The sequence below is a fragment of the Brevibacillus fluminis genome (assembly GCF_052072235.1).
In the GTDB taxonomy this organism is placed as follows: domain Bacteria; phylum Bacillota; class Bacilli; order Brevibacillales; family Brevibacillaceae; genus Brevibacillus_D; species Brevibacillus_D fluminis_A.
The window spans coordinates 2769044-3230416 of the sequence record NZ_CM125436.1 but is presented as its reverse complement, the minus strand read 5'-3'; the positions used below and the strand labels follow the sequence as shown (position 1 = coordinate 3230416).

At 52.2% G+C, this 461373-nt stretch carries 449 protein-coding genes, 3 tRNA genes, 7 pseudogenes and 4 riboswitches (2 of these 463 only partly in view); of the genes and pseudogenes, 292 read left to right on the top strand and 167 right to left on the bottom strand.

The features are described 5' to 3' along the window. Both ACTID9_RS16050 and ACTID9_RS16045 read right to left on the bottom strand, forming a co-directional pair. Positions 1-268, bottom strand: partial view of a hypothetical protein gene (locus tag ACTID9_RS16050; protein ID WP_441065512.1) — the 5' portion only. Its footprint begins 50 nt before the window's first position; only the first 268 of its 318 coding nucleotides appear in the window; it begins with the start codon at positions 266-268; the stop codon falls past the left edge of the window. 144 nt (positions 269-412) lie between these two features. After that, positions 413-1456, bottom strand: coding sequence for a hypothetical protein (locus ACTID9_RS16045; RefSeq protein WP_441065510.1), 1044 nt, complete (start codon positions 1454-1456; stop codon positions 413-415). A 31-nt stretch (positions 1457-1487) separates the two neighbouring features. On the opposite strand from ACTID9_RS16045, the gene ACTID9_RS16040 reads away from it, so the two are divergent. From ACTID9_RS16040 to ACTID9_RS16010, 7 genes are all read left to right on the top strand, one after another. Continuing rightward, positions 1488-2186: a helix-turn-helix domain-containing protein gene (locus ACTID9_RS16040; protein ID WP_441065371.1), complete on the top strand. Its 699-nt coding sequence runs from the start codon at positions 1488-1490 to the stop codon at positions 2184-2186. Positions 2187-2200: 14 nt separating this feature from the next. Further along, positions 2201-3058 carry an IS3 family transposase gene (locus ACTID9_RS16035; protein ID WP_441065373.1) on the top strand — a complete coding sequence of 286 codons (858 nt, stop codon included), beginning with the start codon at positions 2201-2203 and terminating at the stop codon, positions 3056-3058. Positions 3059-3613: 555 nt separating this feature from the next. Beyond that, entirely contained in the window at positions 3614-5443 is a 1830-nt protein-coding gene (locus ACTID9_RS16030; protein ID WP_441065508.1) for a UbiD family decarboxylase, read from the top strand. Between the two features lie 321 nt (positions 5444-5764). Beyond that, positions 5765-6112 carry a hypothetical protein gene (locus ACTID9_RS16025; RefSeq protein ID WP_441065506.1) on the top strand — a complete coding sequence of 116 codons (348 nt, stop codon included), beginning with the start codon at positions 5765-5767 and terminating at the stop codon, positions 6110-6112. Positions 6113-6338: 226 nt separating this feature from the next. Further along, positions 6339-7250: a hypothetical protein gene (locus ACTID9_RS16020; protein ID WP_441065504.1), complete on the top strand. Its 912-nt coding sequence runs from the start codon at positions 6339-6341 to the stop codon at positions 7248-7250. A 199-nt stretch (positions 7251-7449) separates the two neighbouring features. Continuing rightward, positions 7450-8160 (top strand): cytochrome c biogenesis CcdA family protein, encoded by a 711-nt coding sequence (locus ACTID9_RS16015; protein ID WP_122916323.1) that lies wholly within the window; start codon positions 7450-7452, stop codon positions 8158-8160. Between the two features lie 27 nt (positions 8161-8187). Continuing rightward, positions 8188-8706 (top strand): TlpA family protein disulfide reductase, encoded by a 519-nt coding sequence (locus ACTID9_RS16010; protein ID WP_441065502.1) that lies wholly within the window; start codon positions 8188-8190, stop codon positions 8704-8706. A 123-nt stretch (positions 8707-8829) separates the two neighbouring features. Here ACTID9_RS16010 and ACTID9_RS16005 read toward each other — a convergent pair whose 3' ends face one another. After that, positions 8830-10737: a GNAT family N-acetyltransferase gene (locus ACTID9_RS16005; protein ID WP_441065500.1), complete on the bottom strand. Its 1908-nt coding sequence runs from the start codon at positions 10735-10737 to the stop codon at positions 8830-8832. Positions 10738-11207: 470 nt separating this feature from the next. Between ACTID9_RS16005 and ACTID9_RS16000 the strand changes: the two genes are divergently transcribed. The 8 genes from ACTID9_RS16000 (at position 11208) to ACTID9_RS15965 (ending at position 14524) form a co-directional block, all read left to right on the top strand. Then, complete coding sequence (locus ACTID9_RS16000) at positions 11208-11399, top strand: hypothetical protein (RefSeq protein WP_441065498.1); 192 nt, start codon at positions 11208-11210, stop codon at positions 11397-11399. An 80-nt stretch (positions 11400-11479) separates the two neighbouring features. Further along, positions 11480-11680 (top strand): hypothetical protein, encoded by a 201-nt coding sequence (locus ACTID9_RS15995; RefSeq protein WP_441065497.1) that lies wholly within the window; start codon positions 11480-11482, stop codon positions 11678-11680. 153 nt (positions 11681-11833) lie between these two features. After that, positions 11834-12004, top strand: coding sequence for a YycC family protein (locus ACTID9_RS15990; RefSeq protein ID WP_441065496.1), 171 nt, complete (start codon positions 11834-11836; stop codon positions 12002-12004). Continuing rightward, entirely contained in the window at positions 12001-12567 is a 567-nt protein-coding gene (locus ACTID9_RS15985) for a thioredoxin family protein (RefSeq protein ID WP_441065494.1), read from the top strand. Before ACTID9_RS15990 ends, ACTID9_RS15985 begins: the two co-directional genes overlap by 4 nt. Before the next feature lie 12 nt (positions 12568-12579). Next, positions 12580-12903, top strand: a complete 324-nt coding sequence (locus tag ACTID9_RS15980; protein ID WP_441065492.1) for a hypothetical protein — start codon at positions 12580-12582, stop codon at positions 12901-12903. Between the two features lie 101 nt (positions 12904-13004). Then, positions 13005-13077: transfer RNA gene (locus ACTID9_RS15975), tRNA-Thr, on the top strand. A 26-nt stretch (positions 13078-13103) separates the two neighbouring features. Beyond that, positions 13104-13182 (top strand) — tRNA-Leu (locus ACTID9_RS15970). A 193-nt stretch (positions 13183-13375) separates the two neighbouring features. Beyond that, positions 13376-14524 (top strand): stalk domain-containing protein, encoded by a 1149-nt coding sequence (locus ACTID9_RS15965; RefSeq protein WP_441065490.1) that lies wholly within the window; start codon positions 13376-13378, stop codon positions 14522-14524. A gap of 47 nt (positions 14525-14571) precedes the next feature. Here ACTID9_RS15965 and ACTID9_RS15960 read toward each other — a convergent pair whose 3' ends face one another. After that, a complete protein-coding gene (locus ACTID9_RS15960; protein ID WP_441065488.1) occupies positions 14572-16245 on the bottom strand; it encodes a COG4705 family protein in 1674 nt (557 codons plus the stop codon). A 258-nt stretch (positions 16246-16503) separates the two neighbouring features. On the opposite strand from ACTID9_RS15960, the gene ACTID9_RS15955 reads away from it, so the two are divergent. Further along, positions 16504-17241, top strand: coding sequence for a peptidoglycan DD-metalloendopeptidase family protein (locus ACTID9_RS15955; protein ID WP_441065486.1), 738 nt, complete (start codon positions 16504-16506; stop codon positions 17239-17241). A 73-nt stretch (positions 17242-17314) separates the two neighbouring features. Then, complete coding sequence (locus ACTID9_RS15950; RefSeq protein WP_441065484.1) at positions 17315-18892, top strand: N-acyl-D-amino-acid deacylase family protein; 1578 nt, start codon at positions 17315-17317, stop codon at positions 18890-18892. Positions 18893-19076: 184 nt separating this feature from the next. Here ACTID9_RS15950 and ACTID9_RS15945 read toward each other — a convergent pair. Further along, a pseudogene (locus ACTID9_RS15945) lies at positions 19077-19415 on the bottom strand (cell wall hydrolase); the annotation flags it as partial. A gap of 109 nt (positions 19416-19524) precedes the next feature. On the opposite strand from ACTID9_RS15945, the gene ACTID9_RS15940 reads away from it, so the two are divergent. The 3 genes from ACTID9_RS15940 to dapA all read left to right on the top strand — a co-directional run bounded on the left by ACTID9_RS15940 (position 19525) and on the right by dapA (position 22583). Next, positions 19525-20043, top strand: a complete 519-nt coding sequence (locus ACTID9_RS15940) for a GNAT family N-acetyltransferase (RefSeq protein ID WP_441065482.1) — start codon at positions 19525-19527, stop codon at positions 20041-20043. Positions 20044-20123: 80 nt separating this feature from the next. Further along, positions 20124-21311, top strand: coding sequence for a PLP-dependent aminotransferase family protein (locus ACTID9_RS15935; protein ID WP_441065480.1), 1188 nt, complete (start codon positions 20124-20126; stop codon positions 21309-21311). Between the two features lie 88 nt (positions 21312-21399). Then, positions 21400-21579, top strand: a riboswitch (Lysine riboswitch). A 125-nt stretch (positions 21580-21704) separates the two neighbouring features. Then, complete coding sequence (dapA, locus tag ACTID9_RS15930; RefSeq protein WP_441065478.1) at positions 21705-22583, top strand: 4-hydroxy-tetrahydrodipicolinate synthase; 879 nt, start codon at positions 21705-21707, stop codon at positions 22581-22583. A gap of 162 nt (positions 22584-22745) precedes the next feature. Here the strand turns inward: dapA and ACTID9_RS15925 are convergent, their stop codons facing one another. From ACTID9_RS15925 to ACTID9_RS15910, 4 genes are all read right to left on the bottom strand, one after another. Continuing rightward, positions 22746-23102 carry a VOC family protein gene (locus ACTID9_RS15925; RefSeq protein ID WP_441065477.1) on the bottom strand — a complete coding sequence of 119 codons (357 nt, stop codon included), beginning with the start codon at positions 23100-23102 and terminating at the stop codon, positions 22746-22748. Positions 23103-23295: 193 nt separating this feature from the next. After that, positions 23296-23946 carry a YHYH domain-containing protein gene (locus tag ACTID9_RS15920; RefSeq protein ID WP_441065476.1) on the bottom strand — a complete coding sequence of 217 codons (651 nt, stop codon included), beginning with the start codon at positions 23944-23946 and terminating at the stop codon, positions 23296-23298. A gap of 198 nt (positions 23947-24144) precedes the next feature. Continuing rightward, positions 24145-24218 (bottom strand) — tRNA-Gly (locus tag ACTID9_RS15915). A gap of 348 nt (positions 24219-24566) precedes the next feature. Beyond that, positions 24567-24812, bottom strand: coding sequence for a DUF1871 family protein (locus ACTID9_RS15910; RefSeq protein ID WP_441065474.1), 246 nt, complete (start codon positions 24810-24812; stop codon positions 24567-24569). 282 nt (positions 24813-25094) lie between these two features. Here ACTID9_RS15910 and ACTID9_RS15905 point away from each other — a divergent pair, with 282 nt between their 5' ends. From ACTID9_RS15905 to ACTID9_RS15870, 8 genes are all read left to right on the top strand, one after another. After that, positions 25095-25259 carry a hypothetical protein gene (locus tag ACTID9_RS15905; RefSeq protein WP_441065472.1) on the top strand — a complete coding sequence of 55 codons (165 nt, stop codon included), beginning with the start codon at positions 25095-25097 and terminating at the stop codon, positions 25257-25259. Positions 25260-25430: 171 nt separating this feature from the next. Further along, entirely contained in the window at positions 25431-26906 is a 1476-nt protein-coding gene (locus tag ACTID9_RS15900; RefSeq protein WP_441065470.1) for a protein adenylyltransferase SelO, read from the top strand. A gap of 147 nt (positions 26907-27053) precedes the next feature. Next, entirely contained in the window at positions 27054-28676 is a 1623-nt protein-coding gene (locus tag ACTID9_RS15895; protein WP_441065468.1) for an amidohydrolase, read from the top strand. A gap of 201 nt (positions 28677-28877) precedes the next feature. Continuing rightward, complete coding sequence (locus ACTID9_RS15890) at positions 28878-29741, top strand: MerR family transcriptional regulator (protein WP_441065466.1); 864 nt, start codon at positions 28878-28880, stop codon at positions 29739-29741. Between the two features lie 276 nt (positions 29742-30017). After that, the gene (locus ACTID9_RS15885; protein WP_441065464.1) at positions 30018-31361 is read left to right on the top strand and encodes an APC family permease; all 1344 of its coding nucleotides are present in this window, start codon (positions 30018-30020) and stop codon (positions 31359-31361) included. Between the two features lie 34 nt (positions 31362-31395). After that, the gene (locus ACTID9_RS15880; protein WP_441065462.1) at positions 31396-33015 is read left to right on the top strand and encodes an amidohydrolase; all 1620 of its coding nucleotides are present in this window, start codon (positions 31396-31398) and stop codon (positions 33013-33015) included. Between the two features lie 120 nt (positions 33016-33135). Next, entirely contained in the window at positions 33136-34482 is a 1347-nt protein-coding gene (locus tag ACTID9_RS15875) for an APC family permease (RefSeq protein ID WP_441065460.1), read from the top strand. 237 nt (positions 34483-34719) lie between these two features. Next, positions 34720-35679 carry a DMT family transporter gene (locus tag ACTID9_RS15870; protein WP_441065458.1) on the top strand — a complete coding sequence of 320 codons (960 nt, stop codon included), beginning with the start codon at positions 34720-34722 and terminating at the stop codon, positions 35677-35679. Positions 35680-35757: 78 nt separating this feature from the next. Here ACTID9_RS15870 and ACTID9_RS15865 read toward each other — a convergent pair whose 3' ends face one another. Next, positions 35758-35991, bottom strand: coding sequence for a hypothetical protein (locus ACTID9_RS15865; RefSeq protein WP_441065456.1), 234 nt, complete (start codon positions 35989-35991; stop codon positions 35758-35760). Between the two features lie 95 nt (positions 35992-36086). Further along, positions 36087-37109 carry a DUF3231 family protein gene (locus ACTID9_RS15860; protein WP_441065455.1) on the bottom strand — a complete coding sequence of 341 codons (1023 nt, stop codon included), beginning with the start codon at positions 37107-37109 and terminating at the stop codon, positions 36087-36089. Positions 37110-37312: 203 nt separating this feature from the next. Here ACTID9_RS15860 and ACTID9_RS15855 point away from each other — a divergent pair, with 203 nt between their 5' ends. The 6 genes from ACTID9_RS15855 to ACTID9_RS15830 all read left to right on the top strand — a co-directional run bounded on the left by ACTID9_RS15855 (position 37313) and on the right by ACTID9_RS15830 (position 41359). Further along, positions 37313-38095 (top strand): hypothetical protein, encoded by a 783-nt coding sequence (locus tag ACTID9_RS15855; protein WP_441065453.1) that lies wholly within the window; start codon positions 37313-37315, stop codon positions 38093-38095. 2 nt (positions 38096-38097) lie between these two features. Further along, complete coding sequence (locus ACTID9_RS15850; protein ID WP_441065451.1) at positions 38098-38556, top strand: hypothetical protein; 459 nt, start codon at positions 38098-38100, stop codon at positions 38554-38556. Between the two features lie 330 nt (positions 38557-38886). Beyond that, positions 38887-39318 carry a MerR family transcriptional regulator gene (locus ACTID9_RS15845; protein ID WP_441065449.1) on the top strand — a complete coding sequence of 144 codons (432 nt, stop codon included), beginning with the start codon at positions 38887-38889 and terminating at the stop codon, positions 39316-39318. Next, complete coding sequence (locus ACTID9_RS15840; protein ID WP_441065448.1) at positions 39293-39697, top strand: carboxymuconolactone decarboxylase family protein; 405 nt, start codon at positions 39293-39295, stop codon at positions 39695-39697. The genes ACTID9_RS15845 and ACTID9_RS15840 overlap by 26 nt, the downstream gene beginning before the upstream one ends. Next, positions 39691-40413 carry a metal-dependent hydrolase gene (locus tag ACTID9_RS15835; RefSeq protein WP_441065446.1) on the top strand — a complete coding sequence of 241 codons (723 nt, stop codon included), beginning with the start codon at positions 39691-39693 and terminating at the stop codon, positions 40411-40413. The genes ACTID9_RS15840 and ACTID9_RS15835 overlap by 7 nt, the downstream gene beginning before the upstream one ends. Before the next feature lie 202 nt (positions 40414-40615). Continuing rightward, entirely contained in the window at positions 40616-41359 is a 744-nt protein-coding gene (locus tag ACTID9_RS15830; RefSeq protein WP_441065444.1) for a hypothetical protein, read from the top strand. A 53-nt stretch (positions 41360-41412) separates the two neighbouring features. On the opposite strand, the gene ACTID9_RS15825 is transcribed toward ACTID9_RS15830, so the two are convergent. Then, positions 41413-42291, bottom strand: a complete 879-nt coding sequence (locus ACTID9_RS15825; RefSeq protein WP_441065442.1) for a succinylglutamate desuccinylase/aspartoacylase family protein — start codon at positions 42289-42291, stop codon at positions 41413-41415. A 260-nt stretch (positions 42292-42551) separates the two neighbouring features. On the opposite strand from ACTID9_RS15825, the gene ACTID9_RS15820 reads away from it, so the two are divergent. Beyond that, complete coding sequence (locus ACTID9_RS15820; protein ID WP_441065440.1) at positions 42552-43415, top strand: MurR/RpiR family transcriptional regulator; 864 nt, start codon at positions 42552-42554, stop codon at positions 43413-43415. A gap of 94 nt (positions 43416-43509) precedes the next feature. Here the strand turns inward: ACTID9_RS15820 and ACTID9_RS15815 are convergent, their stop codons facing one another. From ACTID9_RS15815 to ACTID9_RS15805, 3 genes are all read right to left on the bottom strand, one after another. Next, a complete protein-coding gene (locus ACTID9_RS15815; protein ID WP_441065438.1) occupies positions 43510-44493 on the bottom strand; it encodes a quinone oxidoreductase family protein in 984 nt (327 codons plus the stop codon). Positions 44494-44838: 345 nt separating this feature from the next. Continuing rightward, the gene (locus ACTID9_RS15810) at positions 44839-45027 is read right to left on the bottom strand and encodes a CDGSH iron-sulfur domain-containing protein (protein WP_441065436.1); all 189 of its coding nucleotides are present in this window, start codon (positions 45025-45027) and stop codon (positions 44839-44841) included. A 111-nt stretch (positions 45028-45138) separates the two neighbouring features. Further along, on the bottom strand, positions 45139-45642 hold the full coding sequence (locus ACTID9_RS15805; RefSeq protein WP_441065434.1) for a Gmad2 immunoglobulin-like domain-containing protein: 504 nt from the start codon (positions 45640-45642) through the stop codon (positions 45139-45141). 113 nt (positions 45643-45755) lie between these two features. On the opposite strand from ACTID9_RS15805, the gene ACTID9_RS15800 reads away from it, so the two are divergent. Next, positions 45756-46649 carry a sugar phosphate isomerase/epimerase gene (locus ACTID9_RS15800; RefSeq protein WP_441065432.1) on the top strand — a complete coding sequence of 298 codons (894 nt, stop codon included), beginning with the start codon at positions 45756-45758 and terminating at the stop codon, positions 46647-46649. Between the two features lie 18 nt (positions 46650-46667). On the opposite strand, the gene ACTID9_RS15795 is transcribed toward ACTID9_RS15800, so the two are convergent. Next, positions 46668-47015 carry a YkgJ family cysteine cluster protein gene (locus ACTID9_RS15795; protein WP_441065431.1) on the bottom strand — a complete coding sequence of 116 codons (348 nt, stop codon included), beginning with the start codon at positions 47013-47015 and terminating at the stop codon, positions 46668-46670. A 319-nt stretch (positions 47016-47334) separates the two neighbouring features. Between ACTID9_RS15795 and ACTID9_RS15790 the strand changes: the two genes are divergently transcribed. The 10 genes from ACTID9_RS15790 to tlp all read left to right on the top strand — a co-directional run bounded on the left by ACTID9_RS15790 (position 47335) and on the right by tlp (position 58496). Then, the gene (locus ACTID9_RS15790; RefSeq protein ID WP_441065429.1) at positions 47335-48150 is read left to right on the top strand and encodes a thermonuclease family protein; all 816 of its coding nucleotides are present in this window, start codon (positions 47335-47337) and stop codon (positions 48148-48150) included. A 29-nt stretch (positions 48151-48179) separates the two neighbouring features. Next, positions 48180-48521 carry a DUF952 domain-containing protein gene (locus ACTID9_RS15785; RefSeq protein WP_441065427.1) on the top strand — a complete coding sequence of 114 codons (342 nt, stop codon included), beginning with the start codon at positions 48180-48182 and terminating at the stop codon, positions 48519-48521. A gap of 50 nt (positions 48522-48571) precedes the next feature. Continuing rightward, a riboswitch (cobalamin riboswitch) is annotated at positions 48572-48763 on the top strand. Between the two features lie 166 nt (positions 48764-48929). Next, positions 48930-50282: a hypothetical protein gene (locus ACTID9_RS15780; RefSeq protein WP_441065425.1), complete on the top strand. Its 1353-nt coding sequence runs from the start codon at positions 48930-48932 to the stop codon at positions 50280-50282. Further along, a complete protein-coding gene (locus ACTID9_RS15775; RefSeq protein ID WP_441065423.1) occupies positions 50283-52334 on the top strand; it encodes an S-layer homology domain-containing protein in 2052 nt (683 codons plus the stop codon). It begins immediately after the preceding gene. 118 nt (positions 52335-52452) lie between these two features. Continuing rightward, positions 52453-53979, top strand: a complete 1527-nt coding sequence (locus tag ACTID9_RS15770; RefSeq protein ID WP_441065421.1) for an S-layer homology domain-containing protein — start codon at positions 52453-52455, stop codon at positions 53977-53979. Between the two features lie 12 nt (positions 53980-53991). Beyond that, on the top strand, positions 53992-55038 hold the full coding sequence (locus ACTID9_RS15765; protein WP_441065419.1) for a DUF4430 domain-containing protein: 1047 nt from the start codon (positions 53992-53994) through the stop codon (positions 55036-55038). Beyond that, positions 55035-55697, top strand: coding sequence for an ECF transporter S component (locus tag ACTID9_RS15760; RefSeq protein WP_441065417.1), 663 nt, complete (start codon positions 55035-55037; stop codon positions 55695-55697). The genes ACTID9_RS15765 and ACTID9_RS15760 overlap by 4 nt, the downstream gene beginning before the upstream one ends. Continuing rightward, entirely contained in the window at positions 55694-56587 is an 894-nt protein-coding gene (locus tag ACTID9_RS15755; RefSeq protein WP_441065415.1) for an energy-coupling factor transporter transmembrane component T, read from the top strand. The genes ACTID9_RS15760 and ACTID9_RS15755 overlap by 4 nt, the downstream gene beginning before the upstream one ends. Further along, the gene (locus ACTID9_RS15750) at positions 56584-58206 is read left to right on the top strand and encodes an ABC transporter ATP-binding protein (RefSeq protein WP_441065413.1); all 1623 of its coding nucleotides are present in this window, start codon (positions 56584-56586) and stop codon (positions 58204-58206) included. The genes ACTID9_RS15755 and ACTID9_RS15750 overlap by 4 nt, the downstream gene beginning before the upstream one ends. Before the next feature lie 62 nt (positions 58207-58268). After that, positions 58269-58496: a small acid-soluble spore protein Tlp gene (gene tlp / locus ACTID9_RS15745; RefSeq protein ID WP_441065411.1), complete on the top strand. Its 228-nt coding sequence runs from the start codon at positions 58269-58271 to the stop codon at positions 58494-58496. A gap of 63 nt (positions 58497-58559) precedes the next feature. Here the strand turns inward: tlp and ACTID9_RS15740 are convergent, their stop codons facing one another. Then, entirely contained in the window at positions 58560-59429 is an 870-nt protein-coding gene (locus ACTID9_RS15740; RefSeq protein ID WP_441065409.1) for an AraC family transcriptional regulator, read from the bottom strand. A 230-nt stretch (positions 59430-59659) separates the two neighbouring features. Here ACTID9_RS15740 and mnmA point away from each other — a divergent pair, with 230 nt between their 5' ends. The 8 genes from mnmA (at position 59660) to ACTID9_RS15700 (ending at position 65274) form a co-directional block, all read left to right on the top strand. Continuing rightward, positions 59660-60763 carry a tRNA 2-thiouridine(34) synthase MnmA gene (gene mnmA / locus ACTID9_RS15735; protein ID WP_441065407.1) on the top strand — a complete coding sequence of 368 codons (1104 nt, stop codon included), beginning with the start codon at positions 59660-59662 and terminating at the stop codon, positions 60761-60763. Position 60764: 1 nt separating this feature from the next. Further along, positions 60765-61091, top strand: coding sequence for a hypothetical protein (locus ACTID9_RS15730; RefSeq protein ID WP_441065405.1), 327 nt, complete (start codon positions 60765-60767; stop codon positions 61089-61091). A 31-nt stretch (positions 61092-61122) separates the two neighbouring features. After that, positions 61123-61635 carry an ACT domain-containing protein gene (locus ACTID9_RS15725; RefSeq protein WP_441065403.1) on the top strand — a complete coding sequence of 171 codons (513 nt, stop codon included), beginning with the start codon at positions 61123-61125 and terminating at the stop codon, positions 61633-61635. A gap of 166 nt (positions 61636-61801) precedes the next feature. Continuing rightward, positions 61802-62272 (top strand): IS200/IS605 family transposase, encoded by a 471-nt coding sequence (gene tnpA / locus ACTID9_RS15720; RefSeq protein WP_441065058.1) that lies wholly within the window; start codon positions 61802-61804, stop codon positions 62270-62272. A 270-nt stretch (positions 62273-62542) separates the two neighbouring features. After that, on the top strand, positions 62543-63238 hold the full coding sequence (locus ACTID9_RS15715) for a hypothetical protein (protein WP_441065401.1): 696 nt from the start codon (positions 62543-62545) through the stop codon (positions 63236-63238). A gap of 19 nt (positions 63239-63257) precedes the next feature. Continuing rightward, positions 63258-63563 carry a thioredoxin family protein gene (locus ACTID9_RS15710; RefSeq protein ID WP_441065399.1) on the top strand — a complete coding sequence of 102 codons (306 nt, stop codon included), beginning with the start codon at positions 63258-63260 and terminating at the stop codon, positions 63561-63563. 62 nt (positions 63564-63625) lie between these two features. Beyond that, on the top strand, positions 63626-64912 hold the full coding sequence (locus ACTID9_RS15705) for a LysM peptidoglycan-binding domain-containing protein (RefSeq protein ID WP_441065398.1): 1287 nt from the start codon (positions 63626-63628) through the stop codon (positions 64910-64912). A 122-nt stretch (positions 64913-65034) separates the two neighbouring features. Next, on the top strand, positions 65035-65274 hold the full coding sequence (locus ACTID9_RS15700) for a hypothetical protein (RefSeq protein ID WP_441065396.1): 240 nt from the start codon (positions 65035-65037) through the stop codon (positions 65272-65274). On the opposite strand, the gene ACTID9_RS15695 is transcribed toward ACTID9_RS15700, so the two are convergent. Continuing rightward, entirely contained in the window at positions 65254-65649 is a 396-nt protein-coding gene (locus ACTID9_RS15695; protein WP_441065395.1) for a DUF2203 domain-containing protein, read from the bottom strand. The two genes, ACTID9_RS15700 and ACTID9_RS15695, sit on opposite strands and share 21 nt — an antisense overlap. 83 nt (positions 65650-65732) lie before the next feature. Here ACTID9_RS15695 and ACTID9_RS15690 point away from each other — a divergent pair, with 83 nt between their 5' ends. The 6 genes from ACTID9_RS15690 (at position 65733) to ACTID9_RS15665 (ending at position 70327) form a co-directional block, all read left to right on the top strand. Beyond that, a complete protein-coding gene (locus ACTID9_RS15690; RefSeq protein ID WP_441065393.1) occupies positions 65733-66941 on the top strand; it encodes an alanyl-tRNA editing protein in 1209 nt (402 codons plus the stop codon). Positions 66942-66947: 6 nt separating this feature from the next. Further along, positions 66948-67337, top strand: coding sequence for a kinase-associated lipoprotein B (locus tag ACTID9_RS15685; protein WP_441065391.1), 390 nt, complete (start codon positions 66948-66950; stop codon positions 67335-67337). Positions 67338-67347: 10 nt separating this feature from the next. Continuing rightward, the gene (locus ACTID9_RS15680) at positions 67348-67596 is read left to right on the top strand and encodes a CDGSH iron-sulfur domain-containing protein (protein WP_441065389.1); all 249 of its coding nucleotides are present in this window, start codon (positions 67348-67350) and stop codon (positions 67594-67596) included. Then, complete coding sequence (locus ACTID9_RS15675) at positions 67593-67715, top strand: hypothetical protein (protein WP_441065388.1); 123 nt, start codon at positions 67593-67595, stop codon at positions 67713-67715. Before ACTID9_RS15680 ends, ACTID9_RS15675 begins: the two co-directional genes overlap by 4 nt. Positions 67716-68133: 418 nt before the next feature. Then, positions 68134-69504 (top strand): putrescine aminotransferase, encoded by a 1371-nt coding sequence (locus tag ACTID9_RS15670; RefSeq protein WP_441065386.1) that lies wholly within the window; start codon positions 68134-68136, stop codon positions 69502-69504. A gap of 250 nt (positions 69505-69754) precedes the next feature. Continuing rightward, a complete protein-coding gene (locus ACTID9_RS15665) occupies positions 69755-70327 on the top strand; it encodes a nitroreductase family protein (RefSeq protein ID WP_441065384.1) in 573 nt (190 codons plus the stop codon). Positions 70328-70401: 74 nt separating this feature from the next. Here the strand turns inward: ACTID9_RS15665 and ACTID9_RS15660 are convergent, their stop codons facing one another. From ACTID9_RS15660 to trhO, 8 genes are all read right to left on the bottom strand, one after another. Then, positions 70402-71484, bottom strand: coding sequence for an ABC transporter substrate-binding protein (locus ACTID9_RS15660; RefSeq protein WP_441065382.1), 1083 nt, complete (start codon positions 71482-71484; stop codon positions 70402-70404). Positions 71485-71512: 28 nt separating this feature from the next. Further along, positions 71513-72292, bottom strand: coding sequence for an ABC transporter permease subunit (locus tag ACTID9_RS15655; protein WP_354091623.1), 780 nt, complete (start codon positions 72290-72292; stop codon positions 71513-71515). 3 nt (positions 72293-72295) lie between these two features. After that, positions 72296-73153, bottom strand: a complete 858-nt coding sequence (potB, locus tag ACTID9_RS15650; RefSeq protein WP_441065379.1) for a spermidine/putrescine ABC transporter permease PotB — start codon at positions 73151-73153, stop codon at positions 72296-72298. After that, a complete protein-coding gene (locus ACTID9_RS15645) occupies positions 73150-74226 on the bottom strand; it encodes an ABC transporter ATP-binding protein (protein WP_441065377.1) in 1077 nt (358 codons plus the stop codon). Before ACTID9_RS15645 ends, potB begins: the two co-directional genes overlap by 4 nt. 149 nt (positions 74227-74375) lie before the next feature. Then, the gene (locus ACTID9_RS15640; RefSeq protein ID WP_441065375.1) at positions 74376-76190 is read right to left on the bottom strand and encodes a sigma 54-interacting transcriptional regulator; all 1815 of its coding nucleotides are present in this window, start codon (positions 76188-76190) and stop codon (positions 74376-74378) included. 524 nt (positions 76191-76714) lie between these two features. After that, the gene (locus tag ACTID9_RS15635) at positions 76715-77572 is read right to left on the bottom strand and encodes an IS3 family transposase (RefSeq protein WP_441065373.1); all 858 of its coding nucleotides are present in this window, start codon (positions 77570-77572) and stop codon (positions 76715-76717) included. 14 nt (positions 77573-77586) lie between these two features. After that, positions 77587-78285 (bottom strand): helix-turn-helix domain-containing protein, encoded by a 699-nt coding sequence (locus ACTID9_RS15630; RefSeq protein WP_441065371.1) that lies wholly within the window; start codon positions 78283-78285, stop codon positions 77587-77589. Positions 78286-78400: 115 nt separating this feature from the next. Continuing rightward, on the bottom strand, positions 78401-79324 hold the full coding sequence (gene trhO, locus ACTID9_RS15625; RefSeq protein ID WP_441065369.1) for an oxygen-dependent tRNA uridine(34) hydroxylase TrhO: 924 nt from the start codon (positions 79322-79324) through the stop codon (positions 78401-78403). A gap of 278 nt (positions 79325-79602) precedes the next feature. On the opposite strand from trhO, the gene ACTID9_RS15620 reads away from it, so the two are divergent. From ACTID9_RS15620 to ACTID9_RS15585, 8 genes are all read left to right on the top strand, one after another. Beyond that, positions 79603-80127 carry a dUTP diphosphatase gene (locus tag ACTID9_RS15620; RefSeq protein ID WP_441072618.1) on the top strand — a complete coding sequence of 175 codons (525 nt, stop codon included), beginning with the start codon at positions 79603-79605 and terminating at the stop codon, positions 80125-80127. A gap of 183 nt (positions 80128-80310) precedes the next feature. Continuing rightward, entirely contained in the window at positions 80311-82107 is a 1797-nt protein-coding gene (locus ACTID9_RS15615; protein WP_441065367.1) for a putative bifunctional diguanylate cyclase/phosphodiesterase, read from the top strand. A gap of 20 nt (positions 82108-82127) precedes the next feature. Further along, entirely contained in the window at positions 82128-83828 is a 1701-nt protein-coding gene (locus ACTID9_RS15610; protein ID WP_441065365.1) for a putative bifunctional diguanylate cyclase/phosphodiesterase, read from the top strand. 80 nt (positions 83829-83908) lie between these two features. Next, complete coding sequence (locus ACTID9_RS15605; RefSeq protein ID WP_441065362.1) at positions 83909-85579, top strand: methyl-accepting chemotaxis protein; 1671 nt, start codon at positions 83909-83911, stop codon at positions 85577-85579. Between the two features lie 22 nt (positions 85580-85601). Further along, positions 85602-86168: a cysteine hydrolase family protein gene (locus tag ACTID9_RS15600; protein ID WP_441065360.1), complete on the top strand. Its 567-nt coding sequence runs from the start codon at positions 85602-85604 to the stop codon at positions 86166-86168. Positions 86169-86171: 3 nt separating this feature from the next. Then, positions 86172-87647, top strand: a complete 1476-nt coding sequence (locus ACTID9_RS15595; protein ID WP_441065358.1) for a nicotinate phosphoribosyltransferase — start codon at positions 86172-86174, stop codon at positions 87645-87647. Then, positions 87644-88474, top strand: a complete 831-nt coding sequence (gene nadE / locus ACTID9_RS15590; RefSeq protein ID WP_441065356.1) for an ammonia-dependent NAD(+) synthetase — start codon at positions 87644-87646, stop codon at positions 88472-88474. Before ACTID9_RS15595 ends, nadE begins: the two co-directional genes overlap by 4 nt. A gap of 22 nt (positions 88475-88496) precedes the next feature. Then, a complete protein-coding gene (locus ACTID9_RS15585) occupies positions 88497-89000 on the top strand; it encodes a DinB family protein (RefSeq protein ID WP_441065354.1) in 504 nt (167 codons plus the stop codon). A gap of 93 nt (positions 89001-89093) precedes the next feature. Here ACTID9_RS15585 and ACTID9_RS15580 read toward each other — a convergent pair whose 3' ends face one another. Then, positions 89094-90224 (bottom strand): glycosyltransferase family 4 protein, encoded by a 1131-nt coding sequence (locus ACTID9_RS15580; RefSeq protein WP_441065352.1) that lies wholly within the window; start codon positions 90222-90224, stop codon positions 89094-89096. A gap of 300 nt (positions 90225-90524) precedes the next feature. On the opposite strand from ACTID9_RS15580, the gene ACTID9_RS15575 reads away from it, so the two are divergent. The 12 genes from ACTID9_RS15575 (at position 90525) to infC (ending at position 100618) form a co-directional block, all read left to right on the top strand. Continuing rightward, positions 90525-91550, top strand: a complete 1026-nt coding sequence (locus ACTID9_RS15575) for a phosphotransferase (RefSeq protein ID WP_441065351.1) — start codon at positions 90525-90527, stop codon at positions 91548-91550. Between the two features lies 1 nt (position 91551). Then, positions 91552-92718, top strand: a complete 1167-nt coding sequence (locus ACTID9_RS15570; protein WP_441065349.1) for a glycosyltransferase family 4 protein — start codon at positions 91552-91554, stop codon at positions 92716-92718. Continuing rightward, positions 92711-93508, top strand: coding sequence for a HipA family kinase (locus tag ACTID9_RS15565; protein WP_441065347.1), 798 nt, complete (start codon positions 92711-92713; stop codon positions 93506-93508). The genes ACTID9_RS15570 and ACTID9_RS15565 overlap by 8 nt, the downstream gene beginning before the upstream one ends. A 369-nt stretch (positions 93509-93877) precedes the next feature. Beyond that, a complete protein-coding gene (locus ACTID9_RS15560; RefSeq protein WP_441065345.1) occupies positions 93878-95011 on the top strand; it encodes an ABC transporter substrate-binding protein in 1134 nt (377 codons plus the stop codon). Positions 95012-95032: 21 nt separating this feature from the next. After that, positions 95033-95857 (top strand): alkaline phosphatase family protein, encoded by an 825-nt coding sequence (locus ACTID9_RS15555; RefSeq protein WP_441065343.1) that lies wholly within the window; start codon positions 95033-95035, stop codon positions 95855-95857. Positions 95858-95923: 66 nt separating this feature from the next. Further along, on the top strand, positions 95924-96775 hold the full coding sequence (locus tag ACTID9_RS15550; RefSeq protein WP_441065341.1) for an ABC transporter permease: 852 nt from the start codon (positions 95924-95926) through the stop codon (positions 96773-96775). Continuing rightward, positions 96772-97566 carry an ABC transporter permease gene (locus ACTID9_RS15545; RefSeq protein ID WP_441065339.1) on the top strand — a complete coding sequence of 265 codons (795 nt, stop codon included), beginning with the start codon at positions 96772-96774 and terminating at the stop codon, positions 97564-97566. Before ACTID9_RS15550 ends, ACTID9_RS15545 begins: the two co-directional genes overlap by 4 nt. After that, positions 97563-98603 (top strand): ABC transporter ATP-binding protein, encoded by a 1041-nt coding sequence (locus ACTID9_RS15540; RefSeq protein WP_441065337.1) that lies wholly within the window; start codon positions 97563-97565, stop codon positions 98601-98603. Before ACTID9_RS15545 ends, ACTID9_RS15540 begins: the two co-directional genes overlap by 4 nt. Positions 98604-98607: 4 nt before the next feature. After that, on the top strand, positions 98608-99402 hold the full coding sequence (locus ACTID9_RS15535) for a DeoR/GlpR family DNA-binding transcription regulator (RefSeq protein ID WP_441065335.1): 795 nt from the start codon (positions 98608-98610) through the stop codon (positions 99400-99402). 81 nt (positions 99403-99483) lie between these two features. Further along, positions 99484-99711 (top strand): hypothetical protein, encoded by a 228-nt coding sequence (locus ACTID9_RS15530; RefSeq protein ID WP_441065333.1) that lies wholly within the window; start codon positions 99484-99486, stop codon positions 99709-99711. A 43-nt stretch (positions 99712-99754) separates the two neighbouring features. Continuing rightward, positions 99755-99991, top strand: a complete 237-nt coding sequence (locus ACTID9_RS15525) for a DUF3892 domain-containing protein (protein ID WP_441065332.1) — start codon at positions 99755-99757, stop codon at positions 99989-99991. A gap of 141 nt (positions 99992-100132) precedes the next feature. Further along, positions 100133-100618, top strand: a complete 486-nt coding sequence (gene infC / locus ACTID9_RS15520) for a translation initiation factor IF-3 (RefSeq protein WP_441065330.1) — start codon at positions 100133-100135, stop codon at positions 100616-100618. A 153-nt stretch (positions 100619-100771) separates the two neighbouring features. Here the strand turns inward: infC and ACTID9_RS15515 are convergent, their stop codons facing one another. Continuing rightward, the gene (locus ACTID9_RS15515) at positions 100772-101200 is read right to left on the bottom strand and encodes a cupredoxin domain-containing protein (protein WP_441065328.1); all 429 of its coding nucleotides are present in this window, start codon (positions 101198-101200) and stop codon (positions 100772-100774) included. A gap of 398 nt (positions 101201-101598) precedes the next feature. Here ACTID9_RS15515 and ACTID9_RS15510 point away from each other — a divergent pair, with 398 nt between their 5' ends. The 6 genes from ACTID9_RS15510 to ACTID9_RS15485 all read left to right on the top strand — a co-directional run bounded on the left by ACTID9_RS15510 (position 101599) and on the right by ACTID9_RS15485 (position 111144). Continuing rightward, complete coding sequence (locus ACTID9_RS15510) at positions 101599-103536, top strand: ABC-F family ATP-binding cassette domain-containing protein (RefSeq protein ID WP_441065326.1); 1938 nt, start codon at positions 101599-101601, stop codon at positions 103534-103536. Positions 103537-103573: 37 nt separating this feature from the next. Continuing rightward, positions 103574-105187, top strand: coding sequence for an ABC-F family ATP-binding cassette domain-containing protein (locus ACTID9_RS15505; protein WP_441065324.1), 1614 nt, complete (start codon positions 103574-103576; stop codon positions 105185-105187). Between the two features lie 33 nt (positions 105188-105220). After that, on the top strand, positions 105221-106141 hold the full coding sequence (locus ACTID9_RS15500) for a DMT family transporter (RefSeq protein ID WP_441065322.1): 921 nt from the start codon (positions 105221-105223) through the stop codon (positions 106139-106141). Between the two features lie 214 nt (positions 106142-106355). Continuing rightward, on the top strand, positions 106356-107291 hold the full coding sequence (locus ACTID9_RS15495; protein WP_441065321.1) for a peptidase U32 family protein: 936 nt from the start codon (positions 106356-106358) through the stop codon (positions 107289-107291). A 14-nt stretch (positions 107292-107305) separates the two neighbouring features. Continuing rightward, complete coding sequence (locus ACTID9_RS15490; RefSeq protein ID WP_441065319.1) at positions 107306-108601, top strand: peptidase U32 family protein; 1296 nt, start codon at positions 107306-107308, stop codon at positions 108599-108601. A 137-nt stretch (positions 108602-108738) separates the two neighbouring features. Next, the gene (locus ACTID9_RS15485; RefSeq protein ID WP_441065317.1) at positions 108739-111144 is read left to right on the top strand and encodes a tetratricopeptide repeat protein; all 2406 of its coding nucleotides are present in this window, start codon (positions 108739-108741) and stop codon (positions 111142-111144) included. Here ACTID9_RS15485 and ACTID9_RS15480 read toward each other — a convergent pair. Next, positions 111113-111529 carry an NUDIX hydrolase gene (locus ACTID9_RS15480; protein ID WP_441065315.1) on the bottom strand — a complete coding sequence of 139 codons (417 nt, stop codon included), beginning with the start codon at positions 111527-111529 and terminating at the stop codon, positions 111113-111115. The genes ACTID9_RS15485 and ACTID9_RS15480 overlap by 32 nt on opposite strands. Before the next feature lie 110 nt (positions 111530-111639). Here ACTID9_RS15480 and ACTID9_RS15475 point away from each other — a divergent pair, with 110 nt between their 5' ends. After that, complete coding sequence (locus tag ACTID9_RS15475; protein ID WP_441065314.1) at positions 111640-111849, top strand: hypothetical protein; 210 nt, start codon at positions 111640-111642, stop codon at positions 111847-111849. A 77-nt stretch (positions 111850-111926) separates the two neighbouring features. On the opposite strand, the gene ACTID9_RS15470 is transcribed toward ACTID9_RS15475, so the two are convergent. Continuing rightward, positions 111927-112361, bottom strand: coding sequence for a hypothetical protein (locus ACTID9_RS15470; protein WP_441065312.1), 435 nt, complete (start codon positions 112359-112361; stop codon positions 111927-111929). Between the two features lie 68 nt (positions 112362-112429). Next, positions 112430-112759: an ASCH domain-containing protein gene (locus ACTID9_RS15465; RefSeq protein ID WP_441065310.1), complete on the bottom strand. Its 330-nt coding sequence runs from the start codon at positions 112757-112759 to the stop codon at positions 112430-112432. A 149-nt stretch (positions 112760-112908) separates the two neighbouring features. Here ACTID9_RS15465 and ACTID9_RS15460 point away from each other — a divergent pair, with 149 nt between their 5' ends. Continuing rightward, complete coding sequence (locus ACTID9_RS15460; protein WP_441065308.1) at positions 112909-114603, top strand: M3 family oligoendopeptidase; 1695 nt, start codon at positions 112909-112911, stop codon at positions 114601-114603. A 245-nt stretch (positions 114604-114848) separates the two neighbouring features. Beyond that, positions 114849-116240 carry a class II fumarate hydratase gene (fumC, locus tag ACTID9_RS15455; RefSeq protein WP_441065306.1) on the top strand — a complete coding sequence of 464 codons (1392 nt, stop codon included), beginning with the start codon at positions 114849-114851 and terminating at the stop codon, positions 116238-116240. Between the two features lie 53 nt (positions 116241-116293). On the opposite strand, the gene ACTID9_RS15450 is transcribed toward fumC, so the two are convergent. Next, complete coding sequence (locus tag ACTID9_RS15450; RefSeq protein ID WP_441065304.1) at positions 116294-117535, bottom strand: cysteine desulfurase-like protein; 1242 nt, start codon at positions 117533-117535, stop codon at positions 116294-116296. 298 nt (positions 117536-117833) lie between these two features. Between ACTID9_RS15450 and leuS the strand changes: the two genes are divergently transcribed. The 6 genes from leuS (at position 117834) to ACTID9_RS15420 (ending at position 125075) form a co-directional block, all read left to right on the top strand. Further along, on the top strand, positions 117834-120275 hold the full coding sequence (leuS, locus tag ACTID9_RS15445) for a leucine--tRNA ligase (RefSeq protein ID WP_441065302.1): 2442 nt from the start codon (positions 117834-117836) through the stop codon (positions 120273-120275). Between the two features lie 298 nt (positions 120276-120573). Further along, positions 120574-120858, top strand: a complete 285-nt coding sequence (locus tag ACTID9_RS15440; RefSeq protein WP_441065300.1) for a hypothetical protein — start codon at positions 120574-120576, stop codon at positions 120856-120858. Between the two features lie 17 nt (positions 120859-120875). Next, positions 120876-121697, top strand: a complete 822-nt coding sequence (locus ACTID9_RS15435) for a DUF92 domain-containing protein (RefSeq protein ID WP_441065298.1) — start codon at positions 120876-120878, stop codon at positions 121695-121697. A gap of 173 nt (positions 121698-121870) precedes the next feature. Next, the gene (locus tag ACTID9_RS15430) at positions 121871-122542 is read left to right on the top strand and encodes a GNAT family N-acetyltransferase (RefSeq protein ID WP_441065296.1); all 672 of its coding nucleotides are present in this window, start codon (positions 121871-121873) and stop codon (positions 122540-122542) included. An 84-nt stretch (positions 122543-122626) separates the two neighbouring features. Next, positions 122627-123715 carry a PRK06851 family protein gene (locus tag ACTID9_RS15425; protein ID WP_441065295.1) on the top strand — a complete coding sequence of 363 codons (1089 nt, stop codon included), beginning with the start codon at positions 122627-122629 and terminating at the stop codon, positions 123713-123715. A gap of 169 nt (positions 123716-123884) precedes the next feature. Further along, complete coding sequence (locus ACTID9_RS15420) at positions 123885-125075, top strand: ArgE/DapE family deacylase (protein WP_441065293.1); 1191 nt, start codon at positions 123885-123887, stop codon at positions 125073-125075. On the opposite strand, the gene ACTID9_RS15415 is transcribed toward ACTID9_RS15420, so the two are convergent. Then, positions 125044-125223: a hypothetical protein gene (locus ACTID9_RS15415; RefSeq protein WP_441065291.1), complete on the bottom strand. Its 180-nt coding sequence runs from the start codon at positions 125221-125223 to the stop codon at positions 125044-125046. The two genes, ACTID9_RS15420 and ACTID9_RS15415, sit on opposite strands and share 32 nt — an antisense overlap. 112 nt (positions 125224-125335) lie before the next feature. Between ACTID9_RS15415 and ACTID9_RS15410 the strand changes: the two genes are divergently transcribed. The 7 genes from ACTID9_RS15410 to ACTID9_RS15380 all read left to right on the top strand — a co-directional run bounded on the left by ACTID9_RS15410 (position 125336) and on the right by ACTID9_RS15380 (position 130642). Then, positions 125336-125590 (top strand): hypothetical protein, encoded by a 255-nt coding sequence (locus tag ACTID9_RS15410; protein WP_441072616.1) that lies wholly within the window; start codon positions 125336-125338, stop codon positions 125588-125590. A 292-nt stretch (positions 125591-125882) separates the two neighbouring features. After that, positions 125883-126560, top strand: a complete 678-nt coding sequence (locus ACTID9_RS15405; protein WP_441065289.1) for a stalk domain-containing protein — start codon at positions 125883-125885, stop codon at positions 126558-126560. A gap of 16 nt (positions 126561-126576) precedes the next feature. Continuing rightward, entirely contained in the window at positions 126577-127041 is a 465-nt protein-coding gene (locus ACTID9_RS15400; protein WP_441065287.1) for a hypothetical protein, read from the top strand. Positions 127042-127043: 2 nt separating this feature from the next. Further along, positions 127044-128012: an FAD:protein FMN transferase gene (locus ACTID9_RS15395; RefSeq protein WP_441065285.1), complete on the top strand. Its 969-nt coding sequence runs from the start codon at positions 127044-127046 to the stop codon at positions 128010-128012. A 3-nt stretch (positions 128013-128015) separates the two neighbouring features. Next, positions 128016-128561, top strand: a complete 546-nt coding sequence (locus ACTID9_RS15390) for a ferric reductase-like transmembrane domain-containing protein (protein ID WP_441065283.1) — start codon at positions 128016-128018, stop codon at positions 128559-128561. 46 nt (positions 128562-128607) lie between these two features. Further along, positions 128608-129297, top strand: coding sequence for a response regulator transcription factor (locus ACTID9_RS15385; RefSeq protein ID WP_441065281.1), 690 nt, complete (start codon positions 128608-128610; stop codon positions 129295-129297). Further along, complete coding sequence (locus ACTID9_RS15380) at positions 129278-130642, top strand: sensor histidine kinase (protein WP_441065279.1); 1365 nt, start codon at positions 129278-129280, stop codon at positions 130640-130642. The genes ACTID9_RS15385 and ACTID9_RS15380 overlap by 20 nt, the downstream gene beginning before the upstream one ends. 213 nt (positions 130643-130855) lie before the next feature. Here ACTID9_RS15380 and ACTID9_RS15375 read toward each other — a convergent pair whose 3' ends face one another. Continuing rightward, positions 130856-132091, bottom strand: coding sequence for a MerR family transcriptional regulator (locus ACTID9_RS15375; RefSeq protein ID WP_441065277.1), 1236 nt, complete (start codon positions 132089-132091; stop codon positions 130856-130858). A gap of 307 nt (positions 132092-132398) precedes the next feature. On the opposite strand from ACTID9_RS15375, the gene ACTID9_RS15370 reads away from it, so the two are divergent. Then, the gene (locus ACTID9_RS15370) at positions 132399-133748 is read left to right on the top strand and encodes an APC family permease (protein WP_441065275.1); all 1350 of its coding nucleotides are present in this window, start codon (positions 132399-132401) and stop codon (positions 133746-133748) included. Positions 133749-133768: 20 nt separating this feature from the next. Next, entirely contained in the window at positions 133769-135397 is a 1629-nt protein-coding gene (locus ACTID9_RS15365; protein WP_441065273.1) for an amidohydrolase, read from the top strand. Between the two features lie 42 nt (positions 135398-135439). Here the strand turns inward: ACTID9_RS15365 and ACTID9_RS15360 are convergent, their stop codons facing one another. Continuing rightward, positions 135440-136354 (bottom strand): NlpC/P60 family protein, encoded by a 915-nt coding sequence (locus ACTID9_RS15360; RefSeq protein ID WP_441065271.1) that lies wholly within the window; start codon positions 136352-136354, stop codon positions 135440-135442. A 212-nt stretch (positions 136355-136566) separates the two neighbouring features. On the opposite strand from ACTID9_RS15360, the gene ACTID9_RS15355 reads away from it, so the two are divergent. From ACTID9_RS15355 to ACTID9_RS15295, 13 genes are all read left to right on the top strand, one after another. Then, positions 136567-137880, top strand: a complete 1314-nt coding sequence (locus tag ACTID9_RS15355) for a sigma-54 interaction domain-containing protein (RefSeq protein ID WP_441065269.1) — start codon at positions 136567-136569, stop codon at positions 137878-137880. A 293-nt stretch (positions 137881-138173) separates the two neighbouring features. Further along, complete coding sequence (locus ACTID9_RS15350) at positions 138174-139247, top strand: tartrate dehydrogenase (RefSeq protein WP_441065267.1); 1074 nt, start codon at positions 138174-138176, stop codon at positions 139245-139247. A 19-nt stretch (positions 139248-139266) separates the two neighbouring features. Beyond that, positions 139267-140709 carry an aldehyde dehydrogenase family protein gene (locus ACTID9_RS15345; protein WP_441065265.1) on the top strand — a complete coding sequence of 481 codons (1443 nt, stop codon included), beginning with the start codon at positions 139267-139269 and terminating at the stop codon, positions 140707-140709. Between the two features lie 20 nt (positions 140710-140729). Beyond that, entirely contained in the window at positions 140730-141488 is a 759-nt protein-coding gene (locus tag ACTID9_RS15340; protein ID WP_441065263.1) for an SDR family oxidoreductase, read from the top strand. 1 nt (position 141489) lies between these two features. After that, the gene (locus tag ACTID9_RS15335) at positions 141490-142350 is read left to right on the top strand and encodes an energy-coupling factor transporter ATPase (protein ID WP_441065261.1); all 861 of its coding nucleotides are present in this window, start codon (positions 141490-141492) and stop codon (positions 142348-142350) included. After that, positions 142347-143213 carry an energy-coupling factor transporter ATPase gene (locus tag ACTID9_RS15330; RefSeq protein ID WP_441065259.1) on the top strand — a complete coding sequence of 289 codons (867 nt, stop codon included), beginning with the start codon at positions 142347-142349 and terminating at the stop codon, positions 143211-143213. Before ACTID9_RS15335 ends, ACTID9_RS15330 begins: the two co-directional genes overlap by 4 nt. 5 nt (positions 143214-143218) lie before the next feature. Beyond that, entirely contained in the window at positions 143219-144061 is an 843-nt protein-coding gene (locus ACTID9_RS15325) for an energy-coupling factor transporter transmembrane component T family protein (RefSeq protein WP_441065257.1), read from the top strand. A gap of 47 nt (positions 144062-144108) precedes the next feature. Then, the gene (locus ACTID9_RS15320) at positions 144109-144663 is read left to right on the top strand and encodes an ECF transporter S component (protein WP_441065255.1); all 555 of its coding nucleotides are present in this window, start codon (positions 144109-144111) and stop codon (positions 144661-144663) included. Continuing rightward, the gene (locus tag ACTID9_RS15315; protein WP_441065253.1) at positions 144663-145631 is read left to right on the top strand and encodes a P1 family peptidase; all 969 of its coding nucleotides are present in this window, start codon (positions 144663-144665) and stop codon (positions 145629-145631) included. Before ACTID9_RS15320 ends, ACTID9_RS15315 begins: the two co-directional genes overlap by 1 nt. 25 nt (positions 145632-145656) lie before the next feature. Continuing rightward, positions 145657-146868: a M20 family metallopeptidase gene (locus tag ACTID9_RS15310; protein WP_441065251.1), complete on the top strand. Its 1212-nt coding sequence runs from the start codon at positions 145657-145659 to the stop codon at positions 146866-146868. A gap of 231 nt (positions 146869-147099) precedes the next feature. Next, positions 147100-147918, top strand: a complete 819-nt coding sequence (locus tag ACTID9_RS15305; protein WP_441065249.1) for a transporter substrate-binding domain-containing protein — start codon at positions 147100-147102, stop codon at positions 147916-147918. Positions 147919-147934: 16 nt separating this feature from the next. Further along, positions 147935-148591, top strand: coding sequence for an amino acid ABC transporter permease (locus ACTID9_RS15300; protein ID WP_441065247.1), 657 nt, complete (start codon positions 147935-147937; stop codon positions 148589-148591). Positions 148592-148647: 56 nt separating this feature from the next. Then, positions 148648-149370 carry an amino acid ABC transporter ATP-binding protein gene (locus tag ACTID9_RS15295; RefSeq protein WP_441072614.1) on the top strand — a complete coding sequence of 241 codons (723 nt, stop codon included), beginning with the start codon at positions 148648-148650 and terminating at the stop codon, positions 149368-149370. 131 nt (positions 149371-149501) lie between these two features. Here ACTID9_RS15295 and ACTID9_RS15290 read toward each other — a convergent pair whose 3' ends face one another. From ACTID9_RS15290 to ACTID9_RS15280, 3 genes are read right to left on the bottom strand one after another with little or no spacing between them, the layout of a single operon-like run. Continuing rightward, positions 149502-150464 (bottom strand): PDR/VanB family oxidoreductase, encoded by a 963-nt coding sequence (locus ACTID9_RS15290; RefSeq protein WP_441065246.1) that lies wholly within the window; start codon positions 150462-150464, stop codon positions 149502-149504. Between the two features lie 45 nt (positions 150465-150509). Beyond that, entirely contained in the window at positions 150510-150944 is a 435-nt protein-coding gene (locus tag ACTID9_RS15285; protein WP_441065244.1) for a dimethylamine monooxygenase subunit DmmA family protein, read from the bottom strand. A 3-nt stretch (positions 150945-150947) separates the two neighbouring features. Beyond that, a complete protein-coding gene (locus ACTID9_RS15280) occupies positions 150948-151898 on the bottom strand; it encodes a heme-dependent oxidative N-demethylase family protein (protein ID WP_441065241.1) in 951 nt (316 codons plus the stop codon). 193 nt (positions 151899-152091) lie between these two features. Here ACTID9_RS15280 and ACTID9_RS15275 point away from each other — a divergent pair, with 193 nt between their 5' ends. The 13 genes and pseudogenes from ACTID9_RS15275 (at position 152092) to ACTID9_RS15215 (ending at position 165811) form a co-directional block, all read left to right on the top strand. Beyond that, the gene (locus ACTID9_RS15275; RefSeq protein WP_441065239.1) at positions 152092-153057 is read left to right on the top strand and encodes a phosphodiester glycosidase family protein; all 966 of its coding nucleotides are present in this window, start codon (positions 152092-152094) and stop codon (positions 153055-153057) included. After that, a complete protein-coding gene (locus ACTID9_RS15270) occupies positions 153054-153833 on the top strand; it encodes a hypothetical protein (RefSeq protein ID WP_441065237.1) in 780 nt (259 codons plus the stop codon). Before ACTID9_RS15275 ends, ACTID9_RS15270 begins: the two co-directional genes overlap by 4 nt. Positions 153834-154035: 202 nt before the next feature. After that, on the top strand, positions 154036-155196 hold the full coding sequence (locus ACTID9_RS15265; RefSeq protein WP_441065235.1) for an iron-containing alcohol dehydrogenase: 1161 nt from the start codon (positions 154036-154038) through the stop codon (positions 155194-155196). Between the two features lie 30 nt (positions 155197-155226). Continuing rightward, positions 155227-156636, top strand: coding sequence for an APC family permease (locus tag ACTID9_RS15260; protein WP_441065233.1), 1410 nt, complete (start codon positions 155227-155229; stop codon positions 156634-156636). A 36-nt stretch (positions 156637-156672) separates the two neighbouring features. Beyond that, entirely contained in the window at positions 156673-157236 is a 564-nt protein-coding gene (locus ACTID9_RS15255; protein WP_441065231.1) for a hypothetical protein, read from the top strand. A gap of 57 nt (positions 157237-157293) precedes the next feature. Then, positions 157294-158758 (top strand): annotated as a pseudogene (locus tag ACTID9_RS15250) (aldehyde dehydrogenase family protein). A 211-nt stretch (positions 158759-158969) separates the two neighbouring features. After that, on the top strand, positions 158970-159191 hold the full coding sequence (locus ACTID9_RS15245) for a hypothetical protein (RefSeq protein ID WP_441065230.1): 222 nt from the start codon (positions 158970-158972) through the stop codon (positions 159189-159191). Between the two features lie 101 nt (positions 159192-159292). Next, positions 159293-160456: a tryptophan synthase subunit beta gene (gene trpB / locus ACTID9_RS15240; RefSeq protein WP_441065228.1), complete on the top strand. Its 1164-nt coding sequence runs from the start codon at positions 159293-159295 to the stop codon at positions 160454-160456. 157 nt (positions 160457-160613) lie between these two features. Next, positions 160614-162215: an acyl-CoA synthetase gene (locus ACTID9_RS15235; RefSeq protein ID WP_441072612.1), complete on the top strand. Its 1602-nt coding sequence runs from the start codon at positions 160614-160616 to the stop codon at positions 162213-162215. Between the two features lie 99 nt (positions 162216-162314). Next, entirely contained in the window at positions 162315-162956 is a 642-nt protein-coding gene (locus tag ACTID9_RS15230; RefSeq protein WP_441065226.1) for a VanW family protein, read from the top strand. 283 nt (positions 162957-163239) lie between these two features. Next, entirely contained in the window at positions 163240-164520 is a 1281-nt protein-coding gene (locus ACTID9_RS15225) for an ArsB/NhaD family transporter (protein WP_441065225.1), read from the top strand. Positions 164521-164636: 116 nt separating this feature from the next. Next, a complete protein-coding gene (locus ACTID9_RS15220) occupies positions 164637-165218 on the top strand; it encodes a TetR/AcrR family transcriptional regulator (RefSeq protein ID WP_441065223.1) in 582 nt (193 codons plus the stop codon). Positions 165219-165250: 32 nt separating this feature from the next. Beyond that, the gene (locus ACTID9_RS15215) at positions 165251-165811 is read left to right on the top strand and encodes an HXXEE domain-containing protein (protein WP_441065221.1); all 561 of its coding nucleotides are present in this window, start codon (positions 165251-165253) and stop codon (positions 165809-165811) included. A 9-nt stretch (positions 165812-165820) separates the two neighbouring features. Here the strand turns inward: ACTID9_RS15215 and ACTID9_RS15210 are convergent, their stop codons facing one another. From ACTID9_RS15210 to ACTID9_RS15190, 5 genes are read right to left on the bottom strand one after another with little or no spacing between them, the layout of a single operon-like run. Beyond that, positions 165821-166858: a ThiF family adenylyltransferase gene (locus ACTID9_RS15210; RefSeq protein WP_441072610.1), complete on the bottom strand. Its 1038-nt coding sequence runs from the start codon at positions 166856-166858 to the stop codon at positions 165821-165823. A 21-nt stretch (positions 166859-166879) separates the two neighbouring features. Next, a complete protein-coding gene (locus tag ACTID9_RS15205; RefSeq protein WP_441065219.1) occupies positions 166880-167620 on the bottom strand; it encodes an ABC transporter ATP-binding protein in 741 nt (246 codons plus the stop codon). Continuing rightward, positions 167617-168288: an ABC transporter permease gene (locus ACTID9_RS15200; RefSeq protein ID WP_441065217.1), complete on the bottom strand. Its 672-nt coding sequence runs from the start codon at positions 168286-168288 to the stop codon at positions 167617-167619. The genes ACTID9_RS15205 and ACTID9_RS15200 overlap by 4 nt, the downstream gene beginning before the upstream one ends. A gap of 12 nt (positions 168289-168300) precedes the next feature. Beyond that, the gene (locus tag ACTID9_RS15195) at positions 168301-169188 is read right to left on the bottom strand and encodes a substrate-binding domain-containing protein (RefSeq protein ID WP_441065215.1); all 888 of its coding nucleotides are present in this window, start codon (positions 169186-169188) and stop codon (positions 168301-168303) included. A 25-nt stretch (positions 169189-169213) separates the two neighbouring features. Then, positions 169214-170158, bottom strand: a complete 945-nt coding sequence (locus ACTID9_RS15190; protein WP_441065213.1) for a substrate-binding domain-containing protein — start codon at positions 170156-170158, stop codon at positions 169214-169216. A 254-nt stretch (positions 170159-170412) separates the two neighbouring features. On the opposite strand from ACTID9_RS15190, the gene ACTID9_RS15185 reads away from it, so the two are divergent. Next, the gene (locus tag ACTID9_RS15185; RefSeq protein ID WP_441065211.1) at positions 170413-172221 is read left to right on the top strand and encodes an aldehyde ferredoxin oxidoreductase family protein; all 1809 of its coding nucleotides are present in this window, start codon (positions 170413-170415) and stop codon (positions 172219-172221) included. Positions 172222-172265: 44 nt separating this feature from the next. Here ACTID9_RS15185 and ACTID9_RS15180 read toward each other — a convergent pair whose 3' ends face one another. Further along, on the bottom strand, positions 172266-172541 hold the full coding sequence (locus ACTID9_RS15180; RefSeq protein ID WP_441065209.1) for a hypothetical protein: 276 nt from the start codon (positions 172539-172541) through the stop codon (positions 172266-172268). Between the two features lies 1 nt (position 172542). Then, a complete protein-coding gene (locus tag ACTID9_RS15175; protein ID WP_122919829.1) occupies positions 172543-172818 on the bottom strand; it encodes a ubiquitin-like small modifier protein 1 in 276 nt (91 codons plus the stop codon). Between the two features lie 182 nt (positions 172819-173000). On the opposite strand from ACTID9_RS15175, the gene ACTID9_RS15170 reads away from it, so the two are divergent. Genes ACTID9_RS15170 through moaA form a run of 3 tightly spaced genes read left to right on the top strand, consistent with a single transcriptional unit; the run spans position 173001 to position 177230 of the window. Next, on the top strand, positions 173001-174233 hold the full coding sequence (locus ACTID9_RS15170) for a molybdopterin molybdotransferase MoeA (RefSeq protein ID WP_441065207.1): 1233 nt from the start codon (positions 173001-173003) through the stop codon (positions 174231-174233). A 39-nt stretch (positions 174234-174272) separates the two neighbouring features. Then, entirely contained in the window at positions 174273-176177 is a 1905-nt protein-coding gene (locus tag ACTID9_RS15165) for a molybdopterin biosynthesis protein (RefSeq protein WP_441065205.1), read from the top strand. Positions 176178-176210: 33 nt separating this feature from the next. After that, positions 176211-177230, top strand: a complete 1020-nt coding sequence (gene moaA, locus ACTID9_RS15160) for a GTP 3',8-cyclase MoaA (protein WP_441065203.1) — start codon at positions 176211-176213, stop codon at positions 177228-177230. A 68-nt stretch (positions 177231-177298) separates the two neighbouring features. Here moaA and ACTID9_RS15155 read toward each other — a convergent pair whose 3' ends face one another. Further along, a complete protein-coding gene (locus tag ACTID9_RS15155) occupies positions 177299-177997 on the bottom strand; it encodes a molybdenum cofactor biosynthesis protein (protein WP_441065202.1) in 699 nt (232 codons plus the stop codon). Positions 177998-178101: 104 nt separating this feature from the next. Between ACTID9_RS15155 and moaC the strand changes: the two genes are divergently transcribed. Beyond that, positions 178102-178587 (top strand): cyclic pyranopterin monophosphate synthase MoaC, encoded by a 486-nt coding sequence (gene moaC, locus ACTID9_RS15150; protein WP_441065200.1) that lies wholly within the window; start codon positions 178102-178104, stop codon positions 178585-178587. A 26-nt stretch (positions 178588-178613) separates the two neighbouring features. Here the strand turns inward: moaC and ACTID9_RS15145 are convergent, their stop codons facing one another. Then, positions 178614-179174 carry a PadR family transcriptional regulator gene (locus tag ACTID9_RS15145; protein WP_441065198.1) on the bottom strand — a complete coding sequence of 187 codons (561 nt, stop codon included), beginning with the start codon at positions 179172-179174 and terminating at the stop codon, positions 178614-178616. 182 nt (positions 179175-179356) lie between these two features. Further along, positions 179357-179469: riboswitch (glycine riboswitch) on the top strand. Positions 179470-179471: 2 nt separating this feature from the next. Beyond that, positions 179472-179576, top strand: a riboswitch (glycine riboswitch). Positions 179577-179657: 81 nt separating this feature from the next. Here ACTID9_RS15145 and glyA point away from each other — a divergent pair. The 6 genes from glyA (at position 179658) to ACTID9_RS15115 (ending at position 184496) form a co-directional block, all read left to right on the top strand. After that, positions 179658-180908, top strand: a complete 1251-nt coding sequence (gene glyA / locus ACTID9_RS15140; RefSeq protein ID WP_441065196.1) for a serine hydroxymethyltransferase — start codon at positions 179658-179660, stop codon at positions 180906-180908. Between the two features lie 13 nt (positions 180909-180921). Further along, a complete protein-coding gene (locus tag ACTID9_RS15135) occupies positions 180922-181455 on the top strand; it encodes a serine dehydratase beta chain (protein ID WP_441065195.1) in 534 nt (177 codons plus the stop codon). After that, the gene (sdaAA, locus tag ACTID9_RS15130) at positions 181437-182318 is read left to right on the top strand and encodes an L-serine ammonia-lyase, iron-sulfur-dependent, subunit alpha (RefSeq protein WP_441065193.1); all 882 of its coding nucleotides are present in this window, start codon (positions 181437-181439) and stop codon (positions 182316-182318) included. The genes ACTID9_RS15135 and sdaAA overlap by 19 nt, the downstream gene beginning before the upstream one ends. Before the next feature lie 31 nt (positions 182319-182349). Beyond that, entirely contained in the window at positions 182350-182736 is a 387-nt protein-coding gene (gene gcvH / locus ACTID9_RS15125; RefSeq protein WP_441065191.1) for a glycine cleavage system protein GcvH, read from the top strand. A gap of 118 nt (positions 182737-182854) precedes the next feature. Then, the gene (locus ACTID9_RS15120) at positions 182855-183367 is read left to right on the top strand and encodes an RNA polymerase sigma factor (RefSeq protein WP_441065190.1); all 513 of its coding nucleotides are present in this window, start codon (positions 182855-182857) and stop codon (positions 183365-183367) included. A gap of 157 nt (positions 183368-183524) precedes the next feature. Next, positions 183525-184496 (top strand): YpdA family putative bacillithiol disulfide reductase, encoded by a 972-nt coding sequence (locus tag ACTID9_RS15115; RefSeq protein ID WP_441065188.1) that lies wholly within the window; start codon positions 183525-183527, stop codon positions 184494-184496. Positions 184497-184533: 37 nt separating this feature from the next. On the opposite strand, the gene ACTID9_RS15110 is transcribed toward ACTID9_RS15115, so the two are convergent. Then, on the bottom strand, positions 184534-185283 hold the full coding sequence (locus ACTID9_RS15110) for an SDR family NAD(P)-dependent oxidoreductase (protein ID WP_441065186.1): 750 nt from the start codon (positions 185281-185283) through the stop codon (positions 184534-184536). A gap of 264 nt (positions 185284-185547) precedes the next feature. Here ACTID9_RS15110 and ACTID9_RS15105 point away from each other — a divergent pair, with 264 nt between their 5' ends. The 7 genes from ACTID9_RS15105 (at position 185548) to ACTID9_RS15075 (ending at position 194038) form a co-directional block, all read left to right on the top strand. Next, the gene (locus tag ACTID9_RS15105) at positions 185548-188484 is read left to right on the top strand and encodes an ATP-binding protein (protein ID WP_441065184.1); all 2937 of its coding nucleotides are present in this window, start codon (positions 185548-185550) and stop codon (positions 188482-188484) included. Then, the gene (locus tag ACTID9_RS15100) at positions 188481-189605 is read left to right on the top strand and encodes a response regulator (RefSeq protein ID WP_441065182.1); all 1125 of its coding nucleotides are present in this window, start codon (positions 188481-188483) and stop codon (positions 189603-189605) included. The genes ACTID9_RS15105 and ACTID9_RS15100 overlap by 4 nt, the downstream gene beginning before the upstream one ends. 302 nt (positions 189606-189907) lie before the next feature. Continuing rightward, positions 189908-190540 carry an FMN-binding negative transcriptional regulator gene (locus ACTID9_RS15095; RefSeq protein WP_441072608.1) on the top strand — a complete coding sequence of 211 codons (633 nt, stop codon included), beginning with the start codon at positions 189908-189910 and terminating at the stop codon, positions 190538-190540. A gap of 164 nt (positions 190541-190704) precedes the next feature. Continuing rightward, positions 190705-191415 carry a B3/B4 domain-containing protein gene (locus tag ACTID9_RS15090; protein WP_441065181.1) on the top strand — a complete coding sequence of 237 codons (711 nt, stop codon included), beginning with the start codon at positions 190705-190707 and terminating at the stop codon, positions 191413-191415. A gap of 540 nt (positions 191416-191955) precedes the next feature. Continuing rightward, entirely contained in the window at positions 191956-192753 is a 798-nt protein-coding gene (locus tag ACTID9_RS15085; RefSeq protein WP_441065179.1) for a fumarylacetoacetate hydrolase family protein, read from the top strand. Positions 192754-192964: 211 nt separating this feature from the next. Then, positions 192965-193417, top strand: coding sequence for a VOC family protein (locus ACTID9_RS15080; protein ID WP_441065177.1), 453 nt, complete (start codon positions 192965-192967; stop codon positions 193415-193417). Positions 193418-193570: 153 nt separating this feature from the next. Then, positions 193571-194038 carry a DinB family protein gene (locus ACTID9_RS15075; RefSeq protein ID WP_441065175.1) on the top strand — a complete coding sequence of 156 codons (468 nt, stop codon included), beginning with the start codon at positions 193571-193573 and terminating at the stop codon, positions 194036-194038. 68 nt (positions 194039-194106) lie between these two features. Here the strand turns inward: ACTID9_RS15075 and ACTID9_RS15070 are convergent, their stop codons facing one another. Further along, the gene (locus ACTID9_RS15070; RefSeq protein ID WP_441065173.1) at positions 194107-194445 is read right to left on the bottom strand and encodes a histidine triad nucleotide-binding protein; all 339 of its coding nucleotides are present in this window, start codon (positions 194443-194445) and stop codon (positions 194107-194109) included. An 84-nt stretch (positions 194446-194529) separates the two neighbouring features. Then, complete coding sequence (locus tag ACTID9_RS15065) at positions 194530-195303, bottom strand: SDR family oxidoreductase (RefSeq protein WP_441065171.1); 774 nt, start codon at positions 195301-195303, stop codon at positions 194530-194532. 426 nt (positions 195304-195729) lie between these two features. Here ACTID9_RS15065 and fdhF point away from each other — a divergent pair, with 426 nt between their 5' ends. Both fdhF and ACTID9_RS15055 read left to right on the top strand, forming a co-directional pair. Continuing rightward, a complete protein-coding gene (gene fdhF / locus ACTID9_RS15060; protein ID WP_441065169.1) occupies positions 195730-198687 on the top strand; it encodes a formate dehydrogenase subunit alpha in 2958 nt (985 codons plus the stop codon). Further along, a complete protein-coding gene (locus ACTID9_RS15055) occupies positions 198687-199172 on the top strand; it encodes a DUF1641 domain-containing protein (protein ID WP_441065168.1) in 486 nt (161 codons plus the stop codon). The genes fdhF and ACTID9_RS15055 overlap by 1 nt, the downstream gene beginning before the upstream one ends. A gap of 46 nt (positions 199173-199218) precedes the next feature. Here the strand turns inward: ACTID9_RS15055 and xerS are convergent, their stop codons facing one another. Further along, positions 199219-200385 (bottom strand): tyrosine recombinase XerS, encoded by a 1167-nt coding sequence (gene xerS, locus ACTID9_RS15050; RefSeq protein WP_441065166.1) that lies wholly within the window; start codon positions 200383-200385, stop codon positions 199219-199221. Positions 200386-200567: 182 nt separating this feature from the next. On the opposite strand from xerS, the gene ACTID9_RS15045 reads away from it, so the two are divergent. Both ACTID9_RS15045 and ACTID9_RS15040 read left to right on the top strand, forming a co-directional pair. After that, positions 200568-201428, top strand: a complete 861-nt coding sequence (locus ACTID9_RS15045) for a transglycosylase domain-containing protein (protein ID WP_441065164.1) — start codon at positions 200568-200570, stop codon at positions 201426-201428. 223 nt (positions 201429-201651) lie between these two features. After that, the gene (locus tag ACTID9_RS15040) at positions 201652-202290 is read left to right on the top strand and encodes an NAD(P)-dependent oxidoreductase (protein WP_441065162.1); all 639 of its coding nucleotides are present in this window, start codon (positions 201652-201654) and stop codon (positions 202288-202290) included. Between the two features lie 69 nt (positions 202291-202359). Here the strand turns inward: ACTID9_RS15040 and ACTID9_RS15035 are convergent, their stop codons facing one another. From ACTID9_RS15035 to ACTID9_RS15025, 3 genes are all read right to left on the bottom strand, one after another. Beyond that, positions 202360-203562: an MFS transporter gene (locus ACTID9_RS15035; RefSeq protein ID WP_441065160.1), complete on the bottom strand. Its 1203-nt coding sequence runs from the start codon at positions 203560-203562 to the stop codon at positions 202360-202362. A gap of 33 nt (positions 203563-203595) precedes the next feature. Then, the gene (locus ACTID9_RS15030) at positions 203596-204471 is read right to left on the bottom strand and encodes a LysR family transcriptional regulator (RefSeq protein ID WP_441065158.1); all 876 of its coding nucleotides are present in this window, start codon (positions 204469-204471) and stop codon (positions 203596-203598) included. Between the two features lie 170 nt (positions 204472-204641). Next, positions 204642-205712, bottom strand: coding sequence for a branched-chain amino acid aminotransferase (locus tag ACTID9_RS15025; protein ID WP_441065156.1), 1071 nt, complete (start codon positions 205710-205712; stop codon positions 204642-204644). A gap of 241 nt (positions 205713-205953) precedes the next feature. Between ACTID9_RS15025 and ACTID9_RS15020 the strand changes: the two genes are divergently transcribed. The 7 genes from ACTID9_RS15020 to ACTID9_RS14990 all read left to right on the top strand — a co-directional run bounded on the left by ACTID9_RS15020 (position 205954) and on the right by ACTID9_RS14990 (position 211608). Continuing rightward, positions 205954-207105, top strand: a complete 1152-nt coding sequence (locus ACTID9_RS15020; protein ID WP_441065155.1) for a thiolase family protein — start codon at positions 205954-205956, stop codon at positions 207103-207105. Between the two features lie 312 nt (positions 207106-207417). Further along, positions 207418-208299 (top strand): ABC transporter ATP-binding protein, encoded by an 882-nt coding sequence (locus ACTID9_RS15015; RefSeq protein ID WP_441065154.1) that lies wholly within the window; start codon positions 207418-207420, stop codon positions 208297-208299. Positions 208300-208333: 34 nt separating this feature from the next. Then, positions 208334-209074 (top strand): ABC transporter permease, encoded by a 741-nt coding sequence (locus tag ACTID9_RS15010; protein ID WP_441065152.1) that lies wholly within the window; start codon positions 208334-208336, stop codon positions 209072-209074. After that, positions 209075-210214: a sensor histidine kinase gene (locus tag ACTID9_RS15005; protein ID WP_441065151.1), complete on the top strand. Its 1140-nt coding sequence runs from the start codon at positions 209075-209077 to the stop codon at positions 210212-210214. Beyond that, the gene (locus ACTID9_RS15000) at positions 210208-210813 is read left to right on the top strand and encodes a response regulator transcription factor (protein ID WP_441072606.1); all 606 of its coding nucleotides are present in this window, start codon (positions 210208-210210) and stop codon (positions 210811-210813) included. Before ACTID9_RS15005 ends, ACTID9_RS15000 begins: the two co-directional genes overlap by 7 nt. Before the next feature lie 104 nt (positions 210814-210917). Continuing rightward, positions 210918-211127, top strand: coding sequence for a hypothetical protein (locus ACTID9_RS14995; protein WP_441065150.1), 210 nt, complete (start codon positions 210918-210920; stop codon positions 211125-211127). Positions 211128-211335: 208 nt separating this feature from the next. After that, complete coding sequence (locus ACTID9_RS14990; protein WP_441065148.1) at positions 211336-211608, top strand: hypothetical protein; 273 nt, start codon at positions 211336-211338, stop codon at positions 211606-211608. Between the two features lie 59 nt (positions 211609-211667). On the opposite strand, the gene ACTID9_RS14985 is transcribed toward ACTID9_RS14990, so the two are convergent. Together ACTID9_RS14985 and ACTID9_RS14980 are read right to left on the bottom strand one after the other, a co-directional pair. Further along, a complete protein-coding gene (locus ACTID9_RS14985) occupies positions 211668-213023 on the bottom strand; it encodes a hemolysin family protein (protein ID WP_441065146.1) in 1356 nt (451 codons plus the stop codon). A gap of 210 nt (positions 213024-213233) precedes the next feature. Further along, the gene (locus ACTID9_RS14980; protein ID WP_441065144.1) at positions 213234-214112 is read right to left on the bottom strand and encodes a helix-turn-helix domain-containing protein; all 879 of its coding nucleotides are present in this window, start codon (positions 214110-214112) and stop codon (positions 213234-213236) included. Positions 214113-214231: 119 nt separating this feature from the next. Between ACTID9_RS14980 and ACTID9_RS14975 the strand changes: the two genes are divergently transcribed. The 5 genes from ACTID9_RS14975 to ACTID9_RS14955 all read left to right on the top strand — a co-directional run bounded on the left by ACTID9_RS14975 (position 214232) and on the right by ACTID9_RS14955 (position 219141). Continuing rightward, positions 214232-215734: a hypothetical protein gene (locus ACTID9_RS14975; RefSeq protein ID WP_441065142.1), complete on the top strand. Its 1503-nt coding sequence runs from the start codon at positions 214232-214234 to the stop codon at positions 215732-215734. Positions 215735-215859: 125 nt separating this feature from the next. Next, complete coding sequence (locus ACTID9_RS14970) at positions 215860-216621, top strand: DeoR/GlpR family DNA-binding transcription regulator (RefSeq protein ID WP_441065140.1); 762 nt, start codon at positions 215860-215862, stop codon at positions 216619-216621. Positions 216622-216806: 185 nt separating this feature from the next. Then, positions 216807-217511 (top strand): hypothetical protein, encoded by a 705-nt coding sequence (locus tag ACTID9_RS14965; RefSeq protein ID WP_441065138.1) that lies wholly within the window; start codon positions 216807-216809, stop codon positions 217509-217511. Positions 217512-217691: 180 nt separating this feature from the next. Further along, positions 217692-218177: a DinB family protein gene (locus ACTID9_RS14960; protein ID WP_441065136.1), complete on the top strand. Its 486-nt coding sequence runs from the start codon at positions 217692-217694 to the stop codon at positions 218175-218177. A gap of 34 nt (positions 218178-218211) precedes the next feature. After that, complete coding sequence (locus ACTID9_RS14955; protein WP_441065134.1) at positions 218212-219141, top strand: hypothetical protein; 930 nt, start codon at positions 218212-218214, stop codon at positions 219139-219141. Positions 219142-219167: 26 nt separating this feature from the next. On the opposite strand, the gene ACTID9_RS14950 is transcribed toward ACTID9_RS14955, so the two are convergent. Continuing rightward, positions 219168-219992, bottom strand: coding sequence for a sugar phosphate isomerase/epimerase family protein (locus tag ACTID9_RS14950; protein ID WP_441065132.1), 825 nt, complete (start codon positions 219990-219992; stop codon positions 219168-219170). Between the two features lie 157 nt (positions 219993-220149). Here ACTID9_RS14950 and ACTID9_RS14945 point away from each other — a divergent pair, with 157 nt between their 5' ends. Genes ACTID9_RS14945 through ACTID9_RS14935 form a run of 3 tightly spaced genes read left to right on the top strand, consistent with a single transcriptional unit; the run spans position 220150 to position 223547 of the window. Continuing rightward, positions 220150-220476, top strand: coding sequence for a PadR family transcriptional regulator (locus ACTID9_RS14945; protein WP_441065130.1), 327 nt, complete (start codon positions 220150-220152; stop codon positions 220474-220476). A 3-nt stretch (positions 220477-220479) separates the two neighbouring features. Beyond that, complete coding sequence (locus ACTID9_RS14940) at positions 220480-221229, top strand: VanZ family protein (RefSeq protein WP_441065128.1); 750 nt, start codon at positions 220480-220482, stop codon at positions 221227-221229. After that, positions 221226-223547: a glycoside hydrolase gene (locus tag ACTID9_RS14935; protein ID WP_441065126.1), complete on the top strand. Its 2322-nt coding sequence runs from the start codon at positions 221226-221228 to the stop codon at positions 223545-223547. The genes ACTID9_RS14940 and ACTID9_RS14935 overlap by 4 nt, the downstream gene beginning before the upstream one ends. Before the next feature lie 63 nt (positions 223548-223610). Here the strand turns inward: ACTID9_RS14935 and ACTID9_RS14930 are convergent, their stop codons facing one another. Next, positions 223611-224204: a YdeI/OmpD-associated family protein gene (locus ACTID9_RS14930; protein ID WP_441065124.1), complete on the bottom strand. Its 594-nt coding sequence runs from the start codon at positions 224202-224204 to the stop codon at positions 223611-223613. Positions 224205-224495: 291 nt separating this feature from the next. Here ACTID9_RS14930 and ACTID9_RS14925 point away from each other — a divergent pair, with 291 nt between their 5' ends. Beyond that, complete coding sequence (locus ACTID9_RS14925) at positions 224496-224810, top strand: hypothetical protein (RefSeq protein ID WP_441065122.1); 315 nt, start codon at positions 224496-224498, stop codon at positions 224808-224810. A gap of 77 nt (positions 224811-224887) precedes the next feature. Here ACTID9_RS14925 and ACTID9_RS14920 read toward each other — a convergent pair whose 3' ends face one another. From ACTID9_RS14920 to ACTID9_RS14910, 3 genes are all read right to left on the bottom strand, one after another. Further along, on the bottom strand, positions 224888-225343 hold the full coding sequence (locus ACTID9_RS14920; RefSeq protein WP_441065120.1) for an SRPBCC family protein: 456 nt from the start codon (positions 225341-225343) through the stop codon (positions 224888-224890). Positions 225344-225417: 74 nt separating this feature from the next. Beyond that, a complete protein-coding gene (locus ACTID9_RS14915) occupies positions 225418-225630 on the bottom strand; it encodes a hypothetical protein (RefSeq protein ID WP_441065118.1) in 213 nt (70 codons plus the stop codon). Between the two features lie 67 nt (positions 225631-225697). Then, positions 225698-226918 carry an MFS transporter gene (locus tag ACTID9_RS14910; protein WP_441065116.1) on the bottom strand — a complete coding sequence of 407 codons (1221 nt, stop codon included), beginning with the start codon at positions 226916-226918 and terminating at the stop codon, positions 225698-225700. A gap of 347 nt (positions 226919-227265) precedes the next feature. Here ACTID9_RS14910 and ACTID9_RS14905 point away from each other — a divergent pair, with 347 nt between their 5' ends. Together ACTID9_RS14905 and ACTID9_RS14900 are read left to right on the top strand one after the other, a co-directional pair. Then, a complete protein-coding gene (locus ACTID9_RS14905; RefSeq protein WP_441065114.1) occupies positions 227266-227865 on the top strand; it encodes a DedA family protein in 600 nt (199 codons plus the stop codon). A 119-nt stretch (positions 227866-227984) separates the two neighbouring features. After that, positions 227985-228761 (top strand): alpha/beta hydrolase, encoded by a 777-nt coding sequence (locus ACTID9_RS14900; protein WP_441065112.1) that lies wholly within the window; start codon positions 227985-227987, stop codon positions 228759-228761. A gap of 34 nt (positions 228762-228795) precedes the next feature. On the opposite strand, the gene ACTID9_RS14895 is transcribed toward ACTID9_RS14900, so the two are convergent. Further along, complete coding sequence (locus tag ACTID9_RS14895) at positions 228796-229554, bottom strand: LysM peptidoglycan-binding domain-containing protein (protein ID WP_441065110.1); 759 nt, start codon at positions 229552-229554, stop codon at positions 228796-228798. A 288-nt stretch (positions 229555-229842) separates the two neighbouring features. Between ACTID9_RS14895 and ACTID9_RS14890 the strand changes: the two genes are divergently transcribed. Then, complete coding sequence (locus ACTID9_RS14890; RefSeq protein WP_441065108.1) at positions 229843-230367, top strand: acyl-CoA thioesterase; 525 nt, start codon at positions 229843-229845, stop codon at positions 230365-230367. 69 nt (positions 230368-230436) lie between these two features. On the opposite strand, the gene ACTID9_RS14885 is transcribed toward ACTID9_RS14890, so the two are convergent. Beyond that, complete coding sequence (locus tag ACTID9_RS14885) at positions 230437-231123, bottom strand: response regulator (protein WP_441065107.1); 687 nt, start codon at positions 231121-231123, stop codon at positions 230437-230439. Then, positions 231120-232319, bottom strand: coding sequence for a sensor histidine kinase (locus ACTID9_RS14880; protein ID WP_441065106.1), 1200 nt, complete (start codon positions 232317-232319; stop codon positions 231120-231122). The genes ACTID9_RS14885 and ACTID9_RS14880 overlap by 4 nt, the downstream gene beginning before the upstream one ends. Positions 232320-232525: 206 nt before the next feature. On the opposite strand from ACTID9_RS14880, the gene ACTID9_RS14875 reads away from it, so the two are divergent. The 3 genes from ACTID9_RS14875 to ACTID9_RS14865 are packed head-to-tail and all read left to right on the top strand — an operon-like array spanning position 232526 to position 237288. Continuing rightward, the gene (locus ACTID9_RS14875) at positions 232526-232873 is read left to right on the top strand and encodes a MarR family winged helix-turn-helix transcriptional regulator (protein ID WP_441065104.1); all 348 of its coding nucleotides are present in this window, start codon (positions 232526-232528) and stop codon (positions 232871-232873) included. A 20-nt stretch (positions 232874-232893) separates the two neighbouring features. Beyond that, the gene (locus ACTID9_RS14870; RefSeq protein WP_441065102.1) at positions 232894-236031 is read left to right on the top strand and encodes an efflux RND transporter permease subunit; all 3138 of its coding nucleotides are present in this window, start codon (positions 232894-232896) and stop codon (positions 236029-236031) included. 27 nt (positions 236032-236058) lie between these two features. Further along, positions 236059-237288, top strand: a complete 1230-nt coding sequence (locus tag ACTID9_RS14865) for an efflux RND transporter periplasmic adaptor subunit (protein ID WP_441065100.1) — start codon at positions 236059-236061, stop codon at positions 237286-237288. An 88-nt stretch (positions 237289-237376) separates the two neighbouring features. On the opposite strand, the gene ACTID9_RS14860 is transcribed toward ACTID9_RS14865, so the two are convergent. Next, on the bottom strand, positions 237377-238459 hold the full coding sequence (locus ACTID9_RS14860) for a DUF4855 domain-containing protein (protein WP_441065098.1): 1083 nt from the start codon (positions 238457-238459) through the stop codon (positions 237377-237379). Between the two features lie 134 nt (positions 238460-238593). Between ACTID9_RS14860 and ACTID9_RS14855 the strand changes: the two genes are divergently transcribed. After that, entirely contained in the window at positions 238594-239475 is an 882-nt protein-coding gene (locus ACTID9_RS14855) for a YitT family protein (RefSeq protein WP_441065096.1), read from the top strand. Between the two features lie 164 nt (positions 239476-239639). Here ACTID9_RS14855 and ACTID9_RS14850 read toward each other — a convergent pair whose 3' ends face one another. From ACTID9_RS14850 to ACTID9_RS14835, 4 genes are all read right to left on the bottom strand, one after another. Further along, on the bottom strand, positions 239640-240218 hold the full coding sequence (locus ACTID9_RS14850) for a class I SAM-dependent methyltransferase (protein ID WP_441065094.1): 579 nt from the start codon (positions 240216-240218) through the stop codon (positions 239640-239642). A 110-nt stretch (positions 240219-240328) separates the two neighbouring features. Then, on the bottom strand, positions 240329-240970 hold the full coding sequence (trhA, locus tag ACTID9_RS14845; RefSeq protein ID WP_441065092.1) for a PAQR family membrane homeostasis protein TrhA: 642 nt from the start codon (positions 240968-240970) through the stop codon (positions 240329-240331). Between the two features lie 345 nt (positions 240971-241315). Further along, positions 241316-241837 carry a peptide deformylase gene (gene def, locus ACTID9_RS14840; RefSeq protein ID WP_441065090.1) on the bottom strand — a complete coding sequence of 174 codons (522 nt, stop codon included), beginning with the start codon at positions 241835-241837 and terminating at the stop codon, positions 241316-241318. Positions 241838-241858: 21 nt separating this feature from the next. Then, a complete protein-coding gene (locus ACTID9_RS14835; RefSeq protein WP_441065088.1) occupies positions 241859-242098 on the bottom strand; it encodes a helix-turn-helix domain-containing protein in 240 nt (79 codons plus the stop codon). A gap of 221 nt (positions 242099-242319) precedes the next feature. Here ACTID9_RS14835 and ACTID9_RS14830 point away from each other — a divergent pair, with 221 nt between their 5' ends. From ACTID9_RS14830 to ACTID9_RS14795, 8 genes are all read left to right on the top strand, one after another. Then, on the top strand, positions 242320-242754 hold the full coding sequence (locus tag ACTID9_RS14830; RefSeq protein ID WP_441065086.1) for a MarR family winged helix-turn-helix transcriptional regulator: 435 nt from the start codon (positions 242320-242322) through the stop codon (positions 242752-242754). Then, positions 242751-243155, top strand: coding sequence for a hotdog fold thioesterase (locus tag ACTID9_RS14825; RefSeq protein ID WP_441065084.1), 405 nt, complete (start codon positions 242751-242753; stop codon positions 243153-243155). Before ACTID9_RS14830 ends, ACTID9_RS14825 begins: the two co-directional genes overlap by 4 nt. A 5-nt stretch (positions 243156-243160) precedes the next feature. Further along, entirely contained in the window at positions 243161-244159 is a 999-nt protein-coding gene (locus ACTID9_RS14820) for an NAD(P)H-dependent flavin oxidoreductase (protein WP_441065082.1), read from the top strand. 104 nt (positions 244160-244263) lie between these two features. Further along, a complete protein-coding gene (locus ACTID9_RS14815; RefSeq protein ID WP_441065080.1) occupies positions 244264-244674 on the top strand; it encodes a C40 family peptidase in 411 nt (136 codons plus the stop codon). Between the two features lie 131 nt (positions 244675-244805). After that, positions 244806-246200, top strand: a complete 1395-nt coding sequence (locus tag ACTID9_RS14810; RefSeq protein ID WP_441065078.1) for a dipeptidase — start codon at positions 244806-244808, stop codon at positions 246198-246200. Positions 246201-246350: 150 nt separating this feature from the next. Continuing rightward, positions 246351-246905, top strand: coding sequence for a MarR family winged helix-turn-helix transcriptional regulator (locus tag ACTID9_RS14805; RefSeq protein ID WP_441065076.1), 555 nt, complete (start codon positions 246351-246353; stop codon positions 246903-246905). 56 nt (positions 246906-246961) lie between these two features. Further along, the gene (locus ACTID9_RS14800) at positions 246962-248161 is read left to right on the top strand and encodes an MFS transporter (RefSeq protein ID WP_441065075.1); all 1200 of its coding nucleotides are present in this window, start codon (positions 246962-246964) and stop codon (positions 248159-248161) included. A 17-nt stretch (positions 248162-248178) separates the two neighbouring features. Beyond that, positions 248179-248310 carry a hypothetical protein gene (locus ACTID9_RS14795; protein WP_441065073.1) on the top strand — a complete coding sequence of 44 codons (132 nt, stop codon included), beginning with the start codon at positions 248179-248181 and terminating at the stop codon, positions 248308-248310. 1 nt (position 248311) lies between these two features. Here ACTID9_RS14795 and ACTID9_RS14790 read toward each other — a convergent pair whose 3' ends face one another. Next, a complete protein-coding gene (locus tag ACTID9_RS14790) occupies positions 248312-248677 on the bottom strand; it encodes a type II toxin-antitoxin system PemK/MazF family toxin (protein WP_441065071.1) in 366 nt (121 codons plus the stop codon). A gap of 2 nt (positions 248678-248679) precedes the next feature. Next, positions 248680-248904, bottom strand: coding sequence for a hypothetical protein (locus ACTID9_RS14785; RefSeq protein ID WP_441065069.1), 225 nt, complete (start codon positions 248902-248904; stop codon positions 248680-248682). Between the two features lie 393 nt (positions 248905-249297). Here ACTID9_RS14785 and ACTID9_RS14780 point away from each other — a divergent pair, with 393 nt between their 5' ends. From ACTID9_RS14780 to ACTID9_RS14750, 7 genes are all read left to right on the top strand, one after another. Beyond that, positions 249298-249669, top strand: a complete 372-nt coding sequence (locus ACTID9_RS14780; RefSeq protein WP_441065067.1) for a hypothetical protein — start codon at positions 249298-249300, stop codon at positions 249667-249669. Positions 249670-249674: 5 nt separating this feature from the next. Beyond that, on the top strand, positions 249675-250385 hold the full coding sequence (locus ACTID9_RS14775) for a spore germination protein (protein ID WP_441065065.1): 711 nt from the start codon (positions 249675-249677) through the stop codon (positions 250383-250385). A gap of 124 nt (positions 250386-250509) precedes the next feature. Next, positions 250510-250752: a Ger(x)C family spore germination C-terminal domain-containing protein gene (locus tag ACTID9_RS14770; protein ID WP_441065063.1), complete on the top strand. Its 243-nt coding sequence runs from the start codon at positions 250510-250512 to the stop codon at positions 250750-250752. A gap of 113 nt (positions 250753-250865) precedes the next feature. Next, entirely contained in the window at positions 250866-252482 is a 1617-nt protein-coding gene (locus ACTID9_RS14765) for a multicopper oxidase family protein (protein ID WP_441065061.1), read from the top strand. 21 nt (positions 252483-252503) lie between these two features. Next, positions 252504-253193 carry a response regulator transcription factor gene (locus ACTID9_RS14760; RefSeq protein WP_441065059.1) on the top strand — a complete coding sequence of 230 codons (690 nt, stop codon included), beginning with the start codon at positions 252504-252506 and terminating at the stop codon, positions 253191-253193. 188 nt (positions 253194-253381) lie between these two features. Continuing rightward, entirely contained in the window at positions 253382-253852 is a 471-nt protein-coding gene (tnpA, locus tag ACTID9_RS14755) for an IS200/IS605 family transposase (RefSeq protein WP_441065058.1), read from the top strand. 286 nt (positions 253853-254138) lie between these two features. Beyond that, a complete protein-coding gene (locus tag ACTID9_RS14750; RefSeq protein WP_441065056.1) occupies positions 254139-256100 on the top strand; it encodes an ATP-dependent DNA helicase in 1962 nt (653 codons plus the stop codon). A 54-nt stretch (positions 256101-256154) separates the two neighbouring features. Here ACTID9_RS14750 and ACTID9_RS14745 read toward each other — a convergent pair whose 3' ends face one another. Both ACTID9_RS14745 and ACTID9_RS14740 read right to left on the bottom strand, forming a co-directional pair. Next, positions 256155-256946 carry an SDR family NAD(P)-dependent oxidoreductase gene (locus ACTID9_RS14745; protein WP_441065054.1) on the bottom strand — a complete coding sequence of 264 codons (792 nt, stop codon included), beginning with the start codon at positions 256944-256946 and terminating at the stop codon, positions 256155-256157. 171 nt (positions 256947-257117) lie between these two features. After that, positions 257118-258143, bottom strand: a complete 1026-nt coding sequence (locus ACTID9_RS14740; RefSeq protein WP_441065052.1) for a helix-turn-helix domain-containing protein — start codon at positions 258141-258143, stop codon at positions 257118-257120. Between the two features lie 405 nt (positions 258144-258548). On the opposite strand from ACTID9_RS14740, the gene ppsA reads away from it, so the two are divergent. Then, the gene (gene ppsA, locus ACTID9_RS14735; protein WP_441065050.1) at positions 258549-261149 is read left to right on the top strand and encodes a phosphoenolpyruvate synthase; all 2601 of its coding nucleotides are present in this window, start codon (positions 258549-258551) and stop codon (positions 261147-261149) included. A gap of 2 nt (positions 261150-261151) precedes the next feature. Here ppsA and ACTID9_RS14730 read toward each other — a convergent pair whose 3' ends face one another. Then, the gene (locus ACTID9_RS14730; RefSeq protein ID WP_441065048.1) at positions 261152-262078 is read right to left on the bottom strand and encodes a cation diffusion facilitator family transporter; all 927 of its coding nucleotides are present in this window, start codon (positions 262076-262078) and stop codon (positions 261152-261154) included. A gap of 164 nt (positions 262079-262242) precedes the next feature. Then, positions 262243-262581 carry a CBO0543 family protein gene (locus ACTID9_RS14725; protein ID WP_441065046.1) on the bottom strand — a complete coding sequence of 113 codons (339 nt, stop codon included), beginning with the start codon at positions 262579-262581 and terminating at the stop codon, positions 262243-262245. 586 nt (positions 262582-263167) lie between these two features. On the opposite strand from ACTID9_RS14725, the gene ACTID9_RS14720 reads away from it, so the two are divergent. The 5 genes from ACTID9_RS14720 (at position 263168) to ACTID9_RS14700 (ending at position 267349) form a co-directional block, all read left to right on the top strand. Further along, positions 263168-263845: a GntR family transcriptional regulator gene (locus tag ACTID9_RS14720; protein ID WP_441065044.1), complete on the top strand. Its 678-nt coding sequence runs from the start codon at positions 263168-263170 to the stop codon at positions 263843-263845. Next, entirely contained in the window at positions 263838-264293 is a 456-nt protein-coding gene (locus tag ACTID9_RS14715; RefSeq protein ID WP_441065042.1) for a hypothetical protein, read from the top strand. The genes ACTID9_RS14720 and ACTID9_RS14715 overlap by 8 nt, the downstream gene beginning before the upstream one ends. A 105-nt stretch (positions 264294-264398) precedes the next feature. Further along, a complete protein-coding gene (locus ACTID9_RS14710; protein WP_441065040.1) occupies positions 264399-265859 on the top strand; it encodes a 4-hydroxyphenylacetate 3-hydroxylase family protein in 1461 nt (486 codons plus the stop codon). Between the two features lie 5 nt (positions 265860-265864). Further along, on the top strand, positions 265865-266638 hold the full coding sequence (locus ACTID9_RS14705; protein ID WP_441065038.1) for a carbon-nitrogen family hydrolase: 774 nt from the start codon (positions 265865-265867) through the stop codon (positions 266636-266638). Between the two features lie 30 nt (positions 266639-266668). Next, positions 266669-267349: a DUF2848 family protein gene (locus ACTID9_RS14700; RefSeq protein WP_441065036.1), complete on the top strand. Its 681-nt coding sequence runs from the start codon at positions 266669-266671 to the stop codon at positions 267347-267349. A gap of 125 nt (positions 267350-267474) precedes the next feature. On the opposite strand, the gene ACTID9_RS14695 is transcribed toward ACTID9_RS14700, so the two are convergent. Further along, positions 267475-268071 carry a DJ-1/PfpI family protein gene (locus tag ACTID9_RS14695; RefSeq protein ID WP_441072604.1) on the bottom strand — a complete coding sequence of 199 codons (597 nt, stop codon included), beginning with the start codon at positions 268069-268071 and terminating at the stop codon, positions 267475-267477. 170 nt (positions 268072-268241) lie between these two features. Here ACTID9_RS14695 and ACTID9_RS14690 point away from each other — a divergent pair, with 170 nt between their 5' ends. Then, positions 268242-269837 carry an S-layer homology domain-containing protein gene (locus ACTID9_RS14690; RefSeq protein ID WP_441065035.1) on the top strand — a complete coding sequence of 532 codons (1596 nt, stop codon included), beginning with the start codon at positions 268242-268244 and terminating at the stop codon, positions 269835-269837. A gap of 593 nt (positions 269838-270430) precedes the next feature. After that, positions 270431-271729, top strand: a complete 1299-nt coding sequence (gene ltrA / locus ACTID9_RS14685) for a group II intron reverse transcriptase/maturase (protein ID WP_441065033.1) — start codon at positions 270431-270433, stop codon at positions 271727-271729. A gap of 150 nt (positions 271730-271879) precedes the next feature. On the opposite strand, the gene ACTID9_RS14680 is transcribed toward ltrA, so the two are convergent. Continuing rightward, the gene (locus tag ACTID9_RS14680) at positions 271880-272404 is read right to left on the bottom strand and encodes an N-acetyltransferase family protein (protein WP_441065031.1); all 525 of its coding nucleotides are present in this window, start codon (positions 272402-272404) and stop codon (positions 271880-271882) included. A gap of 238 nt (positions 272405-272642) precedes the next feature. Here ACTID9_RS14680 and ACTID9_RS14675 point away from each other — a divergent pair, with 238 nt between their 5' ends. The 6 genes from ACTID9_RS14675 (at position 272643) to ACTID9_RS14650 (ending at position 278936) form a co-directional block, all read left to right on the top strand. After that, complete coding sequence (locus ACTID9_RS14675) at positions 272643-275063, top strand: heavy metal translocating P-type ATPase (protein ID WP_441065030.1); 2421 nt, start codon at positions 272643-272645, stop codon at positions 275061-275063. Between the two features lie 16 nt (positions 275064-275079). Continuing rightward, positions 275080-275286, top strand: a complete 207-nt coding sequence (gene copZ / locus ACTID9_RS14670) for a copper chaperone CopZ (RefSeq protein ID WP_441065029.1) — start codon at positions 275080-275082, stop codon at positions 275284-275286. A gap of 122 nt (positions 275287-275408) precedes the next feature. Beyond that, positions 275409-276062, top strand: coding sequence for an HAD family hydrolase (locus ACTID9_RS14665; protein ID WP_441065028.1), 654 nt, complete (start codon positions 275409-275411; stop codon positions 276060-276062). Beyond that, the gene (locus ACTID9_RS14660) at positions 276059-276430 is read left to right on the top strand and encodes an MGMT family protein (protein WP_441072602.1); all 372 of its coding nucleotides are present in this window, start codon (positions 276059-276061) and stop codon (positions 276428-276430) included. The genes ACTID9_RS14665 and ACTID9_RS14660 overlap by 4 nt, the downstream gene beginning before the upstream one ends. 341 nt (positions 276431-276771) lie before the next feature. Beyond that, positions 276772-277971 (top strand): glycine C-acetyltransferase, encoded by a 1200-nt coding sequence (locus tag ACTID9_RS14655; RefSeq protein WP_441072600.1) that lies wholly within the window; start codon positions 276772-276774, stop codon positions 277969-277971. Beyond that, on the top strand, positions 277968-278936 hold the full coding sequence (locus ACTID9_RS14650; protein ID WP_441065027.1) for an L-threonine 3-dehydrogenase: 969 nt from the start codon (positions 277968-277970) through the stop codon (positions 278934-278936). Before ACTID9_RS14655 ends, ACTID9_RS14650 begins: the two co-directional genes overlap by 4 nt. Positions 278937-278974: 38 nt before the next feature. On the opposite strand, the gene ACTID9_RS14645 is transcribed toward ACTID9_RS14650, so the two are convergent. Next, on the bottom strand, positions 278975-279133 hold the full coding sequence (locus ACTID9_RS14645) for a hypothetical protein (RefSeq protein ID WP_441065026.1): 159 nt from the start codon (positions 279131-279133) through the stop codon (positions 278975-278977). A 79-nt stretch (positions 279134-279212) separates the two neighbouring features. Further along, positions 279213-280151 (bottom strand): DUF2971 domain-containing protein, encoded by a 939-nt coding sequence (locus ACTID9_RS14640; protein ID WP_441065025.1) that lies wholly within the window; start codon positions 280149-280151, stop codon positions 279213-279215. Between the two features lie 186 nt (positions 280152-280337). On the opposite strand from ACTID9_RS14640, the gene ACTID9_RS14635 reads away from it, so the two are divergent. The 3 genes from ACTID9_RS14635 (at position 280338) to ACTID9_RS14625 (ending at position 282737) form a co-directional block, all read left to right on the top strand. Next, positions 280338-281138 carry a phosphotransferase family protein gene (locus ACTID9_RS14635; protein WP_441065024.1) on the top strand — a complete coding sequence of 267 codons (801 nt, stop codon included), beginning with the start codon at positions 280338-280340 and terminating at the stop codon, positions 281136-281138. Between the two features lie 157 nt (positions 281139-281295). Beyond that, complete coding sequence (locus tag ACTID9_RS14630) at positions 281296-282237, top strand: S8 family peptidase (RefSeq protein ID WP_441065023.1); 942 nt, start codon at positions 281296-281298, stop codon at positions 282235-282237. Positions 282238-282410: 173 nt separating this feature from the next. Beyond that, entirely contained in the window at positions 282411-282737 is a 327-nt protein-coding gene (locus ACTID9_RS14625) for a hypothetical protein (RefSeq protein ID WP_441065022.1), read from the top strand. Between the two features lie 220 nt (positions 282738-282957). On the opposite strand, the gene ACTID9_RS14620 is transcribed toward ACTID9_RS14625, so the two are convergent. Together ACTID9_RS14620 and ACTID9_RS14615 are read right to left on the bottom strand one after the other, a co-directional pair. Continuing rightward, the gene (locus ACTID9_RS14620; RefSeq protein WP_441065021.1) at positions 282958-283467 is read right to left on the bottom strand and encodes a GNAT family N-acetyltransferase; all 510 of its coding nucleotides are present in this window, start codon (positions 283465-283467) and stop codon (positions 282958-282960) included. 31 nt (positions 283468-283498) lie between these two features. Beyond that, positions 283499-284788: an MDR family MFS transporter gene (locus ACTID9_RS14615; protein WP_441065020.1), complete on the bottom strand. Its 1290-nt coding sequence runs from the start codon at positions 284786-284788 to the stop codon at positions 283499-283501. A 100-nt stretch (positions 284789-284888) separates the two neighbouring features. Between ACTID9_RS14615 and ACTID9_RS14610 the strand changes: the two genes are divergently transcribed. The 5 genes and pseudogenes from ACTID9_RS14610 to ACTID9_RS14590 form a co-directional block, all read left to right on the top strand. Further along, on the top strand, positions 284889-286679 hold the full coding sequence (locus ACTID9_RS14610; protein WP_441072329.1) for an ABC transporter substrate-binding protein: 1791 nt from the start codon (positions 284889-284891) through the stop codon (positions 286677-286679). Positions 286680-286782: 103 nt separating this feature from the next. Then, a pseudogene (locus ACTID9_RS14605) lies at positions 286783-286968 on the top strand (DUF3626 domain-containing protein); the annotation flags it as partial. Between the two features lie 28 nt (positions 286969-286996). Then, a pseudogene (locus ACTID9_RS14600) lies at positions 286997-287803 on the top strand (DUF3626 domain-containing protein). 160 nt (positions 287804-287963) lie between these two features. After that, positions 287964-288410, top strand: coding sequence for a MarR family winged helix-turn-helix transcriptional regulator (locus ACTID9_RS14595; RefSeq protein WP_441072327.1), 447 nt, complete (start codon positions 287964-287966; stop codon positions 288408-288410). Between the two features lie 2 nt (positions 288411-288412). Then, positions 288413-288547: pseudogene (locus ACTID9_RS14590) on the top strand (isochorismatase family protein); the annotation flags it as partial. A gap of 9 nt (positions 288548-288556) precedes the next feature. Here ACTID9_RS14590 and ACTID9_RS14585 read toward each other — a convergent pair. Together ACTID9_RS14585 and ACTID9_RS14580 are read right to left on the bottom strand one after the other, a co-directional pair. Then, complete coding sequence (locus tag ACTID9_RS14585) at positions 288557-288946, bottom strand: hypothetical protein (protein ID WP_441072326.1); 390 nt, start codon at positions 288944-288946, stop codon at positions 288557-288559. Positions 288947-288953: 7 nt separating this feature from the next. Beyond that, positions 288954-289481, bottom strand: coding sequence for a hypothetical protein (locus ACTID9_RS14580; RefSeq protein WP_441072324.1), 528 nt, complete (start codon positions 289479-289481; stop codon positions 288954-288956). A gap of 285 nt (positions 289482-289766) precedes the next feature. Here ACTID9_RS14580 and ACTID9_RS14575 point away from each other — a divergent pair, with 285 nt between their 5' ends. The 18 genes and pseudogenes from ACTID9_RS14575 to bshB2 all read left to right on the top strand — a co-directional run bounded on the left by ACTID9_RS14575 (position 289767) and on the right by bshB2 (position 305924). After that, on the top strand, positions 289767-291140 hold the full coding sequence (locus ACTID9_RS14575) for an NAD(P)-dependent oxidoreductase (RefSeq protein WP_441072322.1): 1374 nt from the start codon (positions 289767-289769) through the stop codon (positions 291138-291140). A gap of 35 nt (positions 291141-291175) precedes the next feature. Beyond that, the gene (gene preA, locus ACTID9_RS14570; protein ID WP_441072320.1) at positions 291176-292450 is read left to right on the top strand and encodes an NAD-dependent dihydropyrimidine dehydrogenase subunit PreA; all 1275 of its coding nucleotides are present in this window, start codon (positions 291176-291178) and stop codon (positions 292448-292450) included. Between the two features lie 24 nt (positions 292451-292474). Beyond that, positions 292475-293866: a dihydropyrimidinase gene (gene hydA, locus ACTID9_RS14565; protein ID WP_441072318.1), complete on the top strand. Its 1392-nt coding sequence runs from the start codon at positions 292475-292477 to the stop codon at positions 293864-293866. Positions 293867-293894: 28 nt separating this feature from the next. Then, a complete protein-coding gene (locus tag ACTID9_RS14560) occupies positions 293895-294788 on the top strand; it encodes a nitrilase-related carbon-nitrogen hydrolase (RefSeq protein WP_441072316.1) in 894 nt (297 codons plus the stop codon). A 16-nt stretch (positions 294789-294804) separates the two neighbouring features. Further along, complete coding sequence (locus tag ACTID9_RS14555) at positions 294805-295035, top strand: hypothetical protein (RefSeq protein ID WP_441072314.1); 231 nt, start codon at positions 294805-294807, stop codon at positions 295033-295035. A gap of 163 nt (positions 295036-295198) precedes the next feature. Next, on the top strand, positions 295199-295777 hold the full coding sequence (locus ACTID9_RS14550) for a hypothetical protein (protein WP_441072312.1): 579 nt from the start codon (positions 295199-295201) through the stop codon (positions 295775-295777). 509 nt (positions 295778-296286) lie between these two features. After that, positions 296287-297795, top strand: a complete 1509-nt coding sequence (locus tag ACTID9_RS14545; RefSeq protein WP_441072310.1) for an NCS1 family nucleobase:cation symporter-1 — start codon at positions 296287-296289, stop codon at positions 297793-297795. 150 nt (positions 297796-297945) lie between these two features. Then, a complete protein-coding gene (locus ACTID9_RS14540; RefSeq protein WP_441072308.1) occupies positions 297946-299043 on the top strand; it encodes an AbrB family transcriptional regulator in 1098 nt (365 codons plus the stop codon). 105 nt (positions 299044-299148) lie between these two features. After that, positions 299149-300249, top strand: a complete 1101-nt coding sequence (locus ACTID9_RS14535; RefSeq protein ID WP_441072306.1) for a carbohydrate kinase — start codon at positions 299149-299151, stop codon at positions 300247-300249. Next, positions 300242-301159 carry a pseudouridine-5'-phosphate glycosidase gene (locus tag ACTID9_RS14530; protein WP_441072304.1) on the top strand — a complete coding sequence of 306 codons (918 nt, stop codon included), beginning with the start codon at positions 300242-300244 and terminating at the stop codon, positions 301157-301159. The genes ACTID9_RS14535 and ACTID9_RS14530 overlap by 8 nt, the downstream gene beginning before the upstream one ends. Positions 301160-301425: 266 nt before the next feature. Then, positions 301426-302682: an MFS transporter gene (locus tag ACTID9_RS14525; protein WP_441072302.1), complete on the top strand. Its 1257-nt coding sequence runs from the start codon at positions 301426-301428 to the stop codon at positions 302680-302682. Between the two features lie 92 nt (positions 302683-302774). Then, positions 302775-303245: a DUF6884 domain-containing protein gene (locus ACTID9_RS14520; RefSeq protein WP_441072301.1), complete on the top strand. Its 471-nt coding sequence runs from the start codon at positions 302775-302777 to the stop codon at positions 303243-303245. A 66-nt stretch (positions 303246-303311) separates the two neighbouring features. Next, positions 303312-303740, top strand: coding sequence for an Rrf2 family transcriptional regulator (locus tag ACTID9_RS14515; RefSeq protein WP_441072299.1), 429 nt, complete (start codon positions 303312-303314; stop codon positions 303738-303740). Between the two features lie 195 nt (positions 303741-303935). Further along, entirely contained in the window at positions 303936-304331 is a 396-nt protein-coding gene (locus ACTID9_RS14510; protein WP_441072297.1) for a hypothetical protein, read from the top strand. Positions 304332-304387: 56 nt separating this feature from the next. Beyond that, positions 304388-304507, top strand: a pseudogene (locus ACTID9_RS14505) (thioredoxin family protein); the annotation flags it as partial. 92 nt (positions 304508-304599) lie between these two features. Beyond that, on the top strand, positions 304600-304758 hold the full coding sequence (locus tag ACTID9_RS14500; protein ID WP_441072296.1) for a hypothetical protein: 159 nt from the start codon (positions 304600-304602) through the stop codon (positions 304756-304758). A gap of 129 nt (positions 304759-304887) precedes the next feature. Next, the gene (locus tag ACTID9_RS14495) at positions 304888-305256 is read left to right on the top strand and encodes a YojF family protein (RefSeq protein WP_441072294.1); all 369 of its coding nucleotides are present in this window, start codon (positions 304888-304890) and stop codon (positions 305254-305256) included. Then, positions 305253-305924 carry a bacillithiol biosynthesis deacetylase BshB2 gene (bshB2, locus tag ACTID9_RS14490; protein WP_441072292.1) on the top strand — a complete coding sequence of 224 codons (672 nt, stop codon included), beginning with the start codon at positions 305253-305255 and terminating at the stop codon, positions 305922-305924. Before ACTID9_RS14495 ends, bshB2 begins: the two co-directional genes overlap by 4 nt. Before the next feature lie 235 nt (positions 305925-306159). Here the strand turns inward: bshB2 and ACTID9_RS14485 are convergent, their stop codons facing one another. After that, positions 306160-306654 (bottom strand): MarR family transcriptional regulator, encoded by a 495-nt coding sequence (locus ACTID9_RS14485; protein ID WP_441072290.1) that lies wholly within the window; start codon positions 306652-306654, stop codon positions 306160-306162. A gap of 152 nt (positions 306655-306806) precedes the next feature. Between ACTID9_RS14485 and ACTID9_RS14480 the strand changes: the two genes are divergently transcribed. Further along, positions 306807-307235 (top strand): SgcJ/EcaC family oxidoreductase, encoded by a 429-nt coding sequence (locus ACTID9_RS14480; protein ID WP_441072288.1) that lies wholly within the window; start codon positions 306807-306809, stop codon positions 307233-307235. Positions 307236-307355: 120 nt separating this feature from the next. Here ACTID9_RS14480 and ACTID9_RS14475 read toward each other — a convergent pair whose 3' ends face one another. Further along, complete coding sequence (locus tag ACTID9_RS14475) at positions 307356-308765, bottom strand: sigma-54 interaction domain-containing protein (protein WP_441072286.1); 1410 nt, start codon at positions 308763-308765, stop codon at positions 307356-307358. Between the two features lie 257 nt (positions 308766-309022). On the opposite strand from ACTID9_RS14475, the gene pdhA reads away from it, so the two are divergent. From pdhA to lpdA, 4 genes are read left to right on the top strand one after another with little or no spacing between them, the layout of a single operon-like run. Continuing rightward, on the top strand, positions 309023-310090 hold the full coding sequence (gene pdhA / locus ACTID9_RS14470; protein ID WP_441072284.1) for a pyruvate dehydrogenase (acetyl-transferring) E1 component subunit alpha: 1068 nt from the start codon (positions 309023-309025) through the stop codon (positions 310088-310090). Beyond that, positions 310087-311070 (top strand): alpha-ketoacid dehydrogenase subunit beta, encoded by a 984-nt coding sequence (locus ACTID9_RS14465; RefSeq protein ID WP_441072282.1) that lies wholly within the window; start codon positions 310087-310089, stop codon positions 311068-311070. Before pdhA ends, ACTID9_RS14465 begins: the two co-directional genes overlap by 4 nt. Positions 311071-311089: 19 nt before the next feature. Beyond that, entirely contained in the window at positions 311090-312511 is a 1422-nt protein-coding gene (locus tag ACTID9_RS14460; RefSeq protein ID WP_441072280.1) for a dihydrolipoamide acetyltransferase family protein, read from the top strand. Next, positions 312512-313939 carry a dihydrolipoyl dehydrogenase gene (gene lpdA / locus ACTID9_RS14455; RefSeq protein ID WP_441072278.1) on the top strand — a complete coding sequence of 476 codons (1428 nt, stop codon included), beginning with the start codon at positions 312512-312514 and terminating at the stop codon, positions 313937-313939. It abuts the gene before it with no gap. Positions 313940-314051: 112 nt separating this feature from the next. On the opposite strand, the pseudogene ACTID9_RS14450 reads toward lpdA, so the two are convergent. Then, positions 314052-314234, bottom strand: a pseudogene (locus ACTID9_RS14450) (hypothetical protein); the annotation flags it as partial. A 111-nt stretch (positions 314235-314345) separates the two neighbouring features. On the opposite strand from ACTID9_RS14450, the gene ACTID9_RS14445 reads away from it, so the two are divergent. The 3 genes from ACTID9_RS14445 to ACTID9_RS14435 all read left to right on the top strand — a co-directional run bounded on the left by ACTID9_RS14445 (position 314346) and on the right by ACTID9_RS14435 (position 316729). Then, positions 314346-315254 (top strand): aldo/keto reductase, encoded by a 909-nt coding sequence (locus ACTID9_RS14445; RefSeq protein ID WP_441072276.1) that lies wholly within the window; start codon positions 314346-314348, stop codon positions 315252-315254. A 92-nt stretch (positions 315255-315346) separates the two neighbouring features. Beyond that, positions 315347-315892, top strand: coding sequence for a PadR family transcriptional regulator (locus ACTID9_RS14440; RefSeq protein WP_441072274.1), 546 nt, complete (start codon positions 315347-315349; stop codon positions 315890-315892). Positions 315893-316309: 417 nt separating this feature from the next. Beyond that, a complete protein-coding gene (locus ACTID9_RS14435) occupies positions 316310-316729 on the top strand; it encodes a VOC family protein (RefSeq protein WP_441072272.1) in 420 nt (139 codons plus the stop codon). Positions 316730-316978: 249 nt separating this feature from the next. Here the strand turns inward: ACTID9_RS14435 and ACTID9_RS14430 are convergent, their stop codons facing one another. Beyond that, positions 316979-317182: a hypothetical protein gene (locus ACTID9_RS14430; RefSeq protein WP_441072270.1), complete on the bottom strand. Its 204-nt coding sequence runs from the start codon at positions 317180-317182 to the stop codon at positions 316979-316981. Between the two features lie 611 nt (positions 317183-317793). Here ACTID9_RS14430 and ACTID9_RS14425 point away from each other — a divergent pair. The 14 genes from ACTID9_RS14425 (at position 317794) to ACTID9_RS14360 (ending at position 337788) form a co-directional block, all read left to right on the top strand. After that, complete coding sequence (locus ACTID9_RS14425; RefSeq protein WP_441072268.1) at positions 317794-319242, top strand: spore germination protein; 1449 nt, start codon at positions 317794-317796, stop codon at positions 319240-319242. Between the two features lie 10 nt (positions 319243-319252). Continuing rightward, positions 319253-320383 (top strand): GerAB/ArcD/ProY family transporter, encoded by a 1131-nt coding sequence (locus tag ACTID9_RS14420; protein WP_441072266.1) that lies wholly within the window; start codon positions 319253-319255, stop codon positions 320381-320383. After that, positions 320367-321521 (top strand): Ger(x)C family spore germination protein, encoded by a 1155-nt coding sequence (locus ACTID9_RS14415; protein ID WP_441072264.1) that lies wholly within the window; start codon positions 320367-320369, stop codon positions 321519-321521. Before ACTID9_RS14420 ends, ACTID9_RS14415 begins: the two co-directional genes overlap by 17 nt. A gap of 492 nt (positions 321522-322013) precedes the next feature. Then, on the top strand, positions 322014-324047 hold the full coding sequence (locus ACTID9_RS14410; RefSeq protein WP_441072262.1) for an endonuclease MutS2: 2034 nt from the start codon (positions 322014-322016) through the stop codon (positions 324045-324047). Positions 324048-324225: 178 nt separating this feature from the next. After that, positions 324226-324876, top strand: coding sequence for an S-layer homology domain-containing protein (locus ACTID9_RS14405; protein WP_441072260.1), 651 nt, complete (start codon positions 324226-324228; stop codon positions 324874-324876). Between the two features lie 109 nt (positions 324877-324985). Then, on the top strand, positions 324986-325648 hold the full coding sequence (locus ACTID9_RS14400) for a Crp/Fnr family transcriptional regulator (protein ID WP_441072258.1): 663 nt from the start codon (positions 324986-324988) through the stop codon (positions 325646-325648). Positions 325649-325839: 191 nt separating this feature from the next. Continuing rightward, positions 325840-327126, top strand: a complete 1287-nt coding sequence (gene nagZ / locus ACTID9_RS14395) for a beta-N-acetylhexosaminidase (protein ID WP_441072257.1) — start codon at positions 325840-325842, stop codon at positions 327124-327126. Positions 327127-327444: 318 nt separating this feature from the next. Continuing rightward, positions 327445-328974 (top strand): carboxypeptidase M32, encoded by a 1530-nt coding sequence (locus ACTID9_RS14390; RefSeq protein WP_441072255.1) that lies wholly within the window; start codon positions 327445-327447, stop codon positions 328972-328974. A gap of 31 nt (positions 328975-329005) precedes the next feature. After that, positions 329006-330718 carry a DUF885 domain-containing protein gene (locus ACTID9_RS14385; protein WP_441072253.1) on the top strand — a complete coding sequence of 571 codons (1713 nt, stop codon included), beginning with the start codon at positions 329006-329008 and terminating at the stop codon, positions 330716-330718. Then, the gene (locus ACTID9_RS14380; RefSeq protein ID WP_441072251.1) at positions 330715-332367 is read left to right on the top strand and encodes a peptide ABC transporter substrate-binding protein; all 1653 of its coding nucleotides are present in this window, start codon (positions 330715-330717) and stop codon (positions 332365-332367) included. Before ACTID9_RS14385 ends, ACTID9_RS14380 begins: the two co-directional genes overlap by 4 nt. Positions 332368-332542: 175 nt before the next feature. Further along, complete coding sequence (locus ACTID9_RS14375) at positions 332543-334210, top strand: GAF domain-containing sensor histidine kinase (protein ID WP_441072249.1); 1668 nt, start codon at positions 332543-332545, stop codon at positions 334208-334210. Next, a complete protein-coding gene (locus tag ACTID9_RS14370) occupies positions 334207-334839 on the top strand; it encodes a response regulator transcription factor (RefSeq protein WP_441072247.1) in 633 nt (210 codons plus the stop codon). Before ACTID9_RS14375 ends, ACTID9_RS14370 begins: the two co-directional genes overlap by 4 nt. A 173-nt stretch (positions 334840-335012) precedes the next feature. Further along, positions 335013-336047 carry an ornithine cyclodeaminase family protein gene (locus ACTID9_RS14365; RefSeq protein ID WP_441072245.1) on the top strand — a complete coding sequence of 345 codons (1035 nt, stop codon included), beginning with the start codon at positions 335013-335015 and terminating at the stop codon, positions 336045-336047. A 28-nt stretch (positions 336048-336075) separates the two neighbouring features. After that, on the top strand, positions 336076-337788 hold the full coding sequence (locus ACTID9_RS14360; RefSeq protein WP_441072243.1) for a gamma-glutamyltransferase: 1713 nt from the start codon (positions 336076-336078) through the stop codon (positions 337786-337788). A 162-nt stretch (positions 337789-337950) separates the two neighbouring features. Here the strand turns inward: ACTID9_RS14360 and ACTID9_RS14355 are convergent, their stop codons facing one another. Next, positions 337951-338445 (bottom strand): acyl-CoA thioesterase/BAAT N-terminal domain-containing protein, encoded by a 495-nt coding sequence (locus ACTID9_RS14355; RefSeq protein ID WP_441072241.1) that lies wholly within the window; start codon positions 338443-338445, stop codon positions 337951-337953. Between the two features lie 213 nt (positions 338446-338658). Between ACTID9_RS14355 and ACTID9_RS14350 the strand changes: the two genes are divergently transcribed. The 3 genes from ACTID9_RS14350 (at position 338659) to ACTID9_RS14340 (ending at position 341209) form a co-directional block, all read left to right on the top strand. Continuing rightward, entirely contained in the window at positions 338659-339417 is a 759-nt protein-coding gene (locus ACTID9_RS14350) for a hypothetical protein (protein ID WP_441072239.1), read from the top strand. A 25-nt stretch (positions 339418-339442) separates the two neighbouring features. Beyond that, positions 339443-340054 (top strand): DUF4328 domain-containing protein, encoded by a 612-nt coding sequence (locus ACTID9_RS14345; protein ID WP_441072237.1) that lies wholly within the window; start codon positions 339443-339445, stop codon positions 340052-340054. A 432-nt stretch (positions 340055-340486) separates the two neighbouring features. Next, positions 340487-341209, top strand: coding sequence for an aspartate/glutamate racemase family protein (locus ACTID9_RS14340; protein ID WP_441072235.1), 723 nt, complete (start codon positions 340487-340489; stop codon positions 341207-341209). Between the two features lie 77 nt (positions 341210-341286). Here ACTID9_RS14340 and ACTID9_RS14335 read toward each other — a convergent pair whose 3' ends face one another. Continuing rightward, on the bottom strand, positions 341287-341643 hold the full coding sequence (locus ACTID9_RS14335; RefSeq protein ID WP_441072233.1) for a group I truncated hemoglobin: 357 nt from the start codon (positions 341641-341643) through the stop codon (positions 341287-341289). A gap of 486 nt (positions 341644-342129) precedes the next feature. On the opposite strand from ACTID9_RS14335, the gene ACTID9_RS14330 reads away from it, so the two are divergent. Continuing rightward, on the top strand, positions 342130-342792 hold the full coding sequence (locus ACTID9_RS14330) for an HD domain-containing protein (RefSeq protein ID WP_441072231.1): 663 nt from the start codon (positions 342130-342132) through the stop codon (positions 342790-342792). A 14-nt stretch (positions 342793-342806) separates the two neighbouring features. Continuing rightward, positions 342807-343445: an RNA ligase family protein gene (locus ACTID9_RS14325; RefSeq protein WP_441072229.1), complete on the top strand. Its 639-nt coding sequence runs from the start codon at positions 342807-342809 to the stop codon at positions 343443-343445. Positions 343446-343543: 98 nt separating this feature from the next. Here the strand turns inward: ACTID9_RS14325 and ACTID9_RS14320 are convergent, their stop codons facing one another. Together ACTID9_RS14320 and ACTID9_RS14315 are read right to left on the bottom strand one after the other, a co-directional pair. Next, positions 343544-343699, bottom strand: coding sequence for a hypothetical protein (locus tag ACTID9_RS14320; RefSeq protein WP_441072227.1), 156 nt, complete (start codon positions 343697-343699; stop codon positions 343544-343546). A 20-nt stretch (positions 343700-343719) separates the two neighbouring features. Further along, entirely contained in the window at positions 343720-344319 is a 600-nt protein-coding gene (locus ACTID9_RS14315; RefSeq protein WP_441072226.1) for a hypothetical protein, read from the bottom strand. A gap of 251 nt (positions 344320-344570) precedes the next feature. Here ACTID9_RS14315 and ACTID9_RS14310 point away from each other — a divergent pair, with 251 nt between their 5' ends. Then, positions 344571-346265, top strand: a complete 1695-nt coding sequence (locus tag ACTID9_RS14310; protein ID WP_441072224.1) for a methyl-accepting chemotaxis protein — start codon at positions 344571-344573, stop codon at positions 346263-346265. A gap of 76 nt (positions 346266-346341) precedes the next feature. Here the strand turns inward: ACTID9_RS14310 and ACTID9_RS14305 are convergent, their stop codons facing one another. Both ACTID9_RS14305 and ACTID9_RS14300 read right to left on the bottom strand, forming a co-directional pair. After that, entirely contained in the window at positions 346342-347436 is a 1095-nt protein-coding gene (locus ACTID9_RS14305; protein WP_441072222.1) for a GGDEF domain-containing protein, read from the bottom strand. A gap of 89 nt (positions 347437-347525) precedes the next feature. After that, positions 347526-349256, bottom strand: a complete 1731-nt coding sequence (locus ACTID9_RS14300; protein WP_441072220.1) for a methyl-accepting chemotaxis protein — start codon at positions 349254-349256, stop codon at positions 347526-347528. A gap of 620 nt (positions 349257-349876) precedes the next feature. Between ACTID9_RS14300 and ACTID9_RS14295 the strand changes: the two genes are divergently transcribed. The 3 genes from ACTID9_RS14295 to ACTID9_RS14285 all read left to right on the top strand — a co-directional run bounded on the left by ACTID9_RS14295 (position 349877) and on the right by ACTID9_RS14285 (position 353274). Next, positions 349877-350347 (top strand): cytochrome c oxidase subunit II, encoded by a 471-nt coding sequence (locus ACTID9_RS14295; protein WP_441072598.1) that lies wholly within the window; start codon positions 349877-349879, stop codon positions 350345-350347. 28 nt (positions 350348-350375) lie between these two features. Then, the gene (locus ACTID9_RS14290) at positions 350376-352076 is read left to right on the top strand and encodes a b(o/a)3-type cytochrome-c oxidase subunit 1 (protein WP_441072218.1); all 1701 of its coding nucleotides are present in this window, start codon (positions 350376-350378) and stop codon (positions 352074-352076) included. A gap of 190 nt (positions 352077-352266) precedes the next feature. Beyond that, positions 352267-353274: a DUF3231 family protein gene (locus ACTID9_RS14285; RefSeq protein WP_441072216.1), complete on the top strand. Its 1008-nt coding sequence runs from the start codon at positions 352267-352269 to the stop codon at positions 353272-353274. 1623 nt (positions 353275-354897) lie between these two features. On the opposite strand, the gene ACTID9_RS14280 is transcribed toward ACTID9_RS14285, so the two are convergent. Together ACTID9_RS14280 and ACTID9_RS14275 are read right to left on the bottom strand one after the other, a co-directional pair. Next, positions 354898-355584, bottom strand: a complete 687-nt coding sequence (locus ACTID9_RS14280) for a YjjG family noncanonical pyrimidine nucleotidase (protein WP_441072214.1) — start codon at positions 355582-355584, stop codon at positions 354898-354900. After that, complete coding sequence (locus ACTID9_RS14275; RefSeq protein ID WP_441072212.1) at positions 355574-355750, bottom strand: hypothetical protein; 177 nt, start codon at positions 355748-355750, stop codon at positions 355574-355576. Before ACTID9_RS14275 ends, ACTID9_RS14280 begins: the two co-directional genes overlap by 11 nt. Positions 355751-355952: 202 nt before the next feature. Here ACTID9_RS14275 and ACTID9_RS14270 point away from each other — a divergent pair, with 202 nt between their 5' ends. Beyond that, a complete protein-coding gene (locus ACTID9_RS14270) occupies positions 355953-356714 on the top strand; it encodes a hypothetical protein (protein ID WP_441072210.1) in 762 nt (253 codons plus the stop codon). A gap of 24 nt (positions 356715-356738) precedes the next feature. Further along, positions 356739-357311, top strand: a complete 573-nt coding sequence (locus ACTID9_RS14265) for a hypothetical protein (RefSeq protein ID WP_441072208.1) — start codon at positions 356739-356741, stop codon at positions 357309-357311. Between the two features lie 285 nt (positions 357312-357596). On the opposite strand, the gene ACTID9_RS14260 is transcribed toward ACTID9_RS14265, so the two are convergent. From ACTID9_RS14260 to ACTID9_RS14235, 6 genes are all read right to left on the bottom strand, one after another. Then, entirely contained in the window at positions 357597-357797 is a 201-nt protein-coding gene (locus ACTID9_RS14260) for a cold-shock protein (protein WP_441072206.1), read from the bottom strand. Between the two features lie 279 nt (positions 357798-358076). Continuing rightward, on the bottom strand, positions 358077-359810 hold the full coding sequence (ptsP, locus tag ACTID9_RS14255; RefSeq protein ID WP_441072204.1) for a phosphoenolpyruvate--protein phosphotransferase: 1734 nt from the start codon (positions 359808-359810) through the stop codon (positions 358077-358079). Between the two features lie 21 nt (positions 359811-359831). After that, the gene (locus tag ACTID9_RS14250; RefSeq protein ID WP_441072202.1) at positions 359832-360092 is read right to left on the bottom strand and encodes an HPr family phosphocarrier protein; all 261 of its coding nucleotides are present in this window, start codon (positions 360090-360092) and stop codon (positions 359832-359834) included. Between the two features lie 27 nt (positions 360093-360119). After that, positions 360120-362060: a PTS fructose transporter subunit IIABC gene (locus ACTID9_RS14245; protein ID WP_441072200.1), complete on the bottom strand. Its 1941-nt coding sequence runs from the start codon at positions 362058-362060 to the stop codon at positions 360120-360122. 16 nt (positions 362061-362076) lie between these two features. Further along, the gene (pfkB, locus tag ACTID9_RS14240; RefSeq protein WP_441072198.1) at positions 362077-362991 is read right to left on the bottom strand and encodes a 1-phosphofructokinase; all 915 of its coding nucleotides are present in this window, start codon (positions 362989-362991) and stop codon (positions 362077-362079) included. After that, a complete protein-coding gene (locus ACTID9_RS14235) occupies positions 362988-363740 on the bottom strand; it encodes a DeoR/GlpR family DNA-binding transcription regulator (RefSeq protein ID WP_441072196.1) in 753 nt (250 codons plus the stop codon). The genes pfkB and ACTID9_RS14235 overlap by 4 nt, the downstream gene beginning before the upstream one ends. 203 nt (positions 363741-363943) lie before the next feature. On the opposite strand from ACTID9_RS14235, the gene ACTID9_RS14230 reads away from it, so the two are divergent. Further along, positions 363944-364381 carry a DoxX family protein gene (locus ACTID9_RS14230; protein WP_441072194.1) on the top strand — a complete coding sequence of 146 codons (438 nt, stop codon included), beginning with the start codon at positions 363944-363946 and terminating at the stop codon, positions 364379-364381. 35 nt (positions 364382-364416) lie between these two features. On the opposite strand, the gene ACTID9_RS14225 is transcribed toward ACTID9_RS14230, so the two are convergent. The 5 genes from ACTID9_RS14225 to ACTID9_RS14205 all read right to left on the bottom strand — a co-directional run bounded on the left by ACTID9_RS14225 (position 364417) and on the right by ACTID9_RS14205 (position 368009). Beyond that, complete coding sequence (locus tag ACTID9_RS14225) at positions 364417-365622, bottom strand: D-alanyl-D-alanine carboxypeptidase family protein (RefSeq protein WP_441072192.1); 1206 nt, start codon at positions 365620-365622, stop codon at positions 364417-364419. Positions 365623-365631: 9 nt separating this feature from the next. Next, positions 365632-366450, bottom strand: a complete 819-nt coding sequence (locus ACTID9_RS14220; RefSeq protein ID WP_441072190.1) for a GTP pyrophosphokinase — start codon at positions 366448-366450, stop codon at positions 365632-365634. Positions 366451-366564: 114 nt separating this feature from the next. Next, on the bottom strand, positions 366565-367440 hold the full coding sequence (locus ACTID9_RS14215; protein WP_441072188.1) for a M23 family metallopeptidase: 876 nt from the start codon (positions 367438-367440) through the stop codon (positions 366565-366567). A 180-nt stretch (positions 367441-367620) separates the two neighbouring features. Further along, entirely contained in the window at positions 367621-367896 is a 276-nt protein-coding gene (locus tag ACTID9_RS14210; protein ID WP_441072186.1) for a hypothetical protein, read from the bottom strand. Positions 367897-367922: 26 nt separating this feature from the next. Further along, positions 367923-368009: a YjcZ family sporulation protein gene (locus ACTID9_RS14205; protein WP_441072596.1), complete on the bottom strand. Its 87-nt coding sequence runs from the start codon at positions 368007-368009 to the stop codon at positions 367923-367925. Positions 368010-368218: 209 nt separating this feature from the next. Between ACTID9_RS14205 and ACTID9_RS14200 the strand changes: the two genes are divergently transcribed. From ACTID9_RS14200 to ACTID9_RS14190, 3 genes are all read left to right on the top strand, one after another. After that, on the top strand, positions 368219-368608 hold the full coding sequence (locus ACTID9_RS14200; protein ID WP_441072185.1) for a hypothetical protein: 390 nt from the start codon (positions 368219-368221) through the stop codon (positions 368606-368608). 128 nt (positions 368609-368736) lie between these two features. Beyond that, the gene (locus ACTID9_RS14195) at positions 368737-369420 is read left to right on the top strand and encodes a response regulator transcription factor (RefSeq protein WP_441072183.1); all 684 of its coding nucleotides are present in this window, start codon (positions 368737-368739) and stop codon (positions 369418-369420) included. Then, positions 369417-370514, top strand: coding sequence for a sensor histidine kinase (locus ACTID9_RS14190; protein ID WP_441072181.1), 1098 nt, complete (start codon positions 369417-369419; stop codon positions 370512-370514). Before ACTID9_RS14195 ends, ACTID9_RS14190 begins: the two co-directional genes overlap by 4 nt. A 98-nt stretch (positions 370515-370612) precedes the next feature. On the opposite strand, the gene ACTID9_RS14185 is transcribed toward ACTID9_RS14190, so the two are convergent. Then, entirely contained in the window at positions 370613-370810 is a 198-nt protein-coding gene (locus ACTID9_RS14185) for a small, acid-soluble spore protein, alpha/beta type (RefSeq protein WP_441072179.1), read from the bottom strand. 234 nt (positions 370811-371044) lie between these two features. On the opposite strand from ACTID9_RS14185, the gene ACTID9_RS14180 reads away from it, so the two are divergent. Next, positions 371045-371917 (top strand): 5'-3' exonuclease, encoded by an 873-nt coding sequence (locus ACTID9_RS14180; RefSeq protein WP_441072177.1) that lies wholly within the window; start codon positions 371045-371047, stop codon positions 371915-371917. A gap of 44 nt (positions 371918-371961) precedes the next feature. On the opposite strand, the gene ACTID9_RS14175 is transcribed toward ACTID9_RS14180, so the two are convergent. From ACTID9_RS14175 to ACTID9_RS14165, 3 genes are read right to left on the bottom strand one after another with little or no spacing between them, the layout of a single operon-like run. Next, a complete protein-coding gene (locus ACTID9_RS14175) occupies positions 371962-373113 on the bottom strand; it encodes a glycosyltransferase (protein ID WP_441072175.1) in 1152 nt (383 codons plus the stop codon). Beyond that, entirely contained in the window at positions 373110-374840 is a 1731-nt protein-coding gene (locus tag ACTID9_RS14170) for a hypothetical protein (protein WP_441072173.1), read from the bottom strand. The genes ACTID9_RS14175 and ACTID9_RS14170 overlap by 4 nt, the downstream gene beginning before the upstream one ends. A gap of 15 nt (positions 374841-374855) precedes the next feature. Then, positions 374856-376160 (bottom strand): AAA family ATPase, encoded by a 1305-nt coding sequence (locus ACTID9_RS14165; RefSeq protein WP_441072171.1) that lies wholly within the window; start codon positions 376158-376160, stop codon positions 374856-374858. Between the two features lie 151 nt (positions 376161-376311). Between ACTID9_RS14165 and ACTID9_RS14160 the strand changes: the two genes are divergently transcribed. Then, on the top strand, positions 376312-377709 hold the full coding sequence (locus tag ACTID9_RS14160; RefSeq protein ID WP_441072169.1) for a hypothetical protein: 1398 nt from the start codon (positions 376312-376314) through the stop codon (positions 377707-377709). A 70-nt stretch (positions 377710-377779) separates the two neighbouring features. Here ACTID9_RS14160 and ACTID9_RS14155 read toward each other — a convergent pair whose 3' ends face one another. The 3 genes from ACTID9_RS14155 to ACTID9_RS14145 all read right to left on the bottom strand — a co-directional run bounded on the left by ACTID9_RS14155 (position 377780) and on the right by ACTID9_RS14145 (position 379883). Continuing rightward, on the bottom strand, positions 377780-377959 hold the full coding sequence (locus ACTID9_RS14155) for a DUF4025 domain-containing protein (RefSeq protein WP_441072167.1): 180 nt from the start codon (positions 377957-377959) through the stop codon (positions 377780-377782). Positions 377960-378158: 199 nt separating this feature from the next. Further along, on the bottom strand, positions 378159-379562 hold the full coding sequence (gene amrA / locus ACTID9_RS14150; protein ID WP_441072165.1) for an AmmeMemoRadiSam system protein A: 1404 nt from the start codon (positions 379560-379562) through the stop codon (positions 378159-378161). A gap of 165 nt (positions 379563-379727) precedes the next feature. After that, positions 379728-379883: a hypothetical protein gene (locus tag ACTID9_RS14145; protein WP_441072163.1), complete on the bottom strand. Its 156-nt coding sequence runs from the start codon at positions 379881-379883 to the stop codon at positions 379728-379730. A gap of 193 nt (positions 379884-380076) precedes the next feature. Between ACTID9_RS14145 and ACTID9_RS14140 the strand changes: the two genes are divergently transcribed. From ACTID9_RS14140 to ACTID9_RS14130, 3 genes are all read left to right on the top strand, one after another. Continuing rightward, a complete protein-coding gene (locus tag ACTID9_RS14140) occupies positions 380077-381876 on the top strand; it encodes an LTA synthase family protein (protein WP_441072161.1) in 1800 nt (599 codons plus the stop codon). A 191-nt stretch (positions 381877-382067) separates the two neighbouring features. Then, positions 382068-383351 carry an MFS transporter gene (locus ACTID9_RS14135; protein ID WP_441072159.1) on the top strand — a complete coding sequence of 428 codons (1284 nt, stop codon included), beginning with the start codon at positions 382068-382070 and terminating at the stop codon, positions 383349-383351. 128 nt (positions 383352-383479) lie between these two features. Continuing rightward, complete coding sequence (locus tag ACTID9_RS14130) at positions 383480-384136, top strand: GNAT family N-acetyltransferase (protein WP_441072157.1); 657 nt, start codon at positions 383480-383482, stop codon at positions 384134-384136. Positions 384137-384191: 55 nt separating this feature from the next. Here ACTID9_RS14130 and ACTID9_RS14125 read toward each other — a convergent pair whose 3' ends face one another. Further along, complete coding sequence (locus ACTID9_RS14125; RefSeq protein WP_441072594.1) at positions 384192-385109, bottom strand: NAD(P)/FAD-dependent oxidoreductase; 918 nt, start codon at positions 385107-385109, stop codon at positions 384192-384194. A 185-nt stretch (positions 385110-385294) separates the two neighbouring features. Here ACTID9_RS14125 and ACTID9_RS14120 point away from each other — a divergent pair, with 185 nt between their 5' ends. Continuing rightward, positions 385295-385660 carry an HsmA family protein gene (locus ACTID9_RS14120; RefSeq protein ID WP_441072156.1) on the top strand — a complete coding sequence of 122 codons (366 nt, stop codon included), beginning with the start codon at positions 385295-385297 and terminating at the stop codon, positions 385658-385660. Positions 385661-385797: 137 nt separating this feature from the next. Here ACTID9_RS14120 and ACTID9_RS14115 read toward each other — a convergent pair whose 3' ends face one another. The 3 genes from ACTID9_RS14115 to ACTID9_RS14105 form a co-directional block, all read right to left on the bottom strand. After that, positions 385798-387435 (bottom strand): AAA family ATPase, encoded by a 1638-nt coding sequence (locus tag ACTID9_RS14115; RefSeq protein ID WP_441072155.1) that lies wholly within the window; start codon positions 387433-387435, stop codon positions 385798-385800. 288 nt (positions 387436-387723) lie between these two features. Then, positions 387724-388824 (bottom strand): agmatine deiminase, encoded by a 1101-nt coding sequence (gene aguA, locus ACTID9_RS14110; protein ID WP_441072153.1) that lies wholly within the window; start codon positions 388822-388824, stop codon positions 387724-387726. A gap of 348 nt (positions 388825-389172) precedes the next feature. Beyond that, positions 389173-389754, bottom strand: coding sequence for a TetR/AcrR family transcriptional regulator (locus ACTID9_RS14105; RefSeq protein WP_441072151.1), 582 nt, complete (start codon positions 389752-389754; stop codon positions 389173-389175). Positions 389755-389968: 214 nt separating this feature from the next. Between ACTID9_RS14105 and ACTID9_RS14100 the strand changes: the two genes are divergently transcribed. Beyond that, positions 389969-391318, top strand: a complete 1350-nt coding sequence (locus ACTID9_RS14100; RefSeq protein WP_441072149.1) for an APC family permease — start codon at positions 389969-389971, stop codon at positions 391316-391318. A gap of 226 nt (positions 391319-391544) precedes the next feature. Continuing rightward, positions 391545-392921: an IS110 family transposase gene (locus ACTID9_RS14095; protein WP_441070165.1), complete on the top strand. Its 1377-nt coding sequence runs from the start codon at positions 391545-391547 to the stop codon at positions 392919-392921. Positions 392922-393286: 365 nt separating this feature from the next. Here the strand turns inward: ACTID9_RS14095 and ACTID9_RS14090 are convergent, their stop codons facing one another. The 3 genes from ACTID9_RS14090 to ACTID9_RS14080 all read right to left on the bottom strand — a co-directional run bounded on the left by ACTID9_RS14090 (position 393287) and on the right by ACTID9_RS14080 (position 394811). Further along, complete coding sequence (locus ACTID9_RS14090) at positions 393287-393580, bottom strand: hypothetical protein (RefSeq protein ID WP_441072147.1); 294 nt, start codon at positions 393578-393580, stop codon at positions 393287-393289. Between the two features lie 249 nt (positions 393581-393829). Next, positions 393830-394582 carry a potassium channel family protein gene (locus ACTID9_RS14085; protein ID WP_441072145.1) on the bottom strand — a complete coding sequence of 251 codons (753 nt, stop codon included), beginning with the start codon at positions 394580-394582 and terminating at the stop codon, positions 393830-393832. Between the two features lie 103 nt (positions 394583-394685). After that, positions 394686-394811, bottom strand: a complete 126-nt coding sequence (locus ACTID9_RS14080) for a hypothetical protein (RefSeq protein ID WP_441072143.1) — start codon at positions 394809-394811, stop codon at positions 394686-394688. 548 nt (positions 394812-395359) lie between these two features. On the opposite strand from ACTID9_RS14080, the gene ACTID9_RS14075 reads away from it, so the two are divergent. Continuing rightward, positions 395360-396301: a hypothetical protein gene (locus ACTID9_RS14075; RefSeq protein ID WP_441072141.1), complete on the top strand. Its 942-nt coding sequence runs from the start codon at positions 395360-395362 to the stop codon at positions 396299-396301. A gap of 296 nt (positions 396302-396597) precedes the next feature. Here the strand turns inward: ACTID9_RS14075 and ACTID9_RS14070 are convergent, their stop codons facing one another. Continuing rightward, entirely contained in the window at positions 396598-397053 is a 456-nt protein-coding gene (locus ACTID9_RS14070) for a methyltransferase (RefSeq protein ID WP_441072139.1), read from the bottom strand. Positions 397054-397335: 282 nt separating this feature from the next. Here ACTID9_RS14070 and ACTID9_RS14065 point away from each other — a divergent pair, with 282 nt between their 5' ends. Continuing rightward, positions 397336-398769 carry a PQQ-dependent sugar dehydrogenase gene (locus ACTID9_RS14065; protein ID WP_441072137.1) on the top strand — a complete coding sequence of 478 codons (1434 nt, stop codon included), beginning with the start codon at positions 397336-397338 and terminating at the stop codon, positions 398767-398769. 138 nt (positions 398770-398907) lie between these two features. Here ACTID9_RS14065 and ACTID9_RS14060 read toward each other — a convergent pair whose 3' ends face one another. The 4 genes from ACTID9_RS14060 to ACTID9_RS14045 all read right to left on the bottom strand — a co-directional run bounded on the left by ACTID9_RS14060 (position 398908) and on the right by ACTID9_RS14045 (position 401776). Continuing rightward, entirely contained in the window at positions 398908-399108 is a 201-nt protein-coding gene (locus tag ACTID9_RS14060; RefSeq protein ID WP_441072135.1) for a hypothetical protein, read from the bottom strand. A gap of 390 nt (positions 399109-399498) precedes the next feature. Continuing rightward, complete coding sequence (mutM, locus tag ACTID9_RS14055) at positions 399499-400308, bottom strand: bifunctional DNA-formamidopyrimidine glycosylase/DNA-(apurinic or apyrimidinic site) lyase (protein ID WP_441072133.1); 810 nt, start codon at positions 400306-400308, stop codon at positions 399499-399501. A gap of 116 nt (positions 400309-400424) precedes the next feature. Then, positions 400425-401213 (bottom strand): TPM domain-containing protein, encoded by a 789-nt coding sequence (locus ACTID9_RS14050; RefSeq protein WP_441072131.1) that lies wholly within the window; start codon positions 401211-401213, stop codon positions 400425-400427. After that, complete coding sequence (locus tag ACTID9_RS14045) at positions 401213-401776, bottom strand: LemA family protein (protein WP_441072129.1); 564 nt, start codon at positions 401774-401776, stop codon at positions 401213-401215. Before ACTID9_RS14045 ends, ACTID9_RS14050 begins: the two co-directional genes overlap by 1 nt. 188 nt (positions 401777-401964) lie before the next feature. Between ACTID9_RS14045 and ACTID9_RS14040 the strand changes: the two genes are divergently transcribed. After that, positions 401965-402750, top strand: a complete 786-nt coding sequence (locus ACTID9_RS14040) for an NUDIX domain-containing protein (RefSeq protein WP_441072127.1) — start codon at positions 401965-401967, stop codon at positions 402748-402750. 135 nt (positions 402751-402885) lie between these two features. Beyond that, entirely contained in the window at positions 402886-403434 is a 549-nt protein-coding gene (locus tag ACTID9_RS14035) for a GNAT family N-acetyltransferase (RefSeq protein ID WP_441072125.1), read from the top strand. A gap of 73 nt (positions 403435-403507) precedes the next feature. On the opposite strand, the gene ACTID9_RS14030 is transcribed toward ACTID9_RS14035, so the two are convergent. The 3 genes from ACTID9_RS14030 to ACTID9_RS14020 form a co-directional block, all read right to left on the bottom strand. Beyond that, a complete protein-coding gene (locus ACTID9_RS14030) occupies positions 403508-404896 on the bottom strand; it encodes an amino acid permease (RefSeq protein WP_441072123.1) in 1389 nt (462 codons plus the stop codon). A gap of 295 nt (positions 404897-405191) precedes the next feature. Further along, on the bottom strand, positions 405192-406268 hold the full coding sequence (locus ACTID9_RS14025; protein ID WP_441072121.1) for a glycosyl hydrolase family 18 protein: 1077 nt from the start codon (positions 406266-406268) through the stop codon (positions 405192-405194). Positions 406269-406369: 101 nt separating this feature from the next. Further along, the gene (locus tag ACTID9_RS14020) at positions 406370-407170 is read right to left on the bottom strand and encodes a Fe-S oxidoreductase (RefSeq protein WP_441072119.1); all 801 of its coding nucleotides are present in this window, start codon (positions 407168-407170) and stop codon (positions 406370-406372) included. Between the two features lie 287 nt (positions 407171-407457). On the opposite strand from ACTID9_RS14020, the gene ACTID9_RS14015 reads away from it, so the two are divergent. Both ACTID9_RS14015 and ACTID9_RS14010 read left to right on the top strand, forming a co-directional pair. Continuing rightward, the gene (locus ACTID9_RS14015; protein ID WP_441072117.1) at positions 407458-407796 is read left to right on the top strand and encodes a rhodanese-like domain-containing protein; all 339 of its coding nucleotides are present in this window, start codon (positions 407458-407460) and stop codon (positions 407794-407796) included. A gap of 108 nt (positions 407797-407904) precedes the next feature. Then, a complete protein-coding gene (locus tag ACTID9_RS14010) occupies positions 407905-409119 on the top strand; it encodes a glycosyl hydrolase family 18 protein (RefSeq protein WP_441072115.1) in 1215 nt (404 codons plus the stop codon). Between the two features lie 60 nt (positions 409120-409179). Here the strand turns inward: ACTID9_RS14010 and ACTID9_RS14005 are convergent, their stop codons facing one another. Then, a complete protein-coding gene (locus tag ACTID9_RS14005) occupies positions 409180-409323 on the bottom strand; it encodes a hypothetical protein (protein ID WP_441072113.1) in 144 nt (47 codons plus the stop codon). 249 nt (positions 409324-409572) lie between these two features. On the opposite strand from ACTID9_RS14005, the gene ACTID9_RS14000 reads away from it, so the two are divergent. The 3 genes from ACTID9_RS14000 to ACTID9_RS13990 all read left to right on the top strand — a co-directional run bounded on the left by ACTID9_RS14000 (position 409573) and on the right by ACTID9_RS13990 (position 413247). Next, positions 409573-410880, top strand: coding sequence for an aminotransferase class I/II-fold pyridoxal phosphate-dependent enzyme (locus tag ACTID9_RS14000; RefSeq protein ID WP_441072111.1), 1308 nt, complete (start codon positions 409573-409575; stop codon positions 410878-410880). A 288-nt stretch (positions 410881-411168) separates the two neighbouring features. Beyond that, positions 411169-412521: a branched-chain amino acid transport system II carrier protein gene (gene brnQ / locus ACTID9_RS13995; protein ID WP_441072109.1), complete on the top strand. Its 1353-nt coding sequence runs from the start codon at positions 411169-411171 to the stop codon at positions 412519-412521. A 405-nt stretch (positions 412522-412926) separates the two neighbouring features. Then, on the top strand, positions 412927-413247 hold the full coding sequence (locus tag ACTID9_RS13990) for a DUF3870 domain-containing protein (RefSeq protein ID WP_441072107.1): 321 nt from the start codon (positions 412927-412929) through the stop codon (positions 413245-413247). Positions 413248-413253: 6 nt separating this feature from the next. Here ACTID9_RS13990 and lepB read toward each other — a convergent pair whose 3' ends face one another. The 7 genes from lepB to cobD all read right to left on the bottom strand — a co-directional run bounded on the left by lepB (position 413254) and on the right by cobD (position 418654). Further along, complete coding sequence (lepB, locus tag ACTID9_RS13985; protein ID WP_441072105.1) at positions 413254-413817, bottom strand: signal peptidase I; 564 nt, start codon at positions 413815-413817, stop codon at positions 413254-413256. Between the two features lie 232 nt (positions 413818-414049). Beyond that, positions 414050-415012 carry an adenosylcobinamide-phosphate synthase CbiB gene (gene cbiB / locus ACTID9_RS13980; RefSeq protein ID WP_441072103.1) on the bottom strand — a complete coding sequence of 321 codons (963 nt, stop codon included), beginning with the start codon at positions 415010-415012 and terminating at the stop codon, positions 414050-414052. A gap of 1 nt (position 415013) precedes the next feature. After that, positions 415014-415718 carry an adenosylcobinamide amidohydrolase gene (locus ACTID9_RS13975; RefSeq protein WP_441072101.1) on the bottom strand — a complete coding sequence of 235 codons (705 nt, stop codon included), beginning with the start codon at positions 415716-415718 and terminating at the stop codon, positions 415014-415016. Further along, the gene (locus ACTID9_RS13970; RefSeq protein WP_441072099.1) at positions 415715-416293 is read right to left on the bottom strand and encodes a histidine phosphatase family protein; all 579 of its coding nucleotides are present in this window, start codon (positions 416291-416293) and stop codon (positions 415715-415717) included. The genes ACTID9_RS13975 and ACTID9_RS13970 overlap by 4 nt, the downstream gene beginning before the upstream one ends. Further along, a complete protein-coding gene (cobS, locus tag ACTID9_RS13965) occupies positions 416290-417027 on the bottom strand; it encodes an adenosylcobinamide-GDP ribazoletransferase (protein ID WP_441072097.1) in 738 nt (245 codons plus the stop codon). The genes ACTID9_RS13970 and cobS overlap by 4 nt, the downstream gene beginning before the upstream one ends. Then, entirely contained in the window at positions 417024-417560 is a 537-nt protein-coding gene (cobU, locus tag ACTID9_RS13960; protein ID WP_441072095.1) for a bifunctional adenosylcobinamide kinase/adenosylcobinamide-phosphate guanylyltransferase, read from the bottom strand. Before cobU ends, cobS begins: the two co-directional genes overlap by 4 nt. Beyond that, positions 417557-418654 carry a threonine-phosphate decarboxylase CobD gene (cobD, locus tag ACTID9_RS13955; RefSeq protein WP_441072093.1) on the bottom strand — a complete coding sequence of 366 codons (1098 nt, stop codon included), beginning with the start codon at positions 418652-418654 and terminating at the stop codon, positions 417557-417559. The genes cobU and cobD overlap by 4 nt, the downstream gene beginning before the upstream one ends. A 201-nt stretch (positions 418655-418855) precedes the next feature. Here cobD and ACTID9_RS13950 point away from each other — a divergent pair, with 201 nt between their 5' ends. The 3 genes from ACTID9_RS13950 (at position 418856) to ACTID9_RS13940 (ending at position 421587) form a co-directional block, all read left to right on the top strand. Beyond that, entirely contained in the window at positions 418856-419647 is a 792-nt protein-coding gene (locus ACTID9_RS13950) for a hypothetical protein (protein WP_441072091.1), read from the top strand. 109 nt (positions 419648-419756) lie between these two features. Next, on the top strand, positions 419757-420947 hold the full coding sequence (fliB, locus tag ACTID9_RS13945) for a flagellin lysine-N-methylase (RefSeq protein WP_441072089.1): 1191 nt from the start codon (positions 419757-419759) through the stop codon (positions 420945-420947). Between the two features lie 94 nt (positions 420948-421041). Then, a complete protein-coding gene (locus tag ACTID9_RS13940) occupies positions 421042-421587 on the top strand; it encodes a hypothetical protein (protein ID WP_441072087.1) in 546 nt (181 codons plus the stop codon). A gap of 110 nt (positions 421588-421697) precedes the next feature. Here the strand turns inward: ACTID9_RS13940 and ACTID9_RS13935 are convergent, their stop codons facing one another. The 10 genes from ACTID9_RS13935 to bioB form a co-directional block, all read right to left on the bottom strand. Further along, positions 421698-422234, bottom strand: a complete 537-nt coding sequence (locus ACTID9_RS13935; RefSeq protein ID WP_441072086.1) for a hypothetical protein — start codon at positions 422232-422234, stop codon at positions 421698-421700. A gap of 381 nt (positions 422235-422615) precedes the next feature. Beyond that, on the bottom strand, positions 422616-424028 hold the full coding sequence (locus ACTID9_RS13930; RefSeq protein WP_441072084.1) for an amidase family protein: 1413 nt from the start codon (positions 424026-424028) through the stop codon (positions 422616-422618). Positions 424029-424459: 431 nt separating this feature from the next. Further along, positions 424460-425665, bottom strand: a complete 1206-nt coding sequence (locus ACTID9_RS13925) for a PLP-dependent aminotransferase family protein (protein WP_441072082.1) — start codon at positions 425663-425665, stop codon at positions 424460-424462. Between the two features lie 100 nt (positions 425666-425765). Next, positions 425766-426836 (bottom strand): phosphodiester glycosidase family protein, encoded by a 1071-nt coding sequence (locus ACTID9_RS13920; RefSeq protein ID WP_441072080.1) that lies wholly within the window; start codon positions 426834-426836, stop codon positions 425766-425768. Next, positions 426826-427311, bottom strand: coding sequence for a hypothetical protein (locus ACTID9_RS13915; RefSeq protein WP_441072078.1), 486 nt, complete (start codon positions 427309-427311; stop codon positions 426826-426828). Before ACTID9_RS13915 ends, ACTID9_RS13920 begins: the two co-directional genes overlap by 11 nt. A 140-nt stretch (positions 427312-427451) precedes the next feature. Further along, positions 427452-428999 carry a DHA2 family efflux MFS transporter permease subunit gene (locus ACTID9_RS13910; protein ID WP_441072076.1) on the bottom strand — a complete coding sequence of 516 codons (1548 nt, stop codon included), beginning with the start codon at positions 428997-428999 and terminating at the stop codon, positions 427452-427454. Positions 429000-429012: 13 nt separating this feature from the next. Continuing rightward, positions 429013-430260, bottom strand: a complete 1248-nt coding sequence (locus ACTID9_RS13905; protein WP_441072074.1) for an efflux RND transporter periplasmic adaptor subunit — start codon at positions 430258-430260, stop codon at positions 429013-429015. A gap of 12 nt (positions 430261-430272) precedes the next feature. After that, positions 430273-430932 carry an HlyD family secretion protein gene (locus tag ACTID9_RS13900; protein WP_441072072.1) on the bottom strand — a complete coding sequence of 220 codons (660 nt, stop codon included), beginning with the start codon at positions 430930-430932 and terminating at the stop codon, positions 430273-430275. Then, positions 430929-431366: a MarR family winged helix-turn-helix transcriptional regulator gene (locus ACTID9_RS13895; RefSeq protein WP_441072070.1), complete on the bottom strand. Its 438-nt coding sequence runs from the start codon at positions 431364-431366 to the stop codon at positions 430929-430931. Before ACTID9_RS13895 ends, ACTID9_RS13900 begins: the two co-directional genes overlap by 4 nt. Positions 431367-431725: 359 nt before the next feature. Then, complete coding sequence (gene bioB, locus ACTID9_RS13890) at positions 431726-432724, bottom strand: biotin synthase BioB (protein WP_441072068.1); 999 nt, start codon at positions 432722-432724, stop codon at positions 431726-431728. 119 nt (positions 432725-432843) lie between these two features. Here bioB and ACTID9_RS13885 point away from each other — a divergent pair, with 119 nt between their 5' ends. Continuing rightward, a complete protein-coding gene (locus ACTID9_RS13885) occupies positions 432844-433467 on the top strand; it encodes a biotin transporter BioY (RefSeq protein ID WP_441072066.1) in 624 nt (207 codons plus the stop codon). A 4-nt stretch (positions 433468-433471) separates the two neighbouring features. Here ACTID9_RS13885 and ACTID9_RS13880 read toward each other — a convergent pair whose 3' ends face one another. The 3 genes from ACTID9_RS13880 to ACTID9_RS13870 all read right to left on the bottom strand — a co-directional run bounded on the left by ACTID9_RS13880 (position 433472) and on the right by ACTID9_RS13870 (position 436054). Beyond that, entirely contained in the window at positions 433472-434671 is a 1200-nt protein-coding gene (locus tag ACTID9_RS13880; RefSeq protein ID WP_441072064.1) for a CynX/NimT family MFS transporter, read from the bottom strand. A gap of 4 nt (positions 434672-434675) precedes the next feature. Next, positions 434676-435374, bottom strand: a complete 699-nt coding sequence (locus ACTID9_RS13875) for a FadR/GntR family transcriptional regulator (protein WP_441072062.1) — start codon at positions 435372-435374, stop codon at positions 434676-434678. Positions 435375-435583: 209 nt separating this feature from the next. Continuing rightward, the gene (locus ACTID9_RS13870; RefSeq protein ID WP_441072060.1) at positions 435584-436054 is read right to left on the bottom strand and encodes an N-acetyltransferase family protein; all 471 of its coding nucleotides are present in this window, start codon (positions 436052-436054) and stop codon (positions 435584-435586) included. Positions 436055-436139: 85 nt separating this feature from the next. Here ACTID9_RS13870 and ACTID9_RS13865 point away from each other — a divergent pair, with 85 nt between their 5' ends. Beyond that, positions 436140-436544: a hypothetical protein gene (locus ACTID9_RS13865; RefSeq protein WP_441072058.1), complete on the top strand. Its 405-nt coding sequence runs from the start codon at positions 436140-436142 to the stop codon at positions 436542-436544. Between the two features lie 113 nt (positions 436545-436657). On the opposite strand, the gene ACTID9_RS13860 is transcribed toward ACTID9_RS13865, so the two are convergent. The 4 genes from ACTID9_RS13860 to ACTID9_RS13845 all read right to left on the bottom strand — a co-directional run bounded on the left by ACTID9_RS13860 (position 436658) and on the right by ACTID9_RS13845 (position 440151). After that, positions 436658-437752, bottom strand: coding sequence for a YheC/YheD family endospore coat-associated protein (locus tag ACTID9_RS13860; protein WP_441072056.1), 1095 nt, complete (start codon positions 437750-437752; stop codon positions 436658-436660). A gap of 71 nt (positions 437753-437823) precedes the next feature. Beyond that, a complete protein-coding gene (locus ACTID9_RS13855; RefSeq protein ID WP_441072054.1) occupies positions 437824-438744 on the bottom strand; it encodes an RluA family pseudouridine synthase in 921 nt (306 codons plus the stop codon). 103 nt (positions 438745-438847) lie between these two features. Beyond that, positions 438848-439237: a thioredoxin family protein gene (locus ACTID9_RS13850; RefSeq protein WP_441072052.1), complete on the bottom strand. Its 390-nt coding sequence runs from the start codon at positions 439235-439237 to the stop codon at positions 438848-438850. A gap of 14 nt (positions 439238-439251) precedes the next feature. Then, entirely contained in the window at positions 439252-440151 is a 900-nt protein-coding gene (locus ACTID9_RS13845) for a LysR family transcriptional regulator (protein ID WP_441072050.1), read from the bottom strand. A gap of 155 nt (positions 440152-440306) precedes the next feature. On the opposite strand from ACTID9_RS13845, the gene leuC reads away from it, so the two are divergent. Together leuC and leuD are read left to right on the top strand one after the other, a co-directional pair. Further along, positions 440307-441728, top strand: coding sequence for a 3-isopropylmalate dehydratase large subunit (leuC, locus tag ACTID9_RS13840; protein ID WP_441072048.1), 1422 nt, complete (start codon positions 440307-440309; stop codon positions 441726-441728). Between the two features lie 30 nt (positions 441729-441758). Further along, a complete protein-coding gene (leuD, locus tag ACTID9_RS13835; protein WP_441072046.1) occupies positions 441759-442349 on the top strand; it encodes a 3-isopropylmalate dehydratase small subunit in 591 nt (196 codons plus the stop codon). A 196-nt stretch (positions 442350-442545) separates the two neighbouring features. On the opposite strand, the gene ACTID9_RS13830 is transcribed toward leuD, so the two are convergent. The 6 genes from ACTID9_RS13830 to ACTID9_RS13805 all read right to left on the bottom strand — a co-directional run bounded on the left by ACTID9_RS13830 (position 442546) and on the right by ACTID9_RS13805 (position 450500). Continuing rightward, on the bottom strand, positions 442546-443022 hold the full coding sequence (locus tag ACTID9_RS13830; RefSeq protein WP_441072044.1) for a hypothetical protein: 477 nt from the start codon (positions 443020-443022) through the stop codon (positions 442546-442548). A gap of 75 nt (positions 443023-443097) precedes the next feature. Then, positions 443098-443589 (bottom strand): YajQ family cyclic di-GMP-binding protein, encoded by a 492-nt coding sequence (locus ACTID9_RS13825; protein ID WP_441072042.1) that lies wholly within the window; start codon positions 443587-443589, stop codon positions 443098-443100. Between the two features lie 48 nt (positions 443590-443637). Then, on the bottom strand, positions 443638-444426 hold the full coding sequence (locus ACTID9_RS13820; protein WP_441072040.1) for an SDR family oxidoreductase: 789 nt from the start codon (positions 444424-444426) through the stop codon (positions 443638-443640). Between the two features lie 153 nt (positions 444427-444579). Beyond that, a complete protein-coding gene (locus ACTID9_RS13815) occupies positions 444580-447657 on the bottom strand; it encodes an efflux RND transporter permease subunit (protein WP_441072038.1) in 3078 nt (1025 codons plus the stop codon). After that, on the bottom strand, positions 447657-448883 hold the full coding sequence (locus ACTID9_RS13810) for an efflux RND transporter periplasmic adaptor subunit (protein WP_441072036.1): 1227 nt from the start codon (positions 448881-448883) through the stop codon (positions 447657-447659). The genes ACTID9_RS13815 and ACTID9_RS13810 overlap by 1 nt, the downstream gene beginning before the upstream one ends. Before the next feature lie 222 nt (positions 448884-449105). Beyond that, positions 449106-450500 carry an amino acid permease gene (locus tag ACTID9_RS13805; protein ID WP_441072034.1) on the bottom strand — a complete coding sequence of 465 codons (1395 nt, stop codon included), beginning with the start codon at positions 450498-450500 and terminating at the stop codon, positions 449106-449108. Between the two features lie 337 nt (positions 450501-450837). Here ACTID9_RS13805 and ACTID9_RS13800 point away from each other — a divergent pair, with 337 nt between their 5' ends. Further along, positions 450838-452418 (top strand): PucR family transcriptional regulator, encoded by a 1581-nt coding sequence (locus ACTID9_RS13800; RefSeq protein WP_441072032.1) that lies wholly within the window; start codon positions 450838-450840, stop codon positions 452416-452418. A gap of 69 nt (positions 452419-452487) precedes the next feature. Here the strand turns inward: ACTID9_RS13800 and ACTID9_RS13795 are convergent, their stop codons facing one another. The 8 genes from ACTID9_RS13795 to ACTID9_RS13760 form a co-directional block, all read right to left on the bottom strand. After that, positions 452488-453612: an FtsW/RodA/SpoVE family cell cycle protein gene (locus ACTID9_RS13795; protein ID WP_441072030.1), complete on the bottom strand. Its 1125-nt coding sequence runs from the start codon at positions 453610-453612 to the stop codon at positions 452488-452490. A gap of 193 nt (positions 453613-453805) precedes the next feature. Next, the gene (gene pepF / locus ACTID9_RS13790) at positions 453806-455617 is read right to left on the bottom strand and encodes an oligoendopeptidase F (protein ID WP_441072028.1); all 1812 of its coding nucleotides are present in this window, start codon (positions 455615-455617) and stop codon (positions 453806-453808) included. 154 nt (positions 455618-455771) lie between these two features. Further along, entirely contained in the window at positions 455772-457073 is a 1302-nt protein-coding gene (locus ACTID9_RS13785; RefSeq protein WP_441072026.1) for a UDP-glucose dehydrogenase family protein, read from the bottom strand. Continuing rightward, a complete protein-coding gene (locus ACTID9_RS13780) occupies positions 457070-458167 on the bottom strand; it encodes a glycosyltransferase (protein ID WP_441072024.1) in 1098 nt (365 codons plus the stop codon). Before ACTID9_RS13780 ends, ACTID9_RS13785 begins: the two co-directional genes overlap by 4 nt. A 16-nt stretch (positions 458168-458183) precedes the next feature. Next, positions 458184-459137 carry an NAD-dependent epimerase/dehydratase family protein gene (locus ACTID9_RS13775; protein ID WP_441072593.1) on the bottom strand — a complete coding sequence of 318 codons (954 nt, stop codon included), beginning with the start codon at positions 459135-459137 and terminating at the stop codon, positions 458184-458186. Beyond that, a complete protein-coding gene (locus ACTID9_RS13770; protein ID WP_441072022.1) occupies positions 459137-459955 on the bottom strand; it encodes a glycosyltransferase family 2 protein in 819 nt (272 codons plus the stop codon). Before ACTID9_RS13770 ends, ACTID9_RS13775 begins: the two co-directional genes overlap by 1 nt. Beyond that, complete coding sequence (locus ACTID9_RS13765) at positions 459952-461001, bottom strand: glucose-1-phosphate thymidylyltransferase (protein WP_441072020.1); 1050 nt, start codon at positions 460999-461001, stop codon at positions 459952-459954. The genes ACTID9_RS13770 and ACTID9_RS13765 overlap by 4 nt, the downstream gene beginning before the upstream one ends. Positions 461002-461076: 75 nt before the next feature. Beyond that, positions 461077-461373, bottom strand: the final stretch of a protein-coding gene (locus tag ACTID9_RS13760) for a glycosyltransferase family 4 protein (protein ID WP_441072018.1). 891 nt of this gene lie beyond the right edge of the window; the window shows 297 of its 1188 coding nt (coding positions 892-1188); its start codon lies off the right edge, out of view; it ends in the stop codon at positions 461077-461079.

Below are 461373 nucleotides of genomic sequence, written 5' to 3'. Positions count from 1 at the left end.
GAAGAGGATACGGATACGGGTATGGATACGGTAATGGAAACGGTTGTGCATAGTTGGCGCCATCATATCCGCCGCCAAATCCGCCACGATTGAAAAAGAACGGAGTCAAGAAGAGAAGCGGGAGAACCCAGCCTGCGCCGCCAAAGCCAAGGCGAACTTGCTCGATGGAGTATTGAGTCGGGTCGATCGGGTAGTGGAAATGATGCTCCATTTGCTGGTGCATGGGCTGTTGCTGATAGTCTCCCGGTTGATTTTGCTGTTCGTTCATCGGATTCACTCGCAATCTGTAAGTAGTTTTCTCTGTAGTAATGTATGTGCATTCGCCCGGGGCGTGATAGATGCACAGGAAAATGGGCGGATAACGAGCGAAGCGGTACACACAGATAAAAAGCGCTGCCTCACAGGCAAGCGCTCATTTCGTCGGACGTTGTTTGGTTTGTTTTTTGACCTGGCGAACCGTTATGGAGCGCAATTGGGCGGGTGTAAGCGGGCGGACTTGACTGTGATTGCGGTTGCTCGCCCGCAGAACGCTGCCGACACCTTTTGCCGTAGCGACACGGGTCTGAAACACTTGCATGAACCATTCGACCGGATAGGCAATCGAGCGCCTGCCATCGACGGTACCGGCGAAATTGACGGCGGCTGCGAAATGATCACGTGCCCGCAGCCAGACGGAGCCGGAGTCGCCGGGAAGCGAAACCCGGTTGACGCCTCTGATGACCGTTTGATTGCGAAACCGGATCGTCCCCAGATTCCCGTAGTCACCGTAATCCACCATGATATCGGTATGGATCGATTCGACCACGCCTTTTACCAGACCTGTCGTTCGGCCCACCTTTTTCATGCGGTCGCCGATCCGGTACGAGGACACATGCCCCGGCAATTCGCCGACCGTGGCATAGCGCGGTGTCAAGAGGCTGTTTCGTAGCGGAATCGAAGTTGCGCCATCCACAAAATTAGCGCCGGTTTTGCGCAAGGCGACGAAACGGTCCAACCGTCCGATCGTGTCGATGCCCGAACGTCCGCCATCGGCGCCGCCTGGCTGGAGTGTTTCCGTGAAGGAGGGCGAATTGTCGCTGTTTAACACATGGTTGTTGCTTAACACGTACAATTGGTTTCGCTCCGGAAAATTGGTCACGATCAAGCCGGCCGTTCCTGACGCATCCGGCCGTCCAACGCTGTAGCCGGCTTTCACCGGGCGGATTTTTTCCTTGTACCGGTTGGTCTGGATGCTGGCAAAGGAACGAAAGCCGCCGGAACGAATCGTGCGCACGGGGACGGAGATGGATGAGCCGGAGAGCTGCAAGCCGACCGCTTGAGGGACGAGCCGCATGATGGAAGGATGGTTCCCGTGCGTATAAACGATCAGGCAAGCGCCTTGCTTGCGGTTTTTTTCATTCAAGAAGCCGATGCCGACTGATATGCTCCCATCATAGTAGACAGTAGAAAAAAACAAAACTTCTACTTCTACAATGATGGGAGTTTTTATGATGTCTAAAAGAAGTTTAACTTCTTTTGAAACGAAATTACATGTTGTACAGCGATGCTTAGAGCACAAATCAAATTCAAACTATGAAGCGAAGCAGCTAGGGGTTAGCTCACACACTGTGAAAGAATGGATAAGAAAATATAGAGCAGATGGTTTGGATGGGTTAAAGGAATCGAATACGTGGAAATCATACGCAAAAGAATTGAAGCTTGCCGCTATTAAAGATGTACTGTCTGGTCATTGCTCCGTAGAAGAGGCGACAAAGAAGCATCGTATTTCAAGTAGAAGTGTTTTGGGGAAATGGATTTCCAAGTATACTAATGAGATAGAATTGAAACCTACACGTAAGGGAAAAGGACTATCTCGTATGAATAAAGGACGTAAAACAACTTTCGAAGAACGTATTGAAATTGCTCAATATACAATCGCTAATGGTTTAGATTATCAGAAAGCTATCGAAAAGTACGGTGTATCTTACCAGCAGGTGTACGCCTGGGTTCGGAAATATCAAGCAGGCAGTGAGGATGCTCTTAGGGACAATCGCGGTCGCAAAAAGCCTGTAGAGGAACTCGATGAGCAGGAACGTCTAAGACTACGGATCAAGGAATTAGAAGCTCGAAACGAATACCTAGAGATGGAGAATGCCTTCGCAAAAAAGTTGGCAGAGATCAAGCGACGAAATACACGCTCACGTTAGTTCGTCATGCAGACTTGTATCACGCGATCCAAGAACTGCATACGGAGAAAGGCTACGCGATCACGAAGCTGTGTGAGCTAGCTGGAGTTGCTCGATCTGCCTATTATAAATGGCTAAAATGGAAGCCATCCACCAGAGAACTTGACATTCTTTCACTCGCTAAGGAAGTGAAACTTCGCTATGACAAACGAAAGGGCGCTCTTGGCTATCGTCAAATCGGCACACAATTGAATCGAAAACTCAAGAAAAATTACAACGAAAAGCGTTATTATCGAATAATGCGTGCTCTTGGATTGAAAGCCGTCATTCGTAAGAAACGGCCAAACTACGTAAAATCCTCTGAAGTACATGTGGCTGAAAATGTAATGAATCGTGAATTTCACGCCGATTCTCCAAATCTGAAATGGTGCACAGACGTCACCGAGTTGAAGTACGGGAATGGTCGTAAAGCCTATCTGAGCGCTATTGTTGATGTATACGATAACTCCGTCGTTTCATGGGTTTTAAGTCACTCCAACAACAATAAACTCGTTATGGATACGGTGAAGAAAGCGTATAGGAAGAACCCAGGAGTAACTCCACTTCTCCATAGCGACAGAGGCTTTCAATATACTTCACATGAATACAATCGTCTTATGAATAAATATTGTTTTAGCAAGAGTATGTCTCGTGTGAGTCGATGCCTGGATAATCAACCCGTTGAACGATTTTGGGGAACATTTAAGTCAGAAAGCTTTTATTTGGCTAAACACGACACTTACGAAGACGTACTTCATAACGTGAGCCGTTATATCCGCTACTACAACAATTACCGCTATACAGAGCGTTTAAATGGCTTGTCTCCTAACGAGTATCGAAAACAAGCTGCATAAACATAAGATCAGAAAAAACCCTCCGTTCTGTAACATATGAACGGAGGGTAATAGAATAACTTTTTTGTTTTTACACTGTCTACTTGACAGGGGGCACTTCAGACGCCGGCGATGCCTCTTTTTTTCATCATGGTGCGGACCATTTTCTCTTTTGCCAAGTAGGCATGAAAAAAAGTTGCCACGTTTCTCTCTCCCTTTTATGCACGGCCTTTTTCCTTGTATCGGTTCATGCTATGTTCGGAAGGGGAAAAGCGTATGGATGGCTGTTCCGCCGCATTCGCCCGAAAAAGACGGGCGGCTCCATGGTTTGACAACCCGTCTGAATTCGTTTTAACTGTATGTGATGGGTGGTTATGTTACCGTCCCGTGAAACGCCAACAGGCTCGGCACCGCCGGGTTTTCTTCATCGTGTAAGAATTTATAAGTGCATGCGCTTATAAATTCTGGAGCGGAAGAAAAACTTCCACAGATCGAAGGATCTGCTTCTTGAAAGGGCTTCTGAAAGAAGTTTTTCTTCACATATACCAAACTTCAATAGATTGGAGCAAGTCACGTATGTACCGCAATTTGGAAGATTGCATCATCGATCTGGAAAGGAACGGCCATCTGGTTCGGATCAAGGAAGAGGTTGATCCGGATTTGGAAATGGCTGCGATTCACCTGAAAGTGTATGAAGCGGGTGGCCCTGCCTTGCTGTTCGAAAATGTGAAAGGGTCGAAATTCCGGGCAGCGTCCAACCTGTTCGGGACGATCGAGCGCAGCAAGTTCATTTTCCGCCACACGTGGGAGGCTGCGGAAAATATCGTCGCGCTGCGCAATGATCCGGTCAAGGCACTCAAGCAGCCGTTGAAAAATATCGGCAACGGCCTTGCCGCATGGAAGGCGCTGCCGGCCAAAAAGACGAGCAGCTTGCCTGTGACCGCCAACAAAATCAAGATTGAAGATGTGCCGCTCATCAAAAGCTGGCCGATGGATGGAGGCGCCTTCATCACGCTGCCGCAAGTCTATTCGGAAGATCCGGACAAGCCGGGGATCATGAATTCCAATCTGGGCATGTACCGCGTGCAACTTAATGGCAATGAGTATGAGCTGAACAAGGAAATCGGCCTGCACTACCAAATTCATCGCGGGATCGGCGTTCACCATGAAAAAGCCAGCAGGCGCGGCGAACCGCTCAAGGTGAGCTGCTTTGTCGGCGGCCCTCCGGCACATACGCTGTCAGCCGTCATGCCCTTGCCGGAAGGATTGAGCGAAATCGCGTTCGCCGGTTTGCTTGCCGGACGCCGGTTCCATTACAGCTACATCGACGGATATTGCATCAGCAACGATGCCGATTTCGTCATCACGGGTGACATCCATCCAGGCGAGACGAAGCCGGAAGGACCGTTCGGCGATCATTTGGGCTACTACAGCCTGACGCATCCGTTCCCCGTGATGAAGGTGAAAAACGTGTATGCCAAACCGAATGCAATCTGGCCGTTCACGGTTGTCGGCCGTCCGCCCCAGGAGGACACGTCGTTTGGCGCGCTGATTCACGAATTGACCGGAGACGCGATCAAGCAGGAGATTCCGGGCGTAAAGGAAGTGCACGCGGTCGACGCTGCAGGCGTTCATCCGCTGCTGTTTGCGATCGGGAGCGAACGGTATACCCCTTATCTTGCGGTCAAGCAGCCGACCGAGCTGCTGACGATCGCCAATCGCATTCTGGGGACCGGTCAATTAAGCCTTGCCAAATATTTGTTCATCACGGCGGAAGACAAACAGCCGCTGGATACACACGATGAAGTGGCATTTTTGTCCTATATTCTCGAACGGATCGATTTGCACCGCGATCTTCATTTTCATACCAATACGACGATCGATACGCTCGATTATTCCGGTACGGGCTTAAACAGCGGGAGCAAAGTGGTTTTTGCCGCGTATGGCGAGAAAAAACGGGAGCTGTGCACAGAAACGCCGCAAGAGCTTACCGAACTGCGCGGTTTTACAGGGGCGCGTCTGGTCATGCCAGGCATCGTGGCGCTGCAAGGACCGGCCTTTAGCACCTATGCAAAAGCGCAAGAAGAGCTGCATGACTTGTGCGACATGATTCGTTCCCGAGGGGCGCTGCCGACGTGTCCCATGATCATCCTGTGCGATGACAGTGCATTTTTGAGCGAATCGCTGAAAAATTTCTTTTGGGCGACGTTTACCCGCAGCAATCCGTCGCATGACATGTACGGCGTGAACAGCTACTATGAACACAAGCATTGGGGCTGCGACAACGTCATTATTGACGCACGAGTCAAGCCGCATCAAGCACCGCCGCTGATTCCGGACCCGCAGGTCGAAAAGAACATCGAGCGGCTGTTTGCAAAAGGCGCGAGTCTGGCCGGAATCCTGTAACAGCGGCATAGCTGTCAAGCGACTTGGACAAGCTACCACTTGAACAAGGAGGTGGCGACATGTCCAGCAAAAACAACAAAAGCAAAGACCTCGGCAAAAACCGTGGAAAAACGCTCGATACCAATGATCAAAACAGCAACATCCGCGATAGCGATTACAACGACAATCACAAAAAATAAGCATCGCATGGAAATCAGGCAAGCCGTACGCGAAAGCGGATGGCTTGCTTTTCTTACGTGCGTTCGCGAAAAATCGTTTGTGCGCCCTGTAGGCAAGCATGCTATAATGTCCAAAGCTATGCTTGAAAACGGAGGCTCAGAAATGACAGAACCGATGATGGAGAAAAAACAGGTAGAGCTGGGGACGCAGGCTTTTTTGGTGCTGTGCCAGCTTTTTGACGGATGCTATGACGAATTGAGCACGCGAACGGAATTGCAGCATGTGACCGAGACGATTGCAGCGGAGTTGCTGAGCGGCGTCGCATTTTTGAAGGAGCAGCCGAAGCCGCCGAAACAGGTGGCCATCGCCTTGGCATTGCCGGAACTCTTTTTCTTGCAAAAATTGCTGAAAGAAATGCTCGAAAACGTGCCGGAAGTGACAGCCCAGCCGAAATCGCGGGAATGGCTGGAAGAGTGCTTGCAGACGTTGGGACGTGCGGTTCTGCAGTAAGCGGCAACCCCTCATACGCATTGGAATGCGCCAGATTTTGCTGGCGTATTTTTTTGTAGCTCCAGGCTTTGGCTCTGGCTGGCGAATGCCAGAAACGCAAACCAGCGAAGAAAGAGTATCGTATTTGCATGCGTTTTCATGTATGATGGTTCGGTGGAGTTGAATGAGGTGTAAGGGAAGAGGAAATATCCCAAACTGAAACGTATGATGGGAGGGGGTCGATGAGATGAAGCAAGCCATTTATAAAATTGGCTATGAACGCGTGAACAAGCGTGAATTGATGGAGCGGCTCGATTTGCATGACTGTCTGATCATGGAGCATTGTCCGCTGCAACCGAATGTGGCTGACGCGGACCAGGACCTGCCCCCGGAAGAGGAGCGCCATAAAGTTCTGGTCAGGTTTCAGGAGCAGCCGAGCGAGTGGATCACGTTTACCGGCGTTTATCAGATCATACATAGAGAGCCGATTCCATGGCTCGATTCTCCGATGGAATATTATTTATACGGCACCGAGCTGTCGCCAGCGAACGTTCGCCGCGAAAAGGCGCCGCAAGCCCGCATTCCGGCACGGACGAAGCTGCAAATTACCGCCATCCGCAACGGAATCGTCTATGTGACGGTGCCCGGGCATCCTTCACGCCGGTATGAGGTGATTCTGCCGTATGCACGCTTTGCCCGTGATACACCGACAGAACTGGAAATGAAACTTCAAGTGTACGCCTTTCCCCCACGAGCGGATATTTTGGTCGATTGGCTGCTGCGCGAAGGAAGAAAAAGCGGGTTCGTGACCCAGCCGACGGGTGAGCGGGTACAACGGTCGGCCTTTCAGGTGTGGGACGAGCTGCGCAAAGGGTATCACTTGAGTGCGAGCGCGGCGATTCTCGCGATCAAGCAAGCGCTGCTGATTCTCGACCGGGCAGGCGTGACCAGTGATTTTCCATATCCCGTGCATGAGCTATCCGACCTTTCGCAAGCGACGGATGAGGAGCGGGACGCCTTTTATTCCTATCATGCGGTCAAATCGGCGCTTGCAGCCGTTTCAGCCCTGCTGACGACGGACCCATCGGAGCCGCTGCAGGATCTGTTGTTGATGGATGTCATGCTGGAACAGCAAATCAAGCGAAAGCGCGAATCGTAATTTGCGCCAGCACCAAAACCAGCCGATCGTCAGGCTGGGCTTTTTTCTATGGAGGGATTCAAGCGCTGCCAGACGGCGCCTGTTTCAAACGCAACGGGCAAAATGTGGCAGATTCGTAACGCCGATTCTTCAGGGCTTCCTGTCGAGTCTTTTTTTGTTACAATAGGGACGATACCCATCAGAGTGCATGGAGGTTGCTATGGAAGCAAACGTTTCACTTATATTGGCATTTGGTGCAGGGTTCCTGTCATTTATCTCCCCATGCTGCTTGCCTTTATATCCATCGTTCATTTCATACATCACGGGAATCACCGTCGATGAGGTCAAAAAAGGGCGCACCGTTTTTCAGCGTCAGGCACTGTTACATACGCTTTTTTTCATTCTCGGGTTTTCGATCGTGTTCATCGCGCTTGGACTTTCCACGACCTGGATCGGCAGCTTCTTCAAAAACCAGCAAGATTTGATCCGCCAATTGGGCGGCATTTTGCTCGCCATCATGGGCTTGGTCATGACCGGACTATTCAAAATGGACTGGATGATGAAAACGTGGAAAGTTGATTTAAAATCCCGGCCAATCGGGTATACTGGTTCCATATTGGTGGGGATCACCTATGCGGCGGGGTGGACGCCTTGTGTCGGACCGATCTTGACGTCCATTATCGCACTGGGCATGGCTGACCCGACGCGGGCGTTATCCTACACGCTTGCGTACACGGTCGGCTTCGCGATTCCATTTTTTGTAATGACGTTTTTCATCAGCAAAATCAGAGCCATTCTCAAATACTCGGACCTGATGATGAAAATCGGCGGCGGCGTCATGATTTTGTTCGGGATTTTGCTCTACACCGACCAATTGACGATCATCACGAGGGTGCTCATCAATTTGTTTGGAGGATTCACCGGATTCTAACTCAATACATACAAGAGGTGTTCTTCTTTGAAAAAGTGGGGTTTTTTGTTCGTTTTCGTCTTGCTTGTCGGTTTTACTGTATATACCAATATGAATAAGAGCATGGCTGTCGTCGCGGAGCAAAAACCGACGGTAGGCTATTCTGCGCCGCATTTTTCGCTGGTTGGTCTGGATGGGCAAACGTACAAAGTGGGCGGAAAACGGGAAAAACCTTTGGTTATCAATTTCTGGGCTTCCTGGTGCGGTCCGTGCAAGGAAGAAGCGCCTGATCTGGCAAAAATGTATAACAAATACAAAGGCCAGGTCGATTTCTATGCCGTTAACTCTACCAGCAACGACCAGCTGGCCGATGCGAAGACGTTCGTCGAAACGTTTAACCTGCCGTTCCCCATCCCTTTGGATGAAAAAGGGGAAGTCGCCAAGAGGTATCAAATCATGGCGTTTCCAACGACGTTTTTCGTGGACAAGAACGGGATGATCGTGCATCAAGTGCTGGGAATGCTCGATGAAGCAGAGCTAGAGAAGCAATTGAAAAAACTGTTGTAAGCGAGAAACAATGTCGTGATATCGTCCGTGCCTGTAAGGCAGCTGGTCGGTATTTTTTTTTCTGCCGAATTGAAAAAAACAGGCTGCCGAGTCAGCAGCCTGTTGGTCGTGATGAAAGAGTCTCTATTTTTTGATGAAAAGGCGCTCCGTGCCCGTTACGTCGCGATACAGCAGCTGTCCGCATGCCTCGCCGTCAGGAGGGAGGATGCGCACCAGCTCATCGACAAAATCGGTGACGAAGGTAAGCTCGGTGCCGGTAGAACCGACGGGGGTCATGCCGTATTTGTAGCGGGCGCCATATCGTTTCGCCATCTCGATGTACAGGCGATCGTCTTCGTACGAGATGATCACAGGCCCGACGGTCATATCGCGTAGCTCGTACACGCCTGCCAATGATGCAAGCTGCGACAAGGCTACCTCAATTGCCGGGAGATGAGGCGGCGCTTGCACATTTTCACCGAGCGCAATGCGAGCGAGGTCGTCCGTGATGCGTTCGACAGGCGTGATGATCATGTTGCTGCAAAAGATCACAACCAGTTCATCGTCCGGATAACGGGCGATATGAGCCGTATAGCCGCCGACATCGCCGAGGTGGCTGATTTTTTTGCGTGTCACCCCTTGCACGGTCGCGTTGGAAATGAACCAGCCGTACCCGCCGTATGTATCGGGATAGGTTGTGAACATGCGTGTCAAACAATCGGAGCTGATCAGCTCGCCGGTGTGCAAGGCACGATCCCAGCGGTACAAATCTTCAACCGTGGCATACAGACCATACGCGCCAAGCGCCTTAGACATGTCCTCATGCTCGGGATGGATCAGCGATTTCCAGACGGAGTAACCGGAAGCTTGCCCTTTGACGACGGTGCGGCCATTATCGCAGCCTGAGTCGAGCATGCCAAGCGGCTGCAAAACCTTCGTGCGCATATAGTCGGCATATGACAGCCCGCTCGCTTTTTCGATGATGGCGGTCAAAAGGATGTAGCCGGCATTGCTGTACGCACAATCCTCGCCGGGAGCGAACGCAAGCGGCTCATCGCGGAACAGCGCGATAATATCCTCGATGGAAGCCGAGAACAAGCGCATGTCGTTTTGCCAAAATTGCAGCGTCGCCGCGTAGTTGTACAGCCCGGATGTGTGCGTCAGCAAGTGGTGGATCGTGATACGCTCCCCATTCGGAAAGTCAGGGAGATGGTTTGCGACAGGATCATCTACATGCAGCAACCCCTGATCTTGAAGCTGCATGATCGCAAACGCCGTAAATCCTTTCGACAGCGAACCAATCCGGAATTTCGTCTGTGGTGTATTGGGAATGTCATGCACCGCATCGGCCGTCCCAAACCCTTTTGCTACCAGTACGTTTCCACGGTGTGCGACGAGCACGGAGCCGTTCAGATAGCCGCGGCGATCCATCGCGTTCAGGTAGTCGTACAGCGCAGGTACACGGTCGGCAGGCGCGGGTGGGGTTGGCACATAGTCTTCCTTTAGCAGTGCCAATGCTTTGACATCGTGCCATGTTTCGTACCCTTCGTGCCACAGGTGCTGGCGCATGATGCCTTCTTCCTGGAATCCGAGCTTTTTCAGAATACGCTCGGAAGCACCGTTCTCCAAAAAGACTTCCGCGCAAATCCGGTGATTGCGCAACCCGTCAAAAATGTAAGAGATGACCGCCCGCAGCGCTTCGGTCATGATTCCTTGATTCCAATAGGCCTGGGCCAGCTCATAGCCGATGACGATCGGCAGTTTCCAGCGGAATGGGCCGCGCACCGGGTTGATGATGATCGTCCCGATCACGATGTCATCGCTTTTTAACGTAATGCCCCAGCGGATCAGCCGGTCTTCCTGAAAGCCTTCGTTCCAGCTGGCGATCATTCGCTTGGCGGCTTCTTCCGAAGAAGGGCCAAACCAATCCAAATATTTCGTCACCTCGCGATCCGAATAGTAGCCAAACAGATCGGCGGCGTCGTGTTCGGTCATCTCGCGCAAGCGCAGGCGTTGTGTTTCGAGTGTAGGGAAGCTTTTCAATGAACTCATCGTGAGTTTCCTCCTTTTATCGTTGCGATCAGAAGGAACCGACACTTCGGAGAGAATGGAGATAGAAGATTTCCAAAAGAAAAAGCGGAAACCAAAAAAGGTTTTCCGCTTGGAATCGTTTATCGCTACCGATTGCCTGCGTTCCCTGTAATGGTTAAAAGTGGACAGACGTATCCCGTAGTCGGCAGCCCGTTTCAAAAAAACGGCTAGAACGTCGATACGATCTTCACTTTATTGCGTAACCATTACAATGTAGCTGGCATTCGCTAGATTCCCCTTTCGTCTATCTCCTGCTCTCGATCGTACTTGGAAAAAAACGGGTTGTCAACCATTGCTTTTGATAAGGCTTGGTTTTCGTCGGTTACCTTTACCATTGCGGATGGCATAAACCATTTTCACGCCACATAAGGTAATAACGCATGGATCTTGATGTGCGTGGGTGTCGAAGATTTGCGGGGAGGGGATCATCGGTGCAAGGAGTAAAATTGCTAGACAAACTGGAAAAGGAGAAGCGTCCTGTCAAACTGACGCGCATGGATCTCGGCACGGATGCTGCCTGTGATGAGGGCAGTACATTTCCAAGCAAACGCTTTCAGGAGACGAAACGGGGTTATTTCAGCATGATGGAGAATGATCCATACGAAATATGGGATAAACATTAGACGAACAACTAGAGAGGGCAGTGCCATTCCCACATATGATGATAGGGCGATACCTATCGGCGGGAAGGGGCAGAGGTCCTGTGGCAAAAACGGGGAAAAAGATCAAAAAGAAAGATCCGGCAGCAGTTGAACGCAGCAAACGCAATATGAAAATTGTCACGTCACAAACATGTGCGGCATGCAAGCAGCAATGCCAGCGCGGGTTAACCTATTTGGAAAAGATGTCGAAGCCAGGGGCGATCGGCTTTGGCGTCCCATGCATCTTGACCAGAGGAAAATAAACGGCTGCAAAGCCCTGTGCACGGCATCGCTGTGCCGGGGCTTTGTGTTTGCGGCCTTTTCGCATGTGCAAGACTGGTAAACTCGCCTATTTTCCCGTACTATGAAGAGAGTATCTACATAACCGAGCATGCTTGGCAAGGAGGAGAAAAGGGATGAGGCCCCTGCAAATATCGGCTGAAACCGCTGTGAAGCTGGCGGAAAAACTGAATGTGCCGCTCGAGCAGCTCATGCACATGCCCCAGCATATCTTGATGAAAAAGCTGATGGAGCTTGCCCAAGAGAGCAAGGAAACCGAGGAAACCAAAGGAGGAGACGAATCATGAGCAAAAACGTAGCGGATAAACTGGGCAAAGGTTTAAAGCCCGCAGCATTTATCGAGTCGATGGAAAAAAACAAAGAGGCATTCCTGAACTGGTACGAATCGTTTGCATGGGAACACGAGGAGGATCAAAAGTTTTTTCAATCCTTGCAGTTCCGCGATGACTTGCGCTGCCTGATCCTCGCGGCTGAATGGTGCGGCGATGTCGTGCGCAATGTGCCTGTCGTCTTGAAAGCGCTGGAAGAGACAGGCATGCCTGTAGAAATTTTGGTGATGGAAGATCATCTGGATACGATGGATCAGTTTTTGACCATGGGCGGACGGTCGATTCCGGTCGTCATCATCGCCGATACCGGCGGTTACGTGCTGGGTACGTGGGGCCCGCGTCCAAAACATGTGCAGGAGGTCATGGTCGCGTTCAAACAAGCGAATCCGGACCGCAGTGCAGCGGATTATGAAGAGAACATCAAGGTAGCGCGCAGCGAGATGCTGAAGCAATACGGCGAGGGCACCGGTTATCAAACGGTGATTGTCAAGGAATTGCGCAACCTGCTCTCTTCGTTCTAAGCAGGTAGACCGATGCATTATTACGGCAATGAAACGATCATGTCATTGGAGCAAGTGCTGCGCTTGCGCCCCAATGAGATTCGCATTCTCGAATGGGTGCGCAGCTATGAATTTCTGGAAAACTCGTACGGCATCGACGAAGCCGTCCCTGCATTTTTGGAAATCAAATGCGAGGAAGACGGGGTTCGGATCCGCCGCAACCGGATCACCGATTTTCCGGATTACGTCTGTGAAGCCGAGCAGGTTTTCTCGGATGTGGAAGCAGCGCTTGCCGTTTTCGTAACATGGGCGGAAGAAGTCCTGCAGGAAAAAGACCAGGCAGAGGAGAGGGAATGAGCGATCATTCTCTCTTTTTTTAAAAAAAAACTACTATTGACGTTTGAATCTATCATATGGTATATTCAAAAAGCATCAAAGAGATGCAATAATATGATCGTGCCGGTGTAGCTCAATTGGTAGAGCACCTGACTTGTAATCAGGGGGTTGTGGGTTCAAGTCCTATCGCCGGCATGTTTGTTTTTTCTCAATTGAATCTTGCCGGTGTGGCGGAATGGCAGACGCGCGCGACTCAAAATCGTGAGGGAAACCGTGGGGGTTCAAGTCCCTTCACCGGCACTAGTGAAATAGGCTTATGAATTTGCTGATGACAGCGGTTCATAGGTCTATTTTTTTGTGCCCAACCGTTTCGATCCGTACGAAATTGCAACAAATCGTCTAAAGCTTACGTTTATATAAGAATAACGAACCGTTTCAAACTTGTAGAAGACCTTTTACGCGGTTCGATTGGTTTGTGAGCAGGAGGAGTGAAATGAGAAAAATAGCAGCAGGGTTGCTTGTTGGGGCAATTGTTTCTTCAGCCGCGGTAGCATCTGCGGCATCCCCCATTACACTGGTGGTGAACGGTCACGTGAGCAAACCAAATGTCCCTTTGCCAATCATACAAGGGAGGGCATTCGTTCCCGTGCGTGCCGTCGCAGAGGATTTGGGGGCTTCCGTGAAGTGGGATGATGTCCAGCGGACGGTTTACGTGTTCACAGGAGAACAGAAAGAGGATGTTTCGTTTGCAAGGAGCAAGACAACACCGCCGTCTTCCGCGCTGAGACTCGCAGTCAACGGGAAAGAAATCAAATCCGAGGTTCCACCCCGCCTGATCGATGGCAAAGCATGGGTTCCTGTTCGAGCGTTGGCTGAAGCATTGGGGAGCGGGGTCCAATGGCATGCATCCCAAAAAACGGTCTGGATTACAAACAAGATCGTCAATCCTTCCGCAAAGGATTTCCACGGTCAGGCGATGATTACGTTCTCTTATGATGACGGGTTGGATACATTTTACGATTTTGCCTTGCCGTTGCACGAAAAATACGGAATTCCGGCTACAGACAACGTCATTGCCGGAAAGATAAAAGACGGTGCGCGGACGATGTATCTCGATGCGGATCAAATAAAAGAGATGAATCATCGCGGAGTTGAAATCGGTTCCCACAGCTATTCGCATGAAGCAGGCTTAACGACGCTCTCGGATGAGCAGTTGGACTTTGAATTGCGAGAAAGCAAAGCGGCGCTGGAACAGATTGTTCCACAGGTTCAAACGATCGGAATCCCGTTTTCCCTGTATGATAAGCGGGTGGAAGCTGCCGTGAAAAAATATTACAAAGCGGCGAGAAATTTTGAACACCTGCAGAACGACGTTCCATTGAAAGACAAATTATGGCTGCATACAGCCATTGCCGTAACCAATGAGACGACTTTCGATCAGATCAAACAGCGAATTGATCAGGCGGTCAAAAACAAGCAATGGTGCATCATTATGCTGCATGGGATCGACCCGGATAACCGAGACCTGTATGAAATAAAGCCAGCGTTGCTGGAGAAGGTGCTCGCCTATGTTGCGAGTTTGGGTCGAGAGAAAATTTTGCCTGTCAATACGATTGATGGAGTGTCGATTGCCGGAAAATAGATGGACAAAAACGGTCGTCTGAAAACAGTCGACCGTTTTGCATGATTTTATTGATTTGCTTGGTTAATGATGCTAAGCGAATGGGTAAGCGCCGATTTGCACTGGCTGGCATCGGGGCTTCCTGTACGAACGGCTGCCAAAACATCGTCAATCGTTTCGTCAATTTTGGTCCATGTGGTGCCGTCGATTTTTCTCAGCGTAGGCTCGGATAGATCCCATTGGTGTTCCAAGTTGTCCGCCCCTTTTTTCGCGGAAGCAAAGTCTTTCGCATTGACCTTGCTCATCATGTCATTTTCAATCGTAACAAATTCGGTCAATTTGCCATGTAAGGCAGTCTTTGCAGAATCGGCTTGTGTTTTACCGTCGGTTTTCGTTTGCGTTGAACCGGCTTGCGATTTGCCATCGGTTGTCGTTTGCGTTGAATCGGCTTGCGATTTACCATCCGTTGTCGTTTGAGTAGAGTCGGCTTGGGATTTACTATCGGTTGCCGATTGTGATGGATCGGTTTGCGATGCCATTTGATTTGCTTCGGTTAACGTACTGAGCGAATGGGCAAGTGCCGATTTACACTGGCTGGCATCGGGTGAGCCTGAACGAACGGCTGCCAACACAATGTCAATCGTTTCATCAATCTTCGTCCAAGTGGTACCGTCGATTTTTCTGAGCGTAGGTTCGGATACATCCCATTGGTGCTCCAGGTTGTCCGCCCCTTGTTTCGCAGATGCAAAATCATTTGCATTCACATTGGCAAGCATATCCTTTTCAATTTGAATAAAATCACGTAATTGCCCGACGAATGACGCTTGTGCAGAAGCAGTTTGCGCAGTGATCTGATTGTTTAACCCAACATAGCCGCCGATCCCAACGGCTACGAACATACACAAGACCACAACGGTTTGCACCAGAACATTTTTCTTGTTTTCGTATGTTTGTTGTGTTTCTGTTGCTCCCGTTTTTGCCGAACTGTCATATTTTGTAACAGCAAGAAATACGATGATCGCTAAAATCGCGATAAGGAAGATGACGCTTGTGACGGTTGTTCCCAAACCTAACCCGCCGTTATTTGTTGCTTGAGACAAATAATCTCCTAGCGATGCTCCGAGCGGACGGGTAAGAATATACACAATCCAAAACGCTAAAATCCCATCCAGTTTCAAAAACTTCCATGCCACGAATACGCAAGCGCTAATCAGAACGACTGTTATTCCCGTGTAAAGATAACCAAGACCGAGTTGTTCGGAAAATAAATCGCCGACAGCTGTTCCAAGCGCAAAGGTGAAAAGGATCGTAAGCCAATAGAAAACCTCTCGTTTTCTCGTATAAATCGAGTGAATGGAGAGTGTTTTTTCACTGCGATACCAGAAAAGAAACGTTAACCCAAGCAGTACCGAGAAAACGGCTGTACTCGTCTCAAGTGGTACTCCCACATTGTCTGTCAAATTATCGGTTACCAACGTTCCGCATACGCTAATGAGCACAACTGTTATCCAGTAAATGGATGGAACATATTTGGTTGCTCTGAATTGCACGAACAAGATAAGCAAAAATACGATTCCCATGACGACGGTCGTGAACGTTAACCCAAATCCGAGATTAAAATTGAGGAAATCGGCAAATGTTTCACCGACGGTCGTGCATAGAACCTTAATGATCCAGAAGAAGATCGTGACTTCAGGTACTTTGCTACGTAACATTTTCATTTTGCTTTGGTTCAGTTCCATGTATAAATTCCTTTCTTTGCAGTAGTTTCCCACCGCTTCTTTTTTGGGCATGTCATTGTAGGAGCGAAATTAGCGTAATACAGCGGGATTAAAATAAGATTAAAAAGCAATCGCTCGCTACACATAAAATGGGGTATCGGTTCGCAGAGGAAAAGCCCGGCCGGCGAAAATGGCCGCATGTACCGTCGTCGATCCTAGGAAGCATGCATATAAAAGAAAGAGAAACGGATGTCAGGGGATAAAAGGGGGAGACAGAAGATGATTCCTGCCATGAGGGAGTACCGCGTATCACAACCATACGGAACACAGGTGAATCCCGCCACGAACCAAACAACGTTTCATGCCGGGATTGATATGGTCAAGCCGGCTTATGCGGATATCGCTGCTTTCGCCCGAGGGGTGGTCGTCTTCGCGGCGTATGGGCAAACGGGCACCGGTGTCGGCGGATATGGCAACACCGTCATCTTGCGCGACCGCCATGATTATCTCCACATGTATGCGCATCTGACCGATTATCGGGTAAAAGTCGGCGACGAGGTGCTTGCGGGCAGTATTGTCGGACGGGAAGGAATGACAGGGCAAGCCACGGGGCAGCATTTGCATTATGAGGTGCGCCGGGATGGACCGTCGTTTGGCTATGGGCTGCATACCGATCCTGTCCTTTACATGGACGCGTATTTCGCCACCGAACTGAAAGATCCGGCACATGCATGCGGGATCTCGTACGATGGGACACTTTTGCCGTTTACCGGCGGGATTGTCGACGGCAAATCGTTTTTGCCGGTGAGAGCCCTTGCCGAAGCGGTTGGCAAAGGGGCGGAAGTCGAGTGGAACAACACGACCAGGCTTGCGGGCATAAAGGGAACGGAGCTGATGACGACATTTTTGCTGGATGCCAAAGCGTATGCCTGGTCACGCGAATTGGCTCGTGCACTGGGACTTGACATTGGATGGGATGATACGGCGAAGGTCGTCCAATTGACAACGGCTCCTTGAGCAGGCTGCCTCACTCTTTTTTCTTTTGTCAAAATTTTGTATAGTTATCGTAGAAAAGAGAGGAGGCAGGCACATGTACGATGTGTTGATCCAAAACGGCTTGCTGTGCGATGGAACGGGCAATCCGTGGACAAAGCTGGATGTGGCGGTAAAAGACGGAAAAATCGAAAAAGTAGGAAAGCTGCAGGGGAGTGCTGCTGCGCTCGCGATTGATGCAGCGGGCAAGGTTGTCTCTCCGGGGTTTATCGATCCGCATGTCCACTCTGATTTATGGTGTACCAGGCCGGATGTTCATCACATCAAAGTGCTGCAAGGCGTCACCACCGAACTGTTCGGGCAAGACGGCATCTCGGTGGCGCCTGTCACCGAAGCGACCAAGCCCTTGTGGCAAAAGCAGCTGAAAGGCTTGAACGGTGATTTCGGCGACTGGCCCTGGGAGTCGGTGGACGATTATTTGCGGTTTCTCGAGCAGGCCAAGCTCGCCGGGAATGCGGCTTATCTGGTGCCGCATGGCAATGTCCGTACGATTGCGATGGGCTTCGACGGACGGGAGGCGACAGCGCAGGAGATCGAAGAAATGCGCCGTCTGGTCGAAGAAGGGATGCGGCAAGGGGCGATCGGTGTCTCCTCCGGCATCCAATATCCGCCTTGTGTTTTTGCGAACAAAGCCGAGCTGATCGCAATTTGCGAAGCGTCCGCCAAATATGACGGTTCGTTTGTCGTACATATCCGCAATGAAAGCAACCTTTCCTTGGAAGCGCTTGCAGAGGTGATCGATGCAGCTCGCCACTCCGGGGTGCGCCTGCACGTTTCGCATTTCAAGGTGTGTGGCAGCATCAACCGGGACAAATGGCAGCGAGCCTTGCAGCTGTTGGACGATGGGCGCGCGGAAGGCATCGAAATCACCTTTGACCAATATCCGTACACGGCTGCTTCCACCGTATTTTCCGCGATTTTGCCCCCCTGGATGCACGATGGCGGTACGGAAGAAATGCTGGCGCGGCTGCAAGATCATACGCTTCGCCCGGCTCTCAAGCACGAAATGCTGACAAATGGCGAGTACGACAACACCGTACGCAACAACGGATGGGGCAACATCGTCATCGCCTCGGTTGCGTCTGAAGCGAACAAGCATCTGGAGGGGAAAAGCGTGCGTGAAATCGGCGAGCTTCGCGGCATCGATCCAGCGGACGCCGCGCTCGACTTGCTTCTCGAAGAAAAAGCAGCCGTAACCATGGTCATTCATTGGGGCGTAGAGGAAGACATTTTGCAAGCGATGACGCACCCGCTGCAAATGGTCGGGTCGGACGGCGTGTTCGGCGGCAAGCCGCACCCGCGGCTGTACGGCTCCTTTCCCCGTGTGGCTGGCCGCTATGCGCGCGAGCAGAACGCCTTTCCAATCTGGGAAGCCGTGCGGAGAATGACGAGCGCCCCTGCACAATTCATGCGACTCAAAGACCGGGGGTTGATTCGGGAAGGCAACTGGGCAGACATCGTCGTGTTCGATCCTGCCAAGATCGCCGATCGTGCAACCTATGATGATCCGCTGCAAACGCCTGTCGGCATCTCGCACGTGCTGGTGAATGGTCAGCTTGCTGTTCGGGACGGCGTCTATACCGGCGTGACGGCGGGAATGGTAGTGAGAAGGTAGTGTTTGATTTCAACGAACCATTCTGGCAAATTGATTGAGCCAATGACAGGCATAGCGACAGTCATGGACTTTGGTTCTCGTCCTGACTGCCGCTATTCCTTCCGAACAGGCCGTCGGTTTTTTCGGCGAACAGATACTCCCGGCTAAGAAAACAGAAAGGTTCGCTAAGCCGTTTTAGTTACGATTAAAAAACATTATAGACATTTTCACATTCTCTCGCTGTCGGCTCATAAAAGCAATGTAGCCTGTATCGTCCGACGTGTGGCTGATTATACCAGGTCGGCGGGCATGGCAGTGGATTTTGTGCCGTTCCCGGACGAAAATACCAGAGGGAGAATTTGGCCGGCCAATGCCGTTCCCCATTCACAGCCCGCTGCGCCAGACGGCGTTCTCTCTCTCTTGATCTTTGGTAGAACATCCCATGTTGAAGCGCTTCAAACGCGTGCGGCTGGTTGATCATCTGAGGAATGGTCCGGAGCCCTTTAAAATCGGAGCAGTTCGCTCGTATTCGGTTAATTCCCACCTTGTCAGAAGTGTTCATTGGATCAGAGATGATTCCCGGAAGAACAAGGATTCAATGGCCGAAGGGGAGAACTATTTTTGCATACTATTAGAAATGTGAGGTATGGTTGGTGTCCATTCCAAAATTTGATTATCCTTCATTAGAAACAGAGCGAGTGAACCTCAGGATCGTAACCTTTCAAGACACGGAAGCAGTATATAAACATTTCTCGGATGAAGAAGTAACAAGGTTTATGGATATCGAACCATGCCAAAATATTATAGAGGCTGAAGAAATGATTCGGTTTCATCTTCTGGATTCAGGCTGTCGATGGGGGCTGTTTGAGAAAGACACGAATAAATTCATGGGCACTTGCGGATTCCACTGTTTAAGGCGAACCAGTGAAGCGTTTATCGCAGAGGTGGGATTTGATCTGTCTAAAGAGCACTGGGGCAAAGGATTCATGTATGAAGCAATGAAAGCAGTAACGGAGTTCGGATTTTTCAAAATGGGGCTCACGATGATCGATGCAACGGTTGATCCCGGGAATGAAAGATCACAAAAATTATTGACGAAAATGGGATTCATGAGGGAGCGAGAAGCAAGAGATGGATTGATCTATTTTTATTTGAAGTCGGGAGAATCTTAAAGTAGAGATGACCTGATTAAAAATAGATCGAACACGTTCCAGCGAATAAGCTACTTTATTCCTAAAAGGAGCAGATGAAGGTGAACTACAATCGCTTCTTTCCAACAAGCATGAAAGCGGCTCTGGCAAATGACCCTCCGGGGGCTTGGGTGCCCAAAACCCCCGCCGACTGCATTTGTTTACATAGGGGCTACCCTGCATCTTCACTTGTGCCCTACGTTGAAATCAAATGTGCGGTAAACACGCTGATAGACAAGGAGCATGATTTGCCTCTGCACTATCTCGGAAGCGCTCAAACCGGAGTGCTGAAAGAGAAGATCCGGAGTCGACTAGCGGTGAGGGGGATTGTGGTGAAGGATGCTGAACTCCTTGTTACGTCAGGCAGCAGCCAAGCCCTCGACTTGATCGCCAGGACGCTTCTCGATCAAACAGCCGTTGTGGCGATGGAGGCGCCTACGTATATGGAGGCGCTGGAAACTTTTCAAAACTACACCAATCAAATAATCAGTGTACCGATCGACGAACACGGGTTAAAGGTCGACGTTTTGGAGACACTGCTGCTGAAACGAAAGCAAGACCGGTTACCGATGCCGCGCTTTCTGTACACCATCCCCTCCTTTCATAATCCGTCTGGAGTTACGATGAACCCTGAACGGCGGCATCGCTTGCTGCAGCTTGCCTCAGCGTTTGACTTTCTGATCGTGGAGGACGACGCATATGGAGAATTGTCCTTTTCCGAAAAACCCATTCCGCTCAAAGCTACCGATCCGGAACAACGCGTTTTGCACGTTGGCTCCCTCTCGAAAGTGGTAGCACCCGGAATGCGCATTGGCTGGATTGCCGGTGCTCACGAGCTGGTCTTTGCATGTAATTGGGTTAAAAAGGATTTGGATCATCCGTTTGCGCAAGCGACGATGGGAACCTACTTGCAGCACATCAATCTTGAGCAGCACATCATGCAGTTACGCAATGCGTATCGTTCCAGACGCGATGTACTCGTAGCTGCGCTTGAACAATTCATGCCGGAATGGGTCAAGTGGACGATCCCGGACGGCGGTTACTTTGTCTGGCTGCATGTCCCCAACGTCGATACTTCACTGCTGCTGGAGAAATCGCTGCGTGAGGGTGTGTCTTTTGTCCCTGGAAAACACTTTTTCTTACACCCCAGTGAAGGAAAGGACTATTTGCGGCTTTCATTCAGCTATGAAGAACCGGAGCGGATGGTTGAGGGCATTCAAAAACTGGGGGAACTCATCCGTCTGGTATAAAGGCGTAAAAATTTCCCCCCTTGAAATAGTAGCACATATCTGATATATTTAATGCTAATTAAATATTTTCTTACTTCAAACCTTTTGAAGTGAGGATAGAGGCGCAAAGACCATTAGTACGCAGTTGGAGGATAATGAGGTCCTGGGATGATTGTGGAAAGGGGAATTTGCCGAAGCTTTAAGATTCTCATTCGTCTTAGGGCTGGTTCTGCTATTGAACAAATACAGAACTGTCATATAGGAAACTATATGGAGGGCTATCTCACGCACGGAAACTTGATTTGGTTTATGTTTCTACTGCAGCAGCGAGCCGTCGCTGCTGCTTTTTTGCGTTGACTTGGAAGGCCCTTGGTCACCTCTAATTTATTTAAAATAATGGTAAGGGTGAGGAACATGTATTTTGGCCAAGTTTTAACCGCTATGGTTACACCGTTTGATCAAAATGGCGATGTTGATTTTGACGCGACGAGAACGTTAGTCAATGATTTACTGGAGAATGGCACAGATGGATTGGTCGTCGCAGGTACAACAGGTGAATCTCCAACCTTATCAACAGAGGAAAAGGTAGAGTTGTTTAAACTTGTAGTAGACGTGGTAGGCGGCAGAGTACCTGTTATTGCCGGAACAGGCTCGAATAATACCAGGGCTTCCATCAGTGTAACAAAACAGGCTGAAGCAATTGGTGTTGATGGCATTATGCTCGTGGCCCCATACTACAACAAGCCTTCCCAAGAAGGGATGTATCAGCACTTTAAAGCAGTTGCCGAGTCAACCTCATTACCGGTGATGCTTTATAATATCCCTGGGCGCAGCGTGGTGAATATGTCCGTTGAGACGATTGTTCGCCTGTCCCGGATTCCGAATATTGTCGCGATAAAAGAAGCAAACGGCAATTTGGATGCCATGGCAGAAGTGATCAGCCAGACACCAAGCGATTTCACTTTATACAGCGGTGATGATAGCTTAACATTGCCTGTCTTAAGCATCGGCGGTGCAGGAGTTGTTTCCGTTGCCTCCCATATCATTGGCAATGAGATGCAGGAAATGATCAACCTCTTTAAAAACGGAAAGATGCAAGAGGCAGCTGCGGCCCATCGCAAACTGCTTCCGATCATGAAAGCATTATTTGCTGCCCCAAGCCCGTCACCGGTGAAAGCAGCTCTGAATCTGAAAGGAATCAACGTCGGCGGCGTCCGCCTTCCAATGGTTCCGCTAACCGTTGAAGAAACAAACGCGTTACAAAGCGTGCTGCAGCAGCTTGGATCATTGTGACACAGAAAGAGGCACCGCCTAACTTGAGATGGTGCCCAAAAAAGCGGACTCCTGCTTGCTTGCGGGTCCGCTTTTTTTCATACAGACAAGAATTGATAAAATGCTTATCTGTACAAGGGCAACCGCGGCTTAAGCCAAAAGCTCGGCGTAGCCAGGTTTTCTCTAACATTTGCATACCATCAGAACATTTCCATCCGGGTCCTGAAACGTAAACCAATGGCCGTTCTCGATGCCGCTCACCAGCTCGATGCCCTTTTCTTTAAGCAATTGGAACGAAGCGTGAATATCATCCGTATTGAAATGGAACAAAGGGGTATTGCGCACAGAAGCAGGGTCATAAATTTTGCTGTCCAGCACGACAGTTGTGCTTCCCTGCATGGGCAGGCAATAAATGTGCCCAAACAGGATTTCCCCCGCTACCGGCACGTTGAGAAGATCGCTGTACCAATCGCGGGCTCGCTCAATATTACTGACGGGGATAAAAACAGCACCAACTGCATTTAGGATGGGATGTGACATAAAATCCTCCTACGGGAGATGTGTGAATGAGATAGATGTTCGAGAATGATAGGGATAATCCTGTGCAACGAATTGTAAAGAATGTAGGTAGTGGTGCGGGAAAGGAGCAGATCAGGACGGGGGGAGGGGCTTTTTTCGGCAAAAAAATCCATAACGGCACGTATGGCCATTACGGATTGATGGGATGAATCGATTAATAAGCTACCGTTTTGGAGATGAAACCAACCAGCGCATTTCCATTTGCGTCTTTGGTAGAGCCATAATAAAAACCATTGCCCTCACCAACGACGGTTACCGCAGCGCCATTACCGGCATATCCGCGAGTCAAGCTTGAAGCGGATGGTGTTGAAAAGAAGTAACCTTTATCAGCTTGAACTTTCACTGTTTTTGGTTTGATTACATCGTATTGGGCCAACAGTGATTTGGAAATGTAGCCTTGCTCAATGAAAACATAGCCTTCATACCCGCTGCCTAAATCCTTGATTTCATAGCCATACCAAAGTGAAGTGACTGCGTTCGAATCGTACGGACTGGAAAAGACGTAGCCCTTATCTACAGCTACGATTGTCTTTTTTTGAACGACAGGGGCAGCTGTTTGCTTCGACTGTGGATTGGAATTGGATGAAGGCTTGCCAGATCCGCTAGAGTGGCTGGAGGACGAACCGCTTGAGGACTTGCCGCCATTATGATAGTGGTACTCTCCATACTGTAAGCCCCATTTTTCACAGTTCGTCCTGCATGTGTGACCGCCATTGGCATCGGTTCTGCCCGGATGCGCCTCGATTACATTGAAAGGCAAAATGACAGACAGGATAAGGAATAACGTGCACAGTGTTTTTTTCATCGGTATCTCCTTTTTTCTTGAATATTTGAAAATGATACCAAAAGCTTCGCGTGTTGTAACCGTCAAAATGAAAATGGATACTCGAACATGTTATGTAAGCTCGTTGATCGAAATACCAAGATCACAGTACGAGCGGAACGAAACCATTGTAACAAAACAAAAAAACCTTGATTTCTCAAGGTTTTGCGCTCTTATTTATGGAGCGGGTGATGGGAATCGAACCCACGCTACTAGCTTGGGAAGCTAGAGTTCTACCATTGAACTACACCCGCGTGTAAGTAATATTTTAAGCGCTGGTAAGGGTGGTGTCAATGCGTTTTTTTCCATTTTGTAGTTTTATAAACGAACAGGATGAACTGCAGTAGGGTTCATTAACTTTAACAAAAGGCAATCTATCAGATCGGTTAAATAAGCTAGTAGTGCTTCGTTCTGCTTAGTGCTGCCTTTTGAAGAATGGAGTAAGCCAACGACGCTAGCAGAGTAGGGGGCATATTCATCATCAGGTGCACCAAGCTGAATATAACCCTTTGGATCCCAGCCGTTCATTAGCGATCGGACGTGCACCAAATCCTCCTTGTACCGTTACTTTAATGCTTTACTCATGGATTCCCCCTATATTTCTAATTATCCAATATTTTCTGAGCAGCAAGCAGGCAAGAATCGTAGGAAGGGCTTATAGATTCACCAAAAAAACGGATGAAAACTTGCTGGATTAAAACGGCCAACTCTTCCGGGGAGGTAATTGTATTAGCTGCCTGGAATATAGCTCGACTTTCTAAATCATACTCATCTGGCGGGGCTTCACTTGCGAGTAACCTGAGTGGGTCCCATTTATCAATCACAAGTTTGATTTTTTCAAACTGCATATGTTCACCTCAGTGCGATTTTTCATCATTTTTCAGTAATGTCCTCAACCTTCAAGAAGCCGATGAAATCGTTATTTTGGGTACTGTCGTTTATATTAATATAGACAAAGCAGCCACTTTCAGCTTGGGTAACGGTGACTCCAGAAAACACTCGCGATAGTTATTTAATTGTATATACGCTAAGAGATAAAAATAGTTTCTTTTACCACATTGTGTACTAAGCAAAGCCGGGCTGATGTTCATTTCCTATTTGGCTATCTTCAAAAAAAGGAGGGAAGGCGAATGGCCGTCACAACGGTAATCATGCTTGTTTTTGGTTTGGGGTTTGTCATGCTTCTCATCGGCATTATTGCGAGAAAGAAAGCAGTCATCTGGCTCGGAAGCGCCTTTATCGCAATGGCGCTAGCTCTTGGGTTCATGGTATGGAATGCGTTACGTTATATGTAAGGATAAAATTCCCCGTCCACAAAAAATCGCTGATCGAAGAAGGTCAGCGATTTTTACGTGCTACCCGTTCAACTGCTTTACGGGTATAATAAATTGGCAGAAGTAAACATTAATTGTGGCGATAGACACGAAGCGCAGATCCGACGAAGACGCATGCTTGAAGGAGAGACAATGACCGAGAAACCCCATATGAATGAAGCAGGATGGAATTTCGACAACAGCTATGCACGCCTTCCGGAGGCGTTTTATTCCAGGACGAACCCGACCGCAGTACAGGCTCCGAAATTGATTGTTTTGAACGAAAAACTGGCAGCATCGCTGGGGTTGAATGCAACGGCGCTGAACAGCGAGGAAGGAGCGGCTGTGTTTGCGGGCAACCAGATCCCGGAAGGCGCTTTTCCGCTGGCGCAAGCGTATGCGGGTCATCAGTTCGGGCATTTTACCATGTTGGGTGACGGGCGCGCCCTGCTGCTCGGTGAACAGATTACGCCGCAGGGCGAGCGGTTTGACATTCAGCTGAAAGGTTCAGGCAGAACGCCTTACTCCCGCAGAGGCGATGGGCGCGCGGCGCTCGGGCCGATGCTGCGCGAATATATCATCAGCGAAGCGATGCATGCGCTCGGCATTCCCACGACGCGCAGTCTTGCGGTGGCGACGACCGGCGAGTCCATCATCCGTGAAGAGATGCTGCCCGGTGCCGTGCTGACCCGTGTTGCGGCGAGCCATCTGCGGGTCGGTACGTTTCAGTACGCTGCGGCGCGAGGGAATGTTGATGATTTGCGCGCCCTGGCAGATTACGCGATTGAACGGCATTATCCACATGCAAAAGATGAGGAAAACCGGTATCTGTCCTTGCTGCAGCAAGTGATCGGGCGGCAGGCTGCCTTGATTGCGAAATGGCAGCTGGTCGGCTTTATCCACGGCGTGATGAATACCGACAATATGGCGATCAGCGGAGAAACGATCGATTATGGTCCGTGCGCCTTTATGGATGTGTTCGATCCGGCGACGGTGTTCAGCTCCATCGACGTTCAAGGGCGTTACGCCTACGGCAATCAGCCGTATATTGCTGCGTGGAATCTCGCCAGATTTGCCGAAACGCTCTTGCCGCTCTTGCATGACGACAAGGAACAGGCCATCAAACTGGCGGAAGCCGAGATTGCCTCGTTCTCGCAACTGTATAACCGGCATTGGCTTTCGGGCATGCGGGCAAAGCTGGGAATCTGTAACGAAGAAGATCAGGATCAATCGTTGATAGAAAGCTTGCTCGGGATGATGGAAAAGCATCGTGCAGACTACACGAATACGTTTCGCGCCTTGACGCTCGACAAGCCGGAGGATACGGCACTGTTCGGCACGGAGGAGTTTGCGCAATGGCTGGAGCAATGGCAGGCGAGAGTAGGCAGGCAGCCGGAAGCAAAAGCCGCCTCGCGGGAACGGATGCGCAAGAGCAATCCGGCGGTCATCCCGCGCAACCACCGGGTTGAGGAAGCGCTGGAAGCGGCGGTCAGGGAAGCGGATACAAGCGTGATGGAACGGCTGCTCGCTGTATTGGCAAATCCGTTTGCGTATTCCGCCGAGCAGGATGACTACGCCGCACCGCCCGCAGATACAACACGACCGTATCAAACGTTTTGCGGCACATAAGCGAGCATAGAGGAAGTTATCGTAAAAAAGCTTTGAAATGGCATTCCATTTTAAGGCTTTTTTTGCATACAGACGTTTACTCTGGTGTAAGGCGAGACTTTATAATGGCTTCATGTACGATTGGTCCATGAAAGGAAGGAAAGACAGATGAGTCAACAAATAGCGGATGTGATCCTGTCGAGCAACAACGTCTTCACCGGATTGTCGGATCGGCCTCGGCCTGCAAGCATTGCGATTGCAGCCAACAAAATCATCGCAATCGGTACTGCGGAGGAAATGAAAGCGTATGCAGGTGACGCAACAAAAATGTACACGTTTACCGATCAATTGATCATGCCAGGGTTTCATGATTTTCATCTTCATCTGATGGATGGGGCCGTTTCGATGACGACGGCGAATCTGTTTTCGGCATCGTCTCTCGAAGAAGCGCTCGAAATCGTGCGAGACTATGCCGAATCGCATCCAGACGCTGCCTGGATCGTCGGCTCGTCATGGGATTCAGGGTACTGGGATTCGCAGCAACTGCCGGATCGTACCGCATTGGACCGCATTTTGCCCGATCGTCCTGCGCTTCTCTTCCATGCCGAGGGGCATTACGTCTGGGTGAATTCGAAAGCGTTGGAGATCGCGGGCATTCATCGGGATACCCCAAATCCCCCGTACGGGATCATCGGCAAGGACGAGAACGGGGAGCCGGATGGGATTTTGTACGAAAAAGCGATGGATGCGGTGATTCGACACGCCTATGATTTTACAAAGGAACAAAAAAGAGAGCTTTTCACAAGCTTCCTTTCGTATGCAGCGAGCCTCGGCATCACGTCCGTCCATGACTTGTTTGCGACGGAATCCATGGAGATGCTGTACGATTACGAGCTGTACAAAGAATTCGAAGACAGCGGGGAGTTGACCATCCGCATTCATGTGTGGCCCGCTTTAAACGGCAATCTCGACTATCCGAAACAAGTGCGGGAGAAGTATCAATCGGACAAGCTTCGGCTGTCCGGTCTGAAGCAATTCATCGATGGCGTTGTGACCGCCCGCACCGCCTATATGCTCGAACCGTATGCCGATCAGCCGGATTGGCGTGGCGAACCCTCTTTTCCCGAAGAAACGATAAAAGAATGGGTCGTGGAGGCGGACAAGGAAGGATTCAGCATTCGGTTTCACGCGATTGGCGACGGGGCGATCCGCCTGGCCCTGGATGCGTATGAAGCCGCGCAAAAGGCGAACGGTGTGCGCGATTCACGGCATTCCATCGAGCATATCGAGGTGATTCACCCGGACGATATTCACCGTTTTCAAAAGCTGGGGGTGACGGCATCGATGCAGCCGAACCATATGGGAATGTCGGAGAGAGGCGTTTATACCGAGCGGATCGGGATGGAGCGGGAACCGTATGTGTTCTCCACGCATTCGCTGCAGCGTGCCGGTGCGACACTGGCATTCGGAACCGATTGCCCAATTGACGGTTTGAATCCGCTTCAGCAGATTTATCGCGCGGTCACGCGCTTTGACAACGGAGGGGAAGCGGTTTGGAACCCGGAGCAGTGCATTACGCTCGCTGATGCATTGAAAGCCTACACGGCAGGGCCCGCCTTCGGTTCGTTCCGCGAGCACGAACTCGGTACATTGGAAGTGGGCAAGCTGGCCGATCTGATTGTCCTGGAACAAAATCTGTTTGCGCTTCCGGCAGAGGCGATACCGGAGACAAACGTGCTGCTAACGCTCGTTGATGGCAAGGTGGTATTTGAAAAAGGGACGGAAGGATGACGTTGCCGACTCCCTTGTAACCTTGCTAGCGTTCTGTAACGGAAATTTCCATCCCTCTTTCGCCCGTATCATTTATCACAACAGATAGCCGCTTTTCGGCTATCTGTTGTCTATTTTCACGATTGATGGGGTGGGCCAGTGGAGAAATCGTCATGGACGTGTTATGTTCGATACAGAGGCTGGCGAGAAGGAGAACATACCATGCACACGAGGTTAAGTATAGGTGAAATGGCGAAGCTGCGGAATGTAACGGTGGACACGCTGCGGCACTACGATAAGATCGGGTTGCTGAAGCCGTATCAGATCGATCCCGGGTCAGGCTATCGTTACTACTCCATTTCTCAGTACGAAGTGTTGGGAACGATCAAGGAATTGCGGGAAATCGGTTTTTCATTGGAGGAAATCAAGCAGTTTCTCACCGATCGCAATGTCAAAAAATCGGTTCAGATCCTGCAAAAATCGTTGGACAATCTGGAGGATAAAATACGGCATCTGCAGCATATCCACGCGATTTTGCAAACGCGAATCGGCAATATCGAGCAGTTCACCAACAGCTACAAGGACGCGGAGATCGTCATCAAGCAATTCGACGTAAGGAACTACATCCAGCTGGATAAGCCGGTGAGCTGGGCGGATAAAGAGAAGCTGTATTTCGGACTTTTGGAGCTTGAAAACAAAGTAAGCGGCGTTCTGCCGGTGTTTGCCAGCAACAAATTTGGCGACTTCATCAAGCAGGAGTATTTTGATGAAATTCGGCAATCAACCGACTTTTCTCATCACCTGAGCGCCTACCAATCGCACATTTTCCTGCTCGTGCAAGAGGAGGAGTCCAATCAGCCCACGCACACGATCGAAAAAGGGCTGTACGCATGCACGTATTATGGCGGGATCGTCAGGGAGAAAATGCTGTCCCAGCTAAAAAAACTGCTCCATTACTGCGATGAGCACGGCTATGTGATCATCGGCGACGCCCTGCGAATCATGCAGATCGATGTTTCGTTGACGGATCAATCCGATGAAGCGTACTATGAAATCCAGATTCCGATTCAAGCGAATACCGAGTAGAAAAGCCCGCGAAATGCCTTGATCATTTCAGGGCTTTTTTTACGTGACAGCGCTTTACTCTGGTGTTAGACGAGACTTTATAATGAACCCATCAACAGAATGGAGTGATAATTCGACCGATTGAAAGAAGTTTGACATCACGAGGGGCAAAGGAGTGGTTGTGCGAGCTGGACGTCCGCTGCGCCGTATTGGCAGCATGAGATACGTGATCGTGAGAACGGTTACAATCTGTCATTTCACGTACAAAAAATAACGGATCACAAGGAGGATTGATGTATGGAACATACTGGCGCACCTACGCTTACACGTTCACTTACACTGAAATATGTCGTCTTTTTCGGGCTGGCGTTCATGGCGCCGAAAACGTTTTTCTCGACATACGGGGTTTCTGTGCACAGCACGAATGGCATGATGCCGACGGCTTATGCCATCGCGCTCGTCGTCATGTTGTTTACCGCCTACAGCTATGTTCAACTGGTGAAGGCGTTTCCGAATGCGGGCGCCGCTTATACGTTTACACAAAAATCGATCAGCCCGCATCTCGGTTTTATCGTCGGGTGGACGATCATCATCGATTATTTGTTCAGCCCGTTGATCAGTTCGCTCATCATGGGGATCGCGTTGAAGGCATACGTTCCAGCTGTGCCGATGTCGGTGTGGATCATTTCTTTTGTCGTGCTGTTCACGGTTGTGAATATTTTGGGCATCAAGCTCGCGGCTAGGCTCAATACGTATTTGCTGCTCTTGCAAATCTTGCTGTTCGTGCTGTTTTTCGTTTTGTCGATCAAAGGGCTGCTCGCAGGCAAAGGAGCAGGTACATTGTTTTCTCCCCTTCCGTTCTATGATCCGGCAGTCAGCATGTCGAATCTGCTTGCCGTTGTTCCGATTCTCTGTTTCAGCTTTTTAGGCTTTGATGCGGTGACAACGCTGGCAGAAGAGACGAAAGACCCGAATCGGACGCTGCCGAAGGCGATCTATCTCGTCACATTGATCGGCGGATTTTTGTTCATCGCAGGTTCCTATTTTGCGCAGCTGATTCATCCGGATTTTCATTCTTTCAAAAACCCTCCGTCGGCGTATATGGAAATCGCGATGGATCTCGGCGGCCACTTTTTTACGAGCCTCTTTGTGGCCGTAGGGATTACGGCAAGCTTTGCCTCCGCTGTCGCGTCGGGTACAAGCGCTTCGCGAATTTTGTACGCGATGGGGCGGGAGAACGTTTTGCCGAAAAAGCTGTTCGGCTATCTGTCTCCCAAGTACCATACTCCGGTTTTCAATCTTTTGCTGATTGGCGCTGTTACGCTTGGTGCGCTTTTTCTGGATTTGATGACAGCCGTATCGCTGATTAATTTTGGCGCGCTGTTCGCCTTCTTCTTTGTGAATGTTTCGGTCATCGTGCACTATTATGTCCGGAAGAAACAGAGGTCGTTTGCAGGAACGATTCGCTATTTGGTGATGCCTGTCATCGGAGCTGCACTCATCGGCTTGTTTTTCATCGAGTTGGACGCCCATTCGCTGATCCTTGGCGGTACGTGGCTTTTGCTTGGCTTCATTTATTTGGTAAAAGTAACGAAAATGTTCCGGCAGCCCCCTCCGCAGCTTGCCGTCGAGGAAGCTTGAGCATGTTGTTGGGATAGGAAAGGATGGATTGCAAATGAGTCAGCAGCAAGCTGATCTGATACTTACAAGCAATGCCGTATTTACGGGTCTTGCCGACCGACCCGAACCTGCTTCCATCGCGATTGCAGGCAATACAATCATCGCCATCGGCACGGAAGAGGAGATCAATCGCTACGCAGGCGAGCAGACGAAAACGTATGCGTTTCACGACAAATTGCTCATGCCGGGGTTCCATGATTTCCACCTTCATATCATGCAAGGCGCCGTCGCGCTGGGCAGCGTCAACCTGTTCGCGGCCCGGTCGGAAGCAGAGGCCGTGGAGATGGTAGAAGCATTCGCGGCATCCCGACCGGAGCATCCGTGGATCATCGGGTTTACGTGGGATGCGGGGTACTGGGATACGCAGCAAAACCCGTCATGCCACTCGCTGGATCGAATTCTCCCGGACCGACCCGCCATTTTGTTTCATGCGGAAGGCCATTGCGCCTGGGTCAATTCCAAGGCGCTTGCGGTCGCGTCGATCACGCGGGATACGCCAAACCCGCCGTACGGGATCATCGGCAAAGATGAAAACGGGGAGCCGAACGGCCTTTTGTATGAAAAAGCGATCCATTTGGTGATCCGCCACGCCTTTGATTTTTCCCATGAACAAAAAAGCGAGATTTTCGCGAATTTTTTGGCGCATGCTGCGAGCCTGGGCGTGACAGCAGTTCATGACCTGCATGCCTTAAAAACGATCGAGGCGTATGATGTGTTCAGCCAATTTGAGCAGAACGGGGAGCTGACGACGCGCGTTCACCTGTGGCCTGCGTTGGACGATCTTGAACAAGCCAAGCGACTGCGTGCGGCTTACCGCTCTGACAAGCTGCGCGTATCAGGTCTCAAGCAGTTCATCGATGGCGTGATCACCGCGCGCACGGCATATATGCTCGAACCGTATGCCGATCAACCGGATACGCGAGGAGAGACGTCGTTTCCGCCCGATACGATCAAAAAATGGGTGGCGGCAGCGGACAAGGAAGGCTTCAGCATCCGTTTCCATGCCATCGGGGACGGAGCGATTCGCCTTGCGCTCGATGCGTATGAGGAAGCACAGCAGGCAAACGGCAAACGGGATTCACGCCATGCTGTGGAGCACATTGAAGTGATTCATCCCGATGACATCGGGCGTTTCCACGAGCTTGGGGTCATTGCCTCGATGCAGCCGGATCATTTTGCGATGTCAGAGCGGGGCGTATACACCGAGCGAATTGGAGACGAGCGGGAAAAGCATGTGTTTGCGATTCGTACGCTGCAACAAGCCGGGGCAAAGCTGGCATTCGGGACGGATTTTCCCATCGATGTCCTGAATCCGCTGCTGCAAATTTATCGTGCCGTGACGCGGATCGATAGCAGCGGGAAGACCGTGTGGCATCCGCATGAGCGCATCACGCTTGCCGAAGCGCTGAGAGCGTATACGGCCGGTCCGGCGTACGGATCATTTCGCGAGCACGAGCTTGGCACGTTGGAAGCGGGCAAGCTGGCGGATATCGTTGTGCTGGAGCGGAATCTGTTTGACGTGCCGGCAGAAGACATCCCCGATGTGCAGGTGTGCCTGACGGTTTTTGACGGAAACGTCGTATACGACCGTGCGCGTGTACCCAAAATGGAATAGAAACGAGAGGACATCAGCAGATGCACGTCTGTGCCAATGAACAGATGTGCGTCTGCTGAATGGGAACGAAAAAGAGAAGCAGATAGAAACCGGCGTGCTGGAAAACAGGGGGGACAGAGGATGAATCAGATAGAGGCAACAAAGCTTAAACGTTCACTATCGTTAAAATATGTTGTATTTTTCGGGCTGGCTTTTATGGCGCCGACAACGCTGTTTTCGACCTATGGCGTGGCCGTTCACAGCACGAACGGGATGATTCCGACCGCCTATCTAGTAGCGTTGATCGTCATGCTGTTTACCGCCTATAGCTATGCGCAAATCGTGAAAGCGTTTCCGAATGCGGGCGCCGCCTATACGTTTACGCAAAAATCGCTGAGTCCCCATGTCGGCTTTCTCGTCGGCTGGACGATTTTGCTGGATTATGTGTTCAGTCCCATGATCAGCGCGCTGCTTTTGGGGATCGCGATGGAGGCGTACTTCCCGTCCGTTCCCATGTACATCTGGATCATCGCGTTCATCGTTACGGTCACCATCGTAAATGTGCTGGGGGTAACGGTTGCCGCCCGATTTAATACGGCGCTTCTTTTCTTTCAATTCGGAACGCTCGCCTTGTTCGTGACGTTTTCGGTGAAAGGCTTGCTCAACGGTCTTGGGGCAGGGACGCTCTTTTCGCTGCATCCCTTTATCGATCCGAATGTGAGCATGCCGAATTTCCTTTCCGTCATCCCGCTTTTATGCTTTTCGTTCCTGGGGTTCGATGCGGCGACGACGTTGTCGGAAGAAACCAAAGACCCGCAAAAATCAATTCCGCGGGCGATTTATCTGATCACGCTCATTGCAGGGGCATACTACCTGGTCGGCTCGTATTTTTTGCAGCTCGTCTGGCCTGACTATCAATCGTTTCGGGACCCGGAATCCGCCTACATGGAAATCGCGATGCAGATCGGCGGCAACTTTTTGGTCAGCTACATCCTTGCCGAAGGGATCATGTCCAGCTTTTCCTCGGCGGTAGCATCAGGGGCGAGCGCCTCGCGGATTTTGTATGCGATGGGGCGCGAAGGCGTGCTTCCCCGCAAGGTGTTCGGCTATCTTTCGCCGAAGTTCCGCACGCCGGTCTACAACATCCTGTTGATCGGCTGCATCGCGTTAAGCTCGCTTCTGTTAAGCCTCACGACAGCTGTATCGCTGATCAATTTCGGCGCCTTATTCGCGTTCACTTTCGTAAACCTGTCGGTGATCTCCCATTTTTACATCCGGCAAAAGCAGAGGTCGGCGTCGGGGACGATTCGCTACTTGATCATTCCGCTCATCGGAGCTGCTCTTACCGGACTGTTTTGGGTCAAGCTGGATATTCACTCGCTCATCTTGGGGGGAGCCTGGCTTACCATCGGGTTTTTGTATCTGCTGAACTTGACGAAAATGTTCAGGCAGCCGCCTCCAGAGCTTGGGATTGAAGAGGCGCAGTAAGTGAAAGAGGAGCGAAGGTCCGTTTTTTTACCGATTGAAAAAGTAGTGGGCAGATGCTAGCAAGAAGGATGTGACCCCGTTGAGAGCACGTAAGGCAGGCTCTCGCGAGGGTCTTTTTTAAGTGAAAATTATCTTCGTCAGAGATTCATAGTCTTTTGCTTTCAAAGAAAACGCGTGATCGTTTTAATAGAATGTGATATATTACATTCTATGTGAAATGCTAGAACACCTATCATCATGAGTCGGCTTGAAAGGGAGAGTAAGGAAAGCATGCGGTCCACGCGTTTCATGGGGATGTCGTTGGTTTTAACAGGGGCCGTGCTGTGGGGAGTTTCCGGCACGGTTGCGCAATATTTGTTTCAAGAGCAAAATTTTAGTCCGGAGTGGCTGACGGTTGTCCGCCTGTTGCTGGCAGGCGTCATTTTATTGACAGTCGGCTATCGCACAGAAAAACAGCGGATATGGGCGATCTGGAAAAGCAAGCGTGACCGGTCGAGCCTCGTGCTGTTCGGCCTTTTGGGCATGCTGGCCGTCCAGTACACCTATTTTGCCGCCATCCAACACGGCAATGCGGCTACCGCGACGGTTTTGCAATATTTGGGGCCGGTGCTCATCACCTGCTATGCGGCGATCCGCGCAAAACGGCTGCCGACCCGAAGCGAGCTGCTTGCGGTTGTGCTCGCGATCGCGGGAACGTTTTTACTGGTGACCCATGGCAGTCTCTCCAGCCTGTCGGTATCCGGATGGGCGCTCTTTTGGGGAATCAGCTCCGCTTTTGCATTGGCTTTTTACACGCTGAATCCGCAAGCGTTGCTGGATAAGTGGGGCTCGACGATCATTGTAGGATGGGGGATGCTTGTCGGCGGGATCGGGTTCAGTTTTGTCCATCCGCCGTGGGCGTTTACAGGACACTGGTCGGCCGCGTCGTTCTTCGCCTTCCTGTTCATCATTATTTTCGGCACCGTCATCGCGTTTTATTGTTATTTGGAGAGCTTGCAATACTTGACCGCCTCGGAAACGAGCCTGATCGCCTGTATCGAGCCGCTCTCGGCAGCCGTGTTATCCGTGGTTTGGCTGAATGTGTCGTTTGGACTCGCCGATTGGCTGGGCACGCTGGGGATTGTCGGCACGCTGATCGTCCTTTCCCTCGGCAAGTCGCGAAAGAGAGCGGAAAAAAACACAACGGTTCCGCTATAGAAAGAAGATCACATAAGGAGAGAGACCAGCGCCCCCGGTTAAACGGGGAGTTGCTGGTTTTTTGCTGTGACGCCCGTATCAGCGGGACGAGGTCTCTTCCGGATAAAGTTTGCCATCCTCGCCAAACAGCTCGCGCAGATGCTGATAATGGCGAGCGGAAACGGTAGGAAACACGAATGCGACCTGCCCTTCTTCCAGCACAATCGCATCTGTTTGCTCGATGGAAAACGGCATCTCCATCGTAGACAGCGTTTCTTTCAAATAATGGACTTCATCCCAGGGGACGGTGAAATAAAACGATTTATGGTCCATGCGGCGCGGCTCCTTTCTGCTTCTCGTAACCCTTTGTCCCGACAGACAATAAGAAAAAGAATGGACCCCTCCTTGTTTGCTTCTGCGCCATTTTCCTAGGATTTCAAGAGCTGGTTTCGATCCGTCGTAAGCGGCGGTTGTTCGAGCCATTTTCGTTCCACCATAATATCAAACGTATCTTTGGCGTACGCCATCACATTCGCGATGATTTTGGCGTAGTGAGAGGTGAGATCAGCTCGCATCGATAGCGACAGGGCACGTGAGATCAAGAGGATGTCTACCGAGTTCAATACGTTGATTATTGACATGATGAATTTGTCGGAAAAGGGAGAAACAGTGGATGCTGTCACTTCCATGCTGACAGGCACCGTTCCGAGCAGCTCCTCTTGCATCAGCAGACTGTTAAATAGCTCGATCTGTTGTTCGCTGATTTTTTTGCCTCTGATAATTGCATGTTTCAATTGTTTATCTTCCATTACCTGTGCAAACCCGAGCATGAGAATAACCGAAAAGTAGTTGCGCTCAATATTGAAGAATATTTCGGATAACTCCAATGCATTCAGAGGTCGTTTCGTGCCGATGATCCCGTCGATGAATGAGGTTTTCTGGACGTACTCGTTTTTAGTCGGGTAGTTCATTTTCGGCGGGCGGTCATAAATGCCTTTCTCCAGCATCATTCGCACCGCTTTGCCGAACAACTCGGTAGATGTATGTATGCATTCATTGAAAAAATCCAACACGTCGAGTCGAACGTTATTGGACGCCGTAAATGCGAAGTTAATCATTTCCAGGCGATTCATCATGTAGATGAAACTGAGGGTAAACGTGTCGTGAAAAAGCGGAGGGGCAGCTAAATTCACATCACCGTCGGAAAACCCTGTTGGTATCGGGAAATTTTCAGCAAGAAAAAAATGCTTGATTTTCTCTACTCGATCTTGCGAAATCTTCAGTGCCTCTTCCGCCAACGGAACAATCTGCCCATCCTGAAGATGATGCAGCAGGTAGGTAAGGAAACATACAGCCATGCTTTCCTGGATATAACTCCCCCAAAGTCCCCCGATTTCCGTACAGCTAAATTCGATATTTGCCGGCTTTACCTGAGGTTGCTGAAATGACATATACTCCCTCCACTACACTTTGCTCTCTTCAAGATGTAGTATCCTGGTTGTTTCATTTCTTATTCACATCGGGATTCGACTGGAAAATAACGTTATCGACCGGGGCAAAGTGAAACGAACGGGCAATTTCACTGAATGCATATCCCCTTTGCTAAAAAGACACCCTAATCTTGCGTGGTATTTATAAAAAGTAGGGGCAGATTATGGATAACTTTAGAAATCAATTTCGTAACAGACGTTACATGGCGCACGTCAGCATAATGGGAACAACGCAACTGCATAAGCGTAATCCAATTACAATCGCATGCTGGTCATTGGCGTTTCCCGGCTTTGGACATTTGCTCCTGAATAAATATTTGCGTGGATATGTTCTGATTCTGTGGGAGTTGTTCATTAACCAGAAAATCCACTTAAATTTGGCGATGGTGCATACATTTAACGGTCAATTCCAGGCTGCCAGAGATGTATTGGACCCGAAATTCATGTCACTCTATATCCCCGTTTATTTGTTTGCGATTTATGACAGTTATCGAACGGCTGTTGATATGAACAAAATTTATCTTCTGGCACAAAGGGAGAAAGGACGCTTTAATGAGTTTAGCATCGGAGCGCTAGAGATCAACTACCTCGATAAACGAAAACCTTGGATCGCGGTTGTATGGTCCATGGGAATCCCCAGCCTTGGCCAACTGTACCTCAATCGGATTATTTTGGCTACCTTTATCTTTATCAGTACGATTGTAATCGTCTGGCAATCAAATCTAATTCTAGCCGTACACTATCTCATTCTGGGGGATGTGGATACCTCCTCATCGGTCCTCGATAAGCAATGGTTACTCTATTTCCCTTCTTATTATTTCTTTACCATTTATGATGCCTATGCGAACACCGTGGAAAATAACAAACTGTTTGATGATGCTCAGCGACAATTCCTGATCGAAAAGTACCAGCCAGCGGGGCATCTCATCACAATTGGAGATAAATAAAGATGCAAATTTTTGCCACATTCGAGTATTCACCCTTTGTTGAAATCGCCATTACAGAACTTGAGGAAAAGGGAATAACAGCCATTTACGCCGTACCGCTTGATTTGCGTAAAAAAGAACCGAGACTTCTTGATAGCATCCATCGAGCGGATGGACTGTCATTTATCGATAAAGGGATGATTTTTGCCTTTCTGTTTGGTACCATTGGTGCCAGTAAAGGGTTCGTTTGGCAAGGAGGGCCGATTATCTGGGGAATTGTCGGTGCAGTCTCAGGCTTTGTAATCGGAGTTTCCCTGAGTGGGTTCATTTACCTTTTGAAACGAAACAAAAAGCAACATCAACTTAAAAAAGGGAAAAAGGGGGATGTCATCCTCATCGTGACGTGTGAGGACAATCAGGCGTCCGTTGTAGAAGATATACTCTGGGACCATAAAGCTCTTGGCTTGGCCCGAACGAGATGAGAAACCAGGCCGGGCGCGCTCCATCATGCGATGCCAGAACATGCGTACAGCCAGGACGCAAACAAGAGCCTGCCATCCGATGATTGGCAGGCCCTTGTTTGTTTTTACGTTACCCGAAAGTCGGGAATCCGTGCCATATTCGACGACATGACAGACGGCAGAACCAACCCCTTTGGCGGTTGTCGTAACCACACCGCCAAGCACCAGGCATGTCTATGAAAAAGATTTGACAGGAATGGGCGAAAATCCTTTTGCACGCATCCTCTTGACTTAGAGACAGCTCTAAGGTGTAAGCTAGGTTCAAGTCGACGGCAAAGGGAGCTCCAACGCATGAATATAAAAGAAGCTGCGGAAAGAACCGGACTTTCTGCACACACCATCCGTTTTTATGAACGAAGCGGCCTGTTTCCCAAAATCAAGCGGACGGCAGGCGGGGTCAGGGATTTTAGCGAAGCGGACATTCAGTTTCTGCTCTTTCTGACCGCGCTCAAGAAAACAGGATTGTCACTGGAGAGCATGGCTACATTTACCCAGGAAGGGTGCATTCTCCAGCGTTTGGAGGCGGGGAACATGCCGCAGGAGCCGGTGAGGCAGCGGCTGGCGATCTTGAAAAGCCATCAGCAAGCATTGCTTGAGCAGCAGCGCGAAATCGCTGCATTGATCGAATTGGTCGGAGAAAAAATCGACTACTATGAAGCGTATTTGCAAAACGGCGACGAAAGAGAGACGGTACACGATGAAGAGGGAAACGAGCACCTATGAAAGAGGACTTGAGACGATGAACCAGATCGTCGGTGAAGCGGGAGCGCGCACACGGGATCATTTGCGGGCGATCTTGCCTGATTTTGAGCGGATGCTGGTCGAATTTCCGTTTGGAACGGTCTACAGCCGCCCGGGATTGGATGTAAAAACGCGTGAGATCGCGACGGTTGCTGCTTTGACAGCGCTCGGCTATGCGATCCCACAGCTGAAAGTCCATATTTATGGCGCGAGACGGGTTGGCTGTACACAGGAAGAGATCAAGGAGATTATGATGCAAATGGCGGTTTACGCGGGTTTTCCAGCCGCTTTGAACGGGCTTGCGGCTGCAGCGGACGTGTTTGCGGAGGAAAAAGGGGAGGAGGCGCAAGCGACATGGTAACGACCCAAGGAACCATCACGTGGCTCGGTTTCGGCGGCTGCTTGATCGAGACGCCGGGGGGCAAAACGATTTTGATTGACCCGTGGGTGAAAAACAATCCGGTGTGCCCCGAGCAAATCCGACAGATGGAGCAGGCAGACTACATTTTCCTGACCCATGCGCATCGCGATCATGCGGAAGACGCGGTATGGCTTGCGGAGAAAACGGGAGCGACCGTCGTGGCGGGATGGGAGCTGGCGTTTCTGCTCCAGAAAAAGGGACTGTCGGCAGTGCTGCCGATCAACAAAGGCGGAACGCGCAAGCTGGGCGAAATCGCGGTTACGGCCGTTCATGCTGATCATTCCGGGGCATATGTGGATGGCGATCAGATCGTCTATGGCGGCGAACCGATGGGCTTTGTCATCACTTTTGAAAACAGCTATACCATCTATCACGCGGGGGATACGAATGTGTTTGGCGATATGGCCTTGATCGCGGAGCTGTATGAACCGAAGCTGGCCTTGCTGCCGATCGGGGATGTGTATACGATGTCTCCTCGCGAGGCGGCCAAGGCGGTGCGCCTGCTCAATGTCGAGCGTGTCATGCCGACGCATTTCGGCGTGCTAGATTTCTTGACCGGCCGTCCAAGCGAGCTGGCGCGACTGCTCGCTGATCGGCCGGACGTCACGGTCCATGATGTAGAGCCGGGAGGGACCATTTCATTGGGTTGGTTATAGGATGACAAACCACTCCAATCATCTTCCTCCTGGGCTGTCAACCGTTCAAGGCGCACGCTCGATGTCCTTCCGGCGGAGCGTGCTTCCAATCAGGTTGAAATGGATGGGTGAAGATGGGCAATTCTTATTAATTTTCCGGTTTTGAACCCAAATATGCGTAAAATATGATATGATCCAAGCATCGCATACTTGGGAGGAAGCTATGAGACAATTCGTATCCTTGGTCGGAATCGTCGCGCTCCTCTTGATCGGTTGTTCGAAAGAGAGCGACGTTCCGCCAGCACAGTCAGCTACAGCAGCGATCCAGCAGGATCAAGCCGTGCCAGCGCCTGTCGAGGAGAAGAAAAGCGTCGAATGGGTTGCCGGCCGCCTTTTGGAAATTTCCAGCCAGTATTTTGCCATGCTGGGGAAGGCGCAGGATAAGGCTCTGACTTTTGAAGAGTTCCGGAACAAACTACATAGCATCATGACAGATTCCTTTATCGATCAGGAGAATTTGCAGCAATTTTACACGGCAGGCAATGGCTTGACGGAATTGTTTTTGTTCCACTATGAAAAAGGCGCGTTTGATGCGCGAACGACGATTTTGGAGCAAACCGCTGAGCGGATCAAGGTGAAAACCATGTGGTTCGCCAATGAACTGAACAGCGGCTACTATGAAATCAGCACGCTTGTGAAAAGCGGCGACCGCTGGGTTTTGGACGCCAAAGAATCAGAGCCTATCCCCGAGCGCGGTTTTGAGCTGACACCGGAAGAGGCAACGGTTTATATGAAAAGCTATCCGTACTATGATAAGCCGGTTGCCTCGATCAAGTTTGTCGGGACCAAAACGCTGGAGGGCTCTTCGGTATATGGCCAGTTTTATGAGTTCAACTGCGACGGGACCACGTACTACATCTCCCCGGTAGATGGGTACATATTGGACGCCAACATGGAGCGATTTTAAGCGGACCCGCACTGAACAGAAAAAACCTTGATTGCTCAAGGTTTTTTCTTGTTTTACGAAGACTGGATTTCTGCAAACGGAGCGATGCCTGCCAAGCTTTCTCTGGTAAAACAATAACGGGCTGGACTGATCGTTGTAATCACGCCGGTAAACGGTGCGAGCAGAGGGGTGTCGTTCCATGTCCCCAACGCTGTCCCGCGCTCGCAAATGATGCCTGGTTCTACGGCAGGAAGGAACAAGCCCGGCTCCTGGGCGACCAGCGTCGTGATTTCATCATAGAACGTGACGGGGTGGCCTGGCACGGAGGCAGACAGCACACCCAGGTGATGCAGGTAGCGAATGACGGCGCGGCTGCATTCCTCGGCAGCAGCGACATCGATCGTTCCCCCAGGCTGTCCTGCCGGCAATTCGATGATCAGCGCCTTTTGGCCTGCATGGCACGATTCCACGAACAGCTGGCCCCGCGTCCCGCTCGATTGGATGATGATGGGGAGAGCGAGCGCTTCTGCCAATTCGCGCAATTCAGGAAATTCTTTATACAAGGCAAGCGTGTAGGTAGCGCCCCCGTTGCCAACGCAATGCAGATCAACGATATAATCGACGTCACGGGTTCCTTGCCACAAGGCGTGGGCAAGTTGGTGTGTAGGACCGCCGTTCGGGCTGCCCGGGAAAATCCGGTTCATATCGATATGATCGAAAGGGGAAAAACGGGTGCGGTTGCGAAAAGAAGGCGGGTTGCAGACGGGTATCACCTTGACGTATCCATTGACCGTCAAGTCGCCAAGCGCCTTTATCAACAGATTGGCCGCGTGGATGGCCGTCTGTTCATCGCCATGGATCGCTGCGGTGATAGCGACGCGCGGACCTTGTTTCTGTCCAAACTCGTATACGGTAAAACGGGTCAAATCCTGTTCAAAACGTACGTCACGCATGTGGGCAAAATCCTCCTTTTTTATGTAGACAAGTACAAATTCCGCAACGTCGGTCCGATTTCCTGTCGATGGAAAGGAAGGAGTCATCTGGAGTCGGGAGAGTGGCGTCTGGGCATCAGCGCGGCGCTGGTTCCTTTTTCTTGTACAGCAACAGTGGCTCCGCCAAAAAGCATAGGGAAAAGCATCTTGACAGATTCCGGCACAAACACAATAGTAAAAAGGAATCATCTTGTGCGCTACAGGAGGGACGGGAAAAGCATATGCAGCAATCTTCCACTTTTGAAGGACTCGTGAAAGAAAAATTCAACGGGCTGTCAGCCGCCCAAAAGAAAGTGGCTGCTCATTTGCTGCAGCATTTGGATCAGGCGGCTTTCAATACGGTTGTCCAAATCGCCCGCGAGGCAGAAGTCAGCGAAACGACCGTGATCCGGTTGTCGTACGCGCTCGGATTCAGCGGCTTTACCGAGATGCAGGCGAGAATCCAGCAGCAGATCGTGCTCGGTGCAAGCTCGGCTGCTGCCAACCGGCTGCAAAAACCGCAATCGTCCGGCGAGGAGCAATTATTCCGACACGCGATGGAGAATGAGATCGCCGTCATGCAGCATAACCTCGCGCAGTTGAACGATGGGCAGCTGTGGCACACGGTTGAGCTGCTCAGCGAGGCCGACCATGTGCTCGTCATCGGCCATCGCGCCTCCCATGCGGCGGCCAACTGGTTGGCGTTCACGCTCGGGATGATTCGGGAAAATGTGCATTTGTGCCCCGCAGGCGGAAATGCGCTGGAAAAGCTCCCATGCATGAATGAAAAATCGGTAGCCGTCGTCATTTCTTTCCCCCGCTACTCGAAGGACTCCTACAAGATCGCAGAGGCGGCCAAAATGTTGGGCAGCCGGCTGATTGCGATCACCGATCGTCTGCTTTCGCCAGTCAGCCGCATCAGCGACATCACATTGGTTACGGAGCTGAATGTCGACGGCGATACGGGCAATAGTTCGATGGCGGCTGTGCAAACGATGCTGCATTTGCTTTGCCTCGGCATCGGAGCGCGCAATCGGGACGCGCTGCAAGCCCGCCAGGAACGCATGGAGCACATTTACAGCAGTCAAGATGTGTTCATCGAATAGCGCGGAAGCTTGAGCGGAATCGTTCTTTTTCAATGCACCCCAAAAAAAAACAGCCGCTTCCGGTAAGCGGCTGTCCCCCGTTTCCCACAATCCTTTATCGGTTCACTTCCAGCAGCACTTTTCCCAAGCTTTGTCGGCTCTCGACCAGTTGGTGGGCTTGCGCCGCTTCAGCAAGCGAAAACACCCGGCCGATTTTCATGGCAAGACGACCATCGGCCAAAAATGGCAGGACGTGATCGGCTGCGCTTTTGAGCAGGTGCGGACGTTGTTTGCGCGTCGTGCCCAGGCTGAAACCAAGGACGGAGCGGCAACTCGCATGCAAATCCTTCGTTTTGATGTGCCCCACTTCGCCGCCAGCGTTGCCAAAGTGGACCAACCGACCGTAATGGGCGAGGCAGTCGAGGCTTTGCTCGGTCACCCAGCCTGCGATCGAGTCGAGAATCACGTCGGCGCCGCGGCCGTCTGTCAGCTCATTGACTTGACTGGCAAACGAGCCGTCCTGATAGCAAATGACGTGATCAGCCCCTGCCTCCAATGCAGTGGCAATCTTTTGTTCGCTTCCGACGGTGCCGATTACTTTGCCGGCACCGAGCAATTTGGCCAGCTGGATCGCGGTTGTGCCGACGCCGCCTGCAGCCGCATGGATCAGGACGGTTTCACCGGCTTCAAGCCGCCCGACATCCGCCAACAGCTTGTACGACGTGAACGATACGATCGGGCACGCAGCCGCTGTGGCGAAATCGACTTCGTCCGGCAGCGGGAAGGTGAGCGCCTCATCCGCTGCAAGATACTCCGAATAGGAGCCTGCCTTCGCAAAGGCAATCACCCGTTGGCCGACCTGCAGATGCGCTACGTCACGGCCGACCGCTTCGATGACGCCGGCAGCATCGAGTCCCGGGATAAAAGGCGGCTTGGTTGCGCCGTGATAATTTCCATACCGTGATTTGATATCGGCAAAATTGACGCTGGTCGCCGCAACGCGGATCAATACTTGATTCGGGGCGACCACCGGCAAATCGACATCCATGACTTTCATAACCTCTGGACCACCAAAATCTGTGACAACGACTGCTTTCATCTTGTGCGCCTCCCATCCGATACTTGCAACCATTGCTATTTTCGCCGTTTGACAAAAAAATCCTTTGATCAATCAAACGCCTTGAAAATCGGGCCGTAGCAAGCCGACGATTTCGCAAGTGCGAACGGGAAACGGGAATAGACGAACAGCACTGGCTAGAGGTACACTAGGGAAAAAGTGGTGGAATGGGTGGATGGGCATGACGGAGCAACCACAAACGATTTTGGCGATTTCAGGAAGCTTGCGGGCGCGATCGGGGCAAAGGGAACAGGTTCGTGAAAACGAAAACAGGATGACCCTTGGCAAGTGAGGATCATCCTGTTTTCGTTTGACTCATTCAGCCGATTACGCGCGAACGACGCTTTCAAACTTGCCTTTGTGTGCTCCATTGCAGAATGGCTTGTTTGCAGACAAGCCGCATCGACAGAGATACAGTTGCGCTTTTCCTTCGAGCTTGTTCCCTTCTCCATCCAGCAAAGTCGTCTCGCCTGTTACGAGCAGCGGCCCATTGTCCAGCACTTTGATTTCGGACATGATCGTCACCTCCTGACTATTCCTATCCTTTCCAGAACGGGCCGATTCTAAAGGGAAGACACCAAGAAAAAAGCACGCCAACAGGCGCGCCAAGGCATGTGGCATGCGATATTACTCAGGGAGAGGGATGGGGAGTTCCATCCGGCGGCTTCCATCTTTTGCGCTCGATTCAAACAAAATCAGCATCAGGGTGGAATTCGGCGTGGCTTTTTTGACGGTCAGCGTGAAGCTGAAATCGCCCCATTCCGGTGCGCCGGCAGATGCGGTTGCAGACCCTTTTGCAAGTTCGTTATGTCCATCTTCAACGGAATAATTCAACACGGCTTCAAACACTTTCGCTTTTCCTTTTACTTCAAACGTGTCCGCTTTCACTTTTTTGACCGTCACATCTTTGAAAATGTCGTTATGATACGCTTGCTCCTCCGGCTTCTCGGGAGAGCTGTTTGCTGGCTGCTGCGGGGCTGGCGTCTCGGGTGTAGTCGCTGCCGGTACGGCTGGCGTTTCTGCCGGTTTTTCCGGCTGTACAGGGGCAGCCGGCTGCGATTGTTCCGGCGCAGGAGCGCAGCCTTGAAGCAGACCGCCGAGCAAAAGAAGGGTGACAAAAAGCTTTTTCATGGTGTACCTCCCGTTTCGAAAAGTCGTTGTTGGTTATGAGACGGACGCAGGCTTTGGTTTGTTACGTGTTTTTTAAAGGCGATGGCTGATTGCGAAAAGAAGGAGGCAAACAGATGCAGCGTTTTTTGATCGGGCAGTACGGCGGTTTCGATGCTAAAAAGCAGCAACGTGATTTTCGCGATGGATTTTGGGGCGTGGAAGCCTGTATGTTTCACTCTGATAAGGATGCAAAACTTCTCGCGGAAGAAGCGGAGCGCGGCGGTTTTTCCGTCGGTGTGCATTACCCGTTTCGCCAGCGGGACCACGGGTTTCGGCGCGACGCACTTTTCCTGTCCCCCGATCTTCACGTGCGGCATGCAGCGATGGCCCAGGTTGAGCAGGAACTTGCGGAGCTTTCCATGATAAAGCCGCGATATGTATTATTTCATTACCCCAAGCCGGTAATTTTGGACGATCGGGTAAACTGGGAGCAGTGGCGTTTTGCCGATCCGTCGGAATTCATCAGCGAACGGGCGATGAGCATTTCAGCATTTCAGCGTGGGACGGAGCAGCTATTCCGATGGTTGTCCGAAAAAGGGCGGCACTACCAGTTTACACCTGTACTGGAATTTGATGCATTGAATCGATACATCTACGAGGACCGCTTTTTGGAGGATTTGCTGACGGCGTATCCAGCGATTAAACTATGTTTGGATACGGGCCGGTTGTTCATGCAAGAGCTAATCGATCCGTATTTTCAAGCTGAGCCTGTTTTACGGCGCTATGCGAAATACTCGTACCTTGTCCATCTGTGGACGGTAAACCGGTTTGATCCGGTCGGCAGCTATCACCATCCCGCATTGCCGAGCTGTGATCCGGCCGCAGGTTGGGCGCCGATCGAACGATTTATGCGCATCATCGGTAATGAAAACCCGCAGGTACACGTGCTGTTCGAGCATCGGTCGGACCGGATCACCGAGCGAGAACTGGATGCTTGCTATGCGTGGTGCGACTCATTGTTGTCCTGAAACGCCCAATCGATGAGATCAGCTAAAATCGCGCCAGGTGAAATCGACGCTCAAAATCCCCACAGGCCGTTCGCGGACTTGCCGATCCGTTTTTGTTGCGAGCTGCGGCATCCGAAAGCAAACCATCTCTTTATAATAGCCGAACATGCGGCACACCTCCGGCCGCACCGCATGAATGCCGCATCGGTCATGATCCACGTCATAAAACAGGCACGTGCCGAAAAAGCGCTGCTGGTTCGCAAGCGCCGTACGCTTTTTTTGCGGCATGGCTTTGATGCTTTTTTTGATTTTTTTCAATTCCGTTTCGGTCACAGGAACAGGTCCGCAGCAGAGACCTCTGCATCCCTCGCAAGGTAATTGTTCCATTTCGGTTTCCTCCCGCCTCGTGCGTGTTCTAGTCGAAATATGTCTATCATAAAAAGAAGAGGGATTTTTGTAAATAGAAAATTATTTTATAATAACACAAATATAAAATTTTGTCAACGATTTATTTCGCGAAAATGTTCTCCTGATTGTCACAGCGAACCGTACTGTTTTTTCATTCGCTGCAAGCGGGCAAGTCTACCGTCGCACTGACAAGCATAAGATGAAACACTACCTCCTCTCGAACCTCTCGCTTGCGAGCGGTTTTTTTTCTGTGTAAGCTTGTAGGGGATCGAGACAACGATGATGAGGAGAAGATTGCATGATGGGAAGAAAACGAGCCGTGGCTGCGGCCGCGTATGCGGGCGTATTTTTGCTGCTGGCTGCGTGCGGCAGTCCGGCTAACCCGCAGACGTCGCCGGCATCTGCCAAGCAGACCGAGGCGCCAGCGGCACAGGCTGAACAAGCGGGCGAAACGAATCGAATCAAAGCGTCTGTGGTACAAGTGATCGATGGCGACACGATCAAGGTGAAGCTCAACGGCAAGGAAGAAACGGTTCGCTTTCTGCTGGTTGACACGCCGGAAACCCATCACCCGAAGCTCGGTGAGCAGCCTTTTGGAAAGGAAGCGAGCGACTTCACGAAAGCGCTTCTGACGGATAAAACCGTCGAGCTGGAGCAGGATGTATCCCCGGGACCGGACAAATACGGCCGTTATCTGTATTACATCTATATCGATGGCAAGTCGGTGCAAGAGATGCTGCTTGAAAAAGGGCTTGCCCGCGTCGCTTATATTTATGTGCCGAATGTGAAGTATGTCGACCGGTACCGGGCCATCCAGGAAAAAGCGCAGCAGGCAGGAGTCGGCATCTGGTCGGTCGAAAACTATGCCCGTGAAGACGGCTATCATCCCGAGGCGGTCGGCGAGGCAGGGAAGCAGGGCAAAAAGGAATCGAAGAATCCCAATGTAACGAGTCCGTCAAAGCAAGCGGTTCCCCCATCCGGAGCGAAACAAACGTCGGTTTATTATGCAAGCTGCAAGGAAGCCCGTGCCGCCGGAGCAGCTCCGTTACACAAAGGGGAGCCTGGCTATCGCCCTGAAATGGATGGCGACAAAGACGGGATTGCCTGCGAATAACACTTGAATGGGAAGAGGAGAGAGCGAGAATGGAAACGATTTATTGCTTGGTGCCGGAAACGTATTGGGCGAACTACGCGGACAAAGCGGAGTATGTTTCACGTACCTATGAGGCGGAAGGATTTATCCATGCGACGAAAGGCGACGAGCTTTTGGTGAAGGTAGCCAACCGGGTCTACCCTGCGTTTGCCGAAGGATTGCTCGTTTTGGAAATCGATGAGAGCAAGATCAAAGCGAAACTGCTGTATGAAGAGGCTTCCGATGGACTGATGTATCCGCACATTTATGGTCCGCTCAACACGGATGCGATCGTCGCCGTGCGCAGAATGACGCGTGCAGCAGGTTCCTGGCAGCTTGGCGAGCGTTTGTAACCACTTTTTTCTTGTACAAACCGTATAACGACCGCTACAATAAAACCTAACGACATACGAATTCGTTTTGGTGATGGCGCATGCCATTGAAAAGGGAAAGTGGTGCAAATCCACTGCAGTCCCCGCTACTGTAAGCACGGACGTTTTTTTCGACGAAAGGGTCACTGGCAAAAGATGCCGGGAAGACGGAAAAAAACGGAGAATGTGCAAGCCAGGAGACCTGCCAAACGAATCGATTTCGCCACTTTTGCGGGTATGGACAAAAGGGGGAGGCACGTAACGGTTGCAATGCCCTCTTTTCACATGTGGAAAAGAGGGTTTTTTTCGGTGCGGATGCCCCGCCATCCGTTTCGATAACTTGCTCCTGCAGTTGCGCCGTGTTGCCTCATGAAAAAAGGAGAGAAGATGATGAGCAGTATCGCAGTTCGTTCAAGAAAGTCCGTTGTATGGGCACTCGTGGCAGGCTTGGTCTTGACCGCAGGGCTGACAGCAAAGCCGGTTCAGGTGCAAGCCGCATCCGACGAGCAGAAAAAAGTATCGACCGCGATGAAAAAGGCGGTCAACTATTATTACAAGCGCGATCGTTCGTACAAGTTCGACGGTTTTGACTGGGAGCTGGTTGCGCTCACGGAAGCGGGGGAGAAGCTGACCAACCGCAAATGGCTGACGAAGCAAAACCAGTCGGCAATCGATGCGATCGTGCCGGCGGCGCTCAAGGCGAAAGGAGCCGGGGAAATCGCCAAATACGCGATTGCGCTGATGAAGAATGGGTACGACCCAACAAATGTCAACGGTGTCAACCTGCTCCAGGAAATCGCCGACCTGCAGGAGAAATCCGGGAAAATGGGTGACGATACATACACGATCGCCAATCATGTTTATTCCATGATCGCGCTGGAAATGTACGACTACGATTATGACCGCGATGCAGCGGTGGCCTTTTTGCTGGATCATTATGACGATTACGAAAACGACAAAAACAAAAGCAAATTCGACGAGCTTGGATTTGCCTTGAGCGCGCTGCCGCTCGTGGACGATGAAGCGGGTGTGAAGCAGGCGGAAAAAGAGATTATCGCGGAGCTGGAAGCCGGGCAGGACAAAACAGACGGATCGTACTACGACGGTTTCGCCGGCGGCAGTCCGGATACGACGAGCCAGGTGCTGATCGGCCTGTCTGCTGCGGGCGAGGATGTGCTCGAAGGCCCGTGGGTCAAATCCGTCGACTATTTGCTCGCCAAACAGGTGAAAAACGGCGGTTTTGAAGCGTCCTGGACACCGGGTGAAGCGAATCCGTACACAACCAAATTCGCGCTGCTCGCGCTCGCCTCGGCGAATAACGGCGACAGCGCCTACCAGCGTCTGTCCGATCAGGACAAAGAAGCGCTGCAAGCGTATGTGCCAACGATCGATTTGAGCGGCAAAGTGGAAGTGTACGCCGGCCTGGAAAGCTTGCAAAAGGGCACGCAAACGAAGCCGTCCGGAAATGCGTTCACCGTCAATGCCGGCCAGGTACTGGTGCGCACCAACGTTGCGGATGTGGCGAAAGAAGGCAAGCCGGTGGCTGTGCTCGTACAGGTGCAAAAAGACAAAAAAGTGGTGCAGCTTGTGACGGTCGAGGCGGACGGTGCGGCGAAGCAGCTGACGGCAGGATTCAGCCTGGACAAAGGTACGTATACGGTCCAGCTCAACTATTGGTACGGCTTGTCCACCCAGCCTGAAACGGCGAAAGATCCGGTCACGTTCCAACTCGTGGTGAAATAGATGAGAAGCAGAATATGGAGAAAAGCATGGTCCGGTATGCTGGCAGCCTTTCTTTGTCTCGGCGCAGGCATACCGGCGCAAGCGGCGCCCGCACAAACAGCGGAGGCAGCCATTTCGGCCATGCAAACATCGGATACCATCGCGGTCAGCGGGCATACAAGCAGTGATGATGCCCGCCCGGTCCCCTTGCTCATTACCGATTCCCAAGGCCAAATCATTTACGCGCAAGAGGTGGCAGGTGGCGGCAAATCGTTTTCGCTTGAGCTTGGCGCTCCCGACTGGACCGCGACCGGTACGGCACATGCAACGTTGTATTCGACCCGACAAGCGACGGCTTCCTTCAGAATCGTGGAAGCGAAGCCGCCGGTAAAAACGAAGCTGGAGATCGTTACAGGCATCACCGGGGTAGACAAAGAAGTCATTTTGGCGCAAAAAACGGTTCACATGAAAGACGGCGCAAGCGCATACGATCTGCTCACATACATTTGTGGCGAAAACGATATTCCGTATGAAATCGTCGATGCGGATGGAGACGGACATGATGTCTATGTCAAAAGCATCAACAATCTCGCCGAGTTCGACAAAGGCGCCGGAAGCGGCTGGATTTACCTGGTCAACGGCGAGCAGCCGCCCATGCCGATCGACCGTTACAAGCTGGATAACAAGGACACCGTAACGTTTGTATACACGACCGATTTCGGCAACTCCGAGGGCGGCAGCACAGCGGCGGGCGAACTGACCTCGCTGTACCGGACGTCGGCCAGCGCAGAGATGGACAAGGCGATGTCCCAAATCGGTTTTGCCACAAAGCCGGAAGAGCTTGTCGACATTATCGACAGTTTATTGATTTCATTGGCGGAGAATCCAGCCGAAAAGCAAAAAGCGTATGTGCCCGATGTGGCATTGGTTTTGCAAGCCGCATACGAAAAAGCCGGCATGGTGAAAAAAGACGATCTGCAAACGAAGCCTGTCGGCGATACGCTTGCCGAGGAGCTTGCAGACTCCATGGCAAAACCGCTCTTGGCCGACCAGCGCGACGTTTTGGAAAGGCTAACGGAGCGTCTGGCCAACTGGACGCTGTACAAAGGTCTGCTCAATGAGCTAAAGCCGACGCTCGTCATCCCGATGAGCGATAAAGACAATTATCATACATGGCAATTGAGCATAACGCCGGATGCGTGGCAAACGGTACGCCGAGCAAACGCCAGAATCAGCGTGATGAAACCGGGCTGGCGCACGGATCTCGTGCCGTCCGGTGATGCAGGCGAGGAAGGAAAACAGCTGCAGTTCATTGCCAAACGGTATGACGATCACTTAGCGACGGCACAGCTGAGCACGCTTTCTGGCGACATCATCCCGCTTTCGGATTTGTACCGGGTGAGCTTGAACCCGGGGGCAGATGCCGCAATCGCGTTGAGATGGGAGAAAAATACGGCGGTTGACGGCGAATCGCTCCCGGTGCTCTTTTCACGCGCGAAGGACACCGATCCGTGGACCGTGCAGCCGATTTTGGTGAAAAACGACCCGCAAGATGTGACAGCCAGGCTGCGTGCGGGCGGGGATCTGTTTTTTGCATCCGTTCCTCTGGTTGCGTTTGACGATGTGGTGCAGCTGCCAGCCAGCTATCAATGGGCAAAGGAAGCGATCGGGAAGCTGGCCACAATCGGCGTGATTCATGGACGCAGCGAATCGCGGTTTGACTGGCATGCATGGTTGAAGCGTTCGGAGGCGCTGGCGCTTGTGGACCGCGTGATGCCGGACGGTCATACAGCGAATTTGCCCGCTTCGATTGGGGCGCCAGATCAGCCGATCAGCCGAGCGGAGTTTGCGTACGCACTGGCACAGGCTGCTGGGGAGAGCAAGGTAGGCAATAGGGCAGCTCCAAGCCCGATCCGCGATCAATCGTCCATCCCGGGTTGGGCGCAATCGTCCGTTACAGCGGTCGTCGAACGCGGCTGGATGAAGGGGCGAACCGATGGCCGCTTTGACCCGCTTGCCCCGTTGACACGTGCGGAAGCAGCGGCTGCGCTTTATCGCATGCTGCAGGAGTAAAGCAAGGGAAGAACGAAAGTAGGTGGCGAATTTTTTGCTGCCTACTTTTCCCGTTTTCGCGTGCAAATCGCTTGAGGGGACGCGTCATTTTTTAAACATCGGAAAGGGGAATGTCACAATGAACATGGCAGCAAGGATCATGCGTGCAGGCGCAGCAGGGGTGATGGCCGCATTGCTTGCATGGATGCCGCTGGCAGAAGCGGCTTCAAGCAAGGTCGAGCAGGCTGCAGCCAAAGCGGTGCAGGCTGTCGCCCATGCATACAAAAACAAAGGAACGGCGGCGATCGATGATTGGACGTTAATCGCGCTGTCACTTTTGGGCGAGGATGTGCAAACCTCCGAGTGGGGCGGTTCGATCCGCTGGCAAACCGAGCTGCACAACCGATTGGAATCGCTCGATTTGCGCAAAACAACGGATTATGCCCGTTTTGCGATGGCGGTAAGCGCTTCAGGGGAAGACCCGTCCCAATTCGGCGGCGTCAATCTGATCGCTCGCCTTCAGCACGTCCAGCTCGCCAACGGCAAGTTTGCCGACAGCATGGATGGCACCGGACAAAGCCTGATCAATGCCCATGTGTGGAGCATCATCGCACTGTATGCGGCAGGCGAGCAAATCCCGCGCGCCAAGCAAGCGAAAGCGTGGCTCGTGTCCAAACAGCTTCCGGACGGCGGCTTCCAGTTTGCCACCGAGGGCAAGACAGGCGGCATCGACATGACGGCGATGACACTGATTGCTTTCAAGGCGTTGGGGATGAGCAAAGAGGAGCAGCCGGTGAAAAAAGCGCTCGCCTTTTTGCGTACGCAGCAAAAAGACGGCGGGGGCTATGCCGATGGCGGGGTAGCCAACGTCGAATCCGTGGCAACCGTCATCTCCGCGTTGATCGCATGGGGCGAAAATCCGGAGAGCTGGAAAAAAGGAACAGGCAGTACGGTCGATAATCTGCTTTCGTACCAAAAGGCAGATGGCACGTTCAGCCATACGAAAGGCGGTCCTTCCAATCAAATCGCCACCGCGCAGGCGATGCTCGGCATCTCGGATGTGAAACGCGGCGGGCCGTACGTAATCAAGCTGCGCGAATCGGCGGGCCAACGAAAAGTCGCGCATTTGTACGATTTGGACCGTTCGCACTGGGCATTTGGCGAAATCAGCTATTTGGTGAAAAACGGCTATCTACAAGGGGTGACGGCGACCCGGATGAGTCCGGACCAGCAGGTGACGCGCGCGCAGTTCGCCGTATTGCTGCTGCGAGCGATCGGCGAGGGTCCGGTCGCGCAGCCGCAGGGCAAATTCGCGGATGTACCGCAGTCAGGATGGGCCGCACCGTACGTCGAAAAAGCGGCGGCACTCGGCTTGATGCAAGGAAGCGGCTCCTTGTTCCGTCCTGACCAAGGCATCACCCAGGAAGAAATGGCGTCGATTGCGGCACGCATCGCGACCAAATACAAATGGACCAAAACATACAGCGGCGCTGGTACGGTCCCGGTCGATTGGGCCCGTGTGAGCAGCTGGGCGGTGCAGGACGTCAAAGTGCTGCAAAAACAAAAGCTGCTGGGTGCGACCGCTTCCAGGCAATTCGTACCAAAAGCAGCGGTGACGCGGGCCGAGGCTGCAGCGCTGCTGTACCGTTTGCTCGCAGTCAGGTAAGGAGTGAAAAGGATGAAACGGAAAGAATGGTTGCTGCTCATCCTGGTGGTGGTTGTGCTGGGGGCAGCGGCAGCGGGCATGATGTGGTACCGCGGGGCGCATGCACCGCAAAACACACCGGCGGCAGCACCGAGCACGGAACCGGAACTGCCGCCTGGCACGCCCTCTGCCACATTGGTGATCACCCGCGATTACGGCACAGAGCAGCTGATGAAACGGGCCGTTCCCATTTCGCAAGGCGACACGGTCATGGACGTGTTAAAGCGCGCGGGCGGCGATGTCAAGACGACGTATAACGGCAGCTTCGTCGAATCCATCAACGGGCTCGCATCGGCGTATAAAGCAGGCGACAGCAAGAGCAAGCCGATCGACTGGTTTTTTTATGTGAACGGCGTCATGTCCGACATCGGTGCAGGCGAATATCCGGTTCGAACCGGCGATGTCATCACCTGGGACTACCACAGGTGGGCATTCGATACGAGTGCGCCTGCGCTTATCGGGGTGTATCCGCAGCCGTTTGTGCAGCGCGATGAAAAAACGAACAAGGCGATGTCACTCACCGTTATGTATGCGCCCGGGCTGCAGGAACAGGCGGATCAGCTCGCAAAAGCACTCACCGCCGTGCGCCAGGCGGAAACGAAAGCCGTCGCATGGAACGAGCAGCTTTTCACGGCAGGACAGCCGCTCATTGTGCTCGGCGAATCCAGGGCGTATGCAGACTCTGCCTTTTATCAAAAGCTGTGGGAGCAAAAAGCGATGTACGGCGTTTTCGCCCATTTCACCAAAAACGGGATTGAGGCGACCGACCTTGGCGGAAAGGTCGTCAAAACCGATGTCAAACCGGAAGCCGGTGCCATCGTCGCGACCGTTCATCCGGAAACGCGGAAGCCACTCTGGTTTGTCGGCGGCAACTCACCGGATGCGGTAGCGCGCATCGTGCAGACGATTGCCGCAGGGCAGACAGCCGATGCGCCTTGGGCAAACGCGTTTGGGCTTTTGCAGGACGCTCAGGAATCGCTCCGGCTTCCGCTCGCTTCTCCTGTGGGAGGAACCCCATGAATGTAGCGATGCTCACATTGGTTTTGCTCCTTTCCCTTTCCGCGATCTTGCTCCTTTTGTTTGAAAAGTCGCGGATGGACGAAAAGGTGATCGCGGTGACCGCCACGCTTGGCGCAGTCGCGGCCATTGCGCGCATTCCGTTCTCCGTGATCCCGAATGTGCAGCCAACGACCTTTTTGGTGATGCTCACCGGCTATGTGTTTGGGCTGCGGGTCGGATTTTTGACCGGCGTCATCGCTGCGGTTTTGTCCAACATGTATCTTGGGCAAGGGCCATGGACGATTTGGCAAATGTTTGCGTGGGGATTGTCGGGCGTATCCGGCGGCCTGCTCAGCCGCTTTTTTGAAAGCAAGGAAAGCCGCGGGGCAGGCCAACTGCTGGCGACGCGCGGAAGACGGTTTCTGTTTATCGCGGTCTGCACGATCTGGGGATTTTTGTTCGATTGGATCATGAACTTTTGGATGTTCATCGGGCTTGGTTTCTTGAGCTGGCAAAGCTTTGTCGCGCTGAATGTGAAAAGCCTCGCATTCGACATCGCCCATTCGGCTGGCAATTTCTTGTTTGCCAGCATGTTCGCAGTTGCTTTCGCGAAAATTTTCGTGCGCTATCACCAAAAGCTGATCGTCACCCGCCTGTTTGCCAAGGAGGGGAGCGGGTGAGCGTGCACAATCCGCCGATACGCTGGCAACAGCTTCATCCAGGCGCTATCGCCTTCTTTCTCTTTGTGCAAGGCATTTTGACCTTTGTGTGGGAGCATCCGTTCATGCTGATCGGCCAACTGCTGTTTTTACTCGGCTGGGCCAGGCGTGAGCGGGTTCTGCCTGCCATCATGCCGCTGTTTCGGATGCTTCTTGTGATGGCGCCGTTCTTTTTGCTCGTGAACGCCTTGTTCTCGACGAACGGAGTCACATTTTTGTGGAAAGGTCCGGTCGTCCCGTTGATCGGGCGGCTCGATTTCACACTCGAGGAGCTTGCGTACTCGTGCATGGGGCTGATCCGGCTGGCGATTTTGCTGACGCTCTCCGGGATGTTTCAGCAGTTTGTCGACCATGACCGTTTTTTGCTTTTGTTCGCCAAAGTGGCGCCTCGCTTTGTGCTCACTGCCGCACTGGCCATTCGCATGTTTCCCTTTCTGTTGGCGGAGTTTTCCCGAATCAAGGAAACGGCGTACCTGAGGGGGATACGCCCACGCGGCAAGGGAAAACGGGCGCAAATCCGCTTTTACCTGTTTTTGCTGCGCCCGCTGCTGTACCAGGCGCTGGAGGGCTCGTGGCAGTCGGCGGAAACGCTGTATGCGCGCGGCTTTGGCAGCGGACCGCGCAGCTCGTACAAAACCAAAACGATCGCCTCGCATGAAGCGCTCGGCATGATTGTCACCGGGATCGTGTTCGCGTTTGCGCTTTTCGGCAAATGGCTGGATTTTGGCCGGATCGACTATTACCCGCGCTTTGCGTTTCATGACCTGCTCGGGGACGCCTTGTTTGCGCTCCTGATGGTTGCAAGCTGGCTCGTGCCGCTCTATGTGTTGGGAAGGAGGGAGACAACATGAGCGTTAGCCTTTCGATCGAACATCTTTCATACCGCTATCCGCAAGCGGACGCAATGTCGCTTATCGATAGCAACGTGTCGGTCAACCAGGGGGAATTCGTGCTCTTGCTCGGCGCGAGCGGGAGCGGCAAGTCAACGTTTCTGCGAGCGATCAACGGCCTGGTGCCGCGCTTTTACGGTGGCAGCATCGCAGGCCGGATCACGTTGAACGGCCAGCCGTTAGAAGCGTTATCGCAGCGCGAGATTGTCCGCCGCACCGGTTTTTTGCAGCAAGATCCGGAGCGTCAGCTGTTGCTGCAGACGGTGGAGCGGGAGCTTGTATTCGGCCTGGAAAACTTGGCGGTCCCGCAAGCGGAGATGAACAGCCGGCTCGCCGAGATGAGCCAGCTGTTCGGCTTGAATGAACAAATCGGCAAAAAAACCGCTGACTTAAGCGGCGGGGAAAAGCAGCGCATCGCGCTTGCCAGCACGTTGGCGCCGTATCCCGGCCTGCTTTTGCTCGATGAGCCGACTTCCCAGCTCGACCCCGTCCACGCGGAAGAGGTGCTGCAGACGGTCAGGCGGTTGAATGAGGAATGGGGACTGACCGTTTTGATCAGCGAGCATCGGATCGAGCGATGCTTCCATCTGGCCGACCGCATCTTGCTGTTTGAAGCGGGGCGGATCGCGTTCAATGGAACGCCGGACGAATTCGTCAAGGAGACGCTATCGCACACAAATTGGCGGCTGTTTTTGCCGCCGGTCACCCGCCATCTGATCGAGCTTGGCATGGACGGCAACCTGCCGCTTACGGTCAAGGCGGCGCGCGCTTTGGTGTCAAAAGCACCGGAATATCACGGCCATCATGCCGCAAGCTCAAATCAACAGCAATCGGACGAAAACCAGCCGGTTCTTTACGAAGTACAGAAGATAAAAGCCGGGTATCCCGATCAGGAGGCTGTCCTTTCCGATCTGTCACTTACCATCCATGGCGGCGACCGAATCGCGCTGCTCGGGGAAAACGGCGCCGGCAAATCAACGCTGGCCAAGCTTTTGTGCGGAGCGATCCAGAAGCGTGCAGGCGAGATGAGCTGGGAGCAACAGCCGATTGGACAGGTCTTTTGGGAAGATTCCTGGAAACGGATCGGTTATTTGTCGCAAAATCCAAATGACTATTTCCTGCACGATACCGTCGAGGGGGAGATCGATTTCGCCTTGGCCCAGCTTTCCTTGACAGGGGAGGAACGGGAGCGGCAAAAAACGGATCTGCTCAATCGGTTAGGGCTGTTGGCCTATCGCAGTCGCCATCCACATGATTTGAGCGGCGGGGAAAAGCAGCGGCTGGCCTTGGCGCTGGTGGTGCCGGCGCGCCCAACGTTCCTCATCCTAGACGAGCCGACGCGTGGCCTCGATGCCGAGCAAAAAAAGACGCTCATCGAACTGCTGGCGGAGCTGGCGATCCCGGCTGTGATGATCATCACGCATGATGTGGAATTCGCCGCGCAGTTTGCGAATCGCGTGCTCATTTTGCATCGCGGCAAACTGGTGGCAGACGACGCTCCAGAGCGCGTGTTCCGCCGTTCGTTTGCGTACATGCCGCAGGTGTACAAACTGTATCGATCTGCAAATGGCGATACATAATTCCAGTTGTTTGGGCACAAGCTATGCGGGTATGGTGCAAATGAAACTGGGAGGTCTTACGAATGGCAAAGCCTGATGATCGTTCTGACAATGCGGCAAAACTGACCGAGATGAAGCACAACGCGGAGGAGAACATTCGCGAGACGAAAGCGTACTTGAATGAGTTCGCGGATGAGATTTCCGCAGAGGAGAAAGCGAATCTCGAGGCGAAAAACGCGCGCCGTGAAGAAAGCATTCAAGGCTTCACGGAAGAAATCAAGGACGAAACAAGCCAAAGCACCGCTGAATAGGTTCGGCCAAAAAACACCTGCCCGATTTTGTGATCGGCAGGTGTTTTTTATTGGGGGAGGGAGTCAAGCGAGCGGAATATAAATTTTCATCCGCATGGCGTGCGGATAGAGGGAGCGCATCACATCCGTCACTTCAAAATCCGGGCCATCCGCCCGCTCGTAATTGGCGGCAGGCAGCCACACGCCATAGATGTATCTCCGCGTATTTTGCACCAGCTCCACCGAGCCGTTAACGGTAAACACCGCATAGGTGCCTGCAGGAAGCTCCATGTTGATCAGACCATGCCCGAGCGGCTCGACGAACGTTTCCACTTCCTCGCCCACCAGAAAGGAAAAGCGGCCATCATCCTGAAACTCATACGAGATGCCGTACGAGATCGCGGGCGCTTTTCTGTGCGGGACGTGCAGATAGCGCTCGTTTGCGCCGAAATCGTGATAAAACTGCGGGATTTCGGAAAAATACCGCTCATCTGCGAGCGTGGTGTGATACGGAAAACCGGTAATCAACAGCCTGTCCATTCGATTGATCGCGGGTTTGTTCATCGCCAACTCGCCTGTCAAGCGGTCTTGAAAGGACAGGAAATCCATTTTGCCGGTCAGCGCGAGCGGGAGCGATTCCTTCCGGTACTTTGCCGGCGTTGTGCCGAACAAGCTCTCAAAAGCGCGCGTGAACGCTTCCTGCGAGCCGTATTGCGCACCGAGTGCGATTTCGAGGATGCTGGCGTCGGTTTCTTTCAGCTGCAGGGCCGCTTCCGTCAACCGTCTCTGCCGAATGTAGGCTTGTACGGAAAAACCGGTGATCGCCTGAAACAGGCGCTGAAAATGAAAAGGAGAAAAGCAAGCCGCTGCCGCGATTTCGGCAATCCCGCACTGATCTTGCAGATGGCCCTCGATAAAGTCTACAGCGTTTTGGATGCGTTGATAATAATCCATGGGAACTAGCGCCTCCGCGGTTGTTTTTTCCATCATTGTAGCGTATCTTCCTGCCGGTTTTTTGATTTTGTGTGCCGACTTTTGTGCCGGGCGGTGAAGAAATTGCATGTTGAGAGGGCCAAACCGTGCATCCGAACATGCTTTTCGGCGTAAAACATGATAAGCTTATAGGTGGCTTTCAAATTGATAGCCGGCAAGCTTATGTAAGAGAGAAAGGAAGCGGGTTTTCTATGAAAAGACCTGAAGAGACGCGCGTCTTTGTCGGGATGTCTGGCGGCGTCGATTCTTCTGTTTCGGCCTTGCTGCTCAAAGAGCAGGGCTATGATGTGATCGGCATCTTTATGAAAAACTGGGATGATACCGATGAATTCGGTCATTGCACGGCGGAAGAGGATTTCCAGGATGTGCGCCGCGTATGCGACCAGATCGGTATCCCTTACTATACCGTCAACTTTGAAAAAGAGTACATGGAGAAGGTATTCCAATACTTTTTGGAAGAGTACAAGGCAGGGCGCACGCCGAATCCGGACGTCATGTGCAACCGTGAGATCAAATTCGGCGAGCTGCTCAACAAAGTGATGAATCTGGGCGCAGATTATATCGCGACCGGCCATTATGCACGTGTCGAGCAAATCGACGGGGAGTACAAGCTGCTGCGCGGCGTGGATCAAAACAAAGACCAGACATACTTCCTCAATGTGCTGGGGCAGGAGCAGCTGGCCAAAACCATGTTCCCGATCGGGCACTTGCCCAAGCAGCAGGTGCGCGAAATTGCGGAGCGCGCTGGGCTTGCGACTGCGAAAAAGAAAGACAGCACCGGCATTTGCTTCATCGGCGAGAAAAATTTCCGCGAATTTTTGAGCAACTATTTGCCGGCGAAGCCAGGTGATATCGTCACCGTGGACGGCGAGGTCATCGGCCGTCATGACGGGTTGATGTACTATACGCTCGGCCAACGCCAAGGGCTTGGAATCGGGGGCGGCTTTGGCGACAACAACCAGCCGTGGTTCGTAGTCGACAAAGACTTGCCAACCAACCGGCTGATTGTGGGGCAGGGCTCCGACCATCCGCGCCTCTACTCAACCAGCTTGCTTGCCACCAACGTGTCATGGGTGAGCGATCGCCCGAAAGAACAAGTTTTCACCTGTACAGCGAAGTTCCGTTATCGCCAGCCCGATCAGGAGGTCACCGTACATCTGCGCGAAGATGCAACATGCGAAGTGATATTTGCCAAACCGCAAAAAGCAGTAACGCCGGGACAGGCCGTCGTCTTCTATCGTGGGGAAGAGTGCCTCGGCGGAGGTACGATCGATCAAGTGAAGGGATTGGGATAGTGTGAATGCAACGACCAAATCAAAGATTTTCGTAATCGGTCTGGTAACCTTCGCCGTGTTGGTCGGGTACACCGGCTTCATGGCCGTCCGAAACATCGAAGGCGTGCACAAGCAAGAGATCACCCGGGTCATCGGCGAACATGGCGGCGTCGTCAAATTGATTGAAGTCGTGGAAGCGGACACCAGTCCGTTCAAACAGGCGGGCAAAGGGAATAACGTCTACAAAATCACATATACAAAAAATGGAGGAACCAAGACGGCTTGGTACTGTGCCATCAATCATTCCTCCATCAAGCAAGAACCGGAAGCTTGGAAAATCGATGAGTAGCCTGCATGGGGAAGAGGGGGCGCACGAATAAATGACTGAGTTTGCAGGTCTGACCGTATTGGGACAATTGATCCACCGTTTCGAGCCGAAAGTGGAAGGTGCCGTCTTGACGATTTTGGCGCATGAACATCGCGACGAAATCACGAGCGCCCTGAAAAAAGGGTTGAATGCCGAGGTAAGCGTCCAGTACAGTTCAGGCGAATACACCAATCATCTGGCTGTGCTGAAGGTAGGCAGCCAAAAATATACGTTTGCGCGCGATTATCGTGAAACCTACATCAGCGAGATCGGATACAGCACATGCCGCATCACGCCTGGTTCGCACGGCGTGCTGGTGTACCATACAGACTACCCCGGCGTCATTTCCGATGTATCCCGCATTTTGGCGGCAAGCCAAATCAATATCTCCAAATTGAATGTGTCACGCGAACAAAAAGGGAAAATGGCCCTGCTCATTTCAGTGACGGACGAAGAGATTCCGGGGCCTGTACTGGCGGAGCTTGAGCGATTGCCGCAAGTCACCCGCGTTGTGTCGTTGCAATAACCAGCAGAGGACCGGCGATTGCCGGTCTTTTTATTGTATAATGAAAACCCCCAGTTCGACTGGGGGTTCCAGAAAGCTTATAGCTATAAGTGGTGATCCTTTGAACTCGATGATACCATGAGAACTGGTCTGCCAACCGCTCACATGAAATCAAGGAGGACAAAGGATGGACAACAGCAGTTTAGCACACACAAAATGGAACTGCAAATACCATATTGTATTTGCTCCAAAATACCGTAGACAAGTAATTTACGGCAAACTAAAACGAGAAATAGGAAAAATCCTTCGGGAACTATGTGAACGAAAAGGAGTAGAAATTGTTGAAGCGGAGGCCTGCGTGGATCATATCCACATGCTGGTAAGCATCCCTCCCAAACTAAGTGTGTCGGAATTCATGGGCTATTTAAAGGGGAAAAGCTCACTTATGATTTTTGATAAGTTTGCAAACATGAAGTATCGATACGGAAGCCGACAATTTTGGTGCAGAGGATACTATGTGGACACGGTAGGTCGAAACAAAAAAGTGATTGAAGAATACATTCGAAACCAAATGGTGGAGGACAAGAATTATGAACAATTAACGATGAAAGAGATGATTGACCCGTTTACGGGTGAGTCGGTAAAAAAGGGCAGGTAAAGTAGCCCTTTTAAGGGCCAGCCTGTGGTAGCACGCGGTTGGCAGACTTTCAGTGCGCCTTGGAGGCGCCCGCTTGCAACATGCCCTTATAGGGCTAATGGAAGCCACCGGCTAAGCCGGTGGTTATGACTTTGCTGCACGTTGCCTCGCCGTCGTTCTCCCCTGTACAAAATAAATTTGCGCCATGTGCTGTCAAAAGGTATGATGATTCCAGAATCTGCAAACGCTTGTGTTCACCCTCGATCGTTGGAAGAAAGCGAGGAATTCACGATGAACTTGCGCAGCGCATGGTGTGCGATGATGGTAGCCGCATTGCTGCTTACGGCTTGCACGAACCAAGATACCAAGCAACCCGGTACGCCTGCGAATGGGGCGGTACCAGCAATTCCGGCCGCATCGAACACGGCAAAGGAAACGAGCATTCCGGCAAAAGGCATCATCCGTGCGGAACCGGAGCAGCTCTTTACAGGCGCAGAGAAAAAGTACCAGCCTTTCGTCGGCTCGATGTCAGGCGGCGTGAGATTCACCTATACAGGGAACAAAAATACGCTCAGCGTGGATGTCGAGCTGTGGGAGAACGGGAGAAAAAAACAAACGCTCGTCACCACTGAAACACCTTTGAATCGTCAGGGGGAGACGGCGAAAGACACGTATGACAGCGAGCTGATTGCTGCCGTAACTGAGGTAAGCGCTGAAGGCGACCATCCGCGCTACGAAATCAAATTCGCCCTCACCGATGAAAATGGTACGGTGTCCAATCGATTTTCCGCAGAAAAGCGCCCCTCATTCCAGCTTTCGAGCCTGATGGCGCTGCAAGGCCCTGCAGAAGCTGGCGAGGACACAGGCCTTTGCGTTTGGGGATTCCAGGCAACAGATGAGCATAGCCTAAGCTCGACCGGCTCGATTGAGGAAGATGCGAGAAAAGCAAAATACGCGATCGTCTTTCGGATCGTAGTCAAAGATTGATGAGGGATGGAGAAGTTTTGTGATCAAGGAACTCACCTATGACCAGCTGGAGGAAATGCGCGCTTTCCAGCAGGCCTCTTTTGCGCTTTTCGTGTATACGCCGCTTTGCGGCACGTGCAAGGCGACGGAGCGGATGCTTCATGTCGTCATGGAAATGCTGCCCGGCGCAGCGCTGTTCAAATGCAACATCAATGTGATGCCGCAGCTGGCGTCGCGGTGGCGAATCGAGAGCGTTCCCTGCCTGATGGTTTTTCGGCAAGGGGAGTTGAGCAAGCAGGAATATGCCATGAAATCCGTGATTGACTTGATGGCGCTCTTGTCGTGATAGACACCCATTCTCCCCTCGCATCATATACAGGTAGATAGAAGATGTCGAGGAGGAGGAACATGCAAATCCATGTGGTAACACCGGGGGAAACCGTCAACAGCATCGCCCAAACGTTTGCAATCAATCCGAACCGGATCATCCATGCCAATGAAATTCCTGAGCCGTATGAATTGGTTGTGGGTGAAGCATTGGTGATTCCGATCGTCGGCGAATATTACACCGTGAAATCGGGTGACAGCCTCTACAAGATTTCGCGGCAGTTCGGCATCCCGATGGCGCGAATTGCGGAGGCGAACGGGATGTCGATCTACCGGCCGCTCAACGTTGGGCAGCGCCTGTTCATTCCGCCAGGGAGAAGACGCAGCGCGGATATATATGCCTATGCAGATACCCATTACGGCAGGGTCAGCAAACTGGTAGAGGAAGAGACGCGAAAGGCAGCGCCGCACCTCACCTTTCTCGGTCCGTCCGGGTACGCGATCCAACGCGACGGTACGCTGAAGCCGCCGGGGCTGGATGATTTTTTTGCGATCGCACGGCAACACCGTGTGGCGATGTCGATGGTGGTCATCAATCTGGAAAATGACCAATTCAGCACGGAGCTGGCGCATGTCGTTTTGCATGATGAAGCGCTGCAAGACCGCCTGCTTGCGCAAATTTTGAAAACGGCGGAAGAACAAAACTTCCGCGATGTTCATTTTGATATTGAGCGCGTCGCGCCGGACGATCGGGAAGCGTATAACCGTTTTTTGCGGAAAGCGTCCGCTCGGATTCACCAGGCAGGCTTGCTGTTTTCCACTGCATTGGCGCCGAAGACGAGCGCTGCACAGGCCGGAGAATGGTATACGGCACACGACTACAAAGTGCATGGGGAAGTCGCTGATTTTGTCATCATCATGACCTATGAGTGGGGCTATAGCGGAGGGCCGCCGCTTCCTGTATCGCCGATCAATTCGGTACGGCGTGTGCTGGAGTATGCCAAAACAGAGATTCCGGCAGAAAAAATCATGATGGGGCAAAACTTGTACGGCTATGACTGGACGCTGCCTTTCGTGCGCGGGACAAAAGCGAAAGCGATCAGCCCGCAGGGAGCGATCGCCTTGGCGCGAAAACAGCAGGTAGCCATTTCGTACGACCTCAAGGCCCAGGCTCCCCATTTCAGCTATACCGATGACGAGGGCAAGGAACACAAGGTATGGTTCGAGGATGCCCGGTCCATTCAGGCCAAGTTTCAATTGGTCAAAGAGCTTGGCATCCGCGGCGTCAGTTACTGGCGGCTCGGTTTTCCGTTTCCGCAAAACTGGCTTCTGATCGAATCCAACTTCCGGGTGACAAAGCGGGTGTGAAGAGAAAAGCCTGTTTACGATCGAAATTGACACATTTCGTCTCCGATTCAGCAGGAGACTTTTTTCTTTTTCCTGTACAATAGAGTGAAACCGTATGCAAGAAGGAGAAAGGGGTTTGACGAATGGGAGAATGCCGACTCAACCACAGTCCGCAAGACGTTTCGAGTAAGCTGGAGGAGCAGAAAGCGTATCTGCCTTCCGACATCGCTCTACAGCTGCAGGCGTGTTTGCAGCAACCTCTTGGGCAAGAGATTTTGAATCAGCTGTTCCATCTGCTGAAAAAGTACGATTTGGCAGAGGAAGCGGTCAGGCTGGAACGCGACGCGCAATTCAAGACAATTTTACAAGGGCTTACGTCCTGAAAATCCATCATAGAGCCCGTGGTAATGCGAGATGCGAGGCTCCCCCTGCTTCCAGCATAAAAGGACCTCAGCTCCATCGATGAGCGCAGGAAAGTCGATCAAACCGATGTCGATATCTTTCACTTGAATGCCTTTGGCATGGATGGCGTCCAAGTGCAGCTGGATTTCCAACTGCATGAATTCCATCGAGCACTCCAGCTTGAAGATTGCCTCATCAAGCTGACTGGTTTTCGCTTGTGGTTGCTGCTTGATGACTTGCAGTTCTTTATAGGCACGAAGAAAATCCGATCGTTTCGCTTGCATGAAGCTGAGTTCTCCTTGCATAAAGGGAAGGAGTGAATTTGCCTCGTCCAAGGTAAAATAACGTTTTGCCATTTGTTGCACCTCCTGTCTTGGATTATACTCGAAATAGCGAGTGTTTTACCATGCTTGAACGTGCCTGACGTAAAGGAGACGCTATGACGAACAAACGATATTATGAAGATGCTTATTTGCAAACATTCCAGGCGGCCATCATCGGTCGCGGCCAGGAAGCTGACGGGACAAGCTATGTTGTGCTTGACCAGACGGCGTTCTACCCGACGGGCGGCGGACAGCCTTGCGATCTGGGCTCCATCGCGGACGTTGCGGTTGTCGATGTTGAAGAAGTCGATGACGAGATTCGCCATCGATTGGCAGCGCCTCTGGCAGATGAAATCGTGGAAGTTACCGGGACGATTGATTGGGAGCGCCGCTTTGACCATATGCAGCAGCATGCCGGCCAGCACATTTTGTCTGCGGCATTCGATGAGCTGATCGACGCGCCGACGGTTGCGTTTCATCTTGGGCGCGAAACGGTTACGATCGATATCGCCACAAGCGAGCTGACAGCCGAAAAGGCGCAGGCGGTCGAGCGGCTGGCCAATCAAATCGTGCTGGAGAATCGCGATATTACGGCCCGTTTTGTCGATGAAGCCCAGCTGGCTGCGATGCCGCTGCGCAAACCGCCGAAAGTGACGGAAAACATCCGGATCGTCGCAATCGATCGCTTTGATTACAACCCATGCGGAGGCACTCACCCCGCGCGCACAGGGGAAGTGGGCATGATCAAAATTCTCGGATGGGAGAAGGCGAAAGGGAACACCCGTGTCGAATTCGTCTGTGGCTTGCGCGCGCTGTCTTCTTTCGGCCAAAAGCAAACGGTGATCAAGGAGCTGACTCGCCTGTTGGCTGCCCAGGAATTTGAACTGCCTGCGCACATTGCGCGGCTGCTTGCAGAGCGCAAGGAGCTTGAACACCAGATCGGAGAATACAAGACCCTGCAGCTGGAGCAGGAAGCGCGCGAGCTGTTGCAGACGGCGGCGCCGGTGCGCAGCTACCTGGTCGTAAAGCAAGGATTCGCGAACCGTACGATCCAGGAGCTGCAAAAGCTCGCCCAGCTGATTTGCGCGCAAAACCCGGCGGCAATCGCCCTGCTGGCGGGAACGGGCGCCAAAACGCAGCTGGTATTCTCGCGCGGTACGGACGTGAAGCTGGCGATGAACGCACTTTTGAAAGAGACGCTGGTTCTGATCGACGGCAAAGGCGGAGGGTCGCTCACCACTGCCCAGGGGGGCGGAGACAGCCAAAAGCCTGCGGAGGAATTGCTGGACCATGCCAGCGGATTGATTGAATCAAGTGAGGAGTGAGAGCAGATGATGATGCCGAACATAGGACAATTGGTTGCCGCCCATCACAAGACGGGTGCATACATAGCGGAGGTTGTTGAGCTTGCGGGAAGCAAGGCGCTGCTCAAAACGCTTGGCGTCACCAAGCACCCGACACAAGGGGACCTGCATAACCCCAACCAGGCCGATGTCGTGCTGTTTCATCAACGGCGTGCGCTCGCCTATTTGGAGAAAGTGTGGGTACCGCTCCAAGCGATCGAGGCGTATGAAGGGAGCGTTCCCGACTATCAAGCGTCACTGCGCGAAGCCCTTGAAAAAGAGATTGCACATTGGACGCAAGCACTGCCATCTCGGTTTGCAGAGCGCTGTCTGATTGAGCTGGAGAACTTGAAAACGGATTATTTCCCGAAGGGATGACGAAAGCACGATGGGCATGTACGACAAGAACAAACCATATGTAATCGTCGAGGAACCAGGCTTGAAAATGTACTGTGCCTGCGGCTTGACAGAGGAAGCGCCGTACTGCGACGGTTCCCACAACGGAAAGGAGACGGGAAAACGCCCGTATCTGGTCAAAATCGAAGAAACCAAAACCGTACGCGTATGCGGTTGCGGCCGTTCCGGGCGATTGCCCTGGTGCGACGGTACGCATGACAAAGGATGTGAAGAAGAGTGAGCAACCCCAAAAAGGAACAGAACAACCGGAGCAATCTCCTGGTCATCTGGGCGTTTCTGGGTACCATTTTGGTCTGTGCGATCGCGATGGTCATGTTCATGATGTCTTATAAGCCATAGCTGTCCTACCGTTGACGCTCCTCATGGCATATGCAAGCAAGGCTCCTTACTCGATGTAAGGGGCCTTTTTGGTGCAGGCGCTGGCAGGAAGCGCTTTCACGCCGATTTTCTCAAATATAAGAAGCTTTGACCAGAGGAAGCGAAAGCGACGGGACCGGCAAAAATACAAGCAATGCCGCTTTCCTATGGTGCATCTGAACAAAGGACTTGCAAGCCAAGGCATGTATAACGAATTGCTTATGAATTCTCGGTTTTGAGAAGCGTTTCTCAAATAAAATGGGAAAAAGCTGTCCATCCCTGCGAATATCGTGTCTGTTTCCTGCAAAAAGAGCCCAAAACCGGCAAAACAGTCGTTGGCACGCAGATTGCTTATAGAAAGGAGCAGGAACACAAACTGGTTTTAAGGAAAGGTGAAAAGATGGAAAGAAAATCAAGAGAAGAATCAATCAACCTGGCGAGCGAAATCCTGGGATACATTGAAAGCGAAAAGCTGACTCTTGAGGAAAAGAAAAAAATCGTCGCAGACTCCGTAGACAATTTCAGCAACTATGTGACGAAAGCCATTTTAGCACACAGAAAATCGGTATCCAATGATTTCTCCGTTGTGGAATGGGAAGATGAGGCAGCTGTTTTCCGCGACACAATGGGAGACGAATATATTGACTGTCTTGGCGGCTACGGCGTTTATTTGCTCGGTCACCGCCATCCGAAAGTGGTTTCCGCCGTTCAGGCCCAATTGAACCGCTACGCGCTGCACAGCCAGGAGATGGTTGACCCGCTGCGCGGCTATCTGTCCAAGCTACTTGCCTACATTACGCCAGGCGACCTCCAGCATTCGTATCTCGTGAACTGCGGGACGGAAGCGAATGAGATGGCGCTCAAACTGGCGCGTCTGGCGACAGGCAAAAAATGCTTCATCTCGACAGAAAAAGGCTTCCACGGGAAAACGATGTTCTCGCTCTCCGCATCAGGGAAAGCGACGTTCCGCGAGCCGTACCACCCGCTCGTGCCAGGCTTCCAGCACGTGCCGTACGGTGATGCAGACGCGGTCGAACAGGCGATCCGCATGCTGATTGCGACCGGGGAAACGGTTGCAGGCGTGATCGTGGAGCCGATTCAGGGCGAGGGCGGCATCAATATTCCGCCGGATCACTACTTGCCGCGCCTGCGCGAAATTTGCGACAAGTACGAGTGCTTGCTGATCGTAGATGAAGTGCAAACCGGGATGGGCCGTACCGGCACCATGTTTGGCGTGGACCATTGGGGTGTCGTGCCAGATATCATGACGCTTGGCAAAGCGCTTGGCGGCGGCGTCATGCCGATCGCAGCGATGGTCGCCAAGAAAAAATGGTGGGCAAAGATGGAGGAGAATCCGTTCCTGCTCGGGTCGTCTACCTTCGGCGGCAATCCGCTTTGCTGCGCGGGGGCAATCGCCGGGATCAGCGCGATTTTGGAAGAAAACATTCCTCAAATCGCCAAGGAGAAAGGCGATCACTTCATGAAGCATCTGCGTGAAATCCAGAAGCGTTACCCGGATGTACTGGTGGATGTGCGCGGGAAAGGTCTTTTGATCGGAATGGAGTTTGCTACGAATGAGCTTGGCTTCACGCTCGCGAAACAATTGTTTACCAAAAAGATTTTGGTGGGCGGCACCATCAACAACGCGACGGTCATCCGTCTCGAACCGCCAGCGGTGATGACGTATGAGCAGATCGATTACGTGTTGACCTGCATCGAGGAGGGCATCGCACAGCTCTCGAAAGAACGCGCAGTCAGCCATTCTTCCTGATAGGAAAAGCAGAGGGGATTCAGCGCCCTCTGCTTTTTTTCCGTGCACTTGCACAAAGATGCAAATGGAATTCGCCATGCATATGTTGCGGGTAGACAAAAACGTTGACAGCAGCAACACCAGGCAAGGTATAATAAATATGGTGAAAAAGGGAATCATTCTCATCTGGTAAAATCATAACGCCGATCGGCTTGCCGAATCTAGCAGAGCGTAAGACCACACTGGACGGCGATGGAAAGGATGAACGAGCATGGAAGTGCTGGAAGCGATCAAGACCCGACGCAGCATCGGGAAGGTGAAGCAGGACGCGGTAGAGAAGGAAAAGATTGAACAGATTTTGGAAGCGGGAACATGGGCGCCCAACCACCGCCATACAGAGCCGTGGAAGTTTTTTGTCATGACAGGGGAGGGGCGCAAGCATTTGGGCGAGGCATACGCTGAGATCGCGCGAGAAGAGCTCAGCGACCCGGACAGCGAGGAAGGCAAGCAATCGCTGCGCAAACAGTATGACAAGGCGTTCCGCGCGCCAGTGGTCATTGCCGTGGCCGTAACGCCGAACCAGGACCCGCAGATCGTTCCGCTGGAAGAGATCGGGGCGGTGAATGCGGCGATTCAAAACATGCTGCTGGCTGCTCACGACCTCAGCCTTGGCGCTGTATGGCGTACGGGCCTTCCCGCGTATCATCCGCGCATGAAGCAGGCGTTTGGTTTGCAGGAGAACGATGAAGTGCTGGGGCTGCTCTATATCGGTTACCCGGATATGCCCGTGCCAAAAGCGTCGCGTGCCTCGATTGCTGACAAGACCGTTTGGCTCGATAACTAGCGCCATGAAAAAAACACCTGAACGCATCGTCACAGCGTTTCAGGTGTTTTTTGCTGGTACCGCTACACAGCGATTTATTGGGAACTCTTCACTTCGGACCATACGCGGTCGTACTCTTTCACAGCATCTCCGATGTCTTTGATGCTCTCCACGCGCTTCATTTCTTCCGCAGGCGGGTAGATCGCGATGTTTTCCAGTGTCGCTTTATCGATCAGCTTGCGCGCCTCTCTGTTCGGGTTGATGTACGGGAACGATTTGGCGATTTCCGCGCTGATTTCTGGATCAAGCAAGAAATTGATGAACGCTTCTGCGGTCTTTTTGTGCTTTGCACCTTTTGGGATGACAAAGTTGTCGAATGTGATGATCAAGCCTTCTTCCGGCAAGACCGTTTTGATTTGCGGCTTGTCGCGTTGCGCAAGCGCGATTTCAGGGCCCCACGCCAAAGCGGCGGACGCTTCGCCATTGATCAGGAGCGTTTTCGGGCTGTCGCTGTCAAATGCCTTGATGTTCGGCATCAGCTCCATCATTTTTTTCTTGGCTTCATCCAGATGGGCAGGATCGGTATCGTTGGCAGAATAGCCCAATGTTTTCAAAACCATGCCCAAAACAAAGCGCTGGTCATCGAGCACAACCAATTTGCCTTTCAGTTCAGGCTTCCACAAGTCTTTGTAGCTTTTTACCTCGGTTCCGATCGTATCCGGGTTCACGCCGAGCGACATCGTGTTGCCCATATACGGGATCGAGTATTTGTTGCCTGGATCGTAATCCTTGTTGATGTACTCATCGAGGAGGTTTTTAAAATTCGGCACGTTATTCAAGTCGATTTGCTCAATCATGTCTTGCTTGACCATCGGCTGAATGATATAGTCACTCGCCATCGTCAAATCATACATGCCGCCGCCAACCGATACTTTGGCGAGCATTTCCTCATTGGAGGAGAAGGTGGTGTAGTTGACTTTTACGCCATACTTGTCCTCGAATTTTTTGATGACTTCTTCCGGCAAATACTCGGACCAGTTAAAGACATTCAATTCTTTGTCCAGACCCGATGCGGTCTGTTCTCCAGCGCCCTCCTGCGAGGATGAGCCGCAACCCGCTACAGCCAAGCTGAGCGTTGCGATGCTTGCAAACGCCAATGACTTCCATTTTGCTTTCATAACGAAAAACCCCTCCAATGTTTCTATCTCAGCCTTTCTTCATTCGAATGCGCTCTGCCATGATCGCGATGCATAGGGTAACCAGCAGCATGAGGGTAGAGAGCGCGTTGATTTCCGGTGTGACACCGAATTTAACCATGGAGAAAATCTTGAGCGGCAGCGTTGCACTGCCAGGGCCTGCCACGAAAAAGCTGATGATCACGTCATCGATCGACAGGGTGAACGCGAGCAAAGCAGACGCGATCACGCCAGGCGCGATGACCGGCAGAGTGACCTTGATGAATGTTTGCCATGGCGTCGCCCCCAAGTCCATCGCCGCTTCCTCAATGCTCTTGTCGAAGCCGTCCAGCCTTGCTTTGACAACGACGACGACGAATGGAATCGAGAACGTGATATGGGCGGCAACCAGCGTCCAGAAGCCGAGCGGAACTTTCAGCTGGGCAAACAATGCCAGCATGGAAATCCCCATGACGATTTCCGGAATGACGATCGGCAGATACAGCATGGCATCCAACGCTGTTTTTCCGCGGAAATGGTAGCGGTACATCCCGACGGCTGCCAGCGTTCCGATCATCGTTGCAAACACCGTGGACACCAGTGCAACCAGCAAGCTTGTATACGTGGCATCGAGCACATCGCTATTGTGCATCAGTTTGACGTACCAGTCAAATGTGAACCCTGTCCAAACCGCGTTCAATTTTGACTTGTTGAACGAATAGATGAAAAGAATGGCGATGGGCAAGTAGAGAAACAGATAAATGAGCGATGCATAGACAACGGTCGAAATTTTGCTAAACGTAGAGCGCATGGCTTATCTCAACTCCTTGCCACTTTTGTCGTTGGAAAGGCGCATGTAGACCAAAATCATCAGGAGCGTCAGCACCATCAAAATAATCGAGGATGCAGCGCCAAATGGCCAGTCCCGTGCGGTAAGGAATTGATTTTTGATCAAGTTACCAATCAACACGGCTTTGCTGCCGCCCATCAGGTCCGGAATGAAGAACAGGCCGAGCGATGGGATGAAAACAAGGATCGCACCCGCGACAATCCCTGGCATCGTAAGCGGCAACGTAATTTTGAGGAACGTGGTTGCCGGTTTGGCACCCAGATCGGCAGCGGCTTCCAAATACGCTTTATCCAGCTTTTCAATCGATGCATACAGCGGCAAAATCATAAATGGCAGCATGGTATAAACAAGTCCAATCACGACAGAAGTCTCATTGTAAAGCATGGAGATCGGTGCGTCAATCAAACCGAGCTTAAGCAAAAACGTATTGATGACACCCTCTGTCCGAAGCAGCACGATCCATGCGTATGTGCGGATCAGCGAGTTCGTCCAGAAAGGAACGATGACCAGCATCAACAGGAGATTGCGCCAACGCTCCGGGGCGCGTGCCACAATGTAGGCAAACGGATAGCCGAGCACAAGGCAGCAAACGGTCGTGATAAAGGCGCTTACGCACGAAACCCAAAGAATCTTGAGATAGAGCGGGTCGAAAAAGCGGACATAGTTATCGGCAGTAAACGGCGTCTGAATTCCGCCAAACGAGCTGCGGCTCATGAAGCTGACGACCAGAATGAGCAGCAGGGGAATGGCGAACAGGACCGTCATCCAGATCGCTACCGGCGAAATCGTCCAGACGACCCCATAGTCTTTGTGCCGTTTCATCGCTTCAACACCACCGCTTGGGCAGGATTCCAGCTGATGTTGACTTCATCGCCTTCCACGAGAGGGAGGAGCTGGTCCGTTTTTTCCTGGGCGATGAACTCCTTGCCGTCAGGAAGCGCCATGATCGTTTTGGTGAAACCGCCGGAGTAGATGCGTTCGCGCATCCGGGCCGAAATATTAATATGGCCGTCAACCTTTTCCTTGCTAAGGGCTACGCGCTCGGGGCGAATCGCCAAATTGATCTCGTTGCCAACCGCAACGTCCGGCTTGTCCGTATGGGCAACCAGCTGCAGCCCGTCGCATGCAAGCGTTAGTTGCCCTTGGCTCAGAGTGAGCACTTTACCCGCCAGCAGGTTGGTTTCGCCGATGAACTCGGCAACGAATGTGGTCGCCGGATGATCGTAAATCTCGCTCGGCGTCCCGACCTGATCCAAATTTCCTTTGTTCATGACTGCAATGCGATCCGACATGGTAAGCGCTTCTTCCTGGTCATGCGTGACGAAAATGAAGGTAACGCCAAGCTGTTTTTGCAAATGCTTCAATTCCACTTGCATCTGCTTGCGCAGCTTTTGGTCGAGCGCGCCGAGCGGCTCGTCGAGGAGCAGCACTTTAGGGTTGTTTACGAGAGCGCGGGCGATGGCGATCCGCTGCTTCTGGCCGCCGCTCAATTGATCAGGCCGACGGTTCGCGAACGATTCCAGCTGCACCAGCTTGAGCGCCTGCATGACGCGCGATTGGATGTCGGCTTTGGATGTTTTTTTCACGCGCAAGCCGAAAGCCACATTTTCAAAGCAATTGAGATGAGGAAAAAGCGCATAGTTTTGGAACACGGTGTTTACGTTGCGTTCGTAGGCTGGCAAATTTTCGACATGCGTGCCATCCAGAATGATTTCTCCGGATGTCGGGTGCTCGAAACCGGCGATCATTCGCAAGGTAGTAGTTTTCCCGCAACCGCTGGGACCAAGTAAGGTGATGAATTCTCCCGACTGAATATCGAGATTGAGATTTGATACGACGGTGTTTTGATCAAATCTCTTCACGATATTGCGTAATTCGACCATGTGCTGAGACAACGAGACCCCTCCCTAAGATAAAGACTGAATATTTGAAATAAGCAAGAATAGTGCCACAACTCTGTTAGACTTGTTCGAGTTGTGGCATTGCTTTTACTGCTGATGCATTCGTGCAAAGGTGGCTCTCGCTCATTCCAACATAAGAGAAATCACTTCTCGCTTTCGAGAAGTTTGAACCCTTCCAACTTGCGGTAAAGGGTAGCTAGTCCGATGTCGAGTTTTTCCGCGATAAGCCGTTTTGCCTCCAACGAATGACCGTATTTTTGCAGCAGTTCCGTAAGAATCCGCTGTTCATAAATTTTTAGACGGTCTTTTAAAGATATGTCATCATCAACGCCCATGTCAATTTCTTTTGATTGAACAGCGCGTCGTATTCTCGCGGGCACGCTTTCAATGCCGACATAGGGGGTCGTCTCCATGTTAATTGCATACTCAACTGCATTTTCCAGCTCCCGCACATTGCCGGGCCATGGATACTGCATAAATAGCTGCTTCACCTCATCGCTGAAGTCGAGCAGGGGAGTGTCGATCATTTGCCGGTATTTCACCAAAAAATGATCGAGCAGGATCGGGATGTCTTCTACACGCTCCCGCAGCGGCGGCATTTGCAAAGGGATGACGTTCAATCGGAAATATAAATCCTCGCGAAATTCTTTGTTCTTCACCATTTCTTCCAAATTTTTGTTGGTGGCTGAAATGACCCGGATGTTGACCGGAATCACTTGATTGGAACCGACTCGTTCCACTTGCTTGCTTTGTAACACGTGGAGCAGCTTCACCTGCAAGTGAAGCGGCAAATCGCCGATCTCATCGAGAAAGATGGTTCCGCCGTCCGCGAGTTCGAATTTGCCCGCTTTCCCTTCGCGCTTGGCTCCTGTGAAGGCGCCGCCTGCATAGCCGAACAGCTCGCTTTCGAGCAACGCTTCCGGAATCGCGCCGCAGTTGACGATGATGAAAGGCCCTTTGTGACGCGAGCTGGAAAAGTGGATCGCCGCAGCCATCATGCCTTTTCCCGTCCCGCTTTCACCGGTGATCAGGATGTTGGAGTTGCCCCGCGCCACTTTTTGCGCCTGCTTGAGCGCAACGGAAATGGCCCGGCTTTTGCCTTGAATCTCCGAAAAATTCAAATCCTTCGGCTCATTGGTCAGCTCATAGGCGAGGCGCCGCATGTCAGCCATCCTGCGGAAGGAAGCGACCACTCCGACGACCTGTTCATTGAGGTGAATCGGTCTTGCGGTGACGATGAAGTGCATCTCGTGGTTGTCGAGCACGTAGCGCTCTTCCTGTTCCACGTAGCCTTTCCCGGTTGTGAGAACCGATAGCATCGGGGAATTGTCCCAAATGGAAGAGAGCGGCTGCCCGATCAGTTCGTCTTTTGCCCGTTTGATCAATTGCTGGGCGGTATGATTGCATGTGGTGATCTTGCCGTGCTCGTCAATTGCGATGATTCCCTCATGAATCGATTCGATCAGCACTTCCTGCTGGTGCATGGTTTTCATCCACTTTTTCACCGCTTCTTGCTCCGCGATCGTGGTGCTAAGCAGTTCCGACATGCGCTGCAGGAAGGTCAGCAGCGCGATTTTGTTGGAGATGAGCGTGCGATGCTGCGAGTCGTTGAAGGCGATCAAGCCGATGACGCCGATCACTTTGCCGTCATGGTGGATCGGGGTACACAGCTCGGCCAGCTCTTCCGCCACGCCCGCGAGTACGGAAGGGTCATACGAGGGGTCGTTTTGCACATCCTCGACAACAAATGGCTGATTCGTTTGCAGGACACGCCCGTATAAAAAGCCGGCTTCAATCTGTCCTCCTTCTTCCTTGGAATTGATCTTTTCGTGATACTTGCCTGTGCCCGCAATAATCGTCATGGAATCGTCGACGATCTCTGTTTCGATTTGCAGGGCGGCGGAGATCGCTTCTGCTACTTGCTGTGCGGTTTGCTGAATCTCCTTGAGAAAACTCATCCATTCACCTCCGAAAAATAAGCTAATCTACTTAACTGTACCATATCCGTTTCAATCCTTGGAACAAATATCCTGAAAATTATAGAAATGAAGGGGGCAGGGGGGCATTTTGCAGGATGGCGGGTGGTTTTGTGGTGAGGAGTTTTGAAAGAAAGTTCCGCGAAAAGCGGTGACGATGCTCTCTGGGGTCGGAGAGAACGGCGCAAGCGCAAAAATGGAAACCGCGCCCCAAAGCCACACGCTGCGCGGCGGGAGTATCTCACGGAAGTAGATGTGGCGCGAAAGGCGTTTCCATTTTTGCGCTCGCGCCTGGCAGGCATCGTCAACGCTTTTCGCTCCACTTTCTTTCAAAACTCCGTCGGGGCCATCCTGCATAATGATGGGGAGGGAATAATAAAAAAAGAAAAAGCCAGTTCCTGGTAGTGAAGTGCCCCCTGTCAAGTAGACAGTGTAAAAACAAAAAAGTTATTCTATTACCCTCCGTTCATATGTTACAGAACGGAGGGTTTTTTCTGATCTTATGTTTATGCAGCTTGTTTTCGATACTCGTTAGGAGACAAGCCATTTAAACGCTCTGTATAGCGGTAATTGTTGTAGTAGCGGATATAACGGCTCACGTTATGAAGTACGTCTTCGTAAGTGTCGTGTTTAGCCAAATAAAAGCTTTCTGACTTAAATGTTCCCCAAAATCGTTCAACGGGTTGATTATCCAGGCATCGACTCACACGAGACATACTCTTGCTAAAACAATATTTATTCATAAGACGATTGTATTCATGTGAAGTATATTGAAAGCCTCTGTCGCTATGGAGAAGTGGAGTTACTCCTGGGTTCTTCCTATACGCTTTCTTCACCGTATCCATAACGAGTTTATTGTTGTTGGAGTGACTTAAAACCCATGAAACGACGGAGTTATCGTATACATCAACAATAGCGCTCAGATAGGCTTTACGACCATTCCCGTACTTCAACTCGGTGACGTCTGTGCACCATTTCAGATTTGGAGAATCGGCGTGAAATTCACGATTCATTACATTTTCAGCCACATGTACTTCAGAGGATTTTACGTAGTTTGGCCGTTTCTTACGAATGACGGCTTTCAATCCAAGAGCACGCATTATTCGATAATAACGCTTTTCGTTGTAATTTTTCTTGAGTTTTCGATTCAATTGTGTGCCGATTTGACGATAGCCAAGAGCGCCCTTTCGTTTGTCATAGCGAAGTTTCACTTCCTTAGCGAGTGAAAGAATGTCAAGTTCTCTGGTGGATGGCTTCCATTTTAGCCATTTATAATAGGCAGATCGAGCAACTCCAGCTAGCTCACACAGCTTCGTGATCGCGTAGCCTTTCTCCGTATGCAGTTCTTGGATCGCGTGATACAAGTCTGCATGACGAACTAACGTGAGCGTGTATTTCGTCGCTTGATCTCTGCCAACTTTTTTGCGAAGGCATTCTCCATCTCTAGGTATTCGTTTCGAGCTTCTAATTCCTTGATCCGTAGTCTTAGACGTTCCTGCTCATCGAGTTCCTCTACAGGCTTTTTGCGACCGCGATTGTCCCTAAGAGCATCCTCACTGCCTGCTTGATATTTCCGAACCCAGGCGTACACCTGCTGGTAAGATACACCGTACTTTTCGATAGCTTTCTGATAATCTAAACCATTAGCGATTGTATATTGAGCAATTTCAATACGTTCTTCGAAAGTTGTTTTACGTCCTTTATTCATACGAGATAGTCCTTTTCCCTTACGTGTAGGTTTCAATTCTATCTCATTAGTATACTTGGAAATCCATTTCCCCAAAACACTTCTACTTGAAATACGATGCTTCTTTGTCGCCTCTTCTACGGAGCAATGACCAGACAGTACATCTTTAATAGCGGCAAGCTTCAATTCTTTTGCGTATGATTTCCACGTATTCGATTCCTTTAACCCATCCAAACCATCTGCTCTATATTTTCTTATCCATTCTTTCACAGTGTGTGAGCTAACCCCTAGCTGCTTCGCTTCATAGTTTGAATTTGATTTGTGCTCTAAGCATCGCTGTACAACATGTAATTTCGTTTCAAAAGAAGTTAAACTTCTTTTAGACATCATAAAAACTCCCATCATTGTAGAAGTAGAAGTTTTGTTTTTTTCTACTGTCTACTATGATGGGAGCATATCAGTAGGGAACTGACTTTTTCTTTTATAGAAGAAACGTGGGTTCTGTTTAGCCGTTTAAGACTGGCAATTCTTTTACATAACGATTTCTTGGATGCTCGCGGCATTCGGTGGAGCAGGAGCGTTGGTGTTCGGTTTCGCATGCTTCGCAGCAGATCATCTGGTCGTTGCATTCCGGGTTTGCGCAGTTGACGTAGCGGTCTTCCGGTTTGCCGCAGAAGCGGCATTTGCCCACGATGACGTCTTCTTCCGTGCGGTTGATCGGTACGGAGATGCGCTCGTCGAATACGTAGCATTTCCCGTCGTACAGACGGCCTTTTACTTCAGGGTCTTTCCCGTACGTCACGATCCCGCCGTGCAGTTGCCCCACATCCTTGAAGCCTTCGCGGATCAGGAAGCCGGAGAGTTTTTCGCAGCGAATCCCGCCTGTGCAGTACGTGAGAATCTTTTTGTCCTTGTACTGGCTCAAGTTTTCACGAATCCAGTCAGGGAACTCACGGAACGATTCGACTTCAGGGCGGATCGCGTTGCGGAAGTGGCCGATGTCATACTCATAGTAGTTGCGGCCGTCCAGCACGATGACATCTTCTTCTTGCAGCGCGTCGTGGAATTCCTTCGGCGACAAGTATTTGCCTGTCAGCTGGTTTGGATCGATGTCGTCTTCCAGTCGGAAGGTGACCAATTCTTTTTTCGCGCGCACAAACATTTTTTTGAACGCGTGCTGCTCCACTTCATCGATCTTGAAGAAGGTATCGTGAAAGCGAGGGTCTTTTCTCATGTATTCCATATACGCATCAGTCTGTTCGACTGTCCCGGATACTGTACCGTTAATGCCTTCTTCCGCGATGAGAATGCGCCCTTTCAGCCCCAGTTCCTTGCAGAAGGCCAGATGCTCAGCAGCATATTCCTCATACTGATCGATGTGTACGTATTTGTAATATAGTAGCACACGATATGGTTTTTGTTCAGTCATGCTTAAGCTACACCATCCTGTATGATAATTGATTCTTACCCATACTTACTAGAATACCACTAATGCAAACAAAATGCATAACCTTGTTTTGGTCATGAATAGATATTTGCGCGATTGGGAGGCAGGATTGGCGGTATATTGATGGATTCTATCGAAATGTGGTACTGTTAGCAAGGTTGATGGAGACGGCTGACAAAAACCCGGTGCCTCAAGTGGACACATATGCGTCGTCAACGATGAGAAGCCGGGCGATCTGTAGGAGGGATACGAAGATGGATATGCAACGCATTCCAGTGAAAGTAAAAAAATTGCGCGAGGACGCTGTCATTCCGGTCTATGCCAAAGCGATGGACGCCGGATTTGATCTGGTTGCGGTGGAGGACGTCCTGGTTGGACCGGGCGAGACGGCAAAGGTGCAAACCGGACTGGCATTTGCCATCCCGGCCGGTTTTGAGCTGCAAATCCGCCCGCGCTCCGGCATCAGCGCAAAGACGAAGCTGCGTCTGCCCAATGCGCCGGGCACGATCGATGCCGGCTATCGGGGAGAGGTGTGCGTCCTGATCGAAAACACGCGTCCGGCGAGCGGCGAGATCGGCAACGAATGTCTCTCGGTCGGCGAGGCAAAAATCAGCACAGCAGAAGCGGTGGATGCGAATGCCTATCTCATCAAGAAGGGCGATCGCGTCGCACAAGGCGTGCTCGGACGGGTACCGCAGGCCATTTTTGAAGTCGTGGATGAACTGGACGAGACAGAGCGCGGCGCCGGCGGATTTGGAAGCAGCGGCGTGCGCGTATTGAAATAAAACGAATGACGCGAAAAGGCGGTTTTTGCTGTTGAACGCAAAAATCGTCTTTTTTTTTACAATCGGCTCTGCACCCTTCCGCTGACTGCGTTTTTTCTTTGACAGAGAAAAGGTAGAAATCATAGAATAGGTAGATGAAGGGAAATTTCTCCGTTACACAGCCCATTTAGAAGGAGATCACGTATGCTTTACTTTTCGCTCCTGTCAGTCATCGTTGGATTGACACTCTATCATTTCTATTATCGAGGAAAAACGGAGAAACAACTGGAAGGTTTGAGAAACGAACCATCGGCGACAGCAGAGATGAAAATGGCTATGAAAATCATTGAGGAAAGCCCTTTCCTGATCAATGTAAAAGATTGGGACGGCTACTATACGCTCGCGAACAAGCGTTATGCAGCCGAATACAATCAGACGCCGGAAGCGATGATCGGACGCCATGTGCGAGAGTTCAGAAGCCATGATTTCAACGACCAGCTTCAGCTGGAAGAAGACCGGGAAATCATGTCCAACCAGCAAAAAGTCGAGTATGAGGTAGCCTACATCGACAAGAACGACCAGCAGCGCTGGGTTCGCGTGATCAAAATTCCGTTTCTGGAAAACGCCAGCCGCCACGTCCTGAGCATGGCCTTCGACATTACGGAATGCAAGCAGATCGAGGCGATGGTCGACTATCAATCCCGTAACGACGCCCTGACCGGCTTGCCAAACCGATTGTTTTTCTTCGACCGTGCGCAAGCGGCGATTGACGAATCCAAAAGCGTCAAAAGCAAGTTTGCCATACTCGTTCTCGATCTGGACCGCTTTAAAATCATCAATGACATGCTGGGCCATGGAATCGGCGATCAGCTTTTGCAGTCGGTAGCGGTACGATTGAGCAACCTGTTCGTGAATGCGGGGACGGTGGCGCGCATTTCAGGCGATACGTTCGCTGTGTTGGTTCCGCACTGCACCGAGCTGGAAGCTGCCGAATGGGCCGAACGGATCATCGCCTTGTTTGCGGGGCCGTTCCCGTTGGCCAAGCACGAGCTATACATAACCCCAAGCATCGGAATCAGCATGTATCCCCAAGATGGCGCGGATGCGGAAACGCTGATCAAGCATGCGGATACCGGCATGTATTTGGCGAAAGAACTCGGAAAGAACACATACCAGTTTTACCGTGCAGACAAATCGGCGGCAGCGACCCGCCAATTCATGCTGGAAGGCTACTTGCGCAAAGCTTTGGCCAAAAATGAATTTGAGCTGTATTATCAGCCGAAGATGAACATCAAGTCCGGGGAGCTGATCGGGATGGAAGCGCTCCTGCGCTGGAACCATCCGGAATTAGGGATGGTGTCGCCGGCCGATTTCATCCCGCTTGCCGAAGAGACCGGATTGATTGTGCCGATCGGGGAATGGGTCATACAGACGGCCTGCCTGCAAAACAAAAAGTGGCAGGACGAGGGCTTTATGCCGCTCAAAGTATCTGTCAATCTGTCGGCGCGTCAGTTCCAGCACAACCTGGTGGAAAAGGTGAGCCACGCTCTGACGCTTTCCGGTCTTGCTCCGCATTGGCTGGAGCTGGAAATAACGGAAAGCATCCTCATGCAAAACGAGGAGACGATCATTTCCATTTTGGACGATTTGAAACAAATGGGTGTGCTGATTTCCATCGACGATTTTGGCACTGGCTACTGTTCGCTCAGCTATCTCAAGCATTTCCCGCTCGACACGCTGAAAATTGCCCAACCGTTCGTCCGCGACCTGTCGAAAGGCACCGTAGATTCGGCGATCGCCACAGCTTTGATTACACTTGGACACAGTCTCGGTCTGAACGTGATCGCCGAGGGAGTGGAGACTACGAGTCAACTGCGGATTTTGCAAGATCAGCAGTGTGATGAAATACAGGGGTACATCCTGAGCAAACCGCTTTCCTCCCACGATTTTTCACGATGGTTGCTGACAGAAGCAGCGAAAGGCCCGGAACTGGTTACCTAGAATGTGAGGAAAAACGCTTAATGGAACAACAAATGACACCATTCGTAACCGATGCCGTGCTGGCATCGACCATCTTTGAACAAACCATTGAGAGTATCATGATTACAGATAAATATGGGGTCATCAGGCGGGTTAATCCCGCCTTTTCGGCTACTACAGGGTACGCGCCGGCTGAGGTGATCGGACGGACGCCGCGCGTCTTGAACTCGGGCATTCACGATCGCTCGTTTTTTCGCGAGTTTTGGCGCTGCATCGGTGAAACCGGCTATTGGAGCGGAGAGATCTGGAACCGTAAAAAAGACGGAGAGATTTACTTGGAAAATTTGCGGATCGCGCCCATTCGGGAGAACGGAACGATCCGTGGCTATATCGCGATTTTTTCGGATATTACGGCACATCGTCAGTATGAGCAAAAAATTCAGCACCAGCTTGGGCACGATTCGTTGACCGGGCTGGTCAATCGGATGAAGTTTTTGCAAAAAATCGAAGAGGCGATCGCCGATGCGCAGAAACAGGAATGCATGGCCGCAGTCGTCTGCATGGATTTGCATAATTTCAAAAGCGTCAATGAAAGCTTGGGCACAGCGATGGGCGACCTGGTCCTGCAAAATGTGGCAAGCCAGCTGCTGAGTATGGCTGGCCCCCAAAATACGGTGGCACGCATCGGCGGAGACGAGTTCGCCATCTTGATGCCGCTTCTCAAAACAGAGGAAAGCGTTCATCAGCTTGTCCAATGCCTGATCGAACAATTGAAACGGACGATCGTCGTAGAAGGTCACGAGCTGTTTGTCACGACGAGCGTGGGAGTCAGTCTGTACCCGCAAAACGGAATGGACCCCGACGAGCTGATCAAGCACGCCGATTCGGCGATGTACCGGGCGATGGCGCTCGGTGGCGGCAGCTATGAGTTTTATACCGAGGAGATGAGCAAGGCAGCGGCCGAGCATGTGCATTTGGGCAGCAGCTTGTCCAAGTCGCTGGAGCGCGAGGAGTTGATTGTCTGTTACCAGCCGCAGCTGGAATTGCCGAGCGGTCGAATCATCGGGATGGAGGCACTGCTTCGCTGGCGCCATCCGGAACTCGGACTGATCTCGCCCGCGAGCTTCATCCCGCTCGCAGAAGAAACCGGCTTGATCGTCTCAATCGGCGAGTGGGTGCTCAGTACCGCATGCCAGAAAACGAAAGAATGGCAGGATCGTGGCTTTGCGGACTTGCGCGTAGCGGTCAACCTGTCTGCCCGCCAGTTCCAGCAAGAGGATTTGGTGCTGATGGTGGATCGCGTGCTGGCCAAGACGGGGCTGCCGCCGCAAAGCCTGGAGCTTGAAATCACGGAAAGCATCGCGATGAATGACGTGAACCGCGTCATCACCACGATGCACCAGCTGAAACGGCTTGGCGTCCGGCTGGCGATCGATGATTTCGGCACCGGCTACTCATCGCTCAGCTATCTCAGCCGCTTCCCGTTGAACAACCTCAAGATCGATCAATCGTTCATCAAAAACGTCGTGAACCAAGAGGATGACGCGGCTATCACCAAAGCGATCGTGTCGCTGGCAAAAGCGCTGGGTCTGCAGGTTACGGCGGAGGGTGTGGAAACAAAGGAGCAGCTCGCTTTTCTAACACAGCTGCAATGCAACAAAATTCAGGGCTACTATGTCAGCAAGCCGCTGTTCGCAGAAGAGTTCGAGCAGTTTTTACAAAAACGCGAATCAGCGCGATAACCAAACAGCAACACATGCGGGATGATCCAATCCCGCCTTTTTCTGTTCATTTCACACGCAACTCGAGGGGGCAAATGATGATGTTGGGAAAAATGCGACCTTATGCGACAGCAGAGCAATTGCTGGCACAGCCGCAAGACGAGCGGGCCGCGCAGGACGATATGGCAAACAGACAAGCGATCGCTTCGCTGGTAGCACCGGTGATGGAGGAAGGGAAGGCGCTTTTTGCCGGATTTATGGCAAGCATGGCGGCAAAAGGGACCGACCCGATCGACAGGCAGCAGCTTGCCGCTTATGTAGAACGATTCCTTTCGGGTGACGAATCTGCTGCATGCCAGCAAAAAAACCGCGAATTTTTTGGGGTTTTACGGAAAAAGCGGTATAATCTAGGGGAACTCATCGTTGCGTTAAACCAACTGCACTTCTTTTTCTCCGTCTATCTTGTTTCGCGCAAGGCGCTCCAGCCTGGACGCTGTCTTGAACTGATGACCACGCTACAGCGAACGGCCAATCGGCAGACACAGATGCTGGTTGACGTCTATACCGGCAAGCAGATCGAGGAGATGGCCGAAGGCATGTCCGGGTTGATGGAGAAAAACGCGGAGATCGTGTACGTCAAAGAACTGATGCAAAAGCTGGATCAGCAATCGCAGGAAACACATAGCATATCCATCTCGACGGAAGAGATGACACAGACCATCAATGAGGTGGCGGTCAATGCCGTGCGAGTGGCGGAAAGTACGGAAAAAGCCGTTTCGCGGGCCGATCACGGAAAACGGGTAATCCACACGGCATTGCAGGAAATTGTTTTGACGAGCAAGACGTTTGATCAGATTAAAGATAACTTCGCACAACTGCAAGGGTATATTCATACGATCCATGATGTCGTGCGCATCATCAATCAGATTGCGAGCCAAACCAATTTGTTGGCGCTGAATGCTTCCATTGAAGCGGCGCGGGCAGGGGAGCATGGGCGCGGGTTCGCTGTGGTGGCGGGTGAGGTTCGGAAGCTGGCGGAAGGAACCGTCGCATCGCTTGGACAAATCAATGATAACGTTGCGAACTTGGAGCGGTTTTCCCAGGAAGTGTCCGAAGCGATCCATTCGACAGGAGAGATCATTCAGCAAGGCGTAGCGGATGCAAGCCAGGCCGTTCCTCTGTTGGATGAGATCGTCAAAGATGTGGAGCTGATCAACGACGCTTCTGCCAACACCGCTGCGATCGCGGAACAGCAGGCCGCAGCGATCGATGAAATGTCGCGGCGGATGGAAAACATCGCACAGCTGACCGATGAGGTGCGCAGCCTGGGGGATGTCACGGGAAAGGCGATCCATGAGTTGTCCGTTTACACCGATCGTTTCCGTTCTGGCCTCTTTACCCAGACGGAAATGCTGTCTGATCGCAGTTTGCTGGAGCTGGCGAAGATGGACCACATTTTGTTCAAATGGAAAATTTACAACATGTCGATGGGGGTGGAAACGATCCGGCCGGATGATATTGTGAATCATCATCATTGCCGACTGGGAACGTGGTATTTCCGTCCTGAGACAAAAGCGCGATTTGGCCATTTGCCAAGCTTCACGAGCCTTGAACAGCCGCATGAAGAAGTGCACCGTCAGGCCAGACTTGCAGCAGAAGGATATGCAGCGGGCGATCTGGCCAAGGCGGAGCACCACCTTGCCTTGCTGGAGCAGGCCTCCCATCTCGTGCTTGCTCATTTACATGAATTGCTGTGTCAACTGCAAGACTGAATGCAAGTCAAATGAGAGGGTGATGACGGTGAAAGAAGCGTTGATTGTGATCGACTATACCTATGATTTCGTGGCGGACGACGGCAAGCTCACTTGTGGCAAACCGGGCCAGGAGATTGAGCAGCGGATTATCGAGCTGACCCAATCGTTCATTGCCGCTGGCAAGTTCGTCGTGATGGCGGTGGATGGGCATCATGAAAACGATCCGTACCACCCTGAATCCAGGCTGTTTCCGCCACACAATCTGTTCGGGACACAAGGGAGAGAGCTGTATGGCGGCCTCGCCGATGTGTATCGCGAATCGGCAGACGCGATTTACTGGATGGACAAAACGCGTTACAGCGCGTTTGCCGGTACCGATCTCGAGCTGCGCCTGCGATCGCGTCAGATCGACACGCTGCATCTGGTCGGTGTCTGCACGGATATTTGCGTGCTGCATACGGCTGTCGATGCGTACAACAAAGGATTTTCCATCGTGGTTCACAAAGATGCGGTCCAGAGCTTCAATCCCGCTGGTCATGAATGGGCGTTGGGACACTTTGCCGGAAGTCTGGGAGCGGCCGTGGTGGGAAAAGAAATCGAGGGATAACACATGGCGACTGACCAACTGAGCTTGCTAACGGATAAATATCAAATCAACATGATGTATGCGCATTGGAAAAACGGAACACACAACAAGAAACGAGTGTTTGAAGCGTATTTCCGCCGCTTGCCGTTCGGCAATGGGTTCGCGGTGTTTGCCGGGCTGGAGCGGATCGTGCGCTACATCAACCAGCTGTCGTTTTGCGAGGAAGAAATCGCCTACTTTGCCGCACAGGAGGAGCAGTATGATCCGGGTTTTTTGGATGAGCTGCGGAAGCTGCGCTTTACCGGAACGCTCCGTGCTGTGCCGGAAGGGACGCTGGTGTTTCCCAACGAGCCGTTGATCCAGGTGGAGGCGCGGGTGTTCGAAGCACAGCTCGTTGAAACGGCGCTGCTCACGTTCATGAATTACCAGACGCTGATCGCGACGAAGGCAGCCCGCATCCGCAAGATTGCGCCCAACGACATTCTGCTCGAATTCGGCACACGCCGGGCGCAGGAAGCGGACGCGGCGATTTGGGGAGCGCGCGCAGCCTATTTGGCGGGCTTCGATGCCACGTCCAACATGAAGGCGGGCATGATGTTTGGCATTCCGACAAAAGGCACGCATGCGCATTCATGGGTGCAGGACCATGCGAACGAGGAGGAGGCGTTCCGCCGCTTTGCCGAGGCGCTGCCAAACCAGGTGACGCTGTTGGTCGATACGTATGACACGCTAAAAAGCGGGATTCCAAATGCGATCAAAGTCGGCCTGGAGCTGCAGAAAAAAGGGATCGCGGTCAAAGGCATCCGCATCGACAGCGGAGATTTGGCGTATTTGTCCATTCATGCGAGACAAATGTTGGATGACGCTGGATTGACGCATGTGCAGATCGTCGCATCGAACGATTTGGACGAAAATCTGATCTTGAACCTGAAGGCCCAAGGGGCACGGATCGATTCGTGGGGGATCGGCACGCGATTGATCACCGCAGCGGACGATCCGTCTCTTGGCGGCGTGTACAAAGTGGTCGCCAAAGAGGAAGATGGCGTCTACATCCCGACCATCAAAATATCCGGCAATCCGGAAAAGATTTCGACACCGGGGAAAAAGAAACTGTGGCGCATTATCAACAGGCGGACCGGCAAAGCAGAAGGAGATTACTTGGCGCTTGCAGAAGAAATTGTGCAGGGCCAAACGTATTTAAAGCTGTTCGATCCGGTCCATACCTACATGCACAAAATCGTGACCGATTACGAAGCGCACGAAGTGCTGCACACCATTTTTGCGGACGGGCGCCAAGTTTATCAATTGCCTGATCTGGATGCGATTCGCGCCTATCATCGTTCCCAGTTGGGACTCTTCTGGGACGAGTATCTCCGCAAGCTGAATCCGGAAAAATATTACGTGAATTTGAGCCAGCAAGTCTGGGATATCAAAATGAAGTTGATCCAGGAGCATCTCACGACAAAGCGCCAGGACGAGGGGAGAAACGATACCGTATGACTACCTTACGAGAGCAAATCATCGAGGAATTGCGTGTGAAACCGACGATCGACCCGCAGCAGGAAATCGCGGATCGCGTTCGTTTTTTAAAAGACTACTTGCTGGCAACCCATGCCAAAGGGTATGTACTGGGCATTTCCGGCGGGCAGGACTCTTCCTTGGCAGGCCGGCTGGCGCAGCTCGCGGTAGAGGAGCTGCGTGCGGAGACTGGCACGCCTTATCAATTCATTGCCGTCCGCCTGCCATATGGCACGCAGCAGGATGAGGAAGACGCCCAGCGCGCTCTGGCGTTCATCCGTGCCGACAAGGCCGTGACCGTCAATATCAAACCTGCTGTCGATGCAGCGGAAGAAGAATGGCAACGCGTATTCGGCAAGCCGATCTCCGACTTTGCCAAAGGCAACCGAAAAGCACGCGAGCGCATGAAAGTGCAATACGACATCGGGGCCGACCAAGGACTGCTTGTCATCGGCACCGACCATGCGGCAGAAGCGCTCACCGGCTTCTTCACCAAATTCGGCGATGGCGGCTGCGACTTGACACCGCTGACCGGCTTGACCAAGCGCCAGGGAAAACAGCTGCTGCAAGCGCTCGGCGCAGAAGAAGCGATTTACATGAAAGTGCCGACGGCTGACCTGGAGGACAACAAGCCGCTTTTGCCTGATGAAGCAGCGCTCGGCGTCACGTATGAAGAGATCGACGATTTTCTGGAAGGAAAAGACGTGAGCCAAGAGGTGCAGAGCAAGCTGGAAGCGAAATTCATGATGACCCGTCACAAACGCCATTTGCCTGTCACGCCTTTCGACACATGGTGGAAGACGGTTTAATCAAATAGAGGAGGGGTTTCCCATGTTCCAAACCATTCAAGCATTTGAACAAGAGTGGGGCCATGAAGCGGCCGGTACGCAAAAAATTCTCGATGTACTGACAGATGCGTCCTTACAGCAAGAGGTAATCCCTGGGGGCCGTACGCTCGGCAGACTCGCCTGGCACATCGTCACCACGCTGCATGAAATGATGAGCCGAACCGGGCTTGCGTTCGATGCGCCTCACCATGATGCCGCATTGCCGACATCCGCCAAGGAGATCGCCGATGCGTACCGTTCGGCAAGCGCCGCTTTGCTTGATGCGGTGAAAAGCCAATGGACCGATGCATCACTGGTAGAAGAATGTGAGATGTACGGCCAGAAATGGCCAAATGGCGTTACGCTCTCCATCCTCATTTCGCATCAGATTCACCATCGCGGACAAATGACCATTTTGATGCGGCAGGCAGGGTTGCCAGTACCTGGCGTTTACGGGCCTAGCCAGGAAGAATGGGCGCAAATGGGCATGGAACCGCCAGCCATCTAAACGCGAAACAAAGAACCGTCAACGTTGCACATGCAGCTGGGACGGTTCTTTTTGTACCTGCAAAAGGAGCGAATCAACCGTGTAACCCTACTCTCAAGCGACATCTACCGGTTCAGGCTCGGGCGGAAGCAGCTGCTTATAGAGCAGTCTGTAGTGATGGGCCGTTTTGTCCCAGCTGAAGGCGAGGCGCACGGTGATCGATGCGCGCTCAACCAATTCATCGCGAAGCGCAGGGGATGTAATGAGCAGGTCAATGGCATTGGCGAAACGTTCGGGGGAATCCGCCTCGTCGATCAAGATGCCATTTTCGCTGTGGATGATTTCCGGAATGCCACCGCGATTGGAGGCGATAACCGGTAGCCCGCATGCCATCGCTTCCACATTGACGAGGCCGAACGCTTCCTGAAACTGGGTTGGACAGACGAGGCAATCGCCGAGCCAGTATGCACGATGCACGCGCTTGGGCGACATTTTGCGGATGAAGGTCAGGCGTACCCCTTTTTCGTCTGCTTCTTTTTCGAGTTCTTTGCGATAGCCAGGCGTGCATTCACCGACAATCACCAGCCTTGTATGCTCATGCATCCGACGGACAATCCCGGCGGCGGCAATCAGGATGTGAATGCCTTTCATCGGAATGACGCGACCGACATACAAAATATTGTACGTGTTCTCCACCTGGTGGCGTGCACGTTCTTTCTGCTTGCGCAACGGCTGCGGCGGCCGGAACTGATCCAGATCGACCCCCAAATAGATGCAGGTTAGCTTGGAACGGTGCTGGGGAAACCGCTGCTGATAATAGTGGGTGATAAACTGCGAATTGCAGACGACGGCGCTGGTTTGCTGCAAAATTTCCTGTTGCTGCGACTCTTCCAGCCGGTCCATAAAAGTAAGGGAATGCAAGCTTAAGATGAGCGGCGTTTCGGGGAGTGTCTTGCGCAACTCAGGAATATAGTGCGGTCGGTTGTCAATGTGAATACAGTCAAACTTGTTTTTTTTCACATAACGGATCACATTGCTCACATAGTTTCCTTGTGCGGGAATGCGCACGATCGTCAACTTGCCCTCGCGAGAACGCTTCGGCAGTTTGGGAGAGGAGCGACAGAGCACGGTGACCTGATACTTTTTCGCTAATCGTTTGGCAATCTGGTAGATGGAAATTTCCACTGATCCTCCTGTTTCCGCAGAGACAGGTTTGGCACCGGGTGCAATAAACAATAGCTTCATCGGGAACTCACCTCACGTAACCTGCGATTTTTTGACGCGGGAACGATTGCTACCAATCAGAATTTGCTGTGCGCAGCGGTTTTTGCTGCCCGAACGGCTTCACCCTGCTTTCTCCCTTTCGATACCATATGAGCATCGTGTCCAAAAGGTATAGACAAGTGTAATAGTAGATTGCGGATAGGGAAATGAAGACGGGTATTTGACCGAGTCAATTTGTCCGTTTCGTTTTTCGCAAGAATGGCATTCTCTATTACTAGCTGGATCATTGCGATGGAGAAGGCGAAAAAGAGGTGAGGCACAGTGAATGCACAACAAAAAATGGTCGTGCGCCTGGCCCGACACTTCCAGTTGAAGGTAGCAGCAAGCGAGCAAGTGAAAGCTGGTGTGTACCGTGTCACGGCGCAAAATGGAAAGACATACTGTATCAAGCGTTTGAAGTATGAAGCCGACGAGGTGATCTGGATCGATCGGCTGCTTCGCAAGCTGAAACGAAAAGGCTACAGCAACATTTGCTGGCGTGATCCGGACGAGGCGCACCACAAGCTGATTCACATGAAAAGCGCAGGAGCGAAAGAGCATTATGTCATCACTCCCTGGATCGACGGGCAAATGCCCGACCCCAGGGATCATGAAGACATGCGGACATGCGCGCGCGAACTGGCCGCTTTCCATCAGGCCGCCCGCGGCATTTCGCTTGCGGCCTGCGCGGCCCGGGAATGGCTGGGGAAATGGCCCGAGCAATTTTTGCTGTATCGCCAAATGATCACGAAATACGTGAAAAAAGCGGAGAGAGGACGTCTTTCCGAAGGATTGGCCGATTTTTTCCAGGAGCACGGAAAAAACATCGTGCACGATGCGGATGTGGCGATCGAGATGCTTGCCAAAAGCCGCTATGCCGATCTGTGCCAGCAGGCGAAAGAAGTCAAAACGTATTGCCATGCCGATTGCGGCCCCAAAAATATGGTCATATCCAAAACGGGTCCGATCCTGATCGATTTCGAAACGATTCGGATGGATCTGCGGATCTATGATATTTACCGGTTGATTCGTTTGGCGAACAAGAGCAATGACTGGGATTTTTCCATCGCGCAAACGATTCTGGAAGGCTATGAGAGCGTTGAAAGAATCGCGAAGGAAGAATATGCCCTTTTGGCAGCGTGGCTGTTATTTCCACATAAAACGTATCGGATTTTGCGAAAATACAACACCCGTACGGATGAAGGGAAACGGGAGCTGGAGCAGTCCCTTCAGCAGGAACAGCGGGCACGAGCAAACGTGACGGGCTTTTTGCAAAAGTTGCATGCCTATATGAAGCGGGGTGGATGAGGTGAAGATATGGGTATTGACCAATGAATTCGAAACCTCCCGCATCATCGGCGGGCTCGGCATCGTCGCTTCCGAGTTAACCAACAGCTTTGTTCAGTATGGCGCGAGGGTGACGCTGATCACGCATCATGCGGAACCGGAACTCCAGGTCAAGGATTGCGGACCGCTGCAAATCATTCATCTGCCGGATCGGGAGCCTTTTTATTCTGCGGCGAGGAAGAAAAACCAATACGAACCGACCGTGCTATGGCTTCGGCGAAATCAGTGGCCGCTGCCCGATGTCATTCACATCCACAGCGTCTGCTTTGCCAATTTGGCCCATTATTATCGGAAAATGTACGGCATTCCGATCGTTTATACCTGTCATTCGCTTGTCAAGCAAGAGGCGAGAACGGCTGGACGTGCCGTCGTGTCCGGGCGGCAGCAGCGGCTGTGCGCGCTGGCCGATCGGATCGTGGCGCCGAGCAAGTGGCTAAAAAACGTCTTGCAAACGAATGATCCGGCATGCAAGCGAAAAATCGATGTCATCGAAAACGGCATCAGACGAACGGCGCCCCATGATCAGCAGCAACGTACAAGCTTGCTTTTTGTCGGGAGGCTCACCAAGCAAAAAGGCATCGAAGAATTGCTGGCAGCAGTAGCCATGTTGGCAAAGCGCGCGCCTTATGTCCACTTGACGATCATCGGCCGCGCAAGCACCGCTGCCTATCAGGCGCGCCTTCATGCCTTGGTGAAAAAATGGAAGCTGGAACCATATGTGACATGGCTTGGCTTCTTGCCGCCGCAACAGGTCGCAAACCAGTATGCCAAGCACGGGGTGGTCATCGTGCCGAGCAAGCAGGAATCGTTCGGTTTGGTCGCCCTTGAGGCGTTGGCCAATGGAGTTCCGCTCGCTTCGACGCGCTCAGGCGGCCTGTCCGAGTTCGTCTCGAGTGAAGTAGCGGAGGTCATTCCCGCAGTGACAAGCAGGGCGATTGCGGGCAGCATACTCAACATTTGGCGCAACGCCTCGTGTACCGAAGAGCGGATACGCGCAGGCTTGAAGCGAACCGAGATGTACGATTGGCGAAAAATTGCGGCACGGTACATGGCGTTATTTGCGCAATTGCCGAAACACCCGGTTGAGTCGAATACAGCCGCTCAACAGGAGGCTGGCCGACATGATTGAGCGCTGGAAGCTGCGGGAAGAGATGGTGCAAAAACGGCAAGGGGCAGTCTGGAAAGTTGGGTCGAATGCGGGACGAAGCGGTTATTTCAAATTCGCGACAAAGGAGCAGGCGTATTATTCGGGACCGCTGATCGCCAATGAATGGATCGCAGCCAAGCTTGCTGCAAGGCTCGGACTGCCGGCAGCCGAGCTGCAGCTTGCAACCGTCGCGGGTCCCGATGGCGTCGCCCGCACAGGAGTGGTGTCGGTTAGCGTTCAAGCGCGTGAAGTCGTGATGTGGCGGCAATTGCCGGAAGAAATCCGGCAGCGCGCAAAGCGGCATATCAAACATGTGGATTTGCTGCGGATGGTTGTGGTTTTTGATGCGTGGATTACGAATATCGATCGCGCTGCAGGAAAAAACATGATGTTGTACCGCAACAATCCGGATGAACCGTATGACTGGTATCTCATCGATCACGGGCTTACGCTGTACGGTTCACCGCATAAATGGGAGCGGCACAAGTGGGATGAACCGTATTGGCAAAAGCTCTGGAAATTTTATCATGTGTCGGAAGGCATGGTCCGGCTTACGCGGCGGTTCGCCTATTTGGAGCCGATGATCGCAAAAATCGAGGCGCTGGGCGATGAGGAATTGACCCAACTGGTCCATGATGTTCCGCACCATGTATGCAGCGATGCGGAGCGTGCGTTCATCCTCCGCCTGCTTATCGAACGAAAAGGCCAAATCCGTTCCATCATGCGCAATTGGCTGGCGTACAAGGGCGAAAAAGAATACAGGCGAAAGTAAAAAACAGGGAGAAGAGAAGAGCGTAAGGCTCTTGCTATTCTCCCTGTTGCTTTGATTTGGTTTCTTCTTTGGAGAGTGTGTTGGAAGCCCGGGTTTGCGAGGGATTTTCTTTCTTTCCCATTTCATTTTTGACGCCGTTTTGTTTGGACATGCCTGCTGCCTCCTGTACATGGAAATCATGACTACGACAGTAGATTCCCCCGCTTTACCGGTTTTATGCGGTTTTTATTAAGAAAAGGGTAGTCTAATCCTCACAAACTATTCATACTCTTTTTACACAAATTGCAAAGCCAATTAACATCTGTTCCCTAGACTAGAAGAAGTCAAACAAGTGAAACAAACCACAAAAAACAAGAGGAGTGAACGGAAATGGCAACAAGCAGCACATGGTACAAATGGCTTGGCGGCGCGTTGGCGGGAACGATGGTTGTCGCCTTGGCTGCCTGCTCGACGACCACGACGAACGGTTCAGGGACCAGCCAAGGGGGGAACAGTGCCGCACCCGCCGAGGAGAAGCCGTTGACAAAAGAAGAGGTCGAAGCGAAAGCAAAGCAGGAAGGCGAGGTCATCAGCGTCGGGATGCCGGATTCCTGGGCGAACTGGAAGGACACGTGGAATGACATCGGCACAAAATATGGATTGAAGCACACGGACACCGACATGTCGAGCGCGGAGGAGATTGCCAAATTCGACGCCGAGAAAAACAACCCGACAGCAGACATCGGGGACGTTGGAATCGCCTTCGGCCCGGTTGCCGTTGAGAAAGGCGTCACACAGCCTTATAAAACTTCCTATTTTGACGAGATTCCCGACTGGGCCAAAGACAAGGACGGCAACTGGATCGTCGGGTACCAAGGCACGATCTCGATCATCGCGAATAAAGAACTGGTCAAAAACCCGCCGAAATCATGGGCTGATCTGAAAAACGGCACCTACAAGGTTGCAATCGGCGACGTGCAAAAAGCTGCGCAGGCGCAGATGGTTGTCTTGGCGGCCGCGATTGCATTCGGCGGCGATGAGAAAAACATTCAGCCAGGCATCGATTTCTTTGCCGATCTGGCGAAGCAGGGACGTCTTTCCAGTGCGGAAGTAAAGACAGCCAACTTTGAGAAAGGCGAGGTGGAAGTAGGACTCCTGTGGGATTTCAACTCGCTCGGCTACCGCGACCAAATCGATCCGAACCGTTTTGAAGTGGCGATTCCAAAAGAAGGCAGCGTCGTCAGCGGCTATGCGACGATCATCAACAAATACGCGCCTCATCCGAACGCAGCGAAGCTTACGCGCGAATACATTTTGAGCGATGCCGGTCAAATCAACCTGGCGAAAGGCTTTGCCCGCCCGATCCGCGACAGTGTAAAGCTGCCTGACGATGTTGCGAGCAAACTGATTCCAAAAGAACAATACGCGAATGCAAAGCCGATCAAAAATTACAAAGATTGGGAAGAAACAGCGAAAAAACTGCCGCAGCTGTGGCAAGAACAAGTGCTCGTCAATGTCAAATAAGCAAGCGGCAAGGAGGCTTACATGACGCAGAAAGTAATACTGGTCGTAATCGACGGACTGCAGTATGAAACGGCGCGGACGCAGATGGGCTTTCTCAACCATTTGGTCGAAAAAGGAAAAGCTGCGCATCTGAAGGTCATCTCGGAATTGCCCAGCATGTCTCGACCGCTCTACGAAGTGCTGCTCACCGGTACGCCAAGCTCGGTCAATGGCATCACCTCCAATCAAGCGGTACGGCTCTCCAAGGAGAAAAGCTTGTTTCATCTCACGCGCGAGGCAGGTTTGCGCAATGGTGCGGCCGCCTATTATTGGGTAAGCGAACTGTATAACCGGGCACCGTTTCATTTTATCGAGGATCGCCAGCAAGACGATGAAAGCAAACCGATCCAATGCGGCAGCTTTTACTTCGAAGACGCGTACCCCGACTCGCATCTCATCCTTGATGCCGAAATCATTCGCCGCAAACATGATCCGCACTTTCTTTATATTCATCCGATGGGATTGGACCATGCCGGACACGTGTATGGCTCCAATTCCAAGCAATACCGCGGCAGGGCGATCGAGATGGATGTCATTTTGGCGAATCTGCTGCCCGAATGGATGGACGCCGGCTATCAGATCATGATTACGGCCGATCATGGCATGAATGAGGATGGACAGCATGGCGGCACAGGAGACGCAGAGCGTCATGTTCCGTTCTATGCGATTGGCTCAGCGTTTCAGCCGGGGGCCTATTCAGAATCGATGCCGCAGCTGGCTGTTGCGCCGCTCGTATGCAAGTTGTTGGGCATCGATCCATCGGAGGCAATGATTACACATTCCTATCCGTTTTTGCTCGAATCGTGAACGGACGCATGAGCGGATTCCCCCTGCGTGGGCGGGGGGACATCTGCTACAAAGGGGAGACGTACGATGCGTTGGAAGACTCGCAATCAAATGCTGTACTTGTTTTTGCTTCCGTTTCTTTTCATTACGGTCGCTTTCATGCTGCTGCCGCTGATCGCGATGGTCATCAGCAGCTTCACCGCAGACGGCGGCGGGGCGTGGACCCTCTCTCAATACGCGACGGCGCTAACCAACAAATTTTATTTGGTCGCTTTGAAAAACAGCATCTTCATCTCGTTTTTCTCTAGTATCGCCGGGATTCTCATCGCACTCTTTGCCGCGTACTCGATCACCCGATTTTCCGCAAAAAGCCGCGAGTTCATCCTGATGCTGTCCAACATGACGTCCAACTTTGCCGGGGTGCCGCTTGCGTTTGCCTATATGATTTTGCTCGGCAGCAACGGGCTGTTTACGCTTTTGTTCAAGCAGTGGGGCTGGGATGTGTTCGCCTCATTTGACTTGTACAGCTGGACGGGACTGGCCTTTGTCTACTTCTACTTTCAGCTGCCGCTCGCGATTCTCATGCTGTACCCGACTTATTTCGGGATTCATCAGCAGTGGCGGGAATCTGCCACACTGCTCGGGGCATCCACCTTTCAGTTTTGGCGTTCCATCGGCATTCCCGTCGTCCTTCCCGGAATCGCCGGAACATTCAGTATTTTGTTTGCCAATGCGATGGGCGCGTATGCGACCGCCTATGCGCTGGTCGGCAGCAACTACAATCTGTTGGCGATCCGGATCGGGACGATGGTTTCCGGCGATATTTACGTGAAGCCGGAGCTTGCAGGCGCGCTTGCCGTCATTTTGGCGATCATCATGGTGGTCGCGATCTGGTTCAATGAGACGATGATGCGGCGGGTCAGGAGGGATTTGCAATGAAAGAGCGCAAATGGTTGCATACCTCGACGATCACCATCGTGCTGGTCTATCTCTTTTTGCCGCTCTTGGCGACGTTTCTCTATTCGATCGCCACTGACTGGTACCGGACGGTGCTTCCTGAAGGCTATACGTTTCAATGGTATGCGGATCTGTATGCTGATCCGCGCTTCATGGATGCGATCGGACGGACGTTGTTTGTCTGCGGGGTGACCATCGTGGCCAGCCTTGTGACGATGGTGCCGTCGATTTTCATTGTTACGGTTTACCTGCCAAGGTGGGAGCGGTGGTTTCAGGCGTTGGTAACCATGCCGTATGCCATTCCGCCCGTCGTGCTCGCCGTCGGCTTGATCAAAATTTACTCGAGCGGTCCAATCGAGCTGTCAGGCACGGTGTGGATCGTCATCGGCGCCTACTTCATCAGCATCCTGCCGTATATGTACCAGGGCATTCGCAACAGCATGCGGACGGTGGACGCCGTACGCCTGGTCGATGCGGCAGAGCTTTTGGGCGCCAGCAAAATGCAAGCGTTTTGGCGCGTCATTTTTCCTACTATTTTGCCGGGGATCATGGTTTCCACCTTGTTGTCGTTCTCGATTTTGTTCGGCGAATTCGTCTTGGCGAATCTGTTAATCGGCGGCCATTACGAGATGATCCAAATCTACCTGAAGCGCAGGATGGACGAAAACGGCCATTTGTCCAGCGCGATCGTCGTCTCGTACTTTGTGTTGATCTTCCTATTATCCTGGGTGATTTTGCGGCTCGGTCGCATGCAGAAGGAGGGCAGAAAATGAGTTATGTTCGGATTGATCAGGTGACAAAGCACTTTCAGGATGCCCAGGTGCTCAAAAATGTTTCGCTCACGATTGAAAAAGGGGAGCTGGTCACGCTGCTCGGGCCGAGCGGCTGCGGGAAAAGCACGCTCTTGCGCTGCATCGCCGGTCTGCATGAGATCGACGCCGGCGGCCGGATGTACATCGGGGATACGGATATTACCCAACTGGCTCCGAAAGAGCGCAGCGTCGGGATGGTGTTTCAATCGTATGCGCTGTTTCCCAATATGAACGTATTTGAAAACATCAGCTTCGGGTTGAAAATGAAGGGGATGAGTCCTGCCGATTATCGCGGGAAAGTCGAAAAGATGATCCAGCTGGTCGATTTGACCGGCAGGGAGAAGTCGTACCCGCACCAGCTGTCAGGCGGGCAGCAGCAACGGGTGGCTCTCGCCCGCTCGCTGGTGGTCGAGCCTAAAGTGCTCCTGCTCGATGAGCCGCTGTCGGCCTTGGATGCGAAAATTCGCAAAAGCTTGCAAATCGAGCTGAAAAAAATCCAGCAGGAGCTGTCGATTACCACGATTTTCGTCACCCATGACCAGGAGGAAGCGCTGACGGTGTCGGATCGGGTGTTCATCATGAACAAAGGCGAGCTGGTGCAATACGGCTCACCAGCCGAAATTTACGCTGCGCCGACGAGTGAATTCGTCGCCCGCTTCATCGGCAGCTACAACGTGTTTACGGCTGGGGAGCTGGGCGCCCTGACAGGTGTGAACTACCCGACGGAGCGTAGCTATGCGATTCGGCCGGAGGTGATCGCCATTTCCGCGGGTCAGCAGCTTGGCAGCGCGGATGCGACAGCCGGGTGGGACGTGCCGGGAATCGTCCGCAGCGTCACATTGAAAGGGAATGTGATCCGCTACCAGGTGGATGTGCGCGACGTGCAGCTTTCTGTCGATGTGCTGAATACGGGCGCACTGGAGTGGTGCCAGGTCAACACGCCCGTTACCTTGACCATCCCCAAACGAGAGTGCATCCCGCTGAGACAAGGAGGGTAGCCCATTGTCGCTCTTATCCGAGGAACGAAAAAGCATTATTTTGGATGAACTGAATCGCAACAACAAAGTAAAGGTCGTCTCGTTAGCGGAGCGTCTGCAAGTATCGAGCGAGACGATTCGGCGCGATATGGATGTGTTGGAGAAGCTGGGGCTGCTCACCCGCGTCTATGGCGGTGCTGTAAAACGCGGCTACCAGGCGGGCGAGCCTCCCTACGAGAACCGGCAGGACCTCAACCGCGAGGCCAAGCAGCGAATCGGGCAAAAGGCAGCTTCCCTTTTGCAAGACGGCGATACGATTCTCATGGATACCGGCACGACGGTGCTTGAGTTGGCCCGCTCGATCCGCGATCGCAAACGGCTGACGATCTTGACGAATTCCGTTCCGGTCGCATCCCTCCTGATCAACGCGATCCACAATCATGTGTTCAGCGGCAAAGTCATCATGTTGGGCGGCGAGCTTAACCCGGAGCAGCAATCGAGCGGCGGCGCGCTGTGCGAAAGCTTCCTGTCCGCTTTTCATGTGGACCGCGCCTTCATTTCCGTCGGCGGCGTTTCGCTGGTGACCGGCATCAGCGATTATGATTTGAGCGAATCGATGGTCACGCGCAAAATGATCAGTGTGGCAAAAGAAGTCATCGTGCTCGCAGATTCCAGCAAAATCGGCGTACAGGCATTTTGCCAAATCGCCCCGCTGGAAGCTGTCGACCTCTTGATCTCCGATGCGCCGCACCCGTCCTCGTGGGCAGCGGAACTGGAGCAAAAAGGGATTGCATGGTTAGAGGCATCGGACGTAGAATAGGAAGACAACGTAAGACGTGGCGCCGCCAAAAGCTTGGCGGGCTGCGTTTTTCTCAAACAATTGAATGAGGAGGCCACGCACATGGCAAAAAGCAAAGCCCAAAAGCAGCGCGACAAGCTGGTTCGGGAAGGCAGACGAAATCCGGCGGACAATCGGAGCATCTTCGCATTGGTGGATATGCGATCGCGACGGACGAAAACAAAGGCGGAACAAGTGAATCAAGTGAAACACAAGGGACGATCTTTCCAGGAGAGTGGAGATGATCGTCCTTATTTTTTGTCCGAAGCACGCTGCATGGGATTTGGCTGAATGGAGATGATAACGTAAGAATGCTTGCAAAGGAGGAAACACCATGGCAAACGAACAGAAGCCACACGTCGTGGCCGTGCGCAAAAACGGCGATGGCGACATCATTCAGCTGCGCCTGTCCAACGGCAATGAGGTGGATTATATGGTCGCACAGCGATTGGCGGCGCAGGGTGAAATTGAAAACGTCCAGCTGTTCAAAGGGCGGGATGGAGACCAGCATTTGCGCAGCATCCCCGATGGGGATAAATCGAATAATTTGGACAACCTGCCGCTTTTTTAAGGGAACAGGCAAGCAAGAAAGAAAGCTCGATTCGCCGGATCGGGCTTTTTTGTATGGGGATGCGCGCTCTTTCATGAGGCAACAGCGCTCTTGCATGGTACAATAAAAAGATAAAGGAAAGAGTGGCAGGTGGAAGCTGACATGATCGCAAATGAAAAAATCAAGGCAGCCGAAGTGCTGTTGACCGGTGTGAATGGCGAGGATTTGGGGATCGTCTCCACGAAAGAAGCGTTGAGAATGGCAAAGGACTTGAAAGTCGACCTCGTCTGCCTTTCGCTTAGTTCAAGCCCGCCGCCGTGCAAGCTGGTTGACCAGACTTCTCATAAAAAGCAGCTGAACCAGGAGAAGCAAAAGGAGCGCAAGGCGGAAAAAGGCATGAAAACAAAAGAAATTCGTCTGAGCGCTTACATCGAAGAGCACGATTACGACACGAAAAAGCGTCAGGCGGAGCGAATTTTGACCGCGGGGGATGCGGTTGAGCTGGTGGTGCGGCTCGAAAAGAAGGAGAGCCAGGCGGCAAAAGAGCGGATCGAGCAGCTCGTCCGTGACCTCAAGCATTGTGGCATGCAGGAAAAAGGCATACAGGTGAGCGGCAAGCAGGTGGTCGCTGTCGTCAAGCCATTGTAAAAGACCGGCGAATCCTATCTTCAAGGATTCTCCGGTTTTTTCGATGAACCCCCCTCCCCAAATGAGAGGGGTTTTTCATTGTAAAATGCAGAAATTATTTATATGTGACGGATTTGGATGAACCGTCGGTAAGATTGTTAGGAAGAAAATTCGTTATTCAACGATTAAATTTAATGTCATGCCTTTTTCTTTATGACCTGGCTTGTCACAAATGATTTGATAGGTACCTGTTTTCGAAGGGGCAGTCCAGTCTAATGTTTCGGTTTTACCAGGTTGAACATCTTTATCTAACTTAAGTTCATCATTGTTAATGTCATGTTCTACTTTACCGGAGTTGGTCAAAACAAAGTGAATTTTTTCTCCTGCTTTTACTTTAATATCACCCATTGAGTATGAGAATTCGTTCATATCAATTTTGATCTCAGTTGGTTGATCAGAAGTTGATGTTTGGGAGTTAGAAGTTGCTGTTTGAGTAGTGGGCGATGTTGCTTGAGAAGAAGAGCTTGTACTTTGAGTACCACAGGCAGAAGTGATTCCAGCAATCACCAAGCAGGTGGACAAAATTGCAATTCTTTTTTTCATGATGAACCCTCCTCGTGCAATGTAGGTTTAACACAATCAAGCCTACTAATCGGATGCGGAATAATTGTGAAAATGAAAAGTAATTCTCGAGTAAGAAACATTTCACAATAGGTAAAAGCTAAACTCCCTTGCCTTTAAGGCAAAGAAATGGGTCAAATACGTTAAATAAGTTCTAAATGGATCAATCGATTAGCGGATGGCACGGATTTTCCAATCGATTAGATTACGTGCTTCCCAGGTCAACTCAGGCTTGCAGCTTTTATGCTCGTTTCTCCGTTCTGTCAATCCAACATGACATAACAATTATTATGTGAACAAAAACCATTTTTCTTTGACAAGACTGACTCTTATCTGTAACAATGGAGATATTTGATTCAAAGAGGCATGGAGTTGATACATTGAATCTGTTGACTGTAGAACAACTTTCGAAAAGCTATGGGGAAAAGGTGTTGTTCGACAACATTTCCTTTCATATAGCAGAATCGCAGCGAATCGGGCTCATTGGGATCAACGGCACAGGGAAATCATCGCTTTTGCAGATCATCGCCGGACTGGAGTCGGCTGATTCTGGCAAAATCGTGCATGCCAACCATTTTCAAAGTGTCTACCTGCCGCAAAATCCTGAATTCGACCAGCAGGGAACCGTGCTGGATCAGGTCTTTTACGGCGATTCGCCATTGATGCAAGTGCTGCGCGACTACGAGCTGGCTTTATCCGAGCTGGAAGCAGCGCCGGATGACGAACGCAAGCAGCAGCGGCTGTTCACGGTTCAGCAGCGGATGGATGCGCTCAATGCCTGGGACGCCGGAACGAATGCCAAAACCGTTCTCACCAAGCTTGGCATCACCAATTTCCAGCAGCCGATCGCACAGCTGTCCGGTGGGCAGAAAAAGCGGGTTGCGATGGCGCGCGCGTTGATCCAGCCAGCTGACTTGCTGATTCTCGACGAGCCAACCAACCATATTGACAACGAAACGGTTGAGTGGCTGGAGGAGTATTTGGCGCGATACAAAGGCGCGCTCTTGATGGTGACGCATGACCGCTATTTCCTTGACCGCGTGACGAACCGCACGTTCGAGCTGGACCGTGGCAAGCTGTACAGCTACGAGGGCAACTACGCCTCTTTCCTCGAAAAGAAAGCAGAGCGTGAAGAGCGCGAGCTGGCGATGGAAGACAAGCGGCAAAATTTGCTGCGACGTGAGCTTGCCTGGCTGCGGCGCGGAGCGAAAGCGCGCACGACCAAGCAAAAGGCACGGGTGCAGCGGGCAGAGGCGCTGCGCGACCAGAAAGTGGATGGACCTGCGGACAATTTGGATATGGCGCTTGGTGCAAGTCGACTGGGCAAAAAAGTGCTGGAACTCGAACATGTCTCCAAACAGTTTGGGGACCGCACGCTGATCCACGACTTGAACTATATCGTGCTGCCGGACGATCGGTTGGGCATCATCGGCCCGAACGGCAGCGGCAAATCGACGCTGCTGAACATGATGGCAGGGCGCATCGCGCCGGATTCAGGTGAAATCGTTACGGGCAGCACGGTGAAGCTCGCCTACTATACGCAAGAAAATGTGGAGATGAACGAAAAGCTTCGCGTCATCGACTATATCAAGGAAGCGGCAGAGGTCATCCGCACCGCTGACGGCGAAATGATTACGGCGTCGCAAATGCTGGAACGCTTCCTCTTCCCGCCGCATCTGCAATATACGTGGATCAGCCGGCTGTCCGGTGGCGAGCGCCGCAGGCTCTATCTGTTGCGGACGCTGATGGGCGAACCGAACGTCCTGTTCCTCGATGAGCCGACGAACGATCTGGACATTCAGACGCTGTCGATTCTGGAAGACTACTTGGAGCAGTTCCCGGGTGCGGTCATCACCGTCTCCCATGACCGCTACTTCCTCGATCGGACCGTGGATCATCTGTTCGCTTTCGAAGGAGACGGCTCGATCCGCCGCTTCAACGGCAACTACAGCGAATACCTCGAGATGCGCAAAGAAGAGCAGGCGCTTCAGGCGGAGCAGGTGAAAAACCAGGCAACTGCCAAAGCAGCCGAAAGCAAAACGGACAGCGCTGCGTCGCGCACCGCAAACCGGACCCGCAAGCTCTCCTATAAAGAGCAGAAGGAATGGGACGAGATCGAGGACAAAATCGCGGCGATGGAAGCACGGATCGCACAGATCCAGACCGAGATCGCCAAGGCGGGCAGCGATATCGAGAAGGTGCAAAAGCTGTACGCAGAGGAACAGCAGCTGTCACAGCAACTCGAGCAGACGCTGGAGCGCTGGACGGAGCTGTCTGAATTAGTGGAAGAGATTCAACAGCAAAACAAAAAAGCGTAACACGACTTAACAACTGATAGAAAGCAGGTATACACGAATGATTAGTACACAAGGCGTAACACTGCGGTACGGAAAACGGCCGCTTTTCGAAGACGTTAACATCAAATTCACACCAGGCAACTGCTACGGCCTGATCGGGGCGAACGGTGCCGGCAAATCCACGTTCCTGAAAATCTTGTCCGGCGAAATCGAGCCGAACAGCGGACATGTCAGCGTAACACCGGGCGAGCGCATCGCCGTGCTGAAGCAAAACCATTACGAGTTCGATGACGTGGAAGTGTTAAAAACCGTCATCATGGGGCACAACCGTCTTTTCGCGATCATGGAAGAGAAAAATGCGCTGTACTCCAAAGCGGATTTCACCGAAGAAGACGGGATCAAAGCATCCGAACTCGAAGGTGAATTCGAGGAATTGAACGGCTGGCAAGCAGAATCCGACGCAGCGTCCTTGCTGATCGGTCTCGGCATCCCGGCGGATTTGCACGATAAATACATGAGAGATTTGGATGGCAGCCAAAAAGTCCGCGTTCTCTTGGCGCAAGCGCTGTTCGGCAACCCGCACATCCTGCTTCTGGATGAGCCGACCAACCACTTGGACCTCGATTCCGTCATGTGGTTGGAAAACTTCCTGCTCGATTATGAAAACACCGTGATCGTCGTATCCCATGACCGTCACTTCCTGAACAAAGTGTGCACGCACATCGCAGATATCGACTACGGCAAAATCCAGATGTATGTCGGTAACTACGACTTCTGGTACGAATCCAGCCAGCTGGCACTGCAGCTGATGCGCGATGCGAACAAAAAGAAAGAAGAGAAAATCAAGGAACTGGAAAGCTTTATCGCCCGATTCAGCGCGAACGCATCCAAATCCAAGCAAGCGACGTCCCGTAAAAAATTGCTGGATAAAATCACGCTGGAAGACATCAAACCATCCAGCCGTAAATATCCATTTATTAACTTCAAGCCGGAGCGCGAAGCAGGCAAAAATCTGCTGATCATCGAAGGCCTCACCAAAACGGTTGACGGCGAAAAAGTGCTCGACAATTTCACAATCACGGTTAACAAAGGGGACAAAATCGCGTTTGTCGGACCGAACGGCTTGCCAAAAACGACACTGTTCCAAATTCTCATGGGCGAGATCGAGGCGGACAGCGGCAATTTCGAGTGGGGCGTCACCACATCCCGTGCGTACTTCCCGAAAGACAACTCGGAATACTTCACATCCGATCTCAACCTGGTGGAATGGCTGCGTCAATACTCCAAAGATCCGGATGAGACATTCGTTCGCGGCTTCCTGGGCCGCATGCTGTTCTCCGGTGAAGAAGCGTTGAAAAAATGCAACGTCCTCTCCGGGGGCGAGAAAGTGCGCTGCATGCTGTCCCGCATGATGCTGACAGGCGCAAACGTACTGCTTCTCGACGAGCCGACGAACCACTTGGACCTGGAATCGATCACAGCGCTCAATAACGGTTTGATCGACTTTGACGGCACGGTCCTGTTCGTCTCCCATGACCACCAGTTCGTGCAAACGATCGCAAACCGCATCATCGAAATCACGCCAAAAGGCGTCATCGACAAAATGATGACATTCGACGAATACATTGCCAGCGACGAAATCCGCAAGCTGCAGCAGCAAATGTATTCGTAATCACTCGCAAAACAGAAAGGCTGATTGGTTAATGTGCATGTATCCAGGAAACGGCTTCTTGCGGATCTGTCCCTTCTAGGGATTGCGATCAGCTGGGGCTATACATTCATCCTAGCAAAAGACCTGCTTGCTGAAATGTCGCCACTCTTTTTCACCGGCTCCCGCTTTTTGGCAGCCGCCCTGATCCTCGCCATTTGGCAATGGAAGCGGATCAAAGAAATGACGCCGTTTTATTGGAAGGCAGGTATCTTCTCCGGTTTCTTGCTTTGTCTGGCGTACACGGCCCAGATTTACGGGATCGATTTGACGACCCCGGGCAAAGCAGGCATGATTACCGGTACGGCTGTGGTCATGGTCCCATTTCTATACTTTCTGTGGTCGCGCAAGCCGATCCAGAAAGGGCCAATTCTCGGCAGTCTTTGCGCATTTCTCGGATTATGCCTGTTTTCGTGGGATGGCAGCTTTGAAGGGGTGAACAGCGGCGATTTGCTCGTCCTGCTGTGCGCCCTTTGCTTCGCCACCCATACCGTCTATGTCGACCGCACGTACGAAAAGGAAGAGCCCGTCAATCCGCTGCTTTTTGCCATGGTGCAGCTCGCGGTTGTCGGGGTCATCGACACGGTGTTGGCCCTGCTCCTTGAGCCGGCGCCCAAACAGCTATCCGCGTACGGCTGGTACGCCTACTTGTTCGAGCTGGTGATCGGAACGTTGATCGCGTACATCGTCCAGCTCCGGGCACAGTCGATCACGACACCGATTCGGGTCAGCCTGCTGTTGTCGCTGGAATCGGTGTTCGCTTTCGGCTTTTCATGGATGCTGTGGGGAGAACCGGTCACGATGACCATCCTGTTCGGCGGAATCTTCCTGTTGGCAGGCATTTACATCACAGAAATTTACAACAAGCCGTATCCAAGCGATGACGGCCGCGTTAAGAAAAATCCGATTGAAACATAAAGCAGGTCAGGAAAAGCAATGCGCATCCGGGAAAGGTGTCGCGTTGCTTTTTGTGATTTGTGACGGGCACATCGAAAACACATTGAAGCCTTGACAAACAAAAAGTGTTCATTTTTTTGTCGCAAATTTTTCGTGATTCGCCGAAAAAGGGGAGAATATCCGGTATATAATAGAATTTCGTACGAAGTACCTTTTACAGAATCGAGGTTTTCTTATGATCCAGAAACAAAAACCCGAATTGGTCGCCACTGCAGCGAATGTGGCGGAAGTAGAGCGGATGTTTTTGGCCGGAGCAGATGCCGTCAGCATCGGCCACGAGCGGTTTGCATTGCGGCTGCCGGGCAGCTTCGAGCTAGACGATCTCGCTGAAGCCAAAAAGATTGCCCAATCGCATGGAGGCAAGGTGTATGTCGTGGTCAATGCGCTGCTGCATCACGATGAAGTGTCCGATTTGCAAGACTATCTCAAAGAGCTTGCAGCGTTGCAAGCAGATGCGATCGTGTTCGGCGATCCCGCCGTCTTGATGACAGCGCGGCAAGCGGCGCCTGGTATACCGCTTCACTGGAACACGGAAACGACATCCACGAACTACCGGACCGTCAACTATTGGGCGGCAAAAGGAGCGACGCGCGCGATTTTGGCCCGTGAGCTGTCGCTTGAGGCGGTGCTTGAAATCAAACGCAACACCGCGATTGAAGTGCAGGCCCAGGTACACGGAATGACCTGTATTTTCCATTCCAAACGCGAGCTGGTCAGCAATTACATGCGCCATCAGGGAAAAGATCCTGTCCAGGAGCTGCATAAGGGGGAACGTAACCTGTTCCTGAAAGAAGACAACCGCGATGAGCAGCAGTATCCGATTTTTGAAGATCGTCACGGGACCAACATCATGAGCGCGGAAGATATTTGCATGCTGGAGCATTTGCCGACGATGATGCAGGGCGGCATTGACGTTTTCAAGATCGAAGGCATTTTAAAGCCTGTCAGCTACAATGAAACAGTCGTCTCCATCTATCGGCAAGCGATCGACCGGTTGGCAGAAGACCCTGAGGCTGGTATCGAAGCGCAATGGCTGCAGCAACTAAGCCAGATTCAGGACAAGAATCGCCCGCTCGGGACAGGCTTTTATTTCAAGCAACAGATTTACTAAGGAGGAAACAAACCATGTCCACGCAGATTGCAACTGCCGGATTCCCTACCAAGAAACAATTGAAAAAGCCAGAGCTGCTCGCCCCGGCGGGGAATCTGGAAAAATTAAAATTCGCGGTGCTGTACGGTGCCGACGCCGTTTATATCGGCGGCCAAAAATTCGGGTTACGCTCGAAGGCCGGCAATTTTTCCTATGACGACATGAAAGAGGGCGTCGCATTTGCCCATCAGCATGGCGCCAAGGTGTATGTCGCCGCCAACATCATTGCCCATAATGAAGATTTTGACGGGATGGCGGAGTATTTTCAAACGTTGTACCAGATCGGCATCGATGCGGTCATTGTCGCCGATCCGGCGATTGTTGAGGTTTGCAAGCAGGCAGCGCCCAAGCTGGAAATCCATTTGAGCACACAAGCATCTACGACCAACTGGCAGGCCGTCCAGTTTTGGGCGGAAGAAGGCATCGCCCGTGTGGTGTTGGCGCGTGAAGTTTCGATGGAAGAGATTCGGCAGATCAAGGCACACACGGACGTGGAGATCGAGGCGTTCATCCATGGGGCGATGTGCATCTCCTATTCGGGGCGCTGCGTGCTTTCCAACCACATGACGAACCGGGACGCCAACCGTGGCGGTTGCGCCCAGTCGTGCCGCTGGAAGTACGATTTGTTTGAAGAGGTGGAGGACGAGGACGAAGCAGCGCTTCCGATGATCGGGAAAAAAGAGCTGCCGCTGTTTTCCGAGAACGATGACGAGTTCACGATGAGTTCCAAAGATTTGTGCATGATCGAATCGATTCCGGAGATGGTAGACGCAGGTGTGGAAAGCTTGAAAATCGAGGGGCGGATGAAGACCGTCCATTATGTGGCGACCGTTGTCAATACGTACCGCCGCGTGATCGATGCATACTGTGAAAATCCGGACGAATTTGTCTTCAAGGACGAATGGCGCGAAGAAATTTTAAAAGCGGCGAACCGCCCGGTGACGACAGCCTTCTTTTATGGCAATCCTTCCGAGCAGGATCAGATTTTCGGCGTGCCGCCCAAAATGGCGAAGTACGATTTCGCCGGATTGGTGCTCGATTACGATGCTGCGACCCAAATCGCAACCATCGAGCAGCGCAACCGTTTTGAAGTCGGGGCGGAAGTGGAGTTTTTCGGTCCGAAGCGGGACAATTTCGTGCAGCAGGTGACAGAGCTTTGGGACGTGGACGGCAATCCGTTGACAGACGCGAATAAAGCGATGCAAATCGTCAAAATGCGCGTAAGCCAGCCTGTTCGGCCATACGACATCATGCGAAAAGAGAAAAAATAAGCGATTGGCGTGATTTGCCAGGAAAAGGCATATTGTGCTGAAACGTTTTGTCCAGGTATCCGTCTAACTGATGGGCCGCTTGTTGCCAAAAATAGGCATAGGGGCCGAATCGATCAGTGTGGGGGATACCTGTTTTTATGAATGCGAAAAAAGTTGTCAGCGTTTTATGCACAGTGAGCTTGCTGGCCGCTCCTTTGATGGATAGCAGTGCGGCTTCTGAACCTGGCCCAGCAGCAACTGAGCAGGTTCAATCGACTGAAAAGTTGCTCTCTTCTGCCATGAGTGAATACCGCAGCAACGACAGGACGCTAAGCGAGAAGACGATAAAAGAAATCATGCGCCAGAAGGAGCGCGTGCTGCCGATCGCCAAAAAAGGGATCTTGATGGAAGCCAATCGGCTGCGCTTCCCGATCGCTGACAGTGATGCGTTGTACGATGAGTGGAGCTTTTGGCTTGAGGTTGCACGGCAACTGCACGATGAACGGCTGCTTCCGGATTTGCTGCATTGGACCTGGGACAAGCGCTCGATCCCCAATCCATTTCGGTTAGGCGAGGCAATCGATGGACTGCTCCCGGCTGGCCAGGAAGAGACGCTGCTCCCGCTTTTGGAGAAAGCCACGGAACCGGGCGCTGAAATGCTTGTATCGCTGTATGCAAAACGACAGCAGGTGTCAGCGCAACAAGTCCAGGACTGGCTGACACGATATGCCAAAGCGCCGGGCATTGGCGGCATCGTGAACGTGATTGCAGGCTTGCCGGACGGAGTGGCGCAGTTGAAACAGCAGTTTGGCAAAATACCGGGCGCTCGCGAGCTTGATCGGGCCATCATCGGGCGAATCGACATTGGGAAAGATCGCAAATGGGCAAGTGAGGCCGCCAACACAACAAGAGACCCTTATATCGAGCAAACGATCGACATGGCGCTGGCATATCATCACGGCGATCCGGACGCAGTCAGGCGGCTGTATGAAAGCGGGGAGAAGAGCGGCTATCAGGTTCAACTGACCGGACCTGTGGAAAAGCTGATCGTCGCGCGTTATCCGGGCGGCATGCTGGCAAAAGGGATCAAGCAGTATGAAGCGATCACGGGAAAACCGTACTTTTTCGGTGGCGAGTACGAAGAGGGGTATCGGGCAAAAGGAGCGGATTATGACAAGCCGGAGGCGGGAATCGCCCAATGGCAGGCGTTTATCCGCACCTACCCCAACCATCCGGGAGCAGATGACGCGGCATACCGGCTGGCTCGCTGCTACCAGATCGCAGGCCAATACGATCAGGCGCTGATCTGGTTTGAGCGAGCATTGACGAGCGGCGATGCGGATATGTGGTACGATGCATCCGGCCAATTTTTGTTTGTGTTGGATGTAAATGTCGACCAGAACGGTTTCGCCCAACTCGAAAAAACGGAAATGCCTGAATGGAAGCAAGTTTGGGTTGCCTATTCGAAGGCTGTTGATACATTGCGCGCGAATCAATTCGAGCAAGCGGCTCGAGAACTGCAAAACCTGATCACACGTTACGATGGCAAGGAAATAATCGCTGACTCTGTTTTGCAGTATGTGTGGTATGACCGTATCGCAAGCGATACATTCTGGTATCATGTCAAACAGCAGCTGGCGTCGGTCCGGAAACTTGCGTCGCTTCAGGAAGCAGCGAATCAGGCGAAAGGAGCGGACAGGGCGAGGAAACAATACGAGCTTGCCGCAGCCATTTTTCATGACGAGTTCACGTACTATAACTACCTGTGGCATGGTGAGCGGCAAACCTTTTTCTGGATCGGCCAAATCCGTGATATGGAGTATGATGAATCGTTTGACCGGTATATCGGCAGATTCAATCACCTGGTGCAGGCGAAACGACAGTTCGAGTTGATCCAGTTCGACCAGGCCGATCCTGCGACCGGGGCAAAAGCGCTGTTCTCACGCGCTTTATGCGACAGCAAGCTGACACAGTACGGGCAGGAAGTGAGCTTTCATAGTACGCGCGCGGCGTTGCTGGCAGACCTCCTTGCTACCGGCGAGCAATTGCTCAAGCGTTATCCGGATTCCGAATTAGCGGACGACATGCTCTTGCTGATGTATCGTTACAACAACGATGACGCGCTAATACAGCGACTCCTGACCCACTATCCAAAAAGCGATTCGGCTGCGGAAGCGAAAAAGCTTCAGTCTGAAAAGAAGACATCAGCAGGCAGTCAGCAGCAGCCAAGTCCGTTTCTAAGCAGGCTGCCGTACCAGCAATTATCGCAGGATGACTGGAAATTACCCGCTACCGTAGCGAAGTGGTATGCAGAGAAAAAGACTTCAGACAAATTGATCGAAGCGGTCATGGAAGAATCGGGCTGGACTTATTTCGCGATCAAGCCGGAAAAAGGAAAAGTCCCGCTAGTAAGCGGGTTGGAAGTTGACCATAATACTACTTATGTCTACTATTGGCTTTCAGACTCGTCAAATACAGACAAGCGTTCAGACCAACAAAGCGTGCTGATCCGTGTTCCCACCCGCTTTTTGCCTAAAGGGGAGATTCGTTTCCGCCTTGCATAGCGCTGCCGGCGACGAGCCGGATTGCCTCGACATACCCTTGCGGAATCGGCAAACGTCGGATTTCCTCCGGCAGGAACCAGCCGATCTCGACATGCTCATCGCTGATTTGCAGCTTGTCGGAGTCGGGGCAGCTGCAAAGGTAAGCGACGATTACCACCTCTTTTTCTGGCAGGACGTCGAAGCGCCATACGGAAACCAGTCGTTCGACCGAGCACATCAAGCCTGTTTCTTCAAGAAGCTCCCGCCTGACACAGTCTTCTGGCGATTCGCCGCTCTCCAGCCGGCCGCCGGGCAGCTCCCATTCGTTGCGTTCATTTTTCACCAGCAAAAAACGGCTGTCTTTTTGGACGATCCCTTTCACCGAAACCGGAAATGTCGGATTCATGGACACAACCCCCTTTTCTTGCGATTGATTTTTTCGCCTGTGCATCGAGACTAACAGATGGACAATTGGACAAACTACCGGAGAAGTCCTACTTGAGGAGGGGTATCATCATGAACCAGCCAATCATTGTTGCGTGGCAAGCGCGAGACGGATTCCACAGATGGCAGGAATGCGAAAACCAGCATATCGCAGAACTGGCGTTGGAAAATGCCAAAGAGGACGGCGCTCAGCAAAATGTGTGGGTGTTTGAGGTGTCCCAGTCGCATAAGGGAGCTGAGGCAGCAAGCTGGGTGCAAGGGTGGAACCAGACAAACGCGTGATGAAACGATAACGAAAAAAACGTGCCCTTTCAACCGGTTCGGAGGAAAGGGCTGTTTGTTTGCGTATGGCCGTATCCTTACCAGAAGGAAGGCTTCACAACCATCAAGCACAGCATCAGCAGCACGAGGAACAAATACCCGCATAGGGCGCGGCGCAATCGCTGGACGATCGCAGGTCGATCGGCCGGTTCTGCGCCTGCCAATGCGCGCAAAATCGGGGAAAAAGCGCGGGCAAAAAAGTAAAGGGAGCCCACCATGACGATCAAGGTGAGCAAAATCCATGATGTGAGAATGTCCCAGCCACCAAGCCAAAGCAGCAAGACCCCGGTGGTGACCAGCACATGGCCCGCATGCTTGGATAGCTGGACACAAAAACGGAACAGGCCGATGAAGACGGCAAGCTCGTTTTTTTCCATTCGCGCGACCCTTTGAAAAAATGGGAAAAACACAAAAAACGGTCCGATGGAAAGCATCGCACTGAGAATATGGAGAAAAACAATCCAGCGATACATAACCGGACCCTCCTATGAATATTGGTAAAAGTGCAGGACAAGGGATCGCTCCTGCACTTGTTGAAACATTACACGAGACGGAATTGGTGCACCCACATTTTCATATGCGGAATCCAAGGCATCCCGGCATGAAGGGAGAGTATGTATTGTTTGTACTCCTCGAGATTGGCGAAGCCTTCGGTTTGCGCATCCTCATCGGTCAGCTCGCCCAGCGTTTGTTCGTAAACGGCATAGACCTCATAGCGCTTTCCTTGCAATTCCATGATTTCGCCCGGATCGGCATAACGACCGTTGCGGCGGGTAGCTGTTTTGGTGCCGTTCAGCACACGTTGTACGTCTTCCTCTTTGGTGACCAGTCGGTCGATCGTACAGGTTTTTGGTGGCAATGGTGTGTTCATCGTAATCCTCCTTCAGATTGCTTGGAATCATTTGGTCAGTGACCCACTATTGATTGTACACGAATCGCGGACAACTTGCATGCAGCAGAAAAGTAAGGTAGATTTAAAATTATTGAATCGAAAAAATATTTTTGGGGAAGGGATCTGCCATGAAATTCTCGGAATACCCGTATCAACGACCAGATCAGAACGATATCGAACGATCCATGAAAACAATGGTGGAAGCATTCTCGAATGCGCAAAGCTTCGAGGAGCAGGACCAGATTTTAGGTGAAATCACCAAGGTTCGCAACCATTTTGAGACCATGCGCGAAATCGCTTCCATCCGACATACGATTGACACCACCGATCCTACATACCAGGCAGAACAAGACTATTTCGATGAAGTGCAGCCGATTTACCAAGGGCTCGTCACACAGCTGTACAAAGCGTTGACGGCGTCTCGCTTCCGTCCGCAGCTCGAAGAAAAATGGGGGAAGCAGCTGTTCACGATTGCCGATTTGACACTCAAAACATTCTCCGACGATGTCATCGAGGATTTGCAAAAGGAAAACAAGCTCGCCAGCGAATATGTAAAGTTGATGGCATCGGCCAAAATCATGTTCGCCGGGGAAGAGCGCAATCTGTCGCAGCTCATTCCGTTTACCGAATCCACGGAGCGTGAAACGCGCAAAGCGGCGATTGAAGCTTCTTTTGGCTTCATGAAAGAGCATGAGGCAGAACTGGACCGCCTTTATGATGAGCTGGTGAAAGTGCGTACGCAAATCGCCCGCAAGCTCGGCTACGAAAACTTCATCGAGCTTGGCTACGCGCGGATGACCCGTTCCGATTACGATGCTGCGATGGTGGCCAATTTCCGCGAGCAGGTGCTGACCCATATCGTACCGATCGCAACCAAGCTGAAACAGCGCCAGCAAGCGCGAATCGGCGTGGATTCGCTCAAGTTTTACGATGAAAAATTCTCCTTCAAGACCGGAAACGCGACGCCTAAAGGCGATCCCGAATGGATCATCGCCAATGGCAAGAAAATGTACGAGGAACTGTCCCCGGAAACAGGCGCGTTCTTCAACTACATGCTGGAAAACGAGCTGATGGACCTTGTCAGCAAGAAAGGCAAAGCAGGCGGCGGCTACTGTACCTACATCAGCGAACATGCGGCTCCGTACATTTTCTCGAATTTTAACGGCACATCGGGCGACATCGACGTGCTGACGCATGAAGCAGGCCATGCGTTCCAGGTGTTCGAGAGCCGGAAGTACACACTGCCGGAATATGCCTTCCCAACCTATGAAGCGTGCGAAATTCACTCGATGAGCATGGAGTTTTTGACCTACCCGTGGATGGAGCTGTTCTTCAAGGAAGATGTGGACAAATACAAATTCAGCCATTTGAGCGACGCGCTTGAATTCATCCCGTATGGTGTAGCGGTCGATGAGTTCCAGCATTTCGTCTATGGCAATCCGGATGCGACGCCTGACGAACGCAAGCAGGCATGGCGCGACATCGAGCGCAAATATTTGCCGCACCGCGACTACGACGGCATCGATTATCTCGAGCGCGGCGGCTACTGGCAGCGTCAGAGCCATATTTACAAAACGCCGTTCTACTACATCGATTACACCTTGGCGCAAATTTGCGCGTTCCAATTTTGGAAACGCTCGAACGAGGACCGCGACGCTGCATGGCAAGATTACCTTGCCCTTTGCCAAATGGGCGGCAGCAAATCGTTCCTGGAACTGGTGGCAGCGTCCAAACTCACATCCCCGTTTGAAGATGGCTGTGTCGCATCGGTCACCGGCTTTATCGAAAACTGGCTGAACCAGGTGGATGACGCCAAGTTATAAACGGTCGGTCAAAATCAAAGCGAAAAAATCAACGTGCCAACCCAGAGCGGTTTTGGCACGTTTTTTTCGTGGAAGAGCACCCCTTTTCATCTGTCAAGCGCAATGGGGCTTGCTATTTTTGCGCATACTACGATCGAGTCATGCGCCATAAAATTGACACTGAAAATCATTATCAACAAAATAGACTTGAGATACATACCCCAGCAGTACCAGCGACGAAGGGAACAAAAAAGGGAGGCTCTCACATGGACTATCGCATTGAAAAAGATACGCTCGGGGAAATTCGCGTACCAGCCGATAAGCTGTGGGCTGCGCAAACGCAGCGCAGCTTTGAAAACTTTGCGATCGGTACGGAAAAGATGCCGCTGCCGCTGATCCGTGCTTTCGGCATTTTGAAAAAAAGCGCAGCGAAAGTGAATCTCCAGCTTGGCAAGCTTCCGGAAGATAAGGCATCCGCCATCATTCAAGCCGCCGATGAGATCATCGCGGGCAAGCTTGATGAGCATTTTCCGCTGGTCGTCTGGCAAACAGGCAGCGGCACCCAATCCAATATGAACGTCAACGAGGTCATCGCCAATCGGGGCAACCAGCTATTGCAGCAAAACGGCTCCGACTCGCGCATTCATCCGAACGATGACGTGAATCGTTCCCAAAGCTCGAACGATACGTTTCCAACCGCCATGCATGTCGCTGCGCTGATCGCGGTGGAGACCCAGGTGCTCCCGGCCATCGCCAAGCTGCACGCGACACTGCGCGACAAGAGCAAAGCGTTTGCGGACATCATCAAAATCGGCCGGACGCACCTGCAAGACGCCACGCCACTTACATTGGGCCAGGAAATCAGCGGCTGGGCCCGCATGCTGGAAAAATCGCAGAACATGATCAGCCAGGCTGCCGAGCAGCTGCGCGAGCTGGCGATCGGGGGAACAGCGGTTGGGACGGGGATCAATGCCCACCCCGAGTTCGGGGAACGGGTCGCGGCCGAAATCAGCAGTGAGACAGGAACCCGCTTCACAAGCGCTCCGAACAAATTCCACGCGCTCACAAGCCACGATGAAATCGTTTTTGTACATGGCGGATTCAAGGCGTTGGCAGCCGACTTGATGAAAATCGCCAACGATGTGCGCTGGCTTGCAAGCGGACCGCGCAGCGGCATCGGCGAATTGACCATTCCGGCCAACGAACCGGGCAGCTCGATCATGCCAGGCAAAGTGAATCCGACGCAGAGCGAAGCGTTGACGATGGTGGTGTGCCAGGTCATGGGCAACGACGCGACGATCGGGTTTGCCGCAAGCCAGGGGAACTTTGAGCTGAACGTGTTCAAGCCGGTCATCATCTACAATTTCCTGCAATCTGCACGCCTGCTCGCTGACAGCATCCATTCTTTCAACGATCATTGTGCGGTAGGGATCGAGCCGAACGCCGCTGTCATACGCGGACATTTGGAACGCTCGCTGATGCTGGTGACTGCGCTCAACCCGTACATCGGCTATGACAATGCTGCAGCGGTCGCCAAGAAGGCGCACAAGGAAGGGACGACGCTGAAGGAAGCCGCGCTTGCAAGCAAGCTGCTCACCGAAGAAGAGTTCAACCGGATTGTTCGCCCCGAGCAGATGATCGCACCGAAGGCAGAGTAGGAATGAGAGCAAAAAAACTGCACCTTCCGCTTGGCAAGGTGCAGTTTTCTTTTTTAGGACACGGTTGTCGTACGCGTTTTGTTCAACGCTTTTACTGCCTCAAGCAGGCGGTCGACCTCTTCTTCGGTGTTATAAAGCGAAATCCCTACGCGGACCAGTCCGCCTTGTTCTTCCAGCTGATACACTTCATAAATGCGCATGGCATAAAAATGTCCGCTCCAAACAAACAAGCCTTGTTCGCCCAGGTAAGCCGCCACATCGCCTGAATTCATTCCGGCAACAGTGAAGGAAATGGTCGGAGCGCGCAGCCCATCGCCAAACGGTTGCCCGAAAAGCTGGACATGATCCATTTGGGAAAGACCCGCATACAACTTGCGAGCGAGCGCATCCTCGTAATCATGCACCAGCGCCATGCCGGTGAGAAGCTGCTGTCGCAGGCTTGTTCCCGTGCCCAATGCGGCGATATATTCGATGGCAGCGGTCACGCCGGCAAGCGCGGCGAAATTGGGTGTGCCCGTCTCGATCCGGTAGGGGGCGGCATCATCCTGTGCCCGCAGCTTATCGGTAGGCAACGTGTCAAGCAGTCCTTCACGCGCATAGAGAATGCCGACATGCGGGCCATAAAACTTGTAGGCAGAGCATAGCAAAAAGTCACAGTCCAGTTCGATGACGTCAATCGGGAAGTGGGGGGCAAAATGGACGGCATCCACGATCAGCAGTGCATCGACCGCATGGGTCAACTGGCGAATCGACGCGAGATCGTTGACCGTCCCGAGCGAGTTGGACGAGCAGCCCACCGCGACGATTTTGGTGTTGGGGCTGAGCTTGCTTTGGAAATCTTCCATATCGATCCGCCCGTCCGCCGTGATGGCGACCGAGTGTACGACGGCGCCGCGTTCCGCAAGCGTTTGCCACGGTCCGCGATTCGCCTCGTGATCCAGATCGGTGATGACCACCTCGTCACCGGGTGCGATCGTGCGGGAGAGGGCGCGGGCCAGCGCGAAAGCAAGCGAGGTCATGTTGGCGCCAAACGAAATCGTGGCTGGTGAAGGAGCGCCCAACAGAGCGGCGGCAGCTTCACGCGTCCGATCGACGATCCGGTCGGTTTCCGCGCTGGTGACGAACGGCCCGTGCGCGTTTGCGTTGCACGTCTCATAATAGTGGGAAATCGCTTGAATCACTTGGCGCGGGACCTGTGTGCCGCCCGGTCCGTCAAAATAAGCAGCATAATGACCCGACACTGTGCGGGAAAGAGAAGGAAAATCCTTGCGCAGTTCCAAGACAGCAAAAGACATATCGCTTCACATCCTAGCCGATTTTTGTCAATCGTCTACTTGTTTCGTCACACTGCTTGCAAATCCTCCAAATGTATTTCAAATAGTTTGAAAATATTCACTACAGGTTTCAAACTGCGGATAAAGTTCCATACTTACTATTGTATAGACGAAAATAGTTGCGATATAATGGGGGATAGCATTATTTTCTAAGATGTTGCCAGTTCCAGCAGAGTGAATCATCTTGCATAGATATGCAGATTGTTCTTTATCATTATCTACTCGTTTTCGCTAGAGTCCAGGTTGGAGGTACTTTTTTATGAGTCAAGAACAAACCAAAACAGCAGTGTACGACCACCGCGCCATTGAACAGAAATGGCAGAAATATTGGGAAGAAAACAAGACTTTCAAGTTGGTTGATGACGACTCGAAGCCGAAGTTTTATGCGCTCGACATGTTTCCGTATCCATCGGGAGCAGGCTTGCATGTCGGGCATCCGGAAGGCTATACGGCGACGGATATCATTTCTCGATACAAGCGGATGAAAGGGTTCCAGGTGTTGCACCCGATGGGTTGGGACGCGTTCGGCCTTCCTGCCGAGCAGCACGCCCTCGATACCGGAAAACACCCGCGCGACATCACTTTCAAGAATATTGACAACTTCCGCCGGCAAATCAAATCGCTCGGTTTCTCCTACGATTGGGACCGCGAGATTTCGACAACCGATCCGGAATACTACAAATGGACACAATGGATTTTCCTGCAGCTGTATAAAAAAGGGCTGGCCTATGTTGACGAGGTGCCTGTAAACTGGTGCCCGGCGCTTGGTACGGTTCTGGCAAACGAAGAAGTTATCGATGGCAAAAGCGAACGCGGCGGCCATCCGGTCATCCGCAAACCGATGCGTCAATGGGTACTGCGCATCACGGCTTACGCGGAACGCCTGCTCGAGGATTTGGAAGAGCTGGATTGGGCGGAAAGCATCAAAGAAATGCAGCGCAACTGGATCGGCAAGTCGAGCGGGGCTGAACTGGATTTCCCGATTGAAGGAACCGACAGCGCATTGACCGTGTTCACGACTCGTCCGGATACGCTGTTCGGGGCGACATATTGCGTCATCGCGCCTGAGCACAAGCTCGTGGCGGAAATCACGACCGCAGCGCAAAAAGAAGCGGTCGATGATTATGTGAACAAGGCGGCGCTGAAGAGCGATCTGGAACGCACGGATTTGGCGAAGGACAAAACAGGCGTCTTTACAGGAGCGTATGCGATCAACCCGGTGAACGGCGCACGTCTGCCGATCTGGGTAGCGGATTACGTACTGGTCAGCTACGGTACCGGTGCGATCATGGCGGTTCCTGCGCACGATACGCGCGACTGGGAATTCGCGAAGCGGTTTGATCTGCCGATCGTTGAGGTTGTTTCGGGCGGCAATGTGGAAGAAGCGGCATACACGTCCGACGGCCCGCACGTGAACTCCGAGTTCCTCAACGGCATGCAAAATAAAGAAGCCATCGAAAAAATGATCGCATGGCTCGAAGAAAACGGCAAAGGCAAAAAGAAAGTGACGTACCGTCTGCGCGACTGGCTGTTCAGCCGCCAGCGCTATTGGGGGGAGCCAATTCCGATTTTGCACCTGGAAGACGGCACCATGAAGCCGGTTCCGGAGGATCAGCTGCCATTGCTGCTCCCTGATGTTGATTCCATCGCGCCATCGGGCACAGGCGAATCGCCGCTGGCCAACGTGGAAGAGTGGGTCAACACCATTGACCCGGAAACAGGGATGAAAGCTCGCCGGGAAACCAACACGATGCCGCAATGGGCGGGAAGCTGCTGGTACTACCTGCGCTACATCGATCCGAAGAACGACAAGGAGCTGTGCTCCAAAGAGCTGCAGAAAAAATGGCTGCCGGTCGACTTGTACATCGGCGGAGCAGAGCATGCCGTGCTCCATTTGCTCTATGCCCGCTTCTGGCACAAAGTGCTGTACGATATCGGCGTAGTCGATACGAAAGAACCGTTCCACAAACTGGTAAACCAAGGCATGATCCTCGGTTCCAACAACGAAAAAATGAGCAAATCCCGCGGCAACGTCGTGAACCCGGATGACATCGTCAACGAATTCGGCGCAGATACGCTGCGCATCTATGAAATGTTCATGGGTCCGCTCGAATCGTCCAAACCGTGGAGCGAGACGGGGGTAGAAGGTTCGCACCGCTTCCTGACGCGCGTATGGCGCTTGTTTTTCCCGGAAGAAGGCGTGTTGAATCCGAAAATCCAGAACAAAGAAGGCAGCGACAGTTTCAAGCGTGTCCTGCATAAAGTCATCAAAGCGGTGACGAACGATCTGGAAAACCTGCGCTTCAATACGGCGATCAGCCAGCTGATGGTGTTCTTGAACGAAGCAAACAAAGAAACCGTTTTGCCGAAAGCGTACATGGAAAAATTCCTCCTGATGCTCGCGCCGCTGGCGCCGCACATCGCAGAGGAGCTGTGGTCCTTGCTTGGCCACAAAAACACGCTCGCTTACGAAAAATGGCCTGAATACGAGGAAGCTTTCACGATCGACAATGAAGTAGAGATCGTGGTCCAGGTGAACGGCAAAATCAAAGACCGTCTGGTAATTCCAAACGGCTTGGATCAAGCGGCTGTAAAAGAGCAAGCACTCCAGCTGGAACTCGTAAAAGAAGCGATCGAAGGCCATGAGATCAAAAAATTCATCGTCGTTCCAAATCGTCTGGTTAATATCGTCATTGGGTAGATAGCCGCTGCGCTGGCTATTCTGCGTATTCAGTGGGGCAAGCAGCTGCGGCATCTTGCCCCCCCTTTTGCAAAATTGGCAGTCGCCGCGGGCTTTCGCTTTTCCTGGCTGCAATGGGTCGGTGTGCTGGTCATCATGGTCGGGATCGCCGTGCCAGAGCTTGTCGCCAAAAAGAAGGGCGTTGTTCAATTAGAGGTAAATACGTAAGCCTGGGGCAAATGTCTCAGGCTTTTGCGCTTGTTCGACAGAAACGCATGCACGACCCTCTTCATAAAATAAATGCAAGGGGGGAGATGCTATGCTTTCCATTGGAGATATGCTCAGCTTTAAATATCAGGATGCTCGTGGAAAAAGCTTTGAGTATGTGGCGTATGTGGAACGAATCGTCGAAGAGAAAAGCTCCTACAACGTGTACGTTCCCTCCATTAACAAGTATTTTTTTGTCCCATTTTCCATCGCACAGCCATTGACCGATTCCGCGATCACGACAGAGGATTTATATGCATTGGCACATCTCGCCGTTGATACGGATGATCGGCTGTGGTTTGATGAAATTATGGATCGAATTGCCAAGACACAATAAGGAGAGGAGAAGGAAGGATGGGAGATTGGCTGGTGGGGATTCTATGCAGCGGTCTTGTCGCCTGGGTGGCATGGCGCAAGCAATCGCTCAGTGTTTCCGGGGCAATTTCGGCACTAATCGTCGGGACCATCCTGTATGCTGTGGGAAGTCTGGCCTGGTTCGGGTCCATGATCTTCTTTTTTGTGTCATCGTCGCTTCTGACCAGATGGAAACATCGGGCAAAGGCTCGTATCGAGGCAACCTATGAGAAATCCGGTCGACGCGATGCGGGACAAGTCGTGGCGAATGGAGGGATGGCCACGCTCTTCTGCATCGCGTACGCCTGGACAAACGAACCGTACTGGCTCTATCTGTTCGTCGGCGTAATGGCGACCGTAACGGCAGACACGTGGGCGACGGAGATCGGCGGGCTAAGCAGCCAAAAACCATTGTCGATACTCAGAGGGAAGCGCGTGGAACCAGGGACTTCTGGCGGCATTACCGCGATCGGGTTGCTTGCCTCGGCAGCAGGTGGACTATTGATCGGTACAGTGTTCTGGCTGTTCGTCCGGATTCGTACTGATCAGTGGATCATGCAAGCGGGAGACGGCTGGCAATGGATCGTTGCAGGACTGCTCGGCGGTTTGCTCGGTTCTTTGACCGATTCGCTGCTTGGAGCCGCTTGGCAACGTAAAAACAAGTGCATAGTCTGTGGAAAAGAGATGGAAGCATCCTTCCATTGTGGACAGGCTACCCGTCATAGCAGGGGGATCAGGTGGCTTGGCAATGATGCCGTCAACATGATCAGCTCAGCCGTTGGCGGAGTGGCGGTTTTTCTGCTTATGAATGGATGGAACTGACTTTCTTTCCTGGGAAAGCGCAGAAAGAAGCAAAAATCACTGCGTTTCGACAACATCGTGCAGGATTCAATGGGTAGTTTTGTCCATTTCATGGAAGCGAATGACTGCCCATTCGTTTATAATGAACCTTAGGCGGACTTGTGCCAATTTTACATAATAGGAGGAATTTCTACATGGAGTACATACGCATTACGAGCATTGAAGATCCGTTGTTTGCGAAAATGCACCAATTCATGCAATCGGTATTTCCCGCAGAGGAAGTGCTGGAATTCTCTTTGTGGCAGGAGCCGCTTCAAGACCAAGGGCTGCGCGTTTATGTGGCGGTTCATGAGGGAGAGGTCGTTGGTGCGACCGAATACCGTTATTACCCGACGATGAATGTCGCCATGACGGACTTTACCATCATCGGGAAACCGGGATTGAGCATCGGCCGGTTTTTGGCCAAAAATCGCGAGGCAGATCTGCTGGAATGGGCGAAAGCGAGCGGCCAGACAAGCCTGGGCATGTTCGCGGAAATTTATGATCCTTATCGGGTAGAAGAGCATTCCTTTGGCAAGGTGAAGGCGATGGACCCGTTTGTACGCCGCGAAGTGCTGTCCCATCTCGGCTACAAGCGCCTCGATTTCCCGTATGTGCATCCTTCGTGGGAGAACGACGGCACAGCTGTGGAAGGTCTCGACCTCGGCTTCATGCCAACGGATGATTCCTTGACAGAACTCCCCGCCTCACTCATCGTGACATTTTTGACAACCTATTACACCGTGCTGTCGAACAAGCCGCAAGCATGGCTTGACATGATCGAATCGCTCAAGCAAAAGGAAACCGTAGCGTTGAAAGGCTTGTAAACTCCTGTGGGCAAACACCTAATGGGCGCGCTTGCATACGATATGCTATCCGCGTAGGATGAATTGCCCTAAGGAGAGATTGCAATGGAAAATCAGGAACGCCACTTTTTTGCAGGAGGGAACACCGCGAAAGGCTTTCGCCATTTTTATGGCTCCATCCTGCAAGGGATCGATCCGCTCTTCCTTTTGACGGGCGGCCCTGGAGCCGGTACGTCCGCTATCATTCGCATGGTCGGGGAAGCGGCATTGGATCGAGGTTTGAACGTCGAATGGATTCACACCCCGCTCAATCGGGAGCGGTATGACGGAGTGTTGATTCCCGCGCTTCATATGGGTGTGGTGGATAACTCGGCCCCTTATTGCTATGAACCGGTGGCACCCGGCGTGATCGAACATATGATTCATGCGGAGTCTGTCTGGGATTCGAGCCGTTTGGCTGTCCACAAAGACGAGATCGTGCGATTGTCCCAAGGTGTGACCGATTATCGCAAACAGGCGACACAAGCGTTTGCCAAAGCGCTGCAAATCCATGACGATTGGGAGCATTTGTATATTTCCAACATGAACATGGATGCGGCAACAGAGGTGACGCGGGAAATGATCCAGACGCTGCTCGGTGAGCAGACACAACAGCGATCACCCCGCATCCGCCATCAATATTTCGGGGCTGCGACCTGCATCGGGGCCGTCGATTATATCCAGGATTTGACCAAAACGATCACAAAAAGATACTTCATCAAAGGCCGACCCGGATCGGGGAAATCGACCATGCTGAAAAAAATCGCGGCTGCAGCTGAGCAAAAAGGCTACGACGCGGAAGTTTTCCACTGCGGCTTCGACCCGAACAGCCTGGATATGGTTGTCATCCCGGAACGCAGCGTCGCCATCTTCGACAGCACGGCGCCACATGAATATTTCCCGGACCGTGAAACCGATGAAATCGTCGACATGTACACGAGAACGATCGTGCCGGGGACGGACGAACGATTTGCCCGTGAGCTGACGGAAATCAAGAGCAAATACGCGGGCAAAATGGCCGAGGCAACCAAGCTGCTGGCAAAAGCAAATGAGCAGCAGGAGCGGTTGATTGCCCTGTATCAGGCTGCTTCCGATCTGGAAGCGACGGCCAACCTGGCCAAACAATTGATTCGCAAAATCGATGAGCTGATGTAAACGCATCAGCTTTTTCTTTTGCACTCCCACGCTGTCTTATATTACAATAAATGGGAAGGATATTTCGGATGGACAAGTCAGATTATTCGTACGACTCATGCCATGCATGATCTTGAACCGATAAATCGGCGCAACAAGCGCCAATGCTTGAAAAAATGGAGGGGCTCACATGGATCAATCTGCAAAAATGACATCCCGTTTTCCCGTCGATGAGAAGAAACTGATGAACGTATTGCGCAGTCTGATTGAAATCAATTCGGTGAATCCGTATTTGTCCCATGATGGACCTGGGGAGTCAGAGATCGCGGAATATATCCAGGGTGTCCTCCAAGGCATGAATCTGGAAGTCCATACCCAGCAGCTGACAGAAAAGGCGATCAATGTGATCGGCATCTGGTGGGGGACAGGAGGCGGGAAATCGCTGCTGCTCAATGGGCATATGGACACGGTAGGCGTATCCAACATGCAAATCCCTCCCTTTGTGGCGGAAGTGCGGGAAGGGAGAGTGTATGGCAGGGGCAGCTGTGACATGAAGGGAAGCCTCGCTGCGATGATCCTGGCTGTCGACACCCTTCAAAACACGGGTTTTCGGCCGGCAGGCAATGTCATCCTGACGTTTGTTGCGGATGAAGAATACAAAAGCATTGGAACGGAAGCGCTGGTCAAAAGCTACAGCGCCGATGCGGCCATCGTGTGCGAACCGTCTGATTTAACAGCGGTTGTCGCGCACAAAGGCTTTGTTTGGATTACCGTAGAGGTGCATGGCAAGGCAGCGCACGGAAGTCGGCCAGCCGAAGGGATCGATGCCATCGTGAAGGCAGGGAAGCTGCTGGCTGAGCTGGAGAGGCTTTCGCGCGAGCTGGAGCGGAAGCAGCATCCGATATTGGGAGTTCCGTCCATCCATGCCTCGCTGATCTCCGGCGGTACCGAAATCTCCACCTATCCTGATTATTGTCGCATCGAGCTGGAGCGGCGCACCATACCGGGGGAACAGCTCGCCGATGTGACAGCGGAATTGGATGCGCTGTTTTGCCGTTTGAAAGACGCCGATGACCAGTTCCAGGCATCCTACGAAATTACGTTTGTGCGCGAACCGTTTGAGATCAGCAATGATGCGCCGATCGTGCAGACGCTGCAAAACGCCTATCGCAATTATTTCGGGGAAGAGCAGCTGATCGCGGGCTTTTCGGGTTGGGCGGATTCCTCGCTGATTCACGAAGCAGGCACCCCTACGGTTATTTTCGGGCCGTATGGTGCGGGTTTGCACGGAGCGGTGGAATACGTCGATTTTGATAGCGTGGTGCAGATGACAAGCATATTGGCCGGGGTTATTCAAAGCTTTTGTCAGGGAGAGAAGTAGCAGCTGCGGCTTTCGGAGTCATTGCCCGATTGTGTACCGTTATATTGCGGCAGAGCAGGCGCTGTGCCGCCTCGTTGTGATGGATGATTTTGCCTTCCTTCATGACGTACAAGCTGTCCGGAATCAATTGCGCTGCGGTAAACCGCAAGCAGTAGTCCTTGGTTGTCAAAAAGCGCAAAAGTGTAAGGGAGCAAAGCAGTTCCTTTTTTCAATTCCTCGATCAGTTGCTCCAAAGGCGCAAGCTTCTTCTTCAGCAAGTCGTGGAACGATCGGCTGTCGACTTTCTGATCGGGAACGGCTTTGACAAACGATACGGTGCCCGTGCGATCAAAAGGGCGATGAAACAGCACATCGAGCTGCCGGTGGCCGAGCTTTTGCTGGCTGGTCAGGCGGATATGAAAAACGTCGTGCGCATTGCGAGAAAAGGGGCAGATGGGAACAGAAGCAACGTAAGCGTCAAACTTTGCCCGCCTTCTTACCTTCATCCTGCTATGAAAAAATCTTCCTCAGCTTGACGTGAGGAGGATTTTTTTTGCCCCTAAACGGCAGCAGGCAATTCTGGACCGATCGTATCGCGGATCAGAGAGCCAGCGGGCAGAACACCATAGATTGGCGCGGGCACATCCAATCAATCGCAGGCAAATACCATTGCTGAATTGAAACGTGGGACGTTTGTCCGAAAAAACCAGTCGTAGTTCCGAACTCCCAACGGGCCTAGGTCAACGGTGCAATGTTTTTCATTTTTTTTTCACTTTACCGCAGTAGAATAAGAAGCAAGAATGCTAAATTGTGGAAGGGATGAAGTGAATGAAAAAGATCGCAAAGCCTTTCATTCTCCTAACAGTCGTATCATTGTGCTTGACCATATTCCCGATTTCCAGCTTGTATGCTGAAAAAAAACGGGATCATGAGGAGCATGAGAACTATGAGAAGAAATCGGAGGAGCGCTCCGACCACTATCGCGAGCATGACGATGATGATGACGATGAAGAGCATGAATTCACAGAATCAGAACAGGAAGGCTCCGACAAAGAACAGGATGCGTATCATGCGCCCATTTTGCAGCAGGTAGAACCGAATCAATCCGTAACGCGAAATGTATCCCCGTTTACTGACGGGCAGCATGTCAAACTCCTGCTGCCTGATTCCGCCAAACCTATTGATATCCAATTGCATGTCGAGCAAGGGGAACTGTGGCTGCCTGCGGGTCAGTTGCTTGGTGCGCTGAATATTCCCTGTGTAACCTACGAGAAGGGCACGATTTTGGAGTTGTATGGCGGAGGAAAGCATTTTATTTACCACACGAATAAAAATGTGGCTTATAGCAACGGGCAAAAAGAACAAATTCCCTTTCCCCCGAAGTCGGTACAGCATGTGTTTTACTTGCCGCTGACAGAATTCGCTAACGGATTGGGCTATACCTTTACATGGGATCCCTCAGCCGGGACCATGGCAATCGAAAGGAAGGATTCAAATGGCAATTAACAAATGGACGAAATGGTTGACAGGCTTTACCGGTGTCGGCGCTTTTACCGGTTTCTTATTTCTGACGCAAAATCCGAATGATATTTCAAATATGCCGATTGCCGCCGAGGCTGAATTGAGTCAGGAAAACGCGAGCGCGAACACCGTTCCTCCGGCAGCTCCGGAATCGATCACTGCCCCTGTGCCCGTTCCTGCACCAAGAACGTCTGCGCCGCCGGCCAACAAGGATACAGTTCAAATGAAAACATTCTTGCATTCGCCGCAGGAAATGAACGATGTCGTCAATTTTCCAGCAGGAATGAAGACTGAGCGCGAAAAAGTGCTTGAACAACTGAGCTGGGATTTGTCGCCTGGAGCGACGGCTACTTTACCGGCAAAAGCAGGGCCGCAGATGCAAACGCAACAACAAAGCTCGCTTGCTTTCAATGATTCCCGTTCAACCGGGAAGGCAAGCACAAACAGAAAAACAAGAAGGTCATAACGATGAAGACATCGTATTCAAATGAACGTTATCCCGGTGTCGAATTTCATTCCATGAATACAACCATTGCTGCGATCGGCCAGACCGATACGGCGTTGGCGTATTGGCAAAGGCCGATTGTCCAGTGGTTTGTCACCGTGGAACGGCTGGCCTCGCGTTTTCGTCCGGACAGCGAGCTTTCCCGATTAAACGGCAGCCCCGTCGGACAGCCTGTGCGTTTGTCGCCAATCATGTTTGAGCTTTTGCGCACAGCTTGGGAATATAGCCGGAAAACGCAGTTTTTGTTCCAGCCCTTCATCGGGAAGGCTTTGCACCGTCTAGGCTATGACCGCTCTTTCGAATTGCTGCAAGACAAAATTGGTTCCCCCAATTTTCCGGCGGCAGAGATGAAATATCGCCCTGTAACAAACCCCCATGCTTTGGAATTCGACCGTACCACGATGCAGGTGATCAAGCACACGGCCGAACCTCTGGATTTGGGCGGAATTGGCAAAGGCTGGGCGGTTGATCGGGCTTGCTCTTTCATGCAAAGCCAATTTTCCATTCCAACAGGCTTGGTCGATGCGGGAGGGGATATGTTCATGTGGTCGAATCGCCAGCCATGGTTCATTGGTGTACAAGACCCGTGGGATGAGCAGGCGGAAATCGTCCAGCTTTGGCTTCATCGTGCGGGAATCGCTACCTCAAATGTGCTTCACCGCCGCTGGAAGCAGGGGGATAAGAGCAATCATCACATTCTCCACGGGCATACCGGGGAACCGGCGGAAAGCGACGTAGTTCAGGCGACGGTGCTGGCGCCTTCAGCCGCGGAGGCAGAGGTTGTAGCAAAAGTGCTGTGCATGCTTGGTTCGGAAAAGGGAGCGGCCTGGATCAACGATTACGCTCCTCATCTCGGTTACATGATCGTCAAGCAAACCGGTGAAATAACGCTTAATCGCGCTGTATATCAATATGCTGTTAGGGTGGTATAGACCATGTTTTGGTTTTCGATTTGGGAGGTTATCAAGGCTTCCGGGTTTACGGCCAGTTTCCTGCTTCTGATTTCAATCTCTTTCGGCGCATTCAGCTACGGCAAAACATTTTCGCCTCCCGTGCGGGCCAATCTCTTGGCCATTCACCAGATGTCGGGCTGGCTGGGATTTCTGTTCGGGCTTTTGCATGGCATGGTACTGACCATCGACCCATACGCTCCCTTTCCGTTTCAGGCCGTGTTTATTCCGTTCACCGCAGCGTATAGGCCGATCGCGTCGGGACTCGGAACGATTGCATTGTATTTGCTGCTGATCGTCCTGATCACCTCGGACTGGATGAAGCGGTTCGGGCGGAAAATTTGGCGCAATACCCATTATGTAGCCTATCCTGCGTATATCCTTTCTCTCATCCATGGCTTGCTCGCGGGCTCGGACTCCAAACAGGCATGGGCTCTCGGGTTCTATTACGCTTCGGCTGTGGTTCTTATCTGTGTTTTTATGGCAAGATTTTATGTTGGCTGGAAGGCTTCCAGACAACATTCGTTATAATTGATGAGAGGAAGGATTTGGCGATTTCGTCAGGGGGGTATCACAAATGAAAATTTTATTGGGAGAGGACGATTTGCGCCTGGGCAAGCTGATCGTCCATATGTTGAAAAAAGAATGCCATACAACCGATTGGGCCAAGAACGGCGAAGAGGTTTTCGATTATTTGTCCGGCTCCGATTACAATCTGGTCATTCTGGACTGGATGATGCCCGGCAAGGACGGGATACAGGTTTGCAAGGAACTGAGAGCCAGCGGTTATACGAAAGGAATTCTCATGCTGACGGCAAAAGACGCGCTACAGGATCGGGTGATGGGCCTTGACGCGGGAGCCGATGACTATCTGGTGAAGCCGTTTGAGTTCGAGGAGTTGTTTGCCAGAATTCGTTCGATTGCAAGACGGATCCAACATGAGCTTACCGACAATTTGCTTACAGTCGGCCCCTTTACGTTAGATCTGAACGAGCATACCTTCTCCAGATTTGGCGAGCAAATGCCGTTGACCGTTCGTGAATTTCAACTGCTGGAAATATTAATGAGAAATAAAGGGAGGGTCGTAACGAGAGAAGCGCTGCTGTCGCATATTTGGGGATACGACGCTGACGTCACGAACAACACGCTTGATGCGATCGTGAAACTGGTGCGAAAGAAAGTAAACAAGGACGACCATATTTTCATTCAAAACATACGCGGCGTAGGCTTCAAACTGGAGGTTGACCATGTTCTCCAAAACCCGTAACAAGCTTACGATGTTTTTCGCTGTGCTGATGATCTGCTTTTTAATCGCGTTTAACGGGATCAGCTATTGGCTGCTGTCCTCCTTTATTTTCAGCGACAGGGAGCAAGAAATTCAAACGCTGGCGGATAAGGAACTGAAAGAGCATTACAAGGATTTGCTCAAATTCAATACACGGGAAAAAGCGGAGGGCAAAAGTAAAAGCTCTGGAGATGAAGAAAAAGATGACGATGAACATAACGATGAAGAGGAGGACGGAACCGTTCTCAAGCCGTTCTATTTGATACTCAACAGCAGCGGAGATTTGGTTGGGGGGGATTCCCCGTCGATTCACGAGCTGGTGCGGAGCATAAAGAAGCTTGACCCCTCCACTTTGCAAAAAAGTGAAGTCAAATATCAAGCGGTTGAAACCAAAAACGGAAAAGAGCGCCAGTTCATTTATGCCGAAAGGCCGGTTATGCAAGACGGGATGTATCTTGGCACGATCGTTACAGGGGCGGACATATCGCAGGAGTCAGAAGTTTTGCACACGCTGATGCTCATCTTGGTGACACTCTCACTGTTATTTTTTGTTGTTTCCGTATTACTGGGCTACTTGATGTCCGGAAAAGCGATGGTGCCGATCAGCCGCGCCTTCGAGAAGCAAAAGGAGTTTGTTTCCAACGCCTCGCATGAATTGCGGGCGCCTTTAAGTGTGATCTCGGCTTCCTTGGAGGTTTTGGAGGCGGAAGAGCGGGAGCGTTTGAAGCCTTTCAGCAAGCAGGTGCTGATCGATTTAAAGGACGAGGTGAAGCGAATGTCAAGTCTCGCCTCCTACATGCTGACCTTGGCGAGGGCCGACTCGTCCGATTATGAGCTTAAGCTTGAAACCTTTCAGGTAAACGATGAATTGGAAAAACTGGTCAGGAAAGTAAAGCCTCTCACCGAAAACAAGGGCCTCTGTCTGACCCTGGAAACCATGCCCAATCTTAAGGTACAGGCCGATCGGGAGAAAATCCAACAGGTGCTGATGATTCTCCTTGACAACGCCATTCACTATTCGGCGGAAGGCGGAAGCATCGGCATTTCGGCGGAGAAGAATGACAGCAAGGTGATGATCAGAATAAAGGATACCGGAGTCGGAATTGCAGAGGAGCATCAACAGGCGATTTTCGAAAGGTTTTTCCGTGCAGACCAGTCCCGTTCACGCAATCAGGGCAATCTGGGATTGGGTCTTTCCATCGCCAAGTGGATCGTGGAAGCGCATGGCGGGACAATCACCGTGGATAGCAAACTGGGGGAGGGCAGCGTATTTTGTGTGACCTTGCCGATGGTGCAAAAACAAGCAAGTAAACCGGTTCTTGCATGACGGATATTCAAAACCCCTCAAGTCGCGCCCTGTCGGATCGAACAGCCGGGCACACGAAAACAGTCGCTGCGCAGCTCGATTTGGCGGCGACAGGAGGGCAGCTGGCAGCTGGTTTTCCATCAAGGAACGCCGGCCGCCACGTGAGGAAGAAGGAGGCACGTAGAAACGAGTGCTGCCGGGTTTTATGACGATTGTTCCGGCTAAGGTCTGCAACTACGCTTTCCGCCGCGCCATGTAGGCATTCATGTACAGCTTTTCCCGATCCACATGGTAATCGAGGTATTTGCCCGGGTTGGTTGTGAGCCCGATCAATTCATTTTCCGCAAGCATGAAGTCGTACTGCTTCATCTGATCGTCCAAATATTCCTGCAAAAAATTGAGCGGATGCGGGTCTGGATAGAGGCGAGGCACATTCGCAAGCGACTTGGCCCCGTGCGAATAATACATATAGTTGCCCAAAATGAGCGCGTTTGCTGTGAGATAGTGCTGCAGCCGCTCCAACGGATACGTATGGTGGAACAAAGAAAAATCATTGAACGAGATCGTATCGAGGAACAAATCGACACAGTTGTAGCGAATCGGCAGCATCATGTCGCTGTTGACGATGTAGAGCGCCTGCAAGCCGGGATTGCTCTGCTCGATTTTGCTTTTCAGCTTCGTCATCATCGTCACGCCGTTTCCTGCAAAAATATAGCGGGTATCCGCCGGCATGGAAGCAAAATATTTCGGCGGTAACACGTACACGTCCACATTGGTTTCCAGCACGACGCGATTCGCCGGCCGATCCTGCATTAGCCTGCGGTAAATCCACAGGCTGCCTTTTTCCCACAAGCTCACCAGGCTCGGGTCCAGATCTTCCAACGTGTTTTGATCGTACAAATAATACTGGAGCTTGGACGGGTCGAGCGAGGGAGAGGTGGTGATCACGATTCCTTCGCGGATTTCGGCCTGATAGCCACAAGGGCAATCCAACTCGGCGTGAAGCACGTACTGGTTTTGAATATAGGCATCTCGCAAATTCAACGATTTTTGGCAATGCGGGCAGGCGAGCAGCGGAATGAACGCAAGCGGCACGCCTGTGCGGTTTTCGCTCGGGGAGAGCGGGCCGACCGCCTCAATCTTTTTCGCCAGCATATCGATGGAATGGTCGAGCTGGTCGCGCTCTTCCTGCAGCTGTCGCTGCTTCTCTTGCAACAGTGTGACATAAAAATGCAGGTCTTCAATATCGGAAAACTGGGTAATGCGGCGAAGTGACAACACTTTATGAATCTCCTGCAGCGTGAACCGCAGCTTTTTAAGCTCGATGATCATTTGCATGTCTTCCAGGCAGTTTTGGTCAAACTGGAGCTGACTCTCTTTTTTGTTCGGAATTAAGAGACCGAGATCGACATAATACCGTACCGTATCGATCGAGATGTCAAAGTGCTTGGCAAAGGCACCAATTTTCACGTGAATTCCTCCAATCCCTTGTCCTTTCTATTGTATCGAAAACATAGAGCCTACTCCATGTTTTTTTGGATATTGGCTGAATTTTCGTATTGATATCAAGACGGCTTGAGCATGTACATTATTGTGTAATCAACATGCGGGGGAAACGTTTGCACGTGATGCAGCATTTGTGTAAACGGTTTTTACGTGTGGTTGGAAAGCAAGAACGTGGCAAGGGAGGGGTTTTTGGCGTAGAGGGAGTTGTAAGGGTTGCCAATGGAAACGATGCTTGATACAGCCAAACCAACCGTCAGAAGGAGTTGTTTCGATGCAGAATCAATCCTCACTTAAACGTACACTGACGCTTACTCCCGTTGTTTTGTTTGGGTTAGCGTACATGGCACCGATGACTGTATTCACAACCTATGGGGTTGCTACCCAGATTTCGCAAGGGATGCTGCCGCTCGCGTATTTGCTCGCGCTGGTGGCAATGATCTTCACCGCTTACAGCTATGGCCGCATGGTGAAGGCTTACCCGGTTGCCGGCTCGGCGTATACGTACACGCAAAAATCGATGAGCCCGCACGCAGGTTTTCTGGTCGGGTGGGCCGTGCTGATGGACTACTTGTTTTTGCCGATGATCAACTATTTGGTCGCAGGCATTTATTTGGCCGAAGCGTTTCCGTCTGTTCCCCAGGGTGTCTGGGTCGTGCTGTTCATCGTTGTCATCACGCTGATCAATATTTTGGGTATCAAGCTGACGACCAATATCAATACGTTATTGATCGTTTTTCAAACCATCGTCATCATTCTTTTCATGGCATTTTCCATCAAGGGCATCATGAATGGCATGGGAACCGGCACATTGCTTTCGATCAATCCGTTTGTGAACGGGTCGGTGCCGCTGTCGGCGGTCATCGCGGGCTCATCGATTCTTTGCCTGTCCTTTTTGGGCTTTGATGCCGTCTCGACGCTATCGGAGGAAACAATCAATTCGGAGAAAACCATCCCGAAAGCAATTTTGCTGGTGACGCTGATTGGCGGCGCGTTGTTCATCATCGTGTCGTACGTCGCGCATATGGTGTACCCTGACTTCAATTCCTTCAAAAACCCTGATTCCGCCGCGTCGGAAATCGCCGAATTCATTGGCGGCGCGCTGTTTGGTTCCATCTTTATCGCCGGGATGCTCACCGCCTGCTTCGCGTCGGGCTTATCCGCGCATGCGAGCGTATCCCGCCTGCTGTTTGCGATGGGGCGCGACGGCGTGATCTCCAAAAGGCTGTTCGGCTATATCCACCCGAAATTCAAAACACCTGTATTCAACATCATCTTGGTGGGCGCGTTCGCTCTCGTCGGACTATTCGTCGATCTGGTTACGGCAACCTCGTTCATCAATTTCGGCGCTTTGGTGGCGTTCACGTTTGTCAATCTGTCCGTAATTGCGCATTATTATATCCGACACAAAAAACGGGCAGGGACCGATATGCTGAAATATTTGATCTGCCCGCTGATCGGAGCCGGCTTTAACTTGTGGCTGTGGACCAATCTTGATTCGCATTCCTTTATGCTGGGCTGCATCTGGATTGTCATCGGCATCGTTTACCTCGCGTTTTTGACGAAACTGTTTACCAAACGGCCGCCAGAGATGAATTTCGACGAAAGCGAGTACCAAGCCTAACGAAAGAGGAGTGAAAAGCCATGTCAGAACAACACACAGCATATGCAGATTATGTACTAGCAAGCAACGCAATCTTTACTGGATTGGATGATCAACCGAAAGCGGGCGCAGTGGCGGTCAAGGGAAACCGCATCCTTGCCGTGGGGGACGCAAGCGAGATCGCAGCCTACGTCGGACCTGATACGAAGCAGTACCAGTACGGTGACCAACTGATCATGGCCGGCTTCCACGATTTCCACATCCATCTGTTGCTCGGCAGCTTGCAGCAACAGTGCGTGCATTTGCTCAGCGCCAAATCCGAGGAAGAGGCGGCGCTGATGGTGAAGGAATACGGCGACAAAAACCCGGATGACCCGTGGATCATCGGCTTCAGCTGGTACCACCTGTTCTGGGAGAACAAGCAGCTGCCGCATCGCTCCACACTTGACAAATACTTTCCTGACCGCCCGGTATTTTTGTTCAATGCGGAATGCCACGGCGCATGGCTCAATTCCAAAGCGTTGGAACTCGCGGGGATTACCCGGGATACACCGAATCCGCCATCCGGTGAAATCGCGCGCGATGAAAACGGAGAGCCGACCGGCTTCCTGTACGAAACTGCGATGGCGTTGGCGAAACAAGCATTCAACTTCCCGCGCGATCGCAGAATCAAGCTCTTGCAAGGCTTCCTGGATCATGCGGCCAAACTCGGCGTGACGTCTGTTGCCGACATGTTCCCATTGGTGACGATGGAATTGGGCGACCTGGAAATGTACCGCGAGTTCGATGAGACCGACCGTCTGACGACCCGCATTCACTTCCTGGTGGAATTGAACGAAGACCTTTCCTATCCGAAACGTTTGCGTGACGAATACAAATCGGAAAAGCTGCAATTCTCCGGTCTGAAAAACTTCCTGGATGGCGTGCCCGCAACCTACACGGCATACATGCTGGAGCCGTATTCCGATAAAGCGGATACGGTAGGGTACACGCTGATGCCGCCGGAGATGATCGAGGAGTGGACGGTGAACGCTGACCGTGAAGGCTTCCGCATTCGTTACCATGCGTGCGGCGATGCGGCTGTTCGCCTGGGGCTCGATTGCTTTGAAGCGGCGCAAAAGGCGAATGGCGTGCGCGATTCCCGCCACACGATCGAACACGTCGAGGTGATTCATCCAAGCGATATCGAGCGGTTCGCCAAGCTCGGCGTCATTGCGTCGATGCAGCCTGAACACATCGCCGCTGCGGAGAAATACGAGGAGAACGCGTACCGCAGCCGGTTTGGCAGCGAGCGCATTCCGTACACTTGGCCGATCAACTCCTTGCTAAAATCCGGCGCAAAGCTGGCGCTCGGCAGCGACTTCCCTGTAGTGGGTCTGGAGCCGATGACCGAACTGTACCGCGCCGTTACACGCCTGCATAATGACGGGCAGCCGGTAGGGGGATGGAATCCGCAGGAGCGCATTACGCTTGCGGAAGCGCTGCGCGGCTACACGATCGGCTCGGCATACGCCAACTTCCGCGAAGCGGAGCTTGGGACGCTGGAGGCTGGCAAACTTGCGGATATCATCGTGCTTGACCGCAACCTGTTTGCGATTGATCCGGAAGAATACCGCGCGACAGAGGTGAGCCTGACGATGATGGATGGCAAGATCGTATACGAAAAATAAGTCAAAAAAAGGATTAGGCGCGGATGCCCTAATCCTTTTTGCTTACAGATAACGTTTGACCCCGTAGAACGGGTAAATTTTGTGCATGTAGACTTCTTTTTCGAGACGCACGTCATCGCCATTCGCATGGACGATCATACCATCTCCCAAATAAATCGCGACGTGCGAGACTTTTCCCTTATGTAAGGAATCATAGAAAAGCAAATCGCCCGGTTGTGCCTGTTCAAATGGGACTTCCGTACCGCCTTGGAACTGTTCGTCGGACGTACGGGCCAGCTTCACGCCGAACTGTTGGAACACGTAAGAGGTGAAGCCGCTGCAATCGAATCCGTCCGGTGTCGTTCCACCCAGCACATAGCGGGTTTTCATCAGCGGGGCGATGATTTCCTGCAGCTTGTCGACATCCATTTTGCTTGGCGTGGCACCAGCTGTTTCCCCGGAAGCCGATTTTTGGGAAAGAAATTGCGTTGCGACAAAGCCTTCGATGTCTTTGTACGAAATCCGCGTCCATTCCTGACCATAGTCGAGAATGTGGACGGTTGTTCCGAAAGAAAGCTTGTCCACGATTTTGCTGTCGATATCCGGAGCGGAGCGGACATTCAAAATGTCAGCGTTGACCTTCATCTGCTTTGGCGGCTTTGGCTGGTCAGCATCTGGTTTGGCTGGTTTTGTTGGCTGATCGGCAGCAACGTCGGCAGGTTGTGTATCCTGACCGGCAGCAGGCTGCCCGCCAATCGCAGGCTTGTTGCCGACTTCCAACGTCTGGCCGATTTGCAGGTTGTCAGAGTTCAAGCGATTTGTGCGCATCAATTCATCAGTAGTCGTTTGGTATTTTTTTGCAATCTGGAACAAAGAGTCTCCCTTGACAACGGTGTACGTGGATGCTGAGGCGGGAGTAACCGGCAAAAGCAGCACGAGTGTTGTCAGAGAGAGTAAGGTTGTTTTCCGATTGATCATTTGCGCCTCCTTCTCTCGAAATCGATCATTTCATAGAAAATTTTACCGCAACTTGACGATTGAATCTATCTTCTCGTGCAAAAATAGGAAAAATTTCATATGTTCGCATCGTCAAAGTTCGTAGATTCCCAAGTTTGGTCAGCGCGATTCTCGCAAAAATACGCTATAATGTCTGGAAATGGTAAAAAATTTGCTGATTAGTGAGGGTGAATATGCAAAGTATCCTGTATACCCACATTCAAGCCATCCTGGATGCTTCTCATGATGGAATCATCGCTGTCGACAAGAACGCAAATATTGTGTTGGTGAACAAAATCGCGATTGAGATTCTCGGTTTGCCAGATCGAATCGTCGGCGAAAAGATTTCGAAATATATCCCCAATTCCGACATGTTGCGAATTCTCTCAACCGGAAAGCGCGAAATCGGGGATATCGCCACCGTCTTGAATCAACAAATCATCATCAACCGGCTGCCGATTATCGTCGAAGGGGAAATCATCGGCGCCATCTCCACCTTTAAAGAGATCACGGACATTCAAAAAATCGAAATGCGCATCCGCAAAAAATTTCTCGAAAGCGGGCTGGAAGCGAAATACCGGCTGGAGGACATCGCAGGCGACTCGCCGGTCTTCACGGAGATCAAGGAGCTGGCGCGCAGCTTTGCGCAAACGGATGCGACCGTGCTGATTCTGGGCGAATCGGGGACGGGAAAGGAGCTGTTCGCGCAAGGCATCCATTTGCAGAGCCAGCGGGTCAACGGGCCGTTTGTGGCGGTCAACTGTGCGGCGCTGCCAGGCAATCTTCTGGAAAGCGAGCTGTTCGGTTACGAAGACGGCGCGTTCACGGGTGCACGCAAGGGAGGGAAGCAGGGCCTGTTTGAACTCGCCCATGGCGGGACGATCTTCCTCGATGAGATCGGAGAGATGTCGCTGCCGATCCAGGCGCTGCTCCTGCGTGTCCTGCAGGAAAAAAAGGTACGCCGGATCGGCGGGGAACGAATCTTTCCCGTGGATGTGCGCGTGCTGGCAGCGACCAACCGCAATCTGGAGGAGCTGATCGAGGAGAAGCTGTTCCGGTCGGACTTGTATTACCGGCTGAACGTGCTGACGCTGGAAATACCGCCGCTGCGCGAGCGCCTTGCCGACATACCCGCCCTTTGCACCAGCATCATCCATGAGTTCAACGATAAAACAAACAAGAAAGTGACGGGTGTCGATGCACAAATCTATGAATTGTTCCAGCAGTACCATTGGCCAGGAAACGTCCGCGAGCTGCGCAATGTGATCGAGCGGATGGTCCTGCTGGCCCAGGACAAAACACTTGGCATCGCAGACGCCCAATTTTTCAAACGGAAAGCGGAAGCGACAAAATTGCGCGCGGCCATGCAGCGGCAGAAAAACGCGGAGCAGACCGAAGAAGAAATGATTGCCTCTACGCTGGAACGTGTGCACGGAAATAAAACCGAGGCGGCCCGATTGCTAGGGATCGACCGGACAACCTTGTGGCGCAAATTAAAACGGATGTAGAAAAGCAGCGTTTGTTTTCAATCGGAAGTGAATGTTGCAATCGCGTTGTGAAAGTTGCGGAGATGTTGCGCAAGTTGCAACAGAGAACGTCGTGTTGCGGTCATGTTGCAATGGTGTTGCACAATTGCTGCAAATCGTCCAGGATATGCACGGAAGATGGAAGCGCTTGCAAATGAACACAAGATAAAACGGGCGAAATCACCGCTTTTCGATCAAAGTAATAAGAATTTTCCAAATTGGCATCCTTCTTGCAATTTAAAACGGGCAACACCAGCCAAAAAGGGGATAGTCACATGAAACGATACGAGGTAGCGGTCATTGCAGGAGATGGAATCGGACCGGAAGTGATGGCTGAAGGTTTGTCCATCTTGCAAACGGTGGAAAAACTGCATGGCGGTCTCTCCTTTGCCACTCGCTCGTATGAGTGGAACTGCAGCTATTATTTACAGCACGGGCGAATGATGCCGGCTGATGGACTCGAACAGCTCCGCGATCATGACGTGATTTTGCTGGGCGCAATCGGTGCTCCAACCGTTCCCGACCATGTGTCGGTTTGGGAGCTGATCCTGCCGATTCGCCGGGCATTCCAGCAATATGTGAATCTCCGTCCCGCCAAGTTGCTAAAAGGGTTGGACAGTCCGCTTCGCTACAAAGGGCATGAGGAGCTTGATTTCGTCATCGTCCGGGAAAATACAGAGGGCGAATATTCCAATATGGGCGGCAGGTTGCACAGCGGCACGCCGTACGAGCTGGCGGTCCAAAACAATGTGTTTACCCGCTTCGGCATCGAACGGATCGTGCGCTATGCGATGGGGTTGGCGGAATCGATGGGCCGCAAACGCGTGACGGCTGCTACAAAATCCAATGGAATCAACTACTCCATGCCGTTTTGGGATGAAGTGGTGCGGGATGTGCACAAGGAATATCCCGAGGTTGACCTGTCGCTTTGTCATATTGACGCGCTGGCCGCTTATTTTATTAGTAGACCTGAGAGTTTCGACGTTGTTGTCGCCAGCAACCTGTTCGGCGATATTTTGACGGATCTCGGCGCAGCGATCGTCGGCGGCTTGGGGCTCGCGCCATCCGGCAACATCAACCCGGAGCGGGAGTATCCGTCGATGTTCGAGCCGATTCACGGCTCCGCTCCTGACATCGCAGGCAAAAACATCGCCAATCCGATCGCGACGATTTGGAGCATCAGCATGATGATGAACCATCTCGGCTACCGTGATCTGGGCAAGCTGATTCTCGATGCCATCGAGGACGTGCTGGTGGAAGGAAAGGTTCGCACCCCTGATATAGGCGGGAAGGCGACGACACAGGAGCTTGGCAACGCGATCAATGAAAAATTACTGGCACATGCCTAATTTATAGGAGGGGATTCGCATGGATTCACATACAAACGCTGCTGTCAAAACGTATGGCCTGTACTTGGGCGGCGAATGGATTACGACTGCCGATACCATCCCGGTGACACACAAATATACCGGTGACGTGATCGCACATATATCCCGCGCGGGGCAAAAGCATGTCACCGATGCGGTCACGTTGGCGGAGAAGACTTTCAAAACGTCGAAGCTGACCCCGTTTGACCGATACAGCATTTTATTGAAAGCTGCTGTCATCACGGAAATCCGGCGCGAGGAGCTGGAGCTGTCGCTCGCCCGTGAAGTCGGCAAAACGCTGAAGGATGCGAAAGGCGAAATCGATCGTGTGATCAATACGCTGCGTCTATCCGCAGAGGAAGCAAAACGGATCAGCGGAGAAATGGTGCCGCTGCACGCGACGCCCGGATCGGAGAACAGGCTCGGCTTTGCGATCCGCGTGCCAAAAGGCGTCATTGGCGCGATCACACCGTTTAACTATCCGCTGCTGTTGAGCACGCACAAAGTCGCGCCAGCCATCGCGGCGGGCAACACCGTCGTGCTGAAGCCGGCTACCTCGACGCCGATTTCCTCGTTCCAGCTGGTAGAGATTTTGGAAGAGGCGGGTCTGCCGAAAGGGCATATTAACATCGTGACAGGTGCTGGCAGCGAGGTAGGCGATTGGATGCTCGCGGATGAGCGGATCGCCATGTACACGTTCACCGGCTCCGCAGAGGTCGGCAAGCGGATCAAGGAGCGCAGCGGCTTGCGTCCCGTTTCGCTCGAACTTGGGAATAATTCGCCGAATATCGTCCACAACGACGCGGATTTGGAGCAAGCCGCCAAAATCATTTCGACCCGCAGCTTCCATAATGCCGGTCAAGCGTGCATCGCGGTTCAGCGGATTTTGGTACAGGAAGACGTTGTGGCGGAATTTACTGAAAAGTATTTAGATTTTGTCAATAATCTCGTCATCGGCGATCCGGAAGACCCGTCGACCGATGTGGGCCCGATGATCAACGAACGGGAAGCGATCCGCACCGAGCAATGGATAGAGGAAGCGGTCGCACAGGGAGCGAAAATTTTATGTGGCGGAAAACGCGCAGGGGCGGTAATATATCCTACTGTACTGTCCGAAACGACGCCCGAGATGAAAGTGAACTGCATGGAAGTGTTTGCGCCGGTGGTCACGATCATTCCCTACAAAACGATTGACGAGGCGTTCGACATTTCCAATCGCTCCAGCTACGGCCTGCAAGCCGGGATTTTCACCACCAATCTGCAGATCGCTTTCCAGGCGGCGCGCACACTCGAATACGGCGGCGTCATCATCAATGACGTGTCGACCTATCGCAACGATGTGATGCCGTATGGCGGTGTGAAAAACAGCGGGCTTGGCAAGGAAGGCCCGCGCTATGCCATCGAGGAAATGACCGAGCTGCGCATGGTCGTCGTAAATCTGTAGAGACGGGAGAGGACGTACAAATGCTCTTGCAAGACAAAGTTGCGATCATAACCGGCGGAGGCTCAGGAATGGGCAAAGCCATGTGCCAGTTGTTTTCACGTCAAGGAGCGAAGGTGGTTGTCGCCGATCTGAATGCCGAGGCGGCGGAAGCGACCCGCCAGGAGCTGCCGGGCGATGCGCTCGCGGTTGCCGTAAACGTTGCGGATGAAGCGATGGTGCGCCATCTGGTAGAGGAGACGGTCCGCGTGTTCGGCCGCGTCGATATATTGGCGAACAATGCAGGCGTGCCGATGTCTTTTTTGCCCATTGAGGAATTGACGGTTGAGAGATGGGATACGATCATGAATGTAAACACCAAGTCCATTTTCCTGACCAGCAAATATGTGGTGCCGATCATGAAACAACAGGGCGGCGGCGTCATTCTCAACACCGCGTCGATCGCGTCCATTCGCGCGCGCCCAGGGTTGCATGCGTACTGCGCGTCCAAAGGCGCTGCCGTCATCTTGAGCAAGGCGCTGGCGATTGAGCTTGCCCCATACAAAATTCGCGTCAATGCGATCAATCCGGGTCCTGCCGATACGCCGATGTTAAGCAAGTTCATGAATGGCGATCAGGCGGACATCGAACGGGATACGAAGGAAATCTTTATCGATAGCGTGCCGCTGGGCAGCTTGATTTCGCCTGAAGACATCGCCAATGCCGCTCTCTACCTGGCGAGCGATATGGGAAAAATGGTCACAGGTGAAGTTTTGAATGTTGATGGAGGACGGGGGATTTAATATGACACAAACACCGCTCATTCGGGTCGAAGGTGTCTCCTTTGGCTATACGGTGAATCAGTCGACAACCATTCCTGTGTTGAAGGATGTTTCCTTTCAGGTGAACCCGGGTGAATACCTGGCGATCATCGGACATAACGGATCGGGCAAATCGACGCTTTCCAAGCATTTAAACGGCATTTTGACACCGCAGAGCGGGGATGTTTGGGTCGGGGAGTACAATACGCGAGATCGCGCGCAGCGCAAGGCGATCCGCCAAAAGGTCGGGATGGTATTCCAGCATCCCGACAACCAGATCGTCGGGACGATCGTGGAAGATGATGTGGCGTTCGGCCTTGAAAACATCGGCGTTCCTGCGGAAGAGATGAAAGAGCGGATCGATTACGCACTCCACGCGGTCGGGATGGAAAAGTTCCGCAAACGGCCGCCACACCATCTCTCCGGCGGCCAGAAGCAGCGTATCGCCATCGCGGGCATCATCGCGATGATGCCGCAGGTGCTGGTGCTTGACGAAGCGACGAGCATGCTCGATACGTACGGGCGCCATGACATTTTGGCGGTCGTCGATTCGCTTCATGAAAAAGGCATGGCGATCGTCACCGTCACCCATCATATGACAGAGGTGACGAAAGCAGACCGCGTCATCGTGATGGAAAAAGGGGAAATTGTGATGGAAGGCACGCCGCGGGACGTGTTCCTGCGGCAAAAAGAGCTGGGGGAGCTGCACCTCGACGTGCCGGATGCAAGCAAAATCGCTGCGCTGATCAACCAATCGTACCCGGCTTTCGCACCGAATGTCATTACGAAGCGCGAGCTGATCGATGAAGTGAAGCGCGTCGGGACAGGGGTGGTTCATTCATGAGCGCGATTCTTTCGGTAAAAAACCTGACCCATATTTATATGAAGGGAACGCCGCTTGAGCATCAGGCACTGTTCGGCGTCGATGTCGAGGTGAATGAGGGCGAGTGCGTCGCGATCATCGGTCATACCGGCTGCGGGAAATCCACGTTGATTCAGCATTTTAACGGGCTGCAGCTGCCGCAGGGCGGGAGCGTCGTCATCGATGGGGTGGATTTGTCCAAGCCGAAACTTGATGTCAAAAGTCTCCGGCGCAAAGTCGGGCTTGTTTTCCAAAATCCGGAGGACCAGATTTTTGAAAAAATCATCGGGGATGATATCGCCTACGGTCCCTTGAAGATGGGACTGCCGATGAAGGAAGTCGTCTCCCGCGTACGGTGGGCGATGGATATGGTCGGGCTTGATTTTGATGAAATGAAAGACCGCGCCACGTTTGCATTAAGCGGCGGCCAAAAGCGAAAAGTAGCGTTAGCCGGCATTTTGGCGCTCAAACCAAAAATCATCGTGTTGGATGAGCCTACCGCAGGGCTTGACCCGTATTCGCGCAACGAGCTGTTGGCGCGGATCAAGCGGCTGAACAAGGAAGAAAAGGTGACGGTCATTTTCGTCTCTCACAATATGGAGGAAGTCGCGTTCATGGCGGATCGGGTTTACGTCATGGCGGGCGGAAAAGTCGTGCACAGCGGCACACCGCGAGAAATTTTCAGCAACAAAGCATTGATGCGCGAACACCATATCGGCATGCCCGAGTCCGTGGAGATTTTGCATGAGCTGCAGGACCAAGGCTATGCGGTAGATACGGGCGCGTTCGAAGCGCATGAGGCTGCGCGCGAAATATTATCGATCTTACCATCGGCGAAGGGGTGAGGCAGATGTCGGCAGAATTCGAATTGACACGCAACATTACGATCGGCCAGTACATCCCGACCGGGTCGTTCATCCATCGTCTCGACCCGCGCTTCAAGCTGGCCGCGTTTACCATCCTGATCATCGCGATCGCCATTTGCGAAACGTATGTGGGCAATCTGTTGGCGCTTGCGTTTTGCGCATATTTGTTTTATGCGTCCAAGATTCCGATCAGCTATGGCTTGTCCGGGTTGAAACCGGCTGTTCCGTTCATCATCATCCTGGCGATCATGCAGCTATTGTTCATGGGGGAAGCGGTTACAGCCAACAAAATATTTTTTCAATACGGCATCATCAAAATTTCCGATACAAGCATTCGGCTCGTCATTGTTTCCACCATGCGCTTTGTTGAAGTGATTTTCTTGTCCAGCGTGCTGACGCTCAGTACCTCCACGACCGAAATTACGCACGGGATGGAACGCCTCTTGGGACCGTTGGAAAAAATCAAATTTCCGGTTCACGCGTTCTCGCTTGTCATTACGATCGCGATCCGCTTCGTTCCAACCTTTGCGATGGAAATGGAAAAGCTGATGAAGGCGCAAGCGTCGCGCGGGGCTGACTTTGGCACAGGCCAGTGGTGGCAAATCGTCAAGCGCACGAAGGATACGTTTCCGATCATCATTCCGCTGTTTAACGTGGCGCTCGCCCGCGCGGAAGATCTTGTCCTTGCGATGGAAGCACGATGCTACGTGCCTGGCGAAAACCGTACCAAATATGTTCGGTACAAAGCGAATGCGACAGACGTCTTGGTTCTGCTCGCAAGCATGGTAATCGCGGCTGTATTGCTTTGGTATCCTTATCCGTTTTAAGCGGGATACTGAAGTATACACATAAAAAATAACAAGGAGGAGTCAAGATGGAAAAAGGCTTAACCGTACGTAAAATTGTGATCGCGGGCGTGCTCGGCGCGATTGCGATCTTGCTCGGCGTCACCCGCCTCGGCTACATCCCGGTGCCGACTGCAGCGGGCAATGCGACCATCATGCATATTCCAGCTGTCATCGGTGGGATTATGGAAGGCCCGTTGGTCGGTTTGTTGATTGGACTTATTTTTGGTGTATCTTCTTTCTTCAACGCAACGGTGCCTTTGTTCAAAGACCCGCTGGTGGCTATTTTACCGCGCCTGTTCATCGGTGTTGTGGCATTTCTCGTATATGTTGGCTTGCGCAGAGTCAATCAGTATGTGGCGATTGGGGTAGCCGGATTCCTTGGTTCGATGACCAATACCATTCTCGTGTTGGGGATGGCTGTTGCGCGCGGCTATATGCCGGCTGACGTCGCGATTGGCGTCGCTGTTGCCAACGGTCTGCCGGAAGCGGTCGTCGGCGTCATCGTAACGCTCGCGGTTGTGGCAGCGTGGATGAAAATCGGTTCCGGGCGCAAACGCTCGAAAATTTCGGGTGACATGTAATGACGCTTACCGGAACAATCGTTGATGTAAAAGGCATCAAAGTAGGACAGGTGCAGAACGTGGAAGCGCTGACGGGCTGCACCGTCCTTCTCATGGAGGAGGGAGCCGTGTGCGGGGTTGACGTGCGCGGCTCGGCCCCCGGGACAAGGGAGACGGATTTGCTCGATCCGAGCAACCTGGTCGAGCAGGTACATGCGATCGTCTTGACAGGCGGCAGCGCGTTTGGCCTCGATTCCGCTTCCGGGGTCATGAAGTATTTGGAAGAGCGCGGCATCGGTCTGGATACCGGCTTTGCCACAGTGCCGATCGTACCGGCAGCCTGTCTGTTCGATTTGCCGCTCGGCGACCCGAAAGTGCGACCGGATCAGGAGATGGGCTACCTGGCAGCCTCGATTGCATCGGTGGACAAGGTCGAGCAAGGAAATGTCGGCGCGGGAACCGGTGCATCGGTGGGGAAAATGTGCGGCTTTGCCCATGCGATGAAAGGCGGGCTCGGCTCGGTTGCGCGCGTTTATCCGAATGGATTGGTCATCGGGGCGATCGTTGCGGTGAACGCAGTAGGCGAGGTGCGCGATATGCATACCGGCGAGGTGCTGGCAGGAGCGCTCGATGAAAGCGGTAAGTTTCGCAATATTCTAACGTCTGTGATGGGAGACGGCTTCACACCGATCCCGAGCGGCACGAATACGACGATCGGCGTGGTTGCGAGCAATGCCAGGCTGACCAAGGCCCAAGCGAAAAAAGTCGCGCAAATGAGCCATAACGGGCTTGCCCGCACGATTTATCCGGTGCATACGATGTACGATGGCGATACGATCTTTGCCGTTGGCACCGGCGAAATCGAGGCGAGCGTCGATTTGATCGGAACGCTTTCGGCAGATGTGCTCGCCGAGGCCGTGATGGAAGCGATCAAGCATGCGGAAGGTGCAGGCGGACTGCCGTCCTATCGCGACCGAAAACAAGCATAGAACCAGTGAGAAGGGGAGAGGCAAAGTGTCAGTTGACAAAGTCGTTTCATTTGTAGAAGAAGCGGAAGTAGTAGCTCTGACCCAAAATCTGATTCGCATTCCAAGCGTATACCGTCCGGGAGTACCGGGCGGGAACGAAGAGAAAGTTGCGCTGTTTGTCGTTGATTATTTGAAAGAAATGGGCTTGACGGTGCATTATGAGGAAGTGGTGCCAGGCCGTCCCAATGTGATTGCCATTTATGATTCGGGCAAACCGGGCAAAACGCTGCTGTTCGAGGGGCATACGGACGTCGTCACCGAGGGTGATCTTGATTCGTGGAGCTATGATCCGTTTGGGGGAACGATCGAGAACGGGCGGATCTATGGTCGCGGTGCCTGCGATACCAAAAACAACCTGGCAGCAGCCATCTGCGCCGTAAAGGCGATTCAGCGTTCCGAGCTGCCGTTTACCGGCAAGATCATCCTGTGCATACCTTGTGATGAAGAGAGCATGATGATCGGCATCAAAGATTTCATCCGCCGCGGATGGGCGGACGGGGTAGATGGCGCGATCATTTGCGAACCGGAAGAAAATCAAATCTGCATCACGCAAAAAGGGGCCATGCGGGCGATCCTGCGGGTGTACGGAAAAATGGCGCACGGTGCCATGCCGCTGACCGGCATCAATCCGAATACGCGAATGGCGCGCGCCATCGTCGCGCTCGACGAGCTGGAACGTCAAGAAAAAGAACGGCTCGGCTGCCATCCGATGCTTGGATACCCTAGCATCACGCCGACGATTTTGCAGGCGCCGGTCAAAGGGGATGCGCAGATCAACGTCGTCCCTGACCAGTGCATGACGACGCTCGATATTCGCACGGTTCCAGGCCAAGATCATGCGGTTTTGCGCCAGCAAATGGAAGACATCCTTGTCGCATTGTCCAAAGACGATGAGCATTTCCGCGCAGAGCTGGAAATCATCGAGGAGCGGCCATGGACGGAGACGGACATCAACGATCCGATCGTACGGGCGGTTGCGGAATCCTACAAGGCGATCACGGGAAAAGATCCGGTATACAACGGAGTCCCGGGCGCAACTGACGGAACATTCTTGCATTTGGCGGGTGTACCGATCGTCACGACCGGTGCGGGCGACCGTCATGTGCCGCACCATGCCGACGAATATGTCGACATTGCAGAATTGGTCGAGACCACCAAGCTGTATGCGCGTGCAGCATTGGTCTTCCTGAATGAATAACCGAGTAAAAAGGAGGGACTTTGCCAAGTCTCTCCTGTATTGCGTTAAAGTTTGGAAGCGCTTACACGATTGAGGTGATTGCATTGACAAACCTTTCACGGAATGATTATAATACATTGAAAATTCAAAGTTATCTTGCACCGGTACAAGAGGTGTGGGACATAAGTAGGAGGGGTTTTTTCCAGCTCTAGGAAGTCGCAGTTGTTTACCAGCACATAAGGGGGAAAAAAGATGGTAAAAAAACGTAGTCTTCTACTCGTAGTGGTTTCGCTGGCATTGCTCGTCCTCTCGGCTTGTGGCGCCAAAACGGTCGATCAGGGCAGCCAAGGTGCAGGTGGACAGGCAGGGGCCGGTGACCAGTCGCTCGAACGGGTCAAATCTGCGGGGGTTATCAATGTCGGCATCGAGGGAGCATACCCGCCTTTCAACTTTTACAACGACAAAAACGAACTCGTCGGATTCGACGTAGATATCGCCAATGCGGTCGCGGGCAAATTGGGCGTGAAAGTGAATTTTGTCCCAACGCCGTGGGATTCGATCATTGCGGGCCTTTTGGCGAAAAAATACGACATCATCATTTCCAGCATGGGCATTACGGAAGAGCGGAAACAAAAAGTCGACTTCACGGAACCGTACTACCATACCGGCGGCCAGCTGTTCGTTCCGAACGACTCACCGATCACCGACCCGACCAAGATCGAAGGAATCAAGATCGGCGCTTCGATCGGTTCGACGTTTGAAGAAAAAGCGAAAGAGCTGAAAGTCGATTTGGTGACGTACAAAACCGACATGCTGACATTCCAGGACATGTTGAATGGCCGGATCAAAGGCGTCATTACGGATAAAGCGGTAGGGGCCAACATGATCAAGGAGAAAAAATATCCGTTCAAAGCGTTGGGCGATGTGCTGTACAAAGAGGAAGCGGCTTTTACGGTCCGCAAAGACGAGGGCACGCTGAAAGATGCGTTGAACAAAGCGCTAAAGGAAATCCAAAGCGACGGCACATACGAGAAGATCAGCAACAACTGGTTTGATAAAGATATTCGCTAGAAGGGGCTGCATCTGAATGCTCGATTTTTCTCTGGTTACCCAATTCTTCCCTTTTCTGCTTGAAGCATCGTGGCTTACCATTGAACTGACCGTTCTTTCGATCATCCTCGGACTGATCCTGGGCTTGATCGCCGCTTTGATGAAAATATCCAACTCCAAACCATTGATGTGGCTGGCAGATTTCTATCTCTGGGTGATAAGAGGAACGCCGGTCCTGGTTCAAATTCTGCTGATGTATTTTGCCCTCCCTCAATTCGGGATTCAACTCGACGCCTTCGTCGCCTCGGTACTTGCGTTGGGAATCAATGCGGGTGCCTATATCGCGGAAATTTACCGAGGCGGTATTTTGTCCGTGCCAAAAGGGCAGGTGGAAGCAGCCGAATCGCTCGGGATGACTTACCCAACGATCATGCGCCGCGTCGTTTTGCCGCAGGCGCTGCGCGTCAGCTTTCCGGCATTGGGCAATCAAGCGATTTCCATGCTGAAAGATTCATCGATGGCTTCTGTCATCACACTTCCTGAACTGATGATGACCTCCCAGCGTTTCGCTGCAACCAACTACGCCTTTTTTGAATTTTACATTGTCGCCGCTGGGCTTTATTTGCTCATGACCACCATTCTTTCGTTCTTCTTGAACAAAATGGAGAGACGCATGTCTAAAAGCGAGCGATAGGAGGGGAAACCATGAGAAATGAAGCACAAGCAGCCGGAATGGAAAAGCGGGAAGCGATCATCCGCATCGAGGATCTTCACAAAAGCTTTGGCAATCTGGAAGTGTTGAAAGGCATCGACATGTCGATCCATCGCGGTGAGGTTGTGTCGCTGATCGGCGCGAGCGGTTCGGGCAAAAGCACCTTGTTGCGCTGTCTCAATCGGCTCGAAACCATCTCGAAAGGCAAAATCACGATCGATGGCATCGAGCTGAACGAATCATTGAAAAACATCAGCCAAATCCGGCGGGAAGTCGGCATGGTATTCCAGCAGTTCAACCTGTTTCCGCATATGACGGTCTTGCAAAACGTCATGGAAGCGCCGATTCAGGTGAACAAGGTGGGCAAGGAAGAGGCGCGAAAGATCGCGGTCAATTTGCTGGCCAAGGTCGGTTTGGCCGAAAAGCAGGACGTGTACCCGCGCAAGCTGTCAGGCGGGCAGCAGCAGCGGGTCGCCATTGCCCGCGCGCTCGCGATGAATCCCAAGATCATGCTGTTTGATGAGCCGACATCCGCGCTTGACCCCGAGTTGGTGGGGGAAGTATTGCAGGTCATGAAGCAGTTGGCCAAGGAAGGCATGACGATGGTCGTGGTGACGCATGAGATGCAGTTCGCACGAGACGTGGCCGACCGGGTCGTCTATATGCACAACGGCTTGATTGAAGAGGAGGGGGACCCGCAGGACGTGCTGGTGAACCCGAAAAGCGAGCGGCTCAAATCGTTTTTGCGCCTGATCAAATAAGGGAAGAACAGCTCCCGATGATGCCAAGACCATCGTCGGGAGTTTTTTTCGTGCAAAAAAGACGCTCACCACATGCGGGAGCGTCTTTCGCTTGTACAAGCGAGGCAAACGTTTGCCAAGGCACACGTACATTACAGATTCAACACGAGCTTTTCACAGGCTGCACGGGAGACGCAGGTCATCATCTGGTTATGCTGTGCGCGCTCGCTGTCAGTCAGGACGGTGTCGTAATGAGCCACGGTTCCATCAAGAACCTCGACCGCACAGGTGCCGCAGCCTCCGACCCGACAGGAATAGGGCGCGCGGATTCCGGCCTGGAGCAATGCGTCGAGCAGGCTCTGTTGCTCCCCAACCTCGATGCTTTTGTTGCTTTTGCGCAGCTCCGCGACGAACGGGCTGCGGGTGATCGGTGTGATCGGCGTGAACAGTTCAAAATGGACGCTTTTGTCCGGATAGCCGTAGCCTTGCGCGGCTGCACGGAATTGGCTGACCATCATCTCCGGTCCGCAAAAATAAACATGGGTGCCGATCGGTTGGCTGGCCATCACCACAGGCTGCAAGCGGGCTGCAGGACCGTCTGCAGAAAAATAAAAGCGGCAGGAATCGGGATATAGACGCTGCAACTGCGCATAAAACGCGCATTGCTCCCGCGATTTGGCCGCGTAGTGCAATTCAAACGTCTTGCCTGCTCGCGACAGCTCGGCCATCATCGACAAAAACGGGGTGATCCCGATTCCAGCGGCAATGAACACATGGTGGCGGGCGCGAAAGCTTGGCAAGAAATGATTTTTGGGATAGCTGATCGAAAGCTCGCTGCCAACGTCCACAGCCGTATGCAAGTACAGGGAGCCGCCTCGGGAATCTGCGCTCTTCTGGACAGCAATGTCGTAGGACGAAAGCATCTCTCCCGGATCGTTGAGTAACGAATAGTGGCGCTCCAGCATGCCTGTTTGTGTCGGCAGAAAGGTGGTAATATGGGAGCCGCTGCTAAAGGCAGGAAGAAGCTCCTTTGATTTGGCGGTAAGGGTGAAGCGTTTTACCGTTTCGGTTTCCTGAATGATCCGAGTTACAATGACCGGTATGTTTGCGTGCATCAGTGCCAACCCTTTTCTATCGGAGGAATGTGCAGTTTGCCTGCGTTATTGAATCGAAGTATAGCCGAGATAGGCTTGCAGCCGCTTGGAAAAATGATCGGAGACAGTCAAATGAATCCCGCAGAAATCGCAAAAGAATTCCAACTCCTGCTGGACTTCATTCATCTCCTGACAAGCGGAGCAGTACACTTGCTTGGACATGGGACCGAATCCGCGATACTCCATCTCATCGTCCGAAAAACCGGCTTCTTCCGCCAAACGGAGCAGCGGTTGCTGCAAATCCCATGCCGTGTACACATACAGGAAGGTTCCGATCTGCTGATTGGACAACAGCCGTTCGAGGCCAGGCTGGTTCAAGCTTCCCTTGCCCACATGATGAACCTCGAACGGCAGATTGCTTTCGGACAATTGCTTGCGCAGCTCATGGGAAGCATGCTCGCCCGCTGCATCGACCAACAGGACACATCTTTGCTTTTGCATCGGTCAGCACCCCGCTTCATTGAGGAAATTGTGGAGATAATCGATCGTTTGCCCGCGGAACAGCTTCATTCCTTTGTAGTCGGCGATGAAATCAGGCAGTTCCACCAAGATGTGATAGAGTTGTTTCGCATAATCGCGGTTTAAAGCGAGTTCTTGCAAGGAAATCAAATGGGTGTGGATCGTAAAAAGCACGGCATGCGTGCGCGGGAGCCGGAACAGCTTTTGCACCTCCACGCGCAGGTACACTTCCTGTCCAGCATTTTCTGCCGTAATTTCCTTGCGCTTCTGTCCCCACAAATGGAACGTTTCGAGTGAGGAATCAAGCTTATGCCCTGCGTTCAATGACCAATTGCGCCTGACCCATGGCTGGCCATTTTCCAGGCGCATGATGAAATTGCGGATTTTTTCGTCGAGCCGATCGGCGGAGAAGCCGGGGATCGGTCTGTGGATCTCGACGAAATTCATCCCGAGATTAAATTGCAGCGACCAGTTGGCGGGGAAACAGAGCTGACCGGCGTCGAGAAAGAGATCGTTGTCGCGCTGGCCCATGACAATCAAATCTTCTTGGACATGGCGGCCGACGAAATCGAGCGGCTCGATCGGCAGCGTGCTGGCATCGCCGAACGTAAAGGCGGCGGTTTCGTTCAACATATGGTTGGTAAACGTCCACACGCTTTCCTTCTTAGCTAACGTGAAGGAAGCGGGATACGTTTCTGCAAGATGATGGAGGACAATGCTTACAACTTCCCATTGCGCCTGTAGCGTATGCGGCAGCGATTGGTAGCATCGGCTATGGCAGTCGGTTAACAGCTTTCGCTTCAAGGCGATTTCGTCTTCATACTCGGGTGTCACCTCGATCGCGATTGGGGGATCAAGCAACAGCGAGTTGTTGGAATAGCGATATACATCGCTCGAAAAAGGATACGGGAAACGCGATACTTTGTCAGAAGACATGGCTACACCTCTCCTTCATTTACAGAAAATTACCCATATTCCCTTAATTATAGCGATTCCTGCAGCAAGTTGAAATGATTCCGTTACAAACTTCTGTATTTTTTGTGACTTGCAAGCTTTCCCATAGAAATTGCAACAAACCTGTTCTATACTACTATCGGACCCTATTACGTAAAGCGAGGATTTTCGACAGATGAGAACAAAATGGCAAATGATAAAACGTCTCCTATTCGCGACTTGCTGTTTCGGCCTCTATTTTGTGTTGTCGACAGCGGCTATCAGCTTATACGGGCCGTTTGAAAATATCCGAAGCACGATTGTTGGAATGGTGCTGACAAGTCGCCATCCGTTCGTGATCACTCCTTTCTTCTCCAAGGAGACGCTGGCCAAATACCAGCCGGTCGGACTCGACCAGATGGATCGCGGAACCGATACAGCAGGCAATTTTTCTGATATAAGCGATGAAGGGATTGAAGAGATCCCGATCAAAACGGCAAAATTTACCGGGACGATGCTGGTTGTAAAAGACCCGAAGCGCGTTCATGTGGGTGTAACGAAGCATTTGAATCACGTCGGACAGACCGTCAGTGAGATGGTGAAGGACGCCAATGCGGTGGCAGGCGTGAACGCAGGCGGATTTTTTGATAAAGAAGGATTGGGCACCGGCGGGATTCCGATGGGCTTGACCATTTCCCGCGGTTCGTATGTGAGCGGGGACAAGAAGGCGCTCCAGCCGGTGATCGGCATGACGAGCAAGGGAGCCCTCGTCGTCGGTAAATATACGTATGACGAGCTTGAACGGATGGGAATCAAGGATGCGATTTCATTCGGGCCCGAGCTGGTCAAGGACGGGAAGCCTTACTTGAAAGAATCGTCCGGATCGTGGGGGATCGCGCCGCGTACGGCGATTGGACAGCGCGAGGACGGGGCGATTTTGCTGCTCGCCATCTCCGGGCGCGGCAACAACGGAATTGGTGCCACGCTCTTGGACATTCAAAACATCATGCTGGAACAAGGAGCCGTCATTGCCGCCAATCTCGACGGCGGATACAGCACAGAGCTTTATTATCAAGGGAAGTTTCTGGTGCCGCCATCCAATCCGTTGGGTGAGCGCTATGTTGCAACCAGCTTCCTAGTCGATGGTGTGAAAAAACAATGATGAGACGATCAGATCGAAAGAAACGAAAACAAACGCGTTTGAACAAATGGATCACAATCTTCCTGGTTCTTTCGCTCGTGCAAATTGGCGGACTATATGGAATGGATCAATTTTTGCAGCCGTCCTCCATTTCCGCGAGTGGCAACAACCAGGGAAATCAGGAACCGGCGAAAACGATCCTCATTCCAAAAGAAGCGACTGTGTCCGCGTACAGCCCGGACGGCAAGCACTTGGCCTATGTGCAAAATGACGGGACGTTCGTCGTCGCGGATGAGCAGGGGATCGTCTACAGCAAGCAGGCGGAGGAGATTCCTCATTTCCAATGGCTGGGAAATACCTCGCTCCTGTTTTTCGCCCAAGACAACTCGTTGCGGGCATACCTGCTTCAAGTGCACGGCGCTGGCACCGAGACACAGGAACCGGTGATGATCCAGCGCTGGTCCGGGAAAGAGACCAAGGTCGAGCAAGTGGATTTCTCGCCGTATTTGGAATACCTGTACATCATGGTGAAACGCGGCGATGACAAGCTGCTCTATCGTTACAGCGCGGGAGAGGGCCTGAACCGGATTGCGCTTGGCAGCCTGAAGCTTGAATCCGTCACGTACGATGACAAAACCGACGTCCTGACCTTGTACATGACAGACGGCAGCGTCTATCGTTATGAGAAACGGCGCCTGTATGATGCAGCAGGCAAAATCGTGCGCGAAGACCCGTCGTCCGAGCCGCAATCGGGCGGCAAGAATCAATATGAACCCAATTCAGTCGGAAAAAAATAACGAAAGCAAGGGGGAGGCGAAGCTTCCTCCTTTTTCTTTTATGGATCAAGCAGCGAGGATCAGTCGGAGAAAATTTGGAATCTTACAATATGAACGAATATTTTGTCGATACTTCTTACACTTTGTAAAATGAACAAAGGAAAACAATTGGTGTACGATCAAAACATACTCTCACCATACACACTAGGAGGTTGAGCAACAGGTGATTTGGGACTTTCTTTTTCAACTGCCGACACGAATCGAATTTGGAAATGGAAAAGTGAAAGAGCTGGCACAGCGCGTTTTGGAGCTGGGAGGGAAAAAAGCGTTGCTGGTAACCGATCAGGGCATCGTCAAGTCAGGCATTCTCGACATCGTGACAGGCGTTCTGGAGGCTGGTGGGATCGCGTACACCGTGTACGATCAAGTGAAACCGAATCCGCGTGATGTCGATTGCATGAATGCGTACCAATTGGCCAAAGACGCAGAGGTAGACGTGCTGATCGGCTTGGGTGGAGGCAGCTCGATGGATACGGCCAAAGCGGTCGGAACGCTTTTGACGCATGGCGGTGAAATCAAGGACTGGTATGGCTTGAATGTGCTGGAGAAACCGATCACGCCGCTGATCTGCATCCCGACCACAGCGGGTACTGGCAGCGAGATCACCTTTTTCTCCGTGATCACCGATACGAACACCAAGTTAAAAATGAACATACTCGACGCGAAAGTCGCACCAAAAATCGCTCTGCTTGATCCGGAGCTGACGGTTACGCTGCCTGCACATGTAACCGCTTCCACCGGGATGGATGCGTTGACACATGCGATTGAGGCGTATACGTGCAACATTTCCGAACCGATCACCGATGCGCTCGCCCTGTATGCAATCGATTTGATCGTAGAAAATTTGCCGCTTGCTGTAGCAGATGGCGGCAATCTGGAAGCGCGGCGCAACATGTTGGCTGGCAGCCTGATTGCGGGCATCGCGTTCGGCAACTCCGATGTAGGCGGTGTCCATTGCATGGCGGAAGCGCTCGGCGGGTTGTACGATACTCCGCATGGCGTCGCCAATTCGATGCTTCTCCCGTATGTGTTTGAATACAACATTCCGGCAGACCCGCGCAAACACGCCGTTGTCGCTGAAAAGCTGGGGGCCAAACGGAATGGCCGCACGGATGAAGAGGTCGCACAGGAAGGCGTTCAGCTGCTCAAAGACCTGGCGCAAGCCGTCCGCATTCCCAAAATGAAAGAGCTGGGCAATGTAAATCCGGAAGATTTCCGCTACTTGGCGGAAGCGGCTACCAAAAACGTATCGGCGCCAAGCAATCCGCGCCCTGCCACAATGGAGGACTATTTGAAATTATTCCACACTGCTTTTGAAGGATAATTCTGACGTACACAAGGGATAGGTGCATATATGAGTGATCTGAAATTAAATCGGACATTAGGGTTTTGGGCAGCATATTCCGCCTCGGTTGGACTCGTCGTTTCAGGGACAGCGATGGTTGCCTTGGGCAATGGATACGGCGTGAGCGGTCCTGCATACAGCATCGTTGCATTCGGCGCATTGATCGTCATTTTATGTGTGGCGCTGTCGTATTCCGAGATGGCAGCCATGATTCCCGGCGCAGGCATGGTTGGTGAATATACGCTTCCGGCATTGGGCAAGCTGCCTGCGCTGTTTGCCGTATTGGCGGGCTACATCGTGCTGGTCGGCACGGACGGCGGTACGAACATGATCGTCGGCGGTCAGTCGCTGGAAGCGCTGATCGGTGTCCCTTGGTATCTATGCGTCGCCGTCATCCTGGTCTTTCTCGTCATTGTCAACATGATGGGGGTCGAGGTGTTCGGTAAAGTCCAGTCAGTGCTGGCCATCAGCATGATGGCGCTCCTCGGCCTACTCGGGCTGTGCGGCGTGTTCGGGATCGGGACCCAAGAGCCGTTGGCTGTGCAGCCGCCATTCTCCGCCTTGTCGTGGCAGGAGCAAGCAGGGACGCTCGGGCTTGCGATCTGGCTGTTCATCGGGATGGAATTCGTCGCGCCGCTTGCCGAAGAGGTGAAAAATCCGGGAAAAACGATCCCGTTCGCCATGCTGTTCGGCTGCTTCACCATCTGGCTGGTCGACCTGTTTTTCGGGCTGGGTGTCACCAAGTACATTTCGTTGGACAAGCTCGCTGCGTCGACGATCCCGCATGTGGACGGCGCAGCCGCCATGCTGGGCAAACCGGGCTTGGTCATCATGAGCATCGTCTCGATCTTGGCTGCGGTCACGACATGTGACACATATTTGGTCGCGGTTCCGCGCATGCTGTACGGTTTGTCAAAAGAAGGGCTGCTGCCGAAAATGTTTTCCTGGCTGCATCCGAAAACCCGGACACCGTGGTATGGTATTTTCTTTGTCGTCGCTTTGATTTTGATCGTGCTCGTCTATGCGGTAATCAATAACGCCAACATTGATTTCGTGACGACCATGATCGCGGTTGCCTGCGGGACCTGGCTGATGTCCTACATGATCACGCAGATCGACGTCATCGTGCTGCGCGTCAAATATCCGAAAGCCGTGCGTCCGTTCAAGACGCCGCTGTATCCGCTCCCGCAAATTATCGGCATCGTTGCCTGCATGTACATGATCTATACACAGTACCAGGACCCGACCGTATTGACCATTTCCCTTTATGTGATCGCGGCCATCCTGATTTTTGGTATCGTGTATTTGAAAATGACCGGTCAAAAACTGTTTGAACCCGTGCCATTAGAAAAAATTTACGAAGGAATCCGCAAGCGCAGCGAGTTGGACAGCGAGCTTGGCATCGCCGAGGAAAAGTAGCGGGGTTGTCCGCATGAAACGAAAAGGTGGGGGAGCATGGGACTGTATACTGTCATCGATCAGCGCGCATTCAAGGTGCTGCGCTCCGTCGCAACCGATTTCGAGCCATTCGCTCCCATCGATGCGGCCTCGCATAATCGCATTCAGCTGGATGGTAAAAAGCTTGGGGTAGACGGCCTGGAAGCAAGCTACCGGATCATCAACAAGTGGATGGGGCGCGTCTATGTGTATACATGGAAATGGTCGCTTCCCGATGATTCTGTCCAATCGGATGTTGTGATAAAATGTAAGTATTCAGGAAAAATGGGCAGCCGGGTCGCACAGTTCGTCTCCAGGCAAGATTCCGCATTGCTGCAGCGACTCAATCGGGATCAAGAGATTTTGGCGCTGTGCAATGCGATCGATTATGAGGCGATCGAGCTGCGTTACTCCCGCGAGGAGCGGCGCTGGCATGTGGAGATGAAGCCGAATTACGGCGATTTCATCTGGATCTTGTTTCCGCCCGTGCGGTATGCGCGCAAGCCCAAGCAGCAAGAAATGGACGATACGATGCGTTTGGTCAAGCGATTGGCCCAAAAAATCAAACAAACGATCAAGTGAGGTGTTTGCATGCTGCAAGCGAAAGCATTTTTGACGGATTTGAATACGGTGCAAAGAATGTATATCGATGGAAAATGGGTGACGAGCGAAAGCGAGGAGACCCGCAATGTGATCAATCCGGCGAACGGCGAAATCATCGGCGTCGTGACGGAAGGGACACGTGAAGACGCGAAAAAAGCGATCTTGGCAGCGAGACGCGCATTCGACAAAGATGGCTGGCAGGATAGCAAAGCCCGCGATCGCGCCGCTCTCTTGAACAAGGTGGCGGATGCGCTCGAAGCGCGTGTGGAAGAATTCGCTTCGCTCGATACATTGAACAACGGCAAGCCGCTGCGCGAATCCCGCTACGATGTCGCCGATGCGGTGAACCAGTTCCGTTATTTTGCCGGTCTGTGCACCAAGCCGCACGGCACGACGTACGATGTGCCGGACGATATGCAGGCGATGGTGGTGCGCGAGCCGATCGGCGTCGTCGGACAGATCATCCCGTGGAACTACCCGCTCGTCATGGCGACGCAAAAAATCGCGCCGGCGATTGCAGCAGGCTGCACCGTCGTCATCAAGCCCGCCGAGCAGACGCCGCTGTCTTTGATCCGACTGTTCGAGATCATCGATGAAGTCGGCTTCCCGCCGGGGGTGATCAATCTGGTGCTCGGTGCAGGGGAGACGGTCGGGGCAGAGCTGTCCGAGAGCCCGCTGGTGGACAAGATCGCCTTCACGGGCGGAACGGATACCGGTATCCGCATCATGAAAGCGGCCGCGGAAACGATCAAAAAAGTCGGACTCGAGCTGGGCGGAAAATCGCCAAACATCGTGTTCGCCGATGCTGATTTCGAGACAGCCGTAGATTTCGCGTTGTATGCGATCTTTGCCAACCAGGGCGAGGTATGCTCCGCCGGTTCCCGCCTCCTGCTTGAGGAGAGCATCTGACGAGCGATTCGTCGCGGAGCTGACTGCCCGCGCCCAACAGATCGTCGTAGGGGACGGGACGGACGAAGGAACCGAGATGGGCCCGCTGATTTCAGAAGAGCATATGAACCGGGTTCTCTATTATATTGAAGAAGGCAAAAAAGAAGGCGCGACATTGCTGTGCGGCGGCCATCGCCTGATGGATAACGGTCGGGACAAAGGCTTCTTCGTGGCGCCGACCATTTTCACCGACACCAAGCCCGACATGAAAATCATTCAGGAAGAAATTTTTGGCCCTGTATTGGCGATCCAAACGTTCCGCACGGAGGAGGAAGCGATTGAGCTGGCCAACGGCACGCGTTTCGGCCTGGCAGGCGCGGTCTTCACGACAGATGTCGCCAAAGCCCATCGCGTGATCAAAAAGCTCCGCGCGGGCATCACCTGGATCAACACCTACCACCCAACGTACAACGAAGCGCCGTGGGGCGGCTATAAGCAAAGCGGAATCGGCCGTGAGCTTGGCACGTACGGATTCGACGAGTATCTCGAAATCAAGCAGATCAATGTCAATCTGAATGTGGCGCCGAGCGGATGGTTCGAGAAGCGCAGGTAAGCAAAACGAGAAGAGCAGATGAAAGGGCGACCGGAGACGGCCGCTCTTTTCACTGTGCACAGGATGCATAAATTGACGAGAAAAAACCGCTGGATGCATGCTAGCAAGTGACATATTTTTCAGCACGTCCGGCATATAATCGTACGTATGGCAGGTTGCACCCAAAATACATAGGCGCTCGCCAACGAAAGAGCCGGGGAGGATTTTTGGAATGAAAGTAACGTGGAACGAGCTTGTGATCGAAGGAACACCACACGAAATACAAACGTTTCTCACCATGTGCAACATGCTTCCTGCCGATTCGCAAGCACAGGGTGGCGAGGGGACAGCAGACAGCACGACGGAGTGGCAGCGCGCGCTGTATCGCGACCTGCTGCAAAAAAGCTACTATGGAAAAATGTTTGCGCGAAACGCCGCAAGAAACAGCAGGTAAGAGAGGAGATTCGACATGCACCTTGACAAAAGAAATGAAAATCGGTTAACTATTGTAATAGTAAGACAATTTCGGTTGAGAGAGTTGAGGAGGATGTCGAGATGAGTAGAGTTGAGATTCAAGATGGATATTTTGGTCAATTTGGCGGGAGTTTCGTTCCGCCAGAGCTGCAAGAGGTGCTTGATTACCTGACGGCCCAATTTGAGCAATACAAGGATGATCCGGAATTCAATGCCGAATACCGCTATTATTTGAAAGAGTATGTCGGCCGCGAAAATCCGCTGACATTTGCACAAAATTTGACGAAAAAGCTGGGCGGGGCAAAAATTTACTTGAAGCGTGAAGATTTGAACCATACCGGCGCACATAAAATCAACAATGTCATCGGCCAAATTTTATTGGCAAAACGCATGGGGGCAAAGCGCGTGATCGCCGAAACCGGAGCGGGACAGCACGGTGTCGCGACCGCTACCGCCTGCGCCATGTTTGATATGGATTGCACGATTTACATGGGGGCGGAAGATATTCGCCGCCAGGCCCTGAACGTGTTCCGGATGGAGCTGTTGGGGGCGAAAGTGGTTTCGGTGGCCAAAGGGCAAGGCCGTCTGAAAGATGCGGTCGATGAAGCGTTCGCCGATCTCGTGGAAAATTACAAACACACGTTTTACCTGCTTGGGTCTGCGGTAGGTCCGCATCCGTTTCCAACCATTGTGAAGCACTTCCAGGCGATCATCAGCGAGGAATCCAAGCGGCAAATCCTCGAAAAGGAAGGGCGCTTGCCTGACGCGGTCATCGCGTGTGCTGGCGGGGGAAGCAACGCGATCGGGGCATTCGCGCATTACATCGACGAGCCGGGCGTTCGGCTGATCGGTGTGGAACCGGACCAGGCTGCTGCGCTGACAAAAGGCGTTCCTGCGGTATTGCACGGGTTCAAATGCTTGGTGCTGCTCGATGAAAACGGCAACCCGCAGCCGACCTACTCCATTGCGGCTGGACTGGATTACCCGGGTATCGGACCCGAGCACAGTTACTTGAAGGAATCCGGACGTGCGGAATATTACACGGTAACGAACGAGGAAGTGCTGGAAGCTTTCCAGGTATTGTCGAAGACGGAGGGCATCATTCCGGCACTGGAAAGCTCACACGCTGTCGCGTACGCGCTCAAGCTGGCGCCGACGCTGTCTTCCGATCAAATCTTGATCGTCAACCTGTCGGGGCGTGGCGACAAAGACGTGGAGCAAGTCTTCGCGATGCTGAAAAAATGATCAGGTCATTTGGCCTGATTTTTTTTCTTCGCGCGGACGGAAAACGGCCCCTTTTACCATATAGATAGCCAAAGATGCAAGTAGTGAAAAGTGCAACGGTTTCGTGGTATGCTTATAAAAAAACAAGTAGTGCCCGGAAAGGGGATGGCAAATCATGATGCAATCACAGCAAAATGGAGAAGAGTTCCGTTTCGAAATGCCAGAATATTATAATTTCACTACACAAGTGGAAGCGTTTGCAGCCGCACATCCTGAAAAGCCAGCAGTGCTTGTCGTAAATGAAGACGGGAGCAGCAAGAGCATGACGTACGCAGGGCTTACGGGCTATGCCAATCGGATCGCAAACGTGCTGTCATCGCTCGGCATCGGCCACGGCGACAAAGCGATTGTCCTCGTTCCGCGCGGGATCGAGGCGTACGGGATTTATTTGGCGCTCGTCAAGCTGGGCATCGTGGTTTTGCCAGGCTCGGAAATGCTGCGCGCAAAAGATATTGAATATCGTGCCAATCATGCGGAAGCGAAAGCGGTTATCGCCTTTGGCGGAATCGCAGATGAGGTTGACAAGCTGCGCGGCAACTGCCCGACGCTGCGCCACTATCTGATCGTGGGAGAGGCCAAGGAAGGCTGGTTGGCGCTCGACGATTTGGCGGAAGAAGCGGAAGAGCTTGCGCTGAATGTGCAGACGCGTTCGGATGAGCTGGCGTTTTTATCGTATACATCGGGGACGACAGGCGGCCCGAAGGGGGTCATGCACGTGCACGGCTGGCCAGCCGCCCACTTGGCGGTCGCCGCTACCTACTGGCTCGGCGTCGAGGCGGACGATCTCGTGTGGGCGACAGCAGGCCCAGGATGGGCGAAATGGCTGTGGAGTCCGTTCATTTCCACGCTTGGCAAAGGAGCGACCGCATTTGTCTACAAAGGGCGGTTTTCACCGGAGACGTATTTGAATTTGCTCGGGACCTATCCGATCTCTGTGCTTTGCGCGACACCGACCGAATATCGGATGATGGCAAAAGTTACGGATCTGGACGCGTACAAGCTGCGTGCGCTGCGTTCAGCGGTTTCGGCAGGAGAGCCGTTGAATCGCGAGGTGATCGATACGTTCCGCCGCGTGTTCAATGTCACTGTCCGTGACGGCTACGGGCAGACGGAAAATACGTTGATGATCGGAACTTTTGTCGGGATGGAGCCGCGTCCGGGATCGATGGGCAAACCATCGCCGGTTGTGAACGTTGCCATCATCGATGATGAAGGAAATCCGGTGCCAAATGGCGAGGTCGGCGATATTGCAATCGATCGTCAAATGGTTGCGCTTTTCAAAGGGTATCTCAATGATCCGGAACGGACCGCGCGCGCGTTCCGCCGTGACTGGTACGTAACCGGCGACCAGGGGCGAATGGACGAGGATGGGTATATTTGGTTTGAAGGGCGTTCAGATGACATCATTATCTCCGGCGGCTATACGATCGGCCCGTTCGAGGTCGAAGATGCCCTGGTGAAGCATTCCGCGGTGGCGGAGTGCGCAGCTGTTGCGAGCCCCGATCCTGAGCGCGGCCATGTGGTGAAGGCATTTGTCGTATTGAAGCAAGGCTATGCAGGCTCCGATGCGTTGGTAGCCGAGCTGCAAAATCATGTGAAGGAGCTGACGGCGCCTTACAAATATCCGCGCAAGATCGAGTTCGTCACCGAGCTGCCCAAGACGACATCGGGCAAAATCCGCCGCATCGAGCTGCGTCAGCAGGAGGCATCCCGCCCGTAGCTGGCAGCGCTCGCTAGCGTAACCAGTCATTTCTATTGATTTCGCACAGCCCGATCAGGTAGTGTACTAGATGTACTCATATCTCGAGGAGGCTGCGACATGAATCGAAATCGATTTTGGATGGTGACAGCCGCACTTGCCGTGTTGTTTACCAATGGCGTGTTTTTTGGCGGGGCGATGTCATTTGCTCATGCGCAAACACAGCCGATCAGCGAACCGTTCTTTTTTGATAAACCTGCCGTTACGCAGCATCAATTCGATATGTTTCAAAGCTTTCGAAAGCTGAAAAAAGGCCAGCTCGGCTCTTACTATACAGAGATGGACCCTACGAACGTAAACCGTGTGGCAAACATCAAGCGAGCGGTCGATAAAATTGACAACGTGGTCATCCAACCCGGTGGCACGTTTTCGTACAACGAAACGGTCGGTAACGCAAACTTGCCGGAGGATGGCTGGTTGACAGCAGGTGTCATTTTGAACGGCGCCTTGACGGAAGGATACGGCGGCGGCATTTGCCAAGTTTCGTCGACATTGTTCAATGCGGTTGATCAAGCAGGGCTTACGGTCGTTGAGCGCCATTCGCACAGCTTGCCGACGAAGTACGTACCGGCAGGTCGCGATGCGACGGTAGCCTATGGCACGCTTGATTTTGTTTTCAGCAATTCCTTCGATTATCCCGTAAAAATCAAGGCGAACGTGTATGACGACAGCTACGTCTTCGTCCGTATCGTGAGAGCATAACAATTGCAGGAAGTCGAAATTTCTTTACAAATCGCATGATTTACGCTATGATAAACGTGCTGTATAAACAGATGTTTAATCAAATATGGATTTGTAACTTGGTGGAGCCTGTCATTTGCAGGCTCCTTTTTGCATTTTTTCCGTCTTCCTGGGAGGAGTCTGCAAACATTGACAAGGTCATATCCACCTTTGCTTGAAAAGGAGGGAGTGGCATGCATCACGTTTGGTACTGGTTTGCAAAATAAGGGAATCATTCGATTCTACTTCATCCTGGGAGGTTGACATGGAACAACAAGCTATTCTCGCGATCGGGATTTTTCTCGTCATTTACGCATTGATCATCGCTGAAAAAATACACCGTACCATCGTCGCCATGGTCGGCGGGATTTTGATGGTGGTGCTTGGCATCGTCGATCAGGAAGCCGCTCTGCACCATATCGACTTTAACACGTTGGGGCTTTTGGTTGGGATGATGATTATCGTGGGGGTTACAGCGGAAACGGGCCTCTTCACGTACATCGCCATATGGGCAGCCAAGAAGGCAAAAGGAGAGCCTGTGCGCATCATGGTGCTGCTAGCCTTGATCACGGCGCTCGGGTCGGCTTTTTTGGACAATGTGACGACGGTCTTGCTGATGGTGCCGGTCACATTTTCGATCACCAAGCAGTTGCGGGTACAGCCGCTGCCGTTTTTAATCACGCAAATTATCGCGTGCAATATCGGGGGAACGGCTACCCTGATCGGGGACCCGCCGAACATCATGATCGGCAGCGCCGTCAAGGAGCTTACCTTTATGGCGTTTATCAACAATCTGGCGCCAGTCGTGTTGATCATTTTGGCTGCGACTGTTCCTTTGTTTATTCTGATGTTCCGCAAGCAAATCCAAACGACGGCGGAGCTTCGACAAAGCTTGATGGCGGTCGATGAAAAACAGTTCATCACCGATCGTACCCTTCTGATCAAAAGCGCTTCTGTGCTGGTACTCACGATTCTCGGGTTTTTCCTGCACCAAGCGTTTCATTTGGAATCGGCGACCGTGGCGCTTGCCGGAGCGTTTCTCCTTTTGCTTTTGACCGGCGAGCACATGCTGGAAAAGGCATTGGTAAAAGTCGAGTGGACGACCATTTTCTTTTTTGTCGGCCTGTTTGTTTTGGTTTCCGGCTTGATTGAAACCGGTGTGATCGCAAAATTGGCGGAACAAGCCATCCACTTGACCGGTGGAGATCGGTTTGCGACCTCGATGCTGATTCTTTGGTTAAGCGCAATTGCGTCGGCGTTCGTGGACAATATTCCGTTTGTGGCAACGATGATCCCGCTGATTCAGGAGATGGGCCGGATGGGCGTCAGCGATTTGGAGCCGTTGTGGTGGAGCCTCGCGCTGGGCGCATGTTTGGGGGGAAACGGCACATTGATCGGAGCGAGCGCGAACTTGATCGTCGCAGGGCTTTCCGGAAAAGAAGGCCACCCCATCAGCTTTGTCCGTTATCTCAAGGTCGGATTCCCGCTGATGCTGCTGTCGGTGGTCATTGCCAGCCTCTATGTGTACCTGCGTTATCTGCTTTAGCTCGATCCAAAGAAATCGATTGACAAACAGTGGCAAGTGCGATAAAACTAACTCGAGGGTTATATAACTTTTGAGTTAGTTTTTTTAGCAACGAGATGGATCGAGGAGGAGTATGGATGGAACGAAGTATCACACCGAAAGGCCAGGCGAGCAGGGCGCGCTTGTTGCAGGCGGCTGCCGCTGAATTTGCGGCGAAAGGTTTTGCGGCGACGAAGGTGAGCGACATCGTGAAGGCGGCAGGGCTTACCCAAGCTGCGTTTTACCTTTATTTTCCGAGCAAAGAAGCGATGTTTGCCGAGCTTGTGCAAGAATTCCGCGAGCAGCTCAAGCATTTGGCCAGCGCAGGGGCGATCGTGAGCGGACTGCCTGCCGAACAGGTGCCCGTGCAGGTAAAAGCCAATTTGCAGGCCGTGTTTGCTTTTCTCGGCACGATGCCAGAATTGACCAAAATCGCGCTGGTGGAATCGCCGGACGCGGAAGCGATCAAAAGCGAGATGATCGCGATGGTGATCGAAAATATGAAGAAAAACCAGGAAGCGGGGTATGTGCGCAAGGAGCTGGTACCGGAAGTGGCGGCCGAATGCATGATGGGCATGGTCGACCGCTTGTGCATGAAATGGCTGGTGACACAGGATAAAGATGCGGAAACGCTGGCTGCGGAGATGGCGGACGTGCTCATGTACGGCATTCTGGCGTAACGTTGGAAGCGGATAAGCAGGGGGGATGCGTGATGCTCGACACATTGAATCGTTTGATCGATCTCAGCACGGTGTTTTGGTTATTCCCGATTTGCTTCATGCTGCACGATTTTGAAGAAATCGTTGTCGTGGAAGGCTGGCTCGCGCGCCATCGCGACCACATCCGCACGATTTTGCCGGTGAAAACGCTCAGACTGCAGCAGAGGTTGGATTCCGTGACGACGCTGGGCTTTGCGCGGGCGGTGTTGCTCATTTTCATTTTGCTGTCCGCCGTCACGTTTTATGCGGTGCAAACGCTTCATTCAGGAGGAGCTGGGCTGCTGTTGTTTGTCGGCGCCCTTAACGTGCTGTTTTTGAATAGTTTTACGCATCTGGGCCAGTCGCTGCTGGTTCGCGGCTATACGCCGGGTGTTTTGACAGCTGTGATTGTGCTCTTGCCGTATACGCTGTATGCGTATCAGCGGCTGTTCGCGGAGGCGTTGCTGGACTGGGGGGCAATCGGCCGTTCGCTGCCGGTCACACTGGGCTTCCTGCTGCTGTTTGGCATTGCCGTCTCGGCTGGCCGGACCGGCACGAAAAAAGAAGAGCGATAAGCCGCTCTTCTAATGACCGACGTACTTGGCATACAGTGACTTGGCTAACGGAATATCGTCCGTACCTTGCACGAGCACGCGGCCGTCCTTGAAAAAAACCATTGTGCAGCCGTCCACATGGAATCGGAGCAGGAACGCATTTTGCTCCACCTCGCCCAACGGGGCAAAGCGGGCGGCTAGGTCGGCAAAATCGACACGCGCGGCCTTCAACGGGCTGATTTGCACCGTATCGCGACCGCAGAGCGTGGTGAATTCCTCTGCGTCCTGATCGGTCAGATCGAGGTACGCAAACTGCTTGTGACCGCAAGCCGGGCATTGCGGGTTTCGACCTTTGGCAACGTTCATCTGCATGTGCTCGTTGGCCCACAGATCGATTTGCGTCAAGTGAGGGCTGATGGCGTCCGTTGCCTGTACCAGCAGCTTGAGCGCTTCTGTCGCCTGGTACGAGGCGACGATATGGACGATCGGACCGATGACGCCGACGGTATCGCATGTTTCGCCTCTGCCAGCAGGGGCGTGGGGGAACAAGCAGCGGAAGCAGGGGGTCACGGATGGTACGATCACACAGACCATGCCACGCGCGCTGACGGCCCCTCCGTACACCCAAGGAATGCCGTATTTGACGGCCACATCGTTGATCAAATAGCGAACCTGGAAATTGTCCGAACCGTCCAAAATCAAATCGACATCGCGAAGGTAGTCTTCCGCATTGCCGGCATGCAGGTCGGCGACGATTCCCTCGACATGCACCCCAGAGTTGATTTTGCTCAACTTCCGTTCGGCTGCCACCGCTTTTGGCAAATGGCTTTGCGCATCTTCTTCATCGTACAGCATTTGCCGCTGCAAATTGCTTTCCTCCACAAAATCGCGATCGATCATGCGAACATGGCCGATGCCGGCGCGGACCATATGATTGGCGAGCACGGTGCCGAGTGCGCCCATGCCGACGATAGCCACCTTTTTTTGCAGCAGTTGCTCCTGCCCGTTCGCGCCGATCGGAGGGAAGAGGATTTGGCGCGAATAGCGCCGTTTTTCTTCTGCTTTCATCGTTCGACTCACTTCCTCTCCTCAGTATATCATCCGTCCCGCCATGAAATCCTGTACTTCCTGCGTTGCCGGCGAGTGAAAAAATGGCTCGGTGTCGCTTGCTTCCAAAATACGACCTTTGTGCATGAATAGACATGCATGCGTCAATCGTTTCGCCTGTGCGAGATTGTGCGTCACCATCAGGATGGTTGTCCCGCGCTTCGCATGGATTTCCTGAATGACTCGTTCAAAAATCGCGATATTCGACGGATCGAGACTGGCGGTCGGCTCATCGAGCAGCAGCAGCACAGGATCGTACACCATGGCTCTGGCCAAAGCGATTCGCTGCATTTCACCACCCGAGAGTGTGTTTGCCATCTGGTTGGCAGCATGTGCCAAGTCGACTTTTTCTAGTGCGCGCTCGACCCGCATGCGGATCGTATCACGGGGGAGCTTGCGATAACGCAAGCCTTGCGCGACATTGTCAAATACGGACGAGTGGAACATGGATGGCTTCTGTGGTACGAATCCCATCTGACGCTGCAGCGAAAGCCCTTCCCGATGAGAGAGGGAGGGCAACTGCACGCCGACGCCAAAAAAATGCAAATGTCCGGTCGCAGGTTGTGTCAGCAGATTGATCACACGCAAAAGCGTGCTTTTTCCAGATCCGCTTGGCCCGACAATGCCATAGATGCGGCCGCTCGCAAACGAAGCGTGCGGCACGTCCAATATCGTCTTGTGATCATAGGTAACGGTCAGGCCGCTTACACGCAATTCGGTCATGAACGTACTCTCCGTTTTGGCTGGATTTGCTGCAGGGCGCCGATCAACAAAAAGCTGTTGAATAAAAAGCTGATGGCAAGCAAGACCAATCCCAGGGCGAGACCGGAGGAAAAGTTGCCCATCCGCGTCTCCAAAATGATGGCTGTCGTCATGACGCGCGTGTGGTGAAGAATATTTCCACCGACGAGCATGACCGCGCCAACCTCAGAGATGGCCCTTCCATATGCAGCGGCGATACCCGAAAAAATTCCTTTCCGCGCCTCCACGATGATGGTCAGCATCATCTGGAGCGGGCTTGCGCCAAGGCTTTTTGCTGTTTCCCAATAGGCTTGCTCTTTTGCTTGTACCGCAGACATCGTCAGTCCCGTGATGATCGGTGACACCAGTAAAACCTGTGCGATCACCATGGCTTGCGGCGTGAACAGAAGGCCAAGCGAACCGAGTGGACCATAACGGGAGAACAGCAAATAAACGATAACACCTACAAGCACAGGCGGCAACCCCATAAGTGTATAGATGATGATCACCACCAAGCGCTTTCCTGGAAACGAATACAGCCCCAAAAAGGCGCCAAAGGGGATGCCGATCAGCATCCCGATCACGATTGCAGCAGTGGTCACTTGCAAGGATAGCCAAATGACCTCCCATACGTCCATTGGCACATTCACGTTGCGCGTCTCCTATCGTTTTTTGGCGTTAGGGACAAACAGTCCTTTTCCATACTTGTCTTGACCGAACGCACCGATCCGTTTTTGCCCCTCTTCGCCTACGAAAAACTGGATGAGCTGCATCCCTTCGTCCGGTTTTTGCGACGATTTCACCTGGATGATGCCATACGGGTTCAGCAAAGACTTGTCGCCTTTCATCAAAATCTGCAGGTTCATTTTGCGGGAGAGGAAGGTCGCCTCATCGGTCAGCGTATAAGAGTTTTTCTCATCGGCCATTTGCAGCGTAGCGCCCATCCCTTGTCCGGAAGAGAGATACCAGTCTCCCTCAGGCTTGATTTTGGCTGCTTGCCAGATGCTTTTTTCTTTTTTGTCTGTACCGGAATCATCGCCGCGCGAGATGAACGGCGCTTTTTTGGCGGCGATGGCAGAGAAGGCATCGGTCGACGTTTTTGCGGTTTTGACGCCGGCCGGATCATCAGCCGGACCGACGATGTAAAACTGGTTATACATCACATCGTACGCATTGATGCCGAAGCCTTTGGCGACGAACTCATCTTCCGCTTTGCGGGAATGCACCAGCAAAACGTCTGCGTTCCCGTCTTCGCCGAGCTTGATGGCTTGTCCGGTGCCGACAGCGACGACTTTTACCTTGATGCCGGATTTCTGTTCGAATACCGGCAATAATTCGTCGAGCAGGCCGGAATCTTGTGTGCTCGTAGTCGTGGCCAATGTGATCTCTTTCGGCTGGGATGCCGCCCCTTGGTCGGAAGGCGCAGTGCTTGCCGGTTGGGCTGGTTGTTGGGGAACAACAGGCTGGGTGGTAGCGGTCGAACAGGCTGATAAAGCAAACGTGACGGCAAGCATCAAAAAAGACAGCAAGGATAAAGATCGTTTCATCATTCGCAGCTCCTTTGTTTGGGAATGTTTATGTAATTCTGGCAATTTCAACACCGGTTTGGGAGACGTTGTAGCCGCCCTGTGCGACAATCGCCTGCTTGAATCCCGGATCGTTCAAGACTTCTTGCAAAATGGAAAAACGCTCCTCATGCAGGAGACTTGTGGGAATGACGAGATCGTAGCGCTCCTCCTGGATCGGAAAAAAGTCAAGGCCCATGCCTCTGGCGACGCTTTCGATGCCGAGCGCCACATCTGCATCGCCTTTGGCAACCGCGGATGCCGTCGCGTAATGGGTGGTGGCCTCCAGCTCATAGCCGGGAATCCGATCTGGTGATTTTCCGAGCTGGCGAAGCTTGAAATCCAGCAGCAGCCGTGTCCCTGAACCGCGCTGCCGATTGATGATGCGGTGGTTCCCGCTGAAAAACTCCTGCCAGCTTGTGATCATGCGCGGATTTGATTTCGGCACGATGAAGCCTTGCCAACGGCTGACCAAATTCACGACGACAGCCCCTTCTGTCGGCAGCAGGCATTGAATGTGCGGCAAATTGTATTCGCCGCTCGTACGGTCGAGCAGGTGGCAGCCAGCCAATTCGACGCGACCTTTGTACAGCTCGATCAATCCGTCCAGACTGCCTGAGAACACGGGGAGCAGCGAGATGCCGCGTTGGGCGAGATGCTGCGTCAGCAGATCAATCGTAAGATCATGGCTCCCGGCAAAATAAATGTCCATCGGCTCGGCATTTTTGCGCAGCAATCCGCCAGCGGTGCCTGCCTGAAGGGGGAGCGCTTCCTCTCGAGTCTTTTGCCCATTCATGAATGCATCCAAATCGGTACGCATTACACGCAAGGAGCGTCCCAGCTTGGATGCGGGGAGTTCCTTGCGCTTGATCAGCTCATAGACGGTATACTTGGACAGTTTCAATTCAAGGGCAACTTCGTCGGGTGTCAAATATTCACTTTTCAGACGAATCACCTCCGATCGTTTGGTCTAGTTTGGTTTAGTTAGTTTTAGTTCGGTTGAACTTGTCTGAGTTGGTATAAGATTAAGATACTTGAAAAAACGGTGTGATGGCAATACATATTTTGCGAATATATACCAGTAATCTCAGCGAAAAACCAAATATTTTGCTGAATTTTCTTGGAATAGCGGAAGGAAATGGCACATACAAGTCGAACTAGGAGGTATTGTTAGTTTTTACTAATAGTGAAGAAATGAGGAGGTAATCAATGAGTATCGGCGGATTCAAAAATCGCGAAATCGTTGTAGACCTATCCAAAGGCACCGTCGGCTATCGGGAGATCGATGAGGAGCTGGCCAAAAAATACGTTGGCGGACGCGGGCTAGGGGTTAAGTATTTGTTGGACAACGGACCACAGGTGGAAGCGTTTTCGGATGAGAACATGCTTTGTTTGATGACAGGTCCTGTCACAGGCTCCCGATCCTCGATGAGCGGACGCTTGTGCATGGTGACCAAGTCTCCGCTTACCGGCACCGTGACGGATTCCCACATGGGAGGCTGGACGGCTGCACGGCTGAAATGGGCGGGCATCGACAATGTCATCTTCACGGGTAAAAGCGACAAACCGACGTATCTGTACATTGAGAACGGGCAGGGAGAGCTGCGCGATGCCAGCGATGTATGGGGGCTCGGTACGCGCGCCACTGTCAAAACCATGCAAGACCGCTACGGAAAAGAAGATTTGAGTGTCATGTGCATCGGACAAGCGGGAGAAAATCTCGTTCGCTTCGCCGGCTTCATCAACGAGCACGATCGGGCTGCCGGACGGGGCGGCACCGGCGCAGTCGCCGGATACAAAAACTTGAAGGCGATCGTGATCAAAGCTGCGCAAAAAGGAAATATGCCAAAGCCTGCACAAGAGGAAGAATACAAGCAAGCCAACCAGAAAGCGTTGAAGGCCATCATGGAAGGCGGCTTGACGGCTCCCAAAAAAGGCGGACTCTCCGTCTATGGCACGAATGTGTTGACCAGCATCATCAACGAGGTTGGCGCGTTGCCGACCATGAACTCCAAATACACACACTGGGACGATGCGGAAGGCCACAGCGGCGAAACCGTGAACGCTACCTTGCTCGTCGCGGACAATACGTGCCACGCATGCCCGGTTGCCTGCAAGAAAGAAGTAGAAGTGAAGGAAGGCAAGTACAAGACGCGCGTAGAGAGCTTTGAGTATGAATCGGGCTGGGCGCTTGGCGCCAACTGCGGGCTGGGCGATGCTGCCCCGATTTCCTATATGATCAATATGTGCAACGAATACGGGTTCGACACGATCGAACTCGGAAACACGCTCTCCTGCATGATGGAAGCGTACGAAAGAGGGTTGACGGAGGAAAAGGTCGATTGGGGCGATGCCGACCGGATGATCGAACTGACGGAGATGCTGGTGTTCCGCAGAGGGATCGGCGATGTACTGGCGGAAGGAACGGCCCGTGCGGCAAAATATTTCGGCGATGAGAATTTGGCGATGTGCGTGAAAGGGCAAGCGATCCCGGCGTATGACCCGCGCGGCATCCAGGGGATTGGTCTCGGCTATGCGACAAGCAACCGGGGGGCATGCCACCTTCGCGGTTATACCGTTGCCAGTGAGATTGCCGGCATTCCGATCCCGACGGACCGGTTGAAGCCGGAAGGAAAAGGTGAGCTGTTGAAGGTGTTCCAGGATTTGCTCGCCTTCTCCGATTCCATGAACATTTGCAAATTCTCGTCTTTCTCGGAAAACGCCGAGAATTACGCGGAACAGTACGCGACCATGACGGGGTTGTCGGTAACAGCGGACGATGTGATGAAAATTGGCGAGCGGATCTACAACCTGGAGCGTCACTATAACAACCTTGCCGGATTCGACAAGCGCGAGGACGACTATTTGCCAAAACGATTCACGGAAGAGCCGGGCACCGGAAACAGCGCGGGACAGCTGAGCCGAATGGACATCATGCTGGATGAGTATTATCAAGTGCGCGGCTGGGTGGATGGAGTCGTACCGGAGGGCAAGCTGAAAGAGTTGGGCATTTCCTAAGGGGACGCGAAAAAAGGTGGAACCAGCTTCCACCTTTTTTTCTACTACCCTCCCACACGAGTGACTTTCACCTTAAAACGGGCGAGCAGGTTCGCCAGGATCGCTTCGTCATCGGCCTGAAATGAAATAAACACAGCATTGACGTGGAACCGCTTGGTGATGGTGACGGTTTCCTCGCGCAGGACGACAGCCAACCAGCCCTCCCCTTCGACCGTTGCGGGAAGCGTTTCATCGCCAGGCTTTTGGCCACCGCATTCCATCAGGTAGGTAATCAGATGCGGCAAGGGGATTCCGCGCAGCTCGAGAGTTTGCTCAATCATCCTATCCTCCCGCAACCGGCGGGAACAAGGCGAATTGATCAGCCTCATCGACGATTGTCTCCAAGCCTTCCGCATGGATCACATTGCGGCCGTTCAAAAAGACGTGAACAAACGGCTGCAGGGTTCGTTCCGGTGTGAAAACCTCTTGCTCCAGTGCGGGAAACATCCCGATCAGCGTTTCCAAAATATCGATGACCCGCCTGCCGTTCGTAAGAGGGACTTCGACCGCTTTCGCAGCACAAATTTCACGGAAATTGGCAAAAACTTTCACTTTCATGTCAGCGGAATTCTCCTTTTTCTTTTTATCCTGCTGGAAAATGCATGCGCTGTAAAGAACGAAATGTTCAAGTAGTGACATTTTTCTGAATCGAGACGTTTTTTTCGCAAAATAACCAGAGTCCGGTTTGGGACTGTTGAAAATGATTTGTCTGTGCATGACGCACGTGGATGGAGGCACATATGAAGTTCTTCAATGTAAAAACGGTGATGGAGACGCTCGACCTGATCGCGACTGAATATCAACCGATCCGCCAACCGATCGAAGTGCCGCTCATCGAAGCGTTGGGAATGGTCAACGCTTTTGACATCTGCTCGGACGAACAGGTGCCGCATTTTTCCCGCTCAACGGTAGATGGTTTTGCCGTCAGGGCGATGGATACGTACGGCGCATCGGAATCGCTGCCCGCCTTCCTGTCGATCACGGGAAAAGTTGACATGGGGAGAGCGGCGACCATGCCGCTGCGGGAAGGACAGGCGCAGGCGATCCCGACAGGCGGCATGGTCCCGGAAGGTGCAGACGGGGTCGTCATGATCGAGCATGTGGAGGAGTTGGGCGATCTGCTCAACGTGTACCGGCAAATTGCACCGGGCGAGAACATCATCCGCGCGGGTGATGATGTCCGGATTGGCGAAAACGTGTTGGCGGCGGGCTGCAAGCTGAGGCCGCAAGACTTGGGCGTGCTGGCGGCGATCGGCAAAACGACGGTTTGGGTTTATCCACGGCCAATTGTCGGCATTTTGTCCACCGGGGATGAGATCGTTCCTTGCGAAAAGCAAACGCTTGCTGCAGGCGAGATTCGTGACATCAACAGCATGACGGTGGGGGCAGCTGCGATGCAAGCCGGGGCGGAAGTGGTGTACGGCGGAATCGTAGCCGATGAGCTTGAGACGTTTGCACGGCGGGCAAAAGAGCTTTATGACAAGGTTGATTTCCTCATTCTCTCGGGTGGAAGCTCGGTCGGAACAAGGGATTACTCCGTACAGGTGCTGGAATCGCTGGGGAGTCCCGGCATTTTGGTACATGGCGTCTCGATCAAGCCAGGCAAGCCGACCATCCTCGCAAAAGCGAATGGCAAGCCCGTCATGGGGCTTCCCGGACACCCCGCCTCCGCTCTCATTATTTTTCATCTCTTTGCAGGCCCGATCATCGAGAGGCTGCAAGGACGAAAGCCGGAATTCACCGACAAGCGGCTGCCAGCAAAACTGTCGCGTAACGTCCCGTCTGCTGTAGGACGCACCGATTATGTCCGGGTGAGTTTGGAGGAGCGTGAGGACGGACTTTGGGCGGTGCCGGTTTTTGGCAAGTCAGGATTGATCACCACGCTGGTGGACAGCGATGGCATGGTGGAGATTCCCGCGAGCAAAGAAGGGATTTTGGAAGGCGAAATTGTGAAGGTACATATGTTTTACTAGGAAGCGTGCGAACGATGATGGAATTGCAGGAGGAGTATCATGCGCAAAATATACCTGGAAGATAAACCTCTCCAAGAAGCGCAGCTTCAGCTGTGCGAGCGGTTCCGCTTTGAGCCGCAAGTCGAGATTGTTTCGACCCCGCAAGCGCTCGGGCGCGTGACGGCACAGCCTGTATACGCAAAGGTTTCGATGCCGAACTACCATGCGTCCGCCATGGATGGCATTGCCGTGAAAGCAGAGAAGACGTACGGAGCGTCCGAGCTTCAACCGCTGCGCTTAAAACAAAAGGAAGACTACGTCGTCGTCGATACCGGAGACCCGATACCCGCAGGCTTTGACGCCGTTATCATGATTGAAGACATTCACCAGTTGGATGAGGAAACGGTGGAAATTTTGGATGCAGTTGCCCCCTGGCAGCATATCCGTCCGATTGGTGAGGATGTGGTGGTAGGTGAGGTGATTGTGCCGGATCACTATAAGCTGCGACCCGTCGATTTGGGCGCGCTTTTGGCTGGCGGCAATGTGACGGTTCCTGTTTTGCGAAAACCGCGAGTGGCGATCATTCCGACCGGAACGGAGCTGATCGCGCCGGCCGAGTGTGTGAACGAGGGTGAGATCATCGAGTTTAACGGGACGGTTTTTGCCGCGTATGTGGAAGAGTGGGGCGCAGAACCGCTGTATCGCGGGATCGTTCCCGATGATTACGCGCTGATCCGCGAGGCGGTTCGGACGGCTGTGAAGGAAGCAGACATCGTTTTGTTAAACGCGGGCTCTTCGGCAGGCAGAGAAGATTACACCGTACACGTGATCGAAGAGCTTGGGGAGGTGTTAACGCACGGCGTCGCGACACGTCCGGGAAAACCGGTCGTCGTCGGGATCGTCGAGGGAAAACCGGTGATCGGCTTGCCAGGTTATCCGGTTTCAGCCTACCTTAATCTGGAATGGTTTGCTCGACCGCTGATTCATCAGTATTATGGACTGATGGAGCCAAAACGCCAGCGTATCCAGGCAAAAATCGGCCGTCGCATCGTGTCTGTCATGGGTGCAGAAGATTTCGTTCGGGTGACGATCGGATGCATTGATGGACAATACATCGTCAATCCGTTGACGCGAGCCGCTGGTGTTACGATGTCGATGGTTAGGGCCGACGGACTTTTGCGCATTCCACCGGGCCATTTGGGCTATGAGCAAGGGGAGATGGCGGAAGTAGAACTTTACCGGCCATTGGAGCAGATCAACCATACGATCGTATCGACGGGAAGCCATGATCTGTCGATGGATATTCTCCATACGCTGATTCGCCAGGAAAACCCGCAGCTTTTTCTCAATTCTTCTCACGTAGGCAGCATGGGCGGAATAATGGCCGTGCAAAAAGGGGAAGCACACATGGCGGGTGTCCATCTTTTCGATGAGGCAACGGGCGCGTATAATGAAACATACATCGCCAAATATGCAAAGGGGCGCGATGTTGTTTTGGTGCAGCTGGTTTATCGCCAGCAGGGTTGGATCGTGCCGAAAGGAAACCCGCTGTCGATTCAGTCAGTGAGCGATTTGACCCGGGCGAACATCACGTACATGAACCGTCAGCGCGGGGCCGGGACGCGCCTTTTGTTCGATTATTTGCTGAAAGAGCAGGGGATCAGCAGGGAGGACATTTACGGATACTCGCGCGAGGCAGTCTCTCACCTTAGCGTAGCTGCCGCTGTTGCCGGGGGGACGGCGGATGTCGGACTTGGCATTTTTTCCGCTGCGCAGGCGATGGGGCTCGATTTCATCCCCGTTGCAGAAGAGCGGTACGATCTTCTGTTGAGCCGTACGTTTTTTGAGAGCCCAGAAGGCGAGACGCTGATGAAAATCATTCGTTCGGCAGAGTTTGCACATCGGATGGAATCTTTGGGTGGCTATAGCTGCCGTGATTCAGGTACAATTCTTTTACAATCGTGACTGATCCATCCTCTCGAAAGGAGAGTGAACAACATGCAAAACCACGTGTCAGACGCACGAAACCGTCCTCTCCGCGATTTGCGCATTTCTGTGACAGACAAATGCAATTTTCGCTGCCAATATTGCATGCCTGCAGACATATTCGGTCCCGATTACCCGTTTTTGCCGCAAAATAAACTGCTGTCGTTTGAAGAGATCACCCGGCTGACGCGAATTTTTACCTCGCTTGGGGTGGAGAAAATTCGCATCACCGGTGGCGAGCCGCTCATGCGCAGAGACTTGCCGGAGTTGATTGCTATGATCCGCCAGGTGGATGGGGTACGCGATATCGCCATGACCACAAACGGCTCGTTGTTGGCCAAGCATGCCCATGCGTTGAAAGCGGCGGGGCTTGACCGCGTGACCGTCAGCCTGGACAGTCTCGACCGTGAGCGTTTCGGCAAGATGAACGGGAGAGGGTATGAGGTAGAGACGATTATCCAAGGAATCGACGCCGCGGCCGCGGCTGGCCTTTCTGTAAAAATCAATATGGTTGTTCAGCGGGGCGTCAACGACCAGGACGTGCTGCCGATGGCGATCTTTTTCCGCGAAAAAGGCTACACGCTCCGCTTTATCGAATTCATGGACGTTGGGAACAGCAATGGCTGGAAGCTCGATCAAGTCGTGCCGAGCCAGGAGATCGTGGAGCTGATCCATGCCCATATGCCGCTTGAGCCTGTCGAGCCCAACTATTTTGGCGAGGTGGCTTCCCGCTATCGTTATGTCGGGTCCACCCAGGAAATCGGCTTGATCTCGTCGGTTACCCAGGCGTTTTGCTCGACCTGTACGCGAGCGAGGCTGTCAGCGGAAGGGAAGCTGTACAATTGCCTGTTTGCTTCCGTCGGCGAAGATTTGCGCGCTCCGATGCGCGAAGGGAAGAGCGATGAGGAGATTCGGGAACAGATCGTGGATATTTGGCAGAAGCGGGATGACCGCTATTCCGAGATCCGCTTGAGCAATACGCCGGATTTGCCACCGCGTTCCAAGGTGGAGATGTCGCATATCGGCGGCTAGAAATGGTTGCCAGTGAACGTTAGAAAACCTGGCCCCGCCAAAAAGCATGGCGTAGCCAGGTTTTCTAATTACTGCTCATAGGAAGCAGAAAGCGGATTCCATGGGCCTTGCTGATGGCCCTTCCACTCGCTTCCGTCTTCCCACATTTCTTTTTTCCAGATCGGGACGATCTGTTTGAGGCGCTCAATCGCATAGCGGCCCGCTTCAAACGACTCGTCGCGGTGAGGTGTCGCCACGGCGATGACAACCGCGATGTCTTCGATGGACAGATTGCCGATGCGGTGATGCATGGCGACCTCCGCGTGCGGCCAGCGCTCCTTGATTTCGCTTGCGACCTGCTGCATCTTTTGCACAGCCATCGGCACATAGGCTTCATACGTGAGCGAGACCGTGCGCTGCCCATGGGTGAATTCACGCACAGTGCCGACAAATGTCAGGATGGCACCGGCGCGAGGGTTGGAGACCAGCTTGACCAGCGCGTCCGCAGAAATCGGCTGCTCGGTGATCTGGAAGCGTGGATCTTCGCCGCCGCTGACCGGTGGAAGGATGGCAACCTCATCGTTTGGCGAGATGGTTGTATCCGGATTGGCATACTCCTGGTTTACAGAAACAAAGCAGTTGGGCAAAAGCTCGGCCAACTGCGGATAGTCGCAACCGATCGTTTCGAGCAGCGCATGAACGGTGGCGGATTCAGCTGCTTCAATCAGCAGCTCACGCTTGCCGGCCCGCTCGGCAAGCGCTGCGAATAAAAGGATTTTCACTTGCATCTGCATTCTCCTTTGCGGATGAACTATACTATGACAATATCACAAGATGGCTCGTCTTGATAGAGAGCGAGCAGGTTTTTGGATCGACCAACCAGGAGGAGAACATGACAGACCGATTGACACATTTCAACGAACAAAACCGCGCGCAAATGGTGGACGTATCTGACAAGCAGGTGACCACACGGATTGCCGTCGCGCACAGCCGTGTCCACATGAAACCGGAAACGATGCAGCGCATTCGCGAGGGGACGATCAGCAAAGGGGACGTGCTGGCGGTCGCACAGGTGGCAGGGATCATGGCCGCCAAAAAAACCGCTGACATCATCCCGATGTGCCATCCGCTGCCGCTGACCAAAATCAACATTTCGTTCGACTACGAGGGCGAGGATACCTTGCTGATCGAAGCGGAAGTGAAAACGACCGGCAAAACCGGAGTGGAAATGGAGGCGCTCACGGCGGCCAGCGCAGTCGGGTTGACGGTGTATGACATGTGCAAAGCGATGGACAAAGGAATGATTCTCGGCCCGACGTATTTGCAGAGCAAAACAGGCGGAAAAAACGGCGATTTCGATCGGCGTGCACAGGAGTAATCAACCGAAGAAAAAAAGCGCAGACCTTATGTTGGGCGGCCTGCGCTTTTTGCGTTGTGCAAAAGACCGATGACCCACTGGCACCATTCCAGCTGATCTTTGGCGCTGCGCACGGCACGGTGCAGCAACACGAAATCACCGAAAAACGGAGAGCGGAAATCTTCCACGGTGTCCCCATGCTCCGCTTTCAAATCTGCCAGCATGGCTTGATAGTTGGCCAATTTCCCCTCGTAATCGGAGATTCGATGGGAAAACAAGGCGATGGCTGCTTGGGCATCGGTCAGCCAGAGACAGTATGTTTTCAAAAACAGTTCATCACGGGTGAGCGGGGCGGAGGCAGGCACGGCTAACCACGCCTGCAAGGCATCTCGCCCTTTTTGCGTGATGGTGTACATTTTTTTGTCCGGCTTTTCTGTCTGCTCCACCCGCGTGTATTGCAGATAGCCTTCACCCTCCAGATTGGCGAGCAGCGGATAGATTTGACTGTGCTTCGCCTGCCAAAACGGCTGCAGCTGGAGCATCAGATCGTAGCCGCTGCACGATTTGCGAGCCAAGAGCCCAAGCAACCCATATGAGAGTGTGTTCATTTCTTTCACCTCAAGCGATCTTGTTGAAAATGCCAAGCCCATTGCAAAAACGTTTGTCCTACTATTCTCCACACGCGGTACGATTCCTTTTGTCAGAATAAAATGCGAAATGAAAACGCATGCAAGAATCGTTGACGCGATTTGCAACTTTTGATAAGATTCCAATAAATGCATATGAGCGGATGATGATTGCGGGAGAGACCGGATGGACGTGATGAGGCCGGCACCGAAGGAGCAAGCACCCATAAAAGCCTTGGGATGCAATCTCTCAGGTACAAAGTACCGCAAGCGGACGCACCTCTGGAGAGAGCTACGCGCCACCCAAGGGGAATACTTCAGCCACGACAGGTTTCTGCATACCAGCCTGGCGGAAGTTAAACTCTCAGGTAAAAAGGACAGAGGAAAGGTAGATTACGGTCTATCTTTCCCTGTTCTTTTTTTTCGTTTTCGGGAAAGGTGCCGACTTTTGAAGGGGGATGCGGCATGGGGCTGCGCGAAGCGGATTGGGAGATTTTTCAGGCAATGGAGGAGGAGAGAGGACGCCAGCAGGACACGCTGGAGCTGATCGCGTCCGAAAATTTTGTCAGTGAAGACGTAATGGCGGCGATGGGCTCCGTTTTGACCAACAAATATGCGGAAGGGTATCCGGGCAAGCGCTACTACGGTGGCTGCGAGCATGTGGATGTCGTCGAACGGCTGGCTATCGATCGCTTGACGAAATTGTTCGGGGCGAGCTTTGCCAACGTGCAGCCGCATTCCGGCGCACAAGCGAATACGGCGGTCTATTATTCGCTGCTGCAGCCAGGAGATACGATCATGGGGATGAATCTGTCCCACGGCGGGCATTTGACACATGGCAGTCCGGTCAGCATTTCCGGCAAATGGTTTGGCGTCGTCGCCTATGGCGTGCGCGAAGATACGCATCTGATCGATTATGACGAGGTGGAGGCCATCGCCTTGCGCGAGCGTCCGAAGCTGATCATCGCGGGTGCGAGCGCGTATCCTCGCGTCATCGATTTTGCCCGTTTCAAGGAGATTGCCGACAAGGCAGGCGCCCGCTTCATGGTTGACATGGCACATATCGCCGGACTGGTGGCGGCAGGACTCCACCCATCGCCGGTGCCGCATGCGGATGTGACGACATCGACGACGCACAAGACGTTGCGCGGGCCGCGCGGCGGCGTTATTTTGACGAATGATGAGGAGCTGTCCAAAGGGTTCAACAAAGCCATCTTCCCGGGTATCCAGGGCGGCCCGCTGATGCATGTGATCGCTGCGAAGGCAGTCGCCTTCAAGGAAGCGCTCGGCCCGGATTTTCGTACGTATGCCAGCCAGGTTGTGAAAAATGCCAAGGCGCTCGCCGACACCTTGCTGCAGGAGGGAGCGACGCTCGTTTCCGGTGGGACCGACAATCATCTGGTCTTGCTGGATGTGCGGCCGTGGGGCTTGACGGGAAAAGAAGCGGAGCATGTGCTGGAGAATGCCGGCATGACGGTGAACAAAAACACGATCCCGTTCGATACCGCGAGTCCGTTCGTTACGAGTGGCGTTCGCATTGGGACGGCCGCAATCACGACGCGCGGCATGAATGAGGCGGATATGGTAACGATCGGCAAAGCCATTGCGGCGGTGTTGAAAGCAAAAGGGGATGCCCAGACGACGGACAATGTGCGCGGGACAATCCGCGAGCTGTGCCAGGCGTATCCGCTGTATCAGCGTCAGACGATCGGATAGGAGGCGGCGGCCTATGCTTTACAACAGCTGCTTTGATATCATCGGACCGATCATGGTCGGGCCGTCCAGCTCGCATACCGCAGGGGCGGTATCGATCGGCAAATTCGTGTACGACTACATTGGACACATGCCCGAATCCGTGCAGATCGTTTTTTATGATTCGTTCGCCGAGACGTATCGCGGGCACGGAACGGATAAAGCGATAGTCGGCGGTCTGCTCGGGCTTGAAACGGATGATGTGCGAATCAGGCACGCGCGCGAGCTGGCGGACGAGGCAGGCGTGGAGGTCGTCTTCACCTTGGCGGACCTATGCCCGTTTTACCTTCATCCCAATACCGTGCTGATTACGGCGAAAGTCGGCGATCGACAGGTCACAATCGGCGGGGCATCGCTTGGCGGCGGCATATCCACCATCGCGTATATCAACGGTCATGCCGTTGATATTCCGCTCAATGCACCGTATGATCTCGCACGCATTCGCCGACAGACCGAACCGCTGCAACCAGAAACACCAGGGAGAGAATTGGCATGGACTTCACAACAATGACAGAGCTTCTCGCATGCTGCCACCGTGAGCAAAAAAGCATCGCGGACATCATGCTCGATGTCGAACAGCAAAAATCGGGCCGGTCGCGGGAAACGATCATCGAGATGATGACGGAACGGCTGATCAAAATGAAGCGGGCCGTCGATCAAGGGGTTGCCGACCCGTCGAGCGCGCCAAGCGGCATCTCGGGCGGCGATGCGTACCGGATGAAAGCGTACCTGGAAAAAGGCGACTTTTTGTCAGGGGCGATCATCGCGGATTCCATGCGCTTTGCGTTTGCCACCTCGGAAACAAATGCGCGCATGGGGGTGATCGTGGCGACTCCGACGGCAGGCTCTGCCGGCATTTTGCCCGGCGTCCTGTTTTCTTTGCACGAACATGCAAGCATTCCGTATGACGAGCTGGTCAAAGGATTGTTCACCGCAAGCGCCATCGGCTACGTCATCGCCAACCGCGCCTTCATTTCCGGGGCTGCGGGTGGCTGTCAGGCTGAAATCGGCTCCGCCACAGCAATGGCGGCAGCAGCGATCGTTGAATTGAAAAAAGGCACGCCGGAACAGGCCGTCCAAGCAGCGGCCATCGCGCTGAAATCGCTGTTGGGACTGGTGTGCGATCCGGTGGCCGGGTTGGTGGAAGTGCCTTGCATCAAGCGGAATGTCATCGGCACCTCGATCGCCATCTCATCGGCGGACATCGCCCTGGCTGGTATCGAGAGCCGAATCCCGTGCGATGAGGTGGTCGGGGCCATGTATGAGATCGGCAAGTCGATGCCGCGCGCTTTGCGTGAAACAGCCTTGGGCGGACTAGCCGCGACACCGACGGGCAAACAGATTCAAAAGCGCGTGATGGGCGCGGGAACGTAAATGAACAGAAGCAGAGGAGAGACTTCGGGACATGGCAAACGTGGTTGCGAATTTGTTGTACAGCAAAGAGCATGAATGGGTGGAGGTGATCGGAGAAGGCCGCGTGCGCGTGGGTATCACGGATTTTGCCCAGCACCAGCTTGGCGATCTCGTGTTTGTCGATTTGCCGCAAGTCGGCGCAGCGGTAACGGCGGATGACAGCATGGGCTCGGTGGAATCGGTCAAGGCTGTTTCGGATATTTTTTCACCGGTAACAGGAACGGTTGTGGAGGTGAATCCGGTGCTCGAGGATGAGCCGGAGACGATCAACAGCGATCCGTTCCAAGGCGGCTGGATGGTCGTCGTCGCGCTCAGCAATCCTGACGAGCTGAACGGGCTGATGAACGCGGAGCAGTATGCCGCGTTTACGGAAGAATAAGAACGAAACATTACAGAACTGTAATCTTCGTGTAAGCTGCTTCGATGGTTCGACACATGGCCGCTATCTATAATGGGAACCAAGAGTACCGCATATAGAGAAAGGAATCGTTGAGAACATGGAGACGAACCAAGAGCGAGTCGAACTGATCGAATTCATTTATAGACAACATTATTCGTATCTGTCTTACAATTTATCCACATTGACACCTGACAAACAGCTGGTGGAAGACATCATTCAGGATGTGTTCACCGCATTGATGAAGCGCCCGGACCTGGTGATCGACATGAAGCATGTCCGCCAATATTTGCTCCGCAGCGGAAAAAACCGTTTGATTGACATTTACCGCAAAGCCAAACCGGCACTGTGCGGGGATGATCAAGTGATCAACGAAGCCGCGGGCAGCCAGGCGTCTTTTGAGACAAAAGTCGTGCTCGGCGATGTGATTGAAGAAGTGCTCAACGAGCTGCCGGAATCGTACCGATACGTCATTTTGGCGCGCGATTATTACGGCTACAGCTTTCAGGAGATCGCTGACGCGACCGGAGGCTCCTGCAACAGCGTCAAGACCAAGATTTGCCGGGCACGCAAACAGTTTAACAATACGTACAAAAAGGTTGCGAACGGATAAGGATCGCACGGAAAAGCATCTTGTGGAACACGGGTTCCGCAGGATGTTTTTTTACAAACGTCAAGTCAGCGCGTTTTTCGCTTCCTTGCTGCTCGTCAGAAATGATACAATGCAACAAGAGAAACTGTTACAAAAAAAGGAGCAGAAGAGAAGCCATATGGAACAAGTAATCATCATCGGCGCAGGCCCTTGCGGCTTGTCTGCTGCCATCGAATTGAAAAAGGCGGGAATCGATGCGCTGATCATCGAAAAAGGGGCGGTCGTGCAATCGATCAGCAACTATCCGACATACATGATTTTTCACAGTACGCCGGAGCTGCTCGAGATCGGCGAAATTCCGTTCACGACGATCCAGGAAAAGCCGTCGCGTCAGGAAGCGCTCAACTATTACCGGATCACAGCCAAGCGTTATCAGCTGCGCATCCAAACCTATGAAAAGGTCGTAGACGTCGAGCCGACCTCCGAAGGGTTCCGGCTCACGACGCAAGACCGGTTTGGCGATGAAAAAAGCTACGATTCAAAACGCGTCATCATCGCCACAGGCTATTTCGACCATCCGAACCAATTGGGCATTCCAGGGGAAGAACTGCCGAAAGTATCGTCCCGCTATACGGAGGCGCATCCATATAGCGGGATGAATGTCGCGATTGTGGGCGGCAACAATTCCGCCGTAGACGCTGCGCTTGATCTGGAGCGCGCAGGAGCGAACGTGACCGTCGTCTACCGGGGGGCCGAGGTATCGAGCCATGTCAAGGCATGGACAAAGCCACTGTTTTTGAGTGCAGCGGCGAAGGGCAAAATCAATGTCATGTACTCGTCTGCCGTGAAAGAAATCCGCAAGCATTCGATTTTGGTCCAAACAGGCGATGAGGTGGTAGAGCTTCCCAATGATTTCGTCTTCACCTTGATCGGCTTTCATCCGGACCGGTCCCTCTTGCAAAAGCTCGGCGTCAGCTTTGACGAAGAGACGGGTTCGCCCGCATTTCATCCCGAAACGATGGAGACTGCGGTGCCGAACCTGTATATCGCAGGGGTCATTGCCGCCGGCTTCAGAGGCAATTCCATTTTTATCGAAAACGGCCGCCATCACGGGAAGCTCATCGCCGCGCACATTGTGGCGCAAGGGTAGAAACGACGGCGTAAGCGTGAAAAAAAGAGCCATTGGATTATGGCTCATACATCATTTTGCGGGTCATTCCGCCATCGACGTTCAGGTTCGTTCCTGTGACGAATTGGTTGGCAGGGTCTGTCAAATAGAAGCACGCCTTCACGATATCAGCGGGGGAACCGACTCGGCCTGCGGGGTGCTGCGCATGATCCACATCCCGCAGCGCATGGTAATCGCCGGTCTCGATCCAGCCAGGGGATATGCAGTTCACCCGGATGTGATCGGGTCCGAGCGAGACGGCGAGCGCATGGGTAAGCGCTACGATACCGCCTTTTGAAGCGGCGTACGCCTCGGAATTCGGCTCGGACATGAACGCCCGTGTCGAGGCGAGGTTGACGATCGAGCCGCCGCGCCCGTCCTGGCGCATCCGTTTGGCTGCTTCCCGCGCACACAGAAAGGTGCCGCGCAGATTGGTGTGCAGCACATCGTCCCAATCCTCGAGCGAAAGCTCATACGGCGAATTCCAGCGCCCGATTCCCGCGTTGTTGATCAAAATGTCGATCGCACCGTAAGCGGTCACAGCGCTTTCGATCAATGCCGCAATGTCCATCGGGTACCGCATGTCGGCCCGTACAAATTGAGCGACACCTCCATCGGCGATAATCTGCGCGGCAGCAGACTCGCCTCTTTGGGCATCGATGTCGGCAAGCGTGACCCGTGCGCCCGCTTTTCCATACGCGATGGCAAGCTCGCGGCCGATCCCGTTGCCGGCGCCGGTTATGATCACAGACAAATGGTGAAAAGTCATAGGCGATTCTCCTTTATTGGGTGCTTGCTGGCCGTTTAAAAGATACAGAGAGCCGTTCATGGTTTGATGAAAGCGAACCATGATGGCGAAAGGGATTGTGTAACAGTCTTATTATACCTCGATGAATGTTCGATTGGGTGAAAGCGGTAGAAAAGATCCCCAGCCGGATGCGCCTTATTCCGAGCTGTCGGGACGGAGATCTACGATAAGACGTGGATGTATGTACTTTTGATCTTTACCCCCAATATCCTTCTGGAGTAGATAATGTTGAAAAAGAGATGCAGCAGAATCACAAATCTGATCCTTATCCTTTTGCTTGTAACGGTGATTGTTCCCTTTTCAGCTGCTTTCGCAAAAAGCCCGATCGAGAAGCATGTCCTGTTTCTCATGCCCTTTACACCGGATTATCCGGCGCATGGTCAATTTGAAGAAGGTGTAAAAACCATTTTGCAAAAGACGCCGAACGTTTCGATCAGTTATTCCTATGAGTACCTTGATTATGCGCGCCATTCGAATGATGCGGGATTCATCGAAAGTACCGCTTCTTATTTGCGAACGAAATATAAAAACCATCAGCCTGATTTCATTGTAACCGAGTTCAATATGTTTGCCCTGCTAAAAAAATACGGACAAGAAATATTTCCTGACGTACCAGTCATCATGAGCTGGAATGAGGGCCCTCTCCCGGGATCGATTTTGCCGAAATATTTCTTTATCCGCCAATTATCAGAACCCGCCAAACATATTGAATTGATTTTACAGACGAGGCCGCAGACCCGGAAGATTCTGATGGTGATCGGCGACTCTGCAGATGAACGTCAAATTGTCTCCCGGATAAAGGGGTTGGAACATCATTATGTCGGGAAAGTTGAGTTCGTCTATACGAACAAATTAACCTATGCGCAGATGCTTGATGCAGTAGGCAATGCCGGGGATGATACGGCGATATTGTATTTTCACTGGTTTACCGATGTGACAGGCAGTGTGTTTATTCCGGCGGATGTCATTCGGGAGATTGTTCAAAAGGCGAAAGTCCCGGTATATGGAACTGCCGTACAGTTGCTGGGCAGCGGAATCATCGGGGGGTATTTGCGGGATTTCACAATCTCCGGGCAGGCTGCTGCGAACGTCATTTCCGGGCTGTTGGACGGATCGGGGGCGTCCAATGGGATGAAACGGGTACTCAATGCCGAATCCAACATCTATGCCTTTGACTGGCGTCAATTGCAGCATTGGGGAATCGCTGAAGGGAAGCTGCCGGTCGGCAGCAAAATTGTAGATAAAGAAACGACGGTCTGGGAAAAGTATGGCGGGTATATGATTGGCGGAATTGCATTCATGGCGTTTCAAACCTTGCTTATTGTCGCTCTTCTCATTAACAGAAGAAACAGGAAAAAAGCTGAGGCTGAATTGATTGAAGCGAACAAGATGAAGGACGAGTTTCTGGTGAATACGTCCCATGAGTTGCAAACCCCGCTGAACGGGATTATCAATATATCGGAATCGTTGGTCGAAGGCAGATTCGGCATCGTAAACCGCGAGCAGCAGGAGGAATTAAAGGTCGTGCTGGCGGTCGCCCGCAGGCTGTCTTCGTTGATCAAGGACATTATTGATATGGAAAAAATGAAACGAAACGAATTCCACCTGACTTGCGAGCCTGTTGATGTGAGGGCGGTATCTTCCGTTGTTTTGGATGTCATCAAGCATTTGAATCCTGGCAGGAATGTTGAAATGGTCCTCCGCATCCCGCAAGGTCTTTGCCCTGTGTTTGCCGATGAAAATCGATTGACACAGGTCCTGTTCAATTTGCTCGGGAATGCTGTCAAATTTACCGAAAGAGGCGCGATCGTGGTAACCGCAAGCGAAGATGAACATGCCGTTACCATACAGGTCGAGGATACCGGCATAGGCATCCCCAAGGAAAGGCAGGGGACCCTGTTCAGGGCTTTTTCTCAAGGCGGCGCGGAAATATCCAGGGAGTATGGCGGGAGCGGTTTGGGTTTGTATATTTCGCGTCAACTGCTCGCGCGTATGAATGGGAAGCTTCGTCTGGAATGGTCGGAGCCCGGCAAAGGGAGCTGTTTCTCGTTCACGCTTCCCAAATGTGTTGAGGAAAGCCAGGTGGGTGCAGGACAAACAGTCGAGGTAGGATTGGAAGAAGTCTCACTATCGCCGAAAGAGACAAATCAACCGATGGTGGGCTTCAAGGTGCTCGCAGTCGACGACGAGCCAACCAACTTGAGAGTGCTGCAATCGGTGTTGGCAGGCGACGGCTATGACGTTTATACTGCATCGAGCGGACTTGCGGCTATTGAAATACTCAAGGGGCGGCATGATTTTGACCTTGTGCTGATGGATGTGATGATGCCCAAGATGTCCGGGTATGAAGCGTGCAGGATCATACGGGAGGACTATTCGTTATATGATCTTCCCCTCTTAATGCTGACGGTGCGGAATTCGCCGGAGGATCTTGCGGCGGGATTTGAAGCCGGGGCCAATGACTTTGTGGTCAAGCCATTTGTCGCCAAGGAGCTTCGCGCCAGAGTGGGAACGTTGCTTCGGATGAAACAGTCCGCCCAGAAGGCGTTACGAAATGAGATGGCCTTTTTGCAGGCACAGATCAAACCGCATTTTTTGTTCAATACGCTAAATACCATTTCGTATTTCTGCGTGCGGGACGGAGAGAAAGCCAAGGAGCTTCTGAATCGGTTTTCAGGATATTTACGAAGGAGCTTTGATTTTAAAAATGCAGACGGATTTACGACAGTCAGGAAAGAAATGGATTTCATAGCTGCTTATTTGGACATAGAAAAGGCGCGGTTCGGCAGCCGCTTGCAAGTTTTGATTGAAGTGGATGAGCAAGTGATGAACAGGCAGATTCCGCCTTTCGTGCTTCAGCCTATTGTGGAGAATGCGGTCCAGCACGGAATCATGAAGAAACTGGAGGGTGGCATCGTTGAAATTACCGTGAAGCAAAGCGGGTCTGATTTGGAATTTCGCGTTCGCGATAATGGTGCCGGAATGTCGGCGGATCAAGTGGCAGGACTTTTTTCAGAAAAGAAAGCGAGGCGGGTAGGATTGCGCAATATCAATACTCGTTTGGAAAAACTGTACGGGAGCGGCATACGCTTATCCAGCGAAGAAGGGCAAGGGACGGATGCGTTCTTTACAATACCGGCGGACGGAGGGGGACTTCTATGATACGCGCCATCATTGTCGATGACGAGATCCCGGCGATTGGCAATATTGCCGACTTGCTGCTCGCAAGCGGAAAGGTTGAGATCGTAAAGGAGTTCACGAATCCGCTGGAAGCGCTTGGTATGATCGAGCAATTGGACGTTGACGTGGCCTTTTTGGACATTGAGATGCCGGGGATTGATGGGCTGGAACTGGCCCATCGTTTCATAGATTTGAACTGCCAGGTCGATGTTGTTTTTATTACAGCTTACAATGAATTTGCGGTGGAAGCGTTCGAACTTCAAGCGCTGGATTATTTGTTGAAGCCGGTGACCAGAGAACGCTTGCAGAAGACGCTGGAGCGTGTCGCACATAGACAAATCAGCATCAAACTGCCTGCACGTCATTCAATACTCAAGGTGAGCTGCTTCGGAAAATTCATGGTGGAAGACGAGAATGGCGTTCCTGTCAAATGGAGAACGAACAAGACGGAGGAGCTGTTCGCATTTCTCGTGGACAAGAGCGGACAAGCCGTGCCGAAAGAAACGATCGTGGATGTCTTGTGGGGCCATATGGAGGAGAAACGGGCGTTCGGAAATTTCAACACATGCCTGTACAATATGAGGAAAACGCTGGCTCAATTGGGCTATCCGGAGTTGTTGATCAGCCATTCGGGAATGTTCCGGCTCGACATGAAGCGAATCAGCTCGGATGCGCAAAAATTTGAGCGGCTCGTCTCTCGGATGGGTCAAATGGAGGAGGAGATGGAAGAGACCTGTTATCAAGAGATCGTCGAATTAATCTGTCAATACAGAGAAGGGTACCTTGCCTTGAATTATTACGATTGGGCGGGGGAAAAGGCGAGCCAGCTGGAGGCTGCATTCCCGCAACTCGTCATGCTGGCTGCCGCCTATGACATGGAGCAGGGCAGGCCGCACAAAGCGGTGGAACTGTTGAATATGGGGCTGCTTCTGGACCCGCTGCATCCGGAATTGAATCGGGCGATGCTCCAGGTGTATGTGCAAACGCAGAAACGCGTTGCCGCCATGAAACATTACGCCGCCTACAAAGACAGGCTGGGACGGGAGTTGGGCATTAAGCCAGACGTGGAGTTGGAGCAGTTGATCGAATCTTTGCAGGCGTAGCTTGCGGTTTTATCGGGATTTGTCGGAGGAAAAACGAATAGCCTGCCCGATTTTCTGCGCAAGCGCGAAGATCGGCAGGCTTTTTCTATGGCTGTTAATCGTGCGCGAGTGTTGCTGCTCATGGATTGTTGCTGAGCAGTTGGTGCACGATCTGCCCGGATCGCCGTTAACGGCGCAAGGACACAGAAGTGTGTGAATGAGCAATCAAATCTGACATGTTGATTTTATGGAAATTGTACCTTTTTATATGTCAGCTTGTATCCTATTATTTTTATGACCGGATATTCATACAAGCTGAGAGGATGATGATTGTGTACGTTCCCAAGTATTATCGCATGGATCATGATGAGGCAGTTCAACTTATGAAATCGCACCCGTTTGCTTTAATGATTACGGTTGATGAACAACGCCCGTTGGCTACGCACATTCCGTTGGAAATTCGCGAAGACGAAGGGAAAATCTATGCCACGGGACACATTGCATACGGAAACATGCAGAAGAAAACGCTGGAAAATAATCGTGATGTGCTGCTTGTTTTTCAAGGACCGCACGCTTACATTTCGTCAAGCTGGTATGAAATTGAAGAAGTTCCTACATGGGATTATCTCGCTGTACATGCGTATGGAACCGCACGCGTAATCAGCGGAGACGAATTGAAATCAGCGTTGGAAACCATGCTTGTTCACTATGAGTCTCATCGTGAAAATGGCCGACTCTGGGATACGTTTGATCCGGCGTTGCTTGCGAGTGAAATGAAAGGAATCGTTGGTTTTGAAATTGAAATCACCTCGATTCAAGGTGCAGCCAAAATGAGCCAGACGCATAGTGACACCGATTACAAATCAATCGTTGCAAAGCTTGAAAAATCGAATGAGCAAGGGGAAAACCAGGTTGCTCAGTGGATGCGAGAGCAACGAAAAGGGTTATTCAAATGAATGACCGAATGATTGCGTGTCAAAAATAGGATCGAGAAGACCGATAAAAAAGTACAAGCTTGCCTCACCAGTCAAGGAGAAGCCCGCCAATAGGGGAATTCTCCTTCTTTTCGAGTCCAATTGAGATTCTACCAAGTCAATAAAACGAAATGGAGAGGTCGTTTATGCCTAGATTTATCATCGAAGATGAGTTTTGGTCCGTATTCCCTCAGGCCAAAATCGGTACCGTTGTTTGCCAGGGGATTGATAATTCAATCAGGGACGTAGAAATCTATGAGAAGCTGCTGCAGGAGGCGGAGAAAGAAGCGCATAAATTCCTCAGTCAAGACGAATTCAGCAGCAATCCGGTCATTTCCGTCTGGCGAGAAGCGTTTCAAAAATTCAAGACAAAGAAAGGGGCACGATGCTCCATTGAAGCTTTATTAAAAAGAGTGAAAAATGGCAATCATCTCGGAACAATCAACCCGCTTGTCGACATCTATAATTCCATTTCATTGCGTTATGGGCTTCCGTGTGGTGGAGAAGATATCGATACGTTTGCAGGCGATATTCGGCTCACGAAGGCAATTGGGAACGAACCGTTTCTCCCATTGGGCGATCAGGAAAATGCTCCGCCCTATGAAGGTGAAATTGTTTATAAAGATGATGACGGTGCCATCTGCAGATGCTGGAACTGGCGGGAAGCGCAGCGGACGATGCTGACAGAAAATACGAAAAACGCATTCCTCTGTATGGAATCAATCGATGAAACGAGAAGCGATGAGTTTCATATGGCGCTGAAAGAATTGGCCGATTTGGTGTCACACCATCTTGGTGGCACTGTGAAGATTGAAGTGTTAGATCGGAATAATAGGGAAATGACGATCGTTGGGTAAGGCCAAATTGCGTTAAAAAATGAAGCAGATAGCTGCCCGTTCGTTGAAAGACTAGAGGAAGGCAAGGGGGCATGCATGGATTTGCGCCATCTGAAAACCTTTCATGTCGTCGCCGAGTGCCTCAATCAGACCAAGACGGCAAATATTTTGAAATACAGTCAACGATCAGCTTGCAAATTCAAGCCGATGCTGATTAAGGCGTCTTGCCTCAGCGTGTTTCCATATTGCAGCCCCAAGTGACGATCACTGTGAGTAAGAGAACTTGGGGCTGCTTTTTGAATTTCTACCTCGTATAGTAGCAGTTTAAACACTGGAATCGTTGCTTATTAGGGCTTTTCTAGGCAACGAAATGGAGTGTGTTTAAGCTCCACTCCATCGATCGGGGGGGCAAAAGGGACTTCCCCCTCTTTTAAAAATAATTTAATATAGTTAAAATAGGTGGTACCCATAGAGCAGCTTGGCAGAATCGATAGAACGCATGTCTCCTTTCACGTTGTGGGAGGAAATGCGTTCGTTAATCTTTAGATGGAGGGTATAGGAATGCAAGTAATACAAAAAACGCAAACAATCGTTCGCTATCAGAATGATGACGGTAACATATACTATGGAATGGTTGAGGGTGACGAAATTTTACAATTGTCCAGTGAATTTACGGAAATTGTGAAAAACGAACTGAACTATGATGGTGTACGCATTCGCTATCGTGATGTGAAAATTTTAGAGCCTGTTGTCCCTTCAAAAGTGGTTAACTTCGGCTGGACATACGCGGCACATGCAAAAGAGACGGGGGGACAAGCCAATCTCAAAGAGCCGTTTTTGTTCTTGAAACCAACGTCTTCCTTGATTCCGGATGGAGGGGACATCATTCTTCCTTCAAGCGAACTGACCCAGCAGGTGGAATTGGAGGGGGAAGTCGCACTCGTCATTGGGAAACGGGGGAAAAACATAAAAGAAGAAGACGCATTGGATTACGTTTTTGGTTGTACGATCTTTAACGATGTGACGGCTCGCGATCTTACAAAAACCGATCCCCAGTTCACGCGCGGGAAAGGTTTTGATACGTTTGGGCCGCTGGGTCCGTGGATTGTGACCGGTCTCGATCCATCGAATTTACGAATCGTTACAACGTTAAACGGTAAAGTTGTGCAAGACGGGAATACGAATCAGATGTCACTTTCCATTCCGTTTCTGATTAGCTGGATTTCGCAGGTGATGACACTGGAGCCAGGTGATGTTTTGGCTACTGGTTCCCCGTCCGGGAGTTGTCCGATGAAGGCAGGAGATGTAGTAACCGTGGAAGTAGAGAAGATCGGTAAACTACGCAATTATGTAAAATAGTGGATCGAAATTGAGTTGCGCAGCGCAACAAAAGGGCAACAGCGGCAATCGAGGACAAGAAATAACGTCCGAAACTGCCGCTGTTGCTCTTTTATAATCCGATTCAATTCCCGCGTTTTTCGTGATTCAGCAGGTCTTAAGACGGGCCTACGACCAATGGTCAATCGCGCGCATCGTGGAAATCATCTACAGTAAAAGAGAGGTGATAGCCATGATAAAAGGGTTGTTTGAAACGCATGTTTTGGTCACGGATTTGGAGGCGTCACGCCTTTTTTACGAACGGATCGGTTTGCCGTTCGCGCACAGGGTGCAGGAGCGCAGGGTGGATTTCTTTTGGATCGGCAAGCCGGGGCAAGCCATGCTCGGCGTATGGGAAGTGCCGAAAGACCAATGGGTGAGTCGCCATTTCGCGTTTGAAGTGGAACGGGAGGACATGAAGAACGCCGTCGCTTTTTTGAAAGAAAAAGGGCTTGCTCTCAGAAGCTTTTCCAAAGACGGCACAGAAGACCTGGAAGTGGCGGCATGGATGCCGGCGGTGGCGATTTTTTTCCGGGACTTGGACGGGAACTCGCTGGAATTCATCAGCATGCTGCCGGATGAGCCCAGGCCGGAGCTCGGTGTGGTGAAATATGCGGAGTGGGAAGCCATGCACAATCGGGCTTGAACGTGCCGGCTCTCCTGAAGAGAGAAAGGAAACGGGGAGAAGCCATGAGCGAGAAAAAATCAATGTCTATTTTTTCGTTACCACTTCACTGACCGATTTTGTCAGTGATGACAGGATAGAATGAGGTGAAACGAACAAAAGGAGGACAATCACTTGATTCGATCGACGACCGAGTTTCTTGCGGAATGGAAAAGCGAGACGGAGGCAACGCAGCGCCTCCTGGATGTATTGACAGATGAATCGCTCGGACAGGCAATGACGCCGGATCATCGGACATTGGGCCAAATCGCCTGGCATTTGGTCTGGGTGCTCGGGAGCATGACGCAACTCGGCCTTGATTTCCTCAAGCCGGACGGCGGGGAGCTCGCACCGTCTTCCGCTGAAAAAATCGCCAGTGAATACAAACGGGTGTCACAACAGTTTGCCGATGCAGTCGAGTCCCGGTGGAACGACGATACGATTGTTGAAAACGCGGCTCATTTACGCTTGCTGATCCAGCACGAGGTTCACCATCGCGGCCAAATGACCGTGCTGATGCGCCAAGCTGGTCTGCCAATTGCTGGCGTGTACGGGCCATCGAAGGAAGAATGGATCAGGCAAGGCAAGGAGCCCTACTTGTAAAAAAATCGTGATCGATAAAAAAAGTCGGTGCTTCCCCACAGCGGAGAAACAACCGACTCTGTTGCTCGTTACATCTTCCATTCCAGCTGGCGGCCGCCGACCAGATGATAATGAATATGGAAGACCGTTTGCTGGCCGTGTACGCCCGTGTTGGTGATGACGCGGAAACCGTCTTCTTTCACGCCGGCCGCTTCCGCCACTTTTTGCAAAGCCAGATGCAGGTGGCCGATCAGTTCCTTGTCTTCCTCTTTCATATCGAGCACGGAAGAGATGTGTTTTTTCGGGATGGTCAAAATATGTACAGGGGCAATCGGGTTAATATCCTCGAATGCGACGACATGCTCGTCCTCATACACTTTTTTGGAGGGAATCTCGCCGTTTACGATTTTGCAGAAAATGCAATCCATGGATAAACACGTCCTTTTCTCTCAATTCTCTTTTTTATTGTAGTGGATGTGCAGCGGTTTTTCCAGTTTTTCGCTCGCATCCTGCTAGACTCGTCGAAAGCCGCCTTCGGAGTGAATCACTTGTCCGGTGATCCAGGCCGCTTCTTCACTGGCCAAAAAGGCGACCAGGCGTGCAGCATCTTCCGGTTGCCCGATGCGTCCAAAAGGGAAGCGGGGGCCAAGCGCAGCGCGGGTCTCCTCGCTCATCCAGCCTGTGTCGGTAGGGCCCGGGTTGACTGCATTCACGGTAATGCCCCGGCGCGCGACCTCCGCCGAGAACGTCAAGGTGAATGCCTCAACCGCTCCCTTTGACGCGACATAGGCGATTTCACCCGGCATCGGGCCGCGCGATTGGCCGGATGTGAGGTTGATGATCCGCCCGCCTTTGCCTGCGGTAAATCGTTTGGTGAATGCGGCACTGAGCAGGATGGTGCCGCGAACGTTGACGGCATAGTGACGGTCAAGAAGGTCGGCATCAATGGTATCGACGGTGTCGGGGAGCGAGAAGGCGGCATTGTTGACCAGGATCGACGGAACGCCAAGCTGCGCCACGACTGCTTCCATGATGGTTTCCGGCGTATCGGGCTGTGACAGGTCGGCCTCGATGTGTGCGCAACGAACTCCTAATCGGATGAGTTCCTGTGCCAGAGTGTCAGGCTCCGATGCCTCAACACCCCAAGGCATGCTTGCATCATAGCTGCGCCAATGGGTGAAAAAAATATCGGTGTTTTGTGCAGCCAGCGCTTTGCAGATGGCGGCGCCGATCCCTGCAGAGCGGGTCGCTCCCGTGATGACGGCGATTTTGCGCGTTTGTGCCATATCGCTTCACTCCTGTAAAATAGCATTCATTCGTTAGAAAATTATAGCAACATTTCTGTGTTCTGGCAGCAGGAATGCCAATAAATCGGGGACATCGAGTTGCGGATACCAGAAAACGCTTTCTTCTTAGGAATTGCCAGCATCCTCTATACTTTTTGCGCGATTTCGATTAGTATTATAGGTAACGTTTGTCGATTGTTGTGTCTGGCACCTGGCCATCGCACAGCATCCTGAACGTGGATCATCGCGATGGCGGGATGGATAACAGGTAGGAATGTGCCTTGTGTTACCCCACCATGAAACAGCTTGGGTTGTCCAGCGGGCGGCGCAGGTTGTTTTATGGTGGTTTTTTGTTTTCCGCAAGAATGCGATTACTCATCCATGAAAAGGTTCCGATAAAGGTTTTGTTCCGAAGGAGGAAGGCACATGACGAAACAGATTCAATTCGTGTTAAACGGGGTTCCCCATGAAATCACAGAAGGAACCAGATTGCTCGATTATTTGCTCGAGAAAGAGATCAAGCATCCCCACATATGCTACTCGCCCGTATTGGGCCCGATCCAAACCTGTGATACCTGCATGTGCGAAATCGACGGCAAGGTGATGCGCGCATGCTCGACGGTCGTCACCGAAGGGATGAACGTCCTGACCGCATCCGACAAAGCGCGCCACTCGCAGCAAGAGGCGATGGACCGGGTTTTGCAAAACCATATGTTGTACTGCACCGTCTGCGACAACAACAACGGCAACTGCCGGGTGCACAACACGGTGGAGCTGATGGAGGTGGAGCACCAGGAGCGGCCGTTTCGTGAAAAAGGGTATGAGGTTGACATGACCCATCCGTTTTACCGGTACGACCCGGACCAATGCATTTTGTGCGGCCGGTGCGTGGAGGCTTGTCAGGACTTGCAGGTGAATGAAACGCTGACCATCGACTGGGAGCGCGACATGCCGCGCGTCATCTGGGATGACAACAAATCGATCAACGAATCGTCCTGTGTCTCGTGCGGCCATTGCGTCACCGTCTGCCCGTGCAATGCGCTGATGGAAAAATCGATGCTCGGCGAGGCAGGCTTCATGACCAGCATCGGCAAAGACATGCTCAATCCGATGATCGACCTGGTCAAAGAGGTCGAGCCAGGATATGGCGCGATCTTGGCGATTTCCGAAGCGGAAGCCGCGATGCGTGAGACGCGGACGAAAAAGACGAAGACGGTCTGCACGTTTTGCGGGGTTGGCTGCACGTTTGAAGTGTGGACAAAAGACCGGCATATTCTCAAAATCGAACCATCCGAAGACGCGCCGGTCAACAGCATTTCCACCTGTATCAAAGGGAAGTTCGGCTGGGATTTCGTCAACAGCGACCAGCGCCTGACCACGCCTTTGATCCGCCGGGGCGACACGTTTGTAGAAGCGACCTGGGAAGAGGCGCTGTCCCTTGTTGCCCAACGTCTCGGGGAGCTGCGGGACACCTATGGCGGCAATGCGCTCGGATTCGTCAGCTCGTCGAAAACGACGAATGAAGAGGCGTACTTGATGCAAAAGCTTGCCCGCCAGGTGTTCGAGACGAACAATGTGGACAACTGTTCGCGCTATTGCCAATCTCCGGCCACGGACGGCCTGCTTTCCACCGTCGGCTATGGCGGCGATTCCGGCACGATCAAAGACATCGCCAGCGCCGGTTTGGTGATCATCATCGGGGCGAATCCGACGGAAGGTCATCCGGTGCTGGCAACGCGTGTGAAGCGGGCGAAAAAGCTGCACGGACAAAAGCTGATTGTGAGCGATCTGCGCCGGCATGAGATGGCGGAGCGATCCGACATCTATTTGCACCCGCGCCAAGGCACGGATTTTGTCTGGCTGACCGCGGTCGCCAAATACATGATCGACCAGGGCTGGCATGACGAATCGTTCATCTCCGCGCGTGTCAACGGATTTGAAGACTACCTGCAATTTTTGCAGCCATACACGCTGGAGTATGCGTCGAACATCACCGGCATCCCCGTTGCCCAGCTGGAGGAGACCGCTCGCATGATCCATGAAGCGGACGGCACATGCGTGCTGTGGGGGATGGGCGTCACGCAAAACATCGCAGGCTCGCACACGTCGGCAGCGATTTCCAACCTGTTGTTGGTCACCGGCAACTACGGCCGCCCCGGCGCAGGCGCTTATCCGCTGCGCGGGCACAACAACGTGCAAGGGGCATGCGACATGGGCACGCTGCCGCAATGGCTGCCAGGCTACCAGCACGTCTCCAATGACGTGGCGCGTGCCCGATTCGAGAAGGCATACGGCGTGAGCATTTCACCGAAGCCTGGCTATACCAACATCGAGATGCTGAAAGCGGTGGAAGCAGGCAAGTTGAAAGGCATGTATTTGATGGGGGAAGACATGGCATGGGTGGATTCCAACTCGCTGCATGTGCACGAAATGCTGAGTGAACTCGAGTTTTTCGTTGTGCAGGACGTCTTTTTCACCAAAACCGCGCAATTCGCGGATGTCATTTTGCCAGCGTGCCCGTCGCTCGAAAAAGATGGCACCTTCACCAACACCGAGCGCCGCATTCAGCGCCTGTATCAAGCGCTTGCGCCTTTGGGCGATGCCAAGCCGGATTGGCAGATCATCCAAGCGATCGCGAACCGACTCGGTGCCAACTGGAATTACAGCCATCCGGGCGACATCATGGACGAGATCGCCTCATTAGCTCCGGTCTTCTCCGGCGTGTCCTACAAGCGCCTCGAGGGCTGGAACAGCCAAGTGTGGCCGGTGCTGCCAGATGGCACGGACGAGCCGCTCTTGTATCTCGAACGCTTCAACTTCCCGGACGGCAAGGCGCGCTTCTCCATGGTCGAGTACGTGGCACCGGTCGAGTTCCCGCCGGAATTCGATCTGGTCGTCAACAACGGACGCATGCTCGAGCATTTCCACGAAGGGAACATGACGAACAAGTCAAAAGGCATTCAGTACAAGGTGCCGGATGTATTCGTGGAGGTGCCGCCAGCGCTCGCGCAGGAGCGGGGCGTGAAAGATGGCACGATGGTGCGCCTCGTCTCGCCATACGGTGCGATCAAGCTGCGCGCGCTGGTCACCGATCGGGTGCAAGGAATGGAGCTGTACGTGCCGATGCATTCGGTCAGCCATGAAAATGCGATCAACATTTTGACCGGCAATGCGGTAGATGTACGGACACAGACGCCTGCGTACAAGCAGACGAAGGTGCGCATGGAAGTTTTGGCGGAGGTCGGCAAAGTGCCGCTGCCAAGATACAATCCGCGCTATGCGAAACGCAACCCGCAGCTCGGCGTGCAGGTGGAGCGCAAATGGGCGCGGGAAGACTATGTGCCGATTGCGGACGTCAATCTGACGGGAGGAGGGAAACGATAATGGCGAAACCGATCACGACCATTCGCAAAGCGGAGCCGACGCCGGAACAATTGCAAAAGGCGCGGCTCGAAGAAGTGCTGCAAGAAGTGTCGGAGAATGCGGACGGCTTGCTCGAAACGGTCAAGCTCTTGCAAGAGCTGCATGAAGCCGGCATTTTGCCTGCGATCCATTCGCTGGTCAAAGCGAAGGAAGACATTGCCAAAATCGCACTCGGCCAGCTGCTCCGTCCCCCAGTGACCAATGCGATTAACAGCGCGATGGGCGCAATGGAGGCGCTGACCGAGATCGATCCGGACACGAGCAAAAAAATGGTCCATTCTCTCGCAAACGGCGTCAAAAAAGCGCAGGAAGGTTTGGAGGCGAATCAGACCGTCAGCCTGTTCGATCTGATGAAGGTATTGAAAGACCCGGACATCAACCGTGCGATAGGCTTTGGCCTGAATTTCCTCAAAGGAATGGGCGAAGGGTTGAAAGAAGAGAAGTGAGCAAAAGAAAAAGGCGGCCTGCGGGCTGCCTTTTTTCATCGAATGATCACTGGTCATGCTTAGGTATACCGTCAACCTGGTCGTCTGGCTCTGACACACGATGGGTCGTTCGGTTCACCGCGTCGATCAGGCGATCTTCCAGCACGTGCGCATACTGCATCGTCGTCTCGATTTTGGAGTGACCGAGCTGTGCCTGGAGCTGATGGGGATCAGGATTGATGCGCAAAAACTGGGTGGCGAAACTGTGCCGCAGCTTGTGGACGGACAAGTCGGGAATGCCGAAGGCGGTCGCGTACTTTTTCACCAGCTTTTGCACGCTCCTCAATTCGATGCGGTGACCGGCCGGCTTCGTTGCGGAGACGGCGAGAAACAAGGCATCTTCCCCATCGGCTGGCCGATAGCGGTCGCGCTGGGCCAAATATTCCAGCAAATATTGCTTGCCCCAATCGCTGAAAAAGGGGGCATCTTCTTTTTTGCCTTTGCGCACCATCCGCAGTTGATTCTTTTCCAGAATGACATCGGACAGATTCAAATTGATGACTTCAGACACGCGGAAACCGCCGGATAAGATCAGGGCGACGATCGCCGTATCGCGCAAACGGTTGCGCTGGTGGGATTCCAGCTTTTTTTTCGTATCGCAATGGGCGGCATAGCCGTGGGAGACGAAATCGACAAAGCGCTGGATTTGCTCATCGATCAAGATTTTGGAACGGATGGTGTTGGCACGCGCAAGTGGCGTCGCTTCCTCCACGTTCATCTCGATTTTGGCCATCACATTGCGAGTTAAGTACGATTCGCCGTGTTCGTCCTCTGATAGGGCGGAAAGGTAGTAGAACAGCGATTTCAAGCTGGAGATTTTGCGGGCGAGCGTGTGGTCGCTATATTCCTTGCGCGAGCTTTTCGTCGGATTGTCGACCAGCACGGCGCGCTGATACAGATGGGACTCTTGCAAATAAATGAGATAGCCTTCGATCGACTCTTTACGCAGCTGGTTCAGCTCAGTCAGCGTCACCTCTTTGATCGTGCGAGCTTCGCTTAACCCCTCTGCAATCATCCAGCGGAAAAAAAACTCGTAGTCGCGCAAATAGGCAAGCAGCGTCGAAGCGGATGCTTTTTTGGCTTTTTTGTGATTGATGAATTTTTCCACAAACCAGGGAAAATGAGGGATGCGGCCAAGCAGCTGCTGGGCGTCGCGTTGCTTCGTCGTTGACAAGATGGATCACCTCAAAACACATACTTTCTACCAGCTTACCATGTTTTCCTGGCGTTTGCTGTGCGCTTTTTTCACAGATTGGCACGTTTCCTTACAACGCTGTAAGCTTGCTGAAAGCTAAATCGATAGAACCGACGCACCCAAATCCCGTAAAGTGAAGGTATCGGTAGGGGGTGTCAGCAATGAATGAAACCGGAATGATCCTCGAAAGACCCTTGCTTCACGAGAACACGTTTGACCAGAAACAATCACCATCACCATACATGCAGGCGACGGATCGGCGCACTATGGTAAGGCTGCGCTGGCGCATTTTGCTCCTCATCCTCATGTGTTTGCCGTTTATGGCCTATATCGGATTGGTCGGGACGGGGTACTTGCTCGCCGATCAGCAACAGCTGGTACAGCTGGAAGCATCGATTCAAAACGGCTGGATCAAGGGGGAAAAAGGACTGCCGGATCGCCCGGCCGTTCGCATTCAGGAAATGCCGCCTTATGTCTATCAAGCGATCATCGCGATCGAAGACCACCGTTTTTATCAGCATGCAGGCGTCGATCCGCGCGGTCTGGCGCGAGCGGTATACGTTGATTTGCTGGAGGGACAAAAAGCGCAGGGCGGAAGCACGATCACGATGCAGCTCGCGCGGAACCTGTTTTTGACCCAGGACAAAACGTTTTTGCGCAAAGGCAAAGAAATGGCGCTCGCGCTTTATCTGGATCAGGCTTATACCAAGCAGCAATTGCTGGAGATGTACATGAATCAGGTCTATTACGGCCACGGGAAATATGGAATCGAATCCGCAGCGAACCTTTATTTTGGCAAAACCGTCAAAGAAGGGGTGCCTGGAAAAGTCACGATTACGAAAAGCGAGGCAGCGATGCTCGCCGGGTTGCTCAAATCGCCGGAAACGTACTCGCCGCTAAAGAATGAAGCAAAGGCGAAAGCGCGCGGGCAGATCGTGCAAAAACGGATGGAGAGCCTCGGATATCGCGACTCGTCTGCCACCGGGCAGGCAAGCGAACGCGTGCTGCAGCCGGCGCAGTAATCCGTTGATGAAAAACAGGTTGACAGTAATGTATCGGTGTAACTATAATAGTTACATCGGAAACGAAAGTGTGTTGAAAAGCTCAACCTTTCGTGAATGAATTACCGAAGCAAGTCGAAAGAAATGGCGGTAATTCTTTTTTTGATCCTGTTGTAACTATTGCGGTTACATCTTGGGCTTGTTGGAAAAAAATCCATTCAACAACAAATAGGAGGAAACAAAGATGAAAATCGGAGTAATCGGAGCGACAGGCAAAGCAGGGAAACAGATCGTAAAGGAAGCGGTGGAGCGCGGGCATGACGTCACCGCGATCGTGCGCGATCGCGCGAAGCTGGATGCGACAAATGTAGCGGTGCTCGAAAAAGACGTTTTTGCGCTGACAACGGCTGATTTGCAGGCTTTTGATGTCGTGGTCAATGCGTTCGGTGCGGCGCCTGGCAATGAACATTTGCACGTGGAAGCGGGGCGTGTGCTGATTGAAGCGTTGAAAGGAACGAACACCCGCCTGATCGTAGTCGGCGGCGCAGGCAGCTTGTTTGTCGACGAAGCGAAAACGCTTCGTGTCATGGAAACGCCTGATTTCCCGGCGATCTACCTGGCGACAGCGCAGAGCCAAGGGAAAAACCTGCAAGATTTGCAGGCTGCGCAGTCGCTGAACTGGACGTTTATCAGCCCTTCCGCATTTTTTGATCCGGAAGGCAAACGCACCGGTTCCTACCGCAAAGGCAACGATCATCTGCTGGTCAATACAAAAGGCAACAGCTATGTGAGCTATGCGGATTATGCGATCGCACTGGTGGACGAGATCGAACATCCACAACACCGCAATGAACGCTTTACGGTTGTCGGTGAAGCTGAATAAACGGATCGGAGAAACGAACAGCCGATGAGAGTAAGAAAAACTCTCACCGGCTTTTTTATTCGCTTTCGCTTATGTGGTCGCCAGCAAACGCTTTTTGGAAATCGACGACAGGCAGATCGAGAGCAGGAGTGCCGCGATCAGGAAACATGCGATCATCCCGACGACACCGCTCCAGCCATAGCTGCTCCAGAACGTTCCGCCGAATGTCCCGCCGACGCTGGAACCGACGTAGTAGAAAAACAGGTAAAGGGATGAGGCTTGCGCTTTGTCATGCGTGGCGATCCGGCCGATCCAGCTGCTCGCGATGGAATGCCCGCCGAAAAACCCGAATGTAAACAGTGCGATGCCGACCACTTTCACCAGCAGGCTGGCGACGAGCGTGAGGCAGGCGCCGACGAAGATGATCAATAAAGCGATCCACAGCACTTTGCGGCGCCCATATCGGTCAGCCAGCCGGCCCATCCAGGTGGAGCTGAACGTTCCGACAATATAGACGATGAAAATCCATCCGACCAATGTTTGGCTGAGCGAGTAGGGCGGTTCTGTCAGCTGATAGCCGATGTAGTTAAACAGCGTGACGAAGCTGCCCATCAGCAGGAAGCCGATGCCATACAGGCACAGAAGACGCGTGTCTTTGCAGTGGCTCGCGAGCGATTGGAGCATCGTGGTGAGTTCCAGCTTTCTTGGGTGAAAGTTTTCGGATTTGGGCAACATCCGCCAAAACAGCAGGCTGGCGATGATGCTGACGACGCCGATGCCAACCATCGCGACATGCCAGTTGAAAAAGTCGGTCAACATGCCGGTGATGATGCGCCCGCCCATCCCCCCGATGGAGTTCCCGCTGATATAAAGCCCCATCGCGACGCCGAGGCTTGTCGGGTTGACTTCTTCGCCGAGATAGGCCATGGCGATGGCAGGCAAACCGGCAAGCACGACGCCCTGCAGGATGCGGAAGAGGAGCAGCATGTGAAAATTGGTTGAAAATGCGGTGAAAACGACCAGAATGGAAGCAGCGAACAGGGCGATGGTCATCACGGATTTTCGCCCCCATGCCTCGGAAAGCGAACCGACCAGCAGCATGCTGATGGCAAGCGCGATTGTTGTCACGGAGAGCGAAAGGCTTGCGACGGTCGGCGAGATGTGAAATTCTTTGGAGAACTCCGGCATCAGCGGCTGCGTGCTGTACAGGATGGCGAATGTATTCAGGCCGCCCGCGAACAGGGCCAGATTGGCTTTGCGGAAGCCGGATGTTCCTTGCTCCAGATAACTCATGATGGGTAAAACCTCTTTTCTTGCGTCGTGTCGTTATATGTCCTTCCCGGTGACAAAAGCGAGAAACCGCTTGGCGACGGGCGGCAGGTAGCGATCTTCCTTCCACGCGATCCCGATGGTGCGGCTGCAATGCGGCGAGGTCACGCGCAAAGGCTTGACTTGCATCGTTTCCAGCACCTTGACGCCCGGGAGAAGGGAGACGCCGAGCTTGGTGGCGACAAGACCTGCGACGGTCGAAATGTCCTCGCCTTCAAAAGTGATATGCGGCGAAACCCCGGCTTCCTTGAACAGCTTGTCGGTAATGTTGCGCAGCCCGTACCCGCGCTTTAAGGCGATAAACGGTTCGTTCGCGATCGCTTTCAGCTCCACCTCATCGAACGCGGCGAGCGGATGATGGTTCGAGACAATGATGTACAAATCTTCCGTGAGGAGCGGCTCCCAGCGAATGCCGTCCTCGGGCTGCATCGTGGCGAACAGCGCAATATCGATGCGGCCGGTTCGGATTTGGTCAAGCAGCACGTCAGAGGACGCCTGTGACAGCTGAAACGTCACTTGTGGATGATGCGCCTGAAACGAACTGATCAGCTCAGGGACGAACTCAATGCCCAATGAGTGCAGGAAGGCGAGTGAGACGTTGCCGCGATCCGGATCGATCGCATCGAGAATCTCTTGCTTGCCGATTTCAATCTCCTGGATCGCGCGTTCCACTCTTTGCAGGAACCGTTGTCCATACTGATTGAGCACAATCGTCCGTCCCTGCCGTTCAAACAGCAACACGCCAAGCTCTTCCTCCAGCCGGGAAATGGAACGGCTTAACGCAGGCTGGGAGATGGAGAGCAGCTCTGCGGCTCGTGTAAAATGCTGGGTTCGCGCAACCGTCTGGAAATACTGGATTTGGTGCCACTCCATCGTTATCCCTCATTTTTGCCACCCGTGTGGTTGATCTGTTTTCATTATAGTTTCCATGAAGGATAACTTCCAATGCGAGTTTTGCATCGTTTTCATGCTTCGCGGTAATGAATCTGCGAAAAAAACACAAAAAGACTGCCGAGTCGTGCTCGACAGTCTGTGCGAACGCCTTATTTTTCCACTTTTACGGTCCAACCCATCGTGTCAGGCAACGTGCCGCGCTGGATGCCAGTGACGGTGTCGTACAGGCGCTGGGACAGCTCGCCGATTTTGCCGTCGTTGATGACGATGTGTTTGTCATCCCAGTTCAATTCACCGATTGGCGAGATGACTGCTGCCGTACCGGTACCGAACGCTTCTTCAAGCGTTCCGTTGGCATGCGCTTCGAACAGCTCCTCGATGGAGACTCTGCGCTCGACCACCGGCACGTTCCACGATTTCAGGAGCGCGATGATGGAGTTGCGGGTCACGCCGTCCAAAATGCTGCCGTTCAGCTCAGGTGTAAGCACTTCGCCGTTCACCTTGAAGAACACGTTCATGCTGCCCACTTCTTCGATGTACTTTTTCTCGATCCCGTCGAGCCACAGTACCTGGGAGTAGCCGCTCTCTTGCGCTTCCACTTGCGCGCGCAAGCTTGCTGCGTAGTTCCCGGCTGTTTTGGCCGAACCCATACCGCCGCGAACGGCGCGAACGTAGTGGCTCTCCACATTGATTTTGACCGGTTGGATGCCTTCTGCGTAGTACGCGCCAACCGGGGAGAGGATGATCATGAACATATAGTTATGGGAGGCGTGCACGCCCAAGAATGGTTCAGTCGCGATAATGAACGGACGGATATAAAGGGAAGTGCCTTCTTCGACCGGAATCCAGTCGGCGTCGACGCGGACCAGTTCCTTGATCGCTTCGATCATGAATTCCTCATCGATCGCCGGAATGCTCAGGCGGTCGTTGGATTTGTTCAGGCGCTCCATGTTTTTGTCCGGACGGAACAAAAGAATTTCATTGTCAGCCGTTTTGTACGCTTTCAGCCCTTCGAATACGGCTTGTCCATAATGGAACACCATCGAGGATGGCTCCAGCGCGATTGGGGCATAAGGGACGATGCGCGCGTCATGCCAGCCTTTTCCGTCCGTATAATCCATGATGAACATATGGTCGGTAAAATGCTTGCCAAAGCCCAATTTGCTCTGGTCTGGTTTCTGTTTTGGATGCTGGTTCTGCTCGAATGCGATTTTACCCATTTTGGAAGACTCCCATCGTTTTTAATTTCTGTAGGTACTCTCATGATAATTATTTACTAAATTTAATTTATTGTAAATATCTTTGGCTAACAACCGCTCGGCAATTCGCCAAATCAGTCCATTTGGGGGGCGGGAGAAGGAGCTTTACCTGTCAGTCCATGGGACGTATAATGAAATTGAGCGAGTGTTCGATCAATTCAAAACAAATGTGCGATTCCGGTGAGAGAAAGGATGACGAAAGATGAGAGAAGCGGTCATCGTGGAAGCGGTACGGACCCCGGTTGGAAAACGAAATGGAGCATTGAGCGGCATTCGCGCAGATGATTTGGCTGCGACGGTGCTGCGTGAGATTGTGCAGCGTGCAGGCATTTCCGCTGCGATTATCGAGGATGTGATCATGGGCTGCGTCACCCAGATCGGTGAGCAGTCGGTGGACATCGGCCGTGTGGCTGCCTTGATCGCAGGCTATCCGATCCATGTCCCGGGCACGACGATCGACCGTCAATGCGGTTCCAGTCAGCAGGCGGTTCATTTCGCCGCACAAGCCATCGCGAGCGGTGACATGGATGTGGTGGTAGCCGCAGGGATCGAAAGCATGTCCCGCGTGCCGATGCTCTCAAGCCGCCAGGACGCAGCGTACAGCGAGCAGCTGACCTCGCGCTATGAAATGATCCATCAGGGTCTCTCGGCAGAACGGATTGCACAAAAGTGGGGACTAAGCCGCCAGCAGATGGAAGAATTCGCCCTGCAAAGCCATCAAAAGGCGGCAGCAGCCCAGCAGCAGGGCCGTTTCGAACGTGAGATCATGCCGCTTTCCGTCACGCTGGCGGATGGGACGAGCAAAACGGTAGCGGCGGACGAAGGACCTCGAGCAGACACCTCGCTTGAAAAACTCGCGACGCTCAAGCCGTCCTTTAGCGAAAACGGCAGCATTCATGCCGGGGTGGCCAGCCAGATCAGCGACGGAGCGGCAGCCGTCTTGCTCATGTCGCGGGAGAAAGCAGAGGAGCTGGGCCTAAAACCGCGTTTCCGTGTCATCACGCGCGTCGTGGTGGGCTCAGATCCGACGCTGATGCTGACCGGACCGATTCCCGCGACAGAAAAGGCGTTGAAAAAAGCGGGGCTTGGCATCGGCGATATCGATGTGTTCGAGGTGAATGAAGCGTTCGCCTGCGTGCCGATGGCGTGGCTGAAAGAAACCGGCGCCGATCCGGCCAAGCTGAATCCAAATGGCGGCGCGATCGCCCTCGGACACCCGCTCGGTGCAAGCGGCGCACGACTGATGACCACGATGATGCACGAGTTGGAGCGGACAGGCGGACGCTACGGCTTGCAGACGATGTGCGAGGGACACGGCATGGCGAATGCGACGATCATCGAACGATTGGGATAAGTAGAACGATAAAGAAGGCAGCTGCAGCGATGCGGCTGCCTTTTTCCATCGTGTAAGAATTTATAAGTGCATGCGCTTATAAATTCTGGAGCGGAAGAAAAACTTCCACAGATTGAAGGATCTGCTTCTTGAAAGGACTTCTGAAAGATGTTTTTCTTACGCCTGTTTGCGTCCGAGCAGGTGACGACGATCATGCGAACGACATGACAGTTGTCATCTCCATCTGATGATGTTCATGACTGAGCAGGGAGGCGATTTTTTTGTAAGCTACATTCATACCAGAAAAACCGAACGAAATGGAAGGTGTCGAACATGAATCACGTCATTGAACTCGACCGTGTCTGCAAGCATTTCGGCGAGAAAAAATCAGTCGATGGGATCTCGCTGCAAATCGAGGCGGGCAGCGTAGTCGCCCTATTGGGACCGAACGGAGCAGGAAAAACAACGACCGTCAGCTTGCTGCTCGGCTTACTGAAACCAACTTCCGGGACAATTCGCCTGCTCGGCGGTTCCCCAAAAGAGGCGAACGTGCGCGAACGCGTGGGTGCCATGCTGCAGGAAGGAAGCGTAATCGATGATTTGAAAGTCGAGGAGACGATCCGCCTGTTCCGCAGCTATTACCAAAATCCGCTGTCGACGGAAGAGCTTTTGGCGATTTCCTCTTTGCAAAAAGAACGGAACCAATTTGCCACCGCATTATCCGGCGGTCAACGCAGACGGCTCAGCTTCGCCTTGGCGATGGCAGGCAACCCGGACGTCATTTTCCTGGATGAGCCGACGGTCGGCATGGATCTATCGTCCCGGCAACTTTTTTGGGAGACGATTCGCTCGTTTGCCGGCAGCGGCCGGACGATCATTGTGACCACACACTATCTGGAGGAAGCAGAGGGCATCGCGGATCGGGTCGTCATCATGAATCAAGGCCGAGTTTTGGCGGACGGTACGATCGAACAAATCCGGGAATCCACCGGCAACCAGCATGTCTCGTTTCTGGCAGGACCGAGCGTTACGCTCAAAAGCTTGTACGACATTATCGGCGTCACGGATGTGCAGCGCGAAGGCAATCGGGTCAAAGTGTTTGGTCCTGACACGGACCGAATCTTGTTCGCCGTCGTGCAGCGAGGACTCGACATTCGCGATATTTCCGTCCATAAAGGCGGTCTGGTTGAAGCATACCAATCGCTGGTTGGCTAATGGAAACGCACTTATTTGAAAGGGGAATCTGTTCATGAAGATGTTTGTCTCGCAATGCAAAATGGAGCTGCTGCGACTCGTTCGCAACAAACGGTTTTATGTGATGAGCCTCGGCTTTCCGATCTTGTTTTACATGATCTTTTCCAGTACGGTTGGCGAAAACGCCGAGGTTGGCGGTACGGTCTGGAAAGCGTACTACCTGATCTCGATGACCGCATTCGGTTTGATCAACACAAGCATCAACTCGCTCGCCGTCAAAATGTCTCAAGAGCGTGCTCAAGGGCTTGTCCGGCTGCTCCGGATTACGCCGCTGCCGCCTCGGGCTTATATCGGAGCCAAAATTCTGGCGCTTTCGATCGTGAACCTTGGGGTGATCGTCGCGATGTTTGCCACCGGCTTTTTTGTCAAAGGCGTATCGCTGGCACCCATGCAATGGATCGGCTGCGGCATCTGGCTATGGGCTGGCTCGCTTCTATTCCTTGCGCTCGGTTCTTTGATCGGTTCATCGCGGAAAGCTGAAATCGCCCAAATTCTCGGTACGGTACTGCAATTGGGGCTTTCGCTCACCGGTGGGCTGTGGATGCCGGTTCAAAGCATGCCGGATGTGATGCGTGAGCTTGCATTATGGACACCAACCTTTCATTTCGCCAGCGGTGCATGGGAGCTTTTGGCAGGCCACGCGCCAGGCTGGGGGAATGCGCTGATACTTGCTGCATACTTGCTCGTGTTTGTGATAGGATCTAGCTATGTACATCAAAAACAGGAAGCGGTATAAATGAAAGTTGGCGGTTCGTTTCAAGTATTTCCCGAGAAGATGGGGAAATTTGCATGGGTTTTGCTTTTAAATTTGTTGATCCCGTTTCTCTATTTGCTGCCGCTCCCGTTCGGCGAGGCTTGGCCTGGTTACCTGCTGTTTTTCGTCACTGCTTGCGCCTGGCAGCAAAGCACATGGCGCGAGGAGCAAAGCGGGCTCGCATACCTCGCTTGGGTGCAAATCATCGCGATTGCCTGTTTGGGTTACCGATACAGCCCGAGCTACCTGTATTTGGGCTTTTACGCGGCGATGGCGATAGGAAGGCTCAGCTCGATCCGCATGATCACTATTTCGACGACGCTCATGATGGTGTTGTTTTCCGGCACGCTGTACGTGAATTATGCCCAGCAAGCGGCAATGGGGACGCTGCAATTCGTTCCGCTGTTGATCATTTTGACCATGCTGCCTTATTCGATGCGGGCCAACCGCAAATCCAAAGAGCTGAAAAAACAGCTGGAATCGGCCAACGAAGAGATTTCGCGCCTGATCAAAAACGAGGAGCGCCAGCGGATCGCCCGAGACTTGCACGATACGCTGGGCCATACACTTTCGCTGATTACGTTAAAAAGCGAGCTGGTGGAGCGGCTGGTGACCAAACATCCGGAGCGGGCCATCGCGGAGGCCCGGGACATCCAGCAAACAGCGCGCACGGCGCTTCATCAGGTGCGGGAGCTGATCAGTGACATGCAGACCATTCGTTTTGCAGATGAGGTGGACCATGCGGGCAAGCTGTTGGACGCTGCGGGCATCACCTACACCGTGAAAGAAGAAGGCGGATTAGGCGAACTGCCGTCCCTGATTCAAACGGTGCTTGGCATGTGTTTGCGGGAATGCGTCACGAATGTCGTCAAGCATAGCAGGGCGACCCGCTGTGATGTGCGTCTGGAATTGGCGGAGGGTGCCTATCGATTGGTTGTGAGCGATAACGGCAAAGGGATCATGAGCGGCACCATGATGGGAAATGGGCTCCCGGGAATGCGCGATCGGCTGGCCCTGTTGGATGGAAAGCTGGCATTCGCCGATGCGCAAGGCAAAGGCAGCGTCATCACCATCACGATCCCGCGGATCAAGAAAGAGAGAATGGCGGAGGGCCAATCATGAAAGTCGTACTGGCGGAAGATCAAGGAATGCTGCGCGGTGCTTTGTCTACCTTGCTTGCCTTGGAAGATGACATCGAGATCGTGGGGGAAGCGGAGAACGGCGAGCAGGCGATGCAGCTCATCCGGCAAAAACAGCCTGACTTGTGTGTGCTCGATATTGAGATGCCGCTGAAAAGTGGTTTGGATGTAGCGGAAGCGATCAAAGCGGAGGGGATTCCGTGCCGGACGGTCATCGTAACCACCTTTGCCCGAGCAGGCTATTTCCAGCGGGCGATGAAAGCCGGCGTGCAAGGCTATTTGCTCAAAGATTCGCCGGTCTCGGACCTGGCCCGGGCGCTGCGCCAAATCTTTGCTGGCGGGCGCGTCATTCATCCGGAATTGGCATTTTCCCTGTGGGAAGAGAGCAATCCGCTAACCGAGCGGGAGCAGGAAATCTTGCGCCTGCTGGCCAAGGGCGAAAGTGTTGCGGAGATAGCAAGCCTGCTGTTTTTGTCCCAAGGAACGGTCCGCAACTACATCTCGGAGATCATGCAAAAGCTGGAGGCGAAAAACAGGATCGATGCCGTTGCGATCGCCGAAAGCAAAGGATGGATAAAATAACGGCCGTCTTATGCAGTTACTCTAGCAGAAAACGCAAATTTCCAGTAAAATAAAAACACGCGGCATGCCGAAACATTCGTTTGCAAATGACGGAGGAAATGAAGATGAGTGAAAACCAGAACGAAACCAAAGATACCGCAGCCCAGCCGGGGAAAATCAGCTTGCAAGAAGCGATGAAACGCAAGCTGGCACAGAAGAAACAAGAGCAAGCAAACGGAAAACAAGCAGGAAACCTGAAGGCTTCGAATCAAGTCATGAAAAGCCAACAAACGAAAAAGCCGAATAACCAGCGCAGACGTACAGGCGGTTCGTAGAAACAGCAAACGGAATCGTACGTGGAAAAAAGCCTTTTCCCCGGAAGCGGTGCATGCTCAATTTGAGGATGCCGCATGATGGGGAGCAGGCTTTTTTATCGTAAAAAAATTTTTACATGCTCGCGCTTATAATTTCTGGAGAACATCGGCAGCGTACATGTTCTGCCAGACGTCGGGTGATACTTACCCATAGGAGGGATTACATACGATGACCAGCCCATACGTGCACAATGAGATACCTGAAACGGAACTGGAAGGCAATGCGGCGCTTGAGCTTGCGATCGAACAGGCTGAGCAGGAGAACTGCGCGCAACATCACAAGCCGGATACCACCATACTGACCGCGAGTTCTTCTCCTACCGCCCCTTATTTTGACGCGCAAAAGGGTGAACCCGGAAGCGGCAACCATGGCGAGGGAAATGGCGGGTTTCTCGAGCGGGCATTATCGCGGCGAATGGAAAACGGGATGGACCACCGATAAGCAGTGAGGATCGATTGAAAAAAGCTCCGGCAAACGTGCACGGAGCCTGTTTTTGTTGGTTAGACGAGCGCGCCTTCTCGCTCTTGCGGTGCGGCTTCCTGTTTCCATTCGGCAGGCACCTGCTTTGTGATGGCGACGCGTGTGATACGGTGCGCATCCATTTCCGTGATGGTGAACAGATGGTCCTCAAAGGCGATCGATTTGCCGACGGCGATCCCTTCATTCAGCTGGCTGTAAACCCAGCCGCCGATCGTATCGACATCCTCCGATTCAAGCTCGAACGGCAAATGGTCATCGAGATCATCCAGGAGCACTTTGCCTGCAACGGACAAGCCTTTCTCGGTCTTTTCGATTTCAGGGCGGACATTGAGATCGAATTCGTCCTGAATATCGCCAACGATCTCTTCCAAAATGTCTTCCATCGTCACCATACCCGCGGTTCCGCCGTATTCGTCGATCACGATGGCGATTTGGGAACGGTGTTTTTGCAGCTTCCGCAATACCTGGCTTATTTCCATCGACTCCGGCACCGTCAAAACAGGGCGGAGCAAGTTTTCGATCAGAACTTCCTTTTTGCTTAAGGCTGCAAGGTAAAAGTCTGACGCATGGACGAATCCGACGATGTTGTCTTTGTCTTCCGCAGCAACCGGAAAGCGGGAGTGGCGGCAAGACTTGATGGTATCCAGGTTCTCCTTAAACGAATCGGTAGCAAACAAGCAAATCATATCGATGCGGGGGATCATGATCTCCCGCGCTACAGTTTCGGAAAATTCGAACACATTATCCACGAGCGTTTTTTCAGTCTGGTCGATATGTCCGCTTTCATGGCTCTGGTTGACGAGGAGGCGAATTTCTTCCTCGGTATGCGCAGCTTCGTGTTCAGACACGGGCTCCAAGCCAATCAGCTTGAGCAGACGGTTTGCGGTCCCGTTCAAAAACCAGATCGCCGGATAAAACAGCTTGTAGAAGGCGATCAACGGCATGGCGACCCACAAAGACGTCCCTTCCGCTTTTTGAATTGCGAGTGATTTCGGTGCAAGCTCACCCAAGACGATGTGCAAGAACGTGATCACCGCGAAAGCGACACCAAACGAAATGGTGGAAATAATGTAATCAGGCAAGTGGAAGTTGCCCAACAACGGCTCGACGATCATATGGGCGATGGCCGGTTCCCCGACCCAACCTAAACCAAGTGATGCGAGCGTAATGCCAACCTGGCAAGCGGAAAGGTAACCATCGAGCTTCTGCGTGACCTTTTGCGCATAGACGGCGCGGGAGTTCCCTTCGTTGACAAGTTGGGCCAAACGGGTGTGCCTCACTTTTACAAGCGCGAACTCAGCAGCTACGAAAAAACCGTTGAGAATCACGAGAAAAGCGACAAGCAGCAGATTGAGAAATATCGGTATACTGTCCAAAGTAGACGATCGATCCTTTCACATGCATTTTTTTTACAAAGTTGATCTTTCATCAGTATAACAAGTTTCCGAAAATGGCTCAAAGCTGCATTCGGCTGTTTTTCGGCAATAGAACCCCATTTTTGCTCCTCAGAAAAAGTGAACCATTCCGTTCGTAGCGTGAGGAGGCAGCAAACGCTCTCAGACCGTTTTTCTCGTCATGGTCCGTCTTCACCCGGGCGGCTGCTGCCATTTTTGGCGGAAGGCGAGCGGAGTCAGCTCAACGCGCTGCTTGAACAGGTTGATGAAATGGCTGACGTTATCGACGCCCACTTTGGCAGCGATGGCCGCAACCGACAGATCCGTGAAGGTCAACAGCTCCTTGGCATACGTAATTCGCTTGTGAATCACGTACTCGTTTGGCGTTGTTCCGATATATTTGCGAAAAGCGCGGACGAGGTGAAATTTGCTGATCGCATGGCGGGCTGCCAGGTCGTCGAGCGAAAGGCGCTCGTGGAACCGTTTGTCCATGTCGTGCACGATGGCAGTCAGGTAAGCGGGCATCGATGTGCCGTAAGCGCCATGTTCATTCGACGCGAGCAACAGCTCGGTGATCAAGTCGGTCAGCAGCTTGGAGCTGACCAGCTCGGTGCGCAATGTCGCATGGCGGTGGACATCGATCAGCTGGCGAATGATCCCGGGAACCGCCGATCGCGGATCGAGCGCGACAACCGGAGAACCTTGCTTGCGAAATTGCTCATAATAGCCCCGGCTCGCATTCCCCGAAAAATGCACCCAGGCAAACTCCCACAGGTGACGGCGATCTGTCGCATAATGCTGGTATTCCATGCAGTCGATGAAAAAAGCTTGATTGGGCTGCAGCGTGTACGTCTTGTTGCCGTACTTCAAATAGCCCACACCTGAGATGGTGAAGACGATCAGATAGGATGGCAGATGGGTGCGCTCGGTGAAATAGGACGGACGCGTCCGGAAATGGCCGACCTCCTGCACATAAAAAAACGTCGATTTGGCCGTGACGCTTGGCGTCGCGATCAGCCGGATGGAATCGTCCGACCAATCGTGAGAGGCTTTCTCCCGATAGGACGACATGGTGTCACCTCTTTTGCAAGATACTGTTATGAATGAACAAGATGGTGGGATGTAAGTACGATTGTAAACGAATACAATGGATTCATAAAGTTTTGATTTTGTTGAAGAGGTGAGGGAGCATGATCGATTTGAGTCCGATCAAGCCGGCGAAACGAGCGCGGATTGGTCTTTACACCATCGGATTGCAAGCGTATTGGAGCCAGTTCCCGGGGCTGCGCGAACGCCTGCTTGCGTACGGCAATTTTTTGCGCGAACAGATGGCTGTGCATGGGGATGTCTTTTTTTACGGCCTGGTTGATACGGAGGCGGAAGGGAGGAAGGCGGGCGAATGGTTCAACGAACGCCATGTCGATCTGGTTTTTTGCCATTCCGGCACGTATGCGACGAGTTCCACCGTGTTGCCTGTACATCAGTTGTGCAAGGCGCCGGTCGTGGTGCTGAACCTTCAGCCGACCGCGCGGATCAACTATGACCAAACGACGACTGGCGAATGGCTTGCCCATTGCGGCGCCTGTCCGGTGCCGGAGATCGCGAACGTGTTCAACCGCGCGCACATTCCGTTTCGCGTCGTGAACGGGCTTTTGGGCATGGAGGAGACACCGGCGTTCTCCTTGACGAATGAGAACACGAAGCACCGGCCGGAAGCGATCCGCGCCTGGAAAACGATCGCGGAATGGATTCGCGCCGCTTCCGTACCGCGAACGTTGAAGCACAGCCGTTTTGGGTTCCTCGGCAACACGTACAGCGGGATGCTGGATATGTACAGCGATTTCACGATGATCCAGGCGCAGACCGGCCTGCATGTAGAGGTGCTGGAGATGTGCGATTTGGAATTGTTCGTCAAAGAAGTGACCGAGGCGGACATTCGTCAAAAGCGTGAAGAGATTCATGCGCTGTTTGCAATCAGCGGCGACTCGCCCTCCGATCCGATCGCCAAAAAACCGACCGAAGAACAGATGGAATGGTCTTGCCGAGTGGCAGCCGCCCAGGAAAAGCTGGTCAGAGCCTACGATCTCGATGCGCTCGCGTACTACTACCACGGCGCGTCCGGCAATGCGTACGAAAAACTGCAGGGCGGGTTCATCGTCGGCCATTCGCTGCTCACCTCACGGGGGATTCCATGCTCCGGCGAAGGTGATTTGAAAACAGCGGTTGCGATGAAGATTTGCGACATTTTGGGTACCGGCGGAAGCTTTTCGGAAATTGTCGTCGTTGACTATGAAGACGGGACGATTTTGCTTGGGCACGACGGGCCGTTTCATCAGGCGATTGCGGACGGCAAGCCGATTTTGCGCGGGATGGGGCTGTATCACGGCAAACAGGGGACAGGTGTCTCGGTGGAAGCCAAAGTTCGCACCGGTCCCATTACGACGCTGAATGTGACCCAGACGGGCGACGGCCAGCTCAAGCTGATCATCAGCGAAGGCGAGTCAACCACAGGCCCGATCATGAAAATCGGAAATACGCAAACACCGGTCAAATTCCGCCAGCATCCGGATGACTATTTGGCGCAATGGTTTCACGAAGCGCCGACACACCATTGCGCCATGGCGGTCGGTCATCAAGCGTCACTGTTCCAGAAGGTTGGCGACCTGATGCACGTGCGTCATGTCATCCTGTAAACCGTGCAACCGCAGCTTCAGCCAAAAAGCTTGGCGTAGCCGGGTTTTCCAAGTAAAATAAAGGGAGCGAAACGAGATTCGTTTTTGTTTGAGCGAACTATCGGAAATATGAAAAGAGGATGACCATGCTTGTTGCAGAACGCCATGAAAAAATCATTCGGCTGGTAAATGAACGGGGCAGTATTCGCGTATCGGAGCTGAGCGAAATCTGTCAAGTGACAGAGGAAACGATCCGGCGCGATCTGGACCGGTTAGAACAAGCCGGACGCCTGATGCGAAGCCACGGGGGAGCGGTCAGCGTCATGGATCAGCAGCCGGAGATCCCGTACCTGGAACGGGAAATTACGGCGATCGAGGAAAAGAAGCGCATCGCCCAACGCGCGATTGCCCATATCGAGCCAAATGACCGCATCATTCTGGATGCGAGCACGACCGCCTGGTACATGGCTTCCATCTTGCCTGACATTCCGCTGACCGTGTTGACCAATTCGATCAAGGTGGCGATGGAGCTTGCCACGAAAGAGCGTGTGGAAGTCATCTCCACCGGCGGCGTGCTGGCACCGCGTTCGCTCTCTTTCGTCGGGCAGCGGGCCGAGCGCACGCTGGATCATTACCATGTCGACAAAGTGTTTTTCTCCTGCAAAGGAATTCACCTGGAACGCGGAATCAGCGAATCCAATGAAATGCAGGCGCTGGTCAAGAAAAAAATGATCAGCATTTCCGATAGCGTGTACCTGCTGGCCGACGCGAGCAAATTTGGCACGCAAGCCTTTACCTTTTTCGCCAATCTGGATCAGGTGGATGAAATCATCACGGACGATCGGCTGGAGCCAGGGTATTTGCAAAAGTTGGAGGAACGGTCAATCAAGGTCACGATCGCAGAGTAAAGCGACTCAAAAAGCCATCCGAAGGGGTGGCTTTTGCTTTGGCTGACGGCGGATTACCCATCCATTTTTTAACTGATATAGGATGCAATTTGAAGTCGAATTATTTTTATAATTTGATTTGGGAAAAAACTAGCATACGATAGGTGGTGTGAAAGTCATGACAACAAGAAGGAGCTGGAGACACGATGAAAAAGATTTTCATGACAGGAGCAATCGCATTATCCGTCCTGTCGCTTTCTGTAACCGCCCATGCTGCTGGCCAAAGCGACTATGCTCTGGCGAAGGCCATCAATACCCAAACCGACGCGCAGCTGCATGCTGAGCAAAACCCAGAGATGGAATACATCAAAATCACGCGTTCCAACCGGTTGTACGAGGAGATTTGGCACGACCGCACCAATCTGTTCGGGCGCACCGATACGTATCAGATCGACGGCAAAATCGGGCAAAGCCACTATCTGCTCGGCGGCGGAAAACGTCAGGTGACAATCAAATACCCGAGCATCAATGTCGTCCGGACATTCGGGAAAGTCGAAAATTTCGATCCGAAAGTCGCGCAGGTAAACCAAAATGCGCTGAAACAATCGTACATCGAGCAGCTTGCGGCGGAATTTACGTGGAAAGACACGGGTGAGATCTTTGTCTTGCCGGACGGGAAGAAATCCCGCAAAAAAACAGCGAGCAAGACGATTGCCAACGGGGTTGTCACCAGCACGCTGTACGTCGATCCCGCCACCAATTTCCCGCTTCAGCAAGAAGTGACGTGGGATACCGTTGCACCAGGTCAAGGGGGACATCGCATTACGCACGAGACGAGAGAGTTTGCGCGTCTGCAAGGTGTCTATTACAGCCTGTTCATGCTGCCGACGAACATTACGTTGAAGGAATAGTCGAAAAAAGCCGCGTTTTCATCCGAACTGCCGGAGGAAACGCGGCTTTTTTTACATAATCGCAATGCAGAAGAAATGCGATCGGAGAATTTTTACTATAATAGCCTTAGGCCATTGAAAACAACAAAGGCAAGAACAAGCAGGGCATGTTCGAAACGATGAAATGGGAGGTTTTGAAAAATGTATCGTACGATCGAAGAATTTGTAAACATGTGGAACCATGAAGCAAATTCCACAAGGAAAGTCCTGGAAGCGCTGACCGATGTCTCGTTGCATCAAGAAGTCGCTCAAGGTCACCGGACACTGGGGGAACTGGCTTGGCATATCGTTACTTCTTTGCATGAACTGATGTCAAAGACCGGACTGACATTTGATGCAGCGGGGCAAGGGAGTCCGGTTCCTTCTTCGGCAAAGGAAATCGCAAATAGCTTTCTTCAGTCAAGCGGAGCGATGATCGCCGCATTAAAAGAGCAATGGACAGATGACTCATTACGAGAAGTAAAGCCGATACATGGGGAACAATGGCCAAACGGGCTTACGCTCTTTATTTTGCATTGTCACCTCATTCACCATCGTGGCCAAATGACCGTTCTCATGCGGCAAGCGGGTCTAAAGGTTCCTGGGGTGTACGGACCTTCACTGGAGGAATGGCAAGGAATGGCATGATCATCCATACGAACGAAGCAAATGAGGGAGAGCATTGAAAGAAGCGGATATGTACGAGCCGGTGAAAAAATGGCTCGAGGAACGAGGATTCACCGTATACCCGGAGGTGGAGTGCAATCGGGCGGGAGGACGTGCGGACATCGTGGCAAAAAGCGGCGCGGTGGTGGGCGTCGTGGAGATGAAGCAATCGCTTACGCTCGATCTGATTGACCAGGCGCTGCGCTGGCGCGGCTATGCCAATTACATATGGATCGCGATTCCGCATAAACCGAAAGCATACAAAAAATTCGTCAGCATGGTGCTGGCTGATTACGGCATCGGCGTGCTTACCTTTAGTAAATATGGAACGATCTGGGCTGATAAACATGCACGGTTCATGCGCAGAACGCTGCCTCATTTGAAGGAGGCGCTGACGCACCATCATTTGGCGGCCGATGTGAAAGGGGGCCAGCGGGGCGGGGGCTATGTCACGCCGTACCGGATCACGATGAACAATGTCCAGCTGTTCCTCAAGCGAAAAGGCGGCTGGTGCCGTATCAGCGAAATTCTCGATTATTGCGAGACACATTATGCCGCGCCGCGCGCGTCTCTCGCCAAAGCGCTGCAAACCTTCGAGCGCAGCTGGTGCGAGATGAAAAAAGAGGCGGGGAAGCTGCACTTTCGCTACCGCAGTCAGGCACCGGACACGAATGATCCAGCCCAAAACCCGATCCGCCTAAGCGACAGGCAGCTGCGCGTCTTGCTCGCTTTGAGCGCGGGTCAGTGGCAGACACCGACACAGATTGCCAGACAGCTGCCCGGTGTGACGCGCGATTGGGCGGATCGATCAGGTTCGTTGTTCGTCAGTCCGATCTTGAAGGCGTTGATCAAGAAAGGCTTGCTTGAAAAAAATCCGGCTGGCCGCGGGCAGTATCGGGTGACGCCAGCGGGGGAGGCGGTGCGCAAGGAATTCGATGGCGAATAAACGGACGCGCGGCCGTACCAGGCGTGTTATTCGGAGGTGCGCCCGACCAGCATTTTCACCCATTCATAGCCTTCCTGGATAAACGCCGCGCTTGCCTGGTTATGCGGGGTGTGCTCGAAAACGAACGTCACCTGTGGCGATTGGGCCAGCTGCCGGATCAGGCCGCCGGTCTGATAATGGATGCCGTCATTTTCGTGGGAAGGATGGACGGGGATCCACCAATATTTTCCCTCTTTCGTATGCTCGACATTGTGCAAATGGACGACTTTGATCTGGTTGTGCCACTTGTCCACACAGCGGCTGACCGAATCGCTGTCCGCCAGCAAAAAATCGCCAATGTCCATGCAAAGCCCGATGTCAGCCCACAGGGAGAGCGGCGAATCGTGAAAAAATCGAATCGCGGCAGAGGATTTGTCAAATCCGAGCTTCGGTTCGCAAATGATGGACAGCCCGCTCGCCTGCTGGATGCGGCGCAAACGATCCAGCCCTTGCTCCAGCAGCTCGAATCCACGTGCGGGCACCCCCCGTTTGAAATAGGGGAAATGGACGAGAAGGTAAGACGCTCCCAACTCCCGCAGCATGCGGCACTCATGTTCCACCTGCTTCCAGGCGTGTGCAGAATCCATAAAGACGGATTCAAGCAAGTCGTATTTGCTCCCCGTGCGCAGCAGAGGGGAGTGAATGCCGAACGTGATCGTTTGATTGCGGCACATGTGAAGAAATGTCGTAAACGACGGTTCATCCGGGAATTCCCCGATCTCGATATGGTCAATCCCTTCCCAAAACAATGCCGAAAAGTGTGCCGGGTCGGATAGGATGGTACTGCCGGAAACACCGAGCCGATGGCGCAAGAAGATCGCTCCTTTCGCAAGACACTTTGAACAAAGACGATAATTCTTTGACAGTGAAGCAAAATCCTCTGCACCGGAAGGGGGTTTTTTTATTTTTTAATACCTTGCATTACGAGGTATTTTCATTTAACATATCGATGTGGAGGGAGAGGAAAACATGAACAAAGAAATTTTGAAAGGGAGCATCGATTTGCTGCTGCTCTCCTTGATCTCACAGCGTGAGCATTACGGCTATGAGCTGGCCAAACAGATTCGTGAAAAAAGCGCTGACGTGTATGAAATCGGTGAGGGGACGCTGTATCCGGCGCTGAAACGGTTGGAAACGGGGAAGGCGATCGAGTCGTACTGGGGCGAATCTGCCGAGGGTGCACGACGCAAATATTATCGGATTACCGACGATGGCAAGAAGCTTTTACAGGAGAAGATGGACGATTGGCGCGCATTGAATCGACTGGTAACCATTTGCTATGAGGGAGGGGAGTGATCGATGCTGATCGAGCAGTACGTCGAATCAATCGTCCGCAAGCTTCCGTGCTCGAACAAAGAGAAGGCGAATCTGAAGGATGAGCTGTATGATCATCTGCTGTCGCTTCAACACGAGTTCATTGAGGAAGGGGCAGATGCACAGATGGCTGCCATGCTGGCGATCCAGCGTTTTGGCGATAGCGAGCGAATTGCTGCCGACATCGCCGCCTCCCTTCCGCTGGTCGACCCGTACCGCCGCCGCTGGTTTCTTGCGGCATTCATCGGCTATGTGGCTGGTGTGGTGTACTTGCTGTTTTTCAGCGAGGGGCGTTGGCACCGTCATGCGATGATTACAGCGTGGAAGCAGAAAATGCTTGCTTACGGGCTGCCGGAATACACGAAGCTGAACCAAAATACGGTACCGCTGCGCACGATTATAGGGTATGTGACCCATCATCAAGATTATGCGGCAGCCACGATCTTGTACAACACGGCGGGCAATGTGCTGCTGTTTATGCCGTTTGGGTTCCTGCTGCCTTTGCTGTTTACCCGGCTTGCGTCGATTCACCGCGTCTTTTTTGCATCGCTTGCGGCCAGTCTTGCGCTGGAATGGGGGCAGCTTTTGTTTTCCATGGGCAGCTTTGATGTGGACGATATGCTGCTCAATACGATCGGCGCACTGGGGGGATTTGGCTTATACACGGTGTGGCAGCGCTGGCGCAAGCGTCAGGCCGTGTCCAAACAACATACGACAATCGAGGGATCCTCATGAATCAGAAAAAAACGTTCCTGCCCCTTTTGCTGGCGGCGAGTTTGGTGGCAGGCTGCAGCGAACCTGTCACAGGCACGGTCACGAAGCAGCCTTCCGCTTCCGCATCAGACGCAGCGCCACGTGAGCAGGCCGCGTTTACGTTCGATGTCCAACCGGAAACGTTCGACTTGCAGATTGAAACGGGCGGGGCACGGGAGCGTGTTTCCCAGCCGCTGCCCAAGCAAGTCGTCGCAGATTTTCACAAGACCGCCACATCGGCGTCGTGGACCTATCCGGAGCAGAAGGTGAAGGTTGAGATTGCGAAGCAAGCGGGCGGACTCCATGTCCAAATGACGTCGACGGGCGCTGCGTCATTCACGTGGCCGATCGTACAAGGGGATAGCTACATACTGCCGCTCGGCGAGGGCAAATACATTCCGGCACGCGATGCCAATTGGCTGACGTTTTTGCAAGACCAACGCATGACCTTTAGCGAATCGTTCTCCATGCGTTTTTTTGCCGCAGCCAAGCCAACGATGACGATTCTCTATATTGCGGACGACATCTTTAACGACGAGGTCGCATTTCAGGCGAAAGAAGCGATCGGGTTTTCTTTCACGCATGAGTTCTCCCGCATCAATCCGAAAAAAACCTATGGCTTTACGCTTTACCCGACGGAAAACGACCCGACGAAAATCGCCAAGCTGTACAAGGCGGATGTCGTCCGGCGAGGAGAATTCGTCACGCTGAAGGAAAAGGCGAAAACCAACCCAAACATGGAAAAGCTGTATGGCGCGCCGCACATCTACTTGTGGGACAAAACGTTCATCTCCGACACGAACATCCGGTGGCCCAAGCTCGCCAAAAAGCTAGGCGGGCCATTCGGGGATTGGCTTGTTCAACTGGCGCTGCAAGAAACCGAGGACGGCAAAGAAGCAGCCGACGTGATCAAGGCCGTGAAAAAGCAAGATTACGTTGATCAGTACCAGCGCCGGATCATCGTCAGGTTGCTAAACGACGTGCTCCAGCTGCAGACTTTTTACAAGGCGGATGTGTTCCCGAACCTGGATGCAGCAACCAAGGCACTGATGCAGAAAGGCGCTGCGCTGCGCTCGGAGTCCGAGTTGTATCAAGCGAACAAGCAGGTGCTGAAAAGTGCGCTGCAAGATGCTGCCGATGACGTGTCCCTCTGGGGAGCGGACAAAACGGTGAAGCTATTGCAAGAGATGCGGGATGCGGGGATCGCGCGCGCTTGGATCGGCTTGCCGGATTGGACGGAAGGGTTTATCAATCCCGGGCTGGTCAAACAGGCGAATGAGCAAGGGTATTTGATCGGGCCATACGATTCGTACCACTCCATCCATGAGACCGAAAACAAAGAGTGGCAAACCGCGTATTTTCCGGAAAAAGGTCTGTATGACAGCGCGACCATTACGAATCAAAACGGCAAAAAAATCGGCGGCTTCCTCCAGCAGGGACGCAAATTGAATCCGACGCTATCGCTTCCGAGCGTGCAAAATCGCGTCACAAGTATACTGGCGAGCGGTGACGCCTACAATTCGTGGTTTGTCGATTGCGATGCAACCGGGGAGCTTTATGATGACTATACACCGGGGCATGAGACGACACAAGAACAGGACATGAAAGCCCGGTTGCAGCGAATGGCCTATATCGCCAACGACAAGCATTTGGTGATCGGCTCTGAAGGCGGGAATGATTATGCGAGCGGAACGATTGCCTTTGCGCACGGTCTGGAAACACCGGTAATCGCATGGGGAGACCCGGATATGCGGGAAAACAGGCAAAGTCCGTATTACACCGGTGCCTACTGGTCGCCGGACGGAGGAGTGCCGGCCCGATTCGGCAAGCAAGTTCCGATCAAGACGCTGTATGAGCATGTCTATCTCGATCCGGCCTACAATGTTCCGCTGTTCAAGCTGGTGTACAATGACGCTGTGATCACGACCCATCATTGGGAATGGGGCAGCTTCAAAATTAAAGGACAGACGGAACAGCGGATGCTCGCAGAGCTGTTGTACGACGTGCCGCCGCTCTATCATTTGGACAAAGCGACCTGGGATAGAGACAAAGATCGGATCGTCCGGCAGCTGAAAGTCTTCTCCCCATTCCATGAGAAAGCCGTCACGCGGGAAATGACCGGTTTTCACGTGCTGTCGAAAGACCGCCTCGTACAAATGACCGAGTTCGGAAACGATTTGCGTGTGATTGCCAATTTCTCTTCCCATGATTTCACCTATAACCGCAAAGTGATCAAGGCGAACGCGGCCTTGCTTGCGGACGGAACGAGCGAAATGACGTATCGCGGGCACGGGGAATAAAAAAACTGGCGGCAGCAATGGTCGCGCATCACACCATTGCTGCCGCTGCTATTTTTGTTGCGACTAATCGTGCAATCCTTTTCCAGCGAGAATTTGCTGCATGCTTTTTTCCACCCTTGACTCGCGAGTCTTGGATGTTTTGGGTTCAGAAAAATAGTGAAGGTATGCTCGTTGGCGTCCCGGCGTCAATGCTTCAAAAGCCGTTTTCAAGGCATGGTTTTCATCGAGCTTCTGTTGAAATTCCTCAGGAATGACGTATTCGGCTGTCTTCTTGAAATTCACTTCCAAACCGGCTTTTTCCACTTCAATGGCTTCGTGAATATAAGCTTTCAAGATAGCTTCCCTTTCTACGATTTCCTGCAAGTTGGTGAACCGAATCTGGCGAGCGGCCTGTACATTCTCCGTTTGCTGGATGAGAATCCCATGCGGGTCCTTTAACAAGGCTCCTTTGTGAAACAGAAGCGCACAATATTCTTTAAATCCGTGGATTAAAACGATGTTTTTGTTCTCAAACGTGTAACAAGGATGCATCCACTTAAAATCTTCGGTCAGCTCACTGTCAAGAACGATCCTTCTTAGCATCTCAAATTCTTCTTTCCACTTATTCGCTTTACGTAAAAATTCATCGACCTTGGGATTCAGTTTACTCGTTGTCATCTAGGAACGCTCCTCTTCACTTTTTCTGTCATTTTCTGGCTTTCCTTGAATATACATCAACCTTGGCATTACTGCTATTCTTTGACAGCCATCCGCGGTTTTCCTTTACGGAACGGTTCGCGAAACGATTTGTTTTCCCGCGTGTGTAAACGTGACGACTTGGTTTTTGCCTTGCCGGGTGAAACATCCAATTGTATGATCGTTTATACATATATTGTAAGATGCATAGAACGACACAACCGTAACGTAGAAAGCCAAATAGAGCGAATCGGGATGGGAGGAGGGACCAGTATGCGGAAAAAAACGTGGCACGTGGTCGCGGTTACCGTGAGTTGCATGATGGCAATCCTTATTTTGGCGTGCCCGACGGAGGACGATTATCGGAAGTGGCTGGCAGATGAGAACGGGATCATTTGCACTGGCAATAGTCTTGAAGATACGTGCCAGCAAGTTGGTAAGGGCACGCCACGAAAGATTACGTGGCAATCGACCTGGGAGCAGGATACCGGGATTTATGTGAGGCGAGTGGACCGATACACCGATGAACAGGGGAGGGAGCTTGTGTTATCGTCGTTGGGTATCATGAAGCATTTTTTTGCTTATTGAGCTGATAGCAGGGATAGTGACCACAAACACAACAAAGGGACAAACAGCTGCGTAAAGCGTGCTTGTCCCTTTTGCGCTTACAACGATAACGGTGGAAGCGTCTTGCCTGTTTCCAGCAAGCTTTTCAAATTGCTCAAAATGGCCGGCCAGCCGTTGTTGAGCCCCTCAAACGTATCTTCGCGGTCTACGATGTCGTGCGGATGCAAATTTTCGTGAACGAGCGTCAGTTTGACGACTGCATCCATCTGTTTCAAGGTGAAGGTGACGCGCGACGGTTCAGTGCGTTCGGACCGATCTGCGACATGATTCCAGGTGAAGGACAGCAGGCGGTGCGGTTCGCAGGCGAGGATGATTCCATGATCGGTGACTTCCCCGTTCCGCGAATAGGCCACGGTGGACCCGATTTGCCAGTCGGACTCGATGCTCGTGCCGAAAAAATACGCTTCCGTATACGAGCTGGTGGTCAGCGCCTCCCAAAGCGTTTCAGGCGTTGTTGCGATGTACGTGGCATAAACAAATGACAAGTTCTCCATGTCAAACCTCCTTGCGGCAATGAAATACGCTCGTCATTTCTCAAGCAGCCAAACGGTTGGAGAACTGGCTGTGGTCAATATTGTTTCGCATCTTGCGAAAACAAGGTGCGGAGCTTGGCATACAAACGTATGGGCAGGCTGGGGAAGACGAAGGCAAGCTCGCCAGGAGCGAGGCTTGGAATATCATCAGGCGTTTCGATCGTATAGTCGATCTCCAGCTGTTTGAGCGCATCGGAATATCGTTTGGCTTCAGCCCAGTGAATGACGAAGAACATTGATTTTTTCACGCAGCGGCCTCCTTTTTTCTCCATTGTAGCAAAGGAAGGCCGATTCGGGCTATGAAACGTTCGTGACCTACATTTTCATCGATTGCTTCATTGGCGTCGGCGCAAGCGGCACGTCAGCCGTCTTGCGGGCGCGCAGCAGGAAGGCGGTGAGCAGCAAGCCGAGTCCGTTGATGATGAAGACGACGCGGATCGGGATCAGTCCGCCCAGCATACCGCCGATGACAGGGCCGAGCATGGTTGCCATCTGGGTGGCGGATTGATTCAAGCTGAACGCTCTGCCGCGGAATTCCGGCTCCGTCACTTTGACGATCGTCGCATTGATGGAAGGGTACACCGCTGCGAAAAACAGGCCATATACAAATCGCAGGATGCCGAACCCTACCAGGTTGGAGACGAAAAATTGCAGCAAGTTGCCGAGCGCACCGCCAAGCAAACCGATGAACAAAATTTTGTTGTAGCCGTACTTCGTTCCCAGTTTGCCCCAACGCGGCGCTGCCAAAACCGTCGCCACCCCGACGGCAGAGAAGATGATGCCGGAATGGAGGGACGCGTTTTCCTGTGACGTCCCCATCTGCATCACATAAACGGTCAAAAGCGGTTCCAGCAGCATGACGGACATCGTCACGATCATGACCAGCCCCATCAGTCCGATGAATGTCCGGTTGGACCAGGCGGTCTTCAGGTCGTCGAGCACATGCGAGCGTTCAGCGGACCGGTTGAACGTGTGTTCTTTCGCGAAAAATGTCGCAATCAATGCCGCAACCAGCACGACGACGCCTGAAAACAGAAACGCTTCGCGGTTGCCGAACCAATGGCTGACGAATCCGCCGATCAACGGGCCGACGATCCCGCCGGTCGCGCCCGCTGTCGCCATGATCCCGAGCGCGTAGCCGACGTGCTTTTCCGGTGTGTTCGTGCCTACAAGCGCGATGGAGGCGGGGACAAAACCGGCGAGCAAGCCTTGGAAAATGCGGAGCACCAGAAACCAGTACGGGTCCGTGACGAAATAATTCAGGAAATACAAAACAGCCAAGCTGTAGCCTGATCGGATCAGCATTGGCTTTCGGCCATATTTGTCAGCGAGCGAACCCCAATACGGCGAAATCAGCGCGCTGGCGAGAAAGGTGATCCCAAACGAAATGCCTGCCCATGCTTCCAAATGCTCGTTGATCCCGAGCGAGGTGTGCAGAAAAATCGGCAAAAACGGGATAGAAATCGAATAGGCCGTGCTGCAGAAAAACACACCCGTCCACAAGACAATGAGGTTACGCTTCCATGAAAAAGACATGAGTTTGTCACAACCTTTACAAAATAAAGCAGGAATTTTCATACATGTTTTACATTCTACCACTTGATGCTTGTATTGACCAATCAAGAAAATTGAATTTAGTAAAGCATAAATGAAATTAATCGCGGAATTTGACAACGCAGAAAAGCTGACATACAATTTTTGCAGGTTTTGCCTGGATCAGTCGTTGAAAAAATCAGCAATCGCCTGTCACGTTTTTGCCTTCATTACGTCTATATGGTAGAAGTGCTTCGCGAAGGGAACTCAACGGATCAAGAAGCGTAAAATCATTCAGCGCAGCGGGCCATTGCTTGCGATGCCGACTGAAGAAAGGGTAAATCAAACAAATGTCGTACGAAAATTTACTTTCACTGATTCAACAATTTGGCTATGCCGCTTTGTTTTTCTCCTTGTGGCTGGGGATTGTCGGCATGCCGATTCCTGATGAAGTGGTCGTGATGACAGGAGGCGCGGTGACGTCCAGCCACCTGTTGGAGCCGGTGCCCGCCTTCCTGCTGACGTATTTGGGCGTCATTTCAGGCTTGTCCCTTGGGTATTTTTTAGGACGTTATGTTGGGACACCGATTATGGACAAATTGCGCAAGAAGCGGAAGATGGAAACCTACATTGCGTTTTCCGAAAAGCTGGTCGTCAAATACGGCAGCTTCGCGCTGTGCATCAGCTACTTTTTCCCGATCGTCCGTCACGTCATGCCGTACTTGGTCGGCATCAACAAAATGACATTTCGCCGGTATGCGCTGTATTCGTATACGACCGGTTTCGTTTGGACGCTGGTGTTCTTTATCGTGGGCCGCTTTGTCGGCAACCATGTGCAGGAAGTCGGGACGATGGTCCACGACTATGGGCTGATGCTCTTGTGGGTCCCGGTCGTCATTGCGATCGGTTACGGTTGCTATTACTATGTGCGGACGCGAAACGTTTTGTAGAGACACAACGATGATCGTGCAACCAGTTGAAGTGCAAGTGAACATGAAAAAGCTCCGCAGATGTTTTCTGTGGAGCTTTTTGCACGAGAACATAGTGGTGTAGCGGAGGAGGACATAAGATGAAAGAACACGTATGGATCGAAAGCAGGGGAAAACGTTTATCCGCGATGGTGCATCAGCCAGATCAGCGGGAGCGGCCGCCAGTCGTCATCATGTGCCATGGCTTTACGGGCGAAAAGGTCGGAGGCGGCCAACGGTATCTCCAGCTCGCCAATGCGATGGAAGGGGCGGGCTTTGCCGTCATCCGGTTCGAGTACGCCGGGTCGGGGGAAAGCGAAGGCACCTTTGCGGAAGATACGTCGGTCAGCGGCTGGAAAGAAGATGTGCACAGCGTGATCGAGTGGACGGCAGGGCAGCCTGCGTACAGCGCGTCGCCGATTTTTCTGCTCGGGCACAGCTTGGGCGGCTGCATTTCGCTGACCTATGAGGACACGAAAAAGCGGATTGCCGGCAGAATCGCGCTTGCTCCGGAGGTGGAACCGGCAGTCAATTATCGCGAACGCATCATCGGTCCCGAGCTATGGGAAAAATCGCTTGCCGGCGAGCCGATTTCGCATTTTTACGGGTCTTCTTATACGCTGCAGCCGCAACTGGTGCAAGATTTGGCCGCAAACAAGCACGCGGTACTCACCGCATGCCATTCGTATGACTGCCCGCTCTTGTTGGTACACGGGACAGCAGATACGGCGATTCCATATGCCACGACCCAGCTGCTGGCGGAAACGTACCGAGGGCCGGTTCAGCTGGAGCTGATCGAGGGCGCAGACCATGGTTTTTCCCGTCATCTGGATGTGGTGAAAGAGCTGCTTATCGCATGGCTGCATACCCACGCCTGACATGGTCGGTTCACGTCGTGTGAGGGCAGCCTTTTCAGCAGCGGAACAATTGCGGGAATTGCTTCACAATGCCAGCTGAGAATGCATCCGCCATTTCCAATGCTTGCTGCTCAATTTTGTCGTAGGTGGCGATATCGGTCGCGAAATCGCCGGTGAGGCGGGCAACCGCTTCCGCTTTGGTCAGCGCCAGATGGGTGTGGAGCATGTCGCGCATCTCGCGCTCCGGCCAGTATGGATTCAGTTTGGCTAAAAACGCTGCAATCGCATCCGCATTTTGATACCAGAGCTGTTCTTCCCGCGCTGCCGCTTGCTGATCGCCCGCTTTCGCCGCCTTGACGAGGCGAGCGGCGATGACCAGATGATCGGTGAACAGGTCACGGAAGATCGCGGCATTTTGTTCGCCGTAATAGCGCGCAATCACGGCTGCGTTGTCAGACGGATTACGCAAAAGCCGCTTCGTTGTCAGCTCTTCATCGGGCAGTCCGGCAGCGATGCTGATGATGACCATTCGCGTCCAAGCAACATGCTGCTCCCACAGGGAGCGAAATTCATTTGAAAGCGCCACTTCCGCCGGGCAGAGACAACGGTCCATGCGCTGTGGTGCATGGACAACGGGGATCGGGCTTGTCAGCAGAAACGGAAGAAACGGTGAAACATGCGGCGGGACAGCATAGTGGGCATGGTGGTAAGCGACCCAGTCATAAGGAAGCAATGGTGTGGCCTGTGGGGAAAGCCAGTCATTTTCGACGGGAAGATGGGCAGCCACCCAATCATATGTGAATAACGGAAACATCGGAAAGCCCCTTTCAAATGATCGTTCGTGGTTCAAGAGAGTGGAGACTCCGCTGATAACGATCGGATATCCGCCTATTTACAATATGCCGGATGTTTTTTGCGCGCACTGGGCAATCGCCCAATGACATGCGAGAGTGGAACGGGCTGGTTGTAGGGCGGATCAGCGGCGGCAGCGAGCGAGAAAAGTTTTCCACGTCGCGGCGAGGAGGAAATCTTTCGCGGATGAAGAAGTGAAAGGGCATGCAATCATGCAATCATGATCCACGTAAAGGAAGGAGTCGTTTCCATGCAAGCGGAACGATTTGTACGCGAATCCCGTACATTCAAAGCGAGTCATGTGTTGCCGCCCGATACGAACAATCACAACACATTGTTCGGCGGCAAGCTGATGGCGCATATCGATGACGTCGCAGCGATTTCTGCGATGAAGCACGCGAGAGGCCCGGTTGTCACGGCCTCGACTGATTCGGTCGATTTTTTGCATCCGATTCGGGTGGGGTATGAAGTGTCGCTTGAAGCGTTTGTCACCTGGACGCACAACACTTCGATGGAAGTTTTCGTCAAGGTCGTCTCGGAAGATTTGCATACGGGGGAACGGACCGTATGTGCCACCTCGTTTCTGACGTTCGTGGCGATCGGGAAGGATGGCAAGCCGACGAACGTGCCGAAAGTCATCCCGGAAACCGAGGAAGAGAAGTTTTTACACCAAAATGCGGCGGAGCGGGCCGAGGCTCGTAAACAGCGGCGGATGCGCAGCAAGCATTTGGCCGACCTGCTTGGAACAAGGCGGCCGTGGGAGCCAAAGGAATAACGTGAACGTGAAAAAACCTCATCGCTGCAGGAAGGATCGACTTCCTCCAGACGATGAGGTTTTTTCTCTTTATTGGACGATTTTGTTGCGCAGCGCGATGGCAACCGCTTGTGTCCGGTCATCGACACCCATTTTTTGCAAAATGCGGTGCACATGGGTTTTGACGGTCCCTTCGGAAATGAACAAATTTTGCGCGATTTGCTCGTTGCGGTATCCGTACGTGAGCTGCTGGAGCACGTCTTTTTCCCGATCCGTCAATTCTTCCAGCAGCGTATATTCCTCATTTTGACTTTCGGCAGCCGACGTATGGTTGGAGTGAAGCACTTCCGCGAGCGCCTGTGCCGCCGTTTCCGTGCGAAACAATGCCTCCCCCTGATACGCGCGGCGGATTAACTCCAACATTTCCAGCGAATCCGCGTCTTTGAGCATGTATCCGACAGCGCCAGCCCGGATGCCTTCGACGACATATTCCTGGATGTCAAAGGTGGTCAAAATCAGCACTTTGACGCCAGGCGAGCTGCGAATGATCTGGCGAGTCGCTTCAATGCCCGAGCATTTTGGCATCTGCACATCCATCAGGACGACATCCGGTTTCACTTTTGCCACAAGCTCGATCGCTTCCAGGCCGTCAGACGCTTCTCCGACCACTTCCATTTCCGGCTGCATTTTGATCACATAGCCGAGCCCTTGCCGTATCATCGTCTGATCATCTACCAGGACGACGCGTATTTTTCGTTGCTCGTTTTCATCGGTCATCGTTGCATTCTCCCTTCTGCTGGCTTGGTTCGGTGCGGAACCGCGATATCGATTTGGAAGCCGTGCGGTTCGCGCGCGAAGTAGGTGACTTTGCCATTGATTTTTTTGATGCGCTCAACCATGCCTTTCAAGCCGAAGCCTGGTGTCCATTCGTCCTTCGGGGTGATTTTGCCGTTATCGCGGATCGTCACGAACAAATAATCTGCGTTTTGGTCAAAGCTGACGTGGAAATGGGTAGCCTCCGAATGGCGCAGCGCATTAGTTACCGCTTCCTGAATGACGCGATAAAAGACAATCGTCATTTCTTTGGTCAACGCCAGTTCCGGATCGTGCGTAATCAATTGGCACGACAGTCCGGTATTTTTTTGCGTCAACGACAAAAATGCGCGGATCGGTGCCATCCCCAATGCGGTATTGTCGCTTGCCAGGGTGTGGACGGAACTGCGGATATTTTCCAGTCCCTTTTTGGCAACGTCGAGCATGTTGGTGACAGCCTCCTGCGCATCGGCAGGGCCATCTTTGAGCATGTATTGCAAGGCGCGCATCTGCACGATGATGGAGGTCAGGCTATGGCCCAATTCATCGTGGATGTCGCGGGCGATTCTCGTCCGCTCTTCCAGCACGGCTACCTGCATCGTGTTGACGGAAGCTTCCTGCAGCTCCGCATGGGTTTCCTGCAGCTCTTTATGCGCTTCCTGCAGCTCAGCTAAGTGAATCTGGTTTTGCCGATAGGCTTCCGTCTGAATCCGGTAGCCTCGCGCTCCGCTGAAGATACCGGCAAATGTAAGGAGAAACGGAATGATTTCCAAATACTTGTGGTGGATCAAGAATAGCAGCACGGCTGTCGTCACGCCGAAAAACGCAGCGATCCAAAACGCCTCTTTTCCCATCATGCGCAACCCGATAAAAATCGCGAGCATGATGATGAGCCCAAAGCCCTCATCTCCCCAAAAAACCCCTTTAATTAAGGTAAGAACACCGACGGTATAGACGGCGAACCGGAGCAGGACGGGGTTGCGGCGATGCTGCGGAATCAGAAACATCCCCATGTATACGGCGAACAGCACGAAGGAAGTTAGCAGCTGCATGGCGTTCTCGGCGGCAAACGCGTTGGGTAACCATGCCAGCAGCATGAGGATGAAAAACCAGATCGGCGTCACATGTCTGTTCATATAAGCAGCGATTGTTTCAAACACGCAAATCCTTCTTTCTCAAACGGTTTGTTGCCTTATCTTCCATTCTATCACGGGGTGTCATCTAACTCTAGATAGAGCCCCTACCCTCACATTCTACACCCAGCGGTAGACGTCACCATGTCCATTCCTCATTACAATTAGGATCGAGCAAGTATTCCTTAATTCGAAGGATGTGTGTGGAAAGGTATGTAGAATGGAGGGCTTTGATGGAGGAATTAATACGGCTCGCAAAGCTCTTGCGGGAGGCGAGTGAGCTATTTTCCAGCAAATCCAATCAAGAATTGGATACGTCGGATATCACTTGGCAGCAAGTTCTCATCTTAGAGCAAATTGTACAGAATCCAAAAACCATCGGTGAGATCAGCAAGGCGGTCGAGATGCCGTACAGCACCATTTCCGGGCTTGTGGACCGATTGGAACGGGAAAATCTGGTCAAGCGCGTGCGTGACGAACACGATCGCCGCATGATCTGGGTGGCGCCCACGGAGCGTGTCAGTTCGGCATGCAGCACGTCCGGGAATCGTTCCAGCAGCAAGAAACGGGCATCTAGTTGAAATAAGAGAGGTGAGTCAGTTTGAATTTGTCTGAGATTTCGATCAAGCGTCCCGTCACCATTATCATGTTGACGATCGCGATGCTGATTTTTGGTGCGATATCGCTGCCACGGCTGCCGATTGATCTGATGCCGGAGCTGAATTTTCCGGTTGCGGTCGTGGTGACATCCGTCGATGGCGGGGCATCCCCGAGCGAGGTCGAGAAGCTGGTAACGAAGCCGATCGAGTCAGCGCTCGGAACCGTTGCCAATCTGGATAGCATTCAATCCGTTTCGATTCAGGGCGCTTCGCAGGTTATCCTCATGTTTAACTGGGGAACTGACCTTGACCAGGCGACCCTCGATATGCGTGACAAAGTCGACCGCATTCGCGGCATGCTGCCGGATACGGCCAACTCGCCGCGCGTGCTGCGCATTGACCCGAACAGCCAGCCGATCATGACCTACGCCTTAACCGGTGAAACGGACGTGAACAAGCTGAAAAAGCTGGCGGAAGATATGATTCAACCGCGCCTCGAGCGCATCGACGGCGTTGCCTCCGCTTCCCTGAACGGTGGACAAAGTCGCGAGGTTGATGTAGTGCTCGATCCGGCCAAAGTGGCTGCGTACGGCATCAGCATTGAACAGATTCAGCAAGCGATCGGCAGCAGCAACCAGTCAGGCTCGGCCGGCTCGGTTCGCGAAGGAGACGGCAAGCTGAATATCCGCGTGCAAGGGGAGTTCGCCAATGTCGAACAAATCGCCCTGACGCCGATTTCCGTGGGCAACGGCTCCACGATCCGGTTGAAAGATGTGGCGGAAGTCAAGGACACATTGTCCGAGATCAGCCAGTTAAGCTATGTCAACGGCAAGCCGAGCTTGGGCATCTCCATTACCAAAGCATCCGGCGGGAATACCATCGAGGTAGCCGATCAAGTAAAAGCCGAGATTGCTGACCTTCAAAAGCAACTGCCGGCAAATGTAAAAATCACGTCAACGCTCGATTCATCCAAATACATCAAAGACTCGATCTACACAACAGCCGAGCATGCGCTCTTGGGAGGATTGTTCGGGATCATCATCCTGTTCTTCTTCCTCGGCAGCTTCTCGTCGATGCTGATCGCCATCATCGTACTGCCGGTCTCGGTTGTCGCGACGTTTTTGCTGATGTATATGACCGGACAGACGATCAACTTGATCTCGCTCTCCGGTTTGACGCTGGGGTTAGGTTCTCTGGTTGACTTTGCCGTCGTTATTTTGGAGAACATTTTCCGTCAGCGCGAGCAAGGCAAAGGCATGGTGGAAGCGGCGCTGGTCGGCGCCAAAGAAGTGGGGACAGCCGTTATGGCATCCGCACTGGCGCAAATTTGCGTATTTTTGCCAATCGCGCTTACCCAAGGGATCGCATCCGAGCTGTTCGGTCCACTGGCACTGACCGTCGTGTATTCGCACATCGCGGCGCTTGTCTTCTCGATCATGCTGGTGCCGATGCTCAGCTCCCGCATTTTGAAGAAAGTGCCGAACCATGCCGATCACACCGGCTACCGCGGGTTCAATCCGGTCATCTGGTTCAACCTGTGGTTCCGCAAAGTGGAGATTTTTTACCAAAAAGCGCTCAAATGGGCGTTGGGCCACCGGAAAACCGTATTCACCACAACCGTGATCCTTTTGGTCGGTTCCCTGGCCTTGACCCCGATGCTTGGTGCCGAGTTCATCCCGAGCATGGATGAAGGGCAAATCAACATCACGATCAAAATGCCAAACGGGACGATGCTGGCAGAAACGGAAAAAACAACCAAAGAAGTGGAAAGCATCGTATCGCAGTACAAAGAAGTAGACGTCATGTCCTCCTCGATCGGAATGGGCGGCTCTGCGGTTGTCGCGACTGCTGCTTCCAATCGTGCGACCGTCACCGCCATGCTGGTGGACGTGACCAAGCGCGATCGCTCGACGTCGGACATTTCGCAGGAAATCCAGAAAAAACTGGCACACATCCCGGGAGCGGACATTACCGTTGCCACGACGCAAGGCTTCTCGACAGGTTCACCGCTGCAAATCACGCTGCGAGGCGACGATCTGGCTGTCTTGAAAGACATCAGCTCCGTCATGAAAGACGAGGTCAAAAGCGTCAAAGGGACGACAAACGTCGCGACCAGCCTGGATGAAACGCAACAGGAATACGAGGTTGCCGTCGATGCGGAAAAAGCGAGCATGTACGGTCTGACAACCGGCCAGATCGTCTCCAGCGTCCGCACCGCGTTCCAAGGGCAAACCGTCACGAAATACCGCACCGGCGACGATGAAGTCGATGTGCGGATCAAAATGCCGGAAGGGTTCCAGGAAGACATCAACTACCTGAAAAACTACCGCATCTCGGCTCCGGGCGGCGCGCAGGTGGCCATCTCCGATGTGGCCAAAATCGCGAAGGTTGACGTACCGATGACGATCAACCGTTCCAACCAGACGCGTGAGGTCAAAATTACATCCGATCTGGCTGGACGCGACCTGAACTCGGTCAGCACGGAAGTCAAAGCAAAACTGGATAAATTGACCTTGCCGGATGGCTATACCATCGATTACGGCGGTCAGAGCAAGGACATGGCGGAATCGTTCGGCAGCCTGGGTCTGGCGATCATCTTGTCCGTTGTGCTGGTGTACATGGTGATGGCTGCCCAGTTTGAATCGTTCTACAGCCCGTTCATCATCATGTTCTCCATTCCGCCGACGATCACGGGTGTCATCCTCGGTCTGTTCGTGACCGGCACATCGCTTTCCGTCACCGTCTTGATCGGGTACATTCTGCTGGTCGGTCTGGTTGTGAACAATGCGATCGTGCTGATCGACTACATCAACCAGCTCCGTGCAAAAGGGATGGAACTGCGCGAAGCGATCCTGGAAGCAGGACCGATTCGTCTTCGTCCGATCTTGATGACGACGCTGACCACGATCTTGACCATCGGACCGCTGGCCGTCGCGAGCGGCTCTGGTGGCGAAACGCAGAAACCGATGGCGATCACCGTTATTTTCGGTCTCAGCTTCGCGACGCTCATCACCTTGATCCTGGTACCAGTCGTCTTCTCCTGGTTCGATGACCGCGGCAAAAAGAGACGGGCGAAAAAAGAGCAGAAACGACTGAAAAAATTGCAGAAACAAAACAAAGGAACCGTCGTAGAAGCATAAAGCGGGTTTTTGAAAGGGAGGGAGACCATGAACGTGAATAAAAAAGGCATCGCATTGATTCTCGCGGCCGTGCTGGTGACGGCAGGCTGCGCGAACAAGGAAGCGGCAGGCCCGGCAGAAGCACCGGCAGCCCCGACACCAGTCCAGGTCGAAGCGGCGAAAATGGGTCTGGTGACATCGGAGGCAGGTTTCTCGGCGAAGCTTGCGCCAAGCGAAGAGGTCCAGGTAAGTCCGAAAGTCACCGGCAAAATCACATCGCTGCCTGTGAAGCTGGGACAATATGTGAAGCAAGGCGACTTGCTCTTTCAATTAGATCAGCAAGACATCCAAAACTCGATCGCGCAGGCGGAAGCTTCCTACAAGCTGTCGCAGGCGAGCTTGAATCAAGCGAAAAACAGCTCCAGCCAAAGCCTGGAGCAGGCCAAAAACAGCCTGAAGCAGGCGGAGCAAGGCTTGTCAGATGCACAGGTCAACCTGCAGCGCATGCAGCAGCTGTTCAAGGAAGGCGCGATCTCCACGCAGCAATTCGAGCAGGCGCAAACCAGCTTGAACAATGCGCAGACGGCGTATGACAACGCGCGCGAGACGTATCAATCCGCACAGCAAATGAGCAACATCCAGGTGTCGGAAGCATCGGTGAAGCAGTCGGCCGTCAGCTTGCAGAATGCCCGCGAGCAACTGGCGAACGCTGTCGTCAAAGCGCCGATCAGCGGATACGTATCATCGGTCAAAGGGGCGATCGGCCAATTCGCTTCCCCGCAAGCACCTGTCGTGGTGTTGGTCAATACCAATCCGCTGATCGTGAAAGCGAATCTGTCGGAAGCAGAGATCACAACGGTGAAAGTGGGTACCGCTGCGAAAGTGAACGTGACATCGTTGAACAAAGAGCTGGATGCCAAAGTGACGGCGGTCAGCCCTGTGATGGATTCCATGCTCAAAGCATATCCGATCGAGATCACCATTCCGAATCCGTCCAATGAGCTGAAGGCGGATATGGTTGTCAACGTGACATTCCAAGGTCAAAATGCCGGCAAGGCACAAAAACTGATCGTTTCCCGCAAAGCGGTTTTTGATCGTGATGGGAAGCAATATGTGTTCGTCATCAACGGGGATGTTGCCAAAGAGGTAGAGGTGACAACCGGTGACAGCTCCAGCGACGATATCGAGGTGCTCACGGGCATTTCCCAAGGGGACCAGGTCGTCGTCAAAGGACAAACGCTGCTCAAGGACGGCAGCAAGGTAACGATCGCGAAATAAAAAGAGCGCGAATCGGGCGAAATAGAAAGGCGAAAAACCTAGGGCAGCCAGCCTAGGTTTTTCGCCATTACGTACATATCGTTTTTGGTTAACGGGGCTTATCAGGCATATAGATGCCGTGCAAGTACCAGTAGATTTGGTCATAGAGCGGATCATCCGTTTGATAGAGACTGACGAAAGCCTGTTTTCTGCCGTTTTTGCCAAAAAACCAGCCGCCCGAATACCACGCCAAGGGGGACGTGCGCATATACGGTCCGAACGCGTTACCCGCCGGATCGGTCCCGCCGGTCGCGCCGAGCCGGAGATATTCCTGCAGCCGCGCACGTTTTGCCGCATCATAGGTGATGCCCAGATCGAACTCGATTTCGATGCCGAGGCAGTTTTCATAGCTTTGCGCAGCCGCCGTTTCGATGAGCTTGGCGGGCTGGAAGTAATGATTGGGCTGCAGGAAGGAGAGGGAGAAGCCGAGCTTTCGCCATTGGTTCCAGCCATTTGCTTGCTGGTACGGAATCCAGAGCGAATGCAGCGGCGACCCGGCGGCACATCGCTTGCGGATCGCCCTGTTGACGGCTCGAATCACGGTCCGGTCGCTGTTCGCCGGTCCTTCAAAATAGACGCTTTCCTGCAGCCAGTAAAAGCCCATCAAGCGCAGCTGGCTGTCAAGGGACGAATCGTCCCAACGGGCGAGGAAGTCGTCCATCCAGCGGATCACCGCGCGAATCCGGCTCGCGTCGTCACCGAAAACGCTAGGATTGGGATAAGGAAGAGCGACCCAGACATGCGTCCGTTTGGCAAAGCACGTTTTTTCATGCGCGATCCACAGAGCATCCAGATTGCGCGTGCATAAGAAAAGCTCATTCGTATAGTTCGCCCAATCCGCGCTTGTCGCCGGCGCCTGCTCATTGCGGGTCAAATAGCGCGGCTCACCATGCTCGTTTAGGACAGCGAAGGCAAGAAACAAGACATCCGTAAACATGCCCCCGTTGATCATGCCGGTGTGGCGGTCAAGATGGGCAATGACCGGGAGCAGGTCGCCAGGCTCCCAAAACTGGTACTGGGCAACGCGATCAGAGCCGATGCTGTAGCCGGTATAAGCGAGAAAAAGCTGGTTCACACAGGAACAGGCAAGATTCGGGTAAGGAGACATGATCGCTTCAACCCCGCTTCCCAAGTGAAAAACATCCGTGCACGCCACAGCATATGACACACCGCTTGCCTTTTATACGCATGCGAAGAATCAACCGACTACCAATCGGATAAAATGTGAGAGTTCACATAGATCCACTTTACGTTAGGATGATGAGAATGGAAGGAATCGCTGCAAAAGTCAATCATAAACGAATGCGCAAGGCGCATCTGGTGCGAAGGGCGCTAGGCATTATCATCGGATCACTGCTGGTTTCCGTCGCACTGGAAATCTTTTTGGTACCCAATAATATTATCGATGGAGGCATTACAGGCATCTCCATCATGCTGGCGCATCTGACCCATCTGCCGCTTGGCTTGTTCCTTGTCGTGCTGAACTTGCCGTTTCTGTTCATCGGGTACAAGCAAATCGGGAAAACATTTGCGATCTCCACGCTGATCGGGATCGTGATCATGTCGATTGGCACATCCTATCTGATACCTGTGCCGAGCTTTACGCAAGATAGCCTGCTCTCGGCGGTTTTCGGCGGGATTATTCTGGGGATCGGCGTCGGTTTGGTCATGCGTGCGGGCGGCTCGCTTGATGGGACCGAGATCGTCGCGATTTTGCTCTCGAAAAAAACGCCGTTTTCCGTTGGGGAACTGGTCATGTTCTTCAATATTTTCATTTTAGGCAGCGCCGGCTTTGTATTCGGCTGGAACAATGCGATGTATTCGTTAATCGCCTACTATATCGCCACCAAAATGATCGATGTCACGATCGAAGGGTTAAACCAATCCAAATCGGTCTGGATCATTAGCGACAATCCGGTTGAGATCGGGGATGCGCTGCTGGCCCGCCTCGGCCGCGGTGTCACCTATCTGGAAGGGGAGGGCGGCTATTCGGGTGACGTGAAGAAAGTCATCTTCTGCGTCATCACGCGAATTGAGGAAGCCAAGCTGAAAGCCGTCGTCGAGGAGATTGATCCAAGCGCATTTCTGGCGATCGGCAACATCCATGATGTGCGCGGCGGCCGGTTCAAGAAAAAAGACATTCACTAGCATTGACCGCAATCGAAAAAGGACTTGGTGCATCAGCCAAGCCCTTTTCGCTGCTCACGCGGCAGCGGAAGCCAAACCGTGTAAAGCCCGTGGCGAGCTGTCGCCGCCGCAGCTGTGCATTTCCCCGCCCCAGCAGTTCAAGGGGATTGAACGGCTTGGTCAGATCAGCTCGCTCTTTTTTGGCAAACGTACACGAAAGCGGGCGGGACATTGACCGGCACGAATTCAATGGAGAGCAAGTCAAAGCGCTCGGACAGCTGTTTTTTCATTTGGTGGGAGTATTGAAACGCGATGAAAAGCCCGCCGGGTTTCAGCGTCGCCTCGATCTGCTCCAAAATCCGGTCGCGAACCGCTTGCGGAAAATTGAAAAATGGCAGACCGCTCAAGATGCAATCAAGCTGTTCAACCCCTTCCCGCAACAAGGCGGTTTCCAGCTGGCACGCATCTTCATAGACCGGATAGCCGGGATACTGTCTTGCCAAATGGGCGCGCAGCGTGTCGTCTTTTTCAAACAAGAGCACGTGCTGCGGCTGCGGGTTTACGGCGGTCAGATGCTTGGTGATCGCCCCGGTGCCCGATCCGAGTTCGGCGATCGCCGTCACCTCTTCCCAAGGCACGGCATCGAGCATCGTTTTCGCCAAAAAGGGGGAGCTTGGGGTGACACTGCCGATTTGTTTGGGGAAGCGGATGAATTTATAGAGAAAGTAGAGTCGCTCTTGGAGAGCTGCTGCCAGGTTAAGCATAAGAAAATCCCTCCTTGTTTTACCGCTATTATCATAGCCAATAAATCTAGAAAAAAAGGGAGGGATTTTCTTATTTTTTTCTTAAATGTTTGGAAATGTCAGTGGATCAATCAGGCTGGCAACAGCTGCAGCACGGAAAAAAAGTGGGCGGTCGATCCGCCGAGCACGAACAGATGCCAGACGGCGTGATGAAACGTAAAGCCTCTCCATACATAAAAAATCGCGCCGACCGAGTACAGCACGCCACCCGTAATGAGCAGCATGAGTCCGGTCCCTTGCAAATGCAAGACGAGATCGTTCCAGGCGAAAATGATCAGCCAGCCCATGGCGACATACAGCAGCGTGGAGAGAAACAAAAATTTTTTCACGAAAAAACATTTGAACACGGTCCCGCCGATCGCCATTCCCCAGACGATCCCGAACAATGTCCAGCCCAGCCAGCCGTGCACGGCGAGGAACAGAAACGGCGTGTATGTGCCCGCGATGAAAAAGTAGATGGAGGAATGATCCATGATCTCGAAAACGTCTTTCGCTTTCCCGGTTGGCAATGCGTGCAGCATGGTGGAGGAGACGTACAACACGAGCATGGTCACACCAAACAGGGTGAAGCTGACGACGTGCCAAGCCGAGCCGAAGCGGGCGGCGAACGTGATCAAAAGGACGAGCGCGGGAATGCAGAGCAGTGCGCCAAGCCCATGTGTGATCGAGTTGGCAACTTCTTCTGCCTTGGAGAAGACGTGCGTGCGAGACATGACGACACTTCCTTGTGTGCGGCACCGAAATGGTGGCTGATTTTTCGTTAGTATAGCACAGAACGCCTCCCAATCCCTACCTGCGAAGCGGCGGGAAAAAGGATTGTCGATCAGCCAAAGAACCAGTAAACTGGAAAAAACAGAGAGAAAATCGAAAAGCTGGAGGATGGAGAGTAGACGAATGATTACCAAAGTGGATGAATGGCAAATTGAACCGTATTTGGATTTGCTCGCTGCGGCTGAGCATGTCAGGTAGGGAATGTTTTTTTTGCGGAAAATCTTGCGGTAATCGCTCATCGGAAATAGGGAAGAACCAGCCTGCTACCCAGGCTGGTTCTTTCGCGTTCATCCCCATTCAGGCCGTGACAGGCGGATGGCCTCCATCAGATTGGCGCGCTTTTTCGTATCGTTGTGGTACAGCGCATTTTTTTCGATATGGTCGATGAAGAGGATTCCATTCAAATGGTCGATCTCGTGCTGCATGCAGCGGGCCAAGTAATCGCGGCCGTGGAGCAGCACGGTTTCACCTTGGCGATTCAGCGTTTTGACGGTTACCGATTTGGCGCGCTTGACTGTCCCCGTATAGCCGGGAAAAGACAGGCACGCTTCCGGTCCGACCTGCTGCCCGCTCATCTCCACGATCTCCGGATTGATCAGCTCAATCAGGCCGTCGCCGCAATCCATGACGACCACACGCTTCAAAATGCCGATCTGCGGTGCGGCCAAACCGGCGCGCCCTTCCTCGTCATACAAGGTTTCGGCCAAGTCGTCGAGCAGCTTGATGACTTTGGCATCGATTGCGGTCACCGGCTTTGCGACCTTTCGCAAAATAGGGTCGCCGAAGGGCAGGATCGTTTTGACAGACATGGAGTGTTCCCCTTTCTTCCGCTAGGCGCCTTTTCTCTGGGTGGGGGTATGCGACCACAAATCATTGGGCGTGCAAGCCAAAGCGGTGCACAAGGCATCGAGCGTTTCCGCTTTCATCTGCTTGGGCTGCTCATTGAGCAGCGCGCTGATCGATGGGGCAGAAAGCTGATACCCTGCTTTCGTCTTCAACAGCCGTGCCAGCTCGGCTCCGGTCCATATTCCTCGCTCTGCCATTACGTGGCGCAACATCCAGATCAACATCCCATTCACCCTTCCAGTCGAACAAGCAACCTGTCATTTAGGTGCTGCCTAACATTTTTATGTATTACCTAATATACCAGAAAACGCTGAAAAGGGAATCCTTCCCGAACCATTTTTTGTCTTGGAAGGGTGAAAAAGCTTCCATCCAATTCACTTGTATACAAGGTAAAAAATGCGTGGTATATTCAGAATTGACAGACAAAACGACGGGAGCGAATGAAATGGAACCGATTGAGGAATGTTTGACGTTTTTGCTGGGAAAAGCGCAGCAGCGTTCCTACCAGATCGGCAAGCAGCTGCTGCAGCCGTACGGTGTCACCCCTGTTCAATATGCGGTGCTGCATCTGCTGTATGAGCGGGACGGGCAAAACGGTGCGGAGCTGGGAGAGCGCCTGCGGTTGGATTCCGCCACCATGACCGGATTGATCGACCGGATGGCACAAAACGGGTTGGTCGAGCGCAGGCCGGACCCGCGCGATCGCCGCGTCAACCAGATTTTCGTGACGGACAGGGGGCAAGAACTTCGAGCGGTATTGCACGAAACCATGCAAGTGGCGGAGGCAGCGGCGGTTCAAGCCTTGACGGATGACGAGGTGTCCTTGCTGAAATCCTTGCTGTATCGAATCGGACTACATGAAGGAGAGGGAAAAAAATGAACATGAAACCAATCGAAGAAACCATTGTCGGTGCATTGGGAATCAAGATGGTCGAGGTATCGAAAGATCGCGTGATCGCGACGATGCCGGTGCATGCCGCTACACACCAGCCGTTCGGATTGCTGCATGGCGGCGCTTCGGTGGTGCTGGCCGAAACGGTCGCAAGCTTCGGGACGTGGCAGAACGTCGATCAAGAGCGGGAAGTGGCGGTGGGGTTGGAGATCAATGCCAACCATCTCCGTCCGAAAAAAGACGGGATCGTCACGGCGATCGCGACTCCGCTGCACAAAGGGCGTACGACGATGGTCTGGGACATCAAGATCCAGGACGAGGAAGAGCGTTTGATCTGCATCTCCCGCTGTACGGTGGCGATCGTTGCAAACGAACAGAGGAGGGGGTGAATCGCATGGCAGCACATGTACTCGCCAAATGGCTCGATCAGATGGTGCTTCCGGCCATTTCTGCTCCAATGTTTCTGGTATCTGGTCCAAAGCTGGTCGTCGAAAGCTGCAAAGCCGGCATCATCGGTTCCTTTCCCGTCCTGAATGCCAGGACTTCGGAGCAACTGAAGGGATGGCTGCAAACGATCACCAGCGAGCTTGCAGCCATCAAGCAAGCGGAACCTGAACGGCGCGTTGCCCCATGGGCGGTGAACCTGATCGTCCATCATTCGAACAAGCGATTCGACGACGATCTGGCGCTGATCGCCACATACCAGCCACCGCTCGTCATCACCTCGCTTGGCGATCCAAAGCGCGTGGTTGAGATCGTACATGCTTACGGCGGCCTTGTGTTTTCCGATGTGAGCACGGTGCACCATGCGCGAAAAGCCGCGCAAAAAGGAGTCGATGGGCTGATTCTCGTCTGCAACGGCGCTGGCGGTCATGCCGGGGTAATCAATCCGCTCGCATTCATGGGCGAGGTCAAGCAATTTTGGCAAGGCATTACGGTGCTTGCGGGGTGTGTGTCGCATGGGCACGATATTTTGGCAGCGGAAGTGCTCGGCGCCGACATGGCTTACATGGGGACGCGTTTCATCGCGACGGAGGAAAGCATGGCGAGCGACGGCTACCGGGAGATGTTGCGGGAAGCGACGCTTGAGGATCTGCTTTACACCGACGCGTTCAGCGGTGTCAAAGCCAATTATCTCGTGCCAAGCATCCGACAGGCGGGGCTCGATCCCGATGCCTTGCAGAAAAAAGCGGAGCTGGATTTCACCTTCGTGAAAGCGGATGTTACGGGCGCCAAGGCGTGGAAAGACATTTGGTCAGCCGGCCAAGGCGTTGGCGCGGTGAAGCGTGTGCAGTCTGTCGCCTCGGTGGTAAGCGAGCTTCGCTGCGAATACGAGGCGGCGTATCGAACGCTTTTGGAAAAACAAATCAAACGGAACGCGCCGTTTCACTGACGATCTGCCGCCCAACTTTTCCAGCATGCGCCCCAACCGTCCAGACGGGCAGACGCCATTCCTACATATGCTGATGGCAACTGCTATGTGGGGATGTGAGATTGATGTCCAACTGGAAAAGGAAAGCAGACAGCATCATTCGGCTTGGGAAAAAGTACCTCGGCACCCCTTACTTGTTCGGAGCAAAACCCGGTTCCACGCGGCGATTCGATTGCAGCTCATTCACGCAGTACATTTACGGCAAACATGGGATCGAACTGCCGCGCATTTCCCGCTATCAAAGCAAACGCGGGCGGCCGGTCACACTCGGGAAAATCAGGCGGGGTGACCTGCTCTTTTACAAGACGCACAAGCGCCGGCACCGCAAAGGGCTGCAAAAGATCGGGCATGTCGCAGTTTATGTAGGGAATGACCAGATGATTCACGCCGCAGAGGAAGGCGGGATCGGCATCATCAACATCCATCAGTATCCAAAAGGCGTGCTGGCAAAGGCGCGCAGGGTCATTCGCGATTGAAAGAAAAGAATGATGAAAAGCGGGCTGGCGACAAATCGTTTGTCACCAGTCCTGTTTTTTGCGAGAATGAGAATGAATATTCGTAAAAAGCGAGCAGGCACAGCGCTCACCTATAAGGAGTGATCGGTTACATGGCAGACATGGTTCAGTTTGACACCTATTTCAAAGAGCATCGCGAACGGCACTTGCAGGAACTGCAAGCATTTTTGTCCATTCCAAGCATCAGCTCGCTGTCTTCCCACCAGGCGGACATGGAGAGAGCGGCGAAGTGGCTCACGGCAGAACTGACGGCGGCTGGCATGGAAAATGCCGTTGTCTTGCCGACTGCGGGCCATCCGGTTGTGTATGCGGAATGGCTGCATGCTCCGGACAAGCCGACAGTCCTCATCTATGGCCACTATGACGTGCAGCCGGTCGACCCGCTCGAGCTGTGGGACACGCCTCCGTTTGAACCGACCATTCGCGGTGAAAAGCTGTATGCGCGGGGGGCGACCGATGACAAAGGCCAGCTGTTCATGCACATCAAAGCGATCGAGGCACTCATGGCATGCAGAGGCGAGCTTCCGGTCAATATCAAAGTGTGCCTGGAAGGGGAAGAAGAGATTGCAAGCCCCCATTTTGAAGCTTTCGTTGCGGAACATCAGGACCGATTGACGGCCGATGTTGTCGTCATTTCCGATACGCCGCTGTGGGAAGCAGGGCAGCCGGCGATTTATTACGGGCTGAAAGGCTTGTGCGGGCTGCAAATTGATTTGCGCGGGCAAAAGGAAGACTTGCATTCCGGATTTTTTGGCGGCCTGGTGCACAATCCGCTGCATGCGATGGCACAGCTTTTGGCGAGTCTTGTTGCCGAGGATGGGCGCATTGCTGTGGAAGGGTTTTACGATGATGTGAAACCGCTTTCAGAGGAAGAAAAAGCGGCGTTTGCCCGCATTCCGTACGATGCGGAAGCAATTCGTGAATCGCTTGGCGTCGAGTCGCTGTTTGGCGAACCGGAATACTCGGCGCTTGAACGCAATTGGGCCAGGCCGACGCTCGATATCAACGGGATGTGGGGCGGCTTTCAAGGAGAGGGGACGAAGACGGTCATACCTGCCGAAGCCCATGCCAAAATCACCTGCCGCCTCGTGGACGGACAAGTGCCCGAGCAAATATTGGCAAAGATCGAGCAGCATTTGCAAAAACATAAGCCTGCAGGCATGAGTGTCTCGACCAGCTGGCTGCCGGGGAAAGCGAGCCCGTATTCGACTCCGGTGAACCATCCGGCGATCCAGGCTGCCGCGCGCGCGTACATCGCCACCTATGGGGCCGAACCGCTGTACACCCGTGTAGGCGGAACGATTCCGGCCGTGGAAGTATTCCATCGCTTGATGCATGTGCCGATCGTGTTGATGGGCTTCGGGATGCCGGATGAAAATTACCATGCGCCAAACGAGCACTTTTATTTGGTCAATTTCGATACGGGCTTGCGAACCATTTGCTGCTTCCTGGACGAAATGGCCGGTCTGACGTCGCTCAATGGCTGAATGATTCGTACCCCACACACGCCGCCGCTGGATCAGTGACGGCGTGTGTTTTTGCAAAAAACGAATCACCTGCCCGCTTGCCAAAACAATCATATACGAGTATAGTTGGATATAGTTAGATAATCTAATTATATGCGAAAGGTGAAGCTGATGGGAAGAAAAGCGGCAAAAATACCGGCAGCAGAGCAGCAGCTGCCTGCATTGGGGACGGCTCCTTATGTAGAGCTGATGGAAAAGACGGCATCGCAGACGACGGACCGAAATGCCGCCCATATGGGGCTGTTGCTGATGTGGTTAGGCGACAGCGTGCTCGACGTAATGGATGTGGCGTTGTCACCATACGGCATGACGGAAAGCAAGCTCGATCTGTTGCTGCTTCTGTTCTTGCATAAAGAAAGAGAACTCGTTAGCCCATCCGCCATTGCGGACCGTTTGGGAATCCGGCGTGCGTCCGTGACATCGCTGCTCGACTGGTTGGAAAAGCGGAATTGGATCGTGCGCGAGCCGAACCCGAAAGATGGACGGATGATCCATGTCCGTATTTCGCAAGCGGGGATCGAAGCAGTCGAGCAAGTGCTGCCAACGTATTGGTCCACGTGTGCTTCGCTGATCGAGGATTTGACGCCGGAGGAACGCGGCCTGCTCGCGCGTGTAGTAGGCAAATTGCAAACCAGCATGGAAAAAAGACTGGGGGTAGGGCGGTAAATTTTTTTCGGCATATAATTAGGTTATCTAACTAAAAATGAAAAGAGGGGTGCTTTATGCAATCGTTATTTCGGCAATCCAAACGCAACGAATCGCTTATGACGGCCATTTTGTGCTTTGCCGGGCTGGCTGTCATGTCAAGTCTGTATGTGACGATACCTTTGCTATCTTTGTTTGCAGACCGATTTCATGTGACGCCGACACAAGCTGCCGCCGTGGGAACCGCTTTTTCCATCGGATTTGCACTTGGATGCTTGCTTTATGGGTCGATCTCTGACAAATATGGACGTAAACAGGTGATTTTCTCAGGACTCCTGGCCTTAACCATCATCTCGCTTTTCATCGGAATGGTCGATCAACTGCCGTGGTTGATACCGCTGCGAGCTTTTCAAGGGTTGGCGGCGGCTTCGTTTTCGCCGGTTGCCCTCGCGTATGCGGTCGAAATGTTTCCGGCAAAAAAGCGCGTGACGACGATCGGCTTCATCAGCACAGGCTTCCTGCTTGCAGGAATCGCCGGTCAAGTGCTTGCCAGTCTGCTTTGCCAGCAGTACGGCTGGCAGTCTGTATTCTACGTACTGTCGGCTGTCTATGCGATCACCGCCGTGCTGGTTTTCGTTTTCTTGCCAAAAGGGGAGATACAGCAGCCACAGGCATCGGTGTTTGCTGCGTTTCGAAGGATCGGCCACGTCCTGAGGCAAAAAAATCTGCTGTTGAGCGATATCGTCGCATTTGTTTTGCTGCTGTCCTTTGTCAGCATGTACACGATTTTGGGCGATTACCTGAAAGGGCCGGCGTTCGGGCTTACGTCCCAGCAAATTCTTGCCGTCCGTGCAGCAGGGGCGATTGGCATGCTGGTTTCTCCTTTTGCAGGCAGGTTTGCCAAACGAATTGGCATTCGGACGCTGTTGCGGTGCGGCCTAAGCATCGCAATCATCGGCCTGCTAGGCTTGGGGGTCTCTTCCAATCTCGCTCTGCTGGTTACGATGAGCCTGGTGTTTGTGACAGGAATTGCGTTATCCGTTCCCGCTCTGGTTTCCTTGGTCGGCCAGCTGGGAGGAGCGTCACGGGGAATCGCCGTATCGGTGTACACGTTTGTTTTGTTTTCAGGGACCAGTGTCGGCCCGCTGTTATCCATTCAGTTTGTTCGTCTGGGGGGATATGCTGCGGCCTTCGCACTCGTCGCTTGCGTGCTGTTCGCAGGACTGTTGGCCTCGCTGCTGATTACGCGCGAAACCGCGGAGGCTGTGGAAGGTTGAAAAAAAGGAGAATGACCGTGAACGACTTGCGTATAAGCGTACTGGATGTATCGCCGATTTATCAAAATGTCTCGCCGCACGAAGCGCTGCAGCAATCGCTTTTGCTCGCGCAGACGGCGGAAAAGGCAGGATGTAGGGCAGTTAATTAAATTACCAAGGAGCTTCACCTGAATTGATAAATTCCTCCACTCTTTTTAAGACACTTTTAAAATCATTCCTATGTAATACCCCTATAAAATTTGCGCTCCTAAATACATTAGCTTCAACAGTCGCCACACAGTTTGCTTTGCAATACGATTCCTTCAGTAAACCAGCCTGTTTCCATGAAAAAAGGGGAACTTGCCATTTGTCATATCGATCCTCAAAATCCTTAATAGAAGACCCAGTAATCGCAGCAAACGTTGCAATCACTGGGTTTCCATCATCCATATCAATTATTACAACTGGTCTAACTGCCTTTTCCCCTGTCCTTGGATAAGTAACTTCAAACCAAAAAATATCTCCGACGTTTACCATAGTTACTTTTTAAACTCCTCAAACCATTTCCGATGCAGTGGGTTATTTTCGTCGATTTGAACTGTTCCATTGACAACAGGAAGGTGTGGAACTTTAGATTTGAATTTTTCCATATCAACGTTTAGGCTTAACTTCGATTTCTTTTTGGCTGTAGCTAACATATCATCGCACCCCTCAGACTCGTCTTTCTTCGAAATGTCCTCAGATTCATCTTCTTTAAATGTCATGTCCCAACCTCCTACATATATTCAAGTCCAGTATAATATAGGAGATAGTCAATTTTTTGTTGGAAAATGATAGAATCCTTAGATTTAATAATACATTTACCGTTAATTGCTGACAAGATTTTCCTTCGGATTTAGGTATAAAAAGTAGAAAAAAAGCCTATAATGTAAATTCGTATTTTCTTATGTAAAACCATAGAGAAAAGATAGTTATATTATCATAGATGCTGCCTTGAAAATTCAGTTCACTTTAATGCTTTTTTTGCTCAACTCTCTCTCAGTTCTTTAATCTGTAATTTGTTCTGCTCAATCTCATCATAGGTGTTCTCCACAAAGGATCTAGGTTGTTTACTTTGATAAATCCTAGGCCCTTCCCACGCGTAGCCCTTACCACTCATGAGCGATACGGATGGCGGTGAGATCGTGGAGCTGTACCGCAGCAGCTATCAGGCGACGGACCAAAATCCGGCCCCGCGCGCAATCATGGCGATCGGCGTCATATGCGCAGAAACGCCGGAAACGGCTGAAGCATGGGCGGAAGAAGCCAGACGCTGGGGCGGCACAGCCGCCTTGTCGCCGGAATCCACCCCTACGCCCGGCACGGGGAAGAAAATGCTGATTGGCACGCCTGCGCACATTCGTTCCGAACTGCTCGCGCTGCAGGAGAAAACCGGTGTCGATGAATACATGATCACCACACCGATTCCCAATTACGAGAGACGTCTGCATTCGTACCGTTTATTGGCTCGCGCCGTTTTGGGGGCGTAGCTTTTTTGAACCCGCTGAATCGAAACCACGAGCGATCGTTTCGGGATGCAATCACGCCAGCCAAAATGCAGGAGCTATACGCGCCGGAACAGGTTGTCGAAGCGCTGACCCGTGGAAACAGCATCGTCTACATTGAGGGGTATCCGTGTTTTTACAGCTTCAACACGTCGATCATGGTGCAGCGGAGCATTGCCGAGCCCATCAACGAGAAAGCGTTCAGTGATTCGCATGAAGGCTTCAACGAACGGTTGGAAACCAACCTGTATTTGCTGCGGCGCAAGTTGTCGACGAAAAATCTCGTCATCCGCTACTTTGAAATCGGCCAGTCCGTCGGTTCGCGCGTCGCGGTCGTCTATGTCGGACAGCTGGCGAATCCGGAAGTCGTCGAAGAGGTGGTGACGCGCATTCGCTCCATTCGCATTGACTATTTATCATCGGCAGGCGTGCTCGATCAAATGATTGAAGATACGCCTTTCTCGCCATTCCCGCAAATTTTGAGCACAGAACGGGTCGATCGCGTCTCGGCCAATTTGATGGAAGGACGCATCGCAGTCATGGTGGAGGGAGCGTCCAATATACTGCTTCTTCCCGTCACGTTTTTCGCTTTTTACCAATCACCCGATGATTACAACATTCGCTGGATCAACGGCAGCGGATCATGCGGGCAAGCGGACCATCATCACGTTGCGGACGACAACCAGCAAAAGTTTGAATGATGAAATGACGCTGCATATTTTACAGCGGCAGCGAAAGCTTGATGTGCAAGCGAAAAAAGACCATGTTTACGCAACTGTATCCCTGCTCTAGCGCGTCGGGGTCGAGGAGTTTCCGGTTGATCATTTGACCGAACCGAAGCGGGTTGCCGAGCTTGCGACGTTTTTGTCAAAAGAGCTGACGGCCCAGGCGCATGACGTGATCGCCAAACTGCAAAAAGCCAACTGTGATGCCCTTGGCATCGGCAGGCAAATCATCGCGTTCCATCATGACTACTGGAAAAAGGTGTCATGGTCGAAAACGTATCCGACGATCACGATTGAGCCAACCGTCAAAGTGGAGATTTCCCGACCCGGCATCATTTTCTGAACGACAATACAATACCTGTCAGGGGTATCTTCATATTTTCTTCAAAAGTCTTTGCTACAGTTTGCGTGAGGAACGAAAAACAGGAACGCAAATGGAGCAAGGAGGCTTTTGGGATGAAAAAAAAGATGCTGATTGCAGTCGCCGGTGCAGCGGTCGCGTTTGCAGGAGCCGGGATTTGGGCTTGGATGGCGGCGGACCAAAGCGCTGCCGATCGTATCGCGAAGCCCGTCGTTACGACGGAGAAGGGCAAAACGGTCAAAACGTTCGCATTGGTGGCCGAGGAGACAGAGTGGGAGCTTGCCGCCGACAAAAAAATCGATGCGTGGACGTATAACGGGACCGTGCCAGGCAGCCAGCTGCGTGTGCAGCAGGGAGACATCGTCCGCGTCGAGCTGCAAAACAGGCTGAAGGAGCCGGTGAGCATCCATTGGCACGGGTATCCGGTACCGAACAACATGGATGGCATCCCGGGGATGACGCAAAATGCGGTTCGACCGGGTGAAACCTTTACGTACCAGTTCGAGGCCACGATTCCCGGCACGTATTGGTACCATTCCCATCAGGACAGTGCCAATCAAGTCGACAAGGGGCTGTACGGCACGCTGATTGTTGAAGACAGCGCGACGCAAAAGCTGAACCGCGATTATACGCTGGTGCTGGACGAATGGATGACCCAAGCGGGCGATGCGAGCGGCGGCATGAATCACGGGGGGATGGACCATGGGCAAATGAACATGGGGGGCATGGATCATGGCACGATGGCCATGGGGACCACTAAAACCATGGCAGGCATGGATCACAGCCAGATGCAGATGAATCATCAAGCGACCGGTGCGTTGCCGCCGGGAGTCATGCATGATCGAATGATGCAGACCATGTACAACACATTTACCGTCAATGGCAAGAGTGGTGACGCGATCCCACCGCTTGCGGTCGAAAAAGGAGATCACGTCCGTCTGCGCTTTGTCAACGCGGGCTTCCAGAGCCACCTGATCTCGCTGCAGGCACAGCCCTATCGGATTGTCGGCATGGACGGGCAGCCCGTCAACAGCCCGCAAACGATCACAGGCCAACCGCTGCGCATCGCGCCGGGGGAGCGGTATGATGTTGAATTCACCGTCGATGTGCGGCAAAACTGGCAGATCGCAAGCCTCGACCCGTCGGCAGCAGCCAGGCAGATGAGCATTCCGGTCGTAGTAAAAGGGGCGACAGGGAAAGTCGAGCAAGGTGTCACGCAGACCCAACCTGTCGATCTGTCCGTCTATGGTGCCGAGGGAACGGGCAAATTTTCACTGCAGACAAACTATGATTTGACCTATCAGCTGGATTTGGGCGAAAAACCAGGGAAAACCGGGATGGACGCCGTATTTACCATCAATGGCAAATCGTACGGTGAAGTTCCGCCGTTGGTGGTGAACAAAGGGGACAAGGTTTTGGTGACGATGCGCAACGTCGGCTCCTCGGATCATCCCATGCATTTGCACGGCCATTTCTTCCAGGTGCTGCGCAAGGACGGACAATCAACTGCGGGCGCGCCGGTCATGAAAGATACATTGAACGTGAAACCGGGCGAGACGTATGTCGTGGCATTCGAGGCCGATAATCCCGGCGATTGGATGTTCCACTGTCATGATCTGCACCATGCGGCGGCCGGGATGGTGAGCGAGGTGAAATATGCAGGCTACAAATCGTTTGTTCCCGATCCGTCCGTAGGCAACAAACCGGAATAATGCGAGGAGAGAGGAGAAACCGTGTCATCAACCATTTTGATCGTCGATGATGAGCCCAAAATCGTCGAGGTATTGACGCTCTATTTAAAGGCGGATGGCTATCATGTGATACCCGCATCGACAGGCCAGCAAGCTGTTGAATGTGCCGAAAGCTATCCGATCGGCCTGATCGTTCTCGATCTCATGCTCCCAGATATGTCAGGAGAAGAGGTATGCCGAAAAATTCGCGGGTTCTCGCGGGTGCCGATTCTCATGCTTACCGCAAAAAGCACGGAAGCCGACCGTGTGGCTGGCTTGTCCATCGGTGCAGACGACTACTTGGTCAAACCGTTCAGCCCGCGCGAACTGACCGCGCGCGTTCGCGCCATTTTGCGCCGCATCGGTGACCATAAGGTGCTCGGCGATCTGTTGGAGATCGGGGCGCTGCACATTTCACTGGAAGCGAAAACCGTGAAGAAGAACGGCTGCCTGCTTGAGCTGACACCCAACGAGTACCGCCTGCTCGTGACGTTAGCCCGCTATCCTGGACGGATTTGGTCGCGCGATGAGCTGGTGTCCGAGGTGCTCGGCATCGATTTTGCCGGAATCGACCGGACGATCGACACGCACATCAAAAACTTGCGGCAAAAAATTGAGGACGATCCCCGGGAACCAGCCTACATCAAAACGGTGTACAAACTGGGCTACCGGCTGGATGTGCCGGAGCGGTGAACGATGATTGCCGATAAGGGAAATGGAGGGGCTTCTGATCAGGAAGCTCCTCTTTTTGTATAACGAAAACCCCCAGTTCGACTGGGGGTTCCAGAAAGCTTATAGCTATAAGTGGTGATCCTTTGAACTCGATGATACCATGAGAACTGGTCTGCCAACCGCTCACATGAAATCAAGGAGGACAAAGGATGGACAACAGCAGTTTAGCACACACAAAATGGAACTGCAAATACCATATTGTATTTGCTCCAAAATACCGTAGACAAGTAATTTACGGCAAACTAAAACGAGAAATAGGAAAAATCCTTCGGGAACTATGTGAACGAAAAGGAGTAGAAATTGTTGAAGCGGAGGCCTGCGTGGATCATATCCACATGCTGGTAAGCATCCCTCCCAAATTAAGTGTGTCGGAATTCATGGGCTATTTAAAGGGGAAAAGCTCACTTATGATTTTTGATAAGTTTGCAAACATGAAGTATCGATACGGAAGCCGACAATTTTGGTGCAGAGGATACTATGTGGACACGGTAGGTCGAAACAAAAAAGTGATTGAAGAATACATTCGAAACCAAATGGTGGAGGACAAGAATTATGAACAATTAACGATGAAAGAGATGATTGACCCGTTTACGGGTGAGTCGGTAAAAAAGGGCAGGTAAAGTAGCCCTTTTAAGGGCCAGCCTGTGGTAGCACGCGGTTGGCAGACTTTCAGTGCGCCTTGGAGGCGCCCGCTTGCAACATGCCCTTATAGGGCTAATGGAAGCCACCGGCTAAGCCGGTGGTTATGACTTGTTCGAGAGGTGTCCCCGGGGCAGGGGGGCAGAATACGTTTCGCTCACAGCAGCCTTTTCACGACTTGATCCTTGCCTAATGCACAACCATCAACTATAATAATTTATTTGGAAACCAATTGGTTGATTGACGTTTACTGGGGGCAGAAAAGAAGTGGAACGGTATCCTTTTGCGTATGACCCTTCCGAGCCGTTCATCCAGCAGGTGAGCGATTGGATTGCGGACGTATTTTATGACATTTTACCTGAAGCAGGCTTTGAAGTACGGGATGAGCAGATTTATATGGCGTTTCAATTGGAACGCGCGTTTGCGGAAAAGCAGACGATTTTCGCCGAAGCGGGGGTCGGAACCGGGAAGACGCTGGTGTATTTGCTGTATGCGATCTGCTATGCCAAATATACGAGAAAGCCTGCGATTATCGCCTGTGCGAACGAATCGTTGATCGAACAGCTGGTCAAGCCACAGGGCGATCTGGCGAAGCTGGCCCAGCATTTGGGCATGACCATTGACGCCCGGCTGGGCAAATCGCCGAATCAGTATCTCTGCCTCAACAAGCTGGAGGAAGCGCGTTATAAAGCTGACGAAGCCGAGCTTTTTGCCGACATGTATGCACAGCTGCCGTCGTTTGTCCACACATACGAAGCGTTGCAGACGTTCCATCCGTACGGCAACCGCAGCGAATACCCGCAGCTGTCGGATGAACAGTGGAATCAAATCAACTGGGACCCGTTCCAGGACTGCTTCGTTTGCGACAAACAGCATCGGTGCGGGCAAACGTTGTCGCGCGACCATTACCGCAAATCGGCGGATGTGATCATTTGCTCCCATGATTTTTATATGGAACATGTATGGACCTATGAAAGCCGGAAGCGCGGCGGACAGCTGCCGCTTTTGCCGCCGCATTCTTCCGTCGTGTTTGACGAGGGGCATCTGCTGGAACCAGCCGCGCAAAAGGCGTTGACGTACAAGCTGAATCATTCGATTTTTGAAGAGATCATCACGCGTCTGCTCAAAGGCGAGATTCGCGAATCGCTGGCAGAAGCGGTGGAAGAGGCAATCGCGCAAAGCGGGCTTGTCTTTACGCTTTTGGCGAAACAGAGCAAAGCGGTCCCTGGATCTGCGCGCAAAGAAATCGTGTATACCGCTGAACTGCTAGCCGAGATCCAGAAGCTGAGCGATGTGATCGCCTGGATCGAGGAAGATTTGGCACTGGAGAGCGGCTTGTACTCTTTGGATGAATACCAGCTGCGCATCGTCAACGAGCATCTGGACATGATCCAGCTTGCCCTCAGCCTGTACCGCCAAAAAGATACGGTCATCTCATGGCTGACCGTCGATGCACAAGGCGATACACTGGTGCTGATGCCGCGGATGGTGAAGGAAGTGTTGAAGGAACAAGTATTCTCGCAGAAGATGCCGATCGTCTTTTCCTCCGCCACACTGTCCGGCGAAGGGACATTCGATTACGTGGCAAACAGCTTGGGCATCGAGCGTTATCTCTCCTTTTCGGTCGCGTCTCCTTATGCGTATGCGGAGCAGATGAAGGTGTACGCGCCGAAGCTTGCAGCAGACCAACCGCTCGCGATGCAAAAAGCGCGGATTGCGCTGCAGTCGATCAAGCATACGGATGGACGAGCCTTGCTGTTGTTCCCGTCGTTCGAGGAGTTGAACCAGTTCAGGCAGGCGCTCGCAGGGGATGAAACAGCTGCAGGCGTTCGCTTTTTGTTCGAGGGGGACCAGGAGATCAGCCATCTCATCTCGTCGTTCCAGCATGACGAGAAAAGCTGCCTGTGTGCGGTCACTCTATGGGAAGGGCTTGATGTACCGGGGCCGTCTCTGTCCAATGTCATCGTCTGGTCGCTTCCTTACCCGCCGGATGATCCGGTCTTCATGGCGAAGCGCAAAGCGAGCGCGGAGCCGTTTGCGCAGGTCGATTTGCCGTATATGCTGCTGCGCTTGCGGCAAGGGTTCGGCCGGCTGATCCGTACGAGGGATGATGCCGGAATCGTTGTCCTGTTGAGCGAACAGCTCCAGCAAAATGAACTTGTGCGGGCGAGGGTGCAAGCAATCGTGCCTGCCGGTGTGGCTTGGAACGAAACAGCGGATTTTGCTTAAAAGAAAGCCTTGGAGCAGGTCTCCAAGGCATTTTTTCATTTTATTGGGATGATGTTAAAAAATGGTTGGCACCATGCCGCCGTCCATCCGAATCGGTGAACCTTTAAATGCGGTCGCATAAGGACTTGATACGAATGTAACCAGCCTGCCTATTTCAAAAGGCTTGATAAACCGCTGTAATTCGGATTGGGGCAGGTTTGCAGCCATAAATCTCTTCTCTTTTTCCGAAAATGCCATATCATCAGGAAACAAACGATCAATGATGTGATAGACATTTTCGGAAAGTGTTGGTCCTGGCATGATTGTATTGGCTGTGACTTCTGTTCCGATCGTCAGTTTCGATAGGCTTTTTGACAGTGATAACAGCATGGATTTCGTCATGCAATACTGAGGCATTTTCCCTGAAGGCATGATTGCTTCTTCACTTGCCAGAAAGATGATTCGTCCAAAATGATTCTTCAGCATGGCAGGCAAGTAAAATTTAGCTAATCCATTTGCGGCAAGGACATTTGTTCGAAAGTATTTTTCCCATACTTCATCGTCAATGTCTTCATAGGACATGATTTCATAAATACCCATATTGTTCACGAGAATATCAACGCGGGGATATTTCTCAAATAAAGCTTCTCTTTGCTGCCTTTCCACAATATCGGCCGTAGCATTCTGAGGAAAAGTAGCATGGAATTCCGCCTTCAATTCATGTACGGTACGTTCTACCTCTTCATCATTCCGTCCATTTACGAGGACGTTGACGCCTTCTCTGGCAAGCTCGATGGCGATTGCTTTCCCGATACCTTTCGTCGATCCCGTTACTAACGCAGTTTTGTTCGTTAATCCCATATCCATACGACTTGTCTCCTTTGTTGTCATTCACGTCAAGCTGACTGGAAGGTAAGCTTGGAACATTCTTGTGCTCCGAATAGAGATTATCGTACTTTGTCTGGGTCGTCCGGTAACTAGCGTACCACGCCAAATTTCTTGCATCACCCGCCAAAAGCTGGTCCGAATTGGAACTCGTCAGGTGAGGGGGTCGATGTCGACGGGTTTAACCCGAACGTATTCAGAACGCCAATTGGAAGGGGTAGCGCCTTCCCAAAGGCGAAAGGCCCGGTAAAACGAGTTTTGATCTTCATACCCAATCAAGAAAGCCACTTCTTTTATATCGAGTTTGGGGTCGGCCAAGTATTCTCGTGCCTGTTCATGTCGAGCCTGTGTCAACAGTTGCTTGAAGGTTGTGCGTTCATCAATAAGTCGGCGCTGCAAGGTCCGATCGCTCATGCCCAACTCGCTCGCAACAGCCTGAATCGTCATGCGGCCTCCGGCTAGACTCCGCTTCAAGATCCACTTGACCATCTCAGCGACGGAACGACTGAACGGTTCATCCAATGACCGATCCAATACGGGTGTCAAGATCTCCAGCAATTCATTGTTATAGGAAAGAAAGAGGCGGTCCAAATCTCTTCGATGGAGAGTTAACCGGTTAGAAGTGGCACCAATTCGTATCGGGCAGCCGAAGTAAGCTTCGAGGGGAGCGACGTCGCCCATCGAGTGAGAAAATTCCACAGACTTTGCAGATAGAGGCTTACCCGTACCCCGGCGCCCAAGCTCTAGCAGAAAGGCTAGCGTGGTTCCAACCAGCACTGGTGGTCCCGGTTCTGCGTTGGGCATCCCATTCAATTCGATTGTACAGATTTCGCCTGCCTCCGTTATGCGCAAACGTTCCGGAGGGCACAGTTGTTTGTACCGGGCCATTCGATGAAGAGCGTCGCGATAGTCACGAGCATGATAGGTCGCTAAAACGGGCGGCGGATATTGTGCCGTTTCAAAGTTGGTTATAAGCTTGATGATTCCGGTAGCCGTGTCACCAATGAGATCTGCGTACGCTTGCCAGATGCTGTAATATTGGGCGGTGGTGACTTCTGCTGGTTTTATAAGAAGGGTGAGTGGCAGGCGCGCATTGTGAGCCAGGTCGTGTGGAGCAATCCCTATTCGTTGCAATCCCGCCAAAAATCCTGCAGGCAATTTGATACAGTCTGATTTCATCGCGTATGGATCTCCTTTCGTTGTTAACCAAGAACATCTCGATTGGAAGAGGCTAATGGAATGTTTACAAGCGGCTGGTTGAGACGCATTGGCTTGAAAAGGTAGTCCAAAGAACGTTGCTCATGGTACCTGCTATTTATAAAAAAGCAGATGACCATTCAGCTATGCGAAACCCGTTCACATCGGTGACGGATCGCAGCGGATAAAGTGGATAAATCAAAAAAGAACCTGGACAGTTTTCCCAGGTTCACGATCTTGCACAGAAAGAAATGCGATGATATAATCGGTTCACGACTGATTTCGTCAAATTAGTCATAATTAATGCATCTTACACTTTAATCGTACCATGGCGGTAAACTCTTGTCAAATGTTTTTTCTAAAATGATTGGTTGGAGGAGATTGTGCATGTGCTCGTTGGTTCTCGGCTTCCAGGAAATCGAAAAAACGCAGCTTTTGCTCGTTGGCGGAAAAGGGTTGCATCTAGGGGAACTGTCAAAAATGGAAGGAATCCAGGTGCCGGAAGGATTTTGTGTGACAACAGCGGGATTTCAAAAAGCCATCGAACAAAACGAATCGTATCATGCTTTGTTGGATCAACTAATCATGCTAAAAGCAGAAGATCGAGATCAAATCGGCGAAATCAGCAGGAAGATTCGACAACTCATCATGGAAGCAGAAATACCTTCCGATGTTGGAAAAGCAGTTTCTCACTCTCTCACCCGGTTTGGCGAAGAACATGCTTATGCCGTGCGTTCCAGTGCGACTGCTGAAGATTTGCCGCATGCGTCTTTTGCCGGTCAACAAGACACTTATTTGAATATCATCGGCAAAGAAGCCATCTTGCAGCATATCAGCAAATGCTGGGCTTCCCTCTTTACGGATCGCGCGGTCATTTACCGGATGCAAAACGGATTTGACCACCGCCACGTTTATTTAGCCGTTATCGTCCAACGGATGGTGTTCCCGCAGGCTTCGGGGGTTTTATTTACCGCTGACCCTCTTACGTCTAACCGGAAGTTGCTCTCAATCGATGCCAGTTTTGGACTGGGCGAAGCACTGGTCTGCGGCCTGGTCTCTGCCGATTGCTATCAAGTGCAGGAAGGGCAAATCGTCGACAAGAAGATCGCAACCAAAAAATTGGCGATCTATGGACGAAAAGAAGGCGGAACCCGGACACAGCAGATCGATCCAGCTCTGCAAAAGACGCAAACACTAACGGACCAGCAAATTTTGCAACTGGCACGCATCGGCAGACGGATCGAAGCTTCTTTTGGCTGCCCGCAAGATATCGAATGGTGTTTGGTTGATGACACCTTTTTTATTGTACAGAGTCGTCCCATCACGACGTTATATCCGATACCTGAAGCGAGTGATCAAGAAAATCACGTTTATATATCCGTTGGTCATCAACAAATGATGACCGATCCCATAAAACCACTGGGATTGTCATTTTTTTTGTTAACGACTCCCGCACCGATGCGTGAAGCCGGTGGGAGGTTGTTTGTTGATGTTACAAATCGACTGGCTTCGCCTGACAGCAGAAACACATTATTAACTGCCATGGAACAACACGATCCGCTCATGAAAGACGCGCTTATGAACATCATGGAGCGAGGAGATTTTATCAAATCGTTGCCAAATGATCATCAAGCATCGAGTCCCGCTAGAGGCCATACCGATATACGGGCACAATTTGAAAACAGTCCATCCATCGTTTCTGATTTGATTGCGCGTAGCCAAACATCCATTGAAGAGGCAAAACAAAACATCCAAACAAAATCAGGGTCAGATTTATTTGATTTTATTCGAGAAGATCTTCAGGAATTAAAGAAGATTTTATTTGATCCACAAAGTTCAGCTGTTTTTATGGCTGCGATGAATGCTTCATCATGGATCAATGAAAAAATGAACGAATGGTTAGGGGAAAAAAACGCAGCAGACACGCTTTCTCAATCCGTACCCAATAATATTACGTCGGAAATGGGTCTTGCGTTAATGGACGTCGCAGATGTGATTCGCCCTTATCCGGAAGTAATTGAGTATTTACGGAACGTAAAAGAGGATCACTTTTTGGATGAACTGGTTTCGTTGGAAGGTGGACAGGAAACGCAAGACGCGATCTATGCGTATCTCAATCAATACGGAATGCGATGTGCCGGAGAAATCGATATAACGAGAACTCGCTGGATCGAAAAACCGCTTGCACTTGTCCCCATGATTCTCGGTAACATCAAAAATTTTGAGCCGAATGCTGGCAAGCGGAAATTTGAGCAAGGACGGCAGGAAGCGTTGGAAAAAGAACAAGAGCTGCTGGAGCGATTGAAACAATTGCCGGATGGAGAACAAAAAGCCATAGAGACAAAACGAATGATCGACCTCATCCGGAATTTCATCGGTTATCGCGAATATCCCAAATATGGCATGATTAGTCGCTATTTCGTGTATAAGCAGGCTTTGCTGAAAGAAGCCGAACGACTCGTAGAAGCTGGCGTTATGCAGGAAAGCGAAGATATCTACTATCTCACTTTTGAAGAGCTTCACGAAGTCGTACGCACCAACAAACGGGCTGATCAGATCATCCGCAAGCGAAAAGACGAGTACAAACACTTTGAAAAACTGACTCCCCCCCGCGTAATCACGTCTGATGGTGAAATCATTGCAGGTCGGTACAAACGAGAAAATCTCCCGGCCAATGCGATTGCCGGTCTACCTGTTTCGTCCGGCGTGATCGAGGGGCGAGCACGTGTCATCGTAAAGATGGAAGATGCTGATCTAAAAGAGGGAGATATATTGGTCACTGCCTTCACTGACCCTGGCTGGACGCCATTGTTTGTGTCCATAAAAGGGTTGATCACCGAAGTTGGCGGACTGATGACCCATGGAGCAGTGATCGCGCGTGAATATGGCGTACCAGCAGTTGTCGGCGTGGAGAATGCGACCAAACGGATAAAAGACGGGCAACGAATTCGCGTGAATGGGACAGAAGGGTACGTAGAACTATTGTAATGCTAGGTCGCCCATTCCACGTCGGTGGTAAACACGATCGTTAACCAGAGATCAGCGCTTTCATCGCCGATCGCATGGCCGATTTCATCCCGGATGGCGTCCCATTCTTCGAGGCGTTTCGTCGGCCACCCGGTTGGCACAATGAAGTACAGCTCAATCTGTTTGCCCCGGCCAACCTTTGCGACGTAGGCGCGGTGGGAAACGAATCCATAGCGCTGCACAAAGTCTTGTGCAACCTCATCGACATGCTGCTTGAGCGACTGCGGGGTGATCAGCAGGACGTCGGCCAACGCCTGCTTTACCGTTGAGATCGGCAGCGGAATGATCACCAGGCAGATCAACGCAAGAACGACCGGATCGATATAAGGCGTAATCCAGGCATAATCCGTGCCTTCAATGGCGTATCCGACGCTAAACGCGATCAAGAGTGCGCCGGTAATCGCGCCTGTCATCATCCAGGCTTTGGCATCAAGCGCCACGAAATCCGAGCGAAGGGTCTTGTTTGCACGCGTCTCGAAGATCGCCATCGAACAGCAGGTGATCACCGTCACAACAGCATAGACGATGGCGAAACTGAACGTAAGATCGCGCCCTCCTGTCATCAGGCTGCCAATTGCGTTAATCAACGCATAAACGGCCGCCCCCATGAGCATGAGACCGTTAAGGCCAAGGACGATCGGCTCCAGGTGCCAAAAACCCATGGTGAAGCGCTCACGCAACTTTCCTGTCGGCCCGTTCGGTGCGGTGTAGGAGGCAATCAGCTTTGAGACAATCAAGGCCAGGACGCTCATGCTGGCATCGGTCAGGGAGTAGACTCCATCAAACACGATGGAAAACGACCCCGACAGCAGGCCGAAGATGATTCCAACGCAAGCCACGAAGAAAGTGACACCAATTGAGGTGCGAAGAATTTTTTGTTCAGCGTTCAATTTTTACCCTCCAGTAATCTCATTGCGAATGTCTGCTCATGCGAGAATTTTACCACAAGGCATAAAAATGATTCTATTTTGAATAGAATAAAACTTTTTTAGGGGAAAAACGGGAGGGAGTGAAAGCGGTTGAAATACTCCCGTTCAGCTTGACGCCCAAAAAGCTAAAAACGGTTGCTGGCAAACAGTTTTCTGATCATGACCAAGTGGAAAAGGAGGAGCAGCAAAATAAAGGGATATGCCAGGAGAGAATAAAGCAGTTTCCACTCGTTATGGTAGAAGAACCCATACTTTGTTGAGAAAAGCCACTCAAGAGCAGTGGAGAGAACGGAAAAAACGATGATATAGGACGTTTTGCGGAGAAATCCTGCAGAGTGAGGATAGAGATTCAGGAAAATCAAACTGAAGGCAGGATAAAGCCCAAAAAAAATGATCAACGTTCTGTAGTCAGCTCCTACATTAAAGTAGCCGTAAAAATCGTTCCGTAAATTAAGAATAAACATCAACCTCGCAGGCAAAATAGACAGCGAATAAAGAGGTGACGTACATTTCGAACCGGTTCATTGTCTTGGGAATATAGAAAGCAATCAGATTAAGTACAATCACACTACCTACTAACAGCAGCATATTTCACACCTTCTAGTTTTGGGAATATCACCATAGGAATGGATTCACTATTGATTATTTCCATTTTTGTCCGTCGTTCATGCATGGGTGCGTGTGGTGAAAGTTTCGGGCATCCTCGGGGCATAGTAAAAAAGGCGTGAATCCATGCAGAGAGGAAGTGACACCGTGTCCAATCACCAAAATACGCAGTTCAACAACAAAAAAAACAATGGCGATCAAACAAATACCGCTGCCAAGAAACAAAAAAGCGAGAAAGACAAAAACTTGAACATGCAAGACCCTCAATAGGGACGCATTTCGCCAGCACACAGACGAAGAGAAGCGCCTTTTCGCATCCGCACATGTCGAAATGGCGCTTTTTGTCGGGTTATTGTGAGAAAATTTCCGAAAATCACTTGACGACAAGATACGGTTTTATGTATTGTGTATACATCATACACAGCTGAAAGGAGTTGAATGTCCATGGCGGGCTTCCATTTGAAACCGATCGAAAAAGAAACCACGAAAGAGAAAGTCTATCACCAAATCAAACAAGTCGTGCTCAATGGCCAACTTTCGGCAAACGAAATTTTTACCGAAGTGAAGATGGCCGAGCATTTGAACACTTCGAGAACACCGGTCCGGGAAGCGCTGCAAGACCTTATCAAAGAAGGATTGCTCGTTACCGTCCCACGGAAAGGGTTGGCTGTTCGTAAAGTGACGAAAAGCGAAGTGGAGCAAATCTTCTTCTTGCGGGAAGCCATTGAAAAAAAAGTGATGATCAAGTTAAGCGGAACCATTACGGAAAGACAGCTTGATGTTTTGAAAACGATTTATCGCGAGCAAGAAGAAATGATGCAAAACAACGATGAGATTTCCTTTATCAACCTGGATCAAAAATTTCATATCACCCTGGCCGAATTCGCCGACTATGAACTGGTCAAGGAAATCTTGCTGAATCTCCACAATCTTACGCATTTAATTGGCTTGCAGGCTTTGAAAAAGGAAAACCGGATGAAAGAAGTGCTTGAAGAGCATCGGGCGATTATCGAGGCATTGCAGTCGGGTGATGCGGATGCAGCGACCCGATGTGTCGAGCTGCACCTGGCGAAGACGAACGAATCGATCTATACGAAATGGGAGGACGAACTGCATGGGTAAACCGCGTGAAGAGTTGCAGCCGGATATGATTTCCCTGCTTCAAGGAAACACGATCGTGCTGCTAAACGTAGTCAACAAGCAAACGGAAAGGGTCTACACCACGGCTTTATCGTGGGTGTATGCCATCTCGGAGAAAACCGTTCGTTTCGCGATTGATGCCAAATCCGAATTTGTCAGCATCTTGGAGAACGATCCGCATCTGGTTCTCACGTTTATCGGCGTTGAAAGCGTTTACGCCATCAACGGGAAAGCGACGGTAACATCCAGGCAGACGGAGGGGACCACGCTCAAGCTTGCTGTTCTCGAAGTTGACGTCGAAGAGGTTCGGGACATCATGTTTTACGGCGGAAAGGTCGTAACGGAGCCGGCTTTCATCAAAACGTACAATGCGGAGCTGGTCAAAAAGCTTGATCAAGAGGTCAAGGACGTCATTTGCAGCCAAGCGTGAGGGCAAGCGGTGTCTGCTGATCAAGTAACGTTTTTTTTTTACGTGTTTTGTGTATACACAACACATAACACAGTATATATAAAATCAACGTAGGAGAGTGTGCGGATGAGAACAGGCCAGCAGTATAAAGATTCGCTGAAAGACAATCGCTGCATTTACATCGGGGGAGAACGTGTTCAGGATGTCACGACGCACCCCGCATTTACCGGGATCATCGATACGGTGGCAGGGCTGTACGACATCGCGGCGGACCCGAAAAACAAGATGACCTACGTGACAGAAGACGGAATGATCGCCAACAAGATTTACATGATTCCCCGAAGCAGGGAAGACTTGCAGGAGCGCAGGGAGGCGATCACGACATGGGCGGAAGCGACCTGCGGTTTTGTCGGCCGGAGCCCGGACCATGTGGCGAGCTTTTTGGCCAGCTTCGCTGGTGCAGCGCACGTGTTTGAGCGAGGCGGTCAACGATTCAAGGACAATGTCGTCAATTTTTATAAGTTCGCTCGCGACAATGACTTGTATGTGTCGTATGTGATCATTCCGCAGCAGGTCGATCGAAGCAAGGCGGCGCATGAGCTGGATGAAAAATATGTGGCGATGGCTGTCTATGAGGAACGGGAAGACGGGATTGTCGTACGCGGCTCGCAAATGCTGGGGACTGGGTCTGCGGTCAGCAATTACTTGTTTTGCAGCGTCATTTCGCCGTTGCGTCCGGGTGATGAAGATTACGCCATTTCCTTTGCAGTTCCGATGGACGCTCCCGGGTTGAAATTGTACGCGCGTCCGAGCTATGCGCAAGACAAGCCCAGTACATTCGATTATCCGCTTTCCACGCAGTTTGACGAAAGCGACTCGTTCGTCGTGTTCGACGATGTCTTCATTCCGTGGGAGCACGTATTTGTCTACAAAAACATCGATCTGGTCCGTGCGCAATTTCATGAAACACCGGCACATGCGGTCGGCAATAATCAGGCGCAAATCCGCTTTGCCACCAAACTGAAATTCGTCATCGGTGTTGCCCGCAAAATGGCGGAAATGAACGGGACCGACAAGTTCCCGCAAGTCCAGGAAAAATTAGGGGAGCTTGCCTCCATCGCATCTACCGTAGAGGGCATGATGCTCGCTTCCGAATACCAGTGCATCCAGGACGAACACGGTTTGGTCCGACCGAATCCGCGCTTTCTGTACGGGATTGTCGGGATGCAGGACACGATCTACACCAGCGTGATCAAAATTTTGCGTGAATTGGCGGGCGGCGGCGTTTTGCAGGGACCGTCGACGTATCGCGAAATGATCCATCCCGAGACGGCGGCGGACATCGCGAAATACATTCGCGGCGGCAATGTGGATTCCACGCAAAAGATCCAATTGTTCAAACTGGCCTGGGATATCGTCGGTTCAGAATTTGGCGGCCGTCATCAGCAGTACGAAATGTTTTACAATGGAGCGCCGTTCGTGGTGAAAGGATACTCGTTCCGCAACTACGGGTATCAGGAAGCGGTCAAGCTTGTGGAGCGGTTTTTGGGTTCCTACCAGCTTCCCCACGATCATGAAAGGAAGTGAGCACGATGAACGTTGCATCCGTTCAAGTTGAAATCAAGGACGATGAAACAAAAGAACAGCGCATCCAGCGAGTCGAATCGACGCTCGACACGCTCGAAGGATACGATCTGATTGTTCTGCCGGAAATTTGGGCGACCGGTTACTTCTCCTTTGATCGCTATACGGAGGAGGCGGAACCGATGGACGGCCCGTTCGTCGCGCGTTTTTCCGCGAAAGCAAAAGCCCTCGGTGCCTACTTGTTTGCCGGAAGCTTTGTCGAGAGTGACGGCGACAAGTTTTACAACACAAGCGTGATGTTCGATCCGCAAGGCCGCCAGATCGCTTCCTATCGCAAAATTCATTTGTTCCGCTACGGCTCGGACGAGGGAAAGCTGTTGACCCGCGGCGACGACATAACGGTGGTGGATACGTCGTTTGGCAAGGTAGGCTTGGCCACCTGTTACGATTTGCGTTTTCCCGAGCTGTTCCGCAGGCAGGTTGATCGTGGGGCCGAACTGCTCTTGGTCACTTCCGCGTGGCCGCACCGGCGGCTGATGCACTGGAATTTGTTCAATCAGGTCAGGGCATTGGAAAATCAATGCTATCTGATCGCAAGCAACTGCGCGGGAACGACCAGAGGCACTTTGCTGGGAGGACACAGCCAGGTGGTCGATCCGTGGGGCGTCGTCATCGCCTCGGGGGGAGAGCAAGAAGCGATTGTGAAAGCGCAAATCGATCTGGGGCAAATCGCCCACATCCGGGAGACATTCCCGCAGTTAAAGCATCGCGTATTGCGCTGACAAAAATGGAGAGGAGAGAGGACTGATCTGATGAAACTCCAAAGCAACGGAACAATGCTGGAATGGGAACCGGCCCGGCTGATTATCGCAGGGTATACCGGAAAAGACCAGGAAGCCGTTCAACGGCACATTGACGAACTGAAAGAACTGGGCATACCGGCTCCACCGCGCGTGCCGATGATCTACGATCTCTCCCCGCAGCTCATGCAGGTGACCGATGAAATTACCGTCGTGCAAAACCATAGCAGCGGTGAGGCGGAAGCAGTGCTCATGGATATTAACGGAGCGTGGTATGTGGGGCTCGGCAGCGATCATACGGATCGGGTGCTGGAAGCCAGCTCGATTCAAAAATCGAAGCAGGTTTGCCTAAAGCCGATCTCGCCGCATGTTTGGCCGCTTGATACCATCCGGGCGTATTGGGATGAAATCGAGATGGAAAGCTGGGTCATCGATGGCGGCGTCCAGCATCTCTATCAACGCGGGACGTTGGGTAGCTTTCTCAATCCGGACGAGCTGTTCCGCATTTTGCGGGAACGCGACTATGTGAGCGGGGGAATGGCTGTATTTTGCGGGACGCTCCCGCTTCATTCCGGCACATTCTTGTTCGGCGAGACGTTTTTGGCGAAGCTGCGCGATCCGCGAACAGGCAGAACGATTCAATTGAGCTATAGCATCAAGCAACTAAAAGATGCTGAGAGCATGACGAGATAGCAAAGCCAGAAGGAAGAACCCACCCATCTGGGAGAATCCATGAAAAACACCAATCCGTGTATCTCTAAATGTGGTGGGTTACCTTACAAAGCTTGGCCCAACCCGGCTAGGCAATCACACGTATGCTACTCTGACGGAAGAAATCCCATAAGCTTTCTTACATGATTTGCATTTTCTAGGGAAGTAAGCAGCTCGAGCAGGGTAAAAGCCACATCAAAGGCAGTCGCAGGATTATAGGACGTGATGATGTTCCTGTCAATGACGATCGGTTGATCAGGAATGACATTCACGCCCATCTCAGCAAGTCGTTTTTGTCTCATTCCATTTTCTAAATTGTAAGTGGTTGCATTTCTTCCTTGCAAAATCCCACTTTTTCCGAGTACCAATGCCCCAACACAGACGGAGGCAATGATTTTTTCCTGTTTGTCAAACGCTCGAATGAGTTCGAGCACGTCAGTTCGATACGCATCTTCGTAAAAACCCGCTTGATCAAACCCTCCCGGTAATGCAAGGGCATCAAACTGATCGACGTGGACGTCTTCAATCAATAATTCAGGTCGTACCGTAAAATTAAACGTACACGTTAGTTCTTTCCGTGTGCCGACTGTAACAAGATCGGTGGAACCATCGCCCTCCTCCTTATTCCATCCAAATACATCTGTAAAAACGCTTGCCTCAACTGCTTCAAAGCCGTTCGGTAATAACAGGCAGACTTTTTTCATCATGAATCAGCTCCAACTATTTAGGATGTTGTCGTTTTGAAGAGCCAGCAAAATATGGAATTTCATGGTTCAAAGAAAAGTATGCCAGATGGGTCCAAAAATTTGCAACCTTTTGTTTCCTGCGCCCGTCTACCAGAATTGTCAGAAACAAAATCGAGGAGGCATCTGGTATGAAGACATGGAAACATAAGATTTTGCCTACGGTCCTGGCCGGGACATTGATGGTAACGTTTGGAACAGCGGTTAGCGCGAAAGAAAATAACCATGGACAGGGACATGGAAATGATCATAAAGGAAAAGGGAAAGGCAACGCCTATCCGATCAAGGTAGCGGACTTTTCCGACTTGCAGAAGCATTGGGCAGAAGCGACTGTCAAAATCATGGTGGATAAATCGATTATCAAGGGGTATCCGGATCACACGTTCCGCCCGAACAAGCCGGTTACACAGCTTGAAGCGCTGACGATGGTGATCAATTTGCTAACGCAAAACAAAGACCTGCTGACGGCCGGAGATGACTACACAGGAAAAGATGTTCCCGAGTGGGCGCAACATGCGGTCAAACTGGCATTGATCAATCACATCGTGGATGACAAGGACTTCCAACCGAACAAACCGGCGACAAGAATGTTTGTCATCAAGCTGTTGGTGAACGCATTAGGTTCCGAATTCGATGAAAGTTCGGATGACGCTCTCTATTTCGGCGACATTTCCACGCTTTCATCCGATGACAAGGCGTACTTGTCTTTCGCATTATTGCAATCGCTGGTAGAAGGATACGGAGACAAGACATTTAAACCGAACAAACCGGTAACTCGTGCCGAAATGGCCGTGTTCGTAAACCGCTTGCTCGGCAAATTCGGCAATGTCGACCTTGGCAACCATGTAAAAGGAACCATTGCCAAGATCGATAAAGCCGATGAGGAGCTGACCATCGGTTCCAAAACATATGAAGTAGCTGATGATGCGGTTGTTAAACTGGATGGCAAATCGTCGAGCTTCGATTCTCTGGATGTGGGGATGAAAATCGAGCTTGTTTTGAAAAACAATAAGATTCAGACCATCTATGCGTATACAACAGATGAAGAGGTAGCGTTCAAGGTAGAAAAGATTTCGGACGGCAAAAAAGCCGATGCTTTTCAAGAAGCGGTGAAAACCGGTTCCCGCCTCTCCAACAGCACACCTGATCTCTCAGCTGAAACCCTCTCGATTTCCTTGAACGGGAAGGCGTTCGCGTCGATCGATCTTGCGGGCATCGATGGCAGCGAGGACGATGGCGAGGAAGCGGCTGCTGAATTGGAAGCTGCGATCGGCGATGCTTTGGACGATAACAGCCGCGTGAACGTTTCTTATGAAGATGACCGATTTGTTTTTGAAACCGACAATAGCCCGACTGACGTGGTTCCTTCCATCAAATTCACGGGAAGCGCGCTCGACAAGCTCGGCTTGGATACGTCTGTCGACAAAGGTTCGCTGAAAAATGCCTCCGTTGCAGAATCGTGGAACATTACGGTCAAGTCGGATGCGACTTCCGCTTCTACCTATGCGGTGAAGGTGAAAGATGATCATATCAACGAGACTGTCACGGTTACCATCGATGACAACGATACCGCAAAGGAAATTGCCGAGAAGATCGCAGATGCGTTGCAGGAGAATGAAGAGATTGACTCCGCATATGATCTTGAGGTTAAAGATGAAGTGATCATGCTGACAGCGAAAGACAGCGGGGAAGATTTGGACGTTGAGATTGGAATTACGAAAAAATAAATCGGAAAAAAACACAAAAGCGCCTTTATCCAACGATAAGGCGCTTTTTGCGTATCCGCGCGCCCAGCAAGCCGTTAATTGCTAGTTGGTGAAAGTCCAACCGAGGTAAGAGCCAAGTCGCCTCGTAGCTGACAGGCAACTGGTGGAGAAATCCTAAGGTTGAAGCCCTGTGACAAAGCAACCCGAAAGGTTGCGAGCAAATCAGCAGACCGTAACATAAAGTGAATCCTGCCGCCTCGTTAAAAAAGACCACTGAAAGGTGGACAAGGAGGAGACGAACCTGGGGGTACAAGGTGAAGTCCATGGAAGGTGCGGAGAACTTGGAGTACAGCACCCAAGAACCTCTCGGGGTATAGGGATCGGTATGTTGAGAAAGTAAGTAACGGAACTGGGGAGACCCTCCCCTGCACACTCTCGGAGAGTGTAAAGCGAAAGCCTATAACCGAAAGGGAAGTGGTGGACGGCAGGAAGGGAGTCGGAGGGGGTCATAGTACCAACGAACGCAAGGACAACACAACCTTGCGGAGGGAAGGACGCCGAAAGGGAAAGGCAATACCCTGCTTTGTTCACGGGTTGAAAGGAGGTAAGAGTGAGTGAATGCAAGCAAACTTGCTAACTACACCAACGTAAAAGCTCGACAACTCTGGACAACTCTATATCTTTGTGCCAAGGAAAATCCAAAACGGCGGTTTCACGCCTTGTACGACAAGATATTTCGTCCAGATATTCTTGCCGAAGCATGGAAAAGAGTCAAAAGCAACAAAGGCAGCGGAGGGGTAGATGGTCAATCAATCCAAAAGATTGTGGAGGAATACGGAGAAAGCCGATTCCTAAATGAAATCTATATCGACCTCAAACGGAAGAAGTATCGACCACTCCCTGTAAAACGCACCTTTATTCCAAAACCAGACGGAAAAGAAAGACCGCTAGGTATTCCAACCATCCGAGACAGGGTGGTGCAAATGGCAACGAAAATGACCATTGAACCAATCTTTGAAGCCGACTTTAAGGACTGCTCCTTTGGGTTTCGCCCAAAGAAGAATGCCCACCAAGCGGTCGCACAGATCAGGAAAGCCAGCAAGAAAGCGTATTGGGTAGTGGATGTTGACATCAAAGGATACTTTGACAACATTAACCAAGAAAAGCTGATGAAGCTGGTCGAAATGAGAATCAGCGACCGACGTGTCCTGAAACTAATCCGAAATTGGCTAAAGGCTGGAGTCATGGAAGATGAGCAGTTCCATGAAACGGAATGGGGGACGCCGCAAGGTGGAGTCATCTCACCCCTCTTAGCCAACATCTACCTTAACTATATGGACACGGTTTGGGAGAAACAATTTGCTCATCTTGGGAAGCTCATTCGCTATGCAGACGACTTTGTGGTCATGTGCAGAACCAAAGCCGAAGCACTGGAAAGCATCCAGGTAATAAAAGCTATTTTGAGCAAGCTGGATCTTACCCTGAGCAAGGAGAAATCAAGGCTTGTCAACATTTGGGATCACTCGAGCGGTTTCGATTTTCTAGGGCTCCACCATCGAAAGTTTCCAGTCCTAAACAAGGGTGGAAGTAAAGTGTTCGTGATGTCTCATATTCCAAGCAAGAAAGCCATGAAGAATATGAGACGTAAAATCAAGGAATACACAGAGCCCAGAAGCAAACTTTTCTGGAGCCTAGAGGATTTGGTAAAGGGACTGAACCGAAAGTTGCAAGGCTTTAAGAATTACTACTTCATCTCGCCCATATCAGCTAAATGGGGAAATCGCATCGATTGGTATGTGATCGAACGACTTACTCTCTTCTGGAACAAGAAAAGAAATGAGCGAAAGAAACATGCGCGAGTCGGAGAAGTAATCATGCAGACGAGAGGAACATTGGTGAAATTAGCTGCTTAAGGAAAAGCCGCATGCCAAAGAAAGAAGAACATCGGAAAGCCGTATGAGGGAGAACCTCACGTACGGTTTGATGAGGGGGAGCTGAAACAAGTTCTGGCGATCTAAAGGTCGCCAGAAAGTTTCAGTTCTCTACTCTACACGCAGGACTGCTTACAACATCAGCTTCATGTAATCTTCATCCGCATATACCCCTTGATGAAGCATCGCTTTCTTTTCCGTTCCGAACCATTCGAACCCGAGCGAACGGTACAGCTTGACCGCCGGGACATTTTCGCTGGCGACGGTCAGCGTGATCTGCTCGACGCCTTCCCACTCGCGCGCTTTCTCGATCATGGCGGACAAAAGCATTTTGGACACGCCTTTTCCGCGTTCGCCAGGTGTCGTATAGACAGCGACCAGTGAAGCTTTGTGGCGGATTTTTTCCCGATCGGAGCGGATCAATGTCGCCATGCCGACCAAGTCTTCACCGCGATATGCGCCCATCGTAAAAGAGAGAGGAGTGGGCATCAAGCGGCTGCGATAAACAGCGAGCAGATTATCATCCGCGACGCTTTCCTCATAGGTAACCAAAAACGCTTCCGGGTTGGTGCGCAATGCTTCCAGACGCAAAGCGACATAGTGTTCCGCATCAGCGGCATCAAGCACGCGGGACGTGTAGAGCGAAGGGTGGCTCATCTGACAATCCTTCTTTCTGTTCAGAGTCTTGTATACCTACGATACGGGCGATGCCAAATCCTGTCGCGACAGCACAAAAAAGCAACGGAAACCCGAATGTTTCATAGGCAGGGCAAGATATGGGCATCATGAACGAAAAAAATAAGGGAAAAAACGCATATCGCCCCTTTACATAGGGTAGGGGGGTATAGTAATATAAAGCCATGGAACGATAGCGAAACCGTTAGAGGTGAACATAATGAGCAGTGAAGTGATGGATAAACCCAAGGCAACAAACCATTTGTCGCTCAAAGTGGAAGGCATGACTTGTGCAGCATGTGCCATAAGGATTGAGAAAGGGCTCGGCAAGATGGACGGCGTCGAGCAGGCAAATGTCAATTACGCCATGGAAAAAGCGACGGTGACGTTCGACCCGGCCAAGGTGAGCGTAAGCGATCTGCAGGCAAAAGTAGCCGACTTGGGCTATAAGGTCGCACTGGAAAAAGTGAATCTCGATATTACCGGCATGACGTGTGCCGCATGTGCCACCCGCATCGAAAAAGGGCTGAAAAAGCTGCCCGGGGTCACCGACGCCAATGTGAACCTGACGATGGAGCGGGCGACGGTCGAGTTCAATCCGCAAGAAACCGGTCCTGACCAGATGATCCAGAAGGTGAAGGATCTCGGATACGGCGCGACACTCCCGGTCACTGCCAGCGCAAAGGCAGACGATCGCGGGAAGGAAATCCGCCGCCACCAAGTTCGTTTCGCAGTCTCTGCGATGCTGTCGCTGCCGCTGTTGTACACGATGGCCGCGCATTTCAACTGGTCCCATCTGTATATGCCGCATCTGCTGATGAATCCGTGGGTTCAGCTCGCGCTTGCCACGCCGGTACAGTTCATCATCGGCTGGCCCTTTTACAGAGGCGCCTACAAAGCACTGAAAAACGGCAGCGCCAATATGGATGTGCTGGTCTCGCTCGGAACATCCGCCGCCTATTTTTACAGTTTGGCTGCAACGATCGGCGGGCGCGGCGACAAGCTTTACTTTGAAACGAGCGCCATTTTGATCACGCTGATCATCTTGGGCAAATTGTTCGAGGCGTTGGCAAAAGGACGCACATCGGAAGCGATCAAAAAGCTGATGGGTCTCCAAGCGAAAACGGCGACGGTCATCCGGGACGGGCAAGAGCTGACCATCGCGATGGAAGAAGTGGTCACAGGTGACGTGATCATGGTGAAACCTGGTGAAAAAATACCCGTAGACGGTATCGTGTTGTCCGGTGCATCCGCAGTAGACGAATCGATGCTGACCGGCGAGAGCGTACCGGTTGACAAAAAAGCGGGTGACCTTTTGATCGGTGCCACCATCAACAAAAACGGAACACTTACGTATCAAGCGACAAAGGTCGGCAAAGACACCGCGCTCGCGCAAATCATCAAAGTCGTCGAAGAGGCACAAGGGTCCAAGGCGCCGATTCAACGTATGGCGGATCGCATTTCCGGCGTATTCGTGCCGATTGTCGTCGGTATCGCGGTACTGGTTTTCCTGGTTTGGTACTTCATGGTCGATCCAGGCAATTTCACCGGAGCACTGGAAAATGCCATCGCCGTGCTGGTTATCGCGTGCCCATGCGCACTCGGACTCGCAACCCCGACCTCTATCATGGTCGGCACAGGCAAAGGCGCGGAAATCGGAATTTTGTTCAAAGGCGGCGAGCATCTGGAAGCAACGCACAAGCTCGATACCATCATTCTGGATAAAACCGGTACGATCACCAAAGGAGCGCCTGCTTTAACCGATGTACTGCCCCAAAACGGCATTACGGAGGAAGAATTCCTCACGCTGGTGGCTTCCGCAGAGAAACAATCGGAGCACCCGTTGGCACAGGCCATCGTGCAAGGAGCCGTGGAACGCGGCTTGACGTTGCAGCAAACACAGGAGTTCGAAGCGATACCCGGCTACGGTATCTCGGCGCGGATTGACGGGCGAGCGCTCCTGGTCGGGACACGCAAGCTCCTGGGCCGCGAAGGCATACGCTTTGACGCCGTCGCGCAGCAACTGGAGCAATGGGAATCAGAAGGAAAAACCGCGATGCTCGCTGCGATCGATGGCAAGCTGGCAGGGATCGTGGCGGTGGCAGACACGGTCAAGGAAAGCTCCCGCGAAGCGATTGCCAAACTTCATGAACTGGGATTGGAGGTGGTCATGATCACCGGCGATAATTTGCGGACAGCTGAAGCAATCGCACGCCAGGTGGGCATCACACAGGTTCGCGCTGAGGTTTTGCCGGAGGGGAAAGCCCGTGAAGTAGAATCCTTCAAGCAGCTGGGGAAAAAAGTAGCGATGGTAGGCGACGGTATCAACGATGCGCCGGCGCTTGCCACGGCAGATGTCGGCATGGCGATCGGAACAGGGACGGATATTGCAATCGAAGCAGCCGATCTGACCTTGATGCGCGGCGAGCTGACCAGCATTGCCGAGGCGATCGCCTTGAGCCACAAAACGATGGCGAACATTAAACAAAACTTGTTTTGGGCGCTGTTCTACAATACGGTCGGGATTCCGATCGCAGCGATCGGCTTGCTCGCCCCATGGGTAGCGGGAGCAGCCATGGCGTTCAGCTCGGTATCTGTCGTATTGAATGCGCTGCGTCTGAAACGAGCCAAAATCCAATAAAGCGAGGGAAAATGAAATGACAACCGTAACATTGAACGTAAAAGGAATGTCTTGCAATCACTGCGTAAACTCGATCGAAGGCGCTTTGGGCAAGGTAAACGGCGTAAGCGCTGTGAAAGTAGACCTGGCCGGCAACAAAGTGACCGTGTCCTACGATGAAGCGGCTGTAAATGAAGCGAGTTTGAAAACCACGATTGAAGATCAAGGATATGATGTCGTGTAACGGCATAGAGAACCTGCAAAAAAGAGATGAGGCGGCCAACCGTTCGTCTCTTTTTGCATTTGATGGTAAAATGAGCGAAACGGAATGGCTTGGTGCCAGATTGTCGGGGAGAGGGAAAAGAAATGAAGAGGCAAGGGATCATTTTTGACATGGACAATACGCTGCTCCAATCATCGATTGATTTTCCCAAGATGAAACGGACGGTGTACGAGCTGTTGGTTGAATTTCAGCTGTGCGAGCCAACGCTTGACTGGCAAGGAAAAACCGCATCGCAGCTGATTGAATGGGGGCGCCAGTCAGGGCGTTTGACGGCAAGCATGGAACACAGAATTTGGGATGAAGTTGCTCAGATCGAAAAAGAAGGAATGCATGGAGCCAAGCTTGAGGACAACGTCGTCGAGGTGCTCACACAGCTGAAGAACAGCCACCGCCTCGTCATTTTGACGAACAATGCGTCTGTCGCCGCTTGGGAGGCGCTCCGTGAAACAGGAATCGCGGACCTTTTCGACGCCATTTACGCCCGTGAGCATATGACCGCATTAAAGCCGTCGCCGTCCGGCATTTTGGCCATCCTGGGCAGCTACCCGCACCTTGGGCCGGATGATTGGATCATGGTCGGGGATTCCTGGATCGATGGCAAGGCGGCGCAAGATGCGCAAGTGGACTTCATCGCGTATCGGGGAAAGCCGGACGAAATGGAGCGTCATCACGTGTCGCCGATCGCCTGGATCAAAGATTGCCGCGAGCTGCTTGCATTGCCCTATTTCGCATCATGACGGGAGCGGGGCTTACCGTGAAACCATTTACCGCAAACGTCATCGCCATCATCCGGCAAATACCCGCAGGACAAGTCATGACCTACGGGCAAATCGCCCGAGCGGCAGGCAGTCCGCGGGCGGCGCGGCAAGTCGTCCGCATTTTGCACGCCATGAGCAAAAAGCATAACCTGCCCTGGCATCGCGTGATCAATTCCAAGGGCGAGATCGGTTTGCGCGATTCTGCGTCAGCCGAGCTGCAAGCGGAATATTTGCGGGAAGAAGGGGTAGAAATCGCCGCGGATCGCCTGATCAATCTTGCTCGATACCAGTATCATCCAGATGAGACGATTCTAAAATGGCATGAAGACGAGCCAGAATGGTACTAATTTTTCGGCAAAAAGCAAGGAAACGTTCAAACATGCACAAAGCCCTTTATCGGCTTGCTGCGTTCTTTCCCATCGCAGCAAGCCGGTAAAGGGCTATTTTCTTTTGCACCGATGACTTTTATCGCTGAAAGGAGGGGATGTTAGAAAGGGGAGGCAGGCAAAAAAATGTGCCGAAAACACGAAAAAATCCGTCCTTCCCATATGGACATTTTCGATTATAGGTGTTACATTAATAATCAAAAAGTGAGATTTTACATACGTTTAAGCGCTTTTAATTTGTGCGCGTGGTATGGACTTTCATTCGCGTGGAAATTACGGCCAAGCGGATCAATCGGGAGGGAATGAATGTGGGCAGCACCATTTTGAACAATTTCCTGCATGAGAATTTGACAGATTTGAAGGCAAAAGGTCTTTACAATACAATCGAGCCATTGGAAAGCGCCAACGGGCCGATCATTTCCATCGGCGGCAAAAAACTGATTAACCTGTCTTCCAACAACTACCTCGGCTTGGCGACCGATTCGCGCTTGGTCGATGCGGCTATCAACGCGATTCAGACATATGGAGTGGGTGCAGGTGCAGTGCGCACGATCAACGGCACGCTTGATTTGCATGTGAAGCTGGAAGAAAAGCTTGCTGCTTTCAAGCACACGGAAGCCGCAATCGCGTACCAGTCCGGTTTCAACTGCAATATGGCTGCGATCTCTGCCGTCATGGATAAGGATGACGCCATCCTGTCCGACGAGCTGAACCACGCCTCGATCATCGACGGCTGCCGTTTGTCCAAAGCCAAAATCATCCCGTTCAAGCATGCCGACATCGAAGACTTGCGCGCAAAAGCGAAAGCGGCAAAGGAATCGGGTCTTTATAAAAAAATCATGGTGATTACCGATGGCGTGTTTTCCATGGACGGCGACATCGCGAAGCTGCCGGAAATCGTGGAAGTGGCGCGCGAGTTCGACCTGATCACGTATGTGGATGACGCGCATGGCTCCGGGGTTACAGGAAAGGGGGCTGGCACCGTCAAGCATTTTGGGCTGTCGGACCAAATCGATTTCCAAATCGGTACCTTGTCCAAAGCGATCGGGGTCGTCGGCGGTTATGTTGCCGGCCGCAAAGAGCTGATCGACTGGCTGAAAGTGCGCTCCCGACCGTTCCTGTTCTCCACCGCGCTGACACCGGGCGATGTCGCAGCCGCTACCAAAGCGATCGACATTCTCATGGCGAGCACCGAACTGCACGACAAGCTGTGGGAAAACGGCAATTACCTGAAGCGCGGGTTGAAAGCGCTGGGCTTCAACATCGGCGAGAGCGAGACACCGATTACGCCATGCATCATCGGGGACGAACAGCTGACACAGGAATTCAGCAAAAAGCTGTACCAGGAAGGCGTTTACGCCAAAGCGATCGTGTTCCCGACCGTTGCGAGAGGAACCGGCCGCGTCCGCAACATGCCGACGGCAGCCCATACGACCGACATGCTGGATCAAGCGCTGGCCATCTACGAAAAAGTCGGCAAAGAAATGGGGATTCTGCAATGAAGACGATACTCGTAACCGGAGCGCTGGGCCAAATCGGCTCAGAACTCGTCACCAAGCTGAGAGCAGAATATGGCGCGGATCACGTCATTGCTACCGATATTCAGAAAAAGCCGGACAATGAAGTTGTAAACTCCGGCCCGTTTGAACTGCTTGATGTAACGGATGCCAAAGCGATGTTTGCGATTGCGCAAGCATACAAAGTGGATACCGTCATCCATCTGGCAGCGCTTCTGTCAGCGACAGCCGAAGCCAAACCGTTGCTCGCCTGGAATTTGAACATGGGCGGCCTGGTCAACGCGCTTGAAGTGTCGCGCGAGCTGCAATGCCAATTTTTCACGCCAAGCTCCATCGGCGCCTTCGGACCGAGCACGCCAAAAAACAACACGCCGCAAGACACGATCCAACGCCCGACAACCATGTATGGCGTCAACAAAGTGAGCGGCGAGCTGCTTTGCGATTACTACCATCATAAATTTGGACTGGATACGCGCGGCATCCGTTTTCCCGGGCTTATCTCCTATGTAGCACCACCAGGCGGCGGCACGACCGACTATGCGGTTGAAATTTACTACGAAGCGCTGAAAAAAGGGGCGTACACCTCTTACATCGGCGAAGGCACTTACATGGACATGATGTATATGCCTGATGCGCTGCAAGCCATCGTTGACTTGATGGAAGCGGACCCGGCGAAGCTGATCCACCGCAACGCTTTCAACGTAACCGCGATGAGCGCCGCGCCGGAAGATTTCGAGGCAGCGATCAAAAAGCATATGCCTGGCTTCACCCTCACGTATCAGGTCGATCCGGTTCGCCAGGCGATTGCGGAAAGTTGGCCCAATTCGATCGATCCTTCCGCCGCACAAGCGGAATGGGGCTTCCGTGCCGCCTACGATCTGGACCGCATGACAAAAGATATGCTGGAAAAGCTGTCGGGAAAGCTTTTCACGCCTAGCCATTCCGCATAAACAAAAAAAGCAGGGACGTTTCCCTGCTTTTTTGTTAGTTACTCCCGCATCGCTCCTGCCTCTCGAGCAGTCATTGCACCTTGTCCCGCGCGCAAATCTTTTTGAATGTCTTGCTTTACTTTTTTTGCATCCGTTCCGGCAAATGATGGTTTCAAAAGGGAATTTACATTCCCGTTCGTTTGTTGCTCCTGTTGCATACGAATCCTCCTCATGAACGTATTTTCACAGACTTATTCTTTGAAAAAATCACGAGGATTATCACGAAACGCCATCTGCTCAATACCGCAGCGGAACCGACGAGTAATCCACCTGAATCTGCTCCAGGTCGTATCCGCTTTTTTTCAGAAAGTAGGTGACGCCTTTTTTGGCGATGTCGCTGTTGTTGCGCGGCCCGATCACGATGTGCCGCAGCGGGAGCTTGTCCTTGAACTGAAAATCGATGTAAGGCATGACGACGCCGCGCCGGCCGCGGAATTTGACTTGATTGGCGAGGTCTTTGCTGATGAAGGCCAAACGAAACTCTTCCTCGTTGGCAAAATTCGCGTCCTTGAAAAAAATCGAGTGTCCGATGATGGTTGCGACGATGCCGAGAAACAACGTTTTTTCCAGCTCGGCGATTTGATACAGGTGCGCTTTCACGAACGAGAACAGCTTCAAAAAGGACGTGAGCAGCTGTTCCTCCTGTTCGGACCGTTCGTAAACGACCTCGCCGATCACACAATACAGGTCGTCGTGAAGAATCCCGTTGTCCACCGAGAAAGCGGAAATGAATTCAAGGGTGTCGAGGCCGACACAGTATCCGTCCCCGCTGGCATAGTTATACCAGAGCGTCAGCGAATCCAGGTTTTCGGACATCGATAAAACGAAGATTTCCAGCTCCTCACCGGAATAGTCGATCCGATCCCGCACCTCGCGCATGACTTTCAGATACATCGCCCATAGGTGGCGGCTCGTCTCATCTTCGGTGAATTGGGCTTCCACCATCGTCTGGAATTTGTCAAAAACGCCGTCGAGAATCCGGTTGATGTAAATGATTTCTTCACTGTCGTTCAAAAAATCCGCTTTGGAGACCCAGAAGCCGCGGTCTTTGATGATTCCGAGCAATCCGTTCACATTCGTATAATGATAGAGTCGGTTGTTTTTGGACTGCTTGGTTTTGTGGATGATTTCTTCCCAGACGTTTTGCAGCAATTCTTGATTCAGCTCGCTTTGCATCTGTTTGCCCCTCTTACCAAAAAGATCACTTCGATCATGCAGATTATTGTTGCCCGCCGCTCCTGCCAAAATACCAAAAAAAAGCAAAGAGAGGATTTTCTTCTGCGAAACGGCGCGGTACAATCTAGTAGAACGCGGGGGGAAAAAGCCCGGGTAGAAAAGTCTTGGGAAGGGGTTTCGTATCGAATGGCAGGACAGCACATCGGAAGTGGAAAAACCGCGGATGTATACATATGGGAGGGGGGCAACGTCCTCAAGCTGTTTAAGCCGGAGGTGCCCTCGTTTCTGATCGACCAGGAGTTTCTCGCGCATGAGGCGGTAATGGGTGCCAACCTGCCGGTCCCGCGCACATTCGGCAAGGTTGAGGCGGAAGGTCGTCTTGGCATTGTGTATGAGCGGGTTGACGGAACGAGTTTGATCGAGCGGCTGATTCATCAGCCGGAAGCCGTGACGCAGCTGGCAAACGAGTTCGCTGCGCTGCACCGCCGGGTCCATCAGGCAAAAGCGGAGAACCTGCCGAGCCTTCAGGCGATTTTGAAACGCAACCTGCATGTTGCCGAACCGTTGACAGCCGATGAAAAAGAGGCGGTAGCAACGTATCTTGATCAGTTGCCGGTACAAGACCAATTGTGTCATATGGATTTTCATCCCGACAACATTTTGTACACGGCGGGCGGGCCGGTCATTCTCGACTGGATGACAGCCGTGTCCGGCAATGCGCTTGCAGATGTGGCGCGCACGATCGTCATCCTCAAATACGCCGCGCTGCCGCCGAATCTTCCGGACTCGGTGAAAGCGGGAATCATGGCGATTCGGGAGCGTTTCGTGGCGGAGTATCAACGAGCATACTTTGCTGCAGAAAAAGAGCGTGAGAGCGAGATGGAAGCGTGGTTTTTGCCGATTATGGCCGCCAGACTTTGCGAACGAGTGCCTGCTGATGAGCAGGAGCGGCTTGTTTTGGAGATTCGGAATCGTCTGCAAGCATAACGGAATAGGGCTGAAGGCCGGGTATCCCGGCCTTTTTTCTCTTGAAAGGGCCTAATTTCACGCTGGTAGGTAGCCACCCAAGCCATGCCGTTCTGTCCCCGCATACAATACCCCAGCCTTTCATCCGATGCTCGAAGAAAAAATGGGAGGAACCAGCATGAAAATTCTTACGTTTCGCAAAAACCTCTCTTTCCCCAGTGTCCTGAAAGCTTTGCAAACCAAAATCAATACCCCGAACGCGCATCGCCTCTGGCATACGTACGAAGACATTTCGACGGTTTGCCTGCCGGCCAGTTTGTTTGAAAAGCACCGGAGCCATTTCATGAAATATGCGCCGGCGGTGGAAGAAAACGTGACGGTGAGCGTGCATGCAGCTGAAACCGACGACATCCCCTGGGGGGTCAGTTACTTGGGGGGAGATCGGCTGTGGCGGAATGGAAAAGGGGCAGGCGTGCGCATCGCGGTGATCGATACGGGAATCGCTCGCAAGCATTTTGAGCTGCGGGATCGCGTGAAAGGCGGGGTGCGCATTGCAGGTGGCGGCATCAATGGACATGGCACGCATGTCGCAGGCATCATCGCTTCCTCGCTCAATCACAGAGGCATCGTCGGCGTGAGCCCGGAAGCGGAGCTGTACGATGTGAAGGCATTCGGCCCAGATGGGAAGGCTAGCCTCACGAACATTTTGCGCGGGATCGACTGGTCGATCAAAAACAAGATGCAGGTGATCAATATGAGCTTTGGCATGCCGCAGCCGAGCGAAGCCTTGCATCGCATGATCCAAAAAGCAGCTTCCCACAATATCATCATGGTGGCGTCAGCGGGCAACAACGGAAAAGCGGTCGAGTACCCTGCCCGCTATTCCCAGGTGATTGCAGTCGGGGCGCTCAATGAAAACGGGAGGCTCGCCGACTTCAGCTCGCGGGGCGCAGGTTTGAACCAGACAGCGCCAGGCGTCGATATTTTGTCCACCTGGCCGGGCAATCGGTTCAAAAAGCTGAGCGGCACGTCCATGGCAGCTCCCCATGTCACCGGGATGGTCGCGCTCCGGCTCGCCAGCCGAAACCGTACCGCTTCCTCGCAGAAAGCTGCCAACTAGCGGCATGGCCGTACATCATAAAATGGGCAAGCGATTAAGCAAACCGCCTAACCCTTTCCACGGCTCGCGTACATACAGTGGGATATGTGCAGATGCGTGCGTTCTCGCTTTTTTGAGGGCCGCGACTGATCACATCGCGAGCCGATGCGCACGTTGCGAAAGGAGGGATGCTTGTGCCAAAACAGCCTGCAGCAAGCCGGGAACAGCTGTCGCCAGAATTCGTCAAGTGGCTCCGCACCACCAAAAATATGCGAACCAAACAGATTTCACGGCAACCGGAATTGGTGAAACAATACCAGAAAGAATTTGCGCGCGAGTCTGCGCCACGCAGAGAACGGCGAGGTTTGCTTCCATTTTCGATGCCCAATCTGAGTATGATGGACATTTTGAATCATGTAAACAGAGCGCAGCAAGTCTTGTCGGTCATCCAGAACCTGCAAACCGTACTCCCGACATTGGGAGCGAAAGGACTTCCGGGCAGCAAAAACATCGATCAATAGGAAAAACTTCTTTCAGAAGTCCTTTCGAGAAGCAGCTCCTTCGGCCTTTGGAAGTTTTTACCGATCCCTATGCTGGAAGTAACGCTGAGGTACTCCGTCTTCCGCTCCAGAATTTATAAGCGCGAGCACTTATAAATTCTTATACGATAACCAAACGTTCCCGCACATAACGATTGGCGGCAAGCGCGTCCTTCGTTTTTGCGGGAACTTGTTTTTTCCATTACTTGCGGGATGAGTGGGTGCAAGGGACAGGTGCGGCAAGCGTCATCGTCACAAACTGTGTTCGCGGGCTTGTGAATTCGGCTGTTTTGGCAAATCCGCAGTTTTCGTACAGACGGATGGCCCGCTTGTTAAAGGAGGCAACCGTGAGCCGGACCGATGCATGTGGATGCGCTTCCTTTACCGCACCCAGCACGATGGAGAAAAATTCAAAGCCGAACCCTTTGCCCGTCAAATCCGGGCGCATCCCGATCCCGATGTCGATGGTGGGAGTGTCAGCTGCGTAGGCATCAGATTGATGGCCTGCCGGCACTTGCGCCGATGGACCGAGACAGTAGAAGCCCAATAACTCGTTGTCCTCCGTATAGATCGTGTAGTAGTCGTGTTCCAGCATTTCCGCGACCGCTTCCGGACTGCTGCCAAGATTATAAAAGTCGTATGGTGGCGGGTAGTGCCATGCGGCGATCATCCGCGCGTTTCTCTCATCCATCTCCTGTATCCGAAAAACCATTGTTGCAACCTCTCTTTCGTCTATCATGAAATCATGTTTGCAGCGTCGTCGCCATCTCTCGCAATTTTTCGCGTTTCTCCCGCTTCAGGCTCGCGATCACGGAGCGGGTCAATAGCAAGCCGGCGAGCCCCATCAAAAGCAGGAGAGCGGTCATCGTTTCGCTCGAAAGGAATGCGCCTGCACTGATGCCTAATGCTCCCAAGGCTTTGGCAACCTGATTGACCAGCCCGTTTACCGCCATGTAAGAGCTTCGCGCCTCGTCCTTGACGATTTCGGCCAGGTACGATTGCCGGACTGGCACATGCATCAATTCACCGATGGTCGCGACGAGCATCGCGGCGGCGATCAGCCAGAGCGTGTTGCTGTAGCTGATGATGGAGTAGCCGATCGTATACATGAAAATCCCGCTGTACAAGACAGGTGTATCCTTGTATTTTTTGATGACATGGGTGACCAACAGCGATACACAGACGACCAAAATGGTATTTTCCATCTGCATCATGCTGAGCACCTTGATGCCGGTCATTTCGATCGAGCCCCAATCAAACAGGGACAGATGCTGGGGGATGAATTCCTGCTGAAGCCGCACTGCGACATAGTTCGGCGTCTGGAATTCCAATGCGATGAACAGCAGTCCGCCCAAGCTGTACAGCATGAACCGGCGATCCCCCATGACGGAGACATAGTTTTGCCAGACGCCGCACAATATCCCGGGCTGGTTCGTTGGGCGTATCAAATCGGGCTGCCTGCGATAGGTTTCTTGCACGAAAAAGACAAGCAGCATGAGTGTGATGAGGCTGATTGCAGTCAGCAACAGAAAAAGCGTAAACCGGTGAGAGGCGAAAAACAAGCCCCCAAACAAGGCGCCGATGGCGATGGAAAGGTTCGTCGACCAGTAGCTGATGCTGTACATAAACGTGCGGTTTTCCTTTGTGCTCACATCGATGAGCATGGCATCGGCGGCTGGATTGATCATGCCGTTGCAGATGCTTTGCAAAAGCATCATCGCAAACGTCAGCCACGCGGAATCTAAGAGCGGCGAATTGGCCAGGCACATCAGGGCAAACGACATGACGAGCGCGATTTGCGCGTACACCATCACGATTTTGCGGCCATAGCGATCCGCCAAATAACCGCCATAAAAGCTGGTCAGAATCTGTGCGATGATCGTTGTGAGCAGCAAAATGCCGGCGAGCCCCTTGCCTAGCTTTTCGGCGAAATAGATGGCCATGAAGGGAAAGATCATCGTGCCCACGGCTCTGGTCAAAAATGAAGTGACGATTCGAATCCGTATGTTGGGGTGAAGCTGAAAAAAATCCATCCATTACCTCCTCCTAACGTTATGTTCCATTGTAGCTAGAAAAAGGAGAAGAAAAAGGGTAGTATTTAGAAACAGACTTCACCTTTTAGGAGCGAACGAGATGAAATGCAAGGAGCACTACCTCACCATCCTGTTATCCCTGCCCAGCCCGCCGCATAAAGGCAGCACCGTTGCGATTACGGTTGAAACGCTTGCCGATATGCTGTTTTGCACGACGCGCAACGTCAAGCTGATCATGCGCAAGCTGGTCGAGGAGGGGCTGGTCGCATGGACAGCCGGGGTTGGCCGGGGCAATCCGTCGCACATGACGATTTTGCGTGAGTTCGATGAGGTGATTGACGAGTATTTTCGCGAACTCTTGGCGAAAGGGCGGATGAAAGAGGCGATTGAGCTGATGGCGCACAAAGCGATGCCGCAAGCCACCCGCGAGCGTTTGCGCGTTTTGCTGGACACGCAATTCGGCTTTCAGGTGGAGGAAACGCCGTCAAGCAGGCGGGATGTACTGCGCGTCACGCGCGGGCGCAAACTGGCGACACTCGACCCCGCTTTCGTCTTTTCGGCAACGGAAGCCTACTTCCTGGAGCAAATCTGCGATACGCTGCTCGTGTTCGATCCGGCCAAGAAACGCTTTTTACCTTCCATTGCGCATGCGTGGGAAAGCAACGCGGAAGGGAGCCGATGGACCTTTTATTTGCGCAAAGCGGTCCGGTTCCATCACGGCCGCGTCTTGACCGCAAAAGATGTGCAGGATACGCTGGAGCGCATTCGCAAGGTACACTCGACATCCCGCTGGCAGTACGAGGACATCGAGCGGATCGAAGTGGTGTCGGATACGATCATCACCTTCCATTTGCGGCAGCCGAACCGTTTTTTCCTCCATTACATGTCCTCTGTTACGATGTCGATCCTGCCGCATGACGTGGCATTCGACGAGCGGGCCATCATCGGCACCGGTCCGTTCCGGATGAAGGAAAATTCGGAGCAGGTGCTGGTGTTGGAAGCGTTTGACGACTATTTCGGACACCGCGCGCTGCTGGATCGGGTCGAGTCCTGGTATATGCCGGAGCGGGCGCGGGATGAGCGGCACTACATGCTCCCATTGGCGGACGATGCCCATGCGGAGCAAGCGGATCAGGAGGAATACGTTGAATATCGGGAGCAGGGCTGCCGCTATCTCATTTTCAATTTCAAAAAATCGGGAATCCAGCACCAGCTCAAATTTCGGCAGGCCATGCGGATCGTATACGACCGTCTCGCCCTCATTCGCGACTTGAAGGGAACCCGCCATCTGCCAGCGGACAGCTTTTTGCCGGAGAAAAGCAGCCAGACGCTGTTCGTGGAGCAATCGCTGGAACAGGCACGCGCATTGTTGGCGGAAAGCGGCTATCAGGGTGAGACGCTGCGCTTGTATTACTACGATAAACGCGATGAAAACAGCGACGCCACATGGCTGCAAGAACGCTGTGCGGCCGTCGGGCTTACACTCAGCCTGCATCCGCTCTGCATCACCACGTTTTTGGATGCGGGCGCGGTGGAGGATGCGGATATGATGCTGTCCGGCGAAGTGCTGGAGAACGATATCGAATGGGGGATGCTCCGCCTGTTCAAAGACGAGGGAACCGCGTTTTTCCGATTCTTGAACGAAAGCCAGCGTGCGCTGATCGACACCTATCTGCACGATTTCGTTCTTTTGCAGGCAGAGAAAGACCGAGCGGACGTGTTCGATCGGATCGAACAGCTGCTCAAAGACGAGCTGTGGATGCTATACGGGGTCCATATGAAACGAACGCCAAGCTATCATCGATCCCTCAATGGAGTCAAGCTTGATTCGTTCGGCTGGATTGATTTCTGCAAACTGTGGATCAAGCCTGCCGGTAACCTGGAGCGTTAAAGGAGGAGGCTTACGATGAACGAGCAAGCAAAGTGGTAGTCAAAACCATTTGACCGCTGCCCAAGCGGGGGCGATTCGGTATGTACGCAGCTGCGCCGAGCTTATGCGCGCTCAGGCACTTGGCGAGCTGCGTGACATTTTTTCGCGTGCCAACGTTTCGGGCGACATCGACGTCGCGCCGATCGCACAACGCGTTTCGCAGGCACCGATCACGCTCAACTTCCATCCTGATCGGATCATGCCCGATGGACGAACGGTGATTGAAGGTCTGCTGCGCGAGGGCACGTATCGCAGCCAATTCGTAACCGGCGTGACCAATGGGAGTCGAACCGCTTTTCCGGGGGGGCGATCGCGATCGGTGGGAACAGGAGCTGTTCGGCGGTACGTATCATGTGCCTGGAGTGGAGGGAGCGGATCGCCCGACATACGGTGCGCTCAACGTGCTCCATTATACGGACGGAGCATCGCCGCGTTTCGGCTCCTGCTATCTCATCCTCAGACCGCACCTGACAAGCCGCTGCACCTTCACCTTTGGGGACAGCCATGCAGGGCCGACTCGCATTGGAACGATGGACGTATTCGAACCGCTGCTCGCTGCCTTTTTGCGGGAGGTGGAACAGAACGGCAACGCCCTTGGCACATCTGGCATGAGTGTGCAGGGCGTACTGGCGCGGTTTGCTGGGTGTGAGGGAGACGGCTGCGATAAAGCGGGTGTGCGCGGACATGCACTCGACGACTATATCGAAGCGCAAATTCATGGGCAGATCCGGCTAACGGATGACGTCGCGGCAATCGTCGCCGATCCCGCTTTCCAGGGCACAGCGATCGGCGAGTAGCTAGCGAGGCTTTGCGCCGCCCACAGCTGCGAACTGCGCTGGCACCCGGGCTTTCGTCTTGCCGTGGCGTCGGTGCCGGACGATTTCCGCGGTCCCGCAATGCCGCCGTTTGCCTCATGGATCGATACGCATTTCGCTAAAAAGCCTGGTTTTTTGGACGCGGCAGACCTAGGGGTGGCCGCAGCTTCCCTTTATATGACACCGGGACTTTGGCGCGAATGGGGAACATCGGATGAGTCGTTCCAGCTGATCAAACAGCTGTGGCACGTGATCGTTCGATTTGGCTAACGATGTAAGGTCGTAACGACATAAAAAAGTGCGATTGGCGCACTTTCCCATGATGCTTGCATCATACAAATTTAATCGTTGTATCATGCAAGTTACAAGTTGTATAATGCAAGTGTCACAGCTAAGACGTCCCATCGAATAAAGCGAAGGAGCGAGGGGGATGATGAAACTGAAATCGATTGAACAGATTGAACACGAAGTGACCGTGCTCATGCGCCGAGCCGACTACAAGCGGACGCTGGATGGCAGCAAAAACGGAATCGAACGGTCGGCTTATTTGCTACTGAAGCAGCTTTGCGCCAACGGTCCGCTCTCGATCGGCAGCATCGCCGAGCTGTTTGGGCTTGATATTTCAACGATCAGCCGGCAGGTTGCCGCGATGGAGAACAAAGGATTGATCGCCCGGTTACCGGATGAAAAAGATTCGCGCATCAGCCTCGTCCAGACTACCGAGGAGGGAAAAGCCGCTTTGCAACGTGCAAAAGAACAGCGCATGGAAGCCTATACCGAGGTTCTGGAAGACTGGACGGAGGAAGACACGGAGCATTTGGCCGTTTTGCTCGCCAGATTGAACCGTGCGATCGAGGAACGAAAAAAAGCGCGATAGGAACAAAGCGGCAGTGGGGCGCTTTGTTCGGGACGGATCTCGATCTGCAGCTGCGCCGCAGGGGAATTGACACGATCGTACTGTGCGGCAGCGCAACCAATATCGGCGTGGAAATGACAGCGCGAGAAGCGTTTCGCCCAAAAGCGCTACTTGTTTTCCGTTTTGTATTGATCGATGCCTTTTTTGAACAATTCGAGCAAAACATCGTGCTGTGTCTTGTGATGAAAATGCTGCTTGATCTGCTCAAGCTCGGCGACAAGCTCGGAGTCCAAGTGCAGGTTGACGGTCTTGCCTTTGTCTTTGGGAAAAATCTCGTAGCCCTTGCCTTTTTCCTTCAGCTGGCCTTCCACCGAAAGATCCGGCGAGAGCATCTCGCGGTCAGGCAAATAAATATGTTCGCCTTCCATCACGATGCGTGTCAGGTCCTCGCTAAACGAAATGTGCAGCGGATACCCCAGCTCGCGATTGGCATCGCGGATGAGCCGGCCTTTTTCCTGATTGCACGCGTTGTTTTCCAGGGTGATTTTGACTTTCATGCTCCACTCAAACTCCTTCCAAAAGCCAGGTAATCTGTTTTTCTTCGACATTTTGCCGCACCTGGCCGGTGTCTTCCAGTTGAATCGTATACGTAAACTGATCGCCATGCAGCTGCGAGTTGATGACGACGCCGCTTGCCGCTGTGGCGTCTTTTAGGCTTACGCGATCGAGTACATCGAACATTGGCTTGAGGTAGCCTTTTTCATAGAGGAAAGCATAGACATATTTTTTTTGATATAAAAAACGCTTCTTCCCCTGTTTTGATCGCAACGCCCAAAAAAGCTCCTTTTCATCGACGACTTCCCCTAACAGTCCGTCATCCGACCAGCGCTTGATCATCGACATGTTGCTCTGCTTGCCGGTGCGTTCATAGATCAAATCGATGATCTCCTTGGACGAAATGTAGCGCTCGCGTTCCACTTCCTGCTTCAGCAGCTCCTCGCGTTCGCGGTACAAATGTGCGAGTCGATTCTGGCATTCTTGTATTTTGCTTTCCAATGCGGCAATTTCCGCTTGCAGCTCTTCTTTTTTCACTGCGATCCCTTCTCTTTTTCCATATCATCCAACGATATTCGCGTTTGTTTTTATTCATTATAGCAGAAAGTGCGCGCAAGTCCTATGAAACAGGCGAAAACAGGCGATTGATGACATCCTCTTTTGAAAATGTAAGCGCATTGCAATCCTTTGATGATTTTTTTGTTAAAAATGTAAATATAAAAAATGAAATCAAAAATGTTGACATCGTTATTTTGATCACATACATTTAATATACAGAATTGCAAAAATATTTAGCAAGCATTTTTGCGGAGGGGGCAGAGGATGAACACAATTTCTGGCGCATTCATTTCCGTCGAGGATATCAAGCGGAATTTTGCCGAGGCAAAGCCTGATCTGAAACCTAAGGAAGCGGTGGATGAGTCCAATCGATGTCTGTATTGCTATGACGCACCCTGTATCAAGGCTTGTCCGACTGGCATCAACATCCCGTCCTTCATCAAAAAAATCGCTTCGGGCAATTTGAAAGGGGCCGCCCGCGTCATCCTGGAGTCCAACCCGATCGGGGCGACGTGCTCGCGGGTGTGCCCGACGGAAGAGCTGTGCGAAGGCGCTTGCGTGCTCAATGACGCGTCTGCGCCAATCTTGATCGGCGATTTGCAGCGCCATGCCACGAATTGGGCGATAAAAAATAATCCTGTGCTGTTCACAGCCGGAGAGCCGAACGGCAAAAAGGTCGCCATCGTAGGCGGCGGACCGGCAGGGCTGTCGGCGGCAAGGGAGCTTGCGCGGCTGGGCTTTGCCGTCACCGTGTTCGAAGCGAAGGAAAAAGCCGGCGGGCTTGACACGTACGGCATCGTCTCGTTCCGGCTGCCACAGGAAGTTTCCCTCTGGGAAGTGGAGCAAATCAAGGGGCTCGGTGTCGATATCCGCACCAATGTGATGGTTGGACGAGATATCGAGCCGCAGGAGCTGATCGATTCCTATGATGCCGTCGTGCTGGCGGTTGGAATGTCATCGGTGCCGATGCTCGGGATCGAAGGGGAAGCGCTTGCAGGCGTTTATGATGCGATCCGGTTTGTTGAGGACACCAAGACACGTCCGCTCGACACGTCATTTGTCGGCAAGCGCGTCGCCGTGATCGGTGCCGGCAACACCGCAATCGATGCTGCCACCTGTTCCGTCCGGCTCGGCGCCACCAACGTGAAAATGGTGTACCGCCGCACCGAGGCGGAAATGACGGCGTATGAGTTCGAATATGAATTCGCCAAGCAGGATGGGGTGGAGTTCCGCTGGCTTACGCAGCCGATCCGGATCATCGGGGACGAAAACGGCAATGTAGCGCAGCTCGAATGCATCCGCATGGCACTGGGCGAACCGGATGCATCGGGACGCCGCCGACCTGAACCGGTGGAAGGCTCGGCATTCACCATGGACGTGGACGCGGTGATCAAGGCGATCGGGCAAACACGTCACCACTCGCTGATCGAGGCGTTCGGCCTGGCGCACAAAAATGGCGTGGTCACGATCGACCAAAAAACACACCAGACCTCAAATGCGAAAATTTTTGCCGCAGGCGACGTGATTTTTGGCGGCGGACAGGGCGAAGCGATGGTGGTCAGTGCGGCAGAGCAGGGCAAGCAAGCGGCATATGCCATCTATGAGCAATTGTTAAAAGTCGAAAGCGAGAGCGCGTAAGGCATTCGGAGGGCATTCACAAAGGAGGAGTTATCATGGCTGATTTACGCATCAATCTGGCAGGCATTCAATCGCCCAATCCGTTCTGGCTTGCATCGGCGCCGCCGACGAACTCGGGCTACCAGGTGCAGCGCGCGTTTGAGGCTGGCTGGGGCGGAGCTGTCTGGAAAACGCTGGGCGATCCGATCATCAACGTCTCCTCGCGTTTTGCCGGGCTTACGTTCAACGGCCAGCGGGTAGCGGGCTTCAACAACATCGAGCTGATTACCGACCGGCCGCTGGAAGTGAATCTGAAGGAAATTCTCGAAACGAAGAAACGCTTTCCCAACCATACGATCATCGCCTCGCTGATGGTTGAGCCCAAGCAGGAAAAATGGCATGAGATCGTCAAGCGGGTGGAAGATGTCGGCGTCGACGGGCTGGAACTCAATTTCGGCTGTCCGCACGGGATGGCGGAGCGCGGCATGGGTTCCGCATCGGGCCAAGTGCCGGCGCTGGTAGAAAAGCAAACCTACTGGGCAAAGGAAGCGGCGAAAACGCCAGTCATCGTCAAGCTTACCCCGAACATTACGGATATTACGGCGACGGCCTACGCGGCGGTGCAGGGCGGGGCCGATGCGATCAGCATGATCAATACGATCAACAGCTTGATGGGGGTCGATCTGGATACGTGGAACACGGTTCCGCACGTGGCAGGCAAAGGGGCGCATGGCGGCTACTGCGGTCCGGCGGTCAAGCCGATCGCGCTCAACATGGTGGCCGAATGCGCGCGCCATCCGGAAATCAACGTGCCGATCTCCGGGATCGGCGGCATCTCCAACTGGAGGGATGCGGCGGAATTTTTGCTGATGGGAGCGACCGGCGTGCAGGTGTGCACCGCTGCGATGCATCACGGGTTCAGCATCGTGGAAGACATGATCGACGGACTGAACAACTACCTTGACGAAAAAGGCATTGCATCGGTCATGGATCTGGTCGGCAAATCGGTCAGCCGCTACTCCAACTGGGGCGATCTCGATCTGAACTACAAGGCGGTTGCCCGCATCAACCGCGACACCTGTATCAACTGCAACAAATGCCACATCGCTTGTGAAGATACGTCCCACCAGTGCATCGAGCGGCACACCGATGAACAAGGAGCCTATCTGAAAGTGCGCGAGGAAGATTGCGTCGGCTGCAACCTGTGCTCGATCGTCTGCCCGGTCGATGGTGCCATCGATATGGTGGAAGTATACAGCGACCAGCCGATGACCTGGAATGAGCGCCAGAAAGCGATTTCCGCAGTGAAATGTGATTTGGAAACAGTCTAGCGAAAGCCAAAGGAGGCGTCCCCTGTGAAAAAACTTATTATAAACGGAACTATTGTCACCGCTGCCGATACGTATCAGGCAGATGTAAGCATCGAAAATGGCGTGATCACCGCAATCGGCCGGCAGCTGCCGGTTGATGGTGCGCAAGTCATCGATGCGAAAGGCTGCTATCTCCTTCCAGGGGGCATCGATCCTCATACGCATCTGGATATGCCCTTTGGCGGTACGGTCACCGATGACGATTTCCGAACCGGCACGATTGCGGCGGCATTCGGCGGTACGACGACGATCATCGACTTTTGCCTGACGAACAAAGGCGAGCCGCTGCAAAACGCGATTCAGACATGGCATGCCAAATCGGAAGGAAAAGCGGTGATCGATTACGGCTTCCATCTGATGATCGGGGAAATCAACGACAGCGTGTTGGAAGAGCTGCCGGAAGTGATCGAAAACGAAGGGATCACGTCCTTCAAAGTGTTCATGGCGTACAAAAATGTCTTCCAGGCCGAAGATGCGGTCTTGTTCCGTACGTTGAAAACGGCGAAGGAGCAAGGTGCATTGGTCATGGTTCACGCGGAAAACGGAGATGTGATCGATCTCTTGGTGCAGGAAGCGCTGCAAAACGGCAACACCGACCCGATCTACCATGCGCTCACCCGACCGCCTGAGGCGGAGGCGGAGGCAACCGGCCGTGCGGCACTCTTGACGGCTCTGGCAGACTCGCAGCTTTATGTCGTGCACGTATCTTGCGCGGATGCTGCGGCCAAAATTGCCGAAGCCCGGCAAAAAGGGTACCGCGTTTGGGGCGAAACGTGCCCGCAATATCTCGTGCTTGACCAAACATACCTCGAAAAGCCGGATTTTGAAGGAGCCAAATACGTCTGGTCGCCGCCGCTGCGCGAAAAGTGGAACCAGCAAGAGCTGTGGAACGCTTTGAAAAGCGGGCAGCTGCAGACGCTCGGCTCCGACCATTGCGCCTTCAATTTCGTGGGCAAAAAAGAGCTTGGGCGCGGCGACTTTTCCAAAATCCCGAACGGTGGGCCGATTATCGAGGACCGCTTGCCGATTTTGTTCTCGGAGGGCGTGAAAAAAGGGCGCATTACGCTAAACCAGTTCGTCGACATCGTCTCGACCCGCAGCGCCAAACTGTTTGGACTCTTCCCGCAAAAAGGGACGATCGCAATCGGATCGGATGCGGACATCGTCATCTTTGATCCGAATCAGGAACGGACGATTTCGGCCAAGACACACCATATGAATGTCGATTACAACCCGTTTGAAGGCATGCGTGTCACAGGCGCGCCCGTCTCCGTTCTTTCGCGCGGCGAGTTCGTCATCCGCGAGCAGCAATTCGTGGGCACGCCAGGCAACGGTCAATATTTGAAACGGAAGCGCTACAACCACGAGAACGCGTAATCCATGCTTATGAACAGGAGGATGTGACATGGTAAGCAAAGTGAAAATCGGTTTGATCCAGGCTTCGCACGATACGAGCGGTGATGAGCCGTGCCAGGTACATATCGATAATGCGATCGAAAAACACCTGAGCCTGATCGCCGAAGCCGCTGCCAAGGGCGCGAAGATCGTTTGCCTGCAAGAGGTGTTTACGACACCCTACTTTTGCGCCGAGCAAAATCCGAAGTGGTACGCGACTGCGGAAGCTGTGCCGGATGGGCCAACGACACAGCTGTTCAAGGAAGTCGCCAAGCAGCATGGAATCGTGCTGGTACTGCCAATTTATGAAAAAGCGGCGGAAGGCGTCTATTACAATACCGCCGCCGTCATCGATGCGGACGGGACCTATCTGGGCAAATACCGCAAAAACCATATTCCACATGTACAAGCGGGACCGAACCCGCAGCATGGTTTTTGGGAAAAATATTATTTCAAGCCGGGCAATCTCGGCTACCCAGTCTTTAAAACAATTTACGGGACGATCGGGGTCTACATCTGCTACGACCGCCATTTTCCGGAGGGCGCGCGCCTGTTAGGACTTGCGGGTGCGGAGATCGTGTTTAACCCGTCCGCCACCATTGCAGGCTTGTCGGAGTATTTGTGGAAGCTGGAGCAGCCGGCTCATGCGGTCGCCAACGGCTATTACCTCGGCGCGATTAACCGCGTCGGGTATGAAGCGCCGTGGAATTTCGGGGAGTTTTACGGTCAGTCGTATTTGGTCGATCCGCGCGGCAACTTTGCCGCGATGGGCTCGCGCAACGAGTCGGAAGTGGTCATCGGTGAAATGGATCGCAATCTCATCGCGGAAGTGCGGGACCAATGGCAGTTTTACCGGGACCGCCGCCCCGAAACGTATGAGAAGATGGTTCAGCTGCTACCGTAAAAAGGGGGGAATGCGCATGTCAGCTTACCAGGAATTTGCCGAAGAAAAAGAGCGGATCGATGATCTGGTCGCGCTGGGCTATAAAATCACCAAAGTGATGGAAAATTTGAGCGGCGCCGTGGTCGAGTTTGAACACCCGAACCCGCCGTCCCATCTCGACAAAACGAAGCAGCTGCATATTTTGACCGCAGATGCGCGCAAATATTTCGGAACGGTGCTCATTTTGCAGCAGAAGAGCGTTTCTTGACGAACAGAATCCCATCACAAGTCAAGGCGAAAGCAGGCAGCGATCATGCTGTCTGTTTTTTGTATTTGAAATTTCTGATAAATTTTAAGATAATATGGATAATTCAAGCAGATCATCACAAACATTGAGACAACCTGACAATTTGAAAAAGGATGGGATGGACGTGATGAGTACCGTGTACCGGGGAATCGCCTTCAACGAGGCGCTGCACGTGGTGAATAAGCAACGATATGAACGGGAGGAGCGGAGGTATTTTCTGGACGGCGTTGTAGCGAAGGCGGTTTTTGGCGAAGGCATCTACCTTGTCCATGATACGGAAATGGCGGCGCAGTACGCGTTTTGCCACGCAGAGACCGAGAACGATTTTGCGGCGGTGATCAGCCAGCAGCTGACGCTGGACAATCCGATGATCCTGCACCGCGACTACAACGAAGCGGACCTGCGCAAAGATGCGTTGGAATGGAAATACCCGGATGGCAATCTTCCGGATGACATGTGGCACACCGAACCGATGCTCCGCGTCGAAAAAACAGGAGCGATCATGCGCGAGTATTTGCTCCAGATGAAGTATGACGGGATCAAATATCACGTGAACAACGAGTTCATCTATTACATATCGTATTTTCCCTGTACACAGATCAGCGATATCCGGATCGACTTCATCTTCGACATCCATGATTTGAAAAACGCCAGCGTACAAGTGCTGCGGGAGCGCTATAAGCAAAAAAACCAATATCGATAAGAAAAAACTCTCTATGCCGGTCAACGGATGGAGAGTTTTTTTATGTTTGCGCGCGAATGCAGGAAATATCGTGTGAATTTAATTAAATCGCAATGAAATATTCCTGTGTTTAACAGTAAAAATATTTATTTTGATATTAATAACAGACTGTACAAATTATCATTGCAATAGCAGGATATAACGTTATAATGAGAATAAATAAAATAATCTGAAAATATTGAATGGAGGGGCCGGGTATGGAAATGCAAGATGTACCCATAGACAGATGCGAAAATTGCCAAGGAATCGATTTTAGCATCACGGATTATAAAGATATGCACTCCTCGCAAAAAGTCATCCATTGTATCACATGCGGCTACATTTATTGGGAAGACTCCACGGTTCGTTCCTCATGATCGCATATGTCCTTTGAAAGGGGGAATGTGTGCAGCGACCGCTCGCATCGCTGGGTAACCGTCTGGGGAACATGCTGTGCCTTGAAAAACGAATCGGCAAGGAGTTGAGAACCGATGAAGTATCAGCTGGAGGAAAACGGAATCGTAACCTTAACGGATCATGGAACCGATGTTTCCAAAGGATCGCCGTTATGGAATGAAGATTTGCGCCCAACCACAAAAGAGGAGCATAGTTGGACCGGCTACAACTATGCCAGCTTGTGGATCGGGATGTGTATTTGTCTGCCTGCCTACTCGATGGCCGCCGGATTGATTTCGCTTGGCATGAACTGGTGGCAAGCCGTGGGCACCATCATTTTGGGGAACTGTATCGTCCTTATCCCTATTTTGCTTAATTCGCATGCAGGCACCAAGTTTGGCATCCCGTATCCGGTATATGCCCGCATCTGGTTTGGCTCCAAGGGCACGCATATCCCGTCGATCGCACGCGCGGTCATCGGCGCAGGCTGGTTCGGGATCAACTGCTGGTTCGGCGGTGCCTCCATCGATACGCTTCTGATGGCGATGACGGGCTGGGGGAACGTGCCAGGCCACCTGCCGATCGCGTTTATCGCCTTCTGGGCCTTGAACGTGTGGATCGCCTACCGCGGGCCGGAAGCGATCAAGCGCATGGAATTTTGGGCTGCTCCGGCACTGATCGTGATGAGCCTGGCGCTGCTCGTCTGGGCGTTCTCAGCCGCAGGCGGATGGGGTCCCATGCTGTCGGCTCCATCCAAATTCACAACCGCAGGCGAGTTTCTGAAAATCTTCTTCCCTGCGTTAACCGGCGCGATCGCCTTCTGGTCCACCCTTGCATTGAATATCCCCGATTTTTGCCGGTATGCGAAAAGCCAAAAAGCGCAAATCGTCGGTCAATCCGTCTCCCTTCCTTCCACAATGGGTCTGTTCTCCTTCATCGGGGTAGCTGTCGCGTCCGCGACCGTCGTCGTATACGGAGAAGCGATTTGGGACCCTGCTGCACTGCTTGCCAAATTCAGCCCGTTTGCCATTTTCCTCGGTACGTTTGGAATCGTTCTTGCTACACTGACGACAAACGTCGCCGCCAACATCGTTGCCCCGGCCCGTGCGATCGAAAACCTTGCCCCTCGCAAGTTCACGTTCGGCGCAGGCGCGATCATCACCGGTCTTTTCGCGCTCTTGATGCAGCCGTGGTACATTTTGGAAAACTTCTCGAACTACATTTTCCTCTGGCTCGGTTACTACGCAGCCCTGCTTGGTCCAATCGATGGCATCGCGATCGCCGATTACTGGCTCGTGCGCAAACGCCGTCTCCATCTGGTCGAGCTGTACAAAACGGACGGAATCTACAGCTATGCGAGCGGCTACAACAAACACGCGATCTGGTCGCTCGTGGCAGGCGTCGTCGTGCTCGTCATTTGCAAATGGACGCCGGGTCTCGGAATCATCTGGGACAATGCGTGGTTCGTCGGGTTGATCATATCCGGCTTGCTCTATTGGGCATTGATGAAAGACGATGCGAGCCTGATTTCGGCTGAACAGTACGATTCGATTACGATAAAAGGCGGCGCGCGAGAAGGGCAGCCGTTCGAGCACATCAGTTAATCATCAGGAACAGAGGCATCCCGTAAACATGGGGTGTCTCTTTTGTTTGCACCTTTACCGGTGAATCGGATGTTGATGGATGCCTTTGAAACGTGCTAGAATCGGCACATTCATTGGAAAGAATCGGGAGAATGGGGGACTTGTCAGACGATGATTACACCAAGATTGAGGGATCGGCGCGCTTCACGCATCTTGCTCACGCTTGTGACAGCGGTCGCAGCAGGGGCGCTATTCAACCTGCTGCACGCGCCGATTCCATGGCTTTTGGGGCCGATGATTGCCGTATTGATCGGGTCGAATGTAAGCAAGGGGCGGTATGAGTGGCCGGGCTATTTGCGAAATGCAGGCATGATCGTGGTCGGCTATACGATCGGGCAATCGTTGACAGTCGCGGCACTGCAAGGAATGTCGCAGCAATTGCCGTACATGCTGCTGATGACGACCGCGCTGCTGCTCTTTTGCGCCGGTCTCTCCTTACTCATCGCAAAACTGTCGGGAACGGATTACAAAACGGCGCTTTTGGGCAGCATTCCAGGGGGATTGACACAGGTGGTGACGCTGGCCGAGGAAACCGAGGGCGTCAATCTCACCGTCGTGACCGTGACACAAGTCATCCGCCTGATGATCATCATCATTTGTGTGCCATTGATTGTCTTCCATACACCGTTTGGCCAAGGGGGTACGGCTGCGGCGCATGAGGCGGTCAAGCAGCACGTTGCCACGGGGAGTGGGATCGAGTGGCTATTGTTTCCCATCGTTTGCATCGTCAGTGCCATCGTCGCGAACAAAATCAAGTTTCCGACCGCTTTTTTGCTCGGTCCGGCATTCGGGACAGCGGCGCTGCAACTGTTTTCGCTGCAAGGACCGTTACTTCCGCCAGTTGCCGTTGATGCCGCTCAGCTTTTGATCGGTACGTACGTTGGCTTGCTTTTGAAGCCGGACATGCTCGCACACAAGGCGCGCACGCTCGGCCTGGCAGTCGGCAACGGACTTTTGCTGGTACTCGGTGCATGGGGGCTGAGCTTGTTGCTGACCAGGCTGCAGCCTGTATCCGGTGCGACGGCGTTGCTCGGCTTGGCCCCTGGCGGGATGGACCAGATGGGCATCATCGCGCATGAGATTCACGCGAATTTGCCGCTGGTGGCCGGTTATCAGTTATTCCGAACGTTTTTTATTTTATTCGTCGTGCCTCCGCTGCTGCGGCTTGTGTTCCAGCTTGTCGCGAGAAAGGCGAAGCAGCCGGACTGAACCTGATCAGCGGAACGGAACCACACGATAGGGAAAAAGCGCTTGTTAAACAAATGTTTGTGTGATAAACTTTTGTTTGCAAGTCGAGAAGGAAGGAGGACCCAGATGGATAAAGAAAAACAAATTCTCCATTACATCCGACAAAACCCGTTTCTTTCCCAGCAAGAGCTGGCTCATTTGATCGGGATTTCACGCTCTGCGGTGGCGGGTTACATCGCGAACCTGACCAAGCGCGGCGAAATAAAAGGACGTGCTTACATTTTGCGGGAAGAGGGGCTCTTAACATGCATCGGCGGCGCCAACCTCGACCGCAAAGCGCACGGCAAACAAAAGGTCAAGCTGCATTCCTCCAACCCGGTGCACATTAGCGAGTCCTGCGGCGGCGTCTCTCGTAACATCGCCGAAAATTTGGGCAGGCTCGGCTTCCATTCCTCACTCATCAGCTGTGTCGGTGACGACAAAGAAGGTGCGTGGGTATTGGAAGAAACGAAAAAGCATGGCGTCGATGTGAGTCAGGTTTGGGTACTCGCGGGCCAACAGACCGGAACTTATACCGCGTTGCTCGATATCGACGGCGAGATGGTCGTCTCGCTCGCAAACATGGATATTTACGATCGCCTGACACCGGAAATGTTCGCGGATAAATGGTCGCACATCGCGGCATCCGCTGCGGTTTTTGCCGATACGAACATTCCTGCGGATTGCCTGCAGTATGTGATCAAACGATGCAAAGAAGACAACATCCCGCTGTACATTGACCCGGTTTCCTCGGCAAAAGCGCAGAAACTGCCGGAGAGACTCGACGGGGTCAAGGCGATTTTGCCCAATAAAGAAGAGGCGGAGCTTCTCGCCCGGATGAAAATCGAATCGGAAGCGGACATCGCCGCCGCTTGCCAAAAAATTCGCGAACGCGGCGTCGAGAGCGTCATCATCACCTTGGGCGAGCAAGGAATCTACTACGCAACGGAAACGGAAAGCCAGCTTTTGGCACCATACCCTGTTGAAGTCGTGGATGTAACAGGCGCTGGCGATGCATTCGCATCGGGCTTCCTTTTTGGCGTAACGGAAGGAGAATCGGTCGCGACAGCTTGCAGGCTGGGCTTGGCCGCCTCCGCGCTCACGCTGCAGACGAACGAATCGGTTTCCCCGCTGCTCAAGTCGGAACACTTATACCAATTCATAAAGGAGAGAACTACACATGAATAACCACTACCTGACGTTTACCGATGAAGTCCGCCACGCGCTCGACAACAATTTGCCGATCGTAGCGCTCGAAACAACGATCATCTCGCACGGTATGCCATATCCGCAAAATATCCAAATGGCGAAAGAAGTGGAGCAAATCATCCGCGACAACGGCGCTGTGCCGGCAACGATCGGCTTTTTGGACGGCAAAATCAAGATCGGCCTGAACGAAAGCGAGCTGGAAGAATTCGCAACGAACAAATCGGTGGCAAAAGTGAGCCGCCGCGACTTGCCGCACATTCTGGCTTCCGGAAAAATCGGCGCCGCTACCGTAGCAGCAACGATGATCGGCGCGGAACTGGCAGGCATCGAAGTGTTCGCAACCGGCGGAATCGGCGGCGTGCATCGCGAAGGGGAAGTGACGTGGGACGTATCGGCTGACCTGACGGAGCTTGCTTCCACCAATGTCGCTGTCGTCTGCGCTGGCTGCAAATCGATCCTCGATATCGGCCGTACGCTGGAATATTTGGAAACGCAAGGGGTGCCGGTTGCAGGCTATCAAACGTCCGAGTTCCCATCGTTCTTCTCCCGCGAGAGCGGCAACCCGGTTGATTTCCGCGTCGATACGCCAGAAGAAGCGGCAGCGATGCTGCATACAAAATGGAACCTCGGCCTGAAAGGCGGAGCGGTGATTGCCAACCCGGTGCCACAAGAAGCGGCGATGGATTTCAATGAAATAGAACAAGTGATTTTGCGTGCGCTGGATGAAGCGAAAGCAAACAACATTACCGGCAAAAACGTTACGCCGTTCCTGCTGGATAAAGTGAAACAGCTTACCGGCGGAAAATCGTTGGAAACCAACATCGCGCTGGTGAAACATAACGCAAAAGTAGCGGCGCAAATCGCAGTTGCTTTGAAAAAACAAGGCTAAAACCGTTTCGCGGACCAAGCGCGAACGGTTGCAAAATCGAGCGCAACGCAAGCAGCATGAAAGCAAAATGCCTATGCTGCTTGCGTTTTTTTCTGTTTTTGCACCTGCAAGCTTCCCAAACTGTTTGTCAATTCGGTAATATAAAGGGTACACGCAAGTCGTTCGCTAGTGGATCGGAAGGGAAAACCGGTACAGGATCATCCGATCGTTGATGGGAGTGACTTGCGGCATCGCGCAATCATCTTGCAAAAGAAAGGGTCCTCGTCATGTCAACTTCAAATGATGCTTCCGCCTCGGGACAGGTGCTGCGGCCAAGCTTACAGCCTGATGTGAAGCCAACGGTCTACAAGATTTTGCTTGCCATCAGCCTGGTCCATCTGTTCAACGACACGATTCAGGCCATCGTGCCGGCCATTCTGCCGATTTTCAAAGATTCGATGCGGCTGACCTACATGCAGTCGGGAATCATCGTGTTTGCGCTGAACATGACCTCTTCCGTCATGCAGCCTGTTGTCGGGATGTTTGCGGACCGGCGTCCGACACCGATCATTTTGCCGATCGGGATGGGCTTTACGTTTCTGGGGGTGCTGGGGCTCGCCCTCGCACCGAATTATTGGCTCGTGCTGCTTTCCGTATTGCTGATCGGCCTTGGTTCTGCCGTATTCCATCCGGAGGCGTCGCGCGTGGCCAACATGGCGGCAGGGTCACGCCGCGGTTTGGCCCAGTCGATCTTCCAGGTCGGCGGCAACTCCGGCCAGTCGCTCGCATCCGTCATGACCGCATTGGTATTCGCCCCGCTCGGCCAAATCGGCGCGATCTGGTTCACGCTTGTCGCAGCATTCGGCATTTTCGTGCAAGGGCAAATTGCCAAATGGTACGGCAATTATTTGCGCACCAACGAGCTTGCGCGCAAGAAAAATGCCGCAAGAGCGATCAGCCCCGAGCGTAAAAAGAAAATCACCTTCGCGATTTACATGCTCATTTTTCTCGTGTTCGCGCGCTCGTGGTACCAGTCCGGCATCACGATCTACTATCCGTTTTACTTGATGGACAAATTCGGGATCAGCCTCGATAAGGCGCAAATGTACATTTTCCTTTATGCGGCCGCTGGTGCGGTCGGGACGTTCATGGGTGGACCGCTGTCCGATACGTTCGGCCGCCGCAACCTGCTGATGTTCTCGCTGCTCGGCACGGCGCCGCTTGCGCTGATTTTGCCGTATGCCAATGCGTTCTGGGCTTACGTCATCCTGTTGTTTAACGGGTTCATCCTGCTGTCGAGCTTTTCCGTGACCGTCGTGTACGCCCAGGATTTGATTCCGGGGAAAGTCGGCACGGTTTCGGGTCTGATCACCGGCCTCGCTTTCGGCTTAGGCGCGCTTGGCGCAGTCGGGCTGGGCGGTTTGATCGACAAATTCGGTCTTGGCTTCGTCATGCAAGCCGTAAGCTTTTTGCCCCTGTTGGGCGTATTGACGCTGTTGCTGCCGTCGGACAAAACATTGAAAGCATGGGCAGATGGCCAGTAACGACATTCAAAAATGTGTGAAGCACGCTGCGGGTGCAGCGTGTTTTTTCTTGGAGCAGGTTTGTCCATGGTAAAGGGGAGGAGAGCGAGCCTATGGAAAAACGAGTGTGCATCATCCCGTGCGGCGCCAAAAAAATATGGGACATCGTGCCGGAAGCGGGACCGACGATGGCCAAAGATGCATACCGCAGCGCGTTTCATCAGGCTTGCCAATCGTACGCCAAAGCTTTTTTTGCCGATTGGCTGATCTTGTCGGCCAAGCATGGGTTCCTTGCACCTGATGATTGGGTCGTGGCCAACTATGATTGCGCGTTTGGCACCGATAATCCGGCGATCATCGGTGTGGAGGCGCTGCGTGAAAGCGCGGCAGCCAAACGGTTGGATCAGTATGGAACGATCGTCCTGCTTGGCGGCAAAAAGTTCGTCCCGGTGCTTGCGCCACTGGTAGGCGAAGGCCAACGGATCGAACGGCCGCTGGCCCATTGCCGGGGGATCGGCACGATGGTGCAGACGTTGAAGCGGGCGGTCGAGGAAGATCGGGAGCTTGATCTTCGGGGGATGTGACCTATTGACGAAATAAACTGTATCCGCTATGATTACAGTATCCTTCTTGAGGAGGAAGTTGGTTCCGTGAACAGTGAATTTACAATCGCCGTGCACAGTTTGGTGTTTCTGGCGTATTTGCCTGAAAGAATGGCGAGCAGTGAGTTGATTGCCAAAAATGTTTCTACCCATCCGGCACGAATCCGCAAGATCATGAGCTGCTTGCGCAAAAGCGGTTTTGTGAAAACAAAGGAAGGCATCGGGGGCGGTTATATCCTCAATTGCAATCCGGAGGAAGTAACATTGGCCCAGCTGTATCGCAGCGTTTCCTGCGGTACGTTGAAGCCGCACTGGTGTACGGGCGATCCCGATCAGGAGTGTCTGGTGTCATCGAACATTCAAGGTGTGATGGATCACATCTTCACTGAAGCTGAAATCTATTTTGCGAATTATCTCAATCAAATCACGATCAGCTCGGTGCTCGAAAAAATCAAGGGGTGCAAGGGAAGTGCCTGACATTTCTCTTCCTGAAAAAAACGAAACAAAGGCTCCGTCATCATCTGTGACGCAGCCACATTTTTACCCTTACTGTAATCTTTTTAATTACAAATCGAGAAATGTACGATGCCGGGCGAAAGGAAAACAGACGCTTTTTTTAATAGTCAAACTGTAATTTATATCCTAACATTTAAAAATCAGGGGTGAAACGTGATGACGATGCAAAACCATTACCAGCTTAGCGTGGGTGATTGGGTCAAGGCAAAGGCGAAAAGCGGTGAATTGCTGCATGGCTTTATCGAATCGGTCGATCTGATGCAAGGGATTGCCAACGTGTATGTGGTCGACAGCGATCTGGCGGACTCGGTAGGAAGATCGGTCGAGCTGTATACGCATAGCGTCGAAAAGTATCCGGTGACCGCGATTGAGACCGAGGAACAAATTCTCGATGCTATCGATCTGGCGCTGCTGACGCGCGACGAGGCGTGGTTTCGCGATTTGTACGCCGACCTGATCATCGCAAGGCAACGATCGGCGGATCGTGAGAAAAAACGAAGCGCTGCGCTGCGGACCCGAAATCGGCTGCGGCCATCGGATATGCCTTCATAAAAGAAGGCTTGGCATAGATCAGAAAAACCCGAATACGATAATGGGAGGTAACACAACAATACGGTGTCATGAGTATCCCTACGCTAGTGCTGTTCCGGGATGGGCAAATGATGGAAACGTTCGTCGGTTACCAGCCGAAAGCGAATCTGCTCAACTTGATCAACCAGCATATCTAAGAGATGCTCCGTACCGGACTGTATCACAATCGTACAGTCCGGTACGGTTTTTTTCCATCGTGCATACATCGAATAGGAAAGGAGGGAAACACATGCAGAAAGCCAATACGTTTCATCGCTATGTTTGCGACCGTTGCATGACCATGGCGCCGACACAGGGCATCTGCCCGAAATGCGGGCATGCTCATATGCGCACGATCATCATTCATCTGCAAGACGGACGCAGAAACGGCACAAGACAAGCAGGCTAATGCCAGCCAAACAGCAGATTGCGCGTTGAAGCGGGTGTTATAGAGGAGCGAAGTGTTCTTCTCTCTGTTTTTTCCAAAACGGACGCGCTACAATGTAAGAAACGGTGTAACGATCAGGAGGAAGGGTCCATGGAGCCGATCCAGAAAGATAAAGTGCAAACGATCATCGAAAGCTTTGCCAATCGCGAAGTGTTTCTCCATATTGAAACGACAGATGGCTCATATGCGGTCCTGCGCGGCGAACGCTCGATTTCGGTCGGGGCTTTCGTGCGGAACGTGCCGATCCGGTTCGAACGCGGCTCGATTGCCGGTGAAGGGCCGTATCGCGTCGGTTTGAAGCTGGCGCACGGCTGGGTGTATGCAGAAGGGTTGACGGATTGGGAAGCAGGGGAGCAAACGCGGTTGCTGCTCGCCGGCCATGATCACGAAGGCCGCCTTTCTGTCGCATTCCAGCTAAGTGCCACACCATTTTCGCATGGAAAGGAGGAAGAGCAATGAAGCCTCATGTACTTGTTGTTTTTCCTCATCCGGACGATGAAACGTTCGGTCTGGGAGGCAGTCTGATTCTTCATGCAAAAGCCGGTACGCCGATCACCTATTTGTGCGGCACGCTCGGTGAAATGGGTCGCCAAATGGGCAGTCCGATCACTGCCAACCGTGAGACGCTTCCGCAAATCCGCAAGCGCGAATTGCAGGAAGCATGCCGCGTGCTCGGCATTTCCGACCTCAGAATGATGGGGTACCATGACAAAATGGTTGAGTTCGAGGATCGAGCAGCGCTTGTCGAGCGGATTTACCAAACGATGCTGGAGATCCACCCAACGGTCGTGTATACGTACTATCCGGGGCATTGCGTGCATCCGGACCATGAAGCGATGGCGGAAGCGACCATCGAGGCGATGATGCGTTTTCCGCTGGCAGAGCGTCCTGTTCTGTATTGCCACGCATTTTCCCACAACCATCTGGAGGTATTGGGTGAGCCTGACCGGCTGGTTGACATCAGCAGTGTCGCTGAAGAAAAGATGCAGGCGATCAAAGCGCACTTTACCCAGACGGCAAAAATGCTGGAGAACATAAAAGAGGAGCTTGCCTCACCGAATTCGCCGATGCGCCGCTGGCTTACGCAGGAGCGCTTTTATACGTATAAATGGCCCGATCAGGCCTGAATAAAACGGCCTTCGCCTTCCAAGAACGGATGAAAAAGGAACACGGTAGACGTGTCATTGTTTTCGAAGCCGTTGGTGGAAAGCGAAGGTCGTTTTTGCTCAGCTTCATGCTCGCCCGGCGCGGATGCACATGCTTTTGCGGACAACCCGTTGCACGAAATGAAACAGCGACTCACCTTGCCACGTCACAGGGAGCCGCTGTTTTTGATTGTTTTTGATCGTTCCTGTTCATCGCTCAGCCTTCATGCTGTTGATCCAATTTTGCCATCTCAGCGAGAGTCAGCTCGTTTGATCGTTTGATGAAATCCAGGATCAAGCGAATTTCTTGTTCGCTGTAGGCAGACAAGAGCTGAACCGTTGCCTGAAAGACGGATTGGAAGAAAGGGGAGATGTGTTGTGCGCCGCCCTCGACCGGTTTGACCAGCACGCGTCTGCGGTCATTGGGGTCTTTGTCCCGCACCACATAACCGGCCTGTTCCAAGCGATCGATCACGCTCGTGACGGCTCCCGTCGTTAATCCGGTGAGTTCCGCCAACCTTCCGGCGGTTGCGGGACCTTCCTGATTCAGAAAATCCAGGCACTTGTGATCGGTGGCGTTCAAACCGAGCTTTTCCGAAATTTTTTGGTGAAACATGACAGCTCTCGCACTATTGCGCCGTAACTCTTGAAGCAGTTCCCACTGGGCTGGCGAAAGAGCAGGCGCAAAAAAGTCAGATTCATTCGTTGACATGACAAAACCTCCGGTGTAAAATGAATAATATCTCGATGCATCAAGATAATTACATGACTAAGATATAGGATCATCTAAGCTATTTTCATTACAAAGCTTACCACAACCAAACATGCACCACAATTCAATCCATGAGCGAAGGAGCGGTTCAAATGAAAAATCAGGAACAAGAAGTAAAAGCGATGCACGAGTTGTTTGCAGCGTTAAGCGAGGCGTGGAATCGAGGGGATGGCGAAGGTTTTGGCGCTTGCTTTACAGATGACGCGGATTATGTCACCTTCATGGGGCAGCATTTGAAGGGGCGAAAGCAAATCGCAGAGGTGCACCAGTGGCTGTTTGCCGGTCCGCTCAAAAGTTCGATTCTGGAATCCAGCGCATTATCCGATTTCCGTCCGCGTTTTGTCACACCGGAAGTCGCAATCGTCCACGCGCTGGGCGAAGCGAAGCTGCCGGAGCCGCATGCGCAGTCAGGCGACCGCGGCTCGATCAATACCAATGTGGTTGTCAAACGTGACGGCGAATGGAAAATCACCGCTTTCCATAATTGCCGGATTCAACAACCACCAGGCGGAAGAGGGTAACAGGGGCGGCAGCCCGGCACGCTTTTGCACATGATCCCGACAAAAGAACGCACGCCTGCCAGCAAACAATGTGCTGGTGGCGTGCGTTTTTCGGTTTCAAAAGAGGAAGACGCTTCCCCGTCACTTGATTCTCAGACTCCGCTTTTTGCGCACCAATGTCGAGATGTTCACACCCAGCTTGTCGGCGCATTCCTGCATCGTCGAGGTCTTCGCCAGCATGCCGCTGATGTACGCCTGCTCGAATCGATGCACCGCATCTTTTAACGAAAGCTCATCATGCGGCTGTGCCATGGCATACGTTGTCGGGGCCGGTTTGGCTGTTCGCATCGATGCAGGCAGATCCTCAACCGAAATTTTGCCGTTGTCACACGTATGATAGGCGCGCTCGATGACGTTTTTCAGCTCGCGGATGTTTCCTGGCCACGCATAGCTGACCAAGCATTCCAGCGCTTCGCCGTCCACGCGTTTTTCCGCCTGGTATTTTTGTTCCAGTTTTTTGAGAAAAGTAAAAATCAGCGCGGGTATGTCCTCGTGCCGCTCCCGCAAGGCTGGTATCGTGATCGACAGGACGTTGAGCCGGTAGTACAAGTCTTGGCGGAACCGCTTTTGCGCCACCATTTCCTCCAAATCGCAATTGGTTGCAGCGATGATCCGCATGTCGACGCGCCGCGATTCCTTTCCCCCCAACCGGCGGATTTTGCCGTCCTGCAACACGTTCAGCAGCTTGACCTGCAGTGGATAGGGCAAATCCCCGATCTCATCCAAAAAAATCGTCCCTTCATGCGCAAGCTCGATGAGGCCTTCCTTCGACTGGTTCGCCCCGGTGAACGCTCCTTTTTCGTAGCCGAACAGCTCGGATTCCAGCAAGTGATCCGGAATCGCGCCACAGTTAATTTTGACAAAATCGCCGCTGCGTCCGCTTTGCTGGTGAACGTAATGGGCCAGCACATCTTTGCCGACGCCTGACTCGCCAAGAAGCAGAAGGGGCGAGTCGTTCTTCGCGAACCGTTCCGCCAGGCCGACGACGCGGTGCATGGCGCTGCTGCGATAGACAAGCTGTGCATCCGCCTCGCCGCTATTCTGGATTTGCTCTAGCGCCTTCTGGAACTGGGAATTGATTTCTTTCGTGTCCTCCAGCTCTTTTTGCAGCTGGTTAAGCTCGGTAATATCCCGCACATTGCCGACGACGAACAAGATTTCCTGGTTTTGATCGAGAACGGGGGTGGCCGTGTTGATCGTCTTGCGTCCATTGCCGTAGTCGATGGCGACGCTGTATGTTTTTTTGGTCTGGATCGCCTTGACGGCGGAGGAATCGGCGACCAGCTTTTTCTCTACCTGCTCGATGAAGCTGTACGTGTCGAGGACGGATGCCTCAATGCCGGTGAGGTGCAGGTACGCTTCGTTGTAGAGGAGAATGTGGCCGTTGCCGTCGCAGATCGCGAGGCCGTCATGGGATGTATTGAAAATCGTGGTGATCAGACGCACCAGCTCGTTGTGATCATTGGTCTGAAAGTATTTGGTTTTAAACAAAACCCGCCCCTCCTTTTCGCCGATAGGTAACTTGCGTACTAAGATGAAAGGGTGAAGCCGCAACCTTCACCGAATAGTCAGAATGAATCATCGATGCGCAAAATTGCATATGCAATTCGAGTGGTTGGTTCATCGCTCTCCTGACGTTTTCTGCACGCTGTCGCGAAAAAACGTTTGGCACGCTACTTGCTTTTTATTGTAAACGATTGCAAGAACATTTGAAATGGGTATGATTCAGATGAAAGCGGGGGATCCGAATGACAGCACTGTATCAAGTGTTGACGCCGGCAGGAGAGCTTCTGGAAAACATCGAAGGGCGTCTGGATGAAAAAACGATTGTGAGCATGTACGAGCAGATGGTGCTGGTACGTGCCTTTGACCGTAAATCGATTCTTTTGCAGCGTCAAGGAAGAATGGGGACGTACGCGCCTTTCGAAGGGCAGGAGGCGTCACAGGTCGGCAGCGCGATCGCGCTCACACCGGGCGATTGGCTGTTCCCTACCTACCGCGACCATGCGGCGGCAATTGTTCATGGACAATCGCTATCACGCGTCTTTTTGTATTGGATGGGACACATGGAGGGCAGTATCAGCCCGGAGGGGAAACACATCATGCCGCCTTGCGTGCCGATCGCGACGCAGATGGTGCACGCCGTCGGTACCGCCTGGGCAAGCAAGCTGAAGCAGGAGCCGCATGTGAGCCTCGCATTTTTCGGTGACGGAGCCAGCTCGGAGGGTGACTTCCATGAAGCGCTGAATTTCGCCGGCGTTTTCAAAACCCCGACGATTTTTCTTTGCCAAAACAACGGGTTTGCGATCAGCGTGCCGTTTTCCCAGCAGTCCTCCTCGGAAACGATCGCGCAGCGCGCAGCCGCCTATGACATCCCGGGCGTGCGCATCGACGGCAATGACGTGTTCGCGGTATGGCTGACCGTGAAAGCGGCGATGGAGCGTGGTTTGCGCGGTGAGGGTCCAACCTTGATCGAGGCTGTTACCCATCGCTACGGCGCTCACACGACAGCGGACGATCCGAAAAAATATCGCGATCAGGACGCGCTGGCCGAAGAGTGGAGAACACAGCGAGATCCAATCTCTCGCTTGAAACGATATATGGAACAAAACGGTTTGTGGGACGACGTGAAGGAAGCTGCGCTGCAAAAGCAGGTGACAGAGCGGATCGACGCCGCATTGGCCGAAGCGGAAAGCTATCCGAAATCAACGCCTGCCGATATGTTCAAGCATGTCTATGCGGAGCCAACCTGGATGGTGAAAGAGCAGGAGCAAGAACTGCAAGAACCTGAGCAAAAGAAAGAGGTGCCGGCATGAGCAGAAAGCTGACGATCATCCAGGCGATTACGGAAGCGATGGAACAAAAACTTACCGATGACTCGCGCGTCATGCTGCTCGGCGAGGACATTGGCGTCAATGGCGGAGTTTTCCGCGCATCGGAAGGGCTGTTGGAAAAATTCGGCCCATCCCGCATCGTCGACACGCCATTAGCGGAGGCAGGCATTATCGGCTCGGCGATCGGTTTGGCGTTAAACGGCATGCTGCCGATCGTGGAAATCCAGTTTCTCGCATTCATTTATCCGGGTTTTGAACAGATTGTCTCCCATGCAGCGCGGATGCGCTACCGTACCCGGGGGCAGTATCATGTGCCGATGGTCATCCGTGCGCCGTATGGAGCCGGCATCCGCGGGCCGGAGCTGCATTCCGAGAGCGTGGAAGCGATGTTTGCCCAGGTGCCGGGATTAAAGGTTGTGGTGCCGGCCACTCCGTATGATGCAAAAGGGCTGCTCATTTCCGCAATCGAAGATCCGGACCCCGTGCTGTTTTTGGAACCGACCAAGATGTATCGCGCGTTCAAGGAAGAAGTGCCGGAAGAGCGCTATCGCGTCCCGCTCGGCGTCGCACGGGTGGTGAAGGAAGGCAGCGATCTTTCCATCTTTGCGTGGGGCGCGATGCTGCGGGTAGCCGAGGACGCGGCGAAGCAAATCGAACGGGAGCGCGGCTGGACGTGTGAGGTGGTCGACCTGCGGACGCTCTATCCGCTGGACCGCGACACGATCGTCCAGTCGGTGAAGAAAACGGGTCGTGCGCTCGTCGTTCACGAGGCGCACAAAACGGCTGGTTTGGGAGCAGAGATCGTCTCGATCATCAACGAGGAAGCGCTGATCTATTTGCGCGCCCCGGTCAAACGGATCGCCGGGTTCGATGTACCCGTGCCGCAGTTTTCCATCGAGGACGACTATTTGCCGACAAGCGGGCGGGTCAAGCAAGGGATCGTAGAGACGATGATGTTCTAGGACAGGAGGAACGGGCGGAATGGTTGAGTTTAAATTCACGGATGTGGGAGAAGGCATGCATGAGGGCGAGATTTTGCGCGTGCTGGTCAAAACAGGTGAGCCAGTGACGCAGGATCAGCCGATTTTCGAGGTGCAGACCGATAAAGTAACGGCGGAACTGACAGCTCCCGTTTCCGGCGTCGTACGCGAGATTTTTTTTGCGGAAGGGGCGACGATCGAGGTCGGGAACACGCTGTTGCTGATCGATACGGGAGCATCGTCAGCAGAGGCAGAGCAGCAAACAAACATGCAGAATTGCGGCACAGCGGAGCCTGGGACAAAAGCAGCAGAAACAGGGAAGCAGCAGGGAACCGCTCCCTTTATGTCTACCGTTCCTGGCTTTCGCAGGGCGCTCGCGACACCATATGTCCGGCAGCTGGCTCGCGAGCTGGCGGTTGACATTGAGCAAGTGCGCGGGACCGGGGCAAGTGGTCGGGTGACAGAAGAGGATGTTCGTTTGTATGCCGCAGGAAAATCAGGCGCAACGGTTGCAGCCAAAACCGAAACAGGCGGATTGTCTGGCAATACGGCGGCAGTGAATGCAAACGGCAGCGGCGCACAAGGGCAGACGGGTGCAGCTCAGCCGGAGAGGAAGCAATCCGGTGTGGAACAGCCGATTTCGGAGCGGCATCGTGAAACGATGCTGCAACGCGAAGCGCAGCCACATCACGATCCAACGGCGAATCGTGAAACGATGCCTCGTCAAGAGCGGCTTCCCTTGCGCGGCATGCGGAAAAAAATCGCGGAGCATATGGTCAAATCTGTTACCATCATTCCGCACGTCACCTCGGTTGACGAGCTGGAGCTGGATCGGTTGATCGCGCTCCGTGAAAGCTTGAAGCCGCACGCAGCCAAGCGCAACATCAAGCTTACCTATCTGCCGTTTTTTATCAAAGCGCTGGTAATCGCATTAAAGGAATTCCCGACCTTCAACGCTTCGATCGATGACGAGACGAATGAAATCATCCTGAAGCATTATTACAACATCGGGATCGCTGTCGATACAGCAGACGGTCTGGTCGTTCCGGTGATCAAGGACGCGGATCGCAAAACGATATTTCAGCTCGCCGAGGAAATCGTCCAGCTGGCTGCGCTGGCACGGGATGGCAAGCTGAAGCGCGAACATATGACAGACGGAACCTTCACGATCAGCAACGTCGGCCCGATCGGCGGGCTTCAGGCGACGCCGATCATCAATCACCCCGAGGTCGCGATTCTTGCTTTGCACAAGCTGGAGAAAAGATGGGTCGTACGGGATGATACGGGTGTCATCCGGCAGATGATGAACACGTCTCTGTCGTTCGACCATCGGCTCATTGACGGCGTGACGGCAGTGCGGTTCACCAACCGGATCAAGGAACTGCTGGAAGAGCCGAATCTATTGATGGCGGAGATGGTATAGATGGTAGTCGGAGAAGTGGCAGTCGAAACAGATGTAATCGTCATCGGCGGCGGGCCGGGTGGATATGCTGCTGCCATCCGCCTCGGCCAGCTGGGGCATTCGGTCGTTTTGGTCGAAAAAGCACAGCTGGGCGGCGTCTGTCTCAACCGCGGGTGCATCCCTTCCAAGGCGCTGATCCATGCAGCGGGTGAATTTCACAAGCTGCAGAGCCTGGCCAAGCTCGGCATCCGCTTGCCGGCAGGTGAAGCGCAGTTCGATTTGCAAGGGTGGCAGGAATGGAAGGGCGCGGTGGTCGGCCAGTTGACGAAAGGTGTCTCGCAGCTTTGCCAAGCCAACGGCGTAACGGTCGTTTATGGCGAGGCGGCTTTTATGGCAGGCAATCGCGTAGGGGTGGAAACGGGCGGCGACTTCGAGGTTTACAAGTTTGGGCAGGCGATTATTGCGACAGGCTCGCGACCGCTGATCCCCGGATTTGTGCAGGTGGACGGCACGCATGTGCTCGATTCCACGGATGTGCTCCAACTCGAAGAAGTCCCTGCGAGCCTCGCCATCATCGGTGGCGGCTACATCGGGATGGAACTCGGGATGGCACTCGCCAAGCTGGGAAGCAAAATTACCATCGTCGAAGCGGCTGAGCGAATTTTGCCGCAGGTGGCGCCGCATTTGGCCGCAGAAGTGGCGAAACAGGCGAAAAAGCTCGGCATCACGGTAAAAACGGCAACGAAAGTGCAAGCGGTAGAAGTCGTGGATCAGAAGGTGGAGATGACTGTCTTTTCCGAGGCGGACGGGGAGGAGCGACTCCACGCCGAGAAAGCGCTCGTTACCATCGGGCGGATTCCAAACACCGCAAGCATCGGATTGGAGCAGGCACAAGTAGCGACTGACTCGCGCGGGTACATACCGGTGGATGAACAGTGCCGGACCAATCAGCCGCACATTTATGCGATCGGCGACGTGACACCGGGCCCGGCACTTGCCCACCGTGCAACAAAGCAAGGAATCGTCGCGGCAGAAGCGATCAGCGGCTTGCCCAGCGCAGTCGACTCGCCGCTCGTCCCATACGTGATCTTCACAGAACCGCAGGTGGCCGGAGTCGGTTTGACTCGCGCCGAGGCGGAAGCGCAAGGATATCAGGTAAAGACGGCTTCCTTCCCGTATCGGGCAAACGGCCGAGCGCTTGCAACCCTGGAGCCGGACGGTTTTGCGGAAGTGATCGTCGATGCCGACAGCCACCTGCTGCTCGGAATGCATGTCGTCGGCGCAGATGCTTCGAATTTGATCGGGGAAGGCGCGCTTGCGCTGGAATTGGCCGCACGCGTCGAAGATGTCGCGCTGACGATGCATCCGCATCCGACACTCAGTGAAATATGGGTAGAGGCAGCGGCACACGTGCTCGGACATGCAATCCATGTCGTCCCGAAAAAATGAGTGAGGTTGCCTAGAGAAAGCAGTCCGCGTTTCTTCAATAAAAACGTGGCGGTTCAGAACATCCAATCAATGTTCTGGGCGGCCACGTTTTTTTCGTTTCAAACACAATTTACTACGGTGTGTTCTTCTTCGCCGCCCCACCGGTTTTTTTATTTTCTTCGATTTCCAAGATGGTAATATTCAGCTGCGCGTTGTATTCTTCATAGCGCAATGTGACGGTTTTTCCCTGCTCCCATCTGCCTGAGCCGGAAGTAAACCAATAATGCGCCATGTTCTCAGGGTTTACGAACGCTTCGAATACATCGGTTGCAGCTTACGGGCAGAAGTCATTTTCAAAAAAAGAATGGATTGATGGTACAATAAGAAGCAATGACGAATGTGTGCGACGGGAATGGAGGAGACCGCGATGAAGTACAACAAACTGGGACCATCCGAGCTTGTGGTCAGCGAAATCGGCTTTGGATGCATGTCGATCGGCACGGATGAGCCAAAAGCGCTCTCGCTTTTGCATGAAGCGATGGATCTTGGCGTCAATTTTTTCGATACGTCCGATTTATATGATTATGGACAAAACGAAGTGCTGCTGGGCAAAGCGATCAAGGGCAGACGGGACAAGCTCGTGGTGGCGACAAAAGTGGGCAACAGAAGAATCCCGGGAAAAGAGGGCTGGGTTTGGGACCCGACCAAAGCCTACATCAAGGAAGCGGTCAAAGGCAACCTGCAGCGCTTGCAAACCGATTACATCGATCTGTACCAGCTGCATGGCGGCACATTGGAAGACAATATCGACGAGACGATCGAGGCGTTTGAAGAGCTGAAACGCGAAGGCGTCATCCGCTATTACGGCATCTCTTCGATCCGCCCCAATGTGATTCGCGAGTATGTGAAACGCTCCCGGATCGTCAGTTTGATGACGCAGTACAGCATTCTCGATCGTCGACCGGAAGAAGAGGTGCTGCCGCTTTTGGAGCAGCACGGCATCAACGCGATCGTTCGCGGACCAGTGGCAAGCGGGCTGATCAGCGAGCGCTTTCGGGAAAAGGCGCAAGAAGGATACCTTGATTACAGCCGTGACGCGCTCATCGCCATGCTGGATAAGCTGGAGGAGCTTGCCGATGACAGCCGTTCCTTATCGCAAATCGCACTTCGCTATGCACTCGCACACCCTGCCGTCGCGACGGTGATTCCCGGAGCAAGCAGACCGGAGCAGCTTTTGGCGAACGCAGCGGCAGGACATGTACAGCTGCAAGCCGATGAAATCGAGTGGATTCGCACCATCAGCAAAGCGAACCGGTATGTCCAGCACCACAGCTAGGCGTAAAAAACAGCAGTTGCCAAACAGACGAGCTGATACTATAGTAAAATGAACCTATGTTATTTTTGTTCATGAAAAGAGGAGTTGTTGTCATGAGCCCAATTCGTTATGCGCTGTTGTCGTTATTGGCGCGTGAGCCGCTCAGCGGGTACGATATCAAGCAGCAGATGAACAATCGGCTGGGACCGTTTTGGAAAGCCGGCAGCAACCAGGTTTATCCGGAATTGGCGAAAATGGAGGAAGAAGGGCTCATCAGGCTGCAAGGCGTTGAGCAGCTTACATACCGCCCAGCGCGGAAAGTATACGAAATAACCGAAAGCGGACGCCAAGCCATCATCGAATGGACGATGGAACCTGGAGAAGTCGAGCATATCCGCGATAATTTTTTGCTCAAAGCGTACAACTCCTGGTTGGTCGCGCCGGAAAAAATGCATGAACAGCTCGCATGGATCAAAAAACAGCACGAAGAAAGGCTGGCAGCCTATCTTGAAAAATTAGCCGAGCTTGAAACGATGCGAACGCCCGGCAATGAGCAAGATCCGATCGCCTCAAGCCTCTCGGTAGTAGAATTCGGCGTGGAGTACGAGCGGCTTTATATCAAATGGTGCGAACGATTGATGGCAAAACAGCAGCAGTAATCAGTCACATGCACAGGGAAGCAGCCGATCCGACAGGTGGGAGCGTTGAATGACCGTCCTGTTGGATCGGCTGTTTTTTTCGATTTAATATGCTGAAGTTGAACGAAAGTACCAAAAATGGCGCACAGGTAAAAATCAACCATCGAATCCACATTAGTTCTATATCTACAATCAGAAGTAACGAAATCCCCGCTACGATTTTTCCTGCCCCAACTCACTCCCACCACATCGCAATTTCTCGCCCTTCGATCAAACTCTCTAAAAAGGGAAATCTATCATCCCCGCTTGTCCACTGTCAATCCTTTCTTCCCACATCAAGCCAGCAAGACCGCAATCGAGAAGAAACCATCTGCCACATCCTGTGATAAAGTAGGTAGCATCTTAGAAGAGTTCAATCATTCGATGAGGTGATCGTGAATGGGAGCAACAGCAAAACAAATTTTCGTCAACCTGCCTGTTAAAGATTTGAACGCAACGATGGAGTTTTTCGCAAAAGTCGGCTTTGAATTCAATCCGCAATTCACGGATCAAAACGCCGCCTGCATGATCATCGGCGAAAATAGTTACGCCATGCTGCTGGTTGAAGCGTTTTTCAAGACGTTTACCAAAAAAGACATCATCGATACGACAACCGGTACGGAAGTGATCGTAGCCGTATCCGTCGAGAGCAAGGAACAAGTCGACGAGCTTGTGTCAAAAGCGCTCGCGGCAGGCGGCAAGCCTTTCAATGATCCGGTATCGCATGGGGATTTCATGTACACCTGGAGCTTCCAGGATCTCGACGGACACTTGTGGGAAGTGCTGTATATGAATGAGAGTGCGGTTAACCAGGAGTAGAATGCGCCTGTGATTGTACTGTACTCGTTCCATTCTATGATTATGTAAAGAATGTCCTTCCTAATGGATGGGGTCTTAGCTCAAGTTGGAAAGACGAATCGCTAAGGGCTGGGGCTTTAGCTGTAAAAATTGAGACTGGATACCGAAAAGGAACGTATGATCAAAGTGGACAAGGCACTGGCATTATGCGACAAGAAGGGGCTAGATATTGGGCTGATCATGCTAAACGTAACCCAGCAGTGATTTTTACTACTGGGTTACGTCTTTTTCTATTTTTATGAAGTATCTATCTTTTTGGTTATTTTCCCCAATTGCCTCTACTATAATATGATCTAAATAAATTTTATCTTTATACTCCCAGTTGAAAGACCATCCATTCTTCTCTCTAATTCCGTCCCCTACAAATCTATATTTTTGTACTGCTGTTCCAGTTGGGGCAATCCAAAAATTCACTTTTGTTGTACATTCAGCATTTATTTTTATGGTTTAAGTTCCTGCTCCGGCAGGTAAGACAACACTCGTACCCTCTAAAGGTAGTGGTAAGGTTTTCACTTCAACAATTCTAGGCTTACATATGCTTGAATGAAAGGAAAACGTGTAGTCCGCTTTTAGGATTACGAGACATAGAGTCATACAAAGTATAACAAATCTGTAAAACATAGCATCACCCTTATAAGGATTTCCTTTTCGCTTAACAAATGAATTCATCTTGCGCTCCTAGACAAAAGCTAAGCTTAGCTATAGTTACGATCGTTAGTCCTATAATTTTTTACCAAAGGGCCATAATTACTCAGCGTAAGTTTAGAAAAAATGACCGCTTTTATCTGCTGTAAAATGAAGGGCGACAGCTAAAAAAACAATACGACCGCGCATTTTGTAAAACCATCGCTACCAAGATCATCAACCTGTAAATCAACCTGTAAACAAGAGGGCTTCCCGGTTATACACGCCAGGGAAGCCCTCTTTCATTCGTATGGGATTGGGTAAACGTGGGAATGCTTTAACCAAGTTTAGTCCGTCATCGCGCAATCGATGATCCCAGGCAAGCGGGAGTTGACAACAAGATGGAGCAGTCGTTTCAGCGATGGGTTTCCAACACGGCAGATTTAAAAATCGATCATATCGAAACGGATGGCGGTGTCATCCGCCTCTATTATTTGAGCACGTTGACGGATCAAAAAGTCATTTATCAATATCTCATCCCGCGCCTGCAGGGGATGAATGGATCGACGATCACGATGCCCGAAATCGAGCGCGAAATCGGCGTATCGGAAGAGCAGCGAATTTTCGACGAGAACCAGATCATTGACTGTTTACTGAGCGGCGGCGCCTACATCCAGCTGGAACAAGCGGAGTACGGGATTTATTTTCCGGTCAAAAACACCGTATCGCGTCAAGTCAGCCCGCCTGAGAATGAAACAAATATTCTGGGACCGCAAAATTCATTTGTGGAGTCGCTGGAAATCAACCTCGCGTTGATTCGCAAATATATTCGATCGCCGCGCTTGTTTCATGAACGAATGATTGTCGGTGAAACCGCGCCCACTGAAATCGCGCTGGTGTATATGGACGGCATAACCGATGAAGAAAATGTGCAAACAGTCCGGCAACGCATCCATGATCTCATGGTCGATAGCGTGATCGATGCGAGCATGCTGGTCCAATACATCAAGGACAAAGAGTTTTGTGTATTTCCGCAGCTGGTCCTCACAGAGCGGCCGGATCGAGCCGTTGCGGGCCTTTTGCAAGGGCAAGTCGTCGTTTTCGTACAAGGAAGTCCATTAGCCATACTCGGTCCAGTTACGTTCATCCAATTATTCCAGGCGACAGAGGATTCGTATTTTCGTTGGAGCATTTCTACATTTTTGCGTCTCTTGCGTTTCCTGGCGATGTTTCTCGCCTTGCTGCTGACACCTGCATATGTAGCGGCGCTGACCTATCATTATGAAATTATCCCGGCCGATCTGTTGATCTCGCTTGCCCAATCCCGCTCGCGAGTACCGTTCCCGCCCTTGTTCGAAGCGATCATGCTGGAGGGAATCATTGAGCTTTTGCGCGAAGCCGGCGCCCGGTTGCCGACCAAAATCGGGCAAACGATCGGTATCGTAGGCGGTATCGTGATCGGACAAGCCATTGTACAAGCGGGGTTCACCAGCAACATTTTGATTATCATCGTCGCTTTGGGGGCACTGTCATCATTCAGTTCGCCCAACTATATCTTAGGTGCGGTTATTCGTGTGCTTCGCTTTCCGATCATTTTGCTCGCAGGGTTTTGGGGCGGATTCGGGATCGCGGTAGGAGTAAGTTTTTTGCTCACACATTTGCTGCGCCAAACAAGCCTGGGACGTCCGTATCTTCACCCGGTATATCCGCTGCGTTTTGCGGACCTGAAAGACAGCTTCATTCGGGCACCGATTCAATTTTTTGGCATGCGTCCGCAACTTTATCGACCAAAGGACGACTACCGCTTCAGCCCGAGGAAAGCCGAACAGATGGATGACATTGACGAGTAGGGGAGAACTTATGGAGATTAATGTCTATCCCAAGAAGTCCAATCAAATACCCGCCTATTTGCTGGCGATTTTGGTTCACTCGAACCAGGTCGGCGTGGGTGTCCTCGGCTTTCAGCGGTTTGTGGCAAAAGAGGCCGGACATGATGCGTGGATCTCGCTGATTATCGCCGGGATCGCTGCTCATCTCATCATGTGGATCATCACGCGCACGTTGTCCCTCTACCCGTCCTCCGATCTGTACGGGATCAATTGCGATGTGTTTGGAACGTGGATTGGAAATGTGCTGAATTTGCTCTACATGACGTATTTCACCCTGATTGCGTTGGCAATCATGCGCACCTACATTGAGGTGATCCAAACGTGGATGTTCCCGAAAGTGTCGACGTGGTCGATCGCTTTGGTCATTTTGGGGCTTGCCGTGTACACGATTATGGGGGGAATTCGTATCATCACAGGCTACACGTTCATCAGCCTGGTCTTAACCGCGTGGGTAGTTCTTGATATGTATTTTCCGCTGCAGTATGCGAGATGGTCCTATCTGTATCCTGTTCTGGAAGCCAAATTACCGCAAATTCTCAATGGTTCCATCGCGATGTCGTTCACAATGGTAGGCTTCGAGATTTCCTATATTCTCTATCCCTTCTTGCGTGAGAAAAAGCGCGCTGGCGCATCTGCGCAATTTGGGCTTTTCTATACCAATTTTATCTATTTATGCGTCATGATCGTCACGCTCACGTTTTTCAGCAAAAAGCAGTTGATGCAAGCCGTTTGGCCGACGCTCAACCTGCAGCAGATGGTCTATATGCCATTTCTCGAACGGTTTGAATATATCATCATTCCCCTCTGGCTCTTGATCATTTTGCCGAATATCATGCTGTACACCTGGTCTGTCTCGCGCGGGTTCAAAAGAATGTTCAATTGGTCAGCCAAAAAGACCACGCTTCTCGTTTTGGTGACGATCTTCATTGCTTGCCAATTTTTCCTGACACGCACGCATATCAACGCGATGGTCGATTTCGCTTCCAGGGTTGGGCTGTATGCGGTTTTCGCATACCCGCCATTCTTGTACGTCATGGCGTCGCTCAAAGCAATGTGGCGCAAAAAGAAGAGAGGGGGGCACGAGCATGAGAGCAGCACATAACATCTCGCTGAAAAAACGAGGCGTGTGCATGTTCATAACGTGCGTTCTCGCATTGCTTTGCGGCTGCGAACCTTCTCATGTGCTGGATGAAACGGGACTCATCACCGTGATCGGTTTTGACCAGCTGGGCAAAGGATTATACCGCGGCACTGCGTCGATTCCCGTCGTGAACACCTTGGCGAAACAAAAAGTCCAGGTGGTTTCGGGCAAAGGGATTACATTGCGGGGCATCGTCAACGAGATGGATTTGCAATTGGACCGTAAGCCGCGGCTGGGCCAGCTGCGCGTAATCTTGTACGGAGAGGAGATGGCCAAAAACGGATTGATCTCCTTTGTCCAGGCGCTGGACCGGACAGAAGTTGGCAGCCGGCCTTACTTGGCCGTGGTGGCTGGGAAGAGCTATGACTTCATCAGCGAATCGTTTCCTGAACAAGGAAACATCGGATTGTACCTGTATTACACCATCTTCAAAAATGTACGCGGGGAGCAGCTCCCGTCCCCCACGCTGCATGAGTTTCTCCGCGCCTACTATAGCGAAGGCAGCGATCCTTATCTGCCTTATATCGTCCGGAAAGGGGACGACATCAAAGTCAAAGGACTTGCGCTTTTTCGGAACGATCGGTATGTGGACTGGGTCAAACCGCAGCAGACGTTCTACATCAAGCTGCTCCGCGATCAATTTCGGACAGGGCTGTTCCAGGCGTCCATCCCCAAACTCGGGGGAGAAAAAGGCAAGAAAGAGCAGGGGGGTCAAAAATTGAAGGAAATCCCGATCGTGCTCGATACGCTTTCCAGCAAGACGGAAACCAAGCTGATTTCGCCGAATCCGCCCGTTTTTCAGGTGTCCATCCATATCCGCACGCGCTTGGCGGAGATTGATCAAAAACTCAATTTGGAGAACCAGGAAGTGCTCGATGAGATTAATCAGGCCGTTTCGAAGAAAATGGTACAAGAAATGGATACCCTCGTCGCATTCCTGAAAAAAAACGAAGTGGACCCAATCGGTTTCGGCGAACAGTACCGCGCACAGCTTCGCACGGAAGATTTGACTAAGGAGCAGTGGCGCAAAGTGTACAAGCAGGCCAAAATCAGTTTTCAGCTGAAAATGGACATCATCCGCTCCAGCATCACCAACTGAAGGGGGACATTTGTGGATGGCAAGGCTTGACATTCGCGCTTGACTTCATCGCTGCGATTCGGTTATATTCTTCTTATTCCCATCTGAGGAGGAATTTTGATGTCGGTGATCGTTCTTAACTAATCAATTCCATAGTGAGGCTTCCAACCAACCGCCTGGTCAACTGTGTTCTGTGAGCACCGTTTATTTGGTTATGGGTGATTTGAAGCCTTGGAATTAGTTAAGAACAACGGATCTCATACAATGCCTTAGGTGACATATACCTATCATTGCGTCCACAATCCGTGCTGTGTTCAGCGCGGATTTTTGCTTTTATAGGTATCGCAAAAGCGCAAGCCTGTCGAACATGGTACAGGTGCTGCGTTGTATGCGCACGAATGACAGGTTTTTTGGCAACCTGTCGGTATACGAGGGCGGAGAATGACGAACGTTCATTCTCCGCCCTTTTTTTGTTCACCACAGCCATAACCAAAAAAGGAGCGAACCAAACACATGAACGAAAAAGCGTTAAAAAGTCTGGAGTACGACAAAGTGAAAGAAAACCTTCTGGACTATGCGGTGTCTTATGCAGGGAAACGGCAGATCGAGCAAATGAAGCCGATCGCCTCGCCCAAGCTGCTGCGCAGGATGCTCGACGAAACGGCAGAGGCAAAAGGATTACTTGAAACCGGTGCGAGCGTTCCGATTCCATCGCTCGAAGGAATCGAGCACATGCTCTCTCTGCTCGGTACCGGTTACGTGTTCAGCGAAAAAGATTTCAGCCACATCCTGCAATTTTTGACGAGCTGCGGGCAGCTGATGAAGTACATGTCGGCCAAAGCGAGCGTGGCTCCCCATGTCAGCACCTATGCTGCCTCCATGTATCCGCTGTTGAAAATGAAGGCCGAGATCGAACAGTGCATTCGCCATATGCAAGTCGTCGATACGGCGAGCAAGGAATTGCTCAAGGTGCGAAAACGGATTGTTGTTTTTGAAGAACGGTTGAAAGCCAAGCTCGATTCGCTGATGGGCAAATACCGCCCGATCATGCAGGAGAATGTCGTCAGCACCCGCAATGGCCGCTATGTGCTGCCGATCAAGAAAGAATACCGGAAACAGGTCGCAGGAACGGTTCTCGATGAGTCGGCAAGCGGTCAAACGGTGTACATGGAGCCGACCGAGGCGAGCGCGCTCCAGTTTGAACTGAACGCGTTGCGAGCGGAAGAGGAGCGGGAGGTCACAAAAGTGCTGATCCAGTTGTCCGCGCTGGTGGACGATTTTGCCCATGAGCTGCAAGTGAACGTCGACACGGTCGCCACCTACGATTTTCTTTTCGCGAAAGCAAAATACGCCTTGGCGATCGGCGGGTCCAACGTGCAATTGAACGTGGAAGGAAAAATCTCGCTCCGCGATGCACGGCATCCGTTGCTGAAAACAAAGATGGTCCCGCTGCATGTTGAAATCGGGTATCGCTATCGATCCTTGATCATTACCGGCCCGAATACGGGGGGCAAAACGCTCACGCTCAAAACGGTCGGCTTGCTGACCGCAATGGTCCAATCCGGATTGCTGGTGCCGGTGCAGGCTGGGAGCATGTTTGCGCTTTTCGATCACATCGCTGTCGACATCGGCGACGGGCAAAGCATCGAGCATGCGCTGAGCACCTTTTCCGCTCATATCCATAACGTTATTGACATCTTGAAGATCACGGATCGTTCGACATTGGTGCTGATCGATGAGATGGCCTCCGGGACCGACCCGGGAGAAGGAGTGGGGCTTTCGATCGCAATCCTGGAAGAATTGCATCGCCGGCAGGCAACGACGATCGCGACCACCCATTTCAACGAAATCAAAAATTTTGCCGCTGCGGCAGACGGCTTCGAAAACGCGCGGATGGAGTTCGATGCCGACACGCTTGTGCCGCTGTACCGGCTGCGGATTGGGGAGGCCGGGCAGAGCTATGCGTTTTCGATTGCGCTGAAGCTGGGGCTGCCAACAGCCATCATTGAACGTTCCAGAGAACTTACCGGTAGCCAGGGAACGAGTCCAGGCAGCACGGATACGAGGAGCGAAAGCTTGACGATGCGCGATCGCGTTCATGGCGAAGAGGGAGGAACAAGCGAATCCATCGGTGCAGATGAAGACAAGGTGACAGCAGAGACAACGATCGAAACAGGAATCACAACAAATTCACCGCCTTCACAAGAGTCAGCAGGCACCGTTGCGCAACCGAAGACCTTTCGCGAAAGCAAACGCGATCGCCCATTTGCCTTGGGTGATTGCGTCTACATCGGCTATTTGGACAAAATCGGCATCGTGTACCGGACGGAGGATGCGAAAGGCAACATCGGCGTCATCATCCAAAAGCAAAAATGCACGATCCATAAAAAGCGGCTTGAGCTGCGTGTCGAGAGCCAGCAGCTTTATCCTGCGAACTACGATTTTGACATTGTGTTCGATACAAAAGAAAACCGCAAAAAACGAAAGCTGATGAATCGCAAATACGTGGAGGGGCTCACCATCGACATTTTGCCAGAAGACCAGTAATACCTCGATCAGATCCGCCAATTCGCAGTGACAACGCTTCCGGATTTTAACGAATACGCCGGAGCCGCGCGGTTTTTGTTGGTTGAAAAAAAGAAATCGCGGGCAAGACAGGAAACAAATAACAGGAAGCCACGTCCAATAGGAGGAACGTTCCTATTACTTGACGAGGTGATCGACGATGAAAGCAACGCGCACGCTGCTGGCTGGCATGACGGTAACTTTGCTTGCCCTCTCTTTTTCCGGCTTTAGCCATGCAGCGACCAATTCAGGACAGCCGGGAGCAACTCCGGGCAAACAAAACAACAACGTACCTTTCGTGCAGCCAGCCCAAGCGACGCTGACAGCCGCACAAGGGATTCACCTCATTGTCGATGGACTGAAACTGTCGCTTGCAGGCATCGCCTTTTTCAAAAAACCGGAGGCGACCGATTATTTCGCGCTGGCGAAGAACGATGCGTGGTACGCAACTGATTTGATCGTCGCGGCCCATAACGGATTCGACCTGCCGGCAGACCTTCAGCCCGACCAGGTCTGGACAAAGGAAGTGTTCATCCATCAGCTGATGCTGGCCCTGGAACAACACAGCAACTTGCCGATGATCAACATCGTGCCAAAAGATTTCTCCGATCAGGACCAGGTCGACCCGCGCTACCAAGGCACGATCCAGCGCGCAATCGCGCTCGGCATTGCAACCGTTGACAAAGACGGCAAACTCCATCCGAAAGACGCGCTCACGCAAGAAGATGCGGCGGCGCTCATCGGCCATGCCGTCGATTATGCCAAAGCGCATCCGGGGCCAGCGGATCAAAGTCCCATACAGAAAAGATGACGGCGATTTGTGGCGATTTTGTATGTTTTGTGACTTGATCACCGTACCATGCTGTTGTTTGTCGTATAATCGAGAGGCAAACTTTCCAAAGAAAGGCTGAGCCACCGCTATGCGCAACGATCAGATCGAGGAAATCATCCAACTTTTTCCGTTCCTTGCGGCCATTTCCACGGATGATTGGAAGCGTGAGGGAGTCGAAATTGTCTCGCTGCCCGTCCATTTCGTCATACCCGAAGGCAAGCTGCTGCATCATGCGGCGCTGATTTTGGAAGGGACGGTCCGGATGTCGCGGCTTGGCGCGAACGGAAGAGAGGTCACACTGTATCGGCTGACGAATGGCGAGTGCTGCCCGCTGATGATGGCAAGCATTCTGGGGGAATCCGCGTACGAGGCATCCGCATGCATCGAGAAGCCGACCCGGGCGCTTGTGATTCCCGTCCCGCTGTTCTTTGTTTGGCTCGATCTGTACAAAAGCTTTCGGCAATTTGTGTTCCAAACGTTCGCCAAACGCCTGATTCTGATGGCCAATCTGATCGACAGCATGAAATTCAAGTCAATCCGGACCCGCATCGCAGAGTATGTGCTCGAAAAGACGACGGACGAATGCAATGTGTTGACGATCACCCATGACCAACTGTCCATGGAGCTGGGGACGGTACGAGAAGTGATCAGCCGGACGTTAAAAGGGATGGAAAAAGAGGGCATGCTGCGCTTGGGCCGCGGCCAAATCACCCACATCCAGCGACACCAGCTATTGACCGCAATCGAATAGGGATGCGAAAAACCCGGGGGACTGGTGATCCCCGGGTTTTGTTTTGCAGATGAAAGTTTTTGGTCGAACTTTTCGTCTATACGGATGCATGTCGCGTTTCGATTTGATCAGTATCGCAGCATTGATGATGCTAGCGTGGGAGTGAAATAATTGGGAAAGGGTCAAAATGAAAGGGAGGGAGGCTGGTTGTTTTGCACAAAAAAATTGGATTCTTGCTCGCGGTACTCCTGATTGGATCTGTCATGACCGGCTGTGTTGCCAGCGGAGGGGCAAGCACCGCACCGCCTGCCGGACGCGAAGGGCAGACAGGTCCCCATTCCGCTGAACAGCAACAACCGCCTGCGAACGAGCCGAATCCAAACACGCCTCCAGTCAAACCGGACCCGGTGACAGCGCAGCTGAACCGCTTGTCCCTTGAGGAAAAAATCGGGCAGCTGGTGCTGGTCGGCATGGACGGAACGACGCTTGGCACGCAAGCAAAAGAGATGATTGAGCAGTACCATGTCGGAGGATTTATTTTTTTCAAACCCAATCTCCAGAATGCAGCACAAGCCGTTTCCTTGTTCAATTCGCTGAAAGTGACGAATCGTTCCGTCAATCCCATTCCGTTGTTTCTTTGCGTGGATGAAGAGGGCGGCAGAGTCAGCAGACTGCCGAACTCGCTTGTCAAACTGCCGGCAAGTAGGACGGTCGGCAAAAAAGACAACCCTGTTTTTACTCGGGAGCTGGGCCAGCTTTTGGGGAGCGAGCTGAAAGCATTCGGTCTGAATGTAGATTTTGCCCCCGTGATGGATGTTGCGAGCAATCCGAAAAACCCGGTGATTGGCGACCGATCGTTTGGCAGTGACCCGAAGCGAGTATCCCGCCTTGGCGTTGCAGAGATGGAAGGTCTTCAGGACGAGCACGTCATCCCGGGTATCAAGCATTTTCCCGGGCACGGCGACACCTCCGTCGACTCGCATCTGGGTCTGCCGATCGTCCAGTACGATCGCAAGCGACTTCGCCGCTTTGAGCTTGTACCATTTGCCGATGCCGTGCGAGTTGGTGCCGATATGGTGATGGTGGCGCACATTTTGTTGCCCAAGCTCGACCCTGACCATCCTTCGTCGTTTTCCGAGCCGATCATCACCGGGTTATTGCGAAAGGAGTTGGGCTTTGGCGGTGTCGTGATAACGGACGACATGACGATGGGCGCGATCGCGAAGCATTACGACGTCGGAGCGGCAGCCGTACAGGCTGTTCTTGCCGGCAGCAACATCGTGCTGGTCGGCCACGAGTTCGACAAGCAGGCGACAGTGCTGCACGCGTTGCGACAGGCAGCCATGAACGGAAGCTTGCCGATGAAAACAATCGACGAGCGCGTCTATCAAATACTCGCCCTCAAACAAAAATACAAGCTCGCCGACGAACATGTACCGCCTGTCGATGTCAAACAACTGAACCAGCAAATCTCAGATGTATTGAACCGTTACAAATGAGCAGATGCGGGAGTTCTCCATCGCGATCTGCGCTCCGGTCAGAGTCCGCTGAACGGTATCAATGAAAAAAACGCAGACACGAAACAGCCAAACGCGGTTCAAGCCGACCGCCGTTTGGCTGTCTTTTTTTAGGGGATTCGATTCCTTCTGCCATCGCATCCGGCGTTCCCGACGTTAATCGTGCGGATGAGGCGTCAATTGAATAATCCCCATCTGGGGCATGAGAGAACCTCTTTAGGGGGTAGATTCATCCCTGTACTTCTCGTAAAGTAAAAAACATGAGACCGATGGAAAACGAACCATACAGGAGGAGTTCCTTTGCTACAATCCAAACGTTCCACGGAAGCGAAGTTTTTATTGTACATTCGTGAAATGACACATTTGCAAGAAGTGTTGAATCTCTTATTCTGGGATTCGCGTACCGGAGCACCCAGGAACGGGTTGGAGCTAAGAGCGGAGGCTGTTGCCACCATCGCTGCGAAAAAGTTTGCGATGTCGATTTCATCCGAGATGAAAGGATACATCGATGAATTAACACAGGACAACCATTTTCAGGAGCTTTCACCGATTACTCGGAAAGTGCTTCAACATGCGAAAAAGGAATATGACCGTCAGTCAAAAATTCCAATGGAAGAATACAAAGAGTATGTAATCGTGAGGGAGAATGCAAGCAAAGCTTGGGAGGCAGCCAAAAAAGAGGCGGATTATTCCATTTTTCAACCCCATCTTGAAAAACTGGTTACCTGCAACAAACGGTTTATCACCTATTGGGGTTATCAAGGGAATCCGTATGATGCACTGCTTGATGTGCACAATCCCGGGATAACGGTTGAGATGCTGGATCGTGTTTTTGCTGCACTTAAAAACAAGCTTATTCCTCTCTTGAATCGAGTACAGGATGCAAAAGGGAAACCCGCGACTGCATGTTTGTTTGAACGTTTTCCGATCGCAAAGCAAAGAGAATGGAATCGGTATCTATTACATGAATTGGGCTATGATTTCGACAGAGGTCGTCTTGATGAAACCGTACATCCTTTTGCCATCGAGCTTAATCGTAACGATGTCCGCATCACCACCCGCTATGACGAGTTCGATTTCAAGTCGGGCTTATTGGGAACGATTCATGAGTTCGGCCATGCGTTATATGAGCTGAACATCGCAGACGAATTGATTGGAACCCCGCTGTGCAATGGAACGTCGGCAGGCATTCACGAATCGCAATCTCTGTTCTGGGAAAAAATGATTGGGCTGAATCAAAACTTTTGGAAGCGTTTTTATCCGATAGTAAAACAATACAATCCCGATCAATTTCACGGGGTAGAAATCGATGCGTTTTATCGCGCCATCAATGCGGTTCAACCTTCTTTTATCCGTGTAGAAGCAGATGAATTGACGTATCCTTTGCATGTCATTCTCCGCTATGAGATTGAAAAAGGTTTGTTTACCAATGAGATGGAAGTGAGCGAGCTGCCCGAAATATGGAATCAGAAGATGGAGGACTATCTCGGTATCACCCCTGATGATCACGAAAAGGGTGTCCTTCAGGATATGCACTGGTCTGCTGGCATGTTTGGGCTGTTTCCTTCGTACGCATTAGGCTCTTTGTACGCTGCTCAGTTTCGGAGTGCGATGATGAAAGATTTAATCGAGTTTGATCATTTGGTAGAGAACGGGAATTTTGCACCGATTCGAGAATGGTTGGCGCAGAACATACATGTTCATGGAAAAATGAAAGAGCCGAACGATCTTTTGCGGGAGGTAACAGGAGAGGGCCTCAATCCGGATCATCTCATTGCTTATTTGGAGCAAAAGTATAGCGACATCTACAATCTGGGAAGTGAAGCGTAAGCAAAATTGGTAAGGGAGGTTCATCGAAACCATGGAAGCGAAAGAACATCTTCACAGTCTGCTCAATCAGGCATGGAACCGAAAAGTAAATCGCAAACTCTCGCTTCAAGTAACACAAGGTCTGCTTGTTACAAGCCTGCCAAAGGGCAATTTGCAAGAAGCGGCAGAGGATCACGATTTCGCGATTGCTTCGCTTTCTCTCTTGAAAAAAATGAATAAAAGCGCGCTGTCTTACGAGGATCAGCTGAATTATGCGTTCTTGCAGGAGTATTTCCTGCAAGAGTCACGAAAGGTCGATTTATGGTGGGCTGAGTTTCCCGTTACGCCATACAACCTTTATTGGATGAACACCTATGTCCAAGACTTGTTCGCACCGTTTTCGTTTCAAAAGAAAGACGATCTGGATCGATATTTGCAGCTTCTCCATGAATTTGGCGATGCCATCTCCACCGTTCTTTCTAAATTGCAAGCACAAGCGAAAAAAGGTTGGTACGTCCCCATTCCAGCTCTTCCCAAAATAATTGAGTTGCTCATTCAATTGAAGCAGACGATCCCTGAGCGATTGACTGTTGCCCCTTCGCGTTTGCATCGATTGGATCGAGCGGTTTCCCTGTCTTTTTCCGATCAGGTTGACCAAACCATTACGAATCGTATTGTCGCTGCCTATCAGGAACTTCTCGCGTTGCTTCAATCGCAGGAATATCAGTCCGCTTGTCCGGAGCGTGTGGGAATCGGTCAATATCCGGGCGGTGAAGAAGCTTACAGACAGTTGGTGAGGATGCATCTTACGTACGACATCGAACCGGACCAGATCCATAAGCTTGGCCTTGAGCAGGTAGGACAGCTGACGGAGAAGATGAGAATTGTGCGAGAGAGTTTGCGGTTTCAAGGGTCGGAAGCAGCATTCATGGAACATATCAAAACCAGCGGCCGACTTTACGCCAAAAGCCCGGAGGACGTCGAGCAGCGCTACCACTTTCATCTCAATCGGTTGAAACCTTTGCTCCACAATTATTTTCACAATATTCCGGAAGCGATTTACCGGGTGAAACGACTGGATGCCGCATTTGAAGCGGGGGTTGCGTACGGATATTTCGATCCGCCTTCCAGCACAAACCCAGTCGGCACGTATTATTACAATGGTTCAGGACTTGACACAAGACCGCAAGTAACCGCATCCACACTCATCTATCATGAGATACTTCCCGGCCATCATCTGCAAATTGGGTTGCAGCTTGAAAATCAACAGCTGCCTGCCCTGCGAAGAGAATCCATGGAATTGACCGCCTATCTCGAGGGATGGGCAGAGTACGGAGCGGGACTGCCTTACGAAATGGGACTCGATCATGATCCTTTTGACTGGTATGGACGACTGCTGCATGAGCGATTTATTGCGCAGCGGCTCGTGGTCGACACGGGGATGAATGTGCTGGGCTGGTCTTTTGAGCAAGCAAAAGCGTATATGGCGAAAACAACCATTGAATCAGCCGAACAAATCGAAGCGGAAACATTGCGATATGCAACCGAGAGTCCGGCACAAGCCCTCGCTTATCGATTCGGTTATCTGAAATTGATGGAGCTGAGAGAGAGAACCGAGAAATCGCTGGGTCCCCTTTTTGATCGGAAAGACTATCATGAGGCAATACTATCGCCTGGCTCCTTGCCTCTCTATGTACTGGAGGAGCATGTTGAACACGTTATCAAGGAACGCACACAACGATTGTCAAAGGGGGAGTGCATGTGAAGAAACGGAATCATCTTTTGATTGGATGGTTTGTCATGGCAATCGCCATCGTAACAGGCTGTACGAATCCGAATCAACCGACAACCGGAGGGGATGGTTCGGCAGCTAGCAGTCCAGTGTCAACACCGACAACGACAGGAACGTCACAGGAACCCCAAATCCTGAAAACGAATCTGCTTTCCGAACCCCCTTCCGTTGACCCGGCATTGGCAGAAGATGTCACATCCATGGCAATGGTCCGAGCGGCTTTCGATGGCTTAACCCGCAAAGATAAAAATGGAAAACTGATGAACTCGGTTGCTGAACGTGTGGATGCATCAAAGGATATGATGACGTACACATTCAAGCTTCGCGATACCAGGTGGAGCAATGGCGACCCGGTTACAGCGCAAGATTTCGAGTTCGCCTGGAAAAGGGCATTGGACCCAAAAACGGCATCCCCACGGGCGAATCAGTTATATTTTATTAAAAATGGTGAAAAGGCAAATCGCGGAGAAGTTGGAATGGACCAGGTTGGGGTAAAAGCTCAAGATGACAAGACGCTTGTCGTAACGCTGGAAAAGCCAACCCCCTACTTTTTGGAACTGACCTCTGATTTCATCTATTATCCCGTGAATCAAAAAGTGGTCTCATCAAACCCGAAATGGGCAATGGAAGCTGCTACTTTAATTGGCAACGGACCATTTAAACTGGAAACGTGGAATCATAAAAGCAATCTCGTATTCGTAAAAAACGATCAATACTGGGATAAAAACTCCGTAACCCTCGAAAAACTTGACTTTTCCATCATCAACGATGAAAATACGGCGCTATCGATGTTTGAAAACGGCGAATTCAACTGGTTAGGCTCCCCGTTGTCTTTTTTGCCAGTCGATGCGATCCCTGAATTAAAAAGCGCCGGAAAGTTGACGACACAACCCGTTGCTGCAACGTACTGGTATGAGTTCAACACAGAAAAACCCCCGTTTTCCAATGCATCCATCCGGAAGGCGTTTGCGTATGCGATCAATCGCCAGGAAATCGTTGATCATATTACCCAAACCAACGAAGTGCCTGCTTTCGGTTTGGTTCCCGGCTCCATGACTTTAAAACCGGATGGATATTTTACGGACAATCAAGAGCAGACCGCCAAAAACATGTTGGAAAAAGGCATGAAGGAGCTTGGAATCAAGGAACTGCCGCCTATTACGCTCTCGTTCAACACGGCGGAAACGCACAAGAAAATTGCAGAAGCAATCCAGGCGCAATGGAAGAGCGTGCTAGGGGTAGAAGTGAAATTGGAAAACAAGGAATTTAAAGTATTCCTCGAAGACTTGCACCAAGGTAATTTCCAAATTGGGCGGCTCGGTTCGTCTGCGAGCATCAATGACCCGATTGAATTTCTGAAAATCTTCAAGGATAAGAATGAAAGCAACATGTCTCGATGGGAAAATCCACGGTACAAAGAATTGTTGAACAGATCCGATTTGGAACAAGATCCCGAAAAACGTCGAGAAATTTTGAAAGAAGCCGAATCACTTCTTATGGATGAAATGCCGATTGCCCCCATTTATTATTACAGCATGTCATGGGTGAAGAACGATCACGTGAAAGGACCGATCGTCGATAATTTGGCAAAGGTAGACTTCAAGTGGGTTTCGATTGAGTAGCAGGTTATGAATGAATCCCCTCTAAGTTGACAGGAAAGGGAAGTCCCCGACTGGTTGCTTGGAGGGGATTCTTTATGGCGGGTGCGCACTGGGAAAAGGGAATCAGGGCAGACGTACAGAATTGGGTTAGACAGTATGGAAAACTCGTTTTCACCAAAAACGGCAGGAGGTTCATGTGAACAGCGATCGTTCAAGTCCAGCGGTAACACGCATCCAGGCATTAAGCAAAGTAGCGATTGCGTTAAGCGAGACGCTGAGCTTGGATCAGCTCTTGTATAAAGCCGTCGCCCACTGTATCGAAATCTTGAACTTTGATGCAGCCGTCGTCTATTTTCTCGATACAGAAGGACAGCACTTTGTCGCAAGCCATTTTCATGGCATCGACCATGCGTCCATCGCACATTTGCAAACGCTTCCAACGGATAGCATCGGTGGCATCGTCATCAAAAACGGCAAAACGGTCATCACGGAAGATTTGGCTCCTTACCACCGGCAGCGCCCACAGGTGGAAGGGTTCGCTTCTCTTTTGTCGGTACCGATCAAGGCGAGAAAACAGACGATCGGCGTGCTGGATGTTTTCAGCAAAGCGTATCGGGACTTTAGCCCCGAGGACATTACCCTGGTCGAATCAATCGGGCTGCAGATCGGCGTGGCCAGCGAGAATGCCAAACTGTTCGAGTCAATCGCCAGCGTCACAGGCAAGCTCAGGGAGCTGGTTCAACTCAATCAGCGGCTTGCATCCTGTTTGCATCTGGATTCCCTGATCAAGCTATTGACATCCGAGCTTGGCAGCGTGTTCAAGGCGAATGTCATGTTTTTGCAAAAAGTCGACGACCAGACCGTCCTGGTCCATGCTTCTGCGCCCCAAAGCGACATCTCGGTTCCCTATGAGGAGCAAGTCCGCACACTTTTGCATGAGAAACCCGATGTGATTCACGTCTATCATGAAAACGAAACGGACCCGCTATCCCCTTTTTTCCTGCAATTCAACATGAAGCAGGCCGTGTATGTACCGTTTGTCTACGATGACAACCTTCATTGTCTCCTGATCGGGAAAACCTGCGGCGAGCCGTGGTCGGCAACTGAGCGAGAAGTGATGGAAGGCATTACCAGGACAATCTCGCTGGCATTGACCAATTGCTATCTGTTCCAGGAGGTCGAAAAAGGCCGGGAGCAAAACTCCCACTTGCGCGCCTTGCAAATCAGCGCACAGGAGAAAGAACGACAGCGCATCGCGCAGGAAATCCATGACTCGATCAACCAATCGTTGTCCGGCATGTATTTTCACCTGCAATATTGCCGCGATGAAATCGAGCATTCGCCGCAAAGAGTAAAGGCGATTCTCGACAAGCTCCTGCTCATCACCAAGGCGAACATTAATGAGCTGCGCCACGTCATCCATGATTTGCATCCGCTGGCGATCCAAAAATTCGGGTTCGTCGGCGCGGTGGATGAGCTGGTGAAAACGTTTTCCTTGCAGGAGATCATCCAGATTCACCTGAGCGTCAGCGGACAGCCGGTTCGCTTCAAGCCAGAGGTCGAAATCCATCTCTATCGCGTGATCCAGGAATGCGTGAACAATATCATCAAGCACGCAGGAGCAGGCGAGGCGTTTATCCGCATGACGTTTGACGATGCCAAGCTGCGCATCGTTGTGGAGGATCATGGATGCGGATTCGAACCGCAGAAGGTAAAGGAAAGCCATGCGTACGGGATTATGGGCATGGAAACCAGAGTCCGTGATATCGGTGGAGAGATGGTGCTGACAAGCAAGCCAGGGCATGGCACAAAAATCGAAATAGGGCTGCATTTCGGCTTGCGTGGAGGAGGGCTACGATTATGAATGAAATCCGCATCTTTATCGCCGATGACCACAATATCGTTCGTGACGGATTGCAATTGCTATTCGAGACGTCCCGCTTTCGCGTGATTGGCGAAGCCGCTGACGGCGAAACCGCGCTGCGCAAAATTATCGCAGAACGACCGGACGTGGCGATCCTCGACCTGAACATGCCTGAAATGGACGGAATCGAGGTCACCAAGCGGATCAAGGAGAAAGATCCGGCGATCAAAGTCATGATCCTCACCATCTATACGGAAGAAAAGTTTCTCGTCGAATCGATGCTGGCGGGAGCGGACGGCTACGTACTGAAGACCATCACGCGGCCGGAGCTTTTTCACGGGATCGAACAAATTACGAACGGACACAAATATATCGACGCCAACCTCATGCAGCGCGCTTTTTTCCATGTCATCAAAGGAGAGCAGCAAAAAGACGCGCTGTTGACCGAACGGGAATTGGACGTGCTCAAATTGATGGCGCGCGGCAAAACGAACAAAGAAATTTCGACCGAGCTGTATCTCGGTTCCGATACGGTCAAGGAATACGTCACCGCCATCATGAAAAAATTGGACAGCAAAAACAGAACCGACGCCGTGGCAAAAGCAATCCGAAACCAAATCATTTTATGAATCAAACCACCGCCTCGTCCGCAGGCGGTTTTTCGTCTAAAAATCCCTGAATGGGGGAAGCAAAAAACCGGTTTGGGGGGAAGTTTCTGATCGGCAATCGTCGTAGAGTAGAGGAGAGCAAGCAGCCGTTGCTGCTTACGATTGAAAGCGATTGCGAGAAGGGATGATTGTAGATGGCATACCGTGAGAAGATCAAGGAAAAATTGGCGATTGGACAAGAGCTGCTGTACCTCAGCATGCAAGATGTGATCGATACCGGAATTACGGTGGACGAGATCATGGCACTTACGGAAAAAGCGATGATTGCCTACAGTACCAAAAAGGCAGAAATGCCGGCGAAAATCGGGTTGCATCCGCAGCCGGATTCGTTGATGCACGCAATGCCAGCTTACTTGCCGGATGAAATGGCGTGCGGGATCAAGTGGGGCAGCAATTTCCCGACGAACCGCGAACGGTTTCCCGAGCTGACGCCAACCAATTGTCAAATCATCTACAATGATCACGAATCGGGCTTGCCGCTGGCATTCCTCGATGCGACGTGGATTACGGAAGTGCGCACCCCCGCGGTTACGCTCGTCGCCGCCAAATACTTGGCGAATCGGGAGGCAACGACATTCGGGATGTTTGGCTGTGGCATCCAGGGCAAGGCCCATGTCAAAATGATCGAACACGTGCTGCCGAAGCTTGAGACGATCTATGTGTACGACGTATTTGAGCGCGCGATGGATGCACTGATCGAGCAATGCCAGCCACATGTCAATGCCAAAATCGTCAAGGCATCGTCCTGTGAGCAGGTCGCAAAATCATGCGAGGTCATCGCATCGGCGATCCCGATCCATCATCATCCGCATCCGATGGTCAAAACCGAATGGATTTCCAAAGGGCAGACGCTGATCACCTGCGATTGTCACTCCGTCTATGAGGATGGCGTTTACAAACAGGCAGACATCTATACCGTGGACAGTGAAGAGCAGCATCGCCTTCTGGAAACATACGGCTATTATCCGTGGGGCCTGCCTACGATCTATGCGGAAACAGGGTTGGTGGCAGCAGGAGACAAGCCTGGCCGTACAAGCAGCGACCAGCTGATCGTCTCGAACAATGTCGGGATGGCGGTGGAAGATATCATCATCGCGCGAAAAGTGTTCGACCGGGCATTGGAGCGCGAAATCGGCTTGAAGCTGCCACTGTGGAACAAGACACGGTGATCGTTGAAAAAGAATGGGAGGGTAGTCCATGATCGATCCGCGCTCCATCAATTTGTCTGATCCCAAATGGCTCCCGGGAGAAAAACCGATTGTCAAAAACGTGCGGGCTGCGGCAAGCGCAGACAACGCGGTTGTTACCTATACAATGCTGCAAATCATGGAGCAGGGCGGCAATGCGGTCGATGCCGCCATTGCCGGGTGCATGGTGCAAGCAGCGGTTGAGCCGTTTATGACGAATCATACCGGAACCGTCACGTTCCTGTTTTACCATGCCAAGGAAGGTCGCTACTACCAGCTGGATTCAACCGGAACCTTCCCGTCCGATTTGCCACCGCATATGCCTGTGCCGCAGGGGATGGGCACTTATGCAAAAATCCCGCCGCGCTCTGTCATTCCCGGATTTATGCCGGGGTTAAAAGCCATTCATGAACGTTTTGCAACGCTGCCGTGGGAAACGCTTTGCCAGGAAGCGATCTGGTGGGCGGAGAATGGGCATCACGTCTCCAACTTTGAACATGAAGTCAATCTGTTCGGCGAGGACTTCATCACATTTTTTCCGGAGGGCAGAGCGTTTTACATGCCGAACGGCCGTTTTCCGGTGGTCGGTGAGCGTTTCGGCTCTCAAGAGATGGCGCTAACCTTGCAAAAAGTGGCGGCGGAAGGCCCGGACTACATGATTACCGGCGAGTGGGCGGACGCGTTCATCGAAAAAGCGAACGAGCTGGGCTGGAAGATTAGCAAAGACCATATGACCGAGACACCGCCACGCTGGGTGGAACCGCTCCGCTTCAAGGTTGGCGATTATGAAATGGTTTCGCTCGCCCCTCCGCAGCAGCAGGGGGTGTTCATCGCGTTGGTTCTCGGCATTTTGGAGCATGTCGGAATCAGAGGCGTGCAGCCATACTCGGCCGAGCACATTTTTTACATGGCACATGCATTGAAACTGGCGCAATCGATGTGTGGTTACCTTCATGATCCGGACATTTTGCATGTGAATGCGGCGAACTTCCTTGATCCAGCTTTCCATGCAAGCCTGGCCAAACTGATCAACGGGATGAAGCCGAAAATCGATCTGACCCAACACGCTGCCTTCACGACAGGATATGGTGGTGCCGCATCGTTCATGGACAGTATGACAGGCGGCAAAATCCCCACTCCTCGTCAAAACAGCCATCACGATCAGCCATCAGGCAGCTGTGAGCTGAGCATCGTGGATACGGAAGGAAACTGGGTGCAAATGATGAACACCTTGCAGTCCGGCGGCATACCCGGACAGGTCGTGAAAGGGATTCCGATGGTCGGTTCCCATGCGCTGCCCAATGTTCAGGCCAGTTCGATGCAATATTATCAAGCAAAAGGCGCCCGAATGCGGTGCGTGATCGGCAATACGATGGTGCTCAAAAACGGCAAGCCGATTCTGCAGCTCGGTTCCCCAGGGAATGTGCATGTGACCGTGCCGCAAGTGCTGTGCAATCTGCTGTTTTTCGGCATGGAGCCTTATGAGGCGATTCGGGCGCCGCGCATGCTCGGGCTGCAGGAAGGCGGCACCGTCGTCATCGAGGACAGAATCACCGAGGTTGTGCAAAACGAGCTGCTCGCGCTTGGGCTGCGCATGAAAGTGTCCGGCGTATGGGACTATCACATGGGTTCTTTCCAGGTATGCTACCTCGATCAGAAAACCGGTGAACTCTGCACGATTGCCGATCCGAGACGCTGCGGCGTGGCAGATGGCCTGGCGTAAAAATCGAGTCAGCGGCATCGATGTGCGCACATAGGTAGGACCATGGGAACAGGGCTTGGCGCGACTGATCGTTCAGGAAAGGACAAAAAGTGGCAGAAGAACACAGAAGCGTGTTCATACTGCCGCTTTTTTGTACCATAAGAAATCATCTCGTCAGCTTATTCAACCGCAAATGCCTCTTTCAGAAAGGACAGAACCCGTTTCCAAGAGTCGGCCGACAATTCCGTTGTCAAGGACATCGGCGTATGTGATACCCGCTGACAAATAGTGTCTGGTCAGCATCGCTTCGGCCAGAACGTGCCCGTCCACTTCTGCCGTAAAAGATACCGTTCCGAATGACGGAAAGACAGGCAATGCAGATAATGTGCGTTTTGCAGGAAATCGTAGTTTTTTCACCTCCATGGACCAAAATAAGCCCATCGGGTCTTTCGTGTCGTATGTACCAGAGAGAGGAGCATGATTCGCCACCGATATGTTTCCTGATGCATCTGCTTGAAACACGGCATAAGATTCCGCTTCAAATTCCCCGCCAAACATCCCTTTCGCTTTCGCACGTACGGTAATTCGTTGAAAAGGTTCGAATCCGGATAACGTAATCTCCACTTCTTCATCGATCATGGCTTCATTTGGAAAAATCGTAATGGCAGGTGAGCGCAACCGACATCATCCTCCTATTGTCCAGCTAACCATATGGTACAACATACAGCAGCTTTCGTTTTTGAAGAATTTGGGAACGATGTGTGGACAGACATTGCTGAATCCAGTTTTTTTAAACGTGACAATATTTTCAAATTTTATTTCAAATTAACAATTATTTCTCGTTATGGTATAATCCGCTGTATGTCATGATTGGATAAAAGGATGTTCGAGATGCTGCGTTTTACCACGAAAGAAAAAGGAATCGCCTGTCTATTGCTCGGCGTGCCGCTTGCCTTGGCCGTGTTTTTCAGCTTTCCGCACTACGAGAAATTCACGGCGCCCGGCCATATTGTACCGATCAGCAATCTCGGGGTTTATGGGCATGTTTACATGACCTATGTGGAAGAAGGCGTGACCCAAAACTATATGCAAAAAATACTGCTGAGGTACAGGTATGCGCCAATTGATCTCGATTTTGAGCCAGTAGGGGCGGAGGAAGTCGAGAGCAGTGTCGAGGAAATCGAGGATGCTGTGCCGTATAAGGAGGCAGTTGTCGCCAATGCGCTGGAAGTTTCGGGCTATTCCGAGGAATCTGCCCAAACCATTGATGCGAAATACGAACGGATCATGAAAGAATCCGCAAACTACGTTGGCGACTCTTTCGGATTGATGGTGGGAATCGGCCTGGTGGAGGAAGAAAGTCACATCGATTTTTCCCACGGAACGAAGTATATCATTGCCGGTACCGGTACGCTGGAGGAAGATGGCTCCGTAGGATCGGTCGGGGGGATCAAACAAAAACTGGCAACTGCCGAGAAAGATCGTGCAGATTATTTTTTCATTCCCAAAGACAAAGATGACTTCCCGTTTGATGGACCGAGCAATCAGGAGGAAGCCGAGCACTATGCCAGAGAGCATGCGCTTAACATGCAGATCGTACCCGTGAAAACGCTGGACGAAGCAGTAACATTCTTGAAAAATTTGCCATAAACGTAAAGGAGACGCTTGAATCCGCATGAAACTGAAATCGGAACGAACGGGAAAATTTTTATATTTATTATTGATTGTCGGACTCATCTGTTCATGCATCAGCTTGATTTGCAGCACCGTCCATGCCTGGAATGAAGACGTGTATTACGATTCGATCGAATGGTTCGATACCGCGCTCGCTTTGTTCAACATAGCGATCAGCTTGCTCTCCATCGTCTTTTTTCTGGTCTGGATCTATCGCTTTCATGCCGATTTATTCCAGCTTGACGCGACCTATCCGATCAGTTCAGGCGGTGCACTGGCTCGGATCATCATCCCGTTTTACAACATCGTCGGCCTATGGACGGTCTACTCGACGCTGGCGAACTACTGGATCAACCAGAGCGAACAGACTCGGGCATACGGAAGGCAGCTGAAATGGTTCATCCCGTTTTACTATTTCGGCCAAATGGTCAACAACGGATTGAACCGGATCATGATGAGGAGCGATACACCTTCACTTACGCTGGAATTGTGGACAATCGGCACCGAGGTTTTCGTAAGCATCATGTATGTCGGGATGTTTATGGCGATGACCAAAGGCTTGCGTGAATCGCTGGCGAAAAAGGAAAGCAAGGGTGACACGATGGAAGGGTGACGTGGTCATCCTTCTTTTTTTGTAGGGGAGAATGAAGGTACCATAATAAATGTTATGTAACCTTATTATCGAACAGATCCTGAGCTTCCCTTTGAATTGCGACGGAACCCATTTCTCACATGAAACCGTGTAGCGAAATAATGAGAAACATGCAAAACGACGAGAAAAATTGCGAAATACATAGGAAAGCATCGGTATTGAAACCCGCGAAAACGGCAAAACGCTACGAAAATTACCCTGATTTTCTCAATCCAGCCTCCAAAACGAGCTTTTTTCATGAAATACGCACTCGTTCATCCGTGGCACAAAAGTTGCTCTTTACCATATTCAAACAAAACGAGGAGGGATGCGCGTTCCCAGGTGGGCAAGGGGGCGATGCCATTAGAAAGTACGGATGCCAAAACCAATGACCTGTGAAAGAGGGGATTCACGATGAAAATTCGAGTCATTTTGCCAACGATCGTCGATACATTCAATGAAGAAGTGCAAGCGGAGTTCGCTCACTATGTCGATGATGCGACGGAAGTTCAAGTTCGTCACCTGGATTATGGTCCAGCCTCTGTCGAGGGCGAATACGATGAAGCGCTGTGTGTGCCGAACTTGCTGGAAAAAGCGATCGAGGCGCAAAGCGAGGGCTGTGAGGGCGTGATCAGCTTGTGCTTCGCGGACCCAGGCGTGAAAGCGGCGCGGGAAGCAGTGAACATCCCTGTCGTCGGCGCGGGCGAATCATCGATGCTTTTTGCCAGCATGCTCGCTAGATCGTTTTCCGTCGTAACCGTGCTGCCGAATGTGATCCCCATGATTGAAAATGTGAGCAAAACGCTCGGCGTGCAAAGCAAGCTGGCATCCATCCGCTATGTCAACATCCCTGTTCTGGACCTGGTTGATAAAGAAAAGATGAAAGAGGCTTTGTTTGCGGAAATGGTCAAAGCGTTGGTGGAGGACAAAGCCCATGCCCTGGTATTGGGCTGCACGGGCATGACGGGCGTGGCTCGCGAGCTGCAGGATCAGCTTCGCGAGCACGGCTATGATGTACCTGTCATCGATCCTTCCTTTGCCGCGGCGACCATCCTGAAAGGGCTTATCGCGATGGGGATGAAGCAAAGCCGCCTGACGTATATGTCGCCTACGGAAAAAGCACGGACATTCCGTTAAGAATGACTGGATAAACAGTAAAAAACCACCCGAATGTGGTGGTTTTTTGCATCGCAAAGGCTACAGACGATTCTCGATCATTTGTACAAAATATCGTTACGCAGCGTCTCGACTTTGGCCAAAGCATCAGCAATATCATCCTCCGCCACCCCAAAATGACGGAGCGCAGCACGCAAATGGGTAACGATTGCATCAAAATGCTCGGGTTGCAAATTCATCCCATCATGTACCTTCGCCATCGATTGGCCGGAGTATTGGTTCGGACCGCCGAGCGCAAAGCTGATAAACTTGGTTTGGTGCTTGCGCTGTTTTTCCATATCCGTATTCGCAAAAAAATGGTTCACTGTTTCATCCGCCAACACCAAGTCATAAAAGTAATCGACTACTTTGGCGATTGTCGCTTCGCCGCCGTATTTTTCATAAAACGATCCCATCTTTGACCTCCTCTACAGGAATTTACCTTCTTAGCTATTCCACAGGTGCAAGACTTTTATGTGGATCGGACTGAAGAAGTTTTTTCGATCACGGGCAAGTAGAAACGCGGAAGGGGCGAGTGGGCAATCTTGCAGCACGGGCTTACCTTGCAAAGAGAATTAGGCGGCGATAAAAATAACATTCCGCACAGACATCTGGGAATCAGTTCTATATCTACAATCAGAAGTTCAAAGACCTAACCATAACTATTCCTGCCACAACAAGCCTTCATTGATCATACCATTCACAACCATTTTCCAGGAGAATATCAGTTAGAGGGAAGGCTCCTCCGAGAGATGATGTGATCTTGCATTCATCAGCCTCACGTTTCAAGAGAAGTCACTCCCGCGTACATTATTTTTTCTGCCCTCATTCATCACCGGAAGCATGTGCCTCCTCATTGTCGCCAGTCAAGCTTTCCAGCCGCCCAGAAGGAATGCTACTACATGGATGTTCCTTATTCCGTTTGCGCCAAGCGCAATCAGGAGCGGAAGCGGACCGTGGACGAATGGATCATGCGCAAAATGCGGACCAATTTTCATGTTCCCATGCTGCGTGAAGGCTGGGACCACATTCATTTGCTGCACGAACGAGAGCCGTACGCCATTGGGAAAGAAGCTTTTGTTTCCCTGCTAACGAAGGAGCCAACGTATGAGGAACTGTTTGAAACGCTGAAAGGGATTCCCATTTTTCAGGAGATGGTTCAGTTCAATCAGGAAAATCCGCATCACCAGCATCCGCTATGCAAGCATTCGTATCATGTTTTGGAGTATGTCAACGCGTTTTATACGGAGCCAGACAAATTGCTGATGCAAGTGGTCGCGCTGTTCCACGATACCGGCAAGCCGTTTTGCAAGACGTACAAACCGTTGAAGGGCCATTACTCGTACTACGGGCATGAATACGTATCAGCACAAATCGCCTGCCATTTCTTGAAAGAACTGCAGTTCACGGAAGCGTTTATTTTCCAAGCCGTCAACTTGATTCAAATGCACATGAAGATCAATTACGGAACGCAGCAAGACTTATCAGATTTGTATCGGTTGATGGGCGATGAGTATTTGTGGAAGCTGTATTTTTTCAAGGAGGCGGATGCTTACGCGAAATAAGGAGGTGAAAAACGATGAGGACAAAATATCCGCGAACGTTTCATTTGCCCTGGTCGAGAAGCCGAACCGACGACGACAAAATTTTGCGCACCGTGTCCCATTTTGAAGGGAAGGAAGTCGTCGTGACGGAAAAACTCGACGGCGAAAATACGACGCTGTACAGAAACGGTCTCCATGCCAGATCGCTCGATAGCAAAGACCACGCATCGCGGCATTGGGTAAAGATGCTGCACGGCACGATCTCGTTTTTGATTCCGGAAGGCTGGCGGATCTGTGGCGAAAACGTGTATGCGATGCACTCGATTTATTACGCGAAGCTCACGAGCTATTTTTATGTGTTCTCCATTTGGGATGAAAACAACGTTTGCTTGTCGTGGGACGAAATCGTCGAATGGGCCGCTTTGCTCGGGCTGGAAACCGCTCCTGTTTTGTACAAAGGGGTTTGGCGGGAAGAGACGGTGAAGCAATGCTATACCAAACGATCTGTATTTGGCGGCGAGCAAGAAGGCTACGTGGTGCGAATAGCGGAGCGATTTCATAACGATGAATTCAAGACGTCCGCTGCCAAGTTCGTCCGCAAAAACCATGTCCAGACGGACCAGCATTGGCTGGCAAAGCCAGTGGAACCGAATGGGTTGCTGCAACATGAGTAATGGATAAACGAAATGATGGAAGGGAATGAGAGCAATGTAATGCGAAATGGATGGATCAGGCAAAGATGGTTTGATAGAGTAACCAACGGCGATGTTGGTTATTGTTGCGGCCTTCTTTCTGATGCGAGTGAAAGTTCCCCAACGGCGACAGCGGCTTCAACTTTGTTGGATTTGATCTGGTTGAACACGTATAAAAAAGCGGCAGCTTCGGACAAGAAGAAAAAGTCCGAGGCTGCCGCTTTTTTTGAAGCCATCGCTCCCCAGTGTGCAAGCATTACGGGATCATGCGAATTTCATATCCGGTAGGTTGCTCCTTGAATGGTCTTCGATATTCTACAAATCGAAATTCCATTCCCGATATTTCATCTGGCAGAGGTGGAGAAACAACAAAGTGATAAGATGAATCTCCCGAGTTGCCTTCCCATCTGTCCATGCGGCAATCGTAATCTCCTTCTATTTGCAAGTCAAAATGTCTCCGGTTATGTAAATTTGTAGAGGAATCAATTGTCACATCCCAATCAGCGGTTAAGGTGATCACACTGGCGTTCTCATACTGCCTTACAGACGTCACTGTGTACAGGTATCCATCATTCTCGATGGATTTTAAAACAGGGATATGCATTCTGAAACCATTCGGTTCAATCTGCGGTTTATACAGTTCTTCACTTCGCAACGTGCCAAATACAGATTTCAAATAATCTTCGTACAAGCCATACAAGTTTGCCCAGCGCTCGATATATTCGAATGGCGGATAGCCCGGATTATGATTTGAAATTTTCTTTCGCTGTTGTAATAATGCACAGATTTGTTCATCAATCGGTAACAGCTGCTCGTCGTAATACTCGGTTGGACGTTCAAATTGAATTCGCTTCATCGCGATCCCCCCATTGTACATAAATATACCACTTCCCGTTACATGGAGACAATTCAAGAAAACTACAATCACTTTGCATGCCACACTAAATCATACAAGTCTGTGACCCTAATCACACATCTTAAATGAAAATATAGGTATAATTAACCACGAGAGCGGAGGTTTCAAGGAAAGGATTGATCGATAAAATTATGTTTACTATTAAAAAACTGGGGTAAATAGTAATCAGTTTGCATCTGGGGTGATTGGGTATGAGATTTAGTATTGGCAAGAAGTTGGTTGTATCGTTTTTACTTGTGGTCATGCTTCTATTGATCACAAACAGTATCTCTCATTATTATTTTATGAAAGTAGATTCATCCTACTCAGATTTAGTTAAAAGAAGATCCGTTATTTTGGCAAATGCAGAAAAATTGCAAGGGCAAGTCTATAAACGGTCAAGCGGACTTAGAGGGTACCTTTTGACGAAAGAAGAGAGCTTTTCACAAGATGTAGACAATGCAATTGAGGGTATCGACCAGACGGTTGACAACACACTGATCTTGGTAAAACGAGACGTGGATAGAGAACGATTGCAAACTGCGAAGTCTTTAAACCAGGTTTATAAACAACGGGCTGAAAAAGTTATCCAGATGAGACGAGAGGGTGTACCTCTCGACAAGGTCATTCACTATTATGAACAAGAAATGATCCCACTAGGAAATGAGATGGACCCTTTAGTGGAAGGGATTGTAAAAGACCAGTATCTGCTAATGACCGATGGAACCAATCAAAATACAGATTTGGTTACTTCAATCGGGATCACACTGTATGTAATGAGTGGCGTTGCTGCCATTTTAGCGATATTCATTGGGTGGTTCATGACGAGGGTACTTTCCAAACCGGTTTTGGCAATCGCGAAAGCAGCTGAGAGAATTTCATCGGGTGACTTAACGCATGGTGAAATTCGAATAAAAAATAAAGATGAGATCGGCGATTTATCACACTCGTTTAATAACATGGCAAGCAGTCTGCGTCATCTCATCAATCAAGTGAGTGTAACCTCCGAGCAGGTTGTGTCTTATTCCGAGGAATTACGGGCAAATGCGGAACAAGCAACACAGGCTACGCACCAAATCGCTTCATCTTTTGAAGAAGTGGCAAATGGAACGGAGATTCAAGGAAACAGTGTGGAAGAAAGTGCAAGAGCCATCACGGAGATGGCAAAAGGGATTCAACAAGTTGCAGAAACCTCATCTTCCGTATCTGATGAAGCAATTGAATCGACGATGGAAGCAAGAAGAGGGAACGAATCGCTTCAGAAGGTAATCCAGCAAATGAATTCCATTGTTGCTACAACCAATCAAACATCTGTTGTCATTGAGCAATTGTTTGAACGCTCAAAACAGATTGAGAAAATCATCGACATGATTACGGGAATAGCAGATCAAACAAATTTGTTATCCTTAAATGCAGCCATTGAATCAGCGCGGGCAGGGGAACATGGACGGGGATTTGCGGTGGTAGCAAATGAAGTTAGAAAACTGTCTGAGCAATCAAGACATTCAGCTGATCAGATTTCTGCCTTGATTCATGATATTCAAAAGGATACCGAGACTGCGGTAAAAGTTATGGAAAAAGGGACAAAGGAAGTCGAAATCGGGATCGCTCTTGTACACGAAACAGGGAGCGGGTTTGCGAATATCGTAAAATCGATTGACAATGTCTCCGGTCAAATCCAGGAGCTATCTGCAGTAACGGAGGAAATGTCGGCAAGCCTGGAGCAAGTGAGTGCGACAATTGAGGAGATGGCCAATCTTGCAAAAGAAACAACCAGAAATGCCCAGAACGTGGCATCAGCTTCTGAGGAGCAACTCTCATCCATGGATGAAATCACTTCCTCGGCAGCTGCTTTGGCCACGATGGCAGATGATTTGCAGTCGGTAATTGTCCGATTTAAAATCTAGTTTTTGCTTCTATTCGGCTACGTCAACGCGCAAACAAGGTTGACGTAGCCGTTAGTTTCAAGCCTATACATTGTGATTATATGCCTTCCGCATAGTTTGTTTGGTTTCGTCCATTGTTTTTGGAAGAATACAGGCACCTGTCTGCCCGCTCAACAGCTTTTTGCAGCGATTGGCAATCAACCATTTGCGAAACGCCAATGGAGACGGTTACTTGAAACGAGCTTGTTCTCTTTTCTGTATAGAATACGTTGCTTTCGATTCTTGCGCGAATGGATTCGACCAAGGATACCATGCTTTCCTTATCATCAACAGCGAGGAATAAAATGAACTCTTCGCCACCGTACCTTCCAATCACAACATTATTGGGATTTTGTGCGTATGCAACTTCCGAAATCACATTGGAAACACTTTTCAGAACAAAATCACCAGTTAAATGTCCGTATGTATCGTTGATTTTTTTGAAATGATCAATATCAATCATGACAATATACATACGTTTGCTTGCGTCTGTGTAAGCCCGCACAGCCTTTTGAAAGTAACGAATATTATACAATCCGGTTAACGGATCGTGGTCCGCATAATATTGAAGTTTTTGTTTCAGCATGAGATCTCTTTCTGCATGGATAATAAACAGATGGAGGATCAAAGCGGTTACCACATACGATGGATAACGAACAATGAAGATTTCACGGAAGACACTCCAACCATCTGGAACAAAAATAATGATCGGTATATCGGAAATGAACCAACCAACACTAAATAAAACGACCAAGGAGAGAGGCTGCGGGACCGTTTTTTTGACTGATTGATAGGCGAGAGCGACGAAAACAGGAAGAATCATTCCATAAATCACACCTGGAACGGCGCCTTCACCTCCAAGGGCAAGACGCCAAAGGCATGTGATGAGCAAGGTTGGAACAGCAGATTTCCAGCCCCATCGAATGGCAAGGAAAACCAATGGAATGAGCCGGAGATCAAAACGATATTCGCCATACTGAACAGGAAGATAAAACATGCTTATGACCGCGAAAGATACGATGAGAATCCGTCCAATCAGAACATAGGAGGACTTGAGTTTGTTCTCTTTTTTGAGTATTTCAACCATGCATACATGCATGAAAAAAATGATCGCGATATTAGAAAGAGTGGACTGAATCACCAGATTCATCATCACTCTCTCCTTCCGGTTTGAAGTTATCTGTACAATCAAAAGGATCGAAGATCCCCTTACTGAAAAGCAAGGGGGCCCTGGTTGAATGTTTATAATGTTGATTCTAGTTGAGACAACAGTGTAATGACATCTTGAGAAGCTTCCTGGAGTTGTTCAAATGCTTGCTGTGCCTCAATGAAATTGCCTTTTTCGTAGCTCTCTACGGCTTGAACGGCAAAATGGTGGACTGCCTTATGAGGTTCCTCAAGCTTTTTATACACGGGATGATCTTTGACCTGGGTTGGCAAATTTCCATAATACCAGGTTCCAAGTCTACAGGTTTTGTAAGAGGCGGCCTGGTTCGGATCGATTTTTTCCAACCCCAATAGCATGTTATATATTTTCCATTTCCACAGAAGATGGTCCGTTTTTGCAACCCTGATGATGTCTTTATAATTCAGCTTGACATTGATGGTAAAGAACGTGTTCCGATACTTGTCCATTTGTTTGCTTAGATCAAAGATGATGATTGCGGTTTGTTTTGCAATATCCTGTGATTGCTTGCTAAGATCAAAAATGATGGAATTACGATTCGCAATATCCATTACAGAAGACGTCTGTTCCTCGGTCATCGCTGCAATTTGAGAAGTGGAGTGGTTGATCTTCTGCATCGTTGAAACGATGGTTTGTAACGCCGAATCAGCGTAATGGGCATCTTTAACGCTTTGATCGACCAAATTTCCTGTTTCACTGATTTGCTGGGTAACATATTCGGAAACTCTTTGCAGAGAGTCCATATTCGAGGTGATCTGCGCAATTTGATCCTTTGTGTGCTCAGCCAGCTTGCGTACCTCTGAAGCTACGACCGAAAACCCTTTGCCATGTTCACCGGCTCTTGCCGCTTCAATACTTGCATTTAATGCGAGCAAATTGGTTTGATCAGCGATCTCACGAATAATTTTGACGACACCCTGGGTTTGTTTAATCTCTTGATTCAACTGATTTACACGCTCTAAAACTTTGTCATATACACCGCCTACCTGTTGAATGTCAAGCAGGGCGCTATTGATGACTTGTTTGCTATGTTCAGCAGAAAGCACCGCTTCGTCCGTTCTTTCTGCAACTTGAATGGCATGGTCTGCTACTTCTTGAATAGAGGCACTGATTTCTTCTGTTGCAGCAGTCACACTGTGACTCTCCTCAATCTGCTTGTCCATCCCGATAATTAAGTGTTTTGTGGTATCAAGCTCAGTAAATTGATCGAGCATCTCGGAAATTCCGATCAAGAAGGATTTAAACGTCTCCTCCATATACACTTCTACAATCAGTTGCTGATCAAAAGCCGCCAATTTTTGTATGGCCAATACATTTTGCATCATCCGATTTGGATTCGCGTGCAATTTCTCCATGAGTATGGATGTCATAATTTGAATTAACAAATGGTGGGCGGAGATAAAATGCTCTGCAGTCAAGTGAATGCGGCTGTGTACTTGCCCGATAATAATTCGTGTTGCCACGTATTCTTGATCAACTTCGGCATGGAGGAGCTGCTCCAAATATTTTTCCATTGTTTTTCTCAATCGTTCTAAACTGGAATGATTCACAATCATCTGTTGAAGATGGTCGACGGAAGTAATAGACCCGTAAAACTGGTCAACGATTTCCGTTTTGTAGGGTAACAAAATTTTAGCTGCGTCTTTCACATGATTCATGGTATCTTGATTAATCCCCATGAATGCCAACCGATCCTTAACCCTGTCACCAACATGCGAAATGTTTGTCGTGCGTGATTGCTCCAAATATTCGTTCCATGGTTTCGTTTTTTTAAAGAACAAGGACATACGCTCCTCCAGTACAAAATAGGATGTTTACGGATTGTTTCCTTTGGAATGATCACCTGTAAGTAACCAGGACGCAAAAAAAAGCCGACCTTGTTTTCAAAATAAGGGTCGGTTGCACGATTCGCTCCCAGCCATTCAAGTGCCATATGCAAAATGGCAGATCATCGCTTCCTCAAGATAGATTGTACTTGAAACGGAAGGGATCATCATGCTTTAATACGTTAATTAAGGTTATTATAGTGATAATTACCTAAATAGTCTACGTTATATTAGTATAAAAGAACCATTTTTTTGAGTTGTGCCCCATATCGGATAGTTTTGGCGTGACCTTGCATATAGAACTCAACCCCGAACGAGTAAACAACGACTCGTTCGGGGTTTCTTTTTACACCGTTTCATGGGGATGACATACGGGCCCTTGGTAATGATGGATGACATTAGCTACTCATTGGAATACTAGAGGAAATGATTACTAGGGAGGTTGCAAACATGAAGGATGGAAGTCAACTAAAGGGCTCATTCTTTCTTGTTATGGTTCTGGGCGTACTCATTATTGCAAGCTGGTGGGTCATTTTGGACTTGTATCTCAGCCGTTAGGGAGGGAATCGGCCATGATGGGAATAGACTTGCCTCGTTACGAAAAAATATGGCTCTGGTTTGGAATCGCCACCCTTGCTGCATTCTTGCTCATTACGGGGGTCATGGCATTCGGCATGAATTTGCATCCGGCAGATGGGCATATGAAAACGGTGGCCCCCGAGCATGTGAGAGAAACCGCTCCCTTCGATTCTCCGGGCGTGTTTCAGATCGGAGCCAATGAGTACAAAGCGGTACTGTTGGCGCAAACATTCGCCTTTTCCCCCAATGAAACCGTCGTCCCGGCAGGCGCAACCGTCCATTTCCAGGCGTCCAGCCCGGATGTGGTCCATGGAATCGCGGTACCGGGGACAAATGTGAACATGATGGTGGTGCCGGGGCATATAACCGAATTTACCTATACCTTTAAAAAGCCGGGTGAGTATTTGATGCTATGCAACGAATACTGTGGAGCGGGCCATCAGTTAATGATGGGCAAGCTGATCGTGAAATGATGACCAAAGTCAGGAAGGGGACGAACAGATGGAGCATACGGCAAAAAATGTAGGATTTGGCGGAGCGACTGTGGGAGCAGGGGGCTTTCGCTTCCATCCGGATGATAATCGGTTGATCAAGGCTCATATCGGGTTTGCTTATCTCGCCTTGTTAATCGGAGCGCTCGCGGGGCTCTTGCAGACATTGCAGCGCACAGGGATGATTCATCTTCCGTCGCCGATCGGCTATTATCAGCTGCTCACGCTGCATGGGGTCAGTCTTGCCCTCATCTTTACCACGTTTTTCATCATCGGCTTCTTCTTGTCCGGGATGGCCAAATCGACGGGAGGAGAACTGAGCCCGGGCGAACGCAAATGGGGATGGGTTGGTTATGTTCTCATGCTGGGAGGGACATTGGTAGCGCTGATTCCGATCCTGAGTAATAATGCCTCCGTGTTGTATACGTTTTATGCCCCGCTCAAAGCGAGTCCGCTCTTTTATATTGGCCTGGCGTCCGTAGTGATCGGGAGCTGGTGCAGCAGCATCGCCATTTTCAAAGCTTTTGCCCGCTGGCGCAAGGCTCATCCGGGGGAATCTTCTCCTCTCTATGCTTATATGGCGGTCGCGACGATGATTCTTTGGGTGATTTGCAGTCTCGGCGTTGCGCTGGAAGTCGTTCTCCAGCTGATCCCATGGTCGTTGGGATGGAGTGAGCGGGTGGATGTGACGCTGAGCCGCACGCTTTTTTGGTATTTTGGGCACGCCCTGGTCTACTTTTGGCTGCTGCCAGCCTACACGTATTGGTATGTCAATATTCCGCGCTTGATCAAAGGGCGCATTTTCAGCAATTCGCTGCCGCGCTTGACGTTTATTCTATTTATCCTGTATTCCATTCCCGTTGGCTTTCATCATCAGTTAAACGAGCCAGGGATCTCTCCCTTTTGGAAATTTGTCCAAACGGTACTGACGTTTTTCGTGATCATCCCATCATTTCTAACGGCGTTCTCCTTGCTTGCAACATTCGAACTGGCAGGACGCGCGCAAGGAGGCAAAGGTCTGTTAGGCTGGTTCACGAAGCTGCCTTATCAAGATGTTCGTTTTTTGGCGCCGTTTCTTGGCATGGTGATCTTCGTGCCAGCGGGGATCGGCGGCATCATTAATGCCAGTTATCAGCTGAATCAGGTCGTTCACAATACGATTTGGGTCACAGGGCACTTTCATTTGACGATTGCCACCAGCGTGGTTCTCACGTTTTTTGGCATCTCCTATATGCTTGTGCCTTTATTGACTGGCAGGAAGCTGACCCGTTTTGCCAACCGGCTAGGGATCTTGCAGGCAGTGGTTTGGCTGATCGGAATGGGGCTGATGTCAGGGGCCATGCACCTCGTGGGGCTTTTGGGCGAACCCCGTCGGACAAGCTATACCAACTATGGCAACCATTCGATTGTAGCTTCCTGGGAGCCATATCGCGTGGCAATGGCTTGGGGAGGAGGGTTCCTGTTTATAGGGATCATTCTTTTCCTGATCGTGGCGATCTATTTATGGAAGTTTGCTCCTAAATCGGAGGAGCTTAATGAGTACCCGATGGGAGAGGTGCTGGAAGGGCAGCAAAATCCGCCGTTCCTACTCGATCGCTGGGGCGTATGGATCGGTGTCGCGGTGGCGCTCATTTTAATTGCCTATACGGTGCCAATCACACAGATGTTCATTCATCCTGCCCCTGGTGCGCTCCCCATGCGTACGTGGTAAGGAAGGTAACCCTGAATCCCTTTGGAGAAAATCCAAGGGATTTTTTTGCTTTCATTTGATGACAAGGGTACCTCGGCATTCGTGGATAGAAAATGTATATAAGATCATACTAACCTTAGTTTTAATAAAGGAGTAACCGGTCAAAGCTACAACGTCCATGCCAATTACGCAAATGAACGGAGGAATTCACATGACGACAACCAAAACACCACTTAGTTCTTCAGAAATTGGCACTCTCTGGGTAACCTATCAAGAAAAGACTCTCATCATGAGAATACTGGAGTATTTTTCAGCAAAATCCGATGATTTCGAAGCCAAGCAGATCATGGATGGGTTGTGGAGCGATCTAAATCAATATGTTCAAAAAATAACTGCTATTTTTCAAAGTGAAGGAGTAGCTGTTCCGATTGGGTTTACAACGAAAGATGTTAACCTGAATGCTCCAAAACTTTACGATAATGGATTCGACATTATGTTTGTCCGCATTCTCAAAGAACTGAGCATGGGGATGTACACGCTAAACATGCAAATGGCCTATCGGGAAGACGTCATATGCATTTATAAAGAATTAACGGCAATTACCCAACAGTGCTACCTGGAATGCACGAAATATTTACGCAAAAGGGGCATTCTTGTTTCGCCACCGAATGTAACGATGCCAACACAGGTTGAGTTTATTCAAAATAACAGCTATCTGAACGGATTTCGCTTATTTGGAGAAAAACGTGCCATGAATCTTATTGAGCTTGGATACATGCATCATGGGATCGAAACAAATAACATCGGCATGCAGCTCATTACCGGTTTTGCTCAATGTGCAAAAAATAAGGATGTGAAAGATTATTTTGTGAAGGGAATCGAGTTGTCCAAAAAAATAATTAGACAATTCCAAGAAATGCTCCTTCAGGATGATATTCAATTCTCCGCGACCTCCGGCTGTACCGTCACAACCTCTCAAGTTGCACCGTTTTCTGAAAAGCTCATGATGTATACGATTCACCTTTTGAATACTTTTGGGCTTGGAAGCAATAGTTTTGCGATGTCCTTTAGCTTGAGGCGGGATATCATTATGCAAACTTCTTCTCTTACAAAGGATGCGTTTACTTATGCCCAAGACGGAGTGAGGCTCTTGATTGAAAATGGGTGGATGGAGGAGCCGCCGCAAGTAGAAAATCGAAAAGAACTGATCCACAAGTAGTCGTTCCGGTTCAGGGAAAGCTGATACCGAAAAAAGATTCCGGAAGTAAAGGCGGCGGATGATTGGCTGGCAAAAGTGCCAGAAGCAGGCAAGGACAGGGAAGGGGTAAATAAAAAAGGAGGATGACTGGGTCAACCTCCTACGTGGCAGGACAATCGGTTCGTTCTGACATTGCTTTTTGCTTGCTGGTCGTTTCTGTTATATGTAATGGGCGATCAAGAGCATTGGGACCGATAATCGAATCAAAGTGAAAAACGTAACAACAGAGGCAAGTCGAATATCGGACAGCTGGGCAAAGATTTTCGTGTTCGTAGCTTTAGTTCTTAAAATAGCCATTTCATGAACTGAAATGAACAAATGAAAAACCGCAACTACCTCTGAATTTTACATGCCTGGTCGAGGTGATTGTGGTTTTTTCAAGCTTACCTTATTATGACGCCTCACTTGTTTCTGGAATGATAAATGGGAGACCCTTCTTTTTACAGCAGTATCAGTACGTCGATACATTACGCTTAAGAAAATAATTGTGTGGCCACCAAATAGACATCGATTCGATAAGAGTATATAAGAGTATGATTGCGACGTAGCATCCACGCGGAATCGTTGAAAAATCGGATGTGGATGTTTGGATCGCTGGACAATCCAGCGCCAAGCATTCGCATTCATTGAACCAAAAGCTTTTCAGTTTTATTTGTTTACATAATATATATTATCGGACACAAAAGAAAAATCGACCTGTTAAACGGGGGTAAACCTACTCTGCTGGCATTTTGCGCAAATCAAGCTTTGGCTGTAAATCGCTGAAGCGAATCACGGTTTGCACCATTGAATCCGCAAGTCGGAATAATACGTCAGCAGCCAACATAAATGATACTGCAGCGATCTGACAGCTGGATTCGCTGCTGTGTCGTTTTTTTGCTGCAATCCCAAGTGTACGATCAAAAGAAACGAACAGAAATGAACATCGACCATCGACAAACAATCCAATCCCACATCGGTTGCAGCAATTGTCGAATCTACAGACGTCACGCCAGGTAACGCACGGCCATGTCAATGCCTCCCATATCAATTGATCAATCAATCCAAAAGCGCCCATTTGACCGGATTTCATCACGTTTGATCTTGTTGCCAACGACATTCCATGCTGTAACGGAGATTTGCGATCTCGTCACAATTCACATATCACATCCGACAACCGCGCTTTCATCACCGGCTGCCACCCTGACACGATGACAAATAGAAGCTCCACCTCATAAACCGCCTTCCACATCACATTTTTTAATAAAAGTAAAAAAATTCAAAAATCAATATTTACAACATAAATATTTACATGTATTATAAAATTAAGGAATTCACTGTAAACGAAAAAAATCGGAGGTAAAAGATGACAAAATTGAAACCAATCCCATCCAAATCACCGGCTACTTCCTCTCACAAACGCAGACATCATGACACGCTGAATAACCTGGCCAAGTATCTGGCGACACAATCCAAAAAGAAATAAATGCATATAAAAAGAGTGCCCCAGTACCCGGCACTCTCATTTGCATGTGTTTTCCCTTCTGTTGACGCATCATGTATCCCGAAAATCTCTACCCGCTCTTCCCCTACACTCCCCTCCACTTATCCTGCTACAATGCCCATCAGCTGCTCGAACGCATGGATTTCGTACGTTGGCTTGATTTCTGTTCCGTTATTTTTGCGATGAGGATTGAACCAGCATGTATCAATACCGAAGTTGTTTCCCCCCTGGATATCCGATGTCAACGAATCGCCCACGATCAGCGCGTTCCTTTTTTCGGTGATCTGCAGCTTGGAAAACACATATTCGAAAATTCCTGCCCCAGGTTTCTGACAGCCTGCCTCTTCTGATGTGATAATGTGTTCAAACGCTTCGCTCAGCAATGAACCTGCGATCCTTGCTTTTTGCACTTCTGCGAACCCGTTCGTGATGATGGCCAGCCGATGACCTGTCAGCTTCCGGCACAAATCCAATGCACCGGGCATCAAGTATGTGCCCTTGCTCAAATAACCTAAATAAACACGGTTGAATTCGGCCGCATCGAGCGCAAGCCCATTTGTAAGAAAAAGCTGATTGAATCTTTCTACCCCCAATTCGGCCAACGTGATGCTCCCCTGCTCCAAACTCCGCCATAACCCTGCGCTGATCTCCTTGTAGCTGGTTTCATAATCTGTCAGTCCCGTTGGCAAGTTGAATTCCACAAATGCTTGCTGTAAAGCCGTTTTTTCGGACAAGCGAAAGTCAAACAATGTATCGTCTACATCGAAAAGGATGATTTCATATTTCATTGCGGCTGCCTCCATAGCTCTGTTCATTTGGATCACAGGGATAGCGTCCCTTCAAAACATATTCCTCCATCATTTCGTAAAAGTCAAAGCATTTCGCGTGTTTTCCGGCTTTTGGCTCATCTCTGCTGATTCGCTTTGAGCCGATTAGGCTTGCATTTCTTTTCACGCGCCCTCTCCTACCATTCAGGACTTTTGTCGTACAAATCCCTTGACAGTTTGACATGCATGGGCGTACAATTCCCTCTAATTGGAAGTGTTCTGAAAATTCGTTGCAAGGAGCTGATGAACGAACGCGCGTCGAGGCAGGGAACGTTTTTGTGGAGTTGTTGAGCTTCCGATTGTAGATATAGAACATGGGAGATGAGGATATGAGCAAGCATGCGCATACCAGGCCGTTTGCCAATTTGCTGTCGTTGAACGAACTGATCGCGTATATCATGGCGCACGCTTTCACTTTGCGGCAAAAATGGATGGCCAAGGACATTTATGAAATTGCCAAAGAGATGGATGCTTTTCCGATGAGCGACAATCAGACGTATGTCTACCGCATCATGAAAAATCTCGCGCAAAAAGATATTTTGTTCATGAACCAGGCTTGGTCGACGACTGAGCGGCCTACCCTCCATTACTCGTTATCAGCAAAAGGACAAGTGTTTTTTTACTCGGGGCAGATGGCTGTCATGAAAACCACTCCGGAAAAGCTGAAAGCATTGCAGCGTTTTTTAGCCGATCTCGAAAGCAATCTGGAGGTTGCCTCCGCTCCTCCTCCGGCAGACGAACCTGTCACGACGGTCGTAGGCGTTGGCGATTATTATGATTGGCTCCTGCTGCGTGCCGCAGAAGCGGGCCGCTCGCCCCATGCCTATAAAGATTTCGGCGCTGAATTCGGGAAGCCGGTGAATCTCTCCTATCTGTACAAGTTGCATGGAGAGCTTCAGCAGCAGGGCTTTCTCGCCGGCGATTGGATTACCGCTTCAGGCCGATTGCGTCAAGCGGAGCTGGAGCGCGCGCTTTCGCGTGAAGTGCAATCTGCAAAAAACCGCTTGATGCGGATCGAAAAAACCGGTGCACATGTGCAAGCATGGCTGAAGAGCAAACGCGCCTCGTCCGCTCCTTCCGTCGGGTCTTGAAAATTACGGGATGGTGATAACAAGTTGAGCAAGCTTCATTATATCGGGTCATGCAGAGAGCTGCCTTTGGGTGAACGAGGCAGCCTACCATCTTCCAAAACATATGAAGAAGTGAGGGAAGCAAAGACGATCGCGGAGCAGGCGAATGAACGTTTGCGGGCAACGGGTGCGGTTCCGCTTGAGCAACTCTTCGATCTGTCTCACTTGCGAGCCGAGCAATTCCTCGTCTATGATTCGATGGCGGACGCAGCAGGCATTTTTATTCAAAAGCTCTCGGATGGGAATAAGCCGGTCAGACAGCATTTTAGACATCCATTTGTTTATCAAATCTCGCCGAATTGCGGGCAGTTTACGCTTCACCCTGCACGGTTAGAGAAGTTTCCTGATGAGTATGAGGCGAATCAGAAATGCATCCGCGAGCTTTTTCGCCTGATGGAGGAGTATGGAGAAGCCGGCGACGAATTTGAGCTTTACTCGTGTTGGATCGGGGAGGAAACGGAGCCTAAGAAATCAAGCAACACGATCGAGTTACAAAAGTTTACAATCGATCGCGAATTTGAGCTGAAGGACCGGGAGTACATCGTCGTAAAGCTATGACACAGCGATTTCCTAAGGTCTGCGACAACCTACAAAAATGTACAATCAGTAAAAAGGATGTATAGTCCATTATCAGCTTGATCAAAAATGACATTGAGCTGTTCGTTGTTTTTGAAATTATAAAATTTTGGGGATTCCAAGCGTACTATGTTATACTGACTCTACCATTTACTGTACCTGTACCACTTCCCTACTCATTATCTTGGGTAGGGTTTTAATTTGTTTTTCCGGACAATAAAAAAAACAGACTCTTAAAAAAGAGTCTGTTTATATTTGTTGTCATTTTTAAGCTTTTTGAACATTAGTAGCTTGGGGTCCGCGTTGGCCTTGTTCTACGTTAAAAGTAACTCTTTGACCTTCGTCAAGAGATTTGAAGCCTTCGCCTTGAATAGCTGAGAAATGAACGAATACATCTTCTCCGCCTTCGCGTTGGATAAAACCAAAACCTTTTTCTGCGTTAAACCATTTTACTGCACCTTGTTCCATTGTAATTGCCTCCTAGTGTGATAACCACACATGTATTACTATCCTTGCTCTCAGGATCATCAAGACGAAAAGTTTTTACGTATGCTATCCTTCACTCCGAACAAAAATAATACCTTATTAGAATAACAGGAAATTGAACGGATAGCAATTTATTTGAGTTGTTTGTCAAACGAATTGGATTGGGCTGCTAATTGATTGGTACCGAATCTAAGTAGCCGCAATGAAATTCGGCGGCAACCGATGATGGGAGAGCCTGTACTAGCGCTCTCCCTTGCCCCTTTACCGTTGCAGCACGTCCAAAACATGCTCCTTCACATACGCCTTGATTTCAGCCCCGCTCTCCAATGTCAGCACATGCATCGCTACTTCACGCAGCTGCCCCGCATCCAATTGCGCCAGCAGATGGCGCGCTTGCAGAATGGAGGTCGCACTCATGCTGAACTCGTGCAGGCCGAGCCCGAGCAAGATCGGAATCGCGTGAGGTTCGCCGGCCATTTCGCCGCACATGCCCACCCATTTGCCCTCGTCGGCAGCCGCTTTGATCACATGATGGATCATGCGCAAAACAGCAGGATGGAATGGATCATACAAATGCGAAACATGCTCGTTCATCCGATCGGCTGCCATTGTATACTGGATGAGATCGTTTGTTCCGATGCTGAAAAAATCGACTTCCCGTGCCAGTTGGTCGGCGATCATGACGGCTGCCGGCACTTCGATCATGATCCCGACTTCCAGCTCCTGGCGATACGGAATCCCTTTACGCCGTAGCTCTTCTTTGCATGCTGCGAGAAACTCGTTTGCTTTGCGCAGTTCGCCGATCGTCGCGATCATCGGGTACATGATCTTAATATTGCCGTACGCGCTTGCCCGCAAAATCGCACGCAGCTGTGTCTTGAACAAATCTGCCCGATCCAGACACATGCGGATGGCGCGATAGCCGAGGAACGGATTTTGCTCCTTGGGCAGAGGCAAATAAGGAAGCTCCTTGTCGCCGCCGATATCCAGCGTACGGATGATGACCGGACGCTCGCTGCCCATCGTCTGCGCCACCGCCTTGTAGGCAGCGAACTGCTCCTCCTCCGTCGGGAATCGGTCTTTGCCCATGTACAAAAACTCTGTACGAAACAATCCGATCCCTTCCGCTCCGGCCTCCAGCGCCTGCCATGCATCATGCGGACTGCCGATATTGGCAACCAGCTCAACGTGATGGCCGTCACGGGTTACCGTTTTTTCATGGACAAGCTTTGTCCAGATCGCTTTTTGCTGTTCGCAGGCTTGTTTTTTGGCTTCATAGGCGGCGATCACCGCTGCATCCGGGTTGATCTGGACCGTGCCTTCAAGCCCATCGACGATAACCAGGTCGCCCGTGACGATTCGTTCCGTTATGTCAGACAGACCGACCACCGCCGGAATTTCCAGCGAACGCGCCATGATCGCCGAATGGGAGGTACGTCCGCCCACATTCGTCACAAACGCTTTGACGCGCGCCGGGTCCAGCTGTGCCGTATCGGAAGGCGTCAGATCATGGACGACCAGGATGACAGGCTCGCCGTCTTCCATTGCGGAATCGCCTTCTACGCCCAGCAGCTTTTTCAAGACGCGATTGCTGACATCTTGCAAATCGCTTGCCCGCTCCCGCATGTATTCATTCTCCATGCTGGCAAAAAGCTGCACGTATTGGTCGCGCACCTCCGTTAACGCCGCCTCTGCGTTAAGCTGCTCCTGGTTGATCAACGATTCGATGGCACCGACGAATTCCGGGTCTTGCAAAACGAGGAGGTGCGCTGCGAAAATGCGCGCCTCTTCCTCGGAAAGCTCTTGCTTCACCTTTTCCTTGATTCCCGTAAGCTCGCTTGCCGCCAGCTCGACGGCGTGACGAAATCGGTCCGTCTCCCGCGCGGTTTCGCCTGCATCAATCTTTTTACGTTCCACGACAAGTTGCTTCTCTTGTCGGACGACAGCTTTGCCGATGACAATGCCAGGCGCTGCCGCGATCCCTGTTTGCACCATGCCGATCGCTCCCCGCCGTCGTTATTCGTGAACCATTTCCAAAATTTTGCCAAGCTCGGCCAATGCTTGCTCCTCATCTTCGCCGGTAACTTCCAGCGTAATGGCATCGCCTTTGGCAGCGCCGAGCGTCATCAAGCCCATGATGCTTTTGCCATTCATCCGCTTCTCTCCTTTGATGACGAATGTGTCGCTTTTGAAAGACGTTGCGGTTTGCACGAACAAGGAAGCAGGACGAGCGTGCAGGCCGGTCGGATTTTGAATGGTGAATGTTTGGGTTACCATGTTACATGTTCACTCCAATTGTATGATTTAATTTGCAATATTCTTTTTCAACAGGTTTACCATCAGCGCGGTGATCACGGTACCGACGAGAATGGAGACGATATACATCCCGACATTGCCGACCACCGGCAGGACGAACAAACCGCCGTGCGGAGCCGGAAGCGTGCAGCCGAACAGTGCGGACAACCCGCCGGTTACAGCCGAGCCGACCATGATGGAAGGAATCACGCGCGTCGGATCGGCCGCCGCAAATGGAATGGCACCCTCGGTAATGAACGATGCGCCGAGCACATACGCGGTTTTGCCCGCTTGGCGCTCTTCATCGGTAAATTTTTTCTTGAACAGCGTCGTTGCCAAAGCCAGACCGAGCGGCGGTGTCATACCGGCTGCCATAATCGCCGCATGCGGCAAATAGTTGCCATCGGCGATCATCGCGATCCCGAACGTAAACGCCGCTTTGTTGAGCGGTCCGCCCATATCGAACGCCATCATCGCGCCCAAAACGACGCCCAACAGCACCATATTGCCTTGTCCCATGTTTTTCAACCAGCTGCTGAGGCCTGCATTGATCGCTGCGACCGGATCGGAAATGACGTACACCATAATAAATCCGGTGATCAAGGTGCCGAGCAGCGGGTAAATCAGCATCGGCTTGATGCCTTCGAGCGTTTCCGGCAAGTTGGCGAACAGCTTTTTCAGCCCCACCACGATATACCCTGCGAGGAAACCGGCGATAATGCCACCGAGGAAGCCTGCGCCGGAGTTGGCTGCCAGCAAGCCACCGACCATGCCAGGTGCGAAACCAGGGCGATCGGCGATGCTTTTCGCGATAAACCCTGCGAGCACCGGAATCATCAGCTTGAATGCAGCTCCGCCGCCGATGTCCATCAATACTTTTGCCAGCGGATGAAAACTCGGATCGTTCGGGTCGCTCGCCTTGATGCCGAACATGAAGCTGAGCGCGATGATGATCCCGCCTCCTACGACAAACGGGAGCATGTTGGACACACCGTTCATCAAATGCTTGTAAAAGCCGGACTGCTTGCCTTTCTTTTCCGCTTTCGCTGCTTGAATCTGCTCCTGATAGCTGGCAGAGCCGCTGCTCCCTTTGGCTTTCGAGCGATAAACCGGACCATCTTGTCTTGCCGCGCGCTCCAGCAGCTCCTGCGGGTTGCGAATCCCTTCGGCCACACGCGTCTCGATCACCACTTTGCCGGCAAAACGCTCCATTTCCACTTGCTTGTCGGCCGCTACGATCACCGCCGCAGCCTCTTCAATCTCCGCCTGGGTCAGTTTGTTTTTGACACCGCCCGAGCCGTTGGTCTCGACCTTGATGGTGATGCCCAGTTCAGCGGCTTTCTTTTTCAGCGCGTCTGCGGCCATGTACGTATGTGCAATGCCGGTCGGGCAAGCCGTGACCGCAACCACTTTCACCGTTTTGGTGGCAGGAGACACACCTGGTTCCGCTTGCTCGGGAACGCTTTCATGCTCACCATTGATTTCCCGTTCCTTGGCGGTTACGAGCGAAAGAATCTCATCAGCGGTCTGCGCTTTGTGCAGCGCTTGCCGGAAAGATTCGTCCATGAGCATCTGTGCGAGCAAGGCTAGCGTTTCCAGATGCGCCTGGTTCGCGTCCTCTGTGGCAGCGATCATGAAGAACAGGTGTGCTTTTTGATTGTCAAGCGATGCGAAATCGATCCCTTGCCTGGAAAAGCCGTAGGCGATGGATGGCACCTTGACGGCGGCGGTTTTGGCATGGGGGATGGCGATCCCTTCGCCAATTCCTGTGGAGCCTTGCGATTCACGAGCCAAAATCGCTTTTTTCATCTCCGCTTTATCGGCAAGGCGCCCCGCCGCATCGAGCTTGTCGATCAATTCGTCGAGCGCCTCCTCTTTGGTCGTGCTGGACAAGTCAAGCAGGATCGTGTCTTCTTTCAGCAGATCAACGATGCGAATCTTATGTTGCATAGATGGTGTCCCCCTCTCACTTCAAACGAGTGATTCTGATCTCTGGCAAATAAGCGGCGATTTTTTCGCGGGTGCAAAACCCTTCGGATAACGCGGTCGCACTCCCTGCCGCAACGGCAAGTCGGAACGCTTCCTGCTCATCCATCCCTTGCGTATGCGCGTACAAAAAGCCGGCGACCATGGAGTCTCCCGCTCCGATCGAATTGACCGGTTTTTGCTGCGGAATCGTCGCGGCGTACGCGGCGTCTTTGCTGACGAACACGGCACCTTTTGACGCCATGGAGACGATGACGTGACGCGCGCCTGACGCAAGCGCTCGCTGACCGTACAGGCACGCTTCCTCTGCGGTCGCAATCGTGACACCGTACAGCTCTCCTAATTCATGATGATTCGGCTTGATCAAAAATGGCTGTTCCGCAAGGCCGCTTCGCAGCGCATCGCCTTTGGCGTCGAGCATCACACGGACGCCTTTGTCCCGCAGACGCTTCATGATCTGCTGGTAAATGTCAGCAGGAACACTGTGGGGAACGCTCCCTGCCAGCACCAGATAATCCGCAGCTGAAAGCTCATCAAGCTGATCGAGCAGCCGCTGCAGGGCAGCCGCTGGAATTTCCGGAGAGACGCCGCTGATGTCGGTTTCCGTGTTGGCCTTCATCTTGATGTTGATCCGCGAGTTTTGCTCGATGGCGATGAACCGATGGGCAATACCCGCCTGCTCCACCTGCTGCTGGATAAACGCACCGGAAAAACCGCCGACAAAGCCTAATGCCGTGCTGTCTGCTCCAAGAGCTTTGAGAACTTTGGAAACGTTGATGCCTTTTCCCCCTGCATCCGTCCGTTCTTTCTGCGCTTCGTGAATCGTTCCTTCCGCAAAGGACGGAACCCACACATGGTAGTCTATCGAAGGATTCAAGGTTACTGTGTAAATCATGCTTTCACCACTTTTACTTGGGTTACCCGGTTGTATTCGCGTTCGGTCTCCTCGCCGATGCCATCGTCGGTAATGAGCGTGATCCCGCGCAAATCCGCCACTTTGGCAAAGGTGACACGGCCAAATTTGTCCGCATCCGCAAGCACATACCGTTCGTCGGACAGCTCCAGAGCGAGCTGCTTCACATACGCTTCATCCGGGTCCGGCGTCGTCAGCCCGTGGACGGTGTCGATCCCGTTCATGCCGAGAAAGCATTTGTCGAATCGGAACTGACTGATCGTTTTGATCGCCTCGCGTCCAACCAACGATAATGTAGCCGCTTTCAATTCGCCACCGAGCAGAATCGTTTTGATGTTGCGCTTGATCAGCTGCAGCGCCAGTTCCGGCCCGTTTGTCACGACCACGATGCTGGCAGGAAGATGCGGAAGCATGTGAAACGTCGTCGTGCCCGCATCGATGTAAATGGAGTCTCTTTCGCCGACCAGACTGGCCGCATAGCTGGCTATCGCTACTTTTTCCTTCTCATGCTTGACCGCCTTTTCGAGCACGGTCGGTTCTTCCAGTTTATTTCGGATCAGTGAAGCGCCGCCATGGATGCGCTTTAGCAGCCGTTGCTCCTCCAGCTCGCTCAAATCGCGACGGATCGTCGAGTCGGATGCGCCTGTCAGCTCCACCAATTCATGCAGATGAACCGTTTCCTTTTCCTTCAGCAAGGTCAAGATTAATTGATGCCGTTCAGGGGTTAGCATAATACCCTCCTTTGCAAACCGGTTGTGGTTTTGATTATAGCGCATTAATCATTCATAAACAATCACAAACTTTCAAATACAGTCAGATTTTCATTCAAATTCAGTCATTCAAATCGTTTCGTTCATTCAAAACCTTTCATCGTTTACGAACCGACCAGCGGTTTGTATAATAAAAAGACTGAACTTAATCAGGAGGTATGCAAATGGCACCTTTTCTCGCGCTCATCGTCTCGTTTCTCGTTTTTCGCCTGCTCGGCTTCCTCGGCTGGGCGTATGTGGCGGATTGGCAAGGTGCATTGCGTTTAGCCGTGGCGATTATGTTTTTGCTTACTGCATCCGCTCATTGGGGCAAACGCCGTCCCGACCTCGTCCGCATGGTCCCGCCTGTTTTTCCGCAAGCGGACATGTTGGTCACCTTGACTGGCTGGCTCGAAATCCTCGGTGCGCTGACCATCGTCTTCCCGGGCACAGCTCGCTATGCGTCCATCGGGCTTGCGATTTTGCTGCTTCTGCTTTTCCCCGCCAATGTATACGCTGCACAAAAAAAGCTCACCCTCGGGGGCAAGCCGGTAACTCCTTTAGGATTACGAACCATTTTGCAGGTTGTCTTTTTGGCTGCGGTTGTACTTGCAGGGATGTAAATCCACGCTCTACGCCCAAGCAAAAAAAAGCAGGCCTACCAGTCGGCACGCCTGCGCATCGTTTGCTCATAAGCTGCTCTTCGCTTCCGCATCGTGCGTCGCACCGCATAGGCGAGCATGAACACGTTCAAAAACAGCCACGCGAAAAACAGTAAAATATGCGGGATTGTATGGGCCGCCTTTGCCGTCAGCTGGGCGGCTTGTTCTTTCTCTTTTTGTCGCTCCGCTTGCGCTGCCAAAAGCTCCCGTTCGCTCGGTTCACGCGAGAAGTAGTATTCTTCTCCGGTGGAAACCTGCACCTCGAACATGCTTGTCCCTTTCATTTGGCGGTGGATGACAGCGCCGATTGGAACGGTGAGGAACAAATCTTTGTTGGCATAGGCATCGCCTTTTGCGCTGACCTGCTTCGTTTCATAATGGGCAAAGCCGTAGTCGAGCATCGTGGTGACATCCTTGTAGGTCGCCGCGCTTGTATCCGCCATCATCGTGACGGCAATCAGTTCGGTATTGCCTCGTTTCGCCGATGCTACGAGTGTGCTGTGCGCCTGATCGGTAAATCCGTTTTTGATCCCTGTGGCGCCTTCATAGTTCGTGAGCATTTTGTTGTGGTTGACGATGACCGTTTTCCATTCGGCCCCATCCCATTTCAATCGTTTGGTACCGACGATTTTCCGGAAGATGGGGTTTTTCATCGCATATTGGGCAATCTTGGCCATGTCGGCTGCCGTCGTGTAGTGATTGTCATCATGCAGTCCATGGGGATTGGTAAAATTCGTATGTTGCACACCTGTTTTTTCTTTTATATAAGCGGTCAGCTTTTCGCCGAAATGCTCGGTGCTGCCTTCCATATGTTCCGCGATCGCAATCGCGGCATCATTCCCGGAGTTCATCAACAGACCGTACTCCAGTTTTTCCAAGGGAACTTTTTCTCCCTCTGCCAGGTAGACACGCGTTCCTTCTACCTCGCGGGCTTTTTTCGAAACCGTAACAATATCGCTCGGATTCCCGTTTTCGATGGCATAGATGCCTGTGGCGATTTTGGTGATGCTGGCGGGGAAATGGCGGTCGTCCGGATTTTTCGCGTACAGGACCGTACCGGTCGTACCGTCGATCAGGATCGCCGATCTCCCGTTGATCATCTCGTCGTTTAGATGGACATCCTCAGCAGCTTGGGTATGCAGCTGCGGGAGGCACAGGGTCAAGAATGCACCTAGAAGCAAATATCGTCGCAGTTTCTTCATTCGTTGGTTTTATCCTCCAAAACGTTTTCCAAGCAGGTCTGATATCATTTTAAATTTGGGATTGTCCTGAAACGCGCTTTCAAACCCGCTGACATGCTCCCGGTACAGCACGCCCGCCGATTCGTAATCTTGTTTGACATAAAGCGAAAAGATCTCCTCCAGGCGCTCCTCAAGGGAGTTATCGAGCGGAGCGGGCGTCAAAATTTCCTGCCGGAGGCTATTCATCAGCACATCGAGCTGATTCGTGATCGTCGACGCTTCATTCAACTGCTGCAAAACGTCCTGCGGAATGTTTCCCGCGTACTTGTAACGCAGCTCATGCTCATTGGTCGCCCAAAAATTCATTCCGAGCGTGCGAATCTGAATCTCGCAAAACAGCGTTCGTTTGACACTGCCATGATAGACGGTATACGAGCAAATCATATGGATGCTGCGATAACCTGAATCCTTTGGATGGGACAGGTAATCCTTGATGTCATGAACGGTAATATCCTCGCGCTCCAGCAGCAGCTGCTGAACCTCCAGCACATCATCGATGTACCGGCAGACCACCCGCAGGCCGGCAATATCCGTAATTTCCTTATCGAGCCGTTCTGCCCACGTATCCTGGGTAAAATCGATTTCTTTTTCGGCTGCCTTCTTCAATAGGCTGTCCAATTTTTTGACGCGCCCCACCACAAATTCAATCGGCGAATAGCGCCCGCTCTTCTGAAATCCGTACTTGATGCCCTTGAGCTTCAATTTCAGTTCGTCCACCGCTTGTTCGTACGGTGCCATGAAGGTAATCAGTTGGTTTAGAACCTTTTTGGGAACTGTGTTTTTACTCATTGCAAAAAACCTCCGTTAAGCACACGAACTCTTGTATTATATAGAAATCTTTGTTCCCAGTTCAACACGGAGGGATGATTTTCCTGCCAGATGAAAAAGAAAACGCTTACACAGTTATTTCCAGTCAAACGGATTCGCCTGGAAAAATGGGTTCGGATTGATGAAGGTGTTGCCGATGAGCATCGCATAATGGAGGTGCGGCCCTGTGGAGAATCCGGTCGTTCCCACTTTTCCGATCACCTGTCCTTTTGTAACGATTTGCCCGGCTTTCACGTCGAGCTTGGACATATGCCCATACGAGGAGAAGACGTTGAGGCCATGATCGATCATGACGGTATAGCCGGTCAAATACAAGTATTCGGCGAGCACCACTTTTCCGTTTTGGCTGGCCGCTACCGGCGTTCCCTCTTTATTCGCGATGTCGATGGCCAAGTGGCGGCTTGCGATCTTGCCGTTCACGACACGCTGATAGCCGTACGGCGTGCTGAGCCGACCTTGCACGGGCAGCTGGAACTTGTCGGTAAAATACGGCGCGGCAGCTGATTGGGAGCGCGCCTTGTTGATTCGCTTCTGATCGGCTTCGATGCGCTTCGTATTTTGCTGCATCCCTTCCATCTGCTTGCTCACGGTGATGACGTCTTGGGCGAACGCTTTTTTTTGAATCGTGAAAACAGCTTTGGCCTTTTTGTCAGCCGTCACGACGCTATAAGTCGCCGGCTTGGCATCGATGGGAATCGGGATAAAGCGGACGAAGCGATCACCCGATTTTTGCAGCGAATACGTTTTGTTCATGACAACGACGGAGCCGGCCTGCTTCCCTGTCACGAGCAAAACATCTCCCGGCCCGATCGTCGACGGCTGGACGTGAATCGCCGGCGCAGTTGCAGCCGGAGAAACCGCAGGCAGCTGTGCCGCATTGGTGCTGCCAAGGCTTCCCGCCGCCAAAGCCAGGCTTGTACAAAAAGCAAACATCGCATTGCGCATCTTCATGTTTTTACCACCTCCTCCCTATTGTAACAAATCGGATATACGTTGGAGAACAGCACATCAACACATCCATCGCAAAATCGGCTCCGCCAGATCGATTGACGGAGCCTTCACCGCTCCACTGCCGCTGCGCGACTTGAGGAACGCTTATCACGCCTGAGCAGGAGGCAGCATCCCGCCCCCTTAATCCGGCTTTTTCCCCTTTTGCTTTTGCTCCGCTACCATCATTTCCATGATCGTCTGGACATCGTTTAGCATGCTGCTCGCGCGTTTGGATTGTTCCGTGATGTTCGCCAGGTTTAATGCCTTGATTCTGCTTTCCTGCTTCCATTTTTTATAAAAATCTTTCGTTTTTCCGGGGTCCATCCGCACCTCGATCGCCCTCATGCTGTCTTTTAACAGCCAGGACTTGAATTCCGGAGTGAGGCGCAACAATCGTTTCAAGTCTCTTCTGCGCATTCGGCGAATCTCCCTTCAAAAGATGATCAGCAAATCGCTGCCAGCACGATGACAAGCAGGATGAACAGTACAAGCACCAGGATAAATTGATCATTATTGGTTCCGCATGACATTGACTCACACCCCCCTGTTCGCGATCACACTATACCATATGACTAGTCCGCGAATGTGCTTGTGCGTTCGCACACCTGCACAAAGAAGGGCGGAAAAAACGGGCGTTCTTTACCTGCACTTCATAAATTTTCATTTTTTCTTCATTGCCGTTACAGTTTTCTCCTTTATAAATGATGATGTAGAAACAATATGAATAGGAGAGATTCACATGAATAAAAAAATCGCCCTGCTCTGTTCCGTAGCGCTTGGTACTTCTTTGATGGCAGCGCCAGCTTTCGCTGCTGAAAAAGAAAAAGAAGCGGCGCCAGCTTTCAGCATCCTGGTTAACAGCACCGACGTAACGACTGCTGCAACAACAACCGCGCCTTCGACTACGACGACCGTTGACAATACAACAACTGCCCCTGCTGCGACAAATACAACGACAGATACCAAAACGGATGCAAATACAGCCAGCGAAACAACGACGGCAACTACAACAACTACGATTCCAAACAACATTACCGTGACCGATCCAACGACTAGCGTAGGACCAACGAATGTACAGGATGCTTGGCTTCTTGTTCCTGCTTACGAAAAAGACAGCGACCGCGACTAATGTGTAACCCAAAAAGGAACCCTCTCTCAACAGCGGGTTCCTTTTTTTGGTTTGGGAAGAAAGAACCTGGGATTACAAAACCGCCGGGAAGCCGCTATAATAAAACCATTGAGATTGGAGGATATGAAATGGTAGGTACCAAAATCCTGATCGCTGACGATGATCACGATATCGTTGGCCTGATTGCTGAAAGTTTGGAAGATGAAGGCTTTCAAACCGTTGCCGCCTACAATGGACTAGAAGCGCTGGAAAAAGCAACTGACCCTTCCCTGTCGCTCATCCTCTTGGATATTATGATGCCGGGGATGGATGGTCTGGAAGTTTGCCGTAAAATTCGCAATGTCGTGTCGATTCCGATTTTGTTTCTCACGGCCAAGGATCGGGAACTCGACCGGATCATCGGACTCGAAATCGGCGCTGATGATTACATATCCAAGCCGTTTAGCGTCAATGAACTGATCGCGCGCATCAAGGCGCACCTGCGGCGCGAAAACCGCCATATCGCCGGAAACCGGCTCATGACGATATCCAACTTGACCATCAATAAAGATACGTTCGAAGTGTTTAAAAACGGGGAAAAGGTTGAGCTGTCGACAAAAGAATTCCAAATCCTCGTCTATTTGGCAGAAAACCGCAACCGCGTCCTAAGCCGCGAGCAAATCTACAACGCCATTTGGGGCGAAGCGTTTTACGGCGACATCAACACCGTAACGGCGCATATCAAAAACTTGCGGGCCAAGATCGACAAGGAAAACGAGCTGATCAAGACCGTTTGGGGCATGGGCTACAAATTCATCGAGGTACAAGCATGAAACTAAAAGCAAAAGGAAAGCTGATTCTCACCGTTTTCCTCGTGTTGTTCGCCTGCTTTACCATCCTGCTTGGTTACTACCGGTTTTTTTACTTGCACCATGTCGCACAGGAGCTTAACAACCTGATCCAGCAAGGCACCCCTGTCACACGCGAGCAAATCAGTTCATTGAAAACGGAAAACGAAATGCTTTTCTTGTCCGGCGTCATTCTCGGTTCGGCGCTCTTGATCTTTTTGTTTTTTGTCTGGCGGCTGTTGCTCAATCCTCTTCTCTTTTTAAACCGAAATTTGAAGTATGGGAAAATCAAGGAATGGAATGCGATACCGCCGAACAAGCGCCGAGACGAATGGGACGAAATTTACCAGCAAGTCAAAGAGATGAATTACCGGCTGGAAGATACGAACCGGATCAAAACGCAAATGCTGTCCGCCGTTTCCCACGATTTGCGCACCCCGCTCACCTCGATTTGCGGATACATGGAGCGACTGATCGATGGAAAAGTCAAATCAGAGGAAAAGAAAGCGGAATATTACCACATTATTTACAAGAAAGCGAAAGTGATCGAAAAGCTCGTCTCCGATTACACCGAATATTTGAAGCATGAGGACAATCTCGTCTTCAACCGGGAAAAGGTGCACCTCAAACGCTTTCTGGAATCGATTTTGGAGGAATATAAGGAAGACTTTCACTTTGTCAATTCGACGCTGCGGATCACGTGCGAGGTGAAAGATGACTTTACGCTGCCGCTGAATGAAAATCTGATGCGCCGCGTGTTTTCCAATCTGCTGGGGAACGCGTTGGAGCATAATGACCGGCCGATCGTCGTCAGTTGCACCTGCTATACCAACCGCGACTATGTCACGATTCATCTGGAAGACAACGGCAAAGGCGTCCCCCCGGAAGATTTGGCACGGATTTTTGATAAATTTTATTGTGTCGACAAAGCTCGTTCGAACGAGCGCCGCGGCAGTGGTCTTGGACTGACCATCTGCAAACGGATTGTCGAGCTGCATGATGGGAAAATCGAAGCGTACCGCGCTCCTTACGGCGGGCTTGGCTTCACCATCCAGCTCAAGCGACCTGCGGCCAAATAAGCCTGCACAAAGCATGCATGAAGGAAAGGGTCCCCTGTGGGACCCTTTCGCATCCAGATATGCAATTGAGGTTGCCTATCCGTTAACGGTCGAAACCGTTAGCGAGACAGTTGTTGCTCAGCAAAGCTTACCAGACGCTTGGTGATCTCTCCACCAACAGATCCGTTTTGACGGGATGTGGTGTCTGGACCGAGTTGTACGCCGAACTCAGATGCGATCTCGTACTTCAGTTGGTCCAAAGCTTGGTTTGCTTGAGGAACTAACAGATTGTTGCTACCACCATTGTTGTTAGCCATTATGTTATGCCTCCTTAAGCGTTTTCTCCCGGGACGGGCTTGCACCGTCCAGCTATCGCTTTCCTCAACCGGAACCGGGAGTCGATGTGAAGGTGTGGCGGGTGGTTCGTGTTACTATGATGCCTCTTATGCGCCGATCCATTCATCCATTTGCTCTTGTAAAATCTGTCAGTGGATGCGATGTGGTATAATGGACAAGACTGTTTGGCGAATAAAGGAGAGTGAATGAGTTTCATGGCTGATCGATTCCTGATGATAGATGGAATGAGCTTCTTGTTCCGTGCTTATTATGCCTCATCCTGGGGCGGCAGTATCCGGCAGACCTCATCGGGTCTTTATACCAACGCTGTGTATGGCTTTACGAAAATGATGCTCGATTACGTGGATTTGGTGAAACCGACGCATGTGGTCGCTGCATGGGATGTCGCTTCCCGTGAGACGCTGCTGCGCACCCAGTGGTATGACGGCTACAAATCCAACCGTGTGGAGCCTCCGCTTGAGCTGATTCCGCAGTTTGATCTCGTGAAAGATGTGACCGCTGCGTTCGCGGTGCCCAATATCGGCTTGCCTGGCTATGAAGGCGACGATATTTTGGGGACGCTGAGCACGCGGATTGCGGACGCCGGTCATGAGGTGGTCATCGCCTCCGGAGATTATGACAGCTTGCAGCTCGTCTCAGACAAGGTGCACGTCAAAATTCTCAAAAACGGTGGCAAACATGAGCACTACACGCCGGAAAACATGCTTGAGCTGCGCGGGATCCACCCGCACCAGGTCGTCGATTTCAAAGCCTTGCAAGGCGATGCGTCCGACTGCATCCCGGGCTGCCCGGGAATCGGCGAAAAAACGGCGATCAAGCTGATCAGCGAGCATGGCAGTCTGGCGGGTATTTACGAAAATCTGGCAGCGCTCACGCCAAAAATGCGCGCCAAGCTCGAAGAGCACCGCGAGCAAGTCTTTATCAGCCAAAAGCTGGCGACCATTTTGCGCGATGTGCCTGTCGAGCTTGATCACGATGAGGCACGCTGGCAGTACGATGAAAACACTGCGATTGCCAAATGCGAGGAGCTTGAATTCGGCCCGACCTTGATCCGCCGTGTCGGCTAGCAAGAAGATAAAAAAAGAAGCCCTGGAGACCGAAGTCTTCCGGGCTATTTTTGTTTGAGCCACTCGAGTGGATACAAGGTGCCGCGCCACATGATCCCGCCCCGCCGCCACGTCAGCCACGCTGCGCGAGCCAACGCGTACAGCAAAAGCGGCACGGTGATGGGAAACAGCGCATAATAGCCGACCATCCGCCAGTTCATCCGTCCGTGCAAGCAGAAGGAAAGGCATGAGGCGATGAGCATCGCCGCGTAAATCGCACGCCCCCACCCTTCCGCCATCACAATCCCGATAAAAGGCAGCAAATATAACGCGCAGAGCGGCAACAAGCCTGTCATGAGCACCGGGATGCGGTACTCAAAGGGGGCAAGCGTGTTTTTTTCCAACCCGCGCATCATCTCGCGGATCGACGGATACCATTCCACTTCAAGCAGGTGTTCGGCGAACGCGAAGTCTTGCCGATAGCCGCTCTGCTTGATCAGGCGGCCCAGCTTGAGATCGTCGTCGGGCCGCATGCGGATCGGCTTGTGACCGCCTACAGCTTGATAGACCGATTTTTTCAGCAGATTGAACGCCCCCACCCCCATATGCGCGCGGGAACGGGAAGATTTGGCATACTGCGGGCGAAAGAAGAGCATCAGATTGAACATAAATAAAAAGACAAGCCCTTGCAAGAATACGCCATTTGCTTTCATCAACGGGGCTGCAGCCAAATGGTCAAGCCGCTGACAGACCGCATGCTTCATGGCGATTTTTAGCGCGAGCGGATGAAACACGACATCCGCGTCGGTAAACAAAAGCCATTCCCCGGTCGCTTTCGCCGCCCCTTTTGCCAGCGCATGATTTTTGCCCAGCCATCCGGGAGGCAGGTCGGTGATTTCCATGATGGTGAGCGTCGGATGGTCGCGAGCTGTCTCTTTCATCACGGCGCCGGTCTGATCTGTGGAGCGGTCGTTGATCGCGATGATTTCCAGATGAGGGTAATCAATAGCGAGCAACGAGCGCAAGCCCGCGGCTATCGTTCGTTCTTCATTGCAGGCCGTCACGATAATGGAAACGCGCGGCCAGCCTCCCGCCGGCGCTTCGATCAGCCGACGATCTGCAGGCAGCGAAAGCCGCGTCATCCGCAGCAATCCCGGCAGCCCGATGGCAATCAGGCCGAGCCAAATGACAAGAAAAAGGATGCCGAGCAAGTTCACGGTTTCACCTGCCGCCTGTCCGACTCAAACACATCGAGGAGCAAGCCGGTATTCTCTTCCGCGTCCGTCTCCCATGTCGTTGCAAATCGGACGCGGTGCGAAACGCCCAGTATGTCATATGTTTGGACCAGATGCTGCCGGGCGGAGCCGACGATCAGGCTGTGCAGCTTGACCTGCTTCGTTTTGCCCAACTCCGCAAGCATCGTCTGCACATAGGGCGAAACCGTCCCGATTCCATCGGTAACCATGACAAAATCGGCACCCTGAAACTGCTTGTTCTCCTGCACGATTTCAATGCCCCGTTTGAGCGGCGCATCAAAATGCGTTCCGCCGCCAAACGCCATTTGGCTGATCTGGTAAAAGGCCGGCCAGTTTGGTCTGCGATGATACAGCGGCTGCTCAAGCAGCTCCCCTTTCGTCCCGAACAACAGCAGGACAAAATCGCGCTTTTCCATCAGACTGATCGCCGCAAACGTCATCACAAAAATTTGCGCCAGCCGCAGCTTGCCTCCGCGCATGGAGTGGGATGTGTCGAGCATGCAGATGACCGGGCCTTTTGGCGGTTCCTCGACCCAACCTTGCGTATCGTACGTCAGCAGCTTTTGCTCCACCCATTTGAGTAAAAAGTAATTCTCCAGATCCGGATCAGCGAGCAGCACCGCTTCGCTTGGCAGCAAATGGGCGATGTCTCCGGACTGGCGCAGATTGTCGTATTCCTCCGGCACAGCGCGGGCGCGGATTTCTTTGCGCCGGATGCGAAAATGCTGTACATTGCGCCCCACCTCTTCCAAAAAGCGAAGCAGGTCGGGATGCCGTTTGAGCTTTTCTACCCACCGTAAATATTGCTCGTGCGTCTGCCTGCGCAGCTTGCCCAAATCGCTGCCCCACCGGCGGTTGGCAAAACGCTGGCTTGCTTCCAGCAGCTCATGCAAAAAACGGCTTTCCTCTTCTTCCGTGCCAAGCGTTTGTTTCAGCGAGTTTTCCAGCCATTGCCCAAGCTCCTCTTCGTACGCCTCAATCGTCATTTTCTCCTGGCGCACCAGCCGCTCTCGCTGTTTTTCCCGCTGTGACAGCTCTTCTTCCGTTTTTTTCAGCTTTTGCATCAGCTTGTTGCGCTTGTTGAAATCGCGGGCCATTTCCTGCTGCAGGTTCTCGATCCGCTCTTTGAGAGCACGAATTTCGGCCTCCACCAATGGGCGGCTGTCGCTCGCTTCCTGTTTTTCTTCCACCACTCGTTTGCCCTGCTGCAGCGTATAGCCGACCAGCTGAAGCTGGGCGAGCTGCTTTTGCGTGAGTCGTTCCACCAGCGATGTCGCCGGTTCTTCGCCCTGCTGGCCTTTTTTCTGGGACAGCCCTTGCATGAACGGGCTTTGCTCCCCCTCGCGCTTTTTTACTTCCGCAGCAAAGCTCTCCACCAGCCACATCAAGGCTTTCAGCGCGGTTTTGAACGCGGCGCTCACCTGATTGATCGTCCGGGGGTGGATCGTCAAATAAAAATATTGCTTCCGCAACGTCCGCAGCATCCATTTGTGAAACGGCGGCGCTTCTTTTGTCTCGTCGACTTCAGGCTCCGCCAAATAAAAGCAGAGGAAAAAATCAGCGAACAGCTCGGTATCAAACCAGGGGGCCCGCAGCTTGGCTTCCGCCATCCACTCATGCGCCGTCTGCGATGAAAAAAGGTAGGCGTCAAACACATAGCGGTCCACCCGTGTCGATCGAATCATCATAAGACTCCCACCTGACTACAGCGTATAATCGTACTCGGCGCCCGCAATATCCCGGTCGAAGACGGTCCGGTACAACCCTTGCAAAATTTGCAGCAGACGCTCCCCTTCAATCCGCAGATGAGCGTATTTCACCGTATATTTTTCCGGCTGGTAGATCAGGTAATTTTTTTCGCGGATAAAGGCGACCAAATCTTTTTCCGTTTGCTGCCAGCCGATGAGTTTCGCCTTCAGGCTGCGTGCCGCCTCTTCTACCTCGGTGCGGCATGTTTCGAGCATCAGGCGAAATTGCTCCGCTTGCTCTTTGCCCATTTTGGCGCCGACCTCTTTTTTAAACTGAAACGCGTGCAGGTCGCTTTCCTTGTCGAGCCATTTTTGCGCCAGCTGCTCATAATGGCGGAGCGGCAGCTCGCTCTGGGTTTCCGTTTTCAGCAGTTCCGTAAAGCGCTTTTCAAACAACTGGCGCAGCACAGGCAAATCCTCCGGTACGTCCCACAAAAGATGCGGCGTATAGACCGTATCCCAAACGGTCACCGTGTCGCGTCCATTGATTGCAGCCGATGTCCGCCAGACATGGCCGATCTTGCTCCAGCGGCGGTCGGAGAGGACGAATTCCCGCTCCTCCATATCCTGTTTGAGCTGGTACAGGAAATAAACCAGCGTCTCCGGCACGGTCACCTGCTTGGCTGCAGCTTGCACATCTTTGACATCATAAAGCGAGAACAGCGCAGGCAGCGGCTCGGTCGGCAGGTTAAACATCGATTCGTAGCTCGATGCCGTATTCAAATAGCTGACTTCATAGCGGATCAGGAAACGATCGTACAAGGCGGCCAACTGCTCGTTTTCGTCAGGCAGCTCATTGGATGCGGCGATGAGAAACAAGAGCGGCACCTGTTCTTTTTCTCTGCCGTTGAAATAGACGCGCTCGTTCAATATGGATAAAAGCGCATTGAGAATCGCGCTGTTTGCTTTGAAAATCTCGTCAAGAAATGCGAATTGCGCGGCGGGCAAGTAGCCTGCCGTCTTGCGCACATACTGGTCCTGCTTCAATTGTTGCAAGGAGACCGGACCGAAAATCTCGTCGGGGGTGGTAAAGCGCGTCAGCAAATAGTCGAACCAATGCGCAGAACCGAACAAATCCGAAATCGCGCGGGCAAGCTGTGACTTTGCCGTGCCCGGCGGACCGATCAGCAAAGCGTTTTCGCCGCTCAAAATGCCCAGGAACAAGAGCCGGATCAATTCGCTCCGTTCCAGGAAGCGGCGCTCCAACTGGTGAATGGCGCTTTCGATATTGCGTTGCAGCTGTGTCGTTTTTGGCTTCATCTCGTTCTTCTCCTCCACCATCGTAAATATTGTTATAGTGACATATCCGGGGGCAAAAAGCTAGTCGCCGGGCTTTCACCCACAGGTTCTTCCATGCATATCCTGCTTAGTGACAAACCAGATTTACACGTTATGCAAAGGAGGGATTGGGATGGGTGTTGAGTTATATGTTCTCCACTGGGTTTACGTGCTGTTCGTCCTCCTGATTATCGGGATGATGATCATGAAACGGGATACCAGCCTCGTCTGCATCATCGGGATTGCCGTGCTCGGCTTGACGGCAACCGGCTCGATTTCGACCTCGATCGGCGGGATTTTCGGCAGCTTTATATACGCCATCACTGAACTTTTACCTACTATCCTGGTCATCTGCATCATCGTCGCGATGAGCCAGGTCTTAACCGAAACCGGCATCAACGAATCGATGATCCGTCCGATGACCGCGCTGATCCGCAACCCGGCACTCGCCTATTGGGTGATCGGGATCGTCATGATGGTCATCTCCTGGTTTTTCTGGCCATCTCCAGCTGTAGCGCTCATCGGTGCCGTCATGCTGCCTGTCGCCCTGCGGGTCGGCCTGCCTGCGCTCGGTGTTGCGATGTCGATGAACTTGTTCGGGCACGGGATCGCGCTGTCCGGCGACTTCATCATTCAAGGCGCTCCGACCTTGACGGCAAAAGCTGCCGGCATACCGGTGACCGACGTCATCGAAGCAAGCGTCCCACTCGTCATCGTCATGGGCGTCGTGACGACCGTAACGGCATTTTGGCTCTTGTGGCGCGATTTGAAAAGCGGCAAACTGGTCGTCGAACAAGCAGCGGCTGTGGAGCAACCACGCAACAACAACCAAAAAAGAGTCGCGCTGCCGACCGGCATTCGCCGTACACTTTCGATTCTGGTGCCAGTTTTGTTTCTTCTCGACGTCCTCGCGATGTTCCTGTTTGACTTGAAAGGCGGCGATGCGACCGCGCTCGTCGGCGGTACGGCTCTCGTGATTTTGCTGATCGTCGCATTAGTTGCACACAAAGGGGCCGGTCTGGAGAAAACGACCGACTTTCTGATTCAAGGCTTCCAATTCGGGTTCAAAGTGTTTGGGCCGGTTATTCCCATTGCCGCGTTTTTCTATATGGGGGACAGCGGATTCGTCAAAGTTTTCGGTGAAGTGCTGCCACAAGGCTCACAAGGCATCGTCAACGATTTGGGCATCGCGCTCGCGCATACGATCCCGCTTTCCAAAGAAGTAGCAGCCGTCACGCTCACCGCTGTCGGCGTCATCACCGGCCTGGATGGGTCCGGCTTTTCCGGCATCACTTTGGCTGGCTCGATCGCCCAACTGTTCTCCCACGCACTTGGGACCGGCATCGCCACCCTCACGGCTTTGGGGCAAATCGCCGCCATTTGGGTCGGCGGCGGCACCATCATCCCGTGGGCGCTCATTCCTGCGGCCGCCATTTGCGGTGTCGATCCGTTTGAACTTGCCCGCCGCAACCTGTATCCGGTCGTCGTAGGTTTGGTGATTACGACCATTGTCGCGATGTTTTTGATTTGAGTTTTCTCGATGTAAATATTTTGTTTATATAGAAAAACCCCCTCTTTTCCAAAAGGAGGGGGTTTTGCGGTTACTGTTCTTCCTCTGATTCCTCTAAGGCTTGGTCAATCGTGCCTTCATTGTACACATCGCTGATTTGCTCCTGCGTGACTTCCTGCAAACCCAACGACGGCTGTGTGCCGCCCCAATCCATCAGCATATAGTCGGACTGCACGGTATCCTTCTGTTTGTGCTCTTGTTCATTCGCCATCTCATCTGCCTCCTTTAGTGGGGAATCTTCCCTGTAGTTTGGGGAAAGGAGGTGTTTTTTATGTGTAGCATCTGCCATATTTGCACAATGTGTCGATAAACGGAACCAAATTTGTCACATCTTCGATTAAACAAATGCTTAATTTTGTCGATCGCCGATGTCGCAATTTGGCAGAGAACCCCCCGCCTCGTCGCTCGAACTATTCATAACGTTGTACCCGAAACCGAAACAATCGTACATGTTCCTGCTCGGGATGAATGCCCGCTTTTTCTTTTGCGTAATACAGCTGCTCCTCGACCGTATGAATCCCTTCCAAATTCGGCAAAAGCAGTCCGCTTCTTTGGCCATCCGACACTATCACCCCATAGACGCTTGGATCAAGCTCGGTTATGTCTTTCACTTCCTCTTCCGGTTCCAGCACATCGACGCTATAGGTGAGCTGGGACAACTCGTCCGCTTCGACCGGAAAAAACCGGTCATCCTCTGAACAAGCTGCGATGGCGTTGCGAATGATCTCATCGGCGAGATGGTCTGCCGTCGGACGAATTGTCCCGATGCAGCCGCGCAGTTTGCCGTTTTGCTTGATGGACACAAAACAGCCGGCTTGCTGCTCGAATTCTGGCGGTACGGAGACAAGCTGGATGATCCGTTCTTCTCGCACGTACGTTTCAACAGCCATCCGGGCAATCCGAACCTGTTCCGATTCACGCGCTCGTACGCGGGCGATCGTTTCCTCCCGGTATGCACTCATGCTTGGTAGCAGCGAAGGGGCTGATTGATGCCGGGGCTGCAAAGTCGCTACCGTATACCCAACACCAAAGGGAGCTTCATAGGACAGTACGGAACCGTTGAGCGCGTCCGTATCAAAAGCCCCGATCAGCAAAAACAGCGAGCCGAGGGTGTCTTCCGCAGCTCGTTCCAAAAAGCCAGGTGTCAACGCAAAAAGGCTCATCCAGTCCTCGTGCGAAAGTGCTTTTTGGAGGGCGGCATCAAACATCTTGCCTTCCTCGGTTGCTCCTGCCGGCGACTGGTCATCAAGCGCATGCGAGTTATCGCCGCTCGCGATGATCACCGCCTTGCGCCCAAGCAGCTCAACCGCTTTTTGTACGCACATCCCCGCTTGGTACACCCGTTCAAGCGGGAGAAATCCGGGGGCCAGCAGCACAATTTTTCCTGCATACCCGGCCTCCTGCAGATAATGCAAAGGAACGATTGCCCCATAATCCAACTCGTGATGAATCTGGAATTTGCGTTTCAGGCGATCTTCCAACAGGATGAGCGGGACTCCCGCCCGTTTCCCTTGCGCTGCGATGGATGCCGCAAGCGGCCGATCGTTTAGCGTATGATACGACGCATCGACACCGAATGGTTTCAAGTCACCACGCAAATCGTCACCGTCCATGATCACGATGGCATCCTCAAACATGGGGCCATGCGGCGAAACGATGATCACGACATCGGGACTGGCTTTGACAATCTCTGCACACGTTTGTCGCATGGCAACCTGCGTGTGCTGCACATGTGACATTTCTTCTTTGCCAATCGATGGGATCATGAGGGGCGGGTGAGGCATTAATGTTCCAAACTCGATTGAAGGCGGCATGGCTTCTCCTCCCGTACAGCGAACGTCTGCTTTTAGTATCGTTTTCTGGCGAGCGAAAGATTTCAAGACGATGGATGAAATTTTCTTCCACCTTTCATACGAAACAGGTGGAAAAGGAGGAGCGGCAATGAAAAAACCGCTCGGAGAATGAGCGGCTTTTTCCTGTTACGAATGGCTGCTGTCGTCTGCCACAACCTCTGTGTTATTGGACCATCCCCAGCTTTCTACCGCTGCTTCATTTTCACCCGCTTCTTCCTTGCGAGCGTGTTGTGCCGCTTTAACTGATGGGACGCTAGCTTCCGTGCCGATCTCTTTGTCCATGTCCCTCACCTTTCTTTCGCTATGCTGATTGATTGCCCTCGCTACGTCGATTACTGTGCCCTCACAACCAAAAGAAATACGCAGTCGCATCTTGCCTTGCACTCGCTTGTCCGTCGGGAGAATCGAGACATGCAAGTGAGGGGAACCTATGCACGTCGAGCCTGGCCAAAGGCAGCAGCAAGGAGGTGTTGGCTTGTTTTTTGTTCTCACAGCTGTTTCGCTTTTGCTTAAAAGCATTATGTTTTACGGCTTTGTTTTTGATCCCGTGCACACATCATTCCATTGGCTCACGGCCTTTCGCGCGGTGAAGCCCCAATTGCTACTATACTCCTCCTTTATACTGTTTTTGCTCTCTTTTGCCTTTTTGTGCAAACGAACGCTGCGGTTCTGGTATCTCATTGGTGTAAACGCACTGGTTTCGCTGTTTTTCCTGATCGATTTGTGGTATGTCCGAGCGTTTCAGACGCTCCCTTCGCTCCATCAGCTCAGCCAATTGGGGAATTTGAGCAATTTATGGGGAAGCATTCTCCTATTGGTCCGGCGGATTGATGTGCTGTTCGTCGCGGATCTCATCGCTTTTGGACTTTTGGCTTGGGGGCTTTGGAGGGCGTATCGCACAACGCCTGTTCGGTGGCGGCTGTTTTGTTTCATAGCCGTTCCCACTCTGCTTGTTTTGCTGTACGTCCCGATCGGGTACAAGCTCCTCGGCAAAAAAGACGAGAAGGCGCTTTTTCAATTGTATGATCCGCTGATCAGCTGCTATAATCTCTCGCCCATCGGGTATCATGTCCTGGATAGCTGGCTGTTCGTAAAAGAAGGCAGGTCGCTCAAGCTAACACAGCAGCGGCGGCAGGAAATTCGGGAATGGTACGACCGCCATTATGAAACGCTGCCTGACAACCCGTACAAAGCGGCAGCTCGCAATCAAAATCTGATTGTCATTCAAGTGGAAAGTCTGGAGAATTTCGTGCTCAACCGCAGCATCGCCGGGCAGGAAATCACCCCGACGCTGAACCGGCTGATTGCCAATGGATTGTATTTTCCGAACCTGTATGAGCAAGTCAATCAAGGAGCTACCTCAGATGCCGAATTCATGACAAATACGTCCATATATCCCATTCGCAAAGGAAGCACGTTTTTTCGCTATCCGGGGAATTTTTACAAATCGCTTCCCTATTTGCTGCGGCAGCATGGTTATACCAGTCTCGCGCTGCATGGCGACAAAGGGTCGTACTGGAATTGGGCACAAGCGTTACAGGCGATCGGCTTTGACCGAACGATCGACAGCAGCGTGCTCAAAAACGATGAGTCGATCGGGATGGGGCTGAGCGATGCGTCATTTTTTCGCCAAGCCGCGCACATCCTCTCTGGCACGCGCCCTCCTTTTTACGCCTTTCTTGTGACGCTGTCGAGTCATTCCCCTTACGATCTTCCCTCCAAATATCGGGGGTTGCGTCTGGACCAAGCATTGGATCGGACGGCGCTTGGCGGTTATTTGCAAAGCATTCATTACGCGGACGAACAGATCGGTCAATTTCTTGATCGACTTAAGCGTGAAGGCGTCCTTGCCAATACCATGGTCGCGATCTATGGCGATCATGAAGGCGTACATAAATACGTGAACGAGCAAACGCGTGATTACCCTGAGTTCGCAAACGGCAAGCGTATTCCCCTGATCATTAGCGGTTCCGGTGTGAAGCCTGCGACAATCGCGACCATCGGGGGGCAGGTTGACATTTTTCCTTCGCTTGCGTATTTATTGGGGATTGATGAGGAGGCGTATCGGGATTCGGCGATGGGACGAAATTTGTTGAAAACAAAAAGAAGCTATGCGTTCCTTGCTGATGGAACTTATATCGGGGAAGATTTAGATCGGGAAAAACAGATGCTCGGTACCACTACGCTGCGCATGGCGGATGAGATCATCAAGGGGGATTATTTTCGCACAGATCAAGAGCGAGCATGGGAAAAGAAGAACGTGCGAACGAAGTAATCGACCGGAATTCCCTTATTCAGTGAGGCATTCCGGTCTTTTGCTATTGCGGGGAGCACGCAAAAGTTTGCGGGTGGAAAGCGATTTATTGCGCGTTTGGCAGATCGTCCCCATCGTATGATGATGACATCCCGGTCAAGTCGGCACTTCCCACAACCTCATTCATTGAAAAAGAAAGGCGATGAACCAACATGCACCACTCGAGCCATGCTCACTCTCCGCATTCGGCACAAGCCGATCAGGCAAAAGAAGCTTCCCTGCGATCGTTTTTTGCCAACCGTTATGTCCAATCGATCCTGCTGTCGGCGGTATTCCTGCAATTCGGTGTCTGGGTCCGCAACTTTGCCATCCTGCTCTTCGTGACGGAGCAAACGAACAAAGATCCGGTCGCAATCTCCATGATCTCACTCGCCGAATTCGCACCGATTTTCATCTTCTCCTTCATCGGTGGAGCCTTTGCCGACCGCTGGCGGCCAAAGCGCACGATGGTGCTGTGCGATCTGCTCAGCGCGATTTCGGTATTTGGCGTACTCGCTGCGATGATGTATGGCGGATGGCAGGTGATCTTCTTCGCAACGCTGGTCTCCTCGATCTTGTCCCAATTCTCCCAGCCGGCCGGAATGAAGCTCTTTAAGCAGCATGTGCAAGAATCCCAGCTGCAGATGAGCATGTCCATGTATCAGACGATTCAGGCGATTTTCATGGTCCTTGGCCCGATGCTCGGAACGTTGATCTACTTCCGATTCGGTATCCAGGCCGCCATTGGCATCATGGGCATCTGCTTTTTGCTGTCCGCTGGTGTGCTTATGTTCCTGCCTGCGGACCAGAAAGAGGAGAAGGCGGCTCCCCGGCAGCTGACACAGGATTTGAAACTAGGTCTTTCCTATGTCATCGCGAACAAACTGTTTCTCTTCATGGGCGGATTTTCACTGGCTGCCGGTCTGGCCCTTGGCCTGATGAACCCGATGGCGATTTTCCTGGTTACTGAACATCTCAACATGTCGGCACAATCGCTTCAATGGTTCACAGCGGTCAACGGCGTTGGCATGATTATCGGCGGGATGATGGTGATGGGACTCTCACGCAAGATGACTCCTCAGACCATGCTGCTCGTCGGATTTTTTGCCAACAGCCTGGCGGTAGCGGTGATGGGCACGATTGACATCGTTTGGATGGTGATTGTCACCCAATTCCTGTCGGGTCTGATGGTGCCATTTATCCACGTTGCCTGCCAGACGATCATTCTGACCAGGGCGGAGGAAGCATTCGTCGGAAGGGTCAGCGGCATCATCAGCCCACTCTTTATCGGCGGAATGGTGGTAACCATGAGTTTAGTCGGCTCGCTGAAAGCCGTGCTGCCGCTCAGCGGCGTTTACCTCATGGCGGCCGGATTGTTCGTAATCGGAGCGCTTGCATCCATCCCGCTTTTCCTGCATCGGCACAGTCGCAATCACGCAACACCCGGGCGACAATAAGGAGCGTTCTCCAGCGCATGCGCTCAAACTGTACCTGTCAAAAGTCTCAAAATTGTATATTTTACAATAACAGATTTTCTCGTACCATGTGTCCATAACGAATGAATACAGACAAGGTTGTGATACCAATGCTTACGCCCATTACCATTCGCGGGAATCTCGTCTGCCTGGAACCCATGACAATGGACCATGTACAAGATCTTTGTGCCGCTGCTTCCGAGGACCGATCCACATACCTGTTGACAAAAGTGCCAGATGGCGTGGACGATACGAAACGTTATATTGAAAGTGCGCTGCTGGCCTATTCGCAAGGACACGAGCTGCCATTCGTCGTGCGACACCTCGAAACGGGACGTATCGTTGGCACGACACGCTTCCTCGATCTTGCCGTCTTTTCGTCACCGTCGTCTTGGCCACCAGGGGCTTCCATTGATCCGATTCCTTCTGATGCGACTCCGCCCACCGTAGCCGAAATTGGCAGCACATGGTACGCCGCCTCTGCTCAACGAACCGGCGTCAACACCGAGTGCAAGCTTTTACTGTTTACCCATGCGTTTGACAAATGGGGCTCGATTCGGGTCACCCTGAAAACGGACGCGCGAAACATCCGCTCCCGCACGGCGATCGAGCGGCTTGGCGCCAAGTTTGAGGGCATCCGCAGGGCGCATGTCCCCGCAAGCGATGGCGGTATTCGCGATTCGGCTTATTACTCCATCCTCGCCGCGGAATGGCCGTCCGTTCGCGAAAACTTGGAAAAAAAACGTGAGCAAGGACAGCGCATGTGAAAAACGACGAACCACAGCTCCTTAACCAGCTGTGGTTCGTCGTCTTCCCTGTTCATCATCCGTTTCGCTTCCACGCCTCCCAATTCAGCTCGTTGTTCATCGCCATGGCGGTAAACGCTCCTGCAGCAGCCGCGGAAATAGCCTGATACCGTCGCGAGGCAGCATCACCGGCACTATAGACGCCCGGAACGTTCGTCTTCCCGAATTCATCAACAACTACCATTCCCGCTTCCGTGACATGGCATCCGATCACTCTCGGCAAATCCGATCCCGTAACAAGCTTCGGTTTAAAAAAGATTCCCGTGCATGGAATGATCCTCCCGTCTTTCAGGACTACTCGCCGCACGATCCCGTCATTCGAGTCGATGGAGCGGATCGGCGCATCGAATACCGGGACACGATGCCGGCGAAGCTCCTCGCGCTGCGCCTTTGTCAGCTCATCAGGGCCATTCGTACAGATGGCAAAACGGTTGGTCCAACCGGCTAGCAAAGGAGCAAAGCGCATTGCCTCGGCACCGTTGATTATGACGACAAGCTGCCTGTCTCGTAATTCCCAGCCATCGCAATACGGGCACACGAATGCACTTTTCCCGTACACTTCCGCCAGCCCAGGAATGTTCAGCGGTCGCTCCTTCATTCCGACGGCAAACAACACCTTTTTGCTTTTTACCGTTCTTCCTTGCGCAGTTTCGCACTGAAACTGGCCGTTTGATCCTGCAATTGACACTACCTTATCCGTAACGAAAGACACGGAGGGATAGGCTCTGATTTCTTCCCTTGCAATTTTCCGAAATTCTCCCGGACTGATGCCGTCACGCGTAAGAAATCCATGGGCCTCACGAGTTACGGCGTTGCGGGGACGGCCATGATCGATCACCGCCACATGTTTCTTCGCCCTCCCCAGCATGAGGGCGGCGTTTAACCCTGCCGGACCTCCGCCAATAATCACCACATCGAGAAGCTTTTTTTCCATTGACACATGAAAACACCTCCGCAATATTTGATTCCTTCATTACTTTACAAATAATATGGCTATGGTGTCTGCTTGCGACATACATGGTACCTGCTGTCACACGATTATCATCTGTTGTTCATCTCATGTTCATCTTCCTTTTCTACACTGCTAAACGTAGTCAAATGGAAAGGGAGATGAATCACATGTTAGCTGTAGCCGTTATTTGTATCAATCTTGCGCTGATCGCGTATTCAATTGGAGTATGGAGCGAAAAACGATCGGGGCAGCTCAAGGCAAAACACCTCGTTTTCTTTGCGTTCGGGCTGTTGTTCGATACGATCGGGACCACCTGCATGAAATCGCTCGCAGAAGGCCCGGGCTTGAACCTGCACGGGATAACCGGCCTTGTCGCGCTGCTTCTGATGTTTTTCCACACGGTATGGGCATGTGTCGTTTTATTCAAAAAGCAAGAAAAGCAAATCAAGCAATTCCATAAATTCAGCCTGTTTGTGTGGAGCGTATGGCTGATTCCGTATTTCATCGGGGTTGCCTTAAGCTTTATCAAGTAAGAAACGGTACAACTCGGGTGAACACCGGCGTAGACATGATTGTCTGCGCTTTTTTTACGTGGTGACCAAATCAACTGCCCTGCCACGCAAAAAGAGCCGAATCATCCCGATCCAGCTCCGTTCACTGTCATGAAAACTTACGGTTCCTCGCCCCCGTTCCCATACAATCGCTGATACAGCTCTTCAATCTCCTCGCCCGTCAAATCGCCGCGCTTCAACAGCTCTTCCGCGATGGCGTGAACGAAATCGGCGTAATGCTGCACCAGCTGCTTCACCTCAAGCATCTGCTCATCCAGCAGCTTGTTGATTTTGGGACGGAGCGCCTTAAGCCCGTCGATGCGCGACCCTAAGGCAAGCCAGCTGAACAGTTCATCCCCCATGCCGACGATGCCGAGATACGCGCCTGCCAGCTCTGTCGCATGCTGCAGGTCGGACGTGACGCCGTTCAGCTTTTTCCCCAAAAACAATTCTTCCACCGCGCGGGCAGCCAGACATACCTGGATTTCAGCCAAAATCTCACTGTCGCTGCGGTTATATCGTTCATGCGTCGGCTTGGTCGCGGCGAGCCCGAGCGCTCCGCCCCGCCGGATGATGGTGACCTTCCAGACGCGTTCATGCGGCTTTAACAAAAACTGCGCGACGGCGTGGCCGGCTTCATGGTACGCCACGTTGCGCTTCTCGTCATCGCTCATCGATCTGAGCGGTTGCTTGATCCCCCACTCATATGTCTCCATGGCGGAGCGAAAGTCTTCGTAATTGGCGACCTGCGCTCCCCGTTGATGGGCGATGACGACCGATTCGTTGACGATGTGCTTGATTTGCGCCGGGCTGTACCCGATGGTGTCGAGTGCGGCTTTTTCCGGCGTCAGCGTCTCGTCGCACTTCACTTTTTTAAGATAATACTGGAATACGTCGACCCGTCCGTCATAGTCAGGGGCATCCACCCAAAGCTGCCGATCGAAACGGCCAGGGCGTAAAAGCGCGGAGTCGAGCACATCCGGCAGGTTCGTCGCGGCGATCGTCATGACGGCGGGACGCTCCGCTTTTTTGCGGCGCAGACCGAGCGTCCGCAGCAGCTTGGCGATTTTGGTGTTGTCGATGTTCGGGGGGTCCATCTGCAGCAACAGCTCGTTTAACAAACCGGCACCGCCCATTCCGAACATCCCGCCCGCCATGCCGGCTCCACCTTGCCGTTTCATCCCGATTGCATCGATCTCATCGATGAAAATAATGCAGGCGCCATACTCGTTTGCCCGCTTTCTCGCTTTGCGATACAAGCCCATGACCTTGAGGTTGCCGACGCCGAAAAACATGTTTTGAAAGCTTGGGGCGGACGCATAAGCAAACGGGACCTGCGCTTCATTGGCGATCACCTGCGCCAAGTACGATTTCCCTGTGCCCGGCGGACCGCAGAGGAGCAAACCGCGAATCGCCTCGCCCCCCATCTCCTTGAATCCTTTGACGCCTTTGAGCAGGGTGACGATCCGTTTGGCATTTTCGACGATTTCCGGATTCCCCCGATAATCTTCCCATGTGGACCCGGTCTCCCCGGGCAAAATCCAATACGTTCGGCCGCGGGCCAAAAACCAGAAGAGCGCGACAAACTGGATAATCACGAACAAAATAGCGAAAAGCAATTGAAACAAGAGGCTGACAATGCTTAAGGCGATAGCCCAGTAGGTCGGTCCACCTGTCACTAAAATGATGCCGAGCGTGAGCAGGATTACGAGCCAGAGGATAACCTTGCGCCACTTGATCCACCGATAGCTCCTCATGGCACCACTTCCCTTTTGCGGAATATTTAGATTATTATCATATGAAATAGCAACTCCCCTGGTGCTATGGACATGCCTGACAAGTTTCGGGCAGACAAGGGAGCGCGGGCAGTGATTCTTTTCCAGTGTATTCGTACAGACAAGCCGTTCATGTCAGAAAAGGTGTGCTTGGTGGAAGCTGCGCATTCTCTAAAACGGAATGAAAAATGCCCGCGATCCTCTGATGAACAAGGATACGTGGGCATCTATTTGAAAAGCCTTGTGAAATCAGGCTTTTTTGTTTTGGGGTCATGGTCGGGGTTGCGCCAATGTCATGCAGTGAATGTTTCCGCCGCTGAGCGACCATTCTTTTGTCGGCAGCCCGATTATTTTTCGCTCCGGCATGATTTCTTGGTATTTCTGAATCGCTTCTTGATCGCGGGGATCATTGAATAAGGGAACGAGATACCCGCCATTGACGAAATATCCATTGATATACGTGACGGCCAAAGGCTGATTGGCTTCACGAGGGGCCGCATCCGCAACCACATCAAAACCTTTGTTCTCTTCTTCCGTGATATGAATGACCTCAGGGATATGGATTTTGTGAATCTCGAATTTCCTACCTTTCGCATCTGTTTCATTGCATAAGGTTTCATACGCTTCTTTGAATACCGGATACTGCGGATGATTTACATCATCGACCCAAGACAGCGCGATGACTCCAGGTCTGACAAAAAAACAAATATCGTCAATATGACCATCCGTTTCATCATACAGCATGCCTCTTTTGATCCAGATTACTTTTTCCACGCCCAGATATTCTTTACAATTTCTTTCGACTTCTTCCCGTGACATCTCTCCATTTCTGTTCGGGTTGAGATTGCATTGTTCTGTCAAAATGAGCGTGCCTTCTCCATCTGCTTGCGTCGCACCACCCTCAAGAATGAAATGCCGTGCGTCATAAGAATCGATGTTTTCGAGTTCGAACAGTTTTTGGGCAAATTGCTTATCGAGGTCCCAAGGAAAATAAAGCCCTTCCCCTACTCCACCGTACGCATTAAAGCCAAACTGCACCCCTCTCATGTCACCTTTATCGTTGATCACGTAAAAAGCGCCTTTGTCTTGGGCCCACGATTCGTTTGTTGACATTTCAATGACGCGAACTTTTTCAGATAATCGCGCTCTTGCGTTTTCATACTGCGCCGCTGAGCAAATGACCGTCATCTCTTCATGCTCGGCAATCGCATTTGCGACAATCACACACACTTCCTGTGCAGGCTTGCCGCCATTTCGGAAAGCAAATCCTTTTTCGGGCCAAATGATGAAGGACCCCTTGTGCGGCTCAAATTCCCCCGGAATTCGAAAACCGTCTTTTTTTGGTGTGGAATCTTTGATTACTCTTGCCATGGTGACTCTCCTCTTTTCCCTGTAAAAGATTCATGCATGATGAATTCGGTTGGCGCCGCGATCATCGAGCCGCACTATGTAACGGTTTCGCTAGGGTGCTCGCAGCTGATCTGGCGCTTTATTTATTCAATATCAAAAGACAGACCGGCCGGTTTGTTCATAATAATATGCTTCTTACGCCAAAGTCAACAATTTTTTGATAATTTGCAGAAATGAATGACTTGCTGCCGATCATCATGAAGGAGGGCGTGGGCACAAGCTTTGCAGTATTCCGTTACGGAAACAAAAGAAACCGCCAGGGGCAGTTCCATGCACCCTGACGGTTTTTCCAGCAGACGAATCGTCGCCCTACTTTCTTTTGATGCCTTCTAAAAAGATGTCGATCCCTGTCGCGAAATAAGCCACCAATTCATCCTTTTTCTCCGATCGAAGGGACAACTCCGCAAAAAGCCCTTCCAACATGGAAATATAAATCCAGGTCAGCGCTTTTGCATCGGTGATCCTCAGCTGGTTGTTGGCAATCGCTTCTGTAAAAACAGCATATATGAACTCATCGTCTTTCGAATAGCATTGATTCAGTCTGTCTCGGTACTGCTCGCCAACTTCTCCCCAATACGACTCTGGCAATAATTTAAAAACCGGGAGATCAATTTGGGAGTAAAACAACTCTCCGTATTTTTTCAATTTTTCGAGGGGGTCAGATAGTGTTGACAAAGCAGAATGAATCGTATTCAGCCATGGTTCATACGCTTCTTCTATCATTTGCACAAACATTTCTTCCTTGCTTTTAAAATGCCAGTAAATTCCGCCTTTGCTGATGCCGGAGGCTTTGACAATATCGTTCAGAGACGTGTTTACGTAACCATTCTTGCGAAAGCATTCAAGGGCGGCTTTCAGTATCATCTGCCTCGTTATCTGATCTCTTTTCATGTTACCCTCTAATTTTTGTCATAGATTTAAAAACAAGTGCATTAAAACACATAATTTTGCCAGTGTCAATTGGATCTGGCAAGGAACGCGATGAGATCGTGGTCGAAAGAAACAGTATTGACTTTATATTCCGAAAAGTATTACGATAAACAAACCGGCCGGTCTGTCTTTTGTTACGAAAAGAAATCGCTTTCAATTCATAGGGGGAATTTTTTTGGAAGCAACCAACGGAAAACTGAAACGCTCCTTGCAATTGAGACACCTTGTTTTTTTCGGACTTGCTTACATGGCGCCTTTTACCGTGTTTGATACGTTTGGCATCGTTTCCGACGAAACACGCGGGCATGTCCCTGCTGCTTATATTCTCACCACCATTGCCATTCTGTTTACGGCGTTCAGTTACAGCAAGATGGTTACGATCTTTCCTTCTGCCGGTTCAGCGTATACGTACACGAAACAGACTATGAACGCGAAGCTTGGTTTTCTCGTAGGATGGACGGCTTTTCTCGACTACTTGTTTCTTCCCATGATCAATGCGCTGCTTACGGTCATTTATTGTTCGTCCGTATTTCCTGACGTTCCTCCCTGGATCTGGTGTGTCGGCATCCTCCTCCTGACGACCGTGATGAATATTGCGGGCATGAAGATATCCGTTTCCGCCAATTCGGTCATGGTTCTTTTCCAACTGTTGGTCGCCGCCATTTTTGTGGCGTTGACCATCAAGGCTATCGTTCATACGCAGACAGCGAATTTGTTTACGTTCCAACCTTTTTATTCGGAGCAGATGTCCTGGTCGACAGCATTCACCGGCGCGTCGATTTTGGCGTTATCTTTTCTTGGCTTTGACGCTGTCACAACGCTATCGGAAGAAACCATCGAGCCGAAAAAAAACGTTCCGCGCGGGATCATCCTCATTGCCCTGGTAGGGGGACTCTACTTCATTGCGGTGTCGTATTTCATGCAAGCGTTGTTTCCCACGACGGAAACGTTGCAAAACATTGAAGGTGCCTCTCCGGAAATCGCGCTACATATCGGCGGGATGCTTTTCCAGTCCGTTTTCCTCGCCGGAGCCATTGCCGCTTGTATTTCCAATGGTTTAGCTACGCAAGCCAGCGCTGCCCGCCTTTTATACGCAATGGGACGTGACGGCGTGCTGCCAAAGAAAGTATTTGGAAATGTCCATCCGCGATACGGCACACCGATTTTTAACATCGTTTTTATCGGAATGTTAGCGTTGCTAGCGCTGTTCCTCGATTTGGAGACAGCCGCTTCTTTCATCAATTTCGGAGCCTTTACCGCTTTTACGTTTGTCAATCTTTGCGTGATCGTGTATTACTTCAAACAAAAACATACCCATACGGTCAAATCGATTCTGGCAAATGTACTGTCGCCGCTTTTGGGAATCAGTTTTAATGCATACTTGTGGTATAATCTGGAGGTTGGTGCACTGATCATCGGGCTGATTTGGGTAGCGATCGGACTCGCCTATCTGATCTATGTAACGAAATGGGCCAAGGTTACGCTTCCGGATTTTGAATTTGAAGAAACGGTTGGCGGTTCGTGAATTTGATTTCCACCCCCATCTTTTCTTCATTAGAAAACCTGGCTACGCCATGCTTTTGGGCGGAGCCGCGGTTGCACTTATACTGGATAAGAATTTTATAAATTCTGGTGTATGAAATAATGTCCTTAAACAAAAGGAAAATCCCCAGCGACTACGAAAGAAAGAAGTACCTGACAGGGAACTTCAATCAAACACACCTATCACCACAATAGGAGGTTGGAGTCGCATGGGGAAATCCTCACATATTCAAGGGCGTAAAGGGAACAAGTTCAGTCAACATCTTAGAGGTGTCAACCTGGAGCAGGTGCTCATCGTCGCAATTGACGCCGCAAAGCTCCACCAAAAGGCCCTCATATGCAATTATTTCGGCGACATCATTGTAAAACCCTTTTTCTTCTCCGTCAATAGGGACGGGATTCAATCGCTATGTGACAGAATCAAGCAGGCCGAAAAGGATTGCAACGCGGTTCGCATTTTCCTCGGCATCGAAGCGACAGGACATTATTATGAGGACATCGTTCGAATTCTTGGTCAGCACGGGTATGACGTTCAAATCATCAACCCCTATACGACAAAAGAAGAACGTGCAAGCGCCTTGAATTGGTGCAAAACCGACGATCTCGACTTAGTCGCCATTGCTCATGCCATTGTAGGCAACAAAGCAACGGAAACAAAACTTCCAGAGGGGAAGTACCGTGAGCTTCTTACCCTTACGCGGGCAAGAAGGTCAGAAGTACGCAAACGCTCCTCCTTGCGAATGGAAATCAGGGGGATTATGGACGTCATTTGGAGGGAATTTCAAGGCTTCTCCCCCGATGACCACCACAAGCCAATCAAGACGAAAATCTTCAGTGATATGTGGGGCAAATCCTCGCTCTTTTTCATGAAATACTCCCCTCATCCGTCTATGGTGTTGGCGTTAGGGGAACAGGGAATTCGGGAAAGCTCACGGAAGCACAATCTTAAAATTCGTTCCTCCACCATCCAAAAGCTGCTTCATGCCGCAAATCAAGCGTTGTCACGCCCTAAGGAGGAACTGGCCGCTGAGTTGCTTCTCCTCTCCATGAAGCTGGAGGATTTAGAACGATACGACCAAAAGATCTGTCGCCTTGAATGTGAAATTGAATCAGTCCTGCTTCAAACCGATGGAAAACTGCTGCTTTCCATCCCTGGAATCGCCGTTGTAACGGCAGCAGAAGCATATGCCGAAATGGGCGATGTTTCTCAGTACGAGAACCCTCATCAGATCATAAAAAAGGCAGGGACAAATCCTGTTGTCATCCAATCTGGTGGAGGGAAAGGGTATTACGGATCCATCTCCAAACAAGGAAATGATCACCTTCGGTTTGTTGTGTATACGGCAGGAAAAAGCTTGTCATTACACAACACTGACCTTCACCCCTTCTACGAACGACTGAAGGAAAAAGGAAAGCACGCACGAAAGATTCACATTGCGATGGGTAACAAGTTCCTCAAGATCGCCTTTGCCATGCTACGTGACAAAAAACCATTTTTGTCCCAAAACGTTCAGAAGCAATATGCAGATGAGATGAACAAGAAACTGAAATACCATAGCATAGCGAATCACTTAATGGCTTCTTAACATCAAAAACAAATGTATTTGTCAGTCCCTCTTGGACCAAGGGGAGATCGAATCAAATTCTGGAGGCATAGACCTCGGTGATAAGCCTTATCCCCCTCGTCCTGTAAATGCGAATTGTACGTTGGAAAAGAACCCGTACTCGTGCCAGAATGCATCCATGCAGGTTTGTAAGCGAGGGCTACACCCATCTTAGTGTCAAGAAGGGCTGACAAATACCATACAGCTTCCTTGTCAGTTGCTGATTGTAATTTTTTTACAAACAATACGTTAGGTGTATTTGCTATACCCAAACGGAGTAAAAAAGTATTTGACATAGTACGCTTATCTGTACAAAAAAGCCTTCCGCGCCGGAAGGCTTTTCACCGTTACGTTTGAAACCGTTTGAGAATGTCCATCACATACTTGACGATGACGGCGACGCCGCCAATAAAGTAGAAGATCATCAATACATACCCGGTGGGATCAATCGCGCTCATCGAAATAATCATGTTCAGGGGCAGGATGTAATAAAGAATATCTTTCAAGTAACCCAAAACAAATCCCGGGTCAAATGAGCCTCGCCAAAAATTTTGAAACAGGACAATCAAGAAATCAACAATCATGAGTCCAAAAATCGCCCAAATCGTATAGATCATCCAGTCTGTCAATGAGTAACCCATTGCTCATCACCACCTTTTTACATTTTATGCAGAGTGAACTTCGCTGGTGAGGATAAGCACGGTGGAAATTTGCGCAACAACCTGTCAAATCAAGCTGCGAAACATTGAAACGGACAAAAAAGGTTCTCGGCACGTACGCAATATTTTTCATCGTATCAGAATTGATAAGCGCACCACTGATACATTCCGATACGATGAAAAAAGGACCCGAAGCAGGTCCTTTTCTTTCGCAACAGCACGCTATGCCGGCTATGATGTTCTGACGGCTTTTTCCGGTTCTTTTTCCTTCTCCTTTTCCTCGCGCAATTTCGCGAGCAGCACCATGATGGTATCGAGATCTGCCGCGGACAGCTCCTCATAGCGATGCAGCTCTTTTTGAATGAACGCGACCGCAGACGGATGCTGCTTTTTCTCCTTCTGGAAAAAATAAGTGGCGATGGAGCTGGTCAGCATCCCGATCAGTCCAATGCCGACAAGCATCAGCACAACAGCGACCGCTCGACCGGTAAACGTCACCGGCGACATGTCGCCATAGCCGACCGTCGTCGTAGTCACGATGCTCCACCACAACTCGTCCTCGTATGTTGTAATTTTGGGCTCTACCAAATAGATGGGAATAGCAGATAGAAAAATAAGGGCAAACGTAAACGTAACGACTTTGTTCAACCCGTTCGTATGCAAAATGTTGAACAACGGCTTGATAAAATGTGACGACATACTGATGATCCGCAAGATTCGGAACACCCTCGCCAGCCTGGCAAAGCGGAACACCGCATCCAGCGGAAGGATGGCAATAATATCGAGCGGGTTGTTTTTGATATAGGCCCACTTATCGTCCGCTCGGAAAAACCGATAACCGACATCGAGCGTGAAAATGGCCCAGATCACCCAATCCACGATGTGAAGCGTGCTCTCTTCCATCCAGATCGACGCGACCGAAACGACAGCCAACACAAACATGCCCAATTCATAAAGCAGTGTATACTTTGATTTTTTCATCATTCGCTCACCTGTGTGTTACCCATTCATTGTGGTTTCCCTCTGGCATGATGCCGCTGTGATCGCAGCAGCACACTGCCACATTTTGACACGCTATGTCCCCATTTTATCGACAGTCTGCACACAGTGCAATCGAAAGCTGTGTGTGCGTGGCTTCCTCGGGCAAGGCGAAATCGGGATGTGACGGCAGTTCGCCAAACGGCATGAGCTTCTGATCAGCATCAACCGGCATCGCGCCATCACCTCTGGTTACTTATTATGAAACGATCCTCCCCACTGTAGCAGGTTGTCTAAACGGAAACATATGTACCACTATTTTTTCGATCGAATGTTGTTTCTTGTCAAAATTTTTTGGTACAATGGATTTTACATTCTTTCCCAAAGAGCGTTGCAGAATGAAACAGCTATCCGGCTACTGGCTTTTCACGCTACGATTGCTAGTCGTGTCGTTTCTTTGCACAGGCGGTTCGTTGAATCTGCTTTCACTTATTTGCTTTTCGATCATCATTGCTCAATTTGCCTAGATCATCTCGTTACGGAAAGATCGGCAGCGCTTGATGATCTTCCATTCCCGCGAAAAAGGAGAAAAACATGTTTACAATCGGAAAAACCCGATCCATCGCCACTTTTTTGCTTCTACTGTGTACGATCTCTGGCACGTTCAGGGTGGGCAGTGCCTCTGCCTCCCCTTCGGATTCTCTTGCTCCCGAAAGAACGATCGTGTACCAAGTCCCGATCGATGGGAAAAAGCCCGCTAAAATTGTCGGGAAACTGACACCAATGCATTGGGCTTCCCTTTCTGTCAGCGAACGATTTCTTTACACCGAGAAAATCGATCCGAAAAGCCAGAGCGTGCTTTCCTATGTTTTTGATTTCAAGCTGCAAAAATTCACGCCGATCGCTGGTCAAGGAGTCTGGTTTCCCCTTCGCGACATGCTGATTGCAAGCAAGGACAGCACCTTGTTTACCTATGACCCGCTCACACAGAATACTTGTCCGCTAGCAACGCTGCCAGAACAAGCGACCGTCATCGATCTTGCAGTCTCGCCGGATGAAAGGCATCTCAGTTTACTGGCAAGCACAGACCTCTCTGAAAAAAACCGAAAGCTTTTCACGCTCTACAGCCTTGATTTGCAGACAGCGAATCTGACAGTGCAAGACGAGTTCACGGGCATGTCGTACTGGAAGGAATACCATCAGCCGAAGCTATCCTGGCAGCCGGACTCTCGCTATGTATATTATTACGGAGCCGCGGATCAAAACTCACTGCGTCCGAAACCCATTCTGAAACGGGCAGATCCGTGGACCAACAGCATTGAAACGAGCGAGGAGGCTGGTTTTCCCTCTTTTTCGCATGTTTTGCGCCAGTCATTCCCGTCGTTCTCACCGGATATGAGTCAACAAATCGTCCACGAAGAACATCCATACGTGCTGGATGCTCGATCTGGAATGCGTACCTCGCTTGAAGCAGGCGAATCATTAACCGATATTCATTGGGCGCCGAACAATCGTGCGTTTGTCGCCGTGATGCCCGGTGGGCCGATTGCGGCAGGACCGGACTCCTCCGAATCGATTCGACTTCAGGAGGGCTCCCGTTTCTTTCTCTTTCCCGCCCTCCCGTATGCCAAGCATCGGGACAATTTCCGGTTCATCGGATGGTCTAGGGACGGGAAGTTTTTTTATGTCGCGGATTTAGCCGAGATCCCGTATGAATGGTACTGAGTGATTGGGTTTATGTTATCGAATCACAAAGCAACATGCAGAGCTAGGGACCCGTCTTTTTCGACGGGTCCTATTTTTGAGTAGTGGCTCTCCATCTGGAATAAGATGGTGCGCCATTGTTCGGATTTAAGTGAGTAGTTCTGAAAACTTGAAAGTATCAGCCCCGAGATTTTTTTCACTTCCAGGTCTTTCATCTATATAAAACCGAATAATAGTAATCGATCTATATAAATCGTTCGGTTTTATTGCTTTAGGATCATTCCAGCCCCCCGTTCTACTGCTTACATAATGTCCCCCTATTTCTTTTGCAAGGCAAAGGTCGCTTTTATTCCGTCCAGATCGCTCGCCATCTTCGCGTACTCCGCCTTTTTCTGCTCGTCATCCGGTACGTACTGCACATCCGTCGGCGTTGCGAACGTGTACACATTCGTCCCATCTTCCCCGATTTTGGCGAGATGGATGACGGCCGCCAGCTCTTCGCCTTCCGTGGCCCATTTTTCTTTCGTCCAAATGCCGATGGAAAACAATTCGCCGCCCGCCTGTTTGTTTGCCTTGCTTGCGAAACTGACCTTGTTTTCGGATTCAACGATGTCATAGTTCCCTTCCCAGCTTGACGGGAGCGACAATGTAAAATGGTACGTCGGATTGTCATATGCGATCGATTTCGTTTCGGCTTTTTGGGCTGCACACGCACCGAGCATCGCGAGTGAAAACATAAGCAGCACAAATGCATACACAATTGTCTTTTTCATTTTTTCCATCCTTTCCGGGCTGGAGCGATTTTGGCCATCTTTTGGCTGCTACCGCCTGCTGGCACGCTCCTGCTTGGTAAGACGGAAACATCCTGCCAACCGTTACCATCCATTTCCAAAATACAAGCCAGTCCCCCGCGAAAGTTGGTCCCGGCTAGCCGTCGTGTTTTTGGATGAGGAAACAAATAAATGGCCCAAACAACCGCCCGAAATGGGTGCTACCAGAACCGATCCAGCCATATTTTTTATAGAAGGAAACGATATGAAGGAGGGTACGGTTATTTGAAAAAAGTTACGGTTCGTTTACGGCCCATCGTAAGCAAGATCAACTTGCCCACTGTTTTGAAAACGACGATCCTTCCGGGTGACTCCGTTGAAAGATTAATGATTGCAACACAGGTAGGAGAGATTTTTTACGTAGGGAACGGGGTGATAAGGACTTTTTTAGATATACGCCCACGCGTTTTACAACTGGGTGTCTCCAGTGGTGGATATGATGAGCGAGGCTTACTGGGGCTAGCCTTTCATCCTGACTTTTATCATAACGGTCTGTTTTATCTTCATTATTCAGTAGCTGGAACCCAAGGTCCAGGTGCTCTTCCGGGTGCTTTTGAATCTTTTAAACCGAATCCGTGTGATTCGAGAACGTTAAATCTAAAGTGGTTACATCGAGAAACTCATTTTGATCATATCGATACAGTGGAAGAATGGATTTTACAATCGAATGGTCAGCCACAAAAACGGCGGACTTTGCTTACGATAAGACGGCCATTTTTGAACCATAACGGTGTCAATAGCTTAAACTTTTCACCTGAAACCGGAAAACTTGTGCTGACAACCGGAGATGGCGGATCAGGCTATGATCCATTTCATTTGAGCCAGGATGATATGGAAATCGCGGGTAAAATCATTGAAATCGATGTCGCTAAACATACAGGCATCAATCATCCGCCCGTCGTTACACGTTTTCATGAGCTGCCCGTCCCGATTCAGGAAACGCTTACGGTCATGGCCAAAGGAGTTCGCAATATACCCGGCATTTCCTTTCAAAGGTTCAATCATCAGTACATCAAATACGCAGGAAATGTCGGGCAAGATCTCGTAGAGTCGATTTTTTCATTCATTCACTATAAACCAATACCGGTTACGCAGCTTGTTCAAGCTTTTTTCACGAAAGCTGAACTTGACCAGGAAGGAGTTATTAACTTTGGCTGGCGCGGGTGGGAAGGCGCTTTTCCCACTACGATCATAACGGGCTGCTCTGCCAATCCGGCTTTGGATACGAAAACGATTGCTTATTACGATGATGCGGTAAAAACTTCTGCGCAGCGGCTTCAGCCTCTCATCAGCTATTTTCATAAAGATCCTCGAGCCGATAAGTTTGACGCGACTGCACTTACAGGCGTCCAGCCCTATATGGGAAATGCCATTCCCGATTTGACGGGAGCCGTCGTGTTTACAGATTTAGCGCGAGCGAGGGAGTCCCAACGTCCGGCTAGAGGAGTGTTAGCGTATACCAGGGTAAGACCGGATGGTAAACCGAATGATTTTCGTGTTATTGAAATCGATTATCAATTTGGGTCCGGGTCCGCCTATTATGTCAGTTTGGGAGCGAATCTGAATCAATCCAGACTTTATGTAGGGGTTTATGGCTCGACGAAAGTGGCTGATGCTACCAATGGTACTGTTTTTGAAATTGTGCCGCCTGCCGAATAATAGAAGTAGCGGCGGATGGAGCTTCCACCCGATTCGACCCATCTTCGGTTTCGATGGTCCCTGCTGTCCGCCGCTTTCATCCGATCCAGCAGTACAGAAATCTTGTCCGCAAGCCCGCGATTTTCACGGCGGCTCCGTTTACATGCAGGGACCGCCGCCTTCAGCAGCTGATGACTGTAATAATAAGAGCTGGAGAACGTCACCTCCTCGTATCCGTGTGGCTCCCCTCTTTTCTTCGTCGATCAGACGCGGCAATTCCGTTCCTTTGCCATATGCGATTGTCAGATGCTGCCGTGGGATGCTCTGTCCCTTCAGCTCTTCGCCCGCTTGCACAGCCATCGCTCCTCTCCCTTCTTCCCTCCATGATTTTCCTTATCGAGGCAGCAAGACGAAAAAAACAGTCTTGCAATAGATGCCGCGATATGGCAATCGTTCTTCGCTGAAAAGATGAGCGGCAATGTTATGAAGCGATGAAGGACAAGCGTTCGAGTATGCAGGAAAAAACATAGCAACGATTTCACAACTTCTGATTGTAGATATTATACTAGTGAACCTTCTGGTAGCCAAATCAATAAGGAAGAACGAAAATATCGGGAATCTTCTTCTGTGTCGCAAACCGGCTGTGGTGCAGGCGGAGGGCGCTGCGGGCAGTTTTCCGGGCTGTCGGCTGTACCGGAAAAACATGGATTCGCGCAAGAAGAGCGTCAGTCACGTCCGCTGCTTTTCCCTTCACCTTTGGCAATTCGGGCAAAAAAATGTTTTGCGCGAGACGATTTCGTGCCTTTGAATCGGTTGTCCGCATCGGCGGCATGGTTCATGTTCACGGTCATACACAAGCAAATGGTGATTGTAACCACCGGTTTTGGTATCGCCTGCATACACCGGATCGTCCATATAGCCGCCGAGGCGGATCGCTTCGGTGAGCACGGGCCGAATAGCGGCAAACAAAGACTGTCTCGCCCGCTCATCCAGCTCCCCCACTTTTTTCGTCGGCCTCACGCCTGCCGTGAAGCATATTTCGTCCGAGTAACAATTGCCGATTCCGGCGATCGCCTTTTGATCCACCAGCACCATTTTTATTGCCCCTTTTTTGCCGTGAAGCTGGGTTTGAAACGCAGCAAGATCGAATGCAGGATCAAACGGTTCGGGACCGAGATCGGCGAATTTCCGGTCGCGCTCCCCGGTCGTGAGCAGATGGAGATAGCCAAGGCGCAGTCCGATGAAAAAAAGCTTTGTCCCGCCAAATGTCAGGATGACTTGCTTGGTTCGCTGCGGACTGTCTGCATCGGTACCGATATACATCCAGCCCCCGAGCATCAAATGGAGCACGAGATGCATCCCGGTATTCAGATTGAACACGAGATGCTTGGCCCGCCGCTCGATCCCCGTGACGGTCGCCCCCTTCACCGCTGCAAGGAAGTCGGTCACCGGTACGTTCACCGATTTTTCGCGATTCACTTCCGCGTCCGTGATTTGTTTGCCTGCAAAATGATGAACCAGCACGCGCTTGTATGTTTCCATTTCGGGTAATTCCGGCATGCGACTCGCTCCTTTGTATATGTTTGGAAGCCTAGCTAAAGGTATGACAAAAAGCCAAGCCCGGCAAGATTGTGGGCTTGGCGTAAATTTCGCATGCCGAACGGATCGCCATGCCTTCACCTGCTGGCGCCGCCACCGCCCGATGACCCGCCACCGCCACGGCCGCCGCCGAATCCGCCCCCTCCCGATGAACCGCCGCGCCGCACCATGGAGAGCAAAGCGTATGTCAAGGCTCCTCCGGTAAACTTGAAATCGAGGAAAATCAGCAGGATGATCCCGATCACGATGAGAATTTTGGCAAATCCGGGTACATGGGCCAGAAAATTGGTTGGTTCCTGGCCGGTCCGGGTATCAGGCGGCAGTGGAAGCTCGCCGTTTCCGGTTTTTTCCGATGTGTCGACACCGTATTCCGCAGCGACCTGTTGAATCAACGCTCCCTGGGTCTGTACAAAAGCTCGATCGATGTCACCGGCTCGCAGGTTCGGCACAAAATATTGATCCAAAATCGCACCGGCCAATCCGTCGGGAATTCGGCCTTCGAGACCATAGCCGACTTCGATGCGGACATGATTTTCTTTTGCCGTATACAAAAGCATCACGCCGTCATTGCGTTCCTTGCTCCCCAAACCAAGCTCGCGGAACTTGGCGACCGCGAACTCTTCCAACGAAGTATTCCCGATGGTCGGAACCGTTACCACGCCAACCTGCGCTGTGCCGGTTTGCTTGTGAATCCAGATGGCATTCCGGTACAAAAGCTGTGCGGTTTGGGGTTGCAGCAGTCCGGCCCCGTCTTCCACATAGACGCCATAAGGCGAGGACGATTGTGCATAAGCGTTGCTGGCCAGAACCAAAGTCGCCAGCCACAATATCACGGCAGCCAAACATAAACGGAGCCTGCTCATCATTAGAATTTCACTTCAGGGGCCGTTTCTGCGCCTGGGGCCGCCTTGAAGAAATCTTTTTTCTCAAACCCGAGCATCGAGGCATAAATCGATGTGGGAAAGCGGCGTATTTTCACGTTATAGACCGAAACTGCATCATTGTAATCTTTGCGTGCCACCGAAATCCGGTTTTCCGTTCCGGCCAACTCGTCCATCAGCCGGGCAAACTGAGCGTCAGCCTTCAGATTGGGATAGTTTTCGACAATCACCAAAAGCCTGGACAACGCACCGGAAAGCTGGGCGTCCGCCTGCGCTTTTTCCGACGGGGTCCGGGCGCCGACGAGATTGCTGCGCGCATTGGCGATCGCCGCGATCACTTCTTTTTCATGCGCCGCGTACCCTTTCACCGTATTGACCAGATTCGGAATGAGATCCGCACGGCGCTGCAAATTGACGTCAATCTGCGAAAATTTATTATCCACGTTTGTTTCCAGCGTGATCAATCCATTGTACGAGCTGATACCTGAGAAAATCGCGATGAGCACCAACGCCGCGATGACGATCCAGACGATCGTTGAACGTTTCATGTTTGTGCTGCCCTCCTTTTTACCTTCCTAGTGTAACCTTCTCCATCCGAAATAGCCGCTTGCCTTCGTTATCGCTGATCTGATTGTATGCAACAGCCCCCAAAAGAAGGACAATCCCAAAAGAGGGAATTTTCGCGCAAGTCACGAAAATAGTTGGTCAGAGCATGCACTACAGAGGAGGGAACCCGTTGATCTTCAGAAGAAAAACGTACAAAATCAAGCCGGAGCTAGCAGGCCGATTCCATGATTTTTTTCATACGTATCTGTATCCCAATCAGGTCAAACATGGCGCCAAACTGGTCGGGCGCTGGGTGAATGAAGCGCAGGACGAGGTTGTGGCCATCTGGGAATACAGGGATATGGCGCATTATGAAGCGATTGAACATGCAATCCGCTCCTCCGCCCTGCACCAGGAGGCACAGCAAAAACGCCGCGAGCTTCCGGATTTGTATGTAGAAGCGAAGCAAGACTTTTTGCGTTCAACGGCGGCAAGCGGCTCCTATCAAGCGCCACAGCATTCCATTGCCGTGAGCGGCTACATTACGAATGAACAGGGTGAGGTATTGCTCGTCCGCAGTGCGCACCGGCCCGACACATTCGAGCTGCCAGGCGGACAAATGGAGGAAGGCGAGACGGTGGAGGATGCGCTGCGGCGCGAAATCATGGAGGAAACCAGCATTCAAATCCGGCTGTACGGGATTACGGGGATTTACCAGAACATGACCACTGGCACCATCAGCGTGGTTTTTCGCGGAGACTCTTTGTCAGGCGGACTACGGGTCCAAACCGGCGAAATCACGGAAGCGATGTTCACCAGGCTCACCAAAAAAACGATCGGCGAACTCGTGACGCGCCCGCATTTTCAAACAAGAATCCTCGATGCGATGGAGCCCAGCTACATTCCGTATGAAGCGTTTGCGGCAACGCCATTCCAGCTGCTGCAGCGTGTGGAAATCAAGCACGAGTTTCAATGACCTGCCCCGATTCGGGGCTTTTTTCATTTCAAAACGGACGCAGTACCAAGGCGCATACATCCCGAAGCGGCCTCGTATAAACATAGTAATCGTTCATAAATGACGATGATTCGCACGACCCGCTGGAGGGATTTTATGCGTTTTCCTCGTTTGAAAACATCGCGTCTGTTGCTGCGCGAGGTTTTGCAAAGCGACGCCGATGACTTGTATGGGATTCTTTCCGACCCCGACGTTACGAAATACTATGGCATGGAGCCTTTACAGAGCAAGGAGGGCGCCCTGCGCGAGATCGACTGGTACCAGAAGCAGTACAAGACCCGCTCCGGGATTCGCTGGGCGATCGCCTTGCATCGAGACCGTCAGCTGATCGGCACGTGCGGGTTTCAAAATTGGCATGCCTCGCATAATCGCGTAGAGATCGGCTATGAACTTTCCCGACGTTTTTGGGGCGCGGGCATCATGACCGAGGCGCTTGCGAAGATGATTCAATACGGCTTCACCGTCTGTAAATTCAACCGGATTCAAGCGGTCGTCGACCCGCGCAACACCGGCTCATTGGCCGTGCTGCGCAAATTGGGCTTTGTCAAGGAAGGGTTATTGGCGGAATACGAATACACTGCTGGCGGGTATGATGATTTGTTGATGTTCGCCTTGCTGCGAAAACATTACAGTCGCCATGGCTGATACGGACAACATGCTTGCTTTCCCGAAAAAAATAGGGACATCGCCGAGACGTGTCCCTATCTTGTGATCACGATTATGTGCGAGCCGAACGATCCGTTTTTCCACCCTCGGGATTCGCCTTGCCAACCCCTAATGCATAAAAACTGATCACGACAATCGCTAAGAAAACAATGCCGGCAATCAAGGAAATGCGCGTATCATCATTAAACCACATGCCAACCAGCACCATCAGCAAAAAGGCGATCGTGACATAGTTGGTCACAGGCGCTAATGGCATTTTGAATGGATGACTCGCCATTTCGGCTGCTTTCTCTTTGCGAAAACGAATTTGGCTGATCAAAATGACAAACCATGGCACCATGCCTGGCAGCACGCTTGCGCTGTATACGTACACAAACAGATTTTCCGGCGCAAGATAACTCAAAATAACGCCGATCCCTAATCCCGCAATCACGCCGATCGTCCCAAGCAATGGCACGCCGTTGTGCGACAGCTTGGTAAAGATTTTTGGCGCCTGCCCGTTCACGCCCAATGTATAAAGCATGCGTCCCGCGCTGTAAATACCGCTGTTACACCCGGACATCGCAGCCGTGATGACGACAAAGTTAATGATTCCTGCCGCTGCGGTGATCCCGATTTTCGCAAAGGTCGCGACAAACGGACTGCCGATCGCGTGCAGCTGGTTCCAAGGGTAAACGGTTACAATGACAAAAATGGCACCGATGTAAAAAATCAAAATACGCCAAATGATGCTTTGAATCGCACTGGTCAACGTTTTCCGCGGATCTTTCGCTTCACCGGCCGTAATCCCGATCAGTTCGACGCCTTGGTAAGCCCCGATGACGAGCGACAGCGCAAAGAAGAAGCCTGACCAGCCGCCGGTAAAGAAGCCTCCATTTGCCCACAGGTTGGAAATTCCGATCGCGTGCCCGCCATTGCCGATACCGAAGAAAATCAGTCCGATTCCGGCAATGATCATCAAGACGATCGTGATGATTTTAACCATAGCAAACCAAAATTCAAATTCACCGAATGATTTTACCGAAAATAAGTTCGCTGCACCGAGAATCACCATCGCAATGATGCCGGGGATCCAGGCTGGCAAATCCGGAAACCAATACTTCATGTAAGAGCCGACGGCAATAATTTCGGACATGCCGACGACTACCCACTGGAACCAGTTGCTCCAGGCTGTGACATAGCCTGCTAACGGATGGATATACTTATGGCCAAAAGTGGCAAATGAACCCGTGCTCGGCTCAAGGTACAACATTTCCCCCATCGCGCGCATGATGAGAAAGATAAAAATCCCGACGATTGCGTACGCAAGCATGACGGACGGACCTGTCCATTTGATCGTGCTCGCAGACCCCATAAACAACCCTACGCCGATTGTGCCGCCCAAAGCGATCATCTGAATATGACGCGCTTCCAGACCTCTTTTCAATTCTTTGTTTTCCACTCCAGTACCCCTTCCTCTCAGGTCCTTTGTTTGCCTGTAATTCGGAATGCTACGCAAACGGTTACACAAGTTGCTTCGCACCGGTTTACGTCTTCTACCTAGCTGTTCTCCTGAATTACACGTTTATTGTAATATTTTTTAGTGAGGATAACAAATGTATAAAATAATTAAACAATAAGTAATTTTCCGCCAACTCTGACATCGAAAAAAACCAGTCAAAACACGCTTGATTGTGCGTGCGCTGACTGGTTTTGCTTTCCTTTGTATGTTTTGTGTTCCAGCTCCTGCTTCACGCTTAATTCGGCAGGCCGAAAACCGACCAGATCGATGGTTTTTCCAGCCCGACTGCCCACACGGCGACACCTTTCAGTCCATACTTGTCAACCAGTCCCAGGCGCTGTTGCATCGACTCTTCGTCTTCTACCCACATCTGATGCTTTTGCCCGTTTTCCGTGTATTCCACATAATTTTGCTTGGCCCGGTCGTCCCATTTTTTTTGCAAGCCCCGCTCCTTGATGATCTGCTCCATCTCCACCATGGTTCGATCGAACTTGTTGGTCGCGTTTGTGGCTGTATCGGTAACCCACTCTCGCGTATAGAACGGGGTAGCGAGTATCACCTTATGGGCCGGAACGTCCTTGAGCAGCAGTTGTACGCCTTCTTCCACCCAAGGCAAGGAAGCGACAGATCCAACTTTTCCACCGCCGCCCAAATCCTCGTCATAGCCCATCATCACGATGTAATCGGCCACCTTCCCCAATCCATGGCGATCAAAGCTGCCCGACCACATCGGGTCCGGATTGGTCCGCGTCACGTCGACGGTCACGACGATGTTGTGCGGCGCCAGCGCTTGCTTGATGGTCGCGACGAGACCGACATAATCATCCCGGTTTTTTTCTTTGATGTTCTCGAAATCGATATTGAGCCCGTCGACCTGGTTGTCGACCAGCGCATTTTTCAGCTTGTCGGCGATCTTTATCTGCGTTTTTTTGCTGCTTATGAGGTTATCGGTGAGATCGGCGTCGAATTTGTTGCCAAAAAACGCCCACACCTGCTTCCCTGCCTTGTGCGCCCATTTCACATAGTTCGGATCGACCTCTCCTGCGACCAGCTTGTCTTTGTCCAGCGTAAACCAGCGGGGAGAAACGACATTCATATTCCAGGCAATGCTGCTCTGCTCAATATAAGTAGGCGTTGTGCCGAACGCATTCCATCCCAGCACGATCATCCCGGGTTTCCGCGCCGGCTTGCTTTGGCTGATGCGCAGCTCTTGCGTATGCGATTGCTGAGTTGCTGGCGGCTGCGCATTCGGACTGCAGCCAAGCAAGAGCGCGATGCAGACGAGCTGAAGACGGTAAAAAAGAGACCTCATACGCAGGCAACAATCCTTTCGCAACGTTTTATGGATCTCTCAAATTATTAACGTTGCACAGCCGAATCATGCAGTCATGGTTCCTGCCAGAAATTGATCCTTCATCTGTTTGCCTGGCTGCTCCTCATTTCCTCCGCCCTTATCGCACGTTCGGATTCCTTCATTCGCGGGCATGTGTAGCAATACTGCCCGTCCCCCGTCAAATAATACAGGCAGCAAACGTTCTTTTGCCTGACCTGCTTGCTGTCATCGCGCCAATCCGGGATGTAGCGGATTTTTACATCAAACGGATTTTTTTTGCGGCCAAATACCGCTGGTGACAGCTCGCCTCTCAAATAATCGTAATCAGCGGCGATTCTGTGCCGGATCGCGCAGGATGGCGCCGCATCGCTGAAATGTTCAAGGTAATAGTTGAACTTGGTCGGCAGTTGTCCCCATAACTGGCCAACCTCGTGCCCGCCTGCTTGCGCTGCCGCTTCCAACAGCGGTCGCATCGTTTCGGCATAAAACCGGCTCAACGTCTCCTCTCTCCAGCTTGCCCGCTCCGCTTCCCCCGATGGCCCGTTCCCTTCCTTCCATTCCTCGACGACAAAGGCGAATGACCAGTCATGCTGCCCGCCCTCCCGGTAAAGCTGGATCGTCAGATTGGAAAGTGCCAGGTCAGGCGCTTTGTTTTCCATGGATAGTGCGTATTGCAAGCATAATGCCAGACTGCTGATCCAACTGCCAAAATAAGCGGCTGCCGCTTTTGGCTCCCGTGCCTTGATCAGCGGAGCATACGCCTCGAGCAAAGCGTTCATGTTCCCTGTATGTTGTGCCTCTGTTCCAGCGAGCGAAACGAGCGCGTTATCTTTTTTTTGAAGATGGATCGAAAAATATTCGGCCAATTGATTGACTTCCATTCAAAATCACGTTGCTCCTCTCATCTATGTTATTGAGAATGATAATCATTTTATGTATTACTGCCATTGTAATCCAGACAGGTGCGGCTTTGCAATGCCAGGAATGGAAAAACGTTTTTTCGCGAAATCGCTCGTCTCCCTCAGCTGCTTCTTGGAACGGCCATCCAGCGTTACCCGTTCACGGTTGCCCAATACGTGTACCTATGGTATCGTACTTCCAAAGCTGATGCCCTGCCGATCATGATTGACGCAGGCTGGCATGACAAACAAATGCAAGGAGAATGAACATGGAACATCAACCGCTCTCTGCCGACGCCCTGGTACAAAAAGCAAAGGAAAAAGCCCCGCTGGTGCTGCTCGATGTGCGCGATGAAGAAAAGTTCCGCACCGGCAGCCTGCAGCTGGATGGCGTACCGCTTAAGCATCTTCCCTATGCCGCGATGCTAGAAAAAAACGGCTTGTCTGAACTGATTGCCACTCTGCCGCCAGAAGCCCAGATCGTAACGGTCTGCACCTCGGGCAACAAAGCGGAAAAAGCCGCCGCACTGCTGCGGGAACAAGGGCTTTCTGCGCTTTCCCTGCACGGCGGACTTACGGCGTGGCGCGAACAAAACGGCGAAAAATAGCGTACTTCTCCCTTTTTTTCCAACAATCCTTACCTGTTCAAGCCTCTTTCCTTGACTTACAATAAATCCCGTTGTTTAGTTCCGTTGGGGAAAGGGGTTCTTTGACCCTTGAAAAAACTTGTCGTTCGAATCACATTACTGCTTTTCGTTTTCTTGCTTCCATTCCCGATACATAGTTCAGCTGCCACCTCTTCGATTACGGTCGTCAAAATCATGGTTCCGAAGGCGTACACGTTCACAGCGGCAACCGTTCAGTCACAGGTGGCGGGCACGCTGTCATACGGGGAAGAATATCCGATTGTTTCGACGGTTCCCACTTTTTATGCAATCCGGATTTTAGGCGGCAAACAGGTCTGGATCGGGAAAACAAACGTGACGACGAAAACCTATCCGCGCATTTTGCTCGGCTGGAATTCGTTCGGCACGACGGATGATTACATTCGGCAAAGCACGGCTGCTCCCGGGACCAACGTCGTTTCGCCGCGCTGGCTGTTTTTGAACAAAAGCACGCTGGTTGATGGAACGGGCGACATCCGCTATGTCAAATGGGCGCATGCGTCCGGCAAAAAAGTATGGGTATTGCTTGGCAACCACTTTGACGACGCGTTGACCAAAAGCACCATCGCTGACCCGAAAAAAAGACAAATGCTCGTCACACTTGTCACCAAAAAGCTGGTCGACTTGCAGGCGGATGGGATCAATATTGATTTTGAAAACATTGCGCCCGAAGATAAACAAGCATTCGTAGCCTTTGTGAAAGAGCTTGCAAGTGCGCTGCATCCTTATAAGATGACCGTCTCTGTCGATGTGACGCGGGACAACCCCGATCCTTATTGGTCCGGTTCCTTTGACCGTGCGGCATTGGGCAAAGTGGCGGATTACGTCATCATGATGGGCTATGAGGAGCATTGGGAAACGAGCGATTCTGCTGGTTCCGTCGCGTCCCTCCCGTGGGTCAAGGAAGGTCTTCGGCTGCTGCTTCAAGACGTTCCTCCGCAAAAAGTGCTGCTCGGCGTCCCGCTTTTCAACCGGGAATGGGTCACGGATGTCGCTACAGGCAAAGTGACGGCGACGGAGCGCACGATGGCACAGGTGGAGCAGCTGATTGCGAGCAAAAAACTGCAAAAACGCTGGGACAGCACGCTTGCTCAAAACTATGTGGAATTCACGGAAAACGGACAAAAGCACCAGATTTGGCTGGAAGATCGCGCCGCAATGGCGTATCGCAAACAGCTGGCCGCATCCAACATGCTCGGCGGCATCGCCGCTTGGTATTTGGGTGAAGAGGCGAAAGATGTGTGGCCTGTACTGGCTACACCTTAATTCGATCGCAAAAAGCCCGATGTGTCGGAAATGTCCCGTCACATCGGGCTTTTTTGCCAATTATTCCTCGTTCAGATTGGTGTTGGTTGCTTTCGGCGTCCCTTTTGTCTCCTCCAAGAGCGGCACTTCACGCTGGTTCATCCTCTGCTTGGTGGCATATGCGCTCACTTCTTGCATCTCGGCATTGATTTTCTTTTGATCCATCGTGATCCACCCCTCCGTATTGTCCTCGCTTCTAGTATTCAGCAGCGTGCCCGCGCTATTCAGCCTAAATTTTGCAGCGGCGGATCACGAAAAATTTGATTTTACCGATCAACTTTTCACCACCATTTACGTACATTTTTATAATCGTGCGAATGATTATTCGCATTTACACTCGCCCCTTTCCTTGGAAAGAGGTATAATACGAAAGAAACCACTTTGATGAATTGAATTGTTGGAAGGAAGGTCATTATGCAGCCATTAGCGCAAAAATTGAACGAAACGCTTCAAGCTGAAAATCCGCACGTCTATGACATGCTCTCCGATCTTGGCAAACAGATTTACTTTCCAAAAGAAGGCATTTTGAGCCAATCCGCTGAAGCGAAAGCAAAAGCCAAGAAATATAACGCGACGATCGGGATCGCGCTGGAAAACCGCGAGCCGATGCACCTCAAAGTGATTCAAGATACATTGTCCGCGTATGCGCCAAAAGATATTTATGAATATGCGCCGCCTGCCGGCAAACCGGAGCTCCGCGCGGCATGGCGAAAAAAAATGATCGAGGAAAACCCGTCGCTCGAAGGAAAAACATTCGGCAACCCGCTCGTGACCAACGCTTTGACACATGGCCTAAGCATCGTTGCCGACCTGTTTGCCGGCCCTGGTGACAGCGTCATCATTCCGGACAAAAACTGGGAAAACTACGAGCTTACGTTCACGATTCGCCGTGGCGCCGAAATCGTAAACTACCCGCTGTACAACGAGCAAGGCACCTTCAACGCAGCCGGTCTGCGCGAATCGATCCTGGCTCAAAAAGAAAAAGGCAAAGCGATCGTTATCCTCAACTTCCCGAACAACCCGACCGGCTATACACCAAATGCGGCAGAAGGCAAGGAAATCGTCGCTGCGATCCTGGCGGGCGCGGAAGCGGGCATCAATGTGGTCGCCGTAACCGACGATGCCTATTTCGGCCTGTTCTTTGAAAACTCGCTGACCGAGTCGCTGTTTGGGGCGCTCTCCAACCTGCATCCGCGCATTTTGCCGATCAAAGTGGACGGCGCGACGAAAGAAGAATATGTTTGGGGCTTCCGTGTCGGCTTCATCACCTACTCCGGCAACAGCGATGCCCTGCTTGGCGCACTGGAGCAAAAAACGATGGGCATTATCCGTGGGACCATCTCCAGCGGTCCGCATCCGTCCCAGACGTTCGTGCTGCATGCGTTGAACTCCCCCGAGTTCCATGCGCAAAAAGAAGAAAAGTTTGCGATCATGAAAGGCCGCGCGAACCGTACGAAAGCGGTATTGGACAGCGGCAAGTTCGACGCGGTTTGGGATTACTACCCATTCAACTCCGGCTACTTCATGTGCCTGAAATTGAAGACCGTCGACGCGGAAACATTGCGCAATCATCTGCTTGAGCACTATGGCGTCGGAACGATCGCCCTCGGGGAAACCGACTTGCGCGTGGCGTTCTCGTGCATCGAAGAATCCGAGATCGAGGATTTGTTCAACCTGATCCATCAAGGCGTGCTCGATTTGGAAAAAGCTGCAGTAAAATAATCGCATAGACAAAAGCTGTCCTTACTCCAAAGGACAGCTTTTTTTGTACAAATAATGGCGTTGAGGAGGCCAAAAAGTCGTTTTCCTCCCTTTCGAGCTTGTCTGCTGTATGGCTACTATCATGCATACATTGCGTTCGTTTCAACGGTCTGTGCATGGTTGCGGACCGAGATGGGCATAGTGTGAATACTCGCTCAACTTCGCGGACCCTTCCCTTCTGCGCCATGATCATCTATACTAACTTTTATCGTTTTTTTCTGCCATTCCATTTTGTTAGGAGCACACAACATGAAAGCATTATCGAACAAAGAAATCCTCTCGATCGGACTCATGCTCTTTGCGCTTTTTTTCGGTGCAGGGAATATGATTTTTCCGCCTTCGCTGGGGCTTGCCGCTGGTACTAGCTATCCATCAGCGATTATCGGTTTTATTGTCACGGGTGTTGGCCTGCCGCTCTTGGGTGTGGCAGCTATCGCGGTTTCCGGCGGGAATCTGCAGACGATCGCCTCCCGTGTTCACCCGATGTTTGGGTTGGTATTCACCGTTGTCATCTATTTGGCCATCGGGCCATTTTTTGGTATCCCGCGCACCGGCAGCGTTGCCTTTGAAATGGGCATGGCTCCCTTTTTGCCACAAGCCGAAGGTGCCAGCAATCTCTCGCTTTTGCTGTATACCGTCATTTATTTTTCCGTGACGTATTGGCTGTGCCTAACCCCATCCAAGTTGGTAGACCGGATCGGCAACTTGCTGACCCCGCTGTTGCTGTTGATTATCGCGATCATCTCCATCCGCAGCCTCGTTTCTCCGATCGGCGGTTTCGCGGCGCCGTCCGTCGCCTATCAGAAAGCACCGTTCATCAAAGGCTTTATTGAAGGCTACCTTACGATGGACACGATCGGCGCGCTTGTTTTTGGCATTGTCGTGCTGCAAGCGGTAAAGGAGCGCGGTATTACCGACCGCCGCCAGCTCGTCAAGACTACGCTTACCGCTGGCGTCATTGCAGGCGCCGCATTGGCGCTCGTCTATGTTGCGCTTGGCTACCTGGGCGCGACCAGCCAATCGCTTGCCCATGATGCGGAGAACGGCGGGCAAATCTTGACCATGGTGGTCAACCATCTTTTCGGCTCCTTCGGGAATGTCCTGCTCGGCCTTGCCATCACACTGGCATGCTTGACGACATCTGTCGGGCTGATCACCGCAAGCGGTCAATATTTTGCCAGCTTGTTTCCAAGCTTTTCTTACCGGAAACTGATCGGGATTTTGACACTGTTCAGCACGGTTGTCGCCAATCTCGGACTCAGCCAAATCATCGCGCTGTCCGTGCCGGTTCTGATCGGCATTTATCCGTTGGCGATCGTGCTTATCGTTCTCTCGTTTTTCCATCGGTACTTCCGCGGCTATCGCGCTGTCTATGTCGGCGCGCTCATCGGCACCGCGCTCGTCAGCCTGGTTGATGCTTTCGTCCAGCTCGGTGTGCCGCTCGATGTGATCACCGCATTGTATAACCGTTTGCCGCTTTATCCGGAAGGGATCGGCTGGGTTGCGCCTGCGCTCGTCGGCGCGCTGCTCGGCTATTTGATCGGCAACATGCGAAAGCCGCAGCCCCGGATGCAGCAGCAGCCGCGCATGGATAAAGTGTAACGGTTCGTATCGTTGCCCGTTCGTGAAAACAGTCTCGCGTACCATGTACGCGAGACTGTTTTCTTTTCGTTCATCGTCCGACACACGGGAAAAAACTGGGAAGACAACGACTTCTGATTGTAGATAATAAACGTATGTATGCGTTTCACCGTATACGCGTATACGCAAAACGGTCTGCTTCGCTTGCAACAGGATATCGCGTCGTTCACCTTCCGCAAGCATCCTTGAGGAAACATAAAAATCCCAATCCCGGTCACACGCCTGTGAATGCGCGAGTAGGGATTGGGACGGCGGCGAAAAAAGAGGAAAACCGTTGTTGGAGCTGTTCCTTTCCTTTTGCCGAATCCAGAAAATTCTACTATACTTAACATCATTCCGATACAAGATTAGAGGGGGACTTTTCATATGAATACTGCCAAAACGTATTTTCTTGCCGGACATGCGCGGCTGCCACAAGGGATGGCTGCGCAAAACGTGTATGAATCCTTGACCATCACGGTTGAAATCGACCGAAAATACGCGGTCATCGTTGAAGCTTCCTGCACGTTGGCCACACAGCACGGCCGCGATTTCGTCGGCAGCCTGCTGAAAGGTTTCAGCTTGCGCGACGGAATTGAAGAGATCGTCACGGTCATCCAAAACCATTACCGTGGACGGGCTGCCAACGCTTTGGTCGCTGCCGTACGCGATCTATACAGCCAGTTTGAGCAGCTGCACGTCAAGTAGATTGGTTTAGTAAAACTTTTTGCCCAGAATATGATCGATCGGCACTGCGCCGATGTAGCGGCTGTCTTTACTGTTGTTGCGGTTGTCACCCATGACGAACACATGTCCTTCAGGAACGGTGATGGTTTCGGGCTGCGGAATCATCATCTGTTCTTTGATGTAAGGCTCGCTCAATTTCTCCCCATTGCGGTAAACCCCGTCTTCTTTGAACTCCAGCACATCTCCCGGCTTGCCGATGACGCGTTTCACCCAAATGTTGTGGTCATCCTGATCGCTTTCAGAAGCTGCTGCGAACAAATGAAGCAGCGGGCTTTCCAAAAAATCATCCTTCAGCGTGCGTTCGCGGTCTACGCGGCTATCGAGAATAACGATGTCGTTATAGTCGGGCGTTTCTTTGAATGTGTGAGGCAATTTGGAAATAAAGATCGTCTGATCGTTTTTCAAGGTCGGGAACATCGAGCTTCCCTGCACCTTTGTCGGTTGAACGACGAATACGTTCAACAAAACAGCGACACACAAGGCGAATACGATTGACTTTGTCCAGCTGAAAACTTCCTTCCATACTTTCATCTACGTTCACTCCTGCCTGCATTTGATTCGTTATCGTTCCTGCATGGTCACCTGATTCGATACGCTCTTATACGTTCTACGAAATACCGGGGCAAATGGTTGCAGAAATTTTTTACGGTGTCCGTTCGATTTCGTCCTAATTATCGCTAGATCACGTGAAAAAAGCAACCATTTCGCTCGGATTTCCACTTGTTGCCACAGGTTCGCCCTATCACCCAAAGGCTCACTCTTCCTATGATCGACAGGCGATCAGCAGCAAAACGGCAGCAAACAAACCAACGCCAATCAACGCGCCTGTGTGCATGATGGCGACGGTCCGTGGAATATCATCCGCCACAAGCGGACGGGTCGGATCGCCGAGCAGCGCGCGATGGGACGGCACCCCGCGATACGTATTCAGTCCCCCGAGCTGGATGCCGAGCGCTCCGGCTACGCCCGCCTCGGCAAATCCACTGTTTGGACTGGGGTGTTTGCGTGCGTCACGCCGCATCATCCTCCAGGCACCCGTCCCGCTTTGTCCGCGCAGCCAGGCCGCCGCTACGATGAAAAGCGCGCACAGCCTGGCTGGCAGGTAGTTGGCCAAATCGTCAAAGCGAGCCGACGCCCAGCCGAGATGCAAATAGCGCTCATCTTTGTAGCCGACCATCGAGTCGAGCGTATTCGCCGCCCGATAGGCCATCGCCAAGGGCGCTCCGCCGATCGCTGCAAAAAACAGCGGCGAGATAATCGCGTCCACCATGTTTTCCGCGACGGTTTCGACGGCGCCCCGGACGATCTGCGGTTCATCCAGCTTGTCCGTGTCCCTGCCGACAACCATCGATAAAGCCGTACGGGCAGACGGCAAATCGTTCTTTTTTAGATGGTGAAAAATGTCCATGCCTGCATCGGCCAACCCTTTAGACGCGATGGTTGTCGAGATCAGCCAGATTTCCGCCGACCACGCGAGCCACGGTGAGAGCCGTGCCAACGCGTAAAGCAGCACCCACACGGCCAGATACGAACCGCCGACCAGTACGAGCGGAAAAAGCAGCCCTGCCCATTTGAGTGCACGATCTGATCGGCAACCTTTGCGGATTTGCTTTTCCAGCCATGAAATGACCCGTCCCATGACCACGACGGGGTGAATCAAAAATCGCGGGTCCCCCACGATGCGGTCGACGATATAGGCAAGCAGAAGGGTTATCGCTGCATGCATGCTACTCCTCCTTTTGTGTCCGAACGGCTTCGCATACGGTCTGATACACATGGCGCGCGATCGCATCGCCGATGGTCGTGGCCGTTCCTGCGAACATGTGGGTTTCCGCGAACCCGTGCTGGCTTACGGCCAGCACGATCGCATCGCTTGTCGTACCCGTTGCCAGCTCACCTGCTGCGCTTACCACTTTCGCATCCTGCATGGCAGCGGCTTTTGCCTCCACGGCTGTCATCAGCGCGTTGACCATCGCCGCCTGGCTCATACACCCCTCTATGATCAACACCGTATTGATCGTCCCGCATTGATAGGCTGGATAGGTGCGGGCCACTTTTCCTGCGCGTGCGGCATTGCCCGTCCCCGCTGTCGTGCAGGCGAGCAGGCGAAAGGCATCGCCCTCTTCCTCGCTGAGTGCGGCATGCGTCAGTTTGGCGGCAGTCATCAGCCCGATCGTCCGCTCGGGTGCGTACCCCCATATGAAGAGCTGATCGCGCATCATCGCTTGCGGATCTGCTGCCCGGTATGTGAGTGGAACTCTCCAATTGACGATCGCATCGGCATGGCCAAAGCCGCCTCCCCAAACCGCACTGCTGATCGTCTCCAGCTTTTTGGCGGAGCAAATGTGCAGATGATCGGGCTGGTAGGTGACGGTGACCCAATCAAGCACTGTCGAGCGATAGGTCTCGCCGGTTCGGAATGGCTGCGTCATGCCCGCCTCCACTCCCTTCCATCCCAGCTTGTGATGACAAAATCGCCGCAGGCGACGCCGGGCACTGCCCAATAGCTTGCTTCGTCACCTGCAAGCCATTTGCAAAGAAACCAGCGCAACGGTCCGCCATGTGTCACGCAAACGATCGTCTTTTGCTCTTGACACTCCAATTGTCCAAGCAGCCATGCATCGAACCGTTCGCCCAAGCTGCGCAGCGTCTCGCCAGACGGCGGCGACAGCGTAAACGGATCGTCATACCAGCGGTACAGCTGCTCCGGTTGTTTTTGCATCACTTCATTATATGTATGTAAATCCCAATCACCGAAATCAAGCTCGCGCAGCGACGGGACTGGCTGGGGCGCCAATCCGTGGAGATCGCCGATCGCGCGCGCCGTGTCCATCGCGCGCGCAAGATCGCTTGCGAACAGCTGTCCGATCGGTTCATTCGCCAATCGCTTGGCCGTATGTGCTGCCTGCTCCCGCCCTTGTTCACTGAGCGGCACATCGGCATGGCCGACATAGCGCCCAGCCAGGTTCGCTTCTGTCTCTGCGTGCCTCACCCATATCCATCTCATAAGCCAATCCTCTCCACCATCAACAAAAATGCGAGCAGCATCGCTTCCGTCCCTTCCACCACCGTACCGTAGCAATCGCCTGTCAGCCCGCCAAGCTTGCTCACCAAAAAACGAGCAAGCAGCCATGCCCCTGCAAGCGCTGCGCCAAAAGCGATCAGTCCGCCTATCCCGGCAAGCCAAGCGGTCACACCGACCGTAACAATGCCGCCTGCGATCAGCTTCCAGGGAGACAGTCCGTCCCGCAGTCCGCTCCCCAATCCGCGTTCGGACAAGTATGGGAAAAACCAGATGACGCCCGTCAATGCGAAGCGCGCGCCGGTAGTCGCAACGACGGGCCATGCTGCGGAATGCGGCAGTTCCAGGATCGCTGCCCCTTTGAACAGCAAAAGCAGCACGCAGGCGATCACGCCCATCGCGCCGACCCGGCTGTCTTTCATGATGGCCAGCATACGCTCGCGGTCGCGATTGCTGCCAAGCCCGTCCGCCACATCCATCCAGCCATCCAGATGCAGTCCGCCTGTCAAATAGACCCAGCTTCCAAGCACCAGGATGCTGGCAACCGCTGGCGGAAACAAAGTGGACGCAAGCCATGCAATCCCCCACAACATCAATCCGAGAATGACACCCACCACCGGATAATACGCCACGCTGTTTGTCCAATCGCGCGTCTGCGCCGATAGCTGCGGTACCGGCAAGCGTGTCAAAAATGCGACTGCATGCAAAAACGCCTTCATCCTTTAATCCTCACAGGGATGCCGGACATAACCGCGACGACTTCATCGGCTGCCGAGGCGACGAGCTGGTTGGCTTCTCCCAGCACATCTTGAAACCATCTTCCCAGCCTCGACATCGCGATCCCTCCGTACCCTACTTCATCGGTGATCACAATGACGCGCTGCTGACGCGCTTTCATCTGCTCCAGCCAGGTTCCCAGCTCGCCCAAAACCGCATCGGTCACGCCCTGATCGCGCATTTTTTCCTCTGGAACCGTCACCAGCCGATTGCTGACCCACGTCGTCAAGCTGTCAAGCAACACCGTTTCCTCTGCCGCAAAGTGCCTGATCGTGCCGAGCAAAGATTCCGGCGCTTCCAGCGTCCGCCAGTGCGAGGGCCGCTGGTTTTGGTGGCGGGTGATCCGCTCGCGCATCTCCGCATCCGTAACCATCCCGGTCGCAACATAGACCACCTTGTCTGCTTCAGCTGCCCGCTCCTCGCCGATGCGGCTTTTGCCGGAACGCACGCCGCCTGTGATCAGAATTACGCTCATGACGATCGCTCCTCCTGTTCCATCACATCTGCAAACGCCATGAGCAGACGATCATTTTCCGCTCTCGTCCGCACCGCGACGCGAATGTGCTCGGGGTCAAGACCCGGATACATCGAGCAGCTGCGAATCAGAATGCCGCGCCTGCCCAGTTTTTCCTGCATCCACTCCGCAGACATCCCCTGCGGCAGCCGGATCAGCAGGAAGTTGGCTTCACCAGCCGTCACGTCCCAGCCCAATCGGTCGGAAATGAACTGCTGCATATGCTGGCGCTCCCGTTTGATCAGCTCGCGTGTGCATGCCACGTACTCATCTTCTGCCAGACACGCCTCTCCCGCGATCAATGCCAATTGGTTGACGCTCCAGGTGATCTGCTTTTTCCGCATCCCTTCGATGACGTCGGCATGGGCGATCGTATAGCCAAGTCTCAACCCGGGGATCGCATACATTTTCGTCATGGAACGAATTAAAAGGACGCGCGAAAACCGCGCCAACTCAGGCAATAGCGTGAACTGCCTGTGCGGCTCGGCAAAATCGAGAAACGCTTCGTCCACCACCAGCCATGTGCCCGATTCTTGCGCGGTTTGCGCAAATGCGAGCAATTCCTCCCGGCTGTAGATGATGCCGGTCGGATTGTTCGGGGTCCCGATGAAAACAAGCTCCGACGAGCGAATCAACGCTTCCACTTCTTCTCGTTTCGGCTTGTATGAAGGAGCTGTCCCATAAATCCCGCTCACCTCTGCCCCGTATTTGCCCGACAGCTCCGTATATTCGGAAAAGCATGGGTAGAGCACGCCGACCTTCTTCACGGCGAGATGCTGCAACGCGAGCGCCATGCATTCAGCCGCCCCGTTGCCGATCAACAGCCATTCTTCCGGTACGCCAAGCTTTTGTGCCAAAGCGTGGCGAAAGCGGCGGTGTCCGGGATCAGGATAATGGATCATTCGCCCAAGCTCCTGGTGCAGCGTGGCGACGACCGTTTCCGGCGGGCCGAGCGGATTGATGTTGGCGGAAAAATCAAGCCACTCCTGCTTGCCGAATGCCAGCTCGGCTGTCTGCAAATCTCCGCCATGCCCGTATTTTTCGATTTGAACCATGTCGTTTGCTCCTTTTTCAAAAACAGGCTCTGCCCAACACGCGAACAAAACCTGCGGCCATGTTGATTGCCATTGTTGTCCAAAATTTTACCACACCTCATCCCCGAATTGAACGAAGCGCGCATCATTGCTCGTATAATTCCCTGTTTTCCCCGCAAAATATGGGGAGAATAACAATGAGTAGGAAGCGAGGTCTCCGTTATGAACCGAAACCGGCTGATCGTTGCCATCGCCGCTGTCTTGCTGCTGTGCAGCCAACCATTTCTTTCTACTACTTACGCTGATCCGCAGCCGCACGGACCCGCACCTGTCGTCGGCTTTGTGCTTGCCGAGCAGCAGGCAGATGTAACCGGTGATCAGACAGCTGATACCGTAACGTTGGTCGGCAACAAGAAAAACCCGCAAGATGTGTACAACCCGTCGTTTACCATTATGGTGTACAATCCGCCTGTCAAAGGGTATACCTTTTTTACCACGACAGACGGCGGCTACAATCCGCGCATGCAATTTTACGATTTTACCGGCGATAAAGTAGCGGAGATTTTTTTCTCGGCCTCCACAGGCGGCAGCAGTGGCGTCTCCACCTTCCATTTGTACTCGGCTCGGGCCAACCAGCCGAAAGAACTCCCGACACCGCCGCCCCTCACGCTTTCCGGACAGTTTCTCGACAATTACAAAGTAAAAATCAACGTTGCGGAACAAAACAAGGCGTACACAATCGACGTATCCAACCGTAAACAGCAGTACGACAACCTGGGCATCTACCAAAACGGCCGGTTGGTCAAACCGACCCCGATCATGACGAATGACTATGCCGAACTGCGCCCGGTTGACATCAATAACGACGGCATTTACGATTTGCAAGGGTTCCAACGCGTCAGCGGAGCGTTTAATGCAGATACGTTGGGCTACGTCGTCTCGATCTGGAAATGGGACCGCGCCCAAAACAAGTGGGCACTGATGAACACGACATTCCAACCTCAGCGGCCGTAGCGCACATTCGTACAGCCAAGCCGATCTCCAGCCAAAAAAGGAGCATCGGCTTTTTGCCTGTTTGCTGTTATAATGGGGGGCATGCCTTACATTCATAAAGGAGTTATCCATGACCAAATCTTTTTACAACAGTGCCAACTACATGAAAGACTTTCAATGCCTCGGTGACACGTGCGAGGATACGTGCTGCCAAGGCTGGTATGTCGACATCGATAAAAAAACGTTCGTCAAATACAAGCGAATTCCGGACAAAAAGCTGAAAAGACGGATTCAAATGCACATCCGCCGCAACAAGATGAAAACTTCTTTTTCCGATTATGCGACGATCAAATTCCCCAAAGGCGAATTTTGCCCGTTTCTCAATACGGAAAAGCTTTGCTCGATTCAACTCGAGCTGGGGCCGACTCACCTGTCCCGCACCTGTGCGACCTATCCGCGCCAGTACAACATGGTTTTCGATCGGCACGAGCTGACCGGCGCCTGTTCCTGCCCGGAGGTAGCACGCCTCGTCCTGCTGAACCGCGACGGCATCCGCATTACCGAGGAACGCGTGCAGCTGCCTGCCGATCCCGTGATCGATAATTTGGTCGACGATCCTGACCTGGAGGCGGTCTTTGACATGCTCCGCCACTTTGTCTTGGACGTTTTGCAGCACCGCGCGATCAGCATCGAGGATCGCCTGCTCGTCCTCGGCAGCTTTTTCGCCGATTTTTCCTATGAAAAGCTGTCCCGTGTCAAAAAGCGGATCAAAGATTACCGCGATATGCTCGACAGAGGCGCGGTGGCTGAGCTGGTCGCTGATTTGCCCATCGAACCCGATGTCCAGTTCGCCTATTTCCGCCAGACGATCGAAACGCATGTGCAAAGCTATGTGTCGAATCAACGCTATCTTGAACTCGTGGACTTGTGCCGCCAAGGCTGGGAAACGCACGATCGGTTTACTACCGCCTATCACAGCTATTATCAACCATTCATGACCGAGCATGACTATATGATGGAAAACTATTTGGTCAACCATGTGCTCGCTCAATTGTTCCCGGTTGCCGGCATCGAAAAAGGAAAAGAACCGTTCGACGAGTGGATGTTGATGGTGCTCCATTATACAACGGCCAAGTATCATCTGGTCGCACTTTCCGCCTCGCAGCAAGGGTTGACACCCGATTTGGTTGTCCGCATGATGCAGTCATACGCGCGGACGTATGAGCACGACATCAGCTATTTTTCCAACGAAATCAAGCATCTGCATGAAGACGGGCTTACGACGCTTCCGTTCATGTCGATCTTGCTGAAAAACGAATAGCCCTTTTCTTTCCAATGCCGCACGCTGCATAATGGCACATCCGAACATCCACAGTAGAGAATGAATGGAATTGGATGGCGAGGAGGCTTTTTGGATGCGTGTGCTAGGCCATTTGGGATTTGCCTGTTTGCTTGTGATCAGTCTGCTGCAGTGTCAGGTAGCTTGGGCACAGCGACCGGATATCGCCAAGCTTCAGCTGGACACAACACCGGCGGCGAATGCCCGCCAGCTGGCGCAAAAGTCCACGCTGATCGTATCGGCATCGGCAAACAGCAGCTTTCAATCGTTTCCCACCGGAAAAAAAATCGGTGCATATCAAGTTGTGAACTATATCCAGACATTGCAGGTCAACAGTGTGATCAAAGGCGCATCGCCAAGGCTCATTCGACTCCTGAGTGTCGGCATCGAGCCGCTTCCCGACGCGAAAGATCCCTTGAACGACAAATATCCGGGACCACTGGCGGAAGGAAACTATGTATTTTTTCTCCATCCGGTCAGAGGGACGGGCTTTTATTCGCTCACTGGCTTATGGCAAGGGGTGTATCCGTTGTTAGACGGGAAAACCATTTCGCTTAAGAAGACAGGATTTGCCGAGTACGATGGGTTGAATGTGGAGCAGTTGAAGCAAAGGGTTCGGTAGCGAGGCATCAGTTAAAGTAACACAGGTGAAAAGAACGAATTCATAAGAAACAGCGGCCCTCGTACAAGTAAGTTAATACGGGAATGCCGCTGTTTTGTAATGGTAAAAAATCAGGGTATGTATTGTTCAGTAATTTTCGTGACCATTCCATTCGTTACTTCAATTTGGAATGGCAGATGAAAGGGAATCCCTTTGGATATCACAAATTTTTTAAACGTATTTACGTTGACAGCTTCATTCCACTGGAAGTTCCCATCTTTTGTAGAGTTGGTTTGAAGCGTAAAGGAAGCTTTTGGGGATATTTCAAACGTTCTGATCTTTGCACTGTTATTACGAATATAATACTCCATGGGGTAGTCCCCTTTTTCCTTTGGATGATCTTCATGATAGGCTTTTACTGCTGCATCACCGAAAAACCATTGTATATAGTCCAGTGAGATCATCAGTTTTCCGTTTTTTACCTGTATACTCTTCACATAAGCCATTGATTTCTCAAAAGTGTTTCCTTGTTTATCTTTGCCACTAATTGGGACACTTACTTTGTAAGGGACTGGTGCAGCCGTTTGTTGGTGTGAATCTGCATAAGCATTCGTACCAAACAACGTACTCAAGATCAATGCATACGATAACAAATGTACTTTTTTCATAAATAAGGGCCAGTTCCTTTCGCTCTCCATCTTTCTTTTCACGCAATGAATAAGACGAAAGAAGTACGGAATCGTTTCACCTCAGTAAGGCATTGGAAAAGAGTGTCCATATGGCACTCAATCCAGCTCTGCGCGCGAGAATAAATCCACAATGGTTGGGGCGTCCTCACACGCATCCTTGAAGCCAAGCGCAAAACGCTGCAGTGCCTCCCTTCCATAATTAGCTAACTTTTGCAAAAAAACAAGCAGAATCGAATTCTTGACCATAAAAAAAAGACACAAATCCGGCGTATGCGATCTGTGTCTCTTTAGCAACGACGATTCTTTCGTTATGATAAGCATTGAAACCAAAAATAGAACATACGAACAGGTTTAACCGCCTTACATAGGATCGATCGGCGTTCGAATGGTGGCATGCGCTTCAATGATTTCCGCTGCATCAAACAAGGTGTCTTCCCGAAATTTCCTGCCGATCATCTGCACACCTGCAGGAAGCCCTCCGACAACCGACGTCGGAATCGAGAGCGCCGGAACACCAAACACTGCAACAGCCATCATCGGCCACTGAGCTGCCACTACGCGACGCATATTTTCCACGCTTGAAATGTCCGCATCCTGTTCGAATGCTTGCTCTGCCGAGCTGGGTAGCAGCAGTAACGGGTACTCCTCCAAAAATTGCTGCAGTTGAACAATGAGCGCACCGCGACGCGCATAACCGCGCAGAACATCAGCGAGCTGAGGCGCTGCCCCCCACCACTCTTCGCCAACAGCGAAGAAGTGTTTCGCCGACAGTTTGATCTCCTCATCCCCAAATTGTTCGACCAACGGCATCGCCGTGCGAAAATCTTCCATGCACAGCAGATGCCAAAGTTTATGCGCTTCAGCGAATAGAGGCATTTCAACCTCTTCCACCATATAACCCGCAGCGGTCAACCTGGCAGCTGCTTCATCCAAAGCTTGATTAACGGCGGGACTTGGCGGGGCGATGCCAACATCTTTTACCAATCCGACACGGATCGGATACTTGAGCGGCTCGCCTGTTAAAGGAACCGGAACATAAGTCGGGTCATCCGGGGAAAACTGACTCATGCTGGCAAGAGCTAACCGAAGATCCCCCACTGTGCGGGCGAGCGGTCCCTGTACGCCCATCGTCTGGATGGAGAGCGAGTACCCCATATTGGACCAACTCGGTATCCGTCCCACTGTAGGACGCAGACCTGCCACGCCGCAAGCATAGGCTGGGTAACGGATGGAACCTGCCAAATCATTCCCGTGAGCAATCGGTACCATGCCCGTTGCTACCGCGACGGCTGCACCGCCACTGGAACCTCCAGGTGTTCGGGAGCCATCCCAAGGATTGAGGGTTCTGCCATGCAGTTGGTTATTGGTAAACCAGCGAAACGAAAAAGCAGGCGTATTGCTCCGACCAATCAAGACAGCCCCAGCTTTTCGCAAGTTCGCAACCTGCGGACTGTCGATCGGGGAAATGTTATCACGAAAGGCGGGAGCCCCTTCCGTCGTCGCATGCCCCGCTTGATCCGTATTCACTTTAATCGAAACCGGTACGCCATGCAGCGGGCCAAGCGGTTCCCCAGCCTGGATTGCCCGATCCGCTGCTTCCGCACTTGCAAGTGCTTCGTCGCGAGAGACTTCCACCATGGCGTTCACTTTCGGATTCACTTCTTCGATACGTTGCAAGCAACTTTCGACAGCCTCACGGGAGGATACCTTCTTCGTACGAATTGCCTGCGCTACTTCCGCTGCCGTCCATTTCCAAATTTCCTCTGTCTTCATTCTACATTCCTCCCATCGTCATCCTTAATCGAATCATGCCTGCGATCGGTTCTAAGCGGCTCTCTCCCTCCGAATCAAAACGATGTTCAGAGAAAGGGAAAATCGTTCATTCCCGTTCAACCTCCTCGTCCAAAGCGCCGCCCTCTAGCGAAGATCGGACGCTGCTGTCTTTCTCTGTATGAATAAGCAAATATTCTGCCAATTGCAGAAAAACAGAAAACGGGAAGCATGACTGGATATTTGACCGCATCCTCGCACAATAAACGGGAATATTTGGCTGATTTTCACCCATTTGTCCCATTTATCCCTTTTATCTGCATGACCAAGGCAAAAAAAAAACGAGCTAACACCCTCTGTGAACTCGTTTTTCCTTAGTTTTTCCAACCAAAGGAAAAAGAGCCGCAGATCATCTGCGACCCTTTCTCTCTTCCCTACTTCACAACCTGCGTCATATACGCCTGATACGCTTTGGCAAATCGCTCGACACCCAATTTGGTCCGCTCTTCATTATTATGGGTGAAGTTGAGCCGCAGCGTATTTTTCATCGGTGTGCCTGCGCAGAATGGAGCGCCCGGAACGAAAGCGACGCCTTCTTGCACCGCGATCTTCAACAGCTCGGAAGCGTCCATCCCTTCCGCCAGCTCGCCCCAGAAGAACATGCCGCCCGCCGGCTTGTTGATCGTAAAGCCTGGCAGGTTTTGCGCGACAAACAGGTCGTGCATAAGCTCCATGCGCTTTTTGTATTGGGCACACGTCACGGCGAGATGCTCGTCCAGCGCGAAATGGACGAACAGCTGATACAGCGCCTGCTGGTCGATCGAACTCGATTGCAGGTCGGAAGCTTGCTTCACCTTCGCCATCGCCTGGATGACGCGCTTGTCGCCCATCGCCCAGCCTGTGCGCAAGCCAGGTGCGACCGTCTTGGAAAAGCTGCCCAAGTAGACGACAGCGGAATCGTGCGGATGTTGATCGAGCGACAGGATCGTCGGATAATCGGCATTTGGATCGAACTTGATTTCTCCATACGGATCATCTTCGAGAATCAGCACATTGTTCGCGCGACAAGCCGCCAGAAGACCCAGTCTGCGTTCCGTGCTCCACACCCGTCCTGCCGGATTGGAGAACGTCGGCACGACATAGACGAGCTTTGGCTTGTGCGCCTTGATCTTTGCGTGCAAATCGTCGATATTCATCCCGAGCGAATCGCTTTCCACCGCAACCACCGTGACACCATGGGAGCGGAACGACTGGAGCGCCGCCAGATAGGTGGGGTCTTCCACGAGCACGACATCGCCTTCATCCAGATAGACGCGGGCCAAAAGGTCGAGCGCCTGCTGCGAGCCTGTCGTCAAAATCATGTTGTCCGGCTCGACGTGCATGTTTTTTTTCACGCGCATCCGCTCGCACACTTTTTCGCGCAGCGGCAAAAATCCTTCCGTCAGGCCGTACTGCAGCGCCTTGGTTCCGCTGTCAAGCACACGGGCATAGGCGTCCTTAACCGCCTCGACCGGAAAATACTCCTCGGCAGGCAGCCCGCCGGCAAACGAAATGATCTCGTTGCCCTGCGTCAGCTTCAGAATGTCGCGAACGACCGATGATTCCAGATGTACGATACTTTTCGCAAATTGATAATCCATCGCAAATGTCCCCTTTTTTCCTTGCCTCTGGTACCCGAAGGTAATTCTCCTATTTTAGCACTTCTCCGTTGAAAAGCAACGGGAATTTTCCAGCGACCGGTTACGGCATGACGACGATATTGCTTGTGACCGGACGCTCCCGGCCATCTGACGGATGGTTCAAAATCTTGCCTTTGTAGTAAAATGCGCTGGAGCCGCCGCCGTCCAGGTTATACGCATCGCGGACGTGGAATTCGAGCAGCTTGTTCTGCGCTTCCTCCAGTGTGACGCCATTGCTTCCGCCGCCGCCCCGTCCGTCGATGACGATGATCAAAATGTCGCCGTTGGTAAAGTGGCCGATCAAGGTACGCGGATGTTTGGTATTGGCCCAATCGCGCGGGATCGGCTGCTTTTTGCCGCCTTGCAGCAAAGTCGGAAGGAAGCTCGCCCCTTGCAGGATGCCTTTTTGCTTGACCTCGCTTTGCGACTTCAGCTTGCCGCCTACGAGATGACCCTGGTTGTTGAACCCGACGAAGCTCAATTTCGTGTTGGTCGAGAACGTTTTGATCTGGCCGTCGACGACCGTTACGCCGAGCGGGCTTAACGTACCGTTTTTGTTTGTATTGAAACCGCCTGCATTGATGGCGAGAAGTGCGCCTTTGCGCTTGGCCGCGTGGCTGGTCGTTTCCCCTTTGCTGATGACCTTGTCGTTGGCAAGCACCATTTTCAGCGCATTCGGATTCGTCAGCCGCACTTTTGCCATGTAACCGCTATAGCCCGATTCTGCGAGCGAATACACTTTTACCGTCGCATTCTTGCCGAAGGTTTGTCCGATCGGATTGCCCAAAAGTCCGGACAGCACGGTATCAAGCACGTCGCCTGACTGCTTGAGGTGATCTTTGCTGCTTGAAATGAGGTTGTCGAGCTGCTTGTTCTGTTCATCGTACGCTTTCTTTTCCTTGCTTGCCAACGCATGGATTTTCTCCAGTTCATCGTTGGTTTTGTCTACGCTCTCCTGCGTCTTTTCCGTCGTCTTGGCGAAATCTCCGAGCTTTTCTGTCACCGCATCAAGCGGCAGCTGCAAGGATGTTGCCTCGAGAGTGTGTACCGGATTGGTTTGTGCGAACGCGGTGTAAAAACCGATGACAGGCGCGCACAACAGGCACAGGTGAATCGCCCATTTACCACGCACGCGCCGCGTCCTCCAGTTTTTTCAGCGAGGTGCGCAGCTCGGTCAGCTGCTTGTTGAGCGTATCGATGCGCGTCGTCAGCGCTTGTTTGGTTTTATCCGTTCCACCCAGCGTTTCGCCTGTCATCTGCAATCCTTCCTGGATGGAGCCCAGTCCAGCCTGCACCGTGGAAAGCTCCGTGCTGAGCTTGCCCACCTGCTCCTCGATTTTGGCCATTTGCTTGAGGTTGGCGGCCTGTGCTTCCTGCAAACGAGCATCGATGTAGGCGCGGCTATTTTCGATATAATGGTTGGCGAGCAAATAGCCTCCACCCATGAGAACGATCCAAATCGCGCTGAGCAAAATCACGTGCTGCTTGTTGCTTTTCACCCCTCTTGCCATGCTGCGTTCTTGCCGTCTTTTTTGTTTCGCATCTTCTTGTTCCGAAAACGGCATCGCCTGATTCGCTGCGGATGATGAGTACATCTGGTTCTTCATCCTTGCGTCCCCTCCTCACTACGACGTTTGTTGTCGGATTTTGCTATATTATATCATCGAAATAGGAGGCGAACCGTAATAAAAAGATTTGCAAAATTCCATGTAAAAAAAAGAAAACCGCCCGAAAGCGGGAAGGGGCATTAACGCGCTGCCCCTTGTTCCGTAGCTTCAGCCGGTTTTTTTCGTTTCACAAAGAAGATCAAAAGCGGAATGGAGATAAAGATCGGAATGGCCGAGACAAGGAATGTGTCGGCGATCGCGCGGACCGCCGCCTCCTTCTGGATCAGCCCGCCCAACATGGTCATCGCACCCGCTTTGGCGGTGACCGCATCGACCCCGGCCTGCTGGTACACAGCCGCCATGGAGGTGATGAAGGAATTCGCGGCATCGTTGGTGACCGAAACCGTATCATTGATGCTCGCTCCTACACTCGTTTGGCGAGACTGCATGACTGCGGTCAAGAGCGCGATCCCGAAGGAAGCGAACACCTGTCGGATTACGTTGGACAATGGCGACGCGAGGCCGACCAGATGCTTCGGCACGCTGTTCATCCCGACGGTCGAAAGCGGCATCATGCACAGACCGATCCCGATCCCGCGGATTGTCAGCACCACGTCAAGCCAATGGTTCGGCGTGTCCTGCGCCAGATTGTGCAATTCAACCGTCGTCACACCCATGATGGTCAAGCCGACCAAACCAAGCGGTATCACACCGAATTTGTCAAACAGTCGCCCGCTGATCGGCATCATCAGCGCCATGGCGATGGACTGCGGCATCAAGAGCAGACCGGATTGCATCGGCGTCAAGCCCTGGATGTTTTGCAAATACAGCGGCATCAGGAACGTACCGCCCATCATCCCCATCATGACCATACTCGCCGTGATGACGCTGACGGTGAACGGCGTGATTTTGAACAGGCGCAAATCGAGCAGCGGGGATTCCACATGCAATTCCACCCAGATGAACAAAATCAGCGAGAACACGGCGACGAGCAGGAAGCTGACGATATAAAATGAGGTCCATCCTTCCGACTGCCCTTTGCTCAAGGCAAACAACAGTGTCCCGCAGGCGATGATCGACAGGATCGCGCCCGCTTTGTCGAGCTTCAAGGACGTATTTTTCGGCGTCTCGCGCAAAAGCGAGGAACACATGACGATCGCAAACAAGGCGACCGGCACACAGATCAAAAACAGCAGCCGCCAGCTGAAAATATCGATCAAATAACCGCCGAGCGTCGGACCGATCGCAGGGGCGGCCATCGCGGCTACCCCCCACAATCCGAGCGCCATCCCGATTTTTTCACGCGGGACCGATGCGTAAATGAACGTCATCCCGATCGGCATGATCAAGCCGCCGCCCAACCCTTGCAAGACCCGGAAAAAAATCAGGCTGGAGTCGCTCCACGCCAATCCGCAAAGCAAAGAACCAATCATAAAGGCAATCAGGGAACCGACAAACATAAACTTGTTGCCGAACCGTCCGCCGAGAAACCCGCTCATCGGGATGACGACGGCGGACGACAGCATATATCCTGTCAATACCCACTGGATCGTCTGGGTATCGGAACCAAACACGTTGACCAATTGCGGCAGTGCAACGTTGATCAAGCTGTTATTCAAAACCGCTACAAACGTACCGAGGATAATTGCGATCAGTACGAGCCACATGGACTGCTTTTCTTCTGCCATCGCACGATCCCCCTTACTTCACTGTAACCTTGTCTCCATCCTTCAGCTGGCTGCCAGGGTTGACGATGACTTGGCTGGCTTGATCCAATCCGCTCGTTACATACGACCAGTTGGCATCCTTTTCCTCGGTCTTCACTTCAACCCGATGAGCAACGCCATCTGTCACGGTATAGAGATAGGTTTTATCGGAATCCTTCACGAGCGAGGAGGTTGGAACCTCGATGCGCGTTGCGCTTGCGGACGTGCCGATGGTCGCATCCATGATCATGCCGGAGCGGAGCAGTCCTTGCGCATTGTCGACCTTGACTTTTACAGGGAACGTATTGGTGCCCGCGTCAGAGATCGGGCTGATGAAAATGACCGTTCCTTTAAACGTTTTGTCCGGAATCGAATTGGTTTTCATCTCAACGGTCGCGCCCGGTTGAATCAGGTTGATCTGATCCTGGTTGACGGAGAACTGCACTTGCACGGTTTTCATGTCAACTACGGTGAACAACGGTACACCCGGTGTTGCTAGTTCGCCCGGATCGATCGAACGTTTGGCGACAATCCCTGCGATCGGCGATTTCACCGTCGTATTGTTCACTGAAATTTCAGCCAGCTGGACAGACGAATTCAAGCGATCTACTTCCGCCTGCAACGCCTGGATGGTATTACCGGTCGGACCGTTCTCGGAAAGCTGCAGCTGGGCTTGCAGCTGCTCGTACCCTGATTTGGCCTGCTCCAGCGCCAATTGCGCTTTTTCCAAATCCGTCTGGGACACCGCGCCGCTCGCAAACAGCGATTTCGTCCGTTCATACGATTTTTGCGCATTGTCATACGCTGCTTTCGCGCTTTCAAGACCGCTCTTCTGACGCTGGATTTCCTCGGAACGAGTGCCCGCCTTGGTGTCAGCCAGCTTTGCCCGCGCGCTTGCCAGCGCCGCTCTCGCCTGGATCACCTGCTGGTTGTAGTCGTCGGCTTCCAGCTTCACCAATGCGTCGCCCGCTTTGACGATGCTTCCTTCATCGACACTGACCGACGAAACGCGGCCGGCGACTTTGGACACGACTTGCACTTCTTGGTTCGGCGTGACTTTCCCGCTGATCATCAGCTGGTTGCCGGTCAGATTGCCTGCCTTGATGACCTGCACGACCGGATTGCCGGCGGCCTGGCCTGCTGTGCCGTTATCCGCGCTACAGCCGGCGAACAAAACCGAAAGCGAAAGAACCGCTGCACACATCGCTATATTTTGCTGTTTTTTCATTGTGATCTTTTTCATCATGGTTTCACCTTAGTTTCCCTTCACATGAATTTTGATAACGGCACTCATACCGGGCGACAGCTCGATGCCATTTGTACTGTCAATGGCAATTTTGATCGGAATGCGTTGTGTTACCTTTGTGAAGTTTCCGCTTGTGCTTGTGGCAGGCAGCAGGGCAAACGTGGAGTTCGTCGCTTCCCCGATCTCGGATACTTTTCCCGTGAAATGGTTGCCTGGGAACGCATCTACGGTAAAATCAACGACTTCTCCTACATGAAGCCGGTTCAGGTTCGTCTCTTCAATGTTCGCCGTCAAATACAGCGAATTTTTATCGACAACCATGGCGATCGGCTGCCCTGCAGCCACGACTTCACCGACTTTTGCCTGCGTTTTGATCACTTTTCCCGTGATCGGGGCACGCAGAACCGCGTTATCGAGCAAGTTGGTCGCGAGATTGGAGCTGTCGATTTGGCCGATAGGCTGGTCAGCGATAACCGAATCGCCTTCCTGTACATTCAATTGCATCAGTTTGCCGGACATTTTCGGCATGACGCGATAAATATCGCCGGTCAGGCGCGCATCTTCCGTCGTGATATAGTTAGCGCCTTGGTACCAGTAATAGCCGCCGACACCGCCGCAGACCAGCACCATCAAAATCAAAATGACGTATAGGCTTCCCTTTTTCTTCATGATTTCTCCTCTGCTTTCTTCTCCATATGATTAAGTAAGATTTGAAGAGTTCGAATAAACGAGTCAACTTCCTCTTCCGTGACACCGCTCAGCATTTCTGCGTAAAAGGTCTCCTGATAAACGTTCAGCCGATCGGAGTTCTCCTCGAGCTTGCACGTGCGTTCAATCCAAATGACCCGCCTGTCTTGCTGGTCTTTTACCCTTGCTACAAAACCACCCCTCTCCAAACGGTCAATGATCCCGGAAACCGTACTGTACGACAAGTCCAGCGCTTTGCTGATCTGACCGATCGTCTTACGCTCCTGTATGATCTCCTTGATGACCATCATCTGCGGCATCGTGAAGCCGAGCTCAGATAATTCCTTGGATACGGCGATATTGTAGAGTTTGGTCAGCTTGCGTATCGAGTTACGTATGGTCGCCGGTTTACTCACAATATAAATCCCCCGTTATATATTTCGTGCACGAAATATTATTTTCACATTTGGTATCTTACTCCCTCCCGATATGGTTTGGCAAGTAAAAAGTTTTCGTCATTAACATTTCGTTTGAGAAATTGTTGTGCACGAGGAATTTGAAAGGGAAAAACAGGCTTTGCAGCGGCTTTTGGGAGAACGGCAAAAAACCCGTGGCTGCTGCCCCGGGCCAATCTTTTCTTTGAAAGTTGTGTATGCTTCTTCCTTTTACGCCATGCTTGCCAGATGCTCCATGGTCTGTTCGGCAGCTTTGGCTTGTTGAAACCTGCTCCTTTTTTCAATCAGAGCAAATCAATCCCGACTATCCATCCGCACCATTACAAAGCGCACGTCTCGATCTCAAAGCCCAAATCCGCAATCATGTCCCAGTCTTGCGTCGGCTCCTGCCCTTGCGTCGTCAAATAATCGCCGACAAAAATCGAATTCGCCGCGTACAGACCCAGTGGCTGCAACGACCTCAGATTCACCTCGCGCCCTCCTGAAATCCGAATCTCCTTCGTTGGATTGACGAACCGCATCATGGCCAAAAGCCGCAAGCATTGGCGCGGATGCAGTTCCTTGCGTCCCGCGAGCAGCGTCCCTTCGATCGCATGCAAAAAGTTGCATGGAATCGAGTCGACATCCAGCTCCTTCAGCGAAAATGCGATGTCTACCGCTTCCTCGTCGCTCTCGCCCATGCCAAAAATCGCGCCGGAACAAGGCGAAATCCCCGCCTGCTTCACCTGCATGACGGTATCCTCGCGATCCTCATAGGTATGGGTGGACGTAATCTTCGGATACTGCTCCCGGCTTGTATTCAAGTTATGGTTATAGCGATGGACGCCGGCGGCCGCGAGCTTTGCCGCATGCTGTTCATCCAGAAACCCGAGGCAGCAGCAAATTTTCAAATCGGTGGTCGCCCGGATCTCCTCCACAGCCCCGACCACCTGCTCGATCTCGTGATCTGTAGGCCGTCTGCCGGAAGCGACGATACAGTATGTACCCGCCTTGCGTCGAATCGCTTCCGAAGCGCCTTTGAGAATCGTCTCCTTGCTGAGCAATGGATACTTGCTGACCGGTGCTTTCGAGTCGATGGATTGCGAGCAATAACCGCAATCCTCGGGACATAACCCGGATTTTGCGTTGATGATCATGTTCAGCTTTACTTTTTTCCCATAGTAAGCGCTTCGAATCAAAAAAGCCGCTTGCAAAACCTCGAGCAGTTCATCATCGGCCGAGCGAAGGATCGCCAACGCTTCCTCCCTGGTGATCGGCCGCCCTCCCAGCACCTCTTTTGCCAAGCCGCTCCAATCATGTACACGTACCATTCCGTCCATAACGCCGCCTCCCATTTGTTAACCATTAATAAAAATAAGTTGACAATTCATGGTTATTCTACCATTCTATCAATATGTGTCAACCATTTTTATATAACAGTTAACAAAAGGAGGATAACATGGCTAACAATCGTATCAAAATGATCAATCTTGCCGCACTCTTTGCGGCCATTACCGCCGTTTGTGCCCAGCTGTCCTTTACGGTCGGCCCCGTTCCGTTCACCTTGCAAGTATTTGCGATTTGTTTGACTGGCCTATTGCTCGGCAGCCGTTGGGGAAGCGTCTCCGTTCTTGTTTATCTCGTTTTGGGAGCGGTTGGCGTTCCCGTGTTTGCCGGATTTCAGAGCGGCCTTCAGACGATTCTCGGAAAAACGGGGGGCTATCTGCTCGCCTTTCTCCCAGCGGTCTTCGTAATCGGTCTGATTGCCGAGAGGGGACGGATCGCCATCTGGAAAGCGTTCCTTGCCAACCTGCTCGGGTTAGCGATCATCTACACGCTTGGAACGATGCAGCTCGAATTCATGCTGAATCTGCCCTGGTCGAAAGCCATTGCATTTGGCATCATTCCGTTTCTCATTCCAGACGTCATCAAGATCGCGATCGCTTCCTCACTCGGGGTCATCCTCTTGAACCGACTCGCTTCCGCCGGTTTTCTCCCTGATCGGACCATAAAACGAAAACCATCGGGAATGGCGTTTCCCGATGGTTCCGATCAATCTGCGACCGCTGCAACCAGGCACTAGCTGTTTACACGTGCCGATTGCGCCCTGCCCCCAAGCCGGCAGCGATCAACGCGCCGCTTACAACGAGCAGCATCGTAAGCGGCGCGCTCCACGCATGGGTCTGGTCATAGAGGAAACCGACCAGCGTCGGGCCGATCGCCGCGAGCAAGTACCCAACCGACTGCGACATGCCGGAGAGTTTGGCCGCCTGGCTGGCATTGGCCGCACGCAGACCGATCAGCACCAATGCCAGACTGATGCTCGCCCCTTGCCCCAATCCGAGCAATACGATGGCGACGATCAGCATGGCCTCTCCGCTGCCAAGCAACAGTCCGGCGATACCGAACAAATACAACAGTCCGACGATGACGACCAGCACTTTTTGATTGGACAGCCGATCCGCAATGACCGGAATCGCGAAATTGACGGGCAAAGCGGCAAACTGCAAAAGTGACAGCATCCACCCTGCCATCGACACGCTCATGCCGTGTGCTTGCAAGATCGCCGGGAGCCATGCCACCGTGCAGTAAAACAGGAACGACTGCAATCCCATGAAAAAGGTGACCTGCCAGGCAAGGCCCGATTTCCACAGTGAACGCGCCTGTCCATGAACCGCCCCCGTCTGACGGCCCGGCGAGCGTCTGCGCAGCTGCGGCAGCCAGAAGACAGTCGCTACTACCGCAAGCAGCGCCCAATAGCCAAGCGCGTTTTCCCAGCCAAGCCCGAGACCGACCGCCAGCGGAATGCTGAGTCCCGAGGCGAGCGCAGCGAAAACGGACATCGCCATGGAGTAAAGCCCTGTCATGAGTCCGACCCGATCGGAAAACGTCTGCTTCACCATGCTTGGCAAAAGTACATTGAAAATTGCGATCCCGCTCCCGATCAGCGCAGTGCCGACAAACAGCGAGATGATTTCACCGGTCGAACGGAGCAGCGTGCCGGCAATGAGAACGATCAGACCGGAAAAAATCGTCCATTCGTTGCCGAACCGCTGCGCCAGTTTGGGCGCTACTGGGGAGAGAACTGCGAAAGAGAGCAGCGGCAGCGTCGTAATGAAACCTGCCAGGCCGTTGCTGATGCCGGTGTCCGTCCGAATGAGCCCGACCAGCGGCCCCACCGACGTGATGGTCGGCCGCAAGTTGCAGGCAACCAGCAGAATCGCGGCCAATAGCATGGCCCGATTCAACGGCTTCACGTGTGCGGCGGCAATCGTTTGGTTTTGCATGGTCTCACTCCTCCCTCGGCTCGTTTACGGCCGCCCATCCCTCCTGCAGCGCTTCGATGAAGCTGCATGCCGCCTTCTCGGCAGCCACAGGGTCTTGCTGTTCGATCGCCGCGAGCAAGTCGGCGTGGATCGCTTTTTGATCCTTGACATTCGCAAGCTCAAGGGAACCGACGCGGGCAATCGTCTTCTGCACGTGTTCGGACATATATTTGTACAATTCAAGCAAGAGCGGGTTATGCGTTGCCGCCGCCATCGCGATGTGAAAGACGAAATCTGCCGCCACAAATGCTTCGCGATCATCCACCCGTTCATTGCGCAGCGAAAGGGCATCACGGAGCAAAGCCACCTCTTCGTCTGTGCGACGAACGGCGGCAAGCCTGGCGATATCGCGCTCCAAACTGTAGCGCACCTCCAATATATCGCCGATCTCAGAGCCGCGCAATCGACGCAGCAGCGCCGCTTCAAAGTGGGTTGATGCCCGCACATACGTTCCATCCCCTTGCCTCGCTTCCAGCAACCCGTTATGAATCAGCGCGTGCAACGCTTCGCGCACCGTATTGCGGCTCACGCCCAACTGCTCAACCAGTTCCGGCTCCGCTGGAATTTTCATCCCTACCGCCCATTTTCCCGATTCGATCAGCTGCTCCAGTTGGGTCACCACCTGCTTTGCCAATGAGGAGCGCACCGGTTTTTCAAAATTCACTCCGCAAACCTCCAAACATAGGATGTTTGAACGATTTGATTGTAGCATGATCATTACGATGTTGCTACATTTTTACACGTAAAAAAAGCCGCCATTCGCGGCAACTTTTCTTGCCAATCCATAAGCGACGCCCCCCTTTGACACTGTTTGCTACTCTTCCATTTTATACCAATGGGAGTTTCGCTGTTGTGAACATTCTGACACAAACGTCACAACCGTTTTACAAACAGGACGCGATCATTTCCGTTCCCGTCATAATCGGGGGTCACCGCGATCCCGTCGATTTCTTTTGCGCCCGCCTCAATGTCGAAGCCCATTTTGCGATGGAACTGAATCGAGGTACGGTTGACCGGCGATGTGACACAGCGGACGGTATGACAGCCTTTTTCCTGCACCGCTGCGAAAAACGTCTCATACAAGCGCCGCGCGATCCCGTTTGTCCGATACTCCGGATGCACGCCGACAAAATGAATGTATGCCTCTCCTTCTTTTGACTGGGAACAAAAACCGATGAGAAACCCGACGGCGGAACCGTTTTCTTCCATCAGAAAGCTTGTCGATTGAAAATGAAGGAAAAACAGCTTGGGCAGCATGTCCGCCATTTGCCTGCCACCCCACCAATCATTGATGACGGGGATGATGTCGTAAAAGTCTTTTTCCTCGATATTTCGCAGAATCACTTTCGTACCGCTCCTTATAATCGATTGATCGAAACATTTCCTCCAACCTCCTCGTAGGAATGAGAAAGGGAGGATTGATACACGCATGCGATCTTTCAAACGATTCGGCATTCTGCTGGGTTACACCGTTCTACTTTTTGCAGCGATGTATGCATACCAACTGTTTGAGATGCATGTTCGTCAGGTGGCCCAGACCACCTTTGACATGCTCCCCTACATCGTGCACTCGACTTTTGCCCCCATGATTTTGGGCCTATTATTCGGTCTCCCGCGTATGTTGGAGATGCAGCAAAAACCAGGCAAGTGGCAGATCGACTGGCTCAAGCTTCTTGTACTCGGCATCCCCTTCTGCTATTGCGCCACGGTGTTTTTGTCGGCAGTCTACATTCAGCCTTTTTTTCCGTTTGGCTTTGAGACGCAATGGTTGTCCAAAATCTGCGGCGTAGCATTTGGCTATCTTTTGCTCACCAGCTTCACGAAAAAGACTTGATTGGAAAATGATAGCACGTCCACCGTGTAAAAAACAGCCGCCCGCCTTTGCGAACGGGCGGCCACGGCTGTTTTCATGCTGAGAAGCAAATGCTATGCCCACTCGATTTGCTGCTACATTGCCCGCAGCTTCTCTTTCTCGCGTGCGGCGGCTGCCAAGTACAGCGCATACTGCAGCGGACGCCGGATCGCTTGCTTGTAAGTATCCAACGCGCCCAGCTCACGGAAAATTTCCCGCCCCGGCTTCGGATTCACCTCGATCAGCCAGACGTTGCCTTTCACATCAATGCCGATATCAAGCCCCAGCTCCATCATCCGGCCGAAATGCTGCTCGATCGTGGCCGCCGTCTGTTTGGCCAAATCCGCGCATTCCTGCAGGATGTAATCCGTCTGCCCTGCCGAAAAATGACGCTCCAGAAACGGTCTGACCCGCATCGCCTGGCCGCCTCCATGCAGATTGGCGGTCGCGCTTTTCGCCCCGCCGATGCGCATGCCTTGGCCGGTAATGCTCCATTCGCCATGCTCATTTTTTTGAATCAACAGCCGCATGTCGATGGACCGGCCCGGGATGAGATCGAGATTCAAGCCTTGCTGGATCACAAACAAACCGTTGTTCACCCAGCGCGCTACCTTTCCGGCGGCTAGCTGCCAATTCGGCTGAACGCTTTCGATCTTTGTCCGTTTGCTATCGCGGCCAAGCAGCCGGTACCCTTGCTGCGTCCGCTTCATGCACAGAATGCCGCGGCCGCCTGTACCGTTGCTAGGCTTGATGTAGAGCTGCGGATGGCGGGCGATCATCTCCTTCAGTCCGGCACGGGAAAAGCTGATCGTCTCCGGCAGCCAGCGGTGCATCGCGGGATCGCGCCACAAGACCTGATGCACCTTCCATTTGTTGGCGAGACGATTGTTGGCGTACAAAAACGACTGCTTTTTTCGAAACGCCACATAGTCTTTGAACGCCTGCGTCGGCGTATAGCGAAACCGGTCGATCACCACGTCCGGCCAGCCAAACTGCCGTGCTTCCCAGCCTTTTGCGGTGCGGATGTAGCCTTTGACTTCCTTGGTCGCAAACGAGACATCCTGCGGCGAAAACAAAAACACGGTCGCGCCCAACTGCTCACCAGCTGCCAACAGCCGCCTGAAATAAGCGGGCTCCGCAAAGCGCACGCCTTGCCGCCATGTCAGAATGCCGATTCGGGGTTTTCTCATCGCTGCACCCACTCTTTCGAAACGTTTTTTCATTCATGGCAGTCTATTCACGCGCCCCACGGCATCGTGCGTCAGGCGCGCGCGTTTTGCAGAACTTTTTCCAGCTCGATCAGCTCTTTTGGCATCGGCGCATCGGCTTGTACCGTGGCTCCTCCGAACGGATGGATGAGCGACAGCGAGGCCGCGTGCAGCGCCTGCCGCTCCAGGCCTGTGGCTTTGCCGCCGTAAAGCGTGTCGCCGATCAACGGATGGCCCAGCTCGCTCAGGTGCACGCGGATTTGGTGCGTACGCCCTGTGTCCAGCTGGCAGGAAAGCTTGGCCGCTTGCGCATACTGTTCAATGAGACGGTAATGCGTGACGGCCGCCTCGCCGCCGGGTGTCACGCGCCTGCGCGCCGGATTGTGCCGGTCTTTGCCGAGCGGCTTGTCGATCGTGCCTGCCTTCTGTTTCAGCTTGCCGTGGACATAAGCAAAATAGGTCCGTTTCACCTTGCGCACGCGCAGCGCTTCATCCAGAAACGCACCGGCCAGCGCGTGCTTCGCATACAGCACAGCGCCCGACGTGTCTTGGTCGAGCCGATGAATATGGCGCACCTTGCTTTCGATCCCGTTCGCGGCAAAATAGCCGGCTACCAAATGATCCAGTGTCAGCCGGTGCTCGGGCTCTGTCGGGTGCACCAGCAGATGTGCGGGTTTGTTGACGATCAGCAGATGGTCATCTTCATAGAGCACCGCCAGATCGCCCTGCACCGGTTCGATGCCAAGCTCTTCCGGCGCAAGCAAGCGAGCCGCCAGCTTTTGGCCCGCCGCTCCCGCTGCAAGCTGTGAGACGGGCTGTCCATCTACCAGCAGCTCTTTTCGTTGAAACAACAGATGGACGGTTTTCTTCGGCCATTTCCACTGTTCCCGCAAAAGCTGCCCCAACGGAATGCCCGCATACCGCTTATCCAGCGTCCCTTCCAGCCATTCTCCTTTTTTGTGCAATGCAATCATCGGTCAAGCTCCCTTCCTTTCACTTCAATCAAATAACGCACAGGATTCACAAGCAAAAGGAACCCGACAGCCAGATGCCAGGTTCCCTTTCCGCTTTCTATGATTATGCTTGCTTCAGCGCTTCGCTCACTTGTACGGCGCGATCGAGGAACTGCTCGATCTCCTCGCGGCTTTTGGCCAGCTTGCTGACGAAGCGGACCAGCTCCTTGCCGTTTTGGAAGGCGACGAAACTGGGGATTCCCATGATTTCGAGCGATTGCGAGAGTTCAGGCAGCGTATCGCGATTGACCTCAACAAACGTCAGTTTTTCTTTGTACGCTTCCTCGACTTCCGGCATGAATGGATCGATGCGGTGGCAATCCGGGCACCATGTTGTAAAAAATTTCACCACAACTACCTTGTCCTGGGCGATTGCCTGTTGGAACGCGTCTTCTGTTTTGATTTCTACCATCATTCCCACCCTTTCGTTTCGCTCGTTACCGCGAACTGCCAATTTTCCTCAGTTTATCATACTTGCATGCCATTGTCGTACGCTTTTTCCTTCAAAAGCTGGATGAACGCTTCTGTCGGGCGCGACAGCTGCCTGTCCTTGCGATAGGCAACGACGAGCGTCCGCGTCGGCCTGGTCGTAAGCCGCGCATAAACAGGCGCATTGTTCGTCCAGGACGATTCGGTAATCATCGCCGGCGCAAAGGAAAAGCCCATCCCTGCCGCCACCAGCGACTGCACCGTCTGGATGTTCGAGCTTTCGAATACGATACGCGGCTTGAAGCCCGCCTTCTCGCAAAGCCGCAAGGAAATTTGGCGGAATCCTTGCCCTTCTTTTAATAGAACAAACGGCTGGCTTTCCAGCTCAGCCAGATCGATTTCATCTTTTCCCGCCAACGGATGCGCCGGCGGCACGGCGAGGTAAATCTCTTCGATAATGGCCGTCTCGTGCACGATGGTCGGCGCCTCGATCGGCATCGTCAACAGGCTGACATCCAGTTTGCCGACAGCGAGCAGATGTTCGAGCATGCTGGATGTCTCCTCCACCAAGTGCAGCTCGACGCCTGGATAGCGGCTGGCGAATTCCGAGATGACCTGCGGCAGCACGTACGCGCCGGTGATCGGCAGGCTGCCCACAAACAGCTTGCCGATCTCGCCGCTGGCATAGCCGCGCATCTCCCGCTCCAATCCTTCCGCCTGATCCAAAAGCGGACGCGCCACCTGCACAAAGCGCTCTCCCGCATCCGTCAGCTCGACATGGTGGGGGAGGCGGTGAAACAGCGGCACGCCCCACTCCTTTTCCAGCTTGGCGATCTGCTGGCTTAGCGACGGCTGTGCCAAATGAAGGTTGGCAGCAGCGCGGGAAAAGCTCTGCTCTTCCGCCACCGCCAACACATAGCGAATTTGTCGTAATTCCATAGACGTGCTCCTTTATAGCCAATACCTATACGGCTTATAACTATTATATCTTTGATCTATCTTCCATACTCAAGTAAAATTTGATCTATCACAAGTGAACGACGAAAAAGTCAAACTTTTCACACGTTCATGTCAATCGTTAGGAGGAACCATCGATGTCGAAACCTCGCACATTATTTGAAAAAATCTGGGATCGCCACGTTATCCATGAAGAACAAGGCAAACCTTCGCTTCTGTATATCGACCTGCACCTCGTGCATGAAGTAACATCGCCGCAAGCATTCGAAGGTCTTCGTCTCGCCGGCCGCAAAGTACGCAGACCTGATCTGACGTTCGCGACGATGGACCACAACGTCCCGACCGCTGATCGCTTCAACGTAAAAGACCCGATCTCCCGCCAGCAAATGGAGACGCTGACGGCCAACTGTAAAGAATTCGGCGTGCCGCTGGCTGACCTGAACAGCCCGGATCAAGGGATCGTTCACGTCATCGGACCTGAGCTTGGCTTGACTCATCCAGGCAAGACAATCGTTTGCGGTGACAGCCATACGTCCACACATGGCGCTTTCGGCGCACTCGCATTCGGGATCGGTACCAGCGAGGTTGAACATGTGCTGGCAACGCAATGCCTGCAGCAATCCAAACCGAAAACACTGGAAGTTCATGTCGATGGCGACCTGCTCCCAGGCGTAACCGCAAAAGACTTGATCCTCGCGATCATCGCCAAATGGGGCACCGATTTCGCGACCGGCTATGTCATCGAGTATACCGGCGACGCGATCAAAAAGCTCACCATGGAAGAGCGCATGACGGTTTGCAACATGTCCATCGAGGCAGGCGCGCGCGCTGGTTTGATCGCACCGGACGAAACGACCTTCAACTATTTGAAAGGCCGCCGTCACGCACCACAAGGCGAAGCTTTCGACGCAGCGGTAGAAGATTGGAAAACGCTTGTAACCGATCCAGGCGCAACGTACGATTCCCGCGTCGTCATCGAAGCGGCTTCCATCGAACCGCAAGTAACGTGGGGCACAAGCCCGGGCATGGGGACAAACGTCAACAGCACCGTGCCGAATCCGGAAGATTTCGCGACTGTCGCTGAGCGCAAAGCCGCGCAAGACGCGCTGAAATACATGGGTCTGACACCAGGCACGAAAATGACCGACATTGCGATCAACCGTGTGTTCATCGGCTCCTGTACAAACGGACGGATCGAAGACTTGCGCCGCGCTGCTGCTGTAGCAAAAGGACGCAAAGTCTCCCCTTCCGTCAACGCGATCGTCGTACCTGGCTCCCAGGCTGTCAAAGAGCGCGCGGAGCAAGAAGGCCTCGACAAAATCTTTATCGAAGCAGGTTTTGAATGGCGCGAGTCCGGCTGCTCCATGTGCCTGGCGATGAACCCGGACATTTTGGAACCAGGCGATCGTTGCGCCTCCACTTCCAACCGCAACTTCGAAGGTCGCCAGGGTCGCGATGGCCGCACGCATCTGGTAGGGCCGGAAATGGCCGCTGCCGCTGCAATCGCCGGACATTTCGTCGATGTGCGCGAATGGTTGAAAGAAACAGTGACTGCATAATCCACGGATACGTGAAAGGAGATAGTACCAATGGAAGCTTTTGTAACCCTCACAGGCGTCGCCGCACCACTCGATCGCGTAAACGTGGATACGGACGCAATCATCCCGAAACAATTTCTGAAGCGCATCGAGCGCACCGGATTCGGCCAATATTTGTTCTATGAATGGCGCTTTACGCCTGAAGGCGAGGAAATCAAAGATTTCGTCCTGAACACGCCGGAATACCGCAACTCCACCATTTTGCTCGGACGCAACAATTTTGGCTGCGGCTCCTCCCGTGAGCATGCGCCTTGGGCGTTGAACGATTTCGGCTTCCGCGCGATCATCGCGCCATCCTTTGCCGACATCTTCTACAACAACTGCTTTAAAAACGGCATGCTGCCGATCAAACTGTCCGAAGAGCAAGTCGATGAGCTGTTCAACCGTGCCAACCAACATGCGAAGTACGAGCTGACCATCGATCTGCAAACAAAAACCATCACCGACAACCACGGCTTGTCCTACGACTTTGAAGTCGATGAATATCGCCGTTACTGCCTGCTCAACGGTCTCGATGACATCGGGATCACCTTGCAGCAGGAAGACAAAATCGCTGCGTTTGAAGCGAGCCATCGGTATTAGAAAACCTGGCTACGCCATGTTTGTTGGCGTAGCCGCGGTTGCACTTATACTGGATAAGAATTTTATAAATTCTTATCTGTATTAGAACGACCACACTTTGCAGGGGATCTCTCCCCTGCTCTTTTTTTTGGCCGTTTTCTTTGTACCCGCAAAAACAAAGCGCCCGCCGCAGACGGAACGCTTTTGCACCAATCGATTATTTCACCACCAGCTTCTGCGATGCTTCTACATGGTAAGGCGTATGGTTGCCGTAAGCAAGCTCAACGCGCAGATCATGCTCCCCTTTTGGCAGCTTGGATAAAATGAATTCGGAATCGAACACCTGGGCGATCATCTTCCCGTCCAGGTAAATGTGGGCGTGGCCTTTTCCGTGAACGATCCCGTTCATTTCGTCTTTGCCGTCACCGACGAACTCAAAGTTTTCGGTAATGAGCTTGACGTCAGCCTTGTCGCTGTCTTGCATGGTGACATCCATGGCAAGCTTCGGCAAGTCAAACCCCATTGGCTGGTCGGCCGGCTCGCTCGCCGATGTCGCACTGGTCGGTTCACTCAGGGAAGAACTTGAAGAATCAAGAGGCTCTCTTAGCAACAGAACGATTCCTGCAATAAGTACGGCGAAGAGAACGGCAGCACCGATCATCAGTTGTCTGGCATTGATAATGAATACTTTCATTCTTCCTTCTCCCTTTCCAAAGCCATTTAGTACATGCATACGCGGAAAGGGAGACAGATAGAATCACAATTTGTCCTAGCGATAATTGATGAATTGCACCTCAATCGGTAAATCGGCCTTGCGGATCGCAGCGATGATCAGCTGCAAATCGTCTTTGTTTTTGCCTGTCACACGGATCTGGTCGTCCTGGATCTGCGCTTTCACCTTGACGCCCGAATCTTTGATGATCGTGTTGATCCGCTTCGCATTGTCTTTATCGATCCCTTGAATCAGCTTCACGCGCTGGCGAACGGTGCCGCCGGATGCAGGCTCGATTTTGCCGTATTCAAGGTTTTTTACCGATACCTCGCGCTTGATCAGCTTGCTGAGCAAAACATCCTTCACTTGCCCCAGTTTGTACTCGTCATCGGATTGGACGACGATCTCTTCTTTTTCCAGCGTGATGTTGCTTTTGCTTCCTTTGAAGTCAAAGCGGTTCTCGATTTCCTTCAAGGCGACGTTGATCGCATTCGTCACCTCGGACAGCTCGATCTTGGAGACGATGTCAAACGAACTTTCTTTGCTCATGCGCCTGGCTCCTTCCTATCAAAACGTGTATGTATGATGATGCTTTCGTTAAATCGATTTGACCATGCCGCCGTCGATCAAGAGCGACTGACCGGTCACATAGCTGTTGGCGGGCGATGCAAGGAACGTCACGACGCGTGCGAATTCTTCCGGTTCACCGTAGCGGCCGAGCGGGATTTTCTCTTCCATCTGCTTGCGGATCGCCTCTCTGTCGGTTTGCAGCCGTTCCGCCGCCATTTCATCGAGCGACGCGACGCGGTCTGTCGCGATCCGTCCGGGTCCGACCGTATTGATCAGGATACCGTCGCCCCCAAGCTCGGAGGCGAGCGTTTTGGCCAGCCCCACAATGCCGGTACGGAACGTATTCGACAAAATCAGGCTGGGGATCGGCTCTTTGATCGAGGACGAGGTGAAATTGACGATGCGGCCGAATTGCTCTTTGCGCATATGTGGCAGCACGGCACGGATCGCGCGTACATAGCTGAGCAAATTTTGCTCAAATGCGAGCTGCCAGTGTTCATCGGTCATTTGGTCGAATGAGCCAGCCGGAGGGCCGCCTGCATTGGCGATCAAAATATCAACCGTTCCGAACCGTTCGACAGTCGCTTGAACCAGCTGCTCAATCTCTTCCGGTTTGCGCACATCCACTTTCAGCGCAAGCGGAGCGCGGCCGGTGGCCTCTTCAATCTCCTGGCTTGTCGCGGCGAGCGCAATTTCGTCACGGCCGCAGATGGCTACATTGGCTCCTTCCGCCGCCAATGCCTTGGCCGTCGCTTTGCCCAGCCCTTTGGTGGAAGCCAGCACAATCGCTGTTTTTCCGGTAAGCTGCAAATCCATGGGGAAACCTCCTTTTGCTCCTCCCTTTACAGGGTTTTCCTTTATTTTAGTAGAAAACGACCCGTGAGCCAAGGAGAAACGAGCAGCAAACACAACCGCGCAGCCACATGCAAAAGAGGCCTGCTCACAGCAAGCCTCTTTTGCCTTTTTTCATTATGATTCGATCATCGGAATCGTGGCGCGCGCCTTGCGTTTCTCCAGCCGCGCAGTACGGCGGGCACGAATGCGTGCGAATGTGCCTTCAAAGAGCGAGTACAGCACAGGCACCAAAATCAAGGTAATGATCGTGTGGAACACCAATCCGAATATAACGACGGTCGCAAGCGGCGCATGGAAATCCGAGCCTTCCGAGAACGCCAGCGCCATCGGCAGCATGCCGAGAATCGCCGTCAATTTGGTCATGAGTACCGGACGGACGCGGTCTTTCACGCCTTCCAAAATCGCTTCCTGCAAATCCATGCCGCGCTCGCGGAGCGTGTTGATCCGGTCGATCAGCAAGATCGCATTGGACACGACGATCCCGATCAGCATGGTGACCCCGACGATCGCCATCAGGCTGAATACGCGCTGGGTCAAAACCAGCCCGATCACGACGCCGATAAAGGCCATCGGCAGTGTCAGCATGATGATGAACGGATGCGACAGGCGGCCGAATTGTCCGACCATGATGACATAAATCAACGCAATCGCGCCTGCGAATACGATCAGCCCGCTGGTCATGTTCTGGCTTTGCTGCTTCAGATCGCCTGCCAGCTCCACCTTGTAGCCGGCCGGCACCGACAAGGTTGGCAATTTTTCATTGATCGCCCTGCCCACGGTACCGAGGTCAGTGCCGACCATTTCTGCGGAAACGGTGATCACACGGTCCCCTTTTACATGCTTGAGCGATGAAGGTGATTTCGCGTAGCGCCAATCAACCAGATCAAACAGCGGAACTTGCGCACCGGTCTTCGTCGTAATCATCACTTGCTTCAATTGATCCGGATGCTTCATCCATTCTTCCGGATAGGTGGCGTTCACGTCGATGTCGATGCCATCCATCGTGATTGTCGTAATCGTTTGTTCCCCGATAAAGCCGCTAAGCTGCGACAAAAGGTCGCGCTCATCCACCTGCATGCGCTCCATCATCTCTTGTTTTGGCACGAGCGTTAGCTTCTCGTAGCCATCGGAAAAGTCGTTGCGCGTGTTGACGACGCCTGGAATCGAAACCAGCATTTTTTCCACGTCAGCCGTCACTTTTGCAGCCGGCTCCAGCTCCTTGCCTACCACTTGCAACTGCACCGCTGCCGCTCCGGCTGAGCCGCCGAAGTTGGTTTCGATGCGATCGACATCTTTGATCGATTTTAAACGATTGTTTAAATCGAGGCTAAGCTCATCTTTGCTGTGCGCACGCTCGGACTTTCCTTTCAACGAAAGCACCAGCGTGACCGTTTTCTTGTTCACATCCACAAATACATCGCGGACATCGTTCATTTTCAGGACGGTTTGCTCGGCTTCCATCGCCGTACTGCGCGCTGCCTCAATGCTCGTTCCTTTCGGCAGCACAAGCTGCGCGAAGATGAAGTTTTCGTTTACGTCCATGAAGCTGCCTTGCTTGATGAATGGCGTCAAAAAGAAGCAGCCGACAAACAGCGCGAGCGCGATAACCAGCGTTTTGATCCGATGGCGCAGCGCCGCGCCTAGGAATTTTTGGAACAGGCGCAGCAACCGCGCGCTGACGCTTTTTTGGTTCGCTTGCCCGCCAACATTTTTATCCTTGCGCAAAAAGCTTTCCGCCAGGATCGGCACGAAAAAGATCGCGGCGATCGTCGATGCGGTAATCGCAGCCGTCACCGTAAAGGCGATCGTGGTAAAAATCGGACGGAACTCCTCGCCGAAATCCGCCAGCACCAGCGGCAAAAAGACGACGACCATTGTCAATTGCGAGGAGAGCACCGGCGTCAACACTTCTTTTGTGCCAAGCACGATCGCCCGCGTCAGCTCTTCCCCTTTTTCGCGGAAATGATAGATGCTTTCCAAAACCACGATCGCCGCGTCGACGATCAGACCCACCGACAAGCTGAGCGAGATGAGTGAAACCGCATCGATGTTGTAGCCGAATAGTTTCATCGCGATGAACGTCATCAATGCTGACAGCGGCAAAGTCGCCGCAATGACGAGCGTCACGCGCAAATTGCGCATAAACAGGTAGAGAATCACGATCGCCAGCAAGCCGCCGACCATTACTTCGCGGCTCAGATTATGAATGGAGGTCTCGACGAAAGAAGCGACTTCGAACAGCGTGATAATTTTATAGGAGCCGTTCGCTTCCTTGTTGATTTCATCGATGACGGCCTCGACGTTTTTCTGCGTCGTGATCAGGTCGCTTTCCGTACTGCGGCTCACGATGATATGGACATAAGGCTGCCCATGATACAATTCCAGCGAATCGACAGCTTTGCCGCGCAAATCTTCGACGGTCGCCAGCTGTTTCAGCTCGACGGTGCCGTGCGGCGTCTGGATTGCCATCTGTTCGATCTGTGGAATGGATGCGACCGAATGATCGATTTCGATAACCGTATGATAGCCGTTGTTCTCGAGTGTTCCGATCGCTTGCTTCCAGTTGGCGGAACGGAGCTGATCCATCACGTTTTCCGGCGTGATTCCATATGCCATCAGTCGCTCAGGCTGCAATTGGATGGACACTTCATTCTTGAAACCGCCCTTGCTCACCTCGACCGATTTGACGCCATCGGCAGCTTCCAGCCGGTCTTTGATCGTTGTTTCCGCGAGGTTCAGCATGACTTGCGGCGACGCGCCAACGACGGCCAACTCACCCAGCTGCTCATCACCGTAGTTATCCTGCTGCACGAGCACATTCGTCACATCTTTCGGAAAATCGTTGCGCAGCCGGTTTACGATGCTCTCTACCTTTTGCTTGACCTCGCTGCCTTCGCCTTCTTTTGCCTTGATGCTGATGCGCACCGAACCGCTGCTGGAGGTAGATGTGTAATCAATGATTTCGCTGATGGATTTCAGTTCTTTCTCGATCTTCTTGGTGATCTTCGTTTCCATTTCTTCCGGCGGAAGCGATCCGCCAGAGATGTTGACGGAAATATAAGGCAGGTTCGTTTTCGGAACGAATGACACCGTAAAGGACAGCAAGGCCCCGACTCCGCCCAGGATGAGCAGGAAGGTGCATAAGTATACGATTAATTTTCGCTTAAGGAAAAAATGAATCAGCTTCTCCATTACTTGGCTCCTCTCGCGACAACCTTCTCGCCTTCCACGATGTACGTAATGCCGCTTGTAATCACCTGTTCATTTTCTTTCAAACCGGAGAGCACCTCGATCTTGTCGCCGACGATTTGCCCGACCGTGACAACATGCCGCGTGGCGACGCCGTTTTCAGCTGTCATTACGTAACGCTCCGCCTGGGTGATTCCGACGCTTTCCAGCGGCACGATGACGCCCTTGATGCTGCGGGGCACTTCAATGGTTGCCAGCATCCCGCCGCGCCATGCTTCTTTCGGATTGGCGAATGTGATCTCCACTTGATATTTGCCTGTTTTCGGATCGATGACCGGGGCGACGAACGATACCGTACCTGCTGTTTTTTCGCCGTTCTGGTTGACAATCGATACTTTCGTTCCGACTTTGTACTGATCGATCGTGTCGCTGGCGACATCGAGCGCAACCTTCATCTCCGACAAGTCCACCAAGTGGATGACATCTTGGCCCGGATTCGACAGCTCGCCTGCCTCCTGGCTCACCGCAACGACCGTTCCGCCGAATGGAGCGACTAGCTTCGTGTCTTGCAGCGTCTTTGTCGCCTGCGCGACCTGGCTTGCAGCCTGTGTAATCGATGCGTTCGCACTTGCGAGCTCATCCGCCTCTGCGCCCTTCAGCAGCTTCTCCAGCGAAATTTGCGCATCTCTGGCATCCAGCTCCGCTTTCGTTTTCTCGATCTTCAGATTATCCAGCTCGCTTTGCGCCATCGCGCCGCCTTGCAGCAACCGCTCGCCCTGCGCGACGTCGGTGATCGCTTTTTCCAGCCGGACTTTGGACCGTTCCACCTGCAATTTCGCGGCGGCGATTTCTTCCGGTGTGGCCCCTTGCAATTTTCGCGTTTTGCGTGCCGATGCTTCCTTCACTTGCCCGGCTGCCGCCTCCACCGCTTTTTGGTAATACCCTGTATCCAGCGAGGCGAGCACGCTTCCTTGTGCCACTTGCGAACCTTTTGCCACATTGATCTTGGCAATTTTGCCAGACGTCCCGAACGAGAGGATTACGTCGCGTTTGGCTTCCACAATTCCGGTAGCCGATAAGAACAGCGGAGCGGTCGGCTTGGTTGCCGTTGCCAGCTCCACGACTTTTCCTGTTGGTCCCGCTGCCGCTTCCGGTGCCGCCGGAGCTGGCCCGCACCCTGCTGTCAGCAATAGCAAAGCGGATAACCCAATAAGTGCTTTCTTCTTCATCATCATTCCTCCACATCGATAGCGAGTGCTGCAGTTACAAGTTTGCCAGTTTTTCACAACCACGTGAACGGCCGCTTGACTGAATGCCTCTCCTACCTAAGACGGAGAAGAAGGAAAATGATTACAGTACATGTTGGAGAAAAATGCCACGAAGATGGGACAAAAAAAAAGCAGATCGGGCGGAGAATCCTCTCTCCACTCGACCTGCATCCGGCAAAACATTTAGCTGATGCGTTCCTCTTGATGTCCGGACTCGCCTGCCTGCTCGGTTCGTTTTTTCTTGGTGACAAAGTATACCCCAATGGTCACCACCGTGATCAAGAGCGTCAGCAAAATTTGCGAGCGCATGGAATCGATGAACAGCATCGCGACCAGGATCACGATCATTGCCGCAATGGTCACATACGTCAAATACGGGAAGCCCCACATTTTCAATGTCAGCTCTTGCTGGCCTGTTTTTTGCAAACGCTTGCGAAGAATGATATGCGAGACGGCTATCGCCAAGTAAACAAGCAGCGCAATCGCACCGGAAGCGTTTACGAGAAACAGAAAGATTTTATCCGGAGACACGAAATTGAAGATCGCGCAAAGGTAGGCGAACGCGGTGCTCAGCCATACCGCACGGACCGGCACACCGTTTTTGCTCACTTTCAGCAGAGCGCGCGGTGCATTGCCTTTTTGTGCCAAGGAGTACAGCATCCGTGAATTCGTGTACAGCGCCGAATTCAGGCAGGAAAGGACAGAAGTCAGTACAACCAGGTTCATGATTTGCGCAGCAGCCGGAATTTTCAACATGTCGAGCATGGTGACATACGGGCTTTTGAGCAAATCCGTCGCATTCCACGGGAGAAGCGTGACCAGAATCGTCACCGACCCGATGTAGAACAGCAGGATGCGCCAGACGACGCTTTTAATCGCGATGACTACATTTTTCTTAGGATTCTCGGTCTCGCCTGCTGCAATCGCTGCGATTTCCGCTCCGAAGAAGGAGAAGATACATACCACGATTCCGACGAACACGGCGGAGAAGCCGTTTGGCATGAAGCCGCCTTTGCCGATCAAATTTTCCAGTCCTGGCGATGGAATGCTCGGAATGAAGCCAAAGATGATGGCAGCGCCCAAAATCATGAACAGCGAGATGGCGACTACCTTGATCAGTGAAAACCAGTATTCGAATTCACCGAACGATTTGACGGAAAAAATGTTGGTCAGTGTCAGCAAGAACGTCAAGATCAGGCTGATGGCCCAAACCGGCAGCCCCGGGATCCAGCCGTGAACGATGGCACCGCCTGCCGTCGCTTCAATGGCGATCACGATCGCCCAGTAAAACCAGTACAACCACCCGATCGTGTAGCTGGCGAGCGGTCCCATTGCCTGATGGGCATAGGTAGCGAATGAACCTGAGTCAGGATTTACTACTGCCATTTCGCCCAGCATCCGCATGACCAGCACGACCAGCAAGCCGGAGATCGCATAGGAAAGCGCAGCTCCCGGACCTGTCGCGTTGATGACGGCACCGCTTCCGACGAACAAACCGGCGCCGATTACCCCACCGATCGAAATCATTGTCAAATGCCGTGTTTTGAGCTGCTTATGCAATTTTGTGTCTGTCGCCATTGGCATTCTTCCTCCTTCTCTTCCCCCACAATTTTAAGGTATGTTAAAAAAGAATTCTTAAAAATCATAAAGTTCAATACAACTAAAGTCATCTGCTTTGAAAGAGGAATGTTTGTCCCACGTATTATCTGTGAGAGATAGAAAAAAGATACCGCTCTTTGCATAAACACCGACAATCGATCGAATTTTATAGGCAATCGATTTTTTTATTTACACCGGACACTTCAATCCATTAAAATACAAAAGCTCCTACTTATCCGATCGGTACATACGCTTCCGTTCTCTTCCTTTCAACAGCCACGAAAGGTATTCATCTTGACAGGAGAGGATTTTTCCGATGAAAGTATTTGATGCCCTCCAGCTTCCTTCACTCAAGCACGCCAAAGTCGTCGCTGGTTCGAAAGGGCTTCAACGGCTTGTCCGCTGGGTGCATATCGTGGACTTGCCTGATCCGCTGCCATGGGTGCGATCCGGTGAATTGCTGCTGACGACGGGGTATTCATGGCCTCATGAACCCGAGGCCCAGCAAGCATTGATTCGCGATCTGTCCGCTCGCGGCCTCGCCGGATTAGGATTGGCGGTACCGCACTATTTCGAGCAAATGCCGGAAGCCGCCGTCGCCATGGCCGAAGAGCTGCAGTTTCCGCTCATCGAGATTCCGTGGGAAGTCCCTTTTGCCACGATTACCGAAGAAATTTTGAACATGCTGCTCACGTTCCATTACAAAATACAAGAGCATGCAGAATTGATCCATCAGGAGCTGAGCCAGCTTGCACTGGATGCCAAAAGCCTCCAGGACATCGCCCGCAAACTGGGCGTGCTGTTGAAGCGCAGCATCTATATTCAGCATGCGGACGGTTCCATCCTGGCGTCGCATGCCCAAAAGGGATCAGGCGAAACGGACGGCATTGATCTTGATAAGCTGTTCCAGGAGAAAGAGAACTTGCTCGCCTCGCGCTCGTCGCTGCGTATCAAACGACTTCCGGCTGATCCGCAAGCCCATGTGCCCGCACGGATTGTTTGCCCGATCTCGATCAAATGGGAGATCGTCGGGTTTTTGTGGATATTGGAAGGTCAGGAGCCGCTTAGCGATCTCGACCAGCATGCCGCGCAATACGCCGCCATTTTGATGGCGATGCACATTTCCCATCAGCGCGAGCTTGCCTCGCTTGAAGCGCAGCTCGGGCATTCGTTTCTCGATTCGCTTTTGGAAGGTCAATTCATCTTGACCGAGCAGGTGCTCAGTCGCGCCCGTCTGCTCGGCTTTGATCCGGAAGGGATGTATGCGGTCGGCATGCTTGTGTTCGATTCGCCCATTCCCCTTTCGCACGAGGGGATCGTGAAGCGGGATCGTCTCATCGAAAAAACCAAGCGAAAGCTGCAGGATCTGAAGATGCCGACCGTGCTGTCGTTCATGCAAAATCAAATCTTTCTGCTGATCCCAAGCGAGGTCAATCCCCAGCTTTTTTGGCAAGCGATGAAAGGGCCGGACCTCTCTTTTGCCGTCAGCTTGCCCCAACAAGGTTTTGCGGACATCCAGCAAGGCTACAAGGAGGTTTGCTCGATTTTGCCGAATATGACGTTCGGCCATTTTCACCGGTTCCAGGATCTTCTGGTACCACGGGTGCTTCAGGGCGACGCGAACGCACGCGCCACTTTTTTGCACAAGCTGTTCGGGCATTTGTCCACGGTCAAAAACGGGGATGTGCTGATTCAGACGCTGCTTACGTACGCGCGCCTGGGCTTTCACTTGAAGCATACAGCCGAGGAGCTGAACATCCACCCGAAAACGTTGCGCTATCGGCTGGACCGCGCCATCTCTTTGGGCGAATTCGACTTGACCGATGCGGAGACGCAGTTCCAGCTCCAGTTAGCTGTACGCATCGTCTCCCTGCATGAGCCTTGGACAGGCTTTTGACTTTTGACACTCCCCCAAAACATAAAAAGCCGGTGCGAGCAGGCTTCCCTGCATCGAACCGGCCTTCTTTTATTCAAACTCCCACAGCGGCGGCGGTGTTTTCATGCTGAGCACCAAGCCGAGCGCCATCATGTTCGTGATGAACGAACTGCCGCCATAGCTGATGAACGGCAGCGTCAACCCGGTAATCGGCGACAAACCGATGTTCATCCCGATGTTGACGAATATTTGGAAAAACCACATAATCACCATCCCGCTGATAAAAAACGAAGCAAACGGGTCCGGCGTTCCCATCGCCCACTGCACCATGATGTAAAACAGCAAAAAATAGAGCAGCAGCAGCACGCTCGCGCCAATAAAGCCCCATTGCTGCGCGATCACGGCAAAGATGAAATCGGTATGCTGCTCCGGCAGCTTCCCTCCGTTTGATGTCACAACATACAGCAAGCCTGTCCCGCCCAATTGTCCGCTCCCGACGACAGACCGCGCCTGAATGTATTGATAGCCGCTTCCGAGCGGATCGGTTTCGGGATGCAAAAACGACGTCAATCGCTCGAGCTGATGGGGCCGCAGCAGCTGATCGGGCAATTCCGGCACCACCTGCACGACAGCCGCAAAGAGGATGCCGACGACGCAGACGCAAACGACCAACAGCCGGATCAGCTCCCCGGAAAATCTCGTCAGCAGCACAAAACAGCCGCACAGCGAAAAATAGATGATGGCCATGCCCAAATCAGGCTGGAGCAAGACGAAAAAGGTGGGTACAGCCAGCACGGTCAAACAAAGCAGCACTTGTCGCGCCTGTCTGCATTCGCCTTTGCACGTTTCGTAGACTTTGGCGAGCAATAGCAGCGTGGTCAACCGGGTGATTTCCGACGGCTGCATGCGAAAAAAACCAAGGTCGATCCAGCTGATGGCTCCGTTCACTTTTCGACCGAGCACAAAGACGGACAGCAAAAAGACGAGCCCGAACCCATAGAGCCAGGCTGCGTTTTTCACAAACATCCGGTAATTTTGCCGCTGCAAAAAGATAAGCAAGCCCGCGCCTACCACAACCCATGCTGCTTGCCGTTTTAAAAACGGATAACCCGGCAGCTCGCGCGTCGCGATGAAGATCGTCAGCAAACTGATTGCAATTAAGCCAGACAAGGTAAAAAGCAGGAGAGACTGTTGCTTGTTCGCGGAAGATTGCATCCCAACCGCTCCTTATTTGCCGCAAATAGTCCCTTTAGTATTCGCTGCCATGCCTGCTGTTACTCATTTTGGGAAGCGCTTATCACGCGATCGTCTCCGCCAAGCAAAGCATGGCGGGTTTCCCAGCCGCGCGGGCCATTCCTGTGTCAAAAACAAAGGCGCCCCTCGATCCAGGAGCGCCCTGCCTTTTTTTTTACACGTCCTTGCTCAACGCTTCCATTTCATCCAGCAGCTCTTTGAACACCGCCAGCGCTTCCTTGATCGGTTCTGGCGATGTCATATCGACGCCCGCTTTTTTCAACAGCTCGAGCGGATAATCGGAGCCGCCGCTCTTGAGGAAGGTGAGGTAGCGCTCAACTGCAGGCGCGCCTTCGCTCAAAATTTGCTTGGCGAGCGAAATCGCTGCCGAGAAGCCGGTCGCATATTTGTACACATAAAAATTGTTGTAGAAGTGAGGAATGCGCGCCCACTCCAGGTCGATCTGGCTGTCGACCACCATTTGTTCACCATGATACTGCACGTTCAGCTCGCGGTACATGGCAGACAGGCTATCGGCGGTCAACGCTTCCTCCGCCTCTGTTTTGGCATGAATCAGCTTCTCGAATTCGGCAAACATGGTTTGGCGGAACAGCGTGCCGCGGAATTGCTCCATGTAATAATTGAGCAAATACATGCGCTCTGCCTTGTCGGTTGTCGTCGCGAGCAGATGCTGCATCAACAGCGCTTCGTTCAGCGTCGAGGCCACCTCGGCGACAAAAATCCGGTAGCCTGCATACGTGTACGGCTGATTGCTGTTGGAATAGTAGCTGTGCAAGGCATGCCCCATTTCATGGGCCAGCGTGAACATGTTATTGACGTTGTCCTGGTAATTCATCAGGACGTACGGGTGCGTCGTATAGGAGCCCCATGAATACGCACCGCTCGTCTTGCCCTCATTCTCATGCACATCGATCCAGCCGGAGGTGAAGCCTTCGCGCAAGACTTTGCCGTAATCCTCGCCAAGCGGCTGCAAGGCGACTTGAATGGTTTCCACAGCCTGGTCGTACGGAATGTCCATCTTGACTTCCGGAACGATCGGCACATACAGATCGTACATATGCAGCTCATCTAATCCAAGCATCCGTTTGCGCAGATCCACATACCGATGCATCAGCGGCAGATGCTCATGGACGGTCGCGATCAGATTATCGTACACGGACTGATCGATGTTGTCGGAGAAAAGCGATGCTTTCAGCGCGGACTCATATTTGCGCACTTTAGCGTAAATGACGTCCCGCTTGACCGCAGAGGTGAGTGTGGCAGCAATCGTATTGCGGTGCTTGCCATAGGTCGCATACAGCGCTTCAAACGCTTCCTTGCGCACGTCGCGGTTTTTGCTTTCCATAAATTGCGTATAACGCCCTTTTGTCAGCTCGACCTCTTCGCCCTGCTCATCCTTGATCATCGGGAAGCGCAAATCGGCATTGTTCAGCATCCCGAAAATTTTGGAAGGCGCTCCGGAAAGCTCGCCCATCTCGGCCAGCAGCGCTTCCTCCGCTGCCGACAACGTATGCGGCTTGAACCGCACGATTTCCTCAATATGCTGCCTGTAATGCGCCAGCCCTGCCTCTTCCTGCAGAAATGCGCGCAGGCGGTCGTCCGGGATTGCCAAAATTTCCGGCTCTATGTAAGAAAGCGCACTGTAAACCTGCACAGACAGAGTCGTCGCACGGTCTGTAAGCGCTTGGTACGTGGCATTGGCATTATCCTCGTCACGGCGCATCCGCGCATAGACGTACAGCTGATCCATCGTACGGGTCAGCTCATCCTGGAGCGTGAGCGCTTCGAGCAAACGCGCCCCGGATTCACCGAGCGTTCCTTGATAGGAGCTGATTTTCGCCGCCATTTCCTTTACTTTGACCGCATCCTGCTCCCAAAGGTCGTTCGACGCGTAAATGTCCTCCAGCTTCCATTTGTGCTCCGCAGGAATTTCATGGCGCTTCGGCAATGTTTTCGACTTGTTCACTACGATCACTCCTTTCAATTTCCCATATCTTCCATGGTACCCTAAAACATCGCTTCACTTCAAATAGAAGTGTTCCCTGCAGCCTGTAATGGAAGCGAAAAAGCCGTCCCTTTCACAAAAGAAAGAGACGGCCCTTGCCTGAGGTGCGTATCGCTCACGTGCGCCCCACGCCCATATAGGTCAACCCTGCGTCCTTGGCGGCCCGTTTGTCCCAGGCATTCCGCCCGTCGAACAGGAACGGCTGCCGCAAGCTGTTTTTCACGCGGGTAAAATCAAGCTTCACGCACTGCTCCCATTCCGTCACGAGCACGCCGGCATCTGCGCCGGCAAGAGCCGCATACGGATCGTCGGCAAATTCCATGTCCGGATACAGCCCTCGGACCCGCTCGTTGCAAAGCGGGTCATACGCGCTCAAAACCGCCCCTTCCCGCCGCAGGAGCGGAATCAGGCGCAAGGATGCGGCCTCGCGCAAATCATCGGTTTGCGGTTTGAACGAAAGTCCCAGCAAAGCGATTTTGAGTCCGGCGAGCGCAGGCAGCTGCTTTTTCATCTGCTCGACAAACCAGACAGGCTGCAGCTCATTGACCTGCTGCACTTGCTTTAGCAGCGGCATATCGACGCCATGCTGCGCACCTAGCTCGGACAACGCGGACGTATCTTTCGGAAAACACGAGCCGCCATAGCCTAATCCTGCTCCTAGAAAGTAAGGTCCGATCCGGGGGTCCAGGCCCATGCCCCGCGCAACTTCGGTAATATCTGCGCCAAGCGCCGCACTCAGGCGCGCCAGCTCGTTCATAAACGAAATTTTGGTCGCCAAAAACGCATTCGACCCGTATTTGATCATCTCGGCGTTGGCGCGTGTGGTCCGCACCCGCTCGCAAACAAGCGAATCGTACAGTTCTTCCAAAATCGCAAGCGCCTGAGGCTCTTCCGTTCCAAGCACGATCCTTGACGGGTGCAGCGAATCATGCAGTGCCGACCCTTCCCGCAAAAATTCGGGATTCGAGGCCACGAGCAGCCCCGGTACGTCAGCGAACTGGCGGGCGATGCGGTCATTGGTTCCGACCGGCACGGTGCTTTTGATGACGACCACGCGAGTGACACCGGACGCGCCTGCGGCAGCCTTCACCCGCTCCTTGATGGACGACAGCACCTGATTCAAGGCGCTCAAATCCGCAGAGCCATCCGGCAGCGGCGGTGTTCCCACGCATACAAAAATAGCCCTGGACGAAAGAATCCCCTCTTCCAAAGAAGAAGAGAACGTAACTTTGCCCAATGCCAGCATGTTTTGCAATTCCGTCTCCAGATTTGGTTCGTAGATTCCGGCTTCCCCCATTTGCAGACGCGCCACTTTGGCCTGATCGATGTCAATGCCGATCACATCGTGGCCCATTAACGCAAAAGATACGGCTGTGGTCAAGCCGACATAGCCGGTTCCGATAACGGAAATGTTCATCGTTTCCCCCCTCCTGCCTGATGTTTCTCTATCAAACTCACGTACAAATCTTCCAGCTTGCGCCGTTGTTTCGTAATATCGTGCTGTTCCGCCACTTTGGCTCGCGCCTGTGCAACGATCGCCGGCCATGTTTCCCGTTCCGCCAGCACGCGCGTGATCATTCGGCCCAGCTTGGCAGGCGACTTCTCCGGCACGAGAAAGCCGGTTCGCTCATGCTTGATCAATTCGGGAATGCCGGCGTGACGGGTGGAAATGACAGGCCGACCCGTGGCCATCGCCTCCATCAGCACATTCGGGATGCCCTCCTGGTCGCCATTTTTGGCCGTCTTGCAGCCGATCACGAACAGGTGGCAATGCCGTAGCTCTTGTTGCACTTGCGCATGTGGGAGCGCTCCCGCAAGCTTCACGAATCCTTTCAATTTCTTTTTCCGGATCAGCCGCTTCAGCTTGGCTTTTTCTTCTCCCTCGCCGACGATCAAGAGCCGCGCATTCGGGTATTTCTTCCGCACATAGGCAAACGCGCGGATCAACGTATCCATGCCTTTTTTCTCCGTCAGGCGTCCTACTGACAGGATACGGATTTGGTCGTTATAAATCAAATGGGGCGGTACGAACGGGAACTTTTGCAAATCGATCCCGGAGCGGATCAGGGTGATTTTTTTCGCCGGGCAGCCCAGCTTGATCAGACGTCGTTTCATATGGTCGCTCACTGCCGTAAATGCACTGCCCTTTTTGAAGAGGTAGCGCAGCTTGCGACGGTATGCTTTGCTCGCCTTCACCTGCTTTGTTGCGTCGAAGCCGTGGAATGACGTGAGCAGCGGCACCCTGGACTTTCGGGCGATTCCGATCATTTCGACCCCGGCGGTGCCGAAGCGCGCGTGGATCAGCTTGATGCGCTTTTGCTTGAGCCAGTGCTTCATGCCGCCAAGATGCTTCTTCACATAGATCGGCGCGTACGGAAATTGCCTGCGATTCACCGGACGGGAGCGCGTCAGCACGACCGGCATGACGCGCTTGTGACCGATAAGCTGCTCGTAGATGAACGTCTCGCTCCGCTGCAAATATTTCCGGCGATAAACCAAGACACGATCCATAAAAGCCCAACCCCTTCTACGTGTGTGTGCCTTGTGAAAAAGCATGGCGAATCTGCTCGGTCAACCCCGTCTTGAGCGGCACGGCGGGCCGATAGCCCAACTTTTGGCGGGCAAACGTAATATCTGCACACGTGCGCCGCGAATCGCCGAGCTGCTCGGGCAAAAATTGCAGCTGCGGCTTCACGCGAAGCAGCTGCCCGATGATGTGCACCACTTCCAGCAAGCTGATTTCCTGGTCGCCGCCGATATTGAAAATATCCCCCGCCCCGCCGTGTGTTGCAGCCAAAAGATTGGCCTCTACGATGTCGCTGACGTACGTGAAATCGCGCGTTTGCTGCCCGTCACCGTAAAGCTGGATAGGCTCGCCCGCCGCCATTTTGTGGATGAACCGGTGAAACGCCATATCCGGGCGCTGCCGGGGTCCGTAGACCGTAAAGTAGCGCAGCATCACGATCGGCAGTTGATGCGCTTTGACATACACTTTGCAAATTTGTTCCATCGCCGCTTTCGTCACGCCATAGGGAGAGGTCGGGTTGATCTCCGCCGATTCGTTCGTCAATCCTTGCTGCATGGTTCCGTATACAGAAGAGGAGGATGCGACAACGATTTTTTTTACTTGACCATGGGCCAGGCACGCTTCCAGAAGCTGCTGTGTCGCCGTGATGTTTTGTTCCGCATAGGAGGCAAACGAGGTGCCCCAGCTGTTGCGCACGCCGGGAAGCGCCGCTTGATGATACAACTCCTCAACACCTGCGAGTACGGTCGGCCAATCCACCTGCTGAAGAGAAACAGGGAGGAAGGTGAATGCCGGATGCGGCAGTAGCGACTGGAGATTCCGCTCCTTTATGGCAGCATCATAGTTGGCATAAAAGCAGTCGATGCCGATAACCCGATAGCCCAGCGCGAGCAGCCGCCCTGCCAGATGGGACCCAATGAACCCGGCGCAACCTGTGACAAGCGCAGTTTTCATCATCGTTTCCTCCTCCTCTTCAGTTTGCGGATGACCAAATAGCCATTGTTATAGCCGAATTTGGCTTTGTATTTGTTGCCCCACTTTTTGAGATAATAGGTGAATGTTTTGCGTCGCAAATAATTTCGTTTGCGGACGGTCTTCCGGTCCGTCAGCTGCCCGATATGCTTCGTCCGATTATAGAGGGTACGATCGATCCATTTGATCGGGTACCGTTCGATCAAGCGCAAAATGATCCGTCGATCCTCCATAATCCGCCCGTGGTATTTGTCGGATGTATCCCAACCCCCGACCTCCCGCAGCGCATCCACCCGATAGCATCGCGGCGCCACCATCCAGCGGTTGTATTTCAAAAAGCTATACTTGTTGGGGAAGCTTTTGTGCCGGACATGGAAATACGGCTTCGCTCCTGGCTTGCGCTTTTTTTTCTGCTTGCCGATCCGCCAGACCCGCAGGTTGCCGTAAAACATGGCTGTTTTCCCGCTGTCCCGATAAATGCGGCGGGCGATGGCAGACAGCGCCTTGCGCGGCAGCCAGTCATCGGAATCCAGCTGAACCAGATACGGCGTGTCGACCATCGATAGCGCCGTATTCATGACGCGCGAAATGCCGCCGTTTTTCTCCATACAGTAATACTGGACGTGCGGGATCATCAGGTACGGTGAGACGACCTTTTTGGTATTGTCCGTCGAGACATCGTCGATGATCAGCAGCTTCCAGCCTTTGTACGTCTGGTTGAGCACGCTATCGATCGCTTTTTTCACCATGTTGGCCCGATTGTACGTAGGGATGACAACGGTAAATAAGGGTGTATTCATGGCTCCGACCTCTTTTTGGTTTGCGGAAACAAAATGTACGAACGGTCGCTGACGATGAAGATCCCGTTATGCTCCTGCGGTTTGCCTACCATCTGCGATGAGCGTCCGAATACGCTCCGCTGAACCTCCCAATCAATGTCGATCATGGATGTTTTCTCCAATAAAATGCTGTCGCGTATCTCATAGCAATTGATCAGCTCCGCTCCGTCCTGAATGGACACATAAGGTCCGATTTTGCTATTCCGGATCACACATCCCTCTCCAATGACAACGGGCCCAATCAACTCGCAGTTTTCCACGATGCTGGTGGCTCCCACGCTGATTTCCTTGCCGAAGCGCTTCTCTAGCATCCAGCGATTGGCGGACAGCCATCGTTCGATCGTCCCTACGTCGGAATAATCGCCATGCGTAATGGCATAGGTGATTTTACGATTTTGTAGAAGCAGCCCCTGGATCGCGTCGGTGATTTCGTATTCGCCGCGCGCTGACGGCTGCAAAGTATCGATGATCGTGAATATGTCGGGTGTAAACAAATAAGCGCCGATTACAGCCAAATTGCTCTTCGGCTGCTTGGGCTTCTCCGTAATCGAGACGATTTGCCCATCTTTCAGCTCGGCGATTCCGTAATCCTGCGGCCGGTCCACTTGACGCAAAAGGATCGAGCAATCAGCCTGTGCCGCTTCAAACGTGGCGCGCAGCTGCGCCAGCGAGTCCATGAGCAAATTATCGCCCAGCAACAGGAGAAACGGGCTGTCTTGCAAAAAATCCCGCGCCTGCTTTACCGCGTGGGCGATTCCCAATGGCTGCGCCTGCTCGAAAAAGTGAAGTTTCGCAGAAAAGCGGCTGCCGTCCCCTACATATTCTTTGATTTGCGATTGGGAGGGATGGATCACGATACCGATCTCGTGAATGCCGCTCTCAACCAGCTTTTGGATGCAATAATATAAAACAGGATGATTCGCTACGGGGAGGAGTGTTTTGGGTTGGGAATAGGAGAGGGGGTACAATCGAGTGCCGCGACCAGCACATAAAATTAACCCTTTCATGTTCTATCACTCCTAATTCTGCTGCGATATCTACAAGATATGCTTTCATCCTGTTCGAGACTGTACGCTTGACTATTACCCGATAAGAAAATGCTTTTGCCTATCTTGGACCAGTTTTTCCTGCTGCAGGACGTGGCGGAAGACATTCAGGTAGCCGTAGGCGGTCGCCTGCCAGCTGAATTCCTCAGCACGGCGGAGGGCCTGTTTGGACAGCTGCGTGCGCAGGAGCGCCGATTTCCACATCTGCTCCCAGATCGATGGCAAATCCCGCTTCCAATCGCCAGGCGCGATCAAAAACCCGGTATGTCCCTCCTTCACCACCTCGCTGACACCGCCGGTGGTCGTCGTGATGACAGGTTTCCCCGCTGCCAT

Bases quoted from the DNA above. Each gene is read 5' to 3' on its own strand.
- ACTID9_RS16040 (WP_441065371.1), top strand. From the start codon at position 1,488: ATGATGTCTAAAAGAAGTTTAACTTCTTTTGAAACGAAATTACATGTT.
- ACTID9_RS16030 (WP_441065508.1), top strand. From the start codon at position 3,614: ATGTACCGCAATTTGGAAGATTGCATCATCGATCTGGAAAGGAACGGC.
- ACTID9_RS16025 (WP_441065506.1), top strand. From the start codon at position 5,765: ATGACAGAACCGATGATGGAGAAAAAACAGGTAGAGCTGGGGACGCAG.
- ACTID9_RS16020 (WP_441065504.1), top strand. From the start codon at position 6,339: ATGAAGCAAGCCATTTATAAAATTGGCTATGAACGCGTGAACAAGCGT.
- ACTID9_RS16015 (WP_122916323.1), top strand. From the start codon at position 7,450: ATGGAAGCAAACGTTTCACTTATATTGGCATTTGGTGCAGGGTTCCTG.
- ACTID9_RS16005 (WP_441065500.1), bottom strand. From the start codon at position 10,737: ATGAGTTCATTGAAAAGCTTCCCTACACTCGAAACACAACGCCTGCGC.
- ACTID9_RS15990 (WP_441065496.1), top strand. From the start codon at position 11,834: ATGAGGCCCCTGCAAATATCGGCTGAAACCGCTGTGAAGCTGGCGGAA.
- ACTID9_RS15985 (WP_441065494.1), top strand. From the start codon at position 12,001: ATGAGCAAAAACGTAGCGGATAAACTGGGCAAAGGTTTAAAGCCCGCA.
- ACTID9_RS15980 (WP_441065492.1), top strand. From the start codon at position 12,580: ATGCATTATTACGGCAATGAAACGATCATGTCATTGGAGCAAGTGCTG.
- ACTID9_RS15965 (WP_441065490.1), top strand. From the start codon at position 13,376: ATGAGAAAAATAGCAGCAGGGTTGCTTGTTGGGGCAATTGTTTCTTCA.
- ACTID9_RS15960 (WP_441065488.1), bottom strand. From the start codon at position 16,245: ATGGAACTGAACCAAAGCAAAATGAAAATGTTACGTAGCAAAGTACCT.
- ACTID9_RS15955 (WP_441065486.1), top strand. From the start codon at position 16,504: ATGATTCCTGCCATGAGGGAGTACCGCGTATCACAACCATACGGAACA.
- ACTID9_RS15950 (WP_441065484.1), top strand. From the start codon at position 17,315: ATGTACGATGTGTTGATCCAAAACGGCTTGCTGTGCGATGGAACGGGC.
- dapA (WP_441065478.1), top strand. From the start codon at position 21,705: ATGTATTTTGGCCAAGTTTTAACCGCTATGGTTACACCGTTTGATCAA.
- ACTID9_RS15925 (WP_441065477.1), bottom strand. From the start codon at position 23,102: ATGTCACATCCCATCCTAAATGCAGTTGGTGCTGTTTTTATCCCCGTC.
- ACTID9_RS15920 (WP_441065476.1), bottom strand. From the start codon at position 23,946: ATGAAAAAAACACTGTGCACGTTATTCCTTATCCTGTCTGTCATTTTG.
- ACTID9_RS15910 (WP_441065474.1), bottom strand. From the start codon at position 24,812: ATGCAGTTTGAAAAAATCAAACTTGTGATTGATAAATGGGACCCACTC.
- ACTID9_RS15905 (WP_441065472.1), top strand. From the start codon at position 25,095: ATGGCCGTCACAACGGTAATCATGCTTGTTTTTGGTTTGGGGTTTGTC.
- ACTID9_RS15900 (WP_441065470.1), top strand. From the start codon at position 25,431: ATGACCGAGAAACCCCATATGAATGAAGCAGGATGGAATTTCGACAAC.
- ACTID9_RS15895 (WP_441065468.1), top strand. From the start codon at position 27,054: ATGAGTCAACAAATAGCGGATGTGATCCTGTCGAGCAACAACGTCTTC.
- ACTID9_RS15890 (WP_441065466.1), top strand. From the start codon at position 28,878: ATGCACACGAGGTTAAGTATAGGTGAAATGGCGAAGCTGCGGAATGTA.
- ACTID9_RS15885 (WP_441065464.1), top strand. From the start codon at position 30,018: ATGGAACATACTGGCGCACCTACGCTTACACGTTCACTTACACTGAAA.
- ACTID9_RS15880 (WP_441065462.1), top strand. From the start codon at position 31,396: ATGAGTCAGCAGCAAGCTGATCTGATACTTACAAGCAATGCCGTATTT.
- ACTID9_RS15875 (WP_441065460.1), top strand. From the start codon at position 33,136: ATGAATCAGATAGAGGCAACAAAGCTTAAACGTTCACTATCGTTAAAA.
- ACTID9_RS15870 (WP_441065458.1), top strand. From the start codon at position 34,720: ATGAGTCGGCTTGAAAGGGAGAGTAAGGAAAGCATGCGGTCCACGCGT.
- ACTID9_RS15865 (WP_441065456.1), bottom strand. From the start codon at position 35,991: ATGGACCATAAATCGTTTTATTTCACCGTCCCCTGGGATGAAGTCCAT.
- ACTID9_RS15860 (WP_441065455.1), bottom strand. From the start codon at position 37,109: ATGTCATTTCAGCAACCTCAGGTAAAGCCGGCAAATATCGAATTTAGC.
- ACTID9_RS15855 (WP_441065453.1), top strand. From the start codon at position 37,313: ATGGATAACTTTAGAAATCAATTTCGTAACAGACGTTACATGGCGCAC.
- ACTID9_RS15850 (WP_441065451.1), top strand. From the start codon at position 38,098: ATGCAAATTTTTGCCACATTCGAGTATTCACCCTTTGTTGAAATCGCC.
- ACTID9_RS15845 (WP_441065449.1), top strand. From the start codon at position 38,887: ATGAATATAAAAGAAGCTGCGGAAAGAACCGGACTTTCTGCACACACC.
- ACTID9_RS15840 (WP_441065448.1), top strand. From the start codon at position 39,293: ATGAAGAGGGAAACGAGCACCTATGAAAGAGGACTTGAGACGATGAAC.
- ACTID9_RS15835 (WP_441065446.1), top strand. From the start codon at position 39,691: ATGGTAACGACCCAAGGAACCATCACGTGGCTCGGTTTCGGCGGCTGC.
- ACTID9_RS15830 (WP_441065444.1), top strand. From the start codon at position 40,616: ATGAGACAATTCGTATCCTTGGTCGGAATCGTCGCGCTCCTCTTGATC.
- ACTID9_RS15825 (WP_441065442.1), bottom strand. From the start codon at position 42,291: ATGCGTGACGTACGTTTTGAACAGGATTTGACCCGTTTTACCGTATAC.
- ACTID9_RS15820 (WP_441065440.1), top strand. From the start codon at position 42,552: ATGCAGCAATCTTCCACTTTTGAAGGACTCGTGAAAGAAAAATTCAAC.
- ACTID9_RS15815 (WP_441065438.1), bottom strand. From the start codon at position 44,493: ATGAAAGCAGTCGTTGTCACAGATTTTGGTGGTCCAGAGGTTATGAAA.
- ACTID9_RS15810 (WP_441065436.1), bottom strand. From the start codon at position 45,027: ATGTCCGAAATCAAAGTGCTGGACAATGGGCCGCTGCTCGTAACAGGC.
- ACTID9_RS15805 (WP_441065434.1), bottom strand. From the start codon at position 45,642: ATGAAAAAGCTTTTTGTCACCCTTCTTTTGCTCGGCGGTCTGCTTCAA.
- ACTID9_RS15800 (WP_441065432.1), top strand. From the start codon at position 45,756: ATGCAGCGTTTTTTGATCGGGCAGTACGGCGGTTTCGATGCTAAAAAG.
- ACTID9_RS15795 (WP_441065431.1), bottom strand. From the start codon at position 47,015: ATGGAACAATTACCTTGCGAGGGATGCAGAGGTCTCTGCTGCGGACCT.
- ACTID9_RS15790 (WP_441065429.1), top strand. From the start codon at position 47,335: ATGATGGGAAGAAAACGAGCCGTGGCTGCGGCCGCGTATGCGGGCGTA.
- ACTID9_RS15785 (WP_441065427.1), top strand. From the start codon at position 48,180: ATGGAAACGATTTATTGCTTGGTGCCGGAAACGTATTGGGCGAACTAC.
- ACTID9_RS15780 (WP_441065425.1), top strand. From the start codon at position 48,930: ATGAGCAGTATCGCAGTTCGTTCAAGAAAGTCCGTTGTATGGGCACTC.
- ACTID9_RS15775 (WP_441065423.1), top strand. From the start codon at position 50,283: ATGAGAAGCAGAATATGGAGAAAAGCATGGTCCGGTATGCTGGCAGCC.
- ACTID9_RS15770 (WP_441065421.1), top strand. From the start codon at position 52,453: ATGAACATGGCAGCAAGGATCATGCGTGCAGGCGCAGCAGGGGTGATG.
- ACTID9_RS15765 (WP_441065419.1), top strand. From the start codon at position 53,992: ATGAAACGGAAAGAATGGTTGCTGCTCATCCTGGTGGTGGTTGTGCTG.
- ACTID9_RS15760 (WP_441065417.1), top strand. From the start codon at position 55,035: ATGAATGTAGCGATGCTCACATTGGTTTTGCTCCTTTCCCTTTCCGCG.
- ACTID9_RS15750 (WP_441065413.1), top strand. From the start codon at position 56,584: ATGAGCGTTAGCCTTTCGATCGAACATCTTTCATACCGCTATCCGCAA.
- tlp (WP_441065411.1), top strand. From the start codon at position 58,269: ATGGCAAAGCCTGATGATCGTTCTGACAATGCGGCAAAACTGACCGAG.
- ACTID9_RS15740 (WP_441065409.1), bottom strand. From the start codon at position 59,429: ATGGATTATTATCAACGCATCCAAAACGCTGTAGACTTTATCGAGGGC.
- mnmA (WP_441065407.1), top strand. From the start codon at position 59,660: ATGAAAAGACCTGAAGAGACGCGCGTCTTTGTCGGGATGTCTGGCGGC.
- ACTID9_RS15725 (WP_441065403.1), top strand. From the start codon at position 61,123: ATGACTGAGTTTGCAGGTCTGACCGTATTGGGACAATTGATCCACCGT.
- tnpA (WP_441065058.1), top strand. From the start codon at position 61,802: ATGGACAACAGCAGTTTAGCACACACAAAATGGAACTGCAAATACCAT.
- ACTID9_RS15715 (WP_441065401.1), top strand. From the start codon at position 62,543: ATGAACTTGCGCAGCGCATGGTGTGCGATGATGGTAGCCGCATTGCTG.
- ACTID9_RS15705 (WP_441065398.1), top strand. From the start codon at position 63,626: ATGCAAATCCATGTGGTAACACCGGGGGAAACCGTCAACAGCATCGCC.
- ACTID9_RS15700 (WP_441065396.1), top strand. From the start codon at position 65,035: ATGGGAGAATGCCGACTCAACCACAGTCCGCAAGACGTTTCGAGTAAG.
- ACTID9_RS15695 (WP_441065395.1), bottom strand. From the start codon at position 65,649: ATGGCAAAACGTTATTTTACCTTGGACGAGGCAAATTCACTCCTTCCC.
- ACTID9_RS15690 (WP_441065393.1), top strand. From the start codon at position 65,733: ATGACGAACAAACGATATTATGAAGATGCTTATTTGCAAACATTCCAG.
- ACTID9_RS15685 (WP_441065391.1), top strand. From the start codon at position 66,948: ATGATGATGCCGAACATAGGACAATTGGTTGCCGCCCATCACAAGACG.
- ACTID9_RS15680 (WP_441065389.1), top strand. From the start codon at position 67,348: ATGGGCATGTACGACAAGAACAAACCATATGTAATCGTCGAGGAACCA.
- ACTID9_RS15670 (WP_441065386.1), top strand. From the start codon at position 68,134: ATGGAAAGAAAATCAAGAGAAGAATCAATCAACCTGGCGAGCGAAATC.
- ACTID9_RS15665 (WP_441065384.1), top strand. From the start codon at position 69,755: ATGGAAGTGCTGGAAGCGATCAAGACCCGACGCAGCATCGGGAAGGTG.
- ACTID9_RS15660 (WP_441065382.1), bottom strand. From the start codon at position 71,484: ATGAAAGCAAAATGGAAGTCATTGGCGTTTGCAAGCATCGCAACGCTC.
- ACTID9_RS15655 (WP_354091623.1), bottom strand. From the start codon at position 72,292: ATGCGCTCTACGTTTAGCAAAATTTCGACCGTTGTCTATGCATCGCTC.
- potB (WP_441065379.1), bottom strand. From the start codon at position 73,153: ATGAAACGGCACAAAGACTATGGGGTCGTCTGGACGATTTCGCCGGTA.
- ACTID9_RS15640 (WP_441065375.1), bottom strand. From the start codon at position 76,190: ATGAGTTTTCTCAAGGAGATTCAGCAAACCGCACAGCAAGTAGCAGAA.
- ACTID9_RS15630 (WP_441065371.1), bottom strand. From the start codon at position 78,285: ATGATGTCTAAAAGAAGTTTAACTTCTTTTGAAACGAAATTACATGTT.
- trhO (WP_441065369.1), bottom strand. From the start codon at position 79,324: ATGACTGAACAAAAACCATATCGTGTGCTACTATATTACAAATACGTA.
- ACTID9_RS15620 (WP_441072618.1), top strand. From the start codon at position 79,603: ATGCAACGCATTCCAGTGAAAGTAAAAAAATTGCGCGAGGACGCTGTC.
- ACTID9_RS15615 (WP_441065367.1), top strand. From the start codon at position 80,311: ATGCTTTACTTTTCGCTCCTGTCAGTCATCGTTGGATTGACACTCTAT.
- ACTID9_RS15610 (WP_441065365.1), top strand. From the start codon at position 82,128: ATGGAACAACAAATGACACCATTCGTAACCGATGCCGTGCTGGCATCG.
- ACTID9_RS15605 (WP_441065362.1), top strand. From the start codon at position 83,909: ATGTTGGGAAAAATGCGACCTTATGCGACAGCAGAGCAATTGCTGGCA.
- ACTID9_RS15600 (WP_441065360.1), top strand. From the start codon at position 85,602: ATGACGGTGAAAGAAGCGTTGATTGTGATCGACTATACCTATGATTTC.
- ACTID9_RS15595 (WP_441065358.1), top strand. From the start codon at position 86,172: ATGGCGACTGACCAACTGAGCTTGCTAACGGATAAATATCAAATCAAC.
- nadE (WP_441065356.1), top strand. From the start codon at position 87,644: ATGACTACCTTACGAGAGCAAATCATCGAGGAATTGCGTGTGAAACCG.
- ACTID9_RS15585 (WP_441065354.1), top strand. From the start codon at position 88,497: ATGTTCCAAACCATTCAAGCATTTGAACAAGAGTGGGGCCATGAAGCG.
- ACTID9_RS15580 (WP_441065352.1), bottom strand. From the start codon at position 90,224: ATGAAGCTATTGTTTATTGCACCCGGTGCCAAACCTGTCTCTGCGGAA.
- ACTID9_RS15565 (WP_441065347.1), top strand. From the start codon at position 92,711: ATGATTGAGCGCTGGAAGCTGCGGGAAGAGATGGTGCAAAAACGGCAA.
- ACTID9_RS15560 (WP_441065345.1), top strand. From the start codon at position 93,878: ATGGCAACAAGCAGCACATGGTACAAATGGCTTGGCGGCGCGTTGGCG.
- ACTID9_RS15555 (WP_441065343.1), top strand. From the start codon at position 95,033: ATGACGCAGAAAGTAATACTGGTCGTAATCGACGGACTGCAGTATGAA.
- ACTID9_RS15550 (WP_441065341.1), top strand. From the start codon at position 95,924: ATGCGTTGGAAGACTCGCAATCAAATGCTGTACTTGTTTTTGCTTCCG.
- ACTID9_RS15545 (WP_441065339.1), top strand. From the start codon at position 96,772: ATGAAAGAGCGCAAATGGTTGCATACCTCGACGATCACCATCGTGCTG.
- ACTID9_RS15540 (WP_441065337.1), top strand. From the start codon at position 97,563: ATGAGTTATGTTCGGATTGATCAGGTGACAAAGCACTTTCAGGATGCC.
- ACTID9_RS15530 (WP_441065333.1), top strand. From the start codon at position 99,484: ATGGCAAAAAGCAAAGCCCAAAAGCAGCGCGACAAGCTGGTTCGGGAA.
- ACTID9_RS15525 (WP_441065332.1), top strand. From the start codon at position 99,755: ATGGCAAACGAACAGAAGCCACACGTCGTGGCCGTGCGCAAAAACGGC.
- infC (WP_441065330.1), top strand. From the start codon at position 100,133: ATGATCGCAAATGAAAAAATCAAGGCAGCCGAAGTGCTGTTGACCGGT.
- ACTID9_RS15515 (WP_441065328.1), bottom strand. From the start codon at position 101,200: ATGAAAAAAAGAATTGCAATTTTGTCCACCTGCTTGGTGATTGCTGGA.
- ACTID9_RS15505 (WP_441065324.1), top strand. From the start codon at position 103,574: ATGATTAGTACACAAGGCGTAACACTGCGGTACGGAAAACGGCCGCTT.
- ACTID9_RS15495 (WP_441065321.1), top strand. From the start codon at position 106,356: ATGATCCAGAAACAAAAACCCGAATTGGTCGCCACTGCAGCGAATGTG.
- ACTID9_RS15490 (WP_441065319.1), top strand. From the start codon at position 107,306: ATGTCCACGCAGATTGCAACTGCCGGATTCCCTACCAAGAAACAATTG.
- ACTID9_RS15485 (WP_441065317.1), top strand. From the start codon at position 108,739: ATGAATGCGAAAAAAGTTGTCAGCGTTTTATGCACAGTGAGCTTGCTG.
- ACTID9_RS15480 (WP_441065315.1), bottom strand. From the start codon at position 111,529: ATGAATCCGACATTTCCGGTTTCGGTGAAAGGGATCGTCCAAAAAGAC.
- ACTID9_RS15475 (WP_441065314.1), top strand. From the start codon at position 111,640: ATGAACCAGCCAATCATTGTTGCGTGGCAAGCGCGAGACGGATTCCAC.
- ACTID9_RS15470 (WP_441065312.1), bottom strand. From the start codon at position 112,361: ATGTATCGCTGGATTGTTTTTCTCCATATTCTCAGTGCGATGCTTTCC.
- ACTID9_RS15465 (WP_441065310.1), bottom strand. From the start codon at position 112,759: ATGAACACACCATTGCCACCAAAAACCTGTACGATCGACCGACTGGTC.
- ACTID9_RS15460 (WP_441065308.1), top strand. From the start codon at position 112,909: ATGAAATTCTCGGAATACCCGTATCAACGACCAGATCAGAACGATATC.
- fumC (WP_441065306.1), top strand. From the start codon at position 114,849: ATGGACTATCGCATTGAAAAAGATACGCTCGGGGAAATTCGCGTACCA.
- ACTID9_RS15450 (WP_441065304.1), bottom strand. From the start codon at position 117,535: ATGTCTTTTGCTGTCTTGGAACTGCGCAAGGATTTTCCTTCTCTTTCC.
- leuS (WP_441065302.1), top strand. From the start codon at position 117,834: ATGAGTCAAGAACAAACCAAAACAGCAGTGTACGACCACCGCGCCATT.
- ACTID9_RS15440 (WP_441065300.1), top strand. From the start codon at position 120,574: ATGCTTTCCATTGGAGATATGCTCAGCTTTAAATATCAGGATGCTCGT.
- ACTID9_RS15435 (WP_441065298.1), top strand. From the start codon at position 120,876: ATGGGAGATTGGCTGGTGGGGATTCTATGCAGCGGTCTTGTCGCCTGG.
- ACTID9_RS15430 (WP_441065296.1), top strand. From the start codon at position 121,871: ATGGAGTACATACGCATTACGAGCATTGAAGATCCGTTGTTTGCGAAA.
- ACTID9_RS15425 (WP_441065295.1), top strand. From the start codon at position 122,627: ATGGAAAATCAGGAACGCCACTTTTTTGCAGGAGGGAACACCGCGAAA.
- ACTID9_RS15420 (WP_441065293.1), top strand. From the start codon at position 123,885: ATGGATCAATCTGCAAAAATGACATCCCGTTTTCCCGTCGATGAGAAG.
- ACTID9_RS15405 (WP_441065289.1), top strand. From the start codon at position 125,883: ATGAAAAAGATCGCAAAGCCTTTCATTCTCCTAACAGTCGTATCATTG.
- ACTID9_RS15395 (WP_441065285.1), top strand. From the start codon at position 127,044: ATGAAGACATCGTATTCAAATGAACGTTATCCCGGTGTCGAATTTCAT.
- ACTID9_RS15390 (WP_441065283.1), top strand. From the start codon at position 128,016: ATGTTTTGGTTTTCGATTTGGGAGGTTATCAAGGCTTCCGGGTTTACG.
- ACTID9_RS15385 (WP_441065281.1), top strand. From the start codon at position 128,608: ATGAAAATTTTATTGGGAGAGGACGATTTGCGCCTGGGCAAGCTGATC.
- ACTID9_RS15380 (WP_441065279.1), top strand. From the start codon at position 129,278: ATGTTCTCCAAAACCCGTAACAAGCTTACGATGTTTTTCGCTGTGCTG.
- ACTID9_RS15370 (WP_441065275.1), top strand. From the start codon at position 132,399: ATGCAGAATCAATCCTCACTTAAACGTACACTGACGCTTACTCCCGTT.
- ACTID9_RS15365 (WP_441065273.1), top strand. From the start codon at position 133,769: ATGTCAGAACAACACACAGCATATGCAGATTATGTACTAGCAAGCAAC.
- ACTID9_RS15360 (WP_441065271.1), bottom strand. From the start codon at position 136,354: ATGATCAATCGGAAAACAACCTTACTCTCTCTGACAACACTCGTGCTG.
- ACTID9_RS15355 (WP_441065269.1), top strand. From the start codon at position 136,567: ATGCAAAGTATCCTGTATACCCACATTCAAGCCATCCTGGATGCTTCT.
- ACTID9_RS15350 (WP_441065267.1), top strand. From the start codon at position 138,174: ATGAAACGATACGAGGTAGCGGTCATTGCAGGAGATGGAATCGGACCG.
- ACTID9_RS15345 (WP_441065265.1), top strand. From the start codon at position 139,267: ATGGATTCACATACAAACGCTGCTGTCAAAACGTATGGCCTGTACTTG.
- ACTID9_RS15340 (WP_441065263.1), top strand. From the start codon at position 140,730: ATGCTCTTGCAAGACAAAGTTGCGATCATAACCGGCGGAGGCTCAGGA.
- ACTID9_RS15335 (WP_441065261.1), top strand. From the start codon at position 141,490: ATGACACAAACACCGCTCATTCGGGTCGAAGGTGTCTCCTTTGGCTAT.
- ACTID9_RS15330 (WP_441065259.1), top strand. From the start codon at position 142,347: ATGAGCGCGATTCTTTCGGTAAAAAACCTGACCCATATTTATATGAAG.
- ACTID9_RS15325 (WP_441065257.1), top strand. From the start codon at position 143,219: ATGTCGGCAGAATTCGAATTGACACGCAACATTACGATCGGCCAGTAC.
- ACTID9_RS15320 (WP_441065255.1), top strand. From the start codon at position 144,109: ATGGAAAAAGGCTTAACCGTACGTAAAATTGTGATCGCGGGCGTGCTC.
- ACTID9_RS15315 (WP_441065253.1), top strand. From the start codon at position 144,663: ATGACGCTTACCGGAACAATCGTTGATGTAAAAGGCATCAAAGTAGGA.
- ACTID9_RS15305 (WP_441065249.1), top strand. From the start codon at position 147,100: ATGGTAAAAAAACGTAGTCTTCTACTCGTAGTGGTTTCGCTGGCATTG.
- ACTID9_RS15300 (WP_441065247.1), top strand. From the start codon at position 147,935: ATGCTCGATTTTTCTCTGGTTACCCAATTCTTCCCTTTTCTGCTTGAA.
- ACTID9_RS15290 (WP_441065246.1), bottom strand. From the start codon at position 150,464: ATGCACGCAAACATACCGGTCATTGTAACTCGGATCATTCAGGAAACC.
- ACTID9_RS15285 (WP_441065244.1), bottom strand. From the start codon at position 150,944: ATGCAAAAGCAAAGATGTGTCCTGTTGGTCGATGCAGCGGGCGAGCAT.
- ACTID9_RS15280 (WP_441065241.1), bottom strand. From the start codon at position 151,898: ATGTCTTCTGACAAAGTATCGCGTTTCCCGTATCCTTTTTCGAGCGAT.
- ACTID9_RS15275 (WP_441065239.1), top strand. From the start codon at position 152,092: ATGAGAACAAAATGGCAAATGATAAAACGTCTCCTATTCGCGACTTGC.
- ACTID9_RS15270 (WP_441065237.1), top strand. From the start codon at position 153,054: ATGATGAGACGATCAGATCGAAAGAAACGAAAACAAACGCGTTTGAAC.
- ACTID9_RS15260 (WP_441065233.1), top strand. From the start codon at position 155,227: ATGAGTGATCTGAAATTAAATCGGACATTAGGGTTTTGGGCAGCATAT.
- ACTID9_RS15255 (WP_441065231.1), top strand. From the start codon at position 156,673: ATGGGACTGTATACTGTCATCGATCAGCGCGCATTCAAGGTGCTGCGC.
- ACTID9_RS15245 (WP_441065230.1), top strand. From the start codon at position 158,970: ATGAAAGTAACGTGGAACGAGCTTGTGATCGAAGGAACACCACACGAA.
- trpB (WP_441065228.1), top strand. From the start codon at position 159,293: ATGAGTAGAGTTGAGATTCAAGATGGATATTTTGGTCAATTTGGCGGG.
- ACTID9_RS15235 (WP_441072612.1), top strand. From the start codon at position 160,614: ATGCAATCACAGCAAAATGGAGAAGAGTTCCGTTTCGAAATGCCAGAA.
- ACTID9_RS15230 (WP_441065226.1), top strand. From the start codon at position 162,315: ATGAATCGAAATCGATTTTGGATGGTGACAGCCGCACTTGCCGTGTTG.
- ACTID9_RS15225 (WP_441065225.1), top strand. From the start codon at position 163,240: ATGGAACAACAAGCTATTCTCGCGATCGGGATTTTTCTCGTCATTTAC.
- ACTID9_RS15220 (WP_441065223.1), top strand. From the start codon at position 164,637: ATGGAACGAAGTATCACACCGAAAGGCCAGGCGAGCAGGGCGCGCTTG.
- ACTID9_RS15215 (WP_441065221.1), top strand. From the start codon at position 165,251: ATGCTCGACACATTGAATCGTTTGATCGATCTCAGCACGGTGTTTTGG.
- ACTID9_RS15210 (WP_441072610.1), bottom strand. From the start codon at position 166,858: ATGAAAGCAGAAGAAAAACGGCGCTATTCGCGCCAAATCCTCTTCCCT.
- ACTID9_RS15205 (WP_441065219.1), bottom strand. From the start codon at position 167,620: ATGACCGAATTGCGTGTAAGCGGCCTGACCGTTACCTATGATCACAAG.
- ACTID9_RS15195 (WP_441065215.1), bottom strand. From the start codon at position 169,188: ATGATGAAACGATCTTTATCCTTGCTGTCTTTTTTGATGCTTGCCGTC.
- ACTID9_RS15185 (WP_441065211.1), top strand. From the start codon at position 170,413: ATGAGTATCGGCGGATTCAAAAATCGCGAAATCGTTGTAGACCTATCC.
- ACTID9_RS15180 (WP_441065209.1), bottom strand. From the start codon at position 172,541: ATGATTGAGCAAACTCTCGAGCTGCGCGGAATCCCCTTGCCGCATCTG.
- ACTID9_RS15175 (WP_122919829.1), bottom strand. From the start codon at position 172,818: ATGAAAGTGAAAGTTTTTGCCAATTTCCGTGAAATTTGTGCTGCGAAA.
- ACTID9_RS15170 (WP_441065207.1), top strand. From the start codon at position 173,001: ATGAAGTTCTTCAATGTAAAAACGGTGATGGAGACGCTCGACCTGATC.
- ACTID9_RS15165 (WP_441065205.1), top strand. From the start codon at position 174,273: ATGCGCAAAATATACCTGGAAGATAAACCTCTCCAAGAAGCGCAGCTT.
- moaA (WP_441065203.1), top strand. From the start codon at position 176,211: ATGCAAAACCACGTGTCAGACGCACGAAACCGTCCTCTCCGCGATTTG.
- ACTID9_RS15155 (WP_441065202.1), bottom strand. From the start codon at position 177,997: ATGCAAGTGAAAATCCTTTTATTCGCAGCGCTTGCCGAGCGGGCCGGC.
- moaC (WP_441065200.1), top strand. From the start codon at position 178,102: ATGACAGACCGATTGACACATTTCAACGAACAAAACCGCGCGCAAATG.
- ACTID9_RS15145 (WP_441065198.1), bottom strand. From the start codon at position 179,174: ATGAACACACTCTCATATGGGTTGCTTGGGCTCTTGGCTCGCAAATCG.
- glyA (WP_441065196.1), top strand. From the start codon at position 179,658: ATGGGGCTGCGCGAAGCGGATTGGGAGATTTTTCAGGCAATGGAGGAG.
- ACTID9_RS15135 (WP_441065195.1), top strand. From the start codon at position 180,922: ATGCTTTACAACAGCTGCTTTGATATCATCGGACCGATCATGGTCGGG.
- sdaAA (WP_441065193.1), top strand. From the start codon at position 181,437: ATGGACTTCACAACAATGACAGAGCTTCTCGCATGCTGCCACCGTGAG.
- gcvH (WP_441065191.1), top strand. From the start codon at position 182,350: ATGGCAAACGTGGTTGCGAATTTGTTGTACAGCAAAGAGCATGAATGG.
- ACTID9_RS15120 (WP_441065190.1), top strand. From the start codon at position 182,855: ATGGAGACGAACCAAGAGCGAGTCGAACTGATCGAATTCATTTATAGA.
- ACTID9_RS15115 (WP_441065188.1), top strand. From the start codon at position 183,525: ATGGAACAAGTAATCATCATCGGCGCAGGCCCTTGCGGCTTGTCTGCT.
- ACTID9_RS15110 (WP_441065186.1), bottom strand. From the start codon at position 185,283: ATGACTTTTCACCATTTGTCTGTGATCATAACCGGCGCCGGCAACGGG.
- ACTID9_RS15105 (WP_441065184.1), top strand. From the start codon at position 185,548: ATGTTGAAAAAGAGATGCAGCAGAATCACAAATCTGATCCTTATCCTT.
- ACTID9_RS15100 (WP_441065182.1), top strand. From the start codon at position 188,481: ATGATACGCGCCATCATTGTCGATGACGAGATCCCGGCGATTGGCAAT.
- ACTID9_RS15095 (WP_441072608.1), top strand. From the start codon at position 189,908: ATGATGATTGTGTACGTTCCCAAGTATTATCGCATGGATCATGATGAG.
- ACTID9_RS15090 (WP_441065181.1), top strand. From the start codon at position 190,705: ATGCCTAGATTTATCATCGAAGATGAGTTTTGGTCCGTATTCCCTCAG.
- ACTID9_RS15085 (WP_441065179.1), top strand. From the start codon at position 191,956: ATGCAAGTAATACAAAAAACGCAAACAATCGTTCGCTATCAGAATGAT.
- ACTID9_RS15080 (WP_441065177.1), top strand. From the start codon at position 192,965: ATGATAAAAGGGTTGTTTGAAACGCATGTTTTGGTCACGGATTTGGAG.
- ACTID9_RS15070 (WP_441065173.1), bottom strand. From the start codon at position 194,445: ATGGATTGCATTTTCTGCAAAATCGTAAACGGCGAGATTCCCTCCAAA.
- ACTID9_RS15065 (WP_441065171.1), bottom strand. From the start codon at position 195,303: ATGGCACAAACGCGCAAAATCGCCGTCATCACGGGAGCGACCCGCTCT.
- fdhF (WP_441065169.1), top strand. From the start codon at position 195,730: ATGACGAAACAGATTCAATTCGTGTTAAACGGGGTTCCCCATGAAATC.
- ACTID9_RS15055 (WP_441065168.1), top strand. From the start codon at position 198,687: ATGGCGAAACCGATCACGACCATTCGCAAAGCGGAGCCGACGCCGGAA.
- ACTID9_RS15045 (WP_441065164.1), top strand. From the start codon at position 200,568: ATGAATGAAACCGGAATGATCCTCGAAAGACCCTTGCTTCACGAGAAC.
- ACTID9_RS15040 (WP_441065162.1), top strand. From the start codon at position 201,652: ATGAAAATCGGAGTAATCGGAGCGACAGGCAAAGCAGGGAAACAGATC.
- ACTID9_RS15035 (WP_441065160.1), bottom strand. From the start codon at position 203,562: ATGAGTTATCTGGAGCAAGGAACATCCGGCTTCCGCAAAGCCAATCTG.
- ACTID9_RS15030 (WP_441065158.1), bottom strand. From the start codon at position 204,471: ATGGAGTGGCACCAAATCCAGTATTTCCAGACGGTTGCGCGAACCCAG.
- ACTID9_RS15025 (WP_441065156.1), bottom strand. From the start codon at position 205,712: ATGGGTAAAATCGCATTCGAGCAGAACCAGCATCCAAAACAGAAACCA.
- ACTID9_RS15020 (WP_441065155.1), top strand. From the start codon at position 205,954: ATGAGAGAAGCGGTCATCGTGGAAGCGGTACGGACCCCGGTTGGAAAA.
- ACTID9_RS15015 (WP_441065154.1), top strand. From the start codon at position 207,418: ATGAATCACGTCATTGAACTCGACCGTGTCTGCAAGCATTTCGGCGAG.
- ACTID9_RS15010 (WP_441065152.1), top strand. From the start codon at position 208,334: ATGAAGATGTTTGTCTCGCAATGCAAAATGGAGCTGCTGCGACTCGTT.
- ACTID9_RS15005 (WP_441065151.1), top strand. From the start codon at position 209,075: ATGAAAGTTGGCGGTTCGTTTCAAGTATTTCCCGAGAAGATGGGGAAA.
- ACTID9_RS14995 (WP_441065150.1), top strand. From the start codon at position 210,918: ATGAGTGAAAACCAGAACGAAACCAAAGATACCGCAGCCCAGCCGGGG.
- ACTID9_RS14990 (WP_441065148.1), top strand. From the start codon at position 211,336: ATGACCAGCCCATACGTGCACAATGAGATACCTGAAACGGAACTGGAA.
- ACTID9_RS14980 (WP_441065144.1), bottom strand. From the start codon at position 214,112: ATGTCGTCCTATCGGGAGAAAGCCTCTCACGATTGGTCGGACGATTCC.
- ACTID9_RS14975 (WP_441065142.1), top strand. From the start codon at position 214,232: ATGATCGATTTGAGTCCGATCAAGCCGGCGAAACGAGCGCGGATTGGT.
- ACTID9_RS14970 (WP_441065140.1), top strand. From the start codon at position 215,860: ATGCTTGTTGCAGAACGCCATGAAAAAATCATTCGGCTGGTAAATGAA.
- ACTID9_RS14965 (WP_441065138.1), top strand. From the start codon at position 216,807: ATGAAAAAGATTTTCATGACAGGAGCAATCGCATTATCCGTCCTGTCG.
- ACTID9_RS14960 (WP_441065136.1), top strand. From the start codon at position 217,692: ATGTATCGTACGATCGAAGAATTTGTAAACATGTGGAACCATGAAGCA.
- ACTID9_RS14945 (WP_441065130.1), top strand. From the start codon at position 220,150: ATGAACAAAGAAATTTTGAAAGGGAGCATCGATTTGCTGCTGCTCTCC.
- ACTID9_RS14940 (WP_441065128.1), top strand. From the start codon at position 220,480: ATGCTGATCGAGCAGTACGTCGAATCAATCGTCCGCAAGCTTCCGTGC.
- ACTID9_RS14935 (WP_441065126.1), top strand. From the start codon at position 221,226: ATGAATCAGAAAAAAACGTTCCTGCCCCTTTTGCTGGCGGCGAGTTTG.
- ACTID9_RS14930 (WP_441065124.1), bottom strand. From the start codon at position 224,204: ATGACAACGAGTAAACTGAATCCCAAGGTCGATGAATTTTTACGTAAA.
- ACTID9_RS14925 (WP_441065122.1), top strand. From the start codon at position 224,496: ATGCGGAAAAAAACGTGGCACGTGGTCGCGGTTACCGTGAGTTGCATG.
- ACTID9_RS14920 (WP_441065120.1), bottom strand. From the start codon at position 225,343: ATGGAGAACTTGTCATTTGTTTATGCCACGTACATCGCAACAACGCCT.
- ACTID9_RS14910 (WP_441065116.1), bottom strand. From the start codon at position 226,918: ATGTCTTTTTCATGGAAGCGTAACCTCATTGTCTTGTGGACGGGTGTG.
- ACTID9_RS14905 (WP_441065114.1), top strand. From the start codon at position 227,266: ATGTCGTACGAAAATTTACTTTCACTGATTCAACAATTTGGCTATGCC.
- ACTID9_RS14900 (WP_441065112.1), top strand. From the start codon at position 227,985: ATGAAAGAACACGTATGGATCGAAAGCAGGGGAAAACGTTTATCCGCG.
- ACTID9_RS14895 (WP_441065110.1), bottom strand. From the start codon at position 229,554: ATGTTTCCGTTATTCACATATGATTGGGTGGCTGCCCATCTTCCCGTC.
- ACTID9_RS14890 (WP_441065108.1), top strand. From the start codon at position 229,843: ATGCAAGCGGAACGATTTGTACGCGAATCCCGTACATTCAAAGCGAGT.
- ACTID9_RS14885 (WP_441065107.1), bottom strand. From the start codon at position 231,123: ATGACCGATGAAAACGAGCAACGAAAAATACGCGTCGTCCTGGTAGAT.
- ACTID9_RS14875 (WP_441065104.1), top strand. From the start codon at position 232,526: ATGGAGGAATTAATACGGCTCGCAAAGCTCTTGCGGGAGGCGAGTGAG.
- ACTID9_RS14865 (WP_441065100.1), top strand. From the start codon at position 236,059: ATGAACGTGAATAAAAAAGGCATCGCATTGATTCTCGCGGCCGTGCTG.
- ACTID9_RS14855 (WP_441065096.1), top strand. From the start codon at position 238,594: ATGGAAGGAATCGCTGCAAAAGTCAATCATAAACGAATGCGCAAGGCG.
- ACTID9_RS14850 (WP_441065094.1), bottom strand. From the start codon at position 240,218: ATGCTTAACCTGGCAGCAGCTCTCCAAGAGCGACTCTACTTTCTCTAT.
- trhA (WP_441065092.1), bottom strand. From the start codon at position 240,970: ATGTCTCGCACGCACGTCTTCTCCAAGGCAGAAGAAGTTGCCAACTCG.
- def (WP_441065090.1), bottom strand. From the start codon at position 241,837: ATGTCTGTCAAAACGATCCTGCCCTTCGGCGACCCTATTTTGCGAAAG.
- ACTID9_RS14835 (WP_441065088.1), bottom strand. From the start codon at position 242,098: ATGTTGATCTGGATGTTGCGCCACGTAATGGCAGAGCGAGGAATATGG.
- ACTID9_RS14830 (WP_441065086.1), top strand. From the start codon at position 242,320: ATGGAACCGATTGAGGAATGTTTGACGTTTTTGCTGGGAAAAGCGCAG.
- ACTID9_RS14825 (WP_441065084.1), top strand. From the start codon at position 242,751: ATGAACATGAAACCAATCGAAGAAACCATTGTCGGTGCATTGGGAATC.
- ACTID9_RS14820 (WP_441065082.1), top strand. From the start codon at position 243,161: ATGGCAGCACATGTACTCGCCAAATGGCTCGATCAGATGGTGCTTCCG.
- ACTID9_RS14815 (WP_441065080.1), top strand. From the start codon at position 244,264: ATGTCCAACTGGAAAAGGAAAGCAGACAGCATCATTCGGCTTGGGAAA.
- ACTID9_RS14810 (WP_441065078.1), top strand. From the start codon at position 244,806: ATGGCAGACATGGTTCAGTTTGACACCTATTTCAAAGAGCATCGCGAA.
- ACTID9_RS14805 (WP_441065076.1), top strand. From the start codon at position 246,351: ATGGGAAGAAAAGCGGCAAAAATACCGGCAGCAGAGCAGCAGCTGCCT.
- ACTID9_RS14800 (WP_441065075.1), top strand. From the start codon at position 246,962: ATGCAATCGTTATTTCGGCAATCCAAACGCAACGAATCGCTTATGACG.
- ACTID9_RS14790 (WP_441065071.1), bottom strand. From the start codon at position 248,677: ATGGTAAACGTCGGAGATATTTTTTGGTTTGAAGTTACTTATCCAAGG.
- ACTID9_RS14785 (WP_441065069.1), bottom strand. From the start codon at position 248,904: ATGACATTTAAAGAAGATGAATCTGAGGACATTTCGAAGAAAGACGAG.
- ACTID9_RS14780 (WP_441065067.1), top strand. From the start codon at position 249,298: ATGAGCGATACGGATGGCGGTGAGATCGTGGAGCTGTACCGCAGCAGC.
- ACTID9_RS14765 (WP_441065061.1), top strand. From the start codon at position 250,866: ATGAAAAAAAAGATGCTGATTGCAGTCGCCGGTGCAGCGGTCGCGTTT.
- tnpA (WP_441065058.1), top strand. From the start codon at position 253,382: ATGGACAACAGCAGTTTAGCACACACAAAATGGAACTGCAAATACCAT.
- ACTID9_RS14745 (WP_441065054.1), bottom strand. From the start codon at position 256,946: ATGGATATGGGATTAACGAACAAAACTGCGTTAGTAACGGGATCGACG.
- ACTID9_RS14740 (WP_441065052.1), bottom strand. From the start codon at position 258,143: ATGAAATCAGACTGTATCAAATTGCCTGCAGGATTTTTGGCGGGATTG.
- ppsA (WP_441065050.1), top strand. From the start codon at position 258,549: ATGTGCTCGTTGGTTCTCGGCTTCCAGGAAATCGAAAAAACGCAGCTT.
- ACTID9_RS14725 (WP_441065046.1), bottom strand. From the start codon at position 262,581: ATGTTTATTCTTAATTTACGGAACGATTTTTACGGCTACTTTAATGTA.
- ACTID9_RS14720 (WP_441065044.1), top strand. From the start codon at position 263,168: ATGGCGGGCTTCCATTTGAAACCGATCGAAAAAGAAACCACGAAAGAG.
- ACTID9_RS14715 (WP_441065042.1), top strand. From the start codon at position 263,838: ATGGGTAAACCGCGTGAAGAGTTGCAGCCGGATATGATTTCCCTGCTT.
- ACTID9_RS14710 (WP_441065040.1), top strand. From the start codon at position 264,399: ATGAGAACAGGCCAGCAGTATAAAGATTCGCTGAAAGACAATCGCTGC.
- ACTID9_RS14705 (WP_441065038.1), top strand. From the start codon at position 265,865: ATGAACGTTGCATCCGTTCAAGTTGAAATCAAGGACGATGAAACAAAA.
- ACTID9_RS14700 (WP_441065036.1), top strand. From the start codon at position 266,669: ATGAAACTCCAAAGCAACGGAACAATGCTGGAATGGGAACCGGCCCGG.
- ACTID9_RS14695 (WP_441072604.1), bottom strand. From the start codon at position 268,071: ATGAAAAAAGTCTGCCTGTTATTACCGAACGGCTTTGAAGCAGTTGAG.
- ACTID9_RS14690 (WP_441065035.1), top strand. From the start codon at position 268,242: ATGAAGACATGGAAACATAAGATTTTGCCTACGGTCCTGGCCGGGACA.
- ACTID9_RS14680 (WP_441065031.1), bottom strand. From the start codon at position 272,404: ATGAGCCACCCTTCGCTCTACACGTCCCGCGTGCTTGATGCCGCTGAT.
- ACTID9_RS14675 (WP_441065030.1), top strand. From the start codon at position 272,643: ATGAGCAGTGAAGTGATGGATAAACCCAAGGCAACAAACCATTTGTCG.
- copZ (WP_441065029.1), top strand. From the start codon at position 275,080: ATGACAACCGTAACATTGAACGTAAAAGGAATGTCTTGCAATCACTGC.
- ACTID9_RS14665 (WP_441065028.1), top strand. From the start codon at position 275,409: ATGAAGAGGCAAGGGATCATTTTTGACATGGACAATACGCTGCTCCAA.
- ACTID9_RS14660 (WP_441072602.1), top strand. From the start codon at position 276,059: ATGACGGGAGCGGGGCTTACCGTGAAACCATTTACCGCAAACGTCATC.
- ACTID9_RS14655 (WP_441072600.1), top strand. From the start codon at position 276,772: ATGAATGTGGGCAGCACCATTTTGAACAATTTCCTGCATGAGAATTTG.
- ACTID9_RS14650 (WP_441065027.1), top strand. From the start codon at position 277,968: ATGAAGACGATACTCGTAACCGGAGCGCTGGGCCAAATCGGCTCAGAA.
- ACTID9_RS14645 (WP_441065026.1), bottom strand. From the start codon at position 279,133: ATGCAACAGGAGCAACAAACGAACGGGAATGTAAATTCCCTTTTGAAA.
- ACTID9_RS14640 (WP_441065025.1), bottom strand. From the start codon at position 280,151: ATGCAAAGCGAGCTGAATCAAGAATTGCTGCAAAACGTCTGGGAAGAA.
- ACTID9_RS14635 (WP_441065024.1), top strand. From the start codon at position 280,338: ATGGCAGGACAGCACATCGGAAGTGGAAAAACCGCGGATGTATACATA.
- ACTID9_RS14630 (WP_441065023.1), top strand. From the start codon at position 281,296: ATGAAAATTCTTACGTTTCGCAAAAACCTCTCTTTCCCCAGTGTCCTG.
- ACTID9_RS14620 (WP_441065021.1), bottom strand. From the start codon at position 283,467: ATGGTTTTTCGGATACAGGAGATGGATGAGAGAAACGCGCGGATGATC.
- ACTID9_RS14615 (WP_441065020.1), bottom strand. From the start codon at position 284,788: ATGGATTTTTTTCAGCTTCACCCCAACATACGGATTCGAATCGTCACT.
- ACTID9_RS14610 (WP_441072329.1), top strand. From the start codon at position 284,889: ATGAAATGCAAGGAGCACTACCTCACCATCCTGTTATCCCTGCCCAGC.
- ACTID9_RS14595 (WP_441072327.1), top strand. From the start codon at position 287,964: ATGATGAAACTGAAATCGATTGAACAGATTGAACACGAAGTGACCGTG.
- ACTID9_RS14585 (WP_441072326.1), bottom strand. From the start codon at position 288,946: ATGAAAGTCAAAATCACCCTGGAAAACAACGCGTGCAATCAGGAAAAA.
- ACTID9_RS14575 (WP_441072322.1), top strand. From the start codon at position 289,767: ATGAACACAATTTCTGGCGCATTCATTTCCGTCGAGGATATCAAGCGG.
- preA (WP_441072320.1), top strand. From the start codon at position 291,176: ATGGCTGATTTACGCATCAATCTGGCAGGCATTCAATCGCCCAATCCG.
- ACTID9_RS14560 (WP_441072316.1), top strand. From the start codon at position 293,895: ATGGTAAGCAAAGTGAAAATCGGTTTGATCCAGGCTTCGCACGATACG.
- ACTID9_RS14555 (WP_441072314.1), top strand. From the start codon at position 294,805: ATGTCAGCTTACCAGGAATTTGCCGAAGAAAAAGAGCGGATCGATGAT.
- ACTID9_RS14545 (WP_441072310.1), top strand. From the start codon at position 296,287: ATGAAGTATCAGCTGGAGGAAAACGGAATCGTAACCTTAACGGATCAT.
- ACTID9_RS14540 (WP_441072308.1), top strand. From the start codon at position 297,946: ATGATTACACCAAGATTGAGGGATCGGCGCGCTTCACGCATCTTGCTC.
- ACTID9_RS14535 (WP_441072306.1), top strand. From the start codon at position 299,149: ATGGATAAAGAAAAACAAATTCTCCATTACATCCGACAAAACCCGTTT.
- ACTID9_RS14530 (WP_441072304.1), top strand. From the start codon at position 300,242: ATGAATAACCACTACCTGACGTTTACCGATGAAGTCCGCCACGCGCTC.
- ACTID9_RS14525 (WP_441072302.1), top strand. From the start codon at position 301,426: ATGTCAACTTCAAATGATGCTTCCGCCTCGGGACAGGTGCTGCGGCCA.
- ACTID9_RS14520 (WP_441072301.1), top strand. From the start codon at position 302,775: ATGGAAAAACGAGTGTGCATCATCCCGTGCGGCGCCAAAAAAATATGG.
- ACTID9_RS14510 (WP_441072297.1), top strand. From the start codon at position 303,936: ATGACGATGCAAAACCATTACCAGCTTAGCGTGGGTGATTGGGTCAAG.
- ACTID9_RS14500 (WP_441072296.1), top strand. From the start codon at position 304,600: ATGCAGAAAGCCAATACGTTTCATCGCTATGTTTGCGACCGTTGCATG.
- ACTID9_RS14495 (WP_441072294.1), top strand. From the start codon at position 304,888: ATGGAGCCGATCCAGAAAGATAAAGTGCAAACGATCATCGAAAGCTTT.
- bshB2 (WP_441072292.1), top strand. From the start codon at position 305,253: ATGAAGCCTCATGTACTTGTTGTTTTTCCTCATCCGGACGATGAAACG.
- ACTID9_RS14485 (WP_441072290.1), bottom strand. From the start codon at position 306,654: ATGTCAACGAATGAATCTGACTTTTTTGCGCCTGCTCTTTCGCCAGCC.
- ACTID9_RS14480 (WP_441072288.1), top strand. From the start codon at position 306,807: ATGAAAAATCAGGAACAAGAAGTAAAAGCGATGCACGAGTTGTTTGCA.
- pdhA (WP_441072284.1), top strand. From the start codon at position 309,023: ATGACAGCACTGTATCAAGTGTTGACGCCGGCAGGAGAGCTTCTGGAA.
- ACTID9_RS14465 (WP_441072282.1), top strand. From the start codon at position 310,087: ATGAGCAGAAAGCTGACGATCATCCAGGCGATTACGGAAGCGATGGAA.
- ACTID9_RS14460 (WP_441072280.1), top strand. From the start codon at position 311,090: ATGGTTGAGTTTAAATTCACGGATGTGGGAGAAGGCATGCATGAGGGC.
- lpdA (WP_441072278.1), top strand. From the start codon at position 312,512: ATGGTAGTCGGAGAAGTGGCAGTCGAAACAGATGTAATCGTCATCGGC.
- ACTID9_RS14445 (WP_441072276.1), top strand. From the start codon at position 314,346: ATGAAGTACAACAAACTGGGACCATCCGAGCTTGTGGTCAGCGAAATC.
- ACTID9_RS14440 (WP_441072274.1), top strand. From the start codon at position 315,347: ATGAGCCCAATTCGTTATGCGCTGTTGTCGTTATTGGCGCGTGAGCCG.
- ACTID9_RS14435 (WP_441072272.1), top strand. From the start codon at position 316,310: ATGGGAGCAACAGCAAAACAAATTTTCGTCAACCTGCCTGTTAAAGAT.
- ACTID9_RS14425 (WP_441072268.1), top strand. From the start codon at position 317,794: ATGGAGCAGTCGTTTCAGCGATGGGTTTCCAACACGGCAGATTTAAAA.
- ACTID9_RS14420 (WP_441072266.1), top strand. From the start codon at position 319,253: ATGGAGATTAATGTCTATCCCAAGAAGTCCAATCAAATACCCGCCTAT.
- ACTID9_RS14415 (WP_441072264.1), top strand. From the start codon at position 320,367: ATGAGAGCAGCACATAACATCTCGCTGAAAAAACGAGGCGTGTGCATG.
- ACTID9_RS14410 (WP_441072262.1), top strand. From the start codon at position 322,014: ATGAACGAAAAAGCGTTAAAAAGTCTGGAGTACGACAAAGTGAAAGAA.
- ACTID9_RS14405 (WP_441072260.1), top strand. From the start codon at position 324,226: ATGAAAGCAACGCGCACGCTGCTGGCTGGCATGACGGTAACTTTGCTT.
- ACTID9_RS14400 (WP_441072258.1), top strand. From the start codon at position 324,986: ATGCGCAACGATCAGATCGAGGAAATCATCCAACTTTTTCCGTTCCTT.
- ACTID9_RS14385 (WP_441072253.1), top strand. From the start codon at position 329,006: ATGGAAGCGAAAGAACATCTTCACAGTCTGCTCAATCAGGCATGGAAC.
- ACTID9_RS14370 (WP_441072247.1), top strand. From the start codon at position 334,207: ATGAATGAAATCCGCATCTTTATCGCCGATGACCACAATATCGTTCGT.
- ACTID9_RS14365 (WP_441072245.1), top strand. From the start codon at position 335,013: ATGGCATACCGTGAGAAGATCAAGGAAAAATTGGCGATTGGACAAGAG.
- ACTID9_RS14360 (WP_441072243.1), top strand. From the start codon at position 336,076: ATGATCGATCCGCGCTCCATCAATTTGTCTGATCCCAAATGGCTCCCG.
- ACTID9_RS14350 (WP_441072239.1), top strand. From the start codon at position 338,659: ATGCTGCGTTTTACCACGAAAGAAAAAGGAATCGCCTGTCTATTGCTC.
- ACTID9_RS14345 (WP_441072237.1), top strand. From the start codon at position 339,443: ATGAAACTGAAATCGGAACGAACGGGAAAATTTTTATATTTATTATTG.
- ACTID9_RS14340 (WP_441072235.1), top strand. From the start codon at position 340,487: ATGAAAATTCGAGTCATTTTGCCAACGATCGTCGATACATTCAATGAA.
- ACTID9_RS14335 (WP_441072233.1), bottom strand. From the start codon at position 341,643: ATGGGATCGTTTTATGAAAAATACGGCGGCGAAGCGACAATCGCCAAA.
- ACTID9_RS14330 (WP_441072231.1), top strand. From the start codon at position 342,130: ATGGATGTTCCTTATTCCGTTTGCGCCAAGCGCAATCAGGAGCGGAAG.
- ACTID9_RS14325 (WP_441072229.1), top strand. From the start codon at position 342,807: ATGAGGACAAAATATCCGCGAACGTTTCATTTGCCCTGGTCGAGAAGC.
- ACTID9_RS14320 (WP_441072227.1), bottom strand. From the start codon at position 343,699: ATGGCTTCAAAAAAAGCGGCAGCCTCGGACTTTTTCTTCTTGTCCGAA.
- ACTID9_RS14315 (WP_441072226.1), bottom strand. From the start codon at position 344,319: ATGAAGCGAATTCAATTTGAACGTCCAACCGAGTATTACGACGAGCAG.
- ACTID9_RS14310 (WP_441072224.1), top strand. From the start codon at position 344,571: ATGAGATTTAGTATTGGCAAGAAGTTGGTTGTATCGTTTTTACTTGTG.
- ACTID9_RS14305 (WP_441072222.1), bottom strand. From the start codon at position 347,436: ATGATGAATCTGGTGATTCAGTCCACTCTTTCTAATATCGCGATCATT.
- ACTID9_RS14300 (WP_441072220.1), bottom strand. From the start codon at position 349,256: ATGTCCTTGTTCTTTAAAAAAACGAAACCATGGAACGAATATTTGGAG.
- ACTID9_RS14290 (WP_441072218.1), top strand. From the start codon at position 350,376: ATGGAGCATACGGCAAAAAATGTAGGATTTGGCGGAGCGACTGTGGGA.
- ACTID9_RS14285 (WP_441072216.1), top strand. From the start codon at position 352,267: ATGACGACAACCAAAACACCACTTAGTTCTTCAGAAATTGGCACTCTC.
- ACTID9_RS14280 (WP_441072214.1), bottom strand. From the start codon at position 355,584: ATGAAATATGAAATCATCCTTTTCGATGTAGACGATACATTGTTTGAC.
- ACTID9_RS14270 (WP_441072210.1), top strand. From the start codon at position 355,953: ATGAGCAAGCATGCGCATACCAGGCCGTTTGCCAATTTGCTGTCGTTG.
- ACTID9_RS14260 (WP_441072206.1), bottom strand. From the start codon at position 357,797: ATGGAACAAGGTGCAGTAAAATGGTTTAACGCAGAAAAAGGTTTTGGT.
- ptsP (WP_441072204.1), bottom strand. From the start codon at position 359,810: ATGGTGCAAACAGGGATCGCGGCAGCGCCTGGCATTGTCATCGGCAAA.
- ACTID9_RS14250 (WP_441072202.1), bottom strand. From the start codon at position 360,092: ATGGTAACCCAAACATTCACCATTCAAAATCCGACCGGCCTGCACGCT.
- ACTID9_RS14245 (WP_441072200.1), bottom strand. From the start codon at position 362,060: ATGCAACATAAGATTCGCATCGTTGATCTGCTGAAAGAAGACACGATC.
- pfkB (WP_441072198.1), bottom strand. From the start codon at position 362,991: ATGATTTACACAGTAACCTTGAATCCTTCGATAGACTACCATGTGTGG.
- ACTID9_RS14235 (WP_441072196.1), bottom strand. From the start codon at position 363,740: ATGCTAACCCCTGAACGGCATCAATTAATCTTGACCTTGCTGAAGGAA.
- ACTID9_RS14230 (WP_441072194.1), top strand. From the start codon at position 363,944: ATGGCACCTTTTCTCGCGCTCATCGTCTCGTTTCTCGTTTTTCGCCTG.
- ACTID9_RS14225 (WP_441072192.1), bottom strand. From the start codon at position 365,622: ATGAAGAAACTGCGACGATATTTGCTTCTAGGTGCATTCTTGACCCTG.
- ACTID9_RS14220 (WP_441072190.1), bottom strand. From the start codon at position 366,450: ATGAGTAAAAACACAGTTCCCAAAAAGGTTCTAAACCAACTGATTACC.
- ACTID9_RS14215 (WP_441072188.1), bottom strand. From the start codon at position 367,440: ATGAAGATGCGCAATGCGATGTTTGCTTTTTGTACAAGCCTGGCTTTG.
- ACTID9_RS14210 (WP_441072186.1), bottom strand. From the start codon at position 367,896: ATGCGCAGAAGAGACTTGAAACGATTGTTGCGCCTCACTCCGGAATTC.
- ACTID9_RS14205 (WP_441072596.1), bottom strand. From the start codon at position 368,009: ATGTCATGCGGAACCAATAATGATCAATTTATCCTGGTGCTTGTACTG.
- ACTID9_RS14200 (WP_441072185.1), top strand. From the start codon at position 368,219: ATGAATAAAAAAATCGCCCTGCTCTGTTCCGTAGCGCTTGGTACTTCT.
- ACTID9_RS14195 (WP_441072183.1), top strand. From the start codon at position 368,737: ATGGTAGGTACCAAAATCCTGATCGCTGACGATGATCACGATATCGTT.
- ACTID9_RS14190 (WP_441072181.1), top strand. From the start codon at position 369,417: ATGAAACTAAAAGCAAAAGGAAAGCTGATTCTCACCGTTTTCCTCGTG.
- ACTID9_RS14185 (WP_441072179.1), bottom strand. From the start codon at position 370,810: ATGGCTAACAACAATGGTGGTAGCAACAATCTGTTAGTTCCTCAAGCA.
- ACTID9_RS14180 (WP_441072177.1), top strand. From the start codon at position 371,045: ATGGCTGATCGATTCCTGATGATAGATGGAATGAGCTTCTTGTTCCGT.
- ACTID9_RS14170 (WP_441072173.1), bottom strand. From the start codon at position 374,840: ATGATGATTCGATCGACACGGGTGGACCGCTATGTGTTTGACGCCTAC.
- ACTID9_RS14165 (WP_441072171.1), bottom strand. From the start codon at position 376,160: ATGAAGCCAAAAACGACACAGCTGCAACGCAATATCGAAAGCGCCATT.
- ACTID9_RS14160 (WP_441072169.1), top strand. From the start codon at position 376,312: ATGGGTGTTGAGTTATATGTTCTCCACTGGGTTTACGTGCTGTTCGTC.
- ACTID9_RS14155 (WP_441072167.1), bottom strand. From the start codon at position 377,959: ATGGCGAATGAACAAGAGCACAAACAGAAGGATACCGTGCAGTCCGAC.
- amrA (WP_441072165.1), bottom strand. From the start codon at position 379,562: ATGCCGCCTTCAATCGAGTTTGGAACATTAATGCCTCACCCGCCCCTC.
- ACTID9_RS14145 (WP_441072163.1), bottom strand. From the start codon at position 379,883: ATGGACAAAGAGATCGGCACGGAAGCTAGCGTCCCATCAGTTAAAGCG.
- ACTID9_RS14135 (WP_441072159.1), top strand. From the start codon at position 382,068: ATGCACCACTCGAGCCATGCTCACTCTCCGCATTCGGCACAAGCCGAT.
- ACTID9_RS14130 (WP_441072157.1), top strand. From the start codon at position 383,480: ATGCTTACGCCCATTACCATTCGCGGGAATCTCGTCTGCCTGGAACCC.
- ACTID9_RS14125 (WP_441072594.1), bottom strand. From the start codon at position 385,109: ATGGAAAAAAAGCTTCTCGATGTGGTGATTATTGGCGGAGGTCCGGCA.
- ACTID9_RS14120 (WP_441072156.1), top strand. From the start codon at position 385,295: ATGTTAGCTGTAGCCGTTATTTGTATCAATCTTGCGCTGATCGCGTAT.
- ACTID9_RS14115 (WP_441072155.1), bottom strand. From the start codon at position 387,435: ATGAGGAGCTATCGGTGGATCAAGTGGCGCAAGGTTATCCTCTGGCTC.
- aguA (WP_441072153.1), bottom strand. From the start codon at position 388,824: ATGGCAAGAGTAATCAAAGATTCCACACCAAAAAAAGACGGTTTTCGA.
- ACTID9_RS14105 (WP_441072151.1), bottom strand. From the start codon at position 389,754: ATGAAAAGAGATCAGATAACGAGGCAGATGATACTGAAAGCCGCCCTT.
- ACTID9_RS14095 (WP_441070165.1), top strand. From the start codon at position 391,545: ATGGGGAAATCCTCACATATTCAAGGGCGTAAAGGGAACAAGTTCAGT.
- ACTID9_RS14090 (WP_441072147.1), bottom strand. From the start codon at position 393,580: ATGGGTTACTCATTGACAGACTGGATGATCTATACGATTTGGGCGATT.
- ACTID9_RS14085 (WP_441072145.1), bottom strand. From the start codon at position 394,582: ATGATGAAAAAATCAAAGTATACACTGCTTTATGAATTGGGCATGTTT.
- ACTID9_RS14080 (WP_441072143.1), bottom strand. From the start codon at position 394,811: ATGCCGGTTGATGCTGATCAGAAGCTCATGCCGTTTGGCGAACTGCCG.
- ACTID9_RS14075 (WP_441072141.1), top strand. From the start codon at position 395,360: ATGCATTGGGCTTCCCTTTCTGTCAGCGAACGATTTCTTTACACCGAG.
- ACTID9_RS14070 (WP_441072139.1), bottom strand. From the start codon at position 397,053: ATGAAAAAGACAATTGTGTATGCATTTGTGCTGCTTATGTTTTCACTC.
- ACTID9_RS14060 (WP_441072135.1), bottom strand. From the start codon at position 399,108: ATGGCTGTGCAAGCGGGCGAAGAGCTGAAGGGACAGAGCATCCCACGG.
- mutM (WP_441072133.1), bottom strand. From the start codon at position 400,308: ATGCCGGAATTACCCGAAATGGAAACATACAAGCGCGTGCTGGTTCAT.
- ACTID9_RS14050 (WP_441072131.1), bottom strand. From the start codon at position 401,213: ATGATGAGCAGGCTCCGTTTATGTTTGGCTGCCGTGATATTGTGGCTG.
- ACTID9_RS14045 (WP_441072129.1), bottom strand. From the start codon at position 401,776: ATGAAACGTTCAACGATCGTCTGGATCGTCATCGCGGCGTTGGTGCTC.
- ACTID9_RS14035 (WP_441072125.1), top strand. From the start codon at position 402,886: ATGCGTTTTCCTCGTTTGAAAACATCGCGTCTGTTGCTGCGCGAGGTT.
- ACTID9_RS14025 (WP_441072121.1), bottom strand. From the start codon at position 406,268: ATGAGGTCTCTTTTTTACCGTCTTCAGCTCGTCTGCATCGCGCTCTTG.
- ACTID9_RS14020 (WP_441072119.1), bottom strand. From the start codon at position 407,170: ATGGAAGTCAATCAATTGGCCGAATATTTTTCGATCCATCTTCAAAAA.
- ACTID9_RS14015 (WP_441072117.1), top strand. From the start codon at position 407,458: ATGGAACATCAACCGCTCTCTGCCGACGCCCTGGTACAAAAAGCAAAG.
- ACTID9_RS14005 (WP_441072113.1), bottom strand. From the start codon at position 409,323: ATGGATCAAAAGAAAATCAATGCCGAGATGCAAGAAGTGAGCGCATAT.
- ACTID9_RS14000 (WP_441072111.1), top strand. From the start codon at position 409,573: ATGCAGCCATTAGCGCAAAAATTGAACGAAACGCTTCAAGCTGAAAAT.
- brnQ (WP_441072109.1), top strand. From the start codon at position 411,169: ATGAAAGCATTATCGAACAAAGAAATCCTCTCGATCGGACTCATGCTC.
- ACTID9_RS13990 (WP_441072107.1), top strand. From the start codon at position 412,927: ATGAATACTGCCAAAACGTATTTTCTTGCCGGACATGCGCGGCTGCCA.
- lepB (WP_441072105.1), bottom strand. From the start codon at position 413,817: ATGAAAGTATGGAAGGAAGTTTTCAGCTGGACAAAGTCAATCGTATTC.
- cbiB (WP_441072103.1), bottom strand. From the start codon at position 415,012: ATGCATGCAGCGATAACCCTTCTGCTTGCCTATATCGTCGACCGCATC.
- ACTID9_RS13975 (WP_441072101.1), bottom strand. From the start codon at position 415,718: ATGACGCAGCCATTCCGAACCGGCGAGACCTATCGCTCGACAGTGCTT.
- ACTID9_RS13970 (WP_441072099.1), bottom strand. From the start codon at position 416,293: ATGAGATGGATATGGGTGAGGCACGCAGAGACAGAAGCGAACCTGGCT.
- cobS (WP_441072097.1), bottom strand. From the start codon at position 417,027: ATGAAGGCGTTTTTGCATGCAGTCGCATTTTTGACACGCTTGCCGGTA.
- cobU (WP_441072095.1), bottom strand. From the start codon at position 417,560: ATGAGCGTAATTCTGATCACAGGCGGCGTGCGTTCCGGCAAAAGCCGC.
- cobD (WP_441072093.1), bottom strand. From the start codon at position 418,654: ATGGTTCAAATCGAAAAATACGGGCATGGCGGAGATTTGCAGACAGCC.
- ACTID9_RS13950 (WP_441072091.1), top strand. From the start codon at position 418,856: ATGAACCGAAACCGGCTGATCGTTGCCATCGCCGCTGTCTTGCTGCTG.
- fliB (WP_441072089.1), top strand. From the start codon at position 419,757: ATGACCAAATCTTTTTACAACAGTGCCAACTACATGAAAGACTTTCAA.
- ACTID9_RS13940 (WP_441072087.1), top strand. From the start codon at position 421,042: ATGCGTGTGCTAGGCCATTTGGGATTTGCCTGTTTGCTTGTGATCAGT.
- ACTID9_RS13935 (WP_441072086.1), bottom strand. From the start codon at position 422,234: ATGAAAAAAGTACATTTGTTATCGTATGCATTGATCTTGAGTACGTTG.
- ACTID9_RS13930 (WP_441072084.1), bottom strand. From the start codon at position 424,028: ATGAAGACAGAGGAAATTTGGAAATGGACGGCAGCGGAAGTAGCGCAG.
- ACTID9_RS13925 (WP_441072082.1), bottom strand. From the start codon at position 425,665: ATGGATTATCAATTTGCGAAAAGTATCGTACATCTGGAATCATCGGTC.
- ACTID9_RS13915 (WP_441072078.1), bottom strand. From the start codon at position 427,311: ATGAAGAACCAGATGTACTCATCATCCGCAGCGAATCAGGCGATGCCG.
- ACTID9_RS13910 (WP_441072076.1), bottom strand. From the start codon at position 428,999: ATGGCAGAAGAAAAGCAGTCCATGTGGCTCGTACTGATCGCAATTATC.
- ACTID9_RS13905 (WP_441072074.1), bottom strand. From the start codon at position 430,260: ATGAAAAAGATCACAATGAAAAAACAGCAAAATATAGCGATGTGTGCA.
- ACTID9_RS13900 (WP_441072072.1), bottom strand. From the start codon at position 430,932: ATGAAGAAAAAGGGAAGCCTATACGTCATTTTGATTTTGATGGTGCTG.
- bioB (WP_441072068.1), bottom strand. From the start codon at position 432,724: ATGGACGGAATGGTACGTGTACATGATTGGAGCGGCTTGGCAAAAGAG.
- ACTID9_RS13885 (WP_441072066.1), top strand. From the start codon at position 432,844: ATGGCTAACAATCGTATCAAAATGATCAATCTTGCCGCACTCTTTGCG.
- ACTID9_RS13880 (WP_441072064.1), bottom strand. From the start codon at position 434,671: ATGCAAAACCAAACGATTGCCGCCGCACACGTGAAGCCGTTGAATCGG.
- ACTID9_RS13865 (WP_441072058.1), top strand. From the start codon at position 436,140: ATGCGATCTTTCAAACGATTCGGCATTCTGCTGGGTTACACCGTTCTA.
- ACTID9_RS13860 (WP_441072056.1), bottom strand. From the start codon at position 437,752: ATGAGAAAACCCCGAATCGGCATTCTGACATGGCGGCAAGGCGTGCGC.
- ACTID9_RS13855 (WP_441072054.1), bottom strand. From the start codon at position 438,744: ATGATTGCATTGCACAAAAAAGGAGAATGGCTGGAAGGGACGCTGGAT.
- ACTID9_RS13845 (WP_441072050.1), bottom strand. From the start codon at position 440,151: ATGGAATTACGACAAATTCGCTATGTGTTGGCGGTGGCGGAAGAGCAG.
- leuC (WP_441072048.1), top strand. From the start codon at position 440,307: ATGTCGAAACCTCGCACATTATTTGAAAAAATCTGGGATCGCCACGTT.
- leuD (WP_441072046.1), top strand. From the start codon at position 441,759: ATGGAAGCTTTTGTAACCCTCACAGGCGTCGCCGCACCACTCGATCGC.
- ACTID9_RS13830 (WP_441072044.1), bottom strand. From the start codon at position 443,022: ATGAAAGTATTCATTATCAATGCCAGACAACTGATGATCGGTGCTGCC.
- ACTID9_RS13825 (WP_441072042.1), bottom strand. From the start codon at position 443,589: ATGAGCAAAGAAAGTTCGTTTGACATCGTCTCCAAGATCGAGCTGTCC.
- ACTID9_RS13820 (WP_441072040.1), bottom strand. From the start codon at position 444,426: ATGGATTTGCAGCTTACCGGAAAAACAGCGATTGTGCTGGCTTCCACC.
- ACTID9_RS13815 (WP_441072038.1), bottom strand. From the start codon at position 447,657: ATGGAGAAGCTGATTCATTTTTTCCTTAAGCGAAAATTAATCGTATAC.
- ACTID9_RS13810 (WP_441072036.1), bottom strand. From the start codon at position 448,883: ATGAAGAAGAAAGCACTTATTGGGTTATCCGCTTTGCTATTGCTGACA.
- ACTID9_RS13805 (WP_441072034.1), bottom strand. From the start codon at position 450,500: ATGGCGACAGACACAAAATTGCATAAGCAGCTCAAAACACGGCATTTG.
- ACTID9_RS13800 (WP_441072032.1), top strand. From the start codon at position 450,838: ATGAAAGTATTTGATGCCCTCCAGCTTCCTTCACTCAAGCACGCCAAA.
- ACTID9_RS13795 (WP_441072030.1), bottom strand. From the start codon at position 453,612: ATGCAATCTTCCGCGAACAAGCAACAGTCTCTCCTGCTTTTTACCTTG.
- ACTID9_RS13785 (WP_441072026.1), bottom strand. From the start codon at position 457,073: ATGAACATTTCCGTTATCGGAACCGGCTATGTCGGCTTGACCACAGCC.
- ACTID9_RS13780 (WP_441072024.1), bottom strand. From the start codon at position 458,167: ATGGATCGTGTCTTGGTTTATCGCCGGAAATATTTGCAGCGGAGCGAG.
- ACTID9_RS13775 (WP_441072593.1), bottom strand. From the start codon at position 459,137: ATGAAAACTGCGCTTGTCACAGGTTGCGCCGGGTTCATTGGGTCCCAT.
- ACTID9_RS13770 (WP_441072022.1), bottom strand. From the start codon at position 459,955: ATGAATACACCCTTATTTACCGTTGTCATCCCTACGTACAATCGGGCC.
- ACTID9_RS13765 (WP_441072020.1), bottom strand. From the start codon at position 461,001: ATGAAAGGGTTAATTTTATGTGCTGGTCGCGGCACTCGATTGTACCCC.